The organism is Streptomyces sp. AM6-12 (assembly GCF_044327085.1).
Classification (GTDB): Bacteria; Actinomycetota; Actinomycetes; order Streptomycetales; family Streptomycetaceae; genus Streptomyces.
In genome coordinates, this window is record NZ_JBIQWN010000001.1 from 510,479 (window position 1) to 959,176 (window position 448,698).

Annotated in this window: 414 protein-coding genes, 7 pseudogenes and 2 riboswitches (2 of these 423 only partly in view); of the genes and pseudogenes, 240 read left to right on the forward strand and 181 right to left on the reverse strand. The window is 73.0% G+C overall.

Translation table 11 applies throughout. The features are described from left to right. On the forward strand, positions 1–577 hold the 3' portion of the coding sequence (locus ACE4Q9_RS02160; RefSeq protein ID WP_397982474.1) for a M48 family metalloprotease. 311 nt of this gene lie to the left of the window's left edge; only the last 577 of its 888 coding nucleotides appear in the window; its start codon lies beyond the left edge, outside the window; the stop codon is at positions 575–577. 49 nt (positions 578–626) lie between these two features. Here the strand turns inward: ACE4Q9_RS02160 and ACE4Q9_RS02165 are convergent, their stop codons facing one another. Further along, the gene (locus ACE4Q9_RS02165) at positions 627–2,984 is read right to left on the reverse strand and encodes a glycoside hydrolase family 65 protein (RefSeq protein WP_397982475.1); all 2,358 of its coding nucleotides are present in this window, start codon (positions 2,982–2,984) and stop codon (positions 627–629) included. Further along, positions 2,981–3,721, reverse strand: coding sequence for an HAD family hydrolase (locus ACE4Q9_RS02170; protein ID WP_397982476.1), 741 nt, complete (start codon positions 3,719–3,721; stop codon positions 2,981–2,983). Before ACE4Q9_RS02170 ends, ACE4Q9_RS02165 begins: the two co-directional genes overlap by 4 nt. An 85-nt stretch (positions 3,722–3,806) precedes the next feature. Here ACE4Q9_RS02170 and ACE4Q9_RS02175 point away from each other — a divergent pair, with 85 nt between their 5' ends. The 4 genes from ACE4Q9_RS02175 (at position 3,807) to ACE4Q9_RS02190 (ending at position 8,836) form a co-directional block, all read left to right on the forward strand. Beyond that, positions 3,807–4,490, forward strand: a complete 684-nt coding sequence (locus tag ACE4Q9_RS02175) for a nucleoside/nucleotide kinase family protein (protein WP_397982477.1) — start codon at positions 3,807–3,809, stop codon at positions 4,488–4,490. 121 nt (positions 4,491–4,611) lie between these two features. Continuing rightward, positions 4,612–5,529 (forward strand): MurR/RpiR family transcriptional regulator, encoded by a 918-nt coding sequence (locus tag ACE4Q9_RS02180; RefSeq protein WP_397982478.1) that lies wholly within the window; start codon positions 4,612–4,614, stop codon positions 5,527–5,529. A 348-nt stretch (positions 5,530–5,877) separates the two neighbouring features. Continuing rightward, positions 5,878–6,246, forward strand: a complete 369-nt coding sequence (locus tag ACE4Q9_RS02185; RefSeq protein WP_397987095.1) for a hypothetical protein — start codon at positions 5,878–5,880, stop codon at positions 6,244–6,246. Between the two features lie 97 nt (positions 6,247–6,343). Beyond that, positions 6,344–8,836, forward strand: coding sequence for a SpoIIE family protein phosphatase (locus tag ACE4Q9_RS02190; protein WP_397987096.1), 2,493 nt, complete (start codon positions 6,344–6,346; stop codon positions 8,834–8,836). A 36-nt stretch (positions 8,837–8,872) separates the two neighbouring features. Here ACE4Q9_RS02190 and ACE4Q9_RS02195 read toward each other — a convergent pair whose 3' ends face one another. Then, positions 8,873–9,358 carry a flavin reductase family protein gene (locus ACE4Q9_RS02195; RefSeq protein WP_397982479.1) on the reverse strand — a complete coding sequence of 162 codons (486 nt, stop codon included), beginning with the start codon at positions 9,356–9,358 and terminating at the stop codon, positions 8,873–8,875. Between the two features lie 233 nt (positions 9,359–9,591). Between ACE4Q9_RS02195 and ACE4Q9_RS02200 the strand changes: the two genes are divergently transcribed. Then, on the forward strand, positions 9,592–12,003 hold the full coding sequence (locus tag ACE4Q9_RS02200) for a polysaccharide lyase 8 family protein (protein WP_397982480.1): 2,412 nt from the start codon (positions 9,592–9,594) through the stop codon (positions 12,001–12,003). On the opposite strand, the gene ACE4Q9_RS02205 is transcribed toward ACE4Q9_RS02200, so the two are convergent. Beyond that, complete coding sequence (locus ACE4Q9_RS02205) at positions 11,990–12,868, reverse strand: hypothetical protein (protein WP_397982481.1); 879 nt, start codon at positions 12,866–12,868, stop codon at positions 11,990–11,992. The two genes, ACE4Q9_RS02200 and ACE4Q9_RS02205, sit on opposite strands and share 14 nt — an antisense overlap. A gap of 378 nt (positions 12,869–13,246) precedes the next feature. On the opposite strand from ACE4Q9_RS02205, the gene ACE4Q9_RS02210 reads away from it, so the two are divergent. The 4 genes from ACE4Q9_RS02210 to ACE4Q9_RS02225 all read left to right on the forward strand — a co-directional run bounded on the left by ACE4Q9_RS02210 (position 13,247) and on the right by ACE4Q9_RS02225 (position 19,021). Further along, positions 13,247–14,422, forward strand: a complete 1,176-nt coding sequence (locus ACE4Q9_RS02210) for a CaiB/BaiF CoA transferase family protein (RefSeq protein ID WP_397982482.1) — start codon at positions 13,247–13,249, stop codon at positions 14,420–14,422. Positions 14,423–14,648: 226 nt separating this feature from the next. Further along, positions 14,649–15,404: a TetR family transcriptional regulator gene (locus ACE4Q9_RS02215; protein WP_397982483.1), complete on the forward strand. Its 756-nt coding sequence runs from the start codon at positions 14,649–14,651 to the stop codon at positions 15,402–15,404. A 180-nt stretch (positions 15,405–15,584) separates the two neighbouring features. Then, on the forward strand, positions 15,585–16,001 hold the full coding sequence (locus tag ACE4Q9_RS02220) for a Zn-ribbon domain-containing OB-fold protein (RefSeq protein WP_397982484.1): 417 nt from the start codon (positions 15,585–15,587) through the stop codon (positions 15,999–16,001). Positions 16,002–16,195: 194 nt separating this feature from the next. Further along, positions 16,196–19,021 carry an alpha/beta hydrolase family protein gene (locus tag ACE4Q9_RS02225; protein ID WP_397982485.1) on the forward strand — a complete coding sequence of 942 codons (2,826 nt, stop codon included), beginning with the start codon at positions 16,196–16,198 and terminating at the stop codon, positions 19,019–19,021. A 30-nt stretch (positions 19,022–19,051) separates the two neighbouring features. On the opposite strand, the gene ACE4Q9_RS02230 is transcribed toward ACE4Q9_RS02225, so the two are convergent. Beyond that, the gene (locus tag ACE4Q9_RS02230; protein ID WP_397982486.1) at positions 19,052–19,441 is read right to left on the reverse strand and encodes a PPOX class F420-dependent oxidoreductase; all 390 of its coding nucleotides are present in this window, start codon (positions 19,439–19,441) and stop codon (positions 19,052–19,054) included. A gap of 21 nt (positions 19,442–19,462) precedes the next feature. After that, entirely contained in the window at positions 19,463–20,641 is a 1,179-nt protein-coding gene (locus tag ACE4Q9_RS02235) for a MalY/PatB family protein (protein ID WP_397982487.1), read from the reverse strand. Between ACE4Q9_RS02235 and ACE4Q9_RS02240 the strand changes: the two genes are divergently transcribed. Both ACE4Q9_RS02240 and ACE4Q9_RS02245 read left to right on the forward strand, forming a co-directional pair. Beyond that, positions 20,640–21,668: a DUF3800 domain-containing protein gene (locus ACE4Q9_RS02240; protein WP_397982488.1), complete on the forward strand. Its 1,029-nt coding sequence runs from the start codon at positions 20,640–20,642 to the stop codon at positions 21,666–21,668. The two genes, ACE4Q9_RS02235 and ACE4Q9_RS02240, sit on opposite strands and share 2 nt — an antisense overlap. Positions 21,669–21,721: 53 nt before the next feature. Next, on the forward strand, positions 21,722–22,552 hold the full coding sequence (locus tag ACE4Q9_RS02245) for an SAM-dependent methyltransferase (protein ID WP_397982489.1): 831 nt from the start codon (positions 21,722–21,724) through the stop codon (positions 22,550–22,552). Between the two features lie 55 nt (positions 22,553–22,607). On the opposite strand, the gene ACE4Q9_RS02250 is transcribed toward ACE4Q9_RS02245, so the two are convergent. The 3 genes from ACE4Q9_RS02250 to ACE4Q9_RS02260 all read right to left on the reverse strand — a co-directional run bounded on the left by ACE4Q9_RS02250 (position 22,608) and on the right by ACE4Q9_RS02260 (position 24,375). Then, on the reverse strand, positions 22,608–22,793 hold the full coding sequence (locus tag ACE4Q9_RS02250) for a hypothetical protein (protein ID WP_397982490.1): 186 nt from the start codon (positions 22,791–22,793) through the stop codon (positions 22,608–22,610). A 161-nt stretch (positions 22,794–22,954) separates the two neighbouring features. After that, positions 22,955–23,653 (reverse strand): L,D-transpeptidase family protein, encoded by a 699-nt coding sequence (locus ACE4Q9_RS02255; RefSeq protein ID WP_397982491.1) that lies wholly within the window; start codon positions 23,651–23,653, stop codon positions 22,955–22,957. Between the two features lie 119 nt (positions 23,654–23,772). Next, the gene (locus ACE4Q9_RS02260) at positions 23,773–24,375 is read right to left on the reverse strand and encodes a maleylpyruvate isomerase family mycothiol-dependent enzyme (RefSeq protein ID WP_397987097.1); all 603 of its coding nucleotides are present in this window, start codon (positions 24,373–24,375) and stop codon (positions 23,773–23,775) included. Between the two features lie 24 nt (positions 24,376–24,399). On the opposite strand from ACE4Q9_RS02260, the gene ACE4Q9_RS02265 reads away from it, so the two are divergent. Further along, positions 24,400–25,218, forward strand: a complete 819-nt coding sequence (locus ACE4Q9_RS02265) for a LysR family transcriptional regulator (protein WP_397982492.1) — start codon at positions 24,400–24,402, stop codon at positions 25,216–25,218. Between the two features lie 24 nt (positions 25,219–25,242). Here the strand turns inward: ACE4Q9_RS02265 and ACE4Q9_RS02270 are convergent, their stop codons facing one another. The 4 genes from ACE4Q9_RS02270 to ACE4Q9_RS02285 all read right to left on the reverse strand — a co-directional run bounded on the left by ACE4Q9_RS02270 (position 25,243) and on the right by ACE4Q9_RS02285 (position 28,246). Beyond that, positions 25,243–26,037 (reverse strand): SDR family NAD(P)-dependent oxidoreductase, encoded by a 795-nt coding sequence (locus ACE4Q9_RS02270; RefSeq protein ID WP_397982493.1) that lies wholly within the window; start codon positions 26,035–26,037, stop codon positions 25,243–25,245. A gap of 94 nt (positions 26,038–26,131) precedes the next feature. After that, on the reverse strand, positions 26,132–26,500 hold the full coding sequence (locus ACE4Q9_RS02275; RefSeq protein ID WP_397982494.1) for a DUF4180 domain-containing protein: 369 nt from the start codon (positions 26,498–26,500) through the stop codon (positions 26,132–26,134). A 28-nt stretch (positions 26,501–26,528) separates the two neighbouring features. Then, positions 26,529–27,158 (reverse strand): MBL fold metallo-hydrolase, encoded by a 630-nt coding sequence (locus ACE4Q9_RS02280; RefSeq protein ID WP_397982495.1) that lies wholly within the window; start codon positions 27,156–27,158, stop codon positions 26,529–26,531. Further along, positions 27,158–28,246, reverse strand: coding sequence for an S-(hydroxymethyl)mycothiol dehydrogenase (locus ACE4Q9_RS02285; RefSeq protein WP_397982496.1), 1,089 nt, complete (start codon positions 28,244–28,246; stop codon positions 27,158–27,160). The genes ACE4Q9_RS02280 and ACE4Q9_RS02285 overlap by 1 nt, the downstream gene beginning before the upstream one ends. Positions 28,247–28,558: 312 nt before the next feature. Between ACE4Q9_RS02285 and ACE4Q9_RS02290 the strand changes: the two genes are divergently transcribed. Then, positions 28,559–29,335, forward strand: a complete 777-nt coding sequence (locus tag ACE4Q9_RS02290) for an acyltransferase domain-containing protein (protein ID WP_397982497.1) — start codon at positions 28,559–28,561, stop codon at positions 29,333–29,335. Positions 29,336–29,423: 88 nt separating this feature from the next. On the opposite strand, the gene ACE4Q9_RS02295 is transcribed toward ACE4Q9_RS02290, so the two are convergent. Continuing rightward, positions 29,424–29,726 (reverse strand): hypothetical protein, encoded by a 303-nt coding sequence (locus tag ACE4Q9_RS02295; RefSeq protein WP_397982498.1) that lies wholly within the window; start codon positions 29,724–29,726, stop codon positions 29,424–29,426. A gap of 171 nt (positions 29,727–29,897) precedes the next feature. On the opposite strand from ACE4Q9_RS02295, the gene ACE4Q9_RS02300 reads away from it, so the two are divergent. Both ACE4Q9_RS02300 and ACE4Q9_RS02305 read left to right on the forward strand, forming a co-directional pair. Then, the gene (locus tag ACE4Q9_RS02300; RefSeq protein ID WP_397982499.1) at positions 29,898–30,263 is read left to right on the forward strand and encodes a nuclear transport factor 2 family protein; all 366 of its coding nucleotides are present in this window, start codon (positions 29,898–29,900) and stop codon (positions 30,261–30,263) included. Between the two features lie 361 nt (positions 30,264–30,624). After that, positions 30,625–30,705, forward strand: a riboswitch (ZMP/ZTP riboswitch). 26 nt (positions 30,706–30,731) lie between these two features. Next, positions 30,732–31,592: a bifunctional 5,10-methylenetetrahydrofolate dehydrogenase/5,10-methenyltetrahydrofolate cyclohydrolase gene (locus ACE4Q9_RS02305; protein WP_397982500.1), complete on the forward strand. Its 861-nt coding sequence runs from the start codon at positions 30,732–30,734 to the stop codon at positions 31,590–31,592. Positions 31,593–31,988: 396 nt separating this feature from the next. Here ACE4Q9_RS02305 and ACE4Q9_RS02310 read toward each other — a convergent pair whose 3' ends face one another. Then, positions 31,989–33,014: an alcohol dehydrogenase catalytic domain-containing protein gene (locus tag ACE4Q9_RS02310; protein ID WP_397982501.1), complete on the reverse strand. Its 1,026-nt coding sequence runs from the start codon at positions 33,012–33,014 to the stop codon at positions 31,989–31,991. A gap of 296 nt (positions 33,015–33,310) precedes the next feature. Between ACE4Q9_RS02310 and ACE4Q9_RS02315 the strand changes: the two genes are divergently transcribed. Genes ACE4Q9_RS02315 through ACE4Q9_RS02335 form a run of 5 tightly spaced genes read left to right on the forward strand, consistent with a single transcriptional unit; the run spans position 33,311 to position 39,184 of the window. Next, positions 33,311–33,835, forward strand: a complete 525-nt coding sequence (locus tag ACE4Q9_RS02315) for a (2Fe-2S)-binding protein (protein WP_397982502.1) — start codon at positions 33,311–33,313, stop codon at positions 33,833–33,835. After that, positions 33,832–36,213 carry a xanthine dehydrogenase family protein molybdopterin-binding subunit gene (locus ACE4Q9_RS02320; protein ID WP_397982503.1) on the forward strand — a complete coding sequence of 794 codons (2,382 nt, stop codon included), beginning with the start codon at positions 33,832–33,834 and terminating at the stop codon, positions 36,211–36,213. Before ACE4Q9_RS02315 ends, ACE4Q9_RS02320 begins: the two co-directional genes overlap by 4 nt. Continuing rightward, positions 36,210–37,064, forward strand: a complete 855-nt coding sequence (locus ACE4Q9_RS02325) for an FAD binding domain-containing protein (RefSeq protein WP_397982504.1) — start codon at positions 36,210–36,212, stop codon at positions 37,062–37,064. Before ACE4Q9_RS02320 ends, ACE4Q9_RS02325 begins: the two co-directional genes overlap by 4 nt. 15 nt (positions 37,065–37,079) lie before the next feature. After that, positions 37,080–37,955: an AAA family ATPase gene (locus ACE4Q9_RS02330; protein WP_397982505.1), complete on the forward strand. Its 876-nt coding sequence runs from the start codon at positions 37,080–37,082 to the stop codon at positions 37,953–37,955. Positions 37,956–37,960: 5 nt separating this feature from the next. Continuing rightward, complete coding sequence (locus tag ACE4Q9_RS02335) at positions 37,961–39,184, forward strand: VWA domain-containing protein (RefSeq protein ID WP_397982506.1); 1,224 nt, start codon at positions 37,961–37,963, stop codon at positions 39,182–39,184. Positions 39,185–39,205: 21 nt separating this feature from the next. Here the strand turns inward: ACE4Q9_RS02335 and ACE4Q9_RS02340 are convergent, their stop codons facing one another. From ACE4Q9_RS02340 to ACE4Q9_RS02355, 4 genes are read right to left on the reverse strand one after another with little or no spacing between them, the layout of a single operon-like run. Beyond that, on the reverse strand, positions 39,206–39,706 hold the full coding sequence (locus ACE4Q9_RS02340; RefSeq protein ID WP_397982507.1) for a metallophosphoesterase family protein: 501 nt from the start codon (positions 39,704–39,706) through the stop codon (positions 39,206–39,208). 9 nt (positions 39,707–39,715) lie between these two features. Continuing rightward, entirely contained in the window at positions 39,716–40,726 is a 1,011-nt protein-coding gene (locus ACE4Q9_RS02345) for an SDR family oxidoreductase (protein WP_397982508.1), read from the reverse strand. 31 nt (positions 40,727–40,757) lie between these two features. Continuing rightward, positions 40,758–41,867 (reverse strand): enolase C-terminal domain-like protein, encoded by a 1,110-nt coding sequence (locus ACE4Q9_RS02350; RefSeq protein WP_397982509.1) that lies wholly within the window; start codon positions 41,865–41,867, stop codon positions 40,758–40,760. A gap of 9 nt (positions 41,868–41,876) precedes the next feature. Further along, on the reverse strand, positions 41,877–44,954 hold the full coding sequence (locus ACE4Q9_RS02355; protein WP_397982510.1) for an FAD-binding and (Fe-S)-binding domain-containing protein: 3,078 nt from the start codon (positions 44,952–44,954) through the stop codon (positions 41,877–41,879). Positions 44,955–45,142: 188 nt separating this feature from the next. Between ACE4Q9_RS02355 and ACE4Q9_RS02360 the strand changes: the two genes are divergently transcribed. Further along, positions 45,143–45,580 carry a MarR family winged helix-turn-helix transcriptional regulator gene (locus ACE4Q9_RS02360; RefSeq protein ID WP_397982511.1) on the forward strand — a complete coding sequence of 146 codons (438 nt, stop codon included), beginning with the start codon at positions 45,143–45,145 and terminating at the stop codon, positions 45,578–45,580. A 114-nt stretch (positions 45,581–45,694) separates the two neighbouring features. Continuing rightward, entirely contained in the window at positions 45,695–46,279 is a 585-nt protein-coding gene (locus ACE4Q9_RS02365) for an isochorismatase family protein (protein ID WP_397982512.1), read from the forward strand. 136 nt (positions 46,280–46,415) lie between these two features. Here ACE4Q9_RS02365 and ACE4Q9_RS02370 read toward each other — a convergent pair whose 3' ends face one another. The 3 genes from ACE4Q9_RS02370 to ACE4Q9_RS02380 all read right to left on the reverse strand — a co-directional run bounded on the left by ACE4Q9_RS02370 (position 46,416) and on the right by ACE4Q9_RS02380 (position 47,460). Then, a complete protein-coding gene (locus ACE4Q9_RS02370; protein WP_397982513.1) occupies positions 46,416–46,601 on the reverse strand; it encodes a hypothetical protein in 186 nt (61 codons plus the stop codon). A 134-nt stretch (positions 46,602–46,735) separates the two neighbouring features. Further along, complete coding sequence (locus ACE4Q9_RS02375) at positions 46,736–47,104, reverse strand: DUF6479 family protein (protein WP_397982514.1); 369 nt, start codon at positions 47,102–47,104, stop codon at positions 46,736–46,738. A 68-nt stretch (positions 47,105–47,172) separates the two neighbouring features. Then, on the reverse strand, positions 47,173–47,460 hold the full coding sequence (locus ACE4Q9_RS02380) for a hypothetical protein (RefSeq protein WP_397982515.1): 288 nt from the start codon (positions 47,458–47,460) through the stop codon (positions 47,173–47,175). Positions 47,461–48,057: 597 nt separating this feature from the next. On the opposite strand from ACE4Q9_RS02380, the gene ACE4Q9_RS02385 reads away from it, so the two are divergent. The 4 genes from ACE4Q9_RS02385 to ACE4Q9_RS02400 all read left to right on the forward strand — a co-directional run bounded on the left by ACE4Q9_RS02385 (position 48,058) and on the right by ACE4Q9_RS02400 (position 54,229). Beyond that, positions 48,058–48,273: a type A2 lantipeptide gene (locus tag ACE4Q9_RS02385; protein WP_397982516.1), complete on the forward strand. Its 216-nt coding sequence runs from the start codon at positions 48,058–48,060 to the stop codon at positions 48,271–48,273. A gap of 102 nt (positions 48,274–48,375) precedes the next feature. Continuing rightward, positions 48,376–49,182: an HlyD family efflux transporter periplasmic adaptor subunit gene (locus ACE4Q9_RS02390; protein WP_397982517.1), complete on the forward strand. Its 807-nt coding sequence runs from the start codon at positions 48,376–48,378 to the stop codon at positions 49,180–49,182. Beyond that, complete coding sequence (locus ACE4Q9_RS02395; protein ID WP_397982518.1) at positions 49,179–51,404, forward strand: NHLP family bacteriocin export ABC transporter peptidase/permease/ATPase subunit; 2,226 nt, start codon at positions 49,179–49,181, stop codon at positions 51,402–51,404. Before ACE4Q9_RS02390 ends, ACE4Q9_RS02395 begins: the two co-directional genes overlap by 4 nt. Then, a complete protein-coding gene (locus tag ACE4Q9_RS02400) occupies positions 51,404–54,229 on the forward strand; it encodes an NHLP bacteriocin export ABC transporter permease/ATPase subunit (protein WP_397982519.1) in 2,826 nt (941 codons plus the stop codon). The genes ACE4Q9_RS02395 and ACE4Q9_RS02400 overlap by 1 nt, the downstream gene beginning before the upstream one ends. Here ACE4Q9_RS02400 and ACE4Q9_RS02405 read toward each other — a convergent pair. Beyond that, positions 54,226–55,038: a ribonuclease BN gene (locus ACE4Q9_RS02405; protein WP_397982520.1), complete on the reverse strand. Its 813-nt coding sequence runs from the start codon at positions 55,036–55,038 to the stop codon at positions 54,226–54,228. The two genes, ACE4Q9_RS02400 and ACE4Q9_RS02405, sit on opposite strands and share 4 nt — an antisense overlap. Positions 55,039–55,276: 238 nt before the next feature. Between ACE4Q9_RS02405 and ACE4Q9_RS02410 the strand changes: the two genes are divergently transcribed. Further along, a complete protein-coding gene (locus ACE4Q9_RS02410; RefSeq protein ID WP_397987098.1) occupies positions 55,277–56,332 on the forward strand; it encodes a galactosyldiacylglycerol synthase in 1,056 nt (351 codons plus the stop codon). A 19-nt stretch (positions 56,333–56,351) separates the two neighbouring features. On the opposite strand, the gene ACE4Q9_RS02415 is transcribed toward ACE4Q9_RS02410, so the two are convergent. Genes ACE4Q9_RS02415 through ACE4Q9_RS02425 form a run of 3 tightly spaced genes read right to left on the reverse strand, consistent with a single transcriptional unit; the run spans position 56,352 to position 58,875 of the window. Continuing rightward, positions 56,352–57,113, reverse strand: coding sequence for a polysaccharide deacetylase family protein (locus tag ACE4Q9_RS02415; RefSeq protein ID WP_397982521.1), 762 nt, complete (start codon positions 57,111–57,113; stop codon positions 56,352–56,354). Further along, positions 57,106–58,017 carry a DMT family transporter gene (locus tag ACE4Q9_RS02420; protein ID WP_397982522.1) on the reverse strand — a complete coding sequence of 304 codons (912 nt, stop codon included), beginning with the start codon at positions 58,015–58,017 and terminating at the stop codon, positions 57,106–57,108. Before ACE4Q9_RS02420 ends, ACE4Q9_RS02415 begins: the two co-directional genes overlap by 8 nt. Before the next feature lie 6 nt (positions 58,018–58,023). Continuing rightward, positions 58,024–58,875: an SDR family NAD(P)-dependent oxidoreductase gene (locus tag ACE4Q9_RS02425; protein WP_397982523.1), complete on the reverse strand. Its 852-nt coding sequence runs from the start codon at positions 58,873–58,875 to the stop codon at positions 58,024–58,026. A gap of 283 nt (positions 58,876–59,158) precedes the next feature. Between ACE4Q9_RS02425 and ACE4Q9_RS02430 the strand changes: the two genes are divergently transcribed. The 5 genes from ACE4Q9_RS02430 (at position 59,159) to ACE4Q9_RS02450 (ending at position 62,959) form a co-directional block, all read left to right on the forward strand. Continuing rightward, positions 59,159–60,664, forward strand: a complete 1,506-nt coding sequence (locus tag ACE4Q9_RS02430; RefSeq protein ID WP_397982524.1) for an MFS transporter — start codon at positions 59,159–59,161, stop codon at positions 60,662–60,664. Between the two features lie 191 nt (positions 60,665–60,855). Next, positions 60,856–61,047: a hypothetical protein gene (locus ACE4Q9_RS02435; RefSeq protein WP_397982525.1), complete on the forward strand. Its 192-nt coding sequence runs from the start codon at positions 60,856–60,858 to the stop codon at positions 61,045–61,047. Between the two features lie 28 nt (positions 61,048–61,075). Next, positions 61,076–62,071 (forward strand): iron-containing redox enzyme family protein, encoded by a 996-nt coding sequence (locus ACE4Q9_RS02440; RefSeq protein ID WP_397982526.1) that lies wholly within the window; start codon positions 61,076–61,078, stop codon positions 62,069–62,071. A gap of 14 nt (positions 62,072–62,085) precedes the next feature. Further along, positions 62,086–62,760 (forward strand): HemK2/MTQ2 family protein methyltransferase, encoded by a 675-nt coding sequence (locus ACE4Q9_RS02445; protein ID WP_397982527.1) that lies wholly within the window; start codon positions 62,086–62,088, stop codon positions 62,758–62,760. After that, positions 62,741–62,959: a CDGSH iron-sulfur domain-containing protein gene (locus ACE4Q9_RS02450; RefSeq protein ID WP_397982528.1), complete on the forward strand. Its 219-nt coding sequence runs from the start codon at positions 62,741–62,743 to the stop codon at positions 62,957–62,959. The genes ACE4Q9_RS02445 and ACE4Q9_RS02450 overlap by 20 nt, the downstream gene beginning before the upstream one ends. 215 nt (positions 62,960–63,174) lie before the next feature. Here ACE4Q9_RS02450 and ACE4Q9_RS02455 read toward each other — a convergent pair whose 3' ends face one another. The 3 genes from ACE4Q9_RS02455 to ACE4Q9_RS02465 form a co-directional block, all read right to left on the reverse strand. Beyond that, entirely contained in the window at positions 63,175–63,609 is a 435-nt protein-coding gene (locus ACE4Q9_RS02455; RefSeq protein ID WP_397982529.1) for a subtilase-type protease inhibitor, read from the reverse strand. 469 nt (positions 63,610–64,078) lie between these two features. After that, complete coding sequence (locus ACE4Q9_RS02460) at positions 64,079–64,456, reverse strand: toxin Doc (protein WP_397982530.1); 378 nt, start codon at positions 64,454–64,456, stop codon at positions 64,079–64,081. Between the two features lie 3 nt (positions 64,457–64,459). Beyond that, the gene (locus ACE4Q9_RS02465; RefSeq protein ID WP_111581720.1) at positions 64,460–64,699 is read right to left on the reverse strand and encodes a hypothetical protein; all 240 of its coding nucleotides are present in this window, start codon (positions 64,697–64,699) and stop codon (positions 64,460–64,462) included. Positions 64,700–65,060: 361 nt separating this feature from the next. Here ACE4Q9_RS02465 and ACE4Q9_RS02470 point away from each other — a divergent pair, with 361 nt between their 5' ends. Beyond that, entirely contained in the window at positions 65,061–67,439 is a 2,379-nt protein-coding gene (locus tag ACE4Q9_RS02470) for a SpoIIE family protein phosphatase (RefSeq protein WP_397982531.1), read from the forward strand. A gap of 6 nt (positions 67,440–67,445) precedes the next feature. Here the strand turns inward: ACE4Q9_RS02470 and ACE4Q9_RS02475 are convergent, their stop codons facing one another. Then, positions 67,446–67,994, reverse strand: a complete 549-nt coding sequence (locus tag ACE4Q9_RS02475; RefSeq protein WP_397982532.1) for an RNA polymerase sigma factor — start codon at positions 67,992–67,994, stop codon at positions 67,446–67,448. A gap of 46 nt (positions 67,995–68,040) precedes the next feature. Between ACE4Q9_RS02475 and ACE4Q9_RS02480 the strand changes: the two genes are divergently transcribed. The 4 genes from ACE4Q9_RS02480 (at position 68,041) to ACE4Q9_RS02495 (ending at position 72,146) form a co-directional block, all read left to right on the forward strand. Next, positions 68,041–69,426, forward strand: a complete 1,386-nt coding sequence (locus tag ACE4Q9_RS02480; protein WP_397982533.1) for a serine/threonine-protein kinase — start codon at positions 68,041–68,043, stop codon at positions 69,424–69,426. A gap of 159 nt (positions 69,427–69,585) precedes the next feature. Beyond that, on the forward strand, positions 69,586–70,284 hold the full coding sequence (locus tag ACE4Q9_RS02485) for a DUF4232 domain-containing protein (RefSeq protein WP_397982534.1): 699 nt from the start codon (positions 69,586–69,588) through the stop codon (positions 70,282–70,284). A 101-nt stretch (positions 70,285–70,385) separates the two neighbouring features. Then, a complete protein-coding gene (locus tag ACE4Q9_RS02490; RefSeq protein ID WP_397987099.1) occupies positions 70,386–71,639 on the forward strand; it encodes an SLC13 family permease in 1,254 nt (417 codons plus the stop codon). Between the two features lie 15 nt (positions 71,640–71,654). Beyond that, positions 71,655–72,146, forward strand: coding sequence for a universal stress protein (locus ACE4Q9_RS02495; protein ID WP_397982535.1), 492 nt, complete (start codon positions 71,655–71,657; stop codon positions 72,144–72,146). Between the two features lie 94 nt (positions 72,147–72,240). Here ACE4Q9_RS02495 and ACE4Q9_RS02500 read toward each other — a convergent pair whose 3' ends face one another. Continuing rightward, positions 72,241–73,209 (reverse strand): aldo/keto reductase, encoded by a 969-nt coding sequence (locus ACE4Q9_RS02500; protein WP_397982536.1) that lies wholly within the window; start codon positions 73,207–73,209, stop codon positions 72,241–72,243. A 101-nt stretch (positions 73,210–73,310) separates the two neighbouring features. Between ACE4Q9_RS02500 and ACE4Q9_RS02505 the strand changes: the two genes are divergently transcribed. Then, positions 73,311–74,117, forward strand: coding sequence for an endo alpha-1,4 polygalactosaminidase (locus tag ACE4Q9_RS02505; protein ID WP_397982537.1), 807 nt, complete (start codon positions 73,311–73,313; stop codon positions 74,115–74,117). A gap of 138 nt (positions 74,118–74,255) precedes the next feature. After that, a complete protein-coding gene (locus ACE4Q9_RS02510) occupies positions 74,256–75,113 on the forward strand; it encodes a hypothetical protein (RefSeq protein WP_397982538.1) in 858 nt (285 codons plus the stop codon). On the opposite strand, the gene ACE4Q9_RS02515 is transcribed toward ACE4Q9_RS02510, so the two are convergent. From ACE4Q9_RS02515 to ACE4Q9_RS02525, 3 genes are all read right to left on the reverse strand, one after another. Next, positions 75,110–75,652 carry a flavoprotein gene (locus tag ACE4Q9_RS02515; protein WP_397982539.1) on the reverse strand — a complete coding sequence of 181 codons (543 nt, stop codon included), beginning with the start codon at positions 75,650–75,652 and terminating at the stop codon, positions 75,110–75,112. The two genes, ACE4Q9_RS02510 and ACE4Q9_RS02515, sit on opposite strands and share 4 nt — an antisense overlap. Positions 75,653–75,717: 65 nt before the next feature. Continuing rightward, positions 75,718–76,494, reverse strand: coding sequence for a thioesterase II family protein (locus tag ACE4Q9_RS02520; protein WP_397982540.1), 777 nt, complete (start codon positions 76,492–76,494; stop codon positions 75,718–75,720). After that, on the reverse strand, positions 76,491–77,489 hold the full coding sequence (locus tag ACE4Q9_RS02525; RefSeq protein ID WP_397982541.1) for an LLM class flavin-dependent oxidoreductase: 999 nt from the start codon (positions 77,487–77,489) through the stop codon (positions 76,491–76,493). Before ACE4Q9_RS02525 ends, ACE4Q9_RS02520 begins: the two co-directional genes overlap by 4 nt. 359 nt (positions 77,490–77,848) lie before the next feature. Here ACE4Q9_RS02525 and ACE4Q9_RS02530 point away from each other — a divergent pair, with 359 nt between their 5' ends. From ACE4Q9_RS02530 to ACE4Q9_RS02540, 3 genes are all read left to right on the forward strand, one after another. After that, complete coding sequence (locus tag ACE4Q9_RS02530) at positions 77,849–78,718, forward strand: BTAD domain-containing putative transcriptional regulator (protein WP_397982542.1); 870 nt, start codon at positions 77,849–77,851, stop codon at positions 78,716–78,718. A 396-nt stretch (positions 78,719–79,114) separates the two neighbouring features. Beyond that, a complete protein-coding gene (locus tag ACE4Q9_RS02535; protein ID WP_397982543.1) occupies positions 79,115–80,569 on the forward strand; it encodes a flavin-containing monooxygenase in 1,455 nt (484 codons plus the stop codon). Between the two features lie 203 nt (positions 80,570–80,772). Continuing rightward, positions 80,773–81,738, forward strand: coding sequence for an alpha/beta hydrolase fold domain-containing protein (locus tag ACE4Q9_RS02540; protein ID WP_397982544.1), 966 nt, complete (start codon positions 80,773–80,775; stop codon positions 81,736–81,738). Positions 81,739–81,799: 61 nt separating this feature from the next. Here ACE4Q9_RS02540 and ACE4Q9_RS02545 read toward each other — a convergent pair whose 3' ends face one another. Genes ACE4Q9_RS02545 through ACE4Q9_RS02555 form a run of 3 tightly spaced genes read right to left on the reverse strand, consistent with a single transcriptional unit; the run spans position 81,800 to position 88,167 of the window. Further along, the gene (locus ACE4Q9_RS02545; protein ID WP_397982545.1) at positions 81,800–83,362 is read right to left on the reverse strand and encodes a long-chain-fatty-acid--CoA ligase; all 1,563 of its coding nucleotides are present in this window, start codon (positions 83,360–83,362) and stop codon (positions 81,800–81,802) included. After that, on the reverse strand, positions 83,359–87,879 hold the full coding sequence (locus ACE4Q9_RS02550; protein ID WP_397982546.1) for a type I polyketide synthase: 4,521 nt from the start codon (positions 87,877–87,879) through the stop codon (positions 83,359–83,361). The genes ACE4Q9_RS02545 and ACE4Q9_RS02550 overlap by 4 nt, the downstream gene beginning before the upstream one ends. Positions 87,880–87,903: 24 nt before the next feature. Continuing rightward, entirely contained in the window at positions 87,904–88,167 is a 264-nt protein-coding gene (locus ACE4Q9_RS02555; RefSeq protein ID WP_397982547.1) for an acyl carrier protein, read from the reverse strand. A 155-nt stretch (positions 88,168–88,322) separates the two neighbouring features. On the opposite strand from ACE4Q9_RS02555, the gene ACE4Q9_RS02560 reads away from it, so the two are divergent. Both ACE4Q9_RS02560 and ACE4Q9_RS02565 read left to right on the forward strand, forming a co-directional pair. Continuing rightward, positions 88,323–89,777, forward strand: a complete 1,455-nt coding sequence (locus tag ACE4Q9_RS02560; protein WP_397982548.1) for a CoA transferase — start codon at positions 88,323–88,325, stop codon at positions 89,775–89,777. Between the two features lie 33 nt (positions 89,778–89,810). Continuing rightward, a complete protein-coding gene (locus ACE4Q9_RS02565) occupies positions 89,811–90,368 on the forward strand; it encodes a carboxymuconolactone decarboxylase family protein (RefSeq protein ID WP_397982549.1) in 558 nt (185 codons plus the stop codon). Positions 90,369–90,806: 438 nt separating this feature from the next. Here ACE4Q9_RS02565 and ACE4Q9_RS02570 read toward each other — a convergent pair whose 3' ends face one another. The 3 genes from ACE4Q9_RS02570 to ACE4Q9_RS02580 form a co-directional block, all read right to left on the reverse strand. Next, complete coding sequence (locus tag ACE4Q9_RS02570) at positions 90,807–91,025, reverse strand: ferredoxin (protein ID WP_397982550.1); 219 nt, start codon at positions 91,023–91,025, stop codon at positions 90,807–90,809. 12 nt (positions 91,026–91,037) lie between these two features. After that, positions 91,038–92,267, reverse strand: coding sequence for a cytochrome P450 (locus ACE4Q9_RS02575; protein ID WP_397982551.1), 1,230 nt, complete (start codon positions 92,265–92,267; stop codon positions 91,038–91,040). 186 nt (positions 92,268–92,453) lie between these two features. After that, positions 92,454–92,888, reverse strand: a complete 435-nt coding sequence (locus tag ACE4Q9_RS02580; RefSeq protein ID WP_397982552.1) for a nuclear transport factor 2 family protein — start codon at positions 92,886–92,888, stop codon at positions 92,454–92,456. Between the two features lie 191 nt (positions 92,889–93,079). Here ACE4Q9_RS02580 and ACE4Q9_RS02585 point away from each other — a divergent pair, with 191 nt between their 5' ends. Beyond that, positions 93,080–93,529, forward strand: coding sequence for a nitroreductase family deazaflavin-dependent oxidoreductase (locus tag ACE4Q9_RS02585; RefSeq protein WP_397982553.1), 450 nt, complete (start codon positions 93,080–93,082; stop codon positions 93,527–93,529). A gap of 79 nt (positions 93,530–93,608) precedes the next feature. On the opposite strand, the gene ACE4Q9_RS02590 is transcribed toward ACE4Q9_RS02585, so the two are convergent. Beyond that, positions 93,609–94,661 carry a cation diffusion facilitator family transporter gene (locus tag ACE4Q9_RS02590; protein WP_397982554.1) on the reverse strand — a complete coding sequence of 351 codons (1,053 nt, stop codon included), beginning with the start codon at positions 94,659–94,661 and terminating at the stop codon, positions 93,609–93,611. 135 nt (positions 94,662–94,796) lie between these two features. Between ACE4Q9_RS02590 and ACE4Q9_RS02595 the strand changes: the two genes are divergently transcribed. Both ACE4Q9_RS02595 and ACE4Q9_RS02600 read left to right on the forward strand, forming a co-directional pair. Continuing rightward, a complete protein-coding gene (locus ACE4Q9_RS02595; protein ID WP_397982555.1) occupies positions 94,797–95,813 on the forward strand; it encodes a glutathione S-transferase family protein in 1,017 nt (338 codons plus the stop codon). 28 nt (positions 95,814–95,841) lie between these two features. Continuing rightward, positions 95,842–96,183, forward strand: coding sequence for a DUF4235 domain-containing protein (locus tag ACE4Q9_RS02600; protein ID WP_397982556.1), 342 nt, complete (start codon positions 95,842–95,844; stop codon positions 96,181–96,183). 16 nt (positions 96,184–96,199) lie between these two features. Here ACE4Q9_RS02600 and ACE4Q9_RS02605 read toward each other — a convergent pair whose 3' ends face one another. Then, positions 96,200–96,664: a pyridoxamine 5'-phosphate oxidase family protein gene (locus tag ACE4Q9_RS02605; RefSeq protein WP_397982557.1), complete on the reverse strand. Its 465-nt coding sequence runs from the start codon at positions 96,662–96,664 to the stop codon at positions 96,200–96,202. Between the two features lie 499 nt (positions 96,665–97,163). Between ACE4Q9_RS02605 and ACE4Q9_RS02610 the strand changes: the two genes are divergently transcribed. Continuing rightward, the gene (locus tag ACE4Q9_RS02610; RefSeq protein ID WP_397987100.1) at positions 97,164–98,096 is read left to right on the forward strand and encodes an NADP-dependent oxidoreductase; all 933 of its coding nucleotides are present in this window, start codon (positions 97,164–97,166) and stop codon (positions 98,094–98,096) included. Positions 98,097–98,222: 126 nt separating this feature from the next. Continuing rightward, entirely contained in the window at positions 98,223–98,603 is a 381-nt protein-coding gene (locus tag ACE4Q9_RS02615) for an anti-sigma factor antagonist (protein ID WP_397982558.1), read from the forward strand. Between the two features lie 59 nt (positions 98,604–98,662). On the opposite strand, the pseudogene ACE4Q9_RS02620 reads toward ACE4Q9_RS02615, so the two are convergent. The 8 genes and pseudogenes from ACE4Q9_RS02620 to ACE4Q9_RS02655 form a co-directional block, all read right to left on the reverse strand. After that, positions 98,663–99,337: pseudogene (locus tag ACE4Q9_RS02620) on the reverse strand (ribose-phosphate diphosphokinase); the annotation flags it as partial. Between the two features lie 78 nt (positions 99,338–99,415). Continuing rightward, on the reverse strand, positions 99,416–101,668 hold the full coding sequence (locus ACE4Q9_RS02625) for an ArnT family glycosyltransferase (RefSeq protein WP_397982559.1): 2,253 nt from the start codon (positions 101,666–101,668) through the stop codon (positions 99,416–99,418). Between the two features lie 171 nt (positions 101,669–101,839). Then, the gene (locus ACE4Q9_RS02630) at positions 101,840–103,609 is read right to left on the reverse strand and encodes a complex I subunit 5 family protein (protein ID WP_397982560.1); all 1,770 of its coding nucleotides are present in this window, start codon (positions 103,607–103,609) and stop codon (positions 101,840–101,842) included. After that, positions 103,609–103,956 (reverse strand): sodium:proton antiporter, encoded by a 348-nt coding sequence (locus ACE4Q9_RS02635; RefSeq protein ID WP_397987101.1) that lies wholly within the window; start codon positions 103,954–103,956, stop codon positions 103,609–103,611. Before ACE4Q9_RS02635 ends, ACE4Q9_RS02630 begins: the two co-directional genes overlap by 1 nt. 8 nt (positions 103,957–103,964) lie before the next feature. Then, positions 103,965–104,705, reverse strand: a complete 741-nt coding sequence (locus ACE4Q9_RS02640; protein WP_397982561.1) for an MnhB domain-containing protein — start codon at positions 104,703–104,705, stop codon at positions 103,965–103,967. Next, positions 104,702–104,962: a hydrogenase subunit MbhD domain-containing protein gene (locus ACE4Q9_RS02645; RefSeq protein WP_397982562.1), complete on the reverse strand. Its 261-nt coding sequence runs from the start codon at positions 104,960–104,962 to the stop codon at positions 104,702–104,704. The genes ACE4Q9_RS02640 and ACE4Q9_RS02645 overlap by 4 nt, the downstream gene beginning before the upstream one ends. A gap of 63 nt (positions 104,963–105,025) precedes the next feature. Continuing rightward, entirely contained in the window at positions 105,026–105,478 is a 453-nt protein-coding gene (locus ACE4Q9_RS02650) for a monovalent cation/H+ antiporter complex subunit F (protein WP_397982563.1), read from the reverse strand. Next, positions 105,475–105,666: a hypothetical protein gene (locus ACE4Q9_RS02655; RefSeq protein ID WP_397982564.1), complete on the reverse strand. Its 192-nt coding sequence runs from the start codon at positions 105,664–105,666 to the stop codon at positions 105,475–105,477. The genes ACE4Q9_RS02650 and ACE4Q9_RS02655 overlap by 4 nt, the downstream gene beginning before the upstream one ends. 332 nt (positions 105,667–105,998) lie before the next feature. On the opposite strand from ACE4Q9_RS02655, the gene ACE4Q9_RS02660 reads away from it, so the two are divergent. Then, on the forward strand, positions 105,999–107,240 hold the full coding sequence (locus ACE4Q9_RS02660) for an RICIN domain-containing protein (protein WP_397982565.1): 1,242 nt from the start codon (positions 105,999–106,001) through the stop codon (positions 107,238–107,240). 9 nt (positions 107,241–107,249) lie between these two features. Here the strand turns inward: ACE4Q9_RS02660 and ACE4Q9_RS02665 are convergent, their stop codons facing one another. Beyond that, complete coding sequence (locus tag ACE4Q9_RS02665; RefSeq protein WP_397982566.1) at positions 107,250–107,495, reverse strand: hypothetical protein; 246 nt, start codon at positions 107,493–107,495, stop codon at positions 107,250–107,252. An 88-nt stretch (positions 107,496–107,583) separates the two neighbouring features. On the opposite strand from ACE4Q9_RS02665, the gene ACE4Q9_RS02670 reads away from it, so the two are divergent. After that, positions 107,584–108,624 carry a PHP domain-containing protein gene (locus ACE4Q9_RS02670; protein ID WP_397982567.1) on the forward strand — a complete coding sequence of 347 codons (1,041 nt, stop codon included), beginning with the start codon at positions 107,584–107,586 and terminating at the stop codon, positions 108,622–108,624. A gap of 44 nt (positions 108,625–108,668) precedes the next feature. Next, on the forward strand, positions 108,669–109,328 hold the full coding sequence (locus tag ACE4Q9_RS02675; RefSeq protein WP_397982568.1) for an HAD family hydrolase: 660 nt from the start codon (positions 108,669–108,671) through the stop codon (positions 109,326–109,328). A gap of 268 nt (positions 109,329–109,596) precedes the next feature. Here ACE4Q9_RS02675 and ACE4Q9_RS02680 read toward each other — a convergent pair whose 3' ends face one another. Then, on the reverse strand, positions 109,597–110,490 hold the full coding sequence (locus ACE4Q9_RS02680; RefSeq protein WP_397982569.1) for an alpha/beta fold hydrolase: 894 nt from the start codon (positions 110,488–110,490) through the stop codon (positions 109,597–109,599). 214 nt (positions 110,491–110,704) lie between these two features. On the opposite strand from ACE4Q9_RS02680, the gene ACE4Q9_RS02685 reads away from it, so the two are divergent. The 3 genes from ACE4Q9_RS02685 to ACE4Q9_RS02695 all read left to right on the forward strand — a co-directional run bounded on the left by ACE4Q9_RS02685 (position 110,705) and on the right by ACE4Q9_RS02695 (position 112,928). Further along, positions 110,705–111,736 carry an SDR family oxidoreductase gene (locus tag ACE4Q9_RS02685; protein WP_397982570.1) on the forward strand — a complete coding sequence of 344 codons (1,032 nt, stop codon included), beginning with the start codon at positions 110,705–110,707 and terminating at the stop codon, positions 111,734–111,736. A 79-nt stretch (positions 111,737–111,815) separates the two neighbouring features. After that, complete coding sequence (locus ACE4Q9_RS02690) at positions 111,816–112,106, forward strand: hypothetical protein (protein ID WP_397982571.1); 291 nt, start codon at positions 111,816–111,818, stop codon at positions 112,104–112,106. A 69-nt stretch (positions 112,107–112,175) separates the two neighbouring features. After that, positions 112,176–112,928, forward strand: coding sequence for a dienelactone hydrolase family protein (locus ACE4Q9_RS02695; protein WP_397982572.1), 753 nt, complete (start codon positions 112,176–112,178; stop codon positions 112,926–112,928). A 28-nt stretch (positions 112,929–112,956) separates the two neighbouring features. Here ACE4Q9_RS02695 and ACE4Q9_RS02700 read toward each other — a convergent pair whose 3' ends face one another. Further along, complete coding sequence (locus tag ACE4Q9_RS02700; protein WP_397982573.1) at positions 112,957–114,249, reverse strand: ROK family protein; 1,293 nt, start codon at positions 114,247–114,249, stop codon at positions 112,957–112,959. A gap of 117 nt (positions 114,250–114,366) precedes the next feature. After that, positions 114,367–115,275: a DUF3626 domain-containing protein gene (locus ACE4Q9_RS02705; RefSeq protein ID WP_397982574.1), complete on the reverse strand. Its 909-nt coding sequence runs from the start codon at positions 115,273–115,275 to the stop codon at positions 114,367–114,369. Positions 115,276–115,358: 83 nt separating this feature from the next. On the opposite strand from ACE4Q9_RS02705, the gene ACE4Q9_RS02710 reads away from it, so the two are divergent. From ACE4Q9_RS02710 to ACE4Q9_RS02720, 3 genes are all read left to right on the forward strand, one after another. Then, positions 115,359–115,853 (forward strand): FBP domain-containing protein, encoded by a 495-nt coding sequence (locus tag ACE4Q9_RS02710; protein ID WP_397982575.1) that lies wholly within the window; start codon positions 115,359–115,361, stop codon positions 115,851–115,853. An 88-nt stretch (positions 115,854–115,941) separates the two neighbouring features. Continuing rightward, positions 115,942–117,192: an aromatic acid exporter family protein gene (locus tag ACE4Q9_RS02715; RefSeq protein WP_397982576.1), complete on the forward strand. Its 1,251-nt coding sequence runs from the start codon at positions 115,942–115,944 to the stop codon at positions 117,190–117,192. A gap of 87 nt (positions 117,193–117,279) precedes the next feature. Next, the gene (locus tag ACE4Q9_RS02720) at positions 117,280–118,461 is read left to right on the forward strand and encodes a lactonase family protein (RefSeq protein ID WP_397982577.1); all 1,182 of its coding nucleotides are present in this window, start codon (positions 117,280–117,282) and stop codon (positions 118,459–118,461) included. On the opposite strand, the gene ACE4Q9_RS02725 is transcribed toward ACE4Q9_RS02720, so the two are convergent. Together ACE4Q9_RS02725 and ACE4Q9_RS02730 are read right to left on the reverse strand one after the other, a co-directional pair. Then, on the reverse strand, positions 118,429–119,154 hold the full coding sequence (locus ACE4Q9_RS02725) for a DUF2470 domain-containing protein (protein ID WP_397982578.1): 726 nt from the start codon (positions 119,152–119,154) through the stop codon (positions 118,429–118,431). The genes ACE4Q9_RS02720 and ACE4Q9_RS02725 overlap by 33 nt on opposite strands. 135 nt (positions 119,155–119,289) lie before the next feature. Next, positions 119,290–119,895 (reverse strand): TetR/AcrR family transcriptional regulator, encoded by a 606-nt coding sequence (locus ACE4Q9_RS02730; protein WP_397982579.1) that lies wholly within the window; start codon positions 119,893–119,895, stop codon positions 119,290–119,292. 121 nt (positions 119,896–120,016) lie between these two features. Between ACE4Q9_RS02730 and ACE4Q9_RS02735 the strand changes: the two genes are divergently transcribed. Next, positions 120,017–121,627, forward strand: a complete 1,611-nt coding sequence (locus ACE4Q9_RS02735; RefSeq protein ID WP_397982580.1) for a cytochrome P450 — start codon at positions 120,017–120,019, stop codon at positions 121,625–121,627. A gap of 28 nt (positions 121,628–121,655) precedes the next feature. Here ACE4Q9_RS02735 and ACE4Q9_RS02740 read toward each other — a convergent pair whose 3' ends face one another. After that, positions 121,656–122,516, reverse strand: coding sequence for a pentapeptide repeat-containing protein (locus tag ACE4Q9_RS02740; RefSeq protein ID WP_397982581.1), 861 nt, complete (start codon positions 122,514–122,516; stop codon positions 121,656–121,658). A gap of 209 nt (positions 122,517–122,725) precedes the next feature. Between ACE4Q9_RS02740 and ACE4Q9_RS02745 the strand changes: the two genes are divergently transcribed. After that, positions 122,726–123,880, forward strand: coding sequence for a glutathione-independent formaldehyde dehydrogenase (locus tag ACE4Q9_RS02745; protein WP_397982582.1), 1,155 nt, complete (start codon positions 122,726–122,728; stop codon positions 123,878–123,880). Between the two features lie 46 nt (positions 123,881–123,926). Here ACE4Q9_RS02745 and ACE4Q9_RS02750 read toward each other — a convergent pair whose 3' ends face one another. After that, positions 123,927–125,228: an alpha/beta fold hydrolase gene (locus tag ACE4Q9_RS02750; protein ID WP_397982583.1), complete on the reverse strand. Its 1,302-nt coding sequence runs from the start codon at positions 125,226–125,228 to the stop codon at positions 123,927–123,929. Positions 125,229–125,472: 244 nt separating this feature from the next. Between ACE4Q9_RS02750 and ACE4Q9_RS02755 the strand changes: the two genes are divergently transcribed. The 4 genes from ACE4Q9_RS02755 to ACE4Q9_RS02770 all read left to right on the forward strand — a co-directional run bounded on the left by ACE4Q9_RS02755 (position 125,473) and on the right by ACE4Q9_RS02770 (position 129,559). Next, positions 125,473–126,228 (forward strand): (Fe-S)-binding protein, encoded by a 756-nt coding sequence (locus ACE4Q9_RS02755; RefSeq protein ID WP_397982584.1) that lies wholly within the window; start codon positions 125,473–125,475, stop codon positions 126,226–126,228. Continuing rightward, entirely contained in the window at positions 126,225–127,700 is a 1,476-nt protein-coding gene (locus ACE4Q9_RS02760; RefSeq protein WP_397982585.1) for a LutB/LldF family L-lactate oxidation iron-sulfur protein, read from the forward strand. The genes ACE4Q9_RS02755 and ACE4Q9_RS02760 overlap by 4 nt, the downstream gene beginning before the upstream one ends. Further along, complete coding sequence (locus ACE4Q9_RS02765; RefSeq protein ID WP_397982586.1) at positions 127,697–128,341, forward strand: lactate utilization protein C; 645 nt, start codon at positions 127,697–127,699, stop codon at positions 128,339–128,341. Before ACE4Q9_RS02760 ends, ACE4Q9_RS02765 begins: the two co-directional genes overlap by 4 nt. Before the next feature lie 63 nt (positions 128,342–128,404). Then, complete coding sequence (locus tag ACE4Q9_RS02770; RefSeq protein WP_397982587.1) at positions 128,405–129,559, forward strand: ATP-binding cassette domain-containing protein; 1,155 nt, start codon at positions 128,405–128,407, stop codon at positions 129,557–129,559. 57 nt (positions 129,560–129,616) lie between these two features. On the opposite strand, the gene ACE4Q9_RS02775 is transcribed toward ACE4Q9_RS02770, so the two are convergent. From ACE4Q9_RS02775 to ACE4Q9_RS02785, 3 genes are read right to left on the reverse strand one after another with little or no spacing between them, the layout of a single operon-like run. Further along, positions 129,617–130,552: an ABC transporter substrate-binding protein gene (locus ACE4Q9_RS02775; RefSeq protein WP_397982588.1), complete on the reverse strand. Its 936-nt coding sequence runs from the start codon at positions 130,550–130,552 to the stop codon at positions 129,617–129,619. Continuing rightward, the gene (locus ACE4Q9_RS02780) at positions 130,549–131,220 is read right to left on the reverse strand and encodes an ABC transporter permease (RefSeq protein ID WP_397982589.1); all 672 of its coding nucleotides are present in this window, start codon (positions 131,218–131,220) and stop codon (positions 130,549–130,551) included. The genes ACE4Q9_RS02775 and ACE4Q9_RS02780 overlap by 4 nt, the downstream gene beginning before the upstream one ends. 28 nt (positions 131,221–131,248) lie before the next feature. Beyond that, positions 131,249–131,929, reverse strand: coding sequence for an ABC transporter permease (locus ACE4Q9_RS02785; protein ID WP_397982590.1), 681 nt, complete (start codon positions 131,927–131,929; stop codon positions 131,249–131,251). A gap of 184 nt (positions 131,930–132,113) precedes the next feature. On the opposite strand from ACE4Q9_RS02785, the gene ACE4Q9_RS02790 reads away from it, so the two are divergent. The 3 genes from ACE4Q9_RS02790 (at position 132,114) to ACE4Q9_RS02800 (ending at position 135,399) form a co-directional block, all read left to right on the forward strand. Continuing rightward, positions 132,114–132,971, forward strand: coding sequence for an AAA family ATPase (locus ACE4Q9_RS02790; RefSeq protein ID WP_397982591.1), 858 nt, complete (start codon positions 132,114–132,116; stop codon positions 132,969–132,971). Beyond that, complete coding sequence (locus tag ACE4Q9_RS02795; protein ID WP_397982592.1) at positions 132,968–134,320, forward strand: VWA domain-containing protein; 1,353 nt, start codon at positions 132,968–132,970, stop codon at positions 134,318–134,320. The genes ACE4Q9_RS02790 and ACE4Q9_RS02795 overlap by 4 nt, the downstream gene beginning before the upstream one ends. Positions 134,321–134,430: 110 nt before the next feature. Continuing rightward, positions 134,431–135,399, forward strand: coding sequence for a pyridoxal-phosphate dependent enzyme (locus ACE4Q9_RS02800; RefSeq protein WP_397982593.1), 969 nt, complete (start codon positions 134,431–134,433; stop codon positions 135,397–135,399). A 332-nt stretch (positions 135,400–135,731) separates the two neighbouring features. Here ACE4Q9_RS02800 and ACE4Q9_RS02805 read toward each other — a convergent pair whose 3' ends face one another. Then, entirely contained in the window at positions 135,732–135,977 is a 246-nt protein-coding gene (locus ACE4Q9_RS02805; RefSeq protein ID WP_397982594.1) for a hypothetical protein, read from the reverse strand. Positions 135,978–136,061: 84 nt separating this feature from the next. Between ACE4Q9_RS02805 and ACE4Q9_RS02810 the strand changes: the two genes are divergently transcribed. From ACE4Q9_RS02810 to ACE4Q9_RS02820, 3 genes are all read left to right on the forward strand, one after another. Further along, on the forward strand, positions 136,062–136,715 hold the full coding sequence (locus ACE4Q9_RS02810) for a SigE family RNA polymerase sigma factor (RefSeq protein WP_397982595.1): 654 nt from the start codon (positions 136,062–136,064) through the stop codon (positions 136,713–136,715). Continuing rightward, entirely contained in the window at positions 136,712–137,065 is a 354-nt protein-coding gene (locus ACE4Q9_RS02815; protein WP_397982596.1) for a hypothetical protein, read from the forward strand. Before ACE4Q9_RS02810 ends, ACE4Q9_RS02815 begins: the two co-directional genes overlap by 4 nt. A 145-nt stretch (positions 137,066–137,210) precedes the next feature. Next, a complete protein-coding gene (locus tag ACE4Q9_RS02820; protein ID WP_397982597.1) occupies positions 137,211–138,176 on the forward strand; it encodes a pirin family protein in 966 nt (321 codons plus the stop codon). A 120-nt stretch (positions 138,177–138,296) separates the two neighbouring features. On the opposite strand, the gene ACE4Q9_RS02825 is transcribed toward ACE4Q9_RS02820, so the two are convergent. Next, positions 138,297–139,661, reverse strand: a complete 1,365-nt coding sequence (locus ACE4Q9_RS02825; protein WP_397982598.1) for a beta-1,3-glucanase family protein — start codon at positions 139,659–139,661, stop codon at positions 138,297–138,299. Positions 139,662–140,015: 354 nt separating this feature from the next. Then, positions 140,016–140,990, reverse strand: a complete 975-nt coding sequence (locus ACE4Q9_RS02830; protein WP_397982599.1) for a TIGR01777 family oxidoreductase — start codon at positions 140,988–140,990, stop codon at positions 140,016–140,018. Between the two features lie 281 nt (positions 140,991–141,271). Between ACE4Q9_RS02830 and ACE4Q9_RS02835 the strand changes: the two genes are divergently transcribed. Continuing rightward, positions 141,272–141,706: a VOC family protein gene (locus tag ACE4Q9_RS02835; RefSeq protein ID WP_397982600.1), complete on the forward strand. Its 435-nt coding sequence runs from the start codon at positions 141,272–141,274 to the stop codon at positions 141,704–141,706. 117 nt (positions 141,707–141,823) lie between these two features. On the opposite strand, the gene ACE4Q9_RS02840 is transcribed toward ACE4Q9_RS02835, so the two are convergent. Continuing rightward, complete coding sequence (locus ACE4Q9_RS02840; protein WP_397987102.1) at positions 141,824–142,159, reverse strand: ArsR/SmtB family transcription factor; 336 nt, start codon at positions 142,157–142,159, stop codon at positions 141,824–141,826. Here ACE4Q9_RS02840 and ACE4Q9_RS02845 point away from each other — a divergent pair. Continuing rightward, positions 142,074–144,101 carry a heavy metal translocating P-type ATPase gene (locus tag ACE4Q9_RS02845; RefSeq protein ID WP_397982601.1) on the forward strand — a complete coding sequence of 676 codons (2,028 nt, stop codon included), beginning with the start codon at positions 142,074–142,076 and terminating at the stop codon, positions 144,099–144,101. The two genes, ACE4Q9_RS02840 and ACE4Q9_RS02845, sit on opposite strands and share 86 nt — an antisense overlap. Before the next feature lie 30 nt (positions 144,102–144,131). Here the strand turns inward: ACE4Q9_RS02845 and ACE4Q9_RS02850 are convergent, their stop codons facing one another. Then, a complete protein-coding gene (locus ACE4Q9_RS02850) occupies positions 144,132–145,433 on the reverse strand; it encodes a PP2C family protein-serine/threonine phosphatase (RefSeq protein WP_397982602.1) in 1,302 nt (433 codons plus the stop codon). 631 nt (positions 145,434–146,064) lie between these two features. Continuing rightward, positions 146,065–148,293 carry a protein kinase gene (locus ACE4Q9_RS02855; RefSeq protein WP_397982603.1) on the reverse strand — a complete coding sequence of 743 codons (2,229 nt, stop codon included), beginning with the start codon at positions 148,291–148,293 and terminating at the stop codon, positions 146,065–146,067. A 420-nt stretch (positions 148,294–148,713) separates the two neighbouring features. On the opposite strand from ACE4Q9_RS02855, the gene ACE4Q9_RS02860 reads away from it, so the two are divergent. Next, a complete protein-coding gene (locus tag ACE4Q9_RS02860; protein WP_397982604.1) occupies positions 148,714–149,457 on the forward strand; it encodes an SDR family NAD(P)-dependent oxidoreductase in 744 nt (247 codons plus the stop codon). A 163-nt stretch (positions 149,458–149,620) separates the two neighbouring features. Here the strand turns inward: ACE4Q9_RS02860 and ACE4Q9_RS02865 are convergent, their stop codons facing one another. From ACE4Q9_RS02865 to ACE4Q9_RS02875, 3 genes are all read right to left on the reverse strand, one after another. Beyond that, on the reverse strand, positions 149,621–150,712 hold the full coding sequence (locus ACE4Q9_RS02865) for a CU044_5270 family protein (RefSeq protein ID WP_397982605.1): 1,092 nt from the start codon (positions 150,710–150,712) through the stop codon (positions 149,621–149,623). Further along, the gene (locus ACE4Q9_RS02870; protein ID WP_397987103.1) at positions 150,709–151,326 is read right to left on the reverse strand and encodes an RNA polymerase sigma factor; all 618 of its coding nucleotides are present in this window, start codon (positions 151,324–151,326) and stop codon (positions 150,709–150,711) included. The genes ACE4Q9_RS02865 and ACE4Q9_RS02870 overlap by 4 nt, the downstream gene beginning before the upstream one ends. A 115-nt stretch (positions 151,327–151,441) precedes the next feature. Next, on the reverse strand, positions 151,442–152,461 hold the full coding sequence (locus tag ACE4Q9_RS02875) for a LacI family DNA-binding transcriptional regulator (RefSeq protein ID WP_397982606.1): 1,020 nt from the start codon (positions 152,459–152,461) through the stop codon (positions 151,442–151,444). A 278-nt stretch (positions 152,462–152,739) separates the two neighbouring features. Between ACE4Q9_RS02875 and ACE4Q9_RS02880 the strand changes: the two genes are divergently transcribed. Beyond that, on the forward strand, positions 152,740–153,432 hold the full coding sequence (locus ACE4Q9_RS02880; protein ID WP_397982607.1) for a glycoside hydrolase family 11 protein: 693 nt from the start codon (positions 152,740–152,742) through the stop codon (positions 153,430–153,432). Between the two features lie 18 nt (positions 153,433–153,450). On the opposite strand, the gene ACE4Q9_RS02885 is transcribed toward ACE4Q9_RS02880, so the two are convergent. From ACE4Q9_RS02885 to ACE4Q9_RS02920, 8 genes are all read right to left on the reverse strand, one after another. Further along, entirely contained in the window at positions 153,451–154,782 is a 1,332-nt protein-coding gene (locus ACE4Q9_RS02885; protein WP_397982608.1) for a protoporphyrinogen/coproporphyrinogen oxidase, read from the reverse strand. Between the two features lie 46 nt (positions 154,783–154,828). Further along, positions 154,829–155,851, reverse strand: coding sequence for a UbiA family prenyltransferase (locus ACE4Q9_RS02890; protein ID WP_397982609.1), 1,023 nt, complete (start codon positions 155,849–155,851; stop codon positions 154,829–154,831). Positions 155,852–155,941: 90 nt separating this feature from the next. Further along, a complete protein-coding gene (locus ACE4Q9_RS02895; RefSeq protein WP_397982610.1) occupies positions 155,942–156,433 on the reverse strand; it encodes a hypothetical protein in 492 nt (163 codons plus the stop codon). 110 nt (positions 156,434–156,543) lie between these two features. Then, the gene (locus ACE4Q9_RS02900) at positions 156,544–158,826 is read right to left on the reverse strand and encodes a lantibiotic dehydratase (RefSeq protein ID WP_397982611.1); all 2,283 of its coding nucleotides are present in this window, start codon (positions 158,824–158,826) and stop codon (positions 156,544–156,546) included. Positions 158,827–158,883: 57 nt separating this feature from the next. Beyond that, entirely contained in the window at positions 158,884–159,150 is a 267-nt protein-coding gene (locus ACE4Q9_RS02905; protein ID WP_397982612.1) for an acyl carrier protein, read from the reverse strand. Then, positions 159,147–160,178, reverse strand: a complete 1,032-nt coding sequence (locus ACE4Q9_RS02910) for a threonine/serine dehydratase (protein ID WP_397982613.1) — start codon at positions 160,176–160,178, stop codon at positions 159,147–159,149. Before ACE4Q9_RS02910 ends, ACE4Q9_RS02905 begins: the two co-directional genes overlap by 4 nt. A gap of 164 nt (positions 160,179–160,342) precedes the next feature. After that, on the reverse strand, positions 160,343–161,836 hold the full coding sequence (locus ACE4Q9_RS02915) for an amino acid adenylation domain-containing protein (protein ID WP_397982614.1): 1,494 nt from the start codon (positions 161,834–161,836) through the stop codon (positions 160,343–160,345). Next, positions 161,836–164,160: a lantibiotic dehydratase gene (locus ACE4Q9_RS02920; protein ID WP_397982615.1), complete on the reverse strand. Its 2,325-nt coding sequence runs from the start codon at positions 164,158–164,160 to the stop codon at positions 161,836–161,838. The genes ACE4Q9_RS02915 and ACE4Q9_RS02920 overlap by 1 nt, the downstream gene beginning before the upstream one ends. Positions 164,161–164,403: 243 nt before the next feature. On the opposite strand from ACE4Q9_RS02920, the gene ACE4Q9_RS02925 reads away from it, so the two are divergent. The 3 genes from ACE4Q9_RS02925 to ACE4Q9_RS02935 all read left to right on the forward strand — a co-directional run bounded on the left by ACE4Q9_RS02925 (position 164,404) and on the right by ACE4Q9_RS02935 (position 166,769). Next, a complete protein-coding gene (locus ACE4Q9_RS02925; protein ID WP_397982616.1) occupies positions 164,404–164,634 on the forward strand; it encodes an MbtH family protein in 231 nt (76 codons plus the stop codon). Between the two features lie 424 nt (positions 164,635–165,058). Further along, entirely contained in the window at positions 165,059–165,883 is an 825-nt protein-coding gene (locus tag ACE4Q9_RS02930) for a 4'-phosphopantetheinyl transferase family protein (protein ID WP_397982617.1), read from the forward strand. A gap of 145 nt (positions 165,884–166,028) precedes the next feature. After that, positions 166,029–166,769: a Type 1 glutamine amidotransferase-like domain-containing protein gene (locus ACE4Q9_RS02935; protein ID WP_397982618.1), complete on the forward strand. Its 741-nt coding sequence runs from the start codon at positions 166,029–166,031 to the stop codon at positions 166,767–166,769. Positions 166,770–166,797: 28 nt separating this feature from the next. Here the strand turns inward: ACE4Q9_RS02935 and ACE4Q9_RS02940 are convergent, their stop codons facing one another. Then, positions 166,798–167,418: a response regulator transcription factor gene (locus tag ACE4Q9_RS02940; RefSeq protein WP_397982619.1), complete on the reverse strand. Its 621-nt coding sequence runs from the start codon at positions 167,416–167,418 to the stop codon at positions 166,798–166,800. After that, complete coding sequence (locus ACE4Q9_RS02945) at positions 167,415–168,017, reverse strand: LuxR C-terminal-related transcriptional regulator (protein WP_397982620.1); 603 nt, start codon at positions 168,015–168,017, stop codon at positions 167,415–167,417. Before ACE4Q9_RS02945 ends, ACE4Q9_RS02940 begins: the two co-directional genes overlap by 4 nt. Positions 168,018–168,594: 577 nt before the next feature. Between ACE4Q9_RS02945 and ACE4Q9_RS02950 the strand changes: the two genes are divergently transcribed. The 3 genes from ACE4Q9_RS02950 to ACE4Q9_RS02960 all read left to right on the forward strand — a co-directional run bounded on the left by ACE4Q9_RS02950 (position 168,595) and on the right by ACE4Q9_RS02960 (position 175,057). Continuing rightward, positions 168,595–171,717 (forward strand): type 2 lanthipeptide synthetase LanM family protein, encoded by a 3,123-nt coding sequence (locus tag ACE4Q9_RS02950; protein ID WP_397982621.1) that lies wholly within the window; start codon positions 168,595–168,597, stop codon positions 171,715–171,717. Positions 171,718–171,791: 74 nt separating this feature from the next. Next, complete coding sequence (locus tag ACE4Q9_RS02955; protein ID WP_397982622.1) at positions 171,792–172,004, forward strand: hypothetical protein; 213 nt, start codon at positions 171,792–171,794, stop codon at positions 172,002–172,004. Between the two features lie 137 nt (positions 172,005–172,141). Continuing rightward, positions 172,142–175,057 (forward strand): AAA family ATPase, encoded by a 2,916-nt coding sequence (locus ACE4Q9_RS02960; RefSeq protein ID WP_397982623.1) that lies wholly within the window; start codon positions 172,142–172,144, stop codon positions 175,055–175,057. 19 nt (positions 175,058–175,076) lie between these two features. Here ACE4Q9_RS02960 and ACE4Q9_RS02965 read toward each other — a convergent pair whose 3' ends face one another. Genes ACE4Q9_RS02965 through ACE4Q9_RS02980 form a run of 4 tightly spaced genes read right to left on the reverse strand, consistent with a single transcriptional unit; the run spans position 175,077 to position 191,325 of the window. Then, entirely contained in the window at positions 175,077–176,348 is a 1,272-nt protein-coding gene (locus ACE4Q9_RS02965) for an MFS transporter (protein WP_397982624.1), read from the reverse strand. A gap of 40 nt (positions 176,349–176,388) precedes the next feature. Next, the gene (locus ACE4Q9_RS02970) at positions 176,389–177,684 is read right to left on the reverse strand and encodes a cytochrome P450 (protein WP_397982625.1); all 1,296 of its coding nucleotides are present in this window, start codon (positions 177,682–177,684) and stop codon (positions 176,389–176,391) included. Beyond that, positions 177,681–184,979, reverse strand: a complete 7,299-nt coding sequence (locus tag ACE4Q9_RS02975; RefSeq protein WP_397982626.1) for an amino acid adenylation domain-containing protein — start codon at positions 184,977–184,979, stop codon at positions 177,681–177,683. The genes ACE4Q9_RS02970 and ACE4Q9_RS02975 overlap by 4 nt, the downstream gene beginning before the upstream one ends. 52 nt (positions 184,980–185,031) lie before the next feature. Beyond that, positions 185,032–191,325 (reverse strand): amino acid adenylation domain-containing protein, encoded by a 6,294-nt coding sequence (locus tag ACE4Q9_RS02980; protein WP_397982627.1) that lies wholly within the window; start codon positions 191,323–191,325, stop codon positions 185,032–185,034. A 938-nt stretch (positions 191,326–192,263) separates the two neighbouring features. Between ACE4Q9_RS02980 and ACE4Q9_RS02985 the strand changes: the two are divergent. Then, positions 192,264–192,725: pseudogene (locus ACE4Q9_RS02985) on the forward strand (NUDIX domain-containing protein); the annotation flags it as partial. 87 nt (positions 192,726–192,812) lie between these two features. On the opposite strand, the gene htpG reads toward ACE4Q9_RS02985, so the two are convergent. The 4 genes from htpG to ACE4Q9_RS03005 all read right to left on the reverse strand — a co-directional run bounded on the left by htpG (position 192,813) and on the right by ACE4Q9_RS03005 (position 195,995). Continuing rightward, positions 192,813–194,714 carry a molecular chaperone HtpG gene (gene htpG / locus ACE4Q9_RS02990; RefSeq protein ID WP_397982628.1) on the reverse strand — a complete coding sequence of 634 codons (1,902 nt, stop codon included), beginning with the start codon at positions 194,712–194,714 and terminating at the stop codon, positions 192,813–192,815. 80 nt (positions 194,715–194,794) lie between these two features. After that, positions 194,795–195,169: a fluoride efflux transporter CrcB gene (crcB, locus tag ACE4Q9_RS02995; RefSeq protein WP_397982629.1), complete on the reverse strand. Its 375-nt coding sequence runs from the start codon at positions 195,167–195,169 to the stop codon at positions 194,795–194,797. Then, on the reverse strand, positions 195,166–195,519 hold the full coding sequence (locus tag ACE4Q9_RS03000) for a DUF190 domain-containing protein (RefSeq protein ID WP_397982630.1): 354 nt from the start codon (positions 195,517–195,519) through the stop codon (positions 195,166–195,168). The genes crcB and ACE4Q9_RS03000 overlap by 4 nt, the downstream gene beginning before the upstream one ends. Beyond that, positions 195,516–195,995, reverse strand: a complete 480-nt coding sequence (locus ACE4Q9_RS03005) for a CrcB family protein (protein ID WP_397982632.1) — start codon at positions 195,993–195,995, stop codon at positions 195,516–195,518. Before ACE4Q9_RS03005 ends, ACE4Q9_RS03000 begins: the two co-directional genes overlap by 4 nt. A 270-nt stretch (positions 195,996–196,265) precedes the next feature. On the opposite strand from ACE4Q9_RS03005, the pseudogene ACE4Q9_RS03010 reads away from it, so the two are divergent. After that, positions 196,266–196,421 (forward strand): annotated as a pseudogene (locus tag ACE4Q9_RS03010) (transcriptional regulator); the annotation flags it as partial. Between the two features lie 31 nt (positions 196,422–196,452). Beyond that, positions 196,453–196,644, forward strand: coding sequence for a hypothetical protein (locus ACE4Q9_RS03015; protein ID WP_397982633.1), 192 nt, complete (start codon positions 196,453–196,455; stop codon positions 196,642–196,644). On the opposite strand, the gene ACE4Q9_RS03020 is transcribed toward ACE4Q9_RS03015, so the two are convergent. Beyond that, positions 196,605–197,465: an SRPBCC family protein gene (locus ACE4Q9_RS03020; RefSeq protein WP_397982634.1), complete on the reverse strand. Its 861-nt coding sequence runs from the start codon at positions 197,463–197,465 to the stop codon at positions 196,605–196,607. The two genes, ACE4Q9_RS03015 and ACE4Q9_RS03020, sit on opposite strands and share 40 nt — an antisense overlap. 341 nt (positions 197,466–197,806) lie before the next feature. On the opposite strand from ACE4Q9_RS03020, the gene ACE4Q9_RS03025 reads away from it, so the two are divergent. Then, a complete protein-coding gene (locus ACE4Q9_RS03025; RefSeq protein ID WP_397982635.1) occupies positions 197,807–198,931 on the forward strand; it encodes an XdhC family protein in 1,125 nt (374 codons plus the stop codon). Between the two features lie 722 nt (positions 198,932–199,653). Here the strand turns inward: ACE4Q9_RS03025 and dxs are convergent. Further along, positions 199,654–201,552, reverse strand: coding sequence for a 1-deoxy-D-xylulose-5-phosphate synthase (gene dxs, locus ACE4Q9_RS03030; protein WP_397982636.1), 1,899 nt, complete (start codon positions 201,550–201,552; stop codon positions 199,654–199,656). A gap of 190 nt (positions 201,553–201,742) precedes the next feature. Here dxs and ACE4Q9_RS03035 point away from each other — a divergent pair, with 190 nt between their 5' ends. Beyond that, positions 201,743–202,090, forward strand: a complete 348-nt coding sequence (locus tag ACE4Q9_RS03035; RefSeq protein WP_397982637.1) for a tetratricopeptide repeat protein — start codon at positions 201,743–201,745, stop codon at positions 202,088–202,090. A 218-nt stretch (positions 202,091–202,308) separates the two neighbouring features. Beyond that, positions 202,309–202,953, forward strand: coding sequence for a peptide deformylase (locus ACE4Q9_RS03040; protein WP_397982638.1), 645 nt, complete (start codon positions 202,309–202,311; stop codon positions 202,951–202,953). A gap of 8 nt (positions 202,954–202,961) precedes the next feature. On the opposite strand, the gene ACE4Q9_RS03045 is transcribed toward ACE4Q9_RS03040, so the two are convergent. Continuing rightward, positions 202,962–204,401, reverse strand: coding sequence for a dihydrolipoyl dehydrogenase family protein (locus tag ACE4Q9_RS03045; RefSeq protein ID WP_397982639.1), 1,440 nt, complete (start codon positions 204,399–204,401; stop codon positions 202,962–202,964). 194 nt (positions 204,402–204,595) lie between these two features. Between ACE4Q9_RS03045 and trxA the strand changes: the two genes are divergently transcribed. Next, positions 204,596–204,970: a thioredoxin gene (gene trxA / locus ACE4Q9_RS03050; protein WP_397982640.1), complete on the forward strand. Its 375-nt coding sequence runs from the start codon at positions 204,596–204,598 to the stop codon at positions 204,968–204,970. Positions 204,971–204,995: 25 nt separating this feature from the next. Here trxA and ACE4Q9_RS03055 read toward each other — a convergent pair whose 3' ends face one another. Further along, complete coding sequence (locus ACE4Q9_RS03055) at positions 204,996–206,003, reverse strand: LacI family DNA-binding transcriptional regulator (protein WP_397982641.1); 1,008 nt, start codon at positions 206,001–206,003, stop codon at positions 204,996–204,998. Between the two features lie 123 nt (positions 206,004–206,126). Continuing rightward, a complete protein-coding gene (locus ACE4Q9_RS03060) occupies positions 206,127–206,807 on the reverse strand; it encodes a TetR/AcrR family transcriptional regulator (RefSeq protein ID WP_397982642.1) in 681 nt (226 codons plus the stop codon). Positions 206,808–206,907: 100 nt separating this feature from the next. Here ACE4Q9_RS03060 and ACE4Q9_RS03065 point away from each other — a divergent pair, with 100 nt between their 5' ends. The 3 genes from ACE4Q9_RS03065 (at position 206,908) to ACE4Q9_RS03075 (ending at position 210,171) form a co-directional block, all read left to right on the forward strand. Further along, the gene (locus tag ACE4Q9_RS03065) at positions 206,908–207,471 is read left to right on the forward strand and encodes an NAD(P)H-dependent oxidoreductase (protein ID WP_397982643.1); all 564 of its coding nucleotides are present in this window, start codon (positions 206,908–206,910) and stop codon (positions 207,469–207,471) included. Positions 207,472–207,708: 237 nt separating this feature from the next. Next, a complete protein-coding gene (locus ACE4Q9_RS03070; protein ID WP_397982644.1) occupies positions 207,709–208,668 on the forward strand; it encodes an alpha/beta hydrolase in 960 nt (319 codons plus the stop codon). Positions 208,669–208,764: 96 nt separating this feature from the next. After that, positions 208,765–210,171 (forward strand): amidase, encoded by a 1,407-nt coding sequence (locus ACE4Q9_RS03075; RefSeq protein ID WP_397982645.1) that lies wholly within the window; start codon positions 208,765–208,767, stop codon positions 210,169–210,171. Between the two features lie 4 nt (positions 210,172–210,175). Here the strand turns inward: ACE4Q9_RS03075 and ACE4Q9_RS03080 are convergent, their stop codons facing one another. Together ACE4Q9_RS03080 and ACE4Q9_RS03085 are read right to left on the reverse strand one after the other, a co-directional pair. After that, positions 210,176–210,604 (reverse strand): hypothetical protein, encoded by a 429-nt coding sequence (locus ACE4Q9_RS03080; RefSeq protein ID WP_397982646.1) that lies wholly within the window; start codon positions 210,602–210,604, stop codon positions 210,176–210,178. Next, positions 210,601–211,341: a helix-turn-helix transcriptional regulator gene (locus ACE4Q9_RS03085; RefSeq protein ID WP_397982647.1), complete on the reverse strand. Its 741-nt coding sequence runs from the start codon at positions 211,339–211,341 to the stop codon at positions 210,601–210,603. Before ACE4Q9_RS03085 ends, ACE4Q9_RS03080 begins: the two co-directional genes overlap by 4 nt. A gap of 93 nt (positions 211,342–211,434) precedes the next feature. On the opposite strand from ACE4Q9_RS03085, the gene ACE4Q9_RS03090 reads away from it, so the two are divergent. After that, a complete protein-coding gene (locus ACE4Q9_RS03090) occupies positions 211,435–211,866 on the forward strand; it encodes a cupin domain-containing protein (RefSeq protein ID WP_397982648.1) in 432 nt (143 codons plus the stop codon). A gap of 77 nt (positions 211,867–211,943) precedes the next feature. Continuing rightward, positions 211,944–212,396: a type II toxin-antitoxin system PemK/MazF family toxin gene (locus tag ACE4Q9_RS03095; protein ID WP_397982649.1), complete on the forward strand. Its 453-nt coding sequence runs from the start codon at positions 211,944–211,946 to the stop codon at positions 212,394–212,396. Between the two features lie 117 nt (positions 212,397–212,513). Here the strand turns inward: ACE4Q9_RS03095 and ACE4Q9_RS03100 are convergent, their stop codons facing one another. Further along, on the reverse strand, positions 212,514–213,335 hold the full coding sequence (locus tag ACE4Q9_RS03100; protein ID WP_397982650.1) for a TIGR02452 family protein: 822 nt from the start codon (positions 213,333–213,335) through the stop codon (positions 212,514–212,516). Positions 213,336–213,654: 319 nt separating this feature from the next. Here ACE4Q9_RS03100 and egtA point away from each other — a divergent pair, with 319 nt between their 5' ends. From egtA to egtD, 4 genes are read left to right on the forward strand one after another with little or no spacing between them, the layout of a single operon-like run. Continuing rightward, positions 213,655–214,989 carry an ergothioneine biosynthesis glutamate--cysteine ligase EgtA gene (gene egtA, locus ACE4Q9_RS03105; protein WP_397982651.1) on the forward strand — a complete coding sequence of 445 codons (1,335 nt, stop codon included), beginning with the start codon at positions 213,655–213,657 and terminating at the stop codon, positions 214,987–214,989. Then, positions 214,986–216,323, forward strand: a complete 1,338-nt coding sequence (gene egtB, locus ACE4Q9_RS03110) for an ergothioneine biosynthesis protein EgtB (RefSeq protein ID WP_397982652.1) — start codon at positions 214,986–214,988, stop codon at positions 216,321–216,323. Before egtA ends, egtB begins: the two co-directional genes overlap by 4 nt. Then, a complete protein-coding gene (gene egtC / locus ACE4Q9_RS03115; protein WP_397982653.1) occupies positions 216,323–217,102 on the forward strand; it encodes an ergothioneine biosynthesis protein EgtC in 780 nt (259 codons plus the stop codon). The genes egtB and egtC overlap by 1 nt, the downstream gene beginning before the upstream one ends. Next, a complete protein-coding gene (gene egtD, locus ACE4Q9_RS03120) occupies positions 217,099–218,061 on the forward strand; it encodes an L-histidine N(alpha)-methyltransferase (protein ID WP_397982654.1) in 963 nt (320 codons plus the stop codon). Before egtC ends, egtD begins: the two co-directional genes overlap by 4 nt. A 26-nt stretch (positions 218,062–218,087) precedes the next feature. Here the strand turns inward: egtD and ACE4Q9_RS03125 are convergent, their stop codons facing one another. Then, positions 218,088–219,344, reverse strand: a complete 1,257-nt coding sequence (locus ACE4Q9_RS03125) for an extracellular solute-binding protein (protein ID WP_397982655.1) — start codon at positions 219,342–219,344, stop codon at positions 218,088–218,090. 221 nt (positions 219,345–219,565) lie between these two features. Here ACE4Q9_RS03125 and ACE4Q9_RS03130 point away from each other — a divergent pair, with 221 nt between their 5' ends. Continuing rightward, positions 219,566–219,781, forward strand: coding sequence for a dodecin (locus tag ACE4Q9_RS03130; RefSeq protein WP_397982656.1), 216 nt, complete (start codon positions 219,566–219,568; stop codon positions 219,779–219,781). A 37-nt stretch (positions 219,782–219,818) separates the two neighbouring features. Here ACE4Q9_RS03130 and ACE4Q9_RS03135 read toward each other — a convergent pair whose 3' ends face one another. Then, positions 219,819–220,310 (reverse strand): hypothetical protein, encoded by a 492-nt coding sequence (locus tag ACE4Q9_RS03135; RefSeq protein WP_397982657.1) that lies wholly within the window; start codon positions 220,308–220,310, stop codon positions 219,819–219,821. Between the two features lie 56 nt (positions 220,311–220,366). Here ACE4Q9_RS03135 and ACE4Q9_RS03140 point away from each other — a divergent pair, with 56 nt between their 5' ends. Then, the gene (locus ACE4Q9_RS03140) at positions 220,367–221,368 is read left to right on the forward strand and encodes an LLM class flavin-dependent oxidoreductase (RefSeq protein WP_397982658.1); all 1,002 of its coding nucleotides are present in this window, start codon (positions 220,367–220,369) and stop codon (positions 221,366–221,368) included. Between the two features lie 107 nt (positions 221,369–221,475). Here ACE4Q9_RS03140 and ACE4Q9_RS03145 read toward each other — a convergent pair whose 3' ends face one another. Both ACE4Q9_RS03145 and ACE4Q9_RS03150 read right to left on the reverse strand, forming a co-directional pair. Continuing rightward, positions 221,476–222,834: an integrase gene (locus tag ACE4Q9_RS03145; protein WP_397982659.1), complete on the reverse strand. Its 1,359-nt coding sequence runs from the start codon at positions 222,832–222,834 to the stop codon at positions 221,476–221,478. Positions 222,835–223,262: 428 nt separating this feature from the next. Further along, positions 223,263–223,682 carry a hypothetical protein gene (locus tag ACE4Q9_RS03150; protein WP_397982660.1) on the reverse strand — a complete coding sequence of 140 codons (420 nt, stop codon included), beginning with the start codon at positions 223,680–223,682 and terminating at the stop codon, positions 223,263–223,265. Positions 223,683–223,857: 175 nt separating this feature from the next. Here ACE4Q9_RS03150 and ACE4Q9_RS03155 point away from each other — a divergent pair, with 175 nt between their 5' ends. The 18 genes from ACE4Q9_RS03155 (at position 223,858) to ACE4Q9_RS03240 (ending at position 233,117) form a co-directional block, all read left to right on the forward strand. Next, a complete protein-coding gene (locus tag ACE4Q9_RS03155) occupies positions 223,858–224,115 on the forward strand; it encodes a helix-turn-helix domain-containing protein (protein WP_397982661.1) in 258 nt (85 codons plus the stop codon). Between the two features lie 3 nt (positions 224,116–224,118). Then, positions 224,119–224,424, forward strand: a complete 306-nt coding sequence (locus ACE4Q9_RS03160) for a DNA-binding protein (protein ID WP_397982662.1) — start codon at positions 224,119–224,121, stop codon at positions 224,422–224,424. A 90-nt stretch (positions 224,425–224,514) separates the two neighbouring features. Continuing rightward, positions 224,515–224,850 carry a hypothetical protein gene (locus ACE4Q9_RS03165; RefSeq protein ID WP_397982663.1) on the forward strand — a complete coding sequence of 112 codons (336 nt, stop codon included), beginning with the start codon at positions 224,515–224,517 and terminating at the stop codon, positions 224,848–224,850. Continuing rightward, positions 224,847–225,422, forward strand: a complete 576-nt coding sequence (locus tag ACE4Q9_RS03170; RefSeq protein WP_397982664.1) for a hypothetical protein — start codon at positions 224,847–224,849, stop codon at positions 225,420–225,422. Before ACE4Q9_RS03165 ends, ACE4Q9_RS03170 begins: the two co-directional genes overlap by 4 nt. Beyond that, a complete protein-coding gene (locus ACE4Q9_RS03175; protein WP_397982665.1) occupies positions 225,419–225,601 on the forward strand; it encodes a hypothetical protein in 183 nt (60 codons plus the stop codon). Before ACE4Q9_RS03170 ends, ACE4Q9_RS03175 begins: the two co-directional genes overlap by 4 nt. Then, positions 225,598–225,990, forward strand: a complete 393-nt coding sequence (locus tag ACE4Q9_RS03180; protein WP_397982666.1) for a hypothetical protein — start codon at positions 225,598–225,600, stop codon at positions 225,988–225,990. Before ACE4Q9_RS03175 ends, ACE4Q9_RS03180 begins: the two co-directional genes overlap by 4 nt. Next, complete coding sequence (locus ACE4Q9_RS03185) at positions 225,987–226,394, forward strand: hypothetical protein (protein ID WP_397982667.1); 408 nt, start codon at positions 225,987–225,989, stop codon at positions 226,392–226,394. The genes ACE4Q9_RS03180 and ACE4Q9_RS03185 overlap by 4 nt, the downstream gene beginning before the upstream one ends. Beyond that, positions 226,391–227,299 carry a YqaJ viral recombinase family protein gene (locus ACE4Q9_RS03190; RefSeq protein ID WP_397982668.1) on the forward strand — a complete coding sequence of 303 codons (909 nt, stop codon included), beginning with the start codon at positions 226,391–226,393 and terminating at the stop codon, positions 227,297–227,299. Before ACE4Q9_RS03185 ends, ACE4Q9_RS03190 begins: the two co-directional genes overlap by 4 nt. Further along, positions 227,296–228,177: a recombinase RecT gene (locus ACE4Q9_RS03195; protein ID WP_397982669.1), complete on the forward strand. Its 882-nt coding sequence runs from the start codon at positions 227,296–227,298 to the stop codon at positions 228,175–228,177. The genes ACE4Q9_RS03190 and ACE4Q9_RS03195 overlap by 4 nt, the downstream gene beginning before the upstream one ends. Positions 228,178–228,256: 79 nt before the next feature. Next, the gene (locus ACE4Q9_RS03200; RefSeq protein WP_397982670.1) at positions 228,257–228,655 is read left to right on the forward strand and encodes a hypothetical protein; all 399 of its coding nucleotides are present in this window, start codon (positions 228,257–228,259) and stop codon (positions 228,653–228,655) included. Continuing rightward, on the forward strand, positions 228,655–228,945 hold the full coding sequence (locus ACE4Q9_RS03205; protein ID WP_397982671.1) for a hypothetical protein: 291 nt from the start codon (positions 228,655–228,657) through the stop codon (positions 228,943–228,945). Before ACE4Q9_RS03200 ends, ACE4Q9_RS03205 begins: the two co-directional genes overlap by 1 nt. Beyond that, the gene (locus ACE4Q9_RS03210) at positions 228,942–229,322 is read left to right on the forward strand and encodes a hypothetical protein (protein WP_397982672.1); all 381 of its coding nucleotides are present in this window, start codon (positions 228,942–228,944) and stop codon (positions 229,320–229,322) included. Before ACE4Q9_RS03205 ends, ACE4Q9_RS03210 begins: the two co-directional genes overlap by 4 nt. Next, positions 229,322–231,049 carry a DNA cytosine methyltransferase gene (locus tag ACE4Q9_RS03215; RefSeq protein WP_397982673.1) on the forward strand — a complete coding sequence of 576 codons (1,728 nt, stop codon included), beginning with the start codon at positions 229,322–229,324 and terminating at the stop codon, positions 231,047–231,049. Before ACE4Q9_RS03210 ends, ACE4Q9_RS03215 begins: the two co-directional genes overlap by 1 nt. 76 nt (positions 231,050–231,125) lie before the next feature. Continuing rightward, positions 231,126–231,749: a WhiB family transcriptional regulator gene (locus ACE4Q9_RS03220; RefSeq protein ID WP_397982674.1), complete on the forward strand. Its 624-nt coding sequence runs from the start codon at positions 231,126–231,128 to the stop codon at positions 231,747–231,749. Positions 231,750–231,851: 102 nt separating this feature from the next. Beyond that, on the forward strand, positions 231,852–232,049 hold the full coding sequence (locus ACE4Q9_RS03225; protein WP_397982675.1) for a helix-turn-helix domain-containing protein: 198 nt from the start codon (positions 231,852–231,854) through the stop codon (positions 232,047–232,049). 8 nt (positions 232,050–232,057) lie between these two features. Then, positions 232,058–232,375, forward strand: a complete 318-nt coding sequence (locus ACE4Q9_RS03230) for a hypothetical protein (RefSeq protein ID WP_397982676.1) — start codon at positions 232,058–232,060, stop codon at positions 232,373–232,375. Further along, complete coding sequence (locus ACE4Q9_RS03235; RefSeq protein ID WP_397982678.1) at positions 232,372–232,569, forward strand: hypothetical protein; 198 nt, start codon at positions 232,372–232,374, stop codon at positions 232,567–232,569. Before ACE4Q9_RS03230 ends, ACE4Q9_RS03235 begins: the two co-directional genes overlap by 4 nt. Before the next feature lie 134 nt (positions 232,570–232,703). Continuing rightward, entirely contained in the window at positions 232,704–233,117 is a 414-nt protein-coding gene (locus ACE4Q9_RS03240) for a hypothetical protein (protein ID WP_397982679.1), read from the forward strand. A 70-nt stretch (positions 233,118–233,187) separates the two neighbouring features. Here the strand turns inward: ACE4Q9_RS03240 and ACE4Q9_RS03245 are convergent, their stop codons facing one another. After that, entirely contained in the window at positions 233,188–233,508 is a 321-nt protein-coding gene (locus tag ACE4Q9_RS03245; protein ID WP_397982680.1) for a type II toxin-antitoxin system Phd/YefM family antitoxin, read from the reverse strand. Positions 233,509–233,646: 138 nt separating this feature from the next. On the opposite strand from ACE4Q9_RS03245, the gene ACE4Q9_RS03250 reads away from it, so the two are divergent. The 17 genes from ACE4Q9_RS03250 (at position 233,647) to ACE4Q9_RS03330 (ending at position 241,877) form a co-directional block, all read left to right on the forward strand. Next, complete coding sequence (locus ACE4Q9_RS03250) at positions 233,647–234,588, forward strand: hypothetical protein (RefSeq protein ID WP_397982681.1); 942 nt, start codon at positions 233,647–233,649, stop codon at positions 234,586–234,588. Further along, positions 234,585–234,995, forward strand: coding sequence for a hypothetical protein (locus ACE4Q9_RS03255; RefSeq protein ID WP_397982682.1), 411 nt, complete (start codon positions 234,585–234,587; stop codon positions 234,993–234,995). Before ACE4Q9_RS03250 ends, ACE4Q9_RS03255 begins: the two co-directional genes overlap by 4 nt. Then, positions 234,992–235,741: a hypothetical protein gene (locus tag ACE4Q9_RS03260; RefSeq protein WP_397982683.1), complete on the forward strand. Its 750-nt coding sequence runs from the start codon at positions 234,992–234,994 to the stop codon at positions 235,739–235,741. The genes ACE4Q9_RS03255 and ACE4Q9_RS03260 overlap by 4 nt, the downstream gene beginning before the upstream one ends. Continuing rightward, the gene (locus ACE4Q9_RS03265; RefSeq protein ID WP_397982685.1) at positions 235,738–235,995 is read left to right on the forward strand and encodes a hypothetical protein; all 258 of its coding nucleotides are present in this window, start codon (positions 235,738–235,740) and stop codon (positions 235,993–235,995) included. Before ACE4Q9_RS03260 ends, ACE4Q9_RS03265 begins: the two co-directional genes overlap by 4 nt. Positions 235,996–236,191: 196 nt before the next feature. Next, complete coding sequence (locus ACE4Q9_RS03270) at positions 236,192–236,383, forward strand: hypothetical protein (protein ID WP_397982687.1); 192 nt, start codon at positions 236,192–236,194, stop codon at positions 236,381–236,383. Positions 236,384–236,408: 25 nt separating this feature from the next. After that, on the forward strand, positions 236,409–236,672 hold the full coding sequence (locus tag ACE4Q9_RS03275) for a hypothetical protein (protein WP_397982688.1): 264 nt from the start codon (positions 236,409–236,411) through the stop codon (positions 236,670–236,672). Continuing rightward, positions 236,669–236,851: a hypothetical protein gene (locus ACE4Q9_RS03280; RefSeq protein WP_397982689.1), complete on the forward strand. Its 183-nt coding sequence runs from the start codon at positions 236,669–236,671 to the stop codon at positions 236,849–236,851. Before ACE4Q9_RS03275 ends, ACE4Q9_RS03280 begins: the two co-directional genes overlap by 4 nt. Before the next feature lie 40 nt (positions 236,852–236,891). Then, complete coding sequence (locus tag ACE4Q9_RS03285) at positions 236,892–237,722, forward strand: DNA adenine methylase (RefSeq protein WP_397982690.1); 831 nt, start codon at positions 236,892–236,894, stop codon at positions 237,720–237,722. Positions 237,723–237,744: 22 nt separating this feature from the next. After that, on the forward strand, positions 237,745–238,473 hold the full coding sequence (locus ACE4Q9_RS03290) for a hypothetical protein (RefSeq protein WP_397982691.1): 729 nt from the start codon (positions 237,745–237,747) through the stop codon (positions 238,471–238,473). 29 nt (positions 238,474–238,502) lie between these two features. Further along, positions 238,503–238,781 (forward strand): hypothetical protein, encoded by a 279-nt coding sequence (locus ACE4Q9_RS03295; protein ID WP_397982692.1) that lies wholly within the window; start codon positions 238,503–238,505, stop codon positions 238,779–238,781. A 74-nt stretch (positions 238,782–238,855) separates the two neighbouring features. After that, a complete protein-coding gene (locus tag ACE4Q9_RS03300) occupies positions 238,856–239,653 on the forward strand; it encodes a hypothetical protein (RefSeq protein WP_397982693.1) in 798 nt (265 codons plus the stop codon). 154 nt (positions 239,654–239,807) lie between these two features. Then, positions 239,808–240,212, forward strand: a complete 405-nt coding sequence (locus ACE4Q9_RS03305; RefSeq protein ID WP_397982694.1) for an SLOG family protein — start codon at positions 239,808–239,810, stop codon at positions 240,210–240,212. Between the two features lie 22 nt (positions 240,213–240,234). Beyond that, on the forward strand, positions 240,235–240,417 hold the full coding sequence (locus ACE4Q9_RS03310; RefSeq protein WP_397982695.1) for a hypothetical protein: 183 nt from the start codon (positions 240,235–240,237) through the stop codon (positions 240,415–240,417). Then, entirely contained in the window at positions 240,414–240,641 is a 228-nt protein-coding gene (locus ACE4Q9_RS03315) for a helix-turn-helix domain-containing protein (protein WP_397982696.1), read from the forward strand. The genes ACE4Q9_RS03310 and ACE4Q9_RS03315 overlap by 4 nt, the downstream gene beginning before the upstream one ends. Beyond that, entirely contained in the window at positions 240,638–241,006 is a 369-nt protein-coding gene (locus ACE4Q9_RS03320) for a hypothetical protein (protein WP_397982697.1), read from the forward strand. Before ACE4Q9_RS03315 ends, ACE4Q9_RS03320 begins: the two co-directional genes overlap by 4 nt. A 125-nt stretch (positions 241,007–241,131) precedes the next feature. Continuing rightward, positions 241,132–241,452 (forward strand): hypothetical protein, encoded by a 321-nt coding sequence (locus ACE4Q9_RS03325; RefSeq protein ID WP_397982698.1) that lies wholly within the window; start codon positions 241,132–241,134, stop codon positions 241,450–241,452. Between the two features lie 83 nt (positions 241,453–241,535). Further along, positions 241,536–241,877 (forward strand): hypothetical protein, encoded by a 342-nt coding sequence (locus ACE4Q9_RS03330; RefSeq protein ID WP_397982699.1) that lies wholly within the window; start codon positions 241,536–241,538, stop codon positions 241,875–241,877. Between the two features lie 178 nt (positions 241,878–242,055). Here the strand turns inward: ACE4Q9_RS03330 and ACE4Q9_RS03335 are convergent, their stop codons facing one another. The 5 genes from ACE4Q9_RS03335 to ACE4Q9_RS03355 form a co-directional block, all read right to left on the reverse strand. Continuing rightward, entirely contained in the window at positions 242,056–242,457 is a 402-nt protein-coding gene (locus ACE4Q9_RS03335) for a hypothetical protein (protein ID WP_397982700.1), read from the reverse strand. A gap of 76 nt (positions 242,458–242,533) precedes the next feature. Further along, positions 242,534–242,737 (reverse strand): hypothetical protein, encoded by a 204-nt coding sequence (locus tag ACE4Q9_RS03340; protein WP_397982701.1) that lies wholly within the window; start codon positions 242,735–242,737, stop codon positions 242,534–242,536. 196 nt (positions 242,738–242,933) lie between these two features. Next, positions 242,934–243,269 carry a DUF6221 family protein gene (locus tag ACE4Q9_RS03345; protein WP_397982702.1) on the reverse strand — a complete coding sequence of 112 codons (336 nt, stop codon included), beginning with the start codon at positions 243,267–243,269 and terminating at the stop codon, positions 242,934–242,936. Continuing rightward, positions 243,269–243,442 (reverse strand): hypothetical protein, encoded by a 174-nt coding sequence (locus tag ACE4Q9_RS03350; protein ID WP_397982704.1) that lies wholly within the window; start codon positions 243,440–243,442, stop codon positions 243,269–243,271. Before ACE4Q9_RS03350 ends, ACE4Q9_RS03345 begins: the two co-directional genes overlap by 1 nt. Continuing rightward, positions 243,435–243,710 carry a helix-turn-helix domain-containing protein gene (locus ACE4Q9_RS03355; RefSeq protein WP_397982705.1) on the reverse strand — a complete coding sequence of 92 codons (276 nt, stop codon included), beginning with the start codon at positions 243,708–243,710 and terminating at the stop codon, positions 243,435–243,437. The genes ACE4Q9_RS03350 and ACE4Q9_RS03355 overlap by 8 nt, the downstream gene beginning before the upstream one ends. A 192-nt stretch (positions 243,711–243,902) precedes the next feature. On the opposite strand from ACE4Q9_RS03355, the gene ACE4Q9_RS03360 reads away from it, so the two are divergent. The 8 genes from ACE4Q9_RS03360 (at position 243,903) to ACE4Q9_RS03395 (ending at position 248,336) form a co-directional block, all read left to right on the forward strand. Then, positions 243,903–244,226 (forward strand): hypothetical protein, encoded by a 324-nt coding sequence (locus ACE4Q9_RS03360; protein ID WP_397982706.1) that lies wholly within the window; start codon positions 243,903–243,905, stop codon positions 244,224–244,226. Between the two features lie 133 nt (positions 244,227–244,359). Further along, positions 244,360–244,572: a hypothetical protein gene (locus tag ACE4Q9_RS03365; protein ID WP_397982707.1), complete on the forward strand. Its 213-nt coding sequence runs from the start codon at positions 244,360–244,362 to the stop codon at positions 244,570–244,572. A gap of 164 nt (positions 244,573–244,736) precedes the next feature. Beyond that, positions 244,737–244,874, forward strand: a complete 138-nt coding sequence (locus ACE4Q9_RS03370; RefSeq protein WP_397982708.1) for a hypothetical protein — start codon at positions 244,737–244,739, stop codon at positions 244,872–244,874. 14 nt (positions 244,875–244,888) lie between these two features. Continuing rightward, positions 244,889–245,845, forward strand: a complete 957-nt coding sequence (locus ACE4Q9_RS03375; RefSeq protein WP_397982709.1) for a hypothetical protein — start codon at positions 244,889–244,891, stop codon at positions 245,843–245,845. Next, positions 245,842–246,492 (forward strand): hypothetical protein, encoded by a 651-nt coding sequence (locus tag ACE4Q9_RS03380; RefSeq protein ID WP_397982710.1) that lies wholly within the window; start codon positions 245,842–245,844, stop codon positions 246,490–246,492. Before ACE4Q9_RS03375 ends, ACE4Q9_RS03380 begins: the two co-directional genes overlap by 4 nt. Continuing rightward, the gene (locus tag ACE4Q9_RS03385; protein ID WP_397982711.1) at positions 246,489–247,001 is read left to right on the forward strand and encodes a hypothetical protein; all 513 of its coding nucleotides are present in this window, start codon (positions 246,489–246,491) and stop codon (positions 246,999–247,001) included. The genes ACE4Q9_RS03380 and ACE4Q9_RS03385 overlap by 4 nt, the downstream gene beginning before the upstream one ends. Positions 247,002–247,072: 71 nt before the next feature. Then, a complete protein-coding gene (locus ACE4Q9_RS03390) occupies positions 247,073–247,588 on the forward strand; it encodes a hypothetical protein (protein ID WP_397982712.1) in 516 nt (171 codons plus the stop codon). A 487-nt stretch (positions 247,589–248,075) separates the two neighbouring features. Continuing rightward, positions 248,076–248,336, forward strand: coding sequence for a hypothetical protein (locus ACE4Q9_RS03395; protein ID WP_397982713.1), 261 nt, complete (start codon positions 248,076–248,078; stop codon positions 248,334–248,336). A gap of 150 nt (positions 248,337–248,486) precedes the next feature. On the opposite strand, the gene ACE4Q9_RS03400 is transcribed toward ACE4Q9_RS03395, so the two are convergent. After that, positions 248,487–248,654, reverse strand: coding sequence for a hypothetical protein (locus tag ACE4Q9_RS03400; protein WP_397982714.1), 168 nt, complete (start codon positions 248,652–248,654; stop codon positions 248,487–248,489). Between the two features lie 190 nt (positions 248,655–248,844). Next, complete coding sequence (locus tag ACE4Q9_RS03405; RefSeq protein ID WP_388102066.1) at positions 248,845–249,033, reverse strand: hypothetical protein; 189 nt, start codon at positions 249,031–249,033, stop codon at positions 248,845–248,847. A 107-nt stretch (positions 249,034–249,140) separates the two neighbouring features. Here ACE4Q9_RS03405 and ACE4Q9_RS03410 point away from each other — a divergent pair, with 107 nt between their 5' ends. The 32 genes from ACE4Q9_RS03410 (at position 249,141) to ACE4Q9_RS03565 (ending at position 274,648) form a co-directional block, all read left to right on the forward strand. Next, the gene (locus tag ACE4Q9_RS03410) at positions 249,141–249,479 is read left to right on the forward strand and encodes a hypothetical protein (protein ID WP_397982715.1); all 339 of its coding nucleotides are present in this window, start codon (positions 249,141–249,143) and stop codon (positions 249,477–249,479) included. 40 nt (positions 249,480–249,519) lie between these two features. Next, positions 249,520–249,852, forward strand: coding sequence for a hypothetical protein (locus ACE4Q9_RS03415; protein ID WP_397982716.1), 333 nt, complete (start codon positions 249,520–249,522; stop codon positions 249,850–249,852). 73 nt (positions 249,853–249,925) lie between these two features. Continuing rightward, entirely contained in the window at positions 249,926–250,300 is a 375-nt protein-coding gene (locus ACE4Q9_RS03420; RefSeq protein WP_397982717.1) for a DUF6205 family protein, read from the forward strand. 37 nt (positions 250,301–250,337) lie between these two features. Continuing rightward, positions 250,338–250,565, forward strand: coding sequence for a hypothetical protein (locus tag ACE4Q9_RS03425; RefSeq protein WP_397982718.1), 228 nt, complete (start codon positions 250,338–250,340; stop codon positions 250,563–250,565). Positions 250,566–250,716: 151 nt separating this feature from the next. Beyond that, the gene (locus ACE4Q9_RS03430) at positions 250,717–251,220 is read left to right on the forward strand and encodes a hypothetical protein (RefSeq protein ID WP_397982719.1); all 504 of its coding nucleotides are present in this window, start codon (positions 250,717–250,719) and stop codon (positions 251,218–251,220) included. Continuing rightward, complete coding sequence (locus tag ACE4Q9_RS03435) at positions 251,217–252,530, forward strand: phage terminase large subunit (protein ID WP_397982720.1); 1,314 nt, start codon at positions 251,217–251,219, stop codon at positions 252,528–252,530. The genes ACE4Q9_RS03430 and ACE4Q9_RS03435 overlap by 4 nt, the downstream gene beginning before the upstream one ends. A gap of 245 nt (positions 252,531–252,775) precedes the next feature. Beyond that, positions 252,776–254,263: a phage portal protein gene (locus ACE4Q9_RS03440; protein ID WP_397982721.1), complete on the forward strand. Its 1,488-nt coding sequence runs from the start codon at positions 252,776–252,778 to the stop codon at positions 254,261–254,263. Next, positions 254,260–254,532 (forward strand): hypothetical protein, encoded by a 273-nt coding sequence (locus ACE4Q9_RS03445; RefSeq protein WP_397982722.1) that lies wholly within the window; start codon positions 254,260–254,262, stop codon positions 254,530–254,532. Before ACE4Q9_RS03440 ends, ACE4Q9_RS03445 begins: the two co-directional genes overlap by 4 nt. After that, positions 254,529–255,509: a head maturation protease, ClpP-related gene (locus tag ACE4Q9_RS03450; protein ID WP_397982723.1), complete on the forward strand. Its 981-nt coding sequence runs from the start codon at positions 254,529–254,531 to the stop codon at positions 255,507–255,509. Before ACE4Q9_RS03445 ends, ACE4Q9_RS03450 begins: the two co-directional genes overlap by 4 nt. Before the next feature lie 11 nt (positions 255,510–255,520). Then, a complete protein-coding gene (locus ACE4Q9_RS03455) occupies positions 255,521–256,894 on the forward strand; it encodes a phage major capsid protein (protein WP_397982724.1) in 1,374 nt (457 codons plus the stop codon). Between the two features lie 46 nt (positions 256,895–256,940). Then, positions 256,941–257,378: a hypothetical protein gene (locus ACE4Q9_RS03460; RefSeq protein WP_397982725.1), complete on the forward strand. Its 438-nt coding sequence runs from the start codon at positions 256,941–256,943 to the stop codon at positions 257,376–257,378. Between the two features lies 1 nt (position 257,379). Beyond that, entirely contained in the window at positions 257,380–257,808 is a 429-nt protein-coding gene (locus tag ACE4Q9_RS03465) for a hypothetical protein (protein WP_397982726.1), read from the forward strand. Further along, a complete protein-coding gene (locus ACE4Q9_RS03470) occupies positions 257,805–258,077 on the forward strand; it encodes a hypothetical protein (RefSeq protein ID WP_397982727.1) in 273 nt (90 codons plus the stop codon). Before ACE4Q9_RS03465 ends, ACE4Q9_RS03470 begins: the two co-directional genes overlap by 4 nt. Before the next feature lie 36 nt (positions 258,078–258,113). Then, positions 258,114–259,193, forward strand: a complete 1,080-nt coding sequence (locus ACE4Q9_RS03475; protein ID WP_397982728.1) for a hypothetical protein — start codon at positions 258,114–258,116, stop codon at positions 259,191–259,193. Positions 259,194–259,201: 8 nt separating this feature from the next. Further along, positions 259,202–259,591: a hypothetical protein gene (locus ACE4Q9_RS03480; RefSeq protein ID WP_397982729.1), complete on the forward strand. Its 390-nt coding sequence runs from the start codon at positions 259,202–259,204 to the stop codon at positions 259,589–259,591. Continuing rightward, on the forward strand, positions 259,591–260,049 hold the full coding sequence (locus ACE4Q9_RS03485) for a hypothetical protein (protein ID WP_397982731.1): 459 nt from the start codon (positions 259,591–259,593) through the stop codon (positions 260,047–260,049). The genes ACE4Q9_RS03480 and ACE4Q9_RS03485 overlap by 1 nt, the downstream gene beginning before the upstream one ends. Continuing rightward, complete coding sequence (locus ACE4Q9_RS03490; RefSeq protein ID WP_397982732.1) at positions 260,050–260,478, forward strand: hypothetical protein; 429 nt, start codon at positions 260,050–260,052, stop codon at positions 260,476–260,478. A gap of 3 nt (positions 260,479–260,481) precedes the next feature. Then, positions 260,482–261,231, forward strand: coding sequence for a hypothetical protein (locus ACE4Q9_RS03495; protein WP_397982733.1), 750 nt, complete (start codon positions 260,482–260,484; stop codon positions 261,229–261,231). Beyond that, entirely contained in the window at positions 261,231–261,677 is a 447-nt protein-coding gene (locus ACE4Q9_RS03500; protein WP_397982734.1) for a hypothetical protein, read from the forward strand. The genes ACE4Q9_RS03495 and ACE4Q9_RS03500 overlap by 1 nt, the downstream gene beginning before the upstream one ends. Before the next feature lie 3 nt (positions 261,678–261,680). After that, positions 261,681–262,088 (forward strand): hypothetical protein, encoded by a 408-nt coding sequence (locus ACE4Q9_RS03505; protein ID WP_397982735.1) that lies wholly within the window; start codon positions 261,681–261,683, stop codon positions 262,086–262,088. Positions 262,089–262,115: 27 nt separating this feature from the next. Continuing rightward, the gene (locus ACE4Q9_RS03510) at positions 262,116–262,514 is read left to right on the forward strand and encodes a hypothetical protein (protein ID WP_397982736.1); all 399 of its coding nucleotides are present in this window, start codon (positions 262,116–262,118) and stop codon (positions 262,512–262,514) included. A 120-nt stretch (positions 262,515–262,634) separates the two neighbouring features. Beyond that, a complete protein-coding gene (locus ACE4Q9_RS03515; RefSeq protein WP_397982737.1) occupies positions 262,635–266,705 on the forward strand; it encodes a phage tail tape measure protein in 4,071 nt (1,356 codons plus the stop codon). A gap of 15 nt (positions 266,706–266,720) precedes the next feature. After that, positions 266,721–267,224 carry a hypothetical protein gene (locus ACE4Q9_RS03520; RefSeq protein WP_397982738.1) on the forward strand — a complete coding sequence of 168 codons (504 nt, stop codon included), beginning with the start codon at positions 266,721–266,723 and terminating at the stop codon, positions 267,222–267,224. Between the two features lie 45 nt (positions 267,225–267,269). Then, a complete protein-coding gene (locus ACE4Q9_RS03525; protein WP_397982739.1) occupies positions 267,270–270,095 on the forward strand; it encodes a hypothetical protein in 2,826 nt (941 codons plus the stop codon). Positions 270,096–270,105: 10 nt separating this feature from the next. After that, entirely contained in the window at positions 270,106–270,660 is a 555-nt protein-coding gene (locus ACE4Q9_RS03530) for a hypothetical protein (RefSeq protein WP_397982740.1), read from the forward strand. An 8-nt stretch (positions 270,661–270,668) separates the two neighbouring features. Next, entirely contained in the window at positions 270,669–270,866 is a 198-nt protein-coding gene (locus ACE4Q9_RS03535; RefSeq protein ID WP_397982741.1) for a hypothetical protein, read from the forward strand. A 14-nt stretch (positions 270,867–270,880) separates the two neighbouring features. Next, a complete protein-coding gene (locus ACE4Q9_RS03540) occupies positions 270,881–271,813 on the forward strand; it encodes a hypothetical protein (RefSeq protein WP_397982742.1) in 933 nt (310 codons plus the stop codon). Between the two features lie 2 nt (positions 271,814–271,815). Next, the gene (locus tag ACE4Q9_RS03545; RefSeq protein ID WP_397982743.1) at positions 271,816–272,691 is read left to right on the forward strand and encodes a GH25 family lysozyme; all 876 of its coding nucleotides are present in this window, start codon (positions 271,816–271,818) and stop codon (positions 272,689–272,691) included. 19 nt (positions 272,692–272,710) lie between these two features. Next, a complete protein-coding gene (locus ACE4Q9_RS03550; protein ID WP_397982744.1) occupies positions 272,711–273,034 on the forward strand; it encodes a hypothetical protein in 324 nt (107 codons plus the stop codon). Beyond that, positions 273,034–273,462 (forward strand): hypothetical protein, encoded by a 429-nt coding sequence (locus ACE4Q9_RS03555; RefSeq protein ID WP_397982745.1) that lies wholly within the window; start codon positions 273,034–273,036, stop codon positions 273,460–273,462. Before ACE4Q9_RS03550 ends, ACE4Q9_RS03555 begins: the two co-directional genes overlap by 1 nt. Beyond that, entirely contained in the window at positions 273,462–273,737 is a 276-nt protein-coding gene (locus ACE4Q9_RS03560; protein ID WP_397982746.1) for a hypothetical protein, read from the forward strand. The genes ACE4Q9_RS03555 and ACE4Q9_RS03560 overlap by 1 nt, the downstream gene beginning before the upstream one ends. Positions 273,738–273,985: 248 nt before the next feature. Next, positions 273,986–274,648 carry an HAD family hydrolase gene (locus ACE4Q9_RS03565; protein WP_397982747.1) on the forward strand — a complete coding sequence of 221 codons (663 nt, stop codon included), beginning with the start codon at positions 273,986–273,988 and terminating at the stop codon, positions 274,646–274,648. On the opposite strand, the gene ACE4Q9_RS03570 is transcribed toward ACE4Q9_RS03565, so the two are convergent. Then, positions 274,629–275,852: a helix-turn-helix transcriptional regulator gene (locus ACE4Q9_RS03570; protein WP_397982748.1), complete on the reverse strand. Its 1,224-nt coding sequence runs from the start codon at positions 275,850–275,852 to the stop codon at positions 274,629–274,631. The genes ACE4Q9_RS03565 and ACE4Q9_RS03570 overlap by 20 nt on opposite strands. A 196-nt stretch (positions 275,853–276,048) precedes the next feature. On the opposite strand from ACE4Q9_RS03570, the gene ACE4Q9_RS03575 reads away from it, so the two are divergent. The 3 genes from ACE4Q9_RS03575 to ACE4Q9_RS03585 are packed head-to-tail and all read left to right on the forward strand — an operon-like array spanning position 276,049 to position 277,426. After that, complete coding sequence (locus tag ACE4Q9_RS03575) at positions 276,049–276,552, forward strand: hypothetical protein (RefSeq protein ID WP_397982749.1); 504 nt, start codon at positions 276,049–276,051, stop codon at positions 276,550–276,552. Positions 276,553–276,583: 31 nt separating this feature from the next. Continuing rightward, positions 276,584–277,165: a hypothetical protein gene (locus ACE4Q9_RS03580; RefSeq protein WP_397982750.1), complete on the forward strand. Its 582-nt coding sequence runs from the start codon at positions 276,584–276,586 to the stop codon at positions 277,163–277,165. Positions 277,166–277,222: 57 nt separating this feature from the next. Beyond that, positions 277,223–277,426: a DUF397 domain-containing protein gene (locus tag ACE4Q9_RS03585; protein WP_397982751.1), complete on the forward strand. Its 204-nt coding sequence runs from the start codon at positions 277,223–277,225 to the stop codon at positions 277,424–277,426. An 85-nt stretch (positions 277,427–277,511) separates the two neighbouring features. On the opposite strand, the gene ACE4Q9_RS03590 is transcribed toward ACE4Q9_RS03585, so the two are convergent. After that, on the reverse strand, positions 277,512–277,742 hold the full coding sequence (locus tag ACE4Q9_RS03590) for a helix-turn-helix domain-containing protein (RefSeq protein ID WP_397982752.1): 231 nt from the start codon (positions 277,740–277,742) through the stop codon (positions 277,512–277,514). Between the two features lie 671 nt (positions 277,743–278,413). On the opposite strand from ACE4Q9_RS03590, the gene ACE4Q9_RS03595 reads away from it, so the two are divergent. Both ACE4Q9_RS03595 and ACE4Q9_RS03600 read left to right on the forward strand, forming a co-directional pair. After that, positions 278,414–278,608 (forward strand): antitoxin, encoded by a 195-nt coding sequence (locus ACE4Q9_RS03595; protein WP_397982753.1) that lies wholly within the window; start codon positions 278,414–278,416, stop codon positions 278,606–278,608. A 29-nt stretch (positions 278,609–278,637) separates the two neighbouring features. Beyond that, positions 278,638–280,971, forward strand: a complete 2,334-nt coding sequence (locus ACE4Q9_RS03600) for an ATP-binding cassette domain-containing protein (RefSeq protein WP_397982754.1) — start codon at positions 278,638–278,640, stop codon at positions 280,969–280,971. A 268-nt stretch (positions 280,972–281,239) separates the two neighbouring features. Here the strand turns inward: ACE4Q9_RS03600 and ACE4Q9_RS03605 are convergent, their stop codons facing one another. The 5 genes from ACE4Q9_RS03605 to ACE4Q9_RS03625 form a co-directional block, all read right to left on the reverse strand. Then, the gene (locus ACE4Q9_RS03605) at positions 281,240–282,115 is read right to left on the reverse strand and encodes a lysophospholipid acyltransferase family protein (protein WP_397982755.1); all 876 of its coding nucleotides are present in this window, start codon (positions 282,113–282,115) and stop codon (positions 281,240–281,242) included. Beyond that, complete coding sequence (locus tag ACE4Q9_RS03610) at positions 282,115–282,885, reverse strand: GNAT family N-acetyltransferase (RefSeq protein ID WP_397982756.1); 771 nt, start codon at positions 282,883–282,885, stop codon at positions 282,115–282,117. The genes ACE4Q9_RS03605 and ACE4Q9_RS03610 overlap by 1 nt, the downstream gene beginning before the upstream one ends. A gap of 304 nt (positions 282,886–283,189) precedes the next feature. Continuing rightward, complete coding sequence (locus ACE4Q9_RS03615) at positions 283,190–283,939, reverse strand: succinate dehydrogenase/fumarate reductase iron-sulfur subunit (RefSeq protein WP_397982757.1); 750 nt, start codon at positions 283,937–283,939, stop codon at positions 283,190–283,192. Further along, complete coding sequence (locus ACE4Q9_RS03620) at positions 283,936–285,885, reverse strand: fumarate reductase/succinate dehydrogenase flavoprotein subunit (RefSeq protein WP_397982758.1); 1,950 nt, start codon at positions 285,883–285,885, stop codon at positions 283,936–283,938. The genes ACE4Q9_RS03615 and ACE4Q9_RS03620 overlap by 4 nt, the downstream gene beginning before the upstream one ends. A gap of 1 nt (position 285,886) precedes the next feature. Beyond that, positions 285,887–286,558 carry a succinate dehydrogenase gene (locus tag ACE4Q9_RS03625; protein ID WP_397987104.1) on the reverse strand — a complete coding sequence of 224 codons (672 nt, stop codon included), beginning with the start codon at positions 286,556–286,558 and terminating at the stop codon, positions 285,887–285,889. Between the two features lie 120 nt (positions 286,559–286,678). Between ACE4Q9_RS03625 and ACE4Q9_RS03630 the strand changes: the two genes are divergently transcribed. Further along, positions 286,679–287,563: a LysR family transcriptional regulator gene (locus tag ACE4Q9_RS03630; protein WP_397982759.1), complete on the forward strand. Its 885-nt coding sequence runs from the start codon at positions 286,679–286,681 to the stop codon at positions 287,561–287,563. 138 nt (positions 287,564–287,701) lie between these two features. On the opposite strand, the gene ACE4Q9_RS03635 is transcribed toward ACE4Q9_RS03630, so the two are convergent. Together ACE4Q9_RS03635 and ACE4Q9_RS03640 are read right to left on the reverse strand one after the other, a co-directional pair. Beyond that, the gene (locus ACE4Q9_RS03635) at positions 287,702–289,843 is read right to left on the reverse strand and encodes a putative bifunctional diguanylate cyclase/phosphodiesterase (RefSeq protein WP_397982760.1); all 2,142 of its coding nucleotides are present in this window, start codon (positions 289,841–289,843) and stop codon (positions 287,702–287,704) included. Continuing rightward, on the reverse strand, positions 289,840–290,652 hold the full coding sequence (locus tag ACE4Q9_RS03640) for an SAM-dependent methyltransferase (protein ID WP_397982761.1): 813 nt from the start codon (positions 290,650–290,652) through the stop codon (positions 289,840–289,842). The genes ACE4Q9_RS03635 and ACE4Q9_RS03640 overlap by 4 nt, the downstream gene beginning before the upstream one ends. Before the next feature lie 1,058 nt (positions 290,653–291,710). Between ACE4Q9_RS03640 and ACE4Q9_RS03645 the strand changes: the two genes are divergently transcribed. Beyond that, the gene (locus tag ACE4Q9_RS03645; protein ID WP_397982762.1) at positions 291,711–291,839 is read left to right on the forward strand and encodes a hypothetical protein; all 129 of its coding nucleotides are present in this window, start codon (positions 291,711–291,713) and stop codon (positions 291,837–291,839) included. A gap of 33 nt (positions 291,840–291,872) precedes the next feature. After that, positions 291,873–292,637 (forward strand): hypothetical protein, encoded by a 765-nt coding sequence (locus ACE4Q9_RS03650; RefSeq protein ID WP_397982763.1) that lies wholly within the window; start codon positions 291,873–291,875, stop codon positions 292,635–292,637. A gap of 131 nt (positions 292,638–292,768) precedes the next feature. On the opposite strand, the gene ACE4Q9_RS03655 is transcribed toward ACE4Q9_RS03650, so the two are convergent. Then, entirely contained in the window at positions 292,769–293,737 is a 969-nt protein-coding gene (locus ACE4Q9_RS03655; RefSeq protein ID WP_397982764.1) for a hypothetical protein, read from the reverse strand. 334 nt (positions 293,738–294,071) lie between these two features. Between ACE4Q9_RS03655 and ACE4Q9_RS03660 the strand changes: the two genes are divergently transcribed. Beyond that, a complete protein-coding gene (locus tag ACE4Q9_RS03660; RefSeq protein ID WP_397987105.1) occupies positions 294,072–294,764 on the forward strand; it encodes a class F sortase in 693 nt (230 codons plus the stop codon). Positions 294,765–294,797: 33 nt separating this feature from the next. Here the strand turns inward: ACE4Q9_RS03660 and ACE4Q9_RS03665 are convergent, their stop codons facing one another. Both ACE4Q9_RS03665 and lysX read right to left on the reverse strand, forming a co-directional pair. Continuing rightward, positions 294,798–295,646 carry a polysaccharide deacetylase family protein gene (locus tag ACE4Q9_RS03665; protein ID WP_397982765.1) on the reverse strand — a complete coding sequence of 283 codons (849 nt, stop codon included), beginning with the start codon at positions 295,644–295,646 and terminating at the stop codon, positions 294,798–294,800. Between the two features lie 233 nt (positions 295,647–295,879). Then, positions 295,880–299,149, reverse strand: coding sequence for a bifunctional lysylphosphatidylglycerol synthetase/lysine--tRNA ligase LysX (gene lysX / locus ACE4Q9_RS03670; protein ID WP_397982766.1), 3,270 nt, complete (start codon positions 299,147–299,149; stop codon positions 295,880–295,882). A 103-nt stretch (positions 299,150–299,252) separates the two neighbouring features. On the opposite strand from lysX, the gene ACE4Q9_RS03675 reads away from it, so the two are divergent. Continuing rightward, a complete protein-coding gene (locus ACE4Q9_RS03675) occupies positions 299,253–299,723 on the forward strand; it encodes a universal stress protein (RefSeq protein WP_397982767.1) in 471 nt (156 codons plus the stop codon). Here the strand turns inward: ACE4Q9_RS03675 and ACE4Q9_RS03680 are convergent. Beyond that, positions 299,659–300,927 carry an MFS transporter gene (locus ACE4Q9_RS03680; RefSeq protein ID WP_397982768.1) on the reverse strand — a complete coding sequence of 423 codons (1,269 nt, stop codon included), beginning with the start codon at positions 300,925–300,927 and terminating at the stop codon, positions 299,659–299,661. The genes ACE4Q9_RS03675 and ACE4Q9_RS03680 overlap by 65 nt on opposite strands. Before the next feature lie 121 nt (positions 300,928–301,048). Here ACE4Q9_RS03680 and ACE4Q9_RS03685 point away from each other — a divergent pair, with 121 nt between their 5' ends. Together ACE4Q9_RS03685 and ACE4Q9_RS03690 are read left to right on the forward strand one after the other, a co-directional pair. Further along, entirely contained in the window at positions 301,049–301,996 is a 948-nt protein-coding gene (locus ACE4Q9_RS03685) for a LysR family transcriptional regulator (RefSeq protein WP_397982769.1), read from the forward strand. Positions 301,997–302,047: 51 nt separating this feature from the next. Continuing rightward, positions 302,048–303,469: an amino acid permease gene (locus ACE4Q9_RS03690; RefSeq protein WP_397982770.1), complete on the forward strand. Its 1,422-nt coding sequence runs from the start codon at positions 302,048–302,050 to the stop codon at positions 303,467–303,469. Here the strand turns inward: ACE4Q9_RS03690 and ACE4Q9_RS03695 are convergent, their stop codons facing one another. Continuing rightward, complete coding sequence (locus ACE4Q9_RS03695) at positions 303,470–304,597, reverse strand: CapA family protein (RefSeq protein ID WP_397982771.1); 1,128 nt, start codon at positions 304,595–304,597, stop codon at positions 303,470–303,472. It abuts the gene before it with no gap. A 507-nt stretch (positions 304,598–305,104) separates the two neighbouring features. Here ACE4Q9_RS03695 and ACE4Q9_RS03700 point away from each other — a divergent pair. Next, the gene (locus tag ACE4Q9_RS03700) at positions 305,105–305,623 is read left to right on the forward strand and encodes a hypothetical protein (protein ID WP_397982772.1); all 519 of its coding nucleotides are present in this window, start codon (positions 305,105–305,107) and stop codon (positions 305,621–305,623) included. Between the two features lie 45 nt (positions 305,624–305,668). On the opposite strand, the gene ACE4Q9_RS03705 is transcribed toward ACE4Q9_RS03700, so the two are convergent. From ACE4Q9_RS03705 to ACE4Q9_RS03715, 3 genes are all read right to left on the reverse strand, one after another. Beyond that, entirely contained in the window at positions 305,669–306,532 is an 864-nt protein-coding gene (locus tag ACE4Q9_RS03705) for an Fpg/Nei family DNA glycosylase (protein ID WP_397982773.1), read from the reverse strand. Positions 306,533–306,625: 93 nt separating this feature from the next. Then, positions 306,626–308,695, reverse strand: coding sequence for a SpoIIE family protein phosphatase (locus tag ACE4Q9_RS03710; protein WP_397982774.1), 2,070 nt, complete (start codon positions 308,693–308,695; stop codon positions 306,626–306,628). Positions 308,696–308,757: 62 nt separating this feature from the next. Then, positions 308,758–310,698, reverse strand: coding sequence for a DUF6777 domain-containing protein (locus ACE4Q9_RS03715; protein ID WP_397982775.1), 1,941 nt, complete (start codon positions 310,696–310,698; stop codon positions 308,758–308,760). A gap of 98 nt (positions 310,699–310,796) precedes the next feature. Here ACE4Q9_RS03715 and ACE4Q9_RS03720 point away from each other — a divergent pair, with 98 nt between their 5' ends. Further along, complete coding sequence (locus ACE4Q9_RS03720; protein ID WP_397982776.1) at positions 310,797–312,215, forward strand: lipase maturation factor family protein; 1,419 nt, start codon at positions 310,797–310,799, stop codon at positions 312,213–312,215. 31 nt (positions 312,216–312,246) lie between these two features. Here the strand turns inward: ACE4Q9_RS03720 and ACE4Q9_RS03725 are convergent, their stop codons facing one another. Next, a complete protein-coding gene (locus tag ACE4Q9_RS03725) occupies positions 312,247–315,261 on the reverse strand; it encodes an alpha-mannosidase (protein WP_397982777.1) in 3,015 nt (1,004 codons plus the stop codon). Positions 315,262–315,454: 193 nt separating this feature from the next. On the opposite strand from ACE4Q9_RS03725, the gene ACE4Q9_RS03730 reads away from it, so the two are divergent. Then, entirely contained in the window at positions 315,455–316,801 is a 1,347-nt protein-coding gene (locus ACE4Q9_RS03730; RefSeq protein WP_397982778.1) for an amidase, read from the forward strand. A gap of 133 nt (positions 316,802–316,934) precedes the next feature. On the opposite strand, the gene ACE4Q9_RS03735 is transcribed toward ACE4Q9_RS03730, so the two are convergent. The 5 genes from ACE4Q9_RS03735 to ACE4Q9_RS03755 all read right to left on the reverse strand — a co-directional run bounded on the left by ACE4Q9_RS03735 (position 316,935) and on the right by ACE4Q9_RS03755 (position 324,406). After that, complete coding sequence (locus ACE4Q9_RS03735) at positions 316,935–317,108, reverse strand: hypothetical protein (protein ID WP_397982779.1); 174 nt, start codon at positions 317,106–317,108, stop codon at positions 316,935–316,937. Positions 317,109–317,609: 501 nt separating this feature from the next. Further along, the gene (locus ACE4Q9_RS03740) at positions 317,610–319,136 is read right to left on the reverse strand and encodes an SDR family NAD(P)-dependent oxidoreductase (protein ID WP_397982780.1); all 1,527 of its coding nucleotides are present in this window, start codon (positions 319,134–319,136) and stop codon (positions 317,610–317,612) included. Positions 319,137–319,683: 547 nt separating this feature from the next. Then, on the reverse strand, positions 319,684–321,015 hold the full coding sequence (locus ACE4Q9_RS03745; protein WP_397982781.1) for a wax ester/triacylglycerol synthase family O-acyltransferase: 1,332 nt from the start codon (positions 321,013–321,015) through the stop codon (positions 319,684–319,686). Between the two features lie 144 nt (positions 321,016–321,159). Beyond that, positions 321,160–323,481: a GH92 family glycosyl hydrolase gene (locus ACE4Q9_RS03750; protein WP_397982782.1), complete on the reverse strand. Its 2,322-nt coding sequence runs from the start codon at positions 323,479–323,481 to the stop codon at positions 321,160–321,162. Positions 323,482–323,647: 166 nt separating this feature from the next. Then, positions 323,648–324,406, reverse strand: coding sequence for a (2Fe-2S)-binding protein (locus ACE4Q9_RS03755; RefSeq protein WP_397982783.1), 759 nt, complete (start codon positions 324,404–324,406; stop codon positions 323,648–323,650). 261 nt (positions 324,407–324,667) lie between these two features. On the opposite strand from ACE4Q9_RS03755, the gene ACE4Q9_RS03760 reads away from it, so the two are divergent. Continuing rightward, positions 324,668–325,696 (forward strand): DMT family transporter, encoded by a 1,029-nt coding sequence (locus ACE4Q9_RS03760; RefSeq protein ID WP_397982784.1) that lies wholly within the window; start codon positions 324,668–324,670, stop codon positions 325,694–325,696. Here the strand turns inward: ACE4Q9_RS03760 and ACE4Q9_RS03765 are convergent. Then, positions 325,686–326,684: a peptidoglycan DD-metalloendopeptidase family protein gene (locus ACE4Q9_RS03765; RefSeq protein WP_397982785.1), complete on the reverse strand. Its 999-nt coding sequence runs from the start codon at positions 326,682–326,684 to the stop codon at positions 325,686–325,688. The genes ACE4Q9_RS03760 and ACE4Q9_RS03765 overlap by 11 nt on opposite strands. Positions 326,685–326,954: 270 nt before the next feature. On the opposite strand from ACE4Q9_RS03765, the gene gndA reads away from it, so the two are divergent. Further along, complete coding sequence (gene gndA, locus ACE4Q9_RS03770; protein ID WP_397982786.1) at positions 326,955–328,394, forward strand: NADP-dependent phosphogluconate dehydrogenase; 1,440 nt, start codon at positions 326,955–326,957, stop codon at positions 328,392–328,394. A gap of 534 nt (positions 328,395–328,928) precedes the next feature. Here gndA and panD read toward each other — a convergent pair. The 5 genes from panD to ACE4Q9_RS03795 form a co-directional block, all read right to left on the reverse strand. Beyond that, positions 328,929–329,348, reverse strand: coding sequence for an aspartate 1-decarboxylase (panD, locus tag ACE4Q9_RS03775; RefSeq protein WP_397982787.1), 420 nt, complete (start codon positions 329,346–329,348; stop codon positions 328,929–328,931). A gap of 179 nt (positions 329,349–329,527) precedes the next feature. Next, the gene (locus tag ACE4Q9_RS03780; protein WP_397982788.1) at positions 329,528–331,684 is read right to left on the reverse strand and encodes a fructose-specific PTS transporter subunit EIIC; all 2,157 of its coding nucleotides are present in this window, start codon (positions 331,682–331,684) and stop codon (positions 329,528–329,530) included. Between the two features lie 247 nt (positions 331,685–331,931). Then, positions 331,932–332,879: a 1-phosphofructokinase gene (pfkB, locus tag ACE4Q9_RS03785; protein WP_397982789.1), complete on the reverse strand. Its 948-nt coding sequence runs from the start codon at positions 332,877–332,879 to the stop codon at positions 331,932–331,934. Continuing rightward, on the reverse strand, positions 332,876–333,637 hold the full coding sequence (locus tag ACE4Q9_RS03790) for a DeoR/GlpR family DNA-binding transcription regulator (RefSeq protein ID WP_397982790.1): 762 nt from the start codon (positions 333,635–333,637) through the stop codon (positions 332,876–332,878). Before ACE4Q9_RS03790 ends, pfkB begins: the two co-directional genes overlap by 4 nt. Before the next feature lie 317 nt (positions 333,638–333,954). Further along, a complete protein-coding gene (locus tag ACE4Q9_RS03795) occupies positions 333,955–334,854 on the reverse strand; it encodes an alpha/beta fold hydrolase (RefSeq protein ID WP_397982791.1) in 900 nt (299 codons plus the stop codon). A gap of 85 nt (positions 334,855–334,939) precedes the next feature. Here ACE4Q9_RS03795 and ACE4Q9_RS03800 point away from each other — a divergent pair, with 85 nt between their 5' ends. After that, positions 334,940–335,530 (forward strand): TetR/AcrR family transcriptional regulator, encoded by a 591-nt coding sequence (locus ACE4Q9_RS03800; protein WP_397982792.1) that lies wholly within the window; start codon positions 334,940–334,942, stop codon positions 335,528–335,530. Further along, positions 335,531–335,974 (forward strand): annotated as a pseudogene (locus ACE4Q9_RS03805) (transcriptional regulator); the annotation flags it as partial. A gap of 229 nt (positions 335,975–336,203) precedes the next feature. Here ACE4Q9_RS03805 and ACE4Q9_RS03810 read toward each other — a convergent pair. Next, a complete protein-coding gene (locus tag ACE4Q9_RS03810) occupies positions 336,204–337,094 on the reverse strand; it encodes a LysR family transcriptional regulator (RefSeq protein ID WP_397982793.1) in 891 nt (296 codons plus the stop codon). A gap of 73 nt (positions 337,095–337,167) precedes the next feature. On the opposite strand from ACE4Q9_RS03810, the gene ACE4Q9_RS03815 reads away from it, so the two are divergent. The 7 genes and pseudogenes from ACE4Q9_RS03815 to ACE4Q9_RS03845 all read left to right on the forward strand — a co-directional run bounded on the left by ACE4Q9_RS03815 (position 337,168) and on the right by ACE4Q9_RS03845 (position 342,160). Further along, positions 337,168–338,604 carry an MFS transporter gene (locus ACE4Q9_RS03815; protein WP_397982794.1) on the forward strand — a complete coding sequence of 479 codons (1,437 nt, stop codon included), beginning with the start codon at positions 337,168–337,170 and terminating at the stop codon, positions 338,602–338,604. Between the two features lie 223 nt (positions 338,605–338,827). After that, the gene (locus ACE4Q9_RS03820) at positions 338,828–339,613 is read left to right on the forward strand and encodes a hypothetical protein (RefSeq protein WP_397982795.1); all 786 of its coding nucleotides are present in this window, start codon (positions 338,828–338,830) and stop codon (positions 339,611–339,613) included. 168 nt (positions 339,614–339,781) lie between these two features. Continuing rightward, positions 339,782–340,073: pseudogene (locus ACE4Q9_RS03825) on the forward strand (LLM class flavin-dependent oxidoreductase); the annotation flags it as partial. 179 nt (positions 340,074–340,252) lie between these two features. Then, positions 340,253–340,543 (forward strand): hypothetical protein, encoded by a 291-nt coding sequence (locus ACE4Q9_RS03830; protein WP_397982796.1) that lies wholly within the window; start codon positions 340,253–340,255, stop codon positions 340,541–340,543. A 135-nt stretch (positions 340,544–340,678) separates the two neighbouring features. Further along, positions 340,679–340,891, forward strand: coding sequence for a helix-turn-helix domain-containing protein (locus tag ACE4Q9_RS03835; RefSeq protein WP_397982797.1), 213 nt, complete (start codon positions 340,679–340,681; stop codon positions 340,889–340,891). Positions 340,892–341,016: 125 nt separating this feature from the next. Further along, positions 341,017–341,262, forward strand: a complete 246-nt coding sequence (locus ACE4Q9_RS03840; protein WP_397982798.1) for a DUF5133 domain-containing protein — start codon at positions 341,017–341,019, stop codon at positions 341,260–341,262. A gap of 76 nt (positions 341,263–341,338) precedes the next feature. Continuing rightward, a complete protein-coding gene (locus ACE4Q9_RS03845) occupies positions 341,339–342,160 on the forward strand; it encodes a restriction endonuclease (protein ID WP_397982799.1) in 822 nt (273 codons plus the stop codon). 154 nt (positions 342,161–342,314) lie between these two features. On the opposite strand, the gene ACE4Q9_RS03850 is transcribed toward ACE4Q9_RS03845, so the two are convergent. The 4 genes from ACE4Q9_RS03850 to ACE4Q9_RS03865 all read right to left on the reverse strand — a co-directional run bounded on the left by ACE4Q9_RS03850 (position 342,315) and on the right by ACE4Q9_RS03865 (position 348,297). Beyond that, the gene (locus ACE4Q9_RS03850) at positions 342,315–342,692 is read right to left on the reverse strand and encodes a nuclear transport factor 2 family protein (protein WP_397982800.1); all 378 of its coding nucleotides are present in this window, start codon (positions 342,690–342,692) and stop codon (positions 342,315–342,317) included. Between the two features lie 56 nt (positions 342,693–342,748). Further along, positions 342,749–345,136, reverse strand: coding sequence for a prolyl oligopeptidase family serine peptidase (locus tag ACE4Q9_RS03855; protein WP_397982801.1), 2,388 nt, complete (start codon positions 345,134–345,136; stop codon positions 342,749–342,751). Next, a complete protein-coding gene (locus ACE4Q9_RS03860; protein ID WP_397982802.1) occupies positions 345,112–346,893 on the reverse strand; it encodes an N-acetylglutaminylglutamine amidotransferase in 1,782 nt (593 codons plus the stop codon). The genes ACE4Q9_RS03855 and ACE4Q9_RS03860 overlap by 25 nt, the downstream gene beginning before the upstream one ends. Before the next feature lie 252 nt (positions 346,894–347,145). After that, positions 347,146–348,297, reverse strand: a complete 1,152-nt coding sequence (locus ACE4Q9_RS03865) for a glutamate--cysteine ligase (RefSeq protein ID WP_397982803.1) — start codon at positions 348,295–348,297, stop codon at positions 347,146–347,148. A gap of 344 nt (positions 348,298–348,641) precedes the next feature. Between ACE4Q9_RS03865 and ACE4Q9_RS03870 the strand changes: the two genes are divergently transcribed. From ACE4Q9_RS03870 to ACE4Q9_RS03880, 3 genes are all read left to right on the forward strand, one after another. Then, the gene (locus ACE4Q9_RS03870) at positions 348,642–350,807 is read left to right on the forward strand and encodes a DUF4157 domain-containing protein (RefSeq protein WP_397982804.1); all 2,166 of its coding nucleotides are present in this window, start codon (positions 348,642–348,644) and stop codon (positions 350,805–350,807) included. Positions 350,808–351,187: 380 nt separating this feature from the next. After that, the gene (locus ACE4Q9_RS03875) at positions 351,188–351,850 is read left to right on the forward strand and encodes a DUF4230 domain-containing protein (RefSeq protein ID WP_397982805.1); all 663 of its coding nucleotides are present in this window, start codon (positions 351,188–351,190) and stop codon (positions 351,848–351,850) included. A gap of 233 nt (positions 351,851–352,083) precedes the next feature. After that, positions 352,084–352,587 (forward strand): VanZ family protein, encoded by a 504-nt coding sequence (locus ACE4Q9_RS03880; RefSeq protein ID WP_397987106.1) that lies wholly within the window; start codon positions 352,084–352,086, stop codon positions 352,585–352,587. A 51-nt stretch (positions 352,588–352,638) separates the two neighbouring features. On the opposite strand, the gene ACE4Q9_RS03885 is transcribed toward ACE4Q9_RS03880, so the two are convergent. Continuing rightward, positions 352,639–353,508 carry an NAD(P)H-binding protein gene (locus tag ACE4Q9_RS03885; RefSeq protein WP_397982806.1) on the reverse strand — a complete coding sequence of 290 codons (870 nt, stop codon included), beginning with the start codon at positions 353,506–353,508 and terminating at the stop codon, positions 352,639–352,641. 297 nt (positions 353,509–353,805) lie between these two features. On the opposite strand from ACE4Q9_RS03885, the gene otr(A) reads away from it, so the two are divergent. Continuing rightward, positions 353,806–355,791, forward strand: a complete 1,986-nt coding sequence (gene otr(A), locus ACE4Q9_RS03890) for a tetracycline resistance ribosomal protection protein Otr(A) (RefSeq protein WP_397982807.1) — start codon at positions 353,806–353,808, stop codon at positions 355,789–355,791. A gap of 52 nt (positions 355,792–355,843) precedes the next feature. Here otr(A) and ACE4Q9_RS03895 read toward each other — a convergent pair whose 3' ends face one another. Then, on the reverse strand, positions 355,844–356,314 hold the full coding sequence (locus ACE4Q9_RS03895) for a flavodoxin family protein (protein WP_397982808.1): 471 nt from the start codon (positions 356,312–356,314) through the stop codon (positions 355,844–355,846). A 150-nt stretch (positions 356,315–356,464) separates the two neighbouring features. Then, positions 356,465–357,460, reverse strand: coding sequence for a hypothetical protein (locus ACE4Q9_RS03900; RefSeq protein WP_397982809.1), 996 nt, complete (start codon positions 357,458–357,460; stop codon positions 356,465–356,467). Between the two features lie 250 nt (positions 357,461–357,710). Here ACE4Q9_RS03900 and ACE4Q9_RS03905 point away from each other — a divergent pair, with 250 nt between their 5' ends. The 5 genes from ACE4Q9_RS03905 (at position 357,711) to ACE4Q9_RS03925 (ending at position 363,882) form a co-directional block, all read left to right on the forward strand. Further along, positions 357,711–358,373 (forward strand): papain-like cysteine protease family protein, encoded by a 663-nt coding sequence (locus tag ACE4Q9_RS03905; protein ID WP_397982810.1) that lies wholly within the window; start codon positions 357,711–357,713, stop codon positions 358,371–358,373. A 5-nt stretch (positions 358,374–358,378) separates the two neighbouring features. Beyond that, positions 358,379–359,200 (forward strand): hypothetical protein, encoded by an 822-nt coding sequence (locus tag ACE4Q9_RS03910; protein WP_397987107.1) that lies wholly within the window; start codon positions 358,379–358,381, stop codon positions 359,198–359,200. A 394-nt stretch (positions 359,201–359,594) separates the two neighbouring features. Next, on the forward strand, positions 359,595–361,556 hold the full coding sequence (locus tag ACE4Q9_RS03915) for an ATP-binding cassette domain-containing protein (RefSeq protein WP_397987108.1): 1,962 nt from the start codon (positions 359,595–359,597) through the stop codon (positions 361,554–361,556). A gap of 546 nt (positions 361,557–362,102) precedes the next feature. After that, positions 362,103–362,978 carry a GAF and ANTAR domain-containing protein gene (locus ACE4Q9_RS03920; protein ID WP_397982811.1) on the forward strand — a complete coding sequence of 292 codons (876 nt, stop codon included), beginning with the start codon at positions 362,103–362,105 and terminating at the stop codon, positions 362,976–362,978. A gap of 124 nt (positions 362,979–363,102) precedes the next feature. Then, positions 363,103–363,882: a DUF1206 domain-containing protein gene (locus ACE4Q9_RS03925; protein ID WP_397987109.1), complete on the forward strand. Its 780-nt coding sequence runs from the start codon at positions 363,103–363,105 to the stop codon at positions 363,880–363,882. 416 nt (positions 363,883–364,298) lie between these two features. Here ACE4Q9_RS03925 and ACE4Q9_RS03930 read toward each other — a convergent pair whose 3' ends face one another. Beyond that, the gene (locus ACE4Q9_RS03930; protein ID WP_397982812.1) at positions 364,299–365,657 is read right to left on the reverse strand and encodes an MFS transporter; all 1,359 of its coding nucleotides are present in this window, start codon (positions 365,655–365,657) and stop codon (positions 364,299–364,301) included. Positions 365,658–366,323: 666 nt separating this feature from the next. Between ACE4Q9_RS03930 and ACE4Q9_RS03935 the strand changes: the two genes are divergently transcribed. The 7 genes and pseudogenes from ACE4Q9_RS03935 (at position 366,324) to ACE4Q9_RS03965 (ending at position 379,839) form a co-directional block, all read left to right on the forward strand. Then, a complete protein-coding gene (locus tag ACE4Q9_RS03935) occupies positions 366,324–372,485 on the forward strand; it encodes an acyltransferase domain-containing protein (protein WP_397982813.1) in 6,162 nt (2,053 codons plus the stop codon). Further along, a complete protein-coding gene (locus ACE4Q9_RS03940) occupies positions 372,482–374,296 on the forward strand; it encodes a non-ribosomal peptide synthetase (RefSeq protein WP_397982814.1) in 1,815 nt (604 codons plus the stop codon). The genes ACE4Q9_RS03935 and ACE4Q9_RS03940 overlap by 4 nt, the downstream gene beginning before the upstream one ends. 59 nt (positions 374,297–374,355) lie before the next feature. After that, the gene (locus ACE4Q9_RS03945; RefSeq protein WP_397982815.1) at positions 374,356–376,143 is read left to right on the forward strand and encodes a beta-ketoacyl synthase N-terminal-like domain-containing protein; all 1,788 of its coding nucleotides are present in this window, start codon (positions 374,356–374,358) and stop codon (positions 376,141–376,143) included. 74 nt (positions 376,144–376,217) lie between these two features. Next, positions 376,218–377,480: a cytochrome P450 gene (locus ACE4Q9_RS03950; protein WP_397987110.1), complete on the forward strand. Its 1,263-nt coding sequence runs from the start codon at positions 376,218–376,220 to the stop codon at positions 377,478–377,480. Then, positions 377,477–378,172: a formyltransferase family protein gene (locus tag ACE4Q9_RS03955; protein ID WP_397982816.1), complete on the forward strand. Its 696-nt coding sequence runs from the start codon at positions 377,477–377,479 to the stop codon at positions 378,170–378,172. The genes ACE4Q9_RS03950 and ACE4Q9_RS03955 overlap by 4 nt, the downstream gene beginning before the upstream one ends. Positions 378,173–378,253: 81 nt before the next feature. Beyond that, positions 378,254–378,713, forward strand: a pseudogene (locus ACE4Q9_RS03960) (5-methyltetrahydropteroyltriglutamate--homocysteine S-methyltransferase); the annotation flags it as partial. A gap of 160 nt (positions 378,714–378,873) precedes the next feature. Continuing rightward, a complete protein-coding gene (locus ACE4Q9_RS03965) occupies positions 378,874–379,839 on the forward strand; it encodes an SDR family NAD(P)-dependent oxidoreductase (protein WP_397982817.1) in 966 nt (321 codons plus the stop codon). Positions 379,840–379,843: 4 nt separating this feature from the next. On the opposite strand, the gene ACE4Q9_RS03970 is transcribed toward ACE4Q9_RS03965, so the two are convergent. From ACE4Q9_RS03970 to ACE4Q9_RS03990, 5 genes and pseudogenes are all read right to left on the reverse strand, one after another. Then, positions 379,844–380,905: an enoyl-CoA hydratase/isomerase family protein gene (locus tag ACE4Q9_RS03970; RefSeq protein WP_397982818.1), complete on the reverse strand. Its 1,062-nt coding sequence runs from the start codon at positions 380,903–380,905 to the stop codon at positions 379,844–379,846. Continuing rightward, a pseudogene (locus ACE4Q9_RS03975) lies at positions 380,902–381,012 on the reverse strand (acyl-CoA dehydrogenase family protein); the annotation flags it as partial. The gene ACE4Q9_RS03970 and the pseudogene ACE4Q9_RS03975, both read right to left, overlap by 4 nt. A gap of 70 nt (positions 381,013–381,082) precedes the next feature. After that, entirely contained in the window at positions 381,083–381,409 is a 327-nt protein-coding gene (locus ACE4Q9_RS03980; protein ID WP_397987111.1) for a hypothetical protein, read from the reverse strand. Between the two features lie 64 nt (positions 381,410–381,473). Continuing rightward, positions 381,474–382,310: a sterol desaturase family protein gene (locus ACE4Q9_RS03985; RefSeq protein WP_397982819.1), complete on the reverse strand. Its 837-nt coding sequence runs from the start codon at positions 382,308–382,310 to the stop codon at positions 381,474–381,476. Then, on the reverse strand, positions 382,307–383,029 hold the full coding sequence (locus ACE4Q9_RS03990; protein ID WP_397982820.1) for a FadR/GntR family transcriptional regulator: 723 nt from the start codon (positions 383,027–383,029) through the stop codon (positions 382,307–382,309). Before ACE4Q9_RS03990 ends, ACE4Q9_RS03985 begins: the two co-directional genes overlap by 4 nt. A 226-nt stretch (positions 383,030–383,255) precedes the next feature. Here ACE4Q9_RS03990 and ACE4Q9_RS03995 point away from each other — a divergent pair, with 226 nt between their 5' ends. Genes ACE4Q9_RS03995 through ACE4Q9_RS04005 form a run of 3 tightly spaced genes read left to right on the forward strand, consistent with a single transcriptional unit; the run spans position 383,256 to position 386,033 of the window. Beyond that, complete coding sequence (locus tag ACE4Q9_RS03995; RefSeq protein WP_046420515.1) at positions 383,256–383,465, forward strand: ferredoxin; 210 nt, start codon at positions 383,256–383,258, stop codon at positions 383,463–383,465. Continuing rightward, on the forward strand, positions 383,455–384,810 hold the full coding sequence (locus ACE4Q9_RS04000) for an NAD(P)/FAD-dependent oxidoreductase (RefSeq protein WP_397982821.1): 1,356 nt from the start codon (positions 383,455–383,457) through the stop codon (positions 384,808–384,810). Before ACE4Q9_RS03995 ends, ACE4Q9_RS04000 begins: the two co-directional genes overlap by 11 nt. Before the next feature lie 41 nt (positions 384,811–384,851). Beyond that, the gene (locus tag ACE4Q9_RS04005; RefSeq protein ID WP_397982822.1) at positions 384,852–386,033 is read left to right on the forward strand and encodes a cytochrome P450; all 1,182 of its coding nucleotides are present in this window, start codon (positions 384,852–384,854) and stop codon (positions 386,031–386,033) included. A 29-nt stretch (positions 386,034–386,062) separates the two neighbouring features. Here ACE4Q9_RS04005 and ACE4Q9_RS04010 read toward each other — a convergent pair whose 3' ends face one another. The 6 genes from ACE4Q9_RS04010 to ACE4Q9_RS04035 all read right to left on the reverse strand — a co-directional run bounded on the left by ACE4Q9_RS04010 (position 386,063) and on the right by ACE4Q9_RS04035 (position 393,419). Then, positions 386,063–386,824: a thioesterase II family protein gene (locus ACE4Q9_RS04010; RefSeq protein ID WP_397982823.1), complete on the reverse strand. Its 762-nt coding sequence runs from the start codon at positions 386,822–386,824 to the stop codon at positions 386,063–386,065. Positions 386,825–386,929: 105 nt separating this feature from the next. Beyond that, positions 386,930–387,361 (reverse strand): cold shock domain-containing protein, encoded by a 432-nt coding sequence (locus ACE4Q9_RS04015; RefSeq protein ID WP_397982824.1) that lies wholly within the window; start codon positions 387,359–387,361, stop codon positions 386,930–386,932. 89 nt (positions 387,362–387,450) lie between these two features. After that, entirely contained in the window at positions 387,451–389,556 is a 2,106-nt protein-coding gene (locus ACE4Q9_RS04020) for a xanthine dehydrogenase family protein molybdopterin-binding subunit (RefSeq protein ID WP_397982825.1), read from the reverse strand. A 69-nt stretch (positions 389,557–389,625) separates the two neighbouring features. After that, positions 389,626–390,621: an FAD binding domain-containing protein gene (locus ACE4Q9_RS04025; protein WP_397982826.1), complete on the reverse strand. Its 996-nt coding sequence runs from the start codon at positions 390,619–390,621 to the stop codon at positions 389,626–389,628. Further along, entirely contained in the window at positions 390,618–391,157 is a 540-nt protein-coding gene (locus ACE4Q9_RS04030) for a (2Fe-2S)-binding protein (protein ID WP_397982827.1), read from the reverse strand. Before ACE4Q9_RS04030 ends, ACE4Q9_RS04025 begins: the two co-directional genes overlap by 4 nt. Positions 391,158–391,514: 357 nt before the next feature. Beyond that, positions 391,515–393,419: an ABC transporter ATP-binding protein gene (locus tag ACE4Q9_RS04035; RefSeq protein WP_397987112.1), complete on the reverse strand. Its 1,905-nt coding sequence runs from the start codon at positions 393,417–393,419 to the stop codon at positions 391,515–391,517. Between the two features lie 224 nt (positions 393,420–393,643). Between ACE4Q9_RS04035 and ACE4Q9_RS04040 the strand changes: the two genes are divergently transcribed. Together ACE4Q9_RS04040 and ACE4Q9_RS04045 are read left to right on the forward strand one after the other, a co-directional pair. Beyond that, a complete protein-coding gene (locus ACE4Q9_RS04040; protein ID WP_397982828.1) occupies positions 393,644–394,642 on the forward strand; it encodes a YbhN family protein in 999 nt (332 codons plus the stop codon). 43 nt (positions 394,643–394,685) lie between these two features. Further along, on the forward strand, positions 394,686–395,444 hold the full coding sequence (locus tag ACE4Q9_RS04045; protein WP_397982829.1) for a crotonase/enoyl-CoA hydratase family protein: 759 nt from the start codon (positions 394,686–394,688) through the stop codon (positions 395,442–395,444). Here ACE4Q9_RS04045 and ACE4Q9_RS04050 read toward each other — a convergent pair. From ACE4Q9_RS04050 to ACE4Q9_RS04065, 4 genes are all read right to left on the reverse strand, one after another. Next, a complete protein-coding gene (locus ACE4Q9_RS04050) occupies positions 395,437–395,703 on the reverse strand; it encodes a hypothetical protein (protein ID WP_397982830.1) in 267 nt (88 codons plus the stop codon). The genes ACE4Q9_RS04045 and ACE4Q9_RS04050 overlap by 8 nt on opposite strands. A gap of 38 nt (positions 395,704–395,741) precedes the next feature. Next, entirely contained in the window at positions 395,742–397,070 is a 1,329-nt protein-coding gene (locus tag ACE4Q9_RS04055) for an NAD(P)/FAD-dependent oxidoreductase (RefSeq protein ID WP_397982831.1), read from the reverse strand. Further along, positions 397,067–398,512, reverse strand: coding sequence for an FAD-dependent oxidoreductase (locus ACE4Q9_RS04060; RefSeq protein WP_397987113.1), 1,446 nt, complete (start codon positions 398,510–398,512; stop codon positions 397,067–397,069). The genes ACE4Q9_RS04055 and ACE4Q9_RS04060 overlap by 4 nt, the downstream gene beginning before the upstream one ends. 206 nt (positions 398,513–398,718) lie before the next feature. Further along, positions 398,719–400,149 (reverse strand): FGGY family carbohydrate kinase, encoded by a 1,431-nt coding sequence (locus tag ACE4Q9_RS04065; protein WP_397987114.1) that lies wholly within the window; start codon positions 400,147–400,149, stop codon positions 398,719–398,721. 475 nt (positions 400,150–400,624) lie between these two features. Between ACE4Q9_RS04065 and ACE4Q9_RS04070 the strand changes: the two genes are divergently transcribed. From ACE4Q9_RS04070 to ACE4Q9_RS04090, 5 genes are all read left to right on the forward strand, one after another. Next, positions 400,625–401,689, forward strand: coding sequence for a hypothetical protein (locus ACE4Q9_RS04070; RefSeq protein WP_397982832.1), 1,065 nt, complete (start codon positions 400,625–400,627; stop codon positions 401,687–401,689). A 37-nt stretch (positions 401,690–401,726) separates the two neighbouring features. After that, positions 401,727–403,238, forward strand: coding sequence for an amino acid permease (locus tag ACE4Q9_RS04075; protein ID WP_397982833.1), 1,512 nt, complete (start codon positions 401,727–401,729; stop codon positions 403,236–403,238). Between the two features lie 189 nt (positions 403,239–403,427). After that, the gene (locus ACE4Q9_RS04080; RefSeq protein WP_397982834.1) at positions 403,428–404,525 is read left to right on the forward strand and encodes a mechanosensitive ion channel family protein; all 1,098 of its coding nucleotides are present in this window, start codon (positions 403,428–403,430) and stop codon (positions 404,523–404,525) included. A 199-nt stretch (positions 404,526–404,724) separates the two neighbouring features. Continuing rightward, complete coding sequence (locus ACE4Q9_RS04085) at positions 404,725–405,126, forward strand: DUF4186 domain-containing protein (protein WP_397982835.1); 402 nt, start codon at positions 404,725–404,727, stop codon at positions 405,124–405,126. 120 nt (positions 405,127–405,246) lie between these two features. Continuing rightward, on the forward strand, positions 405,247–407,466 hold the full coding sequence (locus ACE4Q9_RS04090) for an NADP-dependent isocitrate dehydrogenase (protein ID WP_397982836.1): 2,220 nt from the start codon (positions 405,247–405,249) through the stop codon (positions 407,464–407,466). 80 nt (positions 407,467–407,546) lie between these two features. On the opposite strand, the gene ACE4Q9_RS04095 is transcribed toward ACE4Q9_RS04090, so the two are convergent. Then, positions 407,547–408,002, reverse strand: coding sequence for a hypothetical protein (locus ACE4Q9_RS04095; protein ID WP_397982837.1), 456 nt, complete (start codon positions 408,000–408,002; stop codon positions 407,547–407,549). Positions 408,003–408,277: 275 nt separating this feature from the next. On the opposite strand from ACE4Q9_RS04095, the gene ACE4Q9_RS04100 reads away from it, so the two are divergent. The 4 genes from ACE4Q9_RS04100 (at position 408,278) to ACE4Q9_RS04115 (ending at position 412,894) form a co-directional block, all read left to right on the forward strand. Further along, positions 408,278–409,588 (forward strand): bifunctional o-acetylhomoserine/o-acetylserine sulfhydrylase, encoded by a 1,311-nt coding sequence (locus tag ACE4Q9_RS04100; RefSeq protein ID WP_397982838.1) that lies wholly within the window; start codon positions 408,278–408,280, stop codon positions 409,586–409,588. Then, positions 409,589–410,728: a homoserine O-acetyltransferase gene (locus ACE4Q9_RS04105; protein ID WP_397982839.1), complete on the forward strand. Its 1,140-nt coding sequence runs from the start codon at positions 409,589–409,591 to the stop codon at positions 410,726–410,728. Positions 410,729–410,737: 9 nt separating this feature from the next. Next, entirely contained in the window at positions 410,738–411,556 is an 819-nt protein-coding gene (locus tag ACE4Q9_RS04110) for an N-formylglutamate amidohydrolase (RefSeq protein ID WP_397982840.1), read from the forward strand. 108 nt (positions 411,557–411,664) lie between these two features. Further along, a complete protein-coding gene (locus ACE4Q9_RS04115; RefSeq protein WP_397982841.1) occupies positions 411,665–412,894 on the forward strand; it encodes a cytochrome P450 in 1,230 nt (409 codons plus the stop codon). Between the two features lie 36 nt (positions 412,895–412,930). On the opposite strand, the gene ACE4Q9_RS04120 is transcribed toward ACE4Q9_RS04115, so the two are convergent. From ACE4Q9_RS04120 to ACE4Q9_RS04130, 3 genes are read right to left on the reverse strand one after another with little or no spacing between them, the layout of a single operon-like run. Then, positions 412,931–413,476 (reverse strand): hypothetical protein, encoded by a 546-nt coding sequence (locus ACE4Q9_RS04120; protein ID WP_397982842.1) that lies wholly within the window; start codon positions 413,474–413,476, stop codon positions 412,931–412,933. Further along, positions 413,473–414,048 (reverse strand): RNA polymerase sigma factor, encoded by a 576-nt coding sequence (locus ACE4Q9_RS04125; protein WP_397982843.1) that lies wholly within the window; start codon positions 414,046–414,048, stop codon positions 413,473–413,475. Before ACE4Q9_RS04125 ends, ACE4Q9_RS04120 begins: the two co-directional genes overlap by 4 nt. A gap of 59 nt (positions 414,049–414,107) precedes the next feature. Beyond that, positions 414,108–415,532, reverse strand: a complete 1,425-nt coding sequence (locus tag ACE4Q9_RS04130; RefSeq protein WP_397982844.1) for a S8/S53 family peptidase — start codon at positions 415,530–415,532, stop codon at positions 414,108–414,110. A 74-nt stretch (positions 415,533–415,606) separates the two neighbouring features. On the opposite strand from ACE4Q9_RS04130, the gene ACE4Q9_RS04135 reads away from it, so the two are divergent. Together ACE4Q9_RS04135 and ACE4Q9_RS04140 are read left to right on the forward strand one after the other, a co-directional pair. Then, positions 415,607–418,219, forward strand: a complete 2,613-nt coding sequence (locus ACE4Q9_RS04135) for a CHAT domain-containing protein (protein ID WP_397982845.1) — start codon at positions 415,607–415,609, stop codon at positions 418,217–418,219. 29 nt (positions 418,220–418,248) lie between these two features. Beyond that, positions 418,249–418,602: a hypothetical protein gene (locus tag ACE4Q9_RS04140; protein WP_397982846.1), complete on the forward strand. Its 354-nt coding sequence runs from the start codon at positions 418,249–418,251 to the stop codon at positions 418,600–418,602. A gap of 22 nt (positions 418,603–418,624) precedes the next feature. On the opposite strand, the gene ACE4Q9_RS04145 is transcribed toward ACE4Q9_RS04140, so the two are convergent. The 11 genes from ACE4Q9_RS04145 to ACE4Q9_RS04195 all read right to left on the reverse strand — a co-directional run bounded on the left by ACE4Q9_RS04145 (position 418,625) and on the right by ACE4Q9_RS04195 (position 429,795). After that, positions 418,625–420,340: a LuxR C-terminal-related transcriptional regulator gene (locus ACE4Q9_RS04145; RefSeq protein ID WP_397982847.1), complete on the reverse strand. Its 1,716-nt coding sequence runs from the start codon at positions 420,338–420,340 to the stop codon at positions 418,625–418,627. 199 nt (positions 420,341–420,539) lie between these two features. After that, positions 420,540–421,916, reverse strand: a complete 1,377-nt coding sequence (locus tag ACE4Q9_RS04150) for an NtaA/DmoA family FMN-dependent monooxygenase (RefSeq protein WP_397982848.1) — start codon at positions 421,914–421,916, stop codon at positions 420,540–420,542. 18 nt (positions 421,917–421,934) lie between these two features. Beyond that, positions 421,935–423,188, reverse strand: coding sequence for an LLM class flavin-dependent oxidoreductase (locus ACE4Q9_RS04155; RefSeq protein ID WP_397982849.1), 1,254 nt, complete (start codon positions 423,186–423,188; stop codon positions 421,935–421,937). A gap of 137 nt (positions 423,189–423,325) precedes the next feature. After that, positions 423,326–423,511: a putative leader peptide gene (locus tag ACE4Q9_RS04160; RefSeq protein ID WP_397982850.1), complete on the reverse strand. Its 186-nt coding sequence runs from the start codon at positions 423,509–423,511 to the stop codon at positions 423,326–423,328. 62 nt (positions 423,512–423,573) lie between these two features. Continuing rightward, a complete protein-coding gene (locus tag ACE4Q9_RS04165; protein ID WP_397982851.1) occupies positions 423,574–424,593 on the reverse strand; it encodes an ABC transporter substrate-binding protein in 1,020 nt (339 codons plus the stop codon). A gap of 52 nt (positions 424,594–424,645) precedes the next feature. Then, positions 424,646–425,458 carry an amino acid ABC transporter ATP-binding protein gene (locus ACE4Q9_RS04170; RefSeq protein ID WP_397982852.1) on the reverse strand — a complete coding sequence of 271 codons (813 nt, stop codon included), beginning with the start codon at positions 425,456–425,458 and terminating at the stop codon, positions 424,646–424,648. Further along, complete coding sequence (locus tag ACE4Q9_RS04175; RefSeq protein WP_397982853.1) at positions 425,455–426,435, reverse strand: amino acid ABC transporter permease; 981 nt, start codon at positions 426,433–426,435, stop codon at positions 425,455–425,457. Before ACE4Q9_RS04175 ends, ACE4Q9_RS04170 begins: the two co-directional genes overlap by 4 nt. Positions 426,436–426,671: 236 nt before the next feature. Continuing rightward, positions 426,672–426,821, reverse strand: a complete 150-nt coding sequence (locus ACE4Q9_RS04180; protein WP_397982854.1) for a hypothetical protein — start codon at positions 426,819–426,821, stop codon at positions 426,672–426,674. Between the two features lie 32 nt (positions 426,822–426,853). Further along, positions 426,854–426,964: riboswitch (SAM riboswitch) on the reverse strand. 79 nt (positions 426,965–427,043) lie between these two features. Next, complete coding sequence (locus tag ACE4Q9_RS04185) at positions 427,044–427,934, reverse strand: glutathione S-transferase C-terminal domain-containing protein (RefSeq protein ID WP_397982855.1); 891 nt, start codon at positions 427,932–427,934, stop codon at positions 427,044–427,046. A gap of 166 nt (positions 427,935–428,100) precedes the next feature. Continuing rightward, on the reverse strand, positions 428,101–428,223 hold the full coding sequence (locus tag ACE4Q9_RS04190; protein WP_397982856.1) for a putative leader peptide: 123 nt from the start codon (positions 428,221–428,223) through the stop codon (positions 428,101–428,103). A gap of 120 nt (positions 428,224–428,343) precedes the next feature. Continuing rightward, entirely contained in the window at positions 428,344–429,795 is a 1,452-nt protein-coding gene (locus tag ACE4Q9_RS04195) for a purine-cytosine permease family protein (protein WP_397982857.1), read from the reverse strand. Between the two features lie 321 nt (positions 429,796–430,116). Here ACE4Q9_RS04195 and ACE4Q9_RS04200 point away from each other — a divergent pair, with 321 nt between their 5' ends. Further along, on the forward strand, positions 430,117–431,544 hold the full coding sequence (locus tag ACE4Q9_RS04200) for an amino acid permease (protein WP_397982858.1): 1,428 nt from the start codon (positions 430,117–430,119) through the stop codon (positions 431,542–431,544). Positions 431,545–431,565: 21 nt separating this feature from the next. On the opposite strand, the gene ACE4Q9_RS04205 is transcribed toward ACE4Q9_RS04200, so the two are convergent. From ACE4Q9_RS04205 to ACE4Q9_RS04220, 4 genes are all read right to left on the reverse strand, one after another. Next, on the reverse strand, positions 431,566–432,942 hold the full coding sequence (locus tag ACE4Q9_RS04205; protein WP_397982859.1) for a cryptochrome/photolyase family protein: 1,377 nt from the start codon (positions 432,940–432,942) through the stop codon (positions 431,566–431,568). 111 nt (positions 432,943–433,053) lie between these two features. Continuing rightward, positions 433,054–435,231, reverse strand: a complete 2,178-nt coding sequence (locus tag ACE4Q9_RS04210; RefSeq protein ID WP_397982860.1) for a DEAD/DEAH box helicase — start codon at positions 435,229–435,231, stop codon at positions 433,054–433,056. A 234-nt stretch (positions 435,232–435,465) separates the two neighbouring features. After that, on the reverse strand, positions 435,466–436,485 hold the full coding sequence (locus ACE4Q9_RS04215) for a hypothetical protein (protein WP_397982861.1): 1,020 nt from the start codon (positions 436,483–436,485) through the stop codon (positions 435,466–435,468). Further along, the gene (locus ACE4Q9_RS04220; protein ID WP_397982862.1) at positions 436,482–437,471 is read right to left on the reverse strand and encodes a hypothetical protein; all 990 of its coding nucleotides are present in this window, start codon (positions 437,469–437,471) and stop codon (positions 436,482–436,484) included. The genes ACE4Q9_RS04215 and ACE4Q9_RS04220 overlap by 4 nt, the downstream gene beginning before the upstream one ends. 348 nt (positions 437,472–437,819) lie before the next feature. Between ACE4Q9_RS04220 and ACE4Q9_RS04225 the strand changes: the two genes are divergently transcribed. The 6 genes from ACE4Q9_RS04225 to ACE4Q9_RS04250 all read left to right on the forward strand — a co-directional run bounded on the left by ACE4Q9_RS04225 (position 437,820) and on the right by ACE4Q9_RS04250 (position 444,397). Then, a complete protein-coding gene (locus tag ACE4Q9_RS04225) occupies positions 437,820–438,032 on the forward strand; it encodes a hypothetical protein (protein WP_397982863.1) in 213 nt (70 codons plus the stop codon). A gap of 152 nt (positions 438,033–438,184) precedes the next feature. Further along, a complete protein-coding gene (locus tag ACE4Q9_RS04230; protein ID WP_397982864.1) occupies positions 438,185–439,375 on the forward strand; it encodes a hypothetical protein in 1,191 nt (396 codons plus the stop codon). Positions 439,376–439,392: 17 nt separating this feature from the next. Continuing rightward, positions 439,393–441,417, forward strand: coding sequence for an FAD/NAD(P)-binding protein (locus tag ACE4Q9_RS04235; protein ID WP_397982865.1), 2,025 nt, complete (start codon positions 439,393–439,395; stop codon positions 441,415–441,417). A gap of 4 nt (positions 441,418–441,421) precedes the next feature. Next, positions 441,422–442,747, forward strand: coding sequence for an LLM class flavin-dependent oxidoreductase (locus tag ACE4Q9_RS04240; protein ID WP_397982866.1), 1,326 nt, complete (start codon positions 441,422–441,424; stop codon positions 442,745–442,747). A gap of 23 nt (positions 442,748–442,770) precedes the next feature. Beyond that, a complete protein-coding gene (locus tag ACE4Q9_RS04245; protein WP_397982867.1) occupies positions 442,771–442,956 on the forward strand; it encodes a hypothetical protein in 186 nt (61 codons plus the stop codon). Next, complete coding sequence (locus tag ACE4Q9_RS04250) at positions 442,949–444,397, forward strand: amidase (RefSeq protein WP_397982868.1); 1,449 nt, start codon at positions 442,949–442,951, stop codon at positions 444,395–444,397. Before ACE4Q9_RS04245 ends, ACE4Q9_RS04250 begins: the two co-directional genes overlap by 8 nt. Before the next feature lie 36 nt (positions 444,398–444,433). Here the strand turns inward: ACE4Q9_RS04250 and ACE4Q9_RS04255 are convergent, their stop codons facing one another. Then, entirely contained in the window at positions 444,434–446,269 is a 1,836-nt protein-coding gene (locus ACE4Q9_RS04255) for a M28 family peptidase (RefSeq protein ID WP_397982869.1), read from the reverse strand. A gap of 504 nt (positions 446,270–446,773) precedes the next feature. Here ACE4Q9_RS04255 and asnB point away from each other — a divergent pair. Beyond that, positions 446,774–448,698, forward strand: the 5' portion of a protein-coding gene (gene asnB / locus ACE4Q9_RS04260) for an asparagine synthase (glutamine-hydrolyzing) (RefSeq protein ID WP_397982870.1). Its footprint extends 274 nt past the window's final position; the window shows 1,925 of its 2,199 coding nt (coding positions 1–1,925); the start codon lies at positions 446,774–446,776; the stop codon falls past the right edge of the window.

Sequence of the window (448,698 nt, forward strand, 5' to 3'; positions counted from 1 at the left end):
GCGCACCCGGCGGGCGCTGCGCCGGCTGTGCGCGGGGCAGCCCGCGGACACCGAGCTGATCGTGGCCGCCTCGGCGGTGCCGCGGGCGTGCGCGGTGCCCGGCCGGCCGGGCCGGATCCTGGTCACCTCGGCGATGCTGGGCGCGCTCGGGCCCGCCGAGCGGCGGGTGCTGCTCGCGCACGAGCGGGCACATCTCGCCCACCGGCACGATGTGCTGGTGACGGCGGCCGTCCTCGCGGCGGCGGCCGATCCGCTGCTGTGTCCGGTGCGTTCGGCCGTCGGCTACCTAGTGGAGCGGTGGGCCGACGAGCGGGCGGCGGCCGAGGTCGGCGACCGACGTACCGCCGCGCTGGCGCTGGCGCGGGCCGCGCTCACCGCGCAGCGCGGCGGCGAGGTGCCCGCGCTGCACTTCGCCGACCGCGCCGTCACCCGCCGTATCGCCGCCCTCCAGGCCGCCCCGCAGCCGAGCCTGGGCTCCGCCACGCTCGCCGTCCTCGCGCTGAGCACCCTGCCGCCACTGCTGGCGGCCGACGCCACCGGCGACCTCCTCCGGCTGCTGACCGGCGCACCGCTCTGAGACGGACCGGCGCCGCCCGTGAGAACCCGGACGTCCCGCGGGCCGGGCCTCAGGAGCGCTGGTTCGGCACCCGGTGCCGCGGCTGCTGCGGCGCCGCCCTGCGGACGGCCGGGGGTACGGCGCGCATGGCCGGCTCGCTCGTGGTCACCGTCACCTCCTCACCGTGGTGCCGCAGGCTCAGCGGCGGCCCGTCGAGCAGCGCGTACGTCGTCTTGTCCGCGTCGATCTCCACCCGCAGCCTGCGGCCCCGGAACTGCACGTGGAAGGCGAGCCGGGAGAGCCGTTCGGGCAACCGGGGGGCGAAGCGCAGCCGTTCGCCGTCGCGGCGCATCCCGCCGAAGCCCGCCACCAGCGCCATCCAGGTACCGGCGAGCGAGGCGATGTGAAGCCCGTCGCGGGTGTTGTGCTCCAGGTCGTGCAGGTCCATCAGGGCCGCCTCGGCCGTGTAGTCGTAGGCGAGGTCGAGATGGCCGGTCCGGGCGGCGACGACGGCCTGGCAGCAGGCGGACAGCGAGGAGTCGCGCACCGTCAGCGGCTCGTAGTAGGCGAAGTTCCGGGCGATCTGCTCCTCGTCGTACCGCTCGCTGAACCAGGCGTCGCAGGTGTACAGCGCCAGTACCAGGTCGGCCTGTTTGACGACCTGTTTGCGGTAGAGGTCGAAGTACGGGAAGTGCAGCAGCAGCGGGTACTGGTCGGCGCGGGTGCCCTCGAAGTCCCAGCGCTGGTAGCGGGTGAACCCCGCGTGCTGTTCGTGCACCCCGAGTTCGGTGTTGTACGGCACGTGCATCGCCTCGGCCGCGTCCCGCCAGGCCGCGCTCTCCTCCTCGTCCACCCCGAGCCGGGCGGCCTCGCGCGGATGGCGTTCGACGGCATCGGCGGCGGCCAGCAGGTTCTGACGGGCCATCAGGTTCGTGTAGGTGTTGTCGTCGGCGACCGCGCTGTACTCGTCGGGTCCGGTGACGCCGTCGAGATGGTAGACGCCGTGCGCGTCGTGGTGGCCGAGCGAGCGCCACAACCGGGCGGTCTCCACCAGGAGTTCGACCCCGGCCTCGCGCTCGAAGGCGGTGTCGCCGGTGGCATCGACATAGCGGACGACGGCGTCGGCGATGTCGGCGTTCACATGGAAGGCGGCGGTGCCGGCCGGCCAGTACGCCGAGCCCTCCGGTCCCGCGATGGTCCGCCAGGGGAACGCGGCCCCGGCAAGCCCGAGTTGGGCGGCGCGTTCGCGGGCCTCGTCCAGGGTGCCGTGCCGCCAGCGCAGCGCCTCGGCGACGGCGGCGGGCGCGGTGTGGGTGAGCAATGGCAGCACGAACATTTCGGTGTCCCAGAAGGCGTGCCCGTCGTAGCCGGAGCCGGTCAGGCCCTTCGCGGGTATCGCGCGCCGCTCCGCGCGGGCCCCTGCCTGGAAGACGTGGAACAGGGCGAACCGTACGGCCTGTTGGATCTCCTCGTCGCCGGTGACCTCGACGTCGGCGCGCGCCCAGAAGTCGTCCAGGCGGGCCCGCTGGTCGGCGAGGAGGCCGGCCCAGCCGTCGTGGGCGGCGGCGGCGAGCGCGGCGTCGACCTGGTCGGCCATCGCGGGCAGCGAACGGGCCGCGGACCAGCCGTGGGCGACCAGCTTCTCCACCCGCAGGCGCTGGCCGGGCTCCAGGACCGAGGTGACGGTCAGCCGGGCCAGATCGGTGCCGCTCTCGCTGCGGGTGGTGGTGCGCTCGGGCCCGTCGACGACATGGTCGGCGGCGACCGCGACCCGCAGCCCGCTGCGCCGGGTGCGGTGCACCAGGCGCAGCCGGTTGCCCGCGGCGAGATGGTCCTCCTGTTCCAGCGGCGACTGGAGCGCCATCGCGGCGCGCGGGTCGCCGTCGGAGCCGGGCAGGCTCTCGTTGGCGACCAGTTCGGACTGGATCACCACCCGGCTGCGGGCGTCGACGGCCTCCACCTCGTACGCCACGGCGGCCACCGCGCGCTGGGTGAGCGAGACCAGCCGGGTGGAGCGGACCCGCACGGTGGAGCCGGCCGGGGAGGTCCACTCGCAGGTGCGCTCCAGCACCCCGCGGCGCAGGTCGAGGACCCGCTCGTGGGCGGTGACGCGGCCGTAGCGCAGGTCGAACGGCTCGTCGTCCACGAGCAGCCGCAGGATCTTGCCGTTGGTGATGTCGATGACGGTCTGGCCCGACTCCGGATTGCCGTACCCGGCCTCGGCGTACGGCAGCGGGTGCACCTCGTGCACCCCGTTGAGGTAGCTGCCGGGCAGTCCGTGCGGCTCGCCCTCGTCCAGGTTGCCGCGCCAGCCGACATGGCCGTTGGACAGCGCGAACACGGACTCGCTCTGCGCGAGCAGGTCGAGGTCGAGGGAGGTCTCGCGGACCGCCCACGGCTCGACGGCGTACGCCCCCTGGGTGATCACCGCTTGCCTCCCAGCTCCGCGAGGTCCGCCACGACGATGCTCGCGCCGTGCGCGTACAGGGCGTCGCGCTGGCCGACCCGGTCGAGGCCGACGACGTACCCGAAGCCGCCCGCGCGGCCCGCTTCCATGCCGGCCTGCGCGTCCTCGAAGACGGCCGCACGGGACGGTTCGACGCCGAGGTCATGGGCGGCGGCGAGGAAGGTGTCCGGGTGGGGCTTGCCCGGCAGTTTCCGCTCGGCGGCCACGACGCCGTCGACGCGGACGTCGAAGAAGTGCTCGGCGTCCACGGCCCGCAGCACGTCACGGCAGTTGGCGCTGGAGGAGACGATCGCGGTGCGCAGTCCCTCGGCGCGCACCGCCTCCAGGTAGCGCAGGGTGCCCTCGTACGCCTCGACACCGCCGGTGCGGATCCGCTCCAGGAGCAGCTCGTTCTTCCGGTTGCCGAGGCCGTTGACGGTCAGGGCGTCCGGCGGGTCGTCCGGCGTGCCCTCCGGCAGCTCGATGCCGCGCGAGTCGAGGAAGGCGCGCACCCCGTCGGCGCGCGGGCGGCCGTCCACGTACTCGTCGTAGTCGGCGACCGCGTCGAACGGCCGCGCGTCCGGGCCCTCGTGGGAGCGCAGGAACGCGTCGAACGTCTCCTTCCACGCGGCCGCGTGCACCACGGCCGTCTTGGTGACGACGCCGTCGAGGTCGAACAGGCACGCCTGGATGTCATCGGGCAGACCGAGCTGAGTCATACCGAGGACTGTTCCCCATGAGCCGCGCTCCATCGAGTGTCCCACGCCACAATTTTTCCGGTTCCGGGGTGACACACTCGTCTGTGTGCCCTTGACCTCCGACCGTGCGCCCCTGACCTTCGACGACCTGCTCGCGCGCGCCCGCGCGCTCCCCCGAGGCGGCCGGCGCGCCCTGCTCGGCATCGCGGGCGGCCCCGGCGCGGGCAAGTCCACCCTGGCCGCGCGTCTGGTGCGCGCCCTGAACGCCGACGGGCCCGCGTGGGCCGCCCGGGTCCCGATGGACGGCTTCCACCTGGCCGACGCCGAACTCGACCGGCTGGGCCGCCGGGACCGCAAGGGCGCGCCGGACACCTTCGACCCGGCCGGGTACGCGGCGCTGCTGCGGCGGCTGCGCGAGGAGACCGGCGAGGTGGTGTACGCGCCCGGCTTCGAGCGGGTCCTGGAGCAGCCGCTGGCCGGTGCGATCCCGGTGCCGCCGGCCGTGCGCCTCGTGGTGACCGAGGGCAACTACCTGCTCCTCCAGGAGGGTTCGTGGGCGCGGGTGCGGCCGTGCCTGGACGAGGTCTGGTACTGCGAGCTGCCCGAGGAGGAGCGGATCCGCCGACTGGTGGCCCGGCACATGGAGTTCGGCAAGGAGCCGGCGGCGGCGCGCGCCTGGGTGCTGGGCACGGATCAGCGCAACGCCGAGCTGGTGGCGGCGACGCGGGAGCGGGCGGATCTGCTGGTCCCGGCGGACGCGTCGGCGCCGCCGTGCCCGTGGGCCGGTTAGCGGCCCCGTCCGCCCCGGCTGCCCACCCGCGTTCCGGTTCCCTCGATTGCTGGTCAACCCGCTGGTCACGGCTTTGGGTGAGCTATGTTGAATGCTCGTGGGAGACAAAGGAGACGGACCGGTGCCCTCGCCGCAGCAGGCCCGCGCACAGGCATCAGCGATCACCTCGGGCAAGACCGCACCGGAGGCCGAGGCCGCCCCGACCTCTCAGCTCCGGGAGCTGTTCGACGGGCCCCGTCTGTCGCCGGGGCAGCGGCGGATCGCCCAGTACCTGATCGAGCACATCACCGAGGCCGCGTTCCTGTCGATCACCGAGCTGGCGGACCGGGTCGGGGTCAGCCAGCCGTCCGTGACCCGCTTCGCCGGTGCCGTCGGCTTCAGCGGCTACCCCGCCCTGCGTGAGCGGCTCCAGTCGATCGCGCTGAAGGCACTGGCCGGCGGGCCCGGCGAGCCGAACCGCGCCAACGAGCTCCAGGCCGCGGTGGACGCGGAGATCGCGAACCTGGAGAACCTGCGCCGCGACTTCGCCGACCCGGACCGGGTGATCCACGTCGGCCGCGAGCTGTCCCGCTCCACCCCGCTGACCGTGCTCGGCCTGCGCATCGCGGAGTCGCTGGCCGAGTACTTCGGGTACGCGGCGCGTCGTATCCACCCCGATGTCCGGCTGGTCACCCGCGGCGGCAGCGTGGCCTACGACGCGCTGCTCCAGTCGCGCGAGGCCGGTGGCGCCTGGGTGCTGGCGTTCGCCATGCCGCGGCACTCGCTGGAGACCCTGGAGGCGGTCCGGGTGGCGCACCACGTCGGCCTGAAGGTCGCGCTGATCACCGACCTCGCGCTCGGACCGCTGGCGGACGAGGCCGACGTCACCTTCGCCACCGGCACCGGCTCCCGGCTGGTCTTCGACTCCTACGCCGCCCCGAACATGATGGCCGCGGCGCTGCTCCAGGCGATGACCGACGCCGATCCGGAGCGGACGCAGGCGCGGCTGGAGAAGTACGAGCAGGTGTCCGACCAGCACCAGTTCTTCGTCCGGGACTGAGCCGCCCCGCCCGGCCGCCGGGGACCGCAAGGTCCTGCGGTGGCGTCCCCACACTCGTGAAGATCTTGCGGGCACCGAGCGCCCGTAGCCGGATCTTTCGGCTCAAATCACGCATGAATGTTTTCATGCGTCTTGCAAACTGCTCGGTATATATAAATACTCTGCTGGCGGATCGCCCGCGCGGACATCCCGACCGCCGTCACCTACCCGGACGGCGCCCGGTGTGTCCGGTGGTGCGGCGCCCCTGTGCCGCACCCCTGGGGCGGCCCCGGTCATCCCCTAGGCCGGGGCCGCCCGCTTCTCGTCGGACCACCCTCACGACGCCGCAGACCGGAAGTGACCATGCCCGTGACCATGCCCCTGACCAGCACGCGCATCAGCCCCGACTGGCCCTGCCAGGTCAAGACCCCCGGTTCGTACGACTGGGAGCGCTCGGCCGCCAAGTGGCTGCGCGAGCTGATCCCCGCGCGCTATGCCAGCTACCCGGCCCTGATCCGGCACCCCGTGCTGCTCGCCCGGCACGCGCAGATCCAGGTCGAGCAGGAGGTGCGGGTGGCCCGCACCGCGCTCCAGACGGCGCGGGCCGAACTGCCGATGCTCGGGCTGCCCGAGTCCGTCATCGAGCACACGATCAAGATGTACGCCGCCGAGGTGCTGCAACTCCAGCACATCGCCCGCAGCGTCCGTGCGGTCAGCACGGCCCTGGCCCGCCGCTGACGCGCATTCGGCCGCAGTTCCCCGGTCCCCCTGACAAGCGATCGAACGCCCCCGAATGTGCGATGCTCATCGCGTGACGAGCGAGTCCGTGTCCCCGATGGACGACCCCGGAACCGGTGCCGACAGCGCCGCGCTGGCCCGGGTCGTCGCCCGGCAGCGTGCCGAGCTGGAGCAGCTGCGCGAGCTCGCCGCGACGTCGGCGGTCCTCGAACGGGCCAAGGGCGCCCTGATGGCGCTCACCGGATGCGCCCCGGACGCCGCCGACGAGGAACTGCGCCGGCGCGCCGCGGACAGCGGGCACACCCTGCTGGAGGAGTGCTGGCTCACGCTGGGCTCCCTTCCGTCGCTCCCGGAACGACCGGCCCCCGCGTCCACCACGCCCCCGGCCCCCGCGACGGCACCCGAGCCCGGCATGGCGTCCGCGCCCCGCGCGACCCCGGTCGCCGGTGACCCGGAGATGGCGGAGGTGCTCGGCGGGATGGGGCGGGACCTGCTCCGCGTCGGTTCCCCGCACGAACTGGCCGGACGCCTTCTGGACCATCTGGCACCGGGGGCGCGGGCCGACGTCGTGCTCCTCTTCGAGCGGCGGCCCGAGGGTGGTCTCGAACTGGCCGGCCATGCCGGGATCGACCCGCGGTACGCCGCCCGGTGGCGGCATGTGCCCCCGCTGGCCGGGGTGCCCGCGGTCGAGGCCTTGGCGGCGGGCGAGCCGTTGTGGCTGGAGGACCTGGCCGCCGACCGCACCCGTCATCTGCTGGTCGGGGACACACCCGAGCGGTGGCCGAGCCGGGTGTGGCTGCCCGTGCCCGCCGGGGAATCCGCCCGGTTCGCCCTCGGGGTGCTGCGCCGGTGCGGCGGGCCGTTCGAGCCGCGCGAGCGCCAGCTGCTGGTGGCCGCCGCCCGGTTGTGCGCGGGGCGGCTGCGTGCCTTCGACCACGCGCGGGGGGCGCCCGGCGTGCCGGGCGTCGCGGAGACCGTGCAGGCGGTGTTCGACGCGCTGCCGGGTGCCGCGGTCCTGCTGACGCCGCTGCGCACCGCCACCGGCGAGGTGGCGGACTACCGGATCGACGCCGCGACCCCGCAGGCGGTCGACGTGTGCGGTCGCGGCGGCCGGGACATGGTGGGCCGGCTCGTCCTGGAGAGCTATCCGTCCGTGGCGGGCGAATCGCTGTGGCAGGGCTACCTGGACACCCTGGCGACCGGGGTGCCGTTCGCAAGCGAGCCGTTCGCCTACCAGGACACGGTGGACGGGGTGGCCGTGACCGCCACCTTCTCGGTGCGGGCCGCTCCGATGGGCCCGGGGCTGCTGGTGTCCTGGCTGCGGCACGGCCCCCTGGACCGGCAGAAGCAGCGCCTGGCCGATGTGCAGCGGCTCGGCAACCTCGGCTGGGCCAACTGGAATCTGCTCACGGGGGAGATCTCCTGGTCCGCGCAGGCGTACGCCGTCCTGGGGCGCGCCCTCGGACAGGGGCCGCTGGAGCTGGCGGAGCTGCCGCGGCTGGCGCTGCCGCAGGACGCGGACGCGCTGGCGGCGGCGATCGCCGGGCTGGTCGAGCGGGGGCGCCCTTTCGACGTGCCGTTCCGGGTCCGCTCACCCGAGGGCGTACGGCACCTGCGGATGGTCGCCGAGGCCGTCAGCGAGCCGGACGGCACCCCCGCCGAGGTGCACGGCTTCGTGCAGGACCTCACCGCGCAGCGCAGCGCGGAGCTCGCCCTGGTCAAGAGCGAGCGCACCATGTCGGTGCAGCGCGGGGTCCTCCAGGCCGAACGGGCGCTCGCCGCCCGCCTCCAGCACGCCCTGCTGCCACTGCCCAGCAAGCCGGTACTGCTGGCCGGGCTGCGCGTCGAGGTCGCCTATCTGCCCGCGCAGGCCGGAATCCATGTCGGCGGCGACTGGTTCAGCGCCATCGAACTGCCCGACTACGACGCGCTGTTCGTGGTCGGCGATGTGGCCGGGCACGGCATCGACGCGGTCGCCACCATGGCCCAACTCCGGTTCACCGCCAAGGGGATGGTCAGCACCGGCACCTCGCTCACCGTCGCGCTGGCGCGCCTGAACCATCTGCTGCTGCACTCCCGTGACAGCCGGATGACGGCCACCATGATCATGGCCCGCTACGACCCGGACCGCCAACTCCTCGCCTGGGCCCAGGCCGGGCATCCGCCGCCGCTGCTGGTGCGCGGCGGTGAGGTGCGCTATCTCGACCGCCCCGGCGGCCTGTTGCTCGGCGCCAGCGCGGACCCGTACTACGAGTCGGCGGAGTTGCGCCTGGAGCCCGGCGACCGGCTGCTGCTGTACACCGACGGCCTGATCGAGCGGCCCGGCGAGGGCCTGGACGTGGGTTTCGACCGGCTCGTGCGGGCGGTGCGCGCCCACGGCGAGGAGGGGTCGGGCTCCCTGGAGGCGCTGCTCGCGGCCATGCTGGTGGACGAGTGGCGGGACGACGTGTGCGTGGTCGACATCCGGATGCCGGCGCGGGTGGAGGGCCGTACGGAGGAGGCGGTCGACGCGGTGGCGGCGGCCGACGCCGCCGATGCCGCCGACATCGGGGGCGAGGGGGTCTGGGGCACGGGGGCCGGGGGCCCATAGGGGGCGCCGTGCGTCTGGGAGCGGGGGCGCGCGGGGTCAGTCCACGGGGTGGCCGGCCTCGATGCCGACCGCGTCGGACAGCCGCAGCAGGGGGCCCGGCCGGCCCTCGCCCCACTCCAGGGGGTCGAGGACGAAGCCGACGTGGTCCCCGCCGTCGACGCGGTGCAGGATGGCGCCGACGAACCAGGCCGCCGCGGCGCCGAGGACGGCCGCGCCGCCGGGCCCCGGTGCCCAGTCGAGACCCGCGAACTTGTCGGTGTCGTCCCCGCTTCGGCCGCCGAAGCGTTCCGCGAGGGCCCGCTGGTCTCGGGTGAGCAGGTGTACGGCGAGGTGGTGCGCGGCGCGGGCGACGCGGTAGGTGTGGTTGGCCTTGGAGAGCCACACGGTGAACCGGGGCGGCCGGATGGAGCACTGCGAGGCGAAGCCGACCAGACAACCCGCGCGTTCACCGCCGGCCACGGCCGTGACCACGCACATGTCGGGGTCGAGCCGCCCGAGGAAATGGTCCTCCGCTCGCGCCATGCCGCTCCGCTCCGTCCGCCGTCGCTTCCGCTGCTTTCCACCGTTTGGACCGCCGTGTCCGCACAGCGATCGTTTCGCGCACTCATCGTCGCGTGCGGTGGTGTTCCCCGCATGCCGCCGTCGAATCGTCCCACCTGTGCAACGCGCCCGCCCAGCACGATGAGAAGATCAAACGATCGTCCGTAAACATGCCTATTGAGCGTGCGAGTAAGCGCGTGCTAGAAAGCGCCGTCATGACGACTCCTTGGTCACGTCGTGGTTTCCTGGCCGTCTGCTCCGGCACCGTCGCCGCCCTGGGACTGGGCACCTCCGCCCCGGCCGCCCCCGCACCGGACGAGTTCGCCGCCCTGCGAGCGAAGTGGCGCACCCTGATCCTCGGCGAGGGCTTCGCTCCCACCGCCGAGCCCTTCGCCTCCCGGCTGGCCGGTCTGGGCGGCACGGCACGGCAGTACCTCGCCGCCATGTCCCCCGCCGCCGGGTCGCTGTGGCCCGATCTCCCCTACGCCGACCGGGACCCGGAGTCGTACGTCTTCTCGGGCAACATGAGCACCAGCTTCACCCGGCTGAGCACCCTCGCGCAGGCGTACAGCCAGCCCGGCACCGCCCTGACCGGCGACGCGGGCCTGCGCGACGCCGTCCGCACCGGCCTCGACCACCTGCACGACGACGTGTACAACGCCGGCCAGGTGCGGTACGGCAACTGGTGGAGCTGGCAGATCGGCGCCCCACAGGCGCTGCTGGACACGTGCGTGCTGATGTACGACGCGCTGCCGGCCGACCGGCTCGCCGGTTACCTCGCCGCGGTGGACCACTTCGTGCCCGACTCGGCGGTGGGCAGCTACAGCGGCACGAGCACGGGCGCCAACCGGGTGGACCTGTGCCGGGTGCTGGCGCTGCGCGGGGTGGTCGGGGCGGCCGGGGCGAAGGTGGCGCTGGCCCGTGACGCCCTGTCCCCCGTCTTCCCGTACGTCTCCTCGGGTGACGGTCTGCACGCCGACGGCTCCTTCATCCAGCACACCTGGGTGCCGTACACCGGCTCGTACGGTTCGGTGTTCCTGGGCGGTCTGGGGATGCTGTTCGCGCTGCTGGCCGGGTCGGGCTGGGAGGTGACGGACGGGAACCGGACGGTCGTGTTCGACGCGGTCGAGAAAGCCTGGGCGCCGTTCCTCTACAACGGCCTGGTCATGGACGGCGTCGCGGGCCGCGCGGTCAGCCGGGGCCTGTCCGCCGGCGATCCGGCGCAGGTGCAGCAGGACGATCATCTGCGCGGCCATCCCATCCTCGCCGCGATCGTGCTGCTCGGGCAGGGCGCGAGCGCGGCCCAGAACGCGCGGTGGCGTGGCCTGGTGAAGGGCTGGATGCGGCGCGACCACTACCGGCCGCCGCTCGCGGACCCGGTGCTCAGCCTGCCGAACCTGGCCCTGCTGAACGGAGTCGAGGACGATGCGACGGTGCGGGCGGTCCCGGAGCCGACCGGGCACCGCCTGTTCCCGGCGATGGCGCGGGCCACGCACCGCCGGCCCGGCTGGGCGGCCGCGCTGAGCATGGCGAGCAAACGGATCGCGTACTACGAGTCCGGCAACGGCGAGAACCCGCGCGGCTGGCACACCGGTTCCGGGATGCTCTACTGGTGGGGCGACACATTCGCCAACGACCAGTACAGCGACGCCTTCTGGCCCACCGTCGACCCGTACCGGCTGCCCGGCACGACCGTCTCGCGCAAGGTGCTGGCCGACGGGGCGGGCGGCGACTGGGGCGCGGCCCGGCCGGACGTGAACTGGGTGGGCGGCGCGACGGACGGCCGGCGGGCCGCGGTCGGGCAGCACCTCAAGGGCCTCCAGTCCACACTCGTCGCGAAGAAGTCGTGGTTCTTCCTGGACGACACGGTGGTCTGCCTGGGCGCGGGCATCTCCTGCACCGACGGGACGGCCGTGGAGACGACGGTCGAGAACCGCAACCTCGGCGCGGTTGGCGGCGCGGTGTTCACGGTGGACGGCAGCACGGAACCGGCCGGGCACCCGTGGTCGCGGACGCTCTCCGACGCCGGCTGGGCGCACATCGGCGGGCACGGCGGCTACGTCTTCCCCGGCGGGGCGACGGTGCGGGCGCTGCGGGAGGCACGGGAGGGCAGCTGGAGTTCGATCAACTCGGGCGGTTCGACGGCCGTGTTGAGCAGGACGTACCTGACGGTGTACGTCGACCACGGCATCGATCCGGTGAACGCCTCGTACGCCTATCTGCTCATGCCGGGCGCGAGCGCGGCGCGCACGCGCGCACGATCGGCCGACCGGCACTGGCTGACCGTCCTGGCCAACACGGACGAGCAGCAGGGCGTTTCGGTCCGTTCGCTCGGCTTCACCGGGGTGAACTTCTGGTCCGGCGGCACGGTCGGACCGCTCGCGGCGAGCGATCCGTGCTCCGTGATGATCAGCGAGCGGGGGGACGGTACCGCGGTGATCGCCGTGAGCGATCCGATGCTCATGCGTACCGGTCTGACCGTGACCTGGCGGCGTCCGGTCGCCTCGGTCACCTCCGCACCGGCCACGCTCACTTCGGCCGCGACGGGCACGTCGCTCACCCTGACCTTCGGTGACCTCACCGGCACGGCCGGAACCACCCAGCTGATCACCGTCAGACTGCGCTGACCGCCCCGGCCCCCGCCTCCGCCGTCACACCCGCACCCGCGCCCTGTATGAACCGGCTCAGCGACGCCGTGAACGCGCCGACGAAGGCGTCCCTGTCCTCCTCCGGCAGGGCCTGAAGCGACAGGTAGGGGTTGAGGTCCTCCAGTTCGACCAGCAGGAGGCCGTCGTCGGGGGCGCGGCAGGCGTCGACGCGCTGGATGCCGTGGCCGAGGTCGTTCCAGTCGATGAAGCGCCGGGCGAACTCCAGGTCGGCGGCGGTCGCGGCGTACGGCTTCAGCTCCCAGCGGCGGCGCGGGTCGGGGGCGTAGAGGGCGTACTGGAAGTCGTCGTCCACGAAGTAGAAGGAGACCTCGTAGGCGAAGTCGATGTGCGGCTGGATCAGGACGTCGTCCCCGGCGTGCGCGTCGAGGCGGGTGGCGGGGACGATGCGCAGGCCGAGGGAGTCCGCGCCGAGCCGGGGCTTGACCACATAGCGGTGCGCGGGCGGCAGCCGGTGCACGTCCGTCAGGCGGTCGACGGTCGGGATCACCGGGTACCCGGCGGCGGTCAGGTCGAGGAGGTACTGCTTGCCGGCCATGTCCGCCTTGCCGGTGAGCGGGTTGTACACCCGGCTGCCGTGTGCCAGCGCCCGCGCGCGGAAGGTGTCGTAGGCCTGCTGGTAGCCGAGGACGGGGCCGCTGTTGCGGATGACGACGGCGTCGTGGCCGTCCATCAGGGCCGCCGCGTCCAGCGGATGGCACAGGGCGAGGTCGAAGTGGGCGCGCAGCCGGGAGGTGAGGAAGATGTCCTCGTCGCAGTAGCGGCGCCCGCGGGCCTGGTACGCCAGGTCGGTGACGTAGAGGACGCGGGGGCGAGCGGCGGGCATGCGGGTCTCCTTGGGCGGCGCTGGGGTCGAGGGTGGGACCGTTCGGGCGCAGAAAGGTTACGCCTGATCGATGACGCTCTTTCGATCACGTCCTCCAGGTCACCCGCGGTTCCCTCCCCGCGCGCGGCGCCATCGACAGATCGGCGCACCCCGACCCCCCGGAGCAGGACATTTCGTCCAGTGCGTCACCGGGCCCGCCGCCCCACAATGGCCGCCTCAGCCAGGCCGTCGGGACGCCGCGGGGCACCGCGGCACGCGACGGCGTGCCGAAGGGAGTGGCGATTTGCGGTCCATCGCAGGCGACGGGCAGGGGCGGCCCGGTACGGTCCCGCGGCCCCGGAGCACCGGGTCTCCGCACGGCTCCGGAGGGGTGACGTCATGAGTGCCGCCGAACCGCCGCCGCCACTGCCGCTGCCGCTGCCGCTGAGCGGCGTGCTCGTCGCCGACTTCGGGCGGGTGCTCGCGGCGCCGTACGCGACGATGCTCCTCGCCGATCTGGGCGCCGATGTGATCAAGGTCGAGCATCCGGCGGGCGGTGACGACACCCGTGCGTGGGGCCCGCCGCACGCGCACGGCGAGGCCACCTATTTCCTGTCCGTCAACCGCAACAAGCGTTCGGTCGCCCTGGACCTGCGCGAGCCGGCCGACCGGCGCCGCGCCGCCGAACTGGCGCGCCGCGCCGATGTGTTGTTCGAGAACTTCCGGCCGGGGACGCTGCACAAGTACGGGCTGGGCTACGACGAAGTCCGCGCTGCGAATCCGGGCATCGTGTACTGCTCGATCACCGGATTCGGGTCCGGGCCGGGGGCCGCGCTGCCCGGCTACGACTTGCTGATCCAGGCCGTGGGCGGGCTGATGAGCGTCACCGGGTCCGCGCCCGGCGAGCCGGTGAAGGCCGGGGTGGCGCTGGTGGACGTGCTCACCGGGCTGCACGCCGCGATCGGGGTGCTGGTCGCGCTGCGGCACCGGGACGCGACCGGCGAGGGACAGCTCGTCGAGGTCGATCTGCTGAGGACCCTGCTGTCGAGCCTGGTCAACCAGTCGGCCGGCTACACCCTGGCCGGCCGGGTGCCGGGCATCATGGGCAACCGGCACCCGTCGATCGCGCCGTACGAGGTGTTCCGGGCAGCGGACGGGCCGCTGGTGATCGCCGTCGGGAACGACCGCCAGTTCGCGGCGCTCTGCCGTGGCATCGGCGCCCCGGAGCTGGCCGACGACACGCGTTTCGCCACCAATGCCGACAGGGTGGCCCATGTGGACGAACTGGCGGCGCGGTTGGGCGAGTTGCTGGCGGTCCGCACCGCCGCCGAGTGGTTCGAGCGGCTCACCCCGCTGGGTGTCCCCTGCGGTCCGGTCAACGACCTCGCGCAGGCGTTCGCCCTCGCCGACCGGCTGGGCCTCGCGCCGCGCGCCTCGGTCGAGGGAGGCGACGGAGAGGTGCTGGACCTGGTCGCCAACCCGATCTCGCTGTCCCGTACCCCACCCCGCTACGACTGCCGACCGCCCCGCCTCGGCGAGCACACCGGGGAGATCGCCGACTGGCTGGACCACTGACCCGGCCGTCCGCCGCCATCGGTGCCGTACAGCCGTTCCAGGTTGGTCCGCCGGAGGGTGCCGTCGGTGGGGTCGCCCGGCCAGGCCACCGCCTGGGCTCCCCTGGACAGTGATCCCGAGCCCGGTTCGAGCGACTCACTTCTCGTGCAGCACTCAGTTCCCTGTTTTCTCCACACGTGCTGCACTGAGTGTCACAAAACGGGTCCGGGTGCTACGTTCCCGTGCCATGAGTGCGAGCAGTGCGGCGCCGGCCGCCAAACCGCCGATGCGGGACGCCCTGGTCGCGGCGGCCTTCCGGCTTTTCTCGGAACACGGCTACGAGCAGACCACGGTGGACGACATTGTGGCCCTGGCCGGAGTCGGCCGGCGCTCCTTCTTCCGGTACTTCCCCGCCAAGGAGGACGTGGTCTTCCCCGACCACGAGCGCTGCCTCACCGAGATGACCGCCTTCCTCACGGCGGGCGGCGAGGAGTGCGACCCGGTGCGGCGGGTGTGCGACGCGGCCCGGATGGTGCTGCACATGTACGCGGAGAACCCGGCGTTCTCCGTGCAGCGCTACCGCCTCACCCGGCAGGTGCCGGGCCTGCGGGCGTCCGAGTTGTCGGTGGTGTGGCGGTACGAGCGCGCGATGGCCGGATATCTGCGCGGCCGGCTCACCGGGCAGCCCGACGGAACCCTGCGCGCCGATGTGATCGCGGCCGCGGTGGTCGCCGCGCACAACAACGCCCTGCGCTCATGGCTGCGCGCGGACGGGCGGGGCGACGCGGTGGCGGCCCTTGACCACGCACTCGCGTACGTGCAGCGGGAGTTCGGGCGCCCGGACGAACCGGCGCCGGGCCCCCGCGACCCCGTACGGCTCGGGTCCGCGCCGGGCGACGCGGACGCCCCGCGCCCCGACGACGTCCTGGTCCTCGTCACCCGCAGGGACGCCCCGCTGTGGCGGGTGGTGCGGGAGCTGGAGACGGCGCTGGACCGCGGCTGAGCGCCCGGCACCATGGACGTGCGCAGGTCACCGCCGAACCATTTTTGGGGTACCGAGTACCTTTACGAGTGACACTGAGTGCCATACCCTGTCGGTCATGCGCGGTGGCCAGGCCGCCGGGCGCACGCGTGCACGGGACGCGCACGCGGGATTCCGGCCGAGTGCAGGGAGTTGACCAGGATGTACCACCACTCAGTGAGCGCCCCGCAATCGGCGGCCGGCTCCGCGGCGGGTGTGCTCGATCCCGTCCCCGCGGACGCCAGGGACGCCCTCAACTTCCAGCGCTGCACCTGGTGCGGTACGGCGATGTACCACCGGCTGCTATGTCCGGTGTGCCAGGGAAGCGACCTGCGCACCGAGCGCAGCGAGGGGATCGGCACCGTCCGCCACTCCACGATCGTGCACCGCAACACCCCCGCGGCGCGCAATGTTTCGCTGATCGAGATGGCCGAGGGCTTCGTCGTGCGCGGCCGGGTGATGGGCCCGCCGGTCGGCATCCACAGCGGTGACCGGGTGCGGCTGTCGACCGCCAAGGACCCGGTGCGCGGCGAGCCGGTCTTCCAGCTGCTGGACGAGCCGTACCGGGCCTGGACCTGATCCTCCGGTACGCCGGGTCCCTGCGCACCTCACTCCCGTACACCGGACCCCCGCACACCCCGCGTCCGATTCCCGTCCATGTGATCGATTCACTCCTCCCCCACAGGCAACCCACAGACTCCGCGTTCCGTCCTCCGGGAGCGAGGGGCCCCGGGTAGGCCGGGGCTCCCGAGGTCGGGGGTCGAGGAGGAACTGTGGTCCGTGCCCGGCGTATATGGGTCACCGCCGCCGCGTTGTGCGCGGTGGCGGGTGTGTCTCCAGGGGTGGCGGTCGCCCAGGGCCAACCGCCTTCGGTGGCGGCCGCGTTGGCGTCATCGGACGGTCGGGGGGCGCTGCCGCCGGGCTGGCGGCTGACCGGCGTGGGTTCCGGGACCCGGCTGGAGTGGCGGTCCGACCGGCCGGTGCCGATGGGTGACGCGCGTGTCGAATTCCGTTCCGGCGGGCGCCCGTTGGGGGTGCCGCAGCAGGACGCCGACGGCCGCACGTTCCGGCTGCCGCTCGACCGGCGGGCGAACGGAGCGCACGGGCCGGCCGGACTCGGGCGGCTCGACGGGCTTGAGGTCTGGTCCGGCGGCCACCGGCTGGACGGCCGTACGGGCGGGACGGCACCCACAGCGCCCGCCTCCCCCGCGGTCCCCGCCGCACCGGGCAAGCCCGCTCTCCCGCCCCCGCTGCCCGCGAACGGTGTCGATCCGGGCAAGCCGGGCGCGTACCGCACCAAGACCGGCGAGTACACGCTGAAGTCGGTGCGGCTGCCGGGCTTCGCGCAGCCGGTGGAGATGCGCGCCGTGGTCGTCGCCCCCGTCGGCGCCCCCGGCAAGCGTCCGCTCGCGCTCTTTCTGCACGGCCGACACGCCACCTGCTACCGGGGCGGCGACATCACCATCGACTGGCCCTGCCAGTCCGGATACCAGCCGGTGCCGAGCTACCGGGGCTATCTGCGCGACCAGCGACTGCTGGCCTCCCAGGGCTATATGACGGTGTCGATCGCGGCGAACGGCGTCAACGGGCAGGACGGCGACGCGGAGGACGGCGGCGCCCAGGCGCGCTCCTCCCTGATCCGGCTCCATCTCGCCCACTGGGCCGACTGGGCGCAGCGCCCCGGGTCCGCGCCGGCGATCGTCCGCACGGCGCCCCGCGCCGACCTGTCGCGGGTCCTGCTCGTCGGGCACTCGCGGGGCGGCGAGGGCGTCAACCGGGCGGCCCTGGACAGCCTTTACCCGCCGCCCGCCGATCAGGACGGCTACCACGGCGCGGTGCGCTGGACCGTGCGCGGCATGGTGCTCATCGGCCCCACCGTCTTCGGCCAGAACCCGGTGCCGGACGTGCCGTCGGTGTCGGTCCTGCCCGGCTGCGACGGCGATGTCTCCGACCTGGAAGGCGAGTTGTACGTCGACGGGACGCGCGCGGTCAGCAACGGCAGCGCGCTGCACAGTGCCGTGTACGTCGTCGGCGCCGACCACAACTTCTTCAACTCCGAGTGGGATCCCGGCTCTTCTGCGGCGCCCGCCGAGGACGACTTCTACGACGACCCGGACCATCCGGACCCGGTGTGCGGCAAGCACGCCGCGACCCGGCTCAGCGCCGACCATCAGCACCAGGCCGGTTCGGTGTACATCGCGGCGGCCGCGCGGCTGTTCGTGGCCGGCGACGACCGGGTCCGGCCGCTGCTGGACGGCTCCGGGAAGCGGGCGCCGTCGGCGGATCCGGCGCGGGTCCTCAGCCACGCGGTGGGGGCGCGCCGCGGCGGCGGGTTCCTGCCGGACGACGGGGTCTCGGTGAGCGGCGGCAGGCTGTGCGCCGCAGTGGATCCCAGCCCGGCCAGGCGCTGCCTCGGTGAGGACGCGGGCGGCTCCTCGCCGCACTTCGCGCAGTGGGGCACCGACCGGGAGGCCGGCCGGCACGCGATCGCGCTGCGCTGGACGCACACCGGTGCCCGCACACGGGTGACCGCGCAGCGGCCGGTTTCCCTGTCCGGCACCGGGGACCTGGCGCTGCGGCTGTTCGTGCCGCCCAACTCCCGTGGCACGCAGTTCGATGTGACGCTCACCGACGCCGCCGGGCACCGGGCCGTGCTGGGCCGGATCCAGGCCGACGGGCTGCCCGGCAGCGAGCGGACCGCCTCGTACTGGGCCCGTGAGTTCCGGGTTCCGCTGGCGGCCGCCAGCCGCGCCCATGTCGACCTGCGCTCGGTCAAGTCGATGGAACTGACGGCGCGTTCGGCGTCCGGGCGGGCCTGGCTCGTCGACGCGTGGGGCTGGCGTCCGGGGACGCCCGCGGTACGCGCGGCGGCGCTGCCGCGCGTGGACCTCGGCCGGCTGACGGTGCCCGAGGGCGACTCGGGCACGCGCACCTATCACGTGCCGGTCCGGGTGTCGGGTCACGGCAGCGGACAGGTCCGCGTCTACGTCCTCGACCCGGCCACCGGCCATGCCACGGAGCGGCTGGTCACGGTGCGTCCGGGCGGCCACGACATCGACGTACCGGTCAAGGTCGAGGGCAACACCCGCTACGGCACGGACGTGACGTACGACGTGCTGGTCAAGGCGGTGCACGGCGCCGTCGTCGGATCCTACAGCGGCGGCATCACCGTGCACGACGACGATCCCGCGCCCACCATGACCGTCACCCCGCTCGCGGACCGCGTCACGGAGGGGCGGTCGCTCAGCTGGCGCGTCTCGCTGTCGGAACCGGTCGACGTGGACATGAGCGCCGCCTTCCGCGCGACCGCGCCGGCCGCCGGTCCGGAGCTGTCCACCAAGGACGTCTCCGCGGCCTGGCTGCGCGACGTCTCCGGTGAATCCCCGGACCCGGAGCGCCCGTTGTCCAAGGTGAAGGGCCTCTACCTGTGGGTCGACATCCCCGCGCACCGGACGAGTGCGGTCATCACGGTGCCCACCGTCAAGGACAAGGCCGCCGAGCCGGCGGAGTCGGTCCGGTTCGAGCAGCTGGACGACATGACGGGTGAACCCCGGCCGCACGGGCTGGTGTTGGAAGGTTCGGTGCTGAACGCGTCCTGAACCGTTGGTAATTCCGGGTGGCCCCGGCCGTCAGGTGTCGAAGGTCACCCGGATGCCGACCGTGCCGTCGGTGCCGCGCCGCAGCCTGCTGCCCAGGAGGGTGAGGCGGCCGAGGATGCCGTACTTGCGGGCGATCAGGGCGCGGTAGCGGGCGGTGGTGGCCGGGTCGGTGATCTCGGCGGTGGCGGGGAACTGGTCGCCGGTGGGGTTGCCGCGCACGTCGCAGGGGCCGGCGAGGACGCCGGGACGGTTGCGGACGCGGCTGACCTTGTGGCTGTCGGCGGCCGTCCAGACGCCGAGGCTCGCGCCGTCCCGGACCACCCACACGGGGGTGGCCACGGGGGTGCCGTTCCGGCGGTAGCTGGTGAGCAGCAGGTACTTTCCGGCGGCGAGCCGGGCCGTGCGCGCATCGTCGTCCATGACGGGAGTCTAGGCGTTCACTCACTTCAGGGCGGCGGCCATGCGGTGTACCGCCTCGGTCAGGATGTCCGGCGAAGTGGCGAGGTTGAGGCGGGCGTGGCCCGCGCCGCCGGTGCCGAACGGGGGACCGGCGGAGAGGGCGACCCGGCCGCGGTCCAGGAAGATCTGGGCGGGGTCGTCGCCGAGGCCGAGGGCGCGGCAGTCCAGCCAGGCGAGGTAGGTGGCCTCGCCGGGGTGTGCGCGGACCGCGGGCAGGTGCTCGGCGAGCAGGGCGGAAAGCAGGCGCCGGTTGGCGCGGATCCCGGCGAGCAGGGCATCGAGCCAGCCGGTGGCCTCGCGCAGGGCGGCGGTGTGCGCGATGATCGCGACGTGGCTGGCCCCGTGGCCGACCTCCTCGGGCATGCGGGCGAGATCGGCGGCGGCCTCCCGACCGGCCAGGGCGAGGGCGGCCTTGAGGCCCGGCAGGTTCCAGCCCTTGGATGCCGACATGAGCGAGAGGCCCCGTGCGGCGGCGGGCAGGCTGAGGTAGGGCACGAAGGGGGTGCCGGGGTCGGTGAGCGGGGCGTGGATCTCGTCCGCGACGACCCGCACGCCGTGGCGTTCGGCCAGTTCGGCGACGGCGGTCAGCTCGGCGGCGGTGTGCACGGTGCCGGTGGGGTTGTGAGGACTGCACAGCAGGTAGGCGGCGCGTGTGCCGCCCGCCGTGGCCCGCCGGAAGGCGTCCTCCAGTGCCGTCGGGTCGAGGCGCAGGTCCGCGCCGAGCGGGGCCTCCACCACACGGCGGTCCATATGGGTGAGGAACGCGTAGAACGGCGGGTACACCGGCGGGTTGACGATCACCGGATCGCCCGCTCCGGTCACCAGCTTGATCATTTCGACCACGCCGAGCATGACGTCCGGAACGATCGCCGTACGGTCGGCCGCGATCCCGTCCCAGTGCCAGCGCCGGGCCGCGAAGGCGGCGAGGGCCTCGGCATAGGCGGTGCCGGCCGGGTACCCGGTGTCGCCCAGGGCGAGCGCGCCGGCCACGGCGCGGACGACGGGCGGGGCGAGGGGCACGTCCATCTCGGCCACCCACAGCGGGAGGACGTCCTCGGGGTAGGTGCGCCACTTCATGCTCGTACGACGGCGCAACCGCTCCAGGTCGAGGGCGCGCAACGGGTCCGGTTCGCCGGCGGTGTCGTGCGGGAAGCTGGTCATGAGGCACAAGATAGGGGGCCGCGCGGTGGGCCGGTACGGGGCGGAGGAGGCGGGCGGGTCCGTGGTGCGCAGCCGGGAGGTCGCCTGTGACGAGTCGGGGTCGGACGGCGAGAACCTGACCGGCGGCAACACGGAGGTGTTCGCGCACGCGAGCGTGGCGCTGCCGGTGGACGCGGCGGCGGAGTGCGTACGGGAGATCCGGCGCCGGATCCGTTCGCCCGCCGAGGAGTACAAGGCGAACCATCTGCTGCGGGAGAAGCACCGGGCGGTGCTGGAGTGGCTGCTGGACGAGACGGGCCCGATCCACGGGTACGCCCATGTCGAACTGACGGAGAAGGCGTACCTCGTGGTGGAGCGGACCGTCGCCCTGCTGCTCGGGGACGCGGCCGAGGCCGGTCCGCTGTACCGGCATGGTCCCGGCGCCTCCGGCGGGAGGCAGTGGCGGGAGTTCCTGCGCGCGGCGAACCGTCTGCTGCGCGTGCGTTCCGACGGCGACCCGCTCACCGTCGTCGAACACTTCTTCCGTACGGTCGACACGCTCACGCGGGCGCGGCCGGGCCCCGAGGCGGCGCGTGTCCTGCGCCGGCTGTCCGCGGCCCGTCCCCGCGCGGTCGCCTACCGGGAGCGGGTCCGGGCCGCCCCGCCGCTGTTCCCGGCCCTGAACCCCCTCTTCCCGGCGATCCGGCGCACGGCGAGGTGGTGGAGTGCCGGCGGGGTGCCGGTGACGCTGGTCCACGATCAGCAGAACGCGCTGACACCGGGCCGGGTCGCGGCGCTTGTGCAGGGCGCCCGGCGCGACGGGATCGCGCTCGACGGTCTGCGGCTGGTCGACTCCCGCGACGACGCCCGTGTGCAGATCGCCGATTTCCTGGCCGGTGTCGCCCGCAGCATCGCCGCCGACCGGCTGGCCGGCGGCGGCGACCCGTCCCTGATCGCGGCCCTGCGCCCCTACACCGGCGACTGGGCGCCCGCGGGCGCGGTACCGGAATGGGGCGGACCGGCGGCGCGGGGCAACTCGGGGGATTAGATTGCGCCTTGAAGGTTGAGATAACTCCTCCAGGCACCCAGGAGCTGACGCACGTGACCGACAACCCCGCAGCCACCAACGACGTGGCGGTGTCGCTGCGCGCCCGTATCAACACCAGCCAGCCGCACACGGCGCGGATCTGGAACTACTGGCTCGGCGGCAAGGACAACTACGAGGTCGACCGGGCGGCCGGCGACCAGATCCGCCAACTGCACCCGGGCATCGGGGAGTACGCGCGCGCGGACCGGCTGTTCCTGGGCCGGGCGGTGCGGCATCTGGTCGAGAAGGAGGGCGTCCGCCAGTTCCTGGACGTCGGTACGGGGCTGCCCACCGCCGACAACACGCACGAGGTCGCCCAGCGGATCGCGCCGGAGTCGCGGATCGTGTACGTGGACAACGATCCGCTGGTCCTGGCGCACGCGCGGGCCCTGCTGACGAGCACGCCGGAGGGCCGTACCGACTACCTGGACGAGGATCTGCGCAATGTGGACGCGATCCTCGAACACGCGGCGAGAACGCTGGACTTCAGCGAGCCGGTCGCGCTGATACTGCTCGGCGTGGTGATCTTCATCGGGGACGACGACGAGGCGTACGGGCTGGTGCGCAAGCTCATGGACCGGCTTCCGGCGGGCAGCCATCTGGTGCTGTCGCACACGGTCACGCATCCGTCGATGCCGGATGTGGACGAGGCGGTGAAGTTCTGGAACGAGCACGGCACGCCGAAGCTGACCCAGCGCACGCCGGCGGACGTGGCGCGGTTCTTCGACGGTCTTCGGCTGCTGGAGCCGGGTGTGGTCTCCTGCTCGCGCTGGCGCCCGGAACACGACAACGGGGCCGAGCCGGAGGAGGTCGCGATGTTCGGCGGGGTGGCCCGCAAGGGCTGAGGAGGGGTCGGGGACCCGCGACATCCGAGGGGGGTCGCGGGTTCGCGCGGTGAGGTCAGACGCCCCGGTACGGCCGCGGGGCCGCGGCGGCCCATTCCATCACGAGGCGCTGGTACTGCTTGCGCTGCTCGGTGGTCAGCGTCCCGCCCGATCGGCGCCACAGGGCCCGGATCTCCTCGTTGACCTCCGCGGCCGATCGCTCGGAGGCGGCTTCAAGAGTGGTGGACATGCTGTGAAGCATATGCCGATCGACGTGAAGGCGCTGTGAGTAAGTACCCTCGATACGGACATTTCGGACCGTGTTGCTCATCACGTCGATGTGTCAAGCGGCGTCCGGGAGTTCACACCCGACCCTCACCCGACGGCCGCACCGGGACCGCCGGACGAGGGGTGAGCGGACGCTCAGGTGCCGGGCTTGCGGCCGTACACGAAGACGTCGTCGCCGGTCCGCAGCAGCGACCAGTACTTCTTGGCGTCCTTCGGGGTCATGTTGACGCAGCCGTGCGAGCCGGGCGGGTTCCACATGCTCAGTCCGACCGAGTGGAACGCCTCCCCGCCGTTGAAGAACTGGCTGTAGGGCATCGACACGTCGTAGAGCGTCGAGACGTGGTGCAGGTCACGCCAGTAGACCTTCGTCAGGCCGGTCCGGGTCACGAAGCCCTTGCGGCCGGTGCGCACAGGCACGGGGCCGTAGACGAGCTTCTTGCCGTCCTGGATCCAGCTGAGCTGGTGCGTCAGGTCCACACAGGCGATCCGGCCCTTGTTCACCGGGCACTTGCCGCTCTTGTTCGGGTTCTTCCCTATGGCCTTCTGCTGGTTGATGAGGTTCATCACACCCCAGGTGACGGGTCCCGCGTACCCGATGGTGGGGGTGATGCCGTTCTTCGCCTGGAAGGAGCGGATCGCCTTGCAGTCGGCGGCGGACTGACGGCCGTCGACCGGCCGGCCGAGGAACTTCTCCGCCTGCTTCTGGTACGGGCCCGTCGCCGTGGAGCAGGAACTCGCGGCCTGGGCCGGCGCCGTGGTGAGGGCGAGTGTGAGCGGCGCCACCAGTCCCGTGAGCCCGAGTGCCACCACACCTCGTCTGCGTATGTCCCCCATGAGGGCTTCTCTCCTTTGCGTCACCGTTTTGGCCAGGGCCTCCCCCTGGATGTCTTCGTGCGTTTCCCACGATCCCGGACAAGTAGACCCGATCGGGCGCATCAGGGTTGCCTTTCTGGTCACGCCGTGACGAAACGGTGAACTTCCTCACCCCTGAGCCGGCCGGCGGGGAGCGTCCGGCCGTAGGCGACGAGCAGCAGGTCCTGGGCGCGGCCGTACAGGGGCGCGCCGGTGCCGAAGGACCAGTCGAGGTCGTCGGCGCACAGCCGCACCCCGGTGAGGTCGGTACCGAAGAAGCGGAAGGCGCGCGGGTCGAGGGCGCCGAGGAGGATCCGCAGCCGGTCCTCGGGGACGCGCCGGTCGAGGCCCAGGGCGACGGTGACGTCCAGACCGTGGACGACGTCATGGCCGAGGGCCGCGGCGAGGCCGCCGACCGGGGGCTTCCAGGGGTGGCGGGCGTGGGTGCGCAGGAAGCGGGCAAGGTCGCGGTCCGGGTGGGCGGCGGCGTCCCGGCGGGCGAGCCGGTCGGTCATCCGGTTCAGGCTCCCGCGCGCCCTGGGCAGCTCCAGCAGCACCTTCGCGGTCGGGTACCGGAATCCCATCGACATGTGGGCCACGACCTCCCGTACCCGCCAGCCGGCGCACAGACTTGGCGCGTCCCACTGCGCGGGTGACAACTCCTCGAAAAAAGTGGCCAGATCGCGGCGCTCGGCGGCGATCAGCGCATGCCTTGTCCATACGTCTCAGTGCCGGGGCTCAGTGCGCAGATACGGCAGCTGGAGCGGGAGTTGGGGCAGCCGCTGCTGGACCGTTCGGGGCGCACGGTGCGGCCGACCGAGGCCGGTGAGGCCGTACTGCCGTACGCGCGGGCCGCGTTGGCGGCGGTCGAGGGGGTGCGGCAGATGGTCCAGGAGTACACGGGCCTGCTGCGGGGGCGGGTCGCGATCGGACTGGTGCCCGGCGCCCTGACCCATCCGTTCGACCTGGCCGGGCTGCTCGCCGACTTCCACCGGGCGCATCCCGGCGTGGAGGTGACCCTCACCGAGGACGTGTCGGAGGCGATGCTGTCCGCGCCGCGCGGCGGCGCGCTGGACCTCGCGGTGGCCGGGGTGGCGGACCGGGTCCCGCCTGCGGGCATCGCCTGGGAGGTGTGCGTGGATGTGCCGCTGGTCGTGGCGGCCGTACCGGAGCATCCGCTGCTGGCCGCGCACCGGGACGGGGGCGCCGTCCCGCCGGCCGCGCTGGACGGGCAGCGGCTGATCGGGCTGCCGCGCGGAACCGGGATGCGGGCGGTGCTGGAACGACTGTGCGCCGGGGCCGGGTTCCCACCACACGTCGTGTTCGAGGCCGCGACCCCGGACGCGCTGGCCCGCCTCGCGGCGCGCGGCCTCGGCGTCGCCGTCCTGCCCGGCCAGGACCCCCGCCCCGGACTGCGCACCCTCCCGCTCGCCGACCCGCGCGCCCGCGGCCGTGTGGCCCTCGCCTGGCGGACCCGGGGCCCGCTGAGCCCGGCGGCACGGGAGCTGCTGGACCGGCTTCGGCGGACGATGCGCGCGGGAGCGTAGACCCCAACCGGGCCGGTAGGGCGGTCAGTTGCGGGGCTCGTGCAGGGCGGCGCGGAAGCCGGTGTGCACCGAGGTAAGGCCGCCGTCGACCACCAGCGTGGTGCCGGTGATCCAGGCGGCGTCGCGGGAGGCGAGGAAGGCGACCGCGGCGGCGATGTCCTCGGGTTCGCCGATCCTGCCCAGCGGGTACAGAGCACGGACGGCCGCCAGGTCGTCGGCGCGCCCCTCCCACGCCGAGGTGCGCACCGTGCCCGGCGCCACCAGGTTCACCCGCACGCCCCGCGCCGCCGCGTGCCCGGCGAGGGTGCGGGTCAGCGAGCCGAGGCCGGCCTTGGCGGCGCTGTAGGCGTGGTTGCCGAAGTCCTGGAGGCCGTTGACGGAGCCGATGCTGACGATCGCGCCGCGTCCGGAGGCGGCCAGGTGGGGCAGGGCGGCGCGGCAGGTGCGGTGGACGCCGGTCAGGGTGATGTCGAGGTCGCGGGCCCATGACTCGTCCGTGCCGTCCTCGAAGCGCGGGGCGTCCGGGGTGCAGTGGGCGGCGCAGTTGACCAGCACGTCCAGGGAGCCGAAGGCGTCGACGGCGTGGGCCACGGCCGCCTCCACGGCGGTGCGGTCGGCGACGTCGCACGCGAACGCCTCGGCGCTCAGGCCCTGTTGGCGCAGCCCGGCGGCGGTCCGCTCGGCCTCGGCCGGGTCCCGGTCGGTCACCAGGATCCGGCCGCCCTCCTCGGCGAGCCGCCGGGCGACCGCGGCACCGATACCGCGGGCCGCCGCGGTGACGAGAACTCCGTGTCCCGCGAAACGGGTGTGATCGCTCATGGGGTGACGGTACGGCCGTCCGCGCGGTCTTTCACCCTCGTGGACCGGAGATGGCGTCCCGGACCGGGGTGGTGGCCTGGGCCGGAGGTGGCCGTTAGCTGGCGAGCCGGTCGGCGACGGCGGAGGGGTCCGGCAGGAACCACAACTGGTCGCCCTGGTTGGACTCGTGGACGAAGTCGCGCAGGGCGTCGCTCGCCGCGGTGTGGGCCGTGATGTCGCCGACGACGGCGAGCCGCACCCGGTAGTTCACGAACTTCTGCACGACGGCGCCCGCGACACCGGACCGCAGCCGGAAGAACTCGGGCGCGATCCGGGCCACCGGCACCTCGACCAGCTGGGCGTCCTGCCCGAAGGCGTCACCGATCAGGTCCAGTGCCGCGCGCTCCCCGTCCAGGGGCGGGCCGTCGGGGGCGCAGCGCAGGACGCGGACGTCGTGCAGGGTCACGAGCGTGTTCGTGGTCATGCCCGCGACCCTATGCGCACACGGCTGTTCAGTGCCCGCGTTTAATCCATTCCTCCAGGTGGGGGGCCTCGGCGCCGATGGTGGTGGAGTCGCCGTGGCCGGTGAGGACCCTGGTCTCGGGCGGGAGGGTGAGCAGTTTGCCGCGGATGGAGTCGATGATCGTCGGGAAGTGGGAGAAGGAGCGTCCGGTGGCGCCGGGGCCGCCCTGGAAGAGGGTGTCGCCGGTGAAGACGGCGCCCAGCGCGGGGTCGTAGAGGCAGACCGCGCCGGGCGCGTGGCCGGGGGTGTGCAGCACGGTGAGGTCGGCGCCGGCCGCCTCGATGACCTGGTCGTCCACGAGGAGCCGGTCGGGTTCGCGGTCGGGGTGGGTCATCCGCCACAGCGGCAGGTCGTCGGGGTGCAGCCAGATGACCGCGCCGGTGCGGTCGGCGAGGGCGGGCGCCGCGTCGATGTGGTCGTTGTGGGCGTGGGTGCACACGATGGCGGTGAGCCGGCGGTCGCCCACGGCGCGGGCGATGGCGTCGGCGTCATGGGCGGCGTCGATGACGATCGCCTCGTGGTCGTCGCCGACGATCCAGACGTTGTTGTCGACGTCCCAGGTGCCGCCGTCGAGGGTGAACTGGCCCGAGGTGACGAGGTGTTCGATGCGGGCGGTCATCAGAGCACCACCACCGAGCGCAGCACGTCGCCCTGGTGCATCCGCTCGAACGCCTTCTCCACCTCGTCCAGTCGGATGGTCTCGGTGACGAACGCGTCGAGCGGCAGCCTGCCTTGCAGGTGCAGGTCGATGAGCATGGGGAAGTCGCGGGAGGGCAGGCAGTCGCCGTACCAGCTGGACTTGAGGGCGCCGCCGCGGCCGAAGACGTCCAGCAGGGGCAGTTCGAGCTTCATCTCGGGGGTGGGGACGCCGACGAGGACGACGGTGCCGGCCAGGTCGCGGGCGTAGAAGGCCTGCTGGTACGTCTCCGGGCGGCCGACCGCCTCGATGACGACGTCGGCGCCGAAGCCGCCGGTCAGCTCGCGGACGGCCTCGACGGGGTCCTGCCGCGTGGAGTTGACGGTGTGGGTGGCGCCCAGGGTGCGGGCCTTCTCCAGTTTGCGGTCGTCGATGTCCACGGCGATGATCTTCGCCGCGCCGGCCAGTTCGGCGCCGGCGATGGCCGCGTCCCCGACGCCGCCGCAGCCGATGACGGCGACCGAGTCGCCCCGGCCGACGTTGCCGGTGTTGATGGCGGCGCCGATGCCGGCCATCACGCCGCAGCCGAGGAGGCCCGCGACGGCCGGGGAGACGGACGGGTCGACCTTGGTGCACTGGCCGGCGGCGACCAGGGTCTTCTCGGCGAAGGCTCCGATGCCGAGGGCCGGGGAGAGTTCCTGGCCGGTGGCGGCGAGGGTCATCTTCTGCTCGGCGTTGTGGGTGTCGAAGCAGTACCAGGGGCGGCCGCGCCGACAGGCCCGGCAGTTGCCGCAGACGGCACGCCAGTTGAGGATGACGAAGTCGCCGGGCGCGACCTCGGTGACACCGTCGCCGACGGACTCCACCACACCGGCGGCCTCATGGCCGAGCAGGAAGGGGTAGTCGTCGGAGATGCCGCCCTGCTTGTAGTGCAGATCGGTGTGGCAGACACCGCAGGCCTGGACGCGTACCACGGCCTCGCCCGGACCGGGATCGGGCACCACGATCGTCTCGACTCGTACGGGCTCGTTCTTGCCCGGTGCGATCACGCCGCGTACTTCCTGCGCCATGGTCTGTTTCCTTCCATCGAGTGCTTACGGTGCAGACCCTACGCGCGCCCGATGGGCGGCGGAGCGGGCCACGGCGGGGAAAGTGGATCTTTCCCCCGGCGGGCAGCGGCCGCAGTGTGAGGACGACGGCGGGGCTCCGGCCGGGCCCGCCTACGGCACCTCCTGCGCGTCCGTGTCCCTCCCGGCCCGAGGAGCGCTTATGAATTGCACAAGAATCGGACCGGATGACGACGTTCTCTGATGGCAATTCCTTTGCGCGGTGCGGGAACCCGGCTGGTCCGGGTGCTTACCCGGCCGTGCCTTCATGGAGGCATGCCCGCTGATGGCCGTAAGGGACGTACCGCATTCCTGTTCTCGGCCGGTGCCTCGCCGCGCCGTGGAACGGAACGTGAACTCGCGGCGGCTTTCCCGCTGTTCGCCGAGTCGCTGGACGAGCTGTGCGCGCGTCTGGACCCGTACCTCGAACTGCCGTTGAAATGCGTGATGTCCGCGGACCCCGGCACCCGGACCGCGGCGCTGCTGGGCCGGGTGGCGTACGCCGGGCCGGCGCTTTTCGCGCTCCAGGTGGCGCAGTACCGGCTGCTGCTCAGCTGGGGTGCCCGGCCCGATGTGCTGTTCGGGCTCGGAGCCGGGCGGATGGCCGCCGCGTACGCCGCCGGGGTCTTCTCGCTCGCGGACGCCTGCCACGCGGTCGGCACGCTGGCCCGGCTGCTGGACGGCGCCCCGGACGAGGCGGCGCCGCGGGCGCTGCGCGCCGCCTACGGCCGTACGCTCGCCACGCTCCACCCGAGCCCGCCGCGGCTGCCCCTCGTCTCCGATGTCACCGGCCGCCCGGTCGGCGCCGAGACCGCCGAGCCGGGGTTCTGGCTGCCGGGCTGGGTGACCCGGCGGTTCACGGACGTGGTCGCCGGGCTGCACCGGGACGGGGTGCGCACCTGGCTGGAGCTGGGCCCGGCGGACGCCCTGCTCCGGGCGCTCGCGGCCGGCCTGCCGCCCGGCACCGCCCCCGGCGCGGCGTACGCCGTGGCGCGGGACTGGGCGGTGCTGGGCACGGGCAGCGGGCCGCGACTGCGCGGCGCCCCGGCGTGACGCGTCGGTGCCGGGGGTGACGCCTCGGCTCCCGGCGTGGCCCCAGCCGCCGGCACCACGGGTCGGCCACCGGCGTCGCGCGTCGGGCTCAGCCGACGGCCGGCACCAGGCCCGTCACCGGCGCCACGATGTCGGTGACCTGGTGCAGCTCGCTGAGCTGTTCCAGCCGGCTGATCTGGTTGAGGGCCTTGAGCTGCTCGGAGGTCGAGGGCAGCTGCGCCCGCTGCTCGGCGGGGATGTTGCCGGTGGTGAGCGTGTCGAGCACGGTCATGGGGTTGATCTGCCCGGTGTGCGTGGCGCTCGCGTCGGCCGCGTTGGCGAGGGGTGCGGCCAGGCCCGTGACCCCCGCGGCAAGACCGAGGGCGGCGACGATACGGCGTGTTGAGATCATGCCCTCAGCAACGGCCGGGGCGCCCGGCCGGACACGGGTGGCGGCCCGCGCTCACTCGTGAGGCGGAGCCCGTCCCGTGCGCTTGCCGGGGGCGCCGGGCCGGGGGACGCTCGAAGACGGGGCCGTACGGTCCGTCGTGCGCCGGGCCGCGAGCGCCTGAAGGAGGTCACCATGGGCACCGCGACAGGCTCCGCCTTCGACATCGAGACACTGCGCCGGGGCATCGAGGGGAACACCGGGAACACGCTGCTGTCCCTGTACGCGGACGACGCGGAGATCCGCATCGTCGACCGTGACAGCCAGCCCAGCCACCCGAAGATCGTGCACGGTCGCGGCGAGATCGCTGAGATGCTCGACGACATCTACCGCCGCGACATGATCCACAAGCTGGACCGGTGTGTGGTGCAGGGCGACCACGCCGCGTTCACCGAGTCCTGCCAGTACGGGGACGGCACCCGCGTCCTCGCCGAGTCGATGATCACCTTGCGGGACGGGAAGATCGCCGAGCAGATCCTGATCCAGGCATGGGACGAGTAGCCAGGAGGTTCGCGCGGGTCCAGGTCAGCTCCCGGCTGACCTGGACTTTCTCGGCCCGCGCGGGGGTGGGCCGGGCGCGGCCCCGGCGCCGCGGGCCGGTCTCGGGGGTGGGTGGCCCGGTGACGACGGCGGTGGTGCGGTCGGTGCTGAGGGTGGTGCGGGGGCGTCCGCGGGTCGCGGTGCCGCGGACGCCGCGGGTCCGGCTGGTGCGGCACGGACGGACGCGCTGAGCCACACCGGTCCAGCTGAGCCAACCCGGCCCAGGGCGCCGGGACTTGAGGGCGGGCACGCGGGTCGTGACGGCATCGGCGTACGCGGCCCGGCGCCCGGTCCTCGGCCTCGTACGCCCCTCGGTTACGCTGTACCCGGCCGTGACTGGCGCTGAGGTGGAGTACCACCGGGGAGCGGTCCATCGTGGTTGCCGCGCGCCTGGGCGAGTCGAATCGATCCAGCTCAGGAGTGTGCCGCATGACCCAGGCCCGTCTCATGGACGGAACCGCCCTCGCCCGTCGCATCGTCGGGGACACCGCGCGCAGGGCGGCGGAACTCACCACGCGGACCGGTGTCACGCCGTGTCTCGCGACCGTGCTGGTCGGCGAGGACCCGGCGTCCGTGACGTACGTGCGGATGAAGCAGAACCGCTGCCGCAAGGCCGGCATCACCTCCCGGCACGTGGCCCTGCCCGCGCACACGAGCACCACCGAACTGGTGGGCACACTGCGGGGGTTGTCGGCCGATCCGGCGGTGCACGGAATCCTGCTCCAGCACCCGGTGGGCGAGCACATCGACGAGCGGGCGGCGTTCGAGGCGATCGCGCCCGAGAAGGACGTCGACGGGGTCACCTTCGCCTCCTTCGCCACCATGAGCTTCGGCCTGCCGGGCTTCGTGTCCTGCACGCCGGGCGGCATCCTGCGGCTGCTGGACGAGTACGGCGTCGATCCGGCCGGCAAGCGGGCCGTGGTGGTGGGCCGCAGCGCGATCCTCGGCAAGCCGGTGGGCATGCTGCTGCTGGCCAGGGACGCGACGGTGACGTACTGCCACTCGCGCACCCGTGATCTGTCGGCGGCGGTCCGCGAGGCCGACATCGTCGTCGCCGCGGTCGGCCGGCCCCGGCTGCTGCGGGGCCAGGACATCAAGCCCGGCGCGATCGTGATCGACGCGGGCTACAACGCCGGGAACGTCGGCGACGTCGACTTCGACTCGGCCGTAGAACGGGCCTCGCTGATCACCCCGGTGCCGGGCGGCGTCGGCCCGATGACGATCGCCACGCTACTGGAACAGACGGTGACGGCGGCGGAAACTGCCGCAGGGGGGCGTGCGGCGGCCTGACGGAAGGGGACGGGCCGGTCACAGCCGGCCGCGTGACCGCGAGACCCGGCCGCGCGCCGGTCGTACGCGGTTTGCCTGTAAGGGAGTTGACCACCCGGTCGATGCGGGCGCCCCGTAAGGGGCTTGACCGCCCGGTCGTACGCGGCCGCCCCGTAAGGGGCTTGACCGCCCAGTCGTACGCGATCGCCCCGTACGGTGCATGACCGCCCGGCCGTACGCGGCCGCCCCGTACGGGACTTCACCGCCCGGTCGCACTCGGCTCCGCGGTCCACGGCTCGGCCCTACCGGTCGTACTCGGCTCCGCCTGACGGGAGTTGGCCGTACCGGCTGCGCGCGGCGGGAGCCGGCCGCACCCGCCCTGCCCCGCGCTCCCGCCCCGGCTCCCCGCTCCCCCGCTCACCCCTCCGCCAGCACCATCCTGAACCTCGCGTTCCCGGCCATCATCTTCCGGTACGCCGCGTCCGCCTCCGTCAGCGGGACCTTCTCCGTCATCGGACGGATGCCGTGCAGGACGCTGAAGGCCATGGTGTCCTCGATGTCCCGCGAGGTCCCGGAGGGGTGGCCGCGGACCACGCGGGCGGCCATCAGGAGTTGGTTCGGGTTGATGCCGAGGGGGGCGATGTCCGCGCCGATGACGACCAGTTCGCCGCGGTGGCCCAGGCCGTCCACCGTGGCGGCGATGGCCTCGGAGTTGCCGGCGGTGGCGAGGACGACCTTGGCGCCGCCGAGGGACTGGAGCGCCTCGGCGACCGGCGTCGCGGCGGTGCTGTCGATGTAGTGGTGGGCGCCGAGCTGCTTGGCGAAGTCGGCCTTCTGGGGGCCGCGGGCGATCGCGACCGTCTCGAAGCCCATCGCGGCCGCGTACTGCACGCCGAGGTGCCCGAGCCCGCCCAGGCCGAGCACCGCGACCAGGTCGCCGGGCCGCCCCGCGCTGCGCCGCAGCCCGTTGAAGGTGGTGACACCCGCGCAGGCCATCGGCCCCGCGTCGCTCGCGGCGAGCGCGTCCGGGATCCGGGCCAGGGCGTCGACGGGCGCGACCACCTGCTCGCCGAAGCCGCCGTCGTAGGCCCAGCCCGGCACCTTGAGGCGCTCGCACACGATGAAGTCGCCCTCGCGGCAGGCCCGGCAGTAGCCGCAGCTCCCGCCGAACCAGCCCACGGCCACCCGGTCGCCGACCTGCCAGCCGCGGTCGGCCGCCCCCTCTCCCAATTCCGCGATCCGCCCGGCGATCTCGTGTCCGGGTACCTCGGGGAAGGTGATGCCGGGCACCGCGGCGCTGACGAAGAGCGCGTCGCTGTGGCAGACGCCGCACGCCTCGACGGCGATCCGCACATGTCCGGGGCCGGGACTCGGCATCTCCCGCTCAGCCAGCTCGAACGTGCCGTTCGCGGCGGTCACTTGGGCGACTCGATAGCTACTCATGGATCTCTCCGCGGAAGGGTCTCGCGAGCGACGGGCAAGGGTACGGCGGCCCGCCCGTTTCCCAGCAGACCAGTTCCCGCCGGATTCCGCGCGCCGAAGGCGTGGTTACCCCGGGCGACGACCCATTACGCTCCGTGCACATCGGAGCGCCCCTCGCCAGGCGATGGGTTAACCCTCAACAAATTCGGGCCGCAGCGGCCGTAGCGCTCGCCGGGCCCGCACCCCAGTCATAGAGTGACCTACATCACGCCGGACCGGCTGATAGTCGACTCCTGCCCGCACGGTCTGGAGGGCGCATGACCCACATCAAGGTGACCGTGGACGGCACGGTCTACGAGGACGACGTGGAGCCCCGGCTGCTCCTCGCCCACTATCTGCGCGACCGCCTCGGACTGACCGGCACCCCGATCGGCTGCGACACCTCCAGCTGCGGGGCGTGCACGGTCGACCTGGACGGCGCGACCGTCAAGAGCTGCTCGGTGCTGGCCGTCCAGGCGGACGGCTCCGCGGTGACGACCGTGCAGGGGCTGGCGAGGGACGGCGAGTGGACGGCGCTCCAGCGCGCGTTCCACGAGCAGCACGGTCTTCAGTGCGGCTACTGCACCCCCGGCATGATCATGGCGGCGCGGGACCTCCTGCGGGAGAACCCGCACCCCACCTCCGGGGAGGTGCGCGACGCCCTGGAGGGCAATCTCTGCCGCTGCACCGGTTACCAGAACATCGTCCGCGCGGTGCTCGCCGCCGCCGGACAGGAGGACGGCGCGGGGGCGCGGGCCGAGACCCCGTCCGGAGCGCAGATCGGCGAGGAGGTCGGGGCATGACCGATCAGGCCGTGGCGGGCGGGGTCGGCGCGGGGCGGGAGGTCGGCCGGTCCCGGCTGCGCAAGGAGGACGCCCGGCTGCTCACCGGGCAGACCACCTGGACCGACAACATCCAGGTCGCCGGGCTGCTGCACCTGGCCATCCTGCGCAGTCCGATGGCGCACGCCCGTATCACCCGTGTCGATGTCGCGCCGGCGCTCGAACGCCCCGGTGTGCTCGCCGCGTTCAGCGGCGCGGACCTCGCCGAAGGGCTCGGCTCGCTGCCCTGCGCGTGGCCGGTGACCGAGGACATCGTGCTGCCCGACCATCCGCCGATCGCGGTGGAGGAGGTCCGCTACGCGGGCGACCCGGTGGCGGTCGTCGTGGCGCGCGACCGGTACGCGGCGGCCGACGCGCTGGAGGCCGTCGAGGTCGACTACGAGCCGCTGCCCCCGGTCCTCGACCTGGAGGCGGCGCTCGCCGAGGGCGCCCCGCTGGTCCACGCCGACAAGGGCACCAACCGCTGCTACACCTGGCCGCTGGCCGCCGGCGAGAGCTTCGAGGCGGTGCGCGGGCGCGCCGAGGTGACGGTGAAGCGGCGCTACCACCAGCAGCGGCTCATCCCCAACGCGATGGAACCGCGCGCGGTCGTGGTCACCCCGCTCGCCGCCTCCGGCGAGTACACCGTGTACTCGGCCACCCAGATCCCGCACATCCTGCGGATCATGCTCGCCACGGTCACCGGCATCCCGGAGCACAAACTGCGGGTGATCGCCCCGGACGTCGGCGGCGGCTTCGGCTCCAAGCTCCAGGTGTACGGCGAGGAGGCCCTGGCCCTCGCGGTCGCGCGCAGGCTGGGGCGGCCGGTGAAGTGGAGCGAGTCCCGCTCCGAGGGCTATCTCGCCACCCACCACGGGCGCGGCATGATCCAGGACATCGAGGTCGCGGCCACCCGCGAGGGCCGGCTGCTCGGCCTGAAGGTGGACCTGATCGCGGACATGGGCGCCTATCTGATGCTGGTCACACCGGGCATCCCGATCCTGGGCGCGTTCATGTACCCGGCGATCTACAAGATGGACTCCTACGAGTTCACCTGCACCGGTGTCTTCACGACGCGGACGCCCACCGACGCCTACCGGGGCGCCGGCCGTCCGGAGGCGACGTTCGCGATCGAGCGGATCATGGACGAGCTGGCCGCCGAACTGGGAGTGGACCCGGTGGAGTTGCGGCGCCGCAACTGGATCCGGCACGAGGAGTTCCCGTACACCACGATCGCCGGGCTGACCTACGACAGCGGCGACTACGAGGCGGCCACCGCGAAGGCGCTCGACCTGTTCGGCTACGACGCGCTCCGCGCCGAGCAGCGTGAGCGCGCCGAGCGCGGTGATCCGGTGCGCCTGGGCATCGGCGTGTCGACGTTCACGGAGATGTGCGGCCTGGCGCCGAGCCGGGTGCTGCGCGACCTGAGGTACGGCGCGGGCGGCTGGGAGGCGGCGAGCATCCGGATGCTGCCCACCGGCAAGGTCGAGGTGGTCACCGGGACCAGCCCGCACGGGCAGGGACACGAGACCTGCTGGAGCCAGATCGCGGCGGACGTGCTCGGCGTGCCGTTCGAGGACGTCGAGGTGCTGCACGGCGACACCAAGTCCTCCCCGCAGGGCATGGACACCTACGGTTCGCGGTCACTGGCCGTGGGCGGCGAGGCCGTGCACCGGGCGGCGACCACGGTGGTCGGCAAGGCGCGCAAGGTGGCCGCGCATCTGCTGGAGGCGAGCGAGCAGGACCTGGAGTTCCGGGAGGGCGTCTTCTCCGTGAAGGGCTCCCCGGAGGCGCGCAAGTCCATCCAGGAGATCGCCTTCGAGGCGTTCACCAACCACGATCTGCCCGACGGGGTGGAACCCTCCATCAACGCCGAGCACGTGGTCGACCCGGAGAACTTCTCCTTCCCGCACGGCACCCATCTGTGCGCGGTCGAGGTCGACACGGAGACCGGGCGGACGCGGATCAGGTCGTACGTCTGTGTGGACGACGTCGGCCAGGTGGTCAATCCGATGATCGTGGAGGGTCAGGTGCACGGCGGGCTGGCGCAGGGCATCGCGCAGGCGCTGTACGAGGAGGCCGTCTACGACGACGAGGGCAACCTGGTCTCCGGCAGCATGGCCGACTATCTCGTGCCCTCGGCTCCCGATCTGCCGGAGTTCGTGACCGACCGGACCGAGACCCCCGCGGCGTCCAACGCGCTCGGGGTGAAGGGGGTCGGCGAGGCCGGGACGATCGCGTCGACGCCCGCCGTGGTCAACGCCGTCGTGGACGCGCTGCGGCCGCTGGGCGTCCACGACGTACGGATGCCCTGCACCCCGGAGCGGGTGTGGCGCGCGGTGAGGGAGGCGACGGCATGATTCCCCCGGCGTTCGAGTACGCCCGCCCGAAGACCGTCGAGGAGGCGGTACGGCTGCTCGGTGAGGCGGGCGACGAGGCGAAGGTGCTGGCCGGCGGGCAGAGCCTGCTACCGCTGCTGCGACTGCGCCTCGCCTTCCCCGAACTCGTGGTGGACGTGGGGCGGATCCCTGGACTCGCGGGGGTGCGCGAGGACGGCGACACCCTGGTGATCGGCGCGCTCACCACCCACCACGGCGTGATCCGCGATCCGCTGGTGCGCCGCCACGCGGGCCTGCTGGCGGCCGCCACGGCGACCGTCGCCGATCCGGCGGTACGGCACCGGGGCACGCTCGGCGGCTCGCTGGCGCACGCCGACCCGGCCGGCGATCTGCCCGCGGTCGCGCTGGCGCTGGACGCCGAACTGGTCGCGGCGGGCCCGGACGGCCGACGCGCCATCCCGGCACGGGAGTTCTTCGTCGGCTATCTCCAGACGGCGCTCTCCCCGGACGAGTTGCTGGTCGAGGTGCGGCTGCCGAAGGCGGACGGCTGGGGTTTCCACTACGAGAAGTTCCAGCGGGTGGCGCAGTCCTGGGCGATCGTCGGGATCGCGGCCATGGTGCGCCGGGAGGACGGGCACATCGCCGAGGCGCGGGTCGGCCTGACCAACATGGGCGCGACCCCGCTGCGGGCGAGAGCGGCGGAGGCGGCGCTGGCCGGTGCGGACGGGCCGGACGCGGTGGCGCGGGCCGCGCGGTCGGTGGCCGAGGGCACCCAGCCGGGGCAGGACGCCTCGGCCGCACCCGACTACCGGGCGCATCTGGCACAGGTGCTGACCAGGCGGGCGGTGCTGACCGCCGCCGGGATGGGGTGAGCGCCGATCACCGGGATGGAGGGCCCGGACCAGGTGCGGGCCCGCCTGGAGGAGACGGGGTACCTCGTCGACGAGGGACTGGCCGTCACCTGCTACCTGGCGCTGAGACTGCACCGGCCGCTGTTCTGCGAGGGCGACGCGGGCGTCGGCAAGACCGCGCTCGCCGCCGCCCTCGCCGAGGCGCTCGGCGCGCCGCTGATCCGGTTGCAGTGCCATGAGGGCATCGACGCCTCGCAGGCCCTGTACGACTGGGACTTCCCGCGTCAGCTGCTGCATCTGCGCGCGGCGGAGGCGGCCGGGGTCCGGGACGCGGAGCGGCTGGAGGGCGAGCTGTACGACCGGCGGTTCCTCGTCGCCCGGCCGCTGCTTCAGGCCCTCCAGACACAGCCGTCGGTGCTGCTGGTGGACGAGATCGACCGGGCCGACGACGAGTTCGAGGCGTTCCTGCTGGAGCTGCTGTCCGAGTACGCGGTGACGATCCCGGAACTGGGCACGCTGCGGGCCGAGGTGCCGCCGGTGGTCGTCCTCACCTCCAACCGGACCCGTGAGGTGCACGACGCGCTGAAGCGACGGTGCCTGTACCACTGGTTCGACCATCCTGGCTTCGCCCGCGAACTGGCCATCGTGCGCCGTCGGTTGCCGTCGGTGTCGGTGCGGCTCGCCGAGCAGGTGACGGCACTCGTCCAGGCGTTGCGCGGTGCGGACCTGGTGAAACCGCCGGGTGTCGCGGAGACCATCGACTGGGCCGAGGCGCTGGCCGCCCTGGGCGCGAACGAGGTCGACGCGGAACTCGCCGTCTCCACGCTGGGTTCGGTCCTGAAGTACCGGGAGGACACGGACCGGGCGCGAGGGCTCGACCTGGCGGCGGTGCTGGCGGCGCGGGGCGGGTGAGCGGTATGGCCGGCGGCGGACAGGAGGACACGCCGGAGATTGGGGTCGCGGGCGCCGGGCTCGCCGGGGCGGATGCCGTACTGCTCGGCTTCGTACGGGCGTTGCGGGCGGCGGGGGTCGAGGCGAGCACCGAGCGGGTGTACGCCTTCCTGCGGGCCGTGTCCGTGCTGCGGCCCGGAGTACGGGCGGATGTGCGCGTGGCGGGGCGGGCGACGCTGTGCGGTTCCCCGGACGACCTGGAGCGTTACGAGCGGGTGTTCGCCGCCTACTTCGGTCACGCCGACGGGTCCACCTCCCTGCCGACCGTCCGCGCCCCTGCCCCGCCCCGGCCCCGGCTGCGCGCGCGTGACGCGGCGAGCGGTGGCCGTGCCGGGGGCGAACGCGATCCGATGGGCCCGCCCGCCGCGGTGCTGGCCAGCTCCACCGAGGTGCTGCGGCACCGTGACATCGCCGCGCTGGACGCCGCCGAGCGCGCCCAACTCCACCGTCTGCTGGCGGCATTCGCGCTGCGCGGCGAGGCCCGGCGCTCCGCGCGGCGGCGCCCCGCGCGGCGCGGGGCGGTGGATCCCCGCCGTACCGTGCGCGAACTGCTGCGGCGCGGCGGCGAACCGGCCCGGCTACGCCGGCACGCCCGGGTGGACCGGCCGCGCCGGGTGGTGCTGCTGGTGGATGTGAGCGGTTCGATGGCGCCGTACGCGGACGCGCTGCTGCGCTTCGCCCACGCGGCGGCGCGGGGCGGCCGTACGGAGGTCTTCACGATCGGCACGCGCCTGACCCGGGTGACCCGCGAACTGTCCCCGCGGGACCCGGACACGGCGATGGCGGCGGTCGCGGCGGCGGTGCCCGACTGGCGGGGCGGCACCCGGCTGGGCGAGCTGCTGCGCGAGTTCCTGAACCGCTGGGGGCAGCGGGGCATGGCGCGCGGCGCGGTCGTCGTGCTGCTCTCCGACGGCTGGGAGCGCGACGATCCCGCGCTGCTGGGCGCCCAGATGCGCCGACTGCACGCACTGGCCCACCGGGTGATCTGGGCCAACCCCCGCAAGGCGCGGCCGGGTTACGCGCCGACGGCCGCGGGGATGGCGGCGGCACTGCCGAGCGTGGACGCGTTCGTGACGGGACACAGCCTGGCGGCCCTGGAACGGCTCGCGGCGGTGGTGCGCGGGGCGGAGGCCGATGAGGTCCCGGGGAGGGAGGGCGGCTTGGGTCCGGCGGCGGGGGCCGGGCGTTGATTCCTTCGACCGCACGCCGTACTACCGTCGCGGCAGCCGGTGCAGGGTCACCTCGGTGAGCGTCCCGGCCGCCGCCTCGGCCGTCATATAGGTGCAGTACGGCTGGCGGCGGCGGTCGGTCGGCGAGCCGGGGTTGAGCAGGCGCAGGCCGCCGGGGGCGGTGGTGTCCCAGGGGATGTGGCTGTGCCCGAACACCAGCACGTCGAGGTCGGGGAAGCGCGCGGCGCAGCGGGCCTCGCGGCCCTGCGCGGACCCGGTCTCGTGCACCACCCCGAAGCGCAGCCCGCCCAGTTCGGCGTACGCCACCTCGGGCAGCCGCGCGCGCAGTTCGGGCCCGTCGTTGTTGCCGTACACCCCGATCAGCCGGCGGCTGCGGTGCTCCAGCAGATCGAGGGTGGCCGTGTCCACCCAGTCCCCGGCGTGCACCACCGCGTCCGCGCGCGGGAGTTCGTCCAGCAGCTCGTCCGGGAGCCGCTTGGCGCGCTTGGGCAGATGGGTGTCGGAGACGAGCAGGAGACGCACGGTCTCGGCCTAGGCCGCGGAGCGGGTCAGGCGGCGGAGGCCCGCGACGGCGGCGAGGGCCGCCGCGCCCGCGCCGAGGGCCGTGCCGGCGGGGTGCCGCACCAGGGCTTCCTGCCAGGAGTGGGCGTGCGCGCTGTCGTCGAACGCGCCGTGGGCGCCCCGGTCGGCGGCGGGGTCACGGTCGACGGGGGTGAAGAGGTTGTCCTCGCCGGTGGGCGGGATGCGCGTCGTCTGCTGGGAGCCGTAACCGGTGCGGGCCAGGTAGCGGTCGAGGAGGGCCGGGAAGAGGCGGTTCGCCCAGATGGTGGCGACGGTGGAGGCCCCGATGTAGTACTGCTTGCGGCGGGGGTGATCGGCCGCGTACACGACGCCGCGGGCGGCGACCTCCGGCTGGTAGATCGGCGGGACCGGCATGGGGTGGCGGTCCAGGCGGGAACGGACCCAGTCGAACTGCGGGGTGTTCACGGCGGGCATCTGGGCGATGGTGACGCGCACCCGGCTGCCGCGGTGCAGGAGTTCGGTGCGCAGCGAGGAGGTGAAGCCGTTGATGGCGTGCTTGGCGCCGCAGTACGCCGATTGCAGCGGGATCGAGCGTTCGCCGAGCGCGGAGCCGACCTGCACGATGGTGCCCCGGTCGCGCGGCAGCATCCGGGCGAGGGCGGCGCGGGTGCCGTTGACGAAGCCCAGATAGGTCACCTCGGTGATGCGCTTGTACTCGTCCGGGGTGATCTCGTCGAAGGGCCCGAACACGGAGGCGAAGGCGCAGTTGATCCAGACGTCGATGGGTCCGAACTCCCGCTCGGTGGCTGCCGCGACGGCCTCCGCCTGGGCCGGGTCGGCCATGTCGGCGGGCTGGACGAGGGGGCGGCCGCCGAGCGCCGCGACCTCGTCGGCGGCTGCCGCTAGGCCGCCCTCGCCGCGTGCGACCAGGACGACATTGGCCCCGCGCCGGCCGTAGCGGCGGGCGGTGGCGCGGCCGATCCCGGCGCTGGCGCCGGTGATCACGACGGTCGTAGGCATGGCGTTCGACTCCCTTTCCTTGTCGGTGGATTCACTTCACCCGGTACGGCTCCGCACGCTCCGTCGCGAGGGACAGTCCCAGTCCGGGTGCCCCGTCGGCGCCCGGAGTGACGGTTCCGCCGCTCGGGTCCAGGACGCCGTCGAAGATCAGCCGCTCGATGCGGACGTGGTCGTGGAACCACTCCAGATGGCGCAGTCCCGGCGCCGCGGCGGCGGCGTGGGCGTGGGCGGCCGGCGCGCAGTGGCCGGAGATGTCGATGCCGTGCGCGTGGGCGAGCGCGGCGGCGCGCAGCCAGACGGTGATGCCGCCGCAGCGGGTGACGTCGGCCTGGAGGCAGTCGACGGCCCCGGCGTCGATCAGGTGCGCGAAGTACGGGAGCGTGTAGCCGTATTCACCGGCCGTGACGTCCATCGGGAGCCGGTGGCGCAGATCGGCGAGGGTGGCGAGGTGGTCGGAGGAGACGGGCTCCTCGAACCAGGTGACGCCCGCCGCGGCGAGGGGGCCTGCGAGGCGCCGGGCCTGGCCGCCGGTGTAGGCGCCGTTGGCGTCGACGTACAGCTCCGCCGCGTCGCCGATGGTGGCTCGGGCCCGGTCGACACGTTCGAGGTCGCGATCGGTACGGCGGCCCCAGGACTCCCCGATCTTGATCTTCACGCGGGGGATGCCCGACTCCTGCGTCCAGTCGCGGAGTTGGCGGTCCTGCCGCTCGGCGTCGTAGGTGGTGAAGCCGCCGCTGCCGTAGACGGGCACCTCGTCGCGGGCGGCGCCGAGCAGGTGGACGAGGGGCAGGCCGAGGAGGCGGGCCTTGAGGTCCCACAGGGCGATGTCCACGGCGGAGATCGCCTGCGCGGCCACGCCGGGCAGTCCGGCGTTGCGCACGGCCCGCAGCATCTCCTCGTTGGCGCGCGGTACATCGAAGGCCGGGCGGCCGGTGACGGTGCCGGCGAGCACCTCGCGCACCAGGTCGGCGGTGGCGGCGGGCGCGTAGGTGTAGCCGAGTCCGGTGGTGGTGCCGCTGCGGGTGGTGACCAGGACGAGGGTGGTGCGGTCCCAGGCGAGGGTGCCGTCCGCCTCGGGCGTGTCGGTGGGCACGGTGTAGACGGCGGTGTCGAGGGCGTCGATGGTCGGCCGGTCGCTCATGCGGGCTCCTCAGGCGCGGCGCCGCAGCAGGCGCCGGGCGAGCGCGGCGCCCGCGGGCAGGGCGACGGCAGCGGGCAGGGCGGCGGCGGTCGCCCAGCGGGCGGTGCGGGACGGCGGGGACGGGCGGTCGGCGAGGCGCTCGGGCTGTTCGCTCGGCAGGTTGCCGTCGAGGGCGAGCGCCAGAGCCTCGGCGAGGTGCAGCGCGCGCCGGCCGGTGCCGCCCTCCTCGATCTGGGTGCGGCAGCTGAACCCGTCGGCGAGGACCAGGCTGTCGGGCGCGGCGCCCCGCACCGCGGGCAGCACCCCCTGTTCGGCGACGGCCATCGAGACCTCGTGGTGGCCGCGTTCGAAGCCGAAGTTCCCGGCCAGCCCGCAGCAGCCCTCGTCGAGGACGTCAGCGTCGAGGTGGGCGCGCCGCATGAGTTCGCGGTCGGCGTCGTCCTTGAGGACGGCATGCTGGTGGCAGTGGGTCTGTACGACGGCCTGGCGGGCGAGTCCGGGCGGCTGCCAGCTGTCCGGGGCGTGGTGGACGAGCTGTTCGGCGAAGGTGCGGAACTGCCCGGCGAGACGCTGGACGTCCTGGTCGGCGGGGAGCAGTTCGGGGGCGTCGGAGCGGAAGACGGCGGCGCAGGAGGGTTCGAGCCCGATCACCGGGGTGCCGGCCTCCAGATAGGGCGCGAGCACGCCGAGGGTGCGCCGCAACACCCGTTTGGCGGTGTCGAGTTGGCCGGTGGAGATCCAGGTCAGGCCGCAGCACACCGGTTCGGTGGGGACGGCGACCCGGAATCCGGCGTCCTCCAGGACACGGACGGCCGCGCGTCCGATCGCGGGGTGGAAGTAGGTGGTGAAGGTGTCCGGCCACAGCAGGACCGTGCGCGGGTCGGCCGGGTCCGGCCGCTCCCCCTCACGGGCGCGCCACCACTGCACGAAGGACTCCTCGGCGAACACCGGCGCCGCACGGGAGCCGTCCACCCCGGCCAGCAGCTTGCCCGCGCGGGCCAGACCGGGGGCGTGCAGCGCGGAGTTGACCAGGGACGGCGCGAGGCGGGACAGCCGGGCCCACAGCGGCAGCCACCCCAGGGCGTAGTGCGCGGCGGGCCGCAGGCGCCCCTCGTAGTGGTGGGAGAGGAATTCCGCCTTGAGGGTGGCCATGTCGACGCCGGTCGGGCAGTCGGACTTGCAGCCCTTGCAGGCGAGGCACAGATCGAGGGCGTCGTGGACGGCGGTGGAGCGCCACCCGTCCTGGATGGCGGAGTCGGCGTGCCCGTTGAGCATCTCGAACAGCAGCCGGGCCCGCCCGCGCGTGGAGTGCTCCTCCTCCCGAGTGGCCCGGTAGGAGGGGCACATGACCCCTCCGGAGTGGCTGCGGCAGTTGCCGATGCCGACGCAGCGCAGCACCGCGCGGGTGAAGGAGTGCTCGTCGTCGGGGAAGCCGAAGCGGGTCTCGGGGCTGTCCGGGCGCCAGTCGGCGCCGAGGCGCAACTGCCCGTCGACCGGCTGCGGTCGCACCACCTTGCCGGGGTTCATCCGGTCGTCCGGGTCGAAGAGGTCCTTCAACTCACCGAAGGCGGTGACCAGTCTCTCGCCGAACATGCGGGTGAGCAGTTGGCCGCGGGCCTGCCCGTCGCCGTGCTCGCCGGAGAGCGAGCCGCCGTAGGAGGCCACGAGGTCGGCGGCGCGTTCCAGGAAGCGGCGGAAGTCCGCGACGCCCTCGGCGGCCCTGAGGTCGAAGGGGATGCGGGTGTGCACACAGCCCTGCCCGAAGTGGCCGTACAGGGACGGGTGGTCGTAGTCGAACTCCTCGAACAGCTTCTTGAGGTCGCGCAGATAGTCGCCGAGGCGTTCGGGCGGTACGGCGGAGTCCTCCCAGCCCTCCCAGGTCTCGCGGCCGTCCGGCGGGCGCGCGGTGACGCCGAGGCCGGCCTCGCGGGCCTTGAGCATCTTCTGCTCGCGTTCCGGGTCGTCGGAGAAGGCGACGTCGGGGCCGTGCTCGTCGCGGCCGACGGCGGCCAGCAGGGCGTGCGCCTGTTCGTCGACGTCCTCCTGGCTGTGCCCGCTGTACTGGACCATCAGCCAGCTGTCGCCCTCAGGAAGGATGTTGAGGGAGTCGAGGTAGGCGCCCTCCTCACGCATCAGCTGGGCCATGCGCCCGTCCAGGGCCTCCAGTTGGGTGGGCGAGCAGTGCTCCAGGAGGCGGGGGACGTCGTCGGCGGCGGCGCAGATGTCGTCGTAGCCGAGGACGAGCAGCGACTGGTACGGCGGCACGGGCACCAGGTCGAGTTCGGCGCGCAGTACGGTCACGAGGGTGCCCTCGCTGCCGACGAGCGCCTTGGCCACGTCGAAGCCGTTCTCGGGCAGCAGCGAGTCGAGGTTGTAGCCGGAGACGCGGCGCGGGATCTTCGGGTAGCCGCGGCGGATGTCGGCCAGGTAGTCGGTGGCGATGCGGTCGAGGCCGGTGTAGATCTCGGCGAGGCGGCCGCCGCCGGCGATGATCCGGGCCCGTTCGGCGGGCGGGGTGGGGCCGACCCAGGCGCGCGTGCCGTCGTAGGTGAGGATCTCCAGGCGCCGGACGTTGTCGACGGTCTTGCCGTAGGCCTGGGCGGAGGCGCCGCAGGAGTTGTTGCCGATCATGCCGCCGAGCGCGCAGTGGCTGTGCGTGGACGGCTTGGGCCCGAACTGGAGTTTTTGGCGGGAGAGTTGGGCGTTTAGTTCGTCGAGGACGATGCCGGGCTCCACCACGCAGGTGCGCCGTTCGGCGTCCACGCTGATCAGACTGGTGCAGTACTTGCTCCAGTCGATCACGACGGCGGTGTTGGTGGACTGCCCGGCCAGGCTGGTGCCGCCGCCGCGGGACAGCACGGGGGCCCCGAACCGCGCGCACACCGCGACCGCGCGGGCGCCCGCCTCCACCGTATGGGGGACGACGACGCCGAGGGGCACCTGCCGGTAGTTGGAGCCGTCGGTGGCGTAGGCGCCGCGGCTGCCGGCGTCGAAGCGGACCTCGCCGTCCACCTCGGCGCGCAGGGCCGCGGCCAGCGCGGCGCGGTCGGTCCGCTCGCCGGTGCGGCTCAAGTCCCCAGTGGTCATCCGTGCTCCTCGCGTCCGCCGGATCGGTTCCTCTCCGGCCGCCTTACCGGACCGTTCTTCCACCCGCCTGCCTCGGCGGAGTTCTCGGGCCGCCGTCACGGGTCGCCCGACGAGTACCCGCGAGTTCGTCAGGCAAAGCTGAACAGTTCCGACTGGACAGTTCCTCCTGACGGACCTAGGGTGACGGCATGGAAGACATCTCCGAGGCGGCCGTCCGGGCGGCGCGCGACCTGCGGGTGGCGTTCAGTCGGCTGCGGCGCCGCATCCGCGAGGTCGCCCAGGACGCGGACCTGACTCCGTCGCAGGAGTCGGCGCTGAGCCTGGTCGGCAAGCACGGCGCGGCCACCGCGAGCGCGCTGGCCGCCGCCGAGGGGGTGCGCCCGCAGTCCATGGCCACGACGCTGGCCGCGCTGGAGCAGCGCGGCCTGATCCGCCGCGCCCCCGACCCGGACGACGGCCGCCGCCAGCTGGTCACCCTGACCGACGCCGGCCGGGCCCGCGTCGAGGGCAACAGGCAAATGCGCGAGGAGTGGCTGGCGCGCGCCTTCCAGGACCGTTACAGCGACGAGGAACGGCAGACGATCCTGACGGCCCTGGAGCTGATGCAGCGGCTGTCGCGGCCGTAGTCACAAGGAAGTCCGCGGCCGACCCGCACCACCGCGCACGCCTCTGAACGACCCCGCACGACCGTACGACCCTGTACGACACCTGAGACAACCCCCGAAAGGTCTGGCCGACTCATGTCGCTCACCACGCTCGACCCCCGTACCGCCCTCGTCGTGATCGACCTGCAGCGCGGCATCGTGGGCTCCCCCACACAGCCGCACCCGGCCGCCGACGTGCTGTCCCGCTCGGTGGAGCTGGCCGAGGCGTTCCGTGCCCGGAACCTGCCCGTCGTCCTGGTCCGGGTGTCCTTCGCCGCCGACTTCTCCGACGTCATGCCCGGCCGCACCGAGCAGCAGGGCGGCGGCGCGCCGTTCCCGGAGGGCTGGGACGTCATCGTCGACGAACTGACCGGCCACGCGGGCGACATCCACGTCACCAAGCACAACTGGAGCGCCCTGTTCGGCACCGACCTGGACGTGCAGCTGCGCCGCCGCGGCGTCACGCAGATCGTGCTGACCGGCCTCGTCACCAGCATCGGCGTGGAGTCCACCGCGCGTGACGCCTACGCCATGGGCTACCACGTCACCCTGGCCACCGACGCGATGGCCGACCGCGACGCCGCGACGCACGCGCACAGCGTCGAGAAGATCTTCCCCCGGCTGGGTGAGACCGGCACGACGGCGGAGATCCTGGAGCTGCTGGCGAAGACGCACGGCTGAGCACACCGAGTGCCGTGACCGGCGAACGCGGCGGCCCGGCTCCCTCGCCTGTGCGAGGGGCCGGGCCGGTGCGTTGTCCGAAGCCGGGCGCGTTGGATTCCGCCGGTGTGGCGCGACCGCCTGGCGTCCCGTCCGCTCAGTCCTCTCCGCGCACGATGGTCTCCTCGGGGCCGTCCGCCTGCCGCCGGGGGCCGGTGCGGTCCAGGACGGCGGGGACGCAGGTACGTATCCCCAGCTCCCGCCGGTCCCGTCGGCCGTGCGCCCGGACCCACCCCGTCTCGGTCTCCGGTGCGCCCGGCTTCCCGGTCGTCTGCGCGATCACGTCGTGTCATCCACCCTCTGCGTCCTGCGGCCGGCGGGCCCGAAGCGTCGGCACCCGCGCGGACCTGTCCGAATCGTTCCGCCACGGGTAACCGCCCAGCCCGCCCGGCAAACGCCGCCGCGCGGCCGGGCCGCTCAGGTACGGCCGCCGCCACCGCCGCCGAAGGACCCGCTGGAGCCGGGCGACCAGCGCGGACGCCGCTGGTCGTCGGCGCGCTGGGAGCGGATGTTGCCGAGCTGGTGCGGGGTGAGCCGCTCGCTCTCGTCACCGGCCTGCGGCACATCGCGGGGTTCGCGCATCTCGCTGGTCTCGTGCACCGGGCCCGTCGGCGGCAGCTTGGGCTGCTCGTCCGGGCGCGGCGGGGCGGGCTCGCGCTGGCGTACCTTGAAGCCCAGCCGGAACGCCCAGATCAGTCCGGCGACCAGGACGACCCCGGCGACCAGGATGAGGACGTAACCGAAGGCCTGCCGGCCGGTGGCCGCTTCGTACATGGCAGTGTTCATGGACGCCGGGTACCCGCAGGAGGGGAACGGATACCAGCCCGCACGTGGGCCTTTTCCGCGGCCGTCCGTCAGCCCCCCGGCGGTCTGCGCCCCTGCTCCGCCGCGGCGCGTGCCATCTCGGCCTCGATGTCGGCGCGCGGGCGGCCCGTCTCCTTCGCGTACTCGCTCACCGCGGTCTGCACATCGCGGGCGAGGTCGCGCCAGGCGCGCAGGGCGGTCTCGTAGGTGCCCGACTGGGCGCCGGTCATGCCCCGTTCGGCCGGCGGACCGTACGTCTCGCGCAGGTCCTCGACCGTGGCGTGGGCCGCGTCGGCCGCCCGCTGCTTCTGCACCAGTTCTTCGAAGGTGTGTGCCACCCCATCGAATCTAGGCGCGGTCCGCTCGACGCGCCTGTCCAGGGCGGGACGAAGCCTTCGGGCGTGACCGGGGACGGCGGGGTCACCTGGGCTGGTTCGCCGCGAGGCGACCGCCGAAGCGCACCGGAAGACGATCGCCGGAGACCGATACGTTCCGCAACCGATCAATAGCGGTTGGTTTCCATCGCATACCGGAACCCCCGCTTCAGGGAATCTGCACATTGAATGCTCAACCACGCCACGGCGGTCAGCGCTTCTGCACATCCGCGCGCCCGCACCCGCCCCCGGTGCGCGCGCAGGCCGAACGCGGCGCCCGAAACAAGCCCACGGCCGCGACGATGCCGTGCGGCATGTGAAAAAGTCGCCGACAAGCCGTGCGCACGCCTGCACGCTTGGACCCACTCGCGGCACAAGTCCGCTGGTGAGAGCCCTGATCGAGTGGAAGCGCGGTCGGCCCGCGTGCTTTGATCCTTCGCACCGCGGGGGGCCGACGGGCCCCGGCGACGGAGCCTGCCACCCGCGGCCGCGGCCCTCCTCCTGACGATCGGACGGGCCGTTCTCCCCCTTGTGAATACCCATATGAAGGGAAGTTCCATCATGAACTCCACCCCCCAGGTCGAGACCGCCGAGATCGCCGACGCCGAGCTGGACGCCGTCTCCGGTGGTCTCCAGGTGAACGCCCTCAACACCGTGACCGGCGCCGTCGACGGCATCGCCCCGGTCTCCGGCCTGGCCAACACGGCCATCGGCACGGTCGAGGGTGTCACCGGCCTGAACGTGGCCCCGGTCACCAGCCTGGTCGCCGGTCTCTGACCGAGCCTTTTACCCCCCGTCGGTCCCGGAGCCGTCCCCCGGCTCCGGGGCTCTCGGGCGCCCCGACAGATCCGTGACTCCCCCACAGGTGAGGGACGTTCCGTGCAGTTCCGCCAACAGGCCCTCGCCAAGCTCCAGTCGCCCCAGGAGCTGGACCTCCCGGTGCGGCTCGCCCGCCCGCAGGGCCGGCTCGCGCTCGGTGTCACCGTCGCCGTCATGGCCGCGGCCTCCGTCTGGGCGGTGACCGGTTCGGTCGCCTCCACGGTGAGCGCGGGCGCCATCCTCACCCACGGCGAGGGCAGTTATGTGCTCCAGAGCCCCGTGGCGGGGCAGGTGACGGCCGTCCTCGCCCGGCAGGGCGCGCGGCTGCCCGCGAACGCCCCCGTGGTCAAGGTCCGTACCGCGCAGGGCGATTCGGTCGTCCGCACGGTCGCCGCGGGCCGGATCACCACGCTCGCCGCCACCCTCGGACAGATCGTGCAGACCGGCACCGACGTGGCCGCCGTCGAGAAGGTCGCGCACGCGGACGACCCGCTGTACGCGACCGTGTACGTGCCCGCCGAGAGCGCCGCCGCCATCCCCGCGCACACCCCCGTGGACCTCACCGTCTCCTCCGTGCCGGCGCAGCGCTACGGCGTGCTGCGCGGCGAGGTGCGCTCGGTGGACCGGTCCGCGCAGTCCGCGCAGTCGATCGCCGCGTTCCTCGGCGACAGCCAGCTCGGCCACCAGTTCACCGAGGACGGCCGCCCGGTCGCCGTGACCGTGCGGCTGGCCGACTCGCGGGCGACCAGGAGCGGTTACCGGTGGTCGACCGCCGGGGGGCCGCCGTTCCGGCTGGACTCCATGACCCTCGCCTCCGCCTCCATCCGGCTGGCCGACCAGCACCCCGTCGATTGGCTGCTCCCGTGACGTCCGCTCCCCCGCAGAGCCGCGGCCGCAGACGCGCCGCCCCCGCCCGGCGTCCGGCCCCCAAGTCCCGTACTCGTGCGCCCCGTACGCCCACCGTGCTCCAGATGGAGGCCGTCGAGTGCGGCGCCGCCTGTCTCGCGATGATCCTCTCCCACTACGGCCGGCACGTCCCGCTGGAGGAGCTGCGCATCGCCTGCGGGGTCTCCCGCGACGGCTCGCGCGCCAGCAACCTGCTGAAGGCCGCCCGCGGTTACGGCCTGACCGCCAAGGGCATGCAGATGGACCTGGCCGCCCTCACCGAGGTGCGCGCCCCGGCCATCCTGTTCTGGGAGTTCAACCACTACGTCGTCTACGACGGTATGGGCCGCCGCCTCGGCCGGCGCGGCATCCACATCAACGACCCCGCCAAGGGCCGCCGTTTCGTGCCGCTGGACGAGTTCGACGGCAGCTTCACCGGTGTCGTCCTGGTGCTGGAGCCCGGCCCGGACTTCACGCGGGGCGGGCGCAGGCCGGGCGTGCTCGGCGCGCTGCCGGCCCGGCTGCGTGGCACCGCGGGCACCCTGCCCGCCGCGGTGCTGGCCAGCCTGCTGCTGGTCGCGGTCGGCGCGGCCGTACCCGCGCTGAGCCGCACCTACATCGACACGTACCTGATTGGCCATCAGACCTCGCTACTGGGCGTGCTGTTCACCTCGATGGCCGCCTGTGTGCTGCTCACGCTGGTGCTGACCTGGCTCCAGCAGGCCAATCTGCTGCACGGCCGGATCATCTCCTCCACCCTGACCAGCGCCCGCTTCCTGCGCCATCTGCTGCGGCTGCCGGTGACGTTCTTCGCCCAGCGCTCCCCCGCCGACCTGGTGCAGCGCCTCCAGTCCAACGACCAGGTGGCGGAGACCCTGGCCCGCGACCTGGCGGCGGCCGGCGTGGACGCGATCGTGGTCGTGCTGTACGCGGTGCTGCTGTACACCTACGACCCCCAGCTGACGTTCCTCGGCATCGGCGTGGCCCTGCTGAACCTCGCCGCCATGCGGCTGGTCGGGAGGCTGCGCGCGACGCGCACGGCCAAGCTGCGCGCGGACACCGCCCGGCTGACCAACACGGCCTACACCGGGCTCCAGTTGATCGAGACGATGAAGTCGACCGGCGGCGAGGACGGGTACTTCCGCAAGTGGGCCGGGCAGCACGCCGCCACGCTGGAGGAGCAACAGCGGCTCGGGGTGCCGAGCGCCTGGCTCGGGATCGTCGCCCCGACGCTGGCCACGTTCAACAGCGCGCTGATCCTGTGGATCGGCGGTCTGCGCGCCGTCGAGGGGCATATCTCGGTGGGTCTGCTGGTGGCCTTCCAGGCGCTGGTCACCCGCTTCACCGCGCCGCTGACCCGGCTCAACGGGGTGGCGGGCCGCATCCAGGACTTCACCGCCGACGTGGCCCGCCTGAAGGACGTGGAGAACTTCCAGCCCGATCCGCTCTACGCGCGGCCCACGGCCGGCGGCGAGACGCGCCGGCTGCGCGGCCAGGTGGAGCTGGAGAACGTCACGTTCGGCTACAGCCCGCTGGACAAGCCGCTGCTGACCGGCTTCGACCTGACCGTGGGCCCCGGTCAGCAGGTGGCGCTGGTGGGCGGCTCGGGCAGTGGCAAGTCCACGGTGTCCAGGCTGATTTCGGGGCTGTACGCGCCGTGGGACGGGGTGATCCGCATCGACGGGCGGCGCCTGGAGGACATCCCGCGCGGGGCGCTCGCCGCCTCCGTCTCCTTCGTGGACCAGGAGGTGTTCCTCTTCGAGGGCTCGGTCCGCGACAACATCGCCCTGTGGGACCCGTCGATCCCGGACGAGGCGGTCGTCGAGGCGCTGAAGGACGCGGCCCTGTACGAGGTGGTCGCGCGGCGGCCCGGCGGCATCCACGGCAAGGTCGAGCAGGACGGCCGCAATTTCTCCGGCGGCCAGCGCCAACGCCTGGAGATCGCACGGGCGTTGGTGCGCGGGCCCAGCATCCTGGTGCTGGACGAGGTGACCAGCGCGCTGGACGCGGAGACCGAGCTGGTGGTGATGGACAATCTGCGCCGGCGTGGCTGTGCCTGTGTGGTGATCGCGCACCGGCTGAGCACGGTCCGCGACAGCGACGAGATCGTCGTGCTCCAGCACGGCACGGTGGTCGAACGCGGGCGGCACGCCGAGCTGGTGGCGCGTGGCGGCGCGTACGCGGCGCTGGTCAGGGAGCGTTAATGACATCTGTGCGGGAGGGATACGACGGGGACCTGGTGCTCGGGGCGCTGGGCGGGCTCGGCAGCCGGGTGGACTGCGCCGGGTTCACCCGCCTCGACCTGGAGGGCCCCCAGGTGCTGTGGCTGGTGGCGGCCGGCGCCCTGGACCTGTTCGCGGTGGACGCCGGACAGCAGGGCCACTGGCACCACCTGGGCCGGCTGGAGACGGGCGCGCTGCTGCTCGGCCCGGTCGCGGGCCCCCGGCACACCCTGGTGGCCCGCCCGGTGCGGGACTGCGTGGTGCACCGGGTGAACCTGCGCGAGCTGTACCAGCAGGCGGGCACCGAGACCTGGTCGTACGACGAGTACGGGCGGCCGCAGTACGTACCGCCCGCGTCCAGCCCGCTGGAGTACGCCCTCGCGCTCGGCGTCGGCCGCGGCCTGTCCGTCCTCTTCCAGGCGCCGCTGGCCGAGGAACGGCCCGAAGTCCCCGCGGACGACGAGGTGTTCTGGATGCAGGTGCCGCCCGGCAGCGTCCGGTACGGATCCCTGTACGGCACTCAGGCCGCCGCCGATCTGCTGGTGGACCCGGCGCTGTGGCAGTCGCTGGTCGACCAGCAGTACCGGCTGCTGACCGCGCTGGACCGCTGGATCGAGCAGCTGGAGCGCGGCCACGAGACGCGAACGGCCGCCGGGATCAAGGCGGGCGAGGCGGCGGGCGTCCAGGCGGACCGCACCCTGCTGGCCTCGATCGGCCGCCGCCCGCGGCGTCCGGCGACGGCCGCCGACGCCGACGCCACCTACGCGGCCTGCGCGCTGGTCGCCCAAGCCGCCCGGATCACGCTCGCCGAACCCGCGCGCGGCGGCACCGGGAGCGAGCGCCTCGACCCGGTCGAGCGGGTGGCGCTGGCCTCGCGGGTGCGCACCCGCGCGGTCCGTCTCGAAGGCCGCTGGTGGCGGGAGAACGTGGGCCCGCTGGTGGGGCGGCGGGCGCTGTCCGGGGCGCCGGTCGCCCTGCTGTGGCGGCGCGGCGGCTACGCGGCCGTCCACCCCGGCACCGGCCGGGAGACCCCCGTGGGCAAGGGGAACGCCGGGGAGTTCGAGACGCGCGCGGTGATGTTCTACCGGCCGCTGCCCGACAAGGCGCTCTCCCCGCTCGGCCTGCTCCGGTTCACGCTCGGCGGCGCCCGCGGCGATCTGCTCGCCCTGCTGCTCGCGGGCCTGGTGACGGTGGCGATCGGCGCGCTGGTGCCCGTCGCCACCGGCAAGGTGCTCGGCGAGTACGTGCCGCGGGCCGAGACGGGCCTCATCGTCCAGGTGTGCCTGGCGGTGCTGGTGAGCGGGGTGGTGTCGGCGGCGTTCACGCTGCTGGAGAACCTGTCGATCCTGCGCCTGGAGGGGCGGATCGAGGCGGCGCTGCAACCGGCCGTCTGGGACCGGCTGCTGCGGCTGCCCACCCGGTTCTTCACCCAGCGCTCCACGGGCGAACTCGCCAGCGCGGCCATGGGGATCAGCGCGATGCGCCGGATGCTGGCGGGGGTCGGGCCGGTGGTCGCCCAGTCGGTGACGGTCGGCGCGATGAACCTCGGTCTGCTGCTGTGGTTCAGCGTGCCGATGGCGCTCGCGGCGATCGGCATGCTGGCCGTCATCGCGGTGGTGTTCCTCGGGCTCGGGCTGTGGCAGGTGCGCTGGCAGCGGCGTCTGACGGCGCTCGGCAACCGGCTGAACAACCAGGCGTTCCAGACCCTGCGGGGGCTGCCCAAGCTGCGGGTGGCGGCCGCCGAGAACTACGCCTACGCCGCCTGGGCACGGGAGTTCGCGCGCAGCCGGGAGCTCCAGCAGAAGGCCGGGCGGATCAAGAACCTCACCGCCGTGCTCGGCGCGGTGTATCTGCCGGTGTGCTCGCTGCTGATGTTCATGCTGCTCGCGGGACCGGCGAGGGGCACGCTGTCGGCGGCGGACTTCCTCACCTTCAACACCTCGGTGACGATGGTGCTGACTTCGGTCACCCAGCTGACCGGGGCGCTGGTGTCGGCGGTGGCCGCGCTGCCGCTGTTCGAGGAGATCCGGCCGGTCCTGGAGGCCGCCCCCGAGGTCCGCTCCGCGAGCACCCGGCCGGGCCCGCTGTCCGGGTCGCTGGAGGCCCGCAAGCTGTCCTTCCGGTACTCCGAGGACGGCCCGCTCGTCCTGGACGACGTGTCCTTCGCGGTCCGGCCGGGCGAGTTCGTCGCGGTGGTCGGCCCCAGCGGCTGCGGCAAGTCCACGCTGCTGCGGCTGCTGATCGGCTTCGACCGGCCGCTGTCCGGCAGCGTCCTGTACGACGGCCAGGACCTCGCCGCCCTCGACCAGTCGGCGGTGCGCCGCCAGTGCGGCGTGGTGCTCCAGCACGCGCAGCCGTTCACCGGGTCCCTTCTGGACGTCATCTGCGGCGCCGAGCCGTACACCCCCGAGGAGGCGATGGCGGCGGCGGAGATGGCGGGGCTCGCGGAGGACATCGCGCGGATGCCGATGGGCCTGCACACCATCGTCTCCGGCAGCGGCTCGGTCTCCGGCGGGCAGCGCCAGCGGCTGATGATCGCCCAGGCGCTGATCCGCCGCCCCCGCATCCTCTTCTTCGACGAGGCGACCAGCGCCCTCGACAACGACACCCAGCGCGTCGTCATCGACAGCACCCGCAAGCTGAACGCCACCCGCGTCGTCATCGCCCACCGGCTGTCCACGGTGCTGGACGCGGACCGGGTGATCGTGATGGAGGCCGGCCGCGTGGTCCAGCAGGGCAGCCCCGCCGACCTGCTCGCGGACCCCACGGGACGCCTGCACGAACTGGTGCGCCGGCAAGTGGCCTAGTTTCCCCCCTCCTCCTCGTCTCGGTGGTGCGACGGCATCCAGTGGTGCTCGCAGAACCAGCGGCCGAACAGGGCGCCGCCGTAGATGACGAAGCCGACGCCGATCAGCCAGGACTCCAGGACGAGGACGGTGCCGACCGCGCCGTAGCTCAGGGCGTTGGTGACGATGAGGGGCGTGAAGACGAGGTAGGAGAAGGCGCGCAGTCCGGCGAGGCCCACGATGGTGGCCAGCGCGCCCGGCAGCAGTTGCCGCCAGCGGATCTGGTCGCCCAGCAGGAAGTGCTGCCCCCACCAGAAGAACAGCACTCCGCTGAGCCCGGACAGCAGGATCCGCTGGGAGCCGTGCAGCGCCGCCTTGGTCGCCACCTCCTGGTAGAGGTACGCCGTCAGCACGATCAGCCAGGTGGCCTGCCGCCACACCCGGTGCCAGGGCCCGGCGGCCAGGCCCCAGATGCGTTCGTAGGCGTTCTGCACGCTGCCGCCGAAGGACACGCCGAACACCGCGAGCAGTACGGCGCTCCAGGCGCTGGTGGTGCCGATGACGTGGAGCGGGGGGCTGATCACGTCCGTGACCACGCGCGCCGACGGCCCGGACAGCCCCATCCCGTCGGTCAGCCAGGAGGCGAACCCGCCCTGCACCAGCGGGTCGGCGGCGGCGACCACGATCAGCAGCGGGGCCAGCGTCACCAGCGCGAGGGTGGCGAAGCCCATCGCCCGGTGCATCAGCTCCAGCTCCCGGCCGTGCTCGAACAGGGCCTGGACGCGGATCCACCGCCAAGCGCGGTGCAGGCCGCGCCGCAACCGACTCACCGCACCTCCCGTACGCACCGCCGCGCGCGTGCGGGTCCGGCAGGAACGCGCGCCTGGCTTCACTGTGGCACGGTCCGGGCGTCCCGCCACCGAGGAGTCGGCCAGTCGGGTCCGGCGACGCGCCGCGACACGGCCCCCGGTTGCCCCGTGGGAGGGGCTCCGCCCCGGAGAATCGGACCCCGTGTGTGCATCTGCCGAGGTGCCCCGGCGGCGCCGGACGCTGATCCTGAGCGCGAGCATGGGGGCCGGCCATGACACGGTCGCCGCCGAACTGGCGCGCCGGGCCACGGGTTACGGCCATGAGCCGTACGTCGTCGACGTGCTGACGCTGCTGCCCCGCGGGCTCGGGGCGGGGCTGCGCGGCTGGTACCAGGCGGTGGTCCGGCACGCGCCCTGGGTGTACGCCGGGATCTACGACGCGTTCCTGCGCGGCGAGCCCGGCACCCGGCCGAGCGGGGTACCGCTGGCGCGGCTCGCCGGTCAGCGGCTGCTCGCCCTCGTGGACCGGGTGGACGCCGATGTGGTGGTGTCGGTCTTCCATCTGGCCGCCCAGCTGACCGGGCATCTGCGGGCCCAGCGGCGGCTGCGGGTGCCGAGCGCGGTCTACCTGGTCGACTTCGCCGTGCACCGGCAGTGGCTGCATCCGGGCAACGACCGCTATCTGTGCCTGACGGAGGCGGCGGCCCGCGAGGTGCACCGGAGCCTGGGGGTGCCGGTCGTGCCGACCGGTCCCGTCGTGGCACCGGGGTTCCTGGCACCGGCGCCGGGCGCGGCGCGCTGGCGGGAGCGGTTCGCCGGGCACGCGCCGGGGCGTGCGCCGGTGCTGCTGTCGGCGGGTGCCTGGGGCGCGGCGTCCCGGCCGGACGCCACCGCCGCGCTGCTCGCCGGCGCCGGGTACCTGCCGGTGGTGCTGTGCGGCCGTAACCGGCGGCTGTACGAGCGGGTCGGCCGCCTTCCCGGTGTGCTCGCCCTCGACTGGGTCGCGGACATGCCCGGACTGTTCGGCGCGTCCCACGCCCTGCTGGACAACGCGGCCGGGCAGACCGCCGTGCAGGCCCTCGCGGCGGGCCTGCCGGTCATCGGCTACCGTCCCCTGCCGGGCCACGGTCTGGAGGGCGTCCGCCGGATGGCCGACCTCGGCCTGTCGGCCCTCGCCCCGGACCCGCCCGCGCTGCTGAAGGCCCTGGCGGATGTTCCGTCGGCCGCCCCCCTGAGGGCGGCGCGGGCCCGCGCCCTGTTCCGGTCGGACCCGATGGCGGCGGTGGCGCGGCTCGCCGAGCCGCCGGCTTCCTGACCAGCGACGCCCGTGCCGCTCAGCCGATCCCGTGCTCCCCCAGCGGCCCCACCGTCAGCCCCGCCTCCCGGCAGTCCCGGACGATGCCGGGCAGGGCGTCGAGCGCGGAGCGCCAGCAGCCGGGCGCGGACTGCCGGTCCGAGTCGTGCAGCAGGATCGTGCCGCCGCCCCGCAGCTGCGCGGTGACCAGGGCGCGGACCGACTCCGCGGTGGCGTCCGCGCGCCAGTCCTTGCCCCAGGCCGACCACAGCACCGGCCGCAGTCCGGCGCGCCGGGCGGCCAGCCAGCGGGACGAGGTGAGGATGCCGTAGGGCGGCCGGTACCAGCGGGGGCGGCGGCCGGTGAGGTCGTGCACGGCGCGGGCGGTGCGGGCGACGCCCGCCCGTTCGCCGGCGAGGGCGGGGCGCCAGGGCCGGTCGTGGCTCCAGCCGTGCACCGCCAGCTCGTGGCCGCGCCGGGCGGCCTCGGCGACCAGCGCGGGGTGGCGGACCGCGGACTCGCCGAGCACGAAGAAGGTGGCGCGCACGCCGAGCGCGTCCAGGGCGTCCAGGAAGCGGGGCGTGGCGACCGGGTCGGGGCCGTCGTCGAAGGTCAGGGCGACATGGTGGCGCGCTCCGGTGCCGGCCAGCCGGGGGAACAGCGGCAGCCGTACGGCCGGGAGCCAGGTGGCGGCCGGTCCGATATGGGCGCCCGCCAGGCCGAGCGGCAGCAGGGCGGCGGCCGTCCGCAGGGCGCGCGCGGACGGGGCGGGCGCCCACCGCGCGGTCGGGCGCTCATTCACGGCCGGTCCCGATCTGGGCGCCGTCCGCCTCGGCGGGCGTGTCCCAGCCCCGCAGGACGGAGGGCGCGTTGGCCAGCCCGACGCTGCCCGCGCCGATCAGCGCGATGCCGATGATCTCCGGGATGATCCGCAGCCCGAGCTGCACGGACTCCGCGAACAGTGCCCAGCCGAGCGCCACGCTGGTGAGCGCGTCGCCCAGGGTGAGCGCGGGCTGGGAGGCGGCCAGCGAGCCGGCGCCGAGCGCGCTCTGGAGCAGCAGGAAGGCGACGAGCCCGACGGCGGCGGTGGCGTACGGCGACCAGTGGGAGAACATGACGCCGGGCCCCAGCCGCAGCCGTCCCACGGTCTCCTTGAGCAGCGCCGCGGTGGTCGCGAAGGACACGGCGGAGCCGAGGCCCAGCAGCGCCGCGCGGGCGGGCCCCCGTACCGTGCGGGCAGCCAGCACCAGCAGCACGACGACACAGCAGGCCACGCCGCCCGCCATCAGCCACGCGCGAGAGGTGGCATCGTCGCGGCCCGGTCGCGGCGCGGCCGACAGCAGGAAGACGGCCAGCCCCGCGGCGAGCGCGGCGAACGCCAGCCAGGTGCGGCGGTCCGGGCGGCGCCGGAAGACGAGGCCGCCCACGATCAGCGTGAACAGCAGCTCGGTGGCGAGCAGCGGCTGCACCAGGGACAGGCTGCCGACGGCCAGCGCCCAGGCCTGCATGAGAGCGGACAGCATCAGCAGGCCGACCCCGGCCAGCCAGTCCGGGCGCCGCAGCAGCCGGCGCAGGCCCCGCAGCAGCGCGCCCGCGCCGCCGGGCTCCGCCGGGGCGTCCACCGCGGCGGCTCGGCGCTGGAGCACCGAGGAGGCGGCGTTCGCCAGGGCGGAGCACAGGGCCAGGGCGACCGTGAGCGCGAGCACCGGCGCTCACCCGAAGCGGGCGGCGAGCCGCCGGTAGAGCCCCGGCGCGGCGCCGCGCACACGGGCGGGCAGCCGCAGCCAGCCGGGCACGTACACCTCGTCGGTGCCGCGCCGTACGGCCGTGAGCACGGCGTCGGCGACCCGCTCGGGCGGCACCGGACGGGGCCAGGAGCGCAGGTAGGGGGCGCCGCGCCGGTCGAAGAAGGGGGTGTCGACCACGCCGGGGACCACATGGGTGACGCCGACGCCGGTGCCGCGCAGTTCGTAGCGCAGCGCGTCGGCGAACGCGGCGACGGCGGCCTTGACCGCGGAGTAGACGGCCTCGCCGCGCACGCCCACGCTGCCCGCGACGGAGCCGAGCAGCACGATCCGCCCGGAGCCGGCCGCGACCATGTGCGGCACCAGGCCGCGTACGAGGTGCAGGGTGGCCAGCAGATCGGTGCCGACCAGTTCGTCGATGCGGGCGTGGGGCATACCGGTGAAATCACCGGCCCAGCCGACGCCGGCGCCCGCCACGAGCAGGTCCACGCGGCCCAGGTGGCCGAGGGCGGCCTCGGTCACCCGGCGGTCGGCGCCTGGGAGGCTGAGGTCGGCGGCGACGGTCAGGGCCGACATCCCGGCGGCCACCTGCTCCAGCCGGGTGAGGTCGCGGCCGTTGAGCACCAGCCGCCAGCCCCCTTCTGCGGCCAGTCGGCGGGCCACGGCGGCGCCGATACCGGAGGAGGCGCCGGTCACCAGGGCGGTGGCGCGGGGCGCCCGCCGCTCGGCGGGCCGGGCGTCGACAACCGCCGCCGGGCCGGACTCCGTCACCGGGCGAGCGCGGTTCGACGGTCCTGCGGGGGACGGGGCGTGGGACATGGTGGCGACCTCACTGCGACGGCGTTCGGGGTCCGCGAGCTCATGGGCCGAACCTTCGCGGTGTATCCAGGGCGCCACATCCGCGATCTCCGCGCACGTGGAAGCGGCGCGGACGGGGGGCGGCGGCGGGGGGACGGACGGGGGCGGCCGGCCGCCCCCCCACCGACTTCAGCGAAACGTTGCCGTTTCGCTGAAGCTGGTCTACGCTCGATGCGTACGAAACCGTTTCGTTTATATACAGCGCCTGACCCGCACGTGAACAACTTCCCTGGAGTGGTTCCCCATGTCCCAGAAAACCCTGTCCGACGCGCCCCGCACGGGGGCCGGCGCGGCAGCGCCGGACGGCGCCTCGCCCCGGCGGTGGTGGATCCTCGCGGTGATCGCCGTCGCCCAGCTGATGGTGGTCCTCGATGCCACGATCGTGAACATCGCCCTGCCATCCGCCCAGCGCGACCTGGGCTTCTCCGACGGCAACCGGCAGTGGATCGTCACCGCCTACGCGCTGGCCTTCGCCTCGCTGCTCCTGCTCGGCGGCCGCATCGCCGACCTGTTCGGCCGCAAGCCCGCCTTCCTCGTCGGCGTCGTCGGCTTCGCCGGGGCTTCCGCGCTCGGCGGTGCCGCGAACGGCTTCGCCATGCTGGTCACCGCCCGCGCCCTCCAGGGCGCCTTCGGCGCGCTGCTCGCACCGGCCGCGCTGTCGCTGCTCAACACCACCTTCACCGACGCCCGCGAGCGGGCCCGCGCGTTCAGCGTCTACGGCGCGATCGCCGGCGCCGGCGGCGCGGTCGGCCTGCTGCTCGGCGGGCTGCTCACCGACGCCCTGGACTGGCGCTGGACGCTGTACGTGAACGTGGCCATCGCGGTCATCGCCTTCGCGGGCGGCTGGATCCTGCTCGGCAACCACCGCGACGCGGGCCACGCCAAGCTGGACGTGCCGGGCACGGTCCTGGTCGCCGCCGGTCTCTTCTCCGTGGTCTACGGCTTCTCCAACGCCGAGACCCACCACTGGCACTCGCCGCTGACCTGGGGCTTCCTCCTCGTCGGCGCCCTGCTGCTCACCGCGTTCACCTGGTGGCAGACCCGCGCCGCGCACCCGCTGCTGCCGCTGCGGATCCTCCTGGACCGCAACCGGGCGGCCTCCTTCCTCTCCGTGCTGATCACCGGCGCCGGCATGTTCGGCGTGTTCCTCTTCCTCACCTACTACCTCCAGCTCAACCTCGGCTTCAGCCCCACCAAGACCGGTGTGGCGTTCCTGCCGATGGTCGGCGCGCTGATGGTGGCCGCGCAGCTGGGCACCACACTCCTGGTACCGCGCCTCGGCCCGAAGGCGGTCATCCCGCTGGGCTTCGCCATCGCGATGGCCGGCATGGCCTGGCTGACCGGCATCGGTCTCGGCTCGCACTACAGCGGCGCCGTCCTGCCGCAGCTGATCGTGACCGGCCTCGGCCTCGGCCTGGTGATGCCGCCCGCCATGCAGCTGGCCACCGGCGGGGTCGCCGCCGAGGACGCGGGCGTGGCCTCCGCGAGCGTCAACGCCATGCAGCAGGTGGGCGGCTCGGTCGGCACCGCCCTCCTGAACACCCTCGCGACCAGCGCCGCCACGCGCTACCTGAGCGGCCGTGACGCCACCAGCAAGCTGGTCCAGGCGCAGGCCACGATCGAGAGCTACACCACCGCCTTCTGGTGGTCGGCGGGCTTCTTCGCCGCGGGCACGGTGCTCGCCTTCCTGCTCTACCGGCCCGGCGTGCCGCGGCAGGACGCGGGCGCGGCAGCGGTCGTCCACATGTGAGACCGGCCGGCCCCGCAGAGCCGCCGAGGGGCCACCCGATCCGGGGAGGGGCCGCCGTCCGCAGGGAGACGGCGGCCCCTCGCCCGTGCCCGGCCAGGCCGGGACCCAGGCTTGATCCCGGCGGGTCCGGGTACGGGGAGCGGGTCAGGACGATCCCCTACGGGGACGACCACCTACGGGAAGGAGACGCCATGTCCGGCGGAAACGAGCACGGCAAGCGGCCCGAGACGGCGCTGGAGGAAGTGCTGCACGAGGCCGAGGAGGCCGAGCTGCGTGGCGAGAAGGGCCGGGGCGACGGCGAGGCGGGGGACGCCATCTCCCCGAACACCGGCGCCCAGGAGCAGTCGAGCGGCGACCGGACGACACCCGGACGGCACCACTGACCTGCCAGGTTCCGGGTACTTGGCCACCATGAACCCACGAGGACCCGAGCTGCCCCCCGCACGGGGCCCGCTGTCCGCCGCGCTCATCGCCCACCTGAGCCGCAGCGGACCGCTCCCCGACCCCGCCGACTGCGGGGACCCGTACGCCGACGACCCGCAGCTCGCCCTGTACCTCTGCTACGAGCTGCACTACCGCGGCTTCGCGGGCGTGCCCGCCGAGGCCGAGTGGGACCCGGACCTGCTGCGGGTGCGGGCCGCGCTGGAGCGCCGCTTCCTGGCCGCGCTGCGCGCCGACACGCCGGGGCACGAGAGCCTGGACGACGCGCTCGGCGCGCTCCTGGTGGAACCCGCCGAGGGCACGGGCGTCACCCATTTCCTGTGCGCCGAGGGAGAGTCGTGGCACCTGCGCGAGTACGCGGCGCTGCGCTCCCTCTACCACCTCAAAGAGGCCGACCCGCACGCCTGGGTGCTGCCCCGGCTGTGGGGCCGGGCGAAGGCGGCGATGGCGGCGGTGGAGTACGACGAGTTCGGCGGCGGCCGGGCCGAGCGAGTGCACGCGCGCCTGTTCGCCGAGCTGATGCGGGACCTGGGCCTGGACACCGCGTACGGCCGCTATCTGGACGCGGCGCCGGCCGAGATGCTGGCCGTCGTCAACCTGATGTCCCTGTTCGGCCTGCACCGCGCCCTGCGCGGCGCCCTGGTCGGCCACTTCGCGGAGGTGGAGATCACCTCCTCCCCCGGCTCCCGGCGGCTCGCCGAGGCGCTGCGCCGCACCGGCGCGGGACCGGCCGCGCAGTTCTTCTACGACGAGCACGTGGAGGCGGACGCCGTGCACGAGCAGGTGGTCCGGCACGAGGTGATCGGCGGACTGCTGGAGGAGGAACCGGAGTTGGCGGCGGACATCGCCTTCGGCATCGACGCGACCGAGTACCTGGAGGACCGGCTCGCCCGCCGGCTGCTCGCCGACTGGCGCGCGGGCCGCTCGGCGCTGCGCGTCCCTCTTGAACAGCCGAGCGCGGCATGACCCATATTTCGGGAATGTACGGGTACTCGCGGAACGTGATCGCTTTGCTGCTTCCGGGCGTCTACGCCCCTCAGGACGACACCGCGCTGCTGGCCGAGGCCCTGCGCGAGGAGCCGGTGCGGGCCGGGGCGCGGGTGCTCGACGTGGGCACCGGGAGCGGCGCGCTGGCGCTCGCGGCGGCCCGGCGGGGTGCGCGGGTGACCGCCGTGGACGTGTCCCGGCGGGCGGTGTGGACGGCCCGGCTGAACGCGCTCCTGTTCCGGCTGCCGGTGCGGATCCGGCGCGGCGACCTCTTCGCCCCCGCGCACGGGCAGTCGTACGACCTGATCCTCGCGAACCCGCCCTACGTCCCCGCCCCGCACGGCGGGCGCGGGCCGCGCGGCCGCTCCCGCGCCTGGGACGCGGGCCACGACGGGCGGCTGCTGCTGGACCGGATCTGCCGGGGCGCCCCCCGGCTGCTGGCGCCGCGGGGCGTGGTGCTGATCGTGCAGTCCGCGCTGAGCGACCCCGACCGCACCCTGGAACTTCTGCGCGACGCGGGTCTGAAGGCCGCGGTGGTGCGGCGGCGCTGGATCGAGCTCGGGCCCGTGCTGCGCTCGCGGGAGGAGTGGCTGCGCCGGCGCGGGCTGCTCGCGCCGCACGAGAAGACGGAGGAGCTGGTGGTGATCCGTGCCGAACGAACCCGCTGACCGCGGCCAGGAGCCCGCCGAGCGGGCCCGCCGGATCACTGTGCAGCGGCGGGGGCCGCTGCTCGTGGAGGGTCCGGTCGAGGTCGAACTGGAGGATGGTACGACGGTGTCCTCCGACCGCTTCCGTGTCGCTCTGTGCACCTGTCGGCGCAGCCGCCGCTACCCCTGGTGCGACACCAGCCACCGGCGCAAGGCCTGAGCACCGTTCGTTTTTCGCCGCTCCCCGGAAGGCCCCCCACGGGCCTGTCCGGGGAGCGGCTCTGTGTGCCGGCGATCCGGCGGGCGACCCCACTTCGCCCGGCGGTCCGGCGCGAGATCGCGGGTTCCCCGTTCCGAGAGGTCCGCACTCCCCAGTCACGGTCCTGATCCGGTGTGTACGGAGACCCTGCGATCCCGGTCCTCGGGCAGCTCCCGCTAGAAGGCGAAGAGGCTGCCGCCGACGGCGTCCCGCTCACAGGAGTTGCCGAACGTGCGCTCGTAAGAGACCCGCTGGCCCTGCCACACGCCCTGGGCGGTGACGACCACGGGGTCGTACAGCTTGTTGCACCAGACGCCCTCGCGGGCCTTGAGGGCCGTGAAGTCACCGCCCACCCCACGCAGTTCGGCGCACGCCTCGGCGGCGGCCGGGTGGGTGCCGGAGGCTGACGGGGCGCAGGTGAGGGTGACGGCGCGTTCCGGGGTCGCGGTGGCCGCGTCGCCGCCGTGGCCGATGGTCAGCACCAGCGCCGATGGGGCGTAGAGCGAGGCCGGGGCGGCGTCCGGGGCGGCGACGGCGGCCCCGGTCAGGGGTCCGCAGACGGCGACGGCCGTGAGGCCGAGGGCCGCTGCCCAGCGCGCGGTGTTCCGCATGGTGTGCATCCTTCCGCTCGAACTAGACGGGTGCCGGTTCCGTTTCCGGTGGGACGTCGGACCGGCGAGCGCCACTCTGCCGAGTCCCCGCCGGAAACACACATCGACCCCACAGGTTTCGGTAACATTTCGTGTTGAAGCAGTGGCGTGAAGTCACGGAATTCGAACGCCGGGAGCCTGGAACTGGGCGGCGGCGGCCCGGCGGAAGTCGTCAATTGGCTGAAAATCAGCGGTTATTTAATCGTCCGGAAACATTCCGACACGGCCGCCCGGAACCCCCTTCATGACTCCCTGTGTTCACCTGATGATCACCGTCCCGAGCGTCGGCCCGAGGGCGCACGCGGGAGCCGGCGACCGGGCGGCGGATCAGGGGATGCGCGGCGGCGCGGCGGCGAGGACGGACGACGAGCTCGCGCCCTGCCGGGAGATGACCGTCCCGGACGCCGACTGCCGCCGCCGCGCCCCGCGTTCAGATCTGCCAGGAGCGGAGCCGGTCCGCGGCGCCGTACACGTCCGTCTGGCCGGAGATCAGGTCGCGGGCGAGGTCCACCAGCGCGCCGTACGGCGGGTCGATGCCGACGCCGCTGACGAACATGTAGGCGACCGCGGTGGCGCAGGCGAAGCGGGCGTTGGCCGCGGGCAGCGGCTTGAGCAGGGCCAGGGTGTGCAGCAGGGCGGCGGCCCGCCAGGCGGGGTCGGAGTTCACGCCGAGCCGGGGCGGATCGACCCGGTGCCGGGCGACGGCGGCCATCAGCGCGGAGAAGTCGTCCACCGCGGGCTGCTCGGGCAGGACCTCTTCGTGCCGCTGGAGCAGCCACGGGACGTCGATGTGGATGACGGGCCTCATCACTCAGGCGGCCTCGCCCCGTGCGGGCGGCTCGTCCTCGGGGAACGCGGCGGCGAACTCCTCGGCGTGCGCGGTGAAGAAGCTGCGGAACGCCGCGGCGCCCTCCTTCAGCGCCCGGTGCCGGGCGATGTCGGCGGCGGCGGCCTCGCGGACGAGGGCCTTCATCGACGTACCGCGCTCCTTGGCGATCTGCCGCAGGTCCTCTAGTTCCCGGTCACTGAACTCCACGTTGAGAGCTGGCATGGCCAAACCGTACCGCTCGGGTACTCACCCGTAAATATCCGCAGGTCACCTCGTATCCCGTGCGGTACCGGCCGCTACCCGCGGTCGCCGAGCGCCGTGCCCGCATCCCACCGGTCACACCGGCCGCGCCGCCGCCGGCCCCCCTGCCCGGCGGCGCAAGGCGGCACGGGGTGAGCACCGTACGCTCCGGACCGGCGGCTCGCACCGGGCCCGGTCTTCCCCGACGCCACCTGACCCCGCGACCGGCAGATCCCCGGCGTCCTTCCGGGGCCCGGCGTCCGGCGGGGTGCGGGAAGCACTAGGCTGGGGTCGCGAGGGGTGCCACCTGTTGACTGTGAGTGTGCGCTTGGGAGCGGCGACGATGAGCCGGGTCTATCCGTTCGACGAGGCGGCGACGGCCCGGGCTGTCATCGATGACGACGGAACACTGATCGAGTGGAACGAGGGCGCGCGGCGCCTGCTCGGCCACCGGGCCGATGCGGTGGTGGGCCGCCCCGCCGCGGGCCTGCTCACCGGTCCCGTGCCCGACCTGCCGCGCGGTTCCCGCTGGCACGGCACGCTCGCCGTACGCCACCTCGACGGCCACAGCGTCGACGTATGGCTGCTCGCCCGCTACCGCCCGGCCGCCGACGGCGCGGGGAACCGGTGGGTGCTGGTCGCCCCGGTGCGCCGTACCGGGCCGCCCGCCGCGGACGACCCGCTGGGCGAGGCGGGCCTGGTCCAGTCGCCGTGCGCGACCGCGGTGTACGACGAGGAGCTGCGGCTGCGCCGGATGAACGACGCCATGGCCGAGGTCTCCGGGCTGCCGGAGGACCACGCGCGGGGCCTGCGCTTCACGGAGCTGGTCGACGGGCCGGAGAGCGAGGAGCTGGCGCGGGGCATGCGCGAGGTGCTGGACACCGGCCGGCCGCTGGACGTGCAGACGTTCATGCGGGCGGGCGGCGAGAGCCGGGCGCACGCCTGGCTCGCCCGGATGGCGCCGGTGAGGGACCGCGCGGGCCGGGTGCGGGGCGTCTGCCTGGCGGCGCACGACGTCAGCGACAACCACCGGGCGCGGCAGCGGCTCCAGCTGGTCAACGAGGCGAGCGTGCGCATCGGCACCACCCTCGACGTCACCCGTACGGCGCAGGAGCTGGCCGACATGTGCGTGCCGGCGCTCGCCGACTTCGTCACCATCGACCTGCTGGACCCCGAGGAGTACGGCGGTGAGCCCCCGGCCCGCATCGCCACCCCGGTGACGCTGCGCCGGGCCGCCCACCGCTCCGTCCTGGACGGGGTGCCGGAGGCGGTGATGGAGCCGGGGCAGACCGAACGCTATCCGGGCGGCTCCCCGCAGGCGGACTCGCTGACCGCGGGCCACACCATCATCGCCTCGAAGTCCGCGGGCGACATGCATCCGTGGATGAACTGGAACAGCGCCCGCACCCGGCAGGTGCGGGCCTTCGGCGTCCACTCCACGATGTCGGTCCCGGTGCGGGCGCGCGGACTCACCCTGGGGGTGGCGGTCTTCGTCCGGCACCGGCGCCCGGACGGCTTCGACTCCGACGACCGGCTGCTGGCCGAGGAGATCACCACCCGCGCCGCCGTCTGCATCGACAACGCCCGGCGCTACTCGCGGGAGCGGGAGACCGCCCTCGCCCTGCAACGCAGCCTGCTGCCCCGTACGTTGCCGCGCACGGCGGCGCTGGAGGCGTCCTCCCGGTATTTGCCGGCGGCGCGGGCGGGGGTGGGCGGCGACTGGTTCGACGTGATCCAGCTGTCGGGGCTGCGGGTCGCGATGGTCGTCGGGGACGTGGTCGGGCACGGCATCCAGGCCTCGGCCACCATGGGCCGGCTGCGCACCGCCGTACGCACCCTCGCGGACATCGACCTCGCACCGGACGAACTGCTCACGCACCTGGACGACTTGGTGGTGCGGCTCGCCGAGGAGGCGGGCGGCGACGGCGCCACCGGCGAGGTCGGCGCGACCTGTCTGTACGCGGTCTACGACCCGGTGTCGCGGCGCTGCACGCTGGCCCGCGCCGGGCATCCGCCGCCCCTGCTGCTGCCGCCGGACGGCCGCCCGCAGGAGCTGGAGCTGCCCGCGGGGCCGCCGCTGGGCCTGGGCGGGCTGCCGTTCGAGTCCGCCGAGGTGGAGCTGGCGGAGGGCACCGTGATCGCGCTGTACACGGACGGTCTGGTCACCTCGCGGGAGCGGGACGGGGACGCCGGGCGCGCGATGCTGTTCCAGGCGCTGAGCGCGGGCGCCGGTTCGCTGGACGTCTCCTGCGACCGCGTCCTGCGCACCCTGCTGCCGAGCGGCGGCGCCGCCGACGACGTGGCGCTGCTGCTCGCCCGCACCCAGGGCCTGCCCGCCTCCCGCGTGGCGACCTGGGACATCCCGGCGGACCCGGCGCTGGTCGCGCCGATCCGCAAGCAGGTGGTGGAGCAGCTGGACACCTGGGGGCTCGGCGAGGCGGCGTTCACCACGGAGCTGGTGGTCAGCGAGCTGGTCACCAACGCGATCCGCTACGGCGCCCATCCGATCCGGCTCCGGCTGATCCATGACGCGGCCACGCTGATCTGCGAGGTCTCCGACGCCAATCCGACCGCCCCGCATCTGCGCCGGGCCAAGACGTTCGACGAGGGCGGCCGGGGGCTGCTGCTGGTCGCCCAGCTCACCCAGCGCTGGGGCAGCCGGCACACCACCGACGGCAAGACGATCTGGGCCGAGCTGCCGCTGTTCGAGGAGGAAGGCTAGCCGCGGTCACAGGCCGGTGAGCCAGGGCCGTACCTGCTTGCGGGCCTCGTGCAGGCGGGACTTGAAGGTGCCGAGCGGGATGCCCGCGCGTTCGGCGGCCTCGGCGTAGTCCAGCTGGCAGATGTCCCGGTAGACCAGCGGCGCGACCAGCTGCGGATGCTCCCGCTCCAGCCGCTCCAGCGCCTCCAGCAGGTCCACCCGTGAGCCGGCGATGACGCTGGTGGTGCGCGGGTCGACGGCGTGCGCCGGCTCGATGGCGGCGGGCTGCTCGGCGGCCCGCCGCTTCAGCTCGCGGTACTTCTGCCGGCAGCAGTTGGCGACCACGGTGTACAGCCAGGTGCCGAAGCGGCTGCGGCCCTCGAACGCTCCGATGTGCCGGGCCACTTGGAGCAGCACGTCCTGCGCGGCCTCCTCGGCGTCCTCCCGGCAGGGCAGGAAGCGTCCGCAGCGGCGTACGACGTCGGGCCGCAGCTCGGTCAGCAGCCGCTCCAGGGCCGCCGGGTCCCCGGCCGCGGCGTGCCGGGCGAGTTCCTCCACCGGCGCCTCGTCCCGCACGTCACAGCCCCCTTCGAGTCGATCTCAGGGCAGGCATGATAGTCGTATGCACTCCCTGGAGCGGATCGGCCGCTACCGCCTCGAACGGCCACTGGGCACCGGCGCCTTCGCGACCGTGTGGCTCGCCCACGACCCGGAGCTCGAGGCACCGGTGGCGGTGAAGGTGCTCGCCGAGAACTGGTCGCACCGGCTGGACGTCCGTGACCGCTTCCTGTCTGAGGCGCGGCTGCTGCGCCGGGCCGGCTCCAGCCGGGTGGTGCAGGTCTACGACATCGGTGAACTCCCCGACGGCAGGCCGTACTTCGTGATGGAGTACGCCGACGGCGGCACCCTCGCCGGTCTGCTGCGGGACGGTCCGCTGCCGGTGCCGGAGGCGCTGGCGCTGACGGCGCAGGCGGCGCGGGCCGCGGCGGCGCTGCACGAAGCGGGGATCGTGCACCGCGACATCAAGCCGACCAATGTGCTGCTGCACACCGCCCCGGACGGTACCCGGCGGGTGCTGCTGGCCGATCTGGGTCTCGCCAAGAGCCTGGCGCAGGGCTCGGTGCTGACCCTGGCGGCGGGCTCGGCGGGCTACCGGCCCCCGGAGCAGGCGGAGCCGGGCGCGGGCATCGACGAGCGGGCCGACGTCTACAGCCTGGGCGCGGTCGGCTACGAGCTGGTCACCGGCAGCGTGCCGGGGCCGCCCGGCAAGGTGGTGCCGCCCGCGCGGCTGCGGCCGGACCTCGGCGACGAGGTGGCGCGGGCGCTGCTGCGGGCGCTGGAGCCGGACCGGGCGCGGCGCTGGCCGGGGGCGCGGGAGTTCGCGGCGGAGCTGGACCGGCTGGCAGCGGCGCCGCGGCGGGAGCGGCGGTGGCTCGACCGGGTCCGCGGCCGGCTGAACGCGGTGACGCTGTCCGTGGCCGCGCTGGCCGCGGCCGTGGTGGCGGCGGCCGTGGTGACCGCGCTGCCGCACCGCGGCGGGGCCCCGGACCGGCCGCGGGTGGCGGACGCGAGCGGCCGGGTGAGCGTTCAAGTGCCGGCGGCCTGGGACCGGGAGCTGCGCGACGGCGGCTGGAACCCGCGGGCGCTGGGTCTGGGCGCGGGGGACGAGCCGGGCCTGGTGGTGGCCGACGACCTGGCCCGCTGGCCCGATCCGGCCGCCCCGGTCGACGGTGTGTTCGTCGGGCTCAGCGCGCACGGCGATGTCACCGCGCGGGTGAAGGCGCTCACGCACACCGGCTGTCACTACGCCGGCGGCCACGCCTTCCGCAGCGCGGACTGGCAGGGCCTGGTGCGGGCCTGGAGCGGCTGTCCGGACGGCGGTTCGATCACCGAGTCCGCGCTCGTCCCGGCGGGCGGCGCCACCGAGCCCCAGGTGTACGCGCAGCTACGCCAGCGGGGTGACGGCGACGCCACCGATGGCGTACTGCGCTCCCTGCGGGTGCGCTGAGGGGTGAGGGGAGGATCGGGCCGGGCCCGAAGCGGGAAAAAGAATCCCCGTGTTCCGAACTTTTCCCACGGTCCGTGCATCGGAGTGGGGTGACGGCGCACTCGGCACCGTAGGCACGCGTCCGCCGCGTGCCCCGACCAACCAGGAGTGTTGAGCGACATGGTGTACACCCCCCGGTCCGCGCGGCGCGGAGCCCTGTTCGCGGGCTCGGTCGCCGTGCTGGGCCTGCTGACCGCCTGCGGCAACGGCCAGACCGTGCACAGCAGTGCCCCCATGACGTCCTCGGGTACGGCGGCGCCCGCGACCGCCGGCTCCGCACCGGCGGCCGCCGGCACCACGACCACGGCCTCCCCCGCCACCTCCGCGCCCACCGGCGCCCCCTCGACGGCGGCGACACGGGCGTCCGCCACCTCGGGCGGCGGCCGGACCGCCGCGGCGAGCACCCGCTGCCACACCTCCGAACTGCGCGCCTCGGTGGGCCGCAACGATCCGGGCGCCGGGCAGGAGAACTTCCCCGTGGTGCTCACCAACATCTCGGGGCGCACCTGCACGGTGCGCGGCTTTCCCGGCGCGGCCTTCGTGAACGCGTCCGGCGGCCAGCTCGGCCCCAACCCCGGGCGGGAGTCGGGCTCGTCCAAGACGGTCACCCTCAGGCCCGGCCAGAGCGCGTGGGCCGGACTGACCTTCTCCAATCCGGGGGTCAGCGGCGCGAAGACGGCCCGTCCGGCGGCCCTGCTGATCACCCCGCCGGATGAACGCGACCATCTGAAGGTGACGTGGACGGGCGGCGAGGTCCCCGTCTCCGGCAGTTCCTCGGCCGTCTTCCTGACCGTGTTGAGCCCCGGCACCGCGCCCTGACCGCGTCCGCCCCGGCCGTCGCCGTACGGCCGGGGCGTCCACTGTCACGTGCGGATGCTTTCATGGGCGGGACCGCCTGACCGCATCCGGAAGGACCCGCCCTGAACAGCCCGCTCGCCGAAGCACTCGCCGCCGTACTGCTCGTCGCGGTGCTCGTCTTCGCCGTCGTACGCCCCTTCGGGTGGCCGGAGGCGGTGATGGCGGTCCCGGCCGCAGGGATCGCGATCGGCACCGGCGCGATCTCCCTCGACCACGCCCGCGCCGAGGCCGAACAGCTCGGCCCGGTGGTCGGCTTCCTCGCGGCGGTGCTGGTGCTCGCCCACTTCTGCGCCGTGGAGGGCCTGTTCCGGGCCTGCGGGGCGTGGATGGCCCGCTGGGCGGCGGGGCGCCCGGTGCGCTTGCTGACGGCGGTGTTCGTGCTCGCCTCCGCGATCACCGCCGTACTCAGCCTGGACGCCACGATCGTGCTGCTCACCCCGGTGGTGTTCGCCACCGCCGCGCGCACCGGCGTACGCCCCAAGCCGCATGTGTACGCCTGCACGCATCTGTCGAACACGGCGTCGCTGCTGCTGCCGGTGTCCAATCTGACGAACCTGCTGGCGTTCGCGGCGAGCGGGCTGAGCTTCACCCGGTTCGCGGCGCTGATGGCGCTGCCGTGGCTGGCGGCGATCGGCGTCGAGTACCTGGTGTTCCGGCGGTTCTTCGCCGGTGACCTCGCGGCGGCGGCACCGGCGGGCCGGGACGCGGGCGAGCCGCCCGTCTTCCCCCGGTTCGCGCTGGTGACCGTCGCCTGCACGCTGGCCGGGTTCGTGGTGGCCTCGGCCTTCGGTGTGGAGCCCGCCTGGGTGGCGGCGGCCGGGGCGCTGGTGCTGGCCGGGCGGGCGCTGCTGCGCCGCGAGGCGACCCCGCTCGCGGTGGTGCGGGCGGCGGCCCCGGCGTTCCTCGCGTTCGTCCTCGCGCTGGGCATCGTGGTGCGCGCGGTGGTGGACAACGGGCTCGCGGATGTGCTCGGGCACGTGGTGCCGGGCGGCACCGGGCTGCCCGCGCTGCTGGGGACCGCCGCGCTGGCCGCCGTCCTCGCGAACATCGTCAACAACCTGCCCGCCGTCCTCGTCCTGCTGCCGCTCGCGGCTCCGGCCGGTCCCGGTGCGGTGCTCGCGGTGCTGCTCGGGGTGAACATCGGGCCGAACCTGACCTACGCCGGTTCGCTGGCCACGCTGCTGTGGCGGCGGATCGTGCACCAGCACGAGCACGGCGTGAACCTCGGCGAGTTCACCCGGCTGGGTCTGCTCGCCGTGCCGTCCTCCCTCGCGGTCGCGGTGGTGGCACTGTGGGGGTCGCTGCACGTTTTCTGACGGGAGGCCGATCCGATGCGGGTGATCACCTGGCTGGTCGAGGGCACCTGGCCCGCCTGTGTGGACGCCGTGCGCACCCATGCGCCGCAGTCCGCCGAGGTGGTGCTGCTGCACGTCAGCGGGCCCGATGTGCCCGGCGTGGCGCACGGCGCGTTCGCGGGGCTGCTGGGCCGGGGGCACCGGGAGCGCGATCCGGGTGTCCTGCTGGAGGAGTTGGGCGATTCCTCGGCGGCCGAACTGCTGGCGGCGGCGGCCGAGCGCCTCGGCCGGCCCTGTGTCCGCGAGGAGCGGGCGGGCCGGGTCGAGCGGGAGGTGGTGGCCGCCGCGGAGGGCGCCGATCTGCTGGTGCTGGCGCGCGACGGGGACCGTTCCCGGCTCGGGCCGCGCAGCCTCGGCCCGGCGGTCCGTTTCGCCGTCGACCACGCCCCCTGCCCGGTCCTGCTGGTCTGGCCCGAACCGGCGCCGGGCCTCGCGACGATCCCGCCCCCGCCGCCGCACCACCCCTGAGAACAGCCGTTCCCCGCACGGAAATCGCTGGGCGCGGCGCCGGGCGGCACGGGTTCGCGCCGCCCGGCCCACCGCGCCGGTTCCCGCGACGCGCTCAGTGACCGCTGATCGCCCGCGGTGTGTACGGCCGCTCCAGCTCCTCGATCTCCTCGCCGCTGAGCGTGAGTTCGACGGCGGCGACCGCGTCCTCGATGTGCCGGGGCTTTCCGGCGCCGACGATCGGGGCGGTCACGGTGCTCTGGTGCAGCAGCCAGGCGAGGGCCACCTGAGCGCGCGGCACCCCGCGTTCAGCGGCGATCCGGGTGACGGCTTCCACGATCTCGCGGTCGCCCTCCTGGTACAGCTTGCTGCCGAAGTCGTCGTGCTCGCTGCGCTCGGTGACCGTGCCCCAGTCGCGGGTGAGCCGGCCCCGCGCGAGCGGGCTCCACGGCAGCACGCCCACGCCCTGGTCGGCGCAGAGCGGCAGCATCTCCCGCTCCTCCTCGCGGTAGAGCAGGTTGTAGTGGTCCTGCATGGAGACGAACTTCGTCCAGCCGTGCCGCTCCGCCGTGTACTGGGCCTTGGCGAACTCCCACGCGTACATCGAACTCGCCCCGATGTAGCGGGCCTTGCCCGCCTTGACCACGTCGTGCAGCGCCTCCATCGTCTCCTCGATGGGCGTGGCGTGGTCGTAGCGGTGGATCTGGTAGAGGTCGACGTAGTCGGTGCCGAGGCGGCGCAGGCTGTGGTCGATCTCGGTCATGATCGCCTTGCGGGACAGCCCGGCGCCGTTGGGACCCGGCCGCATCCGGCCGTGCACCTTGGTGGCGAGCACGATGTCGTCACGGTGCGCGAAGTCCTTGAGCGCCCGGCCGACGATCTCCTCGCTGGTGCCGTCGGAGTAGACGTTGGCGGTGTCGAAGAAGGTGATGCCCGCCTCCAGCGCCTGTCGGATCAGCGGACGGGCGGCCTCCTCGTCCAGGGTCCACGCGTGGTTGCCGCGCTCCGGCACCCCGTAGGTCATGCAGCCCAGACAGACCCGCGACACGTCCAGGCCCGTCGAACCGAGCTTCACATACTGCATCGTTGCTGCTCCTGCCTTCGGGACGGATGATCACCGCCGAGCCTACGACCTGGCCGGGCACCGGCTTGACTGCTCCGGCGCGGCAACGCTTTGATCCTGGCATGTTCCGCGCCGCACCACTCGTCGTCCTGGCCGTCGCCGTCTCCCTGCTGACGGGCTGTGCCGCCACCGGAGGGGACGACGGCGCGCAGCCGCTCTCGGTGCGGCTGCCGCCCCGGCACGCCGGGTTCGACTACCAGATCGGCGGCGCCTACCCCCCGCCGGCCGGCGTCCGCATCGTCAGCCGCGACCGGTCCGACTCCCCCGCCCCGGGCCTGTACAACATCTGCTACGTCAACGCCTTCCAGGCCCAGCCCACCGAACGCGCCTCCTGGCCCCGCGACCTGCTGCTGCGGGACGAGCACGGCAAGATCGTCATGGACACGGACTGGAACGAGGCGCTGCTCGACATCGGCACCCCGGCCAAGCGCGAGCGGGTGGCGCGGCGGGTGAACAACTGGATCGACGGCTGCGCGCGCAAGGGCTTCGACGCCGTGGAGCCGGACAACTACGACAGCTACACCCGCTCCCACGGACTGCTCACCGCCTCGGACGCGACCGCGTTCATCGCCCTGCTCTCCCGGCACGCGCACGCCCGGCACCTGGCCATCGCGCAGAAGAACACCTCCGAACTCGCCGGCCAGCGGCGCCGCGCCGGGCTGGACTTCGCGGTGGCGGAGGAGTGCGGGCAGTACGACGAGTGCGGGGTGTACGCGAAGGCGTTCGGGGACCGGGTGGTGGACATCGAGTACACGGCGTCCGGACTGCGCAAGGCCCTGGCCGGCTGGGGCAAGCGGCTGAGCATCGTCCGCCGGGACCGTGACGTCTCCACACCGGGCACCGCCGGGTACGTACGGGCGGTGCGCTAGGGCCGCCGGGAGGGGAGGGTTGCTGCCCCCAGGTGACCGTTCGGCGTGGGAGGCGATGGAAAGTCGTACCGTCGGACGATCCTCATGGGCAGGCGACCGGCGACCGGCCGGTCACCACCGCCCCCTGGGAGGAACGCGGTGCCGACTCGTCCGACCACCCTGAGAGCACTGGCCGGGGCGGCGCTGCTGCCCCTTGCCCTCGTCACCCCGGCCTGGGGAAACCCAGCCGAGGCCATCGTCCCGAAGGCCGAGGACCCGGCCACCCTGTGCGTGGTCGCCGGGACGCTGCGCGGCGACCACGGGGAGTACGCGCTGGTCAACCTGTGTGCGGGCAGCGGCACCCCGCAGTTCGCCGTCTCCGCCCCGGCCTCCTGCGGCCGCGCCGGCACCCGCGTCCGCTACAGCTGCCGCACCAACGGCAGCTGGACCGCCAAGCGCTCCGGAAAGACCCTGGCCGGCGGCGCGCTGCCCGGTTCGGGCGACTATCCGGGGCCCGGTACGTACGACATCACGGCCACCGTGCGGGTACGGTCCGCGCCCGCCGGCGTGGACCTCACGGGCCAGGTGCGGGCCACCCTGACGCTCACCGCGCCCAAGGCGCCGCCCACGCACGCCATCACCGTCGACCGGACCACGCTGCGCCGCGGCACCACGACCACGCTGACCTACACGGTGCGCCGGGACAGCGTGGAGGGCGACGGCAGCGCCCGGTTCGGACTGATCGGCGAGGCGGGCAGCGGCGTGCGGATCGCCACCTCCGACGCCCGCTGCGTCAATCCGCTGGTCGGGAAGTACCCGGCGAAGACCCGGCTGCCGTACTCCCTGGACTGCGCGCTGACCGAGCTCCAGCCCGGCCACCCGGAGCGGGTGCGGGTCCGTGTCACCGTCGGCGCCACCTGCTCCACGGTGGTCTCCAAGCTGGGCTACTGGATGCCGGACGGCCAGGCGCTGTACACCGGCGGCATGCTGGAGGGGCCCAAGCTGACCTGCGCCTAGGCGCGTTCCAGCAGGTCCAGGGCGCTCGTCCAGCAGAACGCCGGGCGGCGCCCGTCGGGGCCCGGCTCGCCGGTGTACCGGTCCCCGAAGCGCACCCCCATCCCGCGCAGCCGCACCAGGCTGTCCCGGTAGGCGGGATGGGCGGCCAGCGCGTCGGCCACACAGGGCAGTACGGCGATGGGCACGCCGAGGCCCGCGGCCTCGCACAGGGTACTGACGGCGAGGGTGTCGGCGATGCCCGCCGCCCACTTGTTGACGGTGTTGAAGGTGGCGGGCGCGACCACCACGGCGTCCGCCGCCGGGAACGGCCGCGGGTCTGCCGGGGTCCGCCACGCGGACCGTACGGTCCGGCCGGTAAGGGCCCGCACCGCCCCAGCGTCGAAGAAGCCGCCCATCGCGACCGGCGTGGCGATGACCCCGACCTCCCAGCCCCGCTCCCGCGCGGCGGCGATCAACTCCTCGACGCCGGCGGCGATACCGGCCGCGCAGACGACGACGTACAGGAACGGCTTCCCGGCTGCCCCGGCGTGTTCGGTCACCCGGAGAGCGTATCGACCGCAGGCCGCGCACGGCCGTGCCCGCGGCGGCCTGGTCGTGCCGGTCGTCAGATCCGCGCGGACAGGCGGCGCAGATGGCGCTCCAGGCTGTGCTGGAGGGCCGCGGTGTGGTCGAAGAGGTAGAAGTGCCCGCCGGGGAACTCGGCCGCGCCGAGGAAGTCGGCCGAGTGGTCCGCCCAGGCGGCCATGGCGCCGGGTGCCACGATGGGGTCGGAGGTGCCGCAGTAGGCCGCGACCGGGCAGGGCGCCGGTTCGCCGTCCTCGCGCAGGCTGCCCGCGGCCAGGAAGTCGGCGCGCAGCGCGGGCATGATCGAGGCGAGGGTGGCCGGGTCGAGCGTCGTACCCTCCGGCATCAGCCCCAACTGGCCGACCCTGTCGAGGAGTTCGGCGTCCGACATGGTGGCGACCCGGTCCAGTTCGGCGGCCGGTTCCAGGGCCGGGGCCCAGGCCGAGGTGGCGAGGAGCGCGGGGGTGGGCAGTCCGTTCTCCGCGGCGGCCACGGACAGCCGGTAGGCGAGCAGCGCGCCGAAGCTGTGGCCGAACAGAAGATAGGGCCGGCCGTCCAGTTCGGCCTCGAAGACCTCCAGGAGCGCGTCCAGCAGCGGGGCCAGATCGGTGAACGGCGCCTCGCCCAACCTCTCCTGCCGACCGGGCAGTTGCAGGGTGCGCACGTCCATGGTGGAGGGCAGGGTGGCGGCCCACGCCTGGTAGGCCGGGGCGGTGCCGCCGGCGTGCGGGAACAGGAACACCTGGTGGTCGGCGTGGGGATCGGCCCCGGCGGTGGTGAACCAGCGGGCACGCCGGGTGCTGCCGGTGGCGCTCATGAGCTCTCCTGATCTGTCTGGCGGGCCGTGGACACGAGGACGTCCGCGATCTCCCGCAGGTGTGTCTCCGGCCGCAGCGATCCGATGCGCAGCAGGATGTGCCGGGCGCCCGCCCGCACATAGTCGGCGAGGCGCTGGGCGCAGTGCTCGCTGGGGCCCCAGGCGTAGGCGCGCAGGGCCGACATCTGCTCCAGGGCGCGCCCGTAGCAGTGTTCGAGGTAGTCGTCCAGCTCGACCCTGGCGCGTTGCTCGTCCGGGCCGACCGTGACCGTCAGGTACAGGGCCGGGGTCACCGCGCCGGCCCGGCGTCCCGCGCGCCGGCAGAGGTCCTCCAGGCGGCGCCGGGCGTCGGCGTAGGACTCGGCCGAGGTACGGGAGGACAGCCAGCCGTCGTAGAGCCGGGCCGCCCGTTCGAGCGCGCGGGCGTTGTCGGCGCCGGTGGCGAGCCACAGTGGGGGCCCGTCGGGCGCGGCCGGGCAGATCAGCCGGTCCAGGCCCTCCGCCTGCCAGTGCCGGCCCGCGAAGTGGTTGGGCGCGCCGGGCCGGGTGCTGCTCCAGGCCGTCCGCCACAGCGCGGTGACCTCGTCGAGGGTGCCGGCCCGGACGGCCGGCGGGTCGCCTTCGACGGCCGGTTCCCCGTCGGTGTCCGGCACCGGGAAGCCGGACCCGACCCCGAGGACGAGTCGGCCGGAGCTGACGTGGTCCAGGCTGCTGACCATGCTCGCGGCCGTGAGCGGGTGCCGCAGCGCCGGCGCCATGGCCGCGGTGCCCAGCAGCACCCGGCGGGTCACCGCGCCCACCGCGGACAGCACCACCAGGGGGTCGAGCCGTGGGCGGGCGGTGAGCGAGTCGCCCGTCCACAGGGAGTCGAAGCCGAGCTGTTCGGCGCGCCGCGCGAAGTCCAGCAGGGAGGAGGCGCTGTGCTCGCCGAGGATCGCCTGCTCGCGGGTCGGCAACAGGACCCCCACGCGCAGCGGCTCACGGACGGCCCCCATCAGGCACCTCTTTCTCCGGTCGTTCTCCGGTCGCGGTCGGCGGTACCCGCGATCCAAGCAACCGCACCTGACAGGTTCCTGATCGCGTGATGAAAGAGAGCGCGGTGCGGAAAAATCCGCCGGCCCGGCGCCTTAACCGGCCGTGGCTGGGCTCGATAATCGGCAGCCGAGCGTAGGGAACGCGCAATACGTATGTCCAGTATGAACCCGTTCGCCCCTACATCACCGGCAGAATTCAGCATTGTTGCAATGGGCACGCACTGGCCTGGAAGTGACGGCATCCCCTTGTCGATACTTGCGGCTGCGAAGATTACTGGAGTCAATTAAAGGAACCGCGTACGGCACGGCAGGAGGACAAAGTGATCAGCTATTCGCAGTTCGAGGGAGCCCATCCGAACAACGACCGGAGACTGCCTTCCGGGCCTTCGGCGCACAGCGAAGTCCAGACCCGTCCGGTGTGCGCGTTCCTGGGCCCCCTGGAGGTGCGCACCGGCGGCCGTACGCACACCGTGGGCGGCAACCGGCAGCGCACTCTGCTGGCGGCGCTGCTGGTGAGCCCCGGCCGGCCGCTGGCCGCCGAGCAGCTGTACACCGAGCTGTGGGGGGAGAACCCCCCGCCCACCTTCGAGAACTCGCTCCAGGCGCACGTCTACCGGTTACGCCGGACCCTCCAGCAACTGGCGGACCCGGACGGGCGGGCGCCCGAGCTGCTCACGCGCTCGTCGGGGTACGTGCTGGAGCTGGGCGGCGAGGAGACGGACGCGGCGGCCTTCCGGCGGCTGGTCGGCCAGGCCCGCACCTGTGCCCGGCACGCCCCCGAGCAGGCACACCGGCTGCTCGGCGAGGCGCTGGCACTGTGGCGCGGCGCGCCCTTCCAGGACGTCGCCCAGGGCCCCATGTCGCAGAGCGTGGCGCTGGCCCTGGAGGAGGAGCAGCTGTGCGCGGTCGAGGACAAGCTGTGGCTGGAGATACAGCTGGCGGACCCCGTGCACAGCATCAGTGAGCTCAAGCGCATGCGCACCATCCACCCCTGGCGGGAGCGGCTGACGGAGATGCTCATGCTGGCCCTGTACCGGACCGGGCGGCAGGCCGAGGCGGTGGAGACCTACAACAGCACGCGGCACCGGCTGGCGAGCGAACTGGGCATGGAGCCCTCGCTCAAGCTGCGCCAGCGCCTCCAGCAGATCCTCAACCAGGCACCCTCGCTGGACGCCGCCGTGCCCGCCTAGCGGCGCCGTCCGCACGCCGCGCCCACCACTGCGACGAGGCTGCGGCAGTACGCCCGGAAACCGCCGGGGGCGTGCTGCCGCAGCCTCGTTCCGCATTCCCCTTCCGGGCCGGATCCGACGAGTCGGTGCCGCGTCAGCTCCGTGTCAGCGCACCGCGCCAGACTATTCCCCGCGCATACCCCGCACAGAAAGTCGGCGGAAGGTCGGAGAGAGCGCTGTCAAAGCGTTCGACGGCGCCCTTCTTTTCCGCGTCGGCGAGGGTTAATTCTCTATACTCTTTTCCATTGCAATTTCTCGCAGCAAATACTCCTACCGCTCCATCAGTCGTTCTTCAGCCGTCGATCAGCGCCCCTCGTCAGGGTGGAGCGCGGAAGAGGCACTACGAAGGGGATGACTATGGACGAGGACTTCGAGATCGTCATCATCGGCGCCGGGATGTCGGGCCTCGGCATGGCCGCCCGTCTCAAGGAGGCCGGCCGGCAGGCGTTCACGGTGCTGGAGAAGGCCGCCTCGATCGGCGGGACCTGGCGCGACAACACGTACCCCGGCGCGGCCTGCGACGTGCAGTCCCACCTGTACTGGTACTCCTTCGGCGAGCAGCCCGACTGGAGCCGCACCTACGCCGGGCAGCCGGAGATCCTGCACAACCTCGAACGGTTCGCCGAGAGCCAGGACCTGACGGGGCACATCCGCTGCGGCACCGAGGTCACCCACGCCACCTGGTCCGACGAGGACGGCCGCTGGCTGCTGCGCACCGCCCGCGGCGAACAGATGCGGGCCCGTGTGCTGATCACCGCGTGGGGCCAGCTCAACCTGCCGGCCTGGGCGGGCATCGAGGGGGCGGAGCGCTTCGCCGGCACCCAGGTGCACACGGCCCGCTGGCCCGGGGACCTGGATCTGACGGGCAAGCGGGTCGCCTGCATCGGCAGCGCGGCCAGCGCGGTCCAGCTGGTGCCCGCCATCGCGCCGGACACCGAGCGGCTGACGGTGTTCCAGCGGTCCGCCAACTACCTGCTGCCGCGCCAGGACCAGGCGCTGAGCGACGACGAGCGTACCGAACTGCTCGCCCGGCCGGAGCGCTACGCCGAGCTGCGCGAGGGCCTCTACCGCGAGCGCGACGGCTGGGCCGTCGGCCTGCGCGACGACGGCAACCCGGTGCGCGACGAGTTCCTGCGGGTGGCGCGGGAGCACCTGGCCGCGCAGGTCGCCGACGAGGGGCTGCGCGACCGGCTCACCCCCGACTACTCGTTCGGCTGCAAGCGGGTGCTGATCAGCGACGACTACTACCCGGCGGTCTCCCGCGAGAACGTCGATCTGGTCTGCGAGCCGATCACGCGGATCGAGCCGGAGGGCATCAGGACCGCGGACGGACGGCTGCACGAGGTCGACGTGATCGTGCACGCCACCGGCTTCCAGCCGCTCGACCGCACCGGCGGGGCGGAGATCGTCGGCCGGAACCTGCTGACCCTGCGCGAGGCGTGGAAGGACGGACCCGAGGCGTATCTCGGGGTGTCGGTCAGCGGCTTCCCCAACATGTTCATGCTCTACGGCCCGAACACCAACCTGGGCCACCACTCGATCCTGTTCATGGTGGAGTGCCAGATCGACTACGTGCTCAAGGCGCTCGGCTCCCTCGACGGCGACCCGGCCCGCACCCTGGACGTCGCCCCCGAGGTGCAGCGGCGTTACAACGAGGACCTTCAGCGGGACCTCGCGGGCACCGCCTTCGCCGCCGGCTGCGGGAGCTGGTACAAGACGGGCGACGGGCGTGTGGTCAACAACTGGCCCGCCAGCATCGAGGCGTACCGGGAGCGCACCGCCGTCTTCGAGCCGCGGGACTACACCCGCTAGGTGCTTCCCGTTCCGCTCCCGGCCGGGCCGGGCAGGGCTCCGGGCGGCACCGCGGCCGCGTCGCGCTCGGTGTTCCCGAGCGGCGGCAACGCCCCGGTGCCGCCCGCGCGTTCACGGCCGGCGCACGCCGGTGTCGCCGGTCAGGCCGCGTTCCCCGCCTCGGGCCTCATCCCCTCGTTCCGCCTCCGGGAAGGAAACAGACCATGGCCTACGACATCGACCCCGAACTCGCCGCCGCGCTGGCCGCCCTGCCCAAGACCCCGAACGGCGCCCTGCTGGACCTCTCCGACATCCCGGCGTGCCGCGCGCGGGTGGCGGCGGCCGAGGAGTGGCTCCCCGCGCCCGACGCGGACCCGCGCGTCAAGACCGAGACGCTGCGCCTCGCCCGCGTGGACGGGAGCCTGCTCGACGTGCTGCTGTTCCACCCCGGCGACACCGGCCGGGTCCGGCCGGCCCTGGTGTACTTCCACGCCGGCGGGCAGGTGCTCGGCAGCGCCCACGACCGCACGGCCCGCGCGTACGCCGCCGACCTGGCCCTGCGGCTCGACGTCGTACTGGCCGCGGTCGACTACCGGCTGGCGCCGCGCACCCCGGCGCCGGGCGCGGCCGAGGACGGCCACCTGGCGTACACGTACCTCGCCGCGCACGCCGACCGGCACGGGATCGACCCCGACCGCATCGGGCTCGCGGGGGCGAGCGGCGGCGGGGCGGTCGCCACGGCCGCCGCGCTCATGGTCCGCGACCGCGGTGACCGCCGTCCGCGGCTGCTGTCGCTCAACTACCCGATGCTGGACGACCGCAACGAGACCCGGTCCAGCCACGAGATCGTGGACCTCGGCGTGTGGGACCGCCGGGAGAACCTGTACGCCTGGGCCGCGGTGCTGGGTGAGCGGGCGGGAGCGCCGGACGTGCACCCGTACTGCGCGCCCGGCCGCGCCACGGATGTCGCCGGTCTGCCGGACACCTTCATCGCCGTCGCCCAGTTCGACGTCTTCCGCGACGAGGACATCGCCTTCGCGCAGCGCCTGATCGCCGCCGGCGTCCCGGTCGACCTGCACCTCTACGCCCACGCCTACCACTCGTGGGACGTGTTCGCTCCCCAGTCGGCCCTCACCCGGACCTTCGAACAGACCTGGCACGCCTACCTGCGCCGCCACCTCCACGGCTGAACCGCACCGGCCCGCCCCCTCGGTCAGGGGGCGGGCCGATGTCGTACGGGAAAGGCGGCGATCAGCCCTGGGCGGCGCGGAGTTCGTCGCGTACCGCCCGGCGCAGGACCTTGCCGCTGGGGTTGCGGGGCAGGGCGTCGGCGAAGTCGTACGACGTGGGCATCTTGAAGTCGGCCAGCCGGCCGCGCAGGAAGAGGTGCAGGTCCCTGGCTGCCGCCTGCCCGCCCGGTTCCAGGACCACCCGTGCGTGCACGGATTCGCCCCAGCGCTCGTGCGGCAGGCCCACCACGGCGGCTCCGGCCACCGCGGGGTGCTGGGCGAGGGCGTCCTCGATCTCCTTCGGGTACACGTTCTCGCCCGCCACGATGATCATGTCGTTGACGCGGTCACGGACGTAGAGGTAGCCGTCCTCGTCGAGGTAGCCGGCGTCCCCCATGTGCACCCAGCCGTCCACCACGGTGCGCTCGGTGGCCTCGGGCAGCCGCCAGTAGCCGAGCATCCGGGCGGGGGTGCGGACGCAGACCTCGCCGACCTCCCCGGTGGGCAGCACCCGGCCCTCGGGGTCCTCGATGCGCACCTCGATCCCCGGATAGGGGCGGCCCGCCGCGCGCAGCCGCGGACCGCCGGGGACATGGTCGGCGGGCGGCAGGCAGACGGCGAAGTTACCGGTCTCGCTGCTGCCGTAGATCTGGAGGAAGTCGCAGTCCATGACGTCGATCGCCCGGCTCAGCAGGTCCTCGCCGATCGGCGAGCCGCCGTAGACGAGCTTGCGCAGCGAGCCGAGGGCGCCCCTGGCGGCCGCCGGTTCGAGGAGCATCAGCTCCAGCATGGCGGGCGCCACGATGCCGGTGGTGACCTTCTCCTCCTCGATCACGCGCACCGCGTCGGAGCTGATGAAGGCGGGCAGCGAGACCACGGTGGCACCGGCGTTGAACGCTTGCATCGCGTAGGACAGGCCCCCGATGTGGAAGCCGGGCAGGCCGATCAGGCTGCGGTCGCCGGGCTTCCAGTCGAGCCAGTCGAGGCCGTTGTCGTCCATCGCCTCGGCCACGTTGAAGAAGCTGCGGTGCGGCAGGACGACGCCCTTGGGCAGCCCGCTGGTGCCGCTGGTGTAGATCTGAACGACGGGGGTCTCGCCGTCCGCCGGTGCCGGCTCCCCGGTGGCGGACACCGCGTCCTTGCGCGCGGCCAGGGACTCGGCGCCCGCCGCGTCGGCGTCCAGGCACAGCAGGGTGCGCAGCGTGGGCAGCCCCTCGCGCACCTCGGTGGCCACCGGCAGGTGCTCCTCGTCCACCAGCAGCACCTCGGTGGTGGAGTCCCGCAGGATGTGGTCCACCTCCTGCGGGGTCAGCCGCCAGTTGACGGGGACCAGGACCGCGCCCGTGCGCGCGCAGGCGAAGGCCAGCTCCCAGTACTCGACGGCCTCCTTGCCGAGGTAGCCCACCCGCGAGCCGGGTACGACCCCGGCCGCGCGCAGCACCTCGGCCGTGCGCGCGCTCTCCCGGTCCAGCTCCCGGTAGGTGAGCGCCCGTCCGGCGCACAGGACGGCCGGCTGATCGGGCCGGAGGTCGGCCTGGAGGGCGATCACTTCCCCCAGGGTGCGCGGTCGCGTCGCTGTGGTCATCGGTGTGCTCCCGTTCCCGCCTCGTGCGCCGGCGCCTGGGCACCGGACAGCAGTTCGTCGATGTATGCGCTGAGCAGGTCCACGCCGGGCCGGTCGAAGGTGACCGACGCGGGCAGGGTGATCCGGAAGGCCGCCTCCAGCGCGTTGCGGATCTCGACCGCGTTGAGCGAGTCCATGCCCAGGGCGGCCAGTTCGGCGTCGGGTTCGATGTCGTCGGCCGACTCGAAGCGCAGGACGTCCGCGAGCCGGGCCCGCACGATCGCGTTGATCCCGGCCGAGCGGGCGGCCCCCGGCGCCTCGGTCAGGGCGTCGGCACCGGTCGGCACGCCGTCGGCGGCACGGTCCGGGACCAGCTCCGCGAACAGCGCGCTCGGCGCCCTGCGGGCCACGAACCGCTTCCAGTCGCAGCGGCCCATGAGGACCTGGGCGCGCCCGGCGTCCAGCAGCGTGGGCAGCGCGTCGGTGGCCTCGTCCTCCTCCAGGAGCGTGATGCCCTGGCCCTCCCAGCTGCGCACCAGGGAGGAGCTGAGCTGCCGGCCCGGCTCGCGCGGCGCCCACGGGCCCCAGTTGACGGCGGTGGCGGGCAGTCCGGCACCGGCGCGCTGGGCCATCAGATGGTCGAGGAAGGCGGCGCCCGCGCCGGCGCCGGTCTGGGTGGCGGCGCCGAACAGGGCACCGGCCGTGGAGCAGCCGAGGAAGAAGTCCAGCTCGGGCAGGCCGGCGGTGGCCTCGTGCAGCAGCCAGGCGCCGTAGACCTTCGCCCGGAAGGTGGCGTCCAGGTTCCCCCAGGTCTGCTGGGCGAGCGGCAGGTCCCGCGCGGCCTCCTGCGCGGCGTGCACGACACCGCCCACCGGCGGTGCGGTCGCGGCGAGTTCGGCCAGGACGCGGGCCAGGTCCGGCGCGGAGCCGAGGTCGCAGGCGTGGACGTGGACCGTGACGCCGTCGCCGAGGTCCGGGGCGGGGCCGCCGGTGCGGCTCAGCAGGGCCAGATGGCGGGCGCCGAGGGCGACGAGGCGGCGGGCGAGGGCCCGTCCGACCATGCCCGTGGCACCGGCCACCACATACGTGCGGTCGGAGCGGACGGTGAGGGGGCGGGAGTCGGCGGGCACGGGGTCGGCCGTGCGCAGCCGTCGTACCCAGCGCCCGCCGTCGCGGTGGACGATCTCCAGTTCGCTCTCCCCGGCGGCCGACCACTCCCCCACCAGACCGGCGCCGCCGTCGCTTCCGGGCTCCAGGTCGACCAGGGTCACCCGGTAGCCGGGGAACTCCGCGCCCAGGGCGCGGCCGAAGCCCCACAGGGTGGCCGCGGCGGCCGGTTCGGTGCTCTTGTCGCCGGGCAGGTGCTGCGCGCCCTCGGTGACCAGCCACAACCGCTGCCCCCGGCCGAAGCCCGAGGCGGCCAGGGTGTCCAACACCGCGAGCAAGTTTCGGTAGTTGGCCTCGGACTCGGCGCGCAGCCGCGCCGCGCCCGGCTCCGCGCCGGTGTGGGCGCGCCACAGCCAGCACACGTCGGTGGGCGGCTCGCCCGCCAGCGCCCCGGCGAGGTCCGCGTGGCCGGGTACGACGTCGAGGGTGACGCCCTGCGCGGCGGCGGCCTCGGCGAGCCCGAGCGGCAGCCGGTCCGTGCCCCCGGCGACGAGGACCCGCCGGCCTTCCCGGCGGGTGTCCGGCAGGGTCTGGGGGATCCAGTGCTGCTCGTAGAACAGGCCGCCGTTCGCGCCCTGTTCCCCACCGGTCCGTTCGGCCTGCCAGGCGGCCTCGGCGGCGCGGCGCTGCGGGGTGGGCAGCCAGTACCGCTTGCCGTCGAAGGGGTACGACGGCAGGGGGATCCGGCGGCTCGGGGCGCCCTCGTGGTAGCCGGTCCAGGAGACGGGCACGCCCGCCTCGTACGCCTTGGCCAGGGACCGGCGGATCATGTCGCCGTCGCGGTCGTCGCGGAAGGTGCTGCTCAGCCAGACGTGGTCGGCGTCGGCGGCCGAGGTCCTGGCCAGCGCGGTGAGCGCGCCGGACGGGCCGATCTCCACGAAGACGTGCCGTCCGCGCTGGTCGACCGCCTGGACCCCGGCCTCGAACTGCACCGGTTCGAGCAGGTGCCTGATCCAGTACTCGGGGTCCGCCATCTGCCGGCCGCGGGCCACGCGTCCGGTCACGTTGGACACCAGGGCCATGCCCGGCGTGCGGAACTCGACGTCCGCGAGCACCGCGCGGAACTCGTCCACGATCCGGGCCATCAGCGGCGAGTGGTACGGCCCTGCGCCCTTCAACGGGGTGAATTTCACTCCTCGGTCGGCCAGCCTGCGGCCCGCGTCGGCGAGCGAGTCGTGGCCGCCCGTGAGCAGGCACTGGCCGGGGCCGTTGACGGCGCCGATGGTGAGGTCCGGGTAGTCCTCGACCAGCGGGGCGACCTCGGCGGCGGGCGCGCCGACCGCGGCCATGCCGCCCTCGCTGCGCACCGCCTCGCTCAGCCGGCCGCGGGCGGCCACCAGGCGGGCGCCGTCCTCCAGGGAGAACAGTCCGGCGACGGCGGCGGCGGCGAACTCGCCGAGGCTGTGGCCCATCAGCACCGAGGGGCGCACGCCCCAGGACAGCCAGAGCCGGGCCATGGCGTATTCGAGGCTGAACAACGCGGGCTGGAGGTAACGGGGTTCGTGGATGCGCTCGGGCCGCTCGCACTCGCCGCGGATCAACGCGCCGAGGGGGACGCCGAGCAGCGGGGTGAGGATGGCGTCGCACTCGTCCAGCGCGGCACGGAAGGCCGGGTACTGCCGGTAGAGCGCGGCGCCCATGCCGGGGTACTGGGTGCCGGTGCCGGAGAAGAGGAACGCCACCTTCGGGGCGCTCGCCGAGCCGCCGCCGCGGGTGCTGCCCGCGGCCAGGGACTCCGCCCGCCGGCCCAGGGCCCGTACGGCGTCGGCCCGCTCGCCCACCACCTCGGCGATCCGGTAACGGAAGTGCGCGCGCCCGGTGTTGGAGGTCCGGCACAGGTCCGCGAGCGGGGTTCCGGGGTGGCGCTCCAGGTGGTCGAGGTAGCGTTCGGCGAGCCGGCGCAGCGAGGCGCGGCTCTTTGCGGAGAGGGTGAGCACCGCGCTCGGGCGGGCGTCGGCAGGGGCCTCGCCTGCGGGCACGGGCGGCGCCTCCTCCAGGATGACGGAGGCGATGGTGCCGGTCACCCCGAACCCGTTGACCATCGCGCGGCCGGGGCCGGTGCCGGGCCAGGGGCGGCACTCGGTCGGCACGGTGACGGGGGCCTCGTCCCAGGCGATGCGCCGGGAGGGGGCGACGAGGTTCAGGTGCGGGAAGACCGTGCGCTCCCGCAGCTGGAGCACCGCCTTGATGAGCGAGCCGGCCCCGGCGGCGCCCTCCATGTGCCCGATGTTGGTCTTCAACGAGCCCACCAACAACGGCCGTTCCTTGTTGTGGGACTCCGCGAACACATCGCTGATGGCGTCCATCTCGGTGGGGTCGCCGAGCGCGGTGCCGGTGCCGTGGGCCTCGACGTAGTGGATGTCGCCGGGGGTGAGGCGGCAGCGCGCCAGCGCGGAGCGCATGACCTGTTCCTGGGCGGCGCCGTTGGGGGCCACCAGGCCCGCGCTCTCGCCGTCCTGGCCGACCGCGGAGCCCCGGATCAGGGCGTGCACGGTGTCGCCGTCGCGCAGCGCGTCGGAGAGCCGCTTGAGGACCAGCACGCCACAGCCCTCGGCGCGGGCGTAGCCGTCGGCACGTTCGTCGAAGGTCTTGCACTGCGCGTCGGCGGACAGCACCCCGCCCAGTTTCAGGATGGTGTGGTTCTGCGCGTTGTGGATGACGTTGACGCCGCCGCTGAGCGCGATCGAGCACTCGCCGCCGCGCAGGGCCTGCACGGCGAGGTGGGTGGCCGTCAGCGAGGAGGAGCAGGTGGTGTCGACGGTCATGCACGGCCCGCGCAGCCCGAGGAAGAACGACATCCGGCCCGAGACGGCGCTGTGGCTCAGTCCGGGCGCGAGGTAGCCGTCGAGGTCGGCGGGGGCGAGGTCGGTCGACTCGAAGATGTAGTCGAGGGTGGTGACGCCCATGAACACGCCGGCGTCGCCGTGCCGCAGCGAGGTGGGGTCGATGCCCGCGTGCTCCAGCGCCTCCCAGGCGGTCTGGAGGGCCAGCCGCTGCTGGGGGTCGATGTAGGGGGCTTCCTTGGGGGAGATCGAGAAGAAGGCGGCGTCGAAGCGGTCGACGTCGCGGACGAAACCGCCGCGCGGCACATCGCCGTCCGCCGTGTCGTCCGGGGCCATCTGGCGGCGCTCGCCGGCCGGCAGCGGCCCGATGCCAGAGCGGCCCTCGCGCAGGAACTCGGCGAACGTGTCGACGTCGTCGTTCCCGCCCGGAATACGCAGCCCCATGCCCACGATGGCGATGGGTTCGTATTTCTCGCGTTCCAGCGCGGCGAGCGCTTCCGCATGGGCGGCGAGCGCTTCCTCTTTACGCCGCAGTTCGGCGCGCACGGCGGCCAGCTCGGCCGCCGCGGGATTCGATGTGTCCGACATTTATTCCCTCCGGTCAGAAAAAGATCAGGCGCAAAGATGGTCGATCAACTGACCGGCGGTCGGATGGCCGAAAAGGGCGGCCGTCGAAATCTCCCGCCCCAGTTTCCGCTCCAGGGAAAGCTTCACCTCGCTCAGCCGCAGCGAGGTGAGTCCCAGGTCGAAGAAGCCCACGTCCAGGGCGAACTCCTCACGGTCGGTCATGAAAAGGGCACTCTTGAACTCCGCCACCACCAGGTCCTCGATGAGTTCCCGGCGCTCGTGCTCCGGCAGGTGATCGAGCTCCTCCACGGGGGGAAAATCATGCGACATCCACGTCACCGCCTCTCTATGAATCGACTGCTGCAGAACAACCGAACCAGCCCTTCCTGATAGTGAACTGATAGCCGGCTGATGATAGCGTCCGGCCGGTTTACGGCCATCCTGTCGGTGCTATGTTTCCGGGCATGGAAGAAAACGAATTCGATCTGATCGGTGAATTAGACAGGACCCTGAAGACGCTCGGCCTGTCGCGTGACGACGCGGTCAGCGAACTCGTCGTGCGCGGACAGGATCCGCTGGTGCCGTCGACCATCCGGCTGGGCTCGGCCATGGGCATCGCCCTGCTGTCCGCCGCCGTCGGCGCGGCACAGATCTGGCAGCGCGCGACGGGCCGCCCGCAGCGCCTCGGGCTGGACCTCGCCCAGGCGATGCACCAGCTCACGCCCTACCTCGGCGGCGGCAACACGCTGAACGGCTACGGCTCCAACATGGGCAGCGTGCTCGGGCTCGGCGGCGGTCTCGCCCCCGCGCTGTGGGACCTCTACCGCACGGCGGACGACCGCTGGGCCATCCCGATCGCCTGCTATCCGAGCACCCGCGACGCCTTCCTCGACATGCTCGGCACGGCGCACACCCGCGGACACATCGGCGCCGCCGTCGCGAACCGCGTCTCCTGGGACCTGGAGGAGGAGGCGGCCGCCCGTGGCGTACCCCTCGCGATCGTGCGCAGCCGGGAGGAGTTCCTCGCCCATCCGCAGGGCCGGGCCGTGCTGGACGAGCCGCTGGTGGCCGTCGAGCGCGTGGGCGACGCCCCGCCGCGTCCGCTGCCGGCCGGCGCGCAGCCGCTGTCCGGCCTGCGCTCCCTCCAGTTCACCCACGTCTTCGCGGGCACCGCGGCCGGCCGGGTCCTCGCCGAGCAGGGCGCCGACGTGCTGCACGTGTGCGAGCCGAACGCCTTCGACCACGATCTGTGCTGGAACGAGACCGGCGTCGGCCTGCGCTCGGCCCGGCTCGCCCTGGCCTCCGACACCGACGGTCGGCGCGCCTTCGAGGAACTGCTGCGCACCGCGGACGTGTTCGTGCACAACCACCGGGCCGCCAAGATGGCCCGGCTGGGGCTCGGGCCTGAGGAGTGCGCCGAGCTCGCCCCCGGCCTCATCCAAGTCTCCGTGCGCGCCTACGGCCACAGCGGCCCCTGGCAGGAGCGGGGCGGCTTCGACCAGCACGCCCAGGCCCTGACCGGGGTCAACTGGAGCGAACGGCGCGACGGACGCCCGCAGTTGCCGCCCGGCCGTATGCTCAACGACTACCTGGCCGCCTATCTCGTCGCCGCCAGCGTCATGAGCGCGGTCCTGCGCCGCGCCCGGGAGGGCGGCAGTTACCGGGTCCGGGTCTCCCTGGCCGGTGTCTCCAACTGGGCTTACGAGCTGGGCACGTTCACGCGCGATCAGATCGAGCGGCTGCTGCCCGCGGCGCCACTGCCCGGGCCCCGGCGTCTCACCCGGACGACCCCGCTCGGCGAACTCTCGCTGGTGGCACCGCCGGTGACGCTGAGCGAGACGCCGCCCGCCTGGCGCGGCCCGCTGCTGGTCCCCCGCGGCTCCTCGCAGCCCCGCTGGCTCGACGACCGCATGTCCTGACGCCCCCGCCCCTTCCCGCCAAGGAGAGACCTCATGTCCCGCATCCCCTGCCTCGACACCGAGGCCCTGCCCGAATCCCTGCGCTCGCTCAGCCAGGGGCGCGTCATCAACGTGTACCGGATGCTCGGGCACGCGCCCCGGTCGGTCACGCAGATCGCCCGGCTGGGCGCCGCGCTGTTCGCCGACGCCAGCCTCGACGCGATCGACCGCGAGCTGCTCATCCTCACCTACGGCACCGTTTTCGAGGCCGAGTACGAGTGGGCGCAGCACGTGCCCATCTCACGGGCCGCGGGTGTCACGGACGACCAGCGCGCGGCCCTGCGCGCCCGCCGGTACGACGCCGACGTCTTCACCCCGGCCCAGCGGGCCCTGGTGAGCTTCGCCGCCGCCGCGGCCGCCTCGCCGGTCGTGGACGACGCCCGGTACGCGGCCGTCAGCGCCCACTACACCGAGGAACAGATCGTCGAGACCCTCGTCCTCGCGGGCTTCTACTTCCTGCTGGCGCGCGTCTGCACCGTCCTGGACGTCGAGATCGACGCGGCGGAGAGCGACGAACTGGTACGGATGGCGCAGAGCATGCACGCCGAGTGAGCCTCCCGGCCGGTCCGGGCGCGGCCGGTTGTGACGGGGACGGGGGCAGTCCGTGGCCCGTCACACCGCCCCACCCGGCCGGGGCGGGCAGACGGTCCCCGCCCCCCTGTGACCCGTGACGGCCGGTCAGGCACGCGGCGCCCGACCGTCGGTACGACGGCTGGTCCGAGGTGAGGCGCCGGGCCGGCACGACGGCTGGCCTGACATACGGCACCCCGACCCGCACAACGGCCGGTACGAGGCAACGCACCCTGGCCAACACGACAGCTGCCCCGACGCACGGCGCCCCGGTGAGTTGGACACCCACCGGTGCGAAGCGACGTGGCCGGTCGGCACGAGGGCCGGTCGGGGCGCCGCCGGCCCGCCGACGTGGCTCACCGGCTGCCGGCGGCGCCGCCCGCTGGCCCCGACCGCCTGACGCGCGCGCCGCCGGCCCCGTCAGTCCGCCTGTGCCTCCGCCGGGGCGGAGTCCTTCACGGTGATCGCGCCCACCGGGCACGCGCGGGCCGCCTCGCGGACGTTCGGGTCGCCCGCGCCGTCCTCGCGCCCGGGGATCAGCATGCTGAACCCGTCGTCGTCCTGGGTGAACACGGCCGGCGCGGTCAGCGCGCACTGGCCCGCGCCGATACAGACGTTCTTGTCGATCTCGATGTGCATGTGCTGAGCCTCTTACCAGGTCACGGGGAGTTCCAGCATCCCCTGGATCGTGTCGCCGGGTTTGAACGGGATCTCCTCGGCGGGTGCCGCAAGTTTCAGTCCCGGCAGCCGGGCGAGCAGCGTGCCGAGGGCGATCTCCAGCTCCGCGCGGGCCAGGTTCTGGCCCAGGCACTGGTGGATGCCGAACCCGAACGCCACGTGGTGCCGGGTGGGCCGGTGGAAGTCCAGGACGTCGGGGTCCGGGTACTGGCCCGGATCCCGGTTGATCACCGAGGTCGAGAAGAAGACGCCCTCGCCGGCCCGGATGGTGGTGCCGTCGATCTCGATGTCCTCCAGCGCCACCCGCGCGAGCCCGTCGGCGATGGACAGCATCCGCATCAGCTCCTCGACGGCCGCGGGCAGCAGCGCCGGATCGGCGCGCAGCTCGGCCAGCCGGCCGGGGTTCTGGAGCAGTGTGAAGGTGCCGAGGGAGATCATGTTGGCGGTGGTCTCATGGCCCGCGACCAGCAGGATCACCGCGAGCGAGACGAGGTCGGCGCGCTCCAGGGTGCCCTGCGCGAGCTGCTGGTGGACGAGGTCGTCGAGGACGCCGTCGCCGGGCTCGCTCTGGCGGGCCTTGGCGTCGACGAGCCCGCCGAGATACTCCTCCAGACGGTCGCGGGCACCCTGGCTGTCCTCGGCGGTGGGGCCACGCAGCAGCCGGCGGGACTGCTCCTCGAAGAACTCGTGGTCGGCGTACGGGACGCCGAGCAGATCGCAGATCACCATCGACGGCACGGGCAGCGCGAAGGCGGATACCAGCTCGGCGGGCGGGCCCTGTTCGATCATCGCGTCCAGCAGTCCGTCCACGATCCGCTGGATGCCGGGCCGCAGCCCGCCGGCGCGTTTGACGGTGAACGACGGGATCATCATCCGCCGCTGCCGCTGGTGCTCGGGGTCGTCCTGGCCGAGCAGGGCCACCCGGCGGTCGCGGACCCCCTCGAAACGGGGGGAGATGGCGGGGAACTCGGCGCGGCGGCGGTCGCTGGACAGCCGGGGGTCGGCGAGCAGGGCGCGGGCGATGGCGTGGCCGGTGACCATCCAGATCTCGCGTCCGTCGTACAGGGTGACGCGGGCCAGGGGCCGCTGCTCGCGCAGCGGCGCGTATCCGGTCGGCGGGTGGTAGGGACAGGTGCGGTCCTGCGGGAAGGCGACGGGGGCGGCCGGGGTCGCCGGGCCGGTGATGTCCGTCAGTTCCGTCATGGAAAGACCTCGCAGACGAAGAGGTGCGTCGTGCCGATCTTCATTAGATGCCTCAGGCACCTATGGGTCGATGACAAGTTCGGCCACTTCAAGGATCCTCCCGATCCGTCCGGATCGCGAAGGTGCGAGGGTCCGTTTCCGGCCAGACGGCCCAACCGCCGCTCAGCGCGTCCCGGCGTCCCCCTCCTACGGGGCGAAGGCGCGGGCCACGGCGAGGCTGTCCTCGTACACGTGATGGCGTACGACGAGGCCGTCGCGGACGGTGAGGTGCAGGGCGAACCGGGCGGTGTAGGAGCGGCCGGTCGGTGCGGCCGTCTGCCGTATGACGCCGAGGACGACCGCGTCCTCGCCATCGGCCAGGACGTGCTCGACGGCGGTGTCCGCCTTCTCCGGGACGTGGTGGGCGGCCAGCTCCCGGAAGTGGTCGGCGGCATCGGCGCGGGTGGCGCGGTGCCGGACCCACGGGGTCTGCGGGCGGCCGTGTTCCTCCTCGGGCCAGTCCAGCCGCCAGTCGCAGTCCTCGGCGTACAGCTCGGCGATCCGCTCCGGGTCGCCCGCGCCGATCCTGGCGAGCAGTTCGCGGACCGTGGCGCGGGTGGCGGCGGTGGGGTCGTACGTCATGGCGGGCGCTCCCTGGGTCGGTGTCGGTCCCGGACGGCGACCACTGTGCCAAGAGCGGTGAGGGTGACGCGATGACCTCGGGGGTAATGATCGCTGCGGTGCGGGGAAGCACCGTACGGACGAGGCATGCGGCCGCCGGTGCCGAGAACCGGTGCGCGCGCATGCGCGGGAACGACGAAGGGGACGGATCCATGCCTCTCGAGGGTGAGTACGAGCCGAGCCCGGAGCAGTGGGTGCGCGATCAGGTGGAGTTGTACGAGAGTTCCGGCGGGACCAAGGGCAACACCCTGCTCGACACGGGGCTGCCGGTCATCGTCCTGACGACCCGCGGCGCGAAAAGCGGGAAGATCCGCAAGACGCCCCTGATGCGGGTGGCGCACGGCGGCAGGTACGCGGTGGTCGCCTCGCAGGGCGGCGCGCCCAAGCATCCGGTGTGGTATTTCAACATCAAGGCCGATCCGCACGTCGAACTCCAGGACGGGCCGGTCAAGCAGGACATGCGGGCCCGTGAGGTCACCGGAGCCGAGAAGGCCGAGTGGTGGGAGCGGGCGGTCGCCGCGTTCCCGCCGTACGCGGAGTACCAGCGCAAGACCGACCGGGAGATCCCGGTGTTCGTGCTGGAGCCGGCCGAGGGCAGCTGACCGGTCCGCCCGGCCCCACCCGCCGGAGAATTCCTCGCCCGGAAGGTGTGAACCGCCTTCCGGGCGGGCAGTCGTGCCGTCAGGCCCCGCCGCGTTCCCCCGTCGCGGCGGGGCTCTGTCGTGCCTCGCCGTCCGGGCCGTCGGTGACGTCGAGGAAGATCTGGTCGGCGGCCGGGAACATCGCGGCCAGCGAGCGCTTGATGCGGTCGGCGACCTCCTCGACGCGTTCGCTGTCCAGGCCCGGGGCGAGGTCGATCCGGGCGGCCACCAGGGTGGAGTCGAGGCCCAGTTTCATGGTGAACAGCGCCTCCACGCTGTCGATCTCCGGCTGCGCCCGCAGCAGCGCGCGGATACGGCCGCTCAGCTCCGGGTCGGCGGACTGCCCGATGAGCTGGTCGCGGGCCTCGCGGCCCAGCCGGTAGGCGACGTAGACCAGCAGGACCCCGATGGCGAGCGAGGCGGACGCCTCCCAGGCGACCTGCCCGGTGGCCAGGTGCAGGGCCATCCCGGCGATCGCCAGCAGCACGCCGAGCACCGCCGTGCCGTCCTCGGCTACCACCGTGCGCAGCGCCGGGTCGCGCAGCGCCGCCCGGCCGCCCCGGCGGCGCACCTGGTGCAGGGCGCGCAGCAGCGAGCCGCCCTCGGCGAGCAGCGCCACGCCCAGCACGATCAGGCCCGCCACATAGCCGCGGGTCGTCTCCTGCGTGCCCTCGCGCAGCGCCTCGAAGCCCTGGAAGAAGGAGAAGCAGCCGCCCATCACGAAGATGCCGACGGCGGCGAGCAGGGACCAGAAGAAGCGTTCCTTGCCGTAGCCGAAGGGGTGCCGTGCGTCGGCGGGGCGGCGGCTGCGGCGCAGGGCGGCCAGCAGGAACACCTCGTTGAAGGCGTCGGCGACCGAGTGCGCGGCCTCCGACAGCAGCGCGGGCGAGCCCGAGAGGGCACCGCCGGCGGCCTTGGCGGCGGCGATCAGCAGATTGGCGCCGAGGGCGACGAGGACGGTGACGCGGGTACGGCGGTCGGTGGCCCGCGTACGCCGGGCGCGGTCCTCGAGACGGCGTTCGGTGGACCCGTCGGCGGGGGCGTCCGCCGGGGCGGTCTGGTGCTCCTGTCGCTTCGATGATGTTCCGCTCACGGGGCCCGACTGCCCGGAGGCGGGGGAATCACACCGTGCGGGCGCCCGGAAACGGGGAAGTCGGTGCTGCGACGGAGAAGTCGGTGCTCCGGGGCGCGGCGGCGAGCGTCCGGGCCCCGGCGGCGAGGAGGAGTCATGGGCGGTGACGGCAACCGCGCCTACGGTCACCGGACGTTCAGCCGGTCGCGCAGCCATTTCCGGGACCGGATCACGGCGGACGGGCGGGACGGCTGGCCGGTGACGGCGGGACGCTACCGGCTGGTGGTGTCGCGCGCGTGCCCCTGGGCGAGCCGGGCGGTGATCTCCCGCCGGCTGCTGGGGCTGGAGAAGGCGCTGTCGATGGCGGTCGCCGACCCGGTCCAGGACGACCGCAGCTGGCGGTTCACCCTGGATCCGGACGGCCGGGACCCGGTGCTCGGCATCCGCTACCTCGCCGAGGCGTACGACCGCCGCGAGACCGGCTGTCCGGGCGGTGTGAGCGTGCCCGCCGTGGTGGACGTGGCGAGCGGGAAGCTGGTCACCAACGACTACCAGCAGCTCACCCTGGACCTCGCCACCGAGTGGACGGACCTGCACCGCGAGGGCGCCCCCGACCTGTATCCGGCGGCCCGGCGGGACGAGATCGACACGGTGATGGCGGAGGTGTACGAGGACGTCAACAACGGCGTGTACCGGGCCGGGTTCGCCACTCACCAGAAGGAGTACGAGGAGGCGTGCGCGGGCGTCTTCCGGCGGCTGGAAACGATCGCCGAACGGCTGGCCGGACAGCGATATCTGGTCGGCGACACCCTCACGGAAGCGGACATCCGGCTGTTCACCACGCTGGTCCGGTTCGACCCGGTCTACCACGGCCACTTCAAGTGCAACCGCTGGAAGCTGGCGGAGGACCCGGTGCTGTGGGCGTACGCCCGTGACCTGTTCCAGACGCCGGGGTTCGGGGACACGGTCGACTTCGACCACATCAAGCGGCACTACTACCAGGTGCACACCGGGATCAACCCGACCGGCATCGTGCCGCTCGGCCCGGACCTCGCGTCCTGGCTGAGCCCGCACCACCGCGAGGAGCTGGGCGGCCGCCCGTTCGGCGACGGCACGCCGCCGGGCCCGGTGCCGCCGGGCGAAGAGGTGGCGCCCGCGGGCCGCCCGGTATGAGAACGCCCTGACGAGGAAGGTGTCATCCATGTCCAAGTCGAAGAAGAACAAGCTCCCCTTCGTCTACCAGCCGATCGGTTTCGTGCTCAGCTGGGCGAGCGGCGCGGTCGCCAGCCTCGCGTTCAAGCAGGCGTGGAAGGCGATACGGCACGAGGACGACGCGCCCACCGCCCTGGACGAGGACCGCCGGCTGCGCGACATCCTGCTGGCCGCCGCCATCCAGGGCGCGATCTTCGCGGTGGTGCGCAGTGCCGTGGACCGCACCGGCGCCAAGGCCATCGCGCGCTCCACGGGGGTGTGGCCGGTGGCCGAGGACAAGGACGACGAGGAAGACAGGGCGGCGAAGGGCGGCAAGCGCGGCCGTCGCTGAGGACGGCCGCCCAGCCTCAGTCCGGTAGCAGCCAGCGCCCGTCGCGCATCAGGTCCCGGCCGGGCAGTTCGTTCGCCTCGCGCCACGCCTGGATCCGCTCGGGGACGACCCGGAAGTACAGATAGCGGGTGGCGAGCCGCCGGGGGTCGAAGCCGGTCTTGCCGGCGAAGACCTCGGCGTCCTCCTCCGGCAGCTCCTCCGGCGTCACCGCCTGCACACTGCCGTCCACGAGGACGACGTCACGGGTCGATCCGACGCCGAGCCGGACCCGGCCGCTGTCGACCAGGTTGCGGCCCGTGGGGCTGTCCGCCGGAGTGGCGAGCAGCAGCAGGGCGCCGTCCCAGACGAACGACAGCGGCACCAGGTAGGGGGCACCGCCGTCGGGGCCGGCCGTGGCCACCCAGGCGTCCTCGTCGTGGTCCAGCCGGTGCAGGGTGTCCTTCTTGCGCTGCTCGGCGGTGCGGGCGGGCGGCGGGGTCATCGTGTTCGGCCTCCTGTGCGTGCGCTCCGGGACGCGGATGCGCTCCAGTGTGGCGGCCGGGGCCGGGCACGCGCACGAGGTTCGGCGGCGCGTCTTGGGACGGCGCCCGGACGCCCCCGGGCCCGCGCCTCAGTCGCAGGCGCCGCCGGGCTTCAGGCGGGGCCGGGCCGCCGCCCCGCGCGGTGTACGAATGGGGGCCGGGGGCACGGCACCCGGCCGGTCTCCCGGCGCTCCACCCGGCAGCCGGAGGCGGGCAGGTCCGGCCGGCCCAAGTCCGAAGGAGACCGCCCGCGGCACACGTGTGCCGCTCCCACCGCATCCCGTCACCGTCACGGCCGCCACCACCGCGCCTCACGCTCGTATCCCGCCCCATCTCGCTCACCGGCCCGTACGGCTCCTGGACGCCGGGGGCCGCCCCGGACGGTGGGGCCCCGTCATGGTGCCGGTCCGCCGCCGGGCGCGCCGGGGCGAGCTGGGGGATCATGGGCATGTGACCACCATGCGAGCCATCGGCCAGGACGTCCTCGGCGGTCCCGAGGTGCTGCGGGAAGTACGGCTGGAGCGGCCCGAGCCGCGGCCGAACGAGGTGCTGGTCCGGGTGCGGGCCGCCGGTGTGAACCCCACCGACTGGAAGCACCGGGCCACCGGCGGGTTCCTCGGCGAGCCCCCGTTCGTGCTCGGCTGGGACGTCTCCGGGGAGGTCGCCGGAACCGGGGTCGGCGTGGCCGAGTTCCGGCCCGGCGACGAGGTGTTCGGCATGCTGCCCTACCCCTTCGGGCACGGCTCGCACGCCGAGTACGTGATCGCCCCCGCCCGCGCCCTGTGGCACAAACCCGCCTCGGTCGACCACACCCAGGCGGGCGCGCTGCCGTTGGTGTCGCTGACCGCCTGGCAGGCGCTGACCGAGCGGGCCGGCCTACGGCAGGGGCAGCGGGTGCTGATCCACGCGGCGGCGGGCGGGGTCGGCCATGTGGCCGTGCAGATCGCCAAGGCGCACGGCGCGTACGTGATCGGCACGGCGAGCGCGGCCAAGCACGGCTTCCTGCGCGAGATCGGCGTGGACGAGCCGGTCGACTACCGCTCCACCGATGTCGCCCGGGCGGTCCGGGACGTGGACGTCGTCCTGGACACCATCGGCGGCGAGACGGCCCTGCACTCCCTGCGGGTGCTGCGGCCGGGCGGCATCCTGGTGTCGACCCTGCCGACGGGCTCCCGCGAACTGTACGACGAGGCCGAGCGGCTCGGCGTACGGGCGGTACGGATGCTGGTGGACGCCGACCGGGCCGGAATGCGGTCGGTGGCGGAACTGGTGGAGTCGGGGAAGCTCAGGGCGACGATCGCCGGGACGTACCCGCTGGCCGATGCCGCGAAGGCGCACGAACACGGGGAGACCGGGCACACCACGGGGAAGCTGGTGCTGCTGGTCGACTGAACGGCCCGCGGACACGCGCCAAATCCGAAGACATATGTCAATCGAACATGCTCAAATTCCTTCCATCGTGGGTAACTTGACGGTCGGAGATCCGACGTCCGGGCGCGGGTGGGAGGTGGTGCCGAGGTGCGACGGGAACCAGTGTCCCTCACCCGGCATCTGCGCGTGTACACATACCGGGCGCATACCGTCCTGGAGTTCCGGGGCGAGATCGACCTCGTCGCGGCGGCGGAGATCCGTCCGCTCCTGGACCGGGTGACCGGCCGGCCCGGTGCCCGGATCGTGCTCGATCTGCGGCCGGTGGAGTTCTTCGACTGCTCGGGGCTGCGCCTGCTCTACCGGGCGCGGGCCCGAGTCCTCGGGCACGGCGGGCAGGTGCACCTGGCGTGCACCCACCCGTTGACCCTGCGCGTGCTGCGGGAGACGGGCCTGTCCCGGCTGCTGCCGCCGCACGCCACGGCGGACGCGGCCCTGGCGGCAGCCGGCGCGGCGTCCGGTTCGCGGTGACGAGAGCTTCTCCGGGAGCGGCTCAGCTCTCTCCGAACAGGGCGCTGACGGACTCCCCGTCATGGATGCGCCGCATCGCCTCGGCGAGAGCCGGGGGCGATGGACAGGACGCGCAGTTTGCCGGTCTGTTCGTCGGCGGGGATCGGCACGGTGTTGGTGCAGACGATCTCCAGCACGTCCGGCTGCTCGCCGATCCGCCTGAGCGCACCGGCCACGAACAGCCCGTGCGTGCACGCCACCCGGATCGAGCGCGGCCCCAACTCGCGTAGCCTGTCCAGGAGTTCGAGCACCGTGCTGCCCTTGGCGATCTCGTCGTCCAGCACGATGACGTCCCGCCCGGCGATCTCGCCGATGACGGAGCTGATGGTCACCCGGTCGTCCGCGTAGCGCTGCTTGGCGCCGGCCGCCACCTGCGCGCCGATGCGGCGGGCGAAGGCGGCGGCCTCCTTGGCGTCGCCGAGGTCCGGGGAGACCACCGTGGTGCCCCTGCGGATCTTCGGGCGGAACGGCTTCGAGGACGGCGTCGGGACGTCTTCCTGATCCAGCCGCTGGTCAAACCGGTGCAGGAGCACCTGGTGGAGCTGATCCGCGGCCACCATCAGGTCGGCCACGAGCCGGCCGCCGATGGAGATGCGGGGCGCGTCCTTCTTGTCGGAGCGTGCGTAGGAATAGTGCGGCATGACGACGGTGATCCGGGAGGCGGAGGCGCCCCGCGCCGCGTCGCACATCAGCAGATGGGCACTGCCGCTGAAGACGGCGATGTCGCGCACGGTCTGCTCCTCGCATGATCATTCCGGGCTGCCGCGCTCATGCTACTGGCCCGTTCCGCAGCGGTAGAGCGTCCGGGCGGTCCGTCCGGGCGCCCCGGGCGCGGCGGGAGTGTCCGTGCCGCCGTAGGCCGAGGCCGGGACCTTGGCGCAGGTGGCCGCCACCCAGTCGGTGATCCGGGTCGCCATGGTCGGCCCGGTGGCGGTGTTGCCGGTTCCGGCCGCGAGGGGGCCGAGACCGGCGGGGCCGCCCGCGAGCACGTACCGCACCTGCCCGGTGGCGACCAGCCGCTGGAAGTCGCCCTGGGCCGGGAAGGGCACCTTGCCGCTGAACCCGCCGAGCGGCAGGATATCGGCGCCGGCCGCCAGGATGTAGGGGGACGCCGCGTTCCAGCTGGTGGTGGCGAACACGTAGCGTGCGCCGCCCTGGTGGGCGCGGGTGTAGGCGAGGAGGCGGCGCTCGTCGGGAGCCAGGGTGCCGTCGGAGGCGATGCCGGCCCGTGCGGCGAAGGCGGACGCGGCGCTCGTACGGCCGGCGGCGGGCGCACCGGCGGCCCCCCGTCCCGAACTTCCCCTCCGCTGCGCCTGGTTGGGGGTCGTCGGGCCCACCGAGCCCATGCCCGAGGTGCCGTACGCCGGGTTGAAGACCTGCACCGCCCACGCGCTCGGCGCGAGCAGTACGGCCGCCAGGGCGGCGGCGAGGCCGACGAGCGCCAACGGGCCTTTGCCGCGCGGCCGTTCGGGCCGGGTGAGGGCCAGCAGGACGACGGCGGCGAGGCCGAGCGCGCCGACCGCGGGCGCCAGCCACGGCAGGAAGGAAGCGGCGAACCGGTCGGCGAGGCACGCGCTCCACACCGTGGTCGCCGCCACCGCGCCCGGCAGGGCCCAGGCGCGCGGGCCTCCCGAGCGGTGGGCGCGCCACAGCAGCACCGTCCCGGCGCCGGTGAGCGCGGCGAGCGGCACCGCGATCACGCCCATGTAGTAGGTGTGCGGGCCGACGCTGCCGGCGCTGAACACCAGGAAGTACGTGGCGAGCCAGGTGCCCCACAGCAGGAATCCGGCGCGCGAGGTGTCGGTGTGCGGCCGTCCCCGCCGCCAGAGCAGACCGCAGACGACGGCCAGCGCGGCGAACGGGTAGAACCAGCCGGTCTGGGCGGCGAGGGTGGTCCCGAACATCTTCGCCCACCCGTTCTCCCCGCCGCCGAAGCCGCCCGCCGCGGCCAGGGACGAGGCACCGGCGCCGGCCCCGGCACCCCGCCGTCCGGACGCCCCCGGCGCCCCCTGCCGGTCGAACGACCCTCGCGCCTCCGCGCCCTGCCGTCCGGACGCCCCGTGCGTGTCCGCCGTGCCGCGTACGGCCCCCGGCCCGGCCACGCCCCGCATCCCGGTGCCCCGGTGACCGCCGCCCTGCGTCGCGCTCACGCTCCCGGTGGAGGCCGCGCTGATGCCGAGCGAGCCGAAGCGGTTCAGGAAGTTGTAGCCGACGACCATGCTGAACGCGGAGTTGTTGGTGGTGCCGTCGACGTACGGGCGGTCCTTGGCCGGCACGAGGGTCACCGCGAGCATCCAGGAGGCCGAGACCGCGGTCGTCACCAGGGCGGCCACGCCGAGGTGGGCGATCCTGCGGCGCAGCGCGAGCGGGGCGGAGACCAGGTACACCAGGGCGAGTGCGGGCAGCACGGCCCAGGCCTCCAGCATCTTGGCCTGGAAGGCGGCGCCCACCCAGACCCCGGCCAGCAGCAGCGGGCGCAGCCGGCCCGCGCGCGCGGCACGCTGGGTGGCCTCGGCGGCCAGCAGCAGGCACAGGGTGAACGCCGGGTCCTCCACCGAGGTGCGGAACAGGCCGACGGCGACCGGGGTCACCAGGAACGCGGCGGCGGCGAGGAGCGCCGCGTGCGTCCCGGCCCAGCGGCGCACCAGGCGGTACAGCACCAGCAGGCTCGCCACGCCCTCCAGGACCTGGGGCAGCGTCAGGGTCCAGGGGTGGAAGCCGAGGAGGCGCGCGGACAGGGCCTGCGGCCACAGGAATCCCGGTGCTTTGTCGAGCGTGATGGAATTCGCGGGGTCGAAAGAGCCGTAGAAGAACGCCTTCCAGCTGCCGGTCATGCTGCGGGCCGCGTCGGCGTAGAAGGTGTGGTACTGGCTGTGCGTGATGCCCCAGGAATAGAGCACGGCGGCGAGCACGGTGAGCACCAGCAGGGCCGGACGGGCGTACGGGGGCTCGCCCACCGGGGTTTTCCATGGTGCGCGGCGGGCGGCGCCGGTGACGGCGGCCGCATCGAGAACGTTCGTTGCCATGCCCGGAAGTCTTGGTCACGCCGCGGGCCCGGCACGCCGTGCCGGGCCCTCTTCAAGGAAACTCTCATCGCGAACAGAGCAATTCTTTGATCGCACGATACGTAATTTGCTCCGGTAAAGCGGAGTCATTACCCGCGGCGCGCCGACCGCCCGTCAGCCGTCGACCGCCCGTCAGCCGCCGAGCACCCCCGGCAGGGCCAGCGCCGCCAGCATGGTCGTGCCCAGCAGCAGCCAGGCGACGTAGTCGCCGACGTGCCCGGACTGGAGGCGTCGCAGCGGGATCACCCACGCGGGGACGGCCGGGCGGTGCCGGCGGGTGACGGCGGCGGTGGCGAGGGCCACGGCGAGGGCGGCGGAGACCAGGCCGAGCAGCACGCCGTGCGGGGTCCAGGCGGCCGAGGCGTGGGCGCCGCCCGAGCCCGCCTCGTTGACCGAGCGGGCCACGAGGTCGCCGAAGCCGGGGACGGTGCCCACGGCGAGCGCCGCCGCGAGGAGCAGGGCCGAGACCGTCGTCATCGTGTCGGGGATCCGGCCGAGCAGCCCGGACGACTCGGGCTCCTCCGCCGAACCGCTGGTCTCGTACGCGTCGGTGTCCTCGGGCGGCGGTCCGAGGCCGAGGAACACCCGCGCGGCGACCCGCAGCACCGCGCCCGCCGTGACCGCGGACGCGAGCACGTACACCACCGTCAGCGGCCCGCCGACGGCCTCCTCGCTGACCGCCTTGCCAAGCCCGGTGCCGAAGGGCGGCAGCCCCGCGAGGGCGAGCCCGCCGAGGGCGAACAGGACGCCGGTCGCGCGCAGTTCGCGCGCCCGGCCGTGCAACTCGTGCTCGTCCACGCTGCCGAACCGGTCGAGCAGCGCGCCGGCGCAGGCGAACAGGGCGGCCTTCGCCCCGGCGTGCCCGAGGATGTACAGCGCGGCGCCGTCGTCGCCCTCGGGGGTGAGGACGCCGACGGCCACCAGGAACAGGCCGGTGTGCGCGATCGTGGAGAAGGCGAGCAGCCGTTTGATGTGCCGCTGGTACCAGCACATGACGGCGCCGGTCACGGCGGTGAGGACGCCGAGGGTGACCAGGGCGCGGGTCAGGTCGGCGGCCGGGATGCCGCCGGGGCCGGCGAAGACGGTGCCGTAGACCCGCCAGACGCCGTACACGCCGAGTTCGACCATCACTCCGGACAGCAGCATGCACACCGGGGTGGGCGCGACCGCGTGGGCGTCGGGGAGCCAGAAGTGGAAGGGCACGGTGGCCGCCTTCACCAGCAGCCCGGTCAGCACCAGCACGAAGGCGGCGAGGACCAGCGCGTCGGGGCCGCCGTGTCCGCCGGTGCTCTCCAGGCCCCGGCCGATCTTCGCCATCGACAACTCGCCGGTCCTGGCGTACAGCAGGCCGATGCCGGTCAGCATGGCGTACGCGCCGAGCGAGTTGACGACGCCGAAGGTCAGCGCGCCCTGCACGGCCTTGGCCTCGTCGATGCGGAAGCCGGTCAGCGCGTACGCCACCACGCTCATCAGCTCGAAGAACACGAAGGCGTTGAACAGGTCGCCGGCGAGGGCGAATCCGCACATGGCGCCCTGGAAGACCAGCATCAGCGCGGGGAACGAGCCGGCGTGGCCGCGCGGCGGCTCGTCGAAGTAGCGCCAGGAGTAGGCGAGCGCGGCGAGGGTGAGCAGCGAGACGAGCAACGCCATGCCGAGCGAGGGGCCGTCCCCGATCACCTCGATGCCGACGCTCTCCCCGCCGACGGGCAGCCAGCCGCCGACCCATTCGACCATCGGGGGCGAGGAGTCCAGCAGCAGGACGAGGGCGAGCGCGGCCGTCGCGGCGCAGGCGGCGAGGCCGGTCAGCTCGGCGGCGGGGCGCGGCAGCCGGCGTCCGGCGGCGGCCAGCAGGGCGGCCCCGAGCAGCGGCACCGCGACGAGGAGCGGGAGCAGGTGGTGCATCAGCCGCGCAGCTCCCGCAGTTCGTCGGGGTCGAGGGTGCCGTGCCGTTTGACGATCTGGAGCACCAGGGCGAGCAGCAGCGCGGTGACGGTGGCGCCGACCACGATGTCGGTGAGGGCGAGGGCCTGCACCACCGGGTCGACCAGCGGCCGGGAGCCGGGCTTGATGTCCGAGAAGACGGGCGCGGTGCCGCCGGACCGGTAGCCGACGGCCAGCAGCAGGATGTAAGTGGACACCTGGCACACCGAGAGGCAGCCGACGGCATGGATCAGATTGCGGCTGGTGGCGAGGCCGTAGCAGCCCGTCAGGAAGACATAGGCGGCGATCAGGTACGGCAGGACCTGCATGAGGGCGCTCATCCCGCGTTCTCCTCCTCGATCTCGACGGCCTGGTCGAGGAAGTTGGCGAGCAGGACGACGACCGCGCTCGCCACCTCCATGCCGACGGCCGCGTTCAGCAGCGGGACGGTGCCGCCGGAGGACAGCGTGTTGAACGTGCCGTACGGCAGCAGTGTGTTGGCGAGGAACGCGGTCCCGGCCAGCATCCCGGCGAGGCCCAGCACCAGGTAGGCGCAGACGCATAGGGCGTCGGTGGCCTCGAAGACGGCGAGCGGGCGGACGCGTTCGAGCGCGCGGTAGTCGGCGCCCAGGTACAGCAGGTGCAGGGCGGTCGCGGCGACCACGCCACCCTGGAAGCCGCCGCCGGGGCTGAGCTGGCCGTGGGCGATGACGTAGAGGCCGCAGACCAGGGCGACGGGGACGACGAGGAGGGCGTAGCGCCGAACCGGCCGGGCCACTTCGGCGGGCTCGGGCCGCTCGCGGTGCTCGTCGCGGGCCTGGCGCAGCAGCACCACGCAGCCGAGGACGGCGGCGAACAGGATGCTCATCTCGCCGAGGGTGTCGTAGGCGCGCTGGTCGAAGTTGACGGAGGCGATGGTGTTGGCGGTGTGCCGGGCGAGGGAGGCGCGCACGGCGCGGGTGCCGTAGGGGTGCGAGCGGCCGCCGAATCCGGGCAGGTCGAGGCAGGCGGCGGCGAGCAGGGCGGCGAGGCCCGCGCCGCCCGCGGCCAGCAGCCACAGCCGCAGCCGCGGGGTCACCGCGCGCCGTCCCGGTCCCGGCCGCGGCGCCGGATCTTGCGCACCGACAGCATGATCAGCAACGGGGTGAGGGCGGCTCCGACGGCAAGCTGGGACAGGCCGACGTCGGGCGCCTGGAGCACGGTGAACAGCACGGCGAGGAGCACCCCGAGCACGGACAGCACCAGCGCCTGCCGGGAGGGGTCGCGCTGGGCGACGGCGGCGGTCGCGGCGGCGGCGACGAGGAACAGGGCCACGAGGATCAGGGCATCGGTCATACGGCACCTCCGGTGCGCGGCAGCGGCGTCGCCGCGCGCCCGCTGCCGCCGTCGCGCGCCGGGTCAGCCACCCCGCACCCCCCGGAAGGCACCCGACAGGGCGCGGGAGGCGATCAGGTTGCCGCCGATCAGCAGCGCCCCGATCACCAGCAGCTTCACCATGGCCCGGCCGGGCCCGGTGGCCGCGCACACCGCGATCACCACCACGGCGCCCACGGCGGCCACCGCGTAGGTGAGCCCCCAGGCGCTGGGCCGCTGCCCCTCCAGTTCCTCGTGCAGCAGCCGGGCGAACACCAGGGTGCCGACGGGGCCGAGGAGAGCGAGCAGCAGGGCGAGGTCGACGTAGGCGGGCCGGGCGTACCCCTGGGCGAGCAGCAGCAGGGCCGGGCAGAGGGCGGCGGTGGTGAGGTTCTGGGCGACGACACGGCGGGCGGTCGGGCCGGTGGTCACGCCCCACAGGGCGGCCGCCCCTCCCCCGCCGAGTTCGACGGTCGCCGCGAGGATCCAGCCGTTCACCGCCAGCTCACCGCCCGCCGGCCGGCCCGTGCCAGCAGCGCGCCGACCGCGGCGACGCTCGCCCCCACGATCCGCTCCAGGGTGTCGACGGTGGTGATCAGCACCAGCCAGAGCAGGGCCAACGCGCTCCACCACAGCAGGAGTTCACCGACTGCGCGGAGGACCGCGCGGGGCGTCGTACGCCGCATCCACCGCCTCCTCGTTCCGTCCCGTCCAGGGCTGATTCCCGGTTCGCGGCGGTGTGTCCGCCTCGCCGTCCGGTGCATCCAAGCACCGCCGGAACCCTTGCGGGGCGGCGGCACGCGGGTCCGCGAGCGGAGTGCCCCGGAGGCGTGAACGGAAACCGGCGAGGCGTGCCGTTACCTCAACAGCAGGTCCGGACCAGACTCTTGACGCCCACTTATCTCACTCCTTAAATCAAGAGGCATCGCTGAATCCGAGCGCCTTCCGAACTCCTTCCGCATGCCTCCCGCATGCCTGCCGAAGGTCGTCCGAAGGCCCCCCCACCGATCGGAGAGCCATGGCCTCCCCCCGTCTGCTCCGCAGATGCCTGTTCGCCGCCCTGTCCGCCGCGCTGGTCGGCGCGGCCGCCGTCGGCCCCGCGCACGCGCACCCCGCCGACCGGATCGCACCCGCCGCGGCCGTGACCACCTTCTCGGACACCTTCGACGGGCCCGCGGGCTCGCCGGTCGACTCCTCGAAGTGGACCCAGGAGACGGGCGACAACGTCAACAACCACGAGCGGGAGTACTACACCTCGGGCACGAACAACGCGGCCCTGGACGGCCAGGGCCACCTGGTGATCACGGCGAGGAAGGAGAACCCGGCCGGATACCAGTGCTGGTACGGCACGTGCCAGTACACCTCGGCGCGGCTGAACACGGCCGGGAAGTTCAACGCCCAGTACGGGCATGTCGAGGCGCGGATGAAGATCCCGCGGGGGCAGGGCATGTGGCCCGCGTTCTGGATGCTCGGCACGCCGGTGAACTGGCCCGACTCGGGCGAGATCGACGTGATGGAGAACGTCGGCTTCGAGCCGTCCACCGTGCACGGCACCATCCACGGGCCCGGCTACTCCGGCTCTGGCGGCATCGGCGCCGCCTACACCCTGCCGAACGGCCAGGCCTTCGCGGACGGCTTCCACACCTTCGCCGTGGACTGGGCGCCGAACTCGATCACCTGGTCGGTGGACGGCACCGTCTACGAGCGGCGCACGCCCGCCGACCTGAACGGCAAGACCTGGGTCTACAACGACCGGCCGTTCTTCCTGATCCTGAACCTCGCGGTCGGCGGCTACTGGCCCGGCGACCCGGACAGCAGCACCCAGTTCCCGGCGCAGCTGGTGGTGGACTCGGTCTCCGTCACGACCAGCGACAGCGCGGCGGGGCTGCCGATCCGGGGGCTGGCCGGCAAGTGCGTGGACGTGGCCGGCGCGAACTCCGCGAACGGCACCCCGGTCCAGCTCTACGACTGCAACGGCACCGCCGCCCAGTCCTGGACGGTCGGCTCGGACGGCACGATACGGGCGCTCGGCAAGTGCCTCGACGTGACGGGCCAGGGCACGGCGGACGGTTCGACCGTCCAGCTGTGGGACTGCACCGGCGGCGCCAACCAGAAGTGGACCGTCACGGGTGCGCACGACATCGTCAACCCGCAGGCGGACAAGTGTCTGGACGTCACCGGGAACAACTCGGCCAACGGGACCCGGTTGCAGATCTGGACCTGCACGGGCGGCGCCAACCAGAAGTGGACGGTCGGCTGAGCCGTCGGCTCAGTGCAGCGTCCAGGTGTACTTGTCGCCGCCGACCCAGCGGACCACGTCCGGATCGTCGAGGTCGTGGATGGTGATCCCGTAGGCGGCGGCGACCTCCAGCACATCGGTGACGTTCCGGGCCGCGCCGATCACCTCGCCGTCGATCTCCATGATCCGGAAGGGCGGCTCACCCGGCTTCCCCGGGCACACGCCCAGCACCATGATGCGCGGCTGGGAGATGTAGGGGGCTGCTTGTTCGGTCATGCAATTCAGGTTAGGACGGAACGTCCGCGCGTGGTCGTTCGTGCGGTTCCCCGTGCCCGTTACCGGCGCCGGTGTGAGCCTTGGTCGTATGGAACCCGTCGCCGCCCTGGAGCGGATCGCCTTCCTGCTGGAGCGGGCGCTGGCGCCCAGTTACCGGGTGCGGGCGTTCCGCACGGCCGCCCGCGCGGTGGACGCGCTGCCGCCCGGCGAGGTGGCCGCGCGGGCGGCGGACGGAACCCTGGAGGCACTGAAGGGGGTCGGGCCGAAGACGGCGCAGGTGGTACGCGAGGCGCTGGACGGCCAGGTGCCGGGGTATCTGCGCAAGCTGGAGGCGGAGCGCGAGGACACCGCCCGTGCGGGGCCCGGAGCCGCGCTCCGGGCGCTGCTGCGGGGGGACTGCCACACCCACTCGGACTGGTCCGACGGGGGCAGCCCGATCGAGGAGATGGGTCGGGCGGCGGCCGAGCTCGGCCACGAGTGGACCGTCCTGACCGACCATTCGCCCCGGCTGACCGTGGCCCGCGGTCTCTCCCCCGAGCGGCTGCGCGAGCAACTGGACGCGGTCGCGGAGCTGAACGCGCGCTGGGCGCCGTTCCGGCTGCTCACCGGCATCGAGTGCGACATCCTCGACGACGGCTCCCTGGACCAGGAACCGGAGCTGCTGGAACGGCTCGACCTGGTCGTCGTGTCCGTGCACTCCAAGCTGCGGATGGACGCCCGCGCCATGACCCGCCGCATGGTGGCCGCCGTGCGCGACCCGCACGCCGACGTCCTCGGGCACTGCACCGGGCGCCTGGTCACCGGCCGGGGCCGCCCGGAGTCGCAGTTCGACGCGGACGAGGTGTTCGCCGCCTGCGCCGACTCCGGCACCGCGGTGGAGATCAACAGCCGCCCGGAACGGCTGGACCCGCCCCGCCGGCTGCTGCGCCGGGCCGTGGCTGCGGGCACCCTCTTCGCCATCGACACCGACGCGCACGCGCCCGGTCAGCTGGACTGGCAGATCCTGGGCTGTGCCCGCGCCGAGGAGTGCGGGGTGCCGGCCGAGCGGGTGGTCACCACCTGGACCGCGGACGAGCTGCTGGACTGGACGCGCGAGGGGCGGGTACCGGCGCGCGTGGCGGGCGCCTGACGTGGTACCCGGAGCAGGAGCGCACGAGTGAGAGAGAGGCCCGGATGGAGCAGCGCGCCGCCGTCTTCGACGTCGACGGAACCCTCGTCGACACCAATCATCTGCACGTAGTCACCTGGTGGGAGGCGTTCCGGCAGGCCGGTCACACCGTGCCCATGCACGCCGTGCACCGGGCCGTCGGGCTGGGCTCCTCGGACCTGATCGCCCACCTGCTGGGCGAGGAACGCGACCGGGAGCAGGACGCGCAGCTCAACGCGGCGCACAAGGCGCTGTACGGGCAGTACTTCGACCGGCTCCCCGCCCTGCCGGGCGCCGGTGAGCTGCTGCGACGGCTGCACCGGGACGGCTGGACGGTGGTCCTCGCCACCTCCGCGAGCGGTCCGGAACTGGGCGCGCTGCGCCGGGCGATCGACGCGGACGACGCGATCAAGGCCACCGCCAGCAGCGACGACGTGCAGGAGGGCAAGCCCGCCCCGGAGCCGGTGGAGCACGCGCTGGAGCTGGCCGGGGTGCCGGCCGAGCGGGCGGTGTTCGTCGGGGACACGGTGTGGGACATGCGGGCCGGCGCGAAGGCCGGGGTGCGCTGCCTGGGCGTGCTGTGCGGCGGGATCCCGCGGGCCGATCTGACGGAGGCCGGCGCGGAGGCCGTCTACGCGGACCCCGCCGATCTGCTCGCCCGCCTCGGCGAGACCCCGCTGGGCTGAGCGTCCCAGGTGTGGCGCAGGTCACGGGCGGGGGGCGGAACAGGAGATGCCGGTCGACCGTTGAACCAGCCGTGGGTACGGACGGGACAGTGTCCCTGGGCCTCACCTTTTGCCCACAGGGACGATCGTTCGGCTGAAGCCCTGTGGAGCCTTTCGCCGAGAGGCGACCGCCGTCCGCACCCACTTCCAAGCCGCCCCGGCCGTGAATCCCCCCGCCGGGGCTTCCTCATGCGCGCCGGGCTCCCCCGCATCCGACCGACGGGCGGCCCTATCCACCGATCCCCGCCGCGGCCAGCATCCGGCAGATCCCGGTGACGGCCGCCGTCGCCGCGGCCGCGCCGAGGAACTGCCGCAGGTCCGCGGTGAGCCGCCGGGCGTGGGTGAAGAACAGTCCGTGACCGGCGTTCTCGTACACCCTCAGGACGGCGCCCGGCACCAGCCGGGCCAGCCGCTCACCCGTATGGGCGAGGGGCGCGGAGGTGTCGTGGGTGCCGTGCACGACGAGCACGGGCACGTCCACGGCGGGCAGCTCGGCGGTGAGGTCGAGGCCGGTCACGACGGACCGCACGCCGGTGGCGGCGCGGGGCGTGGCCACCAGGCAACGGTCGACGAGATGGCGGACATAGGCGTCCGAGACCTCGTTGCCCGCGCTGGAGACGGCGAAGAACGCGTCCGCGAAATGGGTGAACCAGGCCGGCCGGTCACGCCGGAAGAACTCCTCGTCGGCGCGGGCGAGGGCCGGGTCCACACCGCCGGGCAGCCCCTGCGAGCGCATGATGCCCGGCGCGACCCCGCAGACCAGCGCGATCCGGGCCACCCGCTCGGAGCCGTGCCGGGTCAGGCAGCGCACCACCTCGGCGGTGCCGACGGAGTGCCCGATCAGGGTGGCCGCGCGCAGGTCGAGGTGGTCGAGCAGCCCTTGGAGGTCGTCGGCGAGGGTGTCGAGGTCGTACCCCGACCAGACGTCGTCCGAGCGTCCGTGGCCACGCCGGTCCAGGCCCACGCAGCGGTATCCGGCCTCGGCGAGCGGCAGCATCTGGTGCTCCCACATCTCGTGGCCCAGGTAGGCGCTCGCGACGAAGACGGCGACCGCGCCGGAGGCGGGACCGTGGTCGACGTAGTGCAGCCGGGTGCCGTCGACGGGGCTCTCGTAGTACGGCATGGGGTCCTCCTCGAAGATGGCGCGCGAACGGCGGCGGACGCGTGGGGCCGTGCTCCGCCGATGATCCCGATCGTGCCCGCGACGGGCCGCGGGGTCGATTACCCGGCACGTCAAGCACGTGTGTCCGGGTGCCCGGTCGCGTGTGCCGCCCGGTCGGCCGGGTACCCGGCCGGTCGGTCGCGGGCCGTCGGCCCGAGGGCGGAAGGAGACCAAGGTGAGCAGCTCAGCGGGGAGCACGGTGGTGGTCACGGGCGCCACCGGCAATGTCGGTACGAGCGTGGTGCGCCTGCTCTCCCAGGATCCCGCGGTCGCCTCGGTACGGGGTCTCGCGCGCCGGATGCCCGAGTGGTCGCCGCCGGGGACCGAGTGGTCCGCCGTGGATTTGGCGTCGCAGGGGGCGGACCTCGCGGAACGGTTCGCGGGCGCGGACGCGGTGGTCCACCTGGCGTGGGCGTTCCAGCCGACGCACGATCCGGCGACCACCTGGCGGACCAATGTGCTCGGCAGCATCCGGGTGTTCGAGGCGGTCGCCGCGGCGCGGGTGCCGGTGCTGGTGCACGCCTCGTCCGTGGGGGCGTACTCGCCGGGCCCCAAGGACCGCGCGGTGGACGAGTCCTGGCCGACGCACGGCTGGCCGGACGCCGCGTACTGCCGGGAGAAGGCGTACCTGGAGCGCACCCTGGACGTGTTCGAGCGCGACCACCCCGAGGTGCGGGTGGTGCGGATGCGGCCGGCGTTCCTGTTCAAGCGTGAGTCGGCGAGCGAACAGCGCCGGATCTTCGGCGGCCGTTTCCTGCCCGGCCCGCTGGCCCGGCCCGAACTGCTGCCGTTCCTGCCGGACATCCCCGGTCTGCGCGTCCAGGCCCTGCACACCGACGACGCCGCCGAGGCCTACCGGCTCGCGGTGCGCTCGGCGACGGCGCGCGGCGCCTACAACCTGGCCGCCGATCCGCCGCTCGACGCCGCCGTCCTCGGCGAACTGCTGGGCGCGCGTCCGGTCCGGCTGCCCCGGACGGCCGCCCGCTCGGCCATCGCCGCGGCCTGGAGCCTGCATCTGCTGCCGGCCTCCCCGCATCTGTTCGACGCGGTGCTGCGGCTGCCGCTGATGGACTGCACGCGCGCGCACGAGGAGCTGGGCTGGCGGCCCCGGTGGGCGGCGACGGAGGTCCTGGAGGAGTTTTTGGAAGGACTCCAGCGGGGCAGCGGTCTCGACACCGCGCCCATGCAGGGGCACAAGGTGGGCTGACCGGCAAGGCCACGGGGTGGGCTGACCGACGACGACATCCGACCGCACGGCACAAAAAGGGGAGGAAGGCGGAGACATCATGGCCGTACAGCGCGAACAGGAACCCGCGGGCGCGCCGGAGCCGGAGCCGGATCCGGTCCCGCGTGACATGCCCGACCAGTTGGCCCGGTCCGACGACCCCTGGGACCTGCCCGCGGACCGCCCGGCGAGCGAGAAGCCGGGCGAGTCCCCGGACGACGAGGAGGGAAGCGAGGAGGGCGACGGGGAGGGGCTGCCCGACACGGACGAGGCCGGCAGCGGCCCCCGCGGCGCGCCCCGCACGGGCACCGTCCACCCCGAACACCCGGGCCCGGACGAGTCGCCCGCCTGAACGCCCGCGTCCCCCGCACGGTCGACCTTCCTTGCGCCCGTCCGGCGAGGCGGGCCACGATGGGCGATCATGCCCACCACGTCTTTGCGCATCCCCACCCCCGACGGCGTCGCCGACGCGTTCGCCGCCTTTCCCGACGACGACCGGCCCCACCCCGCGGTGCTGATGTACCCCGACGCCTTCGGCCTGCGGCCCGTGCTGGAGGAGATGGCCCGCGAACTGGCCGGGCACGGGTACTACGTGCTCGTGCCCAACGTCTTCTACCGGCAGGGCCCGGCACCGGTGGTCGACCTGCCCGCGCACATCGGCGAGGAGATCCGGCCCAAGGTCATCGCCCAGCTCATGCCGTTGGCCCAGGCGCACACCACCGACCGCGTCCTGCGCGACGCCGACGCCTACCTGGCGTTCCTGAACGGCCGGCCCGAGGTCGCCGCCGGGCCGCTCGCCGCGATCGGCTACTGCATGGGCGCCGTCCTGGCCATGCGCACCGCGACGGCCCATCCCGGCCGGGTGGCCGCGGTCGCCGGTTTCCACCCCGGCTTCCTGGTCACCGAGGAACCCGACAGCCCGCACCGCCTCATCCCGGAACACCTCGCCGCCGAGGTGCATCTCGGCCTCGCCGAGAAGGACATGACGCCCGAGGCCATCGCCACGATCGACGAGGCGTTCGAGGCCGCCGGGGTCGGCCACAGCACCGAGGTCTACCCCGGCACCATCCACGGCTTCACCATGGCGGACACGGACGCCTTCGACCCCGCCGCCTTCCGGCGCCACTGGGACCGGCTGATTCCCCTCCTCGGGCGCACCCTGCCCCGGGACTGACGCCCGTAGGCTGGGTCCTGACGACCCGTCAGGCGCCCGGCGTCCGCTCCCGCAGGGCCGTCCGCCAGGCGGGGAGCGGGCTCTCGGGGGCCGGGGCGGGGCGGTGGCCGCCGCTGGTGAAGAAGTCGGCCAGCGGAAGGATCGCGGCGCCGACGGTCACGGCGTCCGGTCCGAGCAGGCCGAGTTCGATGGTGACCTTGTCGGCGGGGTGGCGCAGGGCGTACGTCGACGCGTGCCGGCGCACGGCGGGCAGGAACCGGGTGCCGAGCTGGAGCCCGGCCCAGCCGCCGACGATGATCCGCTCGGGCTGGAAGAGGTTGATCAGGTCGGACAGGCCCGCCCCCAGGTACTCGGCGGTCTCCTCCAGGACGGCCAGCGCCACCGGGTCCGCCGTGCCGCCCGCCACCGGATAGGCGGCCGCGAGCATGGCGGTGAGCGCGGTCTCCTCGTCGGCCCCGGCCGGCGGCCGCCCGCCCGCCTCACGCCAGCGGGCGAGCAGCGACTCGGCTCCCGCGTACGCCTCCAGGCAGCCCGGAGCGCCGCAGCGGCAGCGGCGTCCGCGCACCCGTACCGTCAGATGACCCCACTCGACGGCCCGCCCGCGCTCCACCTCGGGGGTCACCAGACAGGCACCGACACCGGATCCGAACAGCACGACGACGGCGTTGCGGGCGCCCCGGCCCGCGCCGAACCACATCTCGGCCTGGCCCAGCGTCTTGGCCCCGTTGTCGATGAAGTACCGCACCGTCTCCGGCAGTTCGGACGCGGACCGGAGCAGCCGCTCCAGCGGGACCGCGTCCCAGCCGATGGTCTGCCCGTGCACGACGGCACCCCGGTCGGCGGTGTGCTCGACGATGCCGGGGACGCCGACGCCGATGCCGAGCAGCCGTTCGGGTACGGCGCCTCGCGCGTCCAGCACCTCGGCGACGCCCTCACGGATGTGGCCGGCGATGACGTCGGCGTCGTAGCGCTGGGGGGTCAGCGGGCGTTCGGTACGGGCCAGTTCGGTCAGGGCCAGGTCGAACAGCTCGACGCGGACGCGGGTTTCGCCGACGTCGACGCCGATCATCTGTCCGCTGTCCGGGGCGACGCGCAGCAGGGTGCGGGGGCGGCCACCGTCGGAGTCGACGCTGCCGGCCTCCTCGACCAGTCCGTCGGCGACCAGGTCGGCGACGACATTGCTGACCGAGCCGGAGCTGAGACCGGTGGCCGGGCCCAGCTCGAAGCGGCTCAACGGGCCGTCGAAGTACAGCCGCTGCAACACGGCGGTACGGTTGCCCCGCCGAAGGTCACGTACCGTGCGCCCGTTCCGCCCCGCCATGCGGCTCCCTTCACGAACCATGCCCGACCTGCAACATACTCCTTCGGGCGACCGGAACGCGACTTTCCACCAACCCTTAGTTCATGCTGTGAGTTAAGCAGGAGGCTGGTGTGCCCGTCACGCCGGGGCGCAATCGGAGGCCCGGTCCGCCGCGCACACGTGCTCGACGGCTGCCGTGCCCGCGCCCGCCGGGGCGCCGAAGCGGGCCAGGGTGTGCCAGATCATCTTCAGGTGCTGGAGATCGTGGCGGCCGGTGCGCGCGGCGTCGCCGAGGTGGCGGGGGGTCAGGACGCCGCCGGAGGCGAGGCGGGCGCCGAGGGCGGTGTACCGGGGGCCCCGGTAGTCGGCGTGGCGGCGGAGGTGGTCGACGGTGAGGACGTAACCGGGGTGCCATTCCAGGGGGAAGGGCAGGCCGCGGGCCGCCGCCTCCACGGGGGTGCCGCGGTAGCTCGCGTCCAGGACCAGGGCCTCCACGTCCCGGTCGAGCAGCACTCCCCCGTGGACGTGGCTCTCGATGTAGTCGTCCAGCGCGTCCCGCTCGTCCGCCTCGGCGAGGGCGATCAGGTTCATCGCGCCGGCCACCCCGAAGTCGGTGGGTTCGGCGGCGCTGTCCGGGTAGCAGAAGGTGGCACGGGCGGTGGCCGCCGCGGTGAGCCGCAGGTGCGAGGAGCCGAACCGCGGGGCGGCGCCCACCACTTGGCGGCGGAAGTCGAGCGCGCCGTACACCGGCCGCTCCGCGGGCCCGGCGTCGTCGTAGGCACCGCCGAAGATCCGGCTCTCCCAGCGCCACCGGTCGCCGCCCCGGTGCGCGGTGAGCCCGCCGTTGCTGGTGCCGGTGACGAACTGGGAGTGGTAGGCGCCGTCGCGGGCGAGCGAGTCGAGCAGCGGCAGCCCGCCCGAGAGCCGGTCGGGGTGGAAGTTGAGGGTGATGCGCGGGCCGGGGGCGAGCGGGGGGCCGCAGGCGTGGGCGGCCACATGCCGCAGGGCGCGCAGGGCACGCGTCGGGAACCCGTCCGGGAAATCCATTGGCCCGCCCTTCCTGGAGGTACCTAGGCTGGTCAGGGGCCTCATCTTCCCCGGTCCGGTACACGCACGACGAAGGATTTTCCATGAAACCGCTTACCGAGCAGGACATCCGCGGCTCTTTCGTGAACTGCTCGAAGGGTGAGGCCAAGCGGCTCGCCGTGCCCCGGGACCTGGCGGAACGGCCGTGGGAGGACCTGGACTTCCTCGGCTGGCGCGATCCGGGCGCGCCCGACCGCAGCTATCTGGTCACCGAGCGGGCGGACCGGCTCGTCGGCGTCGCCCTGCGCTTCCCCTCCTCCCAGCGCGGCTTCCTGCACCGCAGCATGTGCTCCCTGTGCCTGACCACCCATCGCGGCGGCGGGGTCTCCCTGATGACCGCGCGCAAGGCGGGCACGGCGGGCCGCGAGGGCAACTCGGTCGGCCTGTACATGTGCACGGACCTGGCCTGCTCGCTGTACCTGCGCGGCAAGAAGCTCCCCGACAGCGGCATGCGGTTCGAGGAGAGCCTGACCCTCCAGGAGCAGATCGCCCGGACGACCTCGAACCTGTCCGCGTTCCTCGACAAGCTGTACGGCTGAGTCCCCGGTCCCCGCCGGATGGCCCAACCTCTCACCCCGCTCGAACAGCCACGTTCGACGCGGCCGGGGAAGGGGAACAGGCCAAGGGATGCACGAGGTACGCAAGGGGTTCGAGGGACTGCTGCGGCTGGTGAAGCGCCGCCGGGAACCGGTGGTCGTCCAGACGCTGCGGTCGGCCGCGGCGGCGACGGTCGCCTATGTCATCGCGCTCCGGCTCAGTCCCGAGCCGGCCCCGCTGACCGCTCCCCTGACCGCGCTGCTGGTGGTCCAGGTGACGTTCTTCGCCACCCTCACCAACGGCATCCGCCGGGTGAACGCGGTGGTGGCCGGCGTCCTGGTGGCCATCGCCTTCAGCGTGCTGGTGGGCCTGACCTGGTGGAGCCTCGCGCTGCTGATCGTGGCCTCGCTGGCCGTCGGCCATCTGGTGCGGGTGGACGAGTACGTCGCCGAGGTGGCGATCAGCGCGATGCTGGTGCTCGGGGTGACCACCGTCGGGTTCACCGCGTGGGCGCGGATCGTGGAGACGCTGATCGGGGCGGTCGTCGGCACCGCCTGCAATCTGCTGCTGCCGCCGCCCGTCTGGGTGGACAAGGCGGGGCAGTCGATCGAGGACCTGGCGCGCCGGGTGCGGCAGTTGATGCTGCGGATGGGCGAGGAGGCCGCGGACCGCATCCCCTGGGAGCGGGCGGCCGAGCGGCTGCACGAGGCGCGCCGGCTGGATCAGTACATCGCCGAGGTGGACGCCTCGCTGCGGCAGGCCGAGGACAGTCTGCGGCTCAACCCGCGGGTCAAGGAGGGGCTGCTGCACCGGGTGGTGCTGCGCACCGGCCTGGACACGCTGGAGATCTGCACGGTGGTGCTGCGGGTGCTGGCCCGTTCCTTCACCGATCTGGCGAAGGCCCGCGAGTCCGACTACCTGTTCCCGCCCGGAGTCGGGGCGACCGTGGAGGAGCTGCTGTCGCAGATCGGCGACGCGGTGGTCAGCTTCGCGGTGCTGGTGACCGCCCATCTGAGCGCGGACGCCGAGTCGGCGGAGTCCCGGCTGACGGCCGAGCTGCACACCGCGGCCGGCACCCGCGACCGGCTGGCCGAGCAGTTGCGGGAGGAGATCCGCGCGGACTGGGCGAACTGGCAGCTGCTGGGCGCCGTACTGACCGAGACCACCCGGATCATCGACGAGCTGGACACCGAGCACCGCACCCACCGGCTGCTGGAGGAGCTGGACCGGGTCTCGCGCGAGCAGCGCGCCAAGCTGCCCCGCATGACACGGCTGCGCGAGCGGCTCGGGGTGCAGGAGGAGCTGTGGCGTCGTACGGGGTTCGGTGACCGCACGCGGTGAGCGGCGCCGGTCCGGTGCCGGGCTTGCCCCGCGGGCCCGGCTCGGGCGAGGGTGGCCGTGGACGACGGGACGACCCGAGGTGGGCGCATGAACACGCGGACAGGGGCGGGCGGCCGCTGGAACCGGCGCAGGTTCCTCGGGATGGGCGCGGGCGCGGCCGCCGCGGTGGCCGGGCCGGCACCGGCCGCCCCGCCCCCGCACCCCGCGCCGGGCCACCGGCCCGCCGACCGCCCCGACGGGCCCCGCCCGCTGTACCTGGGCACCTACACCTCCGTGCCCGGCGGCGGCACCGGCATCGGACTGGCCTCGTACGACCCGGAGTCGGGCCGGATCACCGGCTCCGGGACACTCACCGGGGTCCCCGACCCGTCGTACCTCGCCGTCCACCCGGACGGCCGGACGCTGTACGCCGTCGACGAGCGCGAGGACGGCGGGGTGACGGCCGTACGGCTCGCCGACCGGAGCGTCCTCGGCACGCGGAGCACCGGGGGCGCGGGGCCCTGCCATCTGTCGGTGCACCCGTCCGGGCGGTGGCTGCTCAGCGCCAACTACGGCTCGGGAAGTGTGGCCGTGCACCCGATCGACGCCTCGGGCGCCCTGGGCGAGCGCACCGACCTGGTCACGCACACCTCACCGGCGCCGGGGCCCGGCCAGGACGGGCCGCACGCGCACCAGTTCCGCACCGGCCCGGACGGCCGCCATCTGCTCGCGGTGGACCTCGGCACCGACACCGTCTACACCTACCGGCTCGACCCCGCGAAGGGCACGCTCACCGAGGCGGGCCGGGCTCACACCCGGCCGGGTGCGGGACCGCGCCATCTGACCTTCCATCCGGGCGGGCGGCACGCCTATCTGGCCAACGAGGTGGACGACACGGTCGCCGTCTGCGGGTACGAACCCGCCACCGGCCGGCTGACGATCGGCGAGCCGCAGTCCACGGGCGCCACCGGGGACGTCACCAACTACCCGGCGCAGCTGCTGGTCACGGCGGACGGCCGGTACGCCTTCCTCGCCAACCGCGGCCACAACAGCCTGGCCCGGTACGCGATCGAGGCCGAGGGCGCCCGGCTGCGGCTGCTCGGCACGGTGCCGGTGGGCGGGGACTTCCCGCGGCAGATCGCCTTCTCGCCGGACGGGCGGCTGCTGTTCGCGGCGAACCAGCGCTCCGGCACGGTCACCGTCTTCCATGTCGACGCCGACCGCGGTGAACTGCGCCCGGCGGGCGGGCCGTTCGCCTCACCCGTCGTCGTCTGCGCGCTGCCGCTGTAGCGTCCGGGGGCACCCGGCGGCGCTCGCCTGCGCCAGCAGCGCGTGCACCCGCTCGGTGAGCTGACCGAGGTCGTCGGCGGGCGTGTGGAACGGCAGACGCACGTCGCCGTGGGCGCGGGTGCGCTCGATGCGCAGGGTCAGTCCGTGCCGGTCGACGGCGAGGGGCAGCACCCGGACCGCGGCGTGCAGGCTCTCCGGGCGCACCAGGCGGGTGAGCCGCTCCACGGCGTCCGGGTGGGCCTCGGCGAGATGGGTGAGCAGCCCGGCCTCGGCGGTGGCCAGCGGGTCGGGGCGGGCGGCGCCGAACTCGTCCGGGTCGACGACTACGGCGCCACAGGAGCGCCGCAGCACCACCCGGTCGGGGTGGAGGCGCAGGGCGCCGTCGGCGGGGGTGAGCCGGCCGGCCAGCCAGAGGCGGGCGCGGATACGGTCGCGCACGGCCACGGGGGCCACGTCGGCGAACTCCAGCACCGCGCGGGTGTCCTGGCGCGGGGCGCAGAGGGCGGCCCCATGGAGCACGCTGTCCTCGGGCACCGTCAGCAGGACCGCGCCCCCGTCGGTCACGGTGTGCGCGCCGACGTACTCCTCGCGGGCGCCGCCCGCGGTCACCGCGCACGACCACGCGGCGGCGAGCACCGAGCGCGCCCGTTCCGCCGCGCCGGGGGCGGCCGTCCATGTCTGCGTGTCACCCATGTCCCGAGACCTCCTTAGGTAAGCCTTGCCTAACTTATCCGAGATCGGGGTGCGCGCCAACCAGGTACGGAAGGTATCGGGTGGCGGAGAGACGGCGGGACGTGACCGCAGGCCACCCAGGGAAGTTTCGTGGCCTCAGGCGATGGCGCCGAGCAGCGCCCGTGCGCACAGGTCGCGCACCTGTTCCCGGCCCGGCTCGCCGTCGCGCAGCCACTCCAGGCAGACGGCGGTGGTGAAGGCGAGCCAGCCGCGCACGGCCAGGCGCAGGTGCGGGGCGCGCTCGAAGGCGGGCCCGAACTCGGGGTCGGCCGCGAGGGCGGCGAGTATCTGCCTCTCCTGCGCGGCCAGGGCCCGTCGGTAGACCCGGCGCACGGCCTGGTCGCCGGCGGCGTCGGCGCGGTGGAAGGCGCGGAAGCCGTGGGCGTGGGCCTGCACATAGCCGAGGTAGATGTCGAGTCCCGCGGTCAGCTGCTCGCGCGCCGGCACGCCCGGCTCGGCCGCCGTCATGCGCAGCATGCGCTCGCTCTCACGCTCCACGACTGCCGCGAAGAAGTCCCGCTTGGTCGGGAAGTAGTGGTAGAGCAGTCCGCGCGAGACGCCGGCGAGATCGGCGACCTGCTCGATCCACACCTCGTCGTACGGGCTCTCCGAGAACAGCCGCGCGCCGACCGTCAGCAGCTGCTCACGGCGTTCGCCGGTGCTGAGGCGGCGCCGGACGCGTTCCCCCTGGTTCGCGGGCATGGCGTCACCTTACTTGACGCCGGTTCAACAAGCGGACCAGACTGAGGCCGTTGTTGAATCCGCGTATAACAGGCGCGCGCCGCGCGGTCGACGGCCCGCCGGGTCAAGGGAGATCGGCATCATGGCGCAGACGACGGAGCGGGCACGGGACACGGACGGGACCGGGGACGCGCCGCTGCCGAAGGGCTTCCGCAGCGCCGAGCTGGGATGGCCCGAACTGCACCGCGTCCCGCATCCGCCGCGCCGGCTGCCGCTGCTCGGCGATGTGCTGGGCGTCGACCGGCGCAAACCCGTCCAGGACTCGATGCGGTTCGCGCGCGAACTGGGGCCCGTCTTCCGGCGCCGGATCTTCACCAAGGAGATCGTCGTCGTGTGGGGGGCGGGTCCGGCCGCCGATCTCGCCGACGAGTCCCGGTTCGCCAAGCATGTCGGGCTGGGCGTGGCCAACCTCCGGTCGGTCGCCGGGGACGGGCTGTTCACCGCGTACAACCACGAGCCCAACTGGCAGCTGGCGCACGACGTGCTTGCGCCCGGATTCAGCCGGGACGCGATGGCGGGCTACCACTCGATGATGCTCGCGGTCGCCGGGCGGCTGACCGACCGCTGGGACCGGGAGCTGGCCGCGGGACGCGCGGTGGACGTGCCCGGTGACATGACCAAGCTGACCCTGGAGACGATCGCGCGCACGGGGTTCGGCCACGACTTCGGCTCTTTCGAGCGGGACCGGCCGCACCCCTTCGTCTCCGCGATGATCGGCACGCTGACCTACGCCCAGCGGCTCAACTCCGTGCCCGGCCCGCTCGCCCCGCTCCTGCTGCGCGCCGCCGCCCGGCGCAACGCGGCCGACATCGCGTACCTGAACCGTACGGTCGACGCCCTGGTCCAGGAGCGGCGCGCCTCGGGCGGCGGTGAGGGCGACCTGCTGGACCGGATGCTGGCCACGGAGCACCCGTCGACCGGTGCGAAGCTGTCCGCGCAGAACGTCCGCCGGCAGGTCATCACCTTCCTGGTCGCCGGGCACGAGACCACCTCGGGCGCGCTCTCCTTCGCCCTGTACTACCTCGCCCGGCACCCGGAGATCGCCGCGAGGGCGCGCGCCGAGGTGGACCGGGTCTGGGGCGGCGCCGGGCAACCCGCCTACGAGCAGGTGGCCAAGCTGCGGTATGTGCGCCGGGTGCTCGACGAGTCGCTGCGGCTGTGGCCGACCGCGCCCGCGTTCGCCCGCGAGGCCCGCCGGGACACGGTGCTCGCCGGGGACCATCCGATGCGCCGGGGCGCGTGGGCCCTGGTCCTCACGCCCATGCTGCACCGCGACCCCTCGGTGTGGGGCGAGAACGCTGAGGACTTCGACCCCGACCGCTTCACCCCCCAGGCGGTCCGCACCCGCGCCCCGCACACCTTCAAGCCCTTCGGCACCGGGCTGCGCGCCTGCATCGGCCGCCAGTTCGCCCTGCACGAGGCCACCCTCGTCCTGGCCCTCCTGCTCCGCCGCTACGACCTGCACGCCGACCCGGCGTACCGGCTGACGGTGACCGAGCGGCTGACCCTGATGCCGGAGGACTTCCGGCTGCGGCTGACACGTCGGGCAACGACGGGGCGGACGCCGGAGGGGAACGGGGTTCCTGGCGGCGACGGTTGCCCGGCGCGGGAGGAGGGCGGGGCTCCCGGAGGTGGCTGCCCGGCGCATGCGGGTGAGGGCCGGGGAGGTGAGGAGGACCGGGAGCGGAGCTGATGCGGTCCGCCCGCGCTCCGCGCGCTCCTCACTCCCAGTGCGCGGGCCGGCTCAGCGTCCCCGGCAGCCGCGTCCCCCCGCTCCCCCGAGCCGCGTTCACCTGCGGCTGGGTGAGGAAGAAGGCGCCGGTCAGGTCGGCGTCGGAGAGATCGGCGTCGCGCAGGTCGGCGCCGATCATGTCGGCGTCCCGCAGATCCGCGCCGGTGAGGTCGGCGGCGATGAGGTACGCGCCGCGGAGGGTGGCCCCGCGCAGGTCGGCGCCCCGGAGCCGGGCGCCCATCAAGTCCGCGCCCCTGCGGTCCTTGCCCTTTCCGCCCTTGCCGCCCTTTCCGCCCCTTGCGCCCTTGCCCCCTGCCGCCGCGGCCCGGACCAGCTCGCTGGTGCGCAGCAGGAGGACGTTGATCTCCGCGCGGTGCGCGGCGACGTCCAGCGCGGCCAGTTGCCCGGCGGGCAGCAGGGTGAGGCGCTCGGTCTCCTCCAGCGCCCCGCGCAGCTCGGGGTGGACGGGCCGGGCGGCGGGCAGGGTCAGCGCCTCGGTCAGGTACCAGAGCAGCTCGTGCAGCTGTCGTACGACCGGGAACGCCTCGAACATCCGGCGGGCCCGGTCCTTCGGCGCCGTACGCCAGTCCTGGCCGTCGAAGGTGTGGCGCGAGACCTTCTGGCCCGCGCCGAAGCAGTCGTAGACCGTGCAGCCGGTGAAGCCCTTGTCCCGCAGCCGGGCGTGGATGCCGCAGCGGTGGTCGGCGGCGAGGTTGGGGCACGGCGTGCCCGCGGGCTTGTCGAGGGCGAAGTCGGCGGACGCGGCGAAGGGCAGCGCGACACAGCACAGCCCGAAGCAGTTCCCGCAGTCCCCGCGCAGCTGGGGCAGTCCGGCTGTCTGATCTGGCATGCACACAGCCTACCGGCGCCGACCAGCCGCAATCCCGGCCCGCCGGACCGGAGGTTGCGGCCCCCGCCGCACGGGGGTTACCTGGAAGTACCGGCGGTGAAGCGCGCGCACGGGGGCTCCGGCACATACCGGGGGCCCAAGGGCGACGCCCGCTCCCCCCGGCCCCGGTTTCGCCGCCGTCATCCAGCGTTTCACGCGGAGGTGACCAAGTGAAAGCCGTCGTCTACGAAAAGCCGTTCAGCGTGGCGGTGCGAGACGTCGATGATCCGCGGATCGAGCACCCCAACGATGTGCTCGTCCGCGTCACGTCGACCGCGATCTGCGGCTCCGACCTGCATATGTACGAGGGCCGCACGGCGGCCGAGCCGGGCATCGTCTTCGGCCACGAGAACCTCGGGGTGATCGAGGAGGTCGGCAGCGGCGTCAGCTCGCTGTCCGTGGGCGACCGCGTCGTGATGCCGTTCAACGTGGCCTGCGGATTCTGCAAGAACTGCCTCGCCGGCGAGACCGGCTTCTGTCTGACGGTGAACCCCGGCTTCGCCGGCGGCGCCTACGGATACGTGGCCATGGGCCCGTACGAGGGCGGTCAGGCCGAGCATCTGCGGGTGCCGTTCGCCGACTTCAACTGCCTCAAACTGCCACCGGGCGAACAGTTCGAGACCGACTTCGTACTGCTCGCCGACATCTTCCCGACCGGCTACCACGGCTGTGAGCTGGCCCAGGTGTCCCCCGGTGAGAGCGTGGCCGTCTACGGCGCCGGTCCGGTGGGTCTGATGGCCGCCTACTCGGCGCTGCTGCGCGGCGCGTCCAAGGTGTTCGTGGTGGACCGGGTGCCCGAGCGGCTGGCCAAGGCCGAGGAGATCGGGGCCATCCCCATCGACTTCACCAAGGGCGACCCGGCCGAGCAGATCAGGGCGCGGACGAACGGGGAGGGCACGGACAAGGGCGTGGACGCCGTCGGCTACCAGGCCCAGGCGCACGACGACACCAGCCACGAGGAACCCGCCATCGTCCTCAACGCGCTGGTGGAGACGGTGCGGGCGACCGGCAGGCTCGGTGTGCCGGGACTGTACGTACCGTCCGATCCGGGCGGCCCCGACGAGCACGCCAAGCACGGCCAGCTGCTGGTCTCGATCGGCAAGATGTTCGAGAAGGGCCAGAAGATGGGCACCGGCCAGTGCAACGTCAAGCGGTACAACCGCCAGCTGCGCGATCTGATCACCGCCGGGCGGGCCAAGCCCAGCTTCGTGGTCTCCCATGAACTGCCGCTGGACCAGGCACCGCAGGCGTACGAGAAGTTCGACAAGCGGATCGAGGGCTATACGAAGGTCGTCCTGCATCCGGGCCACGCGCTCGCCGCGTGAGGCCGTGGGGTCCGGGCGCCCTCGCCGGGTGCCCGGACCCGCTGTGTCACACCTCGTCCCGGACCAGCGCGAGGAGCCGGTCCAGCACCCTGGGCGCGCCGCTGCGCAGCCCGTCGTGCTCGTACTCGTCGGTGACCCAGGTGCGCAGCCCGCGGATGGCGGCGGCCGTGCGCAGCGCGTGCGCGGTGTCGACGTACATGTCGTCGTGGTAGACGGCCGCGGCCACCGGGACCTCGTTCGCGGCGAGGCGGTCGCGGTCGTACAGCGGGGTCCAGTCGGTGCGGGCGGCGAGGAGTTCGGCGGTCTCGCGCAGCGGGCGCAGCGCGGGGTCGGTGTCGAACATCCAGGGGTGGATGGTCTCGCCGGTGAACAGCAGCGGCTCGTCGCCCGCGAGCGTCTTCGCGGCGTCGAACCGGGGGAACTCGGCGCGGACGCGTTCGGCGGCCCAGGCGGTGGGGCGGGCGTCCTGGCCGTAGATCGACTCGTGGACGAGGGCGTAGAGGGGGTGGCCCGCGAACGACAGCAGGTTCTGCACCTGCTCCTGAAAGGCGTCCGCCAGTTCGGTTCCGGCCGGGGTGCGGACGAAGGCGTCCTCCAGGAGGAGGTGCAGGCGGTGGCTGCCGTCGCCGCTGCCGAGCATCAGGCCGAGGGACTGGAATGCCTCGACGGTGAGGCGGTAGCCGTTCGGCAGCACCACGTCGTGGGTGAGCAGGTGCTCGGCGATGCGCCGGGCCCGCTCGATGTCCTGCGGGTACCGGGCGTAGTGCGCGGTGACCTTGCGTTCGACGCGGGGGTAGGCGGCGCGGTAGACGTCGTCGGCGTGCGCGTCGAGGTCGGGCAGTCCGCCGGTGATCAGGGCGGTGTCCAGGCCCTCCGGGGCGAGGGAGAGGTACGACACCGTGCAGAAGCCGCCGAAGCTCTGGCCGAGCACGGTCCAGGGGGCGCCGCCGGTGACCTCGGGGCGGATGGCCTCGCAGTCGCGCACGATGGAGTCGGCGCGGAAGTGGGCGAGGTAGTCGGCCTGTTCGGCCGGGCCGCCGCGCAGCGGAAGCGTCTGCCGGGTGGCGGGGGTGGAACGGCCCGTGCCGCGCTGGTCGAGCAGCAGCACCCGGTACTCGTCGAGCGCCCGGTCGAGCCAAGCCTGCCGTCCGACGAAACGATGCGCCCCGAAGCCCGGACCGCCCTGGAGGTACAGCAGCCAGGGCAGCTCCTTGCCCGCCTTGTTCCCGGCGACCACCTCCCGCGCGTACAGCTCGATGCTCTCGCCACCGGGATCGGCGTGGTCGAGGGGCACGGTGAACCGGCGATCGGTCAGAACGACACCGGGCTGGCGGTAGCTGCTGCTCAACGGGTCTCCCGGGAAACGTGGGGCGGACGGACCAAGTTCAGCACATCGGCGGGGAGACGGGCGACGGGGTGACGGGCGGCCGTGAGGTGCGAGGGCGGGCGCCCGCCGCGTGCCGGGGAAGGACGCGGTCGGGGCTCCCGTACGGGCCGGGGCGCGCGCCACACCCCGAAGTGCCGGTCTCCACGCCTGCCGCTGTCGCGATTAGGCTGCGTCACGCCCCCGTGATCGATCCCGAGGAGCCGCGATGCGTGTCGCCCTGTTCCTGACGTGTGTCAATGACACGCTCTATCCGGAGACCGGGAAGGCCGTGGTGAAGCTGCTCACGAGGCTCGGGGTCGAGGTCGACTTCCCGATGGGGCAGACGTGCTGCGGGCAGGCGCACTACAACACCGGGTACCGGCACGAGGCGGAGCCGCTGGCACGCCGGTTCGCGGAGGTGTTCGGCCCCTACGAGGCGGTCGTGACACCCTCCGGATCATGCGGGGCGATGGTGCGGGAGCTGTATCCCCGGATGGCGGACCGGGCCAGGGCCGAGGGGCGCGGGGACTCGCTCGCGCGGACCCTCGCGCCGGTGGTGCCGAAGACGTACGAGCTGACGGAGTTCCTCGTGGACGTGCTGGGCGTGACGGACGTGGGCGCCTGGTATCCGCACACGGTCACCTATCACCCGACCTGCCACGGCCTGCGGAGCCTGGGCCTCGGGGACCGGCCGCGCCGGCTACTGGAGGCCGTCGGGGGGCTGGACCTGGTGGAGCTGCCGGGCGCGGACGAGTGCTGCGGGTTCGGCGGGACCTTCGCGGTGAAGAACGCCGCCGTCTCGGCGGCGATGGGCACGGACAAGGTGCGCAACGCCGAGTCGACCGGCGCCGAGGTGCTGTGCGCGGCCGACAACTCCTGTCTGATGCACATCGGCGGCACCCTGACCCGGCTCCGCACGGGCATCCGGCCCGTCCACCTCGCGGAGATCCTGGCGAGCACCAAGGAGGACCCGGCACTATGAGCGGTACGTTCGTCGGCATGCCGGCCTTTCCCGAGGCGGCGCGCGCCGCCGTGGACAACCCGACCCTGCGCGGGAATCTGCGGCACGCCACCCACACCATCCGCGCCAAACGGGCGGGCGCGGTCGCGGAGTTGTCCGACTGGGCCGAGCTGCGCGAGGCGGGCCGCCGGATCAAGGACCACACGCTGCGCCATCTCGACCGGTATCTGGAGCAGTTGGAGGCGTCGGTGACCGCGGCCGGCGGCACCGTGCACTGGGCCGCCGACGCCGGGGAGGCCAACCGGATCGTGGCCGCGCTGGTCAAGGAGACCGGCGAGTCGGAGGCGGTCAAGGTCAAGTCGATGGCCACGCAGGAGATCGGGCTCAACGAGGCGCTGGAGGCCGAGGGCATCCGCGCCTACGAGACCGATCTCGCCGAGCTGATCGTGCAGCTGGGCAAGGACCGCCCCTCGCACATCCTCGTCCCGGCCATCCACCGCAACCGCGCCGAGATCCGGAAGATCTTCACGCAGGAGATGGCCGCCTGGGGCCGCCCCGCGCCCGAGGACCTGACCGAGGCGCCCGCCGACCTCGCCGAGGCGGCCCGGCTGCATCTGCGGGAGAAGTTCCTGCGGGCCAAGGTCGGCATCTCCGGCGCCAACTTCATGGTCGCCGAGACCGGCACGCTGGTCGTGGTGGAGTCCGAGGGCAACGGGCGGATGTGCCTGACCCTGCCGGAGACGCTGATCTCGGTCGTCGGCATCGAGAAGATCGTGCCCACCTGGCGCGATCTGGAGGTCTTCCTCCAGACCCTGCCCCGCTCCTCCACCGCCGAGCGGATGAACCCGTACACGTCGATGTGGACCGGCACCACCGACGAGGACGGCCCGCGCGCCTTCCACCTGGTGCTGCTCGACAACGGCCGCACCGACGCCCTCGCCGACCAGGTCGGCCGCCAGGCCCTGCGCTGCATCCGCTGCTCCGCCTGCCTGAATGTCTGCCCCGTCTACGAGCGGGCCGGCGGACACGCCTACGGCTCCGTCTACCCCGGCCCCATCGGCGCCATCCTCACCCCCCAGCTCCGGGGCACCGCGAGCGAGATCGACGCCTCCCTGCCGTACGCGTCGAGCCTGTGCGGCGCCTGCTACGAGGTGTGCCCGGTCGCCATCGACATCCCCGCGGTGCTGGTGCACCTGCGCGAACGGGTCGTCGAGGGCGGCCCCGCGGTGCGGGACGGCAACAAGGTGGTGCTGCGTCCGGCCAGGGGGCACGCGGCCGAGCGGGCCGCGATGCGGGCGGCGGCCTGGGCGTTCGGGCACCCGCGCGCCCTGCGCACCGGCCAGCGGCTCGCCGCCCGCTCCCGCCGGCTGCACCCCCGTACCCTGCCGGGCCCCGGCCGGGCCTGGTCCGGCACCCGTGATCTGCCGAAGCTGCCCGCGGAGCCGTTCCGGGACTGGTGGCAGCGCACGCGCGGCGGAAAGGACGGCAAGTGAACAGCAGGGAGCGGATCCTGGGCCGGGTGCGGCGCGCCCTCGCCGACGTCCCCGCGGACGAGGGGCCGTACGAGGAGGCCGTGCCCCGGCCCTATCTGCGCGAGCACGGGCGGCGGACGGTCGAGGAGACGGTCGATCTGCTGGCCGAGAACCTCACGGACTACCGGGCGGTCGTGCACCGCACCGGCGCGCAGGAGCTGCCGGTCCTGGTCGCCAGGCTGCTCGCCGCGCGCGGCTCGCGGGAGGTGCTGGTGCCCGCGGGGCTGCCGCAGGAGTGGCTGGCCGCCACGGACGCGCAGCGGGTCGCGGACCGGTCCGGGGACACCCCGCAGCGGCTCGACATGGCCGGCAGCGTGATGACGGGCTGTGCCGTGGCGATCGCCGAGACCGGCACCCTCGTCCTCGACGGCTCCCCCGACCAGGGCCGCCGCCGGATCTCGCTCGTCCCGGACCACCACATCTGCGTGGTGAAGGTCCCCGAGCAGGTGGTCGCCTCCGTGCCCCAGGCCCTCGAACGCCTCGCCCCCACCCGCCCGTTGACCTGGATCTCCGGCCCCTCGGCCACCAGCGACATCGAGCTGGACCGGGTGGAGGGCGTGCACGGGCCCCGGACGCTGGAAGTGATCCTGCTGGACGGCTGAACACACAGACGGCGGCCGCCGATCGCCGCGCGGGGCACCGGCGGCGCCGCTAGCGTGGAGGACATGATCCGGTTCGAGCACGTCACCAAGCGCTACCCGGACGGTACGACGGCCGTGGACGACCTCTCCTTCGAGGTCGCCGAGGGCGAGCTGGTGACGCTGGTCGGCCCCTCTGGCTGCGGCAAGACGACGACCATGATGATGGTGAACCGGCTGATCGAGCCGACCTCCGGGCGGATCAGCGTCGCCGGCGAGGACATCTCCGGGGTCGACCCGGTGCGGCTGCGCCGCCGCATCGGGTACGTCATCCAGCAGGTGGGTCTGTTCCCGCACCGCACCGTGCTGGACAACACCGCGACCGTGCCCGCGCTGCTCGGCTGGAAGCGGGCGAAGGCGCGGGCCAGGGCCGCCGAGCTGCTGGACCTGGTGGGCCTGGACCCGAAGACGTACGGGCCGCGCTATCCCGAGCAGCTGTCCGGCGGGCAGCGCCAGCGGGTCGGCGTGGCGCGGGCGCTGGCGGCGGACCCGCCGGTGCTGCTGATGGACGAACCGTTCGGCGCGGTCGATCCGGTGGTGCGCGAGCAGTTGCAGGACGAGTTCCTGCGGATGCAGGCGGCAGTGCGCAAGACGGTGCTGCTGGTCACCCATGACATCGAGGAGGCTGTCCGGCTCGGCGACCGGATCGCCGTGTACGGTCAGGGCCGTATCGAACAGTTCGACACGCCGGGGGCGGTGCTGGGGGCTCCCGCGACGCCGTACGTCGCCTCGTTCGTGGGCGCGGACCGGGGGCTGAAGCGGCTCTCGGTGACCGCGATCGAGCCGGACGACCTCCAGCAGCCGCCCGTGGCCCGCACGGACGAGCATGCCGGACGGGCGCGGGAGCGGCTGCGGGATCAGGGCGCGCGCTGGGCGGTGGTCCTGGACGCGCGGGGCGATCTGCACGGCTGGGTCGGGGTCGAGGACCTCGCGGCGGGCGGCACGGTCGGACAGCACGCCCATCGGATGACCGCGTGGGTGCCGGTCGGGGCACCGCTGAAGCAGGCGTTCGGGATGATGCTCCAGTACGACGCCGGGTGGGTCGCGGTGCTCGACGGGGCGCGCTTCCTCGGGGTGCTGACCCCGGCCAAGCTGCACGAGGCGCTGCGCCGCTCGGTGGACGCGGACGCGCGGGGCGTGGCGCGCGGGCAGGTGCCCTTCGACTCCGTCTCGGACGCGTGAAACCGGTGTCCTGTCTCCGCGTCCTGTCTTCCCGTCCTGCTTGAGCGGCCGCGCCCCCTACGTGAGCAGGCCCTTGTCCCTGAGGTAGGAGCGGGCCACGTCGGCGGGGAGCCTGCGCCAGCTGTCGACCTGTTCGTTCAGGTCGGCCAGGTCCCGCGTGGTGAGCACGTCGTTGAGGCGGCCGAGGGCCTTGGTGACCTTGGCGCCGCCCGCGCGGGCGCGGTTGACGACCGGGACCACGTAGTCGGCGTTCTGGAGGTGCCGGTCGTCGGTGAGCAGGACCAGCCCGAACTGGTCGAGGGTGGCGTCCGTGGTGGTCGTCAGCACCATCTGGTCCCGGCCCTGCTGCACCGCCCGCTTGGCCGGGGTGGTGCCGACGCCCTTGGGGTCGACGCCGGTGACGTCGATGCCGTACACCTTCCGCAGGCCCGGCGCGCAGTACGGCCGTTGCACGCATTCGTCGCCCGCCGCGAGCCGTACCCGCAGGCCCGACGCGCCGAGGTCGCTGAGCGTTCTGAGATGGTGCGCGCGGGCGTAGTCGGCGCTCACCGCGAAGGCGTTCTGGTCGACGGCGCGGCCCGGTGGCAGCACGGTGAGTCCGCGGGGGGCGGCGAGCGCGCGCAGCGCGGTCATCGTGGCGGCGAGGTCGGGTGAGCCGACCGGTGGCGCGTCGGCGCCGTGGACCTTGGCGTTCAGCCAGTCCGCGAAGGTGGCCGCGAACTCGGGCACCACGTCGATCTGGCCGGACTCCAGGGCCGGTTCGTACAGCTCCCGGTTGGAGACGGTGAGGATCGAGGTCCGGTATCCGGCCGAGTCCAGCAATTGCGCGTACATCTGGGCGAGCAGATCGCTCTCGGTGAAGCCGGCCGAGCCGATGGTGAGGTGGTGGCTGTCGCCGGGCGGCGCGGTGACCCGGCCGCGGTTCTCCAAGGAGGGGCCGCTGGCGCAGCCGGTGAGGACGAGGAGCAGGAGCAGGCAGAGGGCGCGTCTCATCGGCCGCTCCTCGCCCGCGCGGGTCCCAGCCGTTCGGCGATCTCGAAGCAGCCCTCCACGAGGAGCGCGAACACGGCGACCAGCAGGGCGCCCGCGACCACCTGGGGCGTGCTGGCGAGGTTGAACCCCGCGGTGATGATCCGGCCGAGCCCGCCACCGCCCGCGAGTGCCGCGATGGTGGCGGTGGCGACGAGTTGTACGGCCGCGATCCGCACCCCGTTGAGCAGCAGGGGGAGCGAAAGGGGCAGTTCCACGTGAAACATCAGCTGTCGGCCGGTCATGCCCATGCCCCGGGCCGCCTGTACGACTCCGCGGTCGACCTCGCGCATTCCGACGTAGGCGTTGGTGAGCAGTGGTGGCACCGCGAACAGCACCAGGGCGACGACGGTGGGGCCCTCGCCCCAGTTGCCGACCGGGGTGAGCAGCAGCAGGACCAGCACGGCGAAGGTGGGCACGGCCCGGCCGACGTTGGAGATGTTCACGGCGAGCGCGCCGCCCCGGCCGAGGTGGCCGAGGACCAGGGCGACGGGCAGGGCGATCAGACAGCTCAGCGCGAGGCAGACGGCGGTGAGGGCGAGGTGCTGGAGCAGCCGGTGCCACACGCCGTTGTCGCCGGACCAGTGCGCGGGGTCGGCGAGCCAGTGCCAGGTGGCGGTGAGGGTGCTCATGGGCGGCTCGCTCCCGGCCGGTCCGCGCTCATGGGCGCGCCGCCCTCGTCCACGGCGTGATCAGCCGCTGCACGCCCAGCAGCAGCAGGTCCGCGGCGATGGCGATCAGCACGCAGAGGACGGACGCGGTGAGCACCTGGGCCTTGAAGTAGGTGTTCATGCCCGCGTAGATGAGATTCCCCAGGCCCCCGTAGCCGACGATCGCGCCGACGGTGACCAGGGAGACCGCGGAGACGGTGGCGATGCGCAGCCCGGCCATGGCGGCGGGCAGGGCGAGGGGCAGTTCGACGGTGAGCAGCAGCCGGACGGGGCCGTAGCCGAGGCCGCGCGCCGCCTGCCGGGTCTCCTCCGGTACCGCGCGCAGGCCCGCGAGGAGATTGCGGACCAGCAGGGTGAGCGAGTACAGCACCAGACCGGCGACGACGAGGGTGGCGGAGAGGCCGTAGAGGGGCAGGAGCAGGGAGAACATCGCGAGTGACGGGATGGTGTAGAGGATCGTCGTGAGGGCGAGCACCGGTCCGGCCGCCCAGCCCCAGCGGCGGGCCAGCACGGCGAGCGGCACCGCGATGACCAGGCCGATCAGGATGGACAGGGCGGTCAGCTGGAGGTGCTGGACGACCGCGTCGAGCAGGATGCCCCGGCGGCTGCTCAGATAGGCGCCGCAGATCCACTCGTTGCGGGCGAGGCAGTCGTCCGGGGCCGCGGTCACGGGTCCATTGGACCGGTGGACGGGGCGGTGCGCGCGCGGTGGGGAGCCGTACGGGCGAGAAGGCGTCGGGCGGGGCCGGGGGCGGGCCGGGATCCACGCGTGACAGCGGTGCTGAACAAGCGCTTAGATAGAAGGGCTTGGGCAGAATTCCGGACACTGCTCCCGATCCCGCCGGAGGACCCCGTTGTTCACGTCCGTCGACGACGTCTCCGCCCGCCTCGCCGAGACCGGCTACCTCGCCTCCCCCGCCGTCGCCACCACCGTGTTCCTCGCGGCCCGGCTCGGCAAGCCGCTGCTGGTGGAGGGGCCCGCCGGGGTCGGCAAGACCGAGCTGGCCAAGGCCGTAGCCCAGGTGACCGGCGCCCGCCTGGTCCGGCTCCAGTGCTACGAGGGCGTGGACGAGTCCCGCGCCCTGTACGAGTGGAACCACGCCAAGCAGCTGCTGCGCATCAGCGCGGGCCGGGACGAGAGCTGGGACGAGACCCGGACCGACATCTTCAGCGAGGAGTTCCTGCTCCCGCGCCCGCTGCTGACCGCGATCCGCGGCGAGGAACCGACGGTGCTTCTGATCGACGAGACCGACAAGGCCGACGTCGAGATGGAGGGCCTGCTCCTGGAAGTGCTCAGCGACTTCCAGATCACGGTGCCGGAGCTGGGCACGGTCACCGCGACCCGCCGCCCGTTCGTCGTGCTCACCTCCAACGCGGGCCGGGAACTGTCCGAGGCGCTGCGCCGCCGCTGCCTGTTCCTGCACATCGGCTTCCCCGAGGAGGAGCTGGAGCGGCGGATCGTACGGCTGAAGGTGCCTGGCCTGCCCGAGGCGCTGACGGAGTCGGTCGTACGGGTGGTCGGGGCGCTGCGCGCGATGGACCTGCGCAAGGCGCCGTCCGTCGCCGAGACCGTCGACTGGGCGCGCACCCTGCTGGCGCTGGGCGCCGACACCCTGGACGAGACGGTCGTACGGGACAGTCTCGGGGTGATCCTCAAGCACCAGGACGACATCCAGAAGGCGGCGGCCAAGCTCGACCTGGACGCGCTGTGACGGACCCCGCCGAGCGGATCACCGGCCTGGTCGGGGCGCTGCGGGCGCACGGGGTGCGGATCGGCACCGGCGAGACGGTGGACGCGGCCCGCGCGGCCGAGGCGCTGGGGCTGGCGGACCGGGAGCTGCTGCGCGAGGGGCTGGCCGCGACCCTGCTGCACGGCGCGGCCCAGCGCGCCGTGTTCGACCCGGTCTTCGACCTCTACTTCCCGCGCGGGGTGGGCGCTCCGGACGCCGGGCCCGGCGACCGCGAGAGCCTGCGCGACCGGCTGGCCGAGGCGCTGGCGGCCGACGACCGCGCTCTGATGGCCCAGTTGGCGGCGCAGGCGGTCGACGGCCTCGGCGAATACGGGAGTTCACCGGGATCGGACGGCTGGTCGGCGTACCAGACCCTCGAACGGCTGCGCCCGCAGACCTTGCTGGCGCGGGTGCGGGCCGGCGTACGGGCCGGTGCGGGCGAGGGCGGCCACTTCGCCGACCGGCTGCTGGACGACGAGATCCGGCGCCGTATCGAGGAGTTCCGGCGGCTGGTCGGCGCGGAGGCGCGGCGCCGGGTCGCCGAGCGGCGCGGGCGGGACGAGATCGCGCGGCGCGGGGTGCGCCCCACGGCCGACCGGGTGGACTTCCTGTTCGCCGGCCGGGACCAACTGGCCGAGCTGCGCAGGGCGGTTCAGCCGCTGGCACGCAAGCTGGCCACCCGGCTCGCCGCGCGCCGCCGCCGGGCCGCGCGCGGCACGATCGACCTGCGCCGGAGCCTGCGCGCCTCACTGTCCACGGGCGGTGTCCCGATGCGCCCGGTGCTGCGCCGGCGCCGCCCGGTCCGCCCCGAACTGGTCCTGCTGTGCGATGTGTCCGGCTCGGTGTCGGGCTTCTCGGACTTCACGATGCTGCTGGTGCAGGCGCTGCACGACCAGTTCAGCAAGGTGCGGGTGTTCGCCTTCGTCAACCGCCTCGACGAGGTGACCGGCCTGCTCGACCACGGCCGTGCCGATCCCGAGGGCCTCGGCGCCCGCATCCGCGAGGAGGCCACGCTCACCGGCTGGCACGGCAGCAGCGACTACGGCATGGCGCTGGGCGAGTTCGCCGAGCGGTACGGCGCCGCGGTCGGCCCCCGCACCACGGTGTTCGTCCTCGGCGACGCCCGCACCAACCAGAGCGACCCGAACCTGCCCGCGGTCCGCGAGATCGCCCGGCGGGCCCGGCGCGTGTACTGGCTGAACCCCGAGCCGGCCGGCCAGTGGGGCACCGGGGACTCGGTGGCACCGGCGTACGCGGAGCTGGTGGAGATGCACGAGTGCCGTACGGCACGGCAGCTCGCGGGGCTGGTGGGGCGGCTGTTGCCGGTGTGAGGGTGGGGGTGGTCGTCGTACTGTCGTCCCTACCGCTGTCACCGCCGTCACCGTTGTTACCACCGTCGCCGCACCGAGGGCTCCCGCCCTCCTCCTCCGAGGATTCGCCCATGACGCACCCGCCCGTGCCGCTCGGCACCTTTCCCACCCCGCTCGAACCGGCGCCCCGGCTGGCCGCGGCGCTGGGGCTCGGCCCGGAGGACCTGTGGGTCAAGCGGGACGACCTCACCGGGCTGGGTGGAGGCGGCAACAAGATCCGCAAGCTGGAGTGGACGGTGGGCGCGGCGCTCGCCGAGGGCGCGGACACGCTGGTGACCACGGGTGCCGCACAGAGCAACCACGCCCGGCTGACCGCCGCCGCGGCAGCCCGACTGGGTCTCGGCGCCGTCCTGGTGCTGCGCGGCGCCCCCGGTGCCTCCCGCTCCGGGAACCTCGCGCTCGACGGGCTGTTCGGGGCCCGGCTCGCCTGGGCGGGCGACGTGGACCAGGCCGGCCTGGACGCGGCCGCGGCCGAGGTGTGCGCCCGGCTGCGCGCGGACGGGAAGCGCCCCGCGCTGATCCCGTTCGGCGGGTCAGGGCCGCTGGGCGCGCGGGGCTACCTGCGCTGCGGTGAGGAAATCCGTGCCCGACTGCCCGAGCTGCGCACCGCGGTGGTCGCGCTCGGCTCGGGCGGCACCATGGCGGGCCTGGTCGCCGCCCTCGGCACCGGCGCCGTCCTCGGCGTCGATGTCGGCGCGCTCGCCGACCCGGCCGCCGCGGTGGCCGCGTTCGCGACGCCGCTCACCTCGGAGACGGTCACGGCGCGGCGGCTGCGGGTACGGCGGGACCAGGTGGGCGCGGGGTACGCGGCGCTGACGGAGCCGGTGACCGAGGCGCTGCGGCTGGCGGCGCGCACCGAGGGGATCGTGCTGGACCCGACGTACACCGGGCGGGCCCTGGCCGGGTTGCGGGCGGCGGTCCGCGACGGCGAGGTGCGCCCCGGTGAGAAGACGGTGTTCGTGCACACCGGGGGGCTGCCGGGGCTGTTCGGGCATACGGCGGCGGTGACGGCGGCGGAGGAGGGGGCGGGGGTGTACTGAGGGCCGGGGGCTGGGCCGGAGGGCGTCGGTGGGGGGGGTCAGGGTCGGTTGGGGTCGTCCGGGAAATTTTCTCGGGTTGCACCCGCAACCTCGACCGGGGTCGGACGTCTGTCCGGGTGGAGGCCTCCACTTCGACCAGTAGTCCGACCTGAACCCCCGAAGGAACCCATGTCCACACATCGTGTCCCCCGCCCGAGCCGCATCCGTGCGTTGCGCGCCGTCCTGGGAGTCTCCGCGCTCGGCGCGGCACTCGCCGTGACCGGCACCGTGACCGCGCAGGCCGCGCAGTCCGGCCCCCACGCCGCGGCGCGGCCCGACACCCATGGCGCGGGTCACACCGGCGCCGTGGCGACGCCGAAGCCCGTGCCGTCGGTCCCTGGCGGTAAGGCGACCCCGAGGCCGGTGCCGTCGGTGCCCGGCGGTTCGGCGACCCCGAAGCCCGTGCCGTCGGTCCCGAACGCTTCGGCGACCCCGAAGCCCGTGCCGTCGGTGCCCGGCGGTTCGGCGACCCCGAAGCCCGTGCCGTCGGTCCCGAACGCTTCGGCGACCCCGGAGCCCGCAATGCCGCACCACGGCACGGCCGTTCCGGCGCGGCACTGAAGCAGGGGCGGGTGCGGGGAGCCGTCGTACGGCGGTTCCCCGCACCCGGCCTCGGGAGATCCATGACGACAGCCACACCACCTGCGGCTCCGCCCTGGGAGCGGACCGGCACGTTCCGGCTCCCCTCGCTCCGGCGGAGGTTCACCCGGCTCCTCGCCCGCGTCCACGGGAACACGGACACCGTGTCCGGGCCGTGCCGCCCGGCCGTGGGCACCGCCACGCCCGAACAGCCGCCGGGGATCGAGGAGTTGTACCACCACCGCCGGCTGCCTCTGGTGCGCCTGGCGGTGCTGCTGGTGGACGATCTCCCGACGGCCGAGGACGTCGTCCAGGACGCGTTCACCGCGCTGCTGCGCCGGCACGGGCGCCGGCTCTCCGCGCTGGACGACCCGGAGGCGTACCTGAGGACCAGTGTGGTCAACGCGGCCCGCTCGGTGCTGCGGCGGCGCAGGACCGTACGGGCGCACACCCCCGCGCCGGAGGGGCACGCGCCCGCGCCGGAGGAGGACGTCCTCATCCACGAGGACCACCGGGAGGTGCTGGCGGCGCTGCGCACCCTGACCCGGCGTCAGCGGGAGGTCCTGGTGCTGCGCTACTGGTCGCATCTGACGGAGGCCGAGATCGCGGCGACGCTCGGTCTGTCGAGGGGTGCCGTCAAGTCCACGGCCAGCCGGGCCCTGGACGCGCTCGGCCGGCGTCTGGAGGGGCTGCAATGAACGACCTCACCGCCGGGGAATCCGTCCGGGAACCAGTCGAGGCACGGCTGCGCGCCGCCCTGGCCGCCCGCGCGAACGCCGTCGGCCCGGCCGATCTGCGCCCGCTGCGGCCGCCGGCCGACGCGCTGAAGGCGCCCCTGCTGTCACGTGGGGCCGTGTGGGGGCTGCTGGCCCTGGCGGCGGTGGCGGCCCTCGTCCTCTTCGCGCTCCACGACACCGGGACCCGCCCGGCGGAACCGGCCGGCCCCCCACGCCCGACCGTGCACACGCCCTCACCGCTGCCGAGCTCCTCGTCCCCGACCCCGGTGGCCGGCCCGCCGTCGGCGTCGGGCCGGGCGATGAGCCGGTGAGCGGGTGGGCCGGTGGGCCGGTGGGCCGGTGGGCCGGTGGGCCGGTGGGCCGGTGGGCCGGTGGGCCGGTGGGCCGGTGGGCCGGTGGCGAATCGCACCCGTCCGCGCTCCCCGGTCCGCCACCCGCACCGCTAAGTTGGGCCGCATGAGCAACCTTGACCGCGCGCCCGTACCCGCCATCTGCGGTGGCCGTGGATTCGTCGTCGCCGAACCGGTGCGCGAGCTGCTGAGCCCCCGCCAGGTGAGGCTGGGAGAATCGACCGAGGTGCGCAGGCTGCTGCCGAACCTCGGCCGCCGCATGATCGGCGCGTGGGCCTTCGTCGACCACTACGGCCCGGACGACATCGCCGACGAGCCCGGCATGCAGGTCCCGCCGCATCCGCACATCGGACTCCAGACGGTCAGCTGGCTGCACGAGGGCGAGGTGCTGCACCGCGACTCCACCGGCAGCCTCCAGACGATCCGGCCCCGGCAGCTGGGGCTGATGACCGCGGGGCGCGCGATCAGCCATTCCGAGGAGAGCCCCCGCCCGCACGCCCGCTTCCTGCACGGCGCCCAGCTGTGGGTGGCGCTGCCCGACGCGCACCGGCACACCGAACCGGGGTTCGAGTTCCACGCCGAGCTGCCCACGGTCACCGCGCCCGGCCTGACCGCCACGGTGCTCCTCGGGGACCTCGACGGTGCCGTCTCCCCCGGCACCGCCTTCACCCCGATCGTCGGCGCCGACCTCACGCTCGGCCGGGGCGCCGACGTCCGGCTGCCCGTGGACCCCGACTTCGAGTACGGCGTCCTCGCGATGTCCGGCGAGGTCCATGTGGACGGCGTACCGGTGCTGCCCGGCTCGATGCTCTACCTCGGCTGCGGCCGCTCCGAACTCCCCCTGCGCGCCGAGTCCGACGCCGGCCTCATGCTGCTGGGCGGCGAGCCCTTCGCCGAGGAGCTCATCATGTGGTGGAACTTCGTCGCCCGCACCCGATCCGAGATCGAACAGGCCCGCGAGGACTGGGCGAAGGGGGTCCGATTCGGCGAGGTCAGGGGCTACGACGGCGCTCCGCTGCCAGCACCCGAGCTGCCCCCGGTACCGCTGAAGCCACGCGGAAGGGTGCGCTGAGTTTCCTGACGCCAGGTCAGGACGAGGCCAAGCCGGCTGACCGTCGCACACACCCCTCCGCCGGTCGGAGTGTTCGCCGGTGGAGGGGTGCGTGCGGCGCGCCGTGTGTGTGGGTTGTCGTCAGTAGCCGACCGCGACCTCCATCCACTGGGGGTTGTCCATCGAGGTGTAGGCGGCCTGGCCCGCCACGTCGTCGTAGGGGAAGCCGTACGCCAGGTGGTTGATCGCGTGGTCGTGCCAGTACTTGGCGTACCAGTTGGCCGGGTCGCCGCCGTAGAACCTCGACGGGTCCTGCTGCTGCGCGGCCGGCAGGCTCGCGGTGTGCCGGTTGAGCGCGGCGCACAGGGCGGCGTTGGAGGCCAGGGAGCCCGCGCAGCCGAAGATGTTCGAGGTGGGCTCGTTCACGCCGACCGAAGTGGCGTACGCCGTGAAGTAGTCGGCGTTCGCGCCGCCCGCCCTGAAGCTCGGGTCACTGCCGGGGGCGATGATCCGGTACGGCGCCTGGGTCTGGGCCAGGACCTTGAACTGCTGCGGCACGGAATTCTGGAAGTTCTGGAACACCTGGTCCCGGCTCATCGTGAACAGCTCCTGGCTGTCGCCCAGTTGAACGTCCTGCCCGCTGTGCGAGTGCAGCCGGATGGCCAGGGGCAGCCCCCAGGCGTCGACCCGTGTGGTGTTGCCGCTGAACGAGGCCGTGCCGGTGGTGAATTCGATGAAGTCGTAGTACTGGCCGTTCGGGGAGCCGACGTAGAAGTACATGCGCTGGGCGGGGGCGGCGACGATGTCGACGTAGGGCTGCTCGGCGATGGAGTGCTCCTGGCCGTTGTAGCTCCAGTAGACCTGGCTGTCCGGGTAGGCGCCGCCGGTCCGGTTGAGCACCTTCACCTTCATCACGGCCGAGGACGGCGGGATGTCGTCGGTGGTGCCCCAGAAGGCGTCCGGGGGCGTGCTGCCGCCGGAGCCGCCGTAGACCTGGAACTCCCAGAGGGAGTAGCCGTATGGGGTGGCGCGCTGGGTGCCGTACATCCGGACGTACCGTCCGGAGCCGCTCACGTTCAGGTTCTGTACGCCGCCGGTGCCGGCGGTGGTCGAGTAGACGGTGGTCCAGGGGCCGCCGGCGTCCGTGGCCGTCTGCAGGGTGAAGGCCCTGGCGTAGGCGGCCTCCCATTTCAGGGTGATCTGGGTGAGGGGCTGGACCGAGCCGAGGTCCACCATGATCCACTGCGGGTCGGCGAACGCGCTGGACCAGCGGGTCTGGTCGTTGCCGTCCACCGCCTGCGCGGCACCGAAGGAGGCGTTCTCGGTGGAGGACGCGGTGGCGGGTCTGCCCTGGGAGAGCAGGGTGCCCGCGGCGTGGGCGGGGCTTGCGGAGGTGGCGGTGAGTCCGAGCGCCGCGACGAGCGCGATCAGCAGCGCGAGGACGAGGTGGGGCCGGGAGCGGAGCCGTTCCGGCGCGAGACGTGGTGGGGTGGAGCCGACTGGCATGGGCGCACTCCTCGAACGGGTGGGGACCGTGCTGGAGACCGAACCGTGACGCAGCCTGAGAGCGCTCTCGGGTGAGGGTGATGGTGGCAAGCTCCTCGGAGCCAGTCAATGGGTTGTTCACAAATGGACGGAGGCATCAAGAGATTCGTTCGGATTCTGAACGCCGGGTTCGCGTCGACTGGGAGTGGAGGGGCGGCCTGTGGTCGGCTGGGGGGGAGCGGGAGCGGGCGGATGCCGCTTGCGTCCGGCCGTCGTCGGGCGTGGGTTCGGCGTGGGCGCCTGAGGGTTCGGGCCGCCGTTGCGGGGCGGGGGCAAGCGACTTGCAAGAGGGGTGCCGGAGAACCGTGGGGTGCGTCAGGGGCGCGCCAGGGGGCCACCTCCGGCCCGCGCCCGTGCCCGCGTACGGTGCACCAACTCGTCGGCGGCCTGCGGCCATTGGGGGTACCGGAAGTCGAAGCCGGCCTGCGTCAGCCGGCCGGGGACGACGCGGCGACTCTTCAGCAGGAGTTCGGTGTCCGAGCGCAGGGCGAACGCGCCGAGCCCGGCCATCCACCTGGTCGCCGGGAGACCCACCGGCACGCCCCACGCGGAGCGCAGCGTACGCATGAACGCGCGCTGCGGCAGGGGGTGAGGGGCCGCCAGGTTCACCGGTCCGCTGATGTCCTCACGCGCCATCAGAAACTCCACCGCGCGCACGAAGTCGCTTTCATGGATCCACGACACGTACTGCGCGCCGCCGCCGACGGGTCCGCCGAGGCCCAGCCGGACCAGTCCCAGCAGGACGGCGAAGACCCCGCCGGGGTCCGGGCTCATCACCATGGCCGAGCGCAGCGCGACTTTGCGGGTGGCCGGTGTCTCGGCCTCCTGCTGGGCCCGCTCCCAGGACTCGGCGATCTCGACGCTGTACGCCCAGTAGTCCGGCACGCCCGTCTCACTGCCGCCGATCACGCCGGTGGCCTCGTCGTTGGGGGCGTCGAAGCGGTGCGCGTACACCGTGGCGGTGCTCATCTGGAGCCAGAGGCGGGGCGGTCGGACGGCGGCCGCGATGGCGGCGCCCACGGCTCGGGTGGAGTCGACCCGCGAGTCCATCATCTCGCGCAGATTGGCTGCCGTGTAGCGGCAACTCACGCTGCGTCCGGCCAGGTTGACGACGACATCGCTGCCGTCGACGGCCGCGGTCCACGGCCCCGGAGTCTTGCCGTCCCACTGGATCTCACCCTCGCGCTCGGGGCGTCTGGTGAGTATCACGACCTCGTGGCCGGCGGCGCCGAGCGCGCGCTTCAGGACCGTGCCGACCTGTCCGGTGCCACCGGGAATCACGATCTTCACGGCTGCCCCTCCCTCGTCTCCCTCGTTCCGGGGTGAGCCTAGACCAATGAGTTGAACGCGTTCAAAAGTGGGCCCGAGTGTGAGCTGGAGCACACCATTGCAAGCCTTCCCATCGGGCAGCTGGAGGCGTACGTTCCGGTTTACCTCGCGATGACGCCCACGCGGCGTCGGCCCGCCGAGCCTGGGACGGCGGGCCAGCGGGGGCCAAGCCGTCCCGGAGCAGCCGTGTCCCATGAAATAGAGGGAGTTGCATCGCGAACCGGTCCCGCTATGGTGCTCCGATGCCATCGATCAAAAAGATCCAGATCACCTTCGACTGCGCGGAGCCCGAGCGCGTCGCTCGCTTCTGGTGCGAGGTGCTGGGCTACGTCGTGCCGCCGCCCCCGGAGGGGTTCGCCACGTGGGGCGAGTTCGATCGCTCGCTGCCGGCCGAACGGCAGGGCGCGGCCTTCGCGTGCGGTGATCCTTCAGGGGTGGGACCCCGGCTGTTCTTCCAGCGCGTTCCCGAGGGGAAGGTCGTCAAGAACCGGGTGCACATCGACGTGCGGGTCGCCACCGGGCTCGTGGGCGAGGAGCGGGTGGCCGCGCTCGAGGCCGAGTGCGCCCGGCTGGTCGCGCTCGGTGCGGTGCGTGTGCGGCTGCTGCGTGCCGACGACTTCAACGAGTCGTGTCTCCTGATGCAGGACGTCGAGGGCAACGAGTTCTGCCTCGACTGAGCGTGCCGTGCGCGCCGCGTCGGGCGAGGCGCGTCGGGCGAGGCGCGTCGGGCGAGGCGCGAAGGGCCTGACGCGGCACGCGCATCACCTTGGACCCACGCCATCCTGGCCCAGCGGTCAGGCGGAGGGGGTGGGTGCCACCTGCGGTGCCGACCGCCGCTCCGACTCCGGTTCCGGTTCGGCCAGTTGGCCGGTGGGGTCGATCAGGCCGAGGCGGAGGTGTTCGACGTGGTAGATGGCCTGGTCGATCAGTTCCGCGACATGGTTGTCGTAGAGCGAGTACACGATCGAGCGGCCCTTGCGGGTGCCCACGACGAGGCCGAGGTTGCGCAGCAGGCGCAGTTGGTGGGAGCAGGCGGACTGTTCCATGCCCACCTCGGCGGCCAACTCCGTCGCGGGCAACGGGCCTTCGCGCAGCCGGGCGAGGATCAGCAGCCGTGAGGGAGTCGCCAGCGCCTGGAGGGTGGTGGCGACTTTGGCGGCACTGGTTGCGTCCAGGCGGCCGCGCGGGACGCGATCTGGCTGGGAACCGGGCTGGGCCGGGCTCCAGGCGCTGCGGGACAGGACCCTGGACGTGGATCTGCTGATGGTGGTCGCCGCGCTCGGGGCCGCCGCGATCGGGCAAGTGCTGGACGGCGCGCTGCTGATCGTCATCTTCGCGACCTCCGGCGCGCTGGAGGCGGTCGCCACCGCCCGCACCGCCGACTCCGTGCGCGGTCTGCTCGATCTCGCCCCGGCCACGGCCACCCGGCTCACCGACGGCGGCGACGGCTGCGGCAGCGGCAGCGGCAGCGGCAGCGGCAGCGGCAGCGGCAGCGGCAGCGGCAGCGGCAGCGGCAGCGGCAGCGGCAGCGGCAGCGGCAGCGGCAGCGGCGAGGAGACGGTGCCGACGGATCGGCTCTCGATGGGCGATGTGATCCTCGTACGGCCCGGCGAACGGGTCGGCGCCGACGGCCGGGTCCTGGACGGCGCCGGCGAGGTGGACCAGGCGACGATCACCGGCGAGCCGCTGCCGGTGGCGAAGGGGCCCGGCGACGAGGTGTTCGCCGGGACCTTGAACGGCACCGGCGCGCTGCGGGTGAAGGTCGAGCGGGACCCGGCGGACTCGGTGATCGCCCGGATCGTGGCCATGGTGGAGGAGGCGTCCGGGACCAAGGCGCCGACCCAGCTGTTCATCGAGAAGGTGGAACAGCGGTATTCGATCGGGATGGTGGCCGCCACCGTCGCGTTGTTCGTGCTTCCCCTGCTTTTCGGTGCCGAGCTGCGGCCGACCCTGCTGCGGGCCATGACGTTCATGATCGTGGCCTCGCCCTGCGCTGTGGTGCTGGCCACCATGCCGCCGCTGCTCTCGGCCATCGCCAACGCCGGCCGCCATGGCGTGCTGGTGAAGTCGGCCGTGGTCATGGAGCGGCTCGGCCAGGTGGACGCGGTCGCCCTGGACAAGACCGGCACGCTGACCGAAGGCACCCCCCGGGTGACGGACGTCCACGCGCTCGCCGGCTCCGGGCTGACGGAGGACCAGGTGCTGCGCCTTGCCGCGGCGGCCGAGCATCCCAGTGAGCATCCGCTGGCCCGCGCCGTCGTGGACGCGGCCCGCGCCCGCGGGCTGGACATTCCGCCGGCGGCGGACTTCGGCTCCGCGCCCGGCACCGGGGTGACGGCCACCGTCGAGGGCAGGCCGGTCGCGGTCGGCAGCCCCGCCCGGCTCCTCGACGGCGGCCTGCCGCACCCGGCGAGCGCGGTCGCGGCGCGCTGGGAGAACGAGGGCCGTACGGCCGTAATGGTCACCGTCGACAACGTCCCCGCCGGGGTACTGGGCATCGCCGACCGGCTGCGCGAGGACGCGGCCGCCACCGTCGGCGCGCTGACCGCCCTCACCGGATCCGCGCCGCTGCTGGTCACCGGGGACAATCCGCGCGCCGCCGCCCGCTTGGCGCAGGAGATCGGCATCACGGACGTACGCGCCGGTCTCCTCCCGCAGGACAAGGTCGCCGCCGTGCGGGATCTGGCGCGGGCCGGACGGAGGGTGCTGGTGGTCGGCGACGGGGTCAACGACGCTCCCGCCCTCGCCGCCGCGCACACGGGCATCGCCCTGGGCCGGGCCGGGTCCGACCTCGCGCTGGAGACCGCCGACGCGGTGATCCTCCGCGACGAACTCGCCACCGTCCCCGCCGTCGTACGACTCTCCCGCCGGGCCCGGCGCCTGGTGGTGCAGAACCTGGTCATCGCCGCGGTGTTCATCACGGGGCTGGTCGTCTGGAACCTGGTCGGCACCCTCCCGCTGCCGCTCGGTGTGGCCGGGCACGAGGGGTCCACCGTCATCGTCGGCCTCAACGGCCTGCGCCTGCTGGCGGACGGCGCGTGGCGCCGGGCGCGGACGGGGAGCGGGAGCTGAGGCCCGGAGCGCCGCGAGGAGGGACGCGGCTCAGGGGACGCGCAGGGCCAGTACGGCGACGTCGTCGTTCTGGACGTCGCTCATCCGGGTGAGGAGTTCGTCGCGGAAGACGGCAAGTGGCTCGCGGGCGAGCGCCGCCGCGTGCTGGCGCAGCCGGGTCAGGCCGCGGCCGATGTCCTCGCCGGGGCGTTCGACGAGGCCGTCGGTGTACAGCAGCAGGGTGGCGCCGGGAGGCAGGGTGACGGTCGCCGACTCCCGGCCGAGCGTGGGATCGACCCCGAGGATGGGTGCGTGTCCCTCCTCCAGCAGCAGCGTGTGGCCGTCGGGCTGGGCCAGCAGGGGCGGGAGGTGGCCGGCGTTGGTCCAGGTGAGCCGCCACGGGCCGGTGTCGGACGTCTCGAGGCGTGCGATGACGGCCGTCACCAGCTCGATGACGGTCAGTCCCTGCATCACCTTGTCCAGCCGGCACATGATGCCCGCCGGATCGTCGCCGCCGCTGTCGTAGGCGAGCGCGCGCAGCATGTTGCGCAGTTGCCCCATGCGGACGGCGGCGGCCAGGTCGTGGCCGACCACGTCCCCGATGGCGAGGACGACCGAGCCGTCGGGCAGCGGGAAGGCGTCGTACCAGTCGCCGCCGACCTCGGCCCGTTCGCGGGCGGCCAGGTAGCGGGTGGCGAGCTGGAGGTGGTCCAGGCCGGTCAGGTCGGGCAGGAGGGAGAGCTGGAGCTGTTCGGCGGTGTGCTCCTGGAGGGCATACAGCCGGGCGTTGTCCAGGGCGAGGCCCGCACGGTGGCCGAGGTCGGCGGCGAGCGCCTGCTCCTGCTCGTCGAACGCCGGGGCCCCGGCGCGGCGGACGAAGGTGAGGGCGCCCAGCTCCTGCCGCCGTACGCGCATGGGCACGATCAGCGCGCTCTGGGCGCCGAGTGCCCGGTACAAAGCCCACTGGGCGGCGCGCAGCGGGTCGGCCGGGTCGGGTCCGCCGAAGTCGGTGACCAGGACGGGGCCCGCGCCGCGCAGTACCTTCGCCAGCGCGCAGGCCGAGTCGTCCGGGCCGGGGAGCAGGCCGCCGGACAGTACGCGCAGCGCCCGGTCGGTGTCCCGGTCGGTGACCGTGAGCCGCCGTACGCCTTCGCCTTCGACGACGTCCACGACGCAGGCGTCGGCCAGCTGCGGCACGACCAGCCGGGCGAGTCTGCCCAGCGACTCCTGTGCGTCCAGCCCGGAGGCCAGCGCGCGGCTCACATCGGCGAGCAGCCGTAGCCGGGCCGCGGCGACCTCGGGCGGCAGCACCTCGGACGACGCTGCCGCAGCCGGCGTCGGCTCTCGTCTCATGACGCTCCTCCGGGCGTCCCTGGGCGGCGGGCCACCCGGCCGGCAGGGGGCGGGCGGCCTCGGCTCCCGTCCGTGCGGGTGCGGGCCGGTCCGCACCGGGCAGGGCTCCCTGAGCCGGATGATCGCACACCGTGACCGCGTCTTCCCCGCACGGTGGGGGCCGTCAGCGCGGCGCGGGCCGGGCGCGGCTGCCGACTGCGGCCCTCGTCGCCGCCGACGGGCCCTGTCCGGTGGGGGTGGTGATCCGGGTGGGGGAAAGACGGGGCCGGGCGGAGGGTCCGTCGGGCGTGTCGCACCGCCCTGTATGCCAGGACCGGCCATGTGTTCGTAAAGTCCGCTGGTCTGCCGGGCCGGGTCGCGGACGGTGATCCTCGCGCCGGCGTCGTTGCCATGCGCGGGACCGGCGGAGCCCATGCCCGCGGTGCGCCCCGGCGGGTACCGCGCCATCACGCACGCCAGGAGTGCCGCCGCCCAGCACGCCACGACCGCCGTAAGCGCTCCCACCACGCTGTCCTCCCGTGCCCGGTCCGGCACTCCCCTGTCCCGTCCCAGTCAACCCGTCACGGCTCCTCCCCTCGATGGAGCTGGCACCCAAGTTCCAGGTGGGGCCGGCCCCCGCCCGCCGTGCGGGTCAGCCGGGGACGGGGACGGCGGGGCGGGAGGGGTGAGAGGGGTCGAGGGTGAAGAGGGTGCCGTCGGAGGCCGCCAGGACCAGGGCGCCCTTGTCGAACCACACGGTGGGCAGCAGCCCGCTGTCCAGGACCTCGGCGCGGGCCGGGGACTCCCACAGCAGGGTGCCGCGGGCCGCGTCGAGGGCGGCAACCCGGCCGCTGCCGCCGGCCAGGTACACGGTGCGTCCGCTCGGGTCCACCGAGACCTGACCCGGTGTCTCCAGGGTCGTGTGGCTCTGCCACAGCCTGGCCCCGGTCACGGGCGAGACGGCCGTGACCATGCCGCTGGAGGTGGCGAAGTAGAGCGTGCCGCGGGCCAGGGCCGGGACGCCGCCCCGGTAGCGCTCGGGCAGCGGTGTCAGCGTCCGCCTGCCGGTGCGCGGGTCGACCCGCACGATGCGGGTGTAGACCAGGTCGGGGCTGTCGGGCACGGGGTTGTCGGCCGATTCCACGAACACCAGCTGTCCGTCCCGAACGCCGATGAAGCTCCGCTGCTGGGCCGGGGAGGTCAGCGTGCGCGCGGACCCGTCGGCGGGGTCGACCACGAGGAACTTCGTGGTGTGCGAGCCTTCCGCGCGGGCGATGCACTCCACGTAGGGGCGGTCGTCGGCGGCGAGCGGGTAGCAGTCGTACCCGGCGGGTACGGGGATCCGCCCGCGCACCGTTCCGTCGCGCGCCGAGCGGACGGTCACCGCGCTGCCGTCGCCCTCCTGTGTCATCGTCACCCCGGCGGCGTAGCCCGAGCCCAGGCTGTCCGTGCGCACCGGATGCGACCACAGCCGCGTACCGCTCGCGGCGTCGAGCGCGAGGACGGACTGCGACTGTCCGGTGCCGCCCGAGCCGGTGACCGTCGACTCCACGAGCACCACGCCCTCGTACGTGCCGAGAATGTTCGTGACGTACCGGTCGGCCGGGACGCCGGCGGGTGCGATGCCGGAGCGCCAGAGGGTGCGTCCGGTGGTGGCGTCGATCCGTTCCGGCAGGAGGGCGCTGCCGCCGCAGTAGAGGGCGCCGGCGTCCGGTACGCAGGCCGGCGCCCGGTGCCCGTCGTATGCCGGCGCCTTCTTCACGCCCCTCTCGGCGTCGGCGGACGCGGTCGTCTGCCAGGGTTTCCAGCCGGGTGGGAGGGGCGTCCAGCGCCCCGCGGCCGTGGAGTCCGCCCGCACCGTGCCGCCGCCATCGACCCCGCCGCCCGGCGGGTCGAGCAGGAGATAGCCGGTCAGGGCGGCGGCCAGCACACCGGACACGGCCAGCAGCACGCGCGGGCCGCGCCGTCGGGGGCGGCGCTCGACGGTGGTCGGGGCACCGGTGAGGGCCGGGGCGGTGGGTCGCGCGGAGGGCAGCCGCACGGTCATCGTCTCCGGCTCGCCGGGCGACGGCTCCGGCAGGGCCTTGGCGAACTCCCGTGCCAGTACGTCCGGTTCGGGCCGGTCGGCGGGCTCCTTGGCCAGGCAGCGCTCCAGGACCGCCCGCACCGATCCGGTCACGCCGTCGAGGACGGGCTCGTTGTGGACGACCCGGTAGCCGGTCAGGTAAGGGCTGTCGGCGTCGAAGGGGCCGCGTCCGGTGACGCCCCACACGAGCAGCGCGCCGAGCGAGAAGACGTCGGAGGCGGGGCCGACCGTGCGGGCGTCGGTGAACTGCTCCGGGGACATGAACGGCGGGGTGCCGATCACCTGCCCGGTCTCGGTGAGGGTGTGGTGGCTCTCCACGGCGCGGGAGATGCCGAAGTCGATGACGCGGGGGCCGTCCGCGGCCATCAGGACGTTGGCCGGTTTCAGGTCGCGGTGCACCACCCCGGCCCGGTGGATGTCGCGCAGCGCCTCCACCAGGCCCAGCGCCAGTGACCGCAACTCGGTGACGCGCAGAGGGCCTTGGTCGCGGACGCGGGCGGCGAGGGACTGGCCGGGCACGTACTGGGTGGCCATCCAGGGCGACTCCGCCTCCGGGTCGGCGTCCACCACGGCCGCGGTGAAGGCGCCGCTCACCCGGCGGGCGGCCTCGATCTCCTGCCGGAACCGGGCCCGGAAGACGGGGTTCTGGGCGTATTCGGCGTGCACGACCTTGACGGCGACCTCGCGCCCGGAACGCGATCTGCCCCGGTAGACCCTGCCCATGCCGCCGGCGCCGAGCCGGTCGGTCAGCTTGTAGCCGCCGACGGACCTCGGGTCGTCCTTGTGTAGCGGCACGCGCCCCTCCCCTGGCCTCCCAGCAGTTCCCGCCGCCAGAATACGGAACGCGCGGGCGCCGCCGGCCGGGCAGCGGGCGGGCCGGGCGACCCTTCGCGAAAGCGTCACACGCAAAGAACGCGCTCCCAACTCCTCGGCGGCCGGTCCGAATCCGGGCGCGGGGGTGCCGAGTGGCGCCGGCGCACGGGGCCGAGTGCGGGCAGGGAGGCGCCCTGTACCCGCCGGGCGGCCCGGTGAACCGGTGGCGGCGGACGACTCACCCCTCGAAGGCGCCGATCAGGGGCCCCCGCGGGGTGTCGTACCGCCTCCGTGCGGCCGCGCTGCGTTCCCTGGGGGAGGGCGTCCTCCCGGACGTGTCCCCGGGCCGCCGGACGGACCCGCCCGCCAGCCCGGCCCCGTGAGCCTCGAAAGGTGTTCCGCATGTCCGCACAGAGCGCTGCCTCCGCCTCCCGCCCCCTGACCGCGCTGGTCACCGGCGCCACCTCCGGCATCGGTCGGGCGATCGCCCGGCGGCTGGCCGCGGACGGGCTGTCCGTCGTGGTCGTGGGCCGCAATGCCGAGCGCGGTGCCGAGGTCGTGGCGGAGATCGCCGCGGCCGGGGGCCGGGCCCGGTTCGTCGCGGCCGATCTCACCGAACCGGACGCGGCGGACCGGCTGGCGGCCGAGGTGGGCGAGGTCGAAGTACTGGTCAACAACGCCGGGGTCGCGCAGTGGGCCCCGACCGAGGAGATGACGCCGGCCGACTACGACGCCATGTTCGCCGGCAATGTGCGCGCGCCCTTCTTCCTGGTGGCCGCCTTCGCGCCCGCGATGGCCGCGAAGGGCGCGGGCAGCGTGATCAGCACCGGCAGCATCGCCGGGAGCATCGGCCTGACCGGCGCCGCGGCCTACGGCGCCACGAAGGCGGCCCTGGCCTCGCTGACCCAGAGCTGGACGGCCGAGTACAGCGCTCGCGGCGTCCGCTTCAACAACGTGGCCCCCGGCCCGGTCTACACCCGGCCCGAGGCGCGCGAGATGTTCGACGCGCTGGGCGCGACCACCGCGATGAAGCGCGCCGCCGAGCCCTCCGAGATCGCCGAGGTGGTCGCCTTCCTCGCCTCGCCGAAGGCCAGTTACGTCACCGGCACCACCATCGCCGTCGACGGCGGCCGGACCGCGATCTGAGCCGCACCGGCCGATTCCGTGACCTCGGCGGTGTGCCGGGCGGCAGGTCGGAGAGTGTGGCACGGGTGCCGGTGGGCGAACCGGCCGGCTGAGGGCGCCGGCCCGTCCTCCGCACCCGGCGGCCGTACCCCGTGGGTGCCGCCCGCGGGGTACGGCCGGGACGTCAGGCGGTTCCCGAGCGGTCCGTACCCGCCTCGCCGGCGGGGCGTACGCCCGCCTTGTCGACCACGGCGTGAGCGAGTTCGGCCGTGCTGGACAGCAGGGTGCCGGCCTTGCCGTACGACGTGTTCCTCGTGAGGTAGCTGCGGGAGCCGAGGAAGGAGTAGTCCTCGGTGTCGAAGACCCACTCGGTGCGCACGCCGTAGCGCTTGTCGTCGCGGACGATGCCGAGGCCCTGCCGGCCGATGGCGTCCCGCGCGCGCGGGGACCGGTCGACGCCGGGGATCCGCGCGGCGGCCTGGTAGAGGGCGGCGGCCGTGCGGGGCGGCATGACTCCGCCGAGCAGGCCGCCGATCTGCTCGAACACCGCCTGGTCGCGTTCCCGTCCGGCGGTCGCGGGCGTCTTGGCGTACAGGTAGGCGAGCAGCTTGTCCGGGTCGGTGGGCAGGGAGGCGAGCCAGCGGTACGTGGGCCGGCTGAGACCGGCCGGGGTGCCCTTGGTGTCGCCCAGTTCGGCGTTGATGGGCAGGGTCTCGCCGTCGGTGCGCATCAGGCCGAGCCGGTGCAGCGGGCCGGGCCGCTGGGCCATCCATGTCTCGCGGTCCTGCAGCGGGCCCACGACAGCCCTGCCGCTGGTCACATCGGCCCCGCGGACCTTCTCGCGGGTGTAGACGAACTGGTCGTCGCGCACGGTGGGCGCCCCGTGGTCCGCCGCGGCGTCGGAGATGCGGTGCAGCAGGGCGGCGGCGGGCCGCATGTCCCCGGCGGCATGTCGTGCCGCGTCGCCGCGCGCGCCGCCGTTGCCGCCCAGGACGGCACCGGCGGTCAGCGCACCGGCCAGGGCCAGCGCGGCCGCCGGCGCGAAAAGGGCGGGCCGCAGCAGGAGCCGCGGGCGCCGGACGGGCGGGGCGGCGGGCGTGGTGGTGGGTGTGCCGGTGGCGGTTTCGGCCTGGTGGCGGTCGATGTGTCGCATGAGCAGATCCTTGTGACGAAGATGCCGCTCGCGCGGGAGGTCCCAGTCGGCCGGGGCCGGCAGCAGACGGGCGATCTCGTCGCGGTCGTCGTGCCGCTTGCCGGAAGCGTGACGGTCGTTCATGTGAGTTCCTCCCGCACGGGCAGGGCCGCGATCGCGGCCACACTGGTCACCTCTCCGCGGTGGACCCGCGGTTCCCGGTCCTGTGCGGTGTTCTCGTCCGCGAACCGGGCGAGCTTCTTGCGGGCACGGGAGAGCCGGGAGCGTACGGTCCCGACCGCGATCCCCAGGGCCTCGGCCGTCTGCTGGTAGTCCAGTCCGGACCACACGCACAGGGCGAGGACCTCACGCTCCTGCCGCCGCAGCCGGCCCAGCGCCGCGTGCACGGCCCGGAGCCGGCGCGCGTCGTCGATGCGCCCGGCCGCCCTGGCGGCGAAGTCCTCCACCTCTCGGGGCGGCACCTGGCGGGCCAGGAACCTCTGCCGGCGCCGGGTGCTCCGGCGCGCGTTGTCCGCCTTGTGGGTGGCGATGCCCAGCAGCCAGGGCAGCAGCGAGCCCCCGTCCTCCGCAAGGCGCGTTCGCGCGTGCCAGGCGGTCAGAAACGTCTCTGACATGACATCTTCGGCGGTCGACCAGTCCCCGGTGAGCCGCAGCCCGTGGTTGTACACGGGCCGCGCGAACTCCTCGTACAGCTGGGCGAACGCCTCACGATCCCCCTCGCGTACGCGGCGGCGGATGTCGTTCTCTGACTTGTTCACACTCACTTCTGTCCGCACGCCGCGAAGAGTTCCTGTGCCGTACGTCACGGCGGCGCGCCGCTCCGGGCAGCCGGGTGAGCGTACGGCTCCGGGGTCAGCGCCGTGCCGCTCCCGTGCTGCTGCGCACGACCAGTTGCGTGGCCAGTTCGATGTGCGGGCTCTCCAGGGTCTCGCCCTGGATCAGGCGGAGCAGGGTGCGGACCGCGACCTGGCCCATCTCGTCCAGGGGCTGGCGGACCGTGGTCAGGGGCGGTGGGGACCACTGGACCTGGGGCAGGTCGTCGAAGCCGACCACGCTGAGGTCGTCCGGGATGCGCAGGCCGTGCTGGCGGGCGGCCTCGTAGACACCGAGGGCCATCTGGTCGCTGGAGGCGAAGATCGCGGTCGGCGAGTCAGCGAGGGTGATCAGTTCCGTGCCGGCGGTGAAACCGGCCTCGTGGGAGAAGTCGCCGGGGCGGACGAGCCGGTCGTCGATCTCCGCGCCTGCGGATTCCAGCGCGGCCCGGTACCCGTCCAGACGGGCCCGGCTGCACAGCAGCGTGGCAGGGCCGGTGATGACGCCGATGCGCCGGTGCCCGAGCTGGAGCAGATGCTCGACGGCGCTGCGGCCGCCGGCCCAGTTCATGGCGCCGATCGTCGGTATGCCGAAGGTGGGCACACCGGCCGGGTCGACGATGACGGTGGGCACGCCCAGGCGCCGTAGCTCGGCGTGCAGTTCGGGGGCGAGGTCCGAGGTGACCAGGATGACGCCGTCGGAGGCCCGTGCCCGCAGGTTGACCAGCCACTGCTGGGCCGAGGTGCTGCGGTGGTGCACCGCGGAGACCACGGTGCCCAGGCCCGCGGCGTGGGCCACGTCCTCCACACCGCGCAGGATCTCCACGGCCCAGGGGCTGTCGAGGTCGTTGAAGACCAGGTCGATCAGTTCCGCCCGGCCGGCTCCCTGGGCGGCGCGCCGCCGGTAGCCGTGGTGGGCCAGCAGGTCCTCGACCCGGCGGCGGGTCGAAGGGGACACATCCGCGCGTCCGTTGAGCACTCGGGAGACCGTCGGCAGGGACACGCCCGCCTCCCGCGCGATGTCCGCGATGGTGACGCGGCCCGCGTCCTGTGCTGCCATCCCTGCCTCCTCGCCTGCGGCCCTCAGCATAGGCAATCGCCGATCGCGGGTCCCGCGCGCCGCCGTCCGGGCCGTCGTACGGCCAAACCCGGACGGCGCGGCCCGGTTGGCGCCGCGGGGGTTGACGGACCGTCGGTCCGTCCCTAACGTTTCGCGACAACTTCCGGAAACTTCCCGGAAAACGTATCGGGCCCTTTCGACGCCCCACCCCGCCCCATGGCCTCCGGGTCCGTGGCACGCGGCCCCGGTTTCTCCGCGAGCCTTCCTGAGGAGGAAGCATGCACATGGAGGACAAGCCCACCGCCCACCCGATCAGCCGCAGGAATCTCCTCGCCGGTGCCGGTGCCGGTGCCCTGGCGCTGGCCGCCTCCGGGCTGCTGCTGCCGGGGACCGCGCAGGCGGCCACGACCATCACCACCAACCAGACGGGCAACGACAACGGCTACTGGTACTCGTTCTGGACCAACGGCGGCGGTTCGGTCTCGATGACGCTGGGCTCGGGGGGCAACTACAGCGCCTCGTGGACCAACTGCGGCAACTTCACCTGCGGCAAGGGCTGGAGCACCGGCAGCCGCCGCACCGTGAACTACTCCGGCGGCTTCAACCCGTCCGGCAACGGCTACCTGTCGCTCTACGGCTGGACCACCAACCCGCTGGTCGAGTACTACATCCTGGAGAGCTGGGGCACCTACCGGCCCACGGGCACGTACAAGGGCAGCGTCAGCAGCGACGGCGGCACGTACGACATCTACGAGACGCGGCAGGTCAACCAGCCGTCCATCATCGGCACCGCGACGTTCAACCAGTACTGGAGCGTGCGGCAGTCCAAGCGGGTGGGCGGCAGCATCACCACGGGCAACCACTTCGACGCGTGGGCGAGCCACGGGATGAACCTGGGCGCCTTCAACTACATGATCCTGTCGACCGAGGGCTACCAGAGCAGCGGCAGTTCCAACATCACGGTCGGCTGAGCGGAGCACTCCCCCGGATCAGGCGGCCCCGGCGGCGAGGATCCGGCGCACGGCGAGCGTGGCCGAGTGGACGGCGGCCTCGCTGCTGGGGCGCAGGGCCAGCCAGTCTCCGGCGTAGTCGACGCGGCGCAGGGGGCGGTCGAGGAAGGCGCGACGCAGGCGCAGCGCGGCGGGCGACGCCTCCGGCAGGCCGTGCGGCCAGCGCGCCACGAAGGCCGTGTGCGTGGCCCCGGTCAGGCCGGGCAGGTACCGCTCGGCGTGCGCGCCCAGCTCGGAGACGATCTCGTCGTCGGTGCGGTCCAGCAGCCGCGTCGACGCGTACGGGGAGGCGAACAGGCTGACCAGACCGCGTCCCGGCGGTACCCGGCCGGGTGCCTTGACGTGATCCAGGATGGCCCCGGCGAACACCGGGTTCTCCACGGCGGGCACCTGGAGGCCGTAGGTCGGTCGGCGGGTCGGGCTCGGGAGGGGCCGGTCGAGCAGGCAGGACACCTTGAGCATCGGGCGGTAGGTGCTCGCGGCCAGGTAGGGGCGCTCGTCGCCCGGGAGATCGGCGTGCAGCGCGAGCGCGACGGGTGCGGGTACGGCGAGTACGACGTGTGCGGCCGTCACCGTCGTGCCGTCGGCCAGGTCGAGGCGTGCGGTGCGCGGGCCCGGTTTGACGGCGAGGGCGGCGGTGCCGGTGACGACGTCCAGCCGGTCGGCCAGCGCCCTGGCCAGCGTGTCCATGCCGTCCCGGTACGTCACCCAGCGCTCTCCGGCACCGCCGACGGCGAGCAGCAGTACGGCCATCGGCCCGATCGCCGACCGTTCGGGCCGCCAGCCGAAGAAGGTGCCGGACATCGGCTGCAACAGGCGTTCGTACAGGTCGCGATGGTGCCGGCGGGCGTACTCCGCGACGGTCAGATCGCCGAACGGGGTCGCCTCCGGGTGCTCGGGGTCGAAGCGCCCGCGGTGGCGCAGGAGCGTCGCGGTGAAGCGCAGCCAGGACAGCCGGCCGCGCCAGGACATGCCCGCGCCGGTCAACAGCCCCGCCGGATGGCCGAAGTCGGGCCGGGCCCGGCCGTCGCGCCAGATCGCCATCCGGCCGCCCACCGGGACGACGGCACCGGCGGACAGGCCGGCGGCCCGGATCAGCCGCCAGGTGGCGTCGTAGCCGCGGGTGGCGATCTGCTCCGCGCCCTCGTCCAGGACGTAGCCCTCGTGGCGGCGTGCGGCCATCCGCCCGCCGACCCGGCCGGCCGCCTCGAACACGCGCACCGATCTGCCGGTGGCCGCCAGGTGGCAGGCGGTGGCCAGGCCCGAGATCCCGGCCCCGACCACGGCGACGTCGACGTCCGTGCCGGCCATCGGCGGTTCCTCCCTCATGTCCAGGTGTACGGGTAACCGGCTCGGGTCAACTCGTGGCTGCCCGGAGCAGGTTGGCCGCGAGCAGGGCGGCGACCAGGACCCGGTGGGCCCGGATGCCGAGCAGCCGGCCGCGCAGCACGTCGCCGCGCACCATGCCGACCGTGAACTGCGCGGTGCGGGCCGCCGTCACGGGGAGGAGGACCAGCGGGAACCACCAGGGTGCGATCCCGAGGACGGCCGCCGTGGCGATCACCGCCGTCTCCAGGGCGGAGAGCGCCGCGATGAAGACGGTGTTGCCGCGGCGGGACAGGAGGCAGGCGGCGGTGGGCCGGCCCACCGCGCGGTCCCCGGCGATGTCGTTCATGTTCGAGTACACGCCGAAGAGGAGGGGCCCGAGGCCGAACAGGAACGCCTCCACGGCGGCGAAGGCGGTGGCCCGCCCGGTGAGCAGGCCGTACAGCGGCAGCACGAAGGCCCAGCCGACGGCGGCGAGGAACACCTCCTGGAGCCCGTGGTAGCCGAGCCGCAGGCCCCAGGAGTACTGCGGGACGAGGAGACCGGCGGCCGCGACGGCGAGCACCGCCCACAGCGGCCGGTGGGGCGCGAGCGCCAGCACGGCCGTCCAGCACAGGACACCGGCGGCGAGGGCGGCGCGGGCGAAGCGGAGGGCGTCCGCCTCCGTGAGGGCGCCGGCGAGGAGCGGTTTGCGGGCGAGCCGGCGCACCGCCGCGTCCGTGCCGTAGTTCGCGGCGTCGCTGCCGTCCCGGTACCCGGTGATGTCGTCGTACGCGACCGCCGCACCCACCAGGCACAACTCGCCGAGCAGGAAGGCCGCGAGGGTCGCGCAGGACGAGGTGTGGAGGATGCGGGCGCCGGTCAGCGACGCCACGACGGGAAGGCTGAGGTAGTAGTCGACCATCCCGAGCTTGGCCAGCCGGAGATACGCGGCCAGGCGGGTGCGCGGGTGCCGGAGGGGCTGGAAGGCGAGGGGGTGCGGCGGGTCCGCGGGGGCGTGTCCCACGCCGGGTCCGGCGACCGCGACGGCCGACGTGGGGGCAGAGGGCTCCACCGAAGCTCCTGACGTACTGGAACGTGTGTGACTGCGGGACGCGGAGGAGGAGCCGCAGGACCACGCCGTGCGGCTCCTCGGTTCACGGCGTCACGTGAACTTGACGTCCACCTTGTACACACCGGGGCGCTCGGCGGTGACGGTGGCGTCGCCCCGCGCGCCGTTGTACTCGCCGGTTCCGCCCTCGACCACGGCCTTGAAGCGGTACGGGTAGTCCATCGGGTTGGCGTCGATCACGGCCTGGGTGCTCAGGTCGAGTTCGTCACCGTTGTTGAAGACGACGTACGCGCCGCAGTCGGCGTCCATCCGCGTCGGGCCCTCGACGCCGTCGATGCCGCAGGTGTCGAAGGTCCGGCCGATCACCCGGCCCGAGGAGTCGAGCACCGGGCCGTTCCCGGCGAAGCCGGCGCCCAGGCTGGGCGTCTGCGGGATGGAGGTGTTCCTCGTGTAGTCGATGGTGAAGCTCAGCGGCGCGGGCACCGCCGCCAGGGCCGGTGCCGCACCGGCGACGCCGAGCGCTCCGAGGAGGGACGCGGTGGCGGCGGCGGAGGCGATACGCCTGCCCAGAGCAACTTTCTGCATGAACTCTCCTTGGACATCCCGGGCCCGTTGCCCGACGACCAGGCACAGTTGACCACAGTTCGCAGTTGCGTGATCACCATCAGTGACGGAGTGTCGGGAATGATGTGCGGTTATCGCGGCGGGGTGGTGTCGAAGGCGACGAAGCGCAGCTCGGAGGTGTAGCGCCGGCCCAGGTCGTCGGTGAGCCAGCTCTGTTCGGGGGTCGGGAGCATCTCGGTGAGGGTGACGGTGGCGGAGGGGTCCTTGCGGGCCAGGCGGCGCAGGGCCTTGGCGAGGATCGTGACGTAGACGGGGCTGTCGAAGTCGACGTAGAAGGGGCGGGACTCGGTCGGGGAGACCACGAAGACGTAGCGGGGCAGGCCCAGTCGGGCGCGCCAGCGGCGGGCCGCCACGAAGCGTCGGGCCTCGTCCTTCTCGTCCGCGAACGGCGCGTGCGCGGCCGGCAGGCGCCAGGTCTCGCGGGCGACCACCAGGCGGTCGAGGGTGACACGGGGGGTGTGTTCGGCCCCCGGCAGGAGCTGGAAGAGGTCCATCGACAGGGTGGTCAGGACGTGCGAGAAGACGTCCAGCGCGGGGAATTCGGCACCGTCCGGGAGGCGCACGACGAGGTCGCCGGCCCGGTTGTGCACGGTCGCGTCGGCGCTGCGGATCGTCCGGGCGGGGTCCCCGGTGAAGTCGGCGAGGGCGACTTGGCGGTCCTGCGGCCGTACGAGGGTGTGGCGGACGCGGGCCGAGAGGCGGGCGCGGTGCTCCTTGGGGATCAGGGGCAGCAGGCGGGGGGTGGGGTGGTCGCGGTCGGTCAGGTCGAGGAGTTGGCCGATGTCCGGGTGCTGGTGGGTGAAGAGGGAGGCGCCCAACGTGTTGGCGGCCAGGTGGAGTTCGCCCAGGACCAGGGTGAAGTCGCCGCGCTCGATCGCCTGGGTGCTGTCGGCCGCGATCAGGATGTCGGGGCTGAGATAGCGGGCCGCCGTCCAGCCGTCGCCGCCGGACGCGAACCGCTCCCGTACGGCGGCCTCGATGTCGGCCGTCGCCGCGGTCACCTGCCGGGCGCCCTCCGGTACCGCCAGGATGCGCTGCCAGCGGGCGGCGAACCCGCCTTGCAGTTCGGTGGCCTTGGCGCGGGCGGCGCCGTGCAGCACCGGGAGGCAGGCGAACCAGAAGGAGGCGAGGTCGACCGGGCCTTCGGCGGCCAGGCGGTCGTGGACGCGGCGGGTCTCCTCCCGGACCGTGGCGGCGAGTTGGGCGGTGAGCCAGGCGGCGCTGTCCATCAACAGCCGTAGCGGGCGCAGGGCGTGCAGCATCGCGGGGCCGAGGCGGGCCGTGGCGGAGCGGCGGGTGTCGGAGTAGACGAGGGAACGGCAGGGGGCGGTCGAGGAGGACTTCTCCCGTACGGCGGCGGTGGCGGTGAGTTCGGTGAAGTCGCCCTCGAGCGCGGTGAGGGCGTCGACGAGGTCCTCCACGCCGGTGGCCGCCGCCACCGCGGCGCGGCCCCGCTCCAGCCGGTCGAGGGCCTCCAGTCCGCGTCGGCGGGGTCCGGGTGCGCCGACGGTCTCCAGCCAGGCGCGCAGGGCGCGGTCGGGGTGGGTGCCGGCCGGGATCTCCAGGCGCCAGACCACCCAGCGGCGGCCGACCAGGTCGGCCAGCACGGCGGGGACGTCGGTGTCCGGGAGTTCGGCGGCGATGGACCGGGCCGGGCGGGCGCCGTCGCAGCGGGCGAGCACGGCCGCCGTCTCGGCGGACACGGTGATCGGGCGGCGGCCCGGCACGCGGACGCGGTCGCCGTCCAGCCCGAGGTAGGGCACGCGGCGGGGGGCGATCCATTCGCGCAGCGCGGGATCGGCGTCCAGGGTCTTCGCGAGGGCGTCGATCCCCCAACTCGCCCAGTAGACGCAGGATTCGGCGATCAGGCCGGTTCCGGGGTCCACGGCGACGGCCGGGGTGCCGGGGTCCCAGCGGCCCCAGCCGACCGGGCCGAAGAAGCCGATGGTGTCGTTCTTCACGCAGAACCGCTGCCAGTAGTGCGCGACCAGTTCCTCGCGCTGGCGCGGCATGCTGCTGCGGCCCTCCGCCGTCGGGGTCCACCGTAGGAAGGGGGCGATCCCGGAGGCGAGCACCGGCCGGTTCTGCCAGGCCACCGCCTCCCGGAAGGCCGGCGTCCGGGCGATGTCCTGCAAGGTGTGCGCGCTCTCCACGGCGGCCTCGGTGAAGAGGCGGGCGAAGCCGGTCCACTCGGGGCCCTCCAGCGGCTCGCCGGCGCCGAACTTGTCGGCGGCCTCGGCCAGTCCGGGCGGGGCGAGGCGCAGCACGCCGTCGGCGGGAAAGCCCGCCCCGCGCAGGGCGAACTGCTCCCACAGCCGCCAGCGGCCGAGGGACGGCACGAGATCTTCGGTCATGGCACGGCTCTCCTTGGCGAGCGCGGGTGGACGGGCGGCGGGGCGGCGCAGAGCGGGTCAGGCGGCGCCGTAGTCGGCCGCGACGACCTCGGCCAGCTCCAGGGGCGTCGGGTAGGCGAAGACCAGGGAGACCGGGACGTCGGCGCCGACGATCTCCTGGAGCCGGCCGGTGATCTGGAAGGCGGTGAGCGAGTCGCCGCCGGCCTCGTAGAAGTCGGTCTCGGCGGTGAGGTCGGGCAGGCGCAGCACGTCCCGGAAGATGTCCACCAGCAGGTCGGCGGTGACGACGGGGGCGGCGGTGGCGGTGGCGGCGTTGGGGGTCATGGCGTGGGCTCCTTCGTTTCCATGTGGGTGCGGGTGTCGGTGGGGTCGGACGGGTAAGTGCGCAGCCGGGCGGGGGTGTTGCCGCCCGAGACGATGGCCACGGCGCGTTCGCGGCGACCGGCGCGCAGGGCGCCGGCCAGGGCGACGGCTCCGCTGGGTTCGGCGTCGACACCGAGGCGGTGCAGCAGGGCGGTGGCGGCGAGGATCTCCGCGTCGCCGACCGCGATCAGTTCGTCGGCGCGGTCCCGGATGATCGGGTAGGGCACGGTTCCGGGACTCTGGCCGCGCAGGCCGTCCGCGACGGTGGCGCAGGGCGGCAGGCGCAGGGGCTGGCCGGCGGCCAGGGAGCGGGCGTAGCGCGGGGTGAGAGCGGGTTCGACGCCGACCACGCGGACCGGGTGGTCCGCGGCGGCGAGGCACAGCCCGGCGAGGAGTCCGCCGCCGCCGGTGGGGACGTAGACCGTCTCCGTGTCGGGGGCGGCTGCGAGGAGTTCGAGGCCGACGGTGCCCTGTCCGGCGACGACCAGGGGGTGGTCGGAGGAGGGTACGAGGACGGCGCCCTGCTCGGCCGCGAGGGCGCGGGCGCGTTCCTCCCGTTCCGCCACTCCCCCGCCCACCTGGACCGTCTCGGCGCCGAGCGCGCGGATGGCGGCCGCCTTCGAGGGCAGCGCGCCCGCCGCGAGGACGACGGTGAGCCGGATGCCGAGGGTGCGGGCGAGCCGGGCGAGGGCGATGCCGTGGTTGCCGGAGGAACCGGTGACGACCCGGCCGGCGCCCAGTGCGAGGACGGCGTTGGCGGCCCCGCGCATCTTGAACGAGCCGCCGAGCTGGAGGTGTTCGGCCTTCAGCACCAGCCCCGTCCCGTGCGCCGCGGTCACCGGGCCGGGCAGGAGAGGGGTACGGACGGTGTACGGCGCGATACGGGAGGCGGCGGCGAGGAGGTCGGACCTGTCCAAGGCCCAGGCGGTGGCCTCTGCCGGCATCCGGCCGGTCCCGGCCGTGCGCGTACCGGCTCCGTGTGCGGACACGCGGGCGCCGGCTCCGGGTACGGCCGTGCTCCCCGCGGTCCCGACTCCCGCCGTGGTCGCGCCGGACCCGGCTGCCGTCGTACCCGTTCGGGCCGCAGCTGCCGTCGTACCCGTACAGGCCCCGAGTACGGTCGTACCGGTGTCTGCCCCCAGCCATGTCGTACTCATACCGGCCTCCCGCCCGCCAGTGCCCGGCGGTCGGCCTTGCCGCCGCGGGTCGTCGGCAGCGTCTGAAGGCGGACGAAGCGGCGTGGCATCAGGTGCGGGGGCAGGGTGCGGGCGAGGTGGCGGCGCAGGGTGGCGTCCGTCGTGTCCGACAGGGCGCCGGTGACATGGGCGAGCAGGTGGACGCGGCCCAGGTCGTCGGTGTGCGGGGTGACCACCGCGCCGGTGACGCCCGGATGGGAGAGCAGGGCGCCCTCGATCTCGGCGGGGTCGACGCGGTAGCCGCGGATCTTGAGCTGGCGGTCGGTGCGGCCGGTGTAGTGCAGGCCGCCGGGGCCCCAGTAGCCGAGGTCGCCGGTGCGGTAGAGGCGGGCGCCGGGCGGCCCGAGGGGGTCGGGGACGAACGCGGCGGCCGTGCGGGCGGGTTGGCCGCGGTAGCCGCGGGTCACTCCGGTGCCGCCGAGGCAGACCTCCCCGACCGTGCCGTCGGGGACCGGGGCGAGGGACGCGTCCAGGACGCGGACGACGGTGCCCGCGCGCGGTGTGCCGACGAGGTCGGTGGTCGGGTCGGGGGCGGCGGGCACGTCGTGCCGGGTGGTGGTCATGGTGCACTCGGTGGGGCCGTACTGGTTGACGAGCCGGCCGGGCACGAGGCTTCGGCCGCCCGCGGCGAGGAAGGGCCGCAGGGATTCGCCGCTGGAGGCGACCAGGGCGACCCCCGCGAGGGGCTCGGTCAGGTCGGGCTGGCCGCCCAGGTGGGTGAGGAAGGACGGGGTGACGCTGAGCAGGGCGGTCACCTTGTGGTCGCGGACTGTGGCGGCGAACTCCGCGGGACGCAGCAGCCGGGCGCGGTCCGCGATCACCAGCCGGGCGCCCGCGAGCAGCGGTACGAAGGTGTCCCGGATGGAGGCGTCGTAGCCGAGCGGTGCCATCTGGAGGGCCACGGTGTCCGGGCCGAGGCCGAACGCCGTCGCGGTGTCGCGGAGATAGGCGTCGAGGGCGGCGTGTTCGACGAGTACGGCGCTGGGTTCGCCGGTGCTGCCGGAGGTGTGGCTGACGTAGGCGAGGGCCCGGGGGTCGGCGCCCGGGTCCGGGAGCGGGCCGTCCGGAGGGGGCTGCTCGTGGTCCAACAGGGCTGCGGGTATGCCCAGTTCGAGTGCTGGGGCGTGGTGGGAGTGGGTGAGCAGCAGCCGGGCGCCGGCGCTGCGGACGAAGGAGGCGAGGCGGTCGCGGGGCTGGCTCACGTCCAGGGCGAGGAAGGCGGCACCGCAGCGCAGCACGGCGGCCATGGCGGCGACCGCGTCCGGACCGTGCTCGACGGCCACCGCGCAGACGGTCTCGGGACGGACGCCACGGGCGCGCAGCAGGCGGGCGATCTCCTCGACGCGGGCGGCCAGCCGGGCGTACGTCACCTCACCGGCCGGGGTGTCGAGGGCGACGCGGCCGGGGTGGCGCAGGGCGTGCGCGGCGATGTCGTCGGCGACCGTGCGCATCAGCCCTCCTCCGCGCCGTTGACGGTCAGGTCGACGGCCACGAACCGGAGTTCGGAGGTGTAGCGGCGGCCCTCGTCGTCGGTGAGCCAGGCCTGCTCGGGGGTGGGCAGCATCTCGCTCACCTTGAGCCGGGCGCCGGGGTCCTTGCGGGCGAGCCTGCGGGCGGCCTTGGCGAGGATGGTGAGGTAGACGGGGCTGTCGAAGTCGACGTAGAACGGCCGGGGTTCGGTCGGCGAGACCACGAACACGAACCGGGGCAGCTCGTGCCGCCGCTGCCAGTGCCGGGCCTTCACGAACCGGGCGGCCTCCGCCTTCTCGTCGGCGAAGTCCATGTCGGACACGGGCAGTTGCCAGGTCTCGCGGGCCACGGTCATCCGGCCGAGGGTGATGCGCGGGGTGTGCTCGCCCTCGGGGCGCAGGGTGAAGCGGTCCATGACGCGCTGGGTGAGGGTGTTGGCGTAGGCGTCGAGCACGTCGTACGCGGTGCCGTCGGGCAGGACCGCGGTGAGCCGGCCGGCCCGGTCCTCGACGCGGACGTCGGCGCTGAGCACGGTGCGCGGGCGGTGCGGGTCGCCGGTCTGGTCGACCAGGGCGACGTAGTGGTCCTCGGGCCGGTCCAGGGAGGGCCGGCTGCGGGTGGACCACTTCAGGGGCAGCTCCTTGGGCAGCATGGGCAGCAGGCGCGGGCCGGGGAAGTCGTGGGTGGTCTCGGCGAGCAACTCGTCGCGGTCGGGGTGCTGGTGCACGAACAGCGAGGCGCCCATGGTGTTCAGCGCGCAGTGCATCTCGCCGAGGACGAGGTCCACGTCACCGCGGGCGAGGGCGGCCTCGTCCTCGGCGACGACCAGGACGTCGGGGCTGATGTAGCGGGCGAGCGACCAGCCGTCGCCGGGCTCCTCGAACTCCCGGCGCACTCGTTCGGCCAGCTCGTCGGTGGCCAGCCGGACCCGTCGGACGCCCTCGGGCAGCTCCAGGACGCGGGCCCACTTGGCGCGCAGTTCGGCCTGGATCGCGTCGATGAGGTCGCCCGCGTCGGGGTGCGGGGAGGGCAGGGTGTGCAGCCACAGGGTGCCCAGGTCGACCGGGGCGCCGTCGGCGCTCAGCCGCTCGTACACGGTGCGCAGCCGGGCGCGGACGGCCTCGGCGAAGCGGTTCGTCATCCAGCGGGCGGCGGTCAGGCACAGCTGGAGCGGTTCGAGGTGCGCCAGCAGGGCGGCGCCGGTGGTGGCGGTGGCGGCGCGCCGGGCGTCGGAGTACACCAAGCCCCGGCACGGCGCGGTGCGTTCACCCTTGGCGCGCTGGGCCTCGCTGTCGGTCAGGGCGGCGAAGTCGGCCTCCAGCGCGGCGATCGCGGCGGTCAGCGCGGCGGCGTCGGTGCCGGCCGCGCGCACGGCGTCCCGGCCGCGCTCCAGTAGGGCCAACCGTTCCAACGCCCGCTCGCGCGACGCCTGTTCGGGGACGCGTTCGAGGATGTCGCGCAGGGCGCGGTCGGGGTGGGTGGCGGCGGGGACGTCCAGTCGCCACTGCACCCAGCGACGGGACATCAAGTCGTGTACGACCTGGGTGACTTCGTCCTCGGGCAGGCCCAGTTCGGCGGCGATGGCGGGCAGGTGGCGGGTGCCGTCGCAGCGTTCGAGTACGGCGCGTTCGCGGGCGCCGGCCTGGCGGGCGGGTCGGCCGGGGACCTGGACCGTGCCGTCCGCGCAGCGCACGAACGACACCCGGCGCGGCGGGATCCAGCGCATCAGCGCGCTGTCCGCGGCGAGCACCTTCGCCAAGGCGTCGATCGCCCAGCCGGAGAAGTACACCTCAGCGGCGGCGAGGAAGCCGTCGCCGGGGCTCACGGCGACGCCACCCCGGCCGGTCAGGTCCCAGCGGCCCCAGCCGACCGGGCCGAAGAAGCCGATGGTGTCGTTCTTCACGCAGAACCGCTGCCAGTAGTGCGCGACCAGCTCCTCGCGCTGCCGGGGCATGCTGCTGCGGCTGTCCGCGGCCGGGGTCCAGCGCAGGAACGGGGCGATGCCGGTGCGCAGGACGGCGGGGTTCTGCCAGGCGAGCGCCGCCTGGAAGCGGGGCTGGGCGGCGATCTCCTGGAGGTGGCGCGCGGTGCCCACGGCGGCCGCCGCGAGGTCCGCGGCGAAGGCCTCCCACTCCGGTCCGGACAACTCGGCGCCGGGCCCGAACTTGTCGGCGGCCTCCGCGAGCGAGGGAGGGGCCAGGCGCAGCACGCCGTCGGCGGGGAAGCCGGGGCCGCGGAGCGCGAACTGCTCCCACAGCCGCCAGCCTCCGCCCGGCAGCAGGACAGGTGCGTGCTCGTCCGACATCGCGTGCTCCTTCCGAAACGGGGTGCGCGGGCAATCGCGTGGGCCGGGGTTTCCGGGGTGCCGGGCGGCCCGCGACCGGAGAGCACGGTCCCGCGCCGGGGCCATCGGTCACCAGGGAAGATCCGGCAGCAACGGGTGCCACCGCTGCGGCGCGTTCGTCCCTGACCCGGCGGTGCGGGGGCCGGGCACTCTTGCGTCGCCGGACCCTGATCCGCGGCCGGCCCATCACCTGGGAGGTTCACCGTGACGCAACCCGACTCCGCGAACGGCACCGGCGGCGAGGACGTGTATCTCGTGGTGCGCAACGACGAGGAGCAGTATTCGATCTGGCGGGCGGACCGGGAGCTGCCGGCCGGCTGGTACCGGGAGGGCCGTGAGGGCAGCCGGCAGGAGTGCCTGGACCACATCGACGCGGTCTGGACGGACATGCGCCCGCTGAGTCTGCGCCGCCGGCTCGCCGGGGCCGATGTCTGAGATCCGGTCGGCCCTGCTGCCGGCCGGGCCGGCCAACGCACCGCCGACGGCGGGGACTTCCGGTACACCACCGGCTGCCGCGGCCTCCGGCACACCGCCGACGACGGGGGCTTCCCGTACACCACCGACAGCCGGGGCTCCCCGTACATCACCGGCCGCGGGGGCCTTCCCCACGCCGCCGACGGCCGGAGCCCCCGGTACGCCACCGGCGACGAGGACCCCCCGCACACCACCGACAGCCGGGGCTCCCCGTACACCACCGGCCGCGGGGGCCTTCCCCACGCCGCCGACGGCCGGAGCCTCCGGTACGCCACCGGCGACGAGGACCCCCCGCACACCACCGGCCGCGGGGGCTTCCCCCACGTCACCGACGCTCGGGGCCTCCGGCACGCCGGCGGCAGCGACCGCTTCCCGTACGCAGTCGATGGCGGGAGCTCCCCGGCACGCCCTGCCGACCGGGGCGACCGGCGCCCCCGTGCCGTCCGGGCTGACCGGGGCGACCGGGGTCCCCCTGTCGGCCTCGACCTCGGCCACCGGCCCCCTGTGCCCCGCCCGGCTCGAACTGCCCGGTCCGCCGTACCCGCCGTACGCCGTCGGCCGCCGAGCGCTGCGCGGGCCGCTGGAGCTGTATCTGGCGGAGGTCGGCGGCCAGGACGACCGATCGCTGCTGCGCGCCCAGGAGTTGCTGGACGCGCAGGAGCGGGCGCGGGCCCGTGCCTTCCGGCGGCCCCGCGACCGGGACGCGTATGTGATCGCGCATGCGACGCTGCGCGCCCTGCTCAGCCCCCTGCTGGGGGTCCCGGCGGACGAGCTGCCGCTGATGCGGGAGCCGTGCGCGGGGTGCGGGGGCCCGCACGGGCGGCCCGCGCTGCGCGCCTCGGGGGTGCACTTCTCCCTGTCGCACAGCGGGGACCTGGTGCTGGTGGCGCTCGCCGGCGCACCGGTCGGGGTCGATGTGGAGGGCGTGGCCACCGAGGAGGCGGTGCGCAGCGCACAGTGCGCGCTGCACCCGGCGGAGGTCGCGGAGCTGGCCCTGCTCCCGGCGCACGAGCGGCAGGCGGCGTTCACCCGGACCTGGGTGCGCAAGGAGGCGTACCTCAAGGGGCTGGGGACGGGGCTGGTGCGCGCTCCGGCCCTGGACCACGTCGGCACCGGACCGCGGCCGGTGCCGCCCGCCCCGGACTGGACCCTGCGGGACGTCCTCGTCCCGGCGGGGTACGCGGCGGCCGTGGCACTGCGGCGCGAGTGAGGGCGCCAGGGTGGCGGAGCGCGCGAAGACGGCGGGGACCGGTCGGGCGACCGGTCCCCGCCGCGTTGTCCGCGTCTTCTCTCCGGACGCCCGCCTTCACGATTTCCCCACGTCCGGAGCAGGGTCCCCGCGCTACGATCACCGCGTGACCGCCCCGGAACCCACCATCGTCGCCACCTCCGGAGGACACCGCGCCGCCGCACGCACTCGGGTGGTCTTCGACGCCCTGGTCCAGCACGCGGTCGATCTCTCCGGTGTGCACGGCAGGCGACCGCGCATCCTGTACGTCGGCACCGCGATCGGGGACGCCGAACACGTCGCCGCGCGGATGGCGGAGGCGGCACGGGTGGCGGGCTTCGACCTGACGCCCCTGCACCTGTTCCCCATGCCGAACGTCGAGGACGTCGAGGGCGCGGTCCTGGACCACGACGTGGTCTGGGTGATGGGCGGTTCGGTGGCCAACCTGCTCGCCGTGTGGCGGGTGCACGGCCTGGACGCGGTGCTGCGCCGGGCCTGGCGGGCGGGGGTGGTCCTCGCCGGGGTGAGCGCGGGTTCCATCTGCTGGTTCGAGGGCGGCGCGACGGACTCCTTCGGCCCCGAACTGCGGCCGGTGACCAACGCGTTGGGGCTGCTGCCGTACGGCAACGGGGTGCACTACGACACCGATCCGGGCCGGCGTCCGCTGATTCACCGGCTGGTCGCAGACGGCACCCTGCCGACGGCGCACTGCACCGACGACGGGGTGGGCCTGGTCTACCGGGGCACCGAACTGGTCGAGGCGGTGGCGGAGTTGCCGGGCAAGGGCGCGTACGTGGTGCGGCGGGACGGCGACCGCGCCGTGGAGGAGCGCATCACGCCGCGGCTGCTGCCGGATCCCGGCGCGTGAGGGCCCTCGGGCCGGTGTCCGCCGCATCTCAGATCAGCCCGTGGCGCACTGCGCGCGCCACCGCGTGGGCCCGGTTGCGGGCGCCGAGCCGTGCCATGACCTCGTAGACGACGTTCTTCACGGTGTGCTCCGAGCAGTGCAGCAACTGCGCGATGCCCGCGTTGCCGTGCCCCTCCGCCATGAGCCGCAGCACGGACATCTGACGGCTTGTCAGCGCTGGCGGCCGGTCCTCGTGCGGGGTGCGGGAGCCGGGCTCGGAGCCGGTGGTCAGCAGGTGGGACAGTTCCGGGTAGGGGATGCTCGGGTGCGGCGCCCCGGCGCGGCGGACGGCCGCCGTGAGGCTCTCCTCGGTGAGGTCCGCCCTGCGCAGCGCCACGGCCCCGGTGCGCAGCGCCTCCAGCAGCCCGGCGCGGCCCACCGTGTCGCACACGAGCAGCAGCGGGCCGCTCGACGGGGTCCTCCGCAGGGCCCGTTCGGCGTCGTCGGTGACGAGGACGGTGACGGTTCCGGGCTGCCCGTGGCCGATCGCGCAGTCGAGGCCGGCGCGGTGGGCGACGGCGCGCACCCGGTCCGCGCCCCGCGAGGGCAGGATGCGCAGGGGCAGGGTGGTGGCCGTCGCTCCGGGTGCGGCGGTCAGGGTGGCGGTCACAGCAGGCCCGCCCGCAGCGCGTAGGCGACCGCGTGGGCGCGGTTGCGCAGCCGGAACCGCTGGGTGATGTCGTGCACGACGGTGGTCACGGTGCGCGGTGAGTAGGCGAGTTGCTGGGCGATCTCCGCCGTCTCGTGTCCGTCGGCGACCAGGCGCAGCACCGAGCGTTCGCGGTCGGAGAGCGATCCGCCGGCCCAGCCCCGCTCGGCCCTTCCGGGCTGGTCGAGGACCTGTTCGAGCAGATCGGTGGGGACGGTGCAGTCGTCCCGTGCGGCAGCCAGCACCGCGTGGGCCAGGCGGGAGGCGTCCGCCTCGCGGCGCAGCAGCAATCCCCGGGCGCCGGCGGCAAGGGCGTGCAGGGCGTCTCCGGAGGCGAGCGCGCCGGCCACCAGGACGACGGCGGGACGCGTGCGGTGTGCGCGGGTGGTGCGCACCATGTCGAGTTCGGCCGGGCCGAGCCGGTCCACGGTGAGCACGGCGACCCGTGCGTCGGCCGGCTCGCACACCGCGAGTTCCGGGCAGGCGAGCAGGGTACTGCGGGTGCCGGCCTCCAGGACCGGGTCGAGGGCGACCACGCCGACGGGTACGGGAACTCCCATCTTCTGCTCCTTGCAAGGTCGTTCGCCCGATGGTGAGCACCGCGGGCGGTCTGTGGGGTACGACGCACACCCTGCCGCCGTCGCCGGGGGCCGGGCATCGGTAGTCGGTCCCCACCTTTCCGGCGCGGGTCCACTACGGGGCGGTGGGGGTGGGACCCCGCAAGGGCCTGCGGTGGCGCCCGTAGGGGCGTACGCGGCCCCGCAAGGGTGTGCGCAGTCCCCGTAAGGGCAGGTGCGGGCCCCCGTAAGGGTGCGCGCGGCGCCCGTAGAGGCAAGTGCGGCACGGGGCCGGGAGTCCGCGCCCCCCATGCGGGCGAGGGGCCCCGGCGCTCGGGGGCGCCGATGGGTGGTGGGGCGTACGGGTGGCGGTCGTACGGGCCGGGGGTGGTCTCAGGGACCGGGGGGTGGTCGTAGGGGCCCGTGGGGGACGGTCGTACGGGTTCTGGGTAGTACGGCGCCGACCTGCGGTTTCCCCATGCGCGAGGGTGCGCGCCCCCACCCCTGGGGAGGGCGTGGGAAGAATATGGGGGTCACTTCCCCATGTGGGGGTCGGCCCCCGTCTGGGACCTTCGGTGACGTGACTGAGACCGCCAGCCTCCCGGCTCCCCGGAGCGCCGGCCTGCCGCTCGCCTGGTGGGCCCCGGCGCTGTCCCTCGCGGAGCGCCTCGCCGCCCCCGGCCGACCGGCCGCCGCCGACTCCGACACCGCCGTGCGCGCCCCCTGGGCCGCCGGGGACGCGGAGGGCTTCGCGCTGCGGCTGGCGCACCTCGGGGTGGACGGCGCCACGGCGGCGGCCCTCGCGGCGGAGCCCGCCGAGCGGCTCGCCGCCCGCGCCACCAAGCCCCGCTGGGCGCGGTACGCGGAGACGGCCCTGGCCGCCGCCCCCGAGCACCCCGGGGAGCCGGCCACGGACGGCACGGGCGCCGAGGTCTTCGCCCATGTCGTACGGCCGCTCGTCACTCCGGCGGCCGAGCGCCTCGCCGAGCTGCTGCCGGGTGTGTCCGGCTCCGAACGGGACGTCTGGCACGGTGAGTTCGGGGCCTGGCTGACGTCGCAGCTGGTGCGGCTGGCCGCGCGTACTCTCGTGGGGGAACTCGCCGGGGCGCGGCGCGCGGGGCGGCTTGCGGGGGCGACGCCGCGGGAGCGGTTCGCGTCCTTCGTCGCCGCCACGGGCACCCGGCGGGGTCTCGGTGAACTGTTCGGCGCCTACCCGGTGCTGGCCCGGATGCTCGGGCAGACCGCGCTGGACGCGCTGGACGCGGCGGCCGAACTGGCGGCCCGCTTCCAGGCCGACCGGGACGAGCTGGTCGGCACGCTCCTCGACGGCCGCGATCCGGGGGCGCTCGCCCGCGTCGAACTCGGCCTCGGCGACGCCCACCAGGGCAACCGGTCGGTGGCCGTGCTGCGCTTCGCGGACGGTGCCCGCGTGGTGTACAAGCCGCGACCGCTCGGCCAGCACGCCCTGCTGGACGAGCTGGCGGCCTGGCTGGACACCAAGGTCCCCGATCTCGCGCTGCGCACCGCGCGCACGGTGCGCCGGGAGGGGTACGGCTGGCTGGAGTTCGTCGCCCACCGCTGGTGCCGGTCGGTGACCGAGACCGACGCCTTCTACCGCCGTCAGGGCGTGCTGCTCGCGCTGCTCTACGCGGTGGACGGCGCCGACATGCACTACGAGAACGTCATCGCCTGCGGCGACCAGCCGGTCCTGGTGGACGCCGAGACACTGCTGCACACCGGGCTCGGGCAGGCCATGACGGCCGGCGCCGACCCGGCCGCGGACGCCCTGCACACCTCCGTGCACCGCACCTGCCTGCTGCCCCATCTGCTGATCGGCGAGCACGGCGCGCTGGACATCTCCGCGCTGGGCCGCTCCACCGACGGCACCTTCCCCAGCGAGGGGCTGCACTGGGCGGACAGCGGCCGTGACACGATGCGCGCCGTACGGGGGCCGCTGCTCAGCCCGGCCGGGCAGAACCAGCCGGTGCCGGACGGCCGCCCGCTGGACGGCGCGGACCACCGGGCCGCGCTGCTCGACGGCTTCCGCACGGCGTACGCGGCCATCGCGGCGCACGGGGGCGAACTCACCGGCGACGAGGGCCCCTTGGCGGCGGGGGCCGATGCCCCGGCGCGGCTGATCGCCCGTGCCACCCGGCTGTACGCGACCCTGCTGGAGGAGTCCACGCATCCGGCGCTGCTCGGTGACGCGCTCGCCCGCGACGGGGTGTTCGCGGTGCTGTGGACCGAGTCCGCGCACGACCGGACCCGCTCGCGGCTCATCGAGCACGAGACGGCGGACCTGTGGCGCGGCGACATCCCCCTGTTCACCCATCGGCCGTCCGGCACAGGGGTCCGGGCGGCCGACGGGACCTGGCTGGCGGACGTGCTGCCGGAGGCGAGCCTGACCGCGGTGCGCAAGAAGATCGCGCGGATGGACGAGATCGACTGCCGCGACCAGGAGTGGATCGTCTCGGCGACCCTGGCCGCGCGGAGCGCCTGTGACCCGGCGGACCGGCCGAGGTCGGCGCTCGCCGTCGCGCCCGTACCGGCCGTCGTGCCCGACGCCTCCCGGCTGCTGGCCGCCGTGTGCGGGATCGCCGACGACATCGCCGCCCGTGCGGTCCGTGACGGCGGTCGCGCCAACTGGCTCGGTCTGGAACGGGTTTCGGGCCCGCACTGGTCGGTGCTGCCGATGGGCGCCGGGCTCGCGCAGGGCTACTGCGGGGTCGCGCTGTTCCTCGCCCACACCGGCGCGCTGACCGGCGCCGACCGGTACACCGCGCTGGCGCGGGAGGCCGTACGGCCGCTGCCCGCCCTGCTGACGGCCCTGGCCGCCGACCCCGAGCTGGGCGCGGCGGCGGGCCCCGGCGCCTACGACGGTCTCGGCGGTATCTGCTACGCCCTGGTCCGGCTCTCGGCGCTGCTGGGCGAGGAGTTGGCCCAGTGCCTGCCGGACGCGCTCACCGCGCTCGGCCACGCGGCGGCCGGCTGCACCGAGCCGGGGCTGGCCGGTGGTACGGCCGGGGCGCTGGCCGCCGCCGTCGCCGTACACGAGGCGACCGGGACGCCGGGCGCGCTGCAACTGGCGGACGCCTTGGCGGACCGGCTGTGCCAGACGGTGGGGCCCGTGGCGGACACCGGTCTCTCGGACACCCCGGACGCCGGTTTCACGGACGGCGCCGCCGGGATCGGCTGGGCGCTGCTGCGGTACGCCGCCGCGCGGCCGGCCCGGGCCGCGGCGCACGCGAGCGAGGGCCGGGCCCTGCTCGACGGTGCGGTCCGGCGGGCGCGGACCGCCTCGGACCCGGATCCGTCGTGGGCCCGCGGGCTCGCCGGAGTGGCGGCCGCCGCCGCGCTCACCGGACTCCCCGCCTCCGCGGCCGAGTTCTCGCTCCGGCTGCGGGACGCGGAGGTCGGCCCCGACCTCAGCCTCGGCCAGGGTGCCCTCGGCACGCTGGACGCCCTCGCCGTCCTGGCCGAACGGGGTGACGCCCCCGCCGCCGAAGCGCTCACCCTCCGCACCGGCCAGGCGCTCGCGCTCGTCGAGGCGCAGGGCCACCGCTGCGCCACTCCCGAGCACGTTCCCTCCCCCGGCCTGCTGACCGGTCTCTCCGGCATCGGCTACGGACTGCTCCGCCTGGCTCACCCCGGCACCGTGCCCTCCACCCTGCTCCTGGCCCACCCCGTCCGGTACGGCAACTGACCACATCGCCTCCGCACCTCCTCCACCTCCGCTCCCGCCTCTCCCACGCGGGACCATCCGAAGGGGATCACCTCATGGACAAGAACCTCGCCGCCACCGACCTCGCCGCCACTGCCGCCGACACCGCCGGGAACGCCGCCGACGAGCAGGACGCGGCGGGCGGCATCACCCTCAAGGGCCGCAACCGGGCCTGCGCCCGCGCGCGGGTGCTGGCCGGAATGGTCCTCACCAGCGGCCTCGTCATCACGCTGAGCAGCATCGACACCTCGGTCTCCGCCCCCCGGTAGGCGACCGCCGGCCGCCACCGGCGTGATGGCGCGGACCCGCCCCGCGGGTCCGCGCCGCCGTGTGCCCAAGCGGAGCGATCCGGTCCGGATGGGGCGACCTGCCCCAGGTGGCGATATTCCGATTATCATCTGCGTTCATGCGTTCCCATGCGCCTTCCCTGGTCGGGCGGGGTCCCCAACTCCACCTGCTCGAACGTTCCTTGACCGGCGCCCAACAGGGACGCGGCGGCGTGGTCTTCCTGGTCGGCGAGGCCGGGGTCGGCAAGTCGCGGCTGGCGGCCGAGGTCGTCGGCGGCGCGCTCGACGCCGGCATGCGGGTGCTGCGCGGCCGCAGCAGCACCACGGGCCCGGCGGTGCCGTTCCGGCCACTGACCGAGGCGCTGATGTCCCTGTTCCGCGGCGGCGCGGCCATGGACGACCTGGCCCTGGGCCCGTACCGGCCGGTGCTCGGACGGCTGATCCCCGACTGGGACACCGGCGAGCGCGAGAGCAGCTCCATGGTCATCCTGGGCGAGGCGGTGCTGCGGCTGCTCATCGCGGCCGGGCGCGGACAGGGGCAGCTGCTGCTCCTGGAGGACCTGCACGACGCCGACCCGGAGACGCTCGGCGTCCTCGAATACCTCGTGGACAACCTGGAGTACACGCCCGTCCTGCTGCTCGCCACCGTGCGCACCGACTTCAGCGACGCCCTGGACCTGGCCCAGTCCGCGCGCCGGCGCGGGGCCGCCACCCTGCTGGAGATCCCGCCGCTGACCCGCGGGCAGGCGGACGAGATGATCGCGGCCCAACTGGGCGCGACGGACCCGCGGGAGGTGCCCCAGCCGGTGCTCCAGCGGCTGTGGGAGGACAGTTCCGGCAGCCCGTACCTGGTCGAGGAACTGCTCCAGACCATGATCGGGGCGGGCACCCTGGTGCAGGGCCCGGACGGCTGGCGGGCGGTCGGGGATCTGCGCAGCGATGTCTCCTCGACGCTGGCGCGGGACATCCTGCGCCGCATAGACCGGCTCGGCGCGCAGGGCCTCACCCTGCTGTCGGCGGCCGCCGTCCTCGGCCGGCGTTTCCCGCTGACCGTGCTCCAGCGGATGAGCGGCGTGGACGACCGCGCGCTGCTCAGCCATCTGCACGCGGGCGTCGCGGCCCGTCTGGTGATCCCCGACGAACCGGCCCCCGACTGGTACTCCTTCCGGCACTCGCTGACCGTGGACGCCCTGTTCACGCAGATGACGCCCGGTCAGCGGGCCGAGCTCGCGCGGCGGGGCGCGGAGGCGGTCGAGGAACTGCACCCCGAGCTGAGCGGCGACTGGTGCGCGCTGGCGGCCGGGCTGCGCAGCGAGGCCGGGGACCGGGGCGCGGCCGGGCTGCTGTTCGCGGACGCGGGCGGCCGGGCCCTCGCGGCCGGTGCGCTGGGCTCCGCCGTGACCCTGCTCAGCCGGGCCGAGACGCTGCTGGCCGAGGCCGGCGACGCCCAGGGCCGGGCCGCGGTCCTGGAGAACCTGCTGCCCGCACTCGCCGAGGCCGGGGACTTCGCGCGCGCCTTCGAACTGGCCGAGGATCTGCACCTGCTGGGCGGCTCGGGGCTCAGTCCGGTCCGGCTCGCCACGCTGCACGCGCGGCTGGCCAAGGTCGCCCACACGGCCGGGCGGTGGAGCGACGGCAACCGGCAGGTGGCCCGTGCCCGTGAGGTGCTGGCGGGCGCGCCGGACGAGATGACCGCCGCCGCCGTCGATGTGACGGCCGCCTACCTCGCCCTGGACACACCGGGTCCGGACCGCACCCAGCACGCGGAGAAGCTGGCCCGCTCGGCCGCCGACACCGCCGAACGCCACGGGATGCCCGTGGTCGCCTGCCAGGCGCAGGAATTGCTCGCCACCGTGGCCCGCGAGCGGGACCCGGAGGAGTCCGAGGCGATGCTCGGCCAGGCCCTCGCCACCGCCGAACGCCACCGGCTGCCCCTGCAACGGATGTACGCGGCCACCCGGCTGGCCGGCAACGCCTGGCTCGCCGACGGCGACACCGCGGGCCTGCTGGCGGCGCGCGAGGAGGCGCTGCGGCTCGGCTCGGTCAACATCGTGCACACCGTCGACGGCATCCTCGTACTCGACGCGGCGCTGCGCGGCGACTACGACACCGCGCGCACGACCGCCGCCGAGTGCCTGGCCGTCGTACGGCGGCTGCGGCTCGCGCCCGCGGTGCGGTACGTCCTGATGGCGCAGGCGGTGCTGGCGGCGCACCATGCCGACCGGGCCGGGATGGAGGCGGCGCTCGCCGCGTTCGCGCAGTGGGACGGGGCCGGTTCGCAGGAGGAGCCGCTGACCCACGGGCTGGCCCGCGCCTTCTGCTCGCTCCTGGAGGAGGACCGGGAGCTGGCCCGCGAGGATCTGGGCACGGTGCTGGCACTGGAGGCGGACAACCCCTCGACCTACCATCTCAGCGGCACCCACGGCCTGGTGCTGCTGCTGGACGTGCTCGCCGGGCGCGCGGACCGCGCCCGGCACGTGGAGATCACCGCCACCGCGATGGCCCGGATGCGCTGGAACCGGCACTTCGTGCTGCTCGCGGAGGCCGTGCTGCTGGGCCGGGAGGGCGCCGGGGACCGGGCGGCGCGCGCGGTGGAGGCGGCGCGGACGGTGGCGGAGCCGTATCCGCTGGCCCGGCATCTCGGGCTGCGGCTGGTCGCGGACGCGGCGCACCAGGACGGCTGGGGCGATCCGGTGACCTGGCTGCGGCAGGCGGAGGACTACTTCCACGAGCGGGACATCCCGGCCGTGGCGGGCGCCTGCCGGGCGGGGTTGCGCCGGCTCGGCGCCCCGGTGCGCCAGCACCGCACCGGGAGCAGCGGTATCCCGGACCCGCTGCGCGCGCAGGGCGTCACGGTCCGGGAGTTCGAGGTGTTCCGGCTGCTCGCGGAGCGGCTGTCCAACAAGGACATCGCCGACCGGCTGTTCATCTCCCCACGTACGGCGGAGAAGCACATCGCCAGCCTGATCACGAAGACGGGGGCGGCCAACCGCGCGGACCTGTGCGCGCGTTCGGCCGCCCTGCGCGATTCCTAGGGCGTCTTCCGCGAGCGCCCTACCGCATCTCGCGCACCGCCCGGGCCCCGAGCACCGCGAGCGCCGTCAGGGCGAGCACCGCGGCGACCACCGCGAACAGGGCGAGCGCCCCGGTCCGGGCGAGCGCGCCGCACACGATGAGCGACAGCGGGGCGGCGGCGTAGCCGAGGACCATGTCGACGGAGATGACCCGGCTGAGCACGTCGCCGGGGATGTTGCGCTGGATCCAGCTCAGCCCGAACACCCCCTGGAAGCCGATGGCGAAGCCCATGGCCAGCACGGTCGCGACGACCGCCGGGGTGCTGTGCACCAGGCCGAGGACCGCCATTCCGGCGCCCAGCCAGCCGGCCAGGGCGGCCATCAGCAGCCCCACGCGCGGGCGGCCCCCCAGGGCGCCGCCCGCCAGCGTGCCGAGCATCGCGCCGCCGGCGAGCGAGCCGTTGAGCACGCCCAGGGTGGCCGAGCCGCCGCGCAGCACCTGGTCGGCGAGGGTGGCGAAACCGACCGTGAAGGGCCCGGCGTAACAGAAGTTGACGGCGGTGTCGAGGACGACGACGGTCCGCAGCCGCGGATCGCGCAGGGTGAAGGCGACGCCCTCGCGGATACGGGCGCCGAGGGACGGCTGACGTTCGGCTTCCGTGCTGCTCCCGGGCTTTGCCCGGTCCTCCCGTACGGCGCCGGTGCGCGGCCGGGTGGCGATCCGGGACACGCACCAGCCGCACAGCGCGAAGCAGACGGCGTCGACCACGAACGCGACCGGCGCGCGGGTCAGCGCGATGACCACACCGCCGACCGCCGGCCCGACGACGGCCGCGGTGCGCGAACCGGCGCCGAGGAGCGCGTTGGCCGGGGTGAGCAGGTCCTTGTCCACCACGGAGGGCAGGATGGACACGCGGGCCGGCTGGAAGAAGGCGTCCACCGCGCCGAACGCGGCGGCCGCCGCGCACAGCATCCAGACCGTCAAGTGCCCGGTGAGACCGGCGAGTCCGACGCCGGCCATCAGGACGGCGCGGGTCCAACTGGAGGCGATCATCAGGGTGCGGGTGGACCAGGAGTCGCTGAGGGTGCCGCCGACCAGGGTGAGCAGGGCGCGGGGTACGGCCTGGAAGGCGAGGACGTAGCCGAGGGTGAGGGTGGAGCCGGTCAGGCCGAGGGTGATCCAGGAGAACGCGACGACGCTGAAGCCGTCGCCGAGCAGGGACAACGACTGTCCCAGCCACAGGAGTCGGAAGGGCCGCTGGCGGGCGGGGGCCCACAGCCGGGGACCGGCGCCGGCGAGGGTGGTGGCCATGAGGTGCCTTTCGGAAGTGCGGACGCTCGCGGCGGTCCGGTCAGTAGCGGACGGGCAGCGCGGTGAGGCTGCGGTTGAGGAGGGACGGCTGCCAGGTGAGCGCGCCGGGGTCGGTGAGGGTGAGGTCCGGGTGGTCGCGGACCAGCGTCCCGACGGCGGCGACGGCCACCAGCCGGGCCAGCGCGGCGCCGATGCAGAAGTGGGCGCCGAAGCCGAAGCCGAGGTGGGTGGCGCCGGTGCGGCGGACGTCGAACCGGCCGGGGTCGGGGAAGCGGGCGGGGTCGCGGTTGGCGGCGGCGGTCACCAGGAAGATCCGGTCGCCCGCCCGCAGGGTGTGGCCGTCCAGCTCCAGGTCGCTCACGGCGGCGCGGATCGACATCTTGGAGGGGCCGTCCAGGCGCAGCGCCTCTTCCACGGCGCCCTGCGCGAGCGCGGGATCCGCGCGTACGGCGGCGAGTTGGCCGGGGTGCGTGTGCAGGGCGAGGACGGTGTTGGCGATGAGGTTGCTGGTGGTCTCCCCGCCGGCGAACGCCATCTGGGTGAGCATCCCGACGAACTCCTCCTCGGTGACCGACTCCCCCACCCGGCCCTCCCTCAGCACCTGGCTGATCAGATCGTCGGCGGGTTCGGCGCGCCGCCTGGCGACCAGTTCCGCGAGGTAGTCCTCCAGGCTCACCAGCGCCTGGAGGGAGGCCCGGTACTCGCTCTCCTCCTGGGCGGTGCCGAGCACGAGGTCGGCGACGCGGGCGTTCCAGTACCAGAAGGCGGCGGCGTCGGTGCGGGGGATGCCGAGCCAGCGGGCGAACACCAGGGCGGGCAGCGGCTTGGCCACGTCGGCCATCAGGTCGCCGGTGCGGCCGGGGACGGCCTTGCGGGCGAGGACGGCGCGGGTGGCCTTCTCGGTGAAGGTCCGGTAGCGGGCCACCGCCCGTGCCGCGAACGCCTCCTGGAAGACCTGCCGCAGCCTGCGGTGCTGCGGCGGGTCGTTGAACACCATCCAGCGGGACAGGATCCCGAAGGCCCGCTCGGCGTCCTCGCGGGCGCCCTGCGGTACGGCGTCCATCAGGGGCCGTACCCGGTCGGCGGAGACGGCGGGGTCGCGCAGGCAGCGCATCACCTGGTCGTAGCCGGTGACCAGCCAGGCGTGGTGCATCGGGCTCCAGTGCACGGGGGCGTGCGCGCGCAGGGCGTCGAGGTGCCCGTAGGGGTCGGCGATCATGTCCGGGGACAGGAGGTAGCGCTCGGTGAAGGGGGCACCGGTCCGGGGGGCTTGCGGGGCGCCGGTCTTCGCCGGGGCCGCCGGGGTCGTAGGGGTCATCGGGGCCGCCGTCGTCATCGGTTCTCCCCTTCCTGGATCGCGACGAGGATGTCCGCGATGCCCGTGACCCTCGGCTCGGCCATCATCGACATGTGGTCGCCCTCGCTGATGTGCACGGTGAGCGCGTCGCCGGCCACCTCGCGCCAGCGGGCGAGGTAGGTGTCGTAGTCGACGTCCAGGCCGGGCATGGTGCGTCCGCGCGGCAGCCCGGCGGCCTCGCTGCCGACCACGAGGTGGATGTGGCCGGGGTAGGGGCGGACCTCATAGCCGGCGAGGGCGGCGAGCAGCGAGTGCCACACCTCGATGGGCGCGTTCTCCACGAGGGCCGCCTCGGCGGGGCTCATGCCGGCGCCCAGCAGGGTGGCGGTGAGTTCGGCGGTGGCCCGGTCGCGTTCCGGGCCGGGCGGCAGCTGCCGGATCAGGTCGCGCCGGCGCCAGGCGGTGCGCAGGTCGTCGGTGACACCGTTCAGGCGGGCGCGGGCGGCGGGGTTGGGCAGGTACGGCTCGATCAGGACGAGCGGGGACACCGGCTGCCCGGCGCGGTGCAGCTGGGTGGCCATCTCCAGGGCGATGTTGGCGCCCATGGACCAGCCGAGGAGGGTGTGCGGAGTCCGCCCGGCGGTGGGGTCCGCGGGCCGGTCGGTGATCTCCGCGACGTAGTTGGCGGCGATTCCGGTGACGGTGCTCGGGTCCACCCCGCCGAGCAGTCCGCGCGCCTGGAAGGCGTGCACGGGCCGGCCGGGCGGCAGGGCGCGGGCGAGCGGTACGAACCAGGCGGCGCTGCCGCCCGTGGGGTGCACGCACCACAGCGGCTCGCCGGTGCCTTCGCGCAGCCGCACCTCGGAGGTGACGGCGGCGGGCAGGCCCGTGCCCGCGGCGCGGGTGGCGTGTTCGGCGAGCTGGGCGATGGTGGGGTGCTCGATCAGGTCGCCGACGGAGACCGTCAGACCGCGCCCGGCGGCCATCAGGGAGACCCTTACGGTGGACAGGGAGCTGCCCCCGATGCGGAAGAAGTCGTCGTGAACGCCGATGCGGGCGAGGCCGAGGACCTCCCGCCAGATCTCGGCGAGGACCTTCTCCGCCGCCGTGGCCGGGGCGACGTACTCGGTGTCGCTCTGGTCGAGTTCGGCGGGCGGCAGCGGCAGCGCCCGCTTGTCGATCTTGCCGCTGCGGTTGACGGGCAGCTCGCCGAGGAGCACGAACCGGGCGGGGATCATGTAGGCGGACAGCGAGGCGCGCAGGGCGCGGCGCAGTTCCTCGGGCGCGAGCCGGGCGCCGGCGCGCGGGACGAGGTAGGCGACGAGGGCCGGTTCGCCGCCGGGCAGGTCGGTGCGGTGCAGGACGACGGCCTGCCGGACCTCGGGGAGCCCGCGCAGCGCGTGCTCGATCTCGCCGAGTTCGATGCGGAAGCCGCGCAGCTTGACCTGTGAGTCGCGGCGGCCGAGCCACTCCACCGAGCCGTCGGGCCGGTGGGTGCCGAGGTCGCCGGTGCGGCACAGCCGCTCGCCGGGCAGCCCGTAGGGGTCGGGCACGTAGGTGGCGGCGGTGAGTCCGGGCCGGCCGAGGTAGCCGCGGCCGACGGCCTGTCCGCCGAGGTAGATCTCGCCGGGGACGCCGGCCGGGACGGGCTGGAGGTCGTCGTCGAGGACGTGGATGCGGGTGTTGCGGATCGGGGTGCCGATGGGCGGCTGTCCCTGGCCCGGTGACAGTTCGGCGGCGACGGACCACACGGAGGTCTCGGTGAGGCCGTAGACGTTGTGGAAGCGGCGCCCGCGCGACCAGGTGTCGGCGAGTTCGGCCGGGCAGGACTCGCCGGCGACCTGGAGGACCCGCAGCTCGGGGAAGTGGTCCTCGCCGAGCACCGCGAGCGCGCTGGGCGGCAGCATGGCGCAGGTGACGCGCGCCTCGCGGAGGGTGCGGGCGAGGTCGGGGCCGGGGCGCAGGTCCTCCTTGGGCGCGGTGATCAGGCGCCCGCCGTTGGCGAGGGACCAGGTGAGTTCCAGGATCGAGGCGTCGAAGCCGAAGGAGGCGAACTGGAGCACCCGGTCCTCGGGGGTGGGGCGTACCAGGTCGCGCTGGCCTTCGAGCATGTTGGACAGTCCGCGGTGCGGAAGGGCGACGCCCTTGGGGGTGCCGGTGGAGCCGGAGGTGTAGATGATGTAGGCGAGGGTGTCGGCGTCGGGCTCCCGGCCGGGCACGGGCCCCACGGGGGCGGCGGGGGCGTCCAGGTGGAGCACGGGGCCGTCGAAGGGCACCGTGCCGTCGAGGGCACGCTGGGTCAGCAGGACCCGCATGCCGCTGTCGTCGGCCATGAACTTCAGGCGTTCGGTGGGGTGTTGCGGGTCGAGCGGCAGGAAGGCACCGCCGGAGCGGAGCACCCCGACGGCGGCCCGCACCAGGTCCGGACCGCGCTCGGCGCAGATGCCGACGACCGTCTCCGGGCCGACCCCCAGCAAGCGGAGCCGCCGTGCCAACTGCTCTGCCTGCTTGTGGAGTTCGCGGTACGACAGCTGCTGTCCGCGGTGCTCGACGGCGACCGCGTCCGGGGTGCGGGCCGCGTGTCCCGCGATGTGCTCGTGCAGCATCAGCGGCGAGGACGGGATCTCGGGTCCGCGCGCCCAGACGTCGAGGGCGGTGGCGCGGGCCGCGCCGGTGAGCGCGGGCCGGGTGACCCGCGCGTCCGGCGCCGCGACCATGGCCTCCAGCTGGGCGCAGTACACGTCGGCGAGTTGCTCGGCCGTGGCGGGGGTGACGAACTCCGGGTCCACGTCGAGGGTGAAGGCGTTGACGCTGGCGTTGACCAGCAGCGGGAACATGGTCCGGGCGATCTCCAGCGAGTCGTCCCAGGAGTCGTGCGAGAGCCGGTGGAAGTTGACGTAGTTGAAGACCGTGTCCGTCAGGTTCGGTTCGGTGGGCCGAAGTTGGGCGATGCGGACCAGGGGCACCCTGCGGTGCGGCAGCATCTCCTGCTCGGCCGCGAACACGTCCCGCAGATAGTCGCGCCAGCTGCCGCGCGGGCGGGCGACGCCGAACGGCACGGTGTTCAGGAACAGTCCGCGCATCCGGTCGGCGCCGGGTATCTCGGGCCGTCCGTTGGTGACCAGGCCGATGCTGTGTCCGAGGGCGCTCTCGTCGCGGTCGGCGAACAGGCTCATGGTGTGGTGGAAAGCGGCGAGCAGCACGGTCCGGCGCGGTACCCCGGCGTCCTTGGCCAGCTTGCCGATGCGTCCGGCGAGGTGGGCGTAGGAGCGCCGGACCTCGTGCACCGGCTGCCGCTCCGCGTCCGCGCCGCCGCGCACCCGCCGGCGGAAGGTCACCGGGCGCAGGTCGGCGAGGGTGTCGCGCCAGTACGCCAGTGACTCCTCGCTGTCGAGGGCGGTCCGCTCCAGGGCCACGTACTCGGCGAACGCGGGGGCCCGCGGGGGCAGGGGCGTGGTGCCGTGGGCAACGGCCTCCCGGTGCAGGGCGAGCAGGTCGGCGACGAGCGAGGTGAGACTCCAGCCGTCCAGTACGACATGGCAGTCGGTGAGGACGAGCCGCAGATCGTGGTCGGTGATGTGGTGCAGGTGGATGCGGACCAGGGGGGCGGCGGCCAGGTCGAAGCGCCGCTCGAACTCCTCCCGCACGAACTCCCGCAGCCGCGCCCGCTGTCGATCGCGGGGCAGGCCGCGCAGATCGGTGTAGCCGACCCGCAGCCGGGCGGTGCGGTGGACCAGCTGGAGGGGTTCGCGGTAGGTGACGAGGTCGACGGAGCTGCGCAGGATGGGGTGTCCGGCGACCACCGCGTCCACGGCCGCCTGGAACGCGTCGAGGTCGAAGCCCTCGGGGGTGCTGATCTTCAGGTCGGTGACGTTGTGGTAGGCGCCGCGCCGGGGGTCGGCGAGCATCTCGTGCAGCATGCCGGCCTGGAGCATGGTCAGCGGGTAGGCGTCCTCCAGGCCGTCGGGCAGCCGGCCCGCGTCGGCGGGGTCGAGCTGGGAGAACGGGGCGACGGGGTCAGGTGCGTCGACGGCGTCGGTGACGAGGACGGCGAGGTCGGCGAGGGTGCGGGCGCGGAAGACGTCGGCGACGGAGAAGCCGAGCCCGGCGAGCCGGCCGAGTCCGACCAGGCGCAGCGCCAGGATCGAATCGCCGCCCAGGTCGAAGAAGTTGTCGCCGCGGCCCACGTGTTCGGCGCCGAGCACCTGGCTCCACACCCCGGCCAGCGCCCGCTCCACCGGGCCCTCGGGCGGCACATGGGTGCCGGGTCCGGTCGCGGCGGGGGCGACGGCGGTCAGCGCGGCGCGGTCCACCTTGCCGTTGGCGGTCAGCGGCAGCCGCTCGTGCCGGACGAACAGCGCGGGGACCATGTAGTCGGGCAGGGTGAGCCGCAGCCCCTCGCGCAGGGCGGGCGGGTCGAGCGGGCGGGCCTCCGGGGTGACGACGTGGGCGACCAGCCGGGCCGTGTCGCCGTCCCGGCGGGCGACCACGGCGACATCGGCGACGCCGGGCAGGGCGCGCAGCGCGGTCTCGATCTCGCCGGGTTCGATGCGGTAGCCGCGGATCTTCACCTGATGGTCGGCGCGGCCGACGTACGCCAACTCGCCGTCGGACAGGACCCGTACGAGGTCGCCGGTGCGGTACATCCGGGCGCCGGGTGTCCCGAAGGGGTCGTCCAGGAAGCGTTCGGCGGTCAGCTCGGGCCGGTTGCGGTACCCGCGGGCCACGCCGCCGCCGGAGACGTACAGCTCGCCGACGCTGCCGGGGGGCACGAGCCGGCCCCCGGCGTCGAGGACGTACCCGTGCTGGCCGGTGAGCGGGCGGCCGATGGGGGAACGGACGGTGCCGTGCACGTCCTCCTCGGTGATGGCGCGGAAGGTGACATGCACCGTGGTCTCGGTGATGCCGTACATGTTCACCAGGGCGGGCTTGTCGCCCGGGGCGGTGAACCAGTCGCCGTAGTCACGGACGTCGAACGCGTCGCCACCGAACACGACTGTCCGCAGCGGAAGTTCGGCGAAGCCGCCGCCCGTGTCCGCCAGGTGGGCGCGCAGGCCCTTGAAGGCGGCCGGGGTCTGGTTGAGGACGGTGACGCCCTCCTCGCGCAGCACCCGGCGCACGGCGGCCGGGTCGCGCACCTCGTCGGCGCCGAGCACGACCACGCGTCCGCCGCTGGTCAGCGGGGCCCACAGCTCCCAGACCGAGAAATCGAAGGCGGGTGAGTGCATCAGCGTCCACACGTCGTGCGGGCCGAAGTCGAAGTGGTGGTCGGCGGCGGCCAGCAGCCAGGCCAGGTTGGCGTGGGTGACCTCGACGCCCTTGGGGCGGCCGGTGGAGCCGGAGGTGTAGATGACGTAGGCGAGATCGGCGGGCGCGGGAAGGATGTCGGGGCTCTCCGCCTCGGCGCTCTCCTCGTCAAGGGCCATGATTCTGACGGGGAGTTGGTCCACGGCGCCGCGGGTCGCGCTGTCGGTGACGATCCACTCGATGCCGGAGTCGGCGACGGTGAACTCGCGGCGGGCCTTCGGGTGGGAGGGGTCGAGCGGGAGGTAGGCGGCGCCGGCCCGCCAGACGGCGAGCAGGGCGACGGCCAGGTCGGGGGTGCGGTCGAGGCAGACGCCGACCAGGGAGCCGGGGGTCACCCCGGCGGCGCGCAGCCGCCGGGCCAGGCGGGATGCCGATGCGTCCAGTTGGGCGTAGGTGAGGGTGTGGGAGGCGTCCGCTCCGGGCCGGTCGTGGGCCGGGGAGCGGGTGCCGCGCACCGCGATCGCCTCCGGCGCCCGGCGGATGTGCTCGGCGAGCCGGTCGGGAGCGGTGTGCGGGGTGGACCGGGGCTCGTTACCGGTGTTCGCGGGCCCGTGCGGGCCGAGCAGGTGGGCGCGTTCGGCGGGGGTCAGCGGGTCGATGGCGCTGAGCGGGGTGTCCGGGGTGGCGCAGAACGCCTCCAGCAGGTTCACGGTGTGCCGGGCGAGGGCCGCGACGGAGGCGGCGTCGTACAGGTCGGGCCGGTAGACGAACGACAGTTCGGTGCGGCCGTCGCTCTCGCGCAGGTCGAGGGTGAGGTCGAACTTGGCGGTGGTCAGGTCGATCCGGTACGGCGCCCCGGTGGCCGCGCCGAGGTCGAACGCGGAGCCACCGGTGTCGGTGTGCGTGTAGAGGACCTGCACGAGCGGGTTGCGGGCGAGGTCGCGCTCGGGGCTCAGCGCCTCCACGACCCGCTCGAACGGCAGCGACTGGTGGGAGAATGCCTCCAGGACCCGCTCGCGGGTGCGGGCGAGCAGCGCGGCCGGGGTGGGGTCGTCGGTGAAGTCGCCGCGCAGCACGAGGGTGTTGACGAAGAATCCGACGAGCTGTTCGGTCTCGGGCCGCTCCCGGTTGGCCACGACGGTGCCGACTGCGATGTCCTGCTGCCCGCTGTGGAAGGCCAGCGCGGCCTGGAAGGCGGCCAGCACCGTCATGTACGTCGTCGTGCCCGCGCGCCGGCCGAGCGTGGCGAGGGCGTCGGTCAGTGCGGGCGGCAGGGTGAGGGTGTGGGCCTCGCCGCGGCTGCCGGGGGTGTCGGGGCGGGGGTGGTCGGTGGGCAGCTCCAGCGGGGTGAGGCCGGCCAGCCGGGTGCGCCAGTGGTCGAGCGCGGCGGACTGGTCGCCGCCCCGCTGCCAGATCGCGTAGTCCGTGTAGTCCAGGAGCAGTTCGGGCAGTTCGGCGGAGCGGTTGCGGGTCCTCGCCCGGTACAGCTCGGTCAGGTCGCGGACGATCAGGCCGAGGGACCAGCCGTCGGAGACGATGTGGTGCATGCCGAGGACCAGCACATGGTCGTCGTCGCCGGCGCGGACGAGGGTGGCGCGGAAGGCGGGTTCCCGGCCGAGGTCGAAGGGGCGCAGGGCGGCGGCGTGCACGGTGGTGGCGAGCCGCCGCTCCGGGTCCGCGCCGGCCGGGTCGGTGGCGTCCACCACGTCCAGGCAGCCGGAGTCGGGCGGCACGATCCGCTGGTACGGCACACCCTCGTGCTCGGGGAAGACCGCCCGCAGCTGCTCGTGCCGGGTTGTGAGGTCGGTGACGGCGGCGCGCAGCGCGGGCAGGTCCAGCGGGCCGGTGAACCGCCAGGCGGCGGGCAGCAGATAGGTGGCGGCACCGGGGTCGAGGCGGTCCAGGAAGTACAGGCGCTGCTGTGCGGGCGACAGCGGGATGCGGTCGGGGCGCGGGCTGACGCGGACCGGGCCGTCGTCGCGGGCGCCGGTCAGTCCGCGCAGCCGCCGCTCCAGCAGGCGCCGGGCGGCCGGGGAGAGCCCGGCGGACGGGGCGGCGGGTCCGGGGCGTACGTCGGATGTGGTCATGAGGGCACTCCTCAACTCATGGGGAAGGAGACGGTGTCGGGGCGGGTGGCCCTCAGAAGTCGGCGGTGAGGGAGAGGTCGATCTCGTCGTCGCTCATCTGCGAGATCAGTTCCAGCAGCCGTTGCTCCACCTCGGCGGCGAGGCGCGCCACCGTGGGGTGCTCGAACAGGTCCCGGACCTGGAGCGGGCAGTCGAACGCGGTGCGCAGCCGGGAGGCGACCGCGACGGCGCGCAGGGAGTGGCCGCCCAGGGCGAAGAAGTCGTCGTGGACGCCGACCCGCGGCAGGTCAAGCACCTCGCACCAGATCTGGGCGACGACCGTCTCGGCCGGGGTGCGCGGTGCCACGAAGGCGTCCGACTCGGGGGCGGCGGGCTCGGGCAGGGCGGCGGTGTCCAGCTTGCCCTGCACCGTCAGCGGCAGCGCGTCGAGCCGGACGAACGCGGACGGCACCAGGTAGTGCGGCAGCCGGGCCCGGCAGTGGGTCCGGAGGACTTCCTCGGACAGTCCGTCGCCGACGACGTAGGCCACCAGGGCGGGCTCGCCGCGCAGGGGGCGTACGAGGACCGCCGCGCCCCGCACTCCGGGATGGCGGCGCAGCACCGCCTCGGCCTCCTTGGGCTCGACGCGGAACCCGCGGATCTTCACCTGGTCGTCGTTACGGCCGAGGAACTCCATTTCGCCGGAGGGCAGCCGGCGTACGACATCCCCCGTGCGGTACAGCCGCCCGCCGGGTCGCCCGAACGGGTCGGGCTCGAACCGCTCGGCGGTCAGCGCCGGCCGTCCCAGGTATCCGCGCGCCAACTCGCTTCCTCCGACGAGGAGTTCACCGGGCACGCCCTCGGGGACGAGTTCGCCCAGGGCATCGACCACATAGGCACGACGACCGCCCAGGGGCCGGCCGATCGGCACCCGTGCGCCACCGGCGCCGTGGACGGTGTGCGCGGTGGCCGAGATGACGGATTCCGTGGGTCCGTAGGTGTTGAGCACGGGCACGTGAGGCAGGTGTCCGAACCACCGCTCCAGCGGGTCGGCGGGCAGCGCCTCCCCGCCGGTCACCAGCAGCCGCAGCGAGGCGAGCCGGGGGGCGAGCCGGTCCAGGTGGGTGACGAGTTCCGCCCAGTAGGACGGGGTGAGTTCCATGACGGTGACCCGCTCGGCCGCGACCCGTGCGGCCAGTTCCTCCGGGGCCCAGATCTCGTCCGGGCGCACGATCACCGTGGCGCCGGTGCTCAGCGCGGGCAGGATCTGCTCCAGGGAGGCGTCGAAGGAGGTGGACGCGAAGGTGAGCACCCGGTCCCCGGCGGTGAGCGCGAACCGCTCGCGGGCGGTGGCCACATGGGCGTCCAGGGCGTGGTGCTCGACCCCGACGGCCTTGGGACGGCCGGTGGAGCCCGAGGTGAAGATGACGTACGCCAGCTCGCCCGGATCGGGCGTGTACCGCGGTCCACCGGGCAGGGGCCGTACGTCCTCGACGGCTACGGCCGTCACCCCGAGCGCGGCGACCTGCTCGCCGGTGTGCGCGTCGGCGACCAGGTGCCGGACCCCGGCTTCCCGGAGCATGTACCGGAGCCGGTCCTCGGGCAGCCGGGCGTCGAGCGGGACGTAGACGCCGCCCGCCCGCCAGACGGCGAGCATCGCGGCCACGGACCAGACGCCCCGCCCGATGCACACCCCGACCCGGTCACCAGGGGCGACTCCCCCAGCAGCGAGGTGCGCAGCCAAACCTCCTGCCGACGCGTCCAGTTGGGCGTAGTCGAGGCTCGTGCCCTCGCACACCACGGCGGGGTCCTCGGGGCGGCCTGCCACCCGGAAGGCCGGTGCGGCCGGCACCTCGCGGCCCCCTGTCGCCACCAGCAGCTCACGCTCCCCCGCGGACAGCAGCGGCGCCGCGTCGACGCGGGTGTCCGGATCAGCGAGGACGGCTTCCAGCAGTCGTCCGACGTGCCGGGCGAAGCGGGTGGCGGTGGCCGGTTCGAACAGGTCGGCGGCGTACTCGACGTTGAGGGCGAATCCGCCGGGCCGCACCACGAAGGTGGCCGTCAGATCGAACTTCGCCGATCCCCAGGGGAGTTGGAAGACGCTCGTGTCGAGCCCCGGCAGCCCGGCGCCGCCGGTGGACGCGTCCTGGACGTCCACCATCACCTGGAACAGCGGATTGCGGGACAGGTCGCGGGCGGGGCGCAGCCGCTCCACGACCTGTTCGAACGGCACCTCCTGGTGGTCGAAGGCGCCCAGCACCACCTCGCGCACCCGGTCCACCAGTCCGGCGAAGGTTGGCCGCCCGGACAGATCCGTGCGCAGCACCACGGTGTTGACGAAGAAGCCGATCAGCGGCTCCAGTTCGAGGCGGCCGCGCCCGGCGACGGGGGTGCCCACCGGGACGTCGGTCTGCCCGGACCAGCGGGCCAGCACGGCCTGGGCGGCGGCCAGCAGCACCATGAACCGGGTGGCGCCGCGCTCACGGGCGAAGGCGTCCACGCGGTGCACCAGACCGGCGGGCAGGTCGATCTCGACGGCACCGCCCCGCCCGGTGAACGCGGCCGGCCGGGGCCGGTCGGTCGGCAGCTCCAAGACCGGCGTCTCCGCCAACGACTCTTCCCAGTAAGCGAGTTGCGAATCCAGCCCGCCGTTCTCGGCGCGTTCGCGCTGCCACACGGCGAAGTCGCCGTACTGCACGGGCAGCGGCGGAAGCTGGGCCGCCCGACCCGCCCGCCGGGCCGCGTAGTGGTGGGCCAGCTCGTCCAGCAGGACGCCCTGGGACCAGCCGTCGGTGACGGCGTGGTGCAGGGCGAGCAGCACCACGTGGTCGTCGTCGGCCAGCTCCCACACACCGGCCCGCAGCAGCGGCGGCCGGTCGAGTTCGAAGCGGCGCGTGGCGAGGGTCACAGCCCGCCGCCGTACGGCCTCCAGGCGGGACTCCGCGTCCGGGCCGTCCGGCACCGCCTCCCAGTGCAGGGGCACGCCCATCGGGTCGCACACCCGTTGCACGGGGCGGCCGTCGGACTCGGTCAGCGCCGTGCGCAGCACCTCGTGCCGAGCCACCAGATCGTCCAACGCCTGCTGCCAGGCAGCCCGTTCGAGTCCGCCGCGCACCCGCAGGCAGTACCACAGCAGGTAGGAGTCGCCGCGGTCGGAGGTGCGGTCCAGGAACCACAGGCGCTCCTGCGCGAAGGACAGGGGCAGCGGGCGGGTACGGTCGACGGGCGCCACCTCGGCCGTTCCGGCAGCGCGGGCACCGGCCACGCACGGGGCGAAGCCGCGCACGGTCGGGTGCTCGAAGACGGTGCGCAACTCGATGTCCCGGCCGAGGCGCCCGGCGATCCTGGAGACCGCCATGGTGGCGAGCAGGGAGTGCCCGCCCAGGTCGAAGAAGCTGTCGTCGATGCCGATCCGCTCCAGGCCGAGCACATCAGCCCACACCTCGGCGACGATCCGCTCGGTCTCGTCGCGGGGCGCGGTGAAGGCGGCGTCGTCGGCCGGGCGGCCGCGGTCGGGATCGGGCAGGGCGGTACGGTCGAGCTTGCCGGAGACGCCGACCGGGAGGGCGTCCAGGGTGACGAAGTCGGAGGGGACGGCGTAGTGCGGCAGTGAGCGGGCGCACCAGGCCCGCAGCTCCGCCCGGCCGGGCGCCTCGGGTGCGTCCGGAGCGGGCACGACATAGCCGGTCAGGGACTGTCCGGTGACGCGGTCGGGCCGGACGGCGGCCGCGGCGACCTGCGGGCAGGCCCGCAACACGGCCTCGACCTCGCCGAGTTCGACGCGGAAGCCCCGGATCTTGACCTGGTCGTCGCGGCGGCCGACGAACTCCAGCTCGCCCGCGGACGTCCAGCGCACCAGGTCGCCGGTGCGGTAGAGGCGGCCGCCGGGCGGGCCGTACGGGTCGGGCACGAAGCGTTCGGCGGTCAGCGCGGGCCGGTTGAGATAGCCGCGCGCCAACTCGGTGCCACCGATGAGGAGTTCGCCGGACACCCCGACGGGCACCTGCTCGTCGTCCGTGTCCACCACGTACACGCTCCGGTCGCCGAGCGGGCGGCCGATGGGCACGCTGTCGGCGGGCGGTTCGTCCGCGTCGTGGGTGGTGGCAGTGACGGTGGTCTCGGTGGGCCCGTAGGCGTTGCAGACCCGCACCCAGGGCACGGCGGCCCGCCAGACGGCGAGGGTGTCGGCCGGGACCGCCTCGCCGCCGAGGACCAGCAGCCGCAGCGGGGCGAGGGCTGCGGCGAGCCGCCGGTCGAGGGAGAGGGCCAGCTCGGACCAGTAGGTGGGCGGCACGTTGACCACGGTCAGCTCGTGCCGCTGGACGATCTCCGGTACCTGGGTGGGCAGCCAGGGCTCCTCGGGGCGCATGACGACGGTGGCGCCGCAGGTGAGGGCGGGCAGCACCTGGTCCAGGGAGGCGTCGAAGGAGAAGGAGGCGAAGGCCAGCACCCGGTCGGCGGCGGTGATGCCGAGGCGCTGCCGGGCGGCGGCCACGTGCGAGGCGAGCGCGGCGTGTTCGACGCCGACGGCCTTGGGGCGGCCGGTGGATCCGGACGTGAAGATGACGTGGGCGAGTTGGCGGGGGTCGGGCCGGTGGCGGGGTCCGTCCGGGTCCGGGGTGACGGCGGTGACGTCGACGGCGGCAGGGGCGAGCGAGGCGGCGACGGTGGCCGTCGCCGGTGCGGTGACGACGCAGGCGAGCCGGGCCTCCTCTGCCATGAACGCGAGGCGCTGCGCGGGCAGTTCGGGGTCGAGCGGCACGTACGCCCCGCCGGCCCGCCAGATCCCCTCGATGGCGGCGACCGACCACAGGCCGCGGCGCAGGACGACGCCGACCGGGCTGCCCGCGGTGACTCCGGCGGCGCTGAGCGCGGCGGCCAGTCCGCCCGCCATGGCGTCGAGTTGGGCGTATGTGACGCTGTCGTCGCCGCAGCGCAGCGCGATCGCCTCGGGCCGCCCGGCGAAGGCGACCGGTGCCGCGGGGGCGGCGGGCCGGTCCGGGGCGTGGTGCCAGGTATCCTTCGGCCGCGCGGGCGCGCCGGGCCCGACGGGCAGGGCCCGCGCCAACTCGCTGACTGGCGTGCCGGGTTCGGCGAGCACGGCCCGCAGCAGGGCGACGTACGCCTGCGCGAAGGCGCGCATCGTGGCCGCGTCGAAGAGGGCGGTGGCGTACTGGAGGATGGCGGCGATGCTGCCGTCCGTGCGCAGGGTCAGGTCCAGGAAGACGTCCAGCGGGGTCTCGGCCAGCGGCGGCTCGACCAGCGTCACCTCCAGGTCCGTCATCCGCACCTGCCGGATCGGGGAGTTGAGCAGGGTGAACGACGCCTGGGCGAGCGGATGCCGGGACAGGTCACGGGACCCGCCGAGCGCGCCGACCACCAGATCGAAGGGCGCCTCGGCATGCGAGAGGTCGGCCGGCACCCGCCGCCGTACCCGCTCCAGCAGCGCGTCGAAGCCGGGCCGCCCGGACAGGTCCGTGCGCAGCACGACGGTGTTCACCAGCGGGCCGATCAGCTCGGCGGCGCCGCGCTGGGCCCGGTCCGCGAGCGTGCTGCACACGGCGACGTCGGTACGGCCCGACCAGTGGCCGAGCAGCGCCTGGTAGGCGGTGAGCAGCACCGTGTACCGGGTGGTGCGCCGGGACCGTGCCAACTCGTCCACGTCGGTGACGAGTTCGGCGGGCAGATCGAAGCGGACGACGTCACCGGAGCCGTCCCAGCGGCGGGGGCGCGGCCGGTCGGCGGGCAGCTCCAGCGGGGTCAGCCCGGTCAGCCGGTCACGCCAGTACCCGAGCAGCCGCTCCAGGCGGGCGCCGGAGAGCCGTTCGGTCTGCGCCCGGGCGAGTTCGGCGTACTGCACGGCGGGCGGTTCGACCTGCTCGCCCCGGTATCCGGCGGCCAGTTCGGCCAGCAGCACGCCCCAGGACCACCCGTCCACGGCGATGTGGTGGACCTCGACGAGCAGCAGATGCTCGTCGTCTCCGACGCGGGCGAGCGTGGCGCGGACCGGGTGCTCGGCGGCGAGGTCGACGGGGCGGCCCAGGCAGCGGGCGTACAGGTCGGCGGGGCCGTCCGCGGTGATCCGGCGCAGCGTGAAGGGGGCGGGGGCGTCCACGACGGGTACCGGCTCCCCGTCGACGGCGGTGAACCGCGTCCGCAGCACCTCGTGCCGGGCCACGATGCCGGCCAGCGACCGCTCCAGCAGGCCGGCGTCGAGGCGCCCGCGCAACCGCAGCACCAGCGGCAGCATCGACCCGCTGGAGGACCCCGCCAGCTGGTCCATGAACCACAGCCGGCGCTGCGCGAAGGATGCCGTGCGGGTGTCCACGTCGTTCGGCGCCCCCGCAGGGGCCGGACCTGTTGTCACTGTCGCCTCCCAGCCGTCTTTTCCCAGCAGCCTGCCGCCGCGCGTCGACACTCCCCAGGGAAGAAGACGCAGCGGTGCGAGCAGAGTCGACTGCGGTTCCGGGGAGGGAGGTTCCTCCCCCTTCCCCGGAACTGCCCTGGCGTCCGAAGGGTTGGGGGCGATGTTCCGGGACGAGGTGGCGTGGCGATCGGGGATCATGCGTCCGTGTGATCTCACCTGGGCCGTGCGGGCGCCAGGTCCGGAACGGGAGGCAGAAGAACCGTGGCGATCTGTTTCATGCTCGTGGTGAACTTCGGCCGACGCCGAGGCGGCTCAGGCCGCCGCCCGCATCGGTCCCAAGCCGTGGGTACTGCACGCCGGCGCCCACCGCATTCCCCTGCACCGGCCGATGCTGGCGAAGGTGGGCTCGTACGTCGAACTCTCGATCCTGCCGCTGGCCGTCAGTTGGCATTGCGGCCTGGACGGCAGCCTCCCCAGAACGCGGCTCACCGCGGAAGAACTATCCGAACTGGGCTGTCAGCTCTACGAATTGCTCGCTCGGTTCCGCGGATATGTCGCCGCGAAAGTCGGCTGGGACCCGGAGTTGTTCGTCGACCCTGCCGGGCTCCGGGATGGGTGGTCCGGGGAGCTGGACGACGGAAGCATCCACGGACTCGTACTCATGCTGGCGGGTGTCCAGTACCGCGTCGGCGCGTGCCGTGGCGCACGCAGGCACCGGTCCTCGCGGCCGTCGCCGCCGGCGGTGCCCGGCGGGGGCCTGGCTCAAGCTGCCGCTGCACGAACCGGCAGTCTGTCCGGTCCAGTTCGAGGACGGCCCGGCCGACACGAGTGACTGAGCTGGTAGAACCATGGTGACGGCGCCCGGTTCCAGGGGCCCGTCTGCCCTCCGTACCCCGCTCACCCAGGAGTCCCCCGTGTCCGCACCGGACGCCCGCACCCTCACCAGCCGCGAACGCTCGGCCAAGCCGCCCGTCCCGCACGCCGCCCTCGGCGTCGGCGCGATCGTCCTCGGCGAGCGGGGCATCCTCCTGGGCCGCCACCAGCGCGGCACCCTCGAACTGCCGGGCGGCACCGTGGAGGCCGGGGAGGGGCTGGCGGAGACCGTCGTACGGGAACTCGCCGAGGAGACCGGGCTGCTCGTGCGGACCGAGGACGTCAGGCTGCTGGGCACGCTGGTCGACCACGTCGGGGACGTCGTACGGGTCACCGTCGGCGCCCTCGTCACCACGTGGCGGGGCGAGCCGGCCACCCAGCCGGACGAGCGGGTCGGCGACTGGGCCTGGTACCCCCTGGACCGGCTGCCCGACGGCCTGTTCGTGTGCAGCGCGCAGATCCTCACCGCGTGGCGCCCCGAACTGCCCATCGCGCACTCGCCGGCGCACTTCACCCCGTACACCTAAGAGCCAGGGGGCCGGGAACCGGGAACCAAGGAGAGGGCGGGGCCGCCGAGTCGACGGACGCGGCGCCCGCCCTCGCCCGTACGTCCCCTACAGCGCCTTCTCCAGCCGCTCCGCCATCAGCTTCACGAAGCGCGCCGGCTCCTTCGGCTGGCCGCCCTCCGCGAGGACCGCGAGGCCGTACAACAGCTCGGCGGTCTCGGCGAGTTCGCTGCCGTCGCCGCGCTGCGCGTAGGCCTCGTTGAGGCCCTTGACCAACGCGTGGCCGGGGTTGAGTTCGAGGATGCGCTTGGCCCGCGGCACCTCCTGGCCCATGGCGCGGTACATGTTCTCCAGGGCCGGGGTCAGGTCGTGCGCGTCGGAGACGATGCAGGCCGGGGAGACGGTGAGCCGCGAGGACAGCCGTACCTCCTTGATGTCGTCCTCCAGCCGCTTGCCCATCCACTCCAGCAGACCGGCGTACGCCTCGTTCCGCTTCTCCCGCTCCTCGTCGGCGCCGGCCTCCTCGTCCTTCGGGTCGAGGTCGAACTCTCCCTTGGCGACGGAGCGCAGCTTCTTGCCCTCGTACTCGCCGACCGCGTCGACCCACACCTCGTCCACGGCGTCGGTGAGCAGCAGCACCTCGATGCCCCGGTCGCGGAACGCCTCCATGTGCGGGGAGTTCTCGATGGCCTGGCGGGACTCGCCGGTCAGGTAGTAGATGTCCTCCTGGCCGTCCTTCATCCGCTCCACGTACTGCTTCAGCGTGGTCGGCTCGCTCTCGTGGTGCGTGCTCGCGAACGACGCGACGGCGAGCAGCGCCTCCCGGTTCTCCGCGTCGGTGACCAGGCCCTCCTTGAGGACGGTGCCGAACTCCCGCCAGAACGTGGCGTACCGCTCCGACTCCTCGCCCATCAGGTCCTTGACGGTGGAGATGACCTTCTTCGTCAGACGGCGGCGCATCATCTCGATGTGCCGGTCCTGCTGGAGGATCTCGCGGGAGACGTTGAGCGAAAGGTCCGCCGCGTCGACCACGCCCTTGACGAAGCGGAGGTACGGCGGCAGCAGCGCCTCGCAGTCGTCCATGATGAACACCCGCTTGACGTACAGCTGCACGCCCCGCCGGAAGTCCCGCGTGAACAGGTCGTGGGGCGCGTGCTCGGGGATGAAGAGCAGCGCCTGGTACTCGAAGGTGCCCTCCGCCTGGAGCCGGACGGTCTCCAGCGGGTCGCGCCAGTCGTGCCCGATGTGCTTGTACAGCTCGTGGTACTCCGCGTCGGACACCTGGTCGCGCGGCCGCGCCCACAGCGCCTTCATGGAGTTGAGGGTCTCGGGCTTCTGCTCGCCGTCGTCGCCCGCGCCCTCGGGCTTCATCCTGATCGGCCAGGTGATGAAGTCCGAGTACCGCTTGACGATCTCCCTGATCTTCCACGGGGAGGCGTAGTCGTGGAGCTGGTTCTCCGGGTCGGCGGGCTTGAGGTGCAGGGTGACCGAGGTGCCCTGCGGCGCGTCCTCGACCGGCTCCAGGGTGTACGTCCCCTCGCCGCGCGAGGTCCAGCGGGTGCCCTGGCTCTCCCCGGCCCGCCGGGTCACCAGCGTCGCCTCGTCGGCCACCATGAACCCGGAGTAGAAGCCGACGCCGAACTGGCCGATGAGCCCCTCCTCACCGGCCGTGTCCTTGGACTCGCGCAGCTCGCGCAGGAATTCGGCGGTGCCGGAGTTGGCGATGGTGCCGATGAGCTGCCCGACCTCCTCGTACGACATACCGATGCCGTTGTCCCGCACGGTCAGGGTGCGGGCCTCCTTGTCGATGTCCAACTCGATGTGCAGGTCGGACACATCGACGTCGAGCGCGTCGTCCCGCAGCTTCTCCAGGCGCAGCTTGTCCAGCGCGTCGGAGGCGTTGGAGATGAGTTCGCGCAGAAAGACATCCTTGTTCGAGTACACGGAGTGGATCATCAGCTGGAGCAGCTGACGCGCCTCCACCTGAAACTCAAACGTCTGCGTCGACATGTTCGCGGATACCTCACAGGTCCTGTCGTCGGAACTGGCGGCAGCCACTGTAAAACACCATGTCACGGCGGGGGGTCACATCAGGCCCAGAGGGACTGGGCGAGGGCCGCGCCCAGGAAGGCGGCGCCGAGTCCGGCGACGACGCTCGCGACGACGTTGGCGGCGGCGAGGAAGCGCGCGCCGTCCTCTGCGAGCCGCAGTGTCTCGTAGGAGAACGTGGAGTACGTGGTCAGCGCCCCGCACAGCCCGGTGCCGAGCAGCAGCTGGAGGTTCGAGGACATCCCGCCGGCGACGACCGCCCCGGTGACCAGGCCGAGGACGAGGCTGCCGACGACGTTGACGGTGAAGGTGCCCCAGGGGAAGACGGTGTCGTGCCTGGACTGCACGGTGCGGTCGGTCAGGTAGCGCAGCGGCGCGCCGACGGCCGCTCCGGCGATGACCAGCAGCCAGTTCACGGACTCTCCTTGTCTTCGATGCCGTTGCGGCACAGGATCTCGCAGTGGTCGATGGTCACCAGGCCCTCCCCGACCAGCTCGTCGAGCTGGGGCAGGAAGGCCCGGACGCGTTCCTCGGTGTCGACGATGACGACGGCCACCGGCAGGTCCTCGCTGAGGGACAGCAGCCGGCTGGTGTGGATCAGGGAGGTCGCGCCGAACCCCTCCACGCCCCGGAACACGCTGGCGCCGGCCAGTCCGGCCCGGTGGGCCCGGTGCACGATCTCCGCGAAGAGGGGCTTGTGGTGCCACCTGTCGTCCTCGCCGACGACGACCGTGAGCCGGACGCCGGGAACGGTGGTTGTCGTCATGATGCCCTCCACTCGATGACGCGCCGGGTGAGGTGCGCGGTGGTCCAGACGGCCGCGAGGGCGCCGAACGCGGTCGCGGCGAGGTCGAGCAGGCCGGTGGTGGCCCGGCCGGCACCGGTCAGGCGCTCGATGTCCACGGTGTACGTGGAGAAGGTGGTGAACCCGCCGAGCACCCCGGTGCCGAAGAAGGGTCTGACCAGGCGGTGTCCGGCCCCGAGGTCGGTGATGACGACCATGAAGACGCCGATGACGGCGCAGCCGGCAACGTTCACCCAGAACGTGGTCCACGGGAAGGCGCCGGACGCGGTCGGCCACAGCAGCGCGGCGGCGTAGCGGGCGCACGCCCCGAGGGCACCACCGGCGGCGACGGCCGCGAGGACCGGTGCCTGCGCGCGCCACGGCACGCGCCGACGGGCCGGCGGGGGCTGCTCGATGACGCGTTCGGTGGATGCGTTCAGCGCGGTCCGCTCTGCCACATGGGCCTCCTCGTCACAGGGCGCCCACGCGTACCGGGGCGCACTTCGTCGTCAGGAGGGACCATTGGCGGCGTCATCGCCGCGGTTGAGTACGGCGGGACCCACCACCGTGCGGCCACCGAAGCCGTGCCGCGCGACCAGGATAGCGGACCCGAGATCCGGGGCGGGCCGTGATCCGGGGCGGGCCGTGATCCGGGGCCCGCGGTCCGGGGCGGGCCCGCAGCGGGGCGAACCGACCAGCGGAATCGCGCGAAGGCCGAGTTCTTCCGGATGCTCGGCCACCCCGTGCGGATACGGCAGCCGGCGGTGCTGCGCCGCTCGGGCACCGTCACCTCCACCCGCGAGGGCTCGACGGTCGTCTACCAGCTCTCCGGCGGTGACATGGCCGACCTGATGCGGGCCACGCACCGGATCCTCACCGAGATCCGCCAGCGGATCTTCCAGAGCCACCGCGGCGGTGGACGAGGCCACGCACGGCACCGGGGTGGCGCTGGCGGTGACGTACGCCGACGGCAAGGACCTCGTCGACGGCGGTCTCCGGCAGCCGGTCGGCGAGCGCCACGGCGAAGGCGGCCCGGTCGACGGCGGGCAGGAACGGCTCGGCCTGCGTCATCGCCCCGGGCTCCGGTTCCGGCGCACCGCCCAGTAGGTCACCACGCCGCCGACGACCGCGCCGACGGCCACCGGGACGAGCCGCTTGCAGACCGAATTCCCGGCGTACCGCATCAGGTCCAGGGGCTCGTTCTCCGGCGCGGGCTGCCGGGGCCGGGTCTCCGGGCGGGGCGCGGCGGCGGCCTCGGACCGCGGGGGCGGCGAGGGCCGTACGGCCTCGGCGGCGGCCGGTTCCGCAGCAGCCCGCTCGGCGGCGGACGGCTTGACGGCCGTCGGCTTCACGGCGGTCGGCTCGGCAGTGGACGGCTCGGCGGCGGTCGCGGGCGCGGACTCCGCGGCCGGGCCCTGCGCGGTGTCCTCCGCCGCCTCCGGTGCCGCCGCCTCCGGTGCCGCCTCGGGTGCCGCCGCCTCCGGTTTGTGCAGCAGTTGCTCCTCCACGTTCGCCACGAACTGCGCGAACAGCTTCTCGGAGATCTCCTTGATCATGCCGCTGCCGAACTGGGCGAGCTTTCCGCTGATGGTGAGGTCGGTGCTGACGCTGACCGCGGTGCCCGTGCCGTCGGGCCGCAGCCGGGCGTGCACGGTCGCGGAGGCGTTGCCCTGGCCGCGGGTGTCCTTGCCGGACGCGCTGATGACCGCGCTGTGGGTGGCCTCGTCCTGCTCGGTGAAGCGGGCCGTGCCCTGGAACTGGCTGATCACCGGCCCGACCTTCACCTTCACCTTGCCGCGGTAGACATCGCCGTCGACCCCGGTGAGCTGGGCGCCGGGCATACACGGGGCGAGGCTCTCCAGATCGGTGAGCGCCTGCCAGGCCCGCTCCAGGGGCGCGTCCACCCGGAACTCGTTGTCGATCTTCATGGCTTACCGTCTCCTCGCTTCTTCGGGATAGCCGAGTTCCCCGAGGGCCCCGGTGATGGACCTACGGTCGTCGGGACTCTCGGCGACCGCGCTGAGAGTGCTGATCACATCGCGGCGGGCCCAGTCGTGGCCTCCACCAGGCCGGGAGCCGTGTCCCAAGTCCAGCGCGCGGACCTTGCCGATGCACGCGGTGGCGGACGCGATCAGCGTTTCGCTCGCGGCCGGCACCGAGCGGCGCAGGATCTCCGCCGCGCGTTCGGGGCCGGAATAGTCGATCCAGGAGCCCGAACGGGTATGCGGTGGGTGTGGCGGTGGCGGACGCCGCCGAAGGAGGCACACGGATGCGGGACATCGCTCAGGGCCTCTCCTCCTGGAGTGCGGCGGGCAAGCGGTTCGCGGTGGCGACGGTCGTACGGACCTGGAAGTCGGCGCCCCGCCAGGCGGGCTCGTCGCTGGCGGTCGCCGAGGACGGCGAGGTGATCGGGAGCGTCTCCGGCGGCTGCGTCGAGGGCGCGGTGTACGAGCTGGCGCGCGAGGTCCTGGAGAGCGGCAGGGCCACCCTGGTGACCTACGGCGTCAGCGACGACGACGCGCTGGCGGTCGGTCTGACCTGCGGCGGGATCATCGAGATCCTGGTGCGGCCGGCGGGCGCGGGCCGCTTTCCGGGGCTGCCGGGCGTGCTGGCGGCGATGGGCGCGGGGCGGCCGGTCGCGGTGGTGTCGCCGCTGCCGGACGAGGGCGGCGGCGCGGAGCCGGAACCCGCGGTCGCGCCCGCCGGTCAGATGATCGTCACGCCGTCGGACGCGCGGGGCACGCTCGGTGACGCCCGCCTCGACGCCGCGGTGGCCGAGCGGGCGCAGGGGCTGCTGGCGCAGGGCAGCACCGCTGTGGTGCGGGTCGGGCGCGCGGGCGAGGAGCGGCGCGACGACGTCGCCGTGTTCGTGGAGTCGTTCGCGCCGCCGCCGCGGATGCTGGTGTTCGGCGCCATCGACTTCGCGTCCGCGGTGGCCCGGATCGGCAAGTTCCTCGGCTATCACGTCACCGTCTGCGACGCCCGCCCGGTGTTCGCCACCCGACGCCGCTTCCCGGACGCGGACGAGCTGGTGGTGGACTGGCCGCACCGGTATCTGGAGTCGGCCGAGGTGGACGAGAACACGGTGATCTGCGTCCTCACCCACGACCCCAAGTTCGACGTGCCGCTGCTCCAGCGGGCGCTGCGCACGCCCGCCCGCTACATCGGCGCGATGGGCAGCCGCCGCACCCACGAGGACCGGCTGCGGCGGCTGCGCGAGGAGGGCATGAGCGAGGCGGAGCTGTCCCGGCTGTCCTCACCCATCGGACTCGACCTGGGCGCCCGCACACCGGAGGAGACGGCGGTGGCCATCATGGCCGAGGTCATCGCCCTGCGGTGGGGCGGCACGGGGCGGCGGCTGGTGGAGATGACGCCACTGCCGATCCATCGCTGACGCGGGTTGCCGCTGGCGGCTTGCGGAATCCGCGAGGGGTACGCAGGCCGCCATCAGCCACGGGCCGCGAGACCGAGGTCGGTGTCGGTGTCGGTGTCGGCAAGTGACTGATCCCGGAGGCCGACATCGACCGAGGCCGCGTCTTGGAGCCCGGACATGGGAGGAGGCCGGGTCCAAGAGCGGCATCGGCCGGGGCTGAGGGTCCGAGGCTGGCATCGGCCGGGGCCGCGTCTCGGAGTCCGGCACCACCCGGAGCCGAACCCCAGGCCGGGCAACGGCCGGGTCCAGGAATCCGGACATCAGCCGGGCTGGGCCCGAGACATCAGCCATGGCCGCAGTCCCGAGACCGGCAGGGGCCGCGTCTCGGAGCCCGACACCAGCCGAAGCCGAACCCCAGACCGGGCAACAGCCAGATCCAGGAACCCGGACATCGACCAGGCTGGGCCCGAGACATCAACCGTGACTGCGGCCCCGAGACCGACATCGGCCAAGGCTGAGCCCGACACCAGCAGAGACCCAGCCCCGCAGGCCCACATCAGCCGGAGCGGGACCCAAAGCATCAGCCGTGGCTCGGGGTCCGAGGCCGGCACCGGCCGGGACCGCCCCCCGGGGCCGACAGCAGCCGGAGCCGAGGCCGGCATCAGCCGTGGCTGCGGGCCCGAGGCCGGCGGCGGCAGGGCCTCGGGGGTCGGGGTCGGCGTGGGCTCGACCAGGGGTTTCGCTCAGCCGGGGAAGACCAGCTCGTCGCGGCCGAGACCCGCGAAGACGCCCGAGACGCGGCGGGCGACATCCGCGGCCGTCAGCCCGACGCGGGCCAGGACCCGGCCGCGTTCGGCGTGGTCGAGGAACTCGGCGGGCACACCGAAGTCCCTGACGGGGACGTCCACTTCGGCGTCGCGCAGGGCCTGGGCGACGGCGGCGCCGACACCCCCGGCCCGCACCCCGTCCTCGACGGTGACGACGAGCCGGTGCCGGGCGGCGATACCGGGCAGGGCCGCGTTCACCGGCTTGATCCAGCGCGGGTCGAGGACGGTGGCGCCGATGCCCTGTTCGGCGAGGCGGTCGGCGACCTCCAGGCACATCGGGGCGAGCGCGCCGACGGAGACGACGAGCACATCGGCGCCCTCCTCGGCGGAGCCCCGGAGCACGTCCATGCCGGCGATCGTGCCGACGGCGGCCACCTCGGGGCCGACGGTGCCCTTGGAATAGCGCACCACCGTGGGCCCGTCCGCCACCTCGACGGCCTCGCGCGTCTGGGCCCGCAACTGGGTCGCGTCGCGCGGTGCGGCGATGCGCAGGCCCGGCACGACCTGGAGGACGGCCATGTCCCACATGCCGTTGTGCGAGGCGCCGTCGTCGCCGGTGATGCCCGCGCGGTCCAGCATGAAGGTCACCGGGCAGCGGTGCAGCGCCACGTCCATCAGGAGCTGGTCGAAACAGCGGTTGAGGAAGGTGGCGTAGACGGCGACGACCGGGTGCAGCCCGGCGGTGGCGAGGCCGGCCGCGGAGGTAGCGGCGTGCTGCTCGGCGATGCCGACGTCGAAGAAGCGGTCGGGGAAGCGCTCGGCGAAGGGGGCGAGGCCGGTGGAGCCGCGCATCGCCGCGGTGATCGCCACGATGTCCTCGCGCTCGGCGCCGAGCCGGACCAGTTCCTCGCCGAAGACGCTGGTCCAGTCCTCGCCGGCTACGGCGACCGGCTTGCCGGTGTCCGGGTCGATCACCTTGACCTGGTGGAAGCGCTCGTCGGACTCCTCGGCGAAGCTGTAGCCGCGGCCCTTCTCGGTGATGCAGTGCACGATGACCGGGCCACCGAAGCGCTTGGCGCGGGCCAGCGCCGACTCCAGCGCCTCGATGTCATGGCCGTCGATCGGGCCGACGTACTTCAGGCCCAGGTCCTCGAACATGCCCTGCGGGGCGATGAAGTCCTTCAGGCCCTTCTTCGCGCCGTGCAGCGCGTCATAGACCGAGCGGCCGACGATCGGGGTGCGGTCGAGGACGGCCTTGGTGCGCTCCAGGAACTGCTCGTAGCCGTCCGTCGTGCGCAGGGCGGCCAGGTGGCTGGCGAGGCCGCCGATGGTGGGGTTGTAAGAGTGGCCGTTGTCGTTGACCACGATGACCAGCGGGAGGGTCTTGTCGGCGGCGATGTTGTTCAGCGCCTCCCAGGTCATGCCGCCGGTGAGCGCGCCGTCCCCGACCACCGCGACGACGGAGCGGTCGCGCCTGCCGGTCAGGCGGTCGGCCTTGGCGATGCCGTCGGCCCAGCTCAGGGCGGCGGAGGCGTGCTGGTTCTCCACGATGTCGTGCGGCGACTCGGCGCGACTGGGATACCCAGACAGGCCGCCCTCCTTGCGGAGCCTGGAGAAGTCCTGGCGACCGGTCAGCAGCTTGTGCACATAGGTCTGGTGGCCGACGTCGAAGACGATGCGGTCCTTCGGGGACTCGAACACCCGGTGCAGCGCGATGGTCAGCTCGACGACGCCGAGGTTCGGGCCCAGGTGCCCGCCGGTGCGGGAGACGGCGCTGACGAGGAACTCGCGGATCTCCCCCGCCAGCGTCCCCAGTTCACCGGCGTCGAGCTTCTTCAGGTCCTGCGGGCCGTGGATCGTCTCCAGAACGCCCATACGTCATTCTCCTTCGGCGCTGCGGACGGGGAAGCGGACAGGGAATGCGAAGGTGACAGGCTATCAATTCCTCCCGATTCGCGAAGTCGCCCTCGGGTGAGTTGCCCCACGGGAAAGCGGTGAAGAGAAGGAAAGAAGTAGTGGAATATTGAACTACATGGTGCCGTTGTCCCGCCGAAGGAGGTCACCAGTGGAGACCACGTACTACGACCACGGCACCGCCGCCGAGCGCTGGGAGCGTGCCCAGGCGTTCTTCGCGGCCAAGGACTACGCGGGCGCGGCGCGCGTGCTGGCCGCTCTGGTGGAGGAGGTGCCGGAGCAGACCGGGCCCCGGCTGCTGCTGGCCCGCGCCTACTACCACTCCGCGCAACTGCGGCGGGCCGAGGCCGAGCTGCGGCTGATCGTGGAGCGCGACCCGGTGGAGCACTACGCCCGGCTGATGCTGGGCCGCACCCTCGAACGGCAGGCGCGGCACGAGGAGGCGGGGCGGCACCTGCGCATCGCCGCCGCGCTGGCGGGCGACTTCCCGCAGCACTGAGGCGCCGCCGCCATCACGTACCGAGGCGGCCTCCCACGGCACGACGAGTCGTCCTCCCGCGTCCCGCCACGGCGCGCCGAGGCACCCCGCCGCGGCCCGGGGGCGACTCGCCGCCCTGTCACGACCCCGAGGCGACTCGCCGCCCCGCTCGGGCGGCACGCCCCGGCACCGGCCCGCGCGCCTCGTCCCCGAGCGGGCCACCGTGGCATCCTGGCGCGATGGCACCCGACCGTGATCACGCGCCGCTCGCCGAACGGGTCGAGGAACTCCTCGCCGCCGGCGGCCCTCTGCCCATCGTCGCCGCCGGCCGGCCGGTGCTGCGCCGCCCCACCGAGGCGTACGACGGCCAGCTCGGCCCCGCCCTGCTGGCCCGCTTCGTCGAGGCGCTGCGCCTGACCATGCACGCCGCGCCGGGCGTGGGCCTCGCCGCGCCCCAGGTCGGCGTGGAGCTGCGGATCGCGGTCCTGGAGGACCCGGCGCCGGTCCCGGAGGAGATCGCCGCGGTCAGGGGGCGGCGCCCGCAGCCCTTCCGGGTGCTGGTCAACCCCGTGTACGAATCCGTCGGCACCGCGCGCGCCGCGTTCTTCGAGGGCTGCCTGAGCGTGCCCGGCTGGCAGGCGGTGGTGGCCCGGCACGCCGAGGTGCGGCTGCGCTGCGCGGACGAGCGGGGGCGCCCGGTGGACGAGGTGTTCACCGGCTGGCCCGCCCGTATCGTGCAGCACGAGACGGACCACCTCGACGGCACGCTCTACCTCGACCGCGCCGAGCCGCGCTCGCTGTCCACCAACGAGGCGGTCGCCGCCCTGTGGTCCCAGCCGACCCCGGCCGCGGCCGCGACCGCCCTCGGCTTCGAACTTCCGTAGAGCGCCGGTCAGTTGTCCCGGTACGCCTCCAGCAGTCGCAGCCACACCTCGCTGAGCGTCGGGTACGACGGGACCACGTGCCACAGGCGGCTGACCGGGACGTGGCCCGCGACGGCGATCGTGGCCGAGTGGATGAGTTCGCCGACGCCGGGGCCGACGAAGGTGACGCCCCGCAGGATCTCGTCCTCCAGGTCCACGACCATGCGGGCGCGCCCCTTGTAGCCGTCGCCGTACAGGGCCGCCCCGGCGACGGAGGAGAACTCGACGTCCACCGCGCGGACGCGGTGGCCGGCCTCCTCCGCCTCGGCGAGGGAGAGGCCGACCGCGGCGGCCTCCGGGTCGGTGAACACCACCTGGGGTACGGCCCCGTGGTCGGCGGTGGCCGCGTGCGGGCCCCAGGGGCCGTCGAGCAGCGGGGTGCCGGCCGCGCGGGCGCCGATGGCCGCGCCCGCGATCCGGGCCTGGTACTTGCCCTGGTGGGTGAGGAGCGCGCGGTGGTTGACGTCACCGGCGGCGTACAGCCAGTCGGTCCCGGTGACCCGCAGGGTGTCGTCGACCTCCAGCCAGGAGCCGGGTTCCAGGCCGATGGTGTCGAGGCCGATGTCGTCGGTCTGGGGGACGCGGCCGGTGGCGAAGAGGATCTCGTCGGCCTCGAACCGCTCACCCGTACGAGTGAGGGCCACGACGGTGCCGTCCTCCCGCGTGACGGACGTGACGGAGGCCCCGGTGCGCACGTCCACCCCGGCCTCGGTGAGCGCCTCGGCGACCAGTTCCCCGGCGAACGGCTCCATCCGGCTGAGCAGGCCCTTGCCGCGCACCAGCAGGGTGACCCGGCTGCCGAGCGCCGCCCATGCGGTGGCCATCTCGGTGGCGACGACACCGCCTCCGACGACGATCAGCCGGCCGGGTGCCGTGTCCGCGCTGGTGGCCTCGCGGCTGGTCCACGGCCGCACCTCGGCGAGACCGGGCAGGTCGGGCAGCTGGGCGCGGGTGCCGGTGCAGACGACGACGGCGTGCCGGGCGGTGAGGGTGGTGACGCTGCCGTCGGACACGGTGACGGTGACCCGGCGCGGGCCCGCGAGGCGGCCGTGGCCCCGGTAGAGGTCGGCGCCGATGCCCTCCACCCAGTCCACCTGCCCGTCGTCCTGCCAGTGGGAGGTGAAGTCGTCGCGGCGCTCCAGTACGGCCGGGGCGTCGAGGGGACCCTGGACCGCCGCGGCGAGGCCGGGCAGCCGGCGGGCGTCGGCGCGGGCGATGACCGGCCTGAGCAGCGCTTTGCTGGGCATGCACGCCCAGTAGGAGCACTCGCCGCCGACCAGTTCGCTCTCCACGATCGCGGTGGTGAGGCCGGCCGCGCGGGTGCGGTCGGCGACGTTCTCCCCCACGGGCCCGGCCCCGAGCACCACGACGTCGTACGCGATGGTTTCCGATTCCGTCGTTTCCGTCATGGGGTCAGTCTGGTGGGTGGTGTGCGCTGTGGCCACATGGGTACGAGCGCGCACACGGGCGCCCGGCCGCGCGTGAGGCCTCCGGGTGCGCGTGCGCCGTGCCCGCACCGGCGGGGACACTGCCCGGAATAGCCGGTCCGGCGGTCGTGTTTGTGCCGTCGGCACACCCCACACCAGGAAGAGGGAACCAGGCCATGAGCAGCACCGTGGAGCTGACCAAGGAAAACTTCGACCAGACGGTCACGGACAACGACTTCGTGCTCATCGATTTCTGGGCGTCCTGGTGCGGGCCGTGCCGGCAGTTCGCGCCGGTGTACGAGAAGGCCGCCGAGGACAACCCGGACCTCGTGTTCGGCAAGGTGGACACCGAGGCCCAGCCGGAGCTGGCGCAGGCCTTCGGCATCCAGTCGATCCCGACGCTGATGATCGTGCGGGACCGGGTGGCCGTGTTCGCCCAGCCGGGTGCGCTGCCCGAGGCGGCCCTGACGGACGTCATCGGCCAGGCGCGGAAGCTGGACATGGACGAGGTCCGCAAGAGCATCGCGGCCCAGGAGGGCCAGGCGGAGTAGCGGTGCCGGGGGTGGCGGGCCGGGCTCAGGTGGACTCGCGGGGTACGACCGAGGAGCCCAGGACCCGGTGCACCTCCGGTTCGCCGCCCGGATCGCGCACCGCGCGGTCGACCAGGGCGGCGAGGTCCCGGCCCGAGGGCAGTTCGATGCGCACGGTGCTCAGCCGGGGCCGCAGCAGCCGGCCGAGCATCAGGTCGTCGGCGCCGATCACGGCCACGTCCTCGGGGATGCGCCGCCCCGCGTCCTGGAGGGCGCGCATCAGCAGCATGGCGTACTCGTCGTTGTAGGCGAACACCGCGTCCACGTCGGGCCAGTGTTCCGCGAGTTCGGCGGCGGACCGCTCCGTGTAGGCGAGCGGTACGCCGGTGACGCTCGCCCCGGTGCCGCGCAGCGCCCGCCGGGCGCCGGCCAGCCGGGGCCCCGAATACGCCTCCAGGCCCGGTTCTTGGGGCACGACGACCCCGATCCGCCGCCTGCCGCGCTCGTACAGGTGGGCGGCCGCGCACCGGCCCACGGCCTCATGGTCCATCAGCAGGGCGTGCGCGCCCTCGACGCGCTCGGGACCGAGGGTGACGACCGCGCGGGCGCCGGAGCGTTTGAGGACGGCCACGCCTCGCGGGCCGAGCCCCGTGCCGGGCACCAGGACCGCCACGGGCCGCAACTCGGCCCAGGCGCGGGCGGCTTCGTCGCCCTGGAGGCCGACGGAGCCGTACTGGACGACGGTGTAGTCGAGCCGGCCCAGGGCGCTGTGGACCTCGTTGAGGAACGCGCTGTAGAGGGGGCCGACCGGTACCGCCGGGGCCGGCATGAGGACCGTACGGCTGCGGCCGGCGCGCAGACTGCGGGCGGCCGCGTGGGGGACGTACCCCAGTTCCCGCGCGGCCTCGTGGACCCGCCGCCGCGTGGGTTCACTGATCCGCACGGCGTCGGTGTTGTTCAGGACGTAGGACACGGTCGCGCGCGAGACGCCGGCCAGGCGGGCCACATCGGCACTCGTGGGAGTGTTCGGTATCTGCACCATGACAGACCGCATCTTGGCAGAGCGGTCGGGGGGTGCGGCGGGCGGGGGACCCTGGTTCGTCCTTTGACCAACTCCCGTACGGACGAGGTCCGTTCGGCGCGCCGGACAGGGCCACCCGACCCTTTGCGAGACGGGTCAGGCGGGCGGCTCGGTGCCCGTCACCCGCGCGACCAGGTCCACCCAGGCCGCCTCCAGGCGGGCCATGGGCAGCCCGCGCTGCCGGGTCAGATGGTGGATGAGGGCCGGGTCGAGCGAGGCCAGCAGGGTGTGGGCGAGCAGTTCGCAGTCCGCGTCCGGCACGATCTGCCGCAGCAGCATGACGACATGGGTGCGCAGCGCCTGCGTCGCGGGGTGGGAGAAGCGGCGGCAGGCCTCGGGCTGGGCGGCGAGCTGCAGTTCCAGCTGTTCGGCCGAGCGGTAGAGCACCGCGATGCCGAACGCCCGCAGCCGCTCCAGGGGCGGGGCGCCGGGGCCGAGCGGCGGGGGGCCGCCGAGGAAGTCGGCCTGGAGCTGCCGCCCCGAGTGGTCGAGCAGGGCCGTCAGCAGCCCGGTGCGGTCGCCGAAGCGCCGGAACACCGTGCCCTTGCCGACCTTGGCCGCCGAGGCGACGGCCTCCATGGTGACGCCGGCCACGCCGTGCTCCGCGATCAGGCGGGCGGCGGCCTCCAGCAGCCGGGCGCGGTTGCGGGCCGCGTCGGCGCGCAGACAGGGCTCCTCGGGAGCGGTGCCGAGCTCCAGCAGGGGTGGCGCGTCGGAGGGCTCCTGCGGCATCGGGAAGAACTGCGGCGCGCTGGACATGAAGACAGCGTAAAGCACCGGGAACAGAACTGGACCCCGGTCCGTTTAGGGTGATAGAAATTTAAACGGACCTTGGTCCGGATCGTAACGGCGATGTTTCAGCCCCTGGAGTCTTCCCATGTCTGTTCGTATCCTCGCGCTCGTCGGCAGCCTGCGTGCCGGTTCGCACAACCGTCAGCTGGCCGAGGCGGCCGCCAAGCTCGCCCCCGAGGGCGCCGAGGTCGTGATCTTCGAGGGCCTGGCCGACGTGCCCTTCTACAACGAGGACGTCGACGTCGAGGGCGGTGTCCCGGCCGCCGCCGCGGCGCTGCGTGAGGCCGCTCAGGGCGCCGACGCGTTCCTGCTGTTCTCGCCCGAGTACAACGGCACCATGCCGGCCGTCCTGAAGAACGCCATCGACTGGCTGTCCCGCCCCTACGGCGCCGGCGCCTTCGGCGGCAAGCCCGTCGCCGTGATCGGCACCGCCTTCGGCCAGTACGGCGGCGTGTGGGCGCAGGACGACACCCGCAAGGCGGCCGGTATCGCCGGCGGCAAGGTCGTCGAGGACATCAAGCTCTCGATCCCCGGCTCCCTGACCCGCTTCGCCGAGACCCACCCGGCCGACGACGCCGAGGTCGCCGCCCAGCTGGCCGAGGTCGTGGCGCGCCTGCACGGCACCGTGACGGAGACCGCGGCCGCCTGAGCCGCCCCTCGCACCACCCGTAGGGACCGGAACCGAGCGGCCTCCGGTCCCTACGGGTTTTCCCGACCCCTGAGGGCTCCTCGGCCGGCCCGCGTCGTCCTCGTACCGAGGAGCCGCGCCTTGCGGTCCAGGCTCCCGGCTGGTCGTTCGGCGCCGTACCGCTGGTGCGCGGCATCGCGGGTATGCGGACGATGGCCGTACGGCCGTGATCGCGTCAGCCCGTCCGAGGAGGAAGCCGTGTCCCTGGTCCCGCCGCCGTTCGACCCGGAGCTGGCCGCGTGTCTGGAGGCGCTCGGGGACGCGGCCGCGCCCGGCTTCCGGCTGGAGGATCTCGGCGCCGCCCGGCGCGGCACCTGTCTGGCGGCACCGGACCTGACGCTCGGCGGCGCCTTCGAGGTGAGCGAGCACGCCGTGCCGGGACCGCCGGGCGCCCCCGGCGTCCCGCTGCTGGTCTGCCGCCCGGCGGATACGACGGCCCCGCTGCCGGTGCTCTACCACGTGCACGGCGGCGGCATGATGGCCGGCACCGACCGGGCCGGGGTGGAAATCCCCCTGAGCTGGGCGCGGGAACTGGGCGCGGTGGTGGTGTCGGTCGACTACCGGCTCGCCCCCGAACACCCGTACCCGGCGCCGGTCGAGGACGTCTACGCGGGACTCGTCTGGACCGCCGCGCACACGGCGGAGATCGGCGGCGCCCCGCGGCGCATCGTCCTCGCGGGGGCCAGCGCGGGCGGTGGACTCGCGGCGGCCGCCGCGCTGCTCGCCCGCGACCGACAAGGGCCCTTCATCCTCGGCCAGTTGCTGATGAGCCCGATGCTGGACGACCGCAACGACACCGTCTCCAGCCACCAGATGGCGGGGCTCGGCCTGTGGGACCGCACCGCCAACGAGACCGCCTGGACGGCCCTGCTGGGCGCGCGCCGGGGCGGCCCGGACGTCTCCCCGTACGCGGCCCCCGCCCGCGCCGACGATCTGTCCGGACTGCCGCCCGCCTACCTCGACGTCGGCTCGGCGGAGACCTTCCGGGACGAGACGGTCGCCTACGCCTCCCGCCTCTGGCAGGCCGGCGCGGCGGCCGAACTCCACGTCTGGCCCGGCGCGTTCCACGGCTTCGAGGCGCTCGCCCCCGACACGGCCCTGTCCCGGACGGCACGCGCCGCCCGACTCGACTGGCTGCGGCGGCTGTTGGCGCGGTGAGCCGTGGACCGCGCGGGTGAACCCCTCCCCAGCCCGGCTTGTTGACGTTACCGTTCGGTAGTCCCCGTGTCCGGAGCCTCCCGGAGGTACGCGCCCATGACGCCCGACCGCTCCCCCGGTCTCGCCGAGTCCGCCCGCGCGCTCGCCGCCGGGGAGGTGACCTCACGGACGCTGGTCGAGCAGGCCCTGGCCCGGATCGAGGCGAGCCGGCCGGTGCTGAACGCCTTCCGGATCGTACGCGCCGAGGCCGCGCTCGCCGAAGCGGACGCCGCCGACCGTGAGTTGGCGGCCGGCGGACGGCGGCCGCTGCTCGGGGTGCCCCTCGCGGTGAAGGACGACACGGACGTGGCGGGCGAGCCGACGGCGTTCGGCTGCGCGGGCGACTTCCCGCCGGTGGCCACCGACGGGGAGGCGGTACGGCGGCTGCGCGCGGCCGGCGCGGTGATCGTCGGCAAGACGAACACCTGTGAGCTGGGACAGTGGCCGTTCACGGAGGGGCGGGCCTTCGGCGCCACCCGCAACCCCTGGCACCACGGGCACACCCCCGGCGGCTCCTCGGGCGGCTCGGCGGCGGCGGTCGCGGCGGGCCTCGTCCCGGCGGCGCTCGGCTCCGACGGCGCCGGCTCGGTGCGCATACCGGCCGCCTGGACGCGGTTGATCGGCATCAAGCCGCAGCGCGGCCGGATCTCCACCTGGCCGCGCCCCGATCCCTTCCAGGGCATCACGGTCAACGGGACGCTGGCCCGCACGGTCGCCGACGCCGCCCTGCTGCTGGACGCGGCGAGCGGCAGCCACGCCCTCGACGTGCACCGGCCGCCCGCGCTGACGGTGGCGGACGCGGTCGGCCGCGACCCCGGAGGGCTGCGCGTCGCGCTCTCCCTGAAGCCGCCGTTCACCGCCGTACCGGCCCGGCTGCACCCGCAGATCCGCGTCCGTGTCACCGAACTCGCCGGGCAGCTCGCGGGGTTGGGTCACGAGGTGACGGAGGACGACCCGCCCTACGGGCAGATCGGGCTGGCCTTCGTGCCCCGCGCCACCGCCGGGATCGCCGAACTCGCCGCGGAGGCCCCCGATCCCGCGCTGCTCGACGCGCGCACCCGCGGCGCGGCCCGGCTCGGCCGGCTGCTCGGCGGGGCCCCGCTGCGGGCGGCCCGGCGCGCCGAGGCGGCGCTGCACCGGCGGATCGGCGCCTTCTTCCGGTCGTACGACGTGATCCTCGCCCCGACCACGGCCGTGCCCCCGCCGCGGATCGGCGCGCTGTACCGGCTCGGCCCGATGGCCACGGACCGGGCGATGATCGCCGCGTGTCCGTACGCGTGGCCGTGGAACGTGCTGGGCTGGCCCGGGGTCAATGTGCCCGCCGGTTTCGCCGGGGACGGGCTGCCGGTGGGGGCGCAGCTGCTCGGGCCCGCGGGGAGCGAACCGCTGCTGGTGTCGCTCGCCGCCCAGTTGGAGGCGGAGTCGCGGTGGCACGAGCTGTGGCCTGCCGGGGCGACCGGGTGAGCGGTCAGACCGTGAGGAGGCCGATGCCCAGGGCGAGCAGGGCGGCGACCTTGAGGAGTTCCAGGGCCACGTACCACAGGTGACCGTGGGAGCGGGGCAGCTCCTCGCCCGCGAGGACCCGGTCGGAGCGGCGGTTCAAAAAGGGCCGCACGGCGACCAGTTGGAGCAGGAGGAGGACCACCGCGGCGGCGGTCAGGCCGGTGATCCGGGCGGGGGCGGCGCCCACCGCGACGGCGGCGATCACCACGGCCGCACACACCGCCTCGACGGTGTTCAGCGCCCGGAACACCAGCCGGCCGATGCCGAGCCCGACGGGGACGGACACGCCCGGCGCGCGGAACTTCAGTGGCGCCTCCAGGAAGGAGATCGCCAGCACCATGCCGAGCCAGACGAAGGTGACGGCGGTGGCGACGGCCGCGGACGCGGTGTTCACCGGTGTGCTGCCTTTCCGGTGTGCCGTGGTGCGGAGTCCGCCGTGCCCAAGTGGGCGCAGCAGGCGTCGGGTTCGGCGAACGGCTCCAGACGGGTCGCGGTCAGCGGCGCGCCGAGCCGGTCCAGGGCGCCCTGGATCAGGCCGAGATGCAGAGGGCAGACCAACGCGCCGTGTTCCTCGGCCAGTTCGAGGAAGGGGCAGTGGCCGAGCCGGATGCGCCGCCCGCCGGCCGCCCCTGAGTCCGCTCCTGCCCCCGGCTCCGGCTCCGCGGCAGCCCCCGCCCTCGGCTCCGGGTCCGGGGTCGGCTCGAAGCCCAGGTCGTCCAGCAGGGCGAGCAGCCGGGTCACGGACCCTTCGGCCGTCGGCCGCTCGAACGGGGGCGGCGGCTCCACCAGGAAGCGCCCCCATTCCCGGCCGGTCTCCATGGCCTGCTCGCGCGCCTCGGCCGGGTCGGCCGACGCCCAGCGGCTGAGCAGCATCCGCGCCAGCAGCAGGTACCGCCGGGCGCCGCCGCGGTCCATGCCGGGGCGGACGGTGTAGACGGTGCGCGGCCGGCCGGGGCCGGGAGACGGCTCGGCCCGGCGCTCGACCAGGCCGTCGGCCACCAGGGCGTCCAGGTGGAAGCGGACGGTGTTGGGGTGAATGCCGAGCCGCGCGGCGGTCTCCGTCACCCCGAGCGGCGCGGGCGCGGCGCGCAGCGCGTCCAGCACGGCACGCCGACGCGGGCTCTCGGCCATGTCCACCGCTCCTCACCTGCGAGTATTTTTCACGAATCCTACATGTGAAAATTGTACGGTGGCTTCCGAGAGCCGAGACAGCGAGGGGTGCACATGACGTCAGAGTCCGCGGCGGACGGCGCAGCGGCGCAGGCCGGGCGGGCGGAACCGGTTCCGCGAATCCTGTGCGAGGCGCGGGCGCTGGCCGAGGCGCCGCCGGTGCCGTCCGGTGTGCTGTGGAAACTCGCCGAGAGCGGGCGCCAGTTGGATGCCAATGTGGTGCGGATCGCGCCGGGCGGGCGGATCGCGGCGCACGCGGAGGCGCGGCTGGACGTGCTGCTGCTGGTGGTCGCCGGGGACGGTGTGCTCGGCGCGGGCGCCTCGGACGCGCCCCGGCCGCTCGGCGAGGGTGCGCTGGTGTGGCTGCCGCGCGGTTCCACCCGCAGCGTCAGCGCGGGGACGCGGGGGCTGACCTATCTCACCGTGCACAACCGCCGCCCCGGCCTGGGCATCACCGCCCGGCCCGCCGACGGACCGTCGTCCTGACCCATACCGGGACCGGGGCCAACGCGCAGGAGCCGGGCGCCCGTTGCCCCGGTCGGACGTGCCACTAGGGTGCCCCCGTGAGCACGTTTACCGACACTGATGAGAACGTTCCCGGCCGTAACGGCCCGCACGCGACCAACGAGGCCGACCCGCGCGCGGTCGGCCGGGTGCGCACCGAGTACTCCCCGGCCCACGACGGCGATCCGGACCCCGGCGAGATCGTGTGGACCTGGGTGCCGTTCGAGGAGGGCGACGGCCGGGGCAAGGACCGCCCGGTGCTGGTCGTCGCCCGCGAGGCGGCGGGCACCTTCCTGGCCGTGCAGCTCTCCAGCAAGCGGCACGACGGCGACCGCGAGTGGGTGGCCATCGGCAGCGGCCCCTGGGACCGCTCGGGCCGGGACTCCTGGGTGGACGTGGACCGGGTGCTGCGCCTGCACGAGGACGGCATGCGCCGCGAGGCGTGCGCCCTGGACCGGATGCGCTTCGACCTGGTCCGGCAGCGGCTGCACGAGCGGTACGGCTGGACCTGACGGCCGACGGCGGGGGCGGGGCACCGGGACAACAGGGGCCGACGTCCACCGGCCCGGACATCGGGGCGCGGCACCGGCTCCAGCAGCCTGCGCCCCGGACAGGCCGCCCCGCCTCGCTCACACCCCGGCCGGCACGAACGCTCGTACGAACGCCTCCCGCACCGTCGCGCCGGGTGTCCGGTCCAGCACGCCGAACACCACATGCTCGAACGTCCGCTCGAAGCGGCCACCGGCGCCGAGCAGGTTCCGGAACGCGGCCGCGACCTGCCCCGGATCGTTCTGGAAGACGCCGCAGCCCCAGGCGCCCAGCACCAGCCGCCGGTAGCCATGGGCCGCGGCGGCCTCCAGGACCCGTTCGGCGCGGGTCGCGAGGGCGGCCGGGACCTCGGCGGCGCGGTCGGGGGCCGTACGCCGCAGGACCCCCGCGTTCGGGGCGGCGGCGGTCAGGAAGCCCACGTGGTAGGGCTCGGTGAGCAGCCGTCCGCGGTCGTCGCGGAAGACGGGGACGCCGGGGCTGTGGATCACCCGGTCGGAGTAGAGCGGGTCCCGGTCGGCGCGGTGGTGGTCGTAGAACTCCCGGGCCCGCAGCAGGCAGGTGTAGAGCGCGGAGGCGCGGCACAGGGCCTCTTCCTGGGCCTGGGCGCCGTTCAGATAGCCGCCGCCGGGGTTTCTCGCCGAGGCGAAGTTCAGGACGGCGACCGGGGCGCCGGACAGCCGGTGGGCGGCCTCCATGCTGCTCTCGCCGGTCACCTCGACGGCCGTGTCCAGGCCGGCTGCCGGCGGCACCGGGACCGGTCCGGGGCCGTACATCCGGGTGCCGGTCCGGGCGGCCGCTATCGCGTCCGCGAGGGACACCTCCGGGCCGCCCGGAGCCCGGTAGCGGCCCGCGGCGACGATCTGTTCCGTCTCCGCGGCGATACCGCGCAGGCGCGCGCTCATGGCGCCACCCCCGTGGACGCCATGATCGCGGCCCGCGCGGTCTCCCCCGTTGTGCTCATGCGGTCATCCTGAGTGATGCTGGTGGGGCGGTGCAACGGAATTTCCCGGCCCCGGAACCGGCCCCCGAACCGGCCCCGGAACCGCCCGAACCCGCCCCGGAACCCGCCGCGAACGCGCGCGATCGCGGCGGTGACGTGTCGGAGACGTCCGGGAGGCACTCTTGTGCGACGCGGCACGAGGGTTTTGGCTGGGACGAGTGCCTGCCCGGCCCACCGGACGCCGGGCCGGAGACATGGTGGAATCTCAGGAGGATCCCGACATGTCCGATGCGACAGACGAGGGTGGCGACTGTACGGAGCGCCGTACGGCCGTCACCGAGGCCGAGGTGGACGCCCTGGTCCAGGGCGTCTGCTTCAAGACCGGGCCACCCCGCACCCTCGGTGTGGAGCTGGAGTGGCTCGTCCAGGACCGGGGCCTGCCACAGCGCCCCGTGTCACCCGAACGGCTTCGCGCGGCCTACGCCGCCGTGCGCGCCGTACCCCTCGGCTCCGCGCTCACCGTCGAACCCGGCGGTCAGCTGGAGCTGAGCTCGCCGCCCGCCGCCTGCCTGACGGAGTGCGTCGGCACCGTCTGCGCCGACCTCGCGGCCGTCCGCGCCGTCCTCGACGGGCACGGGCTCGTCCTCGTCGGTCTCGGCCACGATCCCTTCCGCCTCCCCGACAGGTTCCTGCGCGAGCCGCGCTACGACGCGATGGAGACCTGTCTGGACCGCACCGGACCGGCCGGCCGGCATATGATGCGCGCCTCCGCCTCCGTGCAGGTCTGCGTGGACGCGGGCCACGAGGAGCCGGGCCCGCTGGGGCACGGGCGGCGCTGGTGGCTGGCGCACCAGCTGGGCGCGGTCCTGGTCGCCGCGTTCGCCAACTCCCCTCTGATCGGACGGCTGCCCACGGGCTGGCTGTCCACCCGGCAGCTGATGTGGGCGCGGATCGGCGCGGACCGGGCGGGCGCGCCCCCGCTGGAGGAGGAGCCGCGCGCGGCGTGGGCCCGGCACGTGCTGGACTCCCCGGTGATGTGCGTGCGCCAGGACGGCGGGCCCTGGGAGGTGCCCGAGCGGCTGACCTTCCGGGAGTGGACGCGCGGCCATGGGCCCCGGCCGCCGACCCGGTCGGATCTCGACTACCACCTCACCACCCTCTTCCCGCCGGTGAGACCGCGCGGCCATCTGGAGCTTCGGATGATCGACGCGCAGCCGGGCGACGACGGCTGGATCGTGCCGCTCGCGGTGACGGCGGCGCTGTTCGACGATCCCCAGGCGGCCGAGACCGCCTACCGGTTGGTGAAACCCCTGGCCGAGCGGGCCCTGAACCGGCCGGCCCCGCACAATCCGCTGTGGTCCGACGCGGCGCGGCTCGGGCTCGCCGACCCGGAGCTGCGGGAGGTGGCCGCCGCCTGCTTCGCGGTGGCGCTGGACGCGCTGCCCCGGCTCGGGGCCGGCGCCGAGGTGACGGACGCCGTGGCGGGGTACCTGGAGCGCTATGTCGCCCGCGGCCGCTGCCCGGCCGACGATCTGCTGGACGCGCTCCCCGGCACCGGCATCGCCCGGCCCGGGAGCGGCCCCGCCGCCCATGGCAGGAAGGACATCCCCTCATGACCGCCGCCAAGGCCGACACCACGGCCGCGGAGCCGGACCCCGAGGCCCTGCGCGAGCGCGCGCTGGCCTCGCTCACCACCGCCCGCGACCGCACCACCTCGCTCACCACGTGCGTGGACGAGCCCGAACTGACCGCGCAGCACTCGCCGTTGATGTCCCCGCTGGTGTGGGACCTCGCGCACATCGGCAACCAGGAGGAGCTGTGGCTGCTGCGGGCGGTCGGCGGGCGGGAGGCGCTGCGCCCCGAGATCGACGGCCTCTACGACGCCTTCGAGCATCCGCGCGCGGAGCGGCCCTCGCTGCCGCTGCTGCCGCCCGCGGAGGCCCGGCATTACGTGGCCGAGGTGCGCGGGCGGGTGCTGGACGTGCTCGAGTCCGCCGATCTCCGGGGCACCGGGCTGACCGAGGCCGGCTTCGCCTTCGGGATGGTCGCGCAGCACGAACAGCAGCACGACGAGACGATGCTGATCACCCATCAGCTGCGCACCGGTCCGCCGGTCCTGACCGCGCCGGAGCCGGAGCCCGGCCCGCCGTTCACCGGCCCGGCCGAAGTCCTCGTGCCGGGCGGCCCGTTCACCATGGGCACCTCCGGTGAGCCGTGGGCGCTGGACAACGAACGCCCGGCGCACCCGCGTCAGGTGGCGCCGTTCTGGATCGACACCACCCCGGTGACGAACGCGGCGTACCAGGCGTTCATCGAGGACGGCGGTTACGACACCGAGCGCTGGTGGGCACCGGAGGGCTGGGCGCACATCCGGCGGCACGGCATCGGCGCGCCGCTGTTCTGGCGCCGGGAGGGCGACCGCTGGCTGCGCCGCCGCTTCGGCATCACCGAGCTGGTGCCGCCGGACGAGCCGGTGCTGCATGTGTGCTGGTACGAGGCGGACGCCTACGCCCGCTGGACCGGGCGCCGGCTGCCCACCGAGGCGGAGTGGGAGAAGGCCGCCCGGCACGACCCGGCCACCGGCCGCTCCCGGCGCTACCCCTGGGGCGACGCCGACCCGGCGCCGGAGCACGCCAACCTCGGCCAGCGGCATCTGGGCCCCGCACCGGCCGGAAGCTATCCGGCGGGCGAATCTCCGCTCGGAGTACGGCAGTTGATCGGTGACGTGTGGGAGTGGACGGCGAGCGACTTCCTGCCGTATCCGGGGTTCCGGGCGTTCCCGTACAAGGAGTACTCGGAGGTGTTCTTCGGCCCCGAGTACAAGGTGCTGCGCGGCGGTTCGTTCGCCGTGGACCCGGTGGCCTGCCGGGGCACCTTCCGCAACTGGGACTACCCGATCCGGCGGCAGATCTTCTCCGGGTTCCGCACCGCACGCTCGGAGGCCGACTGATGTGCCGTCACCTTGCCTACGTCGGCCACGAGTTGCCGCTCGGACAGTTGCTGGCGGAGCCCCCGCACAGCCTGTTCCGGCAGTCGTGGGCGCCGCGGCGGCAGCGGTACGGCACGGTCAACGCCGACGGCTTCGGCATGGGCTGGTACGCGCCCGGTGACCCCGAGCCCGCCCGGTACCGGCGGGCCGGGCCGATCTGGGCGGACCTGTCCTTCACCGACCTGATCCGGGTGGTGCGCTCCGGCGCGGTGCTCGCCGCCGTACGGGACGCCACCCTCGCGGGGGCGGACGCGGAGGCCGCGGCGGCGCCGTTCGCCGCGGGGCGCTGGCTGTTCAGCCACAACGGGGCGGTCGCGGGCTGGCCGGACGCGGCGGCACCCCTGGTGGCCACGCTGCCCCCGGTCGACCTGCTGTCGCTGCCCGCGCGCACCGACTCGGCGTTCGTCTGGGCCCTGGTGCTGCACCGGCTGCGCACCGGTGCCGCCCCGGACCGGGCCCTCGCGGAGACGGCGCGCGAGGTCGCGCGGGCGGCCCCCGCCTCCCGGCTGAACCTGCTGCTGACGGACGGCGCCACCATCGCCGCCACCGCCTGGGGCGACAGCCTCTGGTACCGCACGGAGCCCGGCCGCGGCACGGTCGTCGCCTCCGAGCCCTACGACGACGACCCGTTGTGGCGGGAGGTCCCCGACCGCACCGTGCTCACCGCGGACAGCACCGGCGTGCTGCTCGCCCCGGCGGCGCGACCGGCCGCCGTACCACCGAAGGAGCCCTGTACGTGAGCCCTCTGCATGTCACCCGCACCCTCCCCGAGGACGCGACGGAGGCCGCGCTGCGCGCCGATGTCGAGCGCGGCCTGACCGACGACCCCAAGTGGCTGCCGCCGAAGTGGTTCTACGACGCGCGGGGCAGCGAACTCTTCGACAAGATCACAGAGTTGCCCGAGTACTACCCGACCCGTGCCGAGCGGGAGATCCTGGTCGCCCGGTCCGGTGAGATCGCCGCCGCGAGCGGGGCCCGGACGCTGATCGAGCTGGGCTCGGGCTCCTCGGAGAAGACCCGCCACCTGCTCGACGCGCTCACCTCGCTGGCCGCGTACGTCCCGGTGGACGTCAGCGAGAGCGCCCTCACCCAGGCAGGCCGGGCGCTCGTCGCGGAGCGCCCGGCCCTCGACGTGCACGCGCTGATCGCCGACTTCACCGCGCCGCTCGACCTGCCCGCGACGCCCGGCCCCCGACTGGTGGCGTTCCTCGGCGGCACCATCGGCAATCTGCTGCCCGCCGAACGCGCCGCGTTCCTCGCCTCGGTGCACGCCCTGCTCGAACCCGGCGACGGGCTGCTGCTGGGCACCGATCTGGTCAAGGACGAGCAGGTGCTGGTTCGGGCGTACGACGACGCGGCAGGGGTGACGGCCGCGTTCGACAAGAACGTGCTGAACGTCGTCAACCGCGAACTGGGCGCCGACTTCGACCCGGACGCCTTCGAGCACGTGGCCCTGTGGGACGCCCGTCACGAGTGGATCGAGATGCGGCTGCGCGCGCGCACCGCGCAGACCGTGAAGGTGCCCGCGCTGGACCTCGCGGTGGAGTTCGCGGCGGGCGAGGAGCTGCGCACCGAGGTGTCGGCGAAGTTCCGGAAGGAAGGGGTGAGCCGGGAACTGGCCGCCGCCGGGCTCGACTTGACCCACTGGTGGACCGACGCGGAGGAACGGTTCGCGCTGTCGCTGAGCGTGGCACGGTGAGCGACGGGCCTGGCGCGGTGAACGGCTCAGAGTTTAGGGGTGAGTTCCTCGGTGATCCGCTGTGACGCCCGGCGGGCCTCCGTCGCCGGGTCGGCCCCGTTCAGCACCCTGGTCATGTACTGCTTGATCGGGTTGTCGGCCTCGACGTCCGCCCACTGAGGGGTGTTGGGGGTCGCCCTGCCGTGTGCCGCGCCCGCGGCCATGGCGGCGACCCCCTGCTCGCCGGAGACGGCGGCGGCCAGCGTGGTCTTGTTCGGCACGTAGTTCATGGTGCGGGCGAGTTCGGTGTCCCACTTGGCGCCGGTGAGCGCCCCGACGACGGCGGTCGCCGCGAACTGGTCCTTGGTGTTCTGCGGGATGACGAGGTCGGAGCCGCCGGTGAACACGGCGCCGGGTCGGGCGGCGGTCGGGCCGGGCACCGGGAAGTAGCCCAGTTCCCCCTTGAGTTGGGGGTTCCGCCGCACGATGTCCTGCGCGAGTCCCGGTACGGCGACGATCTGCGCCACCTTGCCGCCCGCGAACACCCCGGCCTGCGGCGGGTGTTCCTCGTCGGCGTCCTTGGGCCCGTCGCCCAGCGACTGGAGCCGCCGGTAGAAGTCCATGCCGCGCAGTGCCGCGGGGGAAGCCAGGGCGCCCTTCCAGTCGTAGTCGCCGGCCTTGCGGGCGAGGTCGCCGCCCTCGTCCCAGATGAAGCCGGAGAGCGTGTACCAGTCCTGTCCGGCGAGGTAAATCCCCTGGTTGGGGCCGGAGTCGAGCTTCTCGGTGTCGGCGAGCCATTCGGCGCGGGTGCGCGGCGGCCGGGCGATGCCGGCCTGGGCGAACAGGTCCTTGCGGTAGATGACGACGCGGTTGGCGGCGTACCAGGGAATGCCGTACTGCGAGCTGCCGTCCTTGCCGGGTTCGGCGAGACCGGGCAGCCACTTGTCCTTGCCCCAGTCGCGCATCGACTCCAGGGTCAGGTCGGCGAGCCGGCCGCCGTCGGCGTACAGCGGCACCTGGGTGTTGCCGACCTCGATCACGTCCGGGGCGTCGCCGGAGGTCTGCGCGAGCGCCTTGCGGACCTTCGCCACGATGCCGGTCCAGTCCTGGACGCGGATGTCCAGGCGCAGGTCAGGGTGGGTGTGTTCGAAGTCCTTGGTGAAGCGGTCGAGGAAGTTTGCCGAGGCGCTGTCCTTCATCAGCCACACGGTGACGGTCTCACGCTGATGGGTGCCGGGGAGCATCCCGCAGCCGCTGACGAGGCAGCCGGTGACACAGCTGAGGGCGAGCAGACGACGTCTCACGAGGGGTCCTGTTCTGTCTGGCATGGCGGATGCGCACAGGGGTGGGAGCCCGACGTGGGGGGACGAGCACGGCTGCTCGTACGGGTGTGGCTGGATTTTGGTATGGACCAATGCCGAGGTCAAGGGCCACTACGCGGAGTGACGACCCCTACGCCGTGCGGAGCGGGCCGGGATGCGGCACCGTGGAGTACGGCGTGTCCCCCGGCCCAAGGAGCCCCCCGATGACGAACCACACCTACCGGGTCACCGAGATTGTCGGCACCTCCCACGAGGGCCTCGACCAGGCCATCCGCAACGGCATCACGCGCGCCGGCCAGACGCTGCGCAATCTGGACTGGTTCGAGGTGACGCAGGTCCGCGGCCAGATCGAGGACGGCCGGATCGAGCACTACCAGGTGGGCCTGAAGGTGGGCTTCCGCATCGAGGACGGCGACTGACCGCGCCGCCTCAGGTACGGTCCCGCTTCACACCGTCTCAGGTACGGCCCTCCTTCTCCTGGGCCTCCCGCAGCGCCGCGGAATCCTCGGCCCAGCCGGCCCGCACCACGGTGAATCCGGCGCGCTCGGCGTCGTCGCAGACCACCGCGTCGTCGTCCACGAGGAAGCACACCTCGCGGCCCTGGGCGAGCCTGCGCAGGGTCGCGAGCTTGGTGAACCGGGCGGGCCTGCGGTCCGCGTCGCCCCGCATGTACAGGTCGCCCGCGGGCAGTTCGTGCGCGGCGAGCCAGTCCAGGGTGTCGCGGCGGCAGCGCTCCGGGCGGCCGGTCAGGTAGACGATCTCGCAGTCCCGCGCGCTCTCGCGGGCCAGCCTGACGCCCTCGGCGAGCGGCGGGTCCGCCGGCGCGGCGGCGAAGAACCCGTCCCAGTCCTTGGGCCGCCGCCGGAGGAAGTGCTGCCGGTGGGCGGTGTCCGCCAGGGTGTTGTCGAGGTCGAACACGGCGATCGGCCGGGCGCTGTCGTCGCTCACACGAGAACCCTAGCCACCCGCGGGAATCCGCGGGCCGCCAGGGCGTTGAACCCTGCGTGCGCAGTTCAGTGATCTCCCGGACCAGATTCTCCGTCCTCGACCGCTCCCGCGTCCGCCAGGGCCACCCGCCCGCCGAGGCGCTGCGGGACACCGTGGCGCTGGCCAGGGAGGCGGAGGCGCTCGGCTACCACCGGTTCTGGGTGTCCGAGCACCACGGGGTGCCCGGTGTCGCCGGTTCCGCGCCGACGGTGCTGGCCGCCGCGGTGGCCGCCGCCACCCGGACGATCCGGGTGGGCACCGGCGGGGTGATGCTGCCCAATCACCGGCCGTTCGTCGTCGCCGAACAGTTCGGGGTGCTGGAGTCGCTGTTTCCGGGGCGGATCGACATGGGTCTCGGGCGTTCGGTGGGCTTCACGGACGGGGTGCGCCGGGCGCTCGGCCGGGACAAGGAGGACGCGGCGGACTTCGGCGCCCAGCTCGGCGAGCTGCTCGACTGGTTCTCCGGGCCGTCCCCCGCGGGGGTGCGCGCCCGGCCCGCGGACGGCCTGCGGGTACCACCGTTCGTGCTGGCCCTGGGCGAGGGCGCGCGGATCGCGGCGCGGGCCGGGCTGCCCCTGGTCATCGGGGACCTGCGCGACCGGGACCGGCTGCTGCGCGGCGTCGAGCGCTACCGCGCCGCCTTCCGCCCCTCACCCTGGGCGTCCGACCCCTACGTGGTGATCTCCGGGGCGGTCGCGGTCGCCCGGACCGAGGAGGCGGCGCGGCGGCTGCTGGTCCCGGAGGCGTGGTCGATGGCGTACGCCCGCACGCACGGCACCTTCCCGCCGCTCGCCCCGGCCGGGGAGACCGAGGCCCGCGTGCTGAGCTCGCGGGAGCGGGAGGCGTACGACGCCCAGCTCGCCGGTCAGCTCGCGGGCACGCCGGACCAGGTCGCGAACGAGCTGGAAGCGGTGCTGAAGGAGACCGGCGCGGCCGAGGTCCTGGTCACGACCAGCGGCTACGACCGCCCGGCGCTGCTGGACTCCTACCGCCTGCTGGCCGCGCTGTTCGCCCCCTGAGCACCCGGACGACCCCCGAGATGCGAGCCGGGCCCGCGCCGGTGACCCTGAGAGGGCAAGGACGCAAGCGAGGAGGAGGACCGCCATGTCCTTCATGGACAAGATGACTAGCCGTCAAGTACCGGAAGGCCACTGAACAGGGCAGACACCCCATCCGATGCGCCGGATGGGAGACCAGTGGGAAAAGACGGCACCCACAGCCCGGTCGCAACGACCTGCTTCTCCCACACGCTCTGAAGGTATTCCGAGATCCGCTCCTCCATCGCGAGCGTCACCTCGCTGTACGCCCCCTCCATCCCCGGCAGCTCGTGACCCATGCGGGCCTCCTTCGCCACCTTCGCGATGTCCGCACCCGGCTCGTCCAGCAACGCCCGATGCCAGTGCCGCAGCCGGTAGATGTCCTGCCCCGCCATCTCAGGCACCGCCGGAATCTTCGGCCGGCCGAAGCGCCCTGTCCGCTCGTCCGCCCCGTCCCGCATCGGGCGCCAGTAGACCCGGTTGAAGTGCGTCCCCAGCAGAGGGAGACCGGCCATCGACAGGAACACGAACGGGCTCTCATGCGCCGCCAGGACCGCCTCGTGCATGCGGTGCAGGAACGGCGGGATCACCAGAGTGCGCTGCGACTCGTACTTCGGGCTGGCGAGCGTGGCCTGGCTGTTCACTCGGTACACCTGATACTGCACGCGGAGCGCGTGGAGGTCCTTGTACCGGGACAGCGCTTCCTCGCGGCGCTCTTTGTCCGGGTCTGACGCTGGCCAGTTCGGGGAGGCGAAGCCGCGCTGGAAGCCGAACATCTCACCTGGTGGCCGCATGCCGGTGAATGCGACAGTCCACACGTAGACCCATCCCTGGTATCCCCACAGGGTGTGCGCGTTGACGGCCAGTTGGTGAATGGGCTCGATGGGCAAGTGCTTCTTCTCGCGCCGTACTTTCCGCTTGACGTACCTGCCGCGCCGCTTTTGCGTGACGATGGGCGAATCGGTGCGAAGCCTGTACTTCGTCACTGCGTCGACCATCATCGTGCGGAACAAACTGCACAGCTGAGAGGCGTAGTTGTCGGAGTAGCGCTTGCTGACGCTCCGCTCCCACCTCTCATACTCGATGGGCGTGATGTCGCCTACCGGCCGGCCATTCCAGTCCGGCGCGATAACCCTTTTGATCATCGACTTGTACGTTTCCAGAGACCGCGGTCGCAGATCAGCGGCCTCGTACCAGGTCCACGCATATTCATCCATGGGCGTCTGTCGAGACGCCCTGGGGATGTGCTTGCCGTGACGTACCTCGTACTCGCGGTCGAGACCGTACTTGTACGCCTCGTCCTCGTCTTTGAACGGGATGCCAACTTCGGGCCCTGAGGCGGACTCATATCGCTTTTTCTTGGTGGGCTTTCCGTCCTGATCGAGGATGTATTCGCCGTTCCACCACTTCACCCGGATCGAGCGGCCCCGTGCCTCGACGTAGGGCATAGGTGATCCCCCTAATGAAAGGTAAGTTGGAAGCGTGGCGGGCACCCCTGCCGCCGACGCCTCCTCTGGACTGCTACCTACGATGCCTGTCCGATCGGGCAGGCGCGGCAGGTTTTGCAATCCCGGCCCTGGGCCTTCATGAACTGCCTCACGCGCCCCTGAATCGCGCGGTCTTCAGCAGTCCTGGAGGACAGGACACACACCATCTCGCCGTTCACTTGGGTCGGGTACCCGAAGGCTGTGGGCCCAAGATCCAGATAGATGACATTACTCACCGGTCCCCCTATGTGTCGCCTGGGACCTCCCTGGGTGGACGTCCAGGGTTACACGCCGAACAGGTGAGCGGGGAGTGGTTGTTGAGCTTTCATCAGGTCCCGGAGGTAACGATTCGGCTACGACAAAAAGGTTGTACGGACGATCTCCGCTAGTCAGGAGTCGTCCACCACAACGCCAGCCCTTCGCAATTTCTCCACAAGTTCCTCGCCGAAGGCATCGATGTCACCGAGCGGAGCGTTCGGCAACGTCGCCCGTGCCGCCTCCCACATCAGCTGCCGGGCCTCCGCAGTGCTCAGCTGCTTCTGCGCAGCGCCGGCCGCGGATGTCGGCGAGTCGCCGATGAAGGCGGGATCGCCACCCTCGGCGATGGCGATGCAACTGCCGACGGCCCAGCCGAGGGCCTTGTCGATGGCCACGTAGGTGGACTCACGCACGTCCAGCCCTTCCTCGACGCGCTTCCACGTGTTGCGTGTGACGCCTGCTACGGCAGCCGCTGCGTCGCGCGACGAGTACTGCTCCAGCCGGTGCGCCTTCACGTACTTCGCGAGGCGGTCGAGATCACGAGTAGCCATGTCGACATGGTCTCAGTTCCAGTCAGTTCCAGCTAGTTCCAACCAGGTATACGGCCGGTTTCAGCGCGTGACGGGTCATCTGCAACCAGCGAAGCTTTGCCCTGAAGGGTCAACATGGGTCATTAACATCCACAGAGGGGTAGACAGCCAGGGTCAACTAGGGTTAACTCGAAGCATGCACCAACCGCTGACCTACGAGGTCAACGGGGACGCGATCCGCGAGGAGCGCATGCAAGCGGGACTCACACAGACCGAGCTAGCCAGACAGGCGGGAATCAGCCCCCGCTACGTCAGCTACCTCGAAACCGGCACCCGCAGACGCATGGGCCCCAAGACGTACCGGCGCCTCCGCGAAGTCCTCAACGCGACCGATGCACGCCTCCGGCTCACGCCTCCTCGCCCCACCGAGGACCCACCCCCAGAAAGGGAATGACCCGTGGCCACGGACAAGAGCCAGTACCACCGGCCGCAGCCCCCGGCCGACCCGAACCAGGAGTACATGACCCTCCAGGAGACCGCGTTCGTGCTCGGCATGAGCACCTCGTGGCTGCGTCGGCTGCTCCGTGCCAACCCGGAGCTGTGCGGCCGGAATGGTGGCCCCGGCCGGAAGATCATGACCAGCCGCGAGCAGCGCGCCGCGATCCACGCCGTCCGCAGCGCCGGCGACCCGCGCAAGGGCCGCTCGATGCCGCGCCCGCGCCGACGCCCGGCCGCCCGCACTCGGGCCACGGCCGCCGCGTAACCCCTTGAACACGCCGAAGGGCCGCCCTCCTTGCCCGGCTGACGGCCCCCGATCGGCGAACCCCACTCAACTCAGAAAGTGAGGCCCTCGATGGGCACATCATCTCAGACGCAGTTGAGCGCGGCGATCGCGCTGTCGCAGCTGCTGGTGGAGCATCCCGACCTGGCTGCGGCTCGCTGGTCGGTGGAGCGTGACGGCCTGTTGTCCGGCACGGTCGAGGTGCACGCCGAGTACGACATGCGGGAGACGGTCCGGGCCTACGCCCTGGTCCTCGGCGGGAACGTGCAGGAGACGTACTTCACGTCGCCGGATGGGCGGCGGTCGGTGTCGGTGTCGCTGTCTGCGACGTGGCGGGACGTGCACGTGAACGTGTGGGGGACCTGCCTGGTCTCGGCGCTGTCTGCGGGTTCGGCGGTGGCAGCGTGAACACGCGAGCGGTGAACGCGGCGGCCGGCGTGGTGCAGGCGGCGTTGGAGCAGGGTCGGACGGCGGCTGGGGTCGCGTTGGCTCTGGAGTCAGCGCAGCTGCTCCAGTCCCCGGAGCACGCGGCCGAGTTGGAGCGGCTGCGTCTTGAGGCTGCGGGTCTCAGGTCCCAGCTGGCCCTGTTCAACGAGTGGCGGGCGGCCGACGGCGCTCGGATCGCCGAGTTGTTGGCGGAGCGACACAAGACGAACGAGGCGCTCGCGGATGTGACCGTGGCGCTGCGGGGGGCGCACGAGGAGACGGATCCGGGTGCGTGCCAGGGGTGTGGGTCGCTGCCGGAGCAGTGGTGTCCGGACTGTGCGGCCTGCGAGAAGGGCTGCTTCGGCGGGTTCGACGGTAACGAGTGCACGCACGGGAACGCGCCGTGGCGTCGGCCGTCGACCGCGGAGTCGGCGGACCGGTTGACGCGCTTGCTGGCGCCGACGCAGGCCCTGCTGGAGGACCCGCACGACAGCCCGCTGCATCACGGCTACCGGCTCGGCCGGGACCTGCCGCAGATGGGCGGCGCCTCATGACCGGCCAGCCGTCGCCCGTCGAGGTCGTGGCTGCCGCGACCGGCCTGTACGCGGCCACGGTTCTGCCGCTGATGCGGTTGGCCCGCGCCGATCACCTGACGCCGCGCGCAGTGCGCGAACTGCCGGTGACGGCCGCCGTCCTCCTCATGCTCCTCACCGCTCCGGAGAGTGCCCGATGAAGAACCCCGAACCCACGTCCAGCCACCCGCAGATGTCGTTCGAGCTCCGCTCGGATCACCTCGCCGGGTACCTCCGCGTCGACCAGATCCGCACCGACACCCTCACCCAGCTCGTCGCCGGGTGGGCCGACCCCGACACCCGTGACGACGTGATCGAGGCGTTGGACGGTCTCGCCGCTGTCGTGCAGGGCATCCGCCGCGAGGGCGAGCTGGACGCCGCGATCGAGGAGATCGAGGGCGTGGCGTCCATGGACACCGCGCGAGTCGAGATCAAGACTGGCACGGCCGGGCGCCTGTTGAGGGAGCTGGGCAAGGTGGCCCACACGCTGGGCCGATTCAATCTCGCCGCGCTCCTGCCCGCTCAGGGCCGCGAGGCAGGTGCGGCATGAGCGCCCTCATGGACCAGGTGGCCGCGCTCATCGCCCGGCAGCGTGCCCAGCAGACCGACGCTGACCGGCTGGCCCTCGCCGCCGCCTACCAGCACCAACCGGAGCCGTTCGAGGCCGAGTTCGCAAAGCTCGCCTGCGACCACCCCGAGGCCTGCGGTCGCACGCCCGTCTCCCACCACCAGCGGGTCGCTCTCCTCCTCGACGCCGTGATGGCCCAGGGCGGCGAGTGGACGACCCGCCGAGTCCAGCGCTTCTACCGCGCCACCGGAATCCCCGCCCCGCTGCGGGCGACCGCGCGGAAAGACCTCCACGCCCTCCACATGCAGGGCCACCTCGTCCTCCACGAAGAGGACGCAGGCCGCCGCTTCTACACGGTCAACACCCGAAAGGACACCACCGCGTGACCACCACTGTGCAGCCCGGCGCCACCACGGCGCCGGCCGCTACCCCGGTCGTCCTCGGCTGGTTCGAGCCCGGCTCGGACGCGTGGCATGCGGCCCGCGCGCAGGGCATCGGCGGCAGCGAGATCGCCGCGGTCCTCGGCCTTTCCCCGTACGAGTCCGCGTTCTCCTTGTGGCACCGCAAGCAGGGCTTGGTCGGGCCGGTCGAGGAGTCCGAGGAGATGTACTGGGGGAAGGTCCATGAGCCCGGCATCTGCGCCCGGTTCGCGGCCGAGCACCCCGACCTCGACGTGACGGTGGCGCCGACCTTCTGCCACCCGGACCGGCCGTGGCAGATCGCCAACCCCGACCGGCACGCGGGCCCGGATCTCCTCGAAGCGAAGACCGCCCGCGACGCGGAGGGTTGGGGCGAGGAGGGCACCGACCAGATTCCCGTCCACTACCGGGCGCAGTGTCTCTGGTACATGGACGTCCTCCAGGCCGCCCGCTGCCACGTCGCCGTCCTCATCGCCGGGTCGGAGTACCGCGAGTACCTGGTCGAGTACGACGCCGCCGAAGCCGCGTACATGCGGGAGAAGGCCGAGGAGTTCATGGCCTCCCTCGCTACCGGGGACCGGCCTGCGATCGACGGCCACACCGCGACCTACCAGACCATCCGCGAGCTCCCCGACGGCTTGGACGACGTCGACGTGGAGATCGACCCCCAGCTTCGCGACCGCTTCCACGCCGCGCAGGACGCCGCGTGGGCCGCCGAGGACGAACTCACCGCCTGCAAGGGCCTGCTCCTCGACGAGATCGGCACCGGCCGACGCGCGGTCTGCGAACGCGACCGAGTCGCGACCCGCACGGTCCGCGCCGGCAAGACCTACCAACTTCTCCCCGCCCGTACCCGAAGGAACGCCCGATGACCGAGAACACCGTCACCAGCGCCGTCGCCGTCCGCGACAACGGACCCGGCGCCATGGTTGAGCAGTACCGCGACGAATACGCCGCCCTCGTCCCGTCCCACATCAACGCCGACCAATGGGTCCGTCTCGCCGTCGGCGCCATCCGCGGGAACCGCGACCTGGAGCAGGCCGCCAAGACCGACATCGGCGTCTTCCTCCGCGAACTGAAGACCGCCGCCCGCCTCGGCCTGGAGCCCGGTACCGAGCAGTTCTACCTGACCCCGCGGAAGTCGAAGGCCCACCGCGGCCAGAAGATCATCAAGGGGATCGTCGGCTACCAGGGCATCATCGAGCTCATCTACCGGGCCGGCGCCGTGTCCTCCGTCGTGGTCGAGACGGTCCGGGCCAGCGACACGTTCCGCTACGTCATCGGCCGCGACGAGCGCCCCGTCCACGACGTCGACTGGTTCGGCGGTGACCGCGGCGACCTCGTCGGCGTGTATGCCTACGCCGTCATGAAGGACGGCGCGACCTCGAAGGTCGTCATCCTCAACCGGGCACAGGTCATGCAGGCCAAGGCGAAGTCCGACGGCCGCAACAGCGAGTTCTCCCCGTGGAACACCAACGAGGAAGCGATGTGGCTGAAGACCGCCGCCCGCCGCCTCGCGAAGTGGGTCCCGACGTCCGCCGAGTACATGCGCGAGCAGCTCCGGGCGCAGGCCGAGGTCGCCGCCGAGCACACTGCCGGGTTCGCCCCGTCGCTGCCGCAGCCGCATGCGGACATTCCCAACGACGGCGATGACGCCATGGACGACGAGGGCCCGATCGAGGGCGAGTTCGTGGACGACGAGCCGGGCCAGACCGCGTGGCCGGACGTCGCGCAGCCGCCCCAGCAGTAGCCCGTACATCTGCCGGCCGCCCGCACCCGTAATGCGGGCGGCCGGCACCCAGCAGACCACACCGAACGGAGCACCAGCAATGAGATGGCCTCTCGTCACCCGCCGCCGCTACGAGACCGACCTGGACGCCGTGAAGGCCGACCGCGACCGACTCCGCGGCGAACGGGACCAGTTCGCGCGGGACCGCGACACCCAGCGTGCTGTCGCCCGGAAGGCGACCGAGCAGTACGTCGCCCTGGACGAGCGGTACACCGACACCGCCATCGTCAACGAACACCTCACCGAGGAACTGACCGCCGTCCGCAAGCAGATCGCCTCCACGGACGACGGCTGGCAGGCCAAGTACGAGGCCGAAAAGAAGCGCGCCGACCACCTCCAGCAGCGCCTGGACGACGCCCTCGGCCTCAACACCACCGCGGTCGCAGCCGGCGAGCAGTGGCAGTCCCGCCGCGACCCGAAGATGAGGTACGACGCCTGATGCCCATCCCGATCACTACGGAGACCGTCGGCGGCGCCGTCCTCCTCGCCACCGTGCTCCTCACCGCCATGGCCACCGGCGCACTCATCGCCGCCGTCTGGGCCGCCGCCCGCGCCATCGTCCGCCGGGTTCGCGCCCGCCGCAGCGGACTCGAGGTCGCCGAACTCCGGCTGCTCGAGGAACTCGACGCACACCTCGAGGACTACCTGCTCGAGAACCCCGACCTCGAGGCCGGCCTCAACCGGCTCCGCAACGCCATCCACACCGAACCGTCCAAGGGGGACCAGTGACCAGCCGCAACAAGGCGAAGGGCTCCGCGTGGGAGCGCGCCATCGTTGAGCACCTCAAGGCCGCGGGCTGGCCGTTCGCCGAACGCCGCCTCGCCGGGGCAGCGAAGGACCGCGGGGACATCGCGGGCGTGGTCGGCGTCGTCATCGAGGCCAAGAACGAGGCCCGTCTCAAGCTCGCCGAATGGGTCGCCGAAGCCGAGACCGAACGCGGCCACGACGGCGCCTGGTTGGGCGTGGTCTGGCACAAGCGGATCGGCAAGACCGCCGCCGCGGACGGCTACGTCACCATGACCGGCCGCCAGTTCACCGAACTCCTCGCCCGCGCCCTCGACATCCAGACCACCCTGCCCGTCGACAACGAGGGCGAGGCCGCCTGATGGCCACCGCGTCCAAGAAGAAGAGCCGCACTGCCGCGCATCGACCGGCCGTCAGACGTCGCCGCTTCCGTCACGACGAATACGTCGCCGTCGACCTCTTCAGCGGCTTCGGCGGACTCACCAAGGGCATCGGGGATGCCGGGTTCACCACGATCATGGCCGCGAACCACAACGAGTACAAGGTGCAGGTCCACGAGCGGAACCACCCCGACGCTGAGCACTGGATCGCCGACCTCGTCGACCCCGACGCCTCCGACTATCACTCCGCCCGCGACCTCCCCGCCGCTGACCTCCTGGCCGCAGGAGTGAGCTGCGTCAACCACTCGCTCGCCAACACGGTCAAGGCGTACGAGCAGGGCCTGACACTGTTCGAGCTGGAGGACCCCGACTACGAAGCGCGCGTCACCAGGTCCGAACGGGACCGGGCCACCGCGAACTGCGTCCTCCAGTACGCCGCCAAGCACCACCCGCGTCTCATCCTCGTCGAGTGCACCACCCAGCTCACCTCATGGGGCCCCGCACTGCCGGGCCGCCCGAAAGTCGGTGACGGCTCGACCTACCGGTGGTGGCTCAACCAGTTCGACCTGCTCAACTACGACCACAAGGTCCTGTACCTCAACAGCCAGTTCTTCGGGGTCCCGCAGTCACGGGACCGCGGCTACTGGGTGTTCTGGGACAAGTCCCTGCCCGCGCCCGACCTGGAGCACCGGCCAGTGTCGCGCTGCCACCACTGCGACAAGGACGTCGAGGCGGTGTGGACGTGGAAGACCGGCATTCCAGCGACCGGCACGGTCATGTACGGCAAGCAGTACGAGTACCGGTGCCCGTCCTGCCGCCGCCCCGTCGTCCCGCCGATGACGCCGTCGCTGGCCGCACTCGACCTCACCGACCTCGGCACGCGCATCGGCGACAAGCCGGTCAAGACGTTCAAGGACGGCTTCGTCGGTCCGCTCGCGCGGTCGTCGATGGCGCGCGCCGAACGCTGCCGCCGCCGTTTCGCCGACTTCCCAGCGATCCTCATGCCGGCGAAGGGCGTCCACGGCTCGGAGCGGCTCCTGTTGCAGCCGATGGCGACGCAGACCAGCCAGCAGGAGACCGCGATCCTGTCCACCGGACCGGTCGTCCAGCCGCTGTGGGCCCAAGGCGCCGCTGACGGGCTGGCCGTACAGGCGATGGCACTCGCGGTGGACAACTTCCAGGGGGCCGCCCGCGGCGCCGGGGAGCCGCTGCCCACCCAGGTGGGATCGGAGACCCTCGCCGTGCTGTCCTCCGGTGTCATCCCGTACCGGAAGAACACGCTGCCCACGCTGCACAGCGAGGCGATGCCCACCTTCACCTCGGAGCAGATCCCGGCGGTGCTGACGGCCGCCGGCTGGTACAAGCAGAACGGGACCAGCCCCGACCACGGGACCGCACCGCACCCGCTCACGGACCCGCTGGGCACCCTCACCGCGACCGACACGACCGCGCTGCTCAGGGCCCAGTGGCAGGCGTCGCTCGCCGAACTGCCGCTTGAGGACTGCTTCTACCGAATGATGGCGGCGCACGAGATCGGCCGTGGCTGCGGCTTCGACGTCGACTTCAACGACTACCGCGGCACCTTCACCGTCTGGGGCTCCGCCCGCAACCAGGTCGACGGCTTCGGTAACGCCGTCAGCCCGCAGGTCGGGACCTGGATCGGCGCCCGGCTGCGCGCCGTTCTCCACCAGCCGGAGGTGGCTGCGTGACGCATCACAGCCCCAACGCCCAGGCCGCCGGCCGCACCATCCGCACCCAGTACACCGCGATACCCGGAGAAGCAGCATGACCCACTACACCGGCGCCGTCCCCGCGGCTCCCCGCCCCACCGACTGGCGTCTCCTGGGCGCGTGCGCCGGCCTGGACCCCGACCGCTGGTTCCCGAAGCCGGGCAACGTGGTCGCTGTCCGGGCTGCCAAGAGCCTCTGCTTCGGCTGCCCGTCGATGCTCAAGTGCGCCAGCCACGCCCTCACCCGCAACGAGGAAACCGGCGTGTGGGGAGGGCTCAGCGAGGGCCAGCGGACGACCATCCGCAAGAAGTACAAGCTCCACCAGCTGGAGAACCCCGCCGTGCTGGAGGCAGCCGTGTACGAGGCGCTGCACTTCGAGCTCAACCCGACCGAAACCCTCCGCGACGTGTGGGACACCAACACGTACGTCCTGCCCGGCGGGCATCTCGGCTGGAGCGGCGCATCCACCTCGTTCAGCTTCCACGGCATCCCGATCACCCCGAAGCAGCTCGCGTTCCTCCTCGATCGCGGGCGCAAGGCCGTCGGCATCGTCCGCCGCGCCCCGGAATGCCCGGTCGTGGAGTGCGTCCACCCGCAGCACCTGCTGGACGCCGACGAACGACGGCAGCGTGTGGCAGCCGCGAAGGCCGCCCGCGCGGCCACGGACCTCGCGGCCTGATGACCGGCCGGACCGACAGGGGCTGTGCGTGGAACACAGCCCCTGTCGGGCCCCCGGACTCCCTGACCCACCCAGCCCCAACACCCCGAAGAAGGAGGGCCGATGACCGGCCGACCCACCACCGGCGAAGCCCGCATACGGCTCCGCGAACAGGCTGCCCGCCTCTACGTCAACGGCGACAGCATCCCCACCGTCGCCCGCGAGATCGGCCGCTCCTACGGCTGCACCCGCACCCTCCTCATCGAGGCCGGCGTCCGACTCCGCAAGCCCGGCGGCACACGGATCGGGGGCGCCCAATGACCGCCCCGGTGCAACCGACTCTCGACGGCGCGATACCCGCGGTCAGCACCCTCGACTACCACGCCTGGTGCGACCTGGTTCGGCCCGCGTTCGTGGTGGCCGCGGCATCCGGCCGGCGGTTCACGACGTACGAGGTCGCCGCGGACAACGACCTGCCCGAGCCACCGAACAGGAAGTCCGACTGGGGGAACTTCGCGCAGTCGCTGGTCCGTGACGGCGTCATCGAGCACTGCGGGTTCGACCGCACACTCCGCCCGACCGGCGAGCACTCCGCGGTGTCCGTGTGGCGCGGCACCCGCGCGGCGCAGGCCGGGAGGGCGGCGTGACGGCCGCCCGCACCTGGCGGCCCAACGGCCCCGGCTCGTTCCAGGCCCCCGCGGACGTGCGCGCGGTCACCGACCGGGCCGGCCGCCGCTGGACCCGCCACACCACCCGCTGGACGTGCACCGGCAGCCACTACATCCGCTGGCGGGTCCTCGTCGCCGACCACGGCCCACTCACCGAGGAGACCCGCCCATGAACTGCCCGAAGTGCCACGCCCCGGTCCCGCCGAACGCCGGGTTCTGCAAGGGCTGCTCGGCACCCATCGGCCAGTAACAGCACAGCCCCGCCGGGGCGAATCCGGCGGGGCCTACCCCAAGGAGAACACAACCCATGAACGACAACGTCACCATGACCGCCATCGACGGCACCGACGCACTCGCCTTCGTCATCATCCGCCCCGGCTCGACAGAAGGCGGCCTGTCCATCGAAGCCGCCGCGAACGGCCTCAGCCAGCCCGGCGCCGCCTACGTCCTGCGTCACGTCGCCAACCAGTGGGACGGCGGAAACGGCGACCAGAGCGCCACCCTGACCGCCCTCAACCTGCTCGCCGAGCGCTGGCAGCAGATGGCCGACCACGGCGACGTCGCCATCGGCAGCTTCGACGGCCCGGCTGCCGCCAACCTCGACGCCGAGGTCGCCGAGCGCGGCCGGACGTACCGCAAGGCCGTCGCCGACCTGCGCGAGGTTCTGGTCACCGGCCGCATCCCGCGCGACCTGATGACCGACTCCGAACTTAGCGACTGACCCCGCAGCGCACGCAGCAAAGCCCCGCACCAGCACGGTGCGGGGCCCGGAGAGAGGAGGAGGGGCGGTGTCAGGAGGAATCGAGCGCGCGGCTCTTGGCAACGTCGAGTGCCTCACGGAGAACACGAGCCTGCTGCATGGCAGCGGGCGTGTCGAGGCCCTCCAAGTCTTCGAGATAACCGCGGAGTTCCCAAAGAGTCGCCGCGTCCTCATAGCTGACGATCACGGCTGCCTGCTTGCCCCGATTGATCAAAATCGTCGGTTCACCGGCGAAGCGTGCACGGGCGATCACCTCGCCGAGGACGTTGCGCGCCTCGGCGATCTGGTTCCGGTGGATGGTCGGCCGCTCGCTCATGGACACAGCGTAACTGGTGATGGCTGTGACGGTCACGGTAGCTCCCTTAGCTATCTCATTCGTAGCCTTCTTAGCTATGATAGCTACAGCGGGGATGGGTTGAACAGACCTCCCTAAGCGCCCTGGTTCCGCGCGCCTAAAACCCCTCCTCACCACGCACGAGAGAAGCACCCCATGGTCTGGTTCGCCCTCGATGACGGGTTCGACACGCACCCCAAGGTGCGCAAGGCGGGCAACGCCGCCGTCGGCCTCTTCGTCCGGCTCGGCGTGCACGCCACCAAGCACCTCACCGAGGGCCACCTCGACGGCGACATCGTCACCGCCTACGGCACCGCGGCCACGATCCGCAAACTCCTCACCGTCGGCATGCTCCACGAGCCCGGCCACGGCTGCCCGCGCTGCCCGCAGCCGGCCGACGGCGGCTTCTACATCCACGACTACCTCGACTACAACAAGTCCCGCGCGCAGATCGAAGCGGCCCGTGAGGCGGCTCGGAAGCGGCAGCAGAAGGGCCGGGACACGGCCCGCGCGAACCGGAACGGCCGTGATTCTGCGGCGAATCTGGGCTCAAAATCTCGTCAGAATGAGCGCAGTTCGGCGCCAAACTGCGACGAAAATGCACCCCTGTTTGAAGACGAACCCGCAGGTCAGGAAGGTTCGTCACGCCGTGACACCCATGAGGGTGCAACGGTTGTCCCCTCCCCTCCCCTCCCCTCCCAGAACTACGACGTGGCTGATGTAGATAGGGGACCTACCGGTAGTAGCGCGCCCGACCTCGACGCTTACGCGCCCTCCCCGATCGACACCGACGGCTGGACCCTCGCCGACGGACTCCGCCGCTGGGCCGTCAACACCTTCGGCGCGGGCATCGACCCCGACTACGAAGCCGCCCAGTTCGTCAGCCACTTCCGCTCCACCGGCCAAAGCCGCCGCAACTGGAACGACGAGTACCAAAAGTGGGTCCGCCGCTCCGCGAAGTTCGCGTCCGAACGCGCCAACCGGCCCTCGAACGTCATCGCCCTCCCCAACGGCCAGCAGCTCACCGGCACCGACGCGAAGGTCGCCGGCTGGATGGCCATCGCCGAACAACTCCGCCAGGAAGGAGACTCCGCATGACCAGCACGATGGAGTGGATCCGCCGCACCTACGACGTGCCCGCCCGGCACCGCATGCGCATCGAGTACGACGGCAAGCCCGCCACGATCGTGGGGACCCGCGGCCCATACCTCGCCTTCCGCGTCGACGGCGAGAAGCGCATCACCGCCGACCACCCGACGTACCGCATCGTCTACCCGGCCGTCCCCGAGCCTGTCCGCCCGCGCGGCTGGTGCAAGCACTGCATGCAGGACCGGGCCATGACCCGCGACGGCGTGATGGGCCCCCACCACTGGAGCGGCCGCAACTACCTGGGCAGCCGCACCTTCCGCTGGTCCAAGCCCTGCCCCGGCACCGGCAAGCCGCCGTGGAAGCCCGTCCGCAACCTCACCCACCCCGGCGAGCAGCGCGAGGAGGGCAGCCGGTGAACGCCAAGGAAGCCGCCGAACTCCTCGCCCACTGCTCTGGTTTCGACAACCGGCAACCCTCCGTCGCCGCCGCCATCGCATGGGCATCCGCCCTCCACGACCTCCCCCTCGACGCCGACACCAAAGCAGCCGTCGCCGCCTACTACACGACCCCGCCGAAAGACCCCGACGCGAAACTGTGGATCCTCCCGCACCACGTTCGCACCCTCCGCTCGAAGATCCGGTCGGCCCGGCTGGAGAACTTCCAGTACGAACCCATCCCCGGCGAAACCACCGGCGAATACCTCGCCCGCTACCGCGGCCAGGTCCAAGCCATCGCCTCCGGCCGCGTTGCCCCGCCCACCGGCCGGCTCGTCCTGGAGGGCGCGCCGTCCCGGCAGTTCATGGCCGAGCTGGAAGCCCGCGGCTGGGAAGGCACCCGGGTTGTCGGCGACTCCGACGAGGAGACCCTCGCCGACACCATCCGCCGATCCGGACCCCTTGGCATCGCGTGCCCCGCGTGCGGCGCGGCGATAGGCCGCCCCTGCAAGACCCCCGGCGCCTCGGAGAAGCAGCCGCTCGGCAAACCCCGCACCAAGCCGCACAGCGCTCGTCTCCGCGCCGCCAACGGCCAGCCGAACCAGACCAGGGACGAACGCGCCGCCGCAGAACAGCGGATCCGGGAGATGTCCGCCCGCCACCTCGCCCGCCAGCAGACGGACGACGACATCCCCGACGCCGAAATCATCACCGAGGAGACCGCATGAACGCCGCCGACACCCCCGCACCCACCGTCGGCCAGATCTGGCAGGACAACGACAAGCGCGGCTACGGCCGCAAGATCCGCATCATCGAGATCGACGCGACACACGCCACTGTCGAACTCGTCACCGGACGCCAGGTGCCCACACTCCACGGCAGCCGCGAAACCGCCAAGCCCGGCCGCCGCACCCGCATCCGCCTCAACCGGTTCCGGCCCACCAGCACCGGCTACCGGTACATCAGCGGAGGCGACGCATGACCGCCCGCCGGGCCGGCGCCCCCATGCCCGACAGCCTCCGCGCCACCCTCACCACGGTGGTCGGACACCCCGCACGCGCCATCCAATGCCCCCACTGCCACGCACTCCCCGGCAAACCCTGCGTACTCCGCACCAACGGCCGAACCCTCCCCGAACCACACCCCCGCCGCATCACCGCATGGGAGCAGAGCACGGCATGACCGAACCCCGCTGCGCAGGCTGCGGGCGCCGGCTCAAACACCCCACACCCACCGGCCTCGGCCCCATCTGCGCCCGCCGACTCAACGGACCACCCACCCGCATCCGCGTCACCACCGACCGCGAACAAATGCCCGGCCAAACCGAACTCGACCTCGTACCGCACCAGCCCACCCTCTGGTCCTTGTGACCCGCCCAGCCCGAAGGAGACCACCATGCAGGGCCTGCGAATGATGACCGACACCGAACTCGGCGAGCCGGTCGCCATCTACATCGACCAGGACGGCGACGGCCTGAAACTCACCCCCGACCACACGCTGTCCAACGGGCCCTCCGTCTTCTTCGTGACCAACGGAGACGGCTGCACCGTGAAGACCAGCGACATCCCGGCCCTCATCAACGCACTCCAGAAGATCGCCGCCGCAACCGACGCCGCCCACGAGAAGAAGCACGGCGCCCAGACGGGGGCCCAACGGTGAGCCCCCTCGAACGCCTCCTCGCCGAAGCCATACCCGTCCGCCCCCAACCCGCCACGCCGTGGGGCCACTGGACGCAGCAGCAGCAAGACGAGCACTGGGCCGCCCTCTGCAACACCGTCGGCACACCAGGCCACCCCAGGCCCACCCGAGGCGAGAACGCCCCGCAGACGGCCGCCTGACCCCACCGCACCGACACGACCACCACACCCAAGGAGCACCGTGAAAAGCCCCGTCCCGTACTTCGGCAGCAAGCAGACCATCGCCCCCTGGATCACGTCCCTGCTGCCTGATTGCGGGCACTACGTCGAGCCCTACTGCGGCAGCCTCTCCGTCCTCTTCGCCAAGCGCCCCTCGCCGATGGAAACCGTCAACGACCTCGACGGCGAGCTGATGCTGTTCTGGCGGATACTCCGCGACCGCCCCGACGACCTGATCCGAGCCTGCGCGCTCACCCCGCACGGCCGCGCCGAGATGCTCGCCGCCCACGAGCCGGCCACGGACGAACTGGAGCAGGCCCGCCGCGTATGGGTACGCCTCTCCCAGTCCCTTGGCGGACAGCTCCGCAAGAACGGCTGGCGGCACTACGTCAACCCCGGCGCCAAGGGCAACTTCGGGATGCCGTCCTACCTGGACGGCTATGTCGACCGCATGGCCGCGGTCGCCGAGCGCCTGCACGCGGTGTCCCTGGAGTGCATGCCCGCCCTGGACGTGATCGCCAAGTACGGGCGGCACGAGCAGGTGTTGCTGTACGTCGACCCCCCGTATCTGGGCACAACGCGTGAAGCGACGACCCGGTACCGGCACGAGATGAAGACCGAAGAACAGCACCGCGACCTCGCGGCCGCGCTCACCGACTGCCGCGCCGCGGTCGTCCTGTCCGGCTACCACAGCCCGCTGTACGACCAGCTGTACGACGGCTGGCACGTCTACGAGCACGCGACCAGCACCGGCAACGGCAAGGGCGACAAGGCCCGCACCGAGGTGCTGTGGGCGAACCGCCGGCTCGGCAGCCAGCTCGACTTCCTCAGCCTCGACACCGCCTCCGCCTGACCCGTCTACCCGAGGAGTACCCGTGACCGACCAGCAGCTCGACCTCGACGACCAGGCCGTCCAGATCCTCAGCAACGAAGGCGCCCAGTGCGGCGTCTGCGGCGACGAGCCCGGCGATCGCACGTGCCCCGACTGCGAGAAGTGCCGCGCCCGGTACGTGGCTGCCCTGCGTGCCGCCGGATGGGCGCCGCGTCCCGAGCGCGACGCCATGGCCGCCGAGATCCGCCGCCTCCGCGCCGAGAACAACCAGCTCGCCACCAGGCTGGCCGCCGAGGAGCGCGCGCACGGCGAGACCATCGACGACCGCGACCACTTCCACGACATGGCCGACAAGCTCGCCTACGCCGTCGCACCGGAGGAGGTCATCGGCGAGCACTCCTCGATGAACTGCCCGTGGGAGAACGCCCTCGACCTGATCACACCGATGGCCGAGGTCGAGAAGCTCCGCGAGGAGCTGGAGCGACAGACCGCCCTCGCAGAGCAGGGAGCCCGCGCCAACCGGGAGCTGAGCCGCCTCCGTGCCGTGGTCGCCGCCGTGATCGCCGAGCACGAGAAGGGCGAGCACAACGGCCTCGCGATCTGCCTGCACTGCGCCCAGCTCATGTTCCCGCCGCCCGAGACCGGCATCTGGTCCGAGAGTGCCTACCCCTGCGCCACCCTCCGCGCGCTCGGCATCACCGAGGACACCGCCGCCGTGGAGGCGCACGTCGTCGCCGACGACAGCGACGACCCCGAGCACGTCCGGCCGTGACCCGCACACCACCGAACGGAGACCCACACGTGACACCCGAAGCCGCGGACTGGATCCGCCTGAACGTCCTACCAACCCTGTGGCGCGACGAGACCGAAGACCTCCGCACCTGCCTCTGCCAGGCCCCGCCGTCCGACTGGCTCGCGGGAGTGACCGAGCCCGCAGCCCGCCTGTGGAACCGCGACGGCCTGCCGCTCGCCTGGGGCCCGGCTGGCGAGGAGACCAAGTTCCTCGGCGCCCGGCACCTCGTCCAGATCTGGCACACCGACCGCGTCTGCACGCGCCGTCGGCCAGCGCTGACCTCGTGACCCACCCTTCGCGCGCGGCCCGCCTGGGGCGAATCCAGGCGGGCCGGCGCCCCGACCATCTCACAGGAGCACCCATGACCCAGAACGACCCCGACCTCCGCGACCGCATCGCCGAGGCGCTGTGCCCGCCGGGACACCGGCAGGGGTACGTGTCCTCCAGCAGCAACGAGGTTCCGGCGACCCGGCCGTGCGTCTACCACGCTGCCGAGGCCGACGCGGTCCTGTCCGTGCAGCCCGCGCCCGACCAGCGGGCCGCCGTCACGCCGCCGCCAGCTCTCACCGAGGAAGGCCGCCTCCGCGCCCGCGTGGAAGTGCTCGAAGACGCACTCAAGCAGAGCGAGGGACTGGCCAAGCTGGGAGCGCGATGCTTCCGCGACCACCACGACGGCCAGCTCGCCGGAGGTCGTGCCGAGATCGAGGGCCACCGTTTCGCCCTGTCCGTGAAGCTCAGTCTCGGAACGGGCGCGCCGTGGGATGCGATCTACGAGCGGGCGGCCGAGCTGCGCCGTCTGGCTGGCGAGGCGCAGCAGGACGAGCACTCATGCGGCAACTGCGAGGGCATCGACCCGGACAGCTGCCTGGCGAATCCCGACCGGCCGCGCCCCAACCTGTTCGCCGAGTCCGGTGTCGACACTCCGAGGTGCGACTGCGGACACGAGGGCATGGGGTTGCGCTGGCACATGAAGGCATGCGCGTGGGTGAAGCAGCTCACCGACGAGGCCCGCGAACTGCTCGCCGAGGACGACGCCCGCGAGGCGCAGCAGGACCCGGCACCGGGCGGCCCCGTGCCCGTCGGCGGCGTGAAGGGCAACCCGTTCGACTACCACCCCGAGGACGAGGCGGCGCGGTCCGGGCAGCCCGAGACGGACTGAGCCAACCCGCGTGGGGCCGTGTGGTGCAGCGCGGCCCCACAGAGGGGCTGGACGGGCGTTTGAGACGCGAACAGACGCCCGTGCGACTCACGCGACACAGAGCGCAACTACAGGCCCGCAGACGGGCGTACACAGCTTTCGACCAAGGAGAACCGTGAAGCCCTACCGAATCCTCGTCACCGGCAGCAGAGACTGGCCACACCTCAGCGTCGTCATACGAGCCCTCGACGAGGCCCGTGCCACCGTCCCCCACGGCCAGCCCGTCATCGTCGTCCACGGCGACTGCCCCAACGGAGCCGACCGCTTCGCCAAAACCTGGGCCCGCCGCAACAGCGCCCATGGCATCACCGAGGAGGCCCACCCCGCCCAGTGGCGCGTCAACGGCACTCTCGACCGCTCAGCCGGCTTCCGCCGCAACGCCGACATGGTCGACCTCGGCGCCAACCTCTGCCTCGCCTTCATCCGCAACGGCAGCCGCGGCGCCTCCCACACCGCTGCCCTTGCCGAGCGCGCTGGCATCCCTGTCCGCCGCTACACCGCCCAGCCCGACGCCCGCTGACCCGCACCCGGAAGGACCACCCATGACCAACAGCCCCTACGGACGCGGCACCTGCCCCGTCTGCCACCGCGACATGAACCTCCTCAAGAACGGCACCCTCCGCCACCACGGCGGCCCCGAAGGCAGCGGCTACATGCGCCCCCGCACCTACCGCTGCAAAGGCGCCGGACAGAAGCCGACTCTGACCAGCAAGGACACCCGATGACACCCGCAGACGAGCAACTCCGCTCCCACGCCCGGTCAGCACTGATCCACGCCCACATCAGCCAGGCCGAAGCAGCCCGCCGTCTCGGCCTCAGCACCAAGCACCTCAACCAGATGATCACTGGGCGCGCGCCCCTCACCCTCGCCTGGGCCGAGCGCATCCTCGCCCTCACCGGCATGCACATCGTCATCGGGCTCGCCCACAACGCGCAGGAGAAGGCATGACACCCGCAGACGAGATCAAGCAGGCCGCCACCCGACTCCGCGAACTCGCCACCGCCGCAGCCGACAACAGCGGCAACCCCAACTGGACCGCCACCCGCCACTTCCCCGACCAGCCGGACAGCACCTACACCACCCTGTGGGCAACCGGAGCGCGCCCACTCCTCGGCGGAGGCGGCAGGGGCCGAGTGCCCTACGTCCACGCCCCCGTCGGCGACTACGCCGCCGCCATGGACCCCACCGTCGGCCTCGCGCTCGCCGGCTGGCTGGACAGCTGGACCGGCATCGACCTCCGCGACGACGGGCCGCTCCCCGAAGACGCCCAGCACGCCCTCACCGTGGCCCGCGCCATCCTCAGCCAGCCGTGACCGCCCCCACGCCGCGCAGCACCTGCCCCAGCGGCCGGCACCACGGACACCCCGGACTCAAATGCGACGAGTACGAGCAGTGGCGGCGAGATATGGACGCTGCGATCAACAGAACGGAGCCCGCGGTGATACGCAAAACCGCGTCCACGATCAACGACGCTGACCTCGACCAGCTGTACGACCAGCTCGGCCGACTTCAGATCGCCAACCGCGCACTCAACACCGCCGCCCTCGAAGCAGTACAGCGCGCCGAACACGCCGAAGCTGCCATCGCCCGCGTCCGCGCCATCCACAGCCACGGCCGACGCACCAACGCCTGCAACGACTGCGGACAGCCCTGGCCCTGCGAAGTCGCGCGCGCCCTCGACCAGGCCGCGCCGACAGCAGCGACCCAAGCGACGGAACCCCGAAACCCCAACGCCCGACAAGCAGTTGATCACTTGTAGGCATCAATCCAGGAGAACCCACCACACCACGAGCACGAGACCAGCACACTTCCCACACGCCACCCGAACACACGAGGAGCCCCATGGCGACGAACCCCTACTTCACCACCCCGATCACGCCCACCCGACCCCGCATGTACAACACCACCATCGCCAAGGTCATCTGGACCCTCGTCCCCATCATCACCGCCGGACTCGCCGGCGCTGTCCCCTTCGTCGTTGCCGCAGTCAAGGGCGTCGTGAAGCCCTGGTTGGCCGTCGTCTACGTGGTCGTGGAGATCGCCGTGTACTCCGTGGCCATCTCCATCAGCCCGTCCGCGAACGACGACAACCCGTGGCCCGGCTTCCTGATGATCCTGTGGATCATCACGGCGGCCACACACACGTCACTCCTCGACAACGAGAGAGTCAGCGTCGGGAAGTAACCGCACCAACGGCCGCGCCCCGCCCAACCGGCGGGGCGCTCGCGCGTCCGGCCAGCGTCCGTGCTCTTCTCTCCCATCAGGCGCGCAGCAGCACGCGCAGCACGGAGGGAGAAATGACCACGCCCGCAGCCCGCTGCTGGTGGAAGAGCACCGGGCGACGGTGTCCCTTCGCGTCCCCCTACCGCCGGCCCATGGCAGCGTCGAAGGCATCACTCATCTGCTGGAACCGGTCCGCATCCCGGCGTCGCTCTTCCTTGTGCCGCTGCTCCGCCTCCTGATGCCGCTGCTCTGCCTCCTGCAAGCGTGCGCGCAACGCCACGCACCCACTGCATGCGTCGCCGTCGGCTTGCGCCGGAACCGCCCGGCCCCCAGGCCACTTCCGTTCCACCATCAGCCGCGCGACATCCGAGCGGTACAGGCGGGCCGAGCCACGCGAACCGAGGCGGTCGGCGATGCGCAGCTCGCCACGGTCGATGCATCCACGCAACACCGCGCGCGTGACCCCGGCCATCGTGTACGCCTCGACCTGCTGAATGATGTCGCCGTCACCCTCAGACCGTGGCGTTTGGTTGTCAGTCATGACCAACCAACCATTCAGCCATCAATGCGGACACTTATTGATCGGCGAAACCGCCCAGTCGGCCTACGAGCTGCCATCAGCCCCACACGTCCGGCCCGCCCCCGCGCCACTCGATCCACTCGGCGCGCAGCACGTCCAGGTCGTCCACCCCGTCCAGGCCGGCACGCCGCAGGAACTCCACCACATCCGTCAGCCGGAACGCGCGCCCGCTGATCTCGCCGTCGACACGGACGCGGCGGCCACCGTCTTCATCAGGTGGGTAAACGATCACGACAGGCATACGTCCAGCCTCCCGTGGCCCGACCGCAGGCGCGCGCCAGGTGCGGCCGAACGGATTCGTTTGACAGCGGGGGGACGCTGGATCTGCGGTTCTGGTCTTCGCTGCTGCGCCACGAATCGCGTGCTACTCGGGACGGCTCCCCGAAACGACGAAGCCCCGGCCAATGGTCGGGGCTTCTCGTCTGGGCGGGTCGCGGCTACAGGCGCCACGCCTCGTTGTAGTCGGGGTGATCGGCGAACGGCAGCGCGAGCCGCTTCAGTGTCCGCTCGCAGGCGTCCGCGCCATCCTGGTAGTCCAGACTCGCACGTTCGGCCCAGCGGATCACCTCGGCGAGGTCGTCCACGATGCCGCGCCGGGCGTCGACCTCGGCGAGGACACGCGCCGGATCATGACGAACGATGTGCAGGGCCACGGGAGCGCTCGCATAGGACCGCGGGATGCCCGTCACCATCTCCGGCGACGTATTGGCGTCTCTCGCGATCTGCTCGTCCTCGTCCAGCCGGGCGCGCAGGAACTCCACCAGGTCATCCATCACCGGCGCCTCCCGCCTTCCCGCTCGATCTGCCCCGCCTGGTCGTACATTCGCCGGGCAGCCTGCCCCTCGACAGGGTTCAAAACCCCATGCAGGACGAGCGTGTTCGACAGGTAGAGGACCGTGTCCTCCAGTTCCTTCACGCGCTGACGCAGCGCTTCCAGCTCATCCATCCGACGGCTCCTCGACCTGCTCGGGGTCCTCGGCGAGGATCTGCCGGACCCTGCCGTAGCTGATCCCCATCTCCTTGGCGATCTCGCGGTACGTCATCCCGCCATCGCTCATCTCCTGCACGGCCTCCCGTCGGCGACGTCTCCACTCCACAAGAGCAGCGTCCTTAGCCGCGTCCAGCCGACGGGCCCGCTCTGCGGGCGGTACGTCTACCGCCACAGCGGCGATGGCTTCGCGCACGCGCCGCACCTCCTCCGACTGGTCTTCCACGTCCGTCCCTCTCCTGGTGGGGAGGCGGATCTCCGTGCCGTCTTGTGTAGTCAGCCTACACGCGTGTAGCTTGGCTACACAACGGCTCGGAGGTCGCCTCCAACCGTCAAACAACAAGCCCCCGGCCGGAGTTGCCGCTCCACATGGCCGGGGGCGGACCCACCCCGAAGCGATCAAAGGAGCAGGTCCGCCATGGAGCGTACCGAGACCCAACCCCAACCGCCCAGCCTCAACGCACGCGGCCCCTTCCAGGGCCAAAGCGGCACCCGCGTCAGCGACGCCCTCCACGCCCTGTGCAGCCCGACCACCGAACCCTGGCCCGACGGGGTCATCGCGCGGTACCTCACCGTCGTCGGGGCCACCGTCGACCTCACCCACACCGACAAGGGCGAGCCCATCTCGTACTGCACCGGCTGCGGGGACAGCCGCTTCCCGAACAGCGAGATCTACATCCGCAACGAAGCCCAACGCCACGCCTCGACCTGCCGCGCCCTGCCCCGCCCGGCGGTGAGCTGATGAGCTACCAAGGCCCCACCTGCACCAGCTGCGGCGGCCAAGGCGGCCACCCCGAAACCACCCCCAACCCCGACGGCGGCCACGTCACCGTATGGCGCACCTGCACCGGATGCGGCGGACGGGGAACCAGCTGATGAGCCTCCTCGACAAGCTGTTCGGCAACGACCACGAGCGCGCCGCCACCCAATACGCCGGCCGCGAGTCCGCCACCGAGCGGGCCACACGGCAACGCCGCGCCAGCCACCACCGCGGTGGCGCCCAGCGCGCCGCCCGCGCTGGCCAAGCGTGGGAAGACCGCGACCGCACCCAAGACCGCCGAGGCCGCTGGTACCGGGCCGCCCGATGAGGAGCACCGTCATGGAGAAGTTCGGCTTCGGCCTCGGAATCATCCTCTCCTTCGCCGCCGGGGTGTTCGCCGTCGTCTGGATGACCGCCCACTAACCCCCTGACCGCCGGCCCCCGCGTACGACCATCCCCCCGTCCGCGGGGGCCGGCTCCCCGGAGACAACCGTGCGCCGCCACTTCCGCCACCCGCTCGCACGCCGCGGGTTCACCGTCCTCGCCGTCCTCGCCGCCCTCAACGGCCTCTGGGCCCCCGCCGCCGTCTGCACCCTCATCGCCGCCTACGCCTGGCACCACCGCCGCTGAACCGGAGAAGCACCGTGACCACCCAAGCCGCCAACGGCCGCAGACTCTCCCGCTCCATCCGCGCCGCCTGGGCCCTCGTCCTCGGCATGCTCCTCGCCGCCGCGGCCTGGTCCCTCTCCGGACAGCTCATGCGCTGGGGCATGCGAGACCTCCTCGCCTGGCCCCTCTCCATCATGTTCGACGCCGCAGGGCTCATCTGCGCCACCTACGCCCGCCGCGCCGTCGAACGCGGGACACCTGCCGGCCTCGCCCGCCTCGCCCTAGCCGTCTTCGTCGGCGTCGCCGGACTCCTCAACTGGAACCACGGCAACGACATCGGCGGCCTCCCCGCCGCCGCCGGATTCGCCTCCCTCTCCGCCGGCGTCGAGCTCCTCTTCGAACTCCACCGCCGCGACGTCCGCGACGAACAGCGAGCCGCCCGCGGCCTGATCGCCGAACGACTCCCGCACATCCCCGCCCTCGGCTGGATCATGTACCCGAGCCGCTCCTGGCAGACGCTGCGCGCCGCCGTCGGTGTCCGCCTCGACCTCCTCGACCCCGTCCAGACCGGACACCAGCTGACCACCCCGGACACGGACAGCCGCCCGGACAAACGCGGTCAGGCAACCGTCCGCTCCGCTGTCCGCGCCGCCGCCCACACGTTCCCCGACGCGTCCGCCGAGGACATCGTCGCCCACCTGTCCGCCGCCGGAATCGACACGGACACGGACACCGTCCAAACCGTCCTGGACAAGGACACGGACACCCGTCCGGACAGGAAGGACAGCAGGTCACAGCGTCCGACCGTCCGCCGCGTCCAGCCGATCGCGCCGCCCGGACAAACCATCGCAGACACCGTCCGAACCGCTCTCGCGTCCGGCATCACGGACAGAACCGCCGTCCTGTCCTACGTCCGGGAGATCCACGGACAGCAGGTGTCCGCCGACACCGTCCGCCGGACACGCGACCGCATTGAGGGCAAGGCGTCGTGACCCAGCCCGGTGGCGACGAGCTGCGCGCCCGCCACTACCTCCGCCGTCTCGGCGCCCGCCCCCTCGGCCACCAGGAGCCCACCATGACCGTCCCCGAACCCCGCCGGCCCGTCACCCCGACCCGTGTCATCCCCGCCGGTGTCCCACTGCCCGCACGCGCCCCGGAGCCGGGCGAGGCACCACCGTGGCGGACCCCGCCCCCGCCACCACCACCGCCGCCGGTGATCCCGGACCCACCGCCGATACCGCAGCCCGACCCGATGCCGCAGGCCGTGATCGTCCGGCACGTCCACGAGCACGTCCTCGTCCCCGTCGAGGAGGAACGCCCACCGCGGTTGTGGGAGCGCCTGTGGGACCAGCTGGTGACGTGGCGGATGCTCGTCGCTATCCTCGCCGCGCTCACCCCGTGGGTAGACGGCCACAGCCCGGTCGGGATCTGGGGCCACACCGTCCACCAAGCCCGCACCGAAGCCGGCGTGGGCGCGGCCTACGTCATCGCGGGCGTCGCGATCGCCGCCGCCTGGGCCCTCGACCGGCGCACCGGCCGTGCTGTACCCCGCTTCCTCCTCGTCACCGCCCTCATCGGCGGCCTCGGCGTCCTCGACTGGTTCGACGCCCTCACCCTGTTCACTGGAGTTCACCGATGACCGGCACCACCACCCTGACCGTCGGCGGTCTCCTCGCCGCCGTTCTCGTCCTCGCCGCGAACCTCCGCCCCTGGTGGAAGGGCGGCCGAGAGATGAAGATGCTCTCCAGCTTCGGCAAGGGCCTCCTCGCCGCCATCTGCGCCGCGGCCTGCCCCGGCGGAATCCTCGGCTGGTCCCACCACCACGCCGCCACCATCGCCAACCGTGCAGGCCAGCGCACCAGTGACGCCGCGGCCGGCGCTTCCTCGGGCAGCGGGCTCACGACGGGACAGCTGGTCGGACTCAGCGCGACCGGCGCCGCGGTCGTCATCGTGACCGTGTTCCTGATCAGCCTCGCCTACAAGGACGCCGGGAAGAAAGACAAGCGGCGCATCGTCGGCGGTGCGTTCGTCGGGTCCACCTTCACCCTCACCGCAGGCGTGGCCGGCGCGCTCGTATGGCTACCTGACGCCCTCAATGGCGTCGGCGACAGCGTCGTGAGCGCGGTGCAGAGTTCGGGTCTCCTGTGAGCCGCCTCGCCCGCCCTGCGGCCCGTCTCGCTGACGGGTCTGCCGCCGTCGCGCGCGGTATCGGCCGACGCGTGACCGCCTGGGTCGCGCGCGGCCGACGCCCGGACCTCACCGGCTGGCGAGCCGCGCTCGGCTGCTGGCTCCGCCTCGCCATCCTCACCCTCGGCGTGTACCTGCTGTGGCGAATCGTCCGCGCCGTCCCCAACCTCATGTGGGCCCTCACCGGCGTGTGGGTCATCGCCGCATGGAGAGCCGGGCGACAGGCCCCCGCGGAGGTTGCGGAGCAGTCGGCGGCAGCCTCCCCGAATGATGTCCGAGCGGCCACCCTGGAGTGGATCTGGCAGCGCATGGGGGACGCCCAGGGAGTGCACCTCCGGGACCTCCTCGCGCACGCCCAGCAGCACGGCATGTTCGAGGGCATGGACGTGACCACTTTCCGGGCCCATCTGGAGCGCTGGGACATCCCCGTGCACCGCGGCGTGAAGGTGGCCGGCGTGCCCACCTGGGGGGTCCGCCGACGGGACCTCGAAGCCCCTTCCCCGGCCGCCGCCGAGGAGCCGTCTACCGACGTATCTACCGCCGCCTGACCTGCACGTCTACCGCGTCGTCTACCCGCATCTACCGTCGATCTCCCGGCCCATCTACCTGCCTCCCTGCGCTGTTTGACAGCCCTGCGACACTGAGACTGCACCCGATGACGAGCACCTCGGATGCTCCCCCTTGAGGCCCCTGCCGCGCCCCGTCAGCAGGGGCCTCGCCCATGCTCCGGCTCCGCGTCGGTGGCCAGCGGGACGGGGATCGCGCGGGCGAGCCAGCCGCGGCCGACGACGTCGGTGGGCAAGGTCGCTGGGCGTGCGCCGAGCTGAGTGCACAGCTCTTGGAGGGCGCGTTCGCATTCGTCGCGGGTGTCTGCCTGCACTGCGTACCTGATCGCCACGGATTCAGTGTGCCGCCACTAGGCGCCGTGTGCTGCCCGTTCCGGTGAGCGCGTGTCACGGATCGGAGACAACGCCTTCACAGCGTCTCCACGGGGGCGGATGATGCGGCCGTAGCCGCACCACCGAGGGGGAGCTCATGTCCAGTTACAGCGACGTCCAGAAGGCCGTGAGCGTCGAGCGGCGCCGCGTCTGGGCTGCCTGGTTCGCTGGGAACTTGCTCGCCCTGTTCGTGGCGTCCGCGATCAACGTGTTCACGGGCATCCCGTTGTTGGCGGTCGGCGTGTTCGTGGTCGTGTTCGTGCTGCTCACGGTGACCGCGTACCGGATGCACGCAGCGCTCGGCCAGCGCGCGGACCGGGAGCGGCGGCAGGTGCTCGGCGACGACTACCCGACCTGACGGTGCGCGGGTAGTGACAGACGAGCAGGCTGGGGCGTAGCGTCCCGGCAGCGGCAGTTGAGTGGGGGGCAAGCTGCGAAGCTAAACCGCTCGACTGCCGCACATACGCATAGCGGCCCCGCACCGGGAGTTGTCCGGGCGGGGCCGTCGTCATGCGGCAGGCCATGGGCGCCGCAGCCTGCGGCGGGGACGCCAGACGCGCGTACCCGGCCCGGCGATGGGCGTCCCGGTGGTCAGGTAGGCGATCGCGGCGCCGAGCAGACCGCCGGGCGCGAGGATCAGCAGGCCGTACAGGAAGTTGTTCCACAACTCGTTCATGTGGTGGGCTCCTCGTCTGGGCGCACCGGGCCCGCGTTGGCGGACCGGCACACGTGCCACGGGCCAGCGTGCCGGGTCATGTTCATGGTGACGTTCCCAACCGTGCCACACCGAGGGCACTCCCATTGGTGGTTACCAGGGGCCCAGTCCAGCTCGTAGACCATGACCCCACGCTGCTCAGCTTGGGTGTTCATGCGGTCTTCTCCTCGCTGCTCGCCGGGCGTTCGGGCAGGTTGGCGTCTGGGCGCCGCAGGTACCAGCGCACCAGGTCCTTGATGACGGCCGCGCGGTCGCCGCCCGGCGCGCGCGCGGCGAGGTCTGCCCAGTCCTGGTCCTCGATGCGGACGGATCGGTGCTTGGTCTTGGGGGCGTTCGGCATGGGCCCCACGGTATCGCGGGTGTACGGACACCGGTAGGTCCGAACCCCTTGCGGTGTACGTACACCCCACGCTACGGTGTACGTACACCAAGAACGAGGGGGACCCGATGAACGCCGCCACCCGCACCGCCCGCCGCACCCTCCGCGACCGCACCCGCACCCACCGCGCCGCCGCAAAGATCCGCCGCCAGGGCGTGGCCACGCTGACGACGCACGTGATCGCCGCCGGACTCGGCGTCCGCGAGGCCCGCAGCGTCGCCGGCTCCCTCCGCAAGAACGCGGCCAAGGCCAACGTCGCCGGCACCCCCTCCATCTCCTACACCCACGGCCGCGCCCGCCAGTGCACCCGCTACACGGTGGCCGAGGTCGCCCGCATCGCCGTCATCTACCGGCCCCGCAAGCCCGCCTACCGCACCGCCGCCACCCGCCTCGCCCTCGCCGCCTAACCCATTCGCCCGCGCACCACCCACGAGAACGGACTCCACAATGAACGCCACCGCCCGCCGCACCCGCATCGCTCAGCTCCGCACCCGCATCGCCCGCCGCGCACTCGACGCCATCCACGCCCCCGCCGACACCCGCATCCTCGACGCACGCCTCATCGGCACCGTGCTCGTCGTCGCCACCGAACACCCCAACCCCCGGTGGGCCAGCATCTTCGTGGAGACCTTCCGACTGCCCACCCCGGACGACACCGACCCCCGCTACGACGACGCCGACACCCCGCAGTGGATTCCCCTCGCCGGCTGGTCCGGGCACAGCGCGGACGAGGTGCCCGACATGGTCGCCGAGGCCACCGCCTACGCCCAGCCCATCTGAGCCGCCGCTCGTCTCGCGCTGCCGCTTGACCCCCGCCATACGCTCAACCCACCGCCACGAAAGGACCCCAGCCATGGGTTACAAGACGTCCGTCGACGGAGAGATCACCATCCAGCCGCCGCTCACCTGGCGCGAGTTCAAGGACAGCCCGTTCGCGGCCGACGACCTCGACGTGAAGCTCCGCGTCGAGGCCGAGACCGTCGACACCGACGAGGGCCCGCTGATGCGGAAGACCGCGCCCGCCCTGGTGCCCAGCTGGAGTGAGGCGTACAAGGCGTACAACCTCGTCGCTCACGTGCAGAAGGCCATCGACGCGTTCCCCGGCCACACGTTCACCGGCCGCCTGGACTGCGAGGGGGAGGAGAACGGTGACCTGTGGCGGGTGGTCGTCCGGGACGGCCGCGCGGAGAAGGTCACGCCGCGCATCGTCTGGCCCGACGAGGACTGACCACCGCCTGACCGCCCGACACGACAGGACGAACCCCATGACCACCAAGCCCCGTAAGCCGTGGCGCGTGATCCTGACCGGCCCCGACGTGCGCGCCGAGTCCGACCACACCAGCGAAGCCAAGGCGTACGCCCTGATCCGCGTCTCCCTCGGCGACGGGAACCCCGCCGACACCGCGAGGGTGAAACAGTGGGAGGGCGGCCGGTGGTGGCACTTCGAGACCGTCACCGCCGACGAGATCCGAGCCGCCCGCCCCGACGCCTGACCCTCTGCATGCCGAAGCCCCCGCCTCTGACGCCCAGACAGAGACGGGGGCTCCCCCATGCGCGCCCGCCTGAGCCGCCACCCCGGTTGCACGCATCGTTACCATCAAACCACGCCCAACCGGTAACACGCACTCCACGAAGGGGGACCCAGTGACCGCCGACACCCCCGACAACGGCATCCGAGGCCGCAACAGCAAAGGCAAGTTCGTCCGCAGCATCGAAGGCGCAGAACGAGACGCCGAAGTCGCCCGGCTCTACTCCCAAGGCGGCCTCAGCTTCCGCGAGGTCGGCGAACAACTCGGCATCAGCAAATGGGCCGCCATCAGCGCCTACAACCGCGCCGTCCGCGATGTCGTCCAGGAAGCCGGCGAGGAAGCGCTCAAGGTCCACGCCGCGCGCCTGGAGCACGTTGTGGCCCGCTGCATGGAGATCGCCGAGACCGAGCACGTCATGGTGTCCCACGGCCGGATCGTGTACGACGAGGACGGCCAGCCGCTCAAGGACACCGCCCCGGTGCTGGCCGCGTTCCGGGAGCTCCGTGGCGCCCTCGCTGATTTCCGGCGCATGACCGGCATGGACAAGCCAAGCAAGGTCGAGCACTCCGGCGGCGTCAAGTACGAGTTGGTCGGCGTGAACCCCGAGGATCTCGTGTGACCCCATCGGTCGTGCGGTACGAACCGCGCGGCGGCGCCAAGACGCTCCTGTCCGCGAAAGATCAGGAGATCTGCATAGCCGGACCGGCGGGCACCGGCAAGTCGCTGGCGATGCTCCAGAAGGCGTTCTACACCAGCCTGATGGTGCCGAACTGCCGCTCCCTGATCGTCCGCCAGACCCACGCGTCCCTCACCGGCAGCACGCTGGTGACGTTCGAGCAGCAGGTAGCCACCACCGCGCTTGCCGAGGGCGTCGTGAAGTGGTTCGGCGGGTCGCCGCGGAAGCCGGCCGCCTACCAGTTCGCCAACGGCGCGGAGATCCTCGTCGGCGGCCTCGACCGCCCCGAGAAGTTCCTGTCGACGGAGTTCTCCCGGATCTACGTGGACGAGGCCACCCAGATCAGCCTCACCGCGCTGGAGACCCTGATCACCCGCCTCCGCGGCAACGCGGCCACCTACCGGCAGATCGTGCTGGCGTGCAACCCGGACCACCCGAAGCACTGGATCAAGCAGCGGTGCGACGAGGGCACCATGCGGATGATCCACAGCCTGCACCGCGACAACCCCCTCTACGTCAACCTCGACGGCAGCCTCACCGAGCGCGGCGTCGACTACATGGCCAAGCTCGACGCCCTCACCGGCGTCCGCCGGCTCCGCTTCCGCGAGGGCATCTGGGCCGCCGCCGAGGGCCTGGTGTACGAGGGCTGGTCCGAACCCGTCCACGTGGTCGAGCCGTTCGACGTACCCGCGGCCTGGACCCGCTGGCTGACCATCGACTTCGGGTTCACCAACCCGTTCGTCGCCCAGCTGTGGGCCGAAGACCCCGACGGACGCCTGTACCTGATCCGCGAGTGGGTCCGCACCCGCATGCTGGTCGAAGACCACGCCGAGGTGATCCGCGACCGGCTCCTCGCCGGGCAGCCACGGCCGCGCGCCATCATCACCGACCACGACGCCGAAGACCGCGCGACCCTCGAACGGAAGCTGGGCATGGGCACGCAGGCCGCCCACAAGGGCGTCTCGGACGGGATCCAGGCCATGCAGTCCCGGCTCAAGGTCCAGCCCGACGGCCGCGCGCGGCTCCACGTCTTCAGCAACGCCCTCCTCGAACGCGACGCCGACATGGACGCCACCTCACTCCCGATCGGGCTCGCCGAGGAAGTCGCCGGCTACGTGTGGGCTGTGAAGCCCGGTAACGCGGGCGGGCTGAAAGAGGAGCCGGTGAAGGCTAACGACCACTCCATGGACGCCGCCCGGTACATGGTGGCGGCGCGGGACATTGGTGGTCGGCCGCGAGTCCGCTGGCTGTGAGACTGTCGTAACCCTACAAGCCGCCACGACGAGAGTGAGACCGCCATGACCAGCCGAAACGAGCGATTCCGCAGGTGGATGCAAGCATGGCGAAGGTTGGCGCCGATTCTGCTTGACACGGCTGGGATCATCTTGTTGTCGGGTTCCGCCATGCTGTGGTGGGGCTTGGCCGCAGGTGTCGCATCCCTCGGTGTCGGGTGCTTCGTCCTGAACTGGCGGGTCCACGGCTGAATAAGGGAGGGGTGTTGGCCAGAACCCTTCTCGGCGCGCTCCTCAACAAAGCCAGCACCGCAGCTCAAACGCCCGTCCCGTTCGCCTCCCGCGCCCAGTCCAACGGCCGCATGTTCGGCACCGGCCGCAGCGCCGAGGCGCAGATGCGCGCCATGACCGCGACCGGCACCCTCTTCGCTATCGTCGACCGCACCAGTAACGCAACCGCGCTCGTCGACTGGAAGCTCTACCGCAAGGCCAAATCCGGGCGCGCCGAAGACCGCACCGAAGTCACCTCGCACGCTGCCCTCGACCTGTGGAACAAGCCCAACGCCTTCATGCCGCGGCAAGAGTTCGTCGAGTCGCAGCAGCAGCACTTCGACCTCACCGGCGAAGCCTGGTGGGTCATCTCCCGCGCCAAGGGAGTGAGGCTGCCGCTGGAGATGTGGCCCGTCCGCCCCGACCGCATGCAGCCCATCCCCGACCGCGACAACTTCCTGAGCGGCTACGTCTACACGTCACCGGACGGCGAGCAGGTCCCCCTCGAACTCGATGAGGTCATCCAGCTGCGTCGGCCGAACCCGCTCGACCCGTATCGCGGCTTGTCGCCGGTGCTGTCGATCCTCCCGGACCTGGACACGTCTCGGTACGCGGCGGAGTGGTCGCGCGCGTTCTTCTTCAACTCGGCTGAGCCGGGCGGGCTGATCCAGGTCGACCAGCGGCTGTCCGACGACGAGTTCAACGAACTTCGCGACCGGTGGAACGAGCAGCACCGCGGCGTCGCCAACGCCCACCGCGTGGCCATCCTCGAACAGGGCCAGTGGGTCGACAGGACGATCTCGCAGCGGGACATGCAGTTCGTTGAGCTGCGCGGTGCCACCAGCGACGCGATCCGTGAGGGCTACGGCATATCGAAGACCGCGATCGGTGACTTCGAGGACATCAACCGCGCCTCCGCCCTCGCAGCCAAGAGCTGGTTCGCCGAGCAGCAGACCGTACCCCGCCTCGAACGCATCAAGGCAGCGCTGAACAACGAACTCCTCCCCATGTTCGGGCCGACCACGCAGGGTCTGGAATTCGACTACGAGCCGCCCACCCCTCCCGACCCGGAGATCGAGGCGCAGCAGCTCACCGCTCGCGCCAACGCCGCCGCTGCACTCGTCACTGCCGGGTTCGAAGCCGCGGGCACCCTGTCCGCTGTTGGCCTGCCGGACATCGCCTACGTCGGCAAACCGGCCGCGCCGGCGCCGGACACGTCGCTGTCGGACTGGCAGAACTCGGTGTCCGGGCTGCTGGGCGCCAACGTCAGGAACGCGCAGGACGAATGGGTGGTGGAGGCCCACCACGACGAGAACACCTGCGCGGCGTGCGCGGGCAACGACGGCCAGACCTACGCCGACCAGGACGCGGCCTACGCGGACTATCCGAACGGCCGGGGCTACGTGAACTGCATCGGGGCGAAGTACGGCAATCAGTGCCGCTGCAAGGTCGTTGCGCGCGGCCAGAAGGGAGAGGGCCAGTGAGTAAGCACGGAGTCCGCCCCGGCAGGCTGCGCATCAGCGGCGCTGGAGGCCCCAGCGCGCAGGTCGAGTTGGACGGGCAGGACATCGCCCGAACTCTGACCGGCCTCACGCTGCGCCTGGGCGTCGATGAGGTGCCGACGGCAACGCTGGACCTCCTGATCCATGACTTCGGCGCAGAAGCAGAGGTCCGTTTCGTGGTGCCGGATGAGTGCCGCGATTTGCTGGTCCGGCTCGGCTGGACCCCGCCCGCCGAGGAGGCGCAGTCATGAAAATCACGCTGCCCGGTAAGGCGGCCACCTTCCAGGCCAACCAGCGCGAGCGGGCCGAGAAGCAGCGCAAGCAGCTGGGCGTCGAGGCCCGGTCCTGGTACCGCATCACGAACGCGGCCAGCGACACCGAGGCCGAGGTGATGCTGTACGACGAGATCGGCGGCTGGTTCGGTGCGACGGCCGACGAGTTCATCGCGGACCTGCGCGGGATCACGGCACCGAACCTGCGGGTACGCGTCAACAGCCCTGGCGGCAGTGTCTTCGAGGGCATCGCCATCGCCAACGCCTTGCGCTCCCACCCGGCGAACGTCACCGTGCAGGTCGACGGGATCGCCGCGAGCATCGCCTCCGTCATCGCCATGTCCGGGGACCGGATCGAGATGGCCCCGAACACCATGCTCATGATCCACGACGCATCCGGCGTCTGCATGGGCAACGCCGCCGACATGGCCGAGATGGGCGAACTCCTCGACCTCATCAGCGACAACATCGCAGACGCCTACGCCGCGCGTGCCGGCGGCACCCGCGCCGAGTGGCGCGACCGGATGCGCGCCGAGACGTGGTACCTGCCCGAGGACGCAGTCGAGGCCGGTCTCGCTGACGAGGCTGTGCAGACGCGGAAGACCGCCGAGCCGGCCGAGCCCGACGAGGACGACCAGCCCGACATGGTCCGTCCGTTCGACCTCGCCGCCTACGGCTACACCGGCCCGCGCCGCGAGCAGCCGAAGGCCGAGGCCGGGCTCACCGAGGACATCCGCTCGCTGATCGGCGAGGAGGTCGCCACGCAGCTCCGCGCCGCGGTCACCCTTGCCGAGCCGGCCGCCGAACCGGCCCCGCAGGCGCCTGCCGCCGAGCCCGTAGACGAGTGGTCGGCCCTGGTCGCCGCCCTTATACCCGACGACACCGACGACTGGTCGGCGCTCGTCTCCCACCTGACCGATCCCGACACGTCGTCCAGCGCGGCGACGGACGCCTGAAGGAGGCACCTGTGGCAACCCCCACCAACACCGTCCCGCGCAACAGTGACGAGCTGGCGGAGATGCTGAGCGACCCGGCGAAGGTTCGCGAGATCGCGAACAGCCGGGAGTCCCTGACCGAGTTCATCGACGCCTACGCCCAGAAGCAGCAGGGCGACGGCACCGAGCTGAACCGGCTCGTCGCCGAGGAGACGCAGAAGCAGTTCGCGGACTTCCTCCGCGAGCACGGCGCCGACGTCAAGAACAAGGACGCCGCCGGGGCGATCAAGCGCCTCGACCTCGACCCGCAGGCGCGTCGCGGCGACGGCAACATGCTCACCTCGCACCGGCAGGCCACCGCCCACAACTCGGCGGCCTCCGGCGCGGTCCTCGACGGTGTCTTCGACAACGCGATGGACTACGCCAAGACCATCTGGCACATGAACAACCGGCCCGACGCGGAGAAGCTGTCCGCGCTGCGCAACGCCGCGTCCAGCGTCAGCCCGTCCGATGGCGGGTTCCTCGTCCCGGAGACCCTGCGGTCGAACCTGTCGCAGATCGCGTTGGAGGACTCCGTCGTCCGGCCGCGCGCCACCGTCGTGCCGATGGACAGCGCCAGGGTGCCGATGCCGATGATCGACTCGACCACCAACCAGGGCAGCGTCTTCGGTGGCATGGTCGCGTACTGGGGCGAAGAGTCGGCGATGCTCCAGGACTCCAACCCGAAGTTCGGCCGGATCGTCCTCGACGCGAAGAAGCTGACCGGTCTGAGCGCGGTGCCGAACGAGCTGCTCCAGGACTCCATCGTCTCGTTCTCGGCGCTCCTGGAGTCCCTGTGGCCCAAGGCCATCGCGTTCAGTGAGGACGCCGCGTTCCAGACCGGGTCGGGTGTCGGCGAGCCCAAGGGCTACCGCGGCGCCGCGAACAAGGCCGCCGTCACCATCACCCGCGGCACCGCCAACACCATCAAGTACACGGACATCGTCGCGATGTACGCGCAGATGCTGCCGTCCTCCCTGAACCGCGCCGTGTGGATCTGCTCCCCGGACGCGATCCCGCAGCTCCTCCAGATGTCCCTCACCGTCGGCACCGGCGGTAACAGCATGTTCGTCGTCAACGCCACCGACTCGATGCCCATGAGCATCTTCGGCCGGCCGCTGATCATCACCGAGAAGGCGAGCCCGCTCGGCACCCGCGGCGACCTCAGCTTCGTGGACCTCAGCTACTACCTGATCGGTGACCGGCAGCAGATGTCCATGGACTCCTCCACGGACTACCGCTTCGGCAACGACCAGACGACCTTCCGCATCATCCAGCGCGTCGACGGCCAGCCCTGGCTGAAGTCCGCGATCACCCCGCAGAACGGCAGCTCCAACAAGCTCAGCCCCTTCATCGAGCTGGCGTAACCCGCCCGACGAACGCCAACCCCACCATCAGACGAAAGGCAAGCTCATGGCTCAGAAGGCGCTCGGCAGGCTCGTGAACTTCACCCCTGCCGCAGACGGCAAGTGGATCTCCCTCCAGGACGCGGGAGGCGTCCTCTTCGAGTGCTACCTCGCGGGCGCCGTCGGGGACACGTACACGCTCCAGGAAGCCAAGGACTCCTCGGGGACCGGCGCGCAGAACCTGGCGATCATCACCGAGTACTACACGAACACCGGCGACGGCTCGGACGCGTGGGTGAAGCGCACCCAGGCTGCTGCCGCAACCGTGGTCACCGCGGCCTCCGCGACGCAGAACGCCATGGCGGTCGAGGTGCAGGGCACGTCGCTGGACGACGGCTACAAGTACGTGAAGCTCACCAGCACCGGCGCCGGCCTGGTCTTCGCGAACACCCGTGATCTGACGACGCAGCGCGCCCCCGAGCTGCTGTCCGCCATGGGGGCCTGACATGGCCCTGTGGGAGTGCGCGGAGTGCACCACCACGTATGCGGTGGGTCTGCCGAAGTGCCCGCAGTGCGGGTCGACCATCCGCGTCAACGAAGCGACCCAACCCCCGGAGGAGCAGGACATGCCGAAGGTGACCGTGCACGGCGGCCCGTCGATCGAGGGGCACGAAGTGGACCCGGAGACCAGCGAGGTCACGCCGATCGAGCCGGAAGAAGGTGAGGACGTATCAGCTGGTACGAGCTCCTCGACATCCTCCGAGACGCCGTCGCAGAACACCGAGCAGAGCGAGAAGCCGGACCGGTCTCGTGCCCGTGGGACGGCGAGCCGCTCCACCCGAAACCACGAGGAGGAGGGCTCTTCTGCCCGTCGGACGGCTACCGGTGGCCGGAAGACGGCTGGGGACCACTCGGCTGAGGATGGCGACGCGTGACGCCGAGCGTGGGCCGCACCGTCCACTACGTCAGCTACGGCACCCCCGGCCGTGAGTACACCTCGGAATGCCGGGTCGCGATCGTTACGGCCGTGCCCAAGTACCTCACGGCCGAGCCGATGGACGGCTGCCCGAATGGGACGGACGGTGAGTGGATCGCTTCTCTCGCTGTCCTTACCCCGACCGGCCTGTTCTTCAACGAGGACGTGCCGTTCAGCGAGGACGACCACGAGGGCGGCACCTGGCACTGGCCCGAGCGCGCCGACTGATCCACGCCGCTACGAGACGCACAGGAAGGAGGTGACATGGGCATCATCGACACCAACACGAGCCCGGACGGCATCCGGTACGCGACCCGCGAGGACATCATGCGGGCGCTCGACGTCCAGACCACCGCACGCAACCGCCGGCAGATCGACGACGCCATCGAAGCCGCATCACGCGGCGTCGAGGGCCTGTGCCACCGATCCTTCGCCCCCGTCCTCGCGACCCGGTACTTCGACTGGCCCGGCCGCCCATCCGGCTACACGCCGTGGGTGCTGCGCCTGGATGACTCCGAGCTGATCTCTGCGACGAGCATCACCAGCGGCGGCATCAGCATCGCCCTCGATGACGTCAACCTGGAACCCAACAGGTCCGGGCCGCCGTTCTCGCGGGTCGAGATCAAGCTCAGCACGAGCGCGGCCTACGGCGGCGGCCAGACGTACCAGCGGGACGTCACCATCACCGGCCTGTGGGGCTACCGCGACACCGAGACCACCCTCGGCGCGACCGCAGCAGTGGTCGGCGACGCGACGGGGACGACACTCACCGTGGACGGCGCCACCTCGGCGGCCGTCGGCGTCGGCAGCATCCTCCGGGTCGATGACGAGCGGATGCTCGTCACCGAGCGGGCACAGGCCAGCACCGGGCAGACCGGAACCCTCACCGCGAGCAAGGGCGACACCACGCTCACCGTGACGGACGCCGGCGCTTTCGCCGTGGACGAGGTGCTGCTCCTGGACGCGGAGCGCGTCCGAGTCGATGACATCGCCGGGAACACGCTGGTCGTGGAACGGGCCTACGACGGCACCGTCCTCGCCGCACACACCAACACCAGCATCTACGCGCCGCGCGCGCTCACCGTGACCCGCGGCGCCCTCGGCACCACCGCCACCACTCACACCAGCGGCGCCACGGTGTACGCGTGGCAGCCGCCCGGACTGATCCACCAGTTGGTCAAGGCCGAAGCGATATGGAACCTGCTCCAGGAGCGCGCCGGCTGGTTCCGGCTCGCCTCGTCGTCCGGGAAGAGCGCCCCAGAGGTGTCCCGGATCTCGATCGAGGCTCTGCGCGACCAGGCGTACACCGAGTACGGCCGCAAGGTCCGGACGAGGGGGGTCTGATGCCTGGGATGGACTTCGACACGCGCATGGTCGCGCGCGGCCCCATGTTCGATGGACGCACCGCGAAGGCCCTGCACGCCTACCGCGACGAGATCAGCCTCCGCATCGCGGAGGAAGGCGAGCGACTGGTCCGGCAGCGACTCCACGTCGTCCTGAAGAACCCGACCGGCTACTACGAGTCGCAGATCAGCGTCGACCGCGCCGGAGACGGCTACCGCGTCTCCGACAGCAACGTCATCTACGGGCCCTGGCTCGAAGGCGTCGGCTCCCGCAACTCGCCCGTCACGAAGTTCCCTGGGTACGCGACGTTCCGCCGTACCAAGCCGCTCGTGGACCAGCGGGCCCGGCAGATCGCCGTGCAACTCCTGGCCCGCTACAAGGCGATGGGGCTGATCTGATGGCCCTCGACATCACCACCATCCTCGACACCGTCCAGACTCACGTCCTCGCCAGCGGCTACTTCGAGACCGTGAACGGACACGAACCCAAGTCGTCGCCGGGCAACGGGCTCAGCGCCGCGGTGTGGGTGGAGCAGATCGGGCCAGCGCGCGGTGGCAGCGGCCTCGCAGCTACCAGTACGCGGCTGGCACTGAATGTGCGCTTGTACACGCCGATGGTCCAGGAGCCCGAGGACGCGATCGACCCGAACCTCATGACCGCCCTGGATGCGCTCATGGCCGCCTACAGCGGCGACTTCACTCTCGGCGGCATCGTCCGCGAGGTGGACCTTGAAGGCACCTACGGCGACCCGCTGTCCGCTCGCGCTGGCTACCTGACGACGGCCGGTGCCGAGTACCGGGTGATGACGATCACCCTTCCCCTCATCGTCAACGACCTCTGGGAGCAGGTGGCCTAAGTGACGGACACGCAGCTTGAGATCGACGGTGAGGACGTCACCGAGCATGTCCGATGGCAGCTCAAAGTCGACGGCACCGACTACAGCGGCGACTTCGACCGCCTCGACATCAGCACGCCCGCGCAGGTCCACGAGATCCCACGCAAGGACACCCGTTGGGCGCACCGCGTCCTGGGCGCGCGCGGTTTCACCATCCTCATCGACAACCCCAGTGAACGGCTCCTGGACCTGGTCGACGGAGGCAAACGGACTTACCACATCAAGCCCTTCGTGCGCGGGGTCGCGATGCCAGTCCCAGTGCACTTTCACCAGGAGTGGACCGACCCGGACGGCACGCGGCGCATGTTCGGAAGTCTCGCCATCGACCCCAGCAGCGGCCCGCTGTGGGTCACCGAACCCGTTGGCACCGATGCGTCAGGAAGGGAGTGAACCGTGGCCAAGACCAGCGGACTCGGCGACAACCTATACATAGCCGGGTTCGACGCGTCCGGCGACATCAGCGCCCTCGGCAACGTCGGCGGCGGCCCCGCCGCGTTGGATTTCACCGCGATCAACAAGAGCGCGATGGAGCGGCAGGGGGGCGTGAGGGACGGCAGGATCGAGTTCACCGCGTTCTTCAACCACGTCCCGATCACCGGCGGCACGCACGAGAAGCTCAGCGCGCTTCCGACCAGCGACGTCATCCTCACCTACTGCCGCGGCACCAACCTCGGCGATCCCGCCGCCTGCCTGGTCTCGAAACAGATCAACTACGACGGCACGAGGGGAACGGACGGGGCGTTCACGTTCGCGGTGAGCGCGCAGGCCAATGGGTTCGGCCTCGGCTGGGGCCGCCAGCTCACCGCCGGACTCCGCACCGACACGGCCGCAACCCAGGGCGCCAGCATCGACACCACGGCCGCGACCAGCTTCGGCGCACAGGCATACGTACAGGTGACCGCATTCACCGGCACCGACGTCACAGTGAAAATCCAGGACTCGGCCGACGGCACCACGTTCGCCGACGTGGCAGGGCTGACCTTCACCCAGATCACCGCCGCCCCCACTGCGGAGCGCATCGCCACCGCGCCCACCGCGACGATCCGCCAGTACCTCCGCGCCGTGACCGTGACGACCGGCGGCTTCACCAACCTCACGTTCAGCGTCGTCGTGGTCAAGAACGAGTCGGCGGTGACCTTCTGATGCACAGGATCGAACCGCAGATGCCGGCCGCCGCGTACAAGACGTACGCGATCGTCGCGCCGAAGAGCACCCACTGGGTGGGCGCGACGTGCGCGGAGGTGGACTGCGCGCACTACCTGAACGGCTGGCAGTCCGTCATCGACGAGGCCACCGAACTCGGCCAGCGACAGGCCCACTACATCCGCAAGCAGTCCGGCCGCGCCTACCGCGAGGAGCGCCGCCCGGACGGCCTGACCGCGTTCACGTTCGAGGCCGGGCAGCCCTGCTTCAACGCGGCCAAGCATCAGAAGCGGACCGGCCGGCCGGAGCTGTACATCGTCCGGGACGGCGACTACCGCGGTAACCCGCGCGGCACGCAAACGCGGCAGCACGTCCATGCGGCCGACTGGGTCGAGGACTTCGCCGAGCACCAGCAGGGGCTCGCTGACGAGATCAAGAAGGGATGAACCATGGCTAAGGCTTCCGGTCTCGGGTGGACCACTCTCTCGGTGGACGACAGCACCGGCACCCAGAAGGACATCAAGAACGACGTCACCAACCTCCAATTCGCAACGCCACGCGCGACGCAGGACATCACCGGCGTCAACAAGAGCGCGATCGAGCGGCTGCTCCTCCTCGCTGACTTCAGCATCACTCTGAACGGCGTCTTCAACGCCGCGACCGGCGCGAGCCACGACGTCTTCAAGACGGTCCCGTCCACGTCGGTCGCGCGGACCACGTCCCTGACCGTCAACGGCGTCAGCCTCAACAACGAGGTGCTGTACACGGACTACCCGCTCACCCGCTCCAACAGCGGCGAGCTCACCTGGGCCGTCCCCGGCGTCCTCGCCGACGGCACCGTCCCCGTCTGGTCCTGACCAGAACATCTACGAGAGGAGGCCCGTATGGGCTGCAAGCGAGTCCCCAAGCACTACCGGCTCAAGTTCGTCGACGGCGACTACGAGGGCCTCGAAGTGACGATGCGCTCGGTGTCCATCGGCGAGATGCGCACCGCACAGGGCGGCGGCGAGGGATCCGGGAAGGACGACTTCGACGGCATCTTCGACCTCGTCGCCAGCCACATGGTGTCCTGGAACCGCGAGGACGAGAACGGACAGGCGCTGCCGCCCACCGCGGAGTCCCTGGAGGACGAGTCGCCGGCCCTCATCCATCTGATCATCGACCAGTGGACCAGCGCGGTCGCGGGTGTGTCCGCCCCTTTGGAGCAGCCCTCGAACTCTGGCGGCAGTGCCCCGGTGGAGTCCATCCCGATGGAAGCGTTGTCACCGAGCCTCGCGAGCTGACCGACGCCCGCTTCATCCTCGGCCTGTGCGACCGCTGGCACAAACTCCCCAGCGAAATCCTCGCCGAACCCGCTGAAACCCTGCGCCTGCTGACGATCGAACGATTGGGGGTGAACCCGGATGACCAACGTGGTGGAGATCCTAGTTACGGCTAAGAACCTCACCGGCCCCGCCATGGCCAGCGTCAACGCGCAGGTCGAAAAGGCCGGCAAGGGCATGGCGATGTTCCACAAAACCGCCCTGATCGCTGGCGCCGGGCTCGCCGTGATCGGCGTCGAGTCCATCAAGATGGCCGCCAAGTTCGACGCGTCGATGGCGCAGCTTCACACGCAGGCCGGCGTCTCTCAGTCGAAGATCGCCGGACTGAAGCAAGGCGTGTTGGCCTTGGCCGGGAAGGTCGGGCAGGACCCCGACTCGCTGGCTGAGTCGCTGTACCACGTCGAGTCGAACTTCGAGTCCATGGGCATCTCGTCGTCCAAGGCCCTGAAGCTCACCGAGACCGCCGCGAAGGGCGCCACGGTCGGACACGCGGACCTGGTCGACGTCACCAACGCCCTCACCGCAGCAGTCGCCTCCGGCATCCCGGGTGTCCAGAACATGGACAAGGCGATGGGTGTCCTCAACGCCACCGTCGGCGTCGGCGACATGAAGATGCAAGACCTCGCCAACGCGTTCGGCAGCGGCATGGTCGCCACCGTCAAGGGCTTCGGCCTCTCCATCACCGACGTCGGCGCCGCGCTGGCGGTGTTCGGCGACAACAACATCCGCGGCTCGCTGGCCGGCAACCAGCTCCGCATGTCGGTGATGGCCCTCGCCCACCCGGTGGCCACCGCAGGCGACGCGCTCACGCGGTTGGGTCTCCAGCAGGACACCCTGTCGAAGGACATGCAGAAGGGCGGCCTGAAGCTCGCCTTGGAGGACCTGGTCGGCCACATGAAACAGGCCGGGATCTCCTCCAAGGAGCAGGGCGACATCATCACCCAGGCGTTCGGTCGGAAGGCCGGCGCAGGCCTGAACGTCCTCGTCAGCCAGATGGACCGCCTGGAGTCGAAGTACCCGGCGTTGGCCGAGGGCGCCAACAAGTTCGGGGATGCCTGGGCTGGGACGACGAAAACGTTCGCGTTTCAAATGAAAGCGTTGCAGGCGTCGTTCGACGCGCTGATGATCACGCTGGGGAGCAAGCTCATCCCGCCCCTTCAGAGCTTCGTCAGCCTCATGCTCGCGCACAAGACCGCCACCACTGCCGCGGTCGCAGCGCTCGGCGGGCTCCTGGCAGTGACGGTCGCTGTATCCGGCGCGATGAAGGTCGCAGCAGCAGCCCAGTTGGCGTGGGCAGCTGGCGGCAAGGCCATCGCAGGTCTGAAGGGCGTCTTTGCCTCAATACGCGCGGAAGCGGCTTTGCTGGAGGGGTCGTTCATCGCTGCCGGCGGCGGCGTCGCGGGGTTGAAGGCTGCGTTCGCCTCACTCGGCACGATCGGCAAAGCAACCGTGATCACTGCCGGTCTGGCGGCTGTCGTTGCGGGCGTGATGGCTCTCTCACAGATGGGGAAGAGGGTCCCGCCGGACGTGGATCGGATGACGACCGCGATCGGCAAGCTCGGGTCGACGGGGCAGGTGACCGGCGAGGCACTGCGGATCTTCGGCAAGGGCATGGGTGACCTCGCCTACGACGTCAACCGGGTGGCTGGCCAAGCGTCCGGCATGGACAAGTTCAACGACGTCATGAACAAGATCTTCACCTTGGGCATGGCGCACTCCAACAGCCTGAACATGGCCAAGGAGGACATCGACGCCCTCGACAAGAGCCTCGCCAGCATGGTCAGTGGCGGTAAGGCGGATCTCGCGGCGGCGGCCCTGTCGAAGATCGAGGACGCCTACGCGAAGAAGGGCGGCGACCCGAAGAAGCTGGTCGGCGAACTGGACGACTACAAGGCGGCCTTGGCGTCCTCGTCGCTTCAGCAGGAGCTGACCGCCAAGAGCATGGGGCTGTTCGGCAACGCGGCGGTGGCGACGCAGAAGGACTTGGACGCGGAGAACCAGAGCGCGCAGGGTCTTGAGCAGTCCATCATGGCGCTGAACACCGCGCACCGGTCAGCGTTCGACGCGGAGACGGCGTTCTACCAGGCCATATCTGACGCGAACAAGGCCATCAAGGAGAATGGGCGCACCCTCAGCCTCAGCTCCGATGCAGGTCGCAAGAACCGCGACGTCCTGTCGCAACTCGCGGCGAAGACCGAGGATCTGGCCGACAAGAAGATCAAGGAAAAGGCGTCCTGGGACCAGGTCGACAAGATTTACGAGAAGGGCCGCAAGTCCCTGATCTCCGTCGCCGAGCAGATGGGCGACACCAAGTCGCAGGCCGAGAAGCTCGCCGACACGCTGCTGAAGGCGCCGGAGGCGAAGAAGCTTGAGGTCAAGGTCGATGACAAGCAGGCGACTGCCGACCTGAACGCCTTCAACGCCGCGGTGAGGAAGTCGCCGGGAGCGAAGTCGGTGACGCTGACCACGCTGTCCAAGTCCGCTGAGCAGGTGCTGGAAGCGTTCGGGTACAAGGTCACCCACTTGCGGAACGGCTCTGTGAAGATCACGGCCGCGACCGGTGGTGCCCTGTCCGGGATCCGCAGCGTGGCCGGGGCGATCGCGTCCCTGCACGACAAGTCGGTGACGCTCACCACCAAACACGTCAGCATGTTCTACTCCAGCGGCTCCGCGGACTCTGGTGGCATACCGGTAGCGCACCGCAACTACGCACGCGGTGGCCGCGTGCGCGGCTATGCGGGCGGCGGCGACGTCCAATCATTCCCCGCAGGCGGCTACGTACAGGGGCCCGGAAGCGGGACGTCAGACAGCATTCTGGCGTTCATGGGTTCCGGCGCCGTGGCGGCGGTCAGCGCCACCGAGTACGTGGTGAAGGCGGATGCGGTCCGCAAGTACGGCGTGAAGATGCTCGACGCCATCAACGAAGGCAGGCTGCCGGTTGCGCACCTCGCGAAGGGCGGCACCACCAAGAAGCTGACCGAGGCCCAGAAGCAGGCGATCCAAGCACAGAAGGACGCCCAGAAAGAACTGGGCGGCGAACTCGGCATCTCGACGTTCGGCCGGATGGCGGGCTACCAGCGGACCCCGCTCGACCGCGGGCTCGCGACCCCGTCCGATCTCAACGCGCTGGTCGCCTCGTTGAACGACGCCGCAAGCAAGATCAAGGCCGCGTTCTCTGGGAAGACCGAGTCGAACCTGCTCAAGCACCTCAACAGCGTCGGCCGGGCCCTCATCAACCACGAGAGGGCACTGGCCAAGGTCACCGCGTCGCTGGGAACAGCGAAGGACAAGCTCAACAGCCTGAAGGACAGCGCTGCCCAGCTGTCCGACTCGGTCAAGTCCAGCCTGATCAGCTCCGCGAACGTCACCAAGAGCGCCTCGGGCGCCGACGGCGGCACCGTCACCCTCGGCACGATCCGCACCGCGATGTCCGTCTCCCGCGACAAGGTCGTCGCGTTCGCTGCCGCCCTCAAGCAGCTGAAAGCCAAGGGCTACTCGAAGACCATCATCCAGCAGGTCGCCGAAGCTGGCATCGACGGCGGCGGCCTGGAGACGGCGGGCGCGCTGCTGGAGGCGTCGGCGTCTGAGGTGTCCTCGATCAATTCGACGCAGTCGCAGATCGAGAACGCCGCTGGCTCGGCGGGGAAGACGACGGCGTCCAGCGTGTACGACGCGGCGATCAAGGCGCAGACGAAGGTCGTCCAGGTGCTCACTGCGGAGCAGTCGAAGCTCCAGAAGTCCATGGACAAGCTCGCAGCCAGCATGGAGAAGCTGATCTCCAAGGCGCTCAAGGGCAAGGCGACAGGCGGCATCGTCGGCGCCGCAGCGTCTGGCGGAGTTCGCTCCAACCTTACGTGGGTTGGCGAGCAGGGCCCCGAGCTTCTCGACCTGCCGGCCGGGTCTCGGGTGTGGTCGCAGCCGGACTCGCAGCGGATGGTGCAAACCCCGTGGGCGTCGATGCTCAACACCCCACGCCGCGGCAGCAGCGCGGCCCCCGCTATGGCGCCAGCTGCCGCCGGCAGCCAGCCGTTGGTGATCCAGGTCCGAATCGGGGACCGCGAGTTCGGCGAGCTGTGGGTGGACGCCGGCCGGAAGGCTGTGCGCGCTCGGGGCTCGATTCAGGCAACGCTCCAGCCGCCTCGCGGCCGGTAAGAGAGAGGAACGCGAGTGCACCGCTACAAGGTGTGGAACGGGCCGATGCCGACTACGGCGGCCCAGCAGAAGGTCACGACGGGTACGAGCATCAAGACGATGTTGCAGATCGCCACGCCCAGTACGCGTCAGATCCAGCTGATCAGCTGGGGTTTCACCCTGGACGCCACGCCCGCGTCGGCCGGGCAGGTCGAGCTGATCCAGACGGACGTAGCCGCCACCGTGACCGCGCACGTCGCCTCTGGGGTGCAGCCCCTCGACCCGAACGCCCCCGCGTCGCTGATGACGCTGGGCACGTCGGCCACCGGCTACACGGCGACCGCAGAGGGCACTGTGACCGCAACGCGGACGTTCGATGCCAACCTCGTCCCGGCCGTGGCCGGGTCGACGGACATCAACTACTACTACCAGTGGATGCCCGACGAGCGGCCAATCGTCGCGGTCAGCAGATTCCTTCGGGTCCGCGCCACGTTCGGCGCCGCCGTCAACATGAGCTGCTTCATCGTCTGGGACGAATAGATGCCCGGAGGTCTCGCAGCTCGGGTGATGGGCTGGCAGCGGCGCATGAGCGCCGCCGCCGGTCCCCTCGGCGCGTCCGGGGAATCGTCCACGGGCGACCCGGTCACCGTCGAACTGCTGGTGTCCGGCGCCTGGGTGGACATCACCGCGACCTCGTCTGTGATGGTCCGGGACGACAGCGGCACCATCAGCATCACCAGCGGCATCCGCGACGAGGGCTCGCAAACCGAAGCGGGCACCTGCACGCTGGAGCTGAAGAACAAGGACGGCAGGTTCTCGCCGCGGAACCCGATGGGGCCGTACTACGGCGCGATCGGCCGCAACACTCCCGTCCGGATCAGCGTCCCGGACGGCCTCGGCGGCAAGTCGTACCGCATCTGGGGCGAGGTCTCCTCGTGGGCGCCCGGCTGGGACACCAGCGGCAACGACGTCTACACCGATGTCTCCGCGAACGGCATCCTTCAGCGCCTCGCGCAGGGCCCGGCGCCGGCGCGGTCGGTCATCTACAGCGCGATCACGAACCCGCAGCCGGCCGGGCTGGTGGCGTACTGGCCGTGCGAGGATGCCACGGGTTCCACGTCGCTGGCGTCGGCGCTGACGACTGGCTCGCCGATGACCTGGACGGGCACGCCCAACCTCGCGTCGTACTCGGGGTTCGCGGCGTCCGACCCGCTGCCGGACCTGTCGGCAGCCACGCTGTCCGGCGGCGTCGCCGCCTACGCCGACCCGACGGCCACGCAGATCAGGTTCCTGGCCTACATTCCGGCGTCCGGCCTGTCGGACGGCAAAGTCGTGTGCTCCATCAGCCAGCAGGACTACGCGGCCGGTTCGGCGCAGTTCTGGGAGCTGTACTACTCCACCACCGACGCGTCGAACAGCCTGGTGCTGCGCTCGTGCGCCTCGGACGGCACGCTGCTCGGCGCGATCCTCCCGCACACTCTGGATGTCCGCGGGCGCCTGCTGTACGTGAGCGTCGAGATGCAGGAGACCGGTGCGGACATCACCCGCGCGATCCGGCTCGTGGACGTCAACACCGGGCGGACCTACTCGGTCACGGACACAGAGTTCGTGACCCAGCTGACCCGCGTCACCAAGCTGAGCTTCGGCACGGCATCCCGCAGCGTCGTCGGCCCGGCCGGTACCGCCACACTGCCCGGCGTCGCCGTCGGCCATGTCACGGTCGAGAGCCAGATCACCGCCATCGGTGCACTCGGGGTCCGCCTCAACCCCATCGGCGAGACCGCGGGCCGCCGAATACAGCGGCTGTGCGGTGAGGCCGGGCTCGCGTTCGACTGGGTCGGCGACCTGGACGACACCGTGCCGATGGGCGCCCAGGGCAAGAGCAACTTGCTGACCCTGGTGCAGGAGTGCGCGCTCGCCGATGGCGGCCTGCTGTACGAGACCCGCGGCGCCCTCGGCCTCGGCTACCGCACCCGCGCCAGCCTCTACAACCAGGACCCCACGCTGATCCTCGACTACCCGTCGAACCAGCTGGACGGCTCGAAGATCCCCGTCCCGGTCGAGGATGACCGCTACATCCAAAACAAGATCACCATCACGGTAGGCGGCGTCACCCAGGCATACGAGGCCACCGACGGCACCCTGTCCACCGCGCCCCCGCCGGCCGGTGTCGGCCAGTACGGGCAGGACACCACCCTCAACCTGGCTGCGACAGACGCGGGCACGCTCCTGGACCAGGCCGCGTGGCGGGTGCACCTCGGCACGGTGGATGAGGCCCGTTTCCCCTCGATCTCGGTGAATCTCGCGCATCCGTCGATCACGCCTGACATGCGGCGCGCGATCCTCGGCATGCGGATCGGTGACCGCATCCAGATCACCAACCCGCCCGCGTGGCTGCCGCCGGACACCATCGACCAACTCGTCATCGGCGCCTCGGAGACCCTCACCCACTTCGAGCACCGGCTCACCTTCAACTGCCAGCCCGCGTCCCCGTACTCCTACGTCGGTGTCCTCGACACCGCCGCGCGAGTCGACACGGACGGGTCACAGCTGGCTGCTTCCTTCGGCACGGCCACGACGACCTTTGGGGTCCAGGCCACGCCCCCACTTGAGGGGTTGTGGACGAAGGACCCGGGTGACCTCCCCTTCGACATTCAGGTCGGTGGCGAGGTCATGACCGTCACCAGCATCAGAGACGCTGCGGCGGACAGTTTTACCCGGACCGTGTCCAGCGGGTGGGGGACGATGGACACCGGGTTCACGTGGGCCACGAGCGGCGGAAACTCGACTGACTACTCCGTCGACGGCTCTACGGGTGGCCACCTGCTGGCCTCCATAGGTACCAGCCGACGCTGCTTGCTGACGACTAGCACGACCAGGCTGGACATGTATGTCAGCGTCACAGCTGATCAGTTGGCGACTGGCGATGCCCTAAATGGGGGCCTCGTAGCGCGCGCCGCCGACCTGAATAACCTGTATCACGCTCTGGTGAAATTCACGTCGGCCAATACCGTGCAGCTGCTACTGGTGAAGCGGCTGAATTCGGCGGAGACGACGCTCGGCTCGTACACGATGCCGGGTGTGGCTTTCGTGGCAAATACGTTCTACCGCCTGCGATTCAATCTGGTCGACAGTCTTTTGCGGGCCAAGGTTTGGCTTGCCACCGACACTGAGCCATCCCAGTGGCAGATCTCAGTCACCGACACCGATCTGTCGCTCCCGCAGTCGTTCGGAGTGCGGTCGATTAGCGGAACCGCATCCACCAACGTCAACCCATCGATTCGCTACGACAACTTCGTGGTCACATCGCCGCAGGCGTTCACCGTGATCCGCTCGGTAAACGGCGTCAGCAAATCCCATACAGCAGGCGAAGACGTGCGCCTCGCCCACCCCACGATCCTCGCCCTGTAAGGAGGCCGCAGTGCCCGAGGCATACCCGACTCTCGTAGCTGGTCAGCGGCTCACCGCGAGCCTGCTGCGGAGCATGCAGCCGCAGGTCGCCCGGAAGACGGCCGACACGTCGGTGCAGGCCACGACGACGCTGGCCTTGGACCCGCACATCCAGTTCACGGCCGAGGCCAACTCGGTGTACGTGTTCGAGGGTTGGCTCGCCTACGACTCCGACATCGCGGCTGACATCCTCATCGGCTTCACCACGCCGTCGGGGACGAAGGGGAAGTGGACCGGGTACGGCACCGGCACCACGGTGATCTCCGGAACCAGCGGTAACGCGACCCAACAGAACGCGGTCAGCACGTGGGGCTACACAGTCCGCGTCGAATACACGGACATCACCGCCACCCGCACCTTCGGCGGCCTGAACGTCGGCAACCCCGAGTCGATCCTGCTCCAGGGCACATGCCGCTTCGGGCCGACAGGCGGCACATGGGGCCTCGCCTGGGCACAGGCAGCCTCCACCGCCACCAACACCACCATCTTCACCGACAGCTGGCTCAAAGCCCAGCGCATCGCATAGGAGCACACATGGCTCAGTACGTAGTCACCGGACGAAACAGCAACGGCGAGGGCATCGTCAACGTGCAGATCAGCGCGATCAACCAGGACGCGCAGGTCGTCGCCGAGCTCGACGTGGTGGCCGCCGTCCGGACCCTGCTGGCCGGCGCGCCGGGGATCGTCTCCACGGGGGCGCAGAAGTTCGAGCAGGTCGTCACCAACGTCTAGGCCCTGGAGGGCACATGAGCACCACCCCCAAGTACGGCCGCCGCTCCCCGAAGCGCGCCCCGGCAATCCGTTTCTGCCGGATCTTCACCGGCCAGATACCCGCCCACCCCGTGTCCATCGACCACCTCGGCGCCGCTGGCTGGGAGATGCTCGGCAACGACCGCGCCGGGGACTGCGTCGCGGTGACGTGGGCGAACGTCCGGCGCCTGGTCACCTCGGTGGCCGGCGTCGAGAACTACCCGTCGCAGGACGAGGTGTGGGCCGTCTACCGCACTCAGAACCCGGACTTCGACCCCAACGGGGACGAGTCCAGCAATGGGCCCGGATCTTCGGCCGACGGCGGCATGGACATCCAGACGCTGCTGGAGTACCTCGTCAAGCACGGCGGCCCCGACGGCACCAAGGCCGTGGCGTTCGCCAAGGTCGACCCGGCCAACACCGAAGAGGTCAAGGCGGCCGTCGCGATCTTCGGATACGTGTGGACGGGCATCACCGTCCAGGACGCCAACATGACCCAGTTCAACGCCGGGCGCCCGTGGGACTACGTCGCCCGGTCGGCGGACGACGGCGGGCACTCCGTCATCACCGGCGGCTACGGCACGCCAGGCTCCGGCCCGCTGGGCGGTGACGAGCGGTTCATCACCTGGGCGCAGGAGACCTCGTTCACGGACAAGTACTGGAGCCACAAGGTCGAGGAGGCGTGGGTCGTCGTCTGGCCCGAGCACCTCAGCCACCCAGCATTCCTCCAGGGCGTCGACCTGAACGCGCTCGCCGCGGACTACCAGGCCATCACCGGCAAGCCGTTCCCCGCCGTCGTCCCGCAGCCGACGCCGACTCCGGTGCCGTCCCCTCCTCCGGCGCCCACTTCTACTCCGGATCCTCGCCTGGTTCAGGCGCTGGATCTGATGCAGGCGTGGGCGCACGACAACCACGTGAGCGGAAACTGACCATGACCATCAAGGGCATCGATGTCTCGTCGTACCAGGCCACCGACTACTCGACCGCCGGTCTGTCGTTCGTCGGGATCAAGGTCACCGAGGGCCTGTCGTACGTGAACCCGCACTGGGCCGGGCAGCGGGCCACGGCCCGCACTGCCGGGCTGGTGACGATCTTCTACCACTACCCGCACATCGCGAACTCGGCGACCGCCGAGGCCGACTACTTCCTGTCCCAGATCAAGCTCGCGCCGGGCGACGTCCTCGCGCTGGACTGGGAGTGGTACGGACAGAACGTCACCGACCAGCAGGCCCGCGCCTATAAGACGGCGTGGCTCGCCCACGTGAAGGCCAAGGCGCCCGGCCACCGCGTCATCATGTACTGCGACCGCAGCGTGTGGACGACCGTAGACACCGACTCCAACGCCGGAGACGGCCTGTGGATCGCCGACTATGTCGCCGCGGGCAAGCCCCGCATCAAGGCGAAGTGGCTGTTCCACCAGTACAGCTCCAACCCCGTCGACCAAGACGTAGCGTCCTTCGCCACTGTGGCGGATCTGAAGGCATGGGCGAACCCGACGGCGCCGAAGCCTCCGGCCAAGCCGAAGGTGTCGCTCGCGCATGTGGTCGCCGCGGCGAAGCGGGACCCGAGCGCGTCGCAGGGCCACACCACCTTCAAGGCTGAGGTGCTGGTTGTGGAGCGCGCCCTCCAGGCCGAGAAGCTCCTCGCGGCGCAGTACGTGGACGGCAGTTTCGGGTCGCTCACCGTCAACGCCTACGCGCGCTGGCAGCGCGCGCTCGGCTACTCGGGGTCGGCCGCCGACGGCATCCCCGGCAAGACCAGCCTGTCGAAGCTCGGCGACAAGCACGGCTTCACCGTCACCACCTGACCCTAAAAGGAAGCACATCATGCCTCTGTCGAACCCGGAACTCTGGGCCGCGGCCCTCGCCGTTCTCCTGCCGCCCGTCATCGCCATCGTGAACCAGCCTCGCTGGTCGGGCGCGGTCAAGGGCCTGTTCATGCTGCTCGTCGCCGCCTTGGACGGTCTCGGAACCGCCTACTTCAACGACTCCTTCCACGGCCGGACCATCGTGTCCTGCATCCTCCTCGCGGTCATCATCATCGGCGCGACCTACCACACCCTGTGGCGGCCGTCCGGGATCGCACCCGGCATCGAACGAGCCACGTCCACTGGGGGCGCACCCGCGCCCGCGTCCGGGCAGGCAGCCTGATGTGGGGCGCGGCGGCGCGACCGGCGTTCTCCCACCGCCGCGCCTTCCTCGTCGTCGTCGGTATCGGCTGGACGTTGTACGGCGGCCTCGGGATCGTGGGCCAGCCCCGCTACGGCACCGCGCGCGGACTGGCCGGCGTCACCAAGTATGTTCCGCTGGACGCTCTCGGCTGGATGTGGGTCGCTTTCGGTCTTGTGGCGGTTTTCGCTGGGCTGGTCGTTGGCTATCCGCGCATGCAGGCGTTGGGCTTCGCTTCACTTGGTGTTCCGGCCGGCGTGTGGGCGGGGGTGTTTGCGGCTGCGGCGGCGACGTCGTATCCGCAGGGGGTTGGGTCGGCTTGTGGGTGGGGGGCATTCACCGTCGGCGTTGTGCTTGTGAGCGGTATGGATGATCCGTTGCCGCCGCACCTGAGAAAGAGAGTCCGCTGATGGTCGATGTTGGGGCGCTGGTGGGCGGGGCGTCGGGTCTGGTTGTCGGCGTGTTGGCGTGGACGCAGACTCGGGCGACGAACAAGCGGTCGGATTTCACGGCGATCACGGAGCGGCTGGATCAGGAGTTGAAGGACGAGCGGGCGCAGAGGAAGTTGCTGACGTCGTTCGTGCTGGACCTGTTGCGGTGGGCGCAGCGTGTGGAGCCGGATACTCAGGCCGGGCCGCCTCCGGAGCCGCCGGCGGAGATGGATCTGACGCCCTGGCGCAGGTGACCACGGGTCCGCCCGCGTGCAGCGGGCGGAGCCGTGCCTCATGCAGCCGTCTGTTCGCGGCTCACCCGCGCGAGCTCATCACACAGCCGCTCGTACTCCGCCCGCTGCTCCCGCGACAGAGGCACAGCCGGGTGCGACCACAGGGCCCGGATCTGCTCGTTGATCTCAGCAGCAGACCGCAGGGCGCCTGAGGGAGCAGGGTTGGGGGACATGCCACCAGCGTATCCGCGACGCCGTAGCCTACTCCCATGATTCGCGCTGTGATCTTCGACGTCGGCGAGTGCCTCGTAGACGAGACCACCGAGTACGGCACCTGGGCAGACTGGCTCGGCGTACCCCGTCACACCTTCGCCGCGATGTTCGGCGCCGTCATCGCCCAAGGCCGCGACTACCGCGAGGTGTTCCAGGAGTTCCGGCCCGGCTTCGACCTGTACGGCGAACGCGAGAAGCGAGCCGCGGCCGGGAAGCCGGAGCACTTCGGCGAGACGGACCTGTACCCCGATGTCCGTGACACCCTCGCCGCGCTCCGCGCAGATGGCCTGTGGCTCGGCATCGCCGGGAACCAGACCGTCCGCGCCGGCGGCGTCTTGCGCGAGTTGTTCTCAGGCGACGTGGACCTGATCGGCACGTCGGACGACTGGGGAGCCAGCAAGCCCGACCGGGCGTTCTTTGACCGGGTCGCCGAGGTTGTCCCAGCTGAGGTGGACGAGATGCTGTACGTCGGTGACCGCATCGACAACGACATCCGTCCGGCTGCCGCCGCAGGCATGCACACCGCGCTCGTGCGCCGCGGGCCGTGGGCGACGATCCAGTGGAACAGCGAAGAAGCGGAGAAGCTCCCGACCTTCAGGGTCGAGAGCCTCCTCGAACTGTCTGGGCTGATCAGCCAGTTCAACGAGCAAGCGCGCTGACCGTCGTAGACCACCCGTACAGTCGGTCGTCCAGGTCACGGACGCAGCGCTCGTGCTGGTGCGGCGCCAACGCGCGCCGCACCTCCCGCACCCGGTCCATGCCCATCGCGTACCAGGTCCGCTCCAGCTGGTCGAGCGCGCGGACCGCGTACCCGCAGGCTGCCTCTGGGGCCCCGGCCGCGGCCTCGACGGCAGCGAGGTCGCCGAGGACGACGGTGGTCTGCTTCTCCTCCGACGGGCCGAGCGCGTCGAGGACCCCGAGGAGCGTGGTCCGGGCCTGCGGAAGATGCCCGGCCTTCAGCTGAGTGTTGCCCTTGAACGCCGCCAGGCGCACGGACGAGAACCAGTCCAGCCACTCGGGGCTGTCGTGTTCGCTGCCACGCGCGAGGACGTCCTCGGCGTGCCCGATCAGATGCAGCGCAGTCCTCGTGTTGCCGCAGCGGGTCTCGCACTCCGCTTCCACAGCGTCCAGCCACGCCAGCAGCTCCGCCGACGCCGCCCCGCGCCGGGCGTAGGTCCGCGCGGCCGTCATCCGCTCCACCGCCGCATCCCGCTCACCCACCCACGCCGGAATGAACGCGGTGTGCGCCAGCACCGCGGCGCCGAGGAGCGCGTCGTCGGCCTCGCTGGCGGCCTGGAGCGCGCGGAGCAGGGTGCTGCTGGCGCGGTCGGACTCGCGCATGTCGAAGAACTCGATCCGCCCGGCGAGGAGGAGGGTCTCGGCGAGCGCCGCGGCGATCCGCGCGCGCGTCTGTCCCGCGGCCTCGGGGAGCAGCGCGCAACCCAGGGTGGCGTGCGCGACCGCCGCGGGGTGGAGGGTGGCCGGGGCGACGGACCAGTACAGGCGCCGGTGGGAGCGGGTGACCGCCTCATAGTCGTCGGCCGCCGTCGCCGGCTGCACAGCGACAGCCTGGGTGGGGATGGTGGTGAGCCCTACCGCGACAGCTCCAGCAGCCAGTACCGTGCGGCGGCCACGGTCGATGTGCGTGCCAGCCTGCGGGGTGAACCCGAGGGCTTCCATGTCCTGCCCGAGAAGTCGAGTAAGGGCCTGCTCTTGGTCGGCGTGCGGCCACGGCGGGGTGGCAGACTCCCAGCGGCGCACCTGGCGGACGCCGACACCTAGCGCGTCGGCTAGCGCCTGCTGGGACTTGTAACCTGCGGCGATGCGGGCCGCCTTGAGCCTGGTGTTTCCTGTCGTGGCCACACTGCACCTCCACGGTCCGGGCCTCTCCCGCCTAAGTGTGCGTGCAGGCCCTGCCGTTGGGCAACGGTCGCCCAGTCGGCGTAAGGAAAGTCCTCTTCCCGTCCGCGAAGAGTCCGCTGCAAGCCCTCGGTTTGACGCGCCATCAGGTCCAGTGTGGTTCGCACCCCACCACGCATGGCCGCCGAGGAGAAACCCGATGTCGAGCCCCCGACTACCGTCCGCCGCAGGAGCAACTCTGCACGACGCCGGACACGACTGGGACGCCATCCGCGTACCCCGCAGCGTCGGCCTCGCCGCACTCGCCATCCTCGGCCCCCGCTGCGGCGCCGCCATCGAAGACCCCCTCAGGTCATCCGGCGTCGTCTACTACTTCGTCCCGACCGGAACCGCCGACAAGTGGGACGTCGAGAACACAACGGCACTCGGGCGCGGTGCGACGCTCGCCATCCCCCCGGCGCGCCGCACAGAGGGCCCCGGTCCGCACTGGCGGATCTGCCCCGGCGACGACGGCTGGATCACCGACCCGGACGCGCTCGCCGCAGCGATCACGGATGCCTTCGGCCCCCGGATCGGGGAGGAGCAGGAGGCGATGCGAGCACTCCTGGAACATAGCCAGTCATGCGAGCAGTGCGTAGACGACCACACCCAGTGCCCCACCGGCCACAGCCTCGTGCGCGCGGTACGGGAGGCACGCCGATGATCACCGCCCGCTGCACGCGCCGGGGTGCCTGGTGACGATGCCCTACGTGCTGCCCCGCACCGGCGAACTCGGGCCACCCATCCCCGTGACCGTCAGCCCGCACGGCGTCACCTACACCGACCCCGTTCTGGACACGGCCTGCCGCGACCTCGACGGCGTGCTCTGGGAGGTACGCGAGGGCACCCCGACCGGCCCACCCGCCTACACCGCTGAACTCCACCCGGCCCGGCAACGCGAGGCAATGGAGAGTCTGCTGTGCGCCGGCTGCCGCAGGGCCGCCGATCGGGACGAGCAAGGGGTGCTGTGGCTCATCCCTCGCCTCGGCGCACCGGCCGGTACCTGCTGGGAGGACGTCCGTTCAGCCATCCCGCCCATGTGCGCGGCCTGCGCCGAGCTGGCCCCGCGCGCCTGCCCGGTCCTGCGCGATGGCCACATCACTCTCCGCGTGCGAGAGGCGGAACTGATCGGGGTCCGCGGCACGCTCTACCCCCGGCCTGATGAGCCCGGCGCTCCGGACCCTGACGCCCTGGTCGCATACGACTCCCCGGACCTCGCGTACGTCGTCGCCCGCCAGGCCGTCCGCGAGCTGCGTCACGTCACCGTGGTCCGGTAGCACCCCACCGACGCCGGCGCTACCTGCGCCGGTAGCTATAACCCGAAAGGCATCACCGTGCAGAACGAGAACAACGAGACCCTTGCCTGGGTCAAGTCCAGCTACTCCGTGCAGAACGCGTGCGTCGAGGTCGCCGTCACCGCCAACGGCGGCCGAGCCGTCCGAGACTCCAAGAACCCGTCCGGCCCGATCCACCGCTACACCCCCGCCGAGTGGACCGCGTTCGTCCAGGGCGTCAAGGCTGGCGAGTTCGACATCTGATCCCGCCCCGCGCTGTGGCCCCGACCGGCGCCGGTTCGGTCGGGGCTGCTAAATGTCTGCCGCAGGTCAGGCCGGGCCTCGCCCCTCAGCGGACGAGGTCGGCGAGGGGGACGTCGAGAGCGTCGGCGATGAGCAGCAAATCGTTGAGGTCGGGGGGATGGTGACCGTTCTCCCACCGGCTGATGGTCTTGTGGTCGCAGCCGACGCGCTCCCCGAGCTGCATCTGCGAGAGGCGCGCGCGACGCCGGGCCTCGCGGATCTGGGCGCCGATCTGTTGCCGGCGGCGGGGCACCCAGTCGGGGAGGGGGTCTTGCACCCGCCCCACCCTTAGATGATCTTCGCTGAATGTCTTTACCACCCGGTGGTAAATCTCGATGAGTAACGGGTACGAGCAGGTTGGCGCAGCACAAGGTGTAGCGGGAACACACCTCTGTGTGCTGGGATAGGCATATGCCAGATCGCACATGCGTTCGAATGCGCGGCGACATCCTGCGCACTGAGGCCCGGCACGGTTTCGCCCGTGCCGCGGTCGGACCGTCCGCCTATCGCGAGCACCCCCTCGGCGACGGGCGGGCGGAAACCGACCGTTCCCGACCGAAGCGCAACGAAACTCGCTCGAATGAGTGACACCGCCGACCGTGACATGAGCACAACTGGCGCGTTACACAGGCTGAACCGGAGCGGGGGTCTTGCCCGCCTCCCTGGGTGGCCAACCCCCGCTCCGGTTCCACAGGGATGACCCTCGGTGCCCGACGCACCGAGGGTCATCCGCTTTTTGGCCCCCGTCTCCCATGGGAGACGGATGGGAGACGGATCTTGCCAGCCAGGGTCACCTAAGATCAGCTACAGCCAACTACAGTCAACTAGCCGAAAGGGGCCATCAGGGACACCAGCGGAACGGAAACCCCCTGGTACCCCCGAGATGCGAGCCGGGCCCGCGCCGGTGACCCTGAGAGGGCAAGGACGCAAGCGAGGAGGAGGACCGCCATGTCCTTCATGGACAAGCTCAAGGGCATGATCAAGGGCCACGAAAGCCAGGCCGACAAGGGCATCGGCAAGGGCGGCGACTACATCGACCAGCGCACCGGCAACAAGTACCAGAAGCAGGTCGACACCGCCCAGGACAAGGCGCGGGACGAGTTCGGCACCCGGCAGGACCCGGGCAACCCTCCGCGGTCCTAGTAGGCGGGGGCGGATAAGGTGTGTCTTCCATGCACCACAGCCCCCATGATCCCTATGTCCGCGTCCGCGGCGCCCGTGAACACAATCTCCAGGGCGTCGACGTGGACGTCCCGCGCGACGTACTGGCCGTGTTCACCGGGGTGTCCGGCTCGGGGAAGTCGTCGCTGGCGTTCGGCACGATCTACGCCGAGGCGCAGCGCCGATACTTCGAGTCGGTCGCGCCGTACGCGCGTCGGCTGATCCACCAGGTCGGCGCGCCCAAGGTCGGTGAGATCACCGGGCTGCCGCCCGCGGTCTCGCTCCAGCAGCGCCGGGCGGCCCCCACCTCGCGCTCCTCGGTGGGCACGGTCACCAACCTCTCCAACTCCCTGCGCATGCTGTTCTCACGTGCCGGGGAGTATCCGCCGGGCGCGGAGCGCCTGGATTCCGACGCGTTCTCGCCGAACACGGCGGCGGGCGCCTGCCCGCGGTGCCACGGGCTGGGCCAGGTGCACGACACCAGCGAGGAGTTACTGGTGCCCGATCCCTCGCTGTCGGTGCGCGAGGGCGCGATCGCCGCGTGGCCGGGCGCCTGGCAGGGCAAGAACCTGCGGGACATCCTGGACGCGCTCGGCTACGACGTGGACCGGCCCTGGCGCGAGCTGCCCGCCGAACAGCGGCAGTGGATCCTGTTCACGGACGAGCAGCCGGTCGTCACGGTCAATCCGGTGCGGGACGCGGACCGGATCCAACGCCCGTACCAGGGCACGTACATGAGTGCCCGCCGGTATGTGCTCAAGACGTTCTCGGACACCAAGTCGCCGACCCTGCGCGCCAAGGCGGAGCGCTTTCTGACCAGCGCGCCCTGCGCGGCGTGCGGGGGCAGCCGGCTGCGGCCCGAGGCGCTGGCGGTGACCTTCGGCGGGCGCACCATCGCCGAGCTGGCGTCGCTGCCCCTGACCGACCTGGCCGGGCTGCTGGACGGCGGCACCGGGGCGGCCCGCGTCCTCACGGAGGATCTGAAGTCCCGGATCGCGCCGGTGGTCGAACTCGGCCTCGGCTACTTGAGCCTGGACCGCGCCACACCCACCCTCTCGGCGGGCGAGCTGCAACGGCTGCGCCTGGCAACGCAGTTGCGGTCGGGACTGTTCGGCGTGGTGTACGTGCTGGACGAGCCGTCCGCAGGACTGCACCCGGCGGACACCGAGGCGCTGCTCGGGGTGCTGGCCCGGCTGAAGGCGGCGGGGAACTCGGTGTTCGTGGTGGAGCACCATCTGGAGGTGGTGCGCGGTGCCGACTGGCTGGTGGACGTGGGTCCGGGCGCGGGCGAGCACGGGGGGCGGGTGCTGTACAGCGGGCCGCCGGCCGAGCTGGCGTCGGTCGAGGAGTCGGCGACGGCCGCGTTCCTCTTCGACGAGGCGCCGGGACCGCCGCGTGAAGTCCGCGAGCCGCGCGGCTGGTTGAAGGTCGGTCCGGTGAGCCGCCACAACCTGCGGGAGGTGACGGCCGCGTTCCCGCTGGGCGCGTTCACCGCCGTCACCGGGGTCTCCGGGTCCGGTAAATCCACGCTGATCGGGGAGTTGACGCAGGAGCTGGCGGGCGTCGACCGGCTGGTGCGGGTCGACCAGAAGCCGATCGGCCGTACCCCGCGCTCCAACCTGGCCACGTACACCGGTTTGTTCGACGTGGTACGGAAGATCTTCGCGGCGACCGACGAGGCGCACCGGCGCGGGTACGGCGTCGGGCGGTTCTCCTTCAATGTCGCCGGGGGCCGCTGCGAGACCTGCCAGGGCGAGGGGTTCGTCAGCGTCGAGCTGCTGTTCCTGCCGAGCACGTACGCGCCCTGCCCGGACTGCGGCGGCGCCCGCTACAACCCCGAGACGCTCCACGTTGCCTACCGGGGGCGGAACATCGCCGAGGTGCTGGACCTGACGGTGGAGGCGGCGGCGGAGTTCTTCGCGGACGTCCCGGCCGCCGCCCGCAGCCTGGGCACGCTGCTCGACGTGGGCCTCGGCTATCTGCGCCTCGGCCAGCCCGCGACCGAGCTGTCCGGCGGTGAGGCCCAGCGGATCAAGCTGGCGAGCGAACTCCAGCGTGGGCGCCGCGGGCACACCCTGTACCTGCTGGACGAGCCGACCACCGGCCTGCACCCGGCCGATGTGGAGGTCCTGATGGACCGGCTGCACGGACTGGTCGACGCCGGGCACACGGTCGTCGTGGTCGAGCACGACATGACGGTGGTCGCGGGCGCCGACTGGGTCATCGACCTCGGACCGGGCGGCGGCGACCAGGGCGGCCGGATCGTCGCCGCGGGACCGCCGCAGCGGGTGGCCCGCACGGAGGGCAGCGCGACGGCGCCGTACCTGGCCCGGATGCTGCCCTAGGGCCGCTCCCCTGGGGCATCACCGCCCTGGCCACGCCCTGAGGGGCGCCCGCCCCCTCCGGGTGGTCCCTGCCTGGTCATGCCCTAGGGATCACCCCCTCCGGATCACCCCTTACTGGTCATCCCCACCGGATCAACCCGTCCGGGCCATCCCCCTCACGGACGGCCCCACGGATAAGCCCATCCGGGATATCCCCTCCGGGTCATCCCGGATCACCCCCTCCGGCGCATCCCCTCCCGACCAGTCCCTCGGGATCACCCCGCACAGGTCACCCCGCACGGGTCATCCGCTCGCGGGCCGCCGGGGTCTGTCCGAGGGGGCGGGTGGTGGTGCGGTGGTCGTTGACCAGGGCCGCGTGGGTCCAGGTGGGGGCGGGGGTGATCGGCTGGGCCGCGGTGGCGAGGGCGCGGCGGTCGGGGTGGGTGTGCGGGGGGATCAGCGGGCGCACCTCGGCCTCGGCGACCAGGCCGCGGGTGCGGGCCACCCGCCACAGGGAGGCGAGCAGGGTGTCCTCGCCGACGAAGGCCGCGGGGGTGCCGGTACCCCCGTCCTGGAGCCGGTACCGCAGGCAGACCGGCTGCACGGGCACGCCCGCGTCCAGCGCCGCCTGGAAGACGGCCCGGTGGAAGCGGCCGTGGGCGCGCCCGCACCAGGTGCTGCCCTCCGGGAAGGCGGCCACGGCGGAGCCGGCGCGCAGGACGCCGGCGACCACCTCCACCGTGCCGGGCAGGGCGCGCAGCCGGTCCCGTTCAATGAACAGCGTGCCGCCCCGCGCGGCCAGCGCGCCCGCCACCGGCCAGCGCCGTATCTCGGTCTTGCCGAGCATCCTGGCCGGCCGTACGGCGGTCAGCAGCGGGATGTCCAGCCAGGACACATGGTTGGCGACCAGCAGCAGCCCGCCGTCCGGCGCGGCAGGGCCGGTGATGCGGGCCCGCACCCCGATGGCCCGTACGACGGCCCGGCACCAGCGCCCGATCCACTCGGCCGGGATCCGCCGGCCGAACGGGGACAGCGCGGTCCCGGCGAGCACCAGGACGGCCACGGCGGCCAGCCGCAGCACGGCCCGCGGTACGGCGACGGTGGCGGGCGCCGGTTCCACACAGGCGTCCGGGGTGCAGGGAGCGGTGGGCAGCCAGACGCTCATCAGGCCGGCACGAGGGAGAGGAAGTGCCGCAGGTAGCGCGGGTTGACCCGGCGCATCGACAGCAGCACGTACAGGTCGGCGACCCCGAAGTCCGGGTCGTGCGCGGGCTCCCCGCACACCCAGGCGCCCAGGCGCAGGTAGCCGCGGAGCAGGGCGGGCAGTTCGGTGCGCCCGGCGGGGGTCCCGGGGTTCGGCGTCCAGGGCGTGAGCGGTCGTACCCGGAACTCCTCGGGCGCCAGGTGCTTGGCGCGCACCCGGTCCCAGGTGGCGGTGGCGAGGGTGCCGCCGTCGGCGAGCGGTATCGAGCAGCAGCCGGCCAGCCACTCGTGGCCGCGGTCGGTCATGTAGCGGGCTATGCCGGCCCAGATCAGGCCGATGACCGCGCCGTCGCGGTGGTCGGGGTGCACGCAGGAGCGGCCGACCTCGACCAGGCCGGACCGGATCGGGTCGAGCGCGTCGATCGTGAACTCGCCCTCGGAGTACAGCCGTCCGGCCGCCGCGGCCCGCTCGGGCGGCAGCAGCCGGTAGGTGCCGACGGCCTGTCCGCTCGCGGTGTCGCGGACCAGCAGGTGGTCGCAGTGGGCGTCGAGGGCGTCGATGTCGTGGCCCGGCCGCGGGGTGGCGAGTACGGCCCCCATCTCCCCGGCGAAGACGTCGTGCCGCAGCCGCTGCGCGGCCCGCACGTCGTCCTCGTCGCGGGCGAGCGCGACGGTGTAGCGGGCGGGTGCCAAGGGCCCCGGAGGACGGTCGAGGGTGGGAACGCCGGTCATGGCTCTCTCCTGGTCACGGGGCCGGTTCGGCGGCAGCGGCGGCGGACCGGTGGTCTGCGGCCCGCCGTTCCTGTTCTTCCGACGCCGGTTGGCCGGCGCGTGACGGGTGCCGGGAGAGCGGATGTGGGGATGCTGAACGGCCGGGAACGGAGACGGGGCCGGGTGAGCACCATCCCCCGGCCCCGCCCGCCCGCCTTTGCCGGCGAACGGTCTGTAAAGCGCCCCGCGGGCGCGCGGGGAACCGCGCGAGCGACCACCGCGGCGCGGCACTGCGGCGCGGCGCCGCGGCGCCCCCGTGCGGCGGCTACCTCTTGCCCGCCTTCCGGGTGGCCCGCAGCCACTCCCGGTTCATGCTGGTGATGGACATCAGCGGAATACCCTTGGGGCAGGCGGTGGCGCACTCCCCGGTCAGCGTGCAGCCGCCGAAGCCCTCGTCGTCCATCTGCGCCACCATGTCGAGGACCCGCGTCTCCCGCTCGGGCGCGCCCTGCGGCAGCACGTTCAGATGGTTGATCTTGGCCGAAGTGAACAGCATCGCCGCGCCGTTGGGGCACGCCGCCACGCAGGCTCCGCAGCCGATGCACTCGGCGTGCTCGAACGCGAAGTCGGCGTCGGCCTTCGGCACCGGCGTGGCATGCGCCTCGGGTGCGGACCCGGTCGGCGCGGTGACGTAGCCGCCGGCCTGGATGATCCGGTCGAACGCGGACCGGTCGACCACCAAGTCCTTGATCACCGGGAACGCGGCGGCCCGCCACGGCTCGATGTCGATGGTGTCGCCGTCCTCGAAGGACCGCATGTGCAGCTGGCAGGTGGTGGTGCGCTCGGGCCCGTGCGCGTCGCCGTTGATCACCAGGGAGCAGGCGCCGCAGATGCCCTCGCGGCAGTCGTGGTCGAAGGCGACCGGGTCCTCGCCGGAGAGGATGAGCTGCTCGTTGAGGACGTCCAGCATCTCCAGGAAGGACATGTCGGGCGAGATGCCGTCCACCTCGTACGTGGACATCGTGCCGTCGGCGTCGGCGTTCTTCTGCCGCCAGACGCGCAGGGTGAGCTTCATGCGTAGCTCCGCTGGGTGGGGTGGACGTACTCGAAGACGAGGTCTTCCTTGTGCAGGACGGGAGCGGAACCCGTACCGGCGAACTCCCAGGCGGCCGCGTAGGCGAACTCCTCGTCCCGGCGGGCGGCTTCGCCGTCCGGGGTCTGGGACTCCTCGCGGAAGTGGCCGCCGCAGGACTCGGCGCGGTGCAGGGCGTCGAGGCACATGAGTTCGGCGAGTTCCAGGTAGTCGACGATGCGGTTGGCCTTCTCCAGCGACTGGTTGAACTCCTCGCCGGTGCCGGGGACCTTGATGCGGCGCCAGAACTCCTCGCGGATCTGCGGGATGCGTTCCAGTGCCTTACGCAGGCCCTCGTCGGTGCGGGCCATGCCGCAGAACTCCCACATGACTTCGCCCAGTTCGCGGTGGAAGGAGTCCGGAGTGCGGTCGCCGCCGACGGCGAGCAGCAGGTTGAGCCGGTCCTCGGTCTCCGCCAGCACCTCTTGTACGACGGGGTGTTCGGAGGTGACCGGGTCCTGGTGGGGGTTGCGGGCCAGGTAGTCGTTGATGGTGGCCGGGAGCACGAAGTAGCCGTCGGCGAGGCCCTGCATCAGGGCGGAGGCGCCGAGGCGGTTCGCGCCGTGGTCGGAGAAGTTGGCCTCGCCGATGGCGAACAGGCCGGGGACGGTGGTCTGGAGGTCGTAGTCGACCCACAGTCCGCCCATCGTGTAGTGCACGGCCGGGTAGATGCGCATCGGCACCTCGTACGGATCCTCGTCGGTGATCCGCTGGTACATGTCGAAGAGGTTGCCGTACTTGGCTTCCACGGCCGCCCGGCCCATCCGCCGGATCGCGTCGGCGAAGTCCAGGTAGACGCCCTGGCCGCCGGGGCCGACGCCCCTGCCCTCGTCGCAGACGTTCTTCGCGGCGCGGGAGGCGATGTCGCGCGGGACCAGGTTGCCGAAGGAGGGGTAGATGCGCTCCAGGTAGTAGTCGCGCTCCTCCTCGGGGATGCGGTTCGGCGGGCGGTCGTCGCCCTTGGCCCTGGGCACCCAGATCCGGCCGTCATTGCGCAGCGACTCGCTCATCAGGGTGAGCTTGGACTGGTGCTCGCCGGTGCGCGGGATGCACGTCGGGTGGATCTGGGTGAAGCAGGGATTGGCGAAGTAGGCGCCGCGCCGGTGCGCCCGCCAGATCGCGGTCGCGTTGGAGTTCATGGCGTTGGTCGACAGGTAGAAGACGTTGCCGTAGCCGCCGGAGGCGAGTACGACCGCGTCCGCGAAGTACGTGTCGATACGCCCCGTGATCAGGTCGCGGGCCACGATGCCGCGCGCCCGCCCGTCCACGACGATCAGGTCCAGCATCTCGGTGCGCGAGTGCAACTCCACGTTGCCGGCGGCGATCTGCCGGCTGAGGGCCTGGTAGGCGCCGAGCAGCAGTTGCTGGCCCGTCTGGCCGCGGGCGTAGAAGGTGCGGGAGACCTGGACGCCGCCGAAGGAGCGGGTGTCGAGCAGACCGCCGTACTCGCGGGCGAAGGGCACGCCCTGCGCCACGCACTGGTCGATGATCTGCACCGAGATCTGTGCCAGGCGGGCGACGTTGGACTCGCGGGCGCGGAAGTCGCCGCCCTTGACGGTGTCGTAGAACAGCCGGTGGACCGAGTCGCCGTCGTTGCGGTAGTTCTTCGCGGCGTTGATGCCGCCCTGCGCGGCGATGGAGTGGGCGCGGCGCGGGGAGTCATGGTAGCAGAACTGGACGACGTGGTAGCCCTGTTCGGCCAGGGTCGCGCCCGCGGAGCCGCCGGCGAGGCCGGTGCCCACCACGATGACCGTGTGCTTGCGCCGGTTGGCGGGGTTGACCAGCTTGGCCTCGAAGCGGCGGGTGTCCCAGCGCTCGTGGATCGGGCCGGAGGGGGCCTTGGTGTCGGCGACGGGTTCGCCGGTCGTGTAGTTCAGGTAGTCGGTCATGTCAGCTCACCACTCCGGTCATGACGCCCACGGGTACGGCGATGAAGCCGGCCGTGAGCAGCAGCGCGAGGACGTTGGCGGCGGTCTTCAGGGCGCGGTCGCGGGCGCGGCTGCCGACGCCGAGGGTCTGGGCGGCGCTCCAGAAGCCGTGCCGGATGTGCAGGCCGAGCGCGAGCATCGCGACGATGTAGATCACGTCGCCGTACCAGGTGGAGAAGGTGTCCACGACGTTCTGGTACGGGTGGCCGGGCTGGAAGCCGCCGGAGTGCACGGTGCCGGTGGTCAGGTCCAGGATGTGCCAGACGATGAACAGCCCGAGGATGATCCCGCCCCAGCGCATGGTGCGCGTGGCGTAGCTCGCCCGGGGCCTGGAGTGGACGTACTTGCTGGGCCGCGCCCTGATGTCGCGGCGGCTGAGCTGGTACGCGGAGGTGGCGTGGGCGACCACGGCGACGACGAGTACGACCCGGATGAGCCAGAGCGTCCACTCGTAGTGCATGAAGGGTTCGCCGATGGTGCGCAGCCAGTGGGCGTAGTGGTTGAACTCGCCCGCCCCGAAGTAGATCTTCAGGTTTCCGATCATGTGCGCCACCAAGTAGAGCAGCATGATCAGACCGCTGACGGCCATCACCGTCTTCTTGCCGACGGAGGAGTCCCACATCGTGCGCGCCATGGACGGCCGTCGGTCCGTCCGCGTTGCCAGAGCCATGGAACAGCACGCTAGGGCCGGACGTCCCGATCGGTCCAAGACATGGTGCGGCTCGTTTCCATAGGCTCGCGCTATCGTTGCTGTATGCAGCTCCAGCAGCTCCAGTATTTCGTGGCCGTCGCCGAGACCCGGCACTTCACCCATGCCGCCGAGCTGGTGCATGTGGCACAGCCATCGCTGTCGCAGCAGATCAAGGCGCTGGAGCGGGAGCTGGGCGCGGATCTGTTCCTGCGCGCGCGGGGCAACATCACGCTCACCGACGCGGGCGAGGCGCTGCTGCCGCTGGCCCGACGGATCCTCGCGGACGCGGACACCGCGCGGCAGGAGGTGCAGGAGCTGGTGCAGCTACGACGCGGCCGGGTGCGGCTCGGTGCGACGCCGAGCCTGTGCACGGGCCTGCTGCCGGATGTGCTGCGCACCTTCCACGACCGCTACCCGGGCATCCGGCTGATGATCGAGGAGGGCGGCTCGCACGACCTGGTGCGGGAACTGGCCCGCGGCGCGCTGGACCTCGCGCTGATCGTGCTGCCGCTGCCGTCGCCGTCGCCCGCGCTGACCACACGGGAGGTGCTGCGCGAGGACCTGGTCGTCGTCTCCTCCCCGGACGCGCCGGCGCCCGGCCGGGGCGGGCGGGTCGTGCACATCGCGGACTTGGAGCGGGAGCGCCTGGTGATGTTCCGGCACGGGTACGACCTGCGGGAACTGACCGTCGCGGCGTGCCGCTCCGCCGGGTTCGAGCCGGAGTTCGCGGTCGAGGGGGGTGAGATGGACGCGGTGCTGGGGTTCGTGCGGGCGGGGCTGGGGGTGGCGGTCGTACCCCGGATGGTAGCGACCAGGGCGGGCTTGGGGTTGCGCGTCACTCCGCTCGCCCGGCCGGGGTTGGACCGGGTGATCGCGCTGGCGCACCGCAGTGATGTGGATCCGCCGAGGGCGGCGCGGGAGCTGCAGCGGATGCTGCTGGAGCGGTGAGGGCGTTCGGGGCGGGATTGCGCCTGCCCCGGTAGCGCCCTCGCCGGGTGCGGGTGGCGCTGTGGCTCGGCGCGTGGCTCCCCGCGCCCTGGTGGGGCTGCGCCCTCCCACCCCGCTGTGCCCCACCACACCCCGCGATCACCCCGTCGCGTCCGCCAACGCCAGTTCATGCAGCCGCTCCGGTGGGCCGGGGCGGGCGTAGTACCAGCCCTGGGCCGTGTCGCAGCCCAGGACGCGGAGTTGTTCGGCCTGGGCGCCGGTTTCCACGCCCTCGACGGTGACGGCGAGGTCGAGGCTGTGGGCGAGGGTGACGATGCCCTCGACGATCTTCAGGTCCACGGGGTCGGCGGGGAACTGCTGCATGCCCTGGGTGAAGGAGCGGTCCAGTTTGAGGACGCTCACCGGGAGGCGGCGCAGGTTGGCCAGGTTGGAGTAGCCGGTGCCGAAGTCGTCCAAGGCGATGTCCACGCCCATCTCGGCGAGCCTGCGCAGGGGTTTGAGCAGATCGTCGTCGGCGCCGATGAGCGCGGACTCGGTGACCTCCAGGCACAGGGCGTCGGGGGTGACGCCCGCGCGTTCGAGGATGTCCACCGTGTCCTGGACCAGACCGGGGTGGCTGAGCTGGCACGGCGACAGGTTGACGTTGATCCGCAGCGGCCCGGCGTCCTGGCCGCCGTGCCGCTCCCGCCAGGCGCGGGCCTGCCGGATCGACTCCTCCAGGACCCAGCGGCCGAGCGGCACGATCAGCCCGGTGTGCTCGGCGAGCGGGATGAAGCGGTCGGGGCCGAGCACGCCGTGCTGCGGGTGCAGCCAGCGCACCAGCGCCTCGGCGCCGCGCACACTGCCGTCGCCGAGGTGCACCAGCGGCTGGTACTCGATGAAGAACTCGCCGCGTTCCAGGGCCGCGGGCAGCGCCGTGGTCAGGCCGTGCCGGGTGATGGCGCGGGCGTCCGCCTCCGGGTCGGCCAGCTCGAAGCGGTTGCCGCCCGCCGACTTGGCCCGGTACATGGTGATGTCCGCGCTGCGCAGCACCTCGGCGGCCGTGCGTTCGCCCGCCGGGCCCTCCACGATGCCGAGGCTGCCGCGCACCAGCAGGTCCCGGCCGTCGATGCTGATCGGGGTGACCAGCGCGTTCATGATCCGTTCGGCCAGCTCGTCCACGGTGCGCTCGGTGCCGGGCCCGGTGGTCAGCGCCACGAACTCGTCGCCGCCGAGCCGGGCGACCATCTCGCCGGGCGCGGTCGCACAGGACTGGAGGCGGTCGGCGACCTCCACCAGGAGCCGGTCGCCGGCCGCGTGGCCGAGGCTGTCGTTGATCGTCTTGAAGCCGTCCAGGTCGAGGTAGCACAGCCCGAAGCGCTGGCCGTCCCCGGCGGCGAGGACCTTCTCCAGCCGCTCGAAGAACAGCGTGCGGTTGGGCAGGCCGGTGAGCGCGTCGTGCGTCGCCTCGTACCGCAGCCGCAGGTTGAGCAGCCGGCGCTCGGTGGTGTCCTCCATGAGCGCGAGCTGGTACTGCGGGCTGCCGTCGGCGTCGCGCAGCAGGGAGACCGTGAGATTGGTCCACAGCACCGTGCCGTCGGGCCGGTTGAAGGCCTTCTCCAGGTGGTAGTGCTCGCGCTCGCCGCGGACCAGCTCGTCGTAGAGCCGCCAGGTCTGCGGGGCGTCGTCGGGGTGCGTCCAGTCCTGCACCCGGCGCCCGCGCAGCGACTGCTGGGTGAGCCCGAACATGCGCAGCAGCGCCTCGTTGACCTGGAGGATGTGGCCGTCCAGGTCGGCGATGCCGATCCCTATGGCGGCGCCCTCGAAGACCGCGCGGAACCTGGCCTCGCTCGCGTGCAGCGCCTGCGCCACCACGCCCTGGGCACGCAACGCGGCCTGGGCGATGGCCTCTTGCTCGGCGAGGGTACGGCGGCGCAGCGCGTGCGCGTAGCCCGCGGCCATCGCGTGCTGCAACCGCGAGGAACGCATGCGCAGTTCGTCCTGCGGGCCGTCCCCGCCGCAGTAGAGCACCAGGTAGGCGTCCACGCAGTCCAGGGTGCGCGCGAGCGCCTCGGGATCGGTGCAGTGCGCCTCGACCAGGGCGGCGCCCACCGCCTTCGCCGCCTCCGCGTCGAAGCTGCGGGTCCGCAGCAGTTCGCTCAACCGGCGTGCGAGTGGCAGGAGTTGTTCCTCGAACTCGGCACGGGTGAGCGACGTCGAGGTCACCGGGTACAGCGCCCGGCTCCAGATCGTCGTCAGCCGGCGCAGTCTGTCCTCCGGGCCGTCCGGTTCCGCGTTCACGCCGTACGCCCCACGCCGGCGTATCCGGCGAAGGCGAACGGATCCTCGTCCTCCGGCGCGGATTCCGGGCGCCAGAGCGGCATCGGCACCAGTCCGGGTTCCACCATGTCGTACCCCTCGAAGAACCGCGCGACCTCGTCGCGCGAGCGCATGATCAGCGGGTTGCGAATGTCCTTGTATACGTCCACCGCACCCTCGGCCCGCTCCGCGGACACGGGAATTCCCTCGTACGAGGCGTGGGTGAGGATCAGCATGCTGCCGGGCGCGAGCGCCTCGCGCAGCTCGGCAACCGCGCCGTAGGGGTCGTCCGCGTCTTCCACGAAATGCAGTATGGCAACGAGGAGGAGGGCGACTGGCCGGTTCAGGTCGATCAGCCGCTCGACTTCGGGGCTGGCGAGGATCTCCTGCGGCTTGCGCAGATCCGCCGCGGCCACGTCCGCGTTCTCGTTGCCCGCGAGCACGGCCTGGCTGTGCGCGACGGCGACCGGATCGTGGTCGACGTAGACGACATGCGCGCCGGGGACGGCGGCCTGGGCCACCTCGTGGACATTGCCGTACGTCGGGATGCCGGAGCCGATGTCCAGGAACTGGGTAATGCCCTCCTGGCCGGCGAAGCGTACGGCCCGGCGCAGGAAGGCCCGGTTGGCCTGCATCGTCTTGGGCAGCCCCGGCATGAAGTCCATGGCCTTGCGGGCGGCCTGCCGGTCGACCTCGAAGTTGTGCGAACCGCCCAGGTAGTAGTCGTAGATGCGCGAGACGCTCGGCACCGAGATGTCGATGCTGCGTGGGGCCCAGGCGGGACGCTCCATTATCGCTCCAAGGCGGGGATGTGGACGTAGGCGATCCGGTGTTCGAGCTGAGGCTACTGATCGCCCGCCAAAGGAGCGACCTGAACCGGAAATTGACCATCCGTTCCCGGTCACTGCCTGCGGGAAGTGCCCAACCGACCCCGCTCGGTGACCTTTTGGGGCCGCGGATCGCGTCGACCGCGGTCCACCGCACACCGTCGGGACGAGTGACATCCCGAGGGGTCCCGCGTTTGACGGCCCGGTGGCGTCGTCGCGCGGTGCGGGGGTCGAACGGCAGTGCCTTTTCGGCCATGTCGGACTCATCCGATCGTCAAACCGCTGATCGGCTTTATCCCTCCTTCGGACCAATACCGCCGCAGTGGGGGTTCCGGCCGCTCCGCGGGACCCATGATCTTCGGGTGCATGGACTCCACGTGACCCGACGCGCGCCCGCTCCACGGGTGTTGGCCCTGCTGGCGCTGGCCTGCGCGCTGACGGGCTGCCCGGTCGGCCACGCGTCGGCCGACGCCTGCGCGTACGCCTCCACCGGGCCGGACGGCACGGTGGCGGTGGCCTCGGCGGGCGATGTCTCGGTGTCGGTCTCGGGGGGCGGTACGCCGGCCTTCGCAGGCGGCGCCTACGCCTTCCGGGGCGGTACGCGGGAGGCGTTCGCCGGTGCCGGCGTCGCCGACGGTCCCCGGGCCCCGGCAGACGGTGCCTCGGTCGCCGCGGGGGGCGTCTCGGTGACCCTCTCCGGCGGCCGTCACCACTGGCCCGCTCCGCCGCGCCACCACCGGCCGCCGCACCGGCACTGCCCACCACCACCGCCCCCGCCGACGTGCCCGCCCACCCCGCCGCCGACGCCGACCCCTACGCCCACCCCGACACCCACTCCTACGCCGACCCCGCCTCCGCCGCCCGCGCCCAGGCCGCGGCCCACGCCGAAGCCCGCGCCGCCCGTCCGCGCGCCCCGGCCGACGCCCACCCCCACTCCCCCGCCCGCGCCGAAGCCCGTACCGGCGCCGAAGCCCGTGGCGAAACCGAAACCGAAACCAACGCCGCGGCCGGCACTGGCGCCGGTGAGCTTCCCGGCGTACCACCCGCATCCGGCCGCCCGGCCCGCACCGGGCCACACCGCGCCCGTCACCTACGTCCTGCTCATCGCCGTACCCGCGATCGTCGCCGTCGTGGCCCTGCGCCCGCGCTGACCCGCCGGGGCGCTCACCTCTGGAGGTAAACCGTTGTCGGATTGGCTTGTTCTCGTCCTCGGGATGCTCGGGGCCTGTGTCGTGGTGGTCCTCGTGACCTTCGTACGGCACCGGCGGGCACCCGAGGACGAGGACCCCAGCGAGACCCCGGACGTCATCGAGTACATGACGATGTGGATCGGCGTCATCTACGCGATCGTCCTGGGTCTGGCCATCGCGGGCGTGTGGGAGGCGCGTGACTCGGCCCAGAACTACGCGCAGTCCGAGGCGCAGGCGCTGCACGAGATCTCGGAGCGGGTGCGGGTCTACCCGCCCCAGACACGGGACCTCATCCGCGCCGATGTCAACTCCTATGTCAGCTATGTCGTGCACACCGAGTGGCCCACGATGGCGCGCCAGGAGCGTGTCACCGACCACGGGACCGCGCTGCTCCAGAAGGTCCGCGCGGACGTCACCGACTACCAGCCGAAGAACGACTTCGAGGCACAGGCGTACCAGCCGCTGCTGGACCAGATGGCCGCCGCGGACCAGGCGCGCAACGCGCGCGCGGACTCCACGGGCGCCACCATGCCGTCGGTGGTGTGGTGGGGGCTGCTCACCGGTGCGGTGATCACCGTCGGCATGGTGTTCGCGCTCCAGATCCGGCGCACCATGCGGGAGTTGATCCTGGCCGGGCTGTTCTCCGCGACCATCGCCTTCATGCTGTTCCTGATCTGGGACCTGGACGCCCCCTACAGCCGGGGCATCGCCGTGACCGCGGAACCGTTCCTGAATCTGTTTCCGGGCATCACGAGCTGACCGGTCCGGACAGCCGACTGCCCGGAGGGTGAAGCCCCGGACCGGCGGCCCGCGCACAGTGGCCGCCGGTCCGGGCGTTCTCCGGGTTCTCCCGTCCGGGTCTTCCCCTACGGGTCCCGTCGGACTCAGGTTCAGGCGCGCCGCTCGCCCCTGCGGCGCAGCCAGTAGGCCCCGCAGCCGATCAGGGCCACGCCGACCAGACCGCCGCCGATGGCCATGTCCGCGGTCGTCGCGCCGCTGGTCCTGCTGCCGCCGAGCCCGCCGTTGACCCCGCCGATCACCGTGAAGGCACGGGGCCGGGTGATGGTGCGGGCGTCGCAGCGCACGGAGAGGTCGTACCGGCCCGCGCGAGCGTTGCGGTTGACGTAGACGACGCCGCGCGCGGTGTCGTCGCGGAGCGGCGTCAGCGGGGCGGTGCGGAAGGCGCGGGAGGCCATCTCGCCGCCGCGCCGGCAGCCCTGCACGGTGACCGTCAGCCGGCCCCCGGCCGCGACCACGCTCGGGGAGACGACGATGCCGCGCAGCCCGTTGTCGCCGCCGAGCCCGTGGTCGCCGGGTCCGAAGTCGTCGCCCCGGCCGAAGTCGTCGCCCCGGCCGAAGTCGTCCCCTCTGCCGAAGTCGTCGCCCCTGCCGTTGCCGCTGATCCGGCCGTTGCCGCTGATGGTGCCGTTGAAGTGGCCCTCGAAACGGCCGTTTCCGCTGAAGCCGCCGTTTCCGTTGAAATTCCCGTTGCCGTTCCCGAAGTTGCCGTTCCCGTTCCCGAAGTTCCCGCCTCTGTTCCCGCCTCCGTTTCCACCTCCGTTCCCGTTTCCGTTCCCGAAGTTTCCGCCTCCGCCGCCCCCGCCGCCATTGCCGGGGTTCCCGCCCCCGCCGCCCCCGCCACCGATTCCGGCATTCCCTCCGACGCCGCCGATTCCGGCATTGCCGTTCCCGAAGTTGCCGACGCCGGTGCCCGGTCCGACGATGGTGCCCGAGCCGGTGCCCGTGCCTCCCGTGGTGCCGGCCCCGTTGCCCATGCCGTCCGCGACGGCCACGGGAGCGGCGAGCCCGAGCACGGCCACCGCGGTGCACGCGGCCGCCAGGGCGCGTTGGTTTCGCATGTGATCCTCCGCGGAAGGCACCCCGGGGCCCGTCCCCGGTCGATCGGCGAGAAAGCACCTCCCAGCCAAGACCCTCGGGTGAACGGAACACGCCCGCATGTCGAGAATGCTCCGTCCTGGTGATCCGACACTCCGCACGACAACCTGACAATCCGATATAGCCGCAGGTCACGGACCGTCAGAAAATTCCTGGGAACGGCAACTCGGATGGCGCACCACGAGGGTGCGGGGCCACCCGTTCGCCACTCGGCCCGTCGCCGCTCGTGCGCGCGGGACTTAGCTTTTTCCCATGCGCAACGCAGCGGACGACCGACGGTTCGAGAGGGGACGGCGCATGTCCGCGCCCCGGCTGTACCAGCCACCCCGGCTCGCCGAGGAGGACGAGGACGACGCCGAACGACGGCGGCGGCGCGCCCCCTGGGGCGTGATGGCGCTGCTGCTGCTCTCCGGTCTGGCCCTCATCCGCAACGGCTCGGGCGAGTTCGACGTCGGGCCGCCGCAGCCCGCCTCGGCGGCGGCCCCGGACACCCGCGCCCCGCAGAGCCCGCTGCCCACCGCGCCCGTGCCGCTGGCGTTCTCCGCGGCCGACCGGGTGCGCATCCCGGCGATCCACGTGGACGCGCCGGTCACGCCCGTGGGCCTCGACCCGACCGGCGCGGTGAGCGCGCCGCCGCCCGAAGTCCCGGATCTGGCGGGCTGGTTCACCGGCGCGGTCTCCCCCGGCGAGAAGGGCACCTCCGTCATCGTCGGCCATGTCGACAACCAGCAGGGCCCCGCCGTGTTCTACGGCCTCGGGGCGCTGAAGAAGGGCAACCGCGTCGAGGTCCTGCGCAAGGACGGCAGGACCGCGGTGTTCGAGGTCTACGGCGTCGAGGTCTTCTCCAAGGCCCAGTTCCCCGGCGACCGGGTGTACGGCTCGAAGGGCGCCCCGGAGTTGCGGGTGATCACCTGCGGGGGCGGTTTCTCCAAGCAGAACGGCTACGACGGCAATGTCGTCGTCTTCGCCCGCCTGGTCGCGGTCGCCTGAACCACCGCGGCCCGGCGGGCGGTCGGGCGGGGATCAGACGCGCCGGTTCGGCACCGTGAGGCGGTATCCGCTGTCGAGCAGATAGGGCAGCCACACCTGGATGGCCTCCACGGTCTGCGAACGGTCGCCCCCGGCGTCGTGCGAGAGGATCACCACGCCCGGCGCGGCGCCGCTCTCCACCCGGTCGATGATGACGTCGGTGCCCGGCGTGTCCCAGTCGGTGGTGTCGATCGTCCAGGCCATCGGCTCCATGCCCATCTCGGCGCCGAGCTGGAAGGCGGCCTTGTTCCAGGCGCCGTAGGGGGCGCGGAACCACTGCGGCGGCTCGCCGTAGGTCTTCTCGATGATGTGGCTGGTGCGTTCCATCTCGGACTTGATCTCCGAGCGGTCGAGGGTGGTCAGCAGGGGATGCGTCCAGGTGTGATTGCCGACGACATGGCCCTCCTCCGCCATCCGGGCCACCAGGTGCGGATTGGCCTCGACGCACTCGCCGCACAGGAAGAACATCGCGCGTACGCCGTGCTTGGCGAGGGTGTCCAGGATGTGCGGGGTGTAATCGGGGTTGGGGCCGTCGTCGAAGGTCAGCATCATCTGCCGGCCACGTTCGGAGATCCGGAAAATCGGTTCGGTGCGCACTTTCAGCTTGCGCGGCGCGGAGCGCGGCGGGCCGCCCCCGGTGAGCGGCCGGAGCCGGAAGGCGGAGGACTTCAGGGGCGCCTGACGGGCCTGGGGCCCGGGGACGGGCGCGGGGGCGGGGGCGGCGGCCCGTACGGCCTCCTCGCCGTCCTGCGCCACGACGAGTCCCGCCGTGCCCGCTGCGCCGAGGGCGGCGGCACCGGCGAGGAGCAGACGACGGCGTGTGAACAACTGATCTTTCTGCATGACTCATCAGTCGCCCCACAAGGCGTCGGCGCACCGCAACGGCGCGGCATGCGGGCGGTATTTCCACCCGGTCGGACCAGCGGGGGCGCCTGCGCGGAACCTTCCGGAGGCGGCTCTGGCGGTCTTTCGGCCGGCACGGCAACGGGCAGGGACGCCAGCCGAGTTGGCGGGGCGGCCTCGCCCGCCCCGGTGCCGGCGGCCGGGGCGGGCGCCGGACGGTCGGTGGCTGCGGCTCAGCGGTGGCGCACCAGCGGGAACGGCAGGGTCTCCCGGATCGGGAGGCCGGTGAGGAACATGACCAGCCGGTCGACGCCGAGGCCGAGGCCGCCGGTCGGGGGCATCGCGTAGTCGAGGGCCTGGAGGAAGTCCTCGTCCAGCTCCATGGCCTCCGGGTCCCCGCCGGCCGCCCGCAGCGACTGCTCGGTGAGCCTGCGGCGTTGTTCGACCGGGTCGGTCAACTCGGAGTAGGCGGTACCCAGTTCCATGCCGAAGGCGACGAGGTCCCAGCGTTCGGCGAGCCGGGGGTCGGCGCGGTGCTGCCGGGTCAGCGGGGAGACGGCGGTCGGGAAGTCCTTGTAGAAGGTGGGGAGTCGGGTGCGCGCCTCGACCAGCCGCTCGTACATCTCCAGGACGACGTCGGCGGGTCCGTCGTCCGCCGTGTACGGCACCGAGGCGCGGTCGCACAGCCGGTGCAGGCGCAGCAGTTCGGTGCCGGGGCCGATCTCCTCGCCGAGGGCCCCGGACAGGGCGCCGTACACGGTCTGCACCGGCCAGCGCCCGGAGATGTCGTACTCCTCGCTGCCCCTGCGGGCCACCGGGGCGCCGTGGGCGGCGACGGCGGCGCCCTGGATCAGTTCGCGGGCGAGGTCGAGCATCACGTCGTAGTCGGCGTACGCCTGGTACGCCTCCAGCATGGTGAACTCGGGGTTGTGCTTGGGTGAGGCGCCCTCGTTGCGGAAGGTGCGGCCGAGTTCGAAGACCTTCTCCAGGCCGCCGACGCACAGGCGTTTGAGGTACAGCTCGGGGGCGATGCGCAGGTACAGGTCGAGGTCGTAGGCGTTGCTGTGGGTGGTGAAGGGGCGGGCGTTGGCGCCGCCGTGGATCTGCTGGAGCACCGGGGTCTCGACCTCGACGTAGCCGCGGCTCAGCAGCCCCTGGCGCAGGGCTCCCACGGCGGCGGAGCGGGCGCGCAGCACGGCGCGGGCGGCGGGCCGGGTGACCAGGTCGAGGTGGCGCAGCCGGACCCTGGCCTCGGGGTCGGTCAGGCCCCGGCGCTTGTCGGGCAGCGGGCGCAGGCACTTGCCGGTGAGCTGCCAGGCGGTGGCGAAGACGGTGGGCTCGCCCCGGTCGCTGAGACCGCTCTCGCCGGTGACGGTGATGTGGTCGCCGATGTCGGCGTCGGCGGTGAAGCGGCGCAGCGCGGGGCCGCAGCGGTCGCGGGTGAGGGCGATCTGGTGGTCGCCGGACCAGTCGCGCAGCACGGCGAAGACGATGCCGCCGAGGTCGCGGACCAGCATGATCCGCCCGGCGACGGTGACCTGCTCGTCGGGCGGGACGTCGGCGAGGGCGTGGGTCGGGGGGCGGACGCCGACGGGGTAGGGATCGGTGCCCTCGGCGCGCAGCCGCTCCAGCGTCCGGCGACGGACGCGGACCTGGTCGGGCAGACCGGCGTCCGGGGTGGCGGGCGCGGCGCCGGTGCCGGGGGCGGTCGCGGGCGCGAGCTGCGGGGCCGGGGGCGCGGGCCGCGGGCCACTCCCGCGGTGCCCCTTGCCCCACAGGGTGCGCAGGGACGGTACGGAGACGAAGCCCTCGGCGATGCCGGAGGCCAGGCCGATGCGGGCGAGGGAGGCGGTCTCGCCGTAGCAGATGAAGCGCGGGTACCACTCGGGGTGGTACTTGGCGTTGGAGCGGTAGAGGGCCTCCAGCTGCCACCAGCGGGAGAAGAACAGCAGCAGCCGGCGCCACAGCCGCAGGACGGGCCCGGCGCCGATGCGGGCGCCCTCCTCGAAGACCGAGCGGAAGACGGCGAAGTTCAGGGAGATCCTGCGGATGCCCAACTTGGGTGCGGCCTCGCACAGTTCGGCGACCATGAACTCCACCACGCCGTTGGGCGCGGCGCGGTCGCGGCGCATCAGGTCCAGGGAGACGCCGTCGGTGCCCCAGGGCACGAAGGAGAGCAGCGCGAGAAGCCTGCGGTCCTCGCCGCAGGCCTCGACGAGCAGGCAGTCGCCGTCGGCGGGGTCGCCGAGCCGGTCCAGGGCCATGGAGAAGCCGCGCTCGGTCTCGGTGTCGCGCCAGGCGTCCGCCTTGTCGACGATCTCCTCCATCTCCCGTTCGCCGAGCGCGGCGTGGCGGCGGATGCGGCAGGTGGCGCCGGTGCGGCGGACCCGGTGCACGGCCTGTCGGGTGACGCGCATGTCCCGGCCGTCCAGGTCGAACCCGGCGACGTGCAGGATCGCCTCGTCACCGAGCTGGAGGGCGCCGAGCCCCGCGCGGGCGTAGGCGCGGGCGCCGTCCTCGGAGGCGCCCATCACGGCGGGCGCCCATGCGTAGCGGCGGGCCAGGTCCAGCCAGGCGGCGATGGCGTGCGGCCAGGCCTCCGGGTCGCCGACCGGGTCGCCGCTGGCCAGGCACACCCCGGCCTCGACGCGGTAGGTGACGGCGGCCTTGCCGCTGGGCGAGAAGACGACGGCCTTGTCGCGGCGGGTGGCGAAGTAGCCGAGGGAGTCGCGGTCGCCGTACGCCTTGAGCAGGTCGCGGATGCGGGCCTCCTCGTCGCCGTGCAGGGCGGCCTCCAGGCGCTGTGAACGGAACAGCGCGGCGGCGGCGTTGAGCAGGGCGAGGGCGCCGAGCAGACCGAGCACGAAGGTGACCTCGCGGGGCGGGTGTCCGGAGAAGGAGCTGCTGGAGACCAGCCCGCCGCAGACCCGGTCGGCGGCCCAGGCCAGGTGCTCGTCGGCCGGCAGGGTGCCCGGGAACAGCAGGACCAGGCCCCAGCCGACCAGGATGGCGGCGGCGAGCCCGGCGAGCAGGACGGCGAGGGCCCGCCACACCGCGCCGCGGCGGGAGGCGGCGTAGAACTCGCGGCGGGCGACGAGCAGCAGGACCAGCAGCAGGCCGCAGGGGATCAAGGAGGGCAGCGACTGGGCGTACAGGCCGAGGGCGAGGCCGAGCGCGTCGGTGAGGACGAGCAGGCCGAGATAGACGACGACCAGCCACCAGGCGATCCTCTTGCGGGCGGCGGTGGCCCCGGCCAGCAGGAACAGGAAGACCGCGTAGGCGAGATTGGCGCTGATGGGGACCAGCAGCAGGTCGATGCCCCGGACGAGCGGACGCAGCAGCCGGCGCAACGGCTCGATCAGGGCGATCGCCGCGCACAGCAGCCCCAGCCCGGCGAACAGCCCTCCGAAGGCCTCGGGCACCCATCCAAGCCGCCCACCGCCGTCCGGGGGACGCGCCCCCGTACCGTCCCTGCGCGCGGCGGGCTCCGCGGTGGCGGTCATGGTTCCGACTGTAGGGAGGGGGGCGGGGGATGCGCGCGTCGAGGCGCGGTCCGGGCGCGTCCCGCCGGTCCACGGGAAGCGGCCGTTCCGATAGCCTCGGGGCGTGACGGAGCAGCACGAAGAACACGCCCAGCGGTTCGAGCGGGGCACGGACGGGCCGAAGGTGATCCTGGTCGGGGTGGACGGCTCCGACTCCTCGATGCGGGCCGCCGCGTACGCCGGCGGTCTGGCCCGGCGGCAGCACGCCCTGCTCGCGGTGGTGTACGTGCAGCCGGTGCTGGCGGCCGGGGCGGCGCTCGGGGCGCCGGTGATGGAGACCGCCGACGAGATCGCCGAGGATCTGGTGACGCAGATCCGGGAGGCGGCCGAGCGGGTCCGCGGGATATTCGAGGTGCGCTGGGAGTTCCACACCTTCCGCGGCGACCCCTACGCCGGACTGGTGACGGCCGCCGAGCAGCTGAAGGCGGACGCGGTGGTGGTGGGCGCCTCGGAGCAGGCCGGGCACCGGATCATCGGGTCGGTGGCGGTGCGGCTGGTGAAGGCGGGACGCTGGCCGGTGACGGTCGTTCCGTAGCCTCGCGGGGCTCGCGAGGCTCGCGCAGGAGCAGCAGCGGGGTGGCGAGCAGCAGGACACCGGCGGCGGCGATGGCGGCACGCGGACCGGTGAGGCTCGCCAGCAGCCCCCACAGGGCGGTCAGCGCGGCCGTGGTGGCCTTGCCGGAGACCGACCAGGCGGACAGGGTGCGGGCGACCCGGTCGTCGGGGGTGCGCTCCAGGCGGCGGGTGGCGTACACCGGGCTGTAGACGGCCGAGCAGGTGATCACCCCGAACTCCAGGACCATCACCAGCAGCAGACCGGGCGCTCCGGGCCGGACGAAGGCCAGCCCCACGGGCCAGACGACGCGCAGGGCGCTCGCGGCGCGCAGCACCGCCTGCTGTCCGTACCGGGCGACCAGCGGGCGCGCCAGCCGTGCCCCGAGGAGCCCGCCGAGGCAGGGCACGGCGAAGGCGAGGCCGTACTGCCAGGGGGTGAAGCCGAGCGGGCCGAGCATCAGGACGGCCAGCTGGGGTGCGGCGACCATGATCAGGGCGTTGGCGGCGAGGTTGTTGAGGAACAGGGGCCGCAGGGCCGGGCTGGTGAGGATGTGCCGCCAGCCCTCGACGAGGTCGGCGGCGCGCAGGCGTCCGGCGCCGGCGGGTGCGGGGCGCGGCTCGCCGTCACCGACGGCCCGCAGGCCGAGGGCGGACAACAGGAAGCTGACGGCGTTCGCCAGGACGGTCGTCACGGGTCCGAACAGGCCGATCGCGGCGCCGCCCAGGGGCGGTCCGAGGACGAGGGCGGTCCAGTTCGTGGACTCGAACCGGGCGTTCGCGGTGAGCAGCCGGCCGGCGGGCAGGAGCGTCTTCAGGAAGGCGCCCGAGGCCGCGTTGAAGGTGATGTCGGCGGCGGCGACGATCACGGAGACGGCGAGCAGCTGGCCGAGACCGAGACCGCCGAGGGCGTAGGCGGCGGGGAGGGTCAGCAGCGCGGCGCAGCGGACGAGGTCCATGGCGATCATCACCGGCCGCTTGCGCCGGAACTCCACCCAGGGGCCGAGCGGCACCGCCAGTACGGCGCCCACGGCGGGGCCGATGGCGGCGAGCAGGGCCACCTCGGCGGGCCCGGCGTGCAGCGCGATGACCGCGATCACCGAGAACGCGTCGAAGGCGAGATAGGTGCCGAGCGCGCTCACCGTGTACGCGGCCCACAGCCACCCGAACCGCCGACCCAGCTTCATGCACAACCTCCCGTTGACCGGGGACATGAAAACCACCAGGTGGGCCACGTATCAAACAACCGGGGCGATACCCGCCACAACCACGGGTTGTACGGCGTCGGGCGGTGGCTACGATGACGGGGTGGACCTCAAGGCCGTACGCACCTTCGTCGCCGTGGCCGACACCGGGCAGTTCCAGGAGGCGTCGGCCGTCCTCGGCATCACCCAGCAGGCCGTGTCCAAGCGGATCGCGGCGCTGGAGAAGGAGTTGGGGGTACAGCTGTTCACGCGGACGGCGCGCGGGGCGCGGCCGACCATCGACGGGCAGGCGTTCCTGCCGCACGCCCGCGAGCTGCTGCTGGCCGAGGAGCGGGCCGCGGCCTCGGTGCGGCCCGGCCGACGGGCGCTGCGCGTCGACGTGGTCGGGGCGCGGCTCGGTCCGGCGGGGCTGCTGCGCGACTTCCACCGGGCGCATCCGGAGACGGCCCTGGACGTGGTGACCCTGTTCGACGCCGACACGGCCGTGGCCGCCGTCCGCGCGGGCACCATCGACGCCACCTTCCGCGCGGTCGGCACCCGGCTGCCCGAGGGGTTGCGGGCGGCGCGGGTCTTCGACGAGCCGGTACAGCTGCTGACCGGCCCGCGGCATCCGCTCGCCGGGGCCCGGGCAGTGACCCCGGCGCGGCTGGCGGGGTACCGGATCTGGATGCCGGGCCTGGTGGCCGGCACCGAGTGGGCCGCCTATTACGCGGCGCTGGCCGCCGAGTTCGGGCTCAGCATCGACTCGGTGGGCCCCGACTTCGGCTCGGAGGCGCTGCTCGACACGATCGCGGACTCCGCGTCGCTGGCCACGCTGGTCGCCGAGGGCATCCGGCTGGTCTGGCCGCAGGGCCACGATCTGCGGCGGATCCCGCTCACCGACCCGACGCCGGTCTATCCGCACTCCCTGGTGTGGCAGGCGGCGAACGCGCATCCGGGGCTCGCCGCGCTGCGCGCCCATCTCGCCGAGCGGCCGCCCGCCCGCCCGTCCTCGCGTGCGTGGACCCCGGCCTGGGCCGTGCGTGGCGCCTTCCCAGCACGGCGCCCCTGAGCCATCATGATCCGCCGTCAGCCGTTTGCCGTCGGCGAAGAGGTGAGGCGTATGGCACGACTCCGCGCGGGTGAGGGCATTCTCCGCCGCAAACCCATCGAGCACATCGAGGACACGGAGGTCGGCGAGGGGCCCCGGCTGGAGCGGTCCCTCGGGCTGTGGCAGCTCACCGCGATCGGCGTCGGCGGCATCATCGGCGCCGGGATCTTCACCCTCGCCGGTACGGTCGCCAACGGCACGGCCGGCCCCGCGGTGCTGGTGTCCTTCCTGATCGCCGGGGCGGCGAGCGCGTGCGCGGCGCTGTCGTACGCCGAGTTCGCCGGGCTGATCCCGAAGGCGGGCTCGGCGTACACCTACGGCTACGCGGTGCTCGGCGAGTTCGCGGGCTGGTTCATCGGCTGGGACCTGCTCCTGGAGTACACGGCGATCGTGGCGGTGGTCGCGATCGGCATCTCCGGCTACTTCGGCTTCCTGGTCGAACAGATGGGCGCGAAGCTGCCGCACTGGATGATGGGCGCGCCCGGCACCGGCGCCGGGCACCGGGTGGATCTGTTCGCGGTGCTGCTCTGCCTGCTGATCGCCTGGCTGCTCAACCTCGGCATCCGCAGCGCGGCCCGCTTCGAGACGATCGTGGTCGCGGTGAAGGTGCTGGTGGTGCTGCTGGTGATCGGGGTCGGGGTGTTCCACATCGACAAGGCGAACTACCACCCGTTCTTCCCCTACGGGATCGGCGGCGCCTTCACGGGCGCGGCCACAGTGTTCTTCGCGGTGTTCGGCTACGACGCGATGTCGACGGCCGCCGAGGAGTCGAAGGACGCGCAGCGGCACATGCCGAGGGCGATCATCTACTCGCTGATCATCGCCATGGTGCTGTACGTGGCGGCCTGCCTGGTACTGACCGGTATGCAGAACTACAAGCACATCGACAAGGAGAGCGGGTTCAGCACGGCGTTCAAGTCGGTGGGCCTCGACGCCCTCGCGGACGTGATCGCGGTGGGCGCCATCATCGGCATCCTCACGGTGATGTTCACGTTCATGCTAGGCGTGACCCGTGTGTGGTTCTCGATGTCGCGGGACGGGCTGCTGCCCCGCTGGTTCGCCAGGACGCATCCGACGCGGCACGTGCCGACGCGGGTGACCTGGATCGTCGGGGCGGCCTCGGCGCTCATCGCCGGGTTCCTGCCGATCGGCGAGGCCGCCGAGCTGACCAACATCGGGATCCTGCTGGCGTTCGTGGTGGTGTGCGTGGCGGTGATCGTGCTGCGCAGGCGGCGCCCGGACCTGCCGCGCGCCTTCCGCACGCCGTGGGTGCCGTTCGTGCCCGCGCTGGGTGTCGTCTTCTCGGTCTGGCTGATCACCTTCCTCCAGTGGCAGACCTGGGTGCGGTTCGCGGTGTGGTTCGCGCTCGGCTGCCTGGTCTACTTCACCTACTCCTACAAGCGTTCGGCGCTGGCCGAGCGGCACACCGGCTGATCACTCCCCCATGACCAGGCCGTCGGCGGCGGCGCCCCGGCTGAGCACCACCTCCCGGATCCGCTCGCGGACCCCGGCGAGGTCGGCCCCGCCGGCGACGGCCCGGCCCACGTCGACGACGCGCCCGGCGTCGAGGTCGTACATCTGCGGCACGAACTCGGCCCGCGTCACCCGCCAGCGCTCGCCGGGGCGCGCGGGCGGGGCGAAGGTGAAGCGGGCGAGGGTGGACTCGTCGCCGCGCGGGTCGCGGGAGCCGTCGCCGCCGTCCAGTTCACCGGGGATCTGATCGCCGAGGCCGTAGACCACCCAAGTGCCGTTGACCTTCTCGTACGGCTGCGGGACATGGGTGTGGGAGCCGAGGATCAGGTCGATGTCCGGGCGCCGGCCGTCGGCGGAGGCGGTCAGCCTGTGGGCGAGGGCCGTCTGGTCCTCGGTGGGGGCGTCGTCGCCGCCCGAGCCCCAGTGCAGGGAGACGACGACCACGTCGGCGCCGGCCTTGCGGGCGGCGCGGGCGTCGGCGATGATCCGGTCGGCGTCGACCGGCGCGAGCGCCCAGGGCTGCCCGTCCGGCAGCGGCTGCTCGGTGCCGAAGGTGTACGACAGCTGCGCGACCTCGGCGGAACCGGCCCGGTACCGGGCCGGGCGCCGGGACTCCTCCGCGCTGCGGGCGGTGCCGGTGTGCGCGAGGCCCGCCGCGTCCAGGGTGTCCAAGGTGCCCCGGATGCCGTCGGCGCCGTTGTCCAGGGCGTGTTCGGAGGCGGTGGCACAGCCGTCGTAGCCGGTCAGGGCAAGGTCCTGGGCGAGCTGCGGCGGGAACAGCGGGGCCGCGCCGCCGGCGCCGTCCTCCAGGTGGCACAGCGCCAGATCGGCGCCGTGCACGAGGGGTTCGACGCCGAAGAGCATGGGCCGGAAGTCGTAGCCGCCGCCGGAGGCGTCCGAGGAGGCGCGTTCGAGAACGGCGGGGTGGGTGAGGATGTCGCCGGTGGCGACGAGGGTGAAGCCGCGCGCCGCGGGCGGCCCGGCGGCGCCGCCGCGGACGGGGTCCTGGCGGACCTGCTGGGCGCAGGCGGCCGCCGCCGTGAGGACGGCGGTCAGGGCCAGGGCCACCTGGTGTCTGCGTCCGATCATCGGCTCACCCCTCGGGATCTGCGTCGGTACGTCAGTACGGCTGTCGTATTTACCGACCTTGCCGTGACGGGCCTATGGGTATGAAGCCGACTCTCCGTCCAAACGGTGCGGGTCCTCTCATTGACCCATCCGGTGCCCCGACGCGTCGCCGGTACGGCCGGATCGCCCCTCCCGCGCGGGCGGCTGTGAAGACTCTCACGCCCCGCCACCGTGACGCGCCGGCCCTCGCGTACACCCGCGGGGCCGGTGGGGCGCGAGCGGCGCGCGCCCTCGCCATTCCGGCCGGTACCGTGAGGTCTCCGGGCGTACGACGCGCTCCGCGCCCCGACCGAGAGCCGCCGGATGACGCGGCCGACCTGGACCGAAACCGGGGGTCAGGTCAAACCTCGGCAAAGCGCCTTGCTGTGGGCCTCGTTGGGCAATGGGCTGTCCTCATCCGTGTTCCGGGCGAGGGCGGGTCACCGGGGATCGGGCGACCGTACGCACCGGAGGAAGGGCAGGAAGGAAATGCCGCACACAGGTCACGAGGGCACCGACGGCGCGGACGGCGCCGGCGGTGGTGAACTGGTCGTTCCCATGGCGTGGTTGTACGCCGAGTACATCGCCGACGAGCTGCTGCGCACCGGCGATCTGATGCCGCCGACGTCCTTCGAGTTCCGGGCGGGCCGGGACGCGCTGGCGCTGACCGTCTTCCTGTCCGACACCGAGGGGGAACTGTCCGGCATCCGGGTGATCTCCCAGCTGGACAACTGGCTGTCGCTGACCGCCTGCGACCATCCGTGGCAGGACTGGGTACGCGCCCGCATGGCCGACCTGACCGCCCGGGCCGCCGGCGTTCCGTCACCGGATCTGGCCCTCGCCCAGGATGCCTGGCGCTGGCTGGAGGAGACCGAACTGCTGGCCACCGACCTGGACGCGGTACCGGGCCGCGGCGCGCCGTCCGAGGAGGAGGACGGCCCGAAGGTGTGGACCCCGGCGTGGCAACTGGGTCTGCCGCTCGGCCACTTGGCGATCCATCTGTTCTGAGACCGGGGGCGCGGCCGCTGTTCTCGGGACCGGCCGCCCGGCCCCTCACTTCAGCAGGCGGGACAGTCTGCGGTCCGCGAGCGGCTTGCCGCCGGTCTGGCAGGTGGGGCAGTACTGGAGGGAGGAGTCGCTGAAGGAGACCTCGCGGATGGTGTCGCCGCAGACCGGGCAGGGTTCGCCGGTGCGGCCGTGGACCCGCAGGCCGCTCTTCTTCTCGGACTTCAGACGCCCCGCCGCCACGCCACGGGACCGCTCGACCGCCTCGGTCAGCGTGCCGCGCAGCGCCTCGTACAGGTGGTGGGTCTCCTCCGGGGTGAGGGAGGCGGCGAGCTTGAAGGGGGACATCTTCGCCGCGTGCAGGATCTCGTCGCTGTAGGCGTTGCCGACGCCCGCGATCAGGGCCTGGTCCCGCAGGGCGCCCTTGAGCTGCCGGCGCTCGCCCTTGAGGAGCGCGGCGAAGCGTGCCTCGTCGAAGTCGGCGGCGAGCGGGTCGGGGCCGAGGCGGGCGATGCCGGGCACCTGCGCCGGATCGCGGACCACGTACACCGCGAGCCGCTTTTGCGTGCCGGCCTCGGTGAGGTCGAAGCCCTCGCCGGTCTCCAGCGCCACCCGCAGCGCGAGCGGGCCCTTGCCCGGCTTGGGCGGTCCGTCCGGCAGCCGGTCCTTCCACTGGAGCCAGCCGCCGCGCGCCAGATGCGTCACCAGGTGCAGCCCGCCGTCCGCCGCGAGGTCCAGGAACTTGCCGTGCCTGCGCACCCCGGTGACGCGGGCGCCCTCAAGGGCGGTGACGGGAGGGTCGTACGTCTTCAGCACGCTGACGGCGACCGGCAGCACCCGCGCCACCCGCAGGCCCACCAGGTGCTCGGTGAGGAAATCCGTCAGCGCTTCCACCTCGGGCAGTTCCGGCATACGTCCAGAGTGCCACCCGGCACCGACAACGCCCCCCGGCTCACCCGCCCGGCCCGCACCCCGCCGGCCCTCGTCCCGCCGGTCCGTGCCCGCTCAGCCGCCGTCCAGGCGGAACTCGCACCACACCGCCTTGCCGCCGCCGCGCGCCTCCACGCCCCAGTCGTCGGCCAGCATGTCCACCAGTAGCAGGCCCCGCCCGGACACCCCCTCCTCGCCCGCGTCCCGGCGCCGGGGCAGCGCGCTGGAGGAGTCCTCCACCTCGATCCGCAGCCGGTGCCCGGCGCCGACGAGGGACCGCAGGGTGACGATCGCCGCGCTCTCGGTGTGCACCAGGACATTGGTCATCAGCTCGTCGGCGGCCAGCTCGATCTCGTCGGCGCGCTCGCCCGCGCCCCACGCCCGCACCGCCGCCCCGATCATGTGCCGGGCCTGGGTGAGGGCCTCCGGATCGCCGGGCGCCACATGCTGCTGGAGCCGGCCGCAGGCCCGCGCGGTCTCCGGCTCCCGGCGGCGCAGCAGGAGCAGGGCCACGTCGTCCTCACCGCCGCGTTCCTCGGCCATCCGGATCAGCCGGTCGGCGAGGTCGTCCACGTCCTCGGGGGCGCCGCAGACCTGGTCCGCGAGACCGCGCATGCCGTCGTCCAGGTCGGCGCCGGGCTGCTCGACCAGGCCGTCGGTGCACAGCAACAGGGTGTCGCCCGGATCGAGTTCGAGGGTGGAGACGGGATACTCCAGGTCGCCGAACTCGGCCGAGAGCCCGAGCGGCAGCCCGCCCTCCACCTGGACGCGCCGGCAGCCGCCGGGCTCGCGCAGCAGCGGGTCGATGTGTCCGGCGCGCACCATCTGCACCACGCCCGTGGACAGGTCGGCCTCGGCGTACAGGCACGTGGCGAAGCGGTCGGTGTCCAGTTCGTGCAGGAAGACCGAGGCGCGGGCCATCACGGCGGCCGGGGTGTGCCCCTCGGCGGCGTAGGCGCGCAGCACGATCCGCAGCTGGCCCATCACGGCCGCCGCGTGGGTGTCATGGCCCTGGACGTCGCCGATCACCGCGCCGACCCGGCCGCCGGGCAGCGGGATCACGTCGTACCAGTCGCCGCCGATGTCCCGGCCGAGCGCGGCCGAACGGTAGCGCACGGCGATGTCGGCGCCCGGCACGCTGGGGATGGTGCGCGGCAGCATGGCCTGCTGGAGGCCCTGGGCCAGGTCCTTCTGCTGCTCGTAGAACATGGCCCGCTGGAGGCTCTGGGCGATGCTGCCGCCGAGCGCGACGAGGACGCCGCGCTCCTCGTCGGAGAAGCCGCGCCGGTCGCTGTAGAGCAGACCCATCGCGCCGATCGGGCGGGCCTGGGCGATCAGCGGCAGATAGGCGGCCGAGGCGATGTCCAGATGGGTGATCTGCGCCCACAGGAGTGGATACTCCTCGGCGAACTCCTCCGGCGTCTCCACGAACCTGGGGCTCAGCGTCCGCACGACCTCGCTCATGGGGTACGGCTCGTCGATCCGGTTCACCTGGCTGGCGGGCACGAAGCTGCCGGGCGGCGCCTCCGCGACGAGCCGGATCCGGCCGGCCTCCACCAGGGCCATCACGAAGCTGGCCGCGCCCAGGCGGCGGATGCCGTGGGTGTCCTTGAGCACGTCGATGACGTCCTGCACGGTGCGGGCGTGGGCGAGGGCCGCGGAGACGACCTGGACGATGTTGGTCTGCTGCCTGAAGGCCAGCTCCTGCGCCGCGCGCATGCTGCGGGAGGTGCTGTCGGCGAGTTCCTCGGTGGCGTCGCGCACGATGCCGACGACCCGGCGGGGCCGGCCGGAGTCGTCGCGGCGGATGTAGCCCTGGGTGTGGGTCCAGCGGGGGGTGCCGTCGCGGCAGCGGATGCGGAAGTAGGCGCCGTAGTTCTCGCCGCCCTCCTTGATGACCTGGGCCACCAGCGCGTCGAGCCGGGCCGCCTCGTTCCGGGGCACCCGCAGAACCAGGGATTCGGGGCGTCCGTCGAACTCCTCGGGCAGCAGGTCGAACACCTTGTGCGCCTGGGCGTCCATGTGGAACAGGCCCTTGTCCAGGTCCCAGTCGAAGGTGCCCATGTGGTTGAGCGCCAGGATCGGGTCCGGGTGGGCGGGCCAGTCCTCCGGGAGTGACAGGGCACTCGCTCCCCGATCAGCCATGGAGCCACCTTGCCAGGATTCGCCGGATTCTTCGACCGGTCGGGGCCACGGCCCGCCCCCGGTCAGCCGCCGAGCACGTCGGCGGGGGCGGGCGCGGCTTGCTCGGCGGTACGGCGGGCCGCGGGGGTGGCGGGGGTGTCCGTGACGTCGGGCGCGCCGATCTCGTCGGGCGTCTGGGGAGCGGGCGGAGCGACGAGCAGGGGCGGGTCCCAGAGAGAGGCGTCGGGGAGCTGGGCGAGGGGGTCATGGAGAACGGGGGTGGGCGTGGGCGTGGCCGGTGGGGTGGAGACGTCCGGCGGGAGGGCGGTGGCGGGGAGCACGGCGGGGGTTGTGGGGGTGGCCGTGCCCCGGCCAGGGGCCGCGGATGTGACGCGCGCCTCGGCCGTCCGGGTGCTGTGGGCGGTCGTGGCCGGAGCGCTGGACACGGCGGCCGTCCGGGTGCCGCGAGTGGCCGCGCGGGGCATGCCGGACGCCTCGGCCGTCCGGGTCCCCACACCAGCCGCACGCGGAGAGGCGGACACCGGAGCCGTCCGGGAAACGTGGGCGGTCGTACCCGGAGTGCTGGATGCGGCGGCCACCCCGGTACGACCGCCGCCCGTGCCGGAAGGCGCGGACGCGGCGGGCGCCCGAGTGCCCTTCCCGGTCGTACCTGACGTCACGGACGCCCCAACTCTCCGGGGCCCGCCCCCGCCCGTGCCCGGAGTCGCGGACGCGGCGGGCACCCGGCTGCCCCCGCCGGAGGCGCCCGGAGTGGCAGACGCGGCGGACGCCCGACCGCCCTCGCCGGTCGTGCCCGGAATGGTGGGCCGATCGGCGGCCCGGTTCCCGCTCCCGGTCGCAGCGCCGGGCGCAGCGGTCCCCCGTCCGTCCGGCCCGTGTCCCCCGTCTCCAGCGGTCGCGGCAGGGCGCGGGCCGGTGTCCGGTCTGTCCCCGGTGTGGGTGGTCGTGGCCCGGTTCGCGGCCCTCGGGCTGCGCTCCCGCTGTCCCTTGCCGCTCCCGTCCGCACGGTCCCCGTGTCCCGCGTCGCGCCCGTCATCGCGCCCTCGCCGCGGTGCCACCCGCCCGGTGTCGATGAGCGCTCCCCCGATCTCGCCCGTCGCCGTACTCGACCGGCTTGCCCGTGGGCTGGGGCCCCCGGTGTCCGGCTGGGGCGAGGAGGGCAGGCCGGTGTGTCCCGGATCGGGGGGCGAGGTGGCGGAGACGGGCGGCGGGGCCACGAGACGGTCGCGGCGGACGTCGGGCCCGGTCCGGCGCTGGATCCAGGTGTTCGTCCCGGCGTCCAGCAGAGTGAGGCTGGACATCGCCCGCGGCGCCGGGGTCACCACGATGACCTGCGCCGGCCGGTAGCCCGACCAGCCGGTACCGCGCGCGCCGACCCCGCCGCGGGCCTCCTCGGGCGGTCGCAGCGGGTTGCCGCAGGCGCACCGCACCCGCGGCAGGCCCCGGTCGTCGACCAGCACCGCGGTGCCGGCCTGGAGCACGGCCTGGTACCCGTTCGTCCGCCCGTCGCGGTAGCCATAGGTGGTGACGCGGGTGTCGGCGCGCAGCAGGACCGGGGTCAGGGCGCGCAGATAGCCGGGCAGATCCGTACGAGGGGCACCGGCCGCATGGGCGAACGCGTCCGAGCGGGCGGGGTCCCCGGTCAGCCCGCCGATCTGCCGTTCGACATCGCACTCGGTGACGCGGACGCGACCGCTGTAGAGGCCGGGGGTGCCGCCGGACAGGACGCGGGCCGCCGACAGGGGGGCCACGGCGAGACCCGCGGGCGGCGCGCTGACGTCGGCGGTGCGCACGGTGGCGGACGGCCGGGGCGTGCCGAGGCCCGTACGGCCGGTCGCCGTGGAGGCGGTGAAGGGGCTGGGCCCCTGTTCGGCGGCGGGCTGGAGGAAGACCTCCTCGCCCAGTTGAGCCTCTTTGACGGCGGCGCCCGCACACCCGGTGAGGAGCAGCGCCACCGACAGCAGCACGCAGGCCATGACCATCGATCCGGTGGGTATGCGCACCGTGCACTCCGCATCACTGTGGGTGAGTTATCCCTATTATTTGCGTTGTCCCCGTTTCGATGGCAACTCGGGGATCGGCGCGAGGGAGACGAACGGTCGTGGACTGGTTCACCGCACCCGACTACTGGCTGAGCCGGCTGGTCCTCCAGCGGGCGCTGGCCGCCGTGTACCTCGTCGCGTTCCTCGCGGCCGCCCTCCAGTTCCGGGCGCTGCTGGGCGAGCGCGGCATGCTGCCGATCCCGCGTCACGTGGCACGGGTCCGCTTCCGACGGGCGCCGAGCCTGTTCCAGCTGCACTACTCCGACCGGTTCTTTTCGGCCATGGCGTGGACCGGGTGCGCGGTCTCGGTGGCGCTGCTCGCCGGGGCGGACGCGCTGCTGCCGCTGTGGGCGGCGATCGTGCTGTGGCTGGTGCCGTGGGCGCTGTACCTGTCGATCGTGAACGTGGGCCAGACCTGGTACGCGTTCGGCTGGGAGTCGCTGCTGCTGGAGACCGGTTTCCTCGCCGCCTTCCTCGGCAACGACGAGGTGGCGCCGCCGGTGCTGGTGCTGTTCCTGCTGCGCTGGATCCTGTTCCGGGTGGAGTTCGGCGCCGGGCTGATCAAGCTGCGCGGCGACGCGTGCTGGCGCAAGCTGACCTGCCTCTACTACCACCACGAGACCCAGCCGATGCCGGGACCGCTGAGCTGGTTCTTCCACCATCTGCCCAAGCCGCTGCACCGGGTGGAGGTCGCCGCCAACCATGTCACCCAACTCGTGGTGCCGTTCCTGCTGTTCACGCCGCAGCCGATCGCCTCGGCGGCCGCCGCGCTGATGATCGTGACCCAGCTGTGGCTGGTGCTCTCCGGCAACTTCTCCTGGCTGAACTGGATCACCATCGTGCTGGCGGTCTCCGCGCTGCGGCTCCCGGCGACGGCACCCGCCCTGCCGTCGGCGCCCCTGTGGTACGAGATCGTGGTGTCGGTGCTGGCCGCGCTGCTGCTGTTCCTCAGCTACCACCCGGTGGTGAACATGGTCTCCCGGCGCCAGGTGATGAACCGCTCCTTCGACCCGCTCCACCTGGTCAACACCTACGGCGCGTTCGGCAGTGTCAGCCGGGTGCGCTACGAGGTGGTCGTGGAGGGCACCCTGGACGAGGTGGCGCGGGAGGACTCGGACTGGCGGGAGTACGAATTCAAGGGCAAGCCCGGCCAACTGCGCCACTGGCCGCGCCAGTTCGCGCCGTACCATCTGCGCCTGGACTGGCTGATGTGGTTCGCCGCGCTGTCACCCGCGTACGCCGGGGAGTGGTTCGGCGGCCTGGTGGAACGCCTCCTGGAGAACGACCGCGCCACCCTGCGCCTGCTGCGCCGCTCCCCCTTCCCGCCGGACACCCCGCCCCGCTACGTCCGCGCCCGCCTCTTCCGCTACCGCTACACCAGCTGGCGGGAGTTGCGGGAGACGGGGGCGTGCTGGGAGCGGACGTTCGTGCGCGAGTACCTGCCGCCGACCCGGCTGGCCGCGACGGCGGACAGTTGAACCGCTCACCCGCCTACGTACGGTTCGGGGTTCAGGGCCTGCGCAGCCGCAGCGTCATCAGTTCGAACGGGCGCAGCCGTACGGTGATCCGCTCGTCCTCGCGGACCGGCTGCGGGGCGTCCGCGAGCGGGCGTTCCAGGAGGTCGGTCACCGTGAGGCCGCTGAACGGGAAGCCGGCCGTCAGGGTGGGCCGGGCCCGGCCGCCGTGGGCCTCGTGGAAGCGGATCACCACATCGCTGCTGCCGTCGTCGGCGAGCTTGACCGCCGTGACGACCACCGCCTCGTCGTCCACGGTGACCAGCGGGGCGATGTCGCGGGCACCGGTCGTCCGGCGTTCGGGCAGATTGATCCGCCAGCCCTCGCGGACGGCGTCGGCGATCTTCGCGCCGGGAACGAGGGCGTGCCGGAAGCGGTGGACGCCCTGGTCGGTCGCCGGGTCGGGGAAGCGCGGGGCGCGCAGCAGGGAGGCGCGGACCGTGGTGGTCGTACCCCGGTCGCCGTCGGTCCGTACGGTGCGGGTGACGTCGTGTCCGTACGTCGAGTCGTTGACGAGGGCCACGCCCCAGCCGGGCTCCTCCAGGTGGACGAAGCGGTGGTTGCAGGCCTCGAACTTGGCGGCCTCCCATGAGGTGTTGGTGTGCGTGGGGCGGTAAACGTGCCCGAACTGGGTCTCGGACGCGTACCGTTCGGCGTGCAGGTCGAGCGGGAAGGCCAGTTTCAGGATCTTCTCCGTCTCGTGCCAGTCCACCTCCGTGTCGATCACCAGCCGCCGCTCCCCCGGCGGCAGCGAGAACACCTGGGTGGCACGGGAGTCGCCGAAGACGCGGACGATCCGCACCGACGCGCCGTCCTCGCCGATCCCGATCTCCTCGGCGTCGGTGAGATCGGTGACGGTGTTGCGGTAGAAGGAGTCGACGTCCCACGCGTCCCACATGTTCGGCAGGTCCGGGTGGAGTTGGAGGAGGCCGGCCGCCGCGCCGGGGGCGACGGTCTCGCGGTCGGCGGCCAGGTCGCGGGCACAGACGACGAGGCCGCGGGTGTCGATCTCGATGTGCAGCAGCCCGTTGTCGATCAGGTACCCGCCCGCCGCGCGGGGTTCGGGCACCGTCCCCGCTCCCGTGGCGGGCCGGGTGCCGGCGCCGCCGGCCGGTACCCCGTCGTGCGTGTGCGGCGCCGAGTTGAACACCAGTTCCCGGTTCCCGTCTCCTGCCAGCGCCCGCTGCGCCCCGGCGATGATCGCCTCCAGTTCTCCCGCGATCCGCGCGTAGGTCGCCCGTGCCTCCCGGTGCACCCAGGCGATGGAGGAGCCGGGCAGGATGTCGTGGAACTGGTGCAGCAGGACGGTCTTCCAGATCCGGTCCAACTCCTCGTAGGGGTAGGGGTGCCCGGCGCGCACGGCCGCCGTCGCCGCCCACAGCTCGGCTTCGCGCAGCAGGTGTTCGCTGCGCCGGTTGCCCCGTTTGGTCGCGGCCTGGCTGGTGAGGGTGGCGCGGTGCAGTTCCAGGTACAACTCGCCCACCCAGACCGGTGGTTCGGGGTATTCGGCCGCCGCCTTCGCGAAGAAGGCGGCGGGGGTCTCCCAGACGACGGTGGGCGAGCCCTCCAGATCGCGCAGCCGGGCCGCCCTGCCGACCATCTCGCGGGTGGTGCCGCCGCCCCCGTCGCCGTAGCCGGTGGGCGCGAGGGAGCGCCGGGCGCGGCCCTTCTCCCGGAAAGTGCGGGCGGCGTGGGCAAGTTCGGCGCCGTGCAGGGCGCAGTTGTAGGTGTCGACGGGCGGGAAGTGGGTGAGGATCCGGGTGCCGTCGATGCCCTCCCAGTGGAAGGTGTGGTGCGGGAAGATGTTCGTCCTCGACCAGGAGATCTTCTGGGTCAGCAGCCACTCGGCGCCCGCCGCCTTGATGATCTGCGGCAGGCCGGCCGCGAAGCCGAAGGTGTCGGGCAGCCACACCTCCTCGTTCTCGATGCCGAACTCCTGGAGGAAGAACCGCTTTCCGTGCACGAACTGCCGGGCCATCGCCTCCGAGCCGGGCATGTTGGTGTCCGACTCCACCCACATCCCGCCGGCCGGCACGAACCGTCCCTTCGCCACCGCCTCGCGCACCCGGTCCCACACCTCGGGCCGGTGTTCCTTCAGCCAGGCCCACTGCTGGGCCTGGGACATGGCGAACACGAACTCCGGCTCGGTCTCGATCAGCGCGGTCATGCTGGCCGCCGTACGGGCCACCTTGCGCACCGTCTCGCGCAGCGGCCACAGCCACGCCGTGTCGATGTGCGCGTGCCCGACGGCGCTGACGCGGTGGGCGGACGGGGCGGCGGGCGCGGACAGGACGGCGGCCAGCCGGTCGCGGGCGCGGGCGGCGGTGCCGTTCACGTCCTGGAGGTCGAGGGCGTCCAGGGCCCGTTCGACGGCGCGCAGGATGTCGTACCGGCGCGCGGAGTCGGCCGGCAGCTCGGCCATCAGTTCGCCGAGCACCTCCAGGTCGAGGACCAGTTGCCAGACGGCCTCGTCGAAGACGGCGAGGTCCATGCGGGTGAGCGTGTACTGCGGCGCGCTGCCGGCGGTGTCCTTGTCGCCGAGGGGGGTGGGGCCCGGCCCGAAGACGAGCGGGTTGGCGGCGGCCTCGATGTGCAGCCGCACCTGCTCGCCGCCCGCGACGGGGGCCCCGATCCGCACCCACTGGTTGCGCGGGTTCAGGCCCTTCACCGGGGTGCCGTCGGGCCGGTAGACCAGGCCCTCGCACTGGAATCCGGGCAGGTCCTGCTCGAAGCCGAGGTCGAGCAGGGCCTCGACGGTCCGGCCCGCCCAGGCCTCGGGCACGGTCCCGGTCACCCGGAACCAGCTGGTCCCCCAGGGGGCGCCCCACCGGGTGCCCACCCCGACCGGCTCCGGCTCGGCGGCCAGCCCCTCGGCGACCGGGACCGGCTCGCCGGGCGCGTGCCACACCGCGACCTGAAGGGGAATGGACTCGGGATACACGGCGGGGCGGACGCGCTCGGCCAGGACGCGGCGCAGGCGGTCTTCCACCAGAGTGCGGTCGTCATGCATGCGGGATGCTCCCTGCTGGGTTCCGGCGTTCACGCTCACGGGGATGGTTCGTCGGGCTCGCTCTCGGACGCGCTGAGGAACGCATTCCCCTGTGCCGGCCTCCGGACCCTCGACGTACCGGACCCGACGGGGCACAGTTCTCCCTGCCCCTGTGTGTACCGGCGAGTAGCCGACGAGTGACCGAAGGAGTGCCGTGGGGAACTGGGCCGGGCGGAGCGCCGCCGAGATAGCCGCCGCCGTACGGGAGAAGCGGGTGACGCCGCGGGAGGTGGTGGCGGAGCACCTGGCGCGGATCGAGCGGTACGACGGGCGGATCGAGGCGTTCCGCACCGTACGGGCGCGGGCGGCGCTCGCCGAGGCGGACGAGGTGGGCGCGCGCGCCGAGCTGGCCGGGCTGCCGCTGGCGGGCGTGCCGGTGGCGGTGAAGGACAACCTGGCGGTGCGCGGCGAGTCTCACCGCGACGGCTCCGCCGCGACCCCGGACGCCCCGGCGGCCGAGGACCATGTCACGGTGGCGCGGCTGCGGGCGGCGGGCGCGGTGGTGGTGGGCCTGACGAACGTGCCCGAGCTGTGTGTCTTCGGCACCACCGAGGGTCCGTACGGCGCCTCGCGCAACCCCTGGGACACCATGCGCACGGCGGGCGGCTCCTCCGGCGGCAGCGCCGCCGCCGTGGCCGCGGGGTTCGTGCCGCTCGCGCTCGGCAACGACGGCATGGGCTCACTGCGCATCCCGGCGGCGAACTGCGGCCTCGTCACCCTGAAGCCGGGGTCCGGGACGGTGCCGGCGGGGATCGGCAACGGGGACTGGTTCGGCATGTCGGAGAACGGCCCGCTGGCCACCACCGTCGGGGACCTGCGGCTGATGCTGGGCGTGCTGGCCGGCCGGGGCTTTCCGGCCGCCGCGGAGTCCGCGCGGCGCACCATCGCCGTGGCCCTGCGCAATCCGCTGCCCGTGGCGGGCGTCGGCCGGCCGTACGCGGGCGCGGTCCGGCAGGCGGCGGGGGCGCTGGCGCGGGCGGGCCACCGGGTGCGCCGGGCGGAACCGCCGTACCCCCTGACGATGGGCGTGAGCGCGCTCAAGCACTGGACGGCGGGTACGGCGGTGGACGCCGAGGGCCTGGACGCGGCGCGGCTGGCCCGGCGCACCCGCGTGCACGCGGCGATCGGGCGGCGCTTCGTCGGCCCGGTGCGCACCGGCGCCGAACGGGAGCGGCTGCGCGCCCGGCTTGCCCCCTTCCTCACCGAGCACGACGTGCTGCTCACCCCGGCACTGGCCCGCCGCTCCCCCGCCGCCGGGCCCTGGCACGAACGCGGCTGGCTGCGCAACGTCCTCGCCAACGCGGCGTACTCGCCCTTCACCCCGCCCTGGAACCTGACCGGCTGGCCCGCGATGTCCGTCCCGGTCGGCACCCTCCCCTCGGGCGCCCCCGCCGCCGTACAACTGGTGGGCCGCCCCGGCACGGAGGCCGTGCTGCTGGAGCTGGCGGAGGAACTGGAGCGCGCGCTCCCCTGGCGCCGTACGGCTCCGCTGGGCTCCTGACGCACCACGGCGGTGCCCGCACCGGGCGCCGCCGTCCGACATGGCTCTCAGCCGGTGGCCGCGATGAGCCCCCGTGCCCGCGGGCGGACGCCACCTGCCCGGCGGTGGGCTCGAACGACCGGGAGTGAGGGGGTCAGTCCACGCTCGGCAGGATGTGGGGTTCGGCCAGGTCCTCCTCGTAGCCCGCGAGGCGGATGGGGGCGGACCGGGCCCACACGTCGAGGCTGCCGAGTTCTCCGGGCCGGCGGCCCGGACGGTCCAGGTTCTCTTCGGGACGTTGCTCGCGTTTCGTCTTCTCCGGTGTCACCGCGCACTCCTTATGTGTCGGGTCACCCTCGGGGCGTACCGGACAATCTGCGCTCCGGCGCTCGCCGCCCGCTCGGGTCTGGATGGAAGGCCAGTTCGGGCGCGGTGGCGCCGGTACTTCGAGTGGAGCGGGCCGATGATCGCCGGCACGCTCCCGAACGGGACGAAACGGGTGTGGGTAGGACCCCTTTTCGCTGTCCGTCCACCCCAGATTAACCAAATGAGCGGACTGCCGCTCGATAGGGAGTGCAAACAAGAAGTAACTATCGCGTTTCGATGAGCAACCCAACACCGTCCAATATGCAGCTATACATAACAAAGCGCCTCGCGGAGACGCCGGTCGACAGCTGGTCGATATCACCCGTTCGGCCTACGCCACCAGGTCACGGCACAGTTCAGACGGCCCGCCGCGCCGCGGCGGCCGGTCGCCGCCCGCCACTGCCGGCTCGACGCGGTCGAATGACCTCCGGGGCGGACCCCGCAGGTCAGTGCGCGGCGCCGGTCACCACTTGCCGGGCGCGTAGTCCTTGAGGAAGACGCCGTACACGTCGTCGCCCTCCTCGCCGCGCACGATCGGGTCGTAGACGCGGGCCGCGCCGTCGACCAGGTCGAGGGGAGCGTGGAAACCTGCCTCGGCCAGGCGCAGCTTGTCGTAGTGCGGGCGCTCGTCGGTGATCCAGCCGGTGTCCACGGAGGTCATCAGGATGCCGTCGGTGTCGAACATCTCCTGGGCGCTGGTCCGCGTCACCATGTTCATGGCCGCCTTCGCCGCGTTGGTGTTCGGGTGCCCGGCGCCCTTGTAGCCGCGGCTGAACACCCCTTCCATCGCCGAGACGTTGATGACGTACGACCGTCCGCGCGCCGCCTTGCGGGCCGCGTCGGCCATCGCCGGGCGGAGCTTGCTGATCAGGATGAACGGCGCCGTGTAGTTGCACAGCTGGGTCTCCAGCAGCTCCACCGGGGAGATCTGCTCGATGGACTGCACCCAGGTGTTGGTGTCCACGACGTCCGGGACGAGGCCGCCCGCGTCGATCGCGGTGCCGTCCAGGTGCCGGGCGACGCTGGCGTTGCCCGCGACCAGCGCGAGGTCGGCGACCTGCTGCGCGTCCAGGCCCGGCCGCGCCTCCAGAGCGCCGGCGCCGGTGGGCAGCGCGGCGATGCCGTCCACGGCACCGGAGTTGAAGGCGCCGATCACCTCGTGGACGGGCAGCTCACCGGCGGGTAGCGGGGCGCTCTCGCCCTCGACCAGCGCGGCGTACGCCGAGGGCAGCCGGCGGACCGTCTGCGTCGCGTTGTTGATCAGGATGTCCAGCGGGCCCGCCTCGGCGACCCGCTCGGCCAGGGTCACCGCCTGCGCCGGGTCGCGCAGGTCGATGCCGACGACCTCCAGGCGGTGCAGCCAGTCCGCGGAGTCCTCCATCGCCTTGAAGCGGCGGATGGCGTCCTTGGGGAACCGGGTGGTGATCGTCGTGTGCGCGCCGTCCCGCAGCAGCCGCAGCGCGATGTACATGCCGATCTTGGCGCGGCCGCCGGTGAGCAGGGCGCGCTTGCCGGTGAGGTCGGCGCGGGCGTCCCGCTTGGCGCGGTTCAGGGCGGCGCACTGGGGGCAGAGCTGGTGGTAGAAGTAGTCGACCTCGACGTAGCGGGTCTTGCAGGTGTAGCAGGAGCGCGGGCGCTGGAGTATGCCCGCGATGCGGCCGGGCTCGACCTTCGAGGAGGGCAGGATGCCCTCGGTCTCGTCGTCGATGCGCTCGGCGGAGCCGGTGGCCGTGGCCTCGGTGACCGCGCGGTCGTGCGCGGTCTTGGCGGCCCGGCGCTCCTGGCGGCGGCGCTGCTTGACCGTCCGGTAGATGTGCGAGGTGGCCCGGCGCACCCGGATCGCGTCGGGGTGGTCGACGTCGATGGTGTCGAGCTCCTCCAGCACGCTCAGGCAGACGGCCAGGCGCTCGGGGTCGATCCCCGGACCGTGGACGACCTCTTCCGCGGCCATGGGGTCGGTGGCCCTGGGGCCGTCTTCTGTCACCGTCATCGCGCTGCCGTTTCCCTGATCCCGCGCAGCGCTCCGATTCGCGCCACCTTTCGAACGCGGAATTTTACGGAGCGGCGGCCCCGGGAGCCAAACCCGAGTCGATCACGGACGGTCCGCCGCGACCCCGGACGCCCCACGGGCACCGCCAGTCCCAGGAAAACGGCTCCCGCCCGCCGCGGCGCCACCCTTCGCCGCCGTTCCCTTGGCCACCGCTCCCTTGTCCGCCGCCTCACCGGCCGCCGAGTCCCCGGCCGCGGCCTTCCTGGACGGCGTTTTCCCGGCCGCGGAGGACTCCGGGACCCGGAGCGGGTGGGCGAGGCGCGGGCCGCGCGAGGCGGCCCTGGGCACTTCCGGGCGGTCGCCGTGGTCTTCTCGGCCGCCGTAGCCTTCCCGGTCGCCGCCTTCTTCGCCGGCGTCTTGTCGGCGGCCGTCTTCCTCGCCACCGGGCGGGCGGCGGCCTCCTCGGCCCCGCCCGTCTGCTCCAGGACCGCCTGCACGGCGGCTGCCTTCCCGGCCGCGGCCTCGGGCGGCTCCCGCGCCGTGACGGTCAGCACACGCAGGCCGCCAGCAGAGCCGCCACCTCCGCCGACACCGCGTGCGCGAACCGGTCGAGGTCCGGGACCGCCGCCGCGTCCGCGACCAGGCCGTAGTGCACCCGCCCGCGGTACGTCGAGATGGCGACCGCCAGCGACTGGCCGGGCGCGAGCGGGGCCAGCGGGTAAACCTCGGCGAGCTGGTGGCCGCCGAGCCGCAGCCCCACGCCGGGCAGCGGCACGCTGGTGACCAGGATGTCGAACCACAGCCGCGCGGCCTGCCCGACGAGCGGTCCGCCGAGCCGGTGGCCGAGCGCGGGCACGTGGTCGGCGAGCAGCGCGACCGCGCCGGCGCCCCGGTCGGGGCCCGCGTCCTTGTTGCGGACCATCGCGGTGCGCACGGCGGCGAGCCGGCCGAGCGGGTCGGGCTCGTCCACGGGGAGCCGTATCAGATAACCGGAGAGCCGGTTGCCGGGTGGCTGGGCGGTGCGCGGGCGGCGCCGGGAGACGGGGATCAGGGCGCGCGGCGCCACCCCGGCGCTGCCGTCGCCGCGTTCGTCGAGCCAGCGGCGCAGCGCCCCGGCGACGACCGCGATGAGGACGTCGTTGACGGTGCCGCCGGCCGTCTTGCGCACCCGGTGCACATCGTCGATGTCCAGGACGACACCGGCGGTGCGGCGGGTGCCGCTGGGCGGGGAGGCGAGCGCGGTGCTGGGGCGCATCCGCAGGGTGGACAGGGCGAGCGAGGCGCCGATGTCCAGGGCCCGGCCCATCTCCGAGACAGCACCTTTGACCAGGCCGGGGAGCAGGCCGGGCAGCTCGCGCACGTCCGGCAGGGCGCGGCGGGGCGGCTCGGCGGGGCGCGGCGGCCGCTCGGGCATGTCCATCGGGTCGAGGACGCCCGCGGCGAGCTTGAGGGCGCGCAGCCCGTCGGCGAGGGCATGGTGGAACTTGAACAGCACGGCGAAGGAGACCCCGTCCTCGCCGGGCAGCACATGCGCCTCCCAGGGCGGCCGGCCGCGCTCCAGCGGGCGCTCCATCAGCCGTCCGGCGGCCGCGTGGAAGTCACCGGTCGGGGCGTGCAGCCGTACGTGGTTCAGGGGGTCGAAGTCCGGGTCCGCCTCGCGGGCGGCGCCGCCGAAGGCGAGCGGTCCCCAGACGTCGCGGATGCGCAGGCGGAGTCCGGGGACGGCGGCGGCGCGGGCGGCGAGCAGGTCGGCGGCGTGGGCGCCGGCGGTGGGCGAGTGCGCGGTGAAGACGCCGAGCGCGCCCAGGTGCATGGGGTGCCGGTCAGACTCGATGTTCCAGAAGGCCAGGTCGAGGGGAGCGAGCAGATCGGAGGTCACGGGCTTGCCTCGCGCGTCGGCGGAAGGGAACCTCAGTCAATCCCCGTCCGCCGATTACGGTCAAGTTCGATCGATATACGCTCAGTTAACAACGGATAAAGTCCCGCCCCGCCGAACGGGGCGGGACTCAGGAGACATCTGAGGTCACTTCAGTACCGGGGGCGCCGCCTGGGCCGACGTACCCCACCCTGACGGGCGCGGGCCGACCGTGAACGCCAGCGAGCGCAGGGAGCGCAGCGCACGCGTCGTCAGATACGTCCGCCCGTGGGCCCTGCCGTCGACGCGCACGCCCTGCACATAGCGGTCGGCGGCCGAGGTGCCCGGCGCGGTGACGGTCAGTGTGCCGCTCGGCCAGTAGCGGCGGTCCAGGGCGAGGTCGACGCGGTCGAAGACCGGCGTGGACAGGCCCCAGGTGTCGTAGCCGGGCTGGATCGGGAACAGCCCGATGGACGACAGCACGTTCCAGGCGGACATGGTGCCGAGGTCGTCGTTGCCGGTCATGCCGGTGGGGCCGTCGGTGAACAGGGTCAGGGCCGCGTGCACGACGTCGGTGGTCTTCCAGGGCTGGCCGGTGGCGAGGTAGGTGTAGGGCGCGATGAGGTCGGGCTCGTTCATCGGGTTGTAGACGGCCGCGTTGTAGTAGGCGTACGGGTCGCCGTGCACCCACACCTCGCGGGCCGTGCGGGCCGGGTCGGCGAGCAGCCGGTCGTAGGCGAAGAAGGAGTCGAGCCGGTCGTTGGCGGCGCGCTTGCCGCCGATCAGCCGGACCATGCCGGGCAGGTCCTGCGGGACCAGCCACTGGTACTGCCAGGCCGTGCCCTCGTGGAAGCCGGTGCCGAGCGCCGGGTCGGGGGAGCCGGTGAAGGCGCCGGAGAAGTCGCGCGCCCGGAAGAAGCCGGTCGAGGGGTCGAAGATGGTCCGGTAGTGGCGCGAGCGGGCCGCGTACCGGGCGGCGTCCGCGTCATGCCCGAGGCCACGGGCCATCTGGGCGAGCATCGCGTCGGCGAGGGCGTACTCCAGGGTGACCGAGGCGCCGTGGTGGTAGTCGGAGTCGCCCATCTTGGCCAGCGGCCGGTCCTTGTCGAAGGGGGCGAAGCCGTTCTTGATGTACTCGGCGTTGGCCTCCCGCCCGATGCCCGGATTGGCGGCGGGCGGCACCCCGTCCGCGTTCTTGCGCAGCGCCCGGTAGGCCCGCTCCTCGAACCCCTTCAGCAGGCCCATCTGGTAGGCGGTGGTCAGGAACGGGGTGACCGGGTCGCCGCTCATCACGTTCGTCTCGACCGGCCCGTAGCCCCACTTGGGCAGCCAGCCGCCGTCCTCGTCGATCGCCACCACCGAGCGGGCCATGTCCCGCGCCTCCCGCGGCGCGAGCAGGGCGAGCAGCTGGGCCTGGGTGCGGTAGGTGTCCCACAGCGACCAGTTCTGGTAGTACGTGAAGCCGCGCGCCCGGTGGACCCGCCGGTCCCAGCCGAAGTAGCGGCCGTCGGCGTCGCCGCCGATGTTGGGCGCGAGGTAGGACCGGTACAGCGAGGAGTAGAACGTACGGCGCAGGGTGTCGCCGCCGCCGCGCACCCGCACCGCCGCGAGGCGCGCCTCCCACCGCTCGCGGGCCGCCCGGCGCACGGCGTCGAAGGACCGGCCGCCCTCGGCCCGCAGATTGCCCGCCGCGCCGTCCGGGCCGACGTACGACAGCGCGGTGGTCGCCTCGACCGTACGGTCCCCGGTGGTGTCGAAGCGGACGTAGGCACCGCCGTGTCCGCTGCGCGAGCCCGCGGTGACGGTGGCGCCGTCCCAGGTGCCGTAGGCGGTGAAGGGCCGACTGAAACGGGTGATCGTGTAGACCGTGTACGGACCGGTGTCCCGGCAGAAGCCGTGCCCGGTGATCTCGGTGCGCACGGTGCGGTCGTCGAGGATCTCCACCTTGCTGCCGCTCGTCTTGTGCAGCGACTGGGCCGCGTTCAGCAGGACGTTGGCCCTGGTGGTGGCGGGGAAGGTGTAGCGCTGCACCCCGGTGCGGGCGGAGGCGGTCAGTTCGGCGCGGATGCCGGAGGCGAGGCCGACGCGGTAGTAGCCGGGGCTCGCCGCCTCGTCGGCGTGCGAGAACGCGGTCGCGTACGTGGCGTCGTCGGTCTGTGTGACGTCGCCGGTGGTGGGCAGCACGGGCAGGTCGCCGCCGATCCGGCAGCCCACGCCCGACAGGTGGACCAGCGAGAAGCCGCGGATCCGGCTCTGGGTGTAGTCGTAACCGGTGTTGTGCCCGGTGTCGGGCGAGAGCTGCACCATGCCGAAGGGCACGGCGGCGCCGGGGAAGGTGTTGCCGTCGTCCTGGCTCCCGATGAAGGGGTTCACCAGGTCGGTGAGGTGGCCGTCGGTCCGCTCGGTTGCTCCCGCGGCGGGGGTGGCGACCAGCGCGGACGCCGCCATCACCCAGGCCAGGCACAGCCGTGTGCGCCGGGTCCCTCTCATGTCGGATGACCTCCGGAGGTTCGACATCGTTGCCTGCATCGTGGCGGGCGGATGCCGGGAAACCGGGCATTGCGCGACGGGAGGGGGTAAGCGCGTCGCGGAGAGAGTCATTTGACGGGGCGTGAGACGGTCGGGCTCGGCGGGGCGGCATCCCGGCGCGGACGGGTCAGCAAGGGCGCCCTTCCCCCTTGCTTTGTACGGCGGTTGGGGAGCGGGGCGCGGCCGGGGGCCGGGGGAAGCAGCAGTCGCCGCACACACCGCCGCCGGGGACCCGGTAGTACAGGCAGCAACTGCGGCGGCGGAAGGCGGTGCCGGTGCGGGTGCCGGTGGCCCGCAGCAGGGGGTGGCCGAAGAGTTCACCGGTGAGCGCGCGGGTGCGGGCCACCACGTCGGTACGGCCGTGGGCGCGGGCCCAGCGCTCCAGTTCCCGTGCGGCTCCGGCGAGCGCGGAGCCCGCGTTGCCCCACAACAGCCCGGCCGCGATCCCGTAATGGTCTTGCAGGGTCTCCCCCAGGGGCTCCAGATGGCCGCCCAGCACGGCGCCGGCGAGCGCGCCCGCGTCGCCGGGCCCCGGCCGGACTTCGGTGAGCCACAGGTCGTCGGGCGCGGACGCCTCGATGTCCCAGCGCAGCAGGCTCGGGCGCAGGTCGGGCAGCCGGCCGTAGAGGACGGCGCAGCCGAGCGCGGCCGACCAGAGCCGGGCGGCCAGACCCTGCTGGGCGAGGGAGGCGGCGACGCGGGGTTCGGGGGTGCCAAGGCGGCGGGCGACGAGGGCCACGCGTGCGGTCAGGGGCCCGTCGGGGCCGTCCGGCGCGTAGGCCGCCGCGAGGGGCGGGAGCCCGGAGGGGTCCCCCTCCGGGGCCGTGCGCAGGGCGAAGAAGGGACCCGGCGGGCGCAGGGCGGCGAGTTCGGGGTCGAGGTCCACGAGGACACTCGTACCAGGCCCGTTCGCGGCCCGGACGGCCGGGGCTCCCCCTGGGGTAACCCACCTCAGGGATGATCACCGTACCGGTGTACTCCATCGGCAGTAGGACGCATTGCGTGCTCAGGGACGACGACGGAAACGGCGCGGGCGGGCAGAGTGTGGACCATGGAAGCCGACCGTAGACGGCACCGGGCCCGCGCCCTGTGCCGCACGCACAGGAGACGCCGATGAGCGTGAGAGGCCGATGAGCGGAAGACGCCGATGAGCGCCCTCGCGCTGTCCGTGCTGCTGTCGCTCGTCTCCGCGCTGGGCTACGCCGGCGGCGCGATCGTGCAGGAGCGGGTCGCCGTGTCCTCCCCCGGCAGCGCGTATCTGCCGCTGCGCAGGCCCGGTTGGTGGGGCGCACTCGCGCTCAACGGCCTCGGCGGACTGCTGCACGTCGTGGCGCTGGCCTACGGACCGCTGAGCATCGTCCAGCCGCTCGGCGCGCTGACCATCGTCTTCGCCCTGCCGCTGGCCGCGCTGTGCGTCGGCCGCCGGGCCGGGGCGACCGCCTGGCGGGGCGCCGTGATGGCCACCGTCGGGCTCGCGGGGCTGCTGTCCCTGGTCGGCTCCTCCCACGACCACGCGCTCGACGCCCCGCAGCGGCTGGCCGCCGCGGTGGTCACCGGCGGCGCGGTGGTGGCGCTGATGTGCGCGGGCCGGGCCGCCCACCGGCATCCCGCGGTGCGCAGCGTGCTGCTCGCCACGGCGTCCGGCATCGCGTTCGGCATGTCCTCGGTGTTCACCAAGTCCGCCACGGTCGGCTGGGACGGCGGCCCCGGCTCCTCCGGCGCCCTGTTCTCGCTGGCGCTGATCGCCGTCTTCTCGGTCGCCGGCGTCCTGCTCTCCCAGGCCTCCTACGGGGGCGGTGGCCTGGCCGCGCCGCTCGCCACCCTCACCGTCGTCAACCCGGTGCTGGCCGCCGCGGTCGGCATCCTCATGTTCGGCGAGACCTTCCGCCACGGCACGACGGGCACCCTGCTCGCCCTGGGCTCCGGGGTGCTGGCGGCGGGCGGGCTGATCATGCTGACGACGGAGCGGATGGAGGAGACGGGGACGGCGGCCCCGGAGCCCTCGGCCACCGGCACGGTGATCGCCTCGGTACCGCACCAGCGGGTCGACGGGGAGGACGTACGGGTCCCCGCGGACGCGGACGGACACGTTCCCGCGGAGCCGGACGAACCGCTCGGGGAACCGGACCTGCGGGAGACGATCCACCACCGGCGGCGGCCGCGGGTCAGATCCTGACGCCGTGGGCCCGCAGATAGGCGAGCGGGTCGATGTCCGTGCCGAAGCCGGGTCCCGTGCGCACCTCGAAGTGCAGATGGGGCCCGGTGACGTTGCCGGTGGCCCCGGAGCGGGCGATACGCGCGCCGGCGGGGACGTGCTGCCCGATCCGCACGGAGACGGCCGACAGGTGGCCGTACTGGGTGTAGTGCCCGTCGGCGTGCCGGAGCACCACCTGGTAGCCGTACGACCCGCCCCAGCCCGCCGCCACGACTTCCCCGGCCTCGGCCGCGTGCACGGCGGTACCGGTCGGCACGAGGAAGTCGACGCCGGTGTGGTAGCCCTTCGACCAGTAGGGGCCGGCCACGCGGTACCCGGTGCCGATGGCCGCGTGGACGGGGGCGACGAGGCCGTGAGCACTCGTTCCTGTCTTGGCGCTCTTGGCGCTCTTGGCGTTCTTGGCGTTCTTGGCGTTCTTCGTGCGCATGGTGCTCTTGGTCTGGTGGTGGACCTTCGGCTTCGCCGGGTGCGAAGTCGGCTTGTTCTTCGCGGAGTTGGCGGGTCCGGCGGGCGTCTTCGCGGAGTGCAGGGCGAGCCGCTCGCCCGGCAGGATCAGGTCGGGGTCGTCGCCGACGGTGGCACGGTTGCCCGCGTAGAGCGCGTGCCAGCCGCCCCGGACGTGGTGCTCGCCGGCGATGCCCGAGAGAGTGTCGCCGTGGACCACCGTGTACATCGTGGTACGGCCGGCCCGTGACTGGGGAGTGGCCCCCGGTCGCACGTCACGGGCGGCGGCGTCGAGCGCCTTTCCGGGAACGGCGTCGTGGGTGCCGTCCCGGGAACCCGCGTGGGAAGCGGTCTCGGCGCCGGTACCGGTGTGGGCGGCCGCCCCGGTGGCCGTCCCCGCGGCGATCAGCGGGAGCGCGAGGCCCGCGCCGCCGGCCGTGACCGTGAGCGAGGCGCGGTTGATCCTGTTCGGCTGATACCGGCGGTGCCGGCCGCTTAGGGCCATGCGCGAGGTCCCCTCATGCGTCAGGAGGGGCAAAACTATGCGCCGCGAACATGCCATGACAAGACGGCGTTTCGGCCGTCGGAGGACGTCAACTGGCCATGATCGTACGACTGTTGGACAGAAGCCCACCGGGGCTGCGCGGCCGGGTTCCGCGCCCCGGACCCGAGGATGGCGAGTCTGATGTGCGCCGGCCCAGGGGTCACGTCAGGATGGGCGGGGACCCGTACCCGACGGGGGACGTACTCACCAGGCGATCAGGGAGCAGGCGGTATGAGCACTTCAGCGCAGATCGGCGTCACCGGCCTCGCGGTCATGGGCCGCAATCTCGCCCGGAACTTCGCGCGCAACGGCTACACGGTCGCGTTGCACAACCGCACGGCGTCGCGGACCCGGGATCTGGTGAAGGAGTTCGGGCAGGAGGGCGACTTCATCGCGACCGAGAGCGCCGAGGAGTTCGTGGCCGCCCTGGAACGCCCGCGCCGCCTGATGATCATGGTCAAGGCCGGTGACCCCACGGACGCGGTGATCAAGGAGTTCGCGCCGCTCCTGGAACCCGGTGACATGATCATCGACGGCGGCAACGCACACTTCGCGGACACCCGGCGCCGGGAACGCGAGCTGCGCGAGCAGGGCATCCACTTCGTCGGCACCGGCATCTCCGGCGGCGAGGAGGGCGCGTTGCACGGGCCGAGCATCATGCCGGGCGGCTCGAAGGAGTCGTACGCCTCCCTCGGCCCGATGCTGGAGAAGATCTCCGCCAAGGCGAAGGACGGCGCGCCCTGTGTGACCCATGTGGGGGCGGACGGCGCCGGGCACTTCGTGAAGATGGTGCACAACGGCATCGAGTACGCCGACATGCAGCTCATCGGCGAGGCGTACCAGTTGCTGCGGGACGTGGCGGGCTACGCGCCGGCGGAGATCGCGGACATCTTCCGCACCTGGAACACCGGGCGGCTCGACTCGTACCTGATCGAGATCACCGCCGAGGTGCTGTCCCATGTGGACGCGGCGACCGGGAAGCCGTTCGTGGACGTGGTGGTGGACCAGGCCGAGCAGAAGGGCACCGGCCGCTGGACCGTCCAGATCGCGCTGGACCTCGGGGTACCGGTCTCCGGCATCGCGGAGGCCGTCTTCGCCCGCTCCCTGTCCGGCCACGCCGCGCTGCGGGCGGCCTCCCGCCACCTCGCCGGCCCGCGGCCGGCGCCGATGAGCTCGGCGGAGGCGGCGGCCTTCGCGGACCGGGTGGAACAGGCGCTGTACGCCTCCAAGATCGTGTCGTACACGCAGGGCTTCCACGAGATCGCGGCGGGCGGCGAGGATTACGGCTGGGACATCGACCAGGGCGCCGTCTCCGCCATCTGGCGCGCCGGCTGCATCATCCGGGCGGCGTTCCTCGACCGGATCCGCGCCGCGTACGACGCCCGCCCCGATCTGCCGAGCCTGCTGTCCGACGAGACCTTCGCCCGCGAGATCGCGGCGGCCCAGGACGACTGGCGCGAGGTGCTGGCCACGGCGGTCCGGCAAGGGGTCCCGACGCCGGGCTTCGCGGCGGCGCTGTCCTACTACGACGGGCTGCGCGCCCCGCGGCTGCCCGCGGCGCTCACGCAGGGGCAGCGGGACTTCTTCGGTGCGCACACGTATCGGAGGGCGGACCGGGAGGGGACGTTCCACACGCTGTGGGGCGGGGATCGGAGTGAGGTTTCGGCGTAGGGGGTTCGCGGGGAGGGCGGAGACCTGTGAGGCCGTAGGGACCTGTGAGGCCGTAGGGGGCGGGGCGGCTGGTCGCGCAGCCGTCCGCCCCCCTTTGGCATGCATTGTGGGCGCCGGGCCTTGTCAGGTGGTCAGGGGTGGGCCCGGCTCGGGGCTTGGTACGGGTTCGGGGCCCGGCGGGATCGGGGAGGGGGACGGTTCCGGGGGGCCGGGTGCGGGTGGGGTCGGGCCGGGTCCCGGCGGCTGGGGGGTCGGCTGCGGGCCAGGACCGGGGGGCTGCGGGGTCGGGGTCGGCTCAGGGCCGGGCCCGGGGGCGGGGCCCGGCTCCGGGGGCGGTACCGGGGTGGGGTACGGGTCCGGGGTGGGGCCGGGGGCCGGTGGGGCGGGATCGGGGTGCGGGTTGGTCATCGCGTACTCCGCGCGGTCGTCGGTGTCACTGGACGTCGCCTCTGGACTACTCCCCCGCCTACCCGACCACCGCGAGGCCACTCACCCGAGGACGGCGGCCGGGTGGGCCGACCAGGTGCAGCGGGTTCAGGCCGGCACGGACCGCGGGCTGCGCCGCTGCTCGGTACCGGGGACCGGCTCGGCCGGATCGGCACCGAGGGCCACGATCCGGTTGTCCGCGTCGACATGCACCACCCGCGGCGCCATCTCCCGCGCCTCGGCATCGCTGACCTGCGCATAGCTGATGATGATCACCAGGTCACCGGGGTGCACGAGATGAGCGGCCGCTCCGTTGATCCCGACGACGCCCGATCCCCGCTCCCCCTCGATGACGTACGTCTCCAGCCGGGCACCATTCGTGATGTCCACGATGTGCACCAGCTCGCCGGGCAGCAGATCCGCCGCCTCGAGCAACTCGGCATCGATCGTCACCGATCCCACGTAGTGCAGGTCGGCCTGGGTGACGGTGGCACGGTGGATCTTGGACTTGAACATGGTGCGCAGCATGTCGGACTCCCGTGAGACGGCTCCCTGCCTGCTTTGTGCAGGTCAAGGGCTGTTTCGATACCCTACAACGAGACGCACCGCCGGGGAGCTTCCCCCAGGTTTTTCAGGACACCAGGGTCCGGGGCAGCGGCCCGGACCATGACGTAGCACCCCGGAGGGGCAAGGCGGCGTCGGGGCCGTCAGGCGGTCACCGGCTGCTCCCGGTCGGCGGACCCAGCCCGCGCCGCCTGCTCGTGCTCGCCCTTCTCCCGCTCGCCGCCCGGAGTGCCCGGCGCGGAGCCGCGCAGGGTCTTGAGGGCGACCACCAGGGCCGTCGAGGCGCACACGCCGGCCGCGACGGCGATCAGGTAGAGGAACGGGTTGCCGATCAGCGGGACCACGAAGATGCCGCCGTGCGGGGCGCGCAGGGTGGCGCCGAAGGCCATCGACAGGGCTCCGGTGAGCGCGCCGCCCACCATCGCCGAGGGGATGACCCGCAGCGGGTCGGCCGCGGCGAACGGGATCGCGCCCTCGGAGATGAAGGAAGCGCCCAGGACCCAGGCGGCCTTGCCGTTCTCCCGCTCGGTCTCGGTGAACAGCCGGCCGCGCACGGTGGTGGCCAGGGCCATCGCCAGCGGCGGCACCATGCCCGCCGCCATGACCGCGGCCATGATCTTCATCGCCGAGTCGCTCGGGTCGGAGACCGCGATCCCGGCGGTGGCGAAGGTGTAGGCGACCTTGTTGACCGGGCCGCCGAGGTCGAAGCACATCATCAGGCCGAGCAGCGCGCCGAGCAGCACGGCGTTGGCGCCGCTGAGCCCGGACAGCCAGTCCGTCATGCCCTTCTGCGCGGTGGCGATGGGCTTGCCGATGACGACGAACATCAGGAACCCGACGACGGCCGAGGAGATCAGCGGGATCACCACCACCGGCATGATGCCGCGCAGCGCCTGCGGTATCCGCACTCGCTGGATCGCCGTCACCACCGCGCCGGAGATCAGTCCGGCCGCCAGGCCGCCGAGGAAGCCGGCGTTGATGGTCAGCGCGATCGAACCGCCGACGAAGCCGGGGACCAGGCCGGGGCGGTCGGCGATGCCGTAGGCGATGTAGCCGGCCAGGACCGGGACGAGGAAGGCGAAGGCCACCCCGCCGATCTGGAACATCAGCGCGGCCCAGCTGTCGGTCTGGGTCCAGACGAAGTGGTCCATGACCGAGGGGGCCTTGTTGACCTTGTAGCCGCCGAGCGCGAAGCCGATCGCGATCAGCAGACCGCCGGCCGCGACGAACGGGACCATGTAACTGACGCCCGACATGAGCCACTTGCGCAGCTTGGCGCCGTAGCCCTCGCCGGGTTCGCCGGTGCGTTCGACCGGGGTGCCGGCGGCGGCCGGGGCGGTCGTCTCACCCCGGACGGCCTTCTGCCGGACCTCGGTGATCAGTTCGCCGGGGCGGTTGATGCCGGCCTTCACGCCGACGTCCACGGTCGGTTTCCCGGCGAAGCGGTCCTTGCCCCGAACGGGGACGTCGTGGGCGAGGATCACGCCGTCCGCCGCGGCGATCAGCGCCGGGTCGAGGCGAGTGAAGCCGGCCGAGCCCTGGGTCTCGACGACGAGTTCGACGCCCGCCTCCCGGCCGGCGTTCTCCAGCGACTCGGCGGCCATGTAGGTGTGCGCGATGCCGGTGGGACAGGAGGTGACGGCGACGATCCTGAAGGAGTGCTCGGGAGTGGGATCGGCGGTGGCGGGATCCACGGTGTCCTTCGGGGCGGGTGCCTCCGAGGGGGCGGGGGCCGCGTCCGGCGTGCCCGCCCCCGCCGGGGCCGCGTCGCCGGCCGGGGCGGTCTGCGGGGAGCCCGAGGCCGCCTCACCCGAGGGCGGGGCCGCCTCCGTCCCCACCGCGGCGGCCTCCCGCGGAGTCGCGTCCCCCCGGATCAGCGCCGCGGCCGTCGCCGTGTCGCCGGCCGACCGCAGCGCGGCCGTGAACTCGGCGTTCATCAGCTGGCGGGCCAGGGCGGACAGGATCGTCAGGTGGGCGTCGTCCGCGCCCGCCGGTGCGGCGATCAGGAAGACCAGGTCGGCGGGGCCGTCCGCGGCGCCGAAGTCGATCCCGGCGGCGCTGCGCCCGAAGGCGAGCGTCGGCTCGGTGACGTGCGCGCTGCGGCAGTGCGGGATGCCGATGCCACCCTCCAGGCCGGTCGGCAGCTGCGCCTCGCGGGTGGCCACGTCGGCGAGGAAGCCCGCCAGGTCGGTCACCCGGCCCAGGGCCGCCATCCGCTCGGCGAGGGCGCGCGCCGCCGCTTCCTTGGTGTCGGCGGACAGGTCGAGGTCGACCAGGTCCGCGGTGATCATCTCGCTCATCGCGGGCTCCTTCGCACGCGTGTCGCCCGGACGGTGGGGGAAGCCGGGGCGGGGACGGGGGTGCCGTGGGGGGCGGCGGGGGCTGGGGGCGGGGGCCCGGCGTTGGAGCCGTGGGGTGCGGCGGGGGCCGTACGGGCCGCGTGGGGCGTGGGGTCCGTGTGGGCCGCGGGCGGAGAGCCCACGGTCGGGCTCCGGGTCCGAGTCCGGGTCCGGGTTCCCCGGAGAGCGGTGGGGGCCGTGGGGCGGGTCATGGCGCGGGGTCCGTCAGGGGGCGGTCGAGGGGGACGTCGGCCGTCACCGTGACCGCCGCCGGGGAGAGGTCGGCCGGGGTGGGCATCACACTGCCGGGCAGTTGGACGGCGGCCGCGCCGTGTGCGACGGCCGAGGCCAGGGCCTCGGGGCCCGCGCCACCCGCGATGAGGAAACCGGCCAGTGAGGCGTCGCCCGCGCCGACGTTGCTGCGGACGGCGGCCACCGGCGCGCCGCCGTACCAGGCGCCCGCGCCGGTCACGAGGAGTTGCCCGTCGGCGCCGAGGCTCGCCAGCACCGCGCCCGCACCGAGCGAGCGCAGGTCCTCGGCCGCCTTCAGCGCGTCGCCCACCGTCGCCAGGGGGCGCCCGACGGCCTCGGCGAGTTCCCCGGCGTTGGGCTTGACCACGTCCGGGCCCTCACGCAGCGCCGTCAAGAGGGCGGGCCCGGAGGTGTCCAGCGCGATGCGCACCCCGGCGGCGTGCGCCCGGCCGACGAGGTCGGCGTACCAGGAGGGGGCGAGGCCGCGCGGGAGGCTGCCGCAGCAGGCGATCCACTCGGCGCCGTGCGCCTTTCGCCGTACGGTCCGCAGGAGCAGTTCCCTCTCCTCGGGGCCGAGTTCCGGGCCGGGCGCGTTGATCTTCGTCAGGACGCCGTCCGCTTCGGCAAGGGCGATGTTGGAACGGGTGGTCCCGGCGACCGGGACCGGTGCGACCTCGATGCCCTGCGCGGCGAGGAGTTCGGCGACGAGGGCGCCCGGCGCGCCGCCCAGGGGCAGGACGGCGACGGTGCGGCGGCCGGCGGCGGCCACGGCGCGCGAGACGTTGACGCCCTTGCCGCCGGGGTCCATGCGTTCGCCGGTGGCGCGTACGACCTCGCCTCGGTCGAGGGAGGGGACTTCGTAGGTGCGGTCCAGGGACGGGTTGGGGGTGACGGTGACGATCATGCGCGGACCACCTCCGTGCCGGCGCGCTCGATGGCGGCGGCGTCCTCGGGGCTCAGGGCGCTGTCGGTGATCAGCAGGTCCACGTCGTCCAGGGCCCCGAAGCGGGCGAAGTGCTCCTGGCCGTGCTTTGCGGAGTCGGCGAGCAGCACCACCCGGCGGGCGGCGGCGACGGCGGCCCGCTTCACGGCGGCCTCGGCGAGGTCGGGGGTGGTCAGTCCGTGCGCGAGGGAGAAGCCGTTGGCGGCGACGAACAGCACGTCGGCGCGGATCTCGCCGTACGCGCGCAGCGCCCAGGCGTCCACGGCGGCCCGAGTACGGTGCCGCACGCGGCCGCCGACCAGGTGGAGCTGGAGGCCGGGGTGGTCGGCGAGGCGGGCGGCGATGGGCAGGGAGTGGGTGACGACGGTCAGCTCGCTCTCCAGCGGGAGCGCGGCCGCCAGGCGGGCCACGGTGGTGCCGGCGTCGAGGATCACGGTGCCGTCGACGGGCAGTTCGGCCAGGGCCGCCTTGGCGATGCGGTCCTTCTCGTCGGCCGCCGTGGACTCGCGTTCGGTGAGGTCCGGTTCGAAGTCGAGGCGACCGGCCGGGATGGCACCGCCGTGCACCCGGCGCAGCATCCCGGCCCGGTCGAGGGCCTTGAGATCGCGGCGGATCGTCTCCGCCGTCACCTGGAACTCCTCGGCGAGCGACACGACGTCCACCCGGCCGCCGTCACGGGCGAGCCGGAGGATCTCCTGCTGCCGCTCCGCTGCGTACATGTCCGTCCGCCTCCGACTGATGCCCGAACCTGTGGCTTACCGGGGAGGCTAGCCCTGGATTGCAGGAATGTAAACAGATTCGGGTGCCGTTCGGGCATGAACGGACATCGGCGGGGACAACCGGACACGCTCGGGCCCACGACCGGCCCCCGCCTACGGGCAAGCAACTCCGGGAGGCATGCCGAGCGGCACGGACCGGCGATCGCGGCCGACACGGGCAGGCTCCCCGGCGACGACCGCAAGCTCCTGGCGATCGGGTGGGAGGCGGACGACCCGGTGCAAATCAGGGCGGTCGGCGACACCCTCCCGCCAGAGCACTAACGGCCGCCGAAGAAGTCGGTGAGGGCGGCGGCGACGGCCTCGGGCTGTTCCTCGGGGATGTAGTGACCGGCGTCCGGCACGACGACGCCGGTCACGTTCTCGGCCCACGGGCCGATGGAGGCCGCCATGTCCGGGATCGAGCCATGGCTGCTGGAGATTCCGAGGACGGGCACGGTCAGTCGCCGTTGCTCGAGTGCCGCGCGGTTCTTGCGCGCGGACTCGGCGGCGTCGCGGTAGCAGGCGAGGCCGGCGCGCAGGCCGCCATCGACGGCGAGGGCCGCGCCGTAGTGGTCGAACTCCGCTTCCCCGAACGCGTCGGGCGCGAGGGACTTGGTCCTCAGGAACCAGCTGACGTACTCCCGCTCTCGGCCGGCTATCAGCGTCTCGGGAAGATCGGGCACCACGTGGAACGCGAAGTGCCAGGTCTTGAACGCCAGAGTCGGGTCGAGGGGGATCGCCTCCGGCATGGTGATACCGGGAATTCCGGCGTCGAGCAGCGCGACCCCGTGCAGTCGGCTCTCGTGGTGCAGGGCGAGGGAGAAGGCGACCCAGGCGCCGATGTCGTGCCCGGCGAGCCAGTAGTCCCGCACGCCGAGAGCGTCCACGGCGGCTTGGATGTGCGCGGCGACCGTGTGCGTGTCGTAGCCGAGCTCCGGATGCTCGGAATTGCCCTGGCCCGGCCGGTCGAACGCTATGACCCGGAACCGCTCGGCGAGAGCGGGCATGACCTTTCGCCAGGACCACCACGTCTGCGGGAAGCCGGTGAGCAGGACGACGGCCGGTCCGTCCGGCCGACCGCCTTCGACGGCGTGCAGGCGGACGCCGTCGGCGTCGACCCAGCGGTGCCTGAATCCGGCCAGGTCTTGCAGGGGCAGGGCGGGGACGGGGTTGGTCATGGGAATCCTCCATCGAGGCGGGTGGACCGTGATTCGACGCTAGCACATCTTGAACTGATCAGTTCAAGATGAGAGGATGGGGCGCATGGCAGGCAAGAAGCAGTTCGACATGGACACGGTGCTCGACGCCGCGATGATCCAGTTCTGGCGCTCCGGCTACGCCGACACCTCGCTCGACGACCTGTCTCGGGCTACCGGCCTGAACCGCAGCTCGATCTACTCCTCGCTCGGCGACAAGGACGCGCTCTTTCTTCGCTGCCTGAATCGCTACGCCACGCGCTACGGCGACAAGTTCGACGCCGCCCTCTCGTGCGCGGCCGAGGACCCCGTCGCCGCCGTCCGCGCGTTCTTCGACGTCACCCTGGGGCGCATCGCCGACCCTGCCGTGCCCGACGGATGCCTGATGGCCCAGTCGGTCATGGCGAGTCCGGCGCTGAGCCCGAGCGTCGCAGGGCAGGTCAAAGAGTTGTTCGGCCTCCAGCGCCCGCGTCTGCGCGCCGCCCTGAAGGCCGGCGGAATGTCCGACGAGGACGCCGAGGACTTCGCCGTACACGTAGCGGCCGTGAACCAGTCCCTCGCGGTGATGGGGAGGGCCGGGTCGAGCCCGGAGCAACTGCGGGCGATCGTCGGGGTGACCGTCGACGCGCTCGCGCGGGCGCTGAGACCGGCCGGATAGGACGACCTCCTGGCGGGGACGGACGAGCCGAGCGCCTACGCCCGGTCCGAGGCAGTCGGACACGACCTGCGTGGCAGCCACTACATCGTCGTGGTGCGGTGGTCGAACCGGACCGCCGACGATTCCTTCGCGCAGACCGTGAGTCGGGCGGCCGCTGGAGTGGGCATGCGCTCGCCGCTGACCCGACGCTCCGAACAGGTCGTCCTCATCACCGGCGACAGGCTGCACGCCCGCTCGTTGTACGAGGCGCTCGCCCGGGAAACCGGAACACGGTCCGGGACGACCGGGGTGAGCGCCCCTGGCGACTCCGTGGACGACATCCCCCACCACCGGGAACTGGAGACCTTCGTCCGCGAGTGGCTCGGGCAGCTCGTCGACTACGACTCCCGGCACCACGCGGCCTTGGTGGAGGCCCTGTCCCGGTACTGCGACTGCGGCGGCAACTAGCGAGGTCGCTTCGCGCCAGAGGGGGGCCTCGGTTCGGCACCGCCATCGTCATGATCGGCGGACCTTCGGCACCAGCCTCGCAGGGGCCGAGAGGGTGTCCGACGCCGCCTGTGGACCACGGTAGCGGGTGCGTCAGCGGATGCCGCGGCAGATGTCGCGGCCGGAGCGAGGCGGGCGTAGCAGCCGCACACCACCGACGGGTGATGTCGGGGCCGCGGCCCGGGCGTCACAGGGCGATGACGTGGAGGTCGACCAGTTCGAGCAGCGCCCGCAGAGCCGAGCTGGGCCGCCGGGTCGACGACGTGCCGAGATGCATGCTCCAGCGGAGCGTGGTGTCGTGGACGTCCAGGACGTGCAGGCCGGGGGTGCGGGCGACGGCGAACGGGGGCAGGAAGGCGATGCCCAGACCGTGCCGGACCAGTGCCGCCCCCATGTCGATGTCGGGCACTTCCAGTGCCACCCGGCGTACGACGCCCGCCGCCGCGAACGCCCGGTCGACCACCTCTCGGTTGCCGTAGCCCGGCGGGAAGTCCACGAAGGGCTCCCCCGCGAGGTCGGCGAGTGCCACCGTCTCCCGCCGCGCGAGCGGATGGGCGGCGCTCACCACCAGGACGAGCGGCACGGTGGCCAGCTCCCGTGCGTCGATTTCGGCGGGTTTGCGTTCCGGCAGCGACAGGAAGGCCACGTCAAGGTCCCCCCTGAGCAGCGCGTGCGCCAGTCCCGCCGAGCCGGCTGTCGCCAGCCGCAGCCGGACGTCGATCGCCGGATGCCGCGCGTGCAGCTGCCCGAGGAGCGCGGGCAGGTCCACCACCTCGACCGAGGCCATGGCTCCCACGTTCACCGTGCCGCGCAGCGTGTCCTGTGCGGCACGCACGGCGTCCTTGGCGATTTGGGCGGCGTTCAGGGTGGCCCGAGCCTCCGGCAGCAGCGCGGCGCCCGCCCCGGTGAGCCGGACCTGCTGCGACGTGCGCTCGAACAGCGCGCAGCCGAGTTCCCGCTCCAGTGAGCGGATCGCGGCGGACACCCCTGACTGCACCACGTGCAGCCGACGGGCGGCACGCGTGAAACTCAGCTCCTCGGCGACCGCGAGGAAGTGCTCCAGCTGACGTAGTTCCACCCGAGAAGTATCACTCGCAGTGCTGGAACCCAGCAAAAACATTCGTTGGCATTGATCGTGGCTGGTGAGGAGGATGGAAAGCGCCATCCGCTTCGCCCGAGGAGGGGTCCCCCTGCCTTCCGTTCCAACGCCGCTGAGCCGTGCCGTCGCCGACACTTCCGACGACCCGGCTCACCGGATCCCCGCACCCGCTCCCGCCGACCTGCCGCCCCGCGCCTCCGGGCGGCGCCACGCCTCACACACGACCGGCTTCTGGTTCGTGGCGGTGGCCTTCACCGTGCTGATGGCCTTCGGCACCGCGCCGACCCCGCTGTGGCCGCTGTACGAGGCCCGGGACCACTTCGGCGCGACCACGGTCACGGTGGCGTACGCGTCGATGGTCGTGGGCGCAGCGGCCGCCTTCCTAGGACTGGGACACCTGTCGGACCGGCTCGGCCGGCGGCGCATCATCGTCCCGGCGCTGCTCGTCGGTATCCTCGCGGCGGTCGTCCTGATGGTGTGGCGGGACCTTCCGGGGCTGATAGCGGGCAGGATACTGAACGGTGCCGCACTGGGCCTGATGGCCTCGACCGCGACGACGTATCTGCACGACCTCCACCACGAGGCGCGTCCGGACCGGGAGGGGTCGGTGCTGCCCGGCATCGTGGCGACCGCCGCCAACCTCGGCGGCCTGGCCTCCGGGCCCCTGGTCGCCGGAGCCGTCGCGGAGTGGCTTCCCTCGCCCCTGATCACCGCCCAGGCGATCTTCACTCTCGCCATGGCGGTGTGCCTGGCGCTGGTGCTGTCCACCCCGGAGACCGTGGACCGGGAGCTGCCCGCGGCCGAACCGCCGAGCAGGTTCGTCCTGCGGCCCGGCGGCGGGCGGACGTTCGGCGCGGCCGGCGCGCTGGGCGCCTTCGCCTTCGCGATCCTCGGCCTGATCTCCTCCCTCGGGGCGAGCGTGCTCCACGGCACCCTGCACACCGACTCGCACCTCGTGGTCGGCCTGGCGGCCTTCCTCATGTTCGGTTCCGCAGCGGGCGCCCAGCTGGTGCTGGGCCGTCTCCCGCTGCCCCGGCTCCTCACCGTGGGGGCAGTGGTCTTTCCGGTCGGGCTGGTCCTGTGCGCCGTCGCCCTCTACCACCCGGCGCTCTGGCTCTACCTGGTCGCCGTGTCCCTGTCGGGAGCCGGCTCCGGGCTGCTGTTCAAGGGAGGCGTCGAACGTGCCGTCTCGGTCGCCGAGCCCACCTCACGCGCGGGGGTCCTCGCCGTGTTCTTCGTCGTCGCGTACCTGGGAATGGGCCTGCCCTCCGTCCTGTTCAGCATCGCCCTGCGGCACTTTGCCGTGCAGACCGCCGTGATCGGCTTCGCCACGGTCCTCTCCTGCGGCGCCGTTGCGTCGGTGGTCGTCGCGTTGCGGGGTCGCGCACCCGGTCCCGGCGAGCTCTCGGCGCACTCCGGGAACCGCGCGACAGGCGCCGTCACCGGGCCCAGCTCCCAGGGCACCTCCAGGAGTGCTTCACCGCGGTAGCGCGGCCTGCGGTGCCGACCGGGGGCGCGGAGCTGGTGTACGTGGTGGCGCACGCAACCGTATGGCCCGGTGGTGGGCGAGTCCTGCACGGGGAAGCATGAGGAGGTCTGACCGTACCGCCTGCGCCTGCCGGCAGGGGCCAGCGTGTCACGCCGCGTCGGCGTCGCCTCGTGGGCATCCTGTGCTCCCATGCGAGCGCGGGGGCAGCCGACGAGATGGAGTCATGCGGGTGTCGTCACAGAAGGTTACGGTCGTGGCTCTTCTGGCGGATCCGGCTGCGCCGACGGAGATCGCGCAGCGCATGGCAGGGATGCTGCCTGATCGGCTCGCCGACAGGGCAGGCCAGGGACGCTCCACGACCCGACGCGTCAACGTGGACAGGTCCTCGGTCCCTGCGGTGAAGGGCTCACTGACCACCTCGACGTCGAACCGTCGTTACCTGAGGGTGCTCCTCGGTATGGTCCGCGCCAACCGGCCGTGGCGCTTGGTGCCGGGCTTGTCGAAAGCCCTGGCCGCCGCCCTCGCCACGGGAGCGGTCGCCACCGTGAACTCCACCATCTGGACCCTGGCCACCTACCTGAGCACTCCGCGCCTGGTGATCGCCATGGTCGGGTCTGTCGCGCTCATGATCGGCTGGCTGATCGTGGACGCGAGCCTCTGGCAAACGACGGATGAGGTTTCGCCGGAGGCGAGGAAGAGGGCCGCTCTCTACAACGCCTCGACGATCGTGACCGTGGGTCTCGGTGTGATCCTCTGCTACGTGGGTTTGATGGTCATCAACCTGGTGTGGGCGCTCTTCATCCTCAACGACCGGGTGTTCGCTTCCACGACACGAACCCCGCTGCACGCCACGGAGTACTGGACCTCGTCCTGGTTCGTCGCTTCGGTCGCCACGGTGGGCGGCGCGCTGGGGTCGGGCCTGGAGAGCGACGAGGCAATCCGGGCAGCCGCCTACTCCAAGCGCGCACAGGAGCGTCGCAGCGCGCTACAGGACGACCACGGCGACTAGCGGGTGTCTCGGTCGGAGATGTGCCGTCGGTCGGTGGTCGTACGGGTTCGGAGATCCCGCTGATCGGTCGGTGCGTGGTTGTTTCGCCTCGGAGGCTGACGAGGACCCGGACGCAGCGCCGCCGGAGCACCGAAGCTGCGGTTCGGACCTCCACATGTATGAGGGCCGCTGGTCGCCGCGATGGGGCCGCAGGCGCTGCGGGTCAGCGGTGAGCTGGCGGACGGGATCCTGCCGTATCTGGCGGGGGCCGCGCGCCCTGGCGGAGCACATCGTCCCCGCCGTGATCGCCGCGGCCGAGGCCGCCGGCCGGCCGGCGCCCAGGATCGTGGCCCTGGTGCCCGGCGTGGTCACCGACGACGTGGCCTCGGCGCGGGCGAAGCTGACCGACAGCCTCGCCTTCTACGAGCAGGTCCCGTCCTACGCGCGGAACATCGAACTCTCCGGCGGCCGACGGGCCGCCGCCGCACCTGGGCGCTCCTCGGCGAACTGGCCGGCTGAGCCGGTCCTCTCGACCAATCCTCCTCGGTTCGTGCACATCACCGGCGCGGACCGTGCGAAACGCGCTTCGGCGGGTATCCGCAGCCGCGACCGGAACAAGGCGCCGTCGGCGTCCCCCGGTGGCGAGAGGAGACATGGCGCATGGCCACCGATGCGAACTCCGTGAGGATCACGGGGAAGGTCCAGGGCCGGGACATCACCCTGGAGGGAGGGCTGTCGAAGGAGGAGATCCGCGGCCGGCTGTGGTGGTGGCGGACGTCCGGGTCCGAGAGCGCCGGGGCGCGGGGGGACCGCGGTCACGAGTACGACGATTCCCAGCGGGACGTGATCGCCACGCTGGGCGGGTACTACCGGGTCCCCGGCGATCCCCACCGGCAAGAAGCCCAGGAGCTGCTGGAGTTGGTGTACGCGGAGCTCAACCCGGCCGACTGACCTGCCCTGTTGCACCTGCCCCGCTGCACCGGACCGTCGTATCTGCCCCGCGCCGCCGTACGGCCCCGGATGCATGGGCCGCGGCGGCGCGGGCAACCGGTGATCACGTCTCGACGGAGCGAGAAGGAGATCACCGTGCGCAAGGGACAGTGGATCACAGGCGGCGCGCGCGAGAAGCTGGCCGAGGCCTTCGCCGGGGAGTACCGGCAGGGGCGGTCGATCCGTGCCATAGCCGAGGAGCACGGCCGGTCGTACGGCTTCGTGCACCGCCTGCTCGGCGAGGCGGGCGTGCCGCTGCGGACCCGTGGCGGCGACGTGCGCACCGCCGCCGGCCGGTCGGCGCGGTGACGTGCGGGCCGGTTGCGTACGGACAACCGCGGGGCGTGAGGCATGCGGTGGCGCGGCGGGGGCAGACGGGATGCCGGGGGGGAGTCGAGCCCCCTTCCGATCGTCATGTCAGGGAGGACGTCGCTGTGTTGCTGCCCGCGGAGAAGGAAGTGCGTGCGCTGCTGGCCCGGTACGCCGAGGCCCGCTTCCGCCATGACCTCCAGCCCAACGGACATTCGAGCCGGGAGCTGGAGGACACCTCCTACACGCTGTGTGTGATGACCGGCACCCGGACGGTGGAGGAGGCACTCGCGGCGGCCGACGCGCTCCTGGAGCAGTTCCGGGCGAACCGCGGCGCGGGCGCCGAGGTGTCCCGGGCCCTGGCCGCCTGACCTACCGCGGAGAACCACCGGCGATCTCGGGCACACGTACGTTTCCGATCTTCGTTCCCTGCCCGAAAGAGGCCAGATGACCATTCCGGTGCGCCCTGGAGGGCGAATACGCGGAGAGCGGCGGTTCGATCTGCGGACGACCACATGGTTCTTCGTCCTGCTCGCGGTCGTCCTCTGCCTCCTGGCGCTCGTGGTGCGCCTCCTGGCCCATGTCGTGGAGCGCCGCCCGCTGTGGGCCGCCGCCCTAGCCGTGCTCGGCATCGCCGGGGTCCTGCTGTACCGGCCGGGACGCGGGAGGCTGTCCGCCAGGCGGTGTGCCCGGCGGGCCGCCCGCGCCCTGGAGGTGGGAGCCGAGGCGGCGTCCGACAGCCTCGACTCCACGGCGGCGGGCGGGACCGTCGTACCGGAGGCCGGGGGCGACGCGGAATTCCTCCGCCCGGAGGTGCCGGCGACCACGATCGCCGTGCCGGGCGGGGTCGGCGAGGAACCCACGGTCGTCCTCGACCTGCCCGACATCTACGCGGAGTTGGACCCGGACGGTTTCGAGCAGGCCATCGCCGAGCTGTGCGTCCGGGAGGGCTGCCGCGAGGTGGAGGTGGTGGGCGGCGCCGGCGATCTGGGGGCGGACGTGCTCGCGGTCACGCCGGAGGGGCGGCGCGTGGTCATCCAGTGCAAGCAGTACGGCGACACGCACAAGGTGGGCTCGCAGGACATGCAGCGCTTCGGCGGCACCTGCTTCACCATCCACGAGGCCGACATCGCGGTGCTCGTCACCACCAGCGAGTTCACCACACCCGCCCTCGAATACGCGGCGCAGTGCGGGATCGTGTGCGTGGACGGTCACGACCTCGACGCATGGCGCGCGGGTACCGGCCCGAGCCCCTGGGATCTGTGCTAGTGCTGCGACCGCGTAGGCCCACCGGGCAGTACGAGTCCGGTGCGCGCTGATGCTGCTCGCCTCGGTGGGCGGGGACCGGGGGCCGGCGATCTGCCACCGCACTCGCGGCGGACAGGCGAAGGACAGCGCCTGGAGGACGACTCCGAAGGATGACTCAGGAGGCGGACGGTTCGATCTCCCCCGCGAAGACGATGATCTGGTCGATGAGGCTCCGCCGCAGGTGGACGACGTCCGTTCCCGCCAGGTGGGGGCCTCCGTCCGGCGTGGTGAAGACCCACTGGTACCGGGCCCACTCGTCAGGCATGTCCACCGCCGAGCAGCGCACCATCGTGCCGGCCCCCGCCGGGTGGCGCCGGATGTCGAGCACGAACCGCTCGACCGCCGCGATTCCTTCGCTGCGGCCCAACGGCCCCCAGAAGACCACGTCCGAGGTCAGGGCCTGGGACAGCAAGGCCGTCACATAGCTGTCCTCCGAGGCGTTGAACGCGGAGATGAACGTGTCGATCGCGGAGCGTGCAATCTCTTCCTGCATGCCCCAGTAATACCAGCCGTTCCGCGCGCGGTGGCGGACGCGGTCGGGGCCAACGGTCAGCCGCACAGGTGCCGTTGCAGCCAGTCCGCGGCGGCGCGGCGGAAGAGCCGGCGGTTGTCGGCGCGCAGGAACTCGTGTCCTTCCTCGCGCAGCATGAGGAGTTCGGCTGCCACACCCCGCTCGCGGGCCGCCCGTACGAACTGCTCCGACTCCGCGGGCGGCACATTGGTGTCGTGCTCCCCGTGCACCGCGAACACCGGTGCCCGCAGCGCGTCGACACGGGTCATCGGGGACAGTTCCCGCAGCAGTTCACGGTCGCGTTCGGGGTGGCCGTACTTGTGGGCCGCGGACTGGGCGAGCCAGGGTTCGGTGCCCTCGAAGAACGTCCCGAGGTCCGACATGCCGCACACCGCCACGCCGGTGCGGAAGAGGTCCGGATGCCAGACCAGCGAGGCGAACGTGAGGTAGCCGCCGTACGAGCGGCCCATCACCGCCAGCCGGGCCGGATCGGCCGGGCCGGCCAGCACCGCGTGGGCGGTGCAGTCCGCCACGTCGTCGAAGGCGGCGAACCGGCCCCTGCCCAGGTCCGCGTCGACGAACGACCTGCCGTATCCGGAGGAGCCGCGCACATCGGGGGCGAAGATGTCCAGCCCTCGCCCGAGAATCTCGTGGTAGAGCGGGTCGAGGACGGGGCGTTCCTGGTCCTCGGGACCACCGTGCAGGTAGATGACGCAGGGCGCGGGTTCGCCGGGCGCACGCCCCGGCGCCCTGTAGTACCAGCCGTTCAGCGGCAGCCCGTCGCGAGCGGTGGGACGCAGCGGTACGGGCCGTACGGGCGGGCGGCCCGGTGGTACGGCGTCCTCGTCACGGGAGGACCACGGGGTGCGGACCGGTGTCGCGCCGTCGGGCAGCCACCAGATGCCGGGGCGGCGGCGGGACCCCGACAACGCCAGCGCGAGGCGGGGGCCCGCGTCCGCGATGCGGGTGACCACCTCGTGGGGCAGCGGGACGTGCCGGGACGGCGGGCCGCTCCTCGTGGCCGGCCGGGTGGACGCGCCCGTGCCCCCCTCTGTCCCTGCGGCTGTCTCCGACTCCGTCTCCGTGTCCAGGACCTCGACGTCGCTCATGCCCCGGACGTTCCAGGCGAGCACGGCGGCGGCGCCGTCGCGGGTGTGGCGCAGCAGTTCCAGGTCGCTGCCCGCGCGCGAGGCGACGGTCGACCAGCGCAGCGGCCGCCCGTCCGGGTCGAGGTCGGCCACCAGCAGGACCGCGAACTCCCGGTGGGCGTTGCTGCGCAGCCGCAGCACGTCCGCCCGGGGGGAGAAGCTGCCGATCCACGGGTCCCCGTCGGCCACCGGCGTCACGCAGGTCGTCACATGGTCGGCGGTGCGCAGCACGACCGCCTCGCGCCGGCCGCGGGGTCCCCGGCGCAGCAGCGCGAGCCTGCCGTCCCGGCTGAGGTCGCACACACGCAGCGTCGCCGCGTCCTTCACGGCGGCGATCAGCACGGGGGCGGTGACCGCGTCGGGGTCCACGAGGTAGGCCGAGAGGCCGTCGCCGAAGCCGGTGGCGGGGTGGCCGCCCCTGCCGCCCGGAGCGCCGATCAGCGTCGTCTCCACCGTGACCGCGGGTGAGGGCAGTGCCGGGCCATGGTCGGTGTGGGGGGCCGGTCCGAGCAGTTCCGTCTCCCCCGCCCGGCCCTGCCAGTGGTCCGGCAGCCGCCCGTCGGCAAGGCCGAGGACGGAGCCGGACGGATCGGCGCCGCCCGCGGTGTCCTGGGCGGCCGGGAAAGGCGGGGCGGCGGTGGGGACCGCGACGGTGACCGTGACCGCCGAGCCGTCGTGGGCCCAGCAGCCCAGGTGGGCGGAGCTGCCGGGCTCGGCGCCGGCCAGGATCTGCCGGTCGCTGCCGTCGGGGCGGACGCACAGCACGCGGGTGTGCTCGCCGCCGCCGGGCGCGGTGGTGTAGGCGATCCAGCGGCCGTCGGGCGACCAGGACACCTCCCGCACGGGGTCGGGGCCGTCGTCGAGCAGTCGTACGGGCTCGCCGTCGACGGGACCCGTCCACAGCTGCGGTACGCCGCCCCGGTCGCAGATGAAGGCGAGCCGAGTGCCGGCCGGGTCGGCCGAGGGGTACCAGCAGCCGTGCGCGATGAGCCGGGTCGTCGCGTCGCGGGGCCCGGAGGCGTCCGGCAGCGCGATGCGGGCGGGCGCGGCGAAGGTGTCGGTCCGGCCGTCGGACTCCGGCGGGGCCGGGGGCGCGTTCCCGTCCGGGCGCGCGTGCCCGTCCGGGCGCGCAGTCGGACGCGTCGCGGTGAGCCGTCCGGCGCCGGACGGGTCTTCCGCGACGCGCTCGGCGGCCGGATTCCCCGCAGCCGCGCTCTCCGCGGCCGGGTTCCGTGCGGTCCGGTGTCCTGCGGTCAGATTCCGTGCGTCTGAAGCCATATCTCCAGCAAAGCCACTTGCCACAGCGCGTTCGCCCCGCGCTTGGTGCGGTGTCGGTCGGGGGCCGCCAGGAGCGCGGCGATGTACGAGTCCTGGAAGACGCCGCGCCGTTTCGCCTCGGGGGCGTTCAGCGCGTCGCGCACCTTTTCCAGCACGGGTCCGGCCATGTGGGTGATCGCCGGGACGGGGAAGTAGCCCTTGGGACGGTCCACCACCTCGGGCGGCAGGAGTTTGCGGCCGGCCTCCTTCAGGACGCCCTTGCCGCCGTCGGCCAGCTTCAGCTCCGGCGGGCACGCGGCTGCCAGTTCCACCAGTTCGTGGTCGAGGAACGGCACGCGGGCCTCCAGGCCCCAGTCCATGGTCATGTTGTCGACCCGTTTGACCGGGTCGTCCGGCAGCATGACATGTGTGTCGAGGCGCAGGGCGGCGTCGAGCGCCGTCTCGGCCCCCGGCGCCGCCATGTGCTCCCGGACGAACCGGCCGGAGACGTCGTCCTCCGGCAGCAGGTCCGGGCGCAGTATCGCGGCGAGGTCCTGGTGCGGGCGGTCGAAGTAGGTCTCGGCGTAGCGCTGCGGCTCCTGCTCGCGGGGCGCGGAGGCCAGGCGCGGGTACCAGTGATAGCCGGCGAAGACCTCGTCGGCGCCCTGCCCGCTCTGGACGACCTTGACGTGCCGGGAGACCTGCTCGGACAGCAGGTGGAAGGCGACCACGTCATGGCTCATCATGGGCTCGCTCATCGCCGCGACCGCCGCGTCCAGGGCGGACGGGACGTCCCGGGTGGGCACCACCAGCTGGTGGTGGTCGGTGGCGAACTCCCGCGCGACCAGGTCGGAGTAACGGAACTCGTCCCCCTCGTCGCCGGCCTCCGCCTCGAACCCCACGCTGAACGTCGCCAGGTCCCGCTGCCCCTCGTCGGCCAGCAGGGCCACGATCAGGCTGGAGTCCAGTCCCCCGGACAGCAGGACCCCGACCGGCACATCGGCGACCATGCGCCGCTGTACGGCGGTGCGCAGCGCGTCCAGCACCGCGTCCCGCCACTCGGCGGCGCCCATGCCGGTGTGCTCGGGGCGGCGCGTGTACGACGGCTGCCAGTAGCGGTGGTCCCGGTGGGTGCCGTCCGGCTCGACGACCCGCACGGTCGCCGGGGGGAGCTTGCGCACCCCGTTCAGCACGGTGCGGGGCGCGGCGACGGTGGCGTGCCAGCTGAGGTACTGGTGCAGGGCGGCCGGGTCCAGCGAGGTGTCGACGTCGCCGGCCGCCAGCAGGGCGGGCAGCGAGGAGGCGAAGCGCAGCCGGCCGGGGGTCCGCGCCAGGTACAGGGGTTTGATGCCGAGCCGGTCGCGGATCAGGATCAGCCGGCCGGTCCGGTGTTCGACGAGGGCGATCGCGAACATGCCGTGGAAGCGGTCGACGCAGGCGGTGCCCCACTGCCGGTAGGCGGCGAGCACGACCTCGGTGTCGGAGGTGGACCGGAACCGGTGGCCGAGGGCGACCAGTTCCGCCCGCAGCTCCCGGTAGTTGTAGATGCAGCCGTTGAAGACGCCGGTCAACTCGTCCTCGGTGTCGGTCAGGGGCTGGGCCCCGCGCTCCGAGAGGTCGATGATCTTCAGCCGGCGGTGCCCGAGGGCCACGGCGTCCCGTGTCCAGATCCCCCGCCCGTCGGGGCCGCGGGGGGCGAGCCGGTCACCCATCCGCTCGACGGCCGCGAGATCGGGCCGCGTGCCGTCGAACCGCATCTCCCCGCTCAGGCCGCACATCGGGAACCACCTCCCCACTGCGCGTGCGGGTCGCGCGGGCAGCGCGGCGAGCATGGCGAGTGCGAGTACGGCGAGGTGTGCGGGAGGCCGCCCACCGGCATGGGGCCGGGACTGGTCGACACGGGAATGTTTCTCCTTCGCGACAAAAAGGTGTCCGGGTGTCTCGGGGTCCTGCGTCTGCCGTTCCTGTGTCCTCCTGCTGTCCTGTTTCTCCTGCTGTGCACCTCTTCGCTGCGCCCGCGCACCTCTTCGTTACGCGGCGGCCTGCGGCGGGGAGGCGACGCGGGGGTCGGGGGCGGCGCGCCGTGGGCGCGGGCGCTCCTCGCCGCGGGTCTCCGCGATCGCCAGATCCGTGCAGGCCAGCAGGTCGTCCTGGTGTGCGGTACGGCGCAGGCGGCGGGCGGCGCTGCCGTTCGCGAGCGCCCGTTCGGCGAGGCCCCGGACCGTGGCCCAGTCGCCGGCGGCCTCCAGTGCCGGGCGCACCCGGCCCAGCAGGGCCCGGACGACCTGGTCCGCGGGCGCCTCGCGGCGTGTGGCGGGGTCGATCAGGGCGCCTTCCAGTCCCGAGCGCGCGGCCCGCCAGGAGGCGGCGCGCAGCCACTCGTGCCGGCCCTGGCAGCTCGGAGTGCCGGTCGCCGCCAGCCGCGCGCGGGCGTCGGTCACCAGGGCACGGAAGAGGCCGGCGATCAGCACGACCGTCTCCGCGCGGGGACAGGCGTCGCAGATGCGCAGTTCGAGGGTCTGCTGGTGGGCTGAGGGCCGGATGTCGTAGTAGATCATTCCGGCGTCGCTGATGACGCCGGAGCCGACCAGGGCGCGCACGACCGCGTCGTACTCGGCGGCGTCGGCGAAGCAGCCCGGCGGGCCGGCGGTGGGCCAGCGCTGCCACACCATGGTCCGCCAGCTGGCGTATCCGGTGTCGGTGCCCGCCCAGAAGGGGGAACTGGCGGACAGGGCCAGCAGCGTGTGCAGCCAGGGCGACACCTCGCACATGACGCGGACGGCCAGGTCCCGGTCGGGGATGTCGACGTGGACATGGGTCCCGCAGATCAGCTGCTCGTCGGCGACCAGGCGGTACTCGTCGACCATGTGGCGGTAGCGGCGCCCGGCGGTGGGGCGGGTGTCCGCGGCGCGGGCCAGCGGCACCGTACCGGCGGCCACGACGGCCAGCCCGTGTGTGCTCGCCGCGGCATCGAGTCGGCGTCTGGCGCTGGTCACATCGTCGTACAGGTCGGCAAGGGACTCATGCACACCACTGTTCGTCTCGACGGCCGCCTGCTGCAACTCGGTCGTGAAGGTGTACTCCGGGAGGCCCTCCAGCACGGCGGCGGCTCGGGGCGCGAGCCGACCCGTCTCCACTTCGACGATGTGGAACTCTTCTTCCACTCCGATACGAACGGTCACACGCACTCCTTGGTGACGGGCGAACGCCGGCTGCCGCGCCCGGAAACCGTCCCGCCCCGTCCGGCCCCTGGAGGCGAGCTGTGCTCCCCGACTTCCCACCAGGCCCAGTGCTAAGCGTCCGCCACGCCTCGCCCGGCGTCCGGCCACCGCCCGCCGGGCGTCCCCCCACCGCTCGGCGCGTGTGCCACCGCCGCTCGGCGAATGTGCCGCCGCGGTACCGCCGCGTTGCCCGTCCGGGCCGCCGACACTGCCCCTGCGTACCTGGCGCCGACGCCGCGCCGCCGCGTATCCAGAAGAAGTTGATCATTTCCACTGTTGATCATTTCCACTCCGGAGGAGACCCCTTGCACGATCACCAGGACGCCAAAGCCACCGGGATCGGCAAGGACCGTGTCTCTTCCCGCAGAACCGACTCCGCCCCCGCCGCCCCGCCGGGCGGACTGCTCGGGCTCCAGGCCACGGTCGGCAACGCGGCGGTCGTACAAATGCTCCGCCGGGCCGATCGATCGCCGGTGCAGCGGTCCGCCGTCCACGAGGTCCTGCGCTCCGGGGGCCGGCCGCTCGCCGACGGTGTGCGGGCCGACATGGAGGCGCGACTGGGCGCGGACTTCTCCGACGTACGCGTCCACAGTGATGCCAGGGCCAGGGCGTCCGCGACCGCCATGGGGGCGCGCGCCTACACCTCGGGCAACCACATCGTCATCGGCGCGGGCGGCGGGGACGACCACACCCTCGCGCACGAGCTCACCCATGTCATCCAGCAGCGCCGGGGGCCGGTCGCGGGCACGGAGACGGGCGACGGCATCAAGGTGTCCGATCCGTCGGACCGCTTCGAACGGGAGGCGGAGGCGACCGCACGCCGCGTCATGCGCGGATCACCGGCCGGCCCGGGGGCGCGCATACCGGCGGATGCCTCCGGGGCGGCACCGTCCGGAGCGGCACCGTCCGGGCGGCCCGCGGTGCAGCGTGTGCTGGTCCTCGGGAGCAAGGGCGAGGCGAAGGAGGCGGAGCCCGCGTTCATGGAGATCCGGGAGGGCCTGACGGACCCGGACCTGATCGGCGCCTGGGAGGACACGAAGCTCAAGCCGGCGATCATGAAGGTGCTCGACGAGTGGATCAAGGCCCCGAAGCAGTCCACACCCCAGGCGACCGCGAAGAGCAAGCGCGGGGCACGGGACGCTCTCGGGCGCTCGTACGCGACGATGGACGAGGCCGCCTCCGCCGTCCTGGACCGGGTCAACGCCCTGCCCGTCGCCGAGGTGGAGAAGGCGATCTCCGACGACGTGGCCGTCGACGCGAAGATCAAGGAGGTACTGGCCGGATACGTCGCGGACAACCTCCGGCCGTGGCTCGCCGAGCGGCGCACGCAGGTGACGGCACTGGGCGACGCGCTCTCGAAGACCATCGCGGAGCTGGCGTCGGTACGGCGGCTCTACCTGCCGTACATCGACTTCGGCGAGAAGACCCTGGATGCCATTCTCGGCAACCCCGAGGCGCAGGGGTTCGCCACGCTCATCAGCGCCGTCCATGACATCGCCGAGATCCTCTACGGCATCAAGGAGCTCGAACAGTACGTCACGGTCTCCGCGGAGCAGTTCAAGGGCTACGTGTTCAAGGACGAGGCGAAACTCGCGGGCCCGCGGAACTCGCCCTCCTGGGCACTGGGCGAAGGGGCGGGCCAGGCGGGCGGGAGCGTCGACGATCTGGAGCGGACCCCCGTCGCCCCCACGTTCCGGGGGCCCATGGCGACGCCGAACCAGCTCAACGACCAGGTGCGGACCGCCGGCCGGCTCGGTTACCCGGTCTCCCTCGGGCCGTCGCGGACCACGGGGAAGCTGATGAAGCTGGCCGACGCGACCGGTGCCGACCCGGCGGTCAAGGAGGCCATCGCGTACTCGCTGCTGGCCCTGTGGTACACGGACTACCGGCGCGACCTCACGGACATCCACCGCTACCACTTCGTGATGGACATGGCTGCCAACTTCGGTGTCGCCTACGACCCGCACAAGGCGCCGCGCAACCCGGCGACGGGCCAGGACTACTCCCAGCTGATCGCCGACACGCTCGACAGGTTCCGCAAGAACCACGAGGAGGAGTCGGCGCGGTACTGGAAGAAGACCGAGGAGCTGAAGCTCGCGCCGCCCGCGGTCCCCGGTCCGGTCAACGGGCCCGCGAGCGCCGCGGGTGAGCCGTCCGACCGGGCGGTGGCGGACGCGGGCCCGGTATGGAAGGCCGATCCGGTCGCACGGGCGGTCATGGCGGCCCTCAAGTTTGCGCCGAAGGAGTCCAAGTTCAGGATTCCGGGCGAGAAGCAGGACGTGATCGAGGCGCTGCGGGACATGGCGGCGTTCAGGGAGCTGGGGCTGACGGAAGAACGGTTCGACGCGGCGTTCGGCCTCCTGACGCTGAAGGAGCACGTGGGGAACAAGCCGTTGGTGCAGATCGACCGGATGGGGCTGGGGCTCACGAACCCCGGCAGGACCGCGGTCAAGAAGGCGACGGACCTGTGAGGCCCCTCCCGTGACCGACGTGCCCGTTGGGCCCCCGCAACTCCTTTATCCTGTGCGCCGGTTGGAGCAGCCGCGCATCGGTGAAGCCGTCCACCTCCTCGGCGGGCTGGTTCTTGTAGAGGACGGCGTGGTACTCGGCGGACTTCCCCTGCTCCAGCGCCGCGCGCAGAGGTGCACGGTCGCCTGTGCCCGGGGGTCGCCCACCAGAATGTCCGCACCGTCCGCTTCCACCTTCTCGGGCACGTCGGCCAGCCCGGAGTACTCCGCCTCGGCCTGGCCCGGCCCTCCGCCCTCGGCGCCCTCCCCGTCTGCAGGCTTCAACGCGCATGCCTGGCCCGGGCTTTGGGGGGCATCCGGACAGCAGGAAGGAGGACTGCCGGATGACGACTCCCCTCGCGCCCCCACCCAGACGCGTCCCCGGCTGGGTGAAGGCCGTGACCGCCTTCGTGCTGGTGCTCGCGCTGCTGTTCGCCGGCATCCGACTGGCCGTACTGCCGGGCGTCAAGGACCTGTTGGGCACGCGGACACACGACCGCTCCGGTCCCGCGCTCCTCAAGTCCCTCAACGACATGAGCCGTTATGACGCCGCCTCGGGCGACTTCCAGGTCGTCGTCGACCTGGAGAAGGACGCCAAGTACCTGCCGTCCGCCCTGCGCGGCACCCGCACCCTGTACGTCGGCGCCGGCACCGTGGACGCCTACGTGGACCTCGGCAAGGTCGGCGACAAGGACGTGACGGTGAACGCGGACCGTACGGCGGCCTCGCTGCGGCTCCCGCACGCGCGACTGGGCGAGCCGGCCCTGGACGCCGACCACTCCTACGCCGTCTCCAAGCAGCGCGGACTCCTCGACCGGCTGGGCGACCTGTTCTCGGACAACCCGGACAGCGAGCACGCCGTGCAGAAACTCGCCGTGTCCCACATCGCCGAGGCCGCCAAGGACAGCGGGCTGACCGCACGGGCCGAGAGCAACACCACGGACATGCTGGAGGGCCTGCTGCACTCCCTCGGCTTCAAGGAGGTGCACGTCTCCTACGGCTCCTGACCCGCCCCCGGCAGACCGCCGGCCGCACCGCCAACCCCTCTCCCCCTCGGGGACGTTGACGACTGGAGGACCGAATGGCCCGCACCGCCCTGTTCTCACGCGCCGCCTCTTCCAGCCGCGCGCCCCGGACGAGCCACCTCGACTGGTTCACTCGCCGGGGCCGGGGCCGGGGCGGAGCGGCAGCGAAGGCCGGCGAGGGCGACCCCTGTGAGGCCGACGCCCGTGAGGCCGCCGTGGCGGAGCGTGCCGGTGAGGCGACGCGAGCCCCCGTACGCCGCCGGCACGTGCTTCCGCTGCCGGTGCGGATCCTGGCGATGCTGTGCGCCTTCGTCCTCATGGTGGCCTTCGCCGTCGTCCTGGCCAAGCTCACCCTGGCGCCGTCCCCGGCTTCGGTCTCCCTCGCGCACAGCAACCTGCATCCCGGCCGCTCCATCAGGGCCTATCTGGACGCCCCAGGACTGCGGGACGCCGTCAAGCAGATCGGCGGCAACATCGCGCTCGGCGTTCCGTTCGGCGTCCTGGTGCCGGTGCTCGCGCCGGGGGCCCGGGGCATCTGGCGGGTGCTGCTGCTGACCGCGTGCGTGATGCTGCTGGTGGAGCTGGCCCAGGGCGCCCTGATCACCGGGCGGGCCTTCGACGTGGACGACGTCATCCTCAACACCTCCGGCGCGCTGATCGGTTACCTGCTGGTGGGCCGGAGGCTGGGGCGGGTGCACGCCCGCCGTGAGGGCGCCTGAGCGGAAGCCGTACCGCCCCTCCCCCGGCCGGGACGTGCCGCCCTCAGGGCGTCAGAGCCGGGGCCGGAGCACGTCGTAGGCCCAGGACGCCAGGGTGGTGGGGGTGGTGCTGCGCACCGTGCGGGGCTGTTCCGGTACGAAGCCGTCGCGCAGCCCGGTCGACATGCCGATGACCGCTTCGACCAGGCCGTCGGGCATGCCGGAGGCGCGCAGCAGGTGCCGCATCGCGTCGTCGTCGACGCGTTCGACGCGCAGCGGGCGGCCGACGGCGGCGGACACGATCCCGGCGGCCTGCGGCCAGGTGAGATCGGCCGGGCCGTGGACCGCCTGGACATGGCGGCCGGACCAGTGGGTCGTCAGCAGGCGCGCGACCGCGACCTCGGCGATGTCGCGCGGCGCGACCCAGGCGAGGGGCTGGTCCAGCGGCAGGATCACCGGGATCGTGCCGGCCCGGATGGCGTCGAGAAATGCCTCCAGATTGCTGAAAAAGTAGCCGCAGCGCAGGTGCGTGACCGTGGCGCCGAGCGCGTCGAGGGCGGTCTCGGTGCCGGCGAGGCCGTCGATCTCACCGGCTCCGTGGCGCAGTTCGGCGCCGACGCTGCTCTGGAAGACGGTCCGTTCGATGCCGTTGGCCCGTACGGCGCTCACCACGCTCTGCGTGGCCGCCGCGTAGTCGGCGAGCGGGTCCGGGCCCGTCGTCGGGGGGTCGACCCAGAAGAGGGCGTCGGCCCCGGCGGTGGCCGCGACGACCGCGTCCGGGTCCCGCTGGTCGACCGCGACGGCGTCGACCTCGCGGCGCACCGCGGGATCGAGCCGGCCGGGGTCGCGGGCGAGGACCAGGGGCCGGAGTCCGGCCCGGATCAGCTGGGCGACGACGTGACGTCCGACGTTCCCGGTGGGCGTGGTGACCGCGATACGCATGGCCTGGCGTCCTTTCGTTGACTCGCGACGCGACACTAGGCACCAAACCGGACATCCCCTGTCACCTTTCCCGTCGCATGGTGACGGGTCGCTCCGACTGGCCGGCGGCGCTGGCCGGTAGTCGCCGTCACGTCCTGATCCGCGCGGCAGTCCTTGCTAACGTGATCACGCCCGTGGGTGTGCGTCACCGTCGGGCGGATCCACACGACGTCAGAGAGGGCGGAACGATGCGGCAGGCGACCAGGAACCCGGCAGGAAAGGTCCGCATCACGACGCACAGGAATCCGCACTCTCTTTATGAACAAGTTGAATCTGGGCATCCTGGCCCATGTTGACGCCGGCAAGACCAGCCTCACCGAGCGCCTGCTGTACCGCGCCGGAGTGATCGACGAGCCCGGCAGTGTGGACGCCGGCACCACGCAGACCGACTCGCTGGAGCTGGAGCGGCGGCGCGGCATCACCATCCGGTCCGCCGTGGCCACGTTCGTCCTGGACGATCTCAAGGTCAACCTCATCGACACACCGGGGCACTCCGACTTCGTCTCCGAGGTCGAGCGGGCGCTCGGGGTGCTCGACGGTGCCGTCCTGGTGGTGTCCGCCGTCGAGGGGGTCCAGCCGCAGACCCGCGTCCTGATGCGGACCCTGCGCAGGCTGAACATCCCCACGCTCGTCTTCGTCAACAAGATCGACCGGGGCGGCGCGCGTCCCGACGGGGTGCTGCGGGAGATCCGCGACCGGCTGACCCCCGCCGCGGTGGCGCTGTCCGCCGTGACGGACCCCGGCACGCGGCAGGCCCGCGCGGTCCCGCTCGGTCCGGATACCGACCCGGAGTTCACGGCCCGCGTCGGTGAACTGCTGGCCGACCACGACGATGCGTTCCTCGCCGCCTACCTGGACGAGGAACGCGTGCTGACCGAGAAGGACTACGCGGCGGAACTGGCCGCGCAGACCGCGCGCTGCATGGTCCACCCGGTGTTCTTCGGCTCCGCGCTGACCGGCGAGGGCCTGAACCAACTGGTTTCGGGCATCCGGGAGTTGCTGCCCCCCGTCGTGGACTCGGCGGACGGGCCGCCGCACGCCACCGTGTTCAAGGTGGACCGCGGCGCGCGCGGGGAGGCCGTCGCGTATCTGCGGCTGGTCTCCGGCACGCTGGGCACCCGCGACTCGGTGACGCTGCGCCGCGTCGACCACACCGGCCGGGTCACCGAGCACCCCGGGCGGATCACCGCGCTGCGGGTCTTCGAGCACGGCGCGGACACCCGCGAGACCCGCGCCGGCGCCGGGGACATCGCGCGGGTGTGGGGGCTGAAGGACGTACGGGTCGGGGACCGGGCCGGGCACCTCGACGCTCCCCCGCCGCGGGCCTTCTTCGCGCCGCCCAGCCTGGAGACCGTGGTCAGGCCGGAGCGCCCGGCGGACGCCGGGCGGCTGCACGCCGCGCTGCGCATGCTGGACGAGCAGGACCCCTCGATCGACCTGCGGCAGGACGAGGAGAACGCGGCCGGCGCGGTGGTGCGCCTGTACGGGGAGGTGCAGAAGGAGATCCTCGGCAGCACGCTCGCCGAGTCCTTCGGCGTACGGGTCCGCTTCGACCCCACCCGTACGGTCTGCGTCGAGAAGCCCGTGGGACGGGGCGAGGCGCTGATCGAGCTGGACCCGCGCACGCGCGTCTACTTCTGGGCGACCGTGGGTCTGCGCGTCGGCCCCGCCGAGCCGGGCACGGGCATCACCTTCCGCCTGGCGGTGGAACTGGGCTCGCTCCCGCTGGCCTTCCACAAGGCCATCGAGGAGGCGGTGCACACCACACTGCGGCACGGGCTGTACGGCTGGCAGGTCACCGACTGCGCCGTCACCCTGACCCGCACCGGTTTCGCCAGCCCGGTCAGCGCGGCCGACGACTTCCGCAGGGCCACGCCGCTGGTCCTGATGGACGCCCTCCGGCAGGCCGGGACGCGGGTGTACGAGCCGGTCAGCTCCTTCGAGCTGGAGGTTCCCGCCACCCGGCTCAGCCCGGTGCTGGCGAAACTCGCGGAGCTGGGCGCGGCTCCCGGCGTACCCACGGCCGAGGGTGACGTCTTCCGGCTGGAGGGCACGATGCCGACCAGTCTCGTGCACGGCTTCCGGCAACGGGTTCCCGCGCTGACGCGGGGAGAGGGGGTGTTCCTCGCCGAGCACCGGGGCTACCGGCCCGCTGCCGGACGACCGCCCGTGCGGCCGCGGCCCGACGGGCCCGACCCGCTGAACCGGGACGAGTACATCCTGCACGTGCTCAAACGGCTCTGAGACCACCGGTGCCGCTCGGCGGCACCAACCGAAACTGCACGAAAGGGAGTTGTCAGGACGCCGGGCCCCGCCGGTCCCGCAGTTGGCCGGCGAACGCCCGCGCGGCGGCCAGGTCCCCGGCGTCCGGCCGCCGCTTGTTGATGCCGCCGAGGAGCTTGAAGGGCGCCCACGTGTCGAACGCCCGGCAGGAGAAGCATCCGTCCACCTCGAAGCCCTTGTCTTCGAGGAGCCGGACCAGGGGGCGGGTGAACGGCAGCAGCGGGAACTCGGGGAGCCCGCTGGTGGCGAAGACGAACGCCCGGCCCCGCCCGGCGGGAAGCGCCCTGGCGAAGTCGGTCAGACGGGGGTGGAGCCTGCTGTGGAAGACGCCCGACCCGAACCCCACGAGGTCGGCGCAGGCCAGCTCCGCGGGGTCGGCCTGCTCGGGGGTGACGACCCTGGCGCCCAGCACCTGGGCCATGCTGTCGGCGACGCGCCGCGTATTGCCGTGCGACACGGAGGCGCACACGATGACGGTCTTCATCTTCTCGGTCCCTTCTCTCGCTTCCGTCACCAGGACAGCGCGGCGGGGCCCGGATGTGACATCCCTCAGGCGTGACGGCGGCCACACAGCGGCGGGCGCTGGGTGTGCGGCCACCGGTGATCACCGCAAGTCGCCCGGGAGCACCGGGACTTAGTCCCACTCCCAGGTGATGCCGAGGATGCCCGGCCGTAGCTGCTGTTCCACCAGGTGGACCGAGCCGTGGGCGTTGAGGGTCAGGCTGGTGACCGCCTTGCGGGGAGCGGTTGCGGAGGGGCGGGTGAAGCGGCGGCAGTGGACGGGGAAGGCGGCGCGGTCGAAGCCGACCTGGAGCGTGTACTGGCCGCCGCCGTAGGTGAAGCCGCGCACGTACTCCTCGCTGGGCGCGCCGGTCCCGTCCTCGAAGCGGTACCCGAGGACAGCCGTTTCCCCCGCCCGCAGCCGTCCGTCGAAGAGGAGTTCGACGACCACCATCCCCGAGGCGCTGTCGCGCCGGGTCCGCCCGACCCGGCAGTTGACGAGACCGCGCACCCGGACCCGCTCCGTGTCGCAGCCCGCGTCGCCGAGGTGGATGGCGAGATAGCGGTCGACGCCGTCGCGGTGGGCCCGTACGACATGGTGCGAGTCCCGCGCGACCAGCTCCCGGCGGGCGCCGATGTGCACGTGCTCGTAGTGGATCACGGTGTGCAGGCCGCCGTCCTCCGGTGCCGCGAGGCTCGCCAGTATCCTTTCGAGCGCGGCGGCGGGTCCGAGGAGGGCGCGGTAGGGGCGGGCCGGGGGGCGGTCGCCGTTGGCACGCGGTCCTATCAGGCGGGTGAGCGCGTGCGGGGGAAGCTCCAGGACCTCCTCCAGCACGGTGACCGCGCGCAGCGACTCGGGCCGGTCGGGCCGCCGTAGACCGCGCTGCCAGTAGCTGAGGCTGCTCACGCCGACCCGTATGCCCCGCTGGGCGAGCCGGTGCTGCACACGGTGCAGGGCGAGCCCGCGCGCGGCGAGGGCGGCGCGGAGGGCGTCGGCGAACGGGCCGGTGCGCAGGGCTTCGGCGAGTTCGGCCTCGGGGACGGAGCGAGCGGCGGGGTGGCGGGACGGGCCGAGGGCCGGGCCACTTGAGCGGGGGGTGACGTGGGGGTCGGTGCCTCGTGCTGCCATCGGGGTCTTCCCTCTCCCGCCCCCGTGCTCGCCTTCCAGTGAACGTTCACTTCCCCGTCCCGGCACGGGGTGCTGCCCGTGGGCCGCCACCTGCCCGGTACCGCGGGGGCGTTCACAACCGTACGCGCGAAGTTTACTTCACCACCATCCGCCGGAGGAGGCCGTTGACCGGGACCTGACGGGTGATCAAAGCTGCTGTCGCAGCGTCCGGACGCGCACCGCCACCCCCACTCCGACTGGGAGCACTGCCATGTCCAACTCCGACCGGGCCCGTATACGGCCGTCCGTCCGGGGCCGTATACGGCTGGCTTCGCTGGCCCTTGCGGCCGTCGCCGTCCTGACGCCCGCGCTCCTGCCGGCGGCCACCGCGCACGCCGTACCCGACTCCGTGCGACAGGCGGCGCCTCGGGCCGCCGCGCACCCCGCGCTCGCCACCGCCAAGCGCCTGAACATCACCATGCAGGCGCAGCAGAACAGCAATTGGTGCTGGGCGGCGAGCGGCAACACCATCGCCTCGTGGTTCGGGCGCGACTACAACCAGAACCAGTTCTGCGACGCCGCGTTCGGCCGCCCCCAGGGCAGCCCCTGCGGCAACTGGCAGGCGTCGCTGGGCAATGTGCAGGACGCCCTCGACTGGATGGGCATCAACCCCGGTACGTACGTGCGGGGCTACCTGCGCTACGCCACCGTACAGAAGGAGATCGACGCCGGCCGCCCGGTCGAGACACGCATCGAGTGGAGCTCCGGGGGCGGGCACATGCATGTGCTCTACGGCTACGACCCCGCCGCCGGCCAGGTCTACTGGGGCGACCCCTGGCCCTCCAACTCCCGCTACAACTGGGCCGATTACGACTACTACGTGGACAACGACTCGTTCACGTGGACGCATTCGCTCTACGGGATCGGAGCGTGACCGAGATGACCTGGACCCGCACGCGCACGGCCGTCGTACTGTTCGCCGCCGCGGCCCTCGGCGCACTCGTCCCCGCCTCCGCCCACGCGGCCTCCGGGCCCGCCGCCTTCCCCGCGCCCTTCACCGCCACGGCCACCGCCCAGGCGCGCGCGGCGGCGACCACCCCCACGACCCTCCAGACGCTCTCGCGCTTCTTCGCCCGCGGCGGCGCCATCAGGCCGGCCGCGGGCCGGCCGCACCTGGCCGGCCCCTCGGTGACCGTCTACTCCCTCACCCCCGGATTCGTCGCCGGGGACCCCGGCGCTCCCGTCGCCGCCCCGCGGTTCGTCGCGAGCAAGGCGGTCTCCGCCGACGGCCAGGTCGCCTCCCTGTGGACGGTACGGACGGCGAAGGGGTGGAAGGTCGTCAACATCGCGACCGGCGGCGACGAGACCGACTACGTCGGCATGGCGCACGGCCGCGGAACCGTCTTCCAGGAACCGCAGATCGACGCCTGGTACGTGGTGCGCGACGGCCGCGTCCTCCCTCTCGACCCCGACGCGCGTCACGCCGTGGGCAAGGCGGGGGTGTCCCTCACCGCCTACCAGCGCCTGGTCCACCGGAAATACGGCGACAAACTCCCCGGCTCCGCCTACGACCGCGCGGGCAAGGGCGGCGGTTACGACGGCACGCCCGCGACCGCGCCCCGCGCTCATGCGGCCTCCGCCACCGCCACCGGCTCAACGGCGTTCAGCGCGGCCGCAGTTACCGCCGCCACAGCCGCTGCGGCCGTACTCGCGCTCCTCCGCCTCCGCCACACCCGGCGTGCGCGACGCGTCGTGGGGTGACCGCGCACGAGTAAGGGCGGGGACCGGCACGGTGACGCTCACGCGCCCCGTTTCCGGTCCCCGCTCCAGGCGAACGGGCGAACCGGTCGCCTGGCTCGGCGTTTTGGCCACCGGCGCCTCGGGCCCCGGCCCAAGGGCCGCAAGGGTCGATGCAACCCGCACACTTCGGCGCGCCCTCAATCTCGGCGCTGCCGACACGACCGAAATACATGTGTTCGAAATCCCGGCCGGTTCGTTGACCCCCAGGAGCAGCCACATACGCGCCGAGGGGGACCACGTTGACTTTGATCAAGGCACCAGCACATCTGGATGATCTCGGTCGCCCCGGCTCGGTGGCCGGTCACGCCGGCTCTCCGGGAGGCGCGCTGTGAGGAGGTTCTTCGGACGCGTGCGGATGGCGGAGCCGGAGGTCTCCGACGCCGAGCGGGAGCTCTTCGGCGGTCCTTTGCGCTATGACTTCGGCTGGTCGGAACATGAGCGCGCCCGGCTCGACCTGACGATGATGTCGGCGCTGCGCTCCATGCCGAGGCTGGTCGGAGCGACCTTGCGGATGGCCTGGCAGGCGGACCGCCGCGCGCTGCTCACCGTGGCCGTCAGCGAGATCGGTCAGGGCCTCGCCGCAGCCGTCGGGTTGCTCGCGGTCAACGCCGTCATGCACGCGCTGCTCGGCTCCGGCACCCCCGGACAGCGGCTGCACGCCGTCCTGCCCGGACTGCTCGCCGCCGCCGGAGCCGCCGTCGTCAACTCGGGTCTGGCCGGCTGGTCGACCTCGCGGGCGGGCCGGCTGGAACCGCTGGTGGAGCGGATCGCCACGACCCGGTACCTGGCCGCCGCCGCGTCGGTCGAGCTGGAGGCCATCGAGGACCCGGAGTTCCGGCGGCTGATCGACGTCGCACAGTACGGCGCCGGATCCGCCCGCCGCATGATCAGCGCCTGTGTGGCCGCGCTGAACGGGGTCATCTCCCTGATCTCCACGGCCGGCGTGCTCACCGTCCTCCACCCGGTCCTGCTGCCGCTGCTGATCCTGATCGCGGCGCCGCGCGGCTGGGGCGCGATGCGGGTGGCGCAGGAGCGGTACGTGTCGGTGATGAGCTGGGTCGAGCACGTACGCGCCAGCCGCCTCATCGGCAACCTGCTCACCGAGCGCAGCGCCGCGCAGGAGGTGCGCATCCACGCGGTCGGGCCGTTCCTGCTCAGCCGCTACGAGCGGATGGCCGAGAGCGCCGAGGCCGAGCAGGAGCGACTGGCCACCGGCAAGGCCGTCACCGAGTGGGTGGCCGCCGCGCTGTCCGGCCTCGCCATGGCGGCGACGTACGCGGCCATGTTCTGGCTGATCATGAGCGGGCACATGAGTCTGGCCGTGGCCGGGACCGCCGTCATCGCCGTCCGGTCCGGCTCGGCGAGCCTGGGCGCGCTGGTGATGAACGTCAACCAGCTGCACGAGGAATCCCTTTACGTCCGCGACCACTCCCGGTTCCTGGACGAGGCGGCCCGGCGCACCATCCCCAGCGGGGGCGATCCCGTTCCGGCACGGGTGCGGCAGGTCGTCCTGGAGAAAGTGACCTACCGCTACCCGGACCGTGAGGCTCCTGCCCTGGACGGGGTGTCCCTCACGCTGCCCATGGGCTCGGTCACCGCCGTGGTCGGTGAGAACGGCTCCGGCAAGAGCACGCTGATGAAGGTGCTGTCGGGCCTGTTGCTGCCGCAGAGCGGGACCGTGCTGTGGGGCGAGGCCGACATCGCCGCCCTGGACCGCTCCGAGGTCTTCGAGCGCGTCGCGCTGCTCACCCAGGACTTCCAACGCTGGCCCGTGACAGCGGCGTTGAACATCCGGATCGGCCGGCCGGGCCGGGCGGCCGATCCTGAGGACCTTCAGCCGTCCGTCGACTACGCGGGCGCGGGACCGGTCGTCGCGAAACTTCCCGACGGCCTGCGCAGCCTGCTGGCCCGGATGTTCCGCGGCGCGAGTGAACTGTCCGGCGGCGAATGGCAGAAGATCGGCCTCGCCCGGACCCACTGGCGCAGTTCCACCTCGGACGCCGACGGCGTGCTCATCGTGGACGAGCCCACCTCCGCCCTCGACCCGGAAGCCGAGATCGCCGCCTTCGACCGCATCCGCCGGCTCGCCGCGCCGAACCGGGCCGTCGTCCTGGTCACCCACCGCATGTCCGGCGTCCGCCACGCCGACCGTATCCACGTCCTGCACCACGGACGGCTCGTCGAACACGGCAGCCACCACGAACTCATGGCGGCTCAGGGCCGCTACGCCTCGATGTTCGACGCGCAGGCCGCCCAGTACGCCCCCGCCGCCACCATCCCCCGCCCCGGCTCCCCCACCGTCACCGACACCGCATGACCCACTTCCGCCGACGTCAAGGAGCCGTATGACGATCACTCCGGCCGCCGCCGACCACGGGGAGCCGCTCCGGGCCGGCGGACGCCGGTACCGGGAGGCCGCCGGCGCCGAGGCGGCGCTGCTCGCCGGCCGTCTCGGACCGGGCCGCGGACGCCCGGCTCCCGACCCCGGCACCGGCGAGGGCGCCTCGCCCGCCACCTCCACCGGCCCGGTTACCACACCACCGGCATCGACTTCGCCACCAGTGCCATCACCGCGGCCTGGAACAGCCGGCAGGACGAGCCGCTACGCACTCCGTCCCTGAGCCCGCCCCGTGTGCCGGAAACCTGGTCCGTGCCTACGGTGCGTCGACCGAGGGACCGACGGCGGAACCTCACCGGCCACGGAGCCACCGTGCCCCGGTCGGAGCGAGGGGGTCGTCTGGTGGGCGGGTGAGGGAGCATGCATACAGTGTGGGCGGGTGCTTCGGAAGGCAGGCATCGCGTGCGTCATGCGTTCGGGACGCGACCGCCTCGGACAGGTGGGGTCGGACAAGGAGGCCAGTCGGTGACCGCGTTTCAGGAGATGCCCGCCCGACGTGACGCAGCCGCGTCGGGCGGGGAAGCGGAGAGCCGCCCCTGCGCTCCCGGAGCCTCGCTCGCCCTCGAAGACCCGTCCGCCCTCGATGAGCGGAACCGGCAGCTCGCGCACGCCGGGATCGCCCGCGCCGAGGACCTCCTGGTCTCCCGCTACCGGCTCTCGTCCCGCCAGGAGGCGTTCGATCTGCTGCGCCGCACCTCCCAGCGGTTCAACATCAAGCTGCACATCCTCGCCGACGTCGCCGTCCACGCGGCCGCCCCGTCGCCGAACGCCCGGAGCTGGCTGCCGGGCCGGCCGCTCGGCGACGCGCCGGCCCTGCCAGCCCTCCAGGGCGGCGTGAAACAGCCGGCCGGCCACGGTGCGGTCCTCACGGCCGCCCTGCACCGCGCCCTGCACATCACCGGCGCCGAGATGGGCAATGTGCAACTGGTGGAGAACGGGATGCTGCGCATGGAGAAGCACACCGGACTCAACAGGCGCTTCACCGACTATTTCACCTTCGTCGAGGGCTCCACGACGTCCTGCGCGCAGGCCGCCGCGGAGGGCCGTCAGGTCACCGTGCAGGACGTCGCCGCCTGCGCCACCTTCGACGAGGGGTCCCGGCAGACCATCCTCCAGGCCGGCAGCCGCGCCTGCCACAGCGTTCCCCTGGTCAGCCCGAGCGGCGCCGTGCTCGGCATGATCTCCTCCCACCACGAGCGGCCCCTCGGGGGCCTCACCGGCACCCAGCTGAACACCCTGCACGACCTCGGCGGCCAGGTCGCCCGCTGGCTGATCTGGCACCGGGGCACCGTCGCCCGCGCCCTCAATCACCTCCACGCCATGGCCACCACCCGCCCTTGACCGGTCGCCGAGGTGTCAGCCGGAGTCCTCGGGGCACCGGCGGAATATGGATGCACGGTCATGGGCCCGGTCATGGGCACCCCGCGGTCGCGGCGAGGTGCGCCGAGCCGCGGACGGCAAGGCGATGGCGGTGGCGGCCCGCTCCGGCTTCGCCGCCCGTGGGCTGATCCACGTCCTGGTGGGCGTCATCGCGCTGCGGATCGCCTTCGGCGGCGACGGCGGGCGGCAGCAGGCCGACCGGGGCGGCGCCCTGGAGGAACTGGCCCATCGGCCCTTCGGGGTGGCGCTGCTCTGGATCGTCGGCGCGGCGCTCGCCGGCATGGCGCTGTGGCGGCTGTCGGAGGCGGTGTTCGGCGGGGCCGGGCCAGGGGCGGGCAAGCCGTCGAAGCGCCTGGCGTCGCTGGGCCGGTGCGTCTTCTACGCCTTCCTGTCCTTCTCGGTGCTGGCCTACGCGGTCGGCAGCCGGAGCAGCGGCAGCGGGTCCTCGGACCGCAGCACACGGGATGTCACGGCCATGGCCCTGCGGTGGCCGGCCGGGCAGTGGCTCGTCGGCCTCGGAGGCGCGACCGTGGTGATCATCGGACTGTGGATGTCGGTACGGGCGCTGCGCAGGAAGTTCCGCCGGCAGCTGCGGACCGACGCCATGTCCCCGCGGGCCAGGCGGTTCACGGACTTCTTCGGCGTGGTCGGCGGTACGGCGCAGGGTCTCGTCTTCGCCGTGGCGGGCGGGTTCGCCGTCGTCGCGGCCGCCCGGCACCGCCCCGGCGAGGCGAAGGGCGTGGACGACACGCTGCGCTCCTTCCGCGATCTGCCGGCCGGCCCCTGGCTGCTGGCCCTCATCGCGCTGGGCTTGATGGCGTTCGGTGTCTTCTCGTGGTGCGGCGCGCGGTGGCAGCGCCTGTGAGCGCGGGCGCCCCGCAGGTTCCGGCGCCCCCGGTGTCCGCGAGGGCGATCCGGACGGTGATCCGCTTGCCCGGCGGATCGGGCCGAATCTCGTACGACTCGGCGACGGCCAGGACGATCTCCAGCCCGTGCTGACCCACCCGGCGGGGTTCGGCGCTCCGGACTACCGGAGCGACGGGAAGGGAGTCCCGCCCCGTACCGCCTCCCGCCGTGCCGCGGCGATGCAACCGTAATTCCCGTCGAACTCGGCGGTGACGGACCACGGTTGGACGGGGACGGGCCGGCCGCCACAGGTACGGGAGCCGGGCGCCGTGCGGATCGTGGGCGCTGCGTTCACCTGGGCGCCCATACCCCGCTCGCCGGACTCCATGCCCCGTGTTTCCGCGGCGCTTCTCACATGGCGGCCGCGAGCCGCGCTCAGGTCCGCTGCCGGGCCAGCGCGATGCCCCCGGCGCCGAGCGCGCAGGCGATGCCCGCCACCAGGTAGGCCAGGTGATAGCCGCCGAGCCGACTGCTGGTGGTCGCCGCGAGGAGGACCAGGGCGGCGACGCCCGCGCTGGAGCCGATCTGCTGGGCGACGACATTGACCGCGCCGGCGACGGCGTGCTGGTCCGGGGGGACCTCGGTGAGGCCGGAGGTGGTCATGGCGGGGAAGTTCAGGCCCTGGCCGAAGCCGCTGATCACCAGGCCGGGCAGCACGTGCAGCAGGTAGTTCCCGTGCGCCGGGGTGGTGATCCACAGGGCCGTTCCCGCGCCGATCAGCAGGAGTCCTGTGACCATCAGGGCGCGCGGGCCGTACCTGGCCAGCAGGCGTCCGGTGGCGAAGTTGGCGGTGAGGAAGACCGTCAGGGACATCGGGACCAGGGAGAGGCCGGATTCGACCGGGGAGTACCCGAGCATGCCCTGGAGATAGAGCGGCGCGAAGAACACGATCGCGACCGACGCCGTGTACTGGAGGAACGCCGCCGCCGTGGCGAGCCGTACCGAGGGGACACGGAAGAGGGAGAGCGGCAACAGCGGGTCGGGCGTGCGGTGTTCGTGGACGGCGAAGACCACCAGGAAAACGGCGGCCGCTGCGATGAGCGCCCAGGCCCACACCCCGCCCAGGCTCACGCCGACGACGAGCAGCGCGAGCCCGAGGGTGCCGGATATGGCGCCCGCCATGTCCAGCGGGACCCGGGTGCCCGCCCCGTCGGGCAGTCCGGACCGGGTGACCGCGAGCACGACCGCGCCGAGCAGCACCGAGAACCACAGCACCGAGCGCCAGCCGAGGAATTCGGTCAGTACGCCGCCCAGCAGCATCCCGCCGCTGAAGCTCGCCGCACCGACCGCCGCGTACACGCCCAGTGCCCGGCCCCGGCTCGGCCCCTCCGGGAACACCTCGGTCAGCAGGGCGAGCGCCGCCGGGCCCGACAGCGCCGCGCCGATGCCCTGGACCGCCCGCGCGGCGAGCAGCACTGCGCCGTCCGGCGCCAGCGCCCCGGCCAGCGCGGCCACCGTGAACAGCGCGACCCCGGCCTCGAAGACCCGGCGCCGGCCGAACACATCGGCCAGCCGGCCGCCCACCAGCAGGAATCCGGCGAAGGTGACGGAGTAGGCCGTCATGACCCACTGGAGCGTGGTGTCGCGCAGGTCGAAGCGTGCCCCGACGGACGGCAGGGCCGCGTTCAGTACGGCCATGCCGCTGAGGTCCAGGGCGAGCGCCCCGGCCAGCACCCCGAGGGCGAGGCCCGGCCGGTACGACAAGGCCCGGCCCTGTGCCGATGTGTTGAGCATGGCGGTGCTGCTCCCTCTCCCGCGCGGGACACGAACTCCCTAAGACGATCACCACGTCCCACCCAGGTCAATCGCCCGCATTCCAAGTGGCTTGAAACACGGCGCAGTTCATACGGTCCGCCACCGCGCAAGCCGGCGAACCAGCCACACGGGAGTCAATTCTTGCCAGTGCGGATTCCGGCCAGCAGGCACTCTTGCCCCACCCGTCACCGGATGGCAGGCTGACGTTCGCCGATCGGGTGAGCACCTCGTCAGGCGGTCCGTCCGGGTGAAGCGGACCGTGACTCCCGTCGGCGGTGGCCGTGCGGGCGGGGGGTTCCGCGTGCATGTCGCCATAGTCAACGCAACTGACCGTGAGCTGATTCTGTCGGGATGACTCAACGAGGGCGGTTCAGTGCAGTCATTGGGTTCTCGTCGGTTCCGCCGGTGTGTACGGGGCCGCACGATCCGTCGAGCGTGAGCCGTTAGCCGTCCGCCGGCCACGGACGCACGATCGCTCGGGCCTTCCTCCAACCCCTTTCCTTTCAGAGCCTGTTGGCTGATTTCGCGTGTGTGGTGACGCGTCGGGCGCGCGGCGCGGCTGAACGAACCTCTGTGTCCGTGATCCATCTCCCGCTTCCGGGCCGGCCGTCCGGTCCCTTCCATCCGCCTTGCCGAGGAGGCGACATGCCCCAAGAGCGCGGGGCGCGCGATGTGCGCGCCGTCACCGATTTCCTGCTTTCCCGCTTCGTGGAGCTGCTGGACGTTTCCAGGGACGCGGTGGATCGCTGGGCGCCGATGCACCAGTACGGCCTGGATTCGGCCAAGGCGGCGACGCTCGCCGCCTCCTTGTCGACGTTCCTCGGCCGGCCGGTTCCGGTCACCTGGATGTGGCAGTATCCGACCGTCGACGAGCTGAGCCGGGCACTGGTCGAGGGTCCGCCCGCCGCGCCGGAGGCCACCGCCCCCGGCCGGGACCGCCGTGGCCCCTCGTACGAGCCGGTCGCGATCGTGGGCATCGGCTGCCGCTTCCCCGGCGGCCCCGATCCCACCTCGTTCTGGCGGCTGCTGACCGAGGGGCGCGACGCGGTGGGGCCGGTGCCGGCCGCGCGGCGCGGGCTGCTGGGCGACTCGGTGCGCTACGGCGGGTTCATCGACGGCATCGACCGGTTCGACCCGCTGTTCTTCGGCATCTCGCCCACGGAAGCCGTGCAGATGGACCCGCAGCAGCGGCTGATCCTGGAGCTGGCCTGGGAGGCGCTGGAGGACGCGGGTGTGCCGCCGCTCGGCCTGGTCGGCAGCGACACCGGCGTGTTCATGGCCTCCTGCTGGGGTGACTACGCGGCGCTGGCGCACTACCGGGGCCCCGGCAGCCAGATCACCCCGCACACCGCGACCGGCATGCACGACGGCATCATCGCCAACCGGGTCTCCTACGTCCTCGGGCTCCAGGGCCCGAGCATGGCCATCGACGCCGCCTGCGCCGGATCGCTGGTCTCGGTCCACCTCGGCTGCCAGTCCATCTGGATGGGCGAGAGCGAGCTGGTGCTGGCCGGTGGCGTGAACCTGAGCTTCGTCTCCGACTACTACACCGCCATGGACGCGATGGGCGCGCTCGCCCCGGACGGCCGCTGCAAGCCGTTCGACGCGCGCGCCGACGGCTACGTCCGCGGGGAGGGCGCCGGGGTCGTCGTACTCGCCCCGCTCAGCGTGGCCCTCGAACGCGAACTGCCCGTCTACTGCGTGATCAAGGGGAGTTCGGCCAACAACGACGGGCTGAGCAACGGCATGACCGCGCCGAGTCCCCAGGCGCAGGAGCTGATGCTGCGCACCGCGTACCGGCGGGCCGGGATCGCGCCGGCCCTCGTGGACTACATCGAGTGCCACGGTTCCGCGACGCCGCTGGGCGACCCGATCGAGGCCAACGCCATCGGCGCGGTCCTGGGCGGCGACCGGCCGGTGCCGCTGCGGCTGGGCTCCGTCAAGTCGAACGTCGGGCATCTGGAGGCGGCGGCCGGCATCGTCGGGCTGGTCAAACTGGCGCTGTCGATCCGCAACGGGGTGCTCCCGGCGAGCCTGCACTACGCCGCCCCGAACCCGCAGATCCTCTTCGACGAGTACGGGCTCGCCGTGCAGGACCGGCTGACCGCGTGGCCGCGCCGGTCCGACGCGCGGCGCGGGGGCGTCAGCTCGTTCGGGTTCGGCGGCGCGATCTGTCATGTCGCCGTCGAGGAGCTGCCGCGCCCCGAGGGCAGGCTCCTGCTGCTGGCCGGGGACTCCACCGAGGCGCTGGCCGAACGGGCCCGTGCGCTGCGGGACGAGCACGATCTGCGGGCGGTCTGCGCCCGGGTGCCCGGCGAGGGCAGGTTCCGGCTCGCCGCCGCCGCCCGCGACATGGGTGAACTCCGTTCGCAGCTCGACGCGTTCGCCGCCGGTACGACGGCCGCCGGGCTCAGTGCCGGGCAGGCGGACGGGCGCCGGCCGCGGGTGGCCTTCCTGTTCTCCGGCAACGGTTCCCAATGGGTGGGCATGGGGAGGCAGTTGCTCGCCTCGATGCCCGTGTTCCGGCGGTCCATGATGCGCTCCGACCGTCGGATGCGGGAACTCCTGGGCTTCTCCGTGGTCGACCACCTCCTGTCATCGGACGGGCGCTTGGACGACATGGACGTCTTCCAGCCGCTGCTGTTCTGCATGCAGGTGGCGCTGGCCGACACCTGGCGCTCCCTGGGTGTGGAACCGGATGTCGTCGTGGGCCAGAGCGTCGGCGAGTTCGCCGCCTCGCACATCGCCGGGGCGCTCGACTTCGAGGATGCCTCGCGTCTCGCCGCCTGCCACGGCCGGCTGCTCCAGCAACTGGCGGTCGGCCGCGGCGAGGGCATCGTCGTCACGACCGACGCGGCGTCCGTCCAGCCCTACCTGACCGGACGGCTCGCCGTCTCCGGGCACAACGGGCCGGACGCCACGCTGGTCACCGGCACCCCGCAGGAGATCGACGCGCTCGTCCAGCGGCTGACCGGCCAGGGCGTCACGACCCATCGGGTGCGGATGGGCCACGCACCCCACTCGCCCCTGGTCGACCACGTCCTCGCCCCGCTGCGCGCCGAACTCGACGGTCTGCGGCCGCGGACCACCCGCGTCCCGATGATCTCGACGGTCACCGGTGAACGCGTCGACGGCGCCGAACTCGGGCCCGACTACTGGGCGGACAACCTGCGCCGCGAGATCCAGGTGGTGCGCGCCCTGACGGCGCTGCGCGGGTACGACATCGACGCGGTGGTCGAACTCTCCCCGCACCCGCTCCTGCTCAAGGCCGCCTCGCAGCTCCTCGACGCGGCCACCCTGCCCTCGCTGCGGCGCGGCGCCGACGAGGCCCAGACGCTGCTGGGTTCGCTCGGCGCGCTGTACGCCGCCGGGCATCCTGTCACGCCGAGTCCGTTCCTCGCGGGTGACCGGGGACGGCACGCCACACCGGTCCAGGGCGCTCCCGCCCGGACCTTGGCCCCGGTCCAGGGCGCCCCCGCCGGTGACGGGGCCCTGTGTCTCGTACCGGTCTCGGCGCACTCGGCGGCCGCGCTCGCCGACACCTGCCGGGCGCTGTCCAACCACGTCGAAGGCGACGCGGGCCTGCGGGTGGCCGACCTCGCCTACACGCTCGCGACCCGGCGCACCCACCTCAACCACCGGGTGGCGCTGCTCGCCGCCGGCCGTCAGGACGTGCTGGACGGGCTCGCGCACATAGCCGCCGGCCGCCCGCACCCCGGTGTCCTCGCCGGCACGGTGTCCGGCAACGCCGACCGGCGGGTGGCGCTGGTGTTCTCCGGCGGCGGGACCCAATGGGTCGGCATGGGGCGGGAGTTGCTGCGCACGCACGCCGGGTTCCGCACCTGGATGCACGCCTGCGACACCGCCGTGCGCGTGGCCGGCGGCTGCTCGGTGCTCGAACAGCTCGACGCGTCGGAGGACGAGGCCCGGTTCGCGGAGATGGACTTCCAGCAGCCGGTCCTGTTCGCCCTCCAGGTGTCGCTGGCGCGGGTCTGGCTGGGGCTCGGCATCCGGCCGGCCGCCGTCGTCGGGCACAGTCTGGGCGAGGTCGCGGCCGCGTGTGTCGCGGGAGCGCTGTCGCTGGACGACGCCGCACGGGTCGTCGTGGCGCGGTCGCGTCTGCTCGAACACAAGGCGGCCCCCGGTGCCATGATCTCGGTCGACCTGCCGGAGCGGGAGCTGCTGCCGTGGCTCGCGCCGTACGCCGGGCACGCGGCCGTCGCCGTGGTCAACAGCCCTACCAGCGCGGCGGTTTCGGGATCGCCGGAGGCGGTCCGCGCCCTGGAGGCGGACCTGCGGGCGGCCGGGATCTCGACCAGGAACATCCGGGTCGAACGCCCGGTGCACAGCCCCGGAATGGACCCGCTGACCGGGCCGCTGCGTGAACTTCTCGACGGCATCGACCCGTCGACCGGCAGCATCGACTTCCACTCCACGGCACTCGCCGGGGCCGTCAACCCGGTCCTGGACGCCGACTACTGGGCGCACAACCTGCGCGACCAGGTCCGGTTCGCCGAGACGATCGGCGCGCTGGTCGAGGACGGCGTCGGCGTCTTCGTGGAGATCGGCCCGCACGAGACGCTGCGCGGCGCGGTCGAGGAGATCGCGCTGACCCGCGGCGCACGAGTGCACGCGGTCAACTCCCTGCGGCGCGGCGAGAGCGACACGCGCTGTCTGCTGGAGGCGGTCGCGTCGCTGCACGTCCGGGGCGTCCCGCTGACCTTCGACGCGCTGTTCGCCGACGATGCCGAGGTCGTGGAGACCCCACTGGTGCAGTGGCAGAAGGAGAGCTACTGGCTGGACACCGCGCCGCGCGTCGACGCCGCCGTACCCGCACCGGCCACGTCAGCCGCATCTGCCGTACCGGCTGCGGCGGGTGCGCCGGCTCGCCCCGCTGCCGCCATAGCGGCTGTGGCGGCCGAGCCGGTGGGTGCGAGCGGGCCGAGCAGGTCGGTGGAGGAGCTGATCCTCGCCGAGATCGCCGAGGTGCTGGGCGTGCCGGAGGACCGGTTCGATGCGGGGTCGAGCCTGCGCGACTTCGGCCTCGACTCGATGCTGGCCATCCGGCTGGTCAACCGGGTGCAGTCGCTGTTCGGACAGCGGGTGTCGCCGGTGGTGTTCCTGGACGGGCGGACGATCTCCGAGATCGTGGGCCATCTCGGTGAGGTGGTCGGCGGGGCGGGCGAGGGCGTGGAGGCGAGCGCGGGGGCGGCGGCGGCCGGGACTTCCGCGGTCGCACCGGGTGCGCCCGCACAGGTCCCGCAGGCGACGGCACCCCCCGTACAGGCCCCGCCCACTCCGGCCCAGCCCGCCCCCGCCCCACCCCGCACCCCGCTGGACACCCTCTCCGAACTGGACGCCGAGGAACTCCTGGACGAACTCGCCGGGCGCGGTCTCCTCGACCCCACCGACGCCCCCGCCCTCGATCAACTCCGCGCCGACGGACTGCGGTTCCAGCTGGCTCCGGCGTCGCACGGGCAAGCCTCGCTGTGGTTCATGCAGCAGATCGCGCCGGACGCCGTGCCGTACAACTTCATGGTGGCAGCCCGCGTCCGCACCGAGGTCGACGCGCCCGCGTTGGAGCGCGCCGTACGGACCGTGATGCGGCGGCATCCCGCGCTGCGCACGATCTTCGCGGAGGCGGGCGGCAGCCCGTACCAGGTGATCCTCGACGAGCCGGAGTACGAGTTCCTCGTCGCGGACAGCACCCACCTCGACGACGAGCAGGCCCGCGAGGAACTCGCCGTCTACGGCCATATGCCGCTGGACCTGGACAACGGGCCGCTGGTGCGCGTCGTCCTGATGAGGCGGGGTCCGGCCGACCACTATCTGCTGGTCCTCGTCCACCACATCGCCTCGGACGCGGCCTCGGCCGATGTGATGATCCGCGAACTCCAACGGTTCTACGAGGGCGTTGACCCCGACGCCTGCGAACCGGTCGCGCCGTACACCGAGTTCGTGGAGTGGGAGCGGCAGTGGCTGGCCGGCCCGGCGGCCGAGGCGGCGCTGGAGTGGTGGTCGCGGCAGCTCGCCGACCCGCCGGCCCATCTCGACCTGTCCCCCGTGGAGCGCCCGCCCGGCGTCACCTACGAGGGCCGCGACCTCACCTTCCGCTGGAGCGCCGAAGAGAGCCGGAGACTGCGGGAGTTCGCGGTCCGCGAGGGGGTGTCGGTGAGCACCGTGGTGCTGGCCGGATTCTTCGCGACGCTCAACCGCGCGGCCGGCGTCGAGGACTCCGTACTCGCCACCGCCATCGCCCAACGCGGCGAGCCCGGCTGGGAGTCCGCGATCGGCTACTACCTGAACACGGTGCTAGTGCGGGCGAAACCGGTCGGTGACCGCGCCTTCAGGGAGCTGCTGCGCGAGGTGCACGCGTTCTCGCTCGGACTGCTGGAGCACATGAACTACCCGCTCGACCTGCTGGCGGCCGAACTGAAGCCTCCGCGCGCCGAGGGCCGCTCGCCGTGGTTCGACGTGGTCCTCAACTGGCTCTCCGCGGACGCCTTTCCGCGCTCCGTGAAGCTCTTTCACGGCATCGGCGACACCATCGCGCCGCAGGGCGCGCTGCCCCTGGAGCCGCTGCCGGTTCGCAGGCACCTCGCCAAGTTCGACCTGGAGATCTCGATGGCCGAGATCGGCGGCGAGGTGGTCGGACACGTCCAGTACAAACCGAGCTACCTGGAGAAGCGGACCGTGACGGCACTGCTCGCGCTCTACCGCACCGTGCTTTTCGACTCGATCGCCCATCCCGGACTGCCACTCGACGCCATCGCGCCGGGCGAGCGCCTCAAGGAGACGGACCAGTGACCCAGACCCTGCACACCAGGTTCGTCGCCCAGGCCGAGCGGACCCCGGACGCCACCGCGGTCTACTCCGACGCCGGCGTGCTGACCTATCGCGAACTGGACGAGCGATCAAGGGCGTTGGCGGAACGGCTGGGCGCCGAGGGCGCGGGGCCCGGAGTCCCGGTCGGCGTCTGTGTCGAGCGCACACCCGACCTGGTGGTCGGCATCCTGGCCGTCCTGCGCGCCGGGTCCTGCTACGTGCCGCTGGACCCGAGGTACCCGGCCGAGCGGCTGGACCTCATGGTCCGCGACAGCGGCACGAACCTGCTGCTGACCACGCCCGCGTCCCGCGCGTCCTGCCCGGCGGGCCCGACCCTGGTCGTGCTGGACGCGGCCGTGACGACCGAGCCCGGCGAGAAGCCCGTACCGGTCGTGCCCGAGGACACCGCCTACGTGATCTACACCTCGGGCTCCACCGGCCGGCCCAAGGGCGTGGCGATCCGGCACGGCGGCTGCGCGGCCATGCTGTCCGCCTGGGACCGGGTCCTCGGCGACCGGGACCTCGGCGGTGTCTCCGCGGCCAGCTCGATCTGCTTCGACATGTCCATGATGGAGATCTTCCCGGCGCTGAGCCGGGGCGCCGCCCTCGTGCTGGTGGAGAGCACCGTCCACCTGCCGGAGAGCCCGTACGCGGACAAGGTCACCCTGCTGCACGCCATCCCGTCGGTGACGAACGCCCTGCTGGACGCGGGCGGCCTGCCGCCGAACCTGCGCACGGTCGTGTTCGGCGGCGAGCCGCTGCGCCGCAAGCTGGTGGACCGGGTGTACGCGGAGACCGGCGCCGAGGTCTTCAACGCCTACGGCCCCACCGAGGGGACCGTGTTCTGCACGCTGGGTCCGGTGCCGAGGGACGGGACCGGCGAGCCCACGATCGGCGCGCCGGCGGCCGGTGCCCGGCTCTACGTACTGGACGAGAACCGCGAGCCGGTGCCGGCCGGTGTCCCCGGTGAGCTGTACCTCGGCGGCGCGGGCGTCGCGCACGGCTATCTCAACCGGCCCGAGGCCACCGACGAACGGTTTCTGCCGGACCCGTTCGCGGGCGACGGGCGCATGTACCGTACCGGCGATGTCGTCGTGGCGACCGACGGCGGCGAACTGGAGTTCGTCGGCCGAACCGACAACCAGGTCAAGGTGCGCGGCCACCGCATCGAGCTGGAGGAGGTCGAGGCCCGGCTGACCGGCTGCCCCGAGGTCCGGGAGGCCGCGGCCGTCGTACGGGGCCGCAGGCTCGTCGGCTACGTCGTGACCGAGGGCCCGGCCGGGGGCGGCGCCCGGCTGGACGCGGGGCTCCAGGCCGCCGTCACCGGCAAGCTCGCGGCCGAGCTGCCCGAGTACATGGTGCCGCAGGCGATCGTGGTCCTGGACGAGCTGCCGCTGACGCCGGGCGGGAAGCTCGACCGCGCCGCGCTGCCCGAACCGCCGGCCGCCGACGCCGGGCCCGTGACGGCCGCGGGCACGCCGACGGAGGTGGCGCTGGCGGAGATCTGGGGCCAGTTGCTCGGGCTGGACCCGGCGGGCATCGACGTCCGGGCCGCCTTCTACGACCTCGGCGGCGACTCACTGCTGCTGGTGCGGCTGGCCCGGCTGATGACCCGGCGCTTCGACCGGCGCGTCCGGGTGCCCGATCTCTTCCGCTTCCGCGACATCCACTCCCTGGGCCGCTGGCTCGACGAGGACGGCGACGCCGTCCCCGAGGCGGTCGAGTCGGCCCGCCGCCGCGCCGCCGTCCGCCGCGCCGCACTGCGCGGCCGCGCCTCCGCCACCGGCAACTGAGCGAGCCGCTGCACCGGTAACTCAGCTTTTCTTCAACCCCACTTGAGCAGGAGCCCCTCATGTCCGAACGTCCCGAGCAGGACTACGATCCGGGCGACGTGGCCGTCATCGGCATCGCGTGCAAGGCGCCCGGTGCCCGCACCAAGGAGCAGTTCTGGGACAACCTCCTGCACGGCAGGGAGTCCGTGCGGTTCCTGGAGAAGGACGAGATCAAGGTCGACGAGACCCTGATCAACAACCCGTACTACGTGCGGGCCTGCGGCACGCTCGACGGGTACGACGCCTTCGATCCCTCGGTGTTCGGCATCAGCGACCGGATGGCGGCCGCGATGACCCCGGAGAACCGGCTGTTCGTGGAGAGCGCCTGGGAGGCGCTGGAGGACGGCGGGTACGACCCGGACCGGATACCGGGCGAGGTGGGGATCTACGGCGCCAACAACCCGCAGACGGCGGCGCTTTACGGCACTCCGCCGGACCGGGTGTCGGTCGGTCCCGAGGCCATCGAGCACGGCCTGGCGTGGTCGCCGGACACCATGACGTCCAACGCGCTGTACTACATCGGGCTGACCGGTGAGGCCGTCACCGTCACCACCGCCTGCGCCGGCTTCCACTACGCGGTGCATCTGGCCTGCCAGTCGCTGCTGCTGGGCCAGACCGACATGGCGATCGCCGGCGGTGCGATGGTACGGCTGCCGCACCCGCGCGGGCATCTGTGGGAGGAGGGCCGCATCCTGTCGCGGGACGGCCACTGCCGCCCGTTCGACGCGAACGGCACCGGCGCGGCGCTGTCCAGCGGGGTCGTCACCATGCTGCTCAAGCCGCTCGGCCAGGCCGTCGCCGACCGGGACCACGTCTACGCGGTGGTCAAGGGCTCGGCCATCAACAACAACGGCGTCAGCGCGATGGCCTACGGTCTGGCGCAGCCCGAGCGGCTCAGCGCGTGCATCGCGGCCGCCATGCAGGTCGGCGGCGTCACCCCGGACACCGTGTCGATGTACGAGGCGAACGGGCTCGGGCTGCCGATCACCGACCAGCTCGAAGTGCACGCCGTGAGCATGGCGTTCGGCAAGCAGACCGGCACCTGCTCGATCGGCGGGGTCAAGGGCAACGTCGGGCACGGCGGGGTGGTGGCGGGCGGCTTCGGCGCCCTGAAGGCCACGATGGCGCTGTACCACCGGACACTGGTGCCGACGATCAACCTGACGGACGCCGACCCGGAGATCGACTTCCCCAGCACCCCGTTCGTGCCGCAACTGGAGTCCGCGGACTGGGAGCCCGAAGCGGGCATCCGGCGCGCGGGCATCACCGCGATCGGTGGCGGCGGTTACAACGGACACCTGGTGCTCGAAGAGGCCCCGGCCCCCGCCGGGCGCGCCCCCGAGGCCGTCGGCAGGCCGCGCCTCGCCACCCTGTCCGCGCTGGACGACGAGGCGCTGGCCCGGCAGCGCGCCCGGCTGCGGGACCGGCTGCTGGCCGACCCCGCTCTGCGCCTCGACGACGTGTGCTTCAGCCTCAACCTGGGCCGCAGGGCGATGGACCGCCGGTGGGCGGCCGTGGTGCGCAGCCGCGAGGAGCTGATCGAGGCGCTGTCCGCCGGCTCCGCGGGTGGTCCGGCCGTCGCGACCGGTGCCGCGCCGCGGGTGGACGCGGACTCCCTGCCGCGGGGCGAGGACGGGATCGTACCGGGCGCCCCGGACGACGACCGGGCGCTGGCCGCACTCGCCGCCGCCTGGGTGAACGGCCACCGGGTGGACTTCGGCGCCCTCCACCAGGGGGAGGCGAGCCACCGCGTGCCGCTGCCCACCTACCCGTTCCAGCCGCGCCGGTTCTGGCGCACGGAGTGGTGACCGTGGGCAGCCCCGCACCGGACACCGTGGGCACTTCGGCACCCGGCACCGTGGGCACCCCGGCGCCGGACACCGTGGTCACCCCGGCGCCGGACACCGTGGACCCGGGCGATCCGGACAGCGTGGACCTGGGCGACCCGGACACCTTCGCGGAGCACGACCTCGACGGGTTCTGGCGCACCCTGCGGGACACCGCCCCGGTGCACTGGAACCCCCCGAGGGGCGGCCGTCGCGGGTTCTGGGTGCTCTCCCGCCACGACGACATCATGGCCGCCTACCGGGACGACCTGCATCTCACCTCCGAGCGCGGCAATGTGCTGGTCACGCTGCTGGGCGGCGGTGACGCGGGGGCCGGGCGGATGCTGGCCGTCACCGACGGCCGCCGCCACCACGAACTGCGCAAGATCCTCCAGCGGGTGCTCTCGCCGCGGGTGCTCGGCGAGGTCGCGGCGGCGGTGCGGGCCAACACCCGGCGGCTGATCAGCGAGGCGGTCGAGCGGGGCGGCTGCGACTTCGCCGAGGAGATCGCCGGCCGGATCCCGATGACCACCATCTCCAGCCTGCTCGGCGTGCCCGAGCAGGACCGGGACTATCTGCTCACCCTGACCAAGGCGGCGCTGTCGGCCGACAGCGCGGACGCCGACGAGGTCGACTCGGAGATGGCCCGCAACGAGATCCTGCTGTACTTCATGGACATGGTCGAGGAGCGGCGTGCGGCGCCGGGCGACGACGTGATCAGCATGCTGGTGGCGAGCTCGATCGACGGGGTGCCGCTGTCCGACGAGGACATCGTGCTCAACTGCTACAGCCTGATCATCGGCGGCGACGAGACCAGCCGGCTGACGATGATCGACGGTGTGCACACCCTCGCGCGGCATCCCGGACAGTGGCGGCGGCTCAAGGACGGCGAGGTCGCCATCGACACCGCCGTGGACGAGGTGCTGCGCTGGGCGTCCCCCACCCTGCACTTCGGGCGCACCGTGGTCCGCGAGACCGAGGTGCACGGGGTCCGGCTGCGCCCCGGCGAGATCGTCACGCTCTGGCACGCCTCCGGCAACCGGGACGAGCGGGTCTTCGACCACCCCGGCGAGTTCGACCTCGGCCGGGCCCCCAACAAGCACCTGGCCTTCGGCTACGGCCCGCACTTCTGCCTCGGCTCCTACCTGGCCAGGGTGGAGATCGCCGAACTGCTCCTGGCGCTACGGGACTTCACCACCGGCTTCGAGCAGACCGGCGAGGCGCTGCGCATCCGGTCGAACTTCCTGACCGGGTTCTCCACACTGCCGGTGCGGTTTCGGCCCGACCCCCGCTCGATGAAAGAGGCGGCAACGACGTGAACATCTACCTTTCGGGACAGGGGGCGTTCGCGGTGCAGGTCGCGGACGCCCTGGAGGAGGAAGGGCACCGGATCGCGGGCGTGGCCGCCCCCCGGCTGCGCAAGGGGCACAGCGACGAGGCGAGCGCGCTGTCCTGGGACCGGCTGCGGGCGTGGGCGTATCCGAGGAGCGTCCCCTGGACGGATTCGGCCGAGCTGCGCGCGCGGCATGTCCCGGACGGGGTGGACCTGATCGTCGCCGCGCACTCGCACGCCTTCATCGGCCGCCAGACGCGCGCCCGCGCCGCCGTCGCGGCCATCGGCTACCACCCCAGTCTGCTGCCGCTGCACCGCGGGCGGGACGCGATCCGGTGGACGATCCGCGACGGCGACAAGGTGACCGGCGGCAGCGTCTACCACCTCACCGAGCGCACCGACGGGGGCCCGATCGCCGCGCAGGAGCACCTGTTCGTGCCGCCGGGTTCGACCGCGGAGTCCCTGTGGCGCGAGCATCTCGCCCCGCTCGGTGTGCGGTTGCTCGTGCGGGTCGTCACCGATCTCGCCAAGGGCCGCCGCATCGAGGTCCCCCAGGACGAGAAGCTGGCGACCTGGGAGCCCGCGATGGGCGCGCCGCCGCTGTTCAAACCCGAACTCATCGCGCTGCCGGGGTCGGAGACCGTCGACGGCAGCAGGTGGGCGCTGCACGCACAGTGACCGGCGGGGGCCGCGCCCGCGTCGTCGGCCGGTGACGATATCCGCCCGGCGACGCTCGCCTGTGCGTCAGAGGCGGGCGGACTCGCCCGGTCCTTCGTCCGCGACGTCCAGCTCCTCGCCGACACCGCGCGGCAGGTGGCGCTCGCCCTGCGGGACGAGGTGCCCGCGCTGCGGGAGACGCTGCCGCTGCGCGCCGCCGACCGGCCCGGATATCCGGCCTGGGCGACCGAGGCGTTCCGGCTGAGCACCTGCGGGGGTGCGCCCGGACACCCAGATCCACACCCGCATGTGCTACGCGGAGTTCGGCGACGTCGTGGGGGCCATCGACGATCTCGACGCCGATGTCATCAGCCTGGAGGCGGCCCGCTCCCCTATGCAGGTGACCCGCGAGCCGGCCGCCCTGCTGCGCACGGGGCTCGGGGCCATCACGGCGGAGCGGCTGTGGGCCAACCCCGACTGCGGTCTGAAGACCACCCGCGCCTCCCTGGAGGGCCTGGTCGCCGTCGCGCGCCCGGTCCGCGCGGAGCTGACCGGTTCCTGACCGTCCGGAGCCCGCACCGCGCCGGCGCGGGCGCCCGCGTAGGTGATCTGTGGGCGGCGAGGGTGATCTGTCGGCGGTATGTCGGCGGGGGCTGCGAGCTTGGACGCGTCGGAGTGCTCCCCATGAGCACGCCACCTCGGAACGCAAGGAGCCTGCCATCATGTCGTCCACAACTCAGGGCCGGACGTGGGACGTTCGCCGACCGCCGGCCGCCGAGGGCAGGAACTTCCTGGTCACCGGGGGAAACGCCGGGATCGGCTACTTCACCGCGGAGCAGCTCGCCGGCACCGGCGCCGTCGTCGTCATCGGCAGCCGGGACCGCGCGAAAGGGGAGGCCGCCATGGCCTCGATCCGTTCGCGCGTTCCCCGCGCGCGGGTTCGGCACCTCCGGCTGGATCTCGCCGATCTGTCGTCCCTGAAGACGGTCGTGGACCGGCTGGACCTCGGTCATCTCGACGCGGTGGTCCACAACGCGGGGGTCGCGCTCGACGACCCGCCGCGCCAGGAGACCGGGGACGGCCACGAGCTGATGTTCGGCACCAACCACCTCGGCCACTTCGCGCTGACCCGGTGGCTCGCCCCGCTGCTGTCCGCGGCGCCGGCGGGCCGTGTCGTGACGGTGGGCAGCTTCGCGGCGCGGTCCGAGCGACTCGACCTCGGCGACCTCCAGTCGGTCCAGGACTACCGGCCCAAGCGCGCCTACGGCCGGTCGAAGCTGGCGCAGATGTCCTTCGGCTTCGAGCTCGACCGCCGGCTGCGTGCCGCCGGCAGCACGGTGCTCAGCGTGGTGGCCCACCCCGGCGGCGCGCTGGACTCCCTCACCCCGCCCCGCCCGCCGGCCCATGGGGCGACCCCCGGCCGGCGGCTTCGCGCTCTGCCGTGCGCTCTCCTGGTGCAGGGGAAGGACGCGGGGGCATGGCCCATCGTCCGTGCCGTCCTCGACCCGGAGGTGGCGGGCGGGCAGCTGTGGGGGCCACGGGTCTTCGGGCTGCGGGGGCTACCGCGGTGTGAGCCCGTCCCGCCCCACATGGCCGACCCGGCCGTCGCCGCTCGGCTGTGGGCCGCCAGCGAGGAGCTGACCGGCGCCACCGGCTGGTCCGGTCCGCCGCTCGGCGGGGGGAGGTGACGACTCACGTCACGGGCGCCGCCAGCTGGAGTTCGCGGTCGCCGAGCGGGGCGAAGAAGCGTTCCACGTCGGGGTCGGTGACCTCGGCCAGGGTCGCCGGTGACCAGTGCGGGTCGCGGTCCTTGTCGATGATCTGAGCACGGACGCCCTCCACCAGGTCGGGGCTCCTCAGCCCGGCGCAGGAGACGCGGTACTCCTGGTCGAGGACCTCCGCCAGAGAGCCGAGCCGCCCGGCGCGGCGGACGGCGGCCAGGGTGACCTTGAGGGCGGTGGGCGACCTGGCGAGCAGGGTCTCGGCCGCCTCCTTCGCCGCCGTGCCGCCGTGCGCGAACAGCCGCTCGACGATCTCCTCGACGGTGCCGGCACCGTAACAGGCGTCGATCCACTCCCGCCGCTCGGACAACTCACCGCGAGGGAACGGCCGTTCGTGCCGGGTGAGAGCGTCGGGCACCGGCATCCGGGCGAGATCGTCCAGCAGGTCGTCCAGCGCGGCGCAGGGCACGTAGTGGTCCGCCAGTCCGCACAACAGGGCGTCACCGGAACCGACCTGATCCCCCGTCAGGGCGAGGTGGGTGCCCAGCTCGCCGGGGGCACGGGAGAGCAGGTAGGTGCCTCCGACGTCCGGGATGAAGCCGATCCCGGTCTCCGGCATGGCGACCCGTGAGCGCTCGGTGACGACGCGGACGCCGCCGTGCGCGGAGACGCCGACCCCGCCGCCCATCACGATGCCGTCCATCAGGGCGACGTACGGCTTGGGGTAGCGGGCGATACGGGCGTTGAGGTGGTACTCGTCGCGCCAGAACGCCTCCGAGGCGGTGCCGTCACCGTACCGGGCGTCGTCGTGGATGGCGCGGATGTCGCCGCCCGCGCACAGTCCGCGCTCCCCGGCGCCGGTGATGACGACGGTTTGCACGGCGGGGTCGTGCTCCCAGTTGGTCAGCGCGGCGTCGATGCGGGTGACCATCTCGTGGGTGAGGGCGTTGAGGGCCCTGGGCCGGTTGAGGGTGATACGGGCGGCCCGGCCGGTGACGCCGAGGAGGACGGGTTCCTCCGTGCCGTTGCTCATCCGGGGGCCTCCGTCAGGCCGCGGGCCACGATGACGCGCATGATCTCGTTCGTTCCTTCCAGGATCCGGTGGACGCGAGGGTCACCGACGATCCTCTCAAGGCCGTACCCGGCGGGCCGGTGCGCCTGCCCGCCGTACCACCCCCCGCACCCCGGTCCGCCGCGCCGCCACCCGTCCTCAGGGGTTGGCCGCCCGCCCCGGCGGCGTGAACGCGTACAGTCCGAGGATCTCCGGCAGCGCTGCCACGCCCGGTCCCCCGGCCCGTACCCAGTCGATGATGTCCTCGGTCGCGTCCGGGTCGTTGACGAGGCCCAGCCACACCGGCCGGGCGCCGGCGGCGCGGCCGGTGGTGGAGGGCTGGACGACGATGACGTTGGCCTGGTCGCACACGTCGAGGCAGTCGGAGATGCGCACGGGCACCTCCGCCTCCAGCCGGGCGGTCTGCACCGCGTGGTCGACGCCGGTCACCTTCGGGCTGCCGCAGCAGCAGTCACGGCACACCACGACACGGCACGGGACCGTTGCGCCCACCTCTACCCCCCGGATCCTGGACTCGACTTGACGATGATCATCTCATCGACTGGCGCGGTGACCAGCCCGGCGGCCCGAACACATACCCCACCCGGTCCCGCCACCGCACCGCCGCGCGGACATCGCGCCAGGCGGCCACGTACTCGTGGAAGGCCACCCGCACCAGGTTGTGCGTGCCGATGTTCTTCGTCAGCCCGTACACCACCCGCTCCCCCTCCGGCTCGAACGTGCGGAAGACCCGGTCCCAGACGATGAGGATGCCGCCGTAATTGCGGTCCAGGTACACCTGGTTGGAGCCGTGGTGGACGCGGTGGTGCGAGGGCGTGTTGAAGAACCACTCCACCGGGCGCCACAGCCTGTCCACCCGCTCGGTGTGCAGGAAGAACTGGTAGGCGAGGCTGACCGCCTGCTCGACCAGGATCATCCACGGCGGCACGCCGAGCAGCGCCAGCGGCAGCCAGAACGGCAGCCCGGTCATCGGCGTCCAGGTCTGGCGCAGCGCGGTGGACAGGTTGTAGTGGAGGCTGGAGTGGTGCACCACATGGCTCGCCCACAGCACCCGTATCCGGTGGTGGGCCCGGTGGTAGGCGTAGTAGGCCAGGTCGTCGCCGAAGAACAGCAGCAGCCAGGTCCAGCCGGACGACGGCGACAGGTGCCAGGGGGCGGCGGTGTACGCGGCGGCGTAGACCACGATCGTCGCGACCTTCCAGGGCACCGCGATGACCTGGCTGCCCGCGCCCATGGACATGCTGGTGACGGTGTCACGCAGCTCGTACCCGCGCTCGTCGTCGTCCGGCAGGAAGCGGTACGACAGCGCCTCCACGACCACCAGCAGCACGAACGCCGGGATCGCGTAGACCACGGTAGGGATCACCTGCGGGCCCCCTTCCGGGCGCTCGGCGCGGCGGGCACGCTGCGCGACAGCAGCTCACGGGCCAGCCGCTCGGCCGCGCCGGCCTCGCGCGCCGTGATGTGCCCGGCGAGGCGCCGGTGGGCCTCGACGTCGAGGATCTCGCCGGCCTCCAGGTCGGCGGGCACGCCGGCGACCGGGATCATGCCGCCGACCAGGCTGTTGAAGGCCAGCAGGTAGGCGATGTTCCCGGAGCCCTCCACGATCAGCCGCCACCAGGCGATGTACGTCTCGTCCAGCTCGGTCAGATCGGGCCCGGCCTGCGCGTGCGCCTCGACGGCCGCGGCGATCTCTGCGGCGGCCCGCGCGGAGCAGCGCAGCGCGCACAGCCGGGCGGCGTCGGCGCCGATGCACGCCCGCATCTCCAGGGCGTCACGGGCGATGTCCTGCACGCTGGGCCCGCTGTCGGCCGCCGCGATGCCCACCGCGAGTTCCAGCCCGGCGGTGCGCCGCCAGTCCAACACCTGGGTACGGCCGCCATGGCTGACCTCGACCAGCCGGGCCTGCTGGAGGCGTTTGACCGCCTCCCGTACGGCATGCCGGTTCACCCCGAACTCGGCCGCCAGTTCCCGCTCGGCGGTGAGCGGGCCGCCGGCCGGCAGCATCCCGCCGAGAATCCTGTCGCGCAGCAGGGCGAAAAGCTGGTCGGAGACCGCCTCGCGCCGTATGTGTCCCTCGGTCATGGCGATCAGGGTGGACGCGGTTCGTAGAGTGGTCAACTGGTTGGACCACTCTTTCCGCGCGGATTCCCCGCGGGCCAGCGGACATGTCGGCGTTCGTCCGGATTCGTCAAGCATCGCTGCTCGCACGGGCGTTGACGTGCCCGCCCACCGGCCGCCGTGCGGGCGCCCCCCTCTCGCCCCATGCTGGACACGAGGGGGTGGTACGGCGGAGGAGGAAGTGGTTGCGATGCAGACCGTTGTCGACCTCACGCGCTGCCAGGGCTACGCACAGTGCGTGTTCCTCGCGCCGGACGTGTTCCGGCTGCACGGCGAGGAAGGGCTGCTGTACGCCCCGGCCGTCCCCGACGATCAGGTCGAACGGGTGCGCCAGGCCGCCGCGGCCTGTCCGGTACAGGCCATTCTCCTCGGCGAGGAGGTGAGCGGCGGTGCCCGATGACCTCACGGACGGCCGGATCGTCGTCGTGGGCGCCTCGCTGGCCGGGCTGCGGGCCGCGGAAGCGCTGCGCGACCAGGGTTTCACCGGCTCCCTGACGGTGGTCGGGGACGAACCCCACCCGCCGTACGACCGCCCGCCGCTGTCCAAGCAGGTGCTGCTCGGCGTCGCGCCCGCCGAGTCCACCGGGCTGCCGATGCGCCACGACCCCGAGGCGGAGTGGCTGCTCGGGGTAAGGGCCACGGGACTGGACCCGCTGGGCAAGCGGGTCCTGCTGGAGGGCGGCGAGTCACTGCCGTACGACCGGGTGCTGATCGCCACCGGGACCCGCGCCCGGCCCTGGCCGAACCCGGAGGAAGCCGCACTGGACGGTGTGTTCACCGTGCGCACCCGCGAGGACGCCGCCGGGCTCGCCGCCCGGCTGGACGCGGGGCCCCGGCGGGTGCTGGTCATCGGCGGCGGGTTCACCGGCTCCGAGATCGCCTCGGCCTGCCGGGAACGCGGCCTGGAGGTCACGGTCACCGAACGCGGCCCCGCCCCCCTGGTCGGCGCGCTCGGCGGCACCCTGTCCAAGCTGGCGGCCGTGATGCAGCGCAACCACGGCGTGGACCTGCGCACAGGGGTGACGGTGACCAGGCTGCTCGGCGACAAGACCTTCACCGGCGTGGAGCTGTCCGACGGCAGCCGGGTGGACGCGGATGTGTGCGTGGTGGCGCTCGGCGCGGTGCGCAATGTGGAGTGGCTGGCGGAGTCCGGGCTGGCGGCGGGCCCGCGCGGGCTGGCCTGCGACGCCGGGTGCCGGGCCTTCACCATGTACGGCATCGTCACCGACGACGTCTTCGTGGCCGGCGACGTCTCCCGCTTCCCGCACCCCCTGTTCGGCTACCAGCTGCTGTCCCTGGAGCACTGGGGCAACGCGGTCGTCCAGGCCGAGGTCGCCGCCCACAACATGGTCAGCCCCGGTCCGCTGCGCCGTCCGCACCTGGCGCTGCCGACGTTCTGGTCGACGCAGTTCGGGCTCAACATCAAGTCGGTGGGGGTGCCCACCTACTCCGACCACGTGGTCATCGCGCAGGGCTCGCTGGAGGCACGCCGGCTCGCCATGGTCTACGGCTACCGGGGCCGGGTCACCGCCGCGGTCACCGTCGACATGGCCAAGTCGCTCGACTACTACCAGCACCTGATCGAGACCGGTGCGCCGTTCCCGCCCCCGGCGGGCGCCGCCGACCGGGCCATCGCGGCCGAGGTCCCGGTCCCGTCCGACGTACCGGACCCGTCGGTGCTGTCCCACGGCCCGACGGTCGCGCTGACCGGCTATCTCCCAGACCGCCGGCTGACGGTCGTATGACCCCGGCGGTCCGCCGCCCACGCCCACTTCGAGGAGCCGCCATGGACTCCGGCACCCTGCTGGCCAGGATCACCGACTACGCCAGCCGCCCCGACCCCTACCCCCTGTACGCCCAGCTGCGCGAGGCCGGCGCCGTGGTGCCGCAGTCCGACGGCAGCCTGCTGGTCGGCGGCTACCACGAGGTCGCCGCGCTGCTGCACGATCCCCGGATGAGCGCGGACCCCCGCACCCGCGGCCTGGAGACCCCCAAGCCGCCGTTCCTGCGCCTGGACGACCCGGAGCACCACCGGCTGCGCACGCTGGCCATGCGGCCGTTCGGTCCGCCGCACACGCCGCACCGCGTGGACGGGATGCGCACCGAGATCGACAACATCACCAAGGAGCTGCTGGCGCCGTTCGAGTCCGGCGGCCAGGTCGATGTGGTGGACGAGTTCGCCTATCCGCTGCCGGTCACGGTGATCTGCCGGCTGCTCGGCGTGCCGCACGAGGACGAACCGCTGTTCCGCGCCTGGTCGGACACGCTGGTGGCGTCCGCCGACGTACGGCCGGACGCGAGCTCGGCACCGCGCGACGAGGCGGAGCGGGCCCGCCAGGAGATGGGCGGCTATCTGGTGGGCCTGGCCGAGCAGCGGCGCGACCGTCCGGGCGACGACCTCCTGTCCGCGTTCGTCAGCGAGCCCGGTCCCGAGCTGCGGCTCACCCGCGAGGAACTCGCCGAGACGGCGGTGCTGTTGCTGATCGCCGGGCACGAGACCACGGTCAACCTCATCGCCAACGGGGTGCTGACCCTGCTGCGCAACCCCGAGGAACTGGACCGGCTGCGCCGGGAACCCGAGCTGCTGCCGCGGGCGGTGGAGGAACTGCTGCGCTTCGAACCCCCGGTACACATGCGCGAGCGCATCCCCCTCGCCGACTTCGACATCGCCGGCACCACCCTCCCGCGCGGCTCCTCCGTCATCCTGGCCCTGGCCTCGGGCAACCGCGACCCGCGCCGCTTCACCGACCCCGACCGCTTCGACCCGGCCCGCCCCGACAACCAGCACCTCGGCTTCGGCTCGGGCATCCACCTCTGCTACGGCGCCCCGCTCGCCCGTCTGGAGGCCCGGTCCGCGCTCGCCGCGCTGCTGCCCCGGCTGGCCACGGCGGAACTGGTCGAGGACCCGCCGCCGTACCGGCAGAACGCGATGCTGCGGGGGCCGCGGCACCTGATGCTGAGACTCTGATCGGCAAGGCCTTGCTTTTCTGGCCCCGGTCAGCGGGGGTCCGGGGCCGTCAGCCGGGTGCGCAGGAGCGCCGCGATCTCGGTGACCCGGTCGGAGAGGTAGAAGTGGCCGCCCGGAAAGACCTCCAGGTCGAAGGGGCCGGTGGTGTGGCCGCGCCAGGCGTGCGCCTCCTGGGGGCTGACGCGGGGGTCCGCGTCGCCGGTGAGGGCGGTGATGGGGGCGGTGACGACGGTGGAGGGCGTGGCGCGGTAGGTCTCGATCGCGGTGTAGTCGCTGCGCAGGGCCGGGAGGACCATGCGCAGGATCTCCTCGTCGCCCAGCAGCCGGTCGTCCGTGCCGCTGAGCCGACGCAGCTCGGCGATGAGGCCCTCATCGTCCCGCCGGTGCACGTTCTCGCCCGCTGAGGCGGACGGGGCGCGGCGCCCCGAGGCGAAGAGGTGGACGGGGCCCTCCCCGTCGCGTTCGAAGCGGCGGGCGACCTCGAAGGCGACAATCGCGCCCATGCTGTGCCCGAAGAAGGTCAACGGCCGGTCGGCGTACGGCTGGAGCGCCTCGTGGGCGCGGTCCGCGAGCTCCGCGATGGTCTCGATGCCCTTCTCCGCGTGCCGGTCCTGCCGCCCCGGATACTGCACCGCGAGCACGTCGGCCGCGTCGCGCAGGGCGGCGGAGAACGGGAAGTAGAAGCTCGCCGAGCCGCCGGCGTGCGGGAAGCACACCAACCGGCCGGAGTCCTGGCGTGCGGGGTGGAAGCGGCGCACCCACGGGTCGCCGGTCGGGCAGGCTGTCGTCACGGTGTGCTCCAGGGGCCGGGGGTGGGGAGTCGGGCAGGCGGGTGCCCCGCCGGTCCGGCCGAGGCACCCCGCCGCACCCGGTCGGGCGGTCGCGCGGTCAGGCGGTCAGGCGGTCAACCAGCCCTTTTCCCGGACCAGTTCGACGACACGCTCCCTGACCTGGCGGATCTGCGCGGCCGTGAGGGAGTCGACCGAGGTGACCAGGACCTCGGTCAGTTCGGTGCGGAAGCGGCCCGCGCCGGTGCTCTCACCGGACGACGCGGCGGCGGGGCGCGCGGCGGCCGAATCGTCGGAGAAGACCGGGCGGTTGGGCAGGCGGTGCGAGGAGGGCTGGTAGACCAGCCGGATCTGGGAGGCCTTCGGGCCCTTCTCGCCCATCTCCATGTGGAACTCGACCTCGCTGCCCTCGTGGTAGAGGTATTTCTCGTCCAGCAGGTCGTTCGCGTGCATGAAGACGTCCTCGCCCGGTTCGGACGGGGCGATGAAACCGTATCCGCGGACCTCGTCGAAACGCAGCACCTTGCCGGTCATCAGCACAGCCCACACACCTCCAGCAACACCAGCACAACGACAACGCAGGTGAACTTACACAGCTTCGGCCGAGGATTCGACCCCTGGCCGGCTCGTCATCCCACGGTCGGCAGGCCGGCGAGGATACGGTCGGGGGTGAGGGGCAGTTCGCGGCAACGGACGCCGGTGGCGTGGTGGACGGCGTTGCCGATGGCGGCGGCGGTGCCGACGATGCCGATCTCGCCGATGCCCTTGCTGCCCATGGGGTTGAGGTGGGTGTCGTCCTCGTCGATCCAGTGTGCCTCGATGTCGGGCACGTCGGCGTTCGCGGGCACGTGGTAGGAGGCGAGGTCGCACTCGGGGAAGTCGCCGAACGCGGGGTCCAGGGTGCTGTTCTCGGTGAGGGCCATGCCCAGGCCCATGACCATGGCGCCGGTGAACTGGGAGTGCGCGGTACGGGAGTTGAGGATGTGCCCGGCGGCGAAGACGCCGAGCAGCCGACGCACCCGCGTCTCGCCGGTGACGCTGTCGACGGCGACCTCGGCGAAGTGGGCGCCGAACGCGTGCCGGGCGTAGGGGACTTCGGCGTCGGCGCGGCCCGCGGTGTCCGCGTGGGCTTCGAGACCGTCGGCGGGCAGCGGCCCCTCGCGGACGGCGAGCCGGTCGGCGAGGTCGGCGCATGCGTCGTGTACGGCCCAGCCCCAGGAGGCGGTGCCGGTGGAGCCGCCGGCCAGCCAGGCCGGGGGCAGGTCGCTGTGCCCGATCTCGATGTGTACCCGCTCCAGGGTGGTGGTGAGGGTGTCGGCGGCGATCTGAGCGAGGACGGTACGCGCCCCGGTGCCGATGTCGGTCGCGTTGATCCGCACGATGAAGGTGCCGTCGGGCAGGGCGCGGGCGGTGGCGGTGGCCGGGACGGCGGAGGCCGGATAGGTGGCGGCGGCCACGCCGGTGCCGAGCAGCCAGGGCCCCTCGCGGCGGGCGCCGGGGCGCGGATCGCGGTCCGCCCAGCCGAACCGGCGGGACCCCTCGCGCAGGCACTGCACCAGGTGCCGGCTGCTGAACGGCTTGCCGCTGCCGGGTTCGCGCTCCGGCTCGTTGCGGATGCGCAGCTGGATCGGGTCCATGCCGAGCGCCTCGGCGAGTTCGTCCACGGCGGACTCCAGGGCGTACATACCGGGCGACTCGCCCGGGGCCCGCATCCAGGAGGGGGTCGGCACGTCCAGGGCGACGACGCGGTGGGCGGTGCGCAGGTTCGGCGTGGCGTACATGACGCGGGCGGGCACGGCGGCCTGTTCCACGAACTCCTTCACCCGTGAGGTGTGAGTGGTGACCTCGTGCACCAGCGCGGTCAGCCGGCCGTCCGGGTCGGCGGCGAGGCGCAGCCGGTGCAGGGTGGGGGCGCGGTGGCCGACGACGGTGGGCAGATAGCGACGGGGGTAGACGAGGGTGACGGGGCGGGCGGTACGCAGGGCGGCCATCGCGGCGAGGATCAAGTCGGGGCGCGGGGTGCCCTTGGAGCCGAAGCCGCCGCCGACGTGTTCGCTGACTACGGTGACGTGATCCCCGGGCAGCTCGAACATCTGGGCGAGCACACCGCGTGCGGTCGTACCGCCCTGGCTTGAGGTGTACACCGTGAGCCGGTCGTCGTCCCAGTGGGCCGTGGTCGCGTGCGGCTCCATGGGGTGGTTGTGCAGCGGCGGCACCCGGTAGGAGACGTCGACGGCGGTCCCCGACGCGGCGAGGGCGGCCTCGGGGTCGCCGTACTCGACACGGCCCGGCAGTCCGGCGTTGGCCTCGTCCGGTTCGTAGGCCCGCGGGTGGTCCTCGGACAGTGCGATGTCGTACGGCTCGCTGTCGTAGCGCACGCGCACCAGCCGGGCGGCGGCCCGCGCCGTCTCCAGGGTCTCGGCCACGACGAGGGCGACGCACCAGCCCCGGTGCGGGACGTGCGGGTCCTGGAGGACGGCGAGGGTGGCGTCCTCGGGTGCGGCGACCCTGGGCGCGTCGCCCGGGGTGAGGACGGCGAGGACGCCGGGCAGGGCGCGGGCGGCCGAGCTGTCCACCTCGGCGACCCGGCCGCGCACCACGGCGGCGGGCACCGGCCAGGCGTGGGCGCGGCCGGGCAGCGGGTACTCGGCGGCGTAGCGGGCGGCGCCGGTGACCTTCTGCCGCCCCTCCAGGCGCTCGGCGGGCGCGCCGAGGACGGTCTCGGTGGGGGGCACGGGTGCTCCTGTCACCTGGTGTGTCACCTGGTGGGGTGCCATGGATCCTCCTGTCACCGGTGGGGGCGGTCAGGCCGCGGCGGGGGCCGGGGTGAGGCGGCCGAGGACGTCGAGGGCGAGGTTGCGGGCGAGGGGCACTTTGTAGGCGTTCTCGCCCAGGGGCCGGGCGGCGGCCAGTTCGAGGTCGACGGCGCGTTCCAGGGCGGCCGGGGTGGGGGCGGCGCCGCGCAGGGCCTCCTCGGCGCGGCGGGCCCGCCAGGGCTTGTGCGCGAGCCCGCCGAAGGCGAGACCCACCTGTTCGATCACGCCGTCCGCGAGCCGCAGTACGGCGGCCACGGAGGCGAGCGCGAAGGCGTACGACGCGCGGTCCCTGGCCTTGCGGTAGGCGGAGGGGAGCCCGGCGGTGGCGGCCGGCAGGAGCACGCCGGTGATGATCTCGCCGGGGCGCATCTCCGTGTCCCGCTCGGGGTGTTCGCCGGGCAGCCGGTGGAAGTCGGCCACCGGCACGCTGCGGGTGCCGTCGGTGCCGTACAACTCGACCTGTGCGTCCAGGGCGGCGAGGGCGACGGCCATGTCGGAGGGGTGGGTGGCGACGCACTGCTCGGACCAGCCGAGGACCGCGTGGTCGCGGTGGACGCCCTCCAGGGCTCCGCAGCCGCTGCCCGGCTCGCGCTTGTTGCAGGGTTTGTCCAGGTCCTGGAAGTAGGGGCAGCGGGTGCGCTGGAGGAGGTTGCCGCCGGTGGTGGCGGCGTTGCGGAGCTGGCCGGAGGCGCCGGCGAGGAGGGCCTGGGAGAGCGCCGGGTAGCGGTCGCGGACGCGCGGGTCGGCGGCGAGGTCGCTGTTGCGGACGGTGGCACCGGCCCGCAGGGAGCCGTCGGGCAGTTCCTCGATGCCGTCCAGGGGCAGGGCGCCGACGTCGACGAGGAAGGCGGGGTGTTCGACGCCGAGCTTCATCAGGTCGACCAGGTTGGTGCCGCCGGCCAGATAGCGGGCGCCGGGGTGGGCGGCGTACGCCTCGGCGGCTTCCTGGAGCGTGGTGGGCCTGAGGTATCCGAAGCCGTTCACCGGATCACGTCCTCCACTGCCGCGACGATGCCCGGATACGCGCCGCAGCGGCACAGGTTGCCGCTCATCCGCTCGCGGATCTCGGTCCGGTCCAGCGTGACGGGGTGGCCGGAGGGGGCGGCGGGGTCGGTGACGTGGGAGGGGTGGCCGGCCGCGGCCTCGGCGAGCATGCCGGCGGCGGAGCAGAGCTGGCCCGGCGTGCAGTAGCCGCACTGGAAGGCGTCGCGGTCGAGGAAGGCGCGCTGGAGCGGGTGCGGTTCCTCGCCGTCGCCGCCCAGGCCCTCGACGGTGGTGACCTCGGCGCCGTCGAGGGTCACCGCCAGCAGCAGGCAGCTGTTGAGCCGGCGCCCTCCGGCCAGTACGGTGCAGGCCCCGCACTGGCCGTGGTCGCAGCCCTTCTTGGCGCCGGTGAGTCCCAGGTCCTCGCGGAGCAGGTCCAGGAGGACGCGGCGGTGGTCGACGTACAGGGTGTGCGGCTTGCCGTTCACCCTCAGGGTGATCTCCGAGCCCGGAGCGGGCTCGTTTTCGCTGGTCATGGCAGAGAGGCCTTCCGGACGGACCGTGGTGCCGTGCGCTCCGCGTATCCAGCGTCGCGGGGCTCACACGTGGGGCGGGGGGAGCCTCACCGGCACCGGGGGCACATCGGCCGCCGCGTCAGGGCACGCTCTGTCAGCGCGTCCCGCGGGGCCCCGGTGCCGGTACCGGTATCGGTGTGCCTATGGATCGGTACGGCATCCGTGTCCCCCTTCCCGCCTCTCGGTCCGCTCTCTGTCCGCTCTCTGTCTGCACAGAACTCTAGCCACGGGCCGCGGCCGCCGTCGCTGGGGAAAACCCCCTTCCCTCTCCCCGGCCAGCCGGGGGTTCTCACCTTCGGGCCCGGAGCGGACGCCGGGTCAGACCGCCTCCACCTGAGTCTGCGCGGCCACCGCCGCCCCGGCCCCGGCCCCCTGCGCGAACTGGGTGCGGTGCAGCTCGGCGTACCGCCCGCCTGCCGCCAGCAGTTCCTCGTGCGTGCCCCGTTCCGCGATCCGGCCGGACTCGATCACGAGGATCTGGTCGGCGGCGCGGACGGTCGACAGGCGGTGGGCGATGACCAGGGCGGTGCGGCCCTCCAGTGCCTCGGTGAGGGCCTCCTGGACGGCGGCCTCGGAGGTGTTGTCCAGGTGGGCGGTGGCCTCGTCGAGGATGACGACGCGCTGGCGGGCCAGCAGCAGCCGGGCGATCGTCATCCGCTGGCGCTCGCCGCCGGACAGCCGGTAGCCGCGCTCGCCGACGACGGTGTCGAGGCCGTCGGGCAGGGACCGTACGACCTCGGCGAGGCGGGCGCGGCCGAGGGCGTCCCACAGTTCCTCGTCGGTGGCGTCGGGCCGGGCGAGCAGCAGGTTGGCGCGGACCGTGTCGTGGAAGAGGTGGCCGTCCTGGGTGACCAGGCCGAGCGTGGCCCGCAGCGAGGCCGCCGTCACGTCGCGCACGTCCACCCCGCCCACCCGGACGGCGCCCGCGTCGACGTCGTACAGCCGGGGCAGCAGCTGCGCGATGGTGGACTTCCCGGCGCCGGAGGAGCCGACCAGGGCGATGGTCTGGCCGGGTTCGGCGCGGAAGGAGATGCCGTGCAGGACCTCGGTGCCGCCGCGGGTGTCGAGGGCGGCGACCTCCTCCAGGGAGGCGAGGGAGACCTGGTCGGCGGCCGGGTAGGCGAAGCGGACGGCGTCGAACTCGACGGCCACCGGGCCCTCGGGCACCTCGGTCGCGTCCGGCTTCTCCTCGATCAGCGGCTTCAGATCGAGCACTTCGAAGACCCGTTCGAAGCTGACCAGCGCGCTCATCACCTCCACCCGCGCCCCGGCGAGCGAGGTGAGCGGGGCGTACAGGCGGGTCAGCAGCAGGGCCAGCGAGACGACCGCGCCGGCCTCCAGGGTGCCGCGCAGCGCGAACCAGCCGCCGAGGCCGTAGACGAGGGCGAGGGCGAGCGCGGAGACCAGGGTGAGTGAGGTGATGAACACCGACTGGGCGGTGGCCGTGCGCACCCCGATGTCCCGGACGCGGGCCGCGCGGGCGGCGAACTCCGCCGACTCCTCCTCGGGGCGGCCGAACAGCTTGACCAGGGTGGCGCCGGGCGCCGAGAACCGCTCGGTCATCCGGGTGCCCATGGCCGCGTTCAGCGCCGCCGCCTCCCGCTGCATCCGCGCCATCCGGCTGCCCATCCGGCGCGCGGGCAGCACGAAGACGGGCAGCAGTACGAGGGCGAGCAGGGTGATCTGCCAGGACAGGGTGAGCATCACGGCGAGCGTGAGCAGCAGGGTGACCAGGTTGGTCACCACGCCGGACAGGGTGTTGGCGAAGGCCCGCTGGGCGCCGATCACATCGTTGTTGAGCCGGCTGACCAGCGCTCCCGTGCGGGTCCGGGTGAAGAAGGCGACGGGCATGCGCTGCACGTGGTCGAACACGGCCGTTCTGAGGTCGAGGATGAGTCCCTCGCCGAGCGTGGACGACAGGCGTCGGCCGAGGATGCCGAGCCCGGCCTCCGCGAGCGCGACCAGGGCGATCAGCAGGGACAGGCGGACCACGGTACCGGAGTCGTGCCCGGACACGATGGCGTCGACGACCCGTCCGGCGAGCACGGGAGTCGCCACGGCGAGCAGGGCGGTCACCACCCCGAGCAGGACGAAGCGGACGATGCCGGCGCGGTGCGGGCGGGCGAAGGCGGCGATGCGGCGCAGTGTGGCGCGGGCGAGCGGACGGCGGTCGGCCTGCGCGTTCATCACGCTGTGCAGCTGCGTCCATGCGGTGGTCTCCATGCTCATGAGGAGAACGTAGAACCTCAAGCATCGTTGAGGTCAAGGTCCGACACTTTTCACCCGCACCGGCGTCCGGGAACCGGGGGCCCGAATCTCCCGGGTCCGGGTTCCGGGGCGCTCCCGATGAACGGGACGGCCCCATGGCCCCGCCGACCACTGCCTGTAAGCCGCCGTCCCCGGCGATGCCATCCGCCGTTGGGGCGGCGCCGCGACCCTCTGCGGATGTGACTGCCGTCCCCACTCCCCCGCTCTCTCGGGTCCGATTCTCCCGTGCCCCCCGTGGCTTTCCCCGTCGCGTGCCCGTCCGCCAGGTGCTGTGCCTGCTGCCGCTCGCGCTGGTCGCCGTGGCCGCCGTACGCAATCGCTCGCTGCTCGTCGCGGGCGTCGGGCAGTTGCGCACCGCGTCCTGGCCCTGGCTGCTCGCGGCGGCCGGTGCCACCTGTCTGACCTGGGTGGCGGCGGCTGTCACCCGGCAGGGCGCGGTGGTGCAGACGCTGCCCAAGCGGCGGTTGCTGGCCACCCAGTTCGCGGCGGCCTCGGCCAACCATCTGCTGCCCACCGGGCTCGGCGCGGGCACGGTGAATCTGCGCTTCATGACCGTGTGCGGGGTGCCGCCGGCCCGCTCCACGGCCGCGCTCGCCCTGTATCTGCTCGCGGAGAGCGCGGGCCGGCTCGGTCTGCTGGCCGCTCTGCTGCTCGCCTTCCCCGACGCGCTGCGGCTCGGCCCGCTGCTGCCGGACGGTTCGACGCTGCCGCTGCTGCTGGGCGCGGCCGGGCTGCTGGTGGCGGTGGTGGTGGCCGCCGGGGCGCTGGTACGACCGCTGCGCGTCCGGGTCGCCGCGTTCGTACGGGAGGCCGTGGGTGAGGCGCGCTGCGTGCACACCCGGCGGGTGCGCGCGCTGGCCCTGTGGGGCGGTTCGCTGGCCTTCCCGGCGCTCCAGGCGGCCGGGCTCGCCGCGGTCGGCCAGGCGTTGCGGCTGCCGGTGCCGCCCGCCCATATGGCGCTCGCCTATCTCGCGGCGACGGTCGCGGTGGCCCTGGTGCCCACGCCGGGCGGTCTCGGTTCGGTCGAGGCCGCGCTGATCGTGGCCCTGATCGCGGTGGGCAGTCCGGCGGCACCGGCCACGGCGGTGGTGCTGGCCTACCGGATCATCACGGTGTGGGTGCCGCTGCTGCCGGAGGCGCTGATGCTGGGGGCGCTGGTGCGGCTGAAGGTCATCTGAGGCAGAGTGGCCCTCCCAGCCGTCTGGAGAGGGAGTGCCCGCCGTGCCGGTCCGTGTGGAGCGCGAGGAGTACGTCACCACCGTCGTCCTGTCCCGGCCCGCGGCGCGCAACGCCGTGGACGGGCCGACGGCCGCCGGACTCGTCGCCGCGTTCAGGGAGTTCGAGGCGGACGAGAACGCGCGGGTGGCGGTGTTGTGGGGTGAGGGCGGCACGTTCTGCGCGGGGGCCGATCTGAAGGCGATCGGCACCGAGCGGGGCAACCGGGTGGCCGAGGACGGCGACGGGCCGATGGGTCCGACCCGGCTGCGGCTGTCCAAACCGGTGATCGCGGCGGTCGCCGGGCACGCGGTGGCGGGCGGCCTGGAACTCGCGCTGTGGTGCGATCTGCGGGTGGCCGAGGAGGACGCGGTGTTCGGCGTGTTCTGCCGCCGCTGGGGGGTGCCGCTGATCGACGGCGGGACCGTACGGCTGCCCCGGCTGATCGGGACGAGCCGGGCCATGGACCTGATCCTGACCGGCCGTCCGGTGCCGGCGCGGGAGGCGTACGCGATGGGGCTCGCCAATCGGGTGGTGCCGAACGGCACCGCCCGCGCCGAGGCGGAGGCGCTGGCCGCGAAGATCGCCCGGTTCCCGCAGGCGTGTCTGCGCAGCGACCGCGCCTCGGTCCTCGACCAGGAGGGCCTGCCGGAGGAGGCGGCGCTGCTCGGTGAACTCCGCCACGGGACAGGCGTGTTGGCCGAGAGCGCGGAGGGCGCCGCCCGGTTCGCCTCGGGGGCGGGGCGGCACGGCTCGTTCAGCTGAGCAGGCCGGATACGGGCACAGCGCCCATCCGGACCAGGAACGGCACCGCTGCGGCGGTGGCCGGGTACCGGCTGCCCTGGTGGAAGGTGTTGCCGTACAGCGCGTCCAGGGCCTTGTGGCGCTGTTCCGCCTCTGGGGAGCACAGGGCACGCAGCAGTCCGGGCACGTCGTCGGCGGGGCCGCAGGCGTGCGTCAGCGCGGACCAGTCGACGGCGTCGAGACCGGAGAGCGCCGGCACCGGAGTGTTGATCTCCGTCACGACGCACTGTCGCACACGGCACTGACAACGCCTCCGGCTCAGCCCGCGCTCACCCGCACCTCACCGCCCTCGGGGTCCACCCGCCCGTGCCATGACACGCCGAGTCTCAGAGCGCGGTGCGGCTGGGCGGTGCCGGGGCCGAGGCGGGCACGGTGCAGCAGGCGGCCGTTCTGATGGACGTACAGGACGGGGCAAGGCAAGGGCGCGTCGGTGCGCAGGAGGTGGGGCGGGGGCGGCGCGGCCGGGCGGGCGCGTTGCGGGTCGGCGCGTTCTGGGTTGACGCGGTCGGGGTCGATGCGGTTGGGGGTGATCCAGCGCAGTGGCGGTGCGACGGTGACCGGGATGCCGGGGCGCGGCCAGGGGGCGCCCGCCAGGTGGTCCAGGACGGCACCGGCCGCTCTGGAGCCCTCGCGGGCCGCGGTGCCGGCGGGTTCCACGGCGTGCAGGAGGCTTCCGGCGGCGAAGACGCCGGGGCGCGAGGTGTGCAGGGCGGTGTGCACGGCGGGCCCTCGGGTGCCCGGATCGAGGTCGAGGGCGCCGCGCCGGGCGAGCTCGTGGTCCGGGACGAAGTCGCCGGTGAAGACGACGGTGTCGCAGGGCAGTACGGTCGTACGGCCGTCCCGGTGGCGCACGCGGACGCCGGACAGCCGTCCGTGGCCCAGGAGTTCGGTGACGGTCGTGCCGGTCAGCAGCGGAATGCCCTGCACCAGCCGGGCCGACCGCGCGCGGACGCGGCTCGTGCGGGCGCGGGGGTCTTCGGTGACGAGGGCGACGACCTCGGCACCGGCCGTGCGGACCGTACGGGCCGCCGCGTAGGACACGTCCTGCGCGCCGACCACCACCGCGCGGGTGCCGATGTGCTGCCCGAACAGGTGGACCGCCTGCTGGAGTTCGCCGGTGGTGTAAACGCCGGCGGGTCGGGTGCCGGGCACCAGGCGGGCCGCGCGGGGGCGTTCGCGGGCCCCGGTGGCGAGGACGACGGCCCGCGCCGCGAGCGTCTCGGGGCCGTCGGGCCCGACGGTCAGCAGCACGTTCGCGCCGGGCGCGCTTCCGATGTGCCCGCCGGACACGGTGGTTCCGGGCCCGCTCCCAACTTGCCAGCCCAGCACGGTGGTTCTGGTCCGGATCAGTGCGCCGGACCGCTCGGTGGCCGCCGTGAGCAGGCGGGCGTACTGCGGGCCGGTCAGCGGGCGGGTCCAGGTGCCGAAGCCGCCGTGGGCGCAGTGCCGGGGCACTCCGCCGGGCCGTTCCTCCCGCTCCAGGACCTCCACCCGTCCGGCTCCGGCGGCGGCGAGCCGGGCCGCCGCGGCGAGCCCCGCGGGCCCGGCACCGACCACCAGGACGTCGGTGTGCCGTGCCGCCGTCATGCGCGCTCGCCCCTTCCCTGCCGCTCGAACAACTCCCGTACCGCCGCCCCGCAGTAGGACCCCTGGCAGCGGCCCGCCCGCGCCCGTGTGCGGCGGCGCAGGCCGTCCAGACCGCGGGGCGGGATCGGGCCGGCGAGGGCGTCGCGGATCTCGCCGAGGGAGACCCGCTCGCAGTGGCAGACGAGGGTGCCGTAGGCCGGGTCGGCGGCGATCAGTTCCGGGTCCTGGTGGGGGCGCGGGAACGCCTCGCCGAGGTTGGGCATGCGCACCGGTTCGAGGTCGCGTTCCGGGCCGGGGTCGAGGCCCGTGCCGGTGAGCAGTCCGGTGACGTGCCCGGCGATGGCGAGCGAAGCGGTCAGGCCGGTGGAGCGGATGCCGCCGACGGTGACGTACGACCGCTCGGGGTGCGCGGCGATTCGGTAGTCCTCCTGCCCGGTGGCCGCGCGCAACCCGGCGTAGGCGGCGGTGACTTCCTCCTCGACCAGCGCGGGCAGGATCCGGCGGCCCCGTTCCCGCAGCAGGGCGATGCCCTCGGCGGTGGTGCCGGTGGCCCGTTTGTCGTCCAGGTCCTCGGCAGTGGGGCCGAGCAGTACGTTGCCGTACACGGTGGGCGCGACCAGAACTCCCTTGCCGAGCGCGGTCGGTACGGGCAGCAGGATGTGCCGGACCAGCGGACGGGCTAGCTTGTCGAACACCAGGAGCTGGCCGCGGCGCGGGGTGACATCGAAGTCGTCGTATCCGAGGCGGTGGTCGAGGGTGTCGGCGCCCAGTCCGGCCGCGTTGACGAGGTAGCGGGCGCGCAGGGGGCCGCGGGAGGTGTGCAGGCGGTGGCCGTCGTCCCAAGACGCCCGCTCGACGGTGGTGTTCAGGTGCAGGTCGACTCCGGCGCGGACGGCCTGGGTGGCGTAGGCGAGGGTGGTGGACCAGGGGCAGATGATGCTCTCGCCGGGGATGTGCAGGGCGCCGAGCGCGCCGGGACCGAGGTGCGGCTCGCGGGAGTACAGCTCCGCTCGGCTCAACTGACGTGCGTCGGCGCAGGAGTTGGCCGCCGCCTTCTCGGCGAGCCGGGGCAGGGCGGCGAGTTGCTCCTCGTCCCAGGCGACGAGCAGCGCGCCGACGGGTTCGACGGGGATGCCGGACTCGGCCGCGTACCGCACGAGCCGGGCGTATCCCTCGCGCACGAGCCGGGCCTCCAGGGTGCCGGGATTGGCATCGAACCCCGTGTGCAGGATCGCGGTGTTGGCCTTGGAGGTGCCCTGGCCCACGTCGTCCTGCGCCTCGATCAGGGCGACACTCAGGCGCGGGTGACGGGCGAGCCGGCGAGCGATGGCACAACCCACGACTCCGGCGCCGACGATCGCGACATCGTACGACCGGTCGGGGAGCGGGCCTTCGCCGGTGACGGCCGGGCACGGGGCCTCGGCGGTGACGGCCGGGGGCACGGACTCGACGGTGACGGCCGGGCGCGCGGCCTCGGCCGTAACGGCCGGGGGCACGGGCTCGGCGGTGATGGCCAGGCGCGCGGGCTCGGCTGTGACGGCCAAGGGTGCCGGGCTCGGGGTCCCGGCCCGGCCCATTCGGCGTGCGGTCGGCGGGACCTGACCGGTGTCCCGTGGCCCCGGCGGCCGCCGTCCCTCGCCGGGGCCCCTCATGAGCCGGGCAGCGCGGCGACGGCCGCGCGGAAGCGGGCGCGGCGTTCGGCCGCCTGGTCGGCGGGGATGCGGGGCTCGTACACGGCGGCGGGGCGCCGCTCGGGCAGGGCCTCGGCGGCGTCGAGAGCGGGGTCCGCGCCGAGGCGGGCGAGGGTGGCGGCACCGAGCGCGGTGGCGTCGGGCAGCGCGGACACCTCGACGGGCTGTTGCAGCAGGTCGGCCTGGGTCTGCATGAGCAGCGCGGAGCGGGTGAGGCCGCCGTCGACGCGCAGCGTGCCGAGCGGGGTGCCGAGGTCGCCCGCGGCCGCTTCGGCGAGTTCGGCGACCTGGGCGGCGAGGCCCTCGCACAGGGCGCGCACCAGATGTCCGGCGGTGGTGTCGAGGCCGAGCCCGGTCAGGGACCCGCGCAGCTCACCGCGCCACCAGGGGGCGGCGAGTCCGGCGAGCGCGGGTACGAAGGTGACGCCGCCGCTGTCGGGGACGGCGCCGCCGACCGGGTCGAGATCGGCGGCGGAGCCGATCACCCCGAGGTCGGCGAGCCAGCGCACCGCGGAGGCGGCGGTGTAGACCTGGCCGTCCAGGCAGTAACTGGTCGTCCCGCCCAGCCGCCAGGCCACGCAGCTGACCAGTCCCGAGCCGCCGCGCCGGGGGCGTTCGCCGGTGTGGGCGAGCAGGAAGGCGCCGGTGCCGTAGGTGCACTTGGCGGCGCCGGGGGCGGTGACGCGCTGGGCGAGCAGCGCGCCCTGCTGGTCCACGATCAGACCGGTGAGCGGGATGTCGTAGCCGAACTCTCGTGTGCTCCCGACCGGTTGGGCGACATCGGTGACTTCCGGGAGGCGTTCGCCGGTGAGGCCGTAGAGGCCGAGGGCGCGGGACGACCACCGGACCTGGTCGAGGTCGAGGAGCTGGGTGCGGCCCGCGGTGGCGGCGTCGGTGACGAAGGCGCCGGTGAGACGGTGCACCAGCCAGGCGTCCGAGGTGGTGACGACGCCCTCGCGGGTCAGATGGCGGCGGATCCAGGCCATCTTGGGCGCGGCGAAGTACGGGTCCAGCGGGAGACCGGTGAGCTGCCGCAACTCTTCGGCGCGATCGGCGAGTTCGGCGCAGACGGACTCGGCGCGGCGGTCCTGCCAGACCAGGGCGTCGGTGAGCGGGCGGCCGGTCGCCAGGTCCCAGGCGAGGACCGTCTCGCCCTGGTTGGCGAGGCCCAGCGCCACGACACGCTCCCCGGCCTCGGCGAGAGCGCCGCGGCCGGCGGTGAGCACCGAGTCGTACAGCGCGTCCGGGTCCACCTCGACCAGCCCGCCGGGCCGGTGCCGGGGGCGGACCTCGGCGTACCCGGTGCCGAGGACGCCCCGCTCCGGGCAGACCACGAGGGCCTTGGTGCCGGAGGTGCCCTGATCGACGGCGAGCACCGGCCCCGTCACCACGCCGACCCCGCCACCGCATCGGGCCCTGTCGCCACGGGCGCTCCTGTCACCACGGACGCCCCTGTCACCACGGACGCCCCTGTCGCCGCACCGGGCCCGGTCACCACACGGGGCCTTGTCGCCATACCGGCCCCGTCATCCGCGCCTCCCGCATCCTCCCGCGCCCGCACCAGAGATCATCGCGTCAGCCTGCCGCCGCCCGCGTCCGGCGTCAAGCCGACCCGAGGCGGACCGGTGATCTTCCAACCCCGCGGAGCGATGCTCCTCCAACCCCGCGGAGCGATGCTCCTCCAACCCCGCGGAACGTCGATCTTGCGACTCTCCGGAATGGCTAATTGAGTTGGCAATAATGGTGGGGCGCAACCACCACCCCTATAGTGTCCGCCGACCACCACGCACCGCCCAGGGGAGGGCTGTTGCCACCTCACTCCGCCGCCTCGTCCGCGTGTCACCGACTCCGGGGCTCCGGCTGATGGCACGCGACGGAGCGAGACTCCCCTACGACCCCGCGGGACCCGACCACGCCCTGCGCGCGGTGCTCCAGGAGCTGCGCACGGGGCGCTGGGTGGCCATGCGCACCCTGCTCGCGGAGACCACCGAGTGGTGGCGGTGGACCCAGCGCACCCAGATCCTCGCGGCGGCGGCCGCCGGCAGCGACGTGGTGCGCGCCTGGCTCGCGGAGGAACCGGACAGCACCCACGCGGCGGTGATGCGGGCACGGGTCGGCGTGGAGCGGGCGTTACGGGCGCGCCGCGAACGGCACCTGCGCGCGCACGAGTTGTGGATCGAGGCGTGGGACGCCGCCGACACCGCCACCCGGCTCGCCCCGCACGACCCGGTGCCCTGGATCTGCCTGCTCGCCCTGGCCCAGCTGGATCCCGGACAGCGCTGGGCGGAGCACCGGGCCGACGCGCCCGAGCCGCACCTCGTGCCGGGCCCCTGGGGGCTGCTGGCCGAGGCCGCCGAGCGCGACCCGTTCAACCGCGAGGCGCATCACCGGATGCTCCAGTTCCTCTACGCGCGGGGTGGGGTGGACGATCGTACGCGGGCCGACGACGACTGCGACCGGTGGGCGCACGCGGCCGGTTACGCCCGCTGGGCCGCGGCGCGGGCCCCGCTCGGCTCGGCCCTGCACCTCCTCCCCCTCTACGTGCGCGTCGAGCGCCACCGCCGCGCGCGCCGCCCCGACACGCACTGGGCCACGGACACCGCCGTCGGCGAGGCGCGCTCCGCGCTGCACTCCTGGTTCGAGCACGCGCCACCGGTCCGGCGCGCGCAGCCGGACCTCAACCACCTGGCGCACGCCCTGTGGGCAGCCCGCCAATTCACGTGCGCGGGCCGGGTGTTCGAGGCGATCGGCCCGTACTTCAGTCCGCTGCCCTGGGTGTACCGCGTCCAAGGCGGCGGTCGTGCGGTGGACGTGTTCACACGGGCCCGCGACCACTGCCGCGCCCTGGCCGAGGGCGCCGGCCCCCGGGCCGGGACCTGCGCCGACGTCTGCGCCGTACCCCGCACCGGAACCCACCCCTGCCCCTGACGCCGCGCCCCTGGCCCCCCACCACCGGAGGTCCCCCATGTCCCCCTCCCCGGAGCTGCCCCAGCAGGACGAGGAACGGCGCCTGCGCGAGCTCGGCTACCGTCCCGTACTCGCCCGCCGTATGGGCGGGTTCGGCAACTTCGCGATCAGCTTCTCGGTGATCTCGATCCTGTCCGGCTGTATGACCCTGTACGGGTTCGGCCTGAACACCGGCGGGCCCGCCGTGATGCTGTGGGGCTGGGCGGGCGTCGGCCTGTTCGTGCTGTGCGTCGGGCTCGCGCTCGCCGAGGTCACCAGCGCCTATCCGACCTCGGGGGCCCTGTACTACATGGCCGACCGGCTCGGCGGCCGCCGCTGGGGCTGGTACACGGGCTGGCTGAACCTGCTGGGTCTGCTCGGCGCGATCGCCGGAATCGACTACGGCGCCGCCCTGTTCACCGGCGCGTTCGCCAATCTCCAGTGGGGCTTCGCACCGACGCCGGGCAAGACGATGCTGATCTTCTGCGCCATCCTGCTGCTGCACGCGGTGCTGAACCTGTTCGGTGTCCGCGTCGTGAGCCTGCTCAACTCGGTCAGCGTCTGGTGGCACCTGGCGGGGGTCGCGCTGATCGTCGGCGCGCTCGCGATCGTGCCCGACCACCACCGGTCGCCGTCCTTCGTGTTCACCACGTTCGTCAACGACACCGGCTGGTCGAACCCGCTCTACGTGGCCGCGATCGGCCTGCTGCTCGCCCAGTACACCTTCTCCGGCTACGACGCCTCCGCCCATCTCTCGGAGGAGACCTCGCGCGCCTCGGTGTCCGCGGCCAAGGGCATCGTGCGGGCCATCTGGGTGTCCTGGCTGGCCGGTTTCGCACTGCTCGCCGGGCTCACCTTCGCGATCCAGGACTACGACGCCACGCGCACCACGGCCACCGGGGTGCCGCCCGCGCAGATCCTGCTCGACGGTCTCGGCACCGGCGGCGCGAAGGCGCTGCTGCTGGTGGTGATCGTGGCCCAGCTGTTCTGCGGGAACGCCGAGGTCGCCGCGGCCAGCCGGATGGTGTTCGCGTTCAGCCGGGACGGCGCGCTGCCCGGTTCCCGGCTGTGGCGCACGGTCAGCGCCCGCACGCAGACCCCGGTGGCCGCCGTATGGCTGTCGGTGGGGGTGGCCGGGGTGCTCGCGCTGCCGTCGCTGTACTCGGCGACGGCGTACAACGCGGTGACCGCCATCAACGTCATCGGCATCACCCCCGCGTACGCCATCCCGGTGCTGCTGCGGCTGCGGGCGGGCGACCGGTTCCGCCGCGGGCCCTGGCACCTGGGCCGGTGGAGCAGGCCGGTCGGCTGGGTCGCGGTGGTCTGGGTGGCGTGCGTCACGGTCCTGTTCTGCCTGCCGCAGTCCTCGCCGGTCACCGTCGGCACGATGAACTACGCGGCCGTGGCCCTGGCCGTCGTCCTGCTCCTCGCCAGCGTCTGGTGGTACGTGGCCCGCCGCTCGTACGGCACCCCGACGGCGGCCTACGGCAGCGACCGCGACCAGGCCGAACTCGCCGAGGGCATCATCTGATCGGGGCCGCGCGGGCTCCAGCGGGCCCGGTGGTAGGGCGCGTTCCGGATGCGGCAGGATGAACGTTCGTGCCGGTCACCGGAGTTCCGGGACCGGCACGTTCGCACATCCCGCACATCGAGCAGGTGACAACGTGACGAGACCTCTCATACGGCCCGCCGTACGACCCCCCGCTACCGGAGGTGACCGGTGAACCGCGCGCTGACCCTCGACGACGCCGTGATCGCCGGCATCGCGGTCGCGGCGGGCCTGGTGGCCGCGTTCCTCTCCCGTTCGCTGCTGCGCTGGCTGGCCAAGCACGCCAAGCGGACCCGCTGGAGCGGCGACGACGTCATCGTGGACGCGCTGCGCTCGATCGTGCCGTGGGCGCTGATCGCGAGCGGTGTGGCCGCCGCGGCGCTCGTGCTGCCCCTCACCAAGGCCGTGCGGCACCACACCGATCAGGTGCTGGAGGTGTGGCTGATCCTCGTGGCCACGCTCTCCGCGGCGCGGGTGATCGCCGGGCTGGTGCGCACGGTCACGCAGTCGCGCTCGGGCGTGGCGGGCTCGGCGACGATCTTCGTCAACATCACACGGGTGCTGGTGCTGGCCATCGGCTTCCTGGTGGTGCTCCAGACCCTCGGGATCTCCATAGCGCCGCTGCTCACCGCGCTGGGCGTCGGCGGTCTCGCGGTGGCCCTCGCGCTCCAGGACACCCTCGCCAACCTCTTCGCCGGCATCCACATCCTGGCCTCCAAGACCGTCCAGCCGGGCGACTACATCCAGCTGAGCAGCGGTGAGGAGGGGTACGTCGTCGACATCAACTGGCGCCAGACGACGGTCCGCCAGCTGTCCAACAACCTGGTGGTGATCCCCAACGGCCAGCTCGCCAAGGCCAACATGACCAACTACACGCGGCCCGAGCAGCGGCTCACGGTGCCGGTGCAGGTGGGGGTGAGCTACGACGCCGACCTGGAGAGGGTGGAGCGGGTGACCGCCGAGGTCGTCACGGAGGTGATGCGTGAGGTGCCGGGCGCGCTGCCGGACCACGAGCCCGCGATCCGCTTCCACACCTTCGGCGACTCCCGCATCGGCTTCACGGTGATCCTCGGCATCGGCGAGTTCAGCGACCAGTACCGGATCAAGCACGAGTTCATCAAACGCCTGCACCGCCGCTACCAGCAGGAGGACATCCACATCCCCTCCCCGGTCCGCACCGTCGCCCTCCAGCAGGGCACCTTCACGATCCCCCAGCAGCGGAACGCGGGGGACGCGGCGCGGCGGGCGTCCGGGCAGGGGGCGGAGTGATGGCGGTCACCGGAACCGGATGCCGGACTCGGTGCGGCGTCCGACCGGGCCGGCCGCTGGACCGGACCTCCGCGAGGACGGCCGCCGCCCTGGCTCCCGCGCGCCGCTGACCTGCCGGTGTGCCGCGGGACGGCGGACGGCGCCGCCCCGGTGACGCGGTAGGCCGGGGTGACTGGGGCAGTCGTATCCTCGTACCGAGATGACCGTTTCGCCCGACCCCCGTGCCCTTGATCAGCGTCTCGACGCCCTCGCCCGGCAGCCGTTCCGGGCGCGGTTCCGGCTGCGGGGGCGGGAGCGGGTCATTGCCGGGGAGAAGGGGCCGGCCACCCTGAGGTGGCACGCGTACGACCTGATCGGGAAGCGGCTCGCGCCGGCCGCGCCGTACAAGGACGGGAAGCAGACGCCGTACCGGGGGCATCCCGTCTTCGTGGCGCAGCACGCGACCGCCACCTGCTGCCGGAGCTGTCTGCTGCGCTGGCACGGCATCCCCAAGGGACGGCGGCTCAGCAGGGCCGAGCACGTGTACGTGGTGGACGTGATCTGCCGCTGGATCGAGCGCGAGCTGGCCCGCGGGCCCGGGGAGGTGAGCGGGAGCGACTGACCGGGCGGGCGGCCGGGCGGCGGAAAACAGCGGTCCCGGAACACCACCCCTGTCGAGCCCGCCTCCGGCACGAGATATCTTGATGTCGAGCAATGTTGCAGACGTGGAGCGGAGCACCCGGTGACTGACTCGACCATCATCTACACGTACACAGACGAGGCCCCCGCCCTGGCGACGCATTCGTTCCTGCCAGTGGTCCAGGCGTATGCCTCGCAGGCCGGTGTGCCCGTGCAGACCCGCGACATCTCGCTGGCCGGGCGCATCATCGCCGTTTTCCCCGAGTACCTGAACGAGGACCAGCGCATCGCGGACGCGCTGACCGAGCTGGGCGAGCTCGCCAAGACCCCCGCGGCCAACATCATCAAGCTGCCGAACATCTCGGCGTCCATCCCGCAGCTCAAGGCCGCCATCGCCGAGTTGCAGGGCAAGGGCTACGCGCTGCCGGACTACCCGGACGACCCGAAGTCGGACGAGGAGCGCGAGATCCGCGCCCGCTACGACAAGATCAAGGGCTCCGCGGTCAACCCGGTCCTGCGCGAGGGCAACTCCGACCGCCGTGCCCCGGCCTCGGTGAAGAACTACGCCAAGACCCACCCGCACCGCATGGGCGCCTGGACCCCCGAGTCCAAGACCAACGTGGCGACCATGAGCGAGAACGACTTCGCCGGCACCGAGAAGTCCACGGTGGTCGCCGAGGACACCACCCTGCGCTTCGAGCTGGTCGGCGCCGACGGCACCACCACCGAGCTGCGCGCGCCGCTGAAGGTCGTCGCCGGTGAGGTCGTGGACGCCGCCGTGCTGCGCGCCGCCGCCCTGAACGAGTTCCTCGCCGCGCAGGTCGCCCGCGCCAAGCAGGAGGGCGTGCTGTTCTCCGTGCACCTGAAGGCCACGATGATGAAGGTCTCCGACCCGATCATCTTCGGTCACGTGGTGCGCGCCTTCTTCCCGAAGACGTTCGCGAAGTACGGCGAGACGCTGAAGGCAGCCGGTCTCTCCCCGAACGACGGCCTGGGCGGCATCTACAGGGGCCTGGAGAACCTGCCCGAGGGCGCCGAGATCAAGGCGTCCTTCGACGCCGAGCTGGCCGAGGGCCCGGCGCTGGCCATGGTCGACTCCGACAAGGGCATCACCAACCTGCACGTCCCCTCGGACGTCATCGTGGACGCCTCCATGCCGGCGATGATCCGCACCTCCGGCCACATGTGGGGCCCGGACGGCCAGGAGCACGACACCCTCGCGGTGCTGCCGGACCACAGCTACTCCGGCGTCTACCAGGCCGTGATCGAGGACTGCCGCGCGAACGGCGCCTTCGACCCCGCCACCATGGGCTCGGTGCCGAACGTCGGCCTCATGGCGCAGAAGGCCGAGGAGTACGGCTCCCACGACAAGACCTTCGAGATCCCGGCCGACGGCACGGTCCGCCTGGTCGACCCGGCCGGCAACGTGGTCCTGGAGCAGGCCGTGGCGCGGGGCGACATCTTCCGCGCCTGCCAGACCAAGGACGCCCCGATCCGCGACTGGGTCAAGCTGGCCGTCACCCGCGCCCGCGCCACCGGCGACCCGGCCGTGTTCTGGCTGGACGAGAACCGCGCCCACGACGCGCAGCTGATCGCCAAGGTCAAGCAGTACCTGCCGGAGCACGACACCGAGGGCCTGGACATCCGCATCCTGCCCCCGGTCGAGGCCACCAAGCTGTCGGTGGAGCGCATCCGCCGCGGCGAGAACACCATCTCGGTCACCGGCAACGTGCTGCGCGACTACCTGACCGACCTGTTCCCGATCCTGGAGCTGGGCACCAGCGCCAAGATGCTGTCGGTCGTCCCGCTGATGGCGGGCGGCGGCCTGTTCGAGACCGGCGCCGGCGGCTCGGCGCCCAAGCACGTCCAGCAGCTGGTCAAGGAGAACTACCTGCGCTGGGACTCGCTCGGCGAGTTCTTCGCGCTCGTGCCCTCGCTCGAGCAGTACGCGGCGGCCACCGGCAACACCCGCGCCAAGGTCCTGGCCGACGCCCTGGACCGCGCCACGGCGACCTTCCTCAACGAGGACAAGTCCCCGACCCGTCGCCTCGGCGGCATCGACAACCGCGGCAGTCACTTCTACCTGTCCCTGTACTGGGCGCAGGAGCTGGCCAAGCAGACCGACGACGCCGACCTGGCCAAGGCGTTCGCGCCGCTCGCCGAGTCCCTCGCGGCCGACGAGGAGAAGATCGTGGCCGAGCTGAACGGCGTCCAGGGCAAGCCGGTCGACCTGGGCGGCTACTACCGCGTCGACCAGGAGAAGGCGGACGCGGTGATGCGCCCGTCGGCGACCTGGAACGCGGCGCTGGCCTCGCTCAGCTGATCCGGGCCCACGTCGCACCGCGCCCCACCGCCCTCGCCGGGCGGTGGGGCGCGGTGCTGTTCTCCGTCAGAGGCGGCGGATCACGGGTGGTAGATCTCCGACAGGGCGGTGATCTGGCCCTTGGCGTTGACGTGGTAGGTGAAGTAGGGGCTGTTGGCGAGCTTGTGGTTCGCCAGCCACGTCGGGGCGACCTTCACGGTCGTGGTGTCGCGCAGGACCTCGACCACGGCGCCCGGCGCGAAGCCGAGGGAGCGGGCGGCGCCGCTCGGGGTGTAGACGACGTCCTCGTCGTTCTTCGTGTTCACCTTGCACGTCTGCGGGGTGACGCGCACGACCGCCTTGCCCTTGACGTTCTTGGCGGAGTCCAGCTTCAGGAAGTGCCGGCCCGCGGGCACGTGACACGGCTTCCAGGCCGTGGCCGAGGCGGCGGGGGCGGCGCTCCGCATCGGGCTGGCCCCGGCGGTCCCGCAGGTGGTGGCGAGGAGGGCCGCCGCCGAGGCGGCGACGAGGGCGGCGGAGACGTGACGGTGGTTCATTGAGCGTCCTCTGCTGTGAAGATCGGCTGACACCCAGGGAGAGAGCCGAGCGGGGTCACGGGTTTCACCGGCCCCCGCGGCTGTGACGGGACGGTGACAATGGGAACCGAGCCGGGACGAACGACCCGGGCCGCCGCCCCGCATGTCCGGAACATTGCGGCCGCATGTCGTCCATGACGTCCTCATGTCGCCTGGCGCGTAAGCCTGTTGGCCGGAGAAGACGCGTGGTTGCCTCGTGCCACGTCACCGCCTCCCGCGCACGAGGAGCACGCACCATGAGCACGCAGCCCGAGACCGCCGCCTGGTCCTTCGAGACGAAGCAGATCCACGCGGGCGCCGCCCCCGACCCCGCGACCGGCGCACGGGCCACCCCCGTCTACCAGACCACCTCGTTCGTGTTCCGGGACACCCGGCACGCGGCCGACCTGTTCTCGCTGGCCGAGCCCGGCAACATCTACACCCGGATCCACAACCCCACCACGGACGTGTTCGAGCAGCGGATCGCCGCGCTGGAGGGCGGCGTCGGGGCGGTGGCGCTGTCCTCGGGGCAGGCCGCGGAGACCCTGGCGATCCTGACCCTGGCGGGCGCCGGCGACCACATCGTCTCCAGCACGGCGCTGTACGGCGGCACGTACAACCTCTTCCGGCACACGCTGGCGCGGCTCGGCATCGAGGTGTCGTTCGTGGACGACCCGGACGACCCCGAGGCCTGGCGGGCGGCGATCCGGCCGAACACCAAGGCGCTGTTCGCGGAGTCGCTGGGCAACCCGCGCGGCAATGTGCTGGACATCCGGGCGGTCGCGGACGTGGCGCACGCGGGCGGGGTGCCGCTGATCGTGGACAACACCGTGCCGACCCCGTACCTGCTGCGGCCCGTCGAGCACGGCGCGGACATCGTGGTGCACTCGGCGACCAAGTTCCTCGGCGGGCACGGCACCGCGATCGCCGGTGTGGTGGTGGACGGCGGCACCTTCGACTTCGGCGCCCACCCGGACCGGTTCCCCGACTTCAGCGAGCCGGACCCGAGCTACCACGGGCTGCGCTACTGGCCGGCGCTCGGTCCGGGCGCGTTCGCGGTGAAGCTGCGGGTGCAGCTGCTGCGCGACCTCGGCCCGGCGCTCGCCCCGCACTCGGCGTTCCTGCTGCTCCAGGGCGTGGAGACGCTGAGCCTGCGGCTGGAGCGGCACACCGCCAACGCGCAGGCGCTCGCCGAGTGGCTGGAGGGGCGCGACGAGGTGGCGGCCGTCCACTACGCGGGCCTCGCGTCCAGCCCGTGGTACGAGGCCGGGCGGACGTACCTGCCGCGCGGGGCCGGTGCCATCGTCTCCTTCGAGCTGCGCGGCGGGATCGAGGCGGGCAAGCGGTTCGTGGACGCGGTCGAGCTGTTCAGCCATCTCGCGAATATCGGCGACGTACGCAGTCTGATCATCCATCCGGCGTCCACCACGCACAGTCAGCTCACCGAGGAGGAGGCGGCGGCCACCGGCACCACGCCGGGTCTCGTGCGGTTGTCGGTCGGCATCGAGAACCTGGCCGATCTCAAGGCGGATCTGGAGGCCGGGTTCCGCGCGGCGAAGGGCGCGTAGGTGAGCGCGGTCACGGCGACCGGGCAGCTGCCTGCCACCGGTGCCTGGCGGGAGGGCGATCCGCCGGGCCGTCGGCAGTGGTGGCCGGCCGGGCGGCCGCTGCGGCTGGAGGCGGGCGGTGAACTGCCCGGCGTACGGCTGGCGTTCGAGACCTGGGGGCGGCTCGCACCGGACGCGTCCAACGCGGTGCTGGTGCTACACGCGCTGACCGGCGACAGCCATGTGGCGGGTCCGGCCGGCCCCGGCCATCCCACGCCCGGCTGGTGGGAGCCGCTGGTCGGGCCGGGGCGGCCGCTGGACACCGACCGGTGGTTCGTGGTGGCCCCCAATGTGCTGGGCGGCTGCCAGGGCAGCACCGGGCCGTCCTCGCCGCGCCCGGACGGCCGCCGGGCCTGGGGCGGCGCCTTCCCGTTCCTCACCCAGCGGGACCAGGTCGCGGCGGAGGCGTATCTCGCGGACGCGCTCGGGATCGACCGCTGGGCCCTGGTGGCGGGCGGCTCGATGGGCGGGATGCGGGCGGTGGAGTGGGCGGTGTCGTACCCGGAGCGCACCGGGGCGCTGCTGCTGCTCGCCACGACGGCGGCGGCGAGCGCGGAGCAGATCGCCTGGGCGGGGATCCAGTTGCGCGCCATCCGTGCGGACCCCGACTGGCAAGGCGGCGATTACCACGATGCCGCGCGTGGCCCCCACACCGGCCTCGGTCTCGCCCGCCGCCTCGCGCATGTCACCTACCGCAGCGAACCGGAGCTGACCGCCCGCTTCGGCCGGTCCCCGCAGGACGCCGAGCACCCCTGGCGGGGCGGCCGTTACCGGGTGGAGTCCTACCTGGACCACCATGCCGAGAAGCTGGTACGGCGCTTCGACGCGGCGAGCTACGTCGTCCTCACGGAGGCGATGAACGCCCATGACGCCGGCCGCTCGCGGGGCGGCCTGCGCTCCGCCCTCGCCCGTGTCACGGCCCCCACTCTGGTCGCCGGGGTCGACTCCGATCGGCTCTATCCGCTGGCCCAGCAGGAGGAGTTGGCCGCGCTGATTCCGGGTGCGGACCGGACGCGGGTGGTCCGATCGCCGTACGGGCACGACGGTTTCCTGATCGAGACGGAGCAAGTGGGAGCGCTCGTACGGGAGGTGCTGGGCTGAGTCCGTGGCATGGTGGTGTGGCCCGTACCGCCCGTCCCCGGAGCAGCCGTGACCTCCTTCCGCCTGTATTCCGGCGCCCCCGACTCCCCCGTCCTGCTGCACGTACCCCACTCCGCCCGCGCGGTCCCCGGTGACGTCCGGGACGGGATCCTGCTGGACGACGCCGCGCTGGAGCGGGAGCTGGACCACATCACGGACGCGCACACCGCGGAGCTGGCCGGGCGGGCGGCACAGCTCGCGGGCCGCGCGCCGTGGCGGTTCGTGAACCGGCTGTCGCGGCTGGTGGTGGACCCGGAGCGGTTCCCGGACGAGCGGGAGGAGATGCTCGCCGCCGGCATGGGTGCGGTGTACACCCGGACCACGCACCGCGAGGCGCTGCGGCCCGCGGACACCGACCCCGGGCCGCTGCTCGAGCGGTACTTCCGGCCGTACGCCGCGGCCATGACACGGGCGGTGGCGGACCGGCTCGCGGCGACCGGGCGGGCCGTGGTCGTGGACGTGCACTCCTACCCGGCACGGGCGCTCCCCTACGAGCTGCACGGAGACGGCCCGCGTCCGCCGGTGTGTCTGGGCACCGACCTCTTCCACACCCCGCCGAAGCTGCTCGCCGCCGCCCGCGAGGCGTTCGCGCAGTGCGGTGGGACCGGGCTGGACAGCCCGTTCGCCGGGACGTACGTGCCGCTGGAGTACTACGGCACCGAGCCCCGCGTCGAGGCGCTGATGATCGAGATCCGGCGGGACACCTACATGGACGAACCCGGCGGACCGGCCGGAGCGGGGCTCGACCGGCTCGCGGCGGCGCTGGCCGCGCTGGTCGACGCGCTGTAGCCGGGCCCCGCCGCCGTCCCCGCGGACCCGCAGGCCGGCGCACCGCACACCCTCCGCCTGGAGCAGTCCCGCACGACACCCGCCGCGCCCCGTCCCATCGTGGAGGGCATGACGACCATGGAGACCAGCGCGCCCACCGGCCAGGAACCGCCGCCTCCCGTACGGGACTGGCCCGCGCTCGACCTGGAGGGCACCGAGTTCGACCCGGTGCTCACGGCGCTGGTGCGCGAGGGACCGCTGACCCGAATACGGCTGCCCTTCGGCGAGGGCTGGGCCTGGCTGGCCACCCGCTATGAACACGTGAAGCTGATCACCAACGATCCCCGGTTCAGCCGCGCGGAGGTCGCGCGCGGCCAGGTCACCCGGCTGGCCCCGAACTTCGCGCCCCGCCCCGGCTCGCTCGCCTGGGCCGACCAGCCTGACCACAACCGGCTGCGCAAGCCCATCGCCGGCGCCTTCACGGTCGGCGCGATGAAGCGGCTGCGGCCCCGCGCCCAGGAGATCCTGGACGAGCTGGTGGACGCGATGCTCCGCGAGGGTCCGCCCGCCGACTTGGTCGAGCGGGTGCTGGAGCCGTTCCCGCTGTTCGTCGTCAGCGAGGTGATGGGCGTCCCCGACACCGACCGGGAGCAGGTGCACGCCTGGACCCGGCAGATCATCTCCCTGTCCGGGGGCGCGGCGGCCGCCGACCGGGCCAAGAACGGGCTGTACGGCTGGATCACGGACATCGTCCGGGCCCGCGCACGCAGCGCAGGCGAGGACGTCTACTCGATGCTCGGCGGTGCCGTGGCGCGCGGTGAGATCGCCGAGCGGGAGGCCGTCGGGCTCGCCGGTCCCTTGCAGATCGGCGGCGAGGCGGTCACCCACAACTGCGGGCAGATGCTCTATCTGCTGCTGACCCGGCCGGAGTTGATGGCGCGCATGCGGGCGCGGCCCGGTGAACGCGGCCCGCTGCTCGACGAGTTGCTGCGCTGGATTCCGCACCGCAGCACGGTCGGGCTCGCCCGGATCGCCCTGGAGGACGTGGAGATCGCCGGGCACCGGATCGCCGCGGGCGAGGCGGTGTACGTCTCGTACCTGGCCGCCAACCGCGATCCCGAGGTGTTCCCGGACCCGGACGTCATCGACCCGGACCGGGACTCCAACCCGCACCTCGCCTTCGGCAACGGGCACCACTACTGCACCGGCGCGGTCCTGGCCCGCCTCCAGCTCGAACTGCTGGTGGACACGCTCCTGGACCGGCTGCCGGGGCTGCGGCTCGCCGTGCCGCCGCAGGAGGTCGAGTGGCGGCGGCAGACGATGATCCGGGGGCCGCGCACCCTGCCGGTGACCTGGTGAGGCGAACCCCCTCCGACCTGGCGGGCCCGTCCCCCGTCAGGCCCGCAGCCACTCCGTGACGATCACCTCCGAGCCGGTGCGCAGCCGCAGGGCGAAGGGTCCGGAGGGCGGATCGTCGCTGGTGAAGCGGCCGAGGGTGTCGACGGCGACCGGGCGGGCGGTGCCCGGAGAGCCGAGCACCTCGATCCGCGCCGCATTCGGGGGCAGCACCTGCCCGATCAGCCCGTCCCCCGTGACCTCGACGTCGACGGTGAGCGCGCCCGCGCGGAACGTCAGCATGCGCGGGGCGTCCGTGACCCCGCGCACCGGCAGCGCGTCCACCAGCGAGTCGAAGGTCAGCTCTGCGATCCGCGCGTCCAGATCACGCAAGGCGTAGGCGTCCACGGCGAGTTGGCGCAGGAAGCCGGGCACGGGATCGAGGACGGCCGCCGCCTGGCGAAGTTCCTCCTCCAGCAGTGCGTCCGCCATGCGGGCGTCCTCGGTGAGGGCGTCCGCCGTGCCGGCGTCTTCCGTGAGGGCGTCCGCCGACTCGTCACCGTCTCCGTCCGCTCCGTCGTACGGGAACCCGTCGTCCTCGTTCATGCCGCACCCCGCTGGTCCATCCGGGCCCGCAGCCGGCGCAGACAGCGCTGGCGCAGGGGGCCGATGCTGCCGACCGCGATGCCGAGCGCGGCCGAGATCTCCCCATAGCTGGGCGGCGGCGAGGCGACCAGCACCCGCAGCAACTGCCGGCAGCGCTCGCCCAGTTCGTCCAGCTCCTGCCACAGGCGGCGGACCCGCTCGGCCCGGTCCGCCGCCTCCTCGGAGTCGATCAGCGTCTGCTCCGGCGTACGGTCGTCGCTGGCCCGGTCCAGCACCTGCGGATCATCCGTAAGAGTGAGCCGCGTCATGCCCTTGATGACCTTCAGACATTCGTGGCGGGCGGTGCTGGCCAGCCAGGCGCCGGTCTTGTCGGGCTCCCGGATCCGCCCGAGGTGCTGGGCGAAGCGGAACCACACGGTCTGGAAGACCTCGTGCCCGTCGGCATCGGACAGCCGATGGGCGCGCACCACCGACCACACCAGCGGACTCATCCCTTCCACCAGCGCCTTCCAGGCCGCGGCGTCCCCGTCGACGGCGGACCGGACGAGCGCGCCGACCTCTGTTCGGTCCACGGCCCCACCCCTCGTATAGGGCTCGCCATGGTACGCCGTGGAGCGGAGGGTTCCGGCGCTCACGCGGGCAGCGCCGGGGCCGGAACCGGAACCGGGCGCCAGGTGGGCGGCCGCAGCGCAAGCACCGTCGCCCCGCGCACATCGGTGCGGTAGGTCGCCTCCGCCAGCAGCCGGGCCCCGGCCGTGCGCGGGTCGCGCTCGCGCTCCGCCGTCATCAGGGCGGCGACGAGCCCGGCGGCTACCGGGGTGGCGAAGGAGGTGCCGCTCCACTGCGCGAACCCGTCGAACATCACCTGCTCCGGCTTGCCCCCGGTGCTCTGCCGGGCCTCGCTCAACTCGCCGGTGTGGCGCGGGTACTGGCAGGTGCAGGAGTAGTCGAAGCCGTACCGGCAGTCGTCGAAGGTGGAGTGCTGGTAGAGGTACGGAACCGGGGCGCCGAAGCCGGTGAGGGCGCTGGTGAGGCGCTCGCCCGGGGCGAAGACGCGCACCCAGCGGCCGTGGTTGCTGAAGCAGGCGGGGCCTTCGCCGTCCGAGCGCAGCGCGCCGACCGACACGACACTGTCCGCGTACTCGGGCAGGGCCGCGTACGCGGCGGGCCAGAACGGGACGTCGCTGCCGTTGTTCCCGGCGGCGGCGACCAACAGGGTGCGGTGGGCGCGCAGTTCGCGCATGAACGCGTCCAGGCCGAGCAGTCCGTGCAGGCCCGCGGCCGGGCTGCCCGCGGAGAGGCTGAGCACATCGGGCCAGCCGCCCTCGTCGACGGCCTCGAACAGCCTGGCGCCGAACTCCGACTCCAGTACCGCGCCCGCGTCGTTCAGGGTGCCGCGGACGGTGATGTCGGTGTTCGGCGCGACGGCCGCGAGGATGCCCGCGATGAACGTGCCGTGGCCCACGTACTGGCGCAGCACCCCGCCGCGGTCGGTCTCGGCCGCCTGGGTGTCGCCGGTGGTGTGGGCGAGCAGCGGGTAGGCGTGGTGGTCGTGCACCAGACCGGTGTCGACCACGAGGACGCGGACGGCGGTGCCGGGGTCGTGGCCGGTTCCGGCGGCGGCCGGGTTGGGGGACGCGGTGCGCGCGATGGGCACCGGTTCGTCGCCGGGGCAGGCGTTGACCGCGATGTGCATGACGTGGTTGCGGCCGACCAGCCGGCGCCCGAGCCGCTCCTCGGCCGGCCGCAGGGCGTCCAGGGCGTGCGGCACGGCGTCGTCACCAAGGTCCGGGGCGCCGACCCGGATACGGGCGACACCGCCGCGGCCGCCGTCCGGCCCTTCACGGCGCACGTGTTCGGGCAGCAGCCCGCGGGTCTCGGTGAAGTGGGCGCGCACCGCGTCCTCGACGGCGCGGGCCTCCCGCCCGGACCGGGCGAGGACGACCCCCTTCTCGTACAGCGGATGGGCTTCGTCGTCCGGGCCCATCGCCAATGGGACGCCGGGCATCGAGCGCTGGATGTGATCGAACTGCTCGCGATATCGCTGCGGTGCCATGCCGAGTCCTCCCCCTGTGCGGCGGTGTACGTGAGTGAGAGCCGCCGGTCCGCCGTCTGATACAGGCCACTACCATGCGAGGCGTGACAGCGGGAAGCGAGCCTGCCCTGGAACTGCTGCCCCTGGTGTTCGCCGACCCCGGCGAGGCGCGGGCACGCGCCGAGCTGCTGCTCGCCGCCGCCCCGGCACCGTTGCCCGCCAGCATCGCGCACCAGGTCCTCGGCATCTGGCAGCGGGACTTCGGTGACCTGCGGATCGCGCTCACCCATCTGCGCCGGGCCCGTGATCTGGCCGCGCGCGCCGAGTCCGCCGACCGGGAGGCGGATGTGCTGGCGACGCTGGGGGTCGCACTGGTGCACGCGGGGCGCACACGGCAGGGGCTCGCCTCCTTCGAGCGCGGGATCGCGCGCGGCACGGGGCACACGCGGGCCCGCGTGCTGTACCGGCGGGCGTACGTCTGGTGGGTGCTGGGGCATCACCGGGAGGCGCTGGAGGACGTACGGCGGGCTCTGCCGGTGCTCAGGCAACTGCGCGACGACATCTGGACCGCGCGGGCGCTGACCCTGCGGGCCACGGTGCATCTGGCGCTCGGCGCGGTGGAGCGGGCCGACGCGGACTTCACGGCGGCGGAGCGGCTGTGGGACACCACCGGCCAGGAGCACGACAAGGCGGACGCGGTGGAGAGCCGGGGCCTGGCCGCGTTCCGCTCCGGGGACATCCCGCTCGCGCTGCGGCTCCTGGACGAGGCGGAGGAGCGGTACGCGAAGCTCGACACGCCCACCTACATGCTGTCGGTACGGCGCTGCGAGGTGCTGATGGCCGCGGGGCTCGCCCCGGAGGCGCTGGCCGAGGCCGACGCGGCGATCGCCTTGCTGGACCGGATCGGCGGGCAGTCGACCCGCAAGGCCGAGCTGCTGCTGGCCGCCGCGCGGGCGGCCCGCTCGGCCGGGGACGCGCCCACCGCGATCGCCCGCGCGGCCGTCGCCGTACGGCTGTTCGCGGCGCAGCGGCGGCTGTGGTGGGAGACGCACGCCCGGCTGGTGCTGATCGAGGCGCGGACGGCGGCCGGGCGCCGCTCGGGGCGGCTGGTCGCGGACGCGGCGGCGGTGGCCGAGCGGCTGGCCGCGTTCGGCTCGCCCGCCGCGCCCGAGGCGTCACTGCTCGCGGGCCGGATCGCGCTGGCCCTGGGCCGGACGGCGGAGGCGGAACGGCACCTCGCGGTCGCGGCCCGCAGCCGCCGCAGCGGCCCGCCGCCGGCCCGGATGACCGGCTGGGCGGCGCAGGCGCTGCGGGCGCGGGCGGCAGGGTCCGGGCGGGGGGTGCTGGAGGCGTGCCGGCGCGGTCTGGACGTCCTGGACGATCACCGCATGACGCTGGGCGCCTCGGAGCTGCGCGCCCATGTGACCGCGCAGGGCGCCGAACTGGCCGCGCTGGCACAGGAGGTGAGCCTGACCCACGGCGGCCCGCGGCGGCTCCTCGAGTGGAGCGAGCGGTGGCGGGCGACGGTGCTGTCCACCCCGCCGACCCGGCCGCCCGCCGACGCGACGCTGCTCAGCGGTCTCACCGCGTACCGGGAGATCGCGGCCCGCGCGGAGCAGGCCCGGATGGAGGGCCGCCCGGTGCCGGCCCTGGAGCGCGAACAGCGGCGCCTGGAGCGGGAGATCCGCTCCCGTACCCGCCATATCCGCGGCTCCGCCCCGCACGAGGGGGCCCGCTTCGACGTGCCCCGGCTGCTGGACCGGCTCGGCGAGGGCCGGCTGGTCGAACTCGCCGTCGTCCAAGGGCGGGTGCATGTGCTGCTGTGCGGCCAGGGCAGGGTGCGGCGGTTCGTGGGCGGCCCGCTCGCGGACGCGGTGGCCGAGGCGGAGTACGTCCAGGCCGGGTTGCGGCGGCTCGCGCATCCGGGTGCGGAGGCGCGGCTGCCGCTGGTGGAGGCGGCGGGCGCCCGGCTCCAGGAGCTGCTGCTCGCCGGGGCCGTGCCGCTGTTGGGCGCCGGTCCGGTGGTGATCGTGCCGCCGGGCGCGCTGCACCGGGTGCCGTGGGCGCTGCTGCCCGCGCTGCGCGAGCGGGTGCTCAGCGTGTCGCCGTCGGCGGGCAGTTGGCTGCGCGCCCGCGAGACGGAACCGCCGCGCGAGGGCCGTACCGTCCTGGTGCGCGGCCCCGGACTCGCCACCGGTGGCGCGGAGGTCCCGGAGCTGGCGGACCGCTACGGCACGGCGACGGTACTGGAGGGCGACGACGCCCATGTCCCGCGCGTACTGGCGGAGTTGGACGGGGCGGGGCTCGCCCATCTCGCCGCCCACGGCACGTTCCGCGCCGACAGTCCCCTCTTCTCGGCGCTGCGGATGGCGGACGGCCCGTTGATCGTGCACGACTTCGAGCGGCTGGCCCGCAGTCCCTACCGGATCATCCTCTCCAGCTGCGACACCGCGCGGCTCGCCTCGGTCGGCGCGGACGAACTCCTCGGCCTGGTCACGGCGTTGCTGCCGCTGGGCACGGCCGGGGTGGTGGCCAGCAGCGCCCCGGTCAACGACGCGGCGGTGATCCCGCTGATGCTCGCCCTGCACAAGGGCCTCACCGCGGGCCTCTCGCTGGCCGAATCCCTCCGCGACGCCCGGACCACCCTGCCGTCCGACCCGGTGCACCAGGCGACGGGGTGGGCCTTCGCGGCGTTCGGAGCGGCGTGAGCCCGGATGCGCCTGCCATAATCGCAGGCATGTTCGAGGAGAAGGTGAATGCGCTCTCATGGATGACGGCCGAGCACGCCTCCCGGCCGTTCCCGCCCGGCTTCCGCGGCCTGGAGATCGAGGGCGAGGACATGGTGATGCTCGATGCGGACGCCTACGGCTACGCCACGAGCGTCCTCAAAGGGCCTCTCGCCGAGCAGCAGCGGTCTGGCCTCGCGCAGCTGACGACGGTGTTCGACGCGGTCCTCCCGGCGATCGAGGACGAGTACGCGGCCGGGTACTACACGCACGTGCGCGACATGGCCGTGCTGGCGGCCGACATCGAGACCCTGCGCGAGCAGCAGCCCGCCGATCAGGCACGCCGTAGGTCACCAACCCGGTGAGCGCATGTATGCGGCCACGGCGCTAGGCGGACCTGTCCAGCAGGCAGGGCAGTGCCTCCCGGTCACCCGTGCCCAGCCGCGTGTACGCGCCGTACAGATGGTTGCCGACCGTCCGCACGGACAGCGTCAGCCGTTCGGCGATCTCCCGGTTGCTCAGGCCCGCCGCCGCCAGGGCCACGATCTGCCGTTGCCGCGCGGTGAGTTCGCCGAACACCAGCCCGGCCAGCGCCGGGGTGCGCGCGCCCTGGCAGCGGCGGGCCAGGGCGAGCGCGCGGGTGCGGGAGCGGCGCCCGGACCGGGGGTCGCGGTGGGCGCGTACGGCCTGGGCGTGGGCCTCCGCCGCGAACAGCAGGAAGCCGCGCTCCTCCAGGGCGGCCGCGGCACGGTCCAGCGCGTCCCCCTCCCCCCGCGCCAGCGCCTCCGCGTGCCGGGCGAGCACACTGCCCGGGGGCAGCGCGCTGGCGGCCTCCCCCACGCGTACGGCACGGTAGCGCGCGTACACATCCCCCTCGGTGCGGCCGCGCGGCCCCGATCCGTCCAACTCCGCTTCAGCCAGGGTGAGTTCCGTATCGCACTCGCTGTCCCCCGGCGTCCACCGCAGCCCCTCCCGCGCCCACGCGGCGGCGTCCCGCACCGCGCCTTGCAGCCGGGCGAACCGAGCCCGTACGGCCGCGTACCCGGCCGGCACCGGCTCCCCCTCGGCCACCAGCCAGTCCCCCACCGGCGTGACCACCGGCCGCACGTCCATCCGCGCCAACCGCCCAGTCAGGCGCCGCTGTTCGGCATCGAGCGCGGCATCCAGGCCCGCCGGGTCCCGGCTCAGCCGGCGCGCCCGCAGCCGCCCGGTCGCCGCGCGCAGCGCCGGACCGTGCAGCGGGTCGGCGAGCCCGGCCCGGCCGGCGTCGTCCACGGCGATCAGGCCGGCCGCCTCCAGCCCTTCGAGGACGTCGAGGTCGAGGCCGTACAGCGGCAGCCGGACCGGCTCGGCGAAGGCGAGGCGTTCGAGGGTCTCGCGTTCGCCGGGCACGGAGCGCGCCAGCAGGGGCGCGAGCCGGTCGCGGACGGCCGGGGTGAGGGGCAGCGGGCCGCGCCAGGCGCGTTCGCCGGTGCCGGGTACGGCGACCAGGGCGTCCCCGGCCGCGAGCGCGGCCGCCAGGGAGCGCAGCAGCCGCAGATCGCCCCGGCACAGCCGGTGCAGCCGCCGTACGGTGAGCGCCTCGAACCCGGCCGCGCCGAGAAGGGCCGCGGTGTCCTCCTCGGGCAGCGGGGCGAGGGCCAGCCGGGGCAGCAGCTCCCCGGTCCACAGCCGGGAGACCGCGCCGGGCACCGGCGCCTCGTCGGCCGCGGCGACGATCAGCCGGGTACGCCCGTGCGCGGCCAACTGGTGGACCAGCGCGGCGGAGTCCTCGTCCAGCAGCTGGGCGTCGTCCACGACGAGGAGCCGGACACCGGACAGGGCCCGCACCGCGCCGTGCAGCGAGCCGGGTCCGGGCAGCAGGTGGGCGAAGGCGGCGAGGGGCAGATGGCGGGCCTCGGGCGTTCCGTTCACCCGTGCGTGGTCCGTGCCCCGGACCGCCTCCGTGATCAGCCGCGTCTTGCCGCGTCCGGCCGGACCGGTCACCACGATGCCGCGCCGGGACGCGGTCAACGCGCCCCGCAGCAGTTCCAGTTCGTCTACCCGGCCGGTGAACGGCCAGCGCGGTCCGAGCGTCTTCGCATCCTGTTCGTAAGTCCTCACACTTACCAGAGCACGCGTACTCACCTTTGATACAGGGCGATTTGAGTAGCCCCCGACTCAGGCGCCCGCGATCGCGGGACGGCACGCTGGCCGCATGACCCGGCGCCCGTGCCCATCGCCGCGTCACCGGGGGAAGCGGGCGCGTACGTCACTCACGGGGGAGGTGACGTGCGCGCCCACGCCGGTGTCCTATCTCCGCCTACGAGGCGGCCCGCTCGGCCGGGGCGGCGGCGTCGGGGTGGGCCAGGCCCAGGTGCTCGCGCAGGGTGCTGCCCTCGTAGTCGGCGCGGAAGACGCCCTGCTCCTGGAGGAGCGGGACCACCTTGTCGGCGAACGGATCGAGGCCGCCCGGTGTGATGTGCGGGACGAGGATGAACCCGTCGGAGGCGTCCGCCTGCACGAACTCGTTGATGGTCCGGGCCACGGTGGCGGGCGAGCCCACGAAGGTCTGCCGGTTGCCGTTGTTGATCACCAGATCGCGGATGGACCACTTGTTGGCCTCGGCCTGCTCGCGCCACTGCCGCGCGATGGCGACGGGGTCCCGGTACATCCGCACCTGGGCGCGGCCCCGTGAGATGTGCTCCTCGCTCACCAGCGGATCGACGTCGGGCAGCGGGCCCTCCGGGTCGTACCCGGACAGGTCCCGGTTCCAGACGAACTCCAGGTGCTTGATGGCGGTGGCGCCGCTGACCTGCTGCCGGCGCACCTCGTGGGCGAGTTCGGCGGCCTCGGCGTCCGTGTCGCCGAGCACGAAGGTCGCGGCGGGCAGGATGAGCAACTGGTCGAGGCGGCGGCCGTACTTGGCGAGGCGGCCCTTGACGTCGGCGTAGAAGGCCTGCCCCTCCGCCAGGTGGGAGTACCTGCTGAAGATCGCGTCGGCGCCGGCGGCGGCGAACTCGCGGCCCTCGTCGGAGTCGCCCGCCTGGAAGATCACCGGGCGGCCCTGCGGGGAGCGCGGCACGTTGAACCGGCCGTGGATGTCGAAGTGCTGCCCCTGGTGCACGAAGGCGCCGGCCTTGGCGTCCCGCAGGAAGGCCCCGGTGGCCTGGTCGGCGAGGATCGCGTCGGCGCTCCAGGAGTCGAACAGCTCGTGCGCGGTGGCCAGGAACTCCTTCGCGCGCGAATAGCGTTCCTCCTGGGGCAGGAAGCCGCCGCGGCGGAAGTTCTCGCCGGTGAAGGCGTCCCAGGAGGTGACCACGTTCCACGCGGAGCGTCCGCCGGAGAGGTGGTCCAGGCTGGCGAACTGGCGGGCCACCTCGTAGGGCTCGTTGAACGTGGAGTTGATGGTGCCGGTCAGGCCGAGCCGGTCGGTGACGGCGGCGAGCGCGGCCAGCACGGTGAAGGTGTCGGGGCGGCCCACCACGTCCAAGTCGTATATCTGCCCGCCCTGTTCGCGCAGGCGCAGGCCCTCGGCGAGGAACAGGAAGTCGAACTTGGCGCGTTCGGCGGTGCGCGCGAAGTGCGCGAAGGAGCTGAACTCGATGTGGCTGCCGGCGGCCGGGTCGCTCCACACCGTGGTGTTGTTGACGCCGGGGAAGTGGGCGGCCAGATGGATCTGCTTCAGCGGCTTGCTCATGGTCGTAGGTCCTCCGGCTCAGACGGCGGTGGCAGCGGCGTAGCGGTTGGCGGGGCGGCCGAGACCGAGCAGGCCGCGCAGGGTGTCCGCCTCGTAGGCGGTGCGGAACCGGTTCCGGCGCTGGAGTTCGGGCACCAGATCGCGGCTGATCCGAGGGAGGTCGTGCCCGGCGACGGCGGGCCGCAGCCGGAACCCGGTCAGACCGGTAAGCGTCAACTCCTCCAGAAGGTCGGCGAGTTGTGCCGCCGTACCGGTGAAGATCCGGGCGTCCGACGTGTACGGCTCGCCCGCGAGCGCGTCCAGCCGCTCCCGGCGCGCCCGCGCCTCGCCCTGGCCCTCGTCCAGGAAGACCAGCAGGTCCCCGAAGAGATGCAGGGTCTGCCCCGCCCGCCCGGCCCTCTCCTGCTCGGCGCGGATCTCGGCCACGATCGCGCGGGCGTGCTCGGTGTCGCGCGGGGTGACATATCCGACGTCGGCCTGCCGGACCAGCAGCCGGTACGGCACCGTGTCGTGCCCGAGCGCGGTGACCAGCGGCTGCCCCTGCGGTGGGCGGGGGGTGATCGAGGGGCCCTTGACGCTGAAGAAGCGGCCCTCGAAGTCGATGTAGTGCAGCTTGTCCCGGTCGATGAAGCGGCCGCTGGCCCGGTCGCGGATCTCGGCGTCGTCCTCCCAGCTGTCCCAGAGCCTGCGCACCACCTCCACGTGGTCGGCGGCCTCGTCGAACAGGTCGGTGAGCAGCCCCCGTGCCTCGGGGCTGTCGTACGCCTCGATCCGCTCGACGGTACGGCGGCCGAAGTGGTCGGCCTCGTCGGGACGGGCGGTGATCCGCACCCGCAGACCGGCGCGGCCGGTGCTGACGTAGTCGAGGGTGGCGATCGCCTTGGAGATGTGGAACGGCTCGGTGTGGGTGGCCACCACGGTCGGGACCAGGCCGATGTGCCGGGTGAGCGGGGCGACGCGGGCGGCGACCAGGACCGCGTCGAGCCGGCCGCGGACCTGGTCGGTGCGGTCGTCGGGCTCCAGCGGGCGCGAGGACTGGGGGCCGAGGCCGTCCTCGAAGGTCACGAAGTCGAGCAGGCCCCGCTCGGCCTCGGCGACCAGGTCGGCCCAGTATCCGGCGGTGAACAGCTCGCCGGGGCGGGCGACGGGCTCGCGCCAGGAGGCGGGGTGCCAGCCGGTGCCGTCCAGGGCGACGGCGAGGTGGAGGCGGGAGTCGGGGGCGTGGTCGGGGCGGTGGGAAAAACTGGCGTGGGAGGGGCTGGCAGAGGACACGAGTGGGCGCCTTCCTGGGTGTCCGTACGGGGGCGCGCCGGGCCGCGCCGGTGGCGGGGCACGGCGGCGGGCGGGCGCGGCGGGGTGTCCGCGCGGCCGCGCGGGGGCCGGGCAGGGGGAAGCGTCAGGGGGAAGCGTCAGGGGCGACAGAGCGCGCCGGCCACCCGCTGGAGGTCGATGTGGGGCCGGGAGTGCAGCACGGCGGAACGGGCGGTTCGCAGGACGCGCGCACACGGGAGGTGCCTCGGGTCCCCGGTCATGACCGCCACCTCCGTCCGCCGTGCTCGGGGACGCCTGAGCGGCGCCCGCGCCTGCTTCGTCATGAGTCACAACGCCCCGGCCCCACGGGGTGTTCCCGGCGGCGGGAGGTGTTGCCCGCGGGTGCTCAGGAATCGCTGAGCGGCAGTCCGGGCGGGTTGACCTGCGACTTCGCCACGGCCTCGTCGGAGAGGTGGTAGGCGGCCAGCCATTTCGCGTACTGCCCGTTCTCGATCAGGTGGTTGACGGCGTCCGCGATGGGCTTGGCCAGGCCGCTGTTCTTCTTCGTGGTGGCCGCGATCAGCCCCTGGAGGCTCGCGCCCGCCCCGGAGTAGGTGCCCGCGCTGCGGGTGGGGTTCGGGGACTTCGCGGTCTGGGTGACGTGGTAGGCGACACCGGGGTTCGCCGCGAAGTAGGCGTCGATCCGGCCGCCGGTCAGCGCCAGATAGGTGGCGTTCTTGCTTGCGTAGTGCTTGACGGTGAGGGTCTTGCCCTCGGCCTTGAGCTTGCTCTGCCACTCCAGGAGGATCTTCTCCTGGTTGGTGCCGTTGTCGACGGCGACGGTCTTCCCGGCGAGGTTCTCGTAGTTCCCGCCGAAGTTCCAGGTGCTCTTCTTCAGCACCTCGAAGCCCACGTTGTCCTTGCGGTACGAGGCGAAGTCGTACTTCTTCTTGCGTTCCTCGGTGTCGGTGATGTTCGCGAAGCCGACGTCGGCCTTGCCGCTGTCGATGGCGACGAACATGTTCTCCCAGGTGGCGTTGGACAGTCGGGGCTTGAGGCCGAGGACCGCGGCGACCAGGCGGCCGAAGTCGGGTTCGGCGCCGGTGAGGGTCTTCTGGTCGCCGCCGATGTAGGCGAGCGGCGGGAAGCCGTCGGGCAGCGCGCCCACGACGATGTCCAGAGTGCCGCTCTTGCGGACGGCGGCGGGCAGTTCGGCGTTGAGCGACTTGACCTCGGGGACCTTCAACTCGATCTGTCTCGCGGCGCCGTTGGACACCCGGCCCACGGTCACCGTGCCTGCGGCGTCGGTCGTGGTGGCCGCGTCGCTGTTCCCGCCGCAGGCGGCGAGGGCGCCCGAGAGGGAGGCGACCGCGGTGGCCGCGGCCAGCGCGCGTATCAGGCTGCGTCGGGTGGGGTGGCTGGGCATGGCTGTCCTTGTCGTTCGATGGTGCGTCTGCCGGGAGATGAAGGATGCGGGTTCAGAGGACCTTGGCGAGGAAGTCACGGGTGCGGGGGTGCCGCGGGTGGTCCAGCACCTCGGCGGGCGGGCCCTGTTCGACGATCCGGCCGCCGTCGATGAAGACGATCCGGTCCGCGACCTCGCGGGCGAAGCCGATCTCGTGGGTGACGATGACCAGGGTGGTGCCGCTGGTGGCGAGGTCCTTGATGACGGAGAGGACCTCGCCGACGAGTTCCGGATCGAGCGCGGAGGTCGGCTCGTCGAAGAGGATGATGCCGGGGCGCAGCGCGAGGGCGCGGGCGATGGCGACGCGCTGCTGCTGGCCGCCGGAGAGCTGGCGCGGATAGGCACCGGTGCGCTCGCCGAGGCCGACCCGTGTGAGCAACTCCCGTGCGAACGCCCGTGCTTCGGCCTTGCCGAGGCGGCCGGTGGCGACGGGCGCGGCGGCCACGTTGTCGAGGACGGTCAGGTGCGGGAAGAGGTTGAAGTTCTGGAAGACGAAGCCGATCCGGCCGCGCTGGGCCAGGATCGCGCGCTCGCCGAGTTCCTTGAGCCGGCCGCCCGCGCGCCGGACGCCGATGAGTTCGCCGCCGACGCTGACATGGCCGATCTCGGGCTTCTCCAGGTGGTTGATGACCCGCAGCAGCGTGGACTTGCCGGAGCCGGAGGGTCCGATGACGACGGTGACCTCGCCGGGGCGCACGGTCAGGTCGATGCCGTCCAGGACGCGGTGGGTGCCGTACCACTTGTGCACGTCGTGCACCTCCAGCGCGGCCGGGGCCGTCTCCGGGGCGATGGGGGCGGTGGGGGCGGTGGGGGCGGTGGCGGTCATGCGGCGGCCTCCCTGCGCAGCCGGGTCCGCAGGCCGGTGAGGCCGGCGCGTGCCTTCTGGAGCGGGGTCGGCGGCAGGGTGCGGGTGGCTCCCCGCGCGAAGTACCGCTCGACGTAGAACTGGACGACGGAGACGGCGCTGGTCAGGATCAGGTACCAGACGGTGGCGACCAGCAGCAGCGGCACGATGTCGCCGGGGTAGGTGCTGCCCATGGTCTGCACGGAGCCGAACAGGTCGAGCAGCGACACGTAGAACACCAGGGACGTGCTCTTGACCAGGCCGATCAGCTGGTTGACGTAGTTGGGCGTGATGGAGCGCAGCGCCTGCGGCAGCACGATCCGGGTGAACTGGTAGCCCTTGGGCAGCCCGAGCGCGGCGGCCGCCTCGTGCTGGCCCTGGTCGACGGAGAGCAGCCCGCCGCGCACCACTTCGGCCGCGTACGCCGCCTCGTTGAGGCCGAGTCCGATGACGGCGACCGTCATGTCGGTGGCGAGCTTCGACTCGTCGAAGGTGACGAAGGCGGGTCCGAAGGGGATGCCGAGGCTCAACGTCTTGTACAGAGCGGAGAAGTTGTAGAGGAAGATCAGTACGACGATCAGCGGCACCGAGCGGAACAGCCAGGTGTAGGTCCAGCTGACGGCGCGCAGCACCGGGCTGCCGGACTGCCGCGCGAGGGCCAGCAGGACACCGCCGAGCAGTCCCAGCAGGGCGCTCAGGGCGGCGACTTCGAGGGTGACGAGGAGGCCGTCGAGGACGGTGGGCCGCAGGAACCAGTAGCGGAAGCGGCCCCACTGGTAGAAGGGGTTGGTGGCCAGGCCGTGCGCGATCTGCGCGACGACCACCAGGACGACGGCGGTGGCGATCCACCGACCGGGTCGGCGCAGCGGCTGGACGCGTTGCGCGGTCAGGGGCTTCGGCGGCTCTGCGGCGGGCGGCGCCTCGGCGAACGAGACGGCGGCGCCTGGGGATTGGCTCATGGCGGGCTCCGGCGGAGGGCGGGGCGTGACGGGAGGAGCGGTGGGAGAGCGGGGGTACGGCGGACCGGGCGTGGGCCCGCCGCGCGGCTCGGGGCCCACGGGGCGGGACGCCTCACAACGCGCGGGAACCGGACCGGAGTTGGGTTCGGGGAGGGGAAAGCGGGCGGACGCAACGGAGCCGCGCAGGGGCGGACCCGGTGTGCGGGGCTACGGCCGCCGGGGCGGGAAGGCGGAGGTCAGCTCCGGCAGCCGCGGGCCGCGCCCGGCGCGGTACACAGCGCGCTGCTGACGCGCAGCAGGTCGACGGCGCGGTCCGCGACCAGGACGGCGCGCGGCGGTACGCAGCCCTGGGGGCGGCTCAGGGCCGTCCGGGGGGCTGCGTACATGGCGTCACCTGTCACTGTTGCGGCCCCGTGGGGCCTCGCGCTTACCGAAGTCGTGGTCCGGTCCGGTCGTCACCTGGGGCACCCCACCGCGTCGCGAGGGTTACCGGTCAGCGAGCCAGGGCTTGGCGCTGACGCTCTTGACCGCATCTGAGCCGCAAGTAATCCATCCGGAGCCGCGAATGTCAACGCCCGTCCGTCAGCTGGACATCCGCGGCACCGAACTCACCTGCGGGAAGCGCCCGGTGAGCCGGCGATGTGGGCCGCCCAGTCCAGGATCTGGACGGCGGCTCCGGCGGCCTCCAGGCCCCGGCAGCGGCCCTGGTGGCGGCGCGCGATGCCCTCGGGATCGAGGGGGCGGCCGAAGGCGGGGTGGGCGGCGAGCCGGCGGGCATAGGCCCACAGCGCCCGGTGTTCGGCGATGCGCTGCACGGCGGAGGCGTCGAGATGGCAGCGGTGCACCAGGTCCAACTGCACCAGGGACACCCACAGTTCGACGTCGGCGGCGGTGACCCTGTCGCCGGCCAGGTACTCCTCCCCGGCCAGCCGCCGCTCCAGGCGGCCCAGGGTGTCCAGCAGCACGTCGAGCGCGGCGGCCCGCTCCGCCGGACCGGCACCGGCGCGGCCCGCGCGCTGGGCGGCCTCCTCGATGCCCTCGGCGCACATCCGCTCGACGGCCTCGATCACGGATTCCAGGCCGGGCGGGAACAGGGGGCTCCGCTCGGCGCGCGGGAAGCGGTCCAGGTCGCGCAGGATGTCGCGGGCGTGAGTGCTGACGATGCGTCCGGACCAGTCGTCGCTGAGCACCGGCGCGAGCGCCGGGCCCCGGTAGTGGTGCGCGCTGGCCTCGTACAGCGGGCGCAGCTCGGCGTGGCCGCCGTCGTGGCCGTCCGGGAGGGCGGGCAGGAAGGTGACCGGACAGCTGTCGTCCAGGCCGAGGAGTCCGTGGCCGACGGCGAGGCGCAGTCCGTCGGGACAGGCGGTGGACAGATGGAGGCGGTAGCGGTGGGGCACGGCGTAGTGGCCGCTGCGCGCGTCCCGGCCGAGCCGGCCGCGGAAGGCGGGCGCTGCGGCGCGGTGGGCGGGCGGGACGGCGGCGAGCGGAGTGATGGACATGCGTCTCCCCGGGTCGGTGGGCGTGCGAGGGCGCGTCGGCGGGAGCCGTCGGAGGGTGGCCGCGAGGGCCCGGTCGGCGAGCGCGCGGAGCATGGGACGGCGGGTCGGCGCCGGTCGGCCGGGGCGTGCGGCGGGTCGGCGCGGGTCGGCCACGGCCCGCGGCGGGTCAGCGCGGGGCGGCCATGGCGCTGGCGACGCGCAGCAGGTCGATGTGCCGGCGGGAGGTGAGCAGCGGGCCGCGCGTCGGCGTCCGGCCCGCTCGGCCGGTGACCGCTTCGAGGCGCGCCATGATTCCCTACCTGTTCACTAGGATTCCCTGTCAGGAAGTCTCGATCCCCCTCGGCCCGACGTCAAGGGGGTGTCCACCGCTGGGGACGCGGACCGGCGGGAACGCGCCCCGGCCCCGTCCTCAGGGCTCCCGGTGCTCCTGGGCGGCCCGTTCCAGCTCCTCCGCCTCCGCCCGTGCCAGCCGGGCCTCCGCCTCGACGTCGAGGGAGCGGGTCAGCCACCAGTACAGGAGGGCGGAGACGGGCAGCCCGATGAACAGGGAGATGTCCGCGCCGCCGAGCGCCTTCGCGGCGGGGCCCACGTACAGGGTGCCGACGGAGAAGAACGGGACCATGACCGCGAAGCCGGCCAGGTAGGAGATGATGCCCCGCCAGCCCCAACGGCCGTAGATGCCGTGGGGGTTGAAGATCTCGGCGACCGCGTAGTGGCCGCGGCGCACCACGTAGTAGTCCATGAGGTTGACCGCGGTCCACGGGATGAACAGGTAGAGGACCAGCAGCAGGAAGTCGTTGAAGTCGGCGAGGAAGTGCGCGGTGGCGGCGAGCGCGCCGATCACGGAGAGCGCGGCGGTGAGGGCGAGGGTGAGCAGCCGCACGGAGAGCGTCGGCCGTACCCGTCGTACGGAGTCGATGGCGCTGATGAGGGTCAGCGAGCCGCCGTACATGTTGAGCGCGGTGACGGAGACGAGGCCGAGGGCGGCGAAGAGCAGCACGATCGCGCCGAAGCCGTCGAAGATCTTGTCGCCGGCGGCGTTGATCGCGGTGATCGTCTCGAAGTGCGCGCCCGCCCAGGCCGCGAGCAGGGTGCCGAGGACCATCATCCAGATGCCGCCGAGCGCGGAGCCGAAGTAGGTCCAGTAGAAGGTCTTGCGGACGGTGACGTCCGGCGGCAGGTAGCGGGAGTAGTCCGAGACGTAGATGGCCCAGCTGATCTGGTAGCCGGCGACCACGCCGAACTGGGCGAGGAACGGCGTCCACTTGAAGGCGCCGAGGTCGAAGGAGCCGGCCGGGTAGTGCAGGGTGAGCAGGATGCCGACGGTGAAGACCCCGAAGACGGCCAGGAAGACGTACGTCAGCACCCGCTCGGCCTTGTGGATGATGTCGTAGCCCACCAGGGCGATGACCAGCGCGACCACGGTGACCGCGAGGACCCAGGGCTTCACCCCGCCGTGCAGCGTGCTGTGCAGGGCGTCGGCGGCGAGGATGCTGTTGAAGACGTTGAACCCGGCGTACTGCACATAGGCGAACAGCCACACCAGGAGGGCGCCGACATAGCCGAACTGCGGCCGTGACTGGATCATCTGCGGCAGGCCCAGCTGGGGGCCCTGGGCGGAGTGGAAGGCCATGAAGAAGGTGCCGAGGACGGTTCCGGCGACGATGGCCAGCAGCGACCAGACGAGGTTTCCGCCGCGGGTGATGCTGATCAGTCCGACGGCCAGGGTGGCGAGCTGGGCGTTGGACATGAACCACAGCGGCCCCAGGTGCCACAGCTTGCCGTGCCGCTCGTTCAGCGGGACGTAGTCGATGGACCGGACCTCGATCCCGGACACCCTGCCCTGCGCCGACCCGCTCATGCCGCCTCCCGAGCCCGTTCCGTCACTCGGATCACATGGTGCACCGGCGCGGGCAGGGTGACGAGACCACGGACGCCGACACACCCCGGAAGATCGCGGCGGGGACGACGGATGATCGCGGCGGAGAGCGACCGATGATCACAGCGGGGGCGAGGGCGCCGGAGATATCACGGTCCGAGCGGCCCTCCAGCTCACTATTTACGTGCGCGGAATGCCCGGACGAGACAAGAAACGGCGATTTTGCGACAGGTAGGGGCATCGCCGACCATGGCTGAGTTCCGGCGATCCCGGGACGTCGGCTTGATGAGAGGCGCACCACCCATGCACGTCACCGGAACCGCTCCCCTGCCGGCTCCGGCCCCCTCGGAGGCCCCCGCGGCCCCCGTCGGGGACGCTCAGGGGCCGTCCAGCCGGCACGCGCGCCGGTTCGGCCTGCCCGTGGCCACCGCGCTGGTCATGGGCAACATCATCGGCGGCGGCATCTTCCTGCTGCCCGCCTCCATCGCCCCCTACGGCACGGTCAGCCTGGTCGCCTTCGGCGTGCTGACCGTCGGCGCGATCGCCCTCGCGCTGACCTTCGGCAAGCTCGCCGCGCGCGATCCGCGCACCGGCGGCCCGTACGTCTACGCCCGCGGGGCGTTCGGCGACTTCGCGGGCTTCCTCGCGGCCTGGTCGTACTGGATCACCACCTGGGTGTCGAACGCAGCGCTCGCCGTGGCCGCCGTCGGCTATCTGGACGTGCTGATCCCGGTGAGCGGACACCGCTGGACCGCGTGCCTGGCCGCGCTGGTGATCCAGTGGCTGCCCGCGCTCGCCAACTTCGCCGGCACCCGCTACGTGGGCGCCGTACAGCTGGTCTCCACGGTGCTGAAGTTCGTGCCGCTGCTGCTGGTGGCGGTCGGCGGGCTGTTCTTCTTCGACCCCTCCCGGCTCGGCCCCTTCAACTCCAGCGGCCACGGCGCGATCGGCGCGGTGTCCGCCTCCGCCGCGCTGCTCCTCTTCTCCTACCTCGGGGTGGAGTCCGCCGCGGTCAGCGCCGGCGAGGTCAGGAACGCCCGGCGCAATGTGGGCCGGGCCACCGTGATCGGCACCGCGGGCGCCGCGCTGGTGTACCTGCTGGGCACGCTGTCCGTGTTCGGCACGGTCACGCACCAGCGCCTGATCCACTCCACCGCGCCCTTCTCGGACGCCGTGAACGCGATGTTCGGCGGCAGCTGGGGCGGCTGGGCGGTGGCGCTCGCCGCGCTGGTGTCGATGGTCGGCTGCCTGAACGGCTGGACACTGCTCAGCGCCCAGACCCCGTACGCCGCCGCGCGCGACGGACTCTTCCCTGCCGCCTTCACCCGGCGCCGCCGGGGCGTGCCGACGACCGGCGTCGCCGTCACCGTGGTCCTGGCGTCCCTGCTGACCGCCTACAACTACCTCTCCGGCTCCGGCAAGGTCTTCGAGGTCCTGGTCCTCGTCACGACCTTCACCGCGACCGTCCCCTATCTGCTGGCCACCGCCGCGCAGATCTTCCACCTCGTCTCCGGCCGTGCCGACTCGGTGGACCGGGGCCGGCTGGTGCGGGACGCGGTGGTCACCTCGGTGGCGGCCGCCTTCTCGATCTGGCTGATGGCGGGCGCGGGCTACGCGGCGGTGTACCAGGGCGCGCTGTTCCTCTTCGCGGGCGTCCTCGTCTACGCGGTGATGACCGCCCGGCGGGCCCGGCCGGGGGCGGCCGAGCCGGCCGAGCAGCCCACCGCGTAACGCGCCCGGCCGGGGGCGCGGTCAGCGCCCCCGGTCGCGGGCCGCGCGGAACCGGTCCAGGCCCGCGGAGAGGTCGATCACCGGGTCGGGGTAGTCCAGCGCGGCCCGGTCCGCGCCGGGCAGCTTCCACGGCTCGTGCACGAACCGGGCGGCGACGCCCCCGAGCTCGGGCACCCAGCGGCGCACGTAGCCGCCGTCGGGGTCGTAGCGCCTGCCCTGCGCGATGGGGTTGAGGACCCGGTTGGGGCGGGTGTCCGTGCCGGTGCCGGCCACCCACTGCCAGTTGAGCTGGTTGTTGGCGATGTCGCCGTCGACCAGCCAGTGCAGGAAGTGCGCGGCGCCGATCCGCCAGTCCACGTAGAGCGTCTTGGCCAGGAACGACGCGGTCAGCAGCCGGGCCCGGTTGTGCATCCAGCCCTCGTGCCGCAGCTGCCGCATCGCCGCGTCGATCACCGGGTAGCCGGTACGGCCCTCCCGCCACGCCTCGATGTCGGCGCGCGCGGTGCGCTCCGTGCGCCAGCGGTCGCCCTTGGTGCGGTAGTCGGCGCGGGCGGCCTGCGGGCGGGCGGCGAGGACCTGGCGGTGGAAGTCGCGCCACGCGAGCTGCCGTACCAGCGCCTCGGCACCCGGACCGCCGTGGCGGCGGGCCCGCTGGAGAAGTTCCACCGGGGACAGGGTGCCGAAGTGCAGATGCGCGGAGAGCCGGGAGGTGGCGTCGGCGGCCAGGTCGTCGCGGGTGTCGTCGTAGGCGTCCAGGCCGGTGCGCCAGTAGGCGCTCACCCGCTTGCGGCCCTCGCGTTCGCCGCCGGCCGGGAGGGCGGGCGAGACGCCGGTGACGTCCTCGCGGGCGGGCAGCGGCTCGCTCCGCACCGCGTCCGGCACGGGCACCCGGCGCGGTACGGCCAGCGGCGCACGCAGCGTGGCCTGCGCCCAGCGGCGGTGGTACGGCGTGAAGACCGCGAAGTGATCGGAGCCGGCCGGGGTCACCTCGCCGGGCGGCACGGCCACGGTCACCGCGTCGTGCACGAGCAGCCGCCGACCCGCGGCCTCCAGCGCCCGCCGCAGCCGGTCCTCCCGCCGCGTGGCGAAGGCGCTGTGCGCGGCGGCCAGGTGCACCTCGCCGGCGTCCGCCTCCGCCGCGACGGCGCACACCTGCGCCACCAGGTCCCCGGAGCGCACCACGAGCCGTCCGCCGCGCTCGCGCAGGGACGCGTCCAAGTCGGCCAGGCAGTCGGCGAGGAAGGCGCTGCGGTTCGGGGCGGCGAACCCGGCCGCCGCCACGGCGGGGTCGCGGACGAACAGCGGGACGACCTCGCCGCCGCCCGCCAGCGCCGCGCGCAGCGGCGGATGGTCGTGCAGGCGCAGGTCGGAAGTGAACAGGACGACCGAAACGGACATGACGGCCATCCTATTTCCGGTGATCGGGAGTGGTGGGACGGCCGGGCGGCGCGGCGGGGTGGACGCGGGCTCGGGGTGGTGTGGCGTGCGGTGGTGTGGCGTGCGCCCCTGTCACTCGCTGGGTTGCAGCGGGCTCTCCTCAGGCACCGCCACGCCCAGCCGTGCCTGTTCCTCCTCGACGATCCGGCGGGCCAGCTCGGTGTCGGACACGTCGACCGCGTCCGGCGTGGACTCGGCCACGGCGCTGCGGCGCGCGTAGGCGTCGAACAGGCGGGTCTTGGCCGCCAGCATCCTCACCAGGCGTTCGTCCACGCCCCCGGTGGCGAGCAGCCGGTACACCCGTACCGGCCTGACCTGCCCCATCCGGTGCGCCCGGCCCACCGCCTGGTGCTCGATGGTCGGCTTGAGCTGGGGTTCGCAGAGGACGACGACGGACGCGGCCTGCATGTTGAGGCCGACCCCGGCCGCCTGGATCTGCGCGAGGAGCACCGCGGGGCCCGCGGCGGCGGCGAAGTCGTCCACGAGCTGCTGGCGCCGCGCGGCCGGGACGCTTCCGGTGAGCGGCCCGAACAGGGCGGTGTGGTCGGCGAGTTCGTCCCGAACTACGCCCAGCACGTCCTTGAAGTAGGAGAAGACGACGGTCTTCTGCCCGTTCTCGCCGGCCTCCCGGACGATCTCCCGGAGCCGGTCCAGCTTGGCCGACTTCTCGGGGCGCGTGTAGGCGGCCCGGCGCATCGCCATAAAGTTGCCCTCGCGTACGGCCTCCCGGTACGCCTCCTCGTCCGAGGCGCTGAGTTCCTCCCACTCGTCGGTCTGCTGGAGGCTGGGCAGTTCGGTGAGGACGTCCGCCTGGTTGCGCCGCAGATAGACCGGGGCGACGGCCTTGCGGAAGGCCACGGAGCCGGCTGGCGCGTCCCCCTCGCCCAGGGAGTCCGCTATCCCGCGGTGCAGCATGCCGACGAGGTTGCGGAACTCGACGACCCTGTTCTCCATGGGAGTTCCGGTCATGAACAGGGCGCGCTCGCAGCGCTCCGCCCATCCGGCCACGGCCTGGGACCGCTTGGCCTTCGGGTTCTTCACGCAGTGCGCCTCGTCCACGACGAGGAGTCCGACCTCGCCGCCGCCCGGCAGCGGGAATCCGCGCAGGGCGTCGAACGTGGTCACCGCGACCCCGCCGCGGCCCCGCCAGTCGGCGAACGCCTCGTGCCGGTCGGGTCCGTGCAGCACGGTGACGCGCAGCACGCTGCGGGCCTCGATCTCGCGGGTCCAGTTGACGAGGACGCTCGCCGGGCAGACGACCATGAAGTGGCTCCGGCCCTCGGCCGCGAGGTGTGCCAGTACGGCGATGGCCTGGATGGTCTTCCCGAGGCCCATCTCGTCGCCGAGGATCACCTTGCGCTGGGCGAGCACGAAGCGCGCGCCGAACGCCTGGTAGCCGCGCAGGGAGACCCGCCGGTGCGTCTCGGCGAGGTGCTGGGTGCGCACCCGTTCGGCGACCTCGTCCGGCAGGAAGCCCTCGGCGGCGGCCGCGTCGGGTTGCCGGCCGGAGATCTCGGCGAGCAGGCCGTAGTACTCGGCGGAGCGGAGTTCGAAGTCCACCCAGGCGGCGACGTCGGACGAGGCTCCGCGCAGCAGGTCCACCGAGGTCTGGGCCAGCGCTTCGGGCAGGCCCGCCTGCTGTGCCTCGGCCACCAGCGCGCGGATCCCGGCGAGCGCGGTCAGGGCGCGGGCCCGCTTGTCCCGCCCGGCGAACAGCATCCTGAACCGTCCGGTGGCGGGCTTCGCGTCGGTCAGCAGCGGGCCGAGGCGCTTTGCGAGGGCCGCGGCCTCGTCCACCGTGCGCCGGGCCGCCGGGCCCGCTTCCACCAGGACGTGCAGGGCCTGGACCAGGGCGGTGGTCGCGGGTTCCGGGTGGTCGACGTCGATATGGACGGCCACGGTCTCGTGCACGGCCTCGGACAGCCGCCGGGCCGCGGCGAGCATCTGGTCGACGGTGCGCTGTCCGACGCCGGGGATCTGGCGCAGCCGGTAGGGGCCGGCCTCAAGGACCTGGCCGACCGTGCGCAGCCCGCTCTTGTCGACGTTGCCGAGCCGCAGCCGTCCCTCGGTGACGTCCTGGAGCCGGGCGACGGGTATGCCGTCCAACTCCCTTTTGGCCAGCGCGTCATGGATCGGCTTCAGCGCGGCGCGCACCGCGTCGACGGCCCTGCCGTGATCACCGGCCACGGCCTGCGCCGCCTCGAACAACCGCACCCCACCGGCAACCGCCTCCCGCCCCTCGTACCCCACCCGTCCCGCCCCCACTCCTCGTCACCAAACTCACGCGCCCCCAGGAACATAAAAGATTCCCATACGACGGGGGGTGTGGAGGTCGGGACCAGGTGGGGAGGCCGGGCCGAGGACGCCGTCCCGTTACCGGACGCGGCCGTCGAGCACCTGCCGCTCGACGGCCGGGTACGGATCGTCACCCCGGCGCGCTCCCGTACACGGCAGATCCAGGCTCACGAACACCGGCGCGGGGACTCATCGGCCGGCGGTCGTCCGCCACTCGGCGGCGGAGCTGGGCGGCAGCAGGTCCGCCGAGGCCGGACGGTCGGCGTCGAGCACCTCGGTGGCGATGCGGACGAAGTCCCAGACCTCGACCGCCGGGTCGGCCGGATCGAGGAGCGTGCACAGCTCGTCCCAGCTCAGCCGCGTGCCGCCGGAGACGGCGAAGCGGAGACGGGCGAGGGCGTCCGGCCCGGCGGCCGGCTCGACCCGCTTGAGCGCGGCCTCCAGGTCGAAGTCGCTCGCCGGGATGCGGGCCTCCAGCCGGGCCACTTCCGCGTGCGCCCGCCGGGTGGCCGCCTCCGCGTCGGCCGCCCGCACCTCGGCGAGCAGGGCCCGGCGTTCGGGCCGGTCGAGGAAGATACCGATCTCCCGGACGATGTCGGCCGGCTCGTCGGCGACGTGCACAAAGTTGATGATCTTGTTGGGCGGGTCGAGAACGGTCCGCAGATGCTCGGGGCCGCGGGCCTCGGGGTCGGCCGAGCCCTTGAGGTCGGCCAGCCGGACCGAGCCGGGCACCGCGGCGTCGCGGCGGTCGTCGCGCACGATCAGCAGCACCGAGTCGGTGACGCTGTGCATGAGCGTCATGAGCGCGAGCCGGTCGGTGGTGTAGACGTGCCAGTTGTAGCGCCACAACTCGCGCATCGAGTGCCGGTTGTGCCGGATGGGCGCGCTGGCGAGGATGCTGAACCCCTGGTCGGCGAGGTAGCGCAGGGTCCGCTCGGCCCGGCGCCCGGCCATGCCGTCGCACTTGAAGCTCAGCAGGCCGAGCGGGGCCAGCGCGTCGGCCGCGGCCCGGTCCCGGCCGGTCCCGGCCGCCGGGGCGGCGCCGGTGGCACCCGCCGGAGCGCCGAGGACATCGAGGGCGTCGGACCAGCACTCGCGGAAGTAGAGGTCCTCCGCGAACAGTTCGGTCTTGGTGGACGACACGGTCAGTGCAGGCCACACCTCCGCGTCCGGCATCCGGCTGTCGCGGGCGACGGGTGCGCTGGTCATACGTTCTCCCTCTGCCGGCTCTGGCCGCCGGCGCTCACGTGCGGCTGCGGGGCGGATACCCATGACTGGGGATCAGGGTTGGTCAGCATCTTCGGGTGACCGGGCTCGTCGTACTCGATGACATAGGTGCCCAGCGCGGCCAGGTCCCAGCGGTCGGGGTGCGCGCCGGCCGCCGCGAGGTCCGCGAGGAAGGGCCGCCACTCGACGCGCTCGCCCCGCGCCATGCGCGCCAGCCGGTGCCGCGCCGCGTCCGCCGCGCGGCCGGGTCCCGCGGCCTCGACCGCACGGGTGACCCGGTCCAGTACGTCGGCGAGCGCCAGGGACCGGCTGGGGGCGGCGAAGCGCTCGCGCGCGCGGTCCAGGGTGGCCTGGTCCTCCGCGGTTGGGGCGCCGCCGGCCAGGCTGTCCAGCAGTGCGCGGCGGTCGGCGGCGTCGACGAGCAGACCGAGCTCGCGCAGGAGGTCCGCGGGCTCGTCGGCGACGTGGACGTAGCTGAGGACGCGGTTGGGCTGGCCGAGCAGCGCGCGCAGGGTGCCGGGCCGCTGCGCCTCCAGGGTGGCGGAGCCCTTGAGCGTGGACAGCCGCACGGTGCCGGGGAGCGGATGTCCGGACTCGCTGCGCAGCAGCAGGAGGAGGGCCGGGCCCGCGCCGAGGAGCAACTCGTTGACGGCCAGCCGGTCCAGCGTGGCCGAGGTGAGCTGGTAGCGCCACAACTCCCGCCAGTGGAAGGGCTGGAAGCGGAACTCGCGGGCGGCGGTCACGGTGAATCCGTGCTCGCCCAGGTAGTCCAGGACGGGGATCAGCCGGCCCGCGGCCAGGCCGTCCGGCTTGAGCATCAGCAGGGCGCCGTCGCGCAGGGCGGCGGGCAGCCGTTCGGCGAGGACCTCCTCGGCGTCGCTCAGCCCCTCGCGGAAGTACGTCTCCCGGGCGTACAGCTTCCTCTTCGTCTGGCTGCGGGTCAGCGCCGACCAGTCGAGCGTTGCCATGAGGCCTTCCCCCGTGACGGTTCCGTTTGCTGGCACGGGGGGATGCTAGCAGCTCCGCATTCCGAGACCGGATCACGTGAGACGCTCTTTTTTAATTCCTCCGGCCCGGCAGCCCACCTGAGACAAATATCGTGCCGCATGCGCCGCACACTCCCCGACAGAAGAGATGTTTACGGGTCAATACGGACAGGTTTAGGACGCGTCCGGAGCGGTTCGGTAAAGAAGTACCGGGGGTGATCGGAATATCGGGCTCCCTGGTCGTCCTTGACGGTCGCGGTCGGCATCCGGCTAATCTCCGGGCTGTGGGAAGCCCTTCCCGCACTCAACCGACAAAGGAGGGTGGTCGACATGCGCGAAGCTGTTTCCACCGCTGTGCAGAGCAGCAACTTCAACCTGAAGAATGAGGTTGTCGAGCTCATTCCTTCCGGTGTTGCCGCCGGGCGCGCCGTCCTGGGCATCCGTGAGCTGGAGGCCTTCCGTGCCGCCGGTTCCTTCGTGCCCGCCTCGAAGCACGGCCTCGAGGTCATCACCGGCGCGAGCTGCGAGACCGGCGCCCAGTAACACCCAGCCGGGTGGGCCCGTCCTTTTCGGTCGGCGCCCGCCCGGCGTTTTTCCGGGGCCACTCGCCCTCCTCCTTTCAACCATCACATTCGACGTCGGAGGAAAAGGTCATGACCGACACCTCGTCCCGCGCACTCCCCACGGTTTCCGTTGTGACCTCGCATGGTCGGCAGCAGCTGAGCGGCTCGGCCGACGAGCGCCTCATCGACATCCTCAACCGGAACCGGGTCCCGTGGTCCGCGGTCGCGGCCTATGTGCTGCCGGAATCCGGCGGCGACCCGCGCCTTTCGCCCTCGCTCGACCGCACCCTGGCCGAATTCGAGGACGCCTCCGAAATTCTGCTGTACTTCAACCGGAACGTCAATCCGTTCAATTTCTCGATCGAGGACTTCAAGACCATCGAGAGCGACAATCCGGGAGCGGAGGCCACCGAATACGTCTACCAGCGGCTCGACAACGAATCGGGGACGGCGGAATCCTTCCTGAAGAAGCTGAGCCCCGAGGAGTGCCGGCAGATCATCGCCGACCGGGTCGGCGACACCATCCGCGAGCACCTTCCGCAGGGCGCGGACCTGGTCGTCGGCGTCAGCGGCGGCGGTGACAGCAACGCCCTGCTGTACGGCCTGAGCCAGCTCTCCGACCACGGCATCACCGTCCATCCGGTCATCCTCAAGGGAATTCCGGACTGGGACGCGGGTGTGCCGCGGGCGCAGGCCCTGTGCGAGAAGTACGGTCTGGAGCTCACCGTCGTCGAGGCGGACGAGGTCAAGCAACTCCTGGGTATTCCGGCGGACTCCGTCGACCTGATCGACCGGTTCGAGCGCGAATTCCAGGGCGACGACTTCGAGTTCCTCGGCACGCTGCTGATCCGGCTCGCGCTCTCCAAGGCCGCCCGCGACATCGGTACGCCGTACATCGCCACCGGTGTGAACCTGGAGGACATCGTCTGCGAGAACCTCTACCGGGTCACCACCGGTCTCAAGCCGGCCGCGTTCCCCGCCCGGCAGATCGGCGAGACGACACTCGTACTGCCGCTGTGGCTGTGCCCCAAGCGCATCATCGACGGCTGCTTCCCGAAGTTCTCGCTGGAGAACTACGACGCCCGCTACCCCTGCTTCTCCCTCGGCCGGAACCTGTACTACAGCGTCGTCTACGCGATGCAGTCCCAGTTCCCCGGCTACCTGGAGCAGGTGGCCCGCGGTCTGTCCCAGCTGAGCATGAAGGACCCGGTCGAGTACACGTACAACGAGCAGCTCGGCTTCCACGTCGAGCGCACGGTGCCCTTCCCGCTGCTGCGCAGGTTCCAGAAGATGCTCAGCGGCGCGCAGCCCACCGCCGGCTGACGGGCGGGGAGGCGGGCATGACCGCGCACTGTGTGGTCGTGGTCGGCGGCGGCCCCATGTGCACGTACGCCATGGCGCATCTGGCGGCCGTGCTGCCGGACGCGCCGCCGGCCGGACCGGTGCGGATCGTGGTCTTCGAGCGGGGCGGCCGGCCGGGCGCGGGCGAGGTCCACAGCGACGTACAGCCCCCGACCGGCTATCTCAACCGGGTGGCCGGACAGATCGCCTTCGCCCCGGACGAGTCGAGCAACCCGCCGCGCAAGCTGCTGCCCGGCACGCTGCGGCCCACGTTCCAGGAGTGGTGTGCCGAACGGTACGCCGCCACCGGCCACGCCGACTTCGACCTGCGCCCGCACGAGGTGCCCAAGCGGTACGTCCACGGGCTGGCCCTGCGCGAGATGTTCCAGTCCTACGCGGACCGGCTGCGCGAGGTGGCCGGTGTCACCGTTCAGGTGCGGGAGACCGAGGTCACCGGCGTCCGCCGCACCGGCGCCGGGCAGCGCCCCGGTGCCGGGAGGTTCCTGGTCCGGGCCGCCGACGGCGGTGACGTCGTCGCCGACGAGATCCTGTTCGTCACCGGGCACTCCTGGAACACGCCGGCGCCGGGCAGCGAGGAGGAACTGCTCGCCGCCCACCGGGGCTATGTGCCCACCCCCTACCCCCTGGCCGAGCGGCTGACCGAGCCCGCGGTGCCGCCCGGCCGGCCCGTGGCGGTACGCGGACTCGGGCTCACCGCCATCGACGTCTTCCTCCAGCTGACCGAGGGCCGCGGCGGCACCTTCGCCACCGACCCGGACGCGGCCCCGCACGGACTGCGGTACCGGCCGGCCGGCCGTGAACCGTCGGTGATCGTCGCCGTCAGCCCGAGCGGGGTGCCCGTCTCGGGCCGGCCGCTCAACGGCAAGGTGGCCGATCCGGCCCGGCTGGAGCACACCGGGGAGTTCTTCACCGTCGAGGCGGTGCGCACCCTGCGCTCACGCGTCGGCACACCCGTGCCGGACGGGCGCCGGCAGCTCGACTTCGACCGGCACCTGTTCCCGCTCGTCGCGCTGGAGATGGCCTGGGTGCATCACCGGACCCTGCGGGACGGGACGGCCGTACGGCGGCTGCGCGCGGCGGTGGAGCCCGCGCACCGGGACTTCCTGGCCGGTCGGGGGCCGTGGGGTGAGGCGGGTGCGGACGCGCTGATCGCGGCGCTGGAGGCCCCGCTCGGCGCGGCGGAGCCCGGCCGGTTCGACTGGCGGGCGCTGCTCGACCCGCTGCCCGCGTCCTCGGCCCGGCGCGGTGACGACGGTGCGGACTGGGCCCGGCGCAGCGCCGACCACCTGCGCCGCGATCACCTCGACGCGCTGGAGGGGAATCTGCGCAACGCCGCGAAGGCGGCCTGCGACGGGGTCTGGCGCGACCTGCGGGCGGTCTTCGGCGAGGCGGTGGACTTCGGCGGGCTGACCCCCGATGCGCACCGCCGCTTCGTCCGCGTCCACCTGCGCCACTACAACCGCCTCTCCAACGGTGCGGGTCTGGAGCCCATGCGCAAGGTGCTGGCCCTCCTCGACGCCGGACTGCTCGACCTGTCCGTGGGGCCGCAGCCGGCGGTGCGCCCGGCCGGGGACGGAGCCACCGGCGGGTTCACCGTGACGGGCGGCCGGACGGGGGTCGTGCGGGCGGTGGACACGGTGGTCGAGGGCCGGGTCCATCCGTTCGACCCCCGCCGTGACGTGCTGCCGCTGTACCGGTCCCTGCTGGACGCCGGTCTGGTGCGGCTGTGGCACAACCGGGGGCCGTTGGGGTCCGACGACTTCGTGCCGGGCGCGCTGGACCTCACCGAGCGCTTCCACCCGGTGCTGCCGGACGGCTCCAGCGAGGACCGGCTCACGTTCCTCGGTGCGCCCGCCGAGGGGCTCCGGGTCTTCCAGCAGAGCGCCGCCCGGCCCCGTTCCAACAGCTCGGTCCTCTCGGTGGCCGCGGACTGGGCGGAGGAGGCGGCGCAGCGCATGCCCCGCCCGAAGGATCCCCGTTCCCGTATGCAGAGAGATGGTTGACGCGTTGACTCGGCACTCCCACATGAGGCTCGGCGCCTTCCTGTACCCGACCGGCTATCACGTGGCGGCCTGGCGCCACCCCGAGGTGCCCGCCGACGCGGGTGTGAACTTCGCGCACTACGCCGAGCTGGCCCGGACGGCGGAACGCGGTGCGCTGGACTTCCTCTTCCTGCCGGACAGTTCCGCGATGCGCGGGGCGGACCTGTCGGAGCTGAGCCGTACCGCCATCCGGTACGTGGCCCAGTTCGAGCCGCTCACCCTGCTGGGGGCCCTGGCCGCGGTCACCGAGCGGATCGGGCTGACCGCCACGGTATCCTCCACCTACAACGAGCCCTATCACACGGCCCGGATGATCGCCTCCTTGGACCACATCAGCGGGGGCCGGGCCGGCTGGAACCTGGTGACGTCCCAGAACCCGTTCGAGGCCTACAACTTCGGCCTGCCCCAGCACCCCGAGCATGACGCGCGCTACCGGCGGGCGCAGGAGTTCGCCGAGGTGGTCAAGGGGCTGTGGGACACCTGGGACGACGACGCCTGGGTCCGTGACAAGGAGTCCGGTCTGTTCTTCGAGCCGGAGGGCGTCCGGCCCCTGGACCACCGAGGGGAGCACTTCTCGGTGCGCGGGCCGCTGAACATGCCGCGCACTCCGCAGGGGCACCCGGTGACGATACAGGCGGGCTCCTCCGGGCCCGGCCGTGACCTGGCCGCCGCCACCGCCGACGTGGTGTTCACCGCGCAGCACGACAAGAACGACGTGAAGGCCTTCACCGAGGACGTCCGGGCACGCGCCGGGAAGCACGGCCGTGACCCCGACTCCTTGCAGGTCCTGGCCGGAGTGTTTCCCTTCGTGGGCCGTACGCGGGCCGAGGCCGAGGAGAAGGCGCAGCGGCTGCGGGAGCTGATCCAGCCCGAGGTGGGGCTGGACCTGCTGGCCAGCGAACTGGGGCACGTCGACCTCTCCGGCTGCGACCTGGACGGGCCGTTGCCGCGGCTTCCGCCCTCCAACTCCGGGCAGAGCAGGCGGGATCTGCTGGTACGGATGGCGGCCGACGAGGGCTTGAGCGTCCGGCAGCTGTACCAGCGGGTGGCCGGCTCTCGGGGTCACCGGCAGGTCGTGGGCACGGCGGAGTCGATCGCGGACGACCTGGCGGACTGGTTCGAGAGCGGTGCCGTCGACGGCTTCATCGTGATGCCCCCGTCCCTGCCCGACGGACTGGACGACTTCGTCGACCTGGTGGTGCCCGAGTTGCGCCGGCGCGGGCTGTTCCGCAGCGCGTACGAGGGCAGCACGCTCCGCGACCACCTCGGACTGCGGAGGCCGGGACGGTGACCGGGGCCGAGGACCAGGCGAGCGTGACGGAATTCCTTCAGGTGGCACGGCGGGCCGGGCTGACGGTGCCGGCCGAGTGGCTGGCCGGGGCCGCCGCGTCGTACGCGGAACTCATGGTGTTCGCCGACCTGTTGCGTGATCCCGGTCGTCCGGCCGGCCACGAGCCGTCGGCCGTGTACCGCCTCACCGTGGAGGACGACGATGCCTGAACCGCGCGAACCGCACGAACTCTCCGTCGCCGAGGCCGGTGCGCGGCTGCGTTCGGGCACGCTGACCTCGGCCGAACTGACCCGGCACACGCTGGCGCGGATCGCCGAGGCCAATCCGGTGCTGCACGCCTTCGTCACCGTGACCGAGGAACGGGCGCTCAAGGACGCCGACCGTGCCGACCACGAGCTGGCGGCGGGGCTCGACCGGGGCCCGCTGCACGGTATCCCCTACGCCCTGAAGGACATCTTCGACACCCGGGGCATCCGCACCACCAGCCACTCCTGGCTCATGGCGGAGCACATACCGGACGAGGACGCCGAGGCCGAGGCGCGGCTGCGGGCCGGCGGGGCGGTCCTGGTCGGCAAGCTGGCCACGCACGAGTTCGCGCTCGGCGGGCCCAGCCCGGAACTGCCCTTCCCGCCCGCGCGCAATCCCTGGCACACCGATCACTTCACCGGTGCCTCCTCCTCGGGCGCCGGTGCGGCCGTGGCGGCGGGGCTGGTGCGGATCGCCATCGGCTCCGACACCAGCGGGTCGGTGCGCGGCCCGGCCTGCCACTGCGGCACCGTGGGCCTGAAACCCACCTACGGACTGGTGTCCCGGCGGGGCGCGTTCCCGCTGTCGTACGCGCTGGACCACATCGGTCCGCTCGGCTGGACCGTGCGGGACACCGCGCTCGCCACCCAGGTCATCGCCGGGTACGACCCGCGTGATCCGGGCAGCGTCCGGCGGCCGGTGCCGGACCTGACGGCGGGTCTCGGACAGGGGGTGCGGGGGCTGCGCATCGCCTATTCGCCGTGCTGGTTCCGTAACGACCCGGCGACCTCGCCGGAGGTCACGGCGGCCATCGAGCGGGTGCTGGCGGAGCTGGCCCGGCGCGGCGCCACCGTCCACGAGGTGGAGCCTCCGCCGTACCGGCTGTTCAACGCGTGCGGGCGGGTCATCATGGCCGCCGAGGCGTACGCCGTCCACGAGGCCGACCTGCGGGAGCGGCCCGGCTCCTACGGCCGGTACACCTATCAGCGGGTCGCGCCGGCGGCGGGCCTGAGCGCGGCCGACCTGGTGCAGGCGCACCGGCTCCGCCAGGAGTTGGCCGACGCCGTGCGGCGCACGGTCTTCGACCGGTACGACGTGTGGGTGACCGCGACCGGGCTCGCGCCGGCGCCCCGGCTGGACGCCTTCCCGGTCGACTGGCCGCCGCCGCGGGAACTGACCGCCATGCAGACCATCCCCTTCAACGTCACCGGCCACCCGGCCCTGGCGCTGCCCGCCGGCCGGTCCGCGAGCGGACTGCCGCTGGGCATGCAGATCGCGGGCCGGCCCTTCGACGAGGTGACGGTGCTGCGGGTGGGCTCGGCGGTGGAGGAGATCACCCGGCACCCGGACGAGCGGCCGGCCGGGTTCACGGTACGGGCGGCGGCGGGCGGAGCGGGGGTCTGATCCGCGGCTGCCCGCGCCCCGGCCGGCGGCGAGGGGTCAGCCCTCCGTCAGCCAGCCCGACTCCAGGAGCGCGTCGAAGAGGCGGTCCGTGGTGGCGGGGTCCAGGGGGCGGCGCAGACCGTACGACGTCTCGGTGACGATCCGCTCGCGGTCGCGCGCGCCGTCGGCCCGGATCGCGAGGTTGAACAGTACCGACAGGTGGTGCTTGTCATCGGCGATCATCCCGCCGAGCACCGTCCGTGTGGTGACGGGGAGTTGGCCCAGCATGGCCCGCAGATTGAGCGGCCCCGGCCAGTTCCGGCGCACCGGGGGGCCGGCCGCGGCGGGGCCCGGCCCGGCGAGCAGGCGCGCCTCGGCCGCCGGCGCTCCGGCGGCCAGCGCCCGAAGAGCCGCGGCGCGGCGCGCCACATGGTCCATCAGACCGCGGGACCAGCCGTCGTCCGCGCCCCCACTGTCCCGCGCCAGGCGGGCCACCGCCTCCTGCTCGGTGCGGCACCAGCGCTCCACCACCGCGCTCCGCGCCGCCGGGTCGGGCCCGTCCGAGGCGAGCAGGTGGGCCAGGGCGGCGCCGGCCACGCAGGAACGCGTCATCTCCACCGCGGAGACCTTGTCCGGGGAGTCGCCGGCCGAGTGGTTGAACCGGTCGGCCGGGTGGCAGAACTGGACGGCGGGCCGGTCGACGGAGGGGTCGGCGTACAGCGCGTGGTCGGAGAAGCCGAGGAACGGCGACGGCTGCCAGGTGCCGGGGCTGTCGGCCGTGGCCGTGAACACCTGCTCCACCACGTGCTCGGCAAGGGGCGCGAGCAGGGTCGGCGTGGTCTCCGGCGGCCGTTCGACGACGAACGGCGAGCGGCACAGCGCCTGGTCCTCCCCGACCATGTCGAGGTTGATCAGCGCCTGCGGCAGACCGCCGCCGCCCGGCTGTGAACGCCCGTGCAGGACGGCCGCGTTGCCGAGGAACTCGGCGCCCCAGAAGAACCTGATCGGGCGCCGGACGCCGTACCGGGCGTCCGCGCGCCGCAGCCGGGCCAGGGTGTCGGCGATGCCGAGCAGCGCGGCGACCCCGGACGCGTTGTCGTTGGAGCCGGGGCGTGGATGGCACAGGTGGGCGGTGAGCCAGATCTCCCCCGCGTCGTCGTCGCCCGGCAGTACGCCACTCACCAGGGGCATGGCGGCGGTCCTGTCCACCGTGACCTCGGCGTGGGCGACCGCGCCCCGCTGCGCGGCCGCACTGGCCTGCCGGAACCTCTCAGGGGTGAGGCTGAAGCCGAACAGGGCGCTGTCCGGGGGGAGTTCGATACGGCCGACGTACGGTGCCGCCGCGCTGCCCTTCCACGGTGCGTCCGTGAGGAGACCGAGCGCTCCGGCGGCGGTCAGCTCGGCCGGCAGGGAGCCCCGTACGAAGGCCGCCCGGTCCACCACCGCGATCGCCCCGGCCACGGCGGCACCGACCGGGTCGTTCCCGCGGACCGGTACCAGCCGGGCGACGGCGCCGCCCTCGGGGGTGGCGGCGGAGTAGGTCGCCACGGCGAAGGGCTGCTCGGCGTGGTCCGTCCGGAACACCACGGCGGTGTCCGGGCCCGGTCCGGCGAACACGGTCAGGCGGGCGTCGAGCGGTGTCCAGGAGACGGGGGCGCGGAAGGTCCACCACTGCGGCTCGCCGTCGGCGGGATAGCGCCGCACGCCCACGTCGGCCAGCCCGGCCGCCGCGGCTGACTCGGCCACCAGCTGGGCGGCGCGCTCCAGGCCGAGCGACGCCTGGTAGCGGTCATGGGCGCTCACCTGCTCGACGTGGTCCATGACGGCGTCGATGGGCACCGAGCGCAGGAGCCGTCGGACCAGAGAATCGTCCGAAATCTGTGAATAGCCCATGGAAGGTACTCCGGAGCAAATCGGATCGGATACCGGCGCCCCCATCTTTACAGAGCCCGAAGGCGCCTCGGCAATCGCGGACTTGTCTCACGTCGTGCTCGTTCTTCCCGCGGGCGGCAGAGCCGGAACGCCCCGTCGGCAACCCCGCTCACCTGCGGCAACGTCAACTACCCTGCTGTAGTTCAACTGTTGACTGTCTCATGTGGACCTTGACGGGCCCACCGCGCGGCTTGTTGCATTCCGTTGTCGGAATTCGGGAATGCCGAGGGCGACTTTCCCGCCCGAGGCATTCCAGAGATTTCGCAGGGGAGGTGAATGATATGCGCAAGTACGCCAAGCCGGCTGCCAAGGAGGTCACCTCCGGCACCGTCCTGAAGATGGTCGTCTGAGTGTGCTCGGACGATCCCTTGCCGCGCCCGGTCCCGGCCGGGCGCGGCAAGCCCGGTGCCGCACCGGCACCGGACCCGGCGCCCATCCAGTCTCCGCAGCGAGCGAGGTAGAAGTATGTGTGGCCTGTCCGGCATCGCCCGAGTCGACGGCCGTCCCGTTGGTGAGGAAGCGGACGCCCTGCTCCGCCGGATGGCACGCGCGGTGGCTCACCGGGGCCCCGACGACGAGACGTACTTCCGCTCCGGCCCGCTGGGCCTGGGCTTCGTCCGGCTGTCCCTGGTCGACCCGGAGGGCGGTGCGCAGCCCCTCGCCACGGACGACGGCGGCCTGGTGCTCATCGCCAACGGCGAGATCTACAACCACCGCGAGCTGGCGGCCGGTCTGCCCGCCGGCACCCGGCTGCGCACCCGCTCCGACTGCGAGGTGCTGCTCCATCTCTACCGCCGCGACGGTCTGCGCTTCCTCGACCGGGTGCGCGGCATGTTCTCGCTGGTGCTGTGGGACCGCGACCGCGGCCGTCTGGTGTTCGCCCGCGACCGGTTCGGCATCAAGCCGCTCTTCTACCACCTCAACCGCGAGCGGGTCGTCTTCGCGTCCGAGATCAAGGCGCTCTTCGAGGACCCCGACTGCCCGCGCGACCTCGACTGGGACAGGGCGCTGGGCGACCAGCTGCTCAGCATGGCGCCGGTGACCGACGACAGCCCGGCCCACTCCTGGTTCAAGGACATCGAGCTGGTGCCCGCCGCGTCGATCGTCACGCTCGACCTCAACGACGGCTCCCGCTCCACCCACCGCTACTGGGACTTCCCCTCCTACGAGGGCGACGCGGCCGCCTCCGAGTCGCAGCTCGTCGCGGACTACGGCAGGATCCTGGCCGAGAGCATCGACGACTGCCAGATGGCCGACGTCGAGATCGGCCTCTTCCTCAGCGGCGGCATCGACTCGGCGGCCGTGGCGGCGCTCGCCTCCCTCAAGCCGCGCACGTTCACCGCGCTCAACGGCAGCACCCTCGCCAACGGCGACGCCGAGTCCGCGCACCACATCGCCGGCGTCCTCGGCCTGGCCAACCACCAGGTGCTGCTGGACTCCTCGCACACCCCCTCCGCCGAGGAGTGGAAGCGGCACCTGTGGCTGCTGGAGACGCCGCTCGCGGGCCCCGAGACGTTCTACAAGTACGAGATGTACCGCTACGTCGGCGCCCACGCACCCGAGATCAAGGCCATGCTGCTGGGTGGTGGCGCCGACGAATTCAACGGCGGCTACTCGAAGACCATGGCGGGCGGCGGCGAATGGCCCGACTTCGTGCGCAACGTCGACGCCCTCGGCACCGCCCGTGACCGCGCCCTGCGCCCGGACGTCGGCGCGTGGTGGGACGGGGCGGGCCGCTCCATGGTCAGCGCCCGCTATCTGCGCGACGTGGCGGGCCGGCCGGCGAGCGACCCGTACGCGGAGCTGTTCCGCTGGAAGTACCGCGATGTCCAGCTCTACAACTGCTGGCACGAGGACCGCACCGCGGCCGGCAACGGCATCGAGGCGCGGGTGCCCTTCCTCGACCACCGGCTGATCGAGCTGGTGGCGGCCGTACCCGAACCGCTGCGGGCGAACCTGGTGTGGGACAAGCAGATCCTGCGCCGGGCCATGGTGGGCATCCTGCCGCCCGAGATGGTCAACCGCCCCAAGGGCCCCTTCTTCTACGGCAGCGGCGAACACCTCACCTACCGCACGTTCCTGCGGATGCTCGCCCAGAACGGCGATCAGCTGCTCGACGAGGCGCTCGCCAGCGACGCGGCCCGCGAGCGCCTGGACGCCGACCAGGTCCGCGCCCAGTTGCGCAGGCTGGAGCAGGACCCGTCGGCCGGCCATGTGGAGCTGCTGCTGCGCGTGGTCAACCTCGGGCTGCTGGAGCGGATGACCCGCGATCTGCCCACCCCGCACGTCGAGTCCCGCAAGGCGCCGGTGCCGCAGAGCGTCCCGGTGACCGACTGGGCGGCCGAGCGGGAGGCCGTCGAGGCCCGCGTGGTGCGCCGCCCGGAGGTCAC

Coding starts and splice junctions, on each gene's coding strand:
- ACE4Q9_RS04100 (WP_397982838.1), top strand. CDS start 408,278: ATGAGCACGCAGCCCGAGACCGCCGCCTGGTCCTTCGAGACGAAGCAG.
- ACE4Q9_RS03925 (WP_397987109.1), top strand. CDS start 363,103: ATGGCGGTGGCGGCCCGCTCCGGCTTCGCCGCCCGTGGGCTGATCCAC.
- ACE4Q9_RS03085 (WP_397982647.1), bottom strand. CDS start 211,341: ATGGCCGAGAGCCCGCGTCGGCGTGCCGTGCTGGACGCGCTGCGCGCC.
- ACE4Q9_RS03480 (WP_397982729.1), top strand. CDS start 259,202: ATGGACTTCGACACGCGCATGGTCGCGCGCGGCCCCATGTTCGATGGA.
- ACE4Q9_RS02220 (WP_397982484.1), top strand. CDS start 15,585: ATGTACCACCACTCAGTGAGCGCCCCGCAATCGGCGGCCGGCTCCGCG.
- ACE4Q9_RS03555 (WP_397982745.1), top strand. CDS start 273,034: ATGTGGGGCGCGGCGGCGCGACCGGCGTTCTCCCACCGCCGCGCCTTC.
- ACE4Q9_RS03905 (WP_397982810.1), top strand. CDS start 357,711: ATGTCCAACTCCGACCGGGCCCGTATACGGCCGTCCGTCCGGGGCCGT.
- ACE4Q9_RS02240 (WP_397982488.1), top strand. CDS start 20,640: ATGAGGCACAAGATAGGGGGCCGCGCGGTGGGCCGGTACGGGGCGGAG.
- ACE4Q9_RS03780 (WP_397982788.1), bottom strand. CDS start 331,684: ATGAGCGAGATGATCACCGCGGACCTGGTCGACCTCGACCTGTCCGCC.
- ACE4Q9_RS03525 (WP_397982739.1), top strand. CDS start 267,270: ATGAGCGCCGCCGCCGGTCCCCTCGGCGCGTCCGGGGAATCGTCCACG.
- ACE4Q9_RS02195 (WP_397982479.1), bottom strand. CDS start 9,358: ATGGCGCGAGCGGAGGACCATTTCCTCGGGCGGCTCGACCCCGACATG.
- ACE4Q9_RS02320 (WP_397982503.1), top strand. CDS start 33,832: ATGACCGATCAGGCCGTGGCGGGCGGGGTCGGCGCGGGGCGGGAGGTC.
- ACE4Q9_RS03415 (WP_397982716.1), top strand. CDS start 249,520: ATGAACGCCACCGCCCGCCGCACCCGCATCGCTCAGCTCCGCACCCGC.
- ACE4Q9_RS03995 (WP_046420515.1), top strand. CDS start 383,256: ATGCAGACCGTTGTCGACCTCACGCGCTGCCAGGGCTACGCACAGTGC.
- ACE4Q9_RS02880 (WP_397982607.1), top strand. CDS start 152,740: ATGCACATGGAGGACAAGCCCACCGCCCACCCGATCAGCCGCAGGAAT.
- ACE4Q9_RS03540 (WP_397982742.1), top strand. CDS start 270,881: ATGAGCACCACCCCCAAGTACGGCCGCCGCTCCCCGAAGCGCGCCCCG.
- ACE4Q9_RS04120 (WP_397982842.1), bottom strand. CDS start 413,476: ATGAACGAGGACGACGGGTTCCCGTACGACGGAGCGGACGGAGACGGT.
- ACE4Q9_RS03945 (WP_397982815.1), top strand. CDS start 374,356: ATGTCCGAACGTCCCGAGCAGGACTACGATCCGGGCGACGTGGCCGTC.
- ACE4Q9_RS03860 (WP_397982802.1), bottom strand. CDS start 346,893: ATGTGCGGCCTGAGCGGGGAGATGCGGTTCGACGGCACGCGGCCCGAT.
- ACE4Q9_RS02595 (WP_397982555.1), top strand. CDS start 94,797: ATGGGCGGTGACGGCAACCGCGCCTACGGTCACCGGACGTTCAGCCGG.
- egtA (WP_397982651.1), top strand. CDS start 213,655: ATGTCCGATGCGACAGACGAGGGTGGCGACTGTACGGAGCGCCGTACG.
- ACE4Q9_RS03485 (WP_397982731.1), top strand. CDS start 259,591: ATGGCCCTCGACATCACCACCATCCTCGACACCGTCCAGACTCACGTC.
- ACE4Q9_RS03695 (WP_397982771.1), bottom strand. CDS start 304,597: ATGATCGGACGCAGACACCAGGTGGCCCTGGCCCTGACCGCCGTCCTC.
- ACE4Q9_RS02535 (WP_397982543.1), top strand. CDS start 79,115: ATGGACGAGGACTTCGAGATCGTCATCATCGGCGCCGGGATGTCGGGC.
- ACE4Q9_RS04150 (WP_397982848.1), bottom strand. CDS start 421,916: ATGAGCAAGCCGCTGAAGCAGATCCATCTGGCCGCCCACTTCCCCGGC.
- ACE4Q9_RS03045 (WP_397982639.1), bottom strand. CDS start 204,401: ATGACGGAAACGACGGAATCGGAAACCATCGCGTACGACGTCGTGGTG.
- ACE4Q9_RS02350 (WP_397982509.1), bottom strand. CDS start 41,867: ATGAGCGACCGGCCGACCATCGACGCCCTCGACACCGCCGTCTACACC.
- ACE4Q9_RS03300 (WP_397982693.1), top strand. CDS start 238,856: ATGACCCAGAACGACCCCGACCTCCGCGACCGCATCGCCGAGGCGCTG.
- ACE4Q9_RS03090 (WP_397982648.1), top strand. CDS start 211,435: ATGACGTCAGAGTCCGCGGCGGACGGCGCAGCGGCGCAGGCCGGGCGG.
- ACE4Q9_RS02875 (WP_397982606.1), bottom strand. CDS start 152,461: ATGGCAGCACAGGACGCGGGCCGCGTCACCATCGCGGACATCGCGCGG.
- ACE4Q9_RS02525 (WP_397982541.1), bottom strand. CDS start 77,489: ATGGGGGCCGTCCGTGAGCCGCTGCGCGTGGGGGTCCTGTTGCCGACC.
- ACE4Q9_RS03100 (WP_397982650.1), bottom strand. CDS start 213,335: ATGAGCGCGCGCCTGCGCGGTATCGCCGCGGAGACGGAACAGATCGTC.
- ACE4Q9_RS02730 (WP_397982579.1), bottom strand. CDS start 119,895: ATGCCCGCGAACCAGGGGGAACGCGTCCGGCGCCGCCTCAGCACCGGC.
- ACE4Q9_RS03620 (WP_397982758.1), bottom strand. CDS start 285,885: ATGACCGACTACCTGAACTACACGACCGGCGAACCCGTCGCCGACACC.
- ACE4Q9_RS03765 (WP_397982785.1), bottom strand. CDS start 326,684: ATGGCCCTAAGCGGCCGGCACCGCCGGTATCAGCCGAACAGGATCAAC.
- ACE4Q9_RS03935 (WP_397982813.1), top strand. CDS start 366,324: ATGCCCCAAGAGCGCGGGGCGCGCGATGTGCGCGCCGTCACCGATTTC.
- ACE4Q9_RS04255 (WP_397982869.1), bottom strand. CDS start 446,269: ATGGGCTATTCACAGATTTCGGACGATTCTCTGGTCCGACGGCTCCTG.
- ACE4Q9_RS02960 (WP_397982623.1), top strand. CDS start 172,142: ATGCGTTCCCATGCGCCTTCCCTGGTCGGGCGGGGTCCCCAACTCCAC.
- ACE4Q9_RS02375 (WP_397982514.1), bottom strand. CDS start 47,104: ATGAACACTGCCATGTACGAAGCGGCCACCGGCCGGCAGGCCTTCGGT.
- ACE4Q9_RS03660 (WP_397987105.1), top strand. CDS start 294,072: ATGTCCGCGCCCCGGCTGTACCAGCCACCCCGGCTCGCCGAGGAGGAC.
- ACE4Q9_RS02410 (WP_397987098.1), top strand. CDS start 55,277: ATGGGGGCCGGCCATGACACGGTCGCCGCCGAACTGGCGCGCCGGGCC.
- ACE4Q9_RS04165 (WP_397982851.1), bottom strand. CDS start 424,593: ATGCCCAGCCACCCCACCCGACGCAGCCTGATACGCGCGCTGGCCGCG.
- gndA (WP_397982786.1), top strand. CDS start 326,955: ATGAGCACTTCAGCGCAGATCGGCGTCACCGGCCTCGCGGTCATGGGC.
- ACE4Q9_RS02930 (WP_397982617.1), top strand. CDS start 165,059: ATGGCGGGAGCTCCCCGGCACGCCCTGCCGACCGGGGCGACCGGCGCC.
- ACE4Q9_RS02580 (WP_397982552.1), bottom strand. CDS start 92,888: ATGACGTACGACCCCACCGCCGCCACCCGCGCCACGGTCCGCGAACTG.
- ACE4Q9_RS02325 (WP_397982504.1), top strand. CDS start 36,210: ATGATTCCCCCGGCGTTCGAGTACGCCCGCCCGAAGACCGTCGAGGAG.
- ACE4Q9_RS04235 (WP_397982865.1), top strand. CDS start 439,393: ATGACCGCGCACTGTGTGGTCGTGGTCGGCGGCGGCCCCATGTGCACG.
- ACE4Q9_RS03320 (WP_397982697.1), top strand. CDS start 240,638: ATGACACCCGCAGACGAGATCAAGCAGGCCGCCACCCGACTCCGCGAA.
- ACE4Q9_RS03820 (WP_397982795.1), top strand. CDS start 338,828: ATGCGGGTGTCGTCACAGAAGGTTACGGTCGTGGCTCTTCTGGCGGAT.
- ACE4Q9_RS03655 (WP_397982764.1), bottom strand. CDS start 293,737: ATGCGAAACCAACGCGCCCTGGCGGCCGCGTGCACCGCGGTGGCCGTG.
- ACE4Q9_RS03475 (WP_397982728.1), top strand. CDS start 258,114: ATGGGCATCATCGACACCAACACGAGCCCGGACGGCATCCGGTACGCG.
- ACE4Q9_RS03710 (WP_397982774.1), bottom strand. CDS start 308,695: ATGGCTGATCGGGGAGCGAGTGCCCTGTCACTCCCGGAGGACTGGCCC.
- ACE4Q9_RS02520 (WP_397982540.1), bottom strand. CDS start 76,494: ATGAGCGCCACCGGCAGCACCCGGCGTGCCCGCTGGTTCACCACCGCC.
- ACE4Q9_RS03205 (WP_397982671.1), top strand. CDS start 228,655: ATGCCCATCCCGATCACTACGGAGACCGTCGGCGGCGCCGTCCTCCTC.
- lysX (WP_397982766.1), bottom strand. CDS start 299,149: ATGACCGCCACCGCGGAGCCCGCCGCGCGCAGGGACGGTACGGGGGCG.
- ACE4Q9_RS03830 (WP_397982796.1), top strand. CDS start 340,253: ATGGCCACCGATGCGAACTCCGTGAGGATCACGGGGAAGGTCCAGGGC.
- ACE4Q9_RS02720 (WP_397982577.1), top strand. CDS start 117,280: ATGAACACGCGGACAGGGGCGGGCGGCCGCTGGAACCGGCGCAGGTTC.
- ACE4Q9_RS02360 (WP_397982511.1), top strand. CDS start 45,143: ATGGAAGACATCTCCGAGGCGGCCGTCCGGGCGGCGCGCGACCTGCGG.
- ACE4Q9_RS04135 (WP_397982845.1), top strand. CDS start 415,607: ATGCGAGGCGTGACAGCGGGAAGCGAGCCTGCCCTGGAACTGCTGCCC.
- ACE4Q9_RS03330 (WP_397982699.1), top strand. CDS start 241,536: ATGGCGACGAACCCCTACTTCACCACCCCGATCACGCCCACCCGACCC.
- ACE4Q9_RS02630 (WP_397982560.1), bottom strand. CDS start 103,609: ATGCACCACCTGCTCCCGCTCCTCGTCGCGGTGCCGCTGCTCGGGGCC.
- ACE4Q9_RS04140 (WP_397982846.1), top strand. CDS start 418,249: ATGTTCGAGGAGAAGGTGAATGCGCTCTCATGGATGACGGCCGAGCAC.
- ACE4Q9_RS02250 (WP_397982490.1), bottom strand. CDS start 22,793: ATGCTTCACAGCATGTCCACCACTCTTGAAGCCGCCTCCGAGCGATCG.
- ACE4Q9_RS03665 (WP_397982765.1), bottom strand. CDS start 295,646: ATGCAGAAAGATCAGTTGTTCACACGCCGTCGTCTGCTCCTCGCCGGT.
- ACE4Q9_RS02500 (WP_397982536.1), bottom strand. CDS start 73,209: ATGCAGTATGTGAAGCTCGGTTCGACGGGCCTGGACGTGTCGCGGGTC.
- ACE4Q9_RS02715 (WP_397982576.1), top strand. CDS start 115,942: ATGCACGAGGTACGCAAGGGGTTCGAGGGACTGCTGCGGCTGGTGAAG.
- ACE4Q9_RS02775 (WP_397982588.1), bottom strand. CDS start 130,552: ATGAGACGCGCCCTCTGCCTGCTCCTGCTCCTCGTCCTCACCGGCTGC.
- ACE4Q9_RS02205 (WP_397982481.1), bottom strand. CDS start 12,868: ATGCCCGCCGCTCGCCCCCGCGTCCTCTACGTCACCGACCTGGCGTAC.
- ACE4Q9_RS02955 (WP_397982622.1), top strand. CDS start 171,792: ATGGACAAGAACCTCGCCGCCACCGACCTCGCCGCCACTGCCGCCGAC.
- ACE4Q9_RS04115 (WP_397982841.1), top strand. CDS start 411,665: ATGACGACCATGGAGACCAGCGCGCCCACCGGCCAGGAACCGCCGCCT.
- ACE4Q9_RS03910 (WP_397987107.1), top strand. CDS start 358,379: ATGACCTGGACCCGCACGCGCACGGCCGTCGTACTGTTCGCCGCCGCG.
- ACE4Q9_RS03265 (WP_397982685.1), top strand. CDS start 235,738: ATGAACGCCGCCGACACCCCCGCACCCACCGTCGGCCAGATCTGGCAG.
- ACE4Q9_RS04095 (WP_397982837.1), bottom strand. CDS start 408,002: ATGAACCACCGTCACGTCTCCGCCGCCCTCGTCGCCGCCTCGGCGGCG.
- ACE4Q9_RS03275 (WP_397982688.1), top strand. CDS start 236,409: ATGCAGGGCCTGCGAATGATGACCGACACCGAACTCGGCGAGCCGGTC.
- ACE4Q9_RS03365 (WP_397982707.1), top strand. CDS start 244,360: ATGAGCCTCCTCGACAAGCTGTTCGGCAACGACCACGAGCGCGCCGCC.
- ACE4Q9_RS02550 (WP_397982546.1), bottom strand. CDS start 87,879: ATGTCGGACACATCGAATCCCGCGGCGGCCGAGCTGGCCGCCGTGCGC.
- ACE4Q9_RS03630 (WP_397982759.1), top strand. CDS start 286,679: ATGCAGCTCCAGCAGCTCCAGTATTTCGTGGCCGTCGCCGAGACCCGG.
- ACE4Q9_RS02740 (WP_397982581.1), bottom strand. CDS start 122,516: ATGCCAGATCAGACAGCCGGACTGCCCCAGCTGCGCGGGGACTGCGGG.
- ACE4Q9_RS02760 (WP_397982585.1), top strand. CDS start 126,225: ATGAGCGGTACGTTCGTCGGCATGCCGGCCTTTCCCGAGGCGGCGCGC.
- egtC (WP_397982653.1), top strand. CDS start 216,323: ATGTGCCGTCACCTTGCCTACGTCGGCCACGAGTTGCCGCTCGGACAG.
- ACE4Q9_RS03225 (WP_397982675.1), top strand. CDS start 231,852: ATGACCGGCCGACCCACCACCGGCGAAGCCCGCATACGGCTCCGCGAA.
- ACE4Q9_RS03875 (WP_397982805.1), top strand. CDS start 351,188: ATGACGACTCCCCTCGCGCCCCCACCCAGACGCGTCCCCGGCTGGGTG.
- ACE4Q9_RS03795 (WP_397982791.1), bottom strand. CDS start 334,854: ATGACCAACCCCGTCCCCGCCCTGCCCCTGCAAGACCTGGCCGGATTC.
- ACE4Q9_RS03640 (WP_397982761.1), bottom strand. CDS start 290,652: ATGGAGCGTCCCGCCTGGGCCCCACGCAGCATCGACATCTCGGTGCCG.
- ACE4Q9_RS02215 (WP_397982483.1), top strand. CDS start 14,649: ATGAGTGCGAGCAGTGCGGCGCCGGCCGCCAAACCGCCGATGCGGGAC.
- ACE4Q9_RS03250 (WP_397982681.1), top strand. CDS start 233,647: ATGGTCTGGTTCGCCCTCGATGACGGGTTCGACACGCACCCCAAGGTG.
- ACE4Q9_RS02425 (WP_397982523.1), bottom strand. CDS start 58,875: ATGTCCCACGCCCCGTCCCCCGCAGGACCGTCGAACCGCGCTCGCCCG.
- ACE4Q9_RS02545 (WP_397982545.1), bottom strand. CDS start 83,362: ATGACCACAGCGACGCGACCGCGCACCCTGGGGGAAGTGATCGCCCTC.
- ACE4Q9_RS03310 (WP_397982695.1), top strand. CDS start 240,235: ATGACCAACAGCCCCTACGGACGCGGCACCTGCCCCGTCTGCCACCGC.
- ACE4Q9_RS02820 (WP_397982597.1), top strand. CDS start 137,211: ATGAGCAACCTTGACCGCGCGCCCGTACCCGCCATCTGCGGTGGCCGT.
- ACE4Q9_RS02330 (WP_397982505.1), top strand. CDS start 37,080: ATGGAGGGCCCGGACCAGGTGCGGGCCCGCCTGGAGGAGACGGGGTAC.
- ACE4Q9_RS02570 (WP_397982550.1), bottom strand. CDS start 91,025: ATGCACATCGAGATCGACAAGAACGTCTGTATCGGCGCGGGCCAGTGC.
- ACE4Q9_RS02965 (WP_397982624.1), bottom strand. CDS start 176,348: ATGGCCACCACCCTCGCCGGCGCCGGTCCCCGGCTGTGGGCCCCCGCC.
- ACE4Q9_RS03690 (WP_397982770.1), top strand. CDS start 302,048: ATGGCACGACTCCGCGCGGGTGAGGGCATTCTCCGCCGCAAACCCATC.
- ACE4Q9_RS03175 (WP_397982665.1), top strand. CDS start 225,419: ATGACCGGCCAGCCGTCGCCCGTCGAGGTCGTGGCTGCCGCGACCGGC.
- ACE4Q9_RS03535 (WP_397982741.1), top strand. CDS start 270,669: ATGGCTCAGTACGTAGTCACCGGACGAAACAGCAACGGCGAGGGCATC.
- ACE4Q9_RS02270 (WP_397982493.1), bottom strand. CDS start 26,037: ATGAGCGATCACACCCGTTTCGCGGGACACGGAGTTCTCGTCACCGCG.
- ACE4Q9_RS02845 (WP_397982601.1), top strand. CDS start 142,074: ATGCCCACCTCGGCGGCCAACTCCGTCGCGGGCAACGGGCCTTCGCGC.
- ACE4Q9_RS02905 (WP_397982612.1), bottom strand. CDS start 159,150: ATGACCCCCAACGCCGCCACCGCCACCGCCGCCCCCGTCGTCACCGCC.
- ACE4Q9_RS03465 (WP_397982726.1), top strand. CDS start 257,380: ATGGCCCTGTGGGAGTGCGCGGAGTGCACCACCACGTATGCGGTGGGT.
- ACE4Q9_RS03450 (WP_397982723.1), top strand. CDS start 254,529: ATGAAAATCACGCTGCCCGGTAAGGCGGCCACCTTCCAGGCCAACCAG.
- ACE4Q9_RS03195 (WP_397982669.1), top strand. CDS start 227,296: ATGACCGAGAACACCGTCACCAGCGCCGTCGCCGTCCGCGACAACGGA.
- ACE4Q9_RS02770 (WP_397982587.1), top strand. CDS start 128,405: ATGATCCGGTTCGAGCACGTCACCAAGCGCTACCCGGACGGTACGACG.
- ACE4Q9_RS02210 (WP_397982482.1), top strand. CDS start 13,247: ATGAGTGCCGCCGAACCGCCGCCGCCACTGCCGCTGCCGCTGCCGCTG.
- ACE4Q9_RS02280 (WP_397982495.1), bottom strand. CDS start 27,158: ATGACCGCCCGCATCGAACACCTCGTCACCTCGGGCCAGTTCACCCTC.
- ACE4Q9_RS02660 (WP_397982565.1), top strand. CDS start 105,999: ATGGCCTCCCCCCGTCTGCTCCGCAGATGCCTGTTCGCCGCCCTGTCC.
- ACE4Q9_RS02675 (WP_397982568.1), top strand. CDS start 108,669: ATGGAGCAGCGCGCCGCCGTCTTCGACGTCGACGGAACCCTCGTCGAC.
- ACE4Q9_RS03255 (WP_397982682.1), top strand. CDS start 234,585: ATGACCAGCACGATGGAGTGGATCCGCCGCACCTACGACGTGCCCGCC.
- ACE4Q9_RS02460 (WP_397982530.1), bottom strand. CDS start 64,456: ATGAGGCCCGTCATCCACATCGACGTCCCGTGGCTGCTCCAGCGGCAC.
- ACE4Q9_RS02975 (WP_397982626.1), bottom strand. CDS start 184,979: ATGACCACATCCGACGTACGCCCCGGACCCGCCGCCCCGTCCGCCGGG.
- ACE4Q9_RS02670 (WP_397982567.1), top strand. CDS start 107,584: ATGGAACCCGTCGCCGCCCTGGAGCGGATCGCCTTCCTGCTGGAGCGG.
- ACE4Q9_RS03600 (WP_397982754.1), top strand. CDS start 278,638: ATGCACCACAGCCCCCATGATCCCTATGTCCGCGTCCGCGGCGCCCGT.
- ACE4Q9_RS02885 (WP_397982608.1), bottom strand. CDS start 154,782: ATGGCCGGCACGGACGTCGACGTCGCCGTGGTCGGGGCCGGGATCTCG.
- ACE4Q9_RS03605 (WP_397982755.1), bottom strand. CDS start 282,115: ATGAGCGTCTGGCTGCCCACCGCTCCCTGCACCCCGGACGCCTGTGTG.
- ACE4Q9_RS03220 (WP_397982674.1), top strand. CDS start 231,126: ATGACCCACTACACCGGCGCCGTCCCCGCGGCTCCCCGCCCCACCGAC.
- ACE4Q9_RS02230 (WP_397982486.1), bottom strand. CDS start 19,441: ATGGACGACGATGCGCGCACGGCCCGGCTCGCCGCCGGAAAGTACCTG.
- ACE4Q9_RS02170 (WP_397982476.1), bottom strand. CDS start 3,721: ATGACTCAGCTCGGTCTGCCCGATGACATCCAGGCGTGCCTGTTCGAC.
- ACE4Q9_RS02290 (WP_397982497.1), top strand. CDS start 28,559: ATGCCCGCTGATGGCCGTAAGGGACGTACCGCATTCCTGTTCTCGGCC.
- ACE4Q9_RS03215 (WP_397982673.1), top strand. CDS start 229,322: ATGGCCACCGCGTCCAAGAAGAAGAGCCGCACTGCCGCGCATCGACCG.
- ACE4Q9_RS03705 (WP_397982773.1), bottom strand. CDS start 306,532: ATGCCGGAACTGCCCGAGGTGGAAGCGCTGACGGATTTCCTCACCGAG.
- ACE4Q9_RS03340 (WP_397982701.1), bottom strand. CDS start 242,737: ATGCCTGTCGTGATCGTTTACCCACCTGATGAAGACGGTGGCCGCCGC.
- ACE4Q9_RS02680 (WP_397982569.1), bottom strand. CDS start 110,490: ATGCCGTACTACGAGAGCCCCGTCGACGGCACCCGGCTGCACTACGTC.
- ACE4Q9_RS02625 (WP_397982559.1), bottom strand. CDS start 101,668: ATGGCAACGAACGTTCTCGATGCGGCCGCCGTCACCGGCGCCGCCCGC.
- ACE4Q9_RS02440 (WP_397982526.1), top strand. CDS start 61,076: ATGAACCCACGAGGACCCGAGCTGCCCCCCGCACGGGGCCCGCTGTCC.
- ACE4Q9_RS03360 (WP_397982706.1), top strand. CDS start 243,903: ATGGAGCGTACCGAGACCCAACCCCAACCGCCCAGCCTCAACGCACGC.
- ACE4Q9_RS03395 (WP_397982713.1), top strand. CDS start 248,076: ATGTCCAGTTACAGCGACGTCCAGAAGGCCGTGAGCGTCGAGCGGCGC.
- ACE4Q9_RS03565 (WP_397982747.1), top strand. CDS start 273,986: ATGATTCGCGCTGTGATCTTCGACGTCGGCGAGTGCCTCGTAGACGAG.
- ACE4Q9_RS04005 (WP_397982822.1), top strand. CDS start 384,852: ATGGACTCCGGCACCCTGCTGGCCAGGATCACCGACTACGCCAGCCGC.
- ACE4Q9_RS02310 (WP_397982501.1), bottom strand. CDS start 33,014: ATGAGTAGCTATCGAGTCGCCCAAGTGACCGCCGCGAACGGCACGTTC.
- ACE4Q9_RS03240 (WP_397982679.1), top strand. CDS start 232,704: ATGAACGACAACGTCACCATGACCGCCATCGACGGCACCGACGCACTC.
- ACE4Q9_RS03740 (WP_397982780.1), bottom strand. CDS start 319,136: ATGACGGTGACAGAAGACGGCCCCAGGGCCACCGACCCCATGGCCGCG.
- ACE4Q9_RS02695 (WP_397982572.1), top strand. CDS start 112,176: ATGCCCACCACGTCTTTGCGCATCCCCACCCCCGACGGCGTCGCCGAC.
- ACE4Q9_RS02610 (WP_397987100.1), top strand. CDS start 97,164: ATGCGAGCCATCGGCCAGGACGTCCTCGGCGGTCCCGAGGTGCTGCGG.
- ACE4Q9_RS04175 (WP_397982853.1), bottom strand. CDS start 426,435: ATGAGCCAATCCCCAGGCGCCGCCGTCTCGTTCGCCGAGGCGCCGCCC.
- ACE4Q9_RS02295 (WP_397982498.1), bottom strand. CDS start 29,726: ATGATCTCAACACGCCGTATCGTCGCCGCCCTCGGTCTTGCCGCGGGG.
- ACE4Q9_RS02800 (WP_397982593.1), top strand. CDS start 134,431: ATGACGCACCCGCCCGTGCCGCTCGGCACCTTTCCCACCCCGCTCGAA.
- ACE4Q9_RS02705 (WP_397982574.1), bottom strand. CDS start 115,275: ATGGATTTCCCGGACGGGTTCCCGACGCGTGCCCTGCGCGCCCTGCGG.
- ACE4Q9_RS02305 (WP_397982500.1), top strand. CDS start 30,732: ATGACCCAGGCCCGTCTCATGGACGGAACCGCCCTCGCCCGTCGCATC.
- ACE4Q9_RS02445 (WP_397982527.1), top strand. CDS start 62,086: ATGTACGGGTACTCGCGGAACGTGATCGCTTTGCTGCTTCCGGGCGTC.
- ACE4Q9_RS03000 (WP_397982630.1), bottom strand. CDS start 195,519: ATGACGACAACCACCGTTCCCGGCGTCCGGCTCACGGTCGTCGTCGGC.
- ACE4Q9_RS02300 (WP_397982499.1), top strand. CDS start 29,898: ATGGGCACCGCGACAGGCTCCGCCTTCGACATCGAGACACTGCGCCGG.
- ACE4Q9_RS03155 (WP_397982661.1), top strand. CDS start 223,858: ATGCACCAACCGCTGACCTACGAGGTCAACGGGGACGCGATCCGCGAG.
- ACE4Q9_RS03885 (WP_397982806.1), bottom strand. CDS start 353,508: ATGCGTATCGCGGTCACCACGCCCACCGGGAACGTCGGACGTCACGTC.
- ACE4Q9_RS02700 (WP_397982573.1), bottom strand. CDS start 114,249: ATGGCGGGGCGGAACGGGCGCACGGTACGTGACCTTCGGCGGGGCAAC.
- ACE4Q9_RS02915 (WP_397982614.1), bottom strand. CDS start 161,836: ATGCGCACGGTCGCCGACGACATCGCCGCGCACGCCCTGCGCCACCCC.
- ACE4Q9_RS02335 (WP_397982506.1), top strand. CDS start 37,961: ATGGCCGGCGGCGGACAGGAGGACACGCCGGAGATTGGGGTCGCGGGC.
- ACE4Q9_RS03760 (WP_397982784.1), top strand. CDS start 324,668: ATGAGCGCCCTCGCGCTGTCCGTGCTGCTGTCGCTCGTCTCCGCGCTG.
- ACE4Q9_RS03185 (WP_397982667.1), top strand. CDS start 225,987: ATGAGCGCCCTCATGGACCAGGTGGCCGCGCTCATCGCCCGGCAGCGT.
- ACE4Q9_RS04030 (WP_397982827.1), bottom strand. CDS start 391,157: ATGACCAGCGAAAACGAGCCCGCTCCGGGCTCGGAGATCACCCTGAGG.
- ACE4Q9_RS04085 (WP_397982835.1), top strand. CDS start 404,725: ATGACCGTTTCGCCCGACCCCCGTGCCCTTGATCAGCGTCTCGACGCC.
- ACE4Q9_RS04250 (WP_397982868.1), top strand. CDS start 442,949: ATGCCTGAACCGCGCGAACCGCACGAACTCTCCGTCGCCGAGGCCGGT.
- ACE4Q9_RS02895 (WP_397982610.1), bottom strand. CDS start 156,433: ATGCAGAAAGTTGCTCTGGGCAGGCGTATCGCCTCCGCCGCCGCCACC.
- ACE4Q9_RS03725 (WP_397982777.1), bottom strand. CDS start 315,261: ATGCATGACGACCGCACTCTGGTGGAAGACCGCCTGCGCCGCGTCCTG.
- ACE4Q9_RS03545 (WP_397982743.1), top strand. CDS start 271,816: ATGACCATCAAGGGCATCGATGTCTCGTCGTACCAGGCCACCGACTAC.
- ACE4Q9_RS02315 (WP_397982502.1), top strand. CDS start 33,311: ATGACCCACATCAAGGTGACCGTGGACGGCACGGTCTACGAGGACGAC.
- ACE4Q9_RS03575 (WP_397982749.1), top strand. CDS start 276,049: ATGTCGAGCCCCCGACTACCGTCCGCCGCAGGAGCAACTCTGCACGAC.
- ACE4Q9_RS02600 (WP_397982556.1), top strand. CDS start 95,842: ATGTCCAAGTCGAAGAAGAACAAGCTCCCCTTCGTCTACCAGCCGATC.
- ACE4Q9_RS03055 (WP_397982641.1), bottom strand. CDS start 206,003: ATGCGGTCTGTCATGGTGCAGATACCGAACACTCCCACGAGTGCCGAT.
- htpG (WP_397982628.1), bottom strand. CDS start 194,714: ATGTCGACGCAGACGTTTGAGTTTCAGGTGGAGGCGCGTCAGCTGCTC.
- ACE4Q9_RS04185 (WP_397982855.1), bottom strand. CDS start 427,934: ATGTCCATCACTCCGCTCGCCGCCGTCCCGCCCGCCCACCGCGCCGCA.
- ACE4Q9_RS02920 (WP_397982615.1), bottom strand. CDS start 164,160: ATGTCGGACGAGCACGCACCTGTCCTGCTGCCGGGCGGAGGCTGGCGG.
- ACE4Q9_RS03020 (WP_397982634.1), bottom strand. CDS start 197,465: ATGAAGATCGACAACGAGTTCCGGGTGGACGCGCCCCTGGAGCGGGCC.
- ACE4Q9_RS02345 (WP_397982508.1), bottom strand. CDS start 40,726: ATGCCTACGACCGTCGTGATCACCGGCGCCAGCGCCGGGATCGGCCGC.
- ACE4Q9_RS02465 (WP_111581720.1), bottom strand. CDS start 64,699: ATGCCAGCTCTCAACGTGGAGTTCAGTGACCGGGAACTAGAGGACCTG.
- ACE4Q9_RS03610 (WP_397982756.1), bottom strand. CDS start 282,885: ATGACCGGCGTTCCCACCCTCGACCGTCCTCCGGGGCCCTTGGCACCC.
- ACE4Q9_RS03800 (WP_397982792.1), top strand. CDS start 334,940: ATGGCAGGCAAGAAGCAGTTCGACATGGACACGGTGCTCGACGCCGCG.
- ACE4Q9_RS04220 (WP_397982862.1), bottom strand. CDS start 437,471: ATGGCAACGCTCGACTGGTCGGCGCTGACCCGCAGCCAGACGAAGAGG.
- ACE4Q9_RS02540 (WP_397982544.1), top strand. CDS start 80,773: ATGGCCTACGACATCGACCCCGAACTCGCCGCCGCGCTGGCCGCCCTG.
- ACE4Q9_RS02235 (WP_397982487.1), bottom strand. CDS start 20,641: ATGACCAGCTTCCCGCACGACACCGCCGGCGAACCGGACCCGTTGCGC.
- ACE4Q9_RS04215 (WP_397982861.1), bottom strand. CDS start 436,485: ATGACCAGCGCACCCGTCGCCCGCGACAGCCGGATGCCGGACGCGGAG.
- ACE4Q9_RS04110 (WP_397982840.1), top strand. CDS start 410,738: ATGGTGGTGTGGCCCGTACCGCCCGTCCCCGGAGCAGCCGTGACCTCC.
- ACE4Q9_RS03400 (WP_397982714.1), bottom strand. CDS start 248,654: ATGAACGAGTTGTGGAACAACTTCCTGTACGGCCTGCTGATCCTCGCG.
- ACE4Q9_RS03040 (WP_397982638.1), top strand. CDS start 202,309: ATGGCACCCGACCGTGATCACGCGCCGCTCGCCGAACGGGTCGAGGAA.
- ACE4Q9_RS02485 (WP_397982534.1), top strand. CDS start 69,586: ATGGTGTACACCCCCCGGTCCGCGCGGCGCGGAGCCCTGTTCGCGGGC.
- ACE4Q9_RS03180 (WP_397982666.1), top strand. CDS start 225,598: ATGAAGAACCCCGAACCCACGTCCAGCCACCCGCAGATGTCGTTCGAG.
- ACE4Q9_RS04225 (WP_397982863.1), top strand. CDS start 437,820: ATGCGCGAAGCTGTTTCCACCGCTGTGCAGAGCAGCAACTTCAACCTG.
- ACE4Q9_RS03790 (WP_397982790.1), bottom strand. CDS start 333,637: ATGTACGCAGCGGAGCGGCAGCAGGAGATCCTCCGGCTCGCCCGTGAC.
- ACE4Q9_RS03845 (WP_397982799.1), top strand. CDS start 341,339: ATGACCATTCCGGTGCGCCCTGGAGGGCGAATACGCGGAGAGCGGCGG.
- ACE4Q9_RS02435 (WP_397982525.1), top strand. CDS start 60,856: ATGTCCGGCGGAAACGAGCACGGCAAGCGGCCCGAGACGGCGCTGGAG.
- ACE4Q9_RS02945 (WP_397982620.1), bottom strand. CDS start 168,017: ATGGGAGTTCCCGTACCCGTCGGCGTGGTCGCCCTCGACCCGGTCCTG.
- ACE4Q9_RS02710 (WP_397982575.1), top strand. CDS start 115,359: ATGAAACCGCTTACCGAGCAGGACATCCGCGGCTCTTTCGTGAACTGC.
- ACE4Q9_RS02970 (WP_397982625.1), bottom strand. CDS start 177,684: ATGACGACGGCGGCCCCGATGACCCCTACGACCCCGGCGGCCCCGGCG.
- trxA (WP_397982640.1), top strand. CDS start 204,596: ATGAGCAGCACCGTGGAGCTGACCAAGGAAAACTTCGACCAGACGGTC.
- ACE4Q9_RS04200 (WP_397982858.1), top strand. CDS start 430,117: ATGCACGTCACCGGAACCGCTCCCCTGCCGGCTCCGGCCCCCTCGGAG.
- ACE4Q9_RS03315 (WP_397982696.1), top strand. CDS start 240,414: ATGACACCCGCAGACGAGCAACTCCGCTCCCACGCCCGGTCAGCACTG.
- ACE4Q9_RS02810 (WP_397982595.1), top strand. CDS start 136,062: ATGACGACAGCCACACCACCTGCGGCTCCGCCCTGGGAGCGGACCGGC.
- ACE4Q9_RS02865 (WP_397982605.1), bottom strand. CDS start 150,712: ATGAACGACCGTCACGCTTCCGGCAAGCGGCACGACGACCGCGACGAG.
- ACE4Q9_RS03990 (WP_397982820.1), bottom strand. CDS start 383,029: ATGACCGAGGGACACATACGGCGCGAGGCGGTCTCCGACCAGCTTTTC.
- ACE4Q9_RS02255 (WP_397982491.1), bottom strand. CDS start 23,653: ATGGGGGACATACGCAGACGAGGTGTGGTGGCACTCGGGCTCACGGGA.
- ACE4Q9_RS03405 (WP_388102066.1), bottom strand. CDS start 249,033: ATGCCGAACGCCCCCAAGACCAAGCACCGATCCGTCCGCATCGAGGAC.
- ACE4Q9_RS04205 (WP_397982859.1), bottom strand. CDS start 432,942: ATGTCCGTTTCGGTCGTCCTGTTCACTTCCGACCTGCGCCTGCACGAC.
- ACE4Q9_RS03515 (WP_397982737.1), top strand. CDS start 262,635: ATGACCAACGTGGTGGAGATCCTAGTTACGGCTAAGAACCTCACCGGC.
- ACE4Q9_RS03075 (WP_397982645.1), top strand. CDS start 208,765: ATGACGCCCGACCGCTCCCCCGGTCTCGCCGAGTCCGCCCGCGCGCTC.
- ACE4Q9_RS04070 (WP_397982832.1), top strand. CDS start 400,625: ATGGCACGCGACGGAGCGAGACTCCCCTACGACCCCGCGGGACCCGAC.
- ACE4Q9_RS02690 (WP_397982571.1), top strand. CDS start 111,816: ATGGCCGTACAGCGCGAACAGGAACCCGCGGGCGCGCCGGAGCCGGAG.
- ACE4Q9_RS03595 (WP_397982753.1), top strand. CDS start 278,414: ATGTCCTTCATGGACAAGCTCAAGGGCATGATCAAGGGCCACGAAAGC.
- ACE4Q9_RS03900 (WP_397982809.1), bottom strand. CDS start 357,460: ATGGCAGCACGAGGCACCGACCCCCACGTCACCCCCCGCTCAAGTGGC.
- ACE4Q9_RS02575 (WP_397982551.1), bottom strand. CDS start 92,267: ATGACGGAACTGACGGACATCACCGGCCCGGCGACCCCGGCCGCCCCC.
- ACE4Q9_RS03335 (WP_397982700.1), bottom strand. CDS start 242,457: ATGACTGACAACCAAACGCCACGGTCTGAGGGTGACGGCGACATCATT.
- egtB (WP_397982652.1), top strand. CDS start 214,986: ATGACCGCCGCCAAGGCCGACACCACGGCCGCGGAGCCGGACCCCGAG.
- ACE4Q9_RS02275 (WP_397982494.1), bottom strand. CDS start 26,500: ATGACCACGAACACGCTCGTGACCCTGCACGACGTCCGCGTCCTGCGC.
- ACE4Q9_RS03680 (WP_397982768.1), bottom strand. CDS start 300,927: ATGAAGCTGGGTCGGCGGTTCGGGTGGCTGTGGGCCGCGTACACGGTG.
- panD (WP_397982787.1), bottom strand. CDS start 329,348: ATGCTGCGCACCATGTTCAAGTCCAAGATCCACCGTGCCACCGTCACC.
- ACE4Q9_RS02655 (WP_397982564.1), bottom strand. CDS start 105,666: ATGCGGCGTACGACGCCCCGCGCGGTCCTCCGCGCAGTCGGTGAACTC.
- ACE4Q9_RS02400 (WP_397982519.1), top strand. CDS start 51,404: ATGACATCTGTGCGGGAGGGATACGACGGGGACCTGGTGCTCGGGGCG.
- ACE4Q9_RS03615 (WP_397982757.1), bottom strand. CDS start 283,939: ATGAAGCTCACCCTGCGCGTCTGGCGGCAGAAGAACGCCGACGCCGAC.
- ACE4Q9_RS02605 (WP_397982557.1), bottom strand. CDS start 96,664: ATGACCCCGCCGCCCGCCCGCACCGCCGAGCAGCGCAAGAAGGACACC.
- ACE4Q9_RS03065 (WP_397982643.1), top strand. CDS start 206,908: ATGTCTGTTCGTATCCTCGCGCTCGTCGGCAGCCTGCGTGCCGGTTCG.
- ACE4Q9_RS03750 (WP_397982782.1), bottom strand. CDS start 323,481: ATGAGAGGGACCCGGCGCACACGGCTGTGCCTGGCCTGGGTGATGGCG.
- ACE4Q9_RS02505 (WP_397982537.1), top strand. CDS start 73,311: ATGTTCCGCGCCGCACCACTCGTCGTCCTGGCCGTCGCCGTCTCCCTG.
- ACE4Q9_RS03150 (WP_397982660.1), bottom strand. CDS start 223,682: ATGGCTACTCGTGATCTCGACCGCCTCGCGAAGTACGTGAAGGCGCAC.
- ACE4Q9_RS03930 (WP_397982812.1), bottom strand. CDS start 365,657: ATGCTCAACACATCGGCACAGGGCCGGGCCTTGTCGTACCGGCCGGGC.
- ACE4Q9_RS03420 (WP_397982717.1), top strand. CDS start 249,926: ATGGGTTACAAGACGTCCGTCGACGGAGAGATCACCATCCAGCCGCCG.
- ACE4Q9_RS02860 (WP_397982604.1), top strand. CDS start 148,714: ATGTCCGCACAGAGCGCTGCCTCCGCCTCCCGCCCCCTGACCGCGCTG.
- ACE4Q9_RS02495 (WP_397982535.1), top strand. CDS start 71,655: ATGCGGGTGATCACCTGGCTGGTCGAGGGCACCTGGCCCGCCTGTGTG.
- ACE4Q9_RS04160 (WP_397982850.1), bottom strand. CDS start 423,511: ATGACGAAGCAGGCGCGGGCGCCGCTCAGGCGTCCCCGAGCACGGCGG.
- ACE4Q9_RS03965 (WP_397982817.1), top strand. CDS start 378,874: ATGTCGTCCACAACTCAGGGCCGGACGTGGGACGTTCGCCGACCGCCG.
- ACE4Q9_RS03855 (WP_397982801.1), bottom strand. CDS start 345,136: ATGGCTTCAGACGCACGGAATCTGACCGCAGGACACCGGACCGCACGG.
- ACE4Q9_RS03815 (WP_397982794.1), top strand. CDS start 337,168: ATGGAAAGCGCCATCCGCTTCGCCCGAGGAGGGGTCCCCCTGCCTTCC.
- ACE4Q9_RS03915 (WP_397987108.1), top strand. CDS start 359,595: ATGGCGGAGCCGGAGGTCTCCGACGCCGAGCGGGAGCTCTTCGGCGGT.
- ACE4Q9_RS03165 (WP_397982663.1), top strand. CDS start 224,515: ATGGGCACATCATCTCAGACGCAGTTGAGCGCGGCGATCGCGCTGTCG.
- ACE4Q9_RS03505 (WP_397982735.1), top strand. CDS start 261,681: ATGGCTAAGGCTTCCGGTCTCGGGTGGACCACTCTCTCGGTGGACGAC.
- ACE4Q9_RS02285 (WP_397982496.1), bottom strand. CDS start 28,246: ATGGCGCAGGAAGTACGCGGCGTGATCGCACCGGGCAAGAACGAGCCC.
- ACE4Q9_RS04055 (WP_397982831.1), bottom strand. CDS start 397,070: ATGACGGCGGCACGGCACACCGACGTCCTGGTGGTCGGTGCCGGGCCC.
- ACE4Q9_RS04190 (WP_397982856.1), bottom strand. CDS start 428,223: ATGGCGCGCCTCGAAGCGGTCACCGGCCGAGCGGGCCGGACGCCGACG.
- ACE4Q9_RS04075 (WP_397982833.1), top strand. CDS start 401,727: ATGTCCCCCTCCCCGGAGCTGCCCCAGCAGGACGAGGAACGGCGCCTG.
- ACE4Q9_RS04170 (WP_397982852.1), bottom strand. CDS start 425,458: ATGACCGCCACCGCCCCCACCGCCCCCACCGCCCCCATCGCCCCGGAG.
- ACE4Q9_RS02900 (WP_397982611.1), bottom strand. CDS start 158,826: ATGACCGAAGATCTCGTGCCGTCCCTCGGCCGCTGGCGGCTGTGGGAG.
- ACE4Q9_RS02835 (WP_397982600.1), top strand. CDS start 141,272: ATGCCATCGATCAAAAAGATCCAGATCACCTTCGACTGCGCGGAGCCC.
- ACE4Q9_RS04195 (WP_397982857.1), bottom strand. CDS start 429,795: ATGAGCGGGTCGGCGCAGGGCAGGGTGTCCGGGATCGAGGTCCGGTCC.
- ACE4Q9_RS03500 (WP_397982734.1), top strand. CDS start 261,231: ATGCACAGGATCGAACCGCAGATGCCGGCCGCCGCGTACAAGACGTAC.
- ACE4Q9_RS03700 (WP_397982772.1), top strand. CDS start 305,105: ATGCCGCACACAGGTCACGAGGGCACCGACGGCGCGGACGGCGCCGGC.
- ACE4Q9_RS03895 (WP_397982808.1), bottom strand. CDS start 356,314: ATGAAGACCGTCATCGTGTGCGCCTCCGTGTCGCACGGCAATACGCGG.
- ACE4Q9_RS03460 (WP_397982725.1), top strand. CDS start 256,941: ATGGCTCAGAAGGCGCTCGGCAGGCTCGTGAACTTCACCCCTGCCGCA.
- ACE4Q9_RS02430 (WP_397982524.1), top strand. CDS start 59,159: ATGTCCCAGAAAACCCTGTCCGACGCGCCCCGCACGGGGGCCGGCGCG.
- ACE4Q9_RS03385 (WP_397982711.1), top strand. CDS start 246,489: ATGACCGGCACCACCACCCTGACCGTCGGCGGTCTCCTCGCCGCCGTT.
- ACE4Q9_RS02815 (WP_397982596.1), top strand. CDS start 136,712: ATGAACGACCTCACCGCCGGGGAATCCGTCCGGGAACCAGTCGAGGCA.
- ACE4Q9_RS02200 (WP_397982480.1), top strand. CDS start 9,592: ATGACGACTCCTTGGTCACGTCGTGGTTTCCTGGCCGTCTGCTCCGGC.
- ACE4Q9_RS02470 (WP_397982531.1), top strand. CDS start 65,061: ATGAGCCGGGTCTATCCGTTCGACGAGGCGGCGACGGCCCGGGCTGTC.
- ACE4Q9_RS02480 (WP_397982533.1), top strand. CDS start 68,041: ATGCACTCCCTGGAGCGGATCGGCCGCTACCGCCTCGAACGGCCACTG.
- ACE4Q9_RS03270 (WP_397982687.1), top strand. CDS start 236,192: ATGACCGAACCCCGCTGCGCAGGCTGCGGGCGCCGGCTCAAACACCCC.
- ACE4Q9_RS02665 (WP_397982566.1), bottom strand. CDS start 107,495: ATGACCGAACAAGCAGCCCCCTACATCTCCCAGCCGCGCATCATGGTG.
- ACE4Q9_RS03425 (WP_397982718.1), top strand. CDS start 250,338: ATGACCACCAAGCCCCGTAAGCCGTGGCGCGTGATCCTGACCGGCCCC.
- ACE4Q9_RS02635 (WP_397987101.1), bottom strand. CDS start 103,956: ATGCAGGTCCTGCCGTACCTGATCGCCGCCTATGTCTTCCTGACGGGC.
- ACE4Q9_RS03560 (WP_397982746.1), top strand. CDS start 273,462: ATGGTCGATGTTGGGGCGCTGGTGGGCGGGGCGTCGGGTCTGGTTGTC.
- ACE4Q9_RS02365 (WP_397982512.1), top strand. CDS start 45,695: ATGTCGCTCACCACGCTCGACCCCCGTACCGCCCTCGTCGTGATCGAC.
- ACE4Q9_RS02755 (WP_397982584.1), top strand. CDS start 125,473: ATGCGTGTCGCCCTGTTCCTGACGTGTGTCAATGACACGCTCTATCCG.
- ACE4Q9_RS02455 (WP_397982529.1), bottom strand. CDS start 63,609: ATGCGGAACACCGCGCGCTGGGCAGCGGCCCTCGGCCTCACGGCCGTC.
- ACE4Q9_RS03550 (WP_397982744.1), top strand. CDS start 272,711: ATGCCTCTGTCGAACCCGGAACTCTGGGCCGCGGCCCTCGCCGTTCTC.
- ACE4Q9_RS02190 (WP_397987096.1), top strand. CDS start 6,344: ATGGACGACCCCGGAACCGGTGCCGACAGCGCCGCGCTGGCCCGGGTC.
- ACE4Q9_RS04180 (WP_397982854.1), bottom strand. CDS start 426,821: ATGTACGCAGCCCCCCGGACGGCCCTGAGCCGCCCCCAGGGCTGCGTA.
- ACE4Q9_RS02725 (WP_397982578.1), bottom strand. CDS start 119,154: ATGGGTGACACGCAGACATGGACGGCCGCCCCCGGCGCGGCGGAACGG.
- ACE4Q9_RS03970 (WP_397982818.1), bottom strand. CDS start 380,905: ATGAGCAACGGCACGGAGGAACCCGTCCTCCTCGGCGTCACCGGCCGG.
- ACE4Q9_RS02735 (WP_397982580.1), top strand. CDS start 120,017: ATGGCGCAGACGACGGAGCGGGCACGGGACACGGACGGGACCGGGGAC.
- ACE4Q9_RS02850 (WP_397982602.1), bottom strand. CDS start 145,433: ATGAGACGAGAGCCGACGCCGGCTGCGGCAGCGTCGTCCGAGGTGCTG.
- ACE4Q9_RS02825 (WP_397982598.1), bottom strand. CDS start 139,661: ATGCCAGTCGGCTCCACCCCACCACGTCTCGCGCCGGAACGGCTCCGC.
- dxs (WP_397982636.1), bottom strand. CDS start 201,552: ATGGGCGTTCTGGAGACGATCCACGGCCCGCAGGACCTGAAGAAGCTC.
- ACE4Q9_RS02645 (WP_397982562.1), bottom strand. CDS start 104,962: ATGACCGATGCCCTGATCCTCGTGGCCCTGTTCCTCGTCGCCGCCGCC.
- ACE4Q9_RS03850 (WP_397982800.1), bottom strand. CDS start 342,692: ATGCAGGAAGAGATTGCACGCTCCGCGATCGACACGTTCATCTCCGCG.
- ACE4Q9_RS03350 (WP_397982704.1), bottom strand. CDS start 243,442: ATGGATGAGCTGGAAGCGCTGCGTCAGCGCGTGAAGGAACTGGAGGAC.
- ACE4Q9_RS03130 (WP_397982656.1), top strand. CDS start 219,566: ATGACGAACCACACCTACCGGGTCACCGAGATTGTCGGCACCTCCCAC.
- pfkB (WP_397982789.1), bottom strand. CDS start 332,879: ATGATCGTCACCGTCACCCCCAACCCGTCCCTGGACCGCACCTACGAA.
- ACE4Q9_RS04035 (WP_397987112.1), bottom strand. CDS start 393,419: ATGGAGACCACCGCATGGACGCAGCTGCACAGCGTGATGAACGCGCAG.
- ACE4Q9_RS03200 (WP_397982670.1), top strand. CDS start 228,257: ATGAGATGGCCTCTCGTCACCCGCCGCCGCTACGAGACCGACCTGGAC.
- ACE4Q9_RS02780 (WP_397982589.1), bottom strand. CDS start 131,220: ATGAGCACCCTCACCGCCACCTGGCACTGGCTCGCCGACCCCGCGCAC.
- ACE4Q9_RS04130 (WP_397982844.1), bottom strand. CDS start 415,532: ATGGCACCGCAGCGATATCGCGAGCAGTTCGATCACATCCAGCGCTCG.
- ACE4Q9_RS02385 (WP_397982516.1), top strand. CDS start 48,058: ATGAACTCCACCCCCCAGGTCGAGACCGCCGAGATCGCCGACGCCGAG.
- ACE4Q9_RS03410 (WP_397982715.1), top strand. CDS start 249,141: ATGAACGCCGCCACCCGCACCGCCCGCCGCACCCTCCGCGACCGCACC.
- ACE4Q9_RS02355 (WP_397982510.1), bottom strand. CDS start 44,954: ATGACCACTGGGGACTTGAGCCGCACCGGCGAGCGGACCGACCGCGCC.
- ACE4Q9_RS02585 (WP_397982553.1), top strand. CDS start 93,080: ATGCCTCTCGAGGGTGAGTACGAGCCGAGCCCGGAGCAGTGGGTGCGC.
- ACE4Q9_RS03025 (WP_397982635.1), top strand. CDS start 197,807: ATGCGGGACATCGCTCAGGGCCTCTCCTCCTGGAGTGCGGCGGGCAAG.
- ACE4Q9_RS03625 (WP_397987104.1), bottom strand. CDS start 286,558: ATGGCGCGCACGATGTGGGACTCCTCCGTCGGCAAGAAGACGGTGATG.
- ACE4Q9_RS02560 (WP_397982548.1), top strand. CDS start 88,323: ATGGAAGAAAACGAATTCGATCTGATCGGTGAATTAGACAGGACCCTG.
- ACE4Q9_RS03345 (WP_397982702.1), bottom strand. CDS start 243,269: ATGGATGACCTGGTGGAGTTCCTGCGCGCCCGGCTGGACGAGGACGAG.
- ACE4Q9_RS03510 (WP_397982736.1), top strand. CDS start 262,116: ATGGGCTGCAAGCGAGTCCCCAAGCACTACCGGCTCAAGTTCGTCGAC.
- ACE4Q9_RS02565 (WP_397982549.1), top strand. CDS start 89,811: ATGTCCCGCATCCCCTGCCTCGACACCGAGGCCCTGCCCGAATCCCTG.
- ACE4Q9_RS03145 (WP_397982659.1), bottom strand. CDS start 222,834: ATGCCCTACGTCGAGGCACGGGGCCGCTCGATCCGGGTGAAGTGGTGG.